Source organism: Streptomyces sp. NPDC006923 (assembly GCF_040635655.1).
In the GTDB taxonomy this organism is placed as follows: domain Bacteria; phylum Actinomycetota; class Actinomycetes; order Streptomycetales; family Streptomycetaceae; genus Streptomyces.
Map to the genome: position 1 here is coordinate 1 of NZ_JBEYIF010000001.1, position 457963 is coordinate 457963.

Here is a 457963-nt window from a genome sequence, read left to right on the forward strand (position 1 = left end):
TGACTTTTGGCACGCTGTTGAGTTCTCAAGGAACGAACGCTTCCTTCAGCCCCGTCTCCGGGCCCTCCGGGCGCTTCCCTCCGGTACTTCATTTCATTCTGTACTTCGTGTTCCCGACTCTATCAGATGCTTTCGTATCCGATTTCCCCGGCCGGCGGGGCCGCCTTCCCGGTTCCCGCTTTCGCGTTTCCCTTTCCAGCGATTCCGACTCTACCAGATTCATTCAGCTGTTCTAGCCGCTTGAATTCCGATGGCCTTTGGATTGGCCTTTGCCTTTCGGCTGTCACCACGTTAACCGATTCGTGGTGGCTCTCATAATCGAGCCGTCGAATCTGAATTCCGGCATGCCGGAAGCCATACCCGTCAGGGTCGGTCGTCAGTGATGGGTGGCCGCTCCGGGGGCTGCTGAACAGCAGGACCCGTGTCAAGCGGCTTGGGCTACGTTAGGCGGATGAACGGGACAAGTCAAGTTCGGCGGCGCCGTGGCGCATGGGCGCGGTAGGGACTTACCGAGGGATCCCCCTCGATCCAGAAGCGCCAGGGGTGAACAGCGCCGTCGCCGCCCACTCCGGTGCGAGGCCCGGCGCTGACCTGGCGGTCCTCGACGGGGGTGCCCCTCAGCACGGAGAGCGGGGCCTCGGGGCCCGCGCACACGTCCGTGCCGTTGAGGGACCGGTCGACGTCCAGAGCGGTGGCCAGCCGAGCCGGGCCTTTGGCGAGTTCTCTGTCATGACGGGCCGAGAGCCGACGCTTCCGGGTCAGTTCGGCGCCGACCAGAATCTGCCCCGCTCGCAGCAGGACTCCGCCCGCATGGCCCTCGGGTCCGCACACCAGGTTGAGGCAGAACCACATCCCGTAGGTGAAATAGACGTACGCGTGACCGGGCGGCCCGAACATCACGCCATTACGGGCCGTGGGACCGCGGAAGGCGTGCGACCCCGGGTCGATCGCGCCGGCGTACGCCTCCACCTCGCTCAGTCGGAGCTCGATGGGACCGTCGTCCGTGTTGCGTCTCAGCGTGCGGCCGAGCAGGTCGGGTGCCACCTCAAGAACCGGGCGGTCGAAGAACTCCCGGGGCAGCGGGTCACGGTCGGCGCTCTCGATCATGGCTTCTGAGGGTACCGGGGAACCGGCTACCGTCGTGGCGCGTATGTAGGGGTCAGGATCAAGAAGGAGTGAAGATGGGCTTCAAGAAGCTGCTCGCGAGTCTGGGCGCCGGTGGCGCGTCCGTCGAGACGGAGCTGACCGAGTCGAACGTCGTACCCGGTGGCGTGGTTCAGGGCGAGGTACGCCTCCAGGGCGGTTCCGTGAACCAGCAGATCCAGGGACTCTCCGTCGGCCTTCAGGCGCGGGTCGAGGTCGAAGGCGGCGACCAGGAGGTCAAGCAGGACATCGAGTTCGCCAAGGAGCGCGTCGGAGGCGCCTTCGAGGTGCAGGCCGGAGCGGTCCATGTGGTGCCGTTCGGTCTGGAGATCCCCTGGGAGACGCCGATCACGACCATCGGCGGACAGCAGCTCCGCGGGATGAACATCGGCGTGAGCACGGAGCTGGACATCGCGCGGGCGGTGGACTCCGGCGACCTGGACCCGATCAACGTCCACCCGCTGCCGGCGCAGCAGGCGATCCTGGACGGCTTCGTCCAGCTCGGCTTCCGCTTCAAGAGCGCGGACATGGAGCGCGGAGTCGTGCGCGGGACGCGCCAGCGGCTGCCGTTCTACCAGGAGATCGAATTCCTGGCGCCGCAGCAGTACCGCGGGCTGAACCAGGTCGAGCTGACCTTTGTCGCGGACGACCGCGAGATGGACGTCATCCTGGAGATGGACAAGAAGCCGGGGCTGTTCAGCGAGGGCAGCGACTCGTTCCGGGCCTTCCAGGTGGGTCTCCACGACTTCCAGAACACCGACTGGGCCGGTTATCTCAACCAGTGGCTCGCCGAGGTCGGCGGCCGCCGCAACTGGTTCTGAGCGCGCGGCTCGTCGCCGGGTGCGCCGCCGCCGCCGAGAGCCGACCGTTTGTCTTTTGTTTGCCCTGCCCTGGTCTTGGAGAGATCAGGGCAGGGCATTTTTTAATGTGTTGTCCCTCTCGGCGTGCCCGGCCAGAGTTGATCCAAGCCCGCCGGGCGGCGGGCCGGCACACGGGAGGTGGGCGGGATGCGGGACACGCTGGTACTGAATGCGAGCTTCGAGCCGCTGTCGACGGTGACTCTCAACCGTGCGGTGGTGCTGGTGCTGCAGGACAAGGCCGTTGTCGAGCAGGCCCATCCCGGTCTTCGTGTGCGTGCCGCCGCCGTGGAGCTTCCGGTGCCCCGGGTGATCCGGCTCTGCCGGTACGTCCGGGTGCCGTTCCGAAGACAAGCTCCGTGGTCGCGACGGGGTGTACTGATACGGGACCAACACCGCTGCGCCTATTGCGGCAGGCGCGCGACAACGGTGGACCATGTGGTGCCGCGGTCCCGGGGCGGCTCGGACAGCTGGCTGAATACGGTGGCGTCCTGCGCCGAGGACAACCACCGCAAGGCGGACCGTACGCCCGAGCAGGCGGGGATGCCGCTGCTGCACCACCCCTTCGTGCCGTCCCCGGCGGACGCGATGCTGCTGTCGCTGCGGGCCGGTGAGCGCTCGGAGCTGCCGAGCTGGCTGGCGGGGGTCCAGCCCGCCGCGTAGGAAGCCGAAAGACCCTACCCGCGCCCGTGGGCCCGGGACGCCTGCGAAAAGCCCGCCCGTACGCCGGGGCGGGCTTTCACGCGTGCACGGGCCGCCGCCTCAGCCGTACCGGCGGACCACCAGCTGGACGATGGCGACCACACCGACGACGACGATCAGCGCGCGCAGGGCCACTGGCGGCAGCCGCCGGCCGATCCTGGCTCCGAGCTGGCCGCCGAGGGCCGAGCCGACCGCGATGAGCACGACCGCCGTCCAGTCGAAGTCCGCCACAAAGAGGAAGAAGAGCGCGGCGACCCCGTTGACAACGGCGGCGAGGATGTTCTTGACGGCGTTCAGCCGCTGGAGGCTGTCGTCGAGCAGCATGCCCATCAGGGAGAGATAGATGATCCCCTGGGCCGCGGTGAAGTAGCCGCCGTAGACGCTGGCGAGCAGGAGCCCGCCGAACAGCAGCGGGCCGCCGGCGGGCCGCGCCCTGACGCCGGTCCGTGCCCGGCGGGCCTGGACGGCACTGGCGAGCCGGGGCTGGATGATCACCAGGACCAGAGCGAGCGTGACCAGGACGGGCACGATCGTCTCAAAAGCCGTCGAGGGCAGGACGAGCAGCAGTGTGGCGCCGCCGAGTCCCCCGAGGAGAGCGGCGGCGCTCAGGCGCAGTACGCGGCGGCGCTGGCCGGCGAGTTCGGCCCGGTAGCCGATGGCTCCACTGATCGATCCCGGTATCAGGCCTAGTGCGTTGGAGACGGTGGCCGTGACCGGCGGGAGGCCCGTCGCGAGCAGGACAGGGAAGGTGATCAGCGTGCCGGAGCCCACCATGGTGTTGATGGTTCCGGCGCTGATGCCCGCGACGAGCACGGCGAGCATCTCCCAGTTGGACACGGTCTCCCCTTCGGTGATCGATGCAAAGTGCACCGATCATGCCCGAAGCGGCCGGTTGATCATTCCACCGGGGGGTCCTGACGGCGTTCCTTACCGGTGTTGAAGCCCGGCGCGCCGGAGCCGAGGTTGCCGAAGGCCCCGCTGAGTCCCTTGAGTGCGTCACCGATCTCGCTGGGCACGATCCAGAGCTTGTTGGCGTCGCCCTCGGCGATCTTGGGCAGCATCTGGAGGTACTGGTACGAGAGAAGCTTCTGGTCCGGGTCGCCCGCGTGGATCGACTCGAAGACCGTACGGATGGCCTGGGCCTCGCCCTCGGCGCGCAGGGCCGCGGCCTTGGCCTCACCTTCGGCGCGCAGGATGGCGGACTGCTTCTCGCCCTCCGCGGTGAGGATCTGCGACTGGCGGATGCCTTCCGCGGTGAGGATCGCGGCGCGCTTGTCACGGTCGGCGCGCATCTGCTTCTCCATCGAGTCCTGGATGGAGGTCGGGGGCTCGATGGCCTTCAGCTCGACGCGGTTGACGCGGATGCCCCACTTGCCGGTGGCTTCGTCGAGGACACCGCGCAGGGCCGCGTTGATCTCCTCGCGGGAGGTGAGGGTGCGCTCCAGGTCCATGCCACCGATGATGTTCCGCAGGGTGGTGACGGTGAGCTGCTCGATCGCCTGGATGTAGCTGGCGACTTCGTAGGTCGCGGCGCGGGCGTCGGTCACCTGGTAGTAGATGACGGTGTCGATGTTGACGACCAGGTTGTCCTGGGTGATCACAGGCTGCGGCGGGAACGGGACGACCTGTTCACGGAGGTCGATCCGGTTACGGATCGAGTCGATGAACGGCACGACGATGTTCAGGCCCGCGTTGAGCGTGCGTGTGTACCGCCCGAAGCGCTCCACGATGGCGGCGCTCGCCTGCGGAATGACCTGGATCGTCTTGATCAGGGCGATGAATACAAGCACCACCAGGATGACCAGGACGATGATGATTGATGACATCGCGTTTCTCGGGCCCTTCGCCGCCGGATGTTCCGATGATCGAGTTTCTCAGACCGAGGGCCACCATGGGGACTGTTCGGCCGGGTTGACTCACATGACCACGGCTGTCGCTCCGTCGATCTCCACGACATCGACCTGTTGGCCCGGTTCGAACGCCGTATCGCTGTCGAGCGCGCGGGCCGACCAGATCTCACCGGCCAGCTTGATTCGCCCGCCGCTGCCGTCGACCCGTTCCACGACGACGGCCTGACGGCCTTTCAGCGCGTCGATTCCGGTGGCCAGTCCGGGGCGCCCTCTGCTGTTGCGCGCCGCTATGGGACGTACGACGGCGATCAGCGCGACGGACACCGCCGCGAACACCAGGACCTGCGCGACCACCCCGCCGCCCAGCGCCGCGACCACCGCGCCGGCGACCGCTCCGGCCGACAGCATGCCGAATTCGGGCATCGCCGTCAGGACGAGCGGGATCCCCAGCCCGACCGCGCCGATCAGCCACCACACCCATGCGTCGATTTCCACGCGTTCATGGTAGGTCCGGCGATCCCCGTACGGACAGGGGCGAGTTCAGGTCAGCCGAGCGGAAGGCCCTGTGCCGTCCAGCGGTCGCCGTTGCGCTCGACGACCAGCGGGAGGCCGAAGCAGAGCGAGAGGTTGCGGGAGGTCAGTTCCGTCTCCATGGGGCCGGCGGCGAGCACCTTGCCCTGCCGGATCATGAGGACATGCGTGAACCCCGGGGCGATCTCCTCGACATGGTGCGTGACCATGATCATGGAGGGCGCGTACGGGTCGCGGGCGAGCCGGCCGAGACGCCGTACCAGGTCCTCCCGGCCGCCCAGGTCCAGGCCGGCGGCGGGCTCGTCCAGGAGCAGCAGTTCGGGGTCGGTCATCATCGCGCGGGCGATCAGGGTGCGCTTGCGCTCGCCCTCGGAGAGCGTGCCGAACTTACGGTCCAGGAAGTCGGTCATGCCGAGGCGGTCGAGGAAGGCGCGGGCGCGCTGCTCGTCGACCTCGTCGTAGTTCTCGTGCCAGGTGGCCGTCATCCCGTACGCGGCCGTGAGGACGGTCTGAAGAACCGTCTGGCGCTTGGGAAGCTTTTCGGACATGGCGACGCCCGCCACGCCGATGCGCGGGCGGAGCTCGAAGACGTCGACCTTGCCCAGCCGGTCACCCAGGATCCGCACCTTTCCCGCGGTCGGGAAGAGGTAGCTGGACGCGAGGTTGAGCAGGGTGGTCTTGCCCGCGCCGTTGGGGCCGAGGATCACCCAGCGCTCCCCCTCCTTGACCGACCAGGAGACATCGTCCACCAGAGCGCGTCCGTCGCGGACCACGGATACGTCCACCAGCTCCAGTACATCGCTCATGAGCGCGTTGTCTCCCCATGCAATCGTCTTGAGGTTCCGGGTGCGCCTGTAGGCACAGCTCCCAGAGGAAAACCTACGCCACCGGTCGGGTGGTCCGGCCCTGAGGTCCGTTCCCTAGGCTGGGGCCATGCTTTCGCAACCACGCTCAGGACTGCTGGCCGCTTGGGGAAATGCCCTTTTGGCTGGATTTGTATCTCCGGATGACGCCGCACTCGCCGTGGTCGGCGATGACGCGGTGCACCGGGTGGAGGGGCTGCCCGGCGAGACAGGGCCCGTCGGGCTCACGCTGGCGCTGGGGCGGCTGCGTGCGCTCGGTGTGACGGGGTACCGGGTCGCCCTGCCCGTACCGGGGCATCCGCTGGGGCTCAGCGGGCCGCCGGAGTTCAATGGACGGGCGCTGGAGGCGGAGGAAGCGGTGATCGCCACGGGCGCTCCGTACGGGCTGGTGCCCGAGGTGACCTCGGTCGGTCCGGAGGGGGACCTGCATGTGGAGGTCCTCTGGCACTGTCTGCCGGTACGGGACGCGCCGCCGGCGGACGTGCCCTCCCTCGGGGAGGCGGAGCGCGAACTGGCCGAGGCGCTGCGGGAAGCGACGGAGGTGCTCTCGCGGCTGGATGTGGCGGCTTCGGGGCCGGTGGCAGAGGCGGCGCTGGACGCGTACCGGGCGCGCGCCGGGCGGGGCCGCGAGGTACTGGCTCCCGGTTATCCGCCGCGGGCGATGCGGGTGCTCGAACTGGCGCAGCGGATCGGGCTGCTGGTCTCCCTGGCCTACGAACACGGGCACGGCGGGGCGGTGAGCGCGTCGGAGATGGCGGCGCGGAGCGACGCGCTGCGGCCGGTGGAACGGGTGGCGCGGCGGGCGCAGGTGGCTTCGTACAACGCGTTTGTGGAGGAGCGGGAGGGCGGCAGGCCGCCTCTTCGCTGAGGGAGTCGGCGGTGCGCGCTGCTGGATCTCCGGGCCCGGCGCGGTCGGATGCCGGGGATGGCGCAAGGCCCCGGGCCCTCGCCGGGAACGGCGGGGGCCACGGGGCCTCGGGAGCACATGACGCGTGGCGTCAGCGCGTCAGCGGTTGACCGAGTGGTTGCCGAACGCCGGGTTCAGCAGGCCGATCACACTGATCGTGTTGCCGGTCACACTCACCGGGACGTGCACCGGGACCTGGATCACATTGCCGGAGACCACACCCGGGGAGAGCCTGGCCGAGCCGTGGGCGTCGGCGGCGGACGCCGCGCCGGCGGAGGCACCCGCGGCGAGACCGGCGGTGACGAGGATCAGAGCGGCCTTCTTGGCAGCCTTCATGGGATGTTCCTTAATCGAGTGCGGAACGGTTCGGTGCGATGTGCCGGGGCCGTTCCATAACGGCGGATACGAAGGGCGCGCGGAGGCGCGTCAGCGGTTGAGGCCGCCGTTGCCGAACGCCGGGTTGAGGGCGCCGATCACACTCACGGTGTTGCCGACGGCGTTCACCGGGACATGCACCGGGGCCTGAATGAGGTTGCCGGAGACAACGCCCGGGGACTTGACGGCCGCACTGTGCGCCTGCGCACCGCCATGAGCGGACGCGACACCCGCACCGGCGGCGACGATGCCACCCGCGATCATGGTGAGAGCGGCGGCCTGCTTCAGGTTCTTCACTTCTTGATCCTCCTCGCGCTGACTGCGGCGGTACACCGCAGCACGCCATGGAGAACGCCCGACCGACGATCAGGATGCGCCGTACGAGTGACATACACACGACGGTATGAATCTCCGACCGGGGGGCGACGTTCCGGATCAGCCGGTAATCCCATGTCGCACGGCCCAGAGCGCCGCCTGAGTGCGGTCAGAGAGGTCCAGCTTCATCAGGATGTTCGAGACGTGCGTCTTGACAGTCTTCTCGGAAAGCACCAGGGCCCGGGCGATCTCCCGGTTGGAGCGTCCGTCGGCGATCAGTGCGAGCACCTCTCGCTCGCGCTCGGTGAGTGACGTCCCTCTGCCCTGGCCGCCACCGGGGTCGTCCTGCGCCAGCAGCGCGCTCGCGACCTCGGACTGGAGCAGCACGTGCCCGGCGTGCACGGAGCGGATGGCACCGGCCAGCGCCTCGGGATCGACGTCCTTGTAGACATAACCGGAGGCTCCGGCGCGCAGTGCGGGAACGACGGTGCGCTGTTCCGTGAAGCTGGTGACGATCAGGACCCGGGCCGGGTTGTCGAGTTCACGGAGCTTGCGCAGCGCCTCGATGCCGTCGGTGCCGGGCATCTTGATGTCCATCAGGACGACATCGGGCAGGAGTTCCTCGGCGCGGGCGACGCCCTCGGCGCCGTCGGACGCCTCGCCGACCACCTCTATGTCGTCCTGGACCTCCAGGAACGTACGGAGTCCGCGCCGGACCACCTGGTGATCGTCCACCAGCAGCACACGAACGGTCCTGTCAGCCACCGGGCACCTCCATCTCGATCGTGGTGCCCATGCCGGGCGCCGAATCCACGGTGAGTCCGCCGCCCACACCACTGGCCCGGTCGCGCATGGAGACCAGGCCGAGATGGCGGCCCGCCCGGCGGACCGACCCCGGCTCGAAGCCCGTGCCGTTGTCGGTGACGCCGAGGACCGCGCCCTGGCCGCGACGGCCCAGAGTGACGTCGACCCGGTCGGCGCCGGAGTGGCGCAACGCGTTGTGCAGCGCCTCCTGCGCGACCCGCAGCAGCGCCTCCTCCTGGGCGGCGGGCAGGGCCCGTACGCCGTGGCAGGTGAAGGTGACCCGGGCGGAGTGGGCGCGGTCGAGCACCTGGATCTGGTTGCGGAGCGTATGGACCAGTCCGTCCTCGTCGAGGGCGGCGGGGCGCAGCTCCACGACGGCGGCGCGCAGTTCGTCGGCCGCCTCGGCGGCGAGGGAGGCGACCTGCTGGAGCTCGTCCTTGGCACGGTCCGGGTCGCGGTCCACCAGCGCGGCGGCGGCCTGGGCCGTCAGACGCAGGGAGAAGAGCTTCTGGCTGACGGCGTCATGGAGCTCGTGGGCGAGGCGCGAGCGCTCCTCGGCGATGGTGAGTTCGCGGCTGCGCTCGTACAGCCGGGCGTTGGTGAGGGCGATCGCGGCGTGCTGGGCGAGGATCGAGAGCAGTTCCTCGTCCTCCTCGGTGAATCCGCAGCCTCCGTCCGGCTTGGGACAGCGCTTGTTGGCGAGGAAGAGCGCGGCGATGGTCTCGTCGCCGTCCCTGACGGGCAGGCCCAGGAAGTCGGACATGTCCGGGTGGGCGGTGGGCCAGCCGCCGAAGCGGCTGTCCTTCCGTACATCGGCGAGGCGCTCGGCCTTCTCCTCGTGGAGCATCGCGGCGAGGATGCCGTGCTGGCGCGGCAGCGGGCCGATGGCCTTCCACTGCTCGTCGCTGACCCCGTCGACGACGAACTGGGCGAAGCCTCCGTGATCGTCCGGCACTCCGAGGGCGGCGTACTCGGCGTCGATCAGCTCGCGGGCCGAGGCGACGATCGTCTTGAGGACGTCGCGCACCTCCAGATGCCGGCTCATCGCGAGGAGCGCGGTGCTCACGGCCGCGAGGCCCGAGCTCGGTCGGTGGCTCATTGCTTCACCGTACCGGCGGGGCCCAAGGGGGCGTATCGGCCCCGGGACCGCCTCCGATCAGGACCAATGACCTAGGGCCTCTCGTCCGGATCTCGCTGGGCTCGCGTGCCCCGGCGCCGCGCCCCGCGGCGTTGTCGGCGGAGGGGGAGCCGGATCCAACCGAAAGACCCCAGGGCCCGCGCGCGGTACGAAGGCCGGTCGTACGCGGGCGCCGTACGGGATGCGCCTCTGGCAGCAGCCCGGGAACCGCCGCCTCATCCTTCCGGACGAGACCGCTCACCCTTTGCATTGCTTCAGCAACCTCCGGTGAGGTCGACCCCCCTCCCATGTGAGCCCGCGCATAGGACCTACATCACTTACGACTGTCACTAGTCGATAAAAGAGAGGGCCGTGAGCTTGCGATAAGGGGGAAATGGGATGGTTCCGCACCTCCCTGTCCCACTATGCCGGGTCGTACGTCACACCATTGCCACAAGATTTTGCTGCCGCTAAGAATTGCGTTCGTCGCCGCCGAGCAGGCTGGCCGTCCGGCCTCCGCGACTCCCGCTATTCGAAGAGGTACGTCTCTATGTTCCCGTCACGCACCCCTGACCTCAGTCGCCTGAACAAGACCCACAAGGCATCCATCGCCGGCGTCGCCGCCGCGGGTGTCGCGGCCCTCGCGTTCTCGCTGGTTCCCGGCAACGCTTCCGCCGAGCAGTCCCTCGCCACCACCCCGGTGGCATGGAGCACGACCACGGACAGCACCCAGGCCTCGGCCGTGCGGGCGAGCATCGCTCAGCAGCACGTCACCGCGGACAAGGTCGCCAAGGTCGAGACCGCGGCCAAGGTGAAGGACGCCGCGAAGGCGAACTCCGCCGCCAAGGTCGCCGCGCAGGAGGACGCCAAGGCGCAGGCCGAAGCGGCCGCCAAGGTCAAGGCCGCCACGAAGGCCAAGGCCCAGGCCGAGCTCAAGGCGAAGGCGGCTGCCAAGGCCAAGGCCGTGGCGAAGGCGAAGACCAAGGCCGCGAAGGGCCACCCCAAGGCCAAGGCCGCGGCCAAGCCGGTCTACGCGAACAACCTGGACGGCTGGATCCGCGAGTCGCTCGCCATCATGAAGGCCCACGGCATCCCCGGGTCCTACGACGGTCTGCACCGCAACATCATGCGCGAGTCGAGCGGCAACCCGAACGCGATCAACAACTGGGACATCAACGCCCAGAACGGCATCCCGTCGAAGGGTCTGCTCCAGGTCATCCCGCCGACCTTCGCGGCCTACCACGTCGCCGGCACGCCGAACAACATCTACCACCCGGTCTCGAACATCGTGGCCGCCGCCAACTACGCCGCGGACAAGTACGGCTCGATAGACAACGTCAACAGCGCCTACTGAGCCTGCCGCGTACCGGCGCGCAAACGCGCACCGACGCCGGAAAGGGCGGCACCCCGTGCGGGGTGCCGCCCTTCGTCGTGCCCGGCTCCGGAAGCCCGTCCGCGCTACTTGCGCATGACCTCCGGCTCGTGGCGGCGCAGCAGGCGCGACACCACGACACCGCAGACGACACCCATCAGCAGCAGAATGCCGATGTTGATGCCCCACTGGCTCACCGAGTGGTCCCACAGCGGGTCCAGGTCGTTGGGGTTCTGCGGGTCCCACGGCGGCATGAGGTGCGCGAGGTCCAGGGTCGTGCCCGCGCCGGCGATCGCCCAGCGGGACGGCATCAGCCAGGCGAACTGCTCCAGGCCCGGCGAGCCGTAGACCTGGAAGAGGATGCCGGTGAAGACGACCTGGATGATAGCGAACATGACCAGCAGCGGCATCGTCTTCTCGGCGGTCCTCACCAGCGACGAGATGACCAGGCCGAACATCATGGAGGTGAAGCCGAGTGCGATCACCACCAGGCAGATCTCCACGGCCGGCGGCAGGATCAGGCCCTCTTCCGGCATCTCGCGCGTGGCGAAGCCGATGGCGCAGAGGATGACACCCTGGAGTGCGGTGATCACACCGAGGGTGATGACCTTGGACATCAGATAGGCGGAGCGGGACAGGCCGGTGGCCCGTTCCCGTTCGTAGATCACGCGCTCCTTGATCAGCTCACGGACCGAGTTGGCCGCGCCCGAGAAGCACATGCCGACCGCGAGGATCAGCAGGATCGTGCCTGCCTTGCCGTTGAACTTGGCAGGCGGTGTGGGCGCCGCGAGGCCGAAGTCGGCCGGGATGACCACACTGACCACGCCGAGGACGGCCGGCAGGATCAGCATCAGAGCCATGAAGCCCTTGTCGGACGCGATCACCGAGGAGTAGCGGCGGATCAGCGTCCAGAGCTGGGAGCCCCAGCTCTGCGGCTTCGGCGGACGCATCTGCTGCGCGGGCGGCTGTACGGACTGCGCGGCGACGGCGTCGATGTCCGCCGCGTACATCTGGTAGTGCTGCGAGCCGCGCCAGCGGCCGGCCCAGTCGTAGTCGCGGTAGTTCTCGAACGCCGAGAAGATGTCCGCCCAGGTGGTGTAGCCGAAGAAGTTGAGCGCTTCCTCCGGCGGGCCGAAGTACGCGACGGCACCGCCGGGGGCCATCACCAGCAGTTTGTCGCAGCTCGCCAGCTCGGCCACGGAGTGGGTGACGACGAGGACGGTACGGCCGTCGTCGGCGAGGCCGCGCAGGAGCTGCATGACATCGCGGTCCATGCCCGGGTCGAGGCCGGAGGTCGGCTCGTCCAGGAAGATCAGCGACGGCTTGGTGAGCAGTTCCAGGGCCACGGAGACGCGCTTGCGCTGGCCACCGGAGAGGGAGGTGACCTTCTTGTCCTTGTGGATGTCCAGCTTGAGCTCGCGCAGCACCTCGTCGATCCGGGCCTCGCGCTCGGCGTCGGCCGTGTCGCCGGGGAAGCGGAGCTTGGCGGCGTACTTGAGCGCCTTCCTGACGGTCAGCTCCTTGTGCAGGATGTCGTCCTGCGGGACCAGACCGATGCGCTGGCGCAGCTCGGCGAACTGCTTGTACAGGTTCCGGTTGTCGTAGAGGACATCGCCCTGGTCGGCCGGGCGGTAGCCGGTCAGCGCCTTGAGCAGCGTGGACTTGCCGGAGCCCGAGGGGCCGATCACCGCGATCAGCGACTTCTCGGGCACACCGAAGGAGACGTCCTTGAGGATCTGCTTGCCGCCGTCGACCGTCACGGTGAGGTGGCGGGCGGAGAAGGACACCTCGCCGGTGTCGACGAACTCTTCGAGCCGGTCGCCGACCAGGCGGAAGGTCGAGTGGCCGACGCCGACGATGTCGTTGGGACCGATGAGGACGGTGCCGGACTTGGCTATCGGCTGGCCGTTGACATAGGTGCCGTTGTGGGACCCCAGGTCACGGATCTCGTTGCGGCCGTCGGGCGTCGCGGTGAATTCGGCGTGGTGGCGCGAGACCTGGAGGTCGGAGACGACCAGTTCGTTCTCCAGCGCGCGCCCGATCCGCATGACGCGGCCAAGGGAGAGCTGGTGGAACATGGTCGGGCTGCGGTCGCCGTGCGCCGGCGGGGCCCCCGCGGCGCCGCCCGGGCCCGGCGTCCCCTGCGGTCCCGGCGCCTGCTGGTGGAACGGGGCACCGGCGCCGCCCTGCCGCGGGACCTGCGGCTGCTGCCAGTCCTGCTGCCCCGCGGCGGCGCCCTGCTGGGCCGCCCAGCCCTGGCCGTCCTGCTGCCGGCCCGGCGCGTGGGCCTGCTGCGGAGCCGCGCCCTGCGGGCTGTACGCGGCGCCGGTGAGGCTCAGCCTGGGTCCGTCGGTGGCATTGCCGAGATACACGGCCGACCCGGGACCTATGTCGGTCTGCTGGACGCGCCGGCCCTGCACATACGTGCCGTTGGTGCTGCCGTGATCCTGGATCCCCCAACCACGGCTCCCCCAGCTGATGGTGGCGTGACGCCAGGAGACCCTGGCGTCCTCGATCACCAGGTCGACCTGCGGATCACGCCCGAGGGTGTACGACCGGGACGGATCGAGCGTCCAGGTTCTTCCGTTCAATTCCAGTACGAGTTCCGGCACTCCATGCCCCACTTGTTGTCCCCCGAGTTTCCCGCGTCGCAGGGAGTCTAGGGATGGCGAACATCGTGGGGAACTATTTCAGGCCCGGCCCTCCTCACGAAAACCGGGCCTCGCGAAGATCCGTCGATTCCCAGGGCGGCTTGTGCGGGAGGGCCGTTGACGAGGCCAGGACCTGGGATCGGCGGCCCCCGGGAACCGTGTCCACCCGGCCCCGGACCCGGCGTCCATGCGCCCCGACCGGGCGCGTGGGCCGGACGGGACTTTCACCCACGCCCTGGACCCGGCCCGGGCCGTCCCGCCGGCGCCACCGGCCCCGGCGTGCCCCGCGAACACACACCGGCGGGTGGCCGGGCACCCTCCGTGTCCGGTACGCGGGACGGTGAGCGGGTCCCCGGCCCCGCCGGATACGGTGGGATCACCATGAGTGCATCGCAGCCCCCTCATAGCGCCGACGTCCCCACTCTGCTCGTGAAGATCTTCGGGAAGGACCGCCCCGGGATCACAGCAGGGCTCTTCGACACCCTGGCCGCCTACTCCGTCGATGTGATCGACATCGAGCAGGTCGTCACCCGTGGCCGTATCGTCCTGTGCGCGCTGATCACCGCGCCCACCGCGGGCGGTACCAGCGAGGGTGCGCTGCGGGCGACCGTGCACAGCTGGACCGAATCACTCAAGCTCCAGGCCGAGATCATCTCCGGCACCGGCGACAACCGGCCGCGCGGCAGCGGCCGTTCCCATGTCACCGTGCTCGGCAATCCGCTGACCGCGGAGTCGACGGCTGCCATAGCGGCCAGCATCACGTCGACCGGCGGCAATATCGACCGTATCTTCCGGCTGGCGAAATACCCGGTCACGGCCGTGGAGTTCGCGGTGTCCGGGGTGGAGACCGAGCCGCTGCGCACCGCGCTGGCGACCGCCGCCGCCGGGATCGGGGTGGATGTCGCGGTCGTCTCCGCGGGGCTGCACCGCCGGGCCCAGCGGCTGGTGGTCATGGACGTGGACTCGACGCTGATCCAGGACGAGGTCATCGAACTCTTCGCCGCGCACGCCGGCTGTGAGGCGGAGGTCGCCGAGGTGACCGCGCGGGCCATGCTCGGTGAGCTGGACTTCGAGCAGTCCCTGCACGCGCGCGTGGCACTGCTGGCCGGGCTCGACGCGTCGGTGGTGGAGAAGGTACGGGCCGAGGTACGGCTCACGCCCGGCGCCCGCACCCTGATCCGTACGCTCAAGCGGCTCGGCTACCAGGTGGGAGTCGTCTCCGGCGGCTTCACCCAGGTCACCGACGCGCTCCAGGAGCAACTGGGTCTGGACTTCGCCGCCGCCAACACGCTGGAGATCGTGGACGGAAAGCTCACCGGGCGGGTGGTGGGCGAGATCGTGGACCGCGCGGGCAAGGCCCGGCTGCTGCGGCGCTTCGCCGCCGAGGCCGGAGTGCCGCTGGCGCAGACCGTCGCGATCGGCGACGGCGCCAACGATCTCGACATGCTGAACGCGGCGGGGCTCGGAGTGGCCTTCAACGCCAAGCCGGTGGTCCGCGAGGCCGCGCACACGGCGGTGAACGTACCGTTCCTCGACACCGTCCTCTATCTGCTCGGCATCACCCGCGAGGAGGTCGAGGCGGCCGACGGCGAGAACACGCAGGACGACCACGGCATCTGATCCGAGCGGCGACCGGCAGGAGACCGCCGACAGGCCCCGGCCGAGGACACGGGCCGGGGCCTGTCGGGAGGAAAGGGACCGGACGGTGCCGGATCGATCAGTCGTGCGGGGCCCAGAAGTCCACGAGCTTGCCGACGCGGTGCTCCACCGACTTCCAGGTGCCGTCGAAGGTGATGACGGCAAAAGCCGCGGTCGGAAATCCGCTCCTGGTCATCCGGCCGACGCTGTCGCCCTCCGAGTCGCCCGAGAGCGCGTCGGCGAGGGCGTGGACCGTGGGATTGTGGCCGACGAGAAGAAGATCGTTCACCTCGTCGGGGATTTCGTTCAGCAGCGCGAGAAGATCGCCGAGAGTGGCATCGTAGAGCCGCTCCTCATAGACGGTCTTGGGCCGGTGCGGCAGCTCGTGCACGACCAGCTTCCAGGTCTCACGGGTCCTGGCAGAGGTTGAGCAGAGAGCCAGGTCGAAGGCGATACCGGTCTCGGCGAGCCTCCGGCCGGCCACGGAGGCATCCATGCGGCCACGCTCAGCGAGCGGTCGCTCATGATCGGACACCTCCGGCCAGTCGGCCTTCGCGTGCCGGAGTAGGACGATCCTGCGGGGTGTATCGACGCTCATGCATCCCAGCTTCGCATGAAATGCGCCACAGGGCGCAGAGTGTTGACGGGCGGACCCAGGACGGACGACCGTACCGCGGCGGACCCAGCGGGCCCCGCCCTGGCGGGCGGACGACGCTCCTGCTCACAACACGCTCTGGCGGGAGAAAGTCAGTTGGATCTGTTCCAGAATCCGGCCGACCCCGGGATCGTCCGCCGCCGCGTGTGCCTGGCCGGGACCCGCCATCAGCAGAAGCAATGCGGCGAAGGCGACCGCGGGCAGGGCGAGGGCCCACCACGGAAGCTGGGTCTCGATCCGGTCGGAGGAGGTCTGAGGATGGGACCGCGAATGCGTACGGGCCGGCATGGCCGCCTCCGGAGGTCTGCGACAGGTCTGCGGTGCGCTGTGCCTCAAACCTACGGATCATGTGGTCCCGGTCCCATCCGGTGACCCACCTACTTGACCCTGAACCTGGCCCCCTAGGGGACGGTGGTGCTAGCCCCACCCCCTTTTTTTTGGGGGCTCGGTTCACCTCCGGGGCGCTTTCAGTCGGCGCCGACAGTCGACCGTGCTCGACCACTCGTACCTCGCGGCCTCCGCGCGCTCTCCTTTTCGGCGCCGACGCGCCCCTTCGGCTCACTCGCCACGCGGTCGGCAGCAGCAACCCCACCCGCCGGGCCGGAGCCGCAGGATCACCCGCCTCCTGTCGGCCGCCGGCGAGTGAGCCGAAGGGCGCGCCGCTGTCGAGAGGGAGAGCGCGCGGAGGTTCGTGAGGTACGAGCGAACCGAGCACGGTCGACTGTCGGCGCCGACTGAAAGCGCCCCGGAGGCGAACCGAGCCCTGAAAAAAGGGGGTACGTGAGCCGAGCCCCCAAAAAATCACGGCGAGGCGAGGGAGGCGACGATGCCGATGATCACCAGGATGCCGATGATCGTGCCGAAGATGATCAGCAGCTTCTGCTGGCCGTTCTGGGGATTCGGGTCAAGGACAGGCATACGGTCAGTCTCCCATCCGCGCTTCGTCCTCGATCGTCCGGTCCCGTCCCGCGATGACGCCCGCCGCCATCTGCGGCACGAGGAAGCCCGCCATCAGCGCGATCGGCAGTCCCCAGCCACCGGTGTGCTGGTAGAGCACGCCGACCAGCAGCGGGCCGGGGATCGAGATCAGGTAGCCGGTGCTCTGGGCGAAGGCGGAGAGCCGTACGACGCCCGCACCGGTCCTCGACCGCATGCCGATCATGGTGAGCGCGAGCGGGAAGGAGCAGTTCGAGATTCCCAGCAGCACGGCCCAGGCCCAGGCTCCTTCCGCCGGTGCGAGGTAGAGCCCGGCGAAGGCGGTGAGCCCGCACACGCCCAGGGCGAGGGCGATCGGTCCCTGGTGCTTCATCCGCGCGGCGGTCCGGGGGATCACAAAGGCCAGCGGCACCCCCATCACCATGGTCACGGCGAGCAGCAGGCCCGCTGTGCCCGCCGAGACTCCGGCGTCCCGGAAGATCTGCGGCATCCAGCTCATGGCGATGTAGGCGCCGGTGGCCTGGAGGCCGAAGAAGCAGGCGAGCGCCCAGGCGGTACGGCTGCGCCCGAGGCTGAGCCCCGGTGGCACCCGCTGCGACGCCCGGGGTGACGGCGCTGTGGTGTCGCGGTCGCGCAGAAGGCCGAGCCAGGGCAGTACGGCGAGGGCCGCGAGCAGCGCCCAGACACCGAGGCCCGTGCGCCAACTGCCGCCCAGCGCCCGCGTCATGGGGACGGTCACGGCGGCAGCGACGGCGGTGCCCGCGGCCAGGGCCATCGAGTAGAGCCCCGTCATGGTGCCGACCCGGTCCGGGAAGTACCGCTTGACGATCACGGGCATCAGCACATTGCTGACGGCGATGCCCATCAGCGCGAGGGCGCTGGCGGCGAGGAAGCCGGCCGTACCGCTCATCAGGGGCCGGACCAGAAGTCCCGCCGTGATGGCCACCATGCCGGCGAGGACGACGGCCTTGGGCCCGAAGCGACGGGCCAGTCGCGGCGCGGCGAAACCGAAGCCCGCGAAACAGAACGGCGGTACGGAGGCGAGGACCCCCGCGACGCTGCCGCTCATGTGCAGCCCGTCCCGTACCTCTTCGAGCAGCGCGCCGAGGCTGGTGATGGCCGGGCGCAGGTTGAGCGCGGCGAGCACGAGTCCGACGACAAGGAGTCTGGCGCTCCAGGCCGGGACGCGCGGCACCGGTGCATCGGCTGACGCCGGGGCGTTCGTGGACGACGATATGGGGGCACGCGCCGACGGGGACGCGGAGGCGGGGCCGGTGCCGGCTGGGCTCAGGGGCTGCGTCTGGGTCTCGTCGGACATGGCGTCATCATAGAATCATGGGATGATTGGTTGTCCAATCCCCCTTCAATCCCCCTTCGGCCTTTCCCCGGGTCGTCTCGCACCGGGGCACCCGCACAGAGACTTGGAGCACCATGGCGCTGACCTCTCCCCGGCGTTCCGCGCTCTCCGACCAGGTGATCACCGAGCTGCGGAACCAGATCACCTCGGGCGAATGGCCGGTGGGCTCACGCATTCCGACCGAACCCGAGCTGGTCGAGCAGCTCGGGGTGGCCCGTAACACCGTCCGTGAGGCCGTGCGCGCGCTCGCGCACAACGGGCTCCTGGACATCCGGCAGGGTTCCGGGACCTATGTCATCGCGACGAGCGAACTGGCCGGGGTGATGCACCGACGATTCGCCGGTGCGGATCCGCGGCACATCGCGGAGCTGCGTTCCACGCTGGAGTCCTCGGCCGCCCGGCTGGCGGCGGAGCGGCGTACGGAGCGGGATCTCCGTCACCTGGAGGCACTTCTGGCCCGGCGGGAGGATGCCTGGGCCGCGGGGGACGCGGACCGGTTCGTGGCCGCCGACACGACACTCCATCTGGCGGTCGTCTCCGCCTCCCACAACGATGTGCTGACGGCGCTCTACGCGGACCTGGGCCATCTGCTGCGGGACTGGCTCCACCAGGACGTGGGCCGGGAGCTGCGTCCGGAGGACCATATGGACCACGGCCGGCTGGTCGCGGCGATCAGGGCGGGCGACGCGCAGACGGCGGGGGCGGAGGCGGCGAGCCATGCTCTGCACTGCCTGGGCGAACGGGTCTGAGCGGCCGGGCGCCGCAGGGCCCTCAGCGTTCCACTTCGTGGCTCACCCAGACCGCCCGGATCTCCTTCCAGCAGCGGTCGGTGAGTTCGGCGTAACCGGCCGGCAGGATCTTCACGGGGGCGCTGTCGACGTCGATGTCCCACCAGCGCTGGCACTCGATGTGCAGCCGCACCCGGTCGACGTACGGGTACGGATTGTGGCAGGACGCGATGGCGCGTGAGCCCTCGGTCTTGGTGCGGCAGGTGGCGTGGAAGCGGCGGGGATCGCCTCGGTCGGCGGCCGCTCCCGGTCGTCCGGGCACGGCCGGGACGGCGACGGCGGTGGGGGCGGGCCCGGATATGCCCCGCAGTACCGGAGCGACAGCGGGTCCCGTCGTGATCAGCGCGGCTGCCATGAGCGCCGTCGCGCGACGGCCGGTCGGTCGCATGCGCACTCCTCCCCCGTAAAGGTGACCGGAATGATCCGGTCTGCCCAGTCTGCGGGGAATCGTCGCTCTTTTCGACTCGGGCGAACACGTTCCGTCAGAACGCGGAAGCCGCGCGCCGTCCCTCTGGACGGTCGCGCGGCTTCCGGAGCGGGATCAGGAAACGCCCCGGCGGGTCAGGCACCCATCATGTGGACGCCACCGTCGACATGGATGATCTCGCCGGTCGTCTTGGGGAAGAAGTCCGAGAGCAGTCCGACGACACCGCGGGCGGCCGGCTCCGGGTCGGTCAGGTCCCAGCCGATGGGCGCGCGGTGGTTCCAGACGTCGGCGAGCGACTCGAAGCCCGGGATGGACTTGGCGGCCATCGACTTGATCGGACCGGCCGAGACCAGGTTGGAGCGGACATTGCTGGCGCCGAGGTCACGGGCGAGGTAGCGGCTCGTCGACTCCAGGGCCGCCTTGGCGACACCCATCCAGTCGTACTTCGGCCACGCGACCTGCGCGTCGAAGGTGAGGCCGACGACCGAGCCGCCGCGCCCCATCAGCGGCAGGCAGGCCATCGTCAGCGACTTCAGCGAGTACGCCGAGACATGCACCGCGGTCGCGACGTCCTCCCAGCTCGCCTCCAGGAAGTTGAAGGCGCCCTGCGGGCCGAAGGCGATCGAGTGCACGATGCCGTCGAGCCCGGCGCCCTCGCCCTGCTGCTCACGGATCCGGTCGGCCAGCCCGTCCAGGTGCTCCTGGTTGGTGACGTCCAGCTCGATGACCGGGACGGGCTTGGGCAGCCGCTTGGCGATGCGCTCGACGAGGGTGAGCCGGCCGAAGCCGGTGAGGATGACCTCGGCCCCCTCCTCCTGCGCCACCTTGGCGGCGTGGAAGGCGATGGACGCCTCGGTGAGGACGCCCGTCACGAGAATGCGCTTGCCGGCGAGGATTCCACTCATGTGATCAGTGACCCATGCCCAATCCGCCGTCAACGGGAATGACGGCTCCAGTGATGTACGAGGCGTCGTCGGAAGCGAGGAACCGCACCGTGGCGGCGATCTCCTCCGGCTGCGCGTAGCGGCCGAGCGGCACCTGCGAGACGATGCCCGCGCGCTGCTCGTCCGTGAGCACCTTCGTCATGTCGGTGTCGACGAAGCCGGGCGCGACGACATTGAAGGTGATGTTCCGTGAGCCCAGTTCGCGGGCGAGGGAGCGGGCGAAGCCCACCAGACCGGCCTTGGACGCGGCGTAGTTCGCCTGGCCCGCCGAGCCGAGCAGCCCGACCACGGAGGAGATCAGGACGACGCGGCCCTTCTTGGCGCGCAGCATGGCGCGGTTGGCGCGCTTGACGACGCGGAAGGTGCCGGTGAGGTTGGTGTCGAGGACGGAGGTGAAGTCCTCCTCGGACATCCGCATCAGCAACTGGTCCTTGGTGACACCGGCGTTGGCCACCAGCACCTCGACGGGACCGTGCTTCTCCTCGATCTCCTTGTAGGCCTGCTCCACCTGCTCGGCGTCGGTGATGTCGCAGCGGACCGGCAGACAGCCCAGCCTGACGAGTTCCTCCGGCGGTTCGCCGGAGCGGTAGGTGATGGCGACCTTGTCGCCGTTGTCTGCGAAGGCGCGGGCGATGGCGAGGCCGATGCCCCGGTTTCCTCCGGTGACGAGAACCGAGCGGCTCAAAGGATCAGCCTTTCCCTAGCGGTCTGGTACCTCGAAAATCTATCGGTACCGTCCCCTCCGAGGAGAATCGGCCCCTGACAGCGCCTCGGTACGGTCCCTGTTGGATCCCTACAGAAAGCCACGCCGGAGGGCCGGTATGCGGGAGGCGCGGCCCGTCCGAGGGCTCCGGCGGCGCGGTCCGGCGCGGTGCGCCGGTATCAGAAGAGCGCGCTCTCCGCGTTCGTAGGACAAAACCGCTGGGGATCGGGGCGCCTCCGCCGCATGATTCACTGCGGACATATACCCACAGGTGTGAGAAGGGGAGGCCGACGTGCCCCATGAGGTGGATGAGTCGTTCCTGGCGCTGCCGTTGCGAGCGCTCGCCGACGCCGCGCTCGCCAGGGCGCGGGCGCTCGGGGCCGAGCATGCCGATTTCCGGTTCGAACGGGTGCGCAGCGCGGCCTGGCGGCTGCGGGACGCCAAGCCCGCCGGGTCGTCGGACACCACGGACATCGGCTATGCCGTCCGGGTGGTGCACGGCGGTGCCTGGGGTTTCGCGTCCGGCGTCGATCTGTCCATGGACGCGGCGGCGCGGGTCGCGGGACAGGCCGTGGCGATGGCGAAGCTGTCCGCGAAGGTGATCTCGGCCGCCGGTTCCGACGAGCGGGTCGAGCTGGCCGAGGAGCCGGTGCACGCCGAGAAGACCTGGGTGTCGGCGTACGAGACCGACCCGTTCTCGGTGCCCGACGAGGAGAAGACCGCGCTGCTCGCGGACTGGAGCGCGGGGCTGATGCGGGCCGACGGGGTCGCCCATGTGGACGCGTCGCTGCTCACCGTCCACGAGAACAAGTTCTACGCGGACACCGCGGGCACGGTCACCACTCAGCAGCGGGTACGGCTGCATCCCCAGTTCACCGCCGTCGCCGTCGACGGCAAGAGCGGCGAGTTCGACTCGATGCGGACGATCGCCCCGCCCGCGGGACGGGGCTGGGAGTACCTCACCGGCACCGGCTGGGACTGGGACGCGGAGCTGGAGCGGATCCCGGGGCTGCTCGCCGAGAAGATGCGCGCGCCGAGCGTCGAGGCGGGGACCTACGACCTCGTCGTCGACCCGTCCAATCTCTGGCTGACCATCCACGAGTCGATCGGCCATGCCACCGAGCTGGACCGGGCGCTGGGATACGAGGCGGCCTACGCCGGGACCTCCTTCGCCACCTTCGACCAGCTCGGGAAGCTGGCGTACGGCTCCTCGGTGATGAATGTGACCGGCGACAGGACCGCCGAGCACGGCCTCGCGACCATCGGGTACGACGACGAGGGCGTCGAGGCGCAGTCGTGGGACCTGGTCAAGGACGGCACGCTCGTCGGCTACCAGCTCGACCGCCGGATCGCGAAGCTCACCGGGCTGGGCCGCTCCAACGGCTGCGCCTACGCCGACTCGCCGGGCCATGTCCCCGTGCAGCGCATGGCGAATGTGTCGCTGCGGCCGGATCCCGGCGGGCTGAGCACGGAGGACCTGATCGGCGGGGTGGAGCGCGGGATCTATGTGGTCGGTGACCGGTCGTGGTCGATCGACATGCAGCGCTACAACTTCCAGTTCACCGGCCAGCGGTTCTTCCGCATCGAGAACGGCAGGCTGGCGGGCCAGCTCCGTGATGTCGCCTACCAGGCGACGACCACGGACTTCTGGGGCTCCATGGAGGCGGTCGGCGGACCGCAGACCTATGTCCTGGGCGGCGCCTTCAACTGTGGCAAGGCGCAGCCGGGCCAGGTCGCGGCGGTCTCCCACGGCTGCCCGTCCGCGCTGTTCCGCGGCGTCAACATCTTGAACACCACGCAGGAGGCCGGACGATGAGCTGGACCACCACCAGCGGCCGGGGGTCCGGGGGTTGTCCCCCGGAACAGCACAGCCTGAACACCACGCAGGAGGCCGGACGATGAACGCGAGCCGTATCAGCAAGCCGCACGAGATCGTCGAGCGCGCTCTCGCCCTGTCCACCGCCGACGGCTGTGTGGTCATCGCCGACGAACGGTCCTCCGCCAATCTGCGCTGGGCGGGCAACGCGCTGACCACCAACGGGGTCACCCGCGGCAGGACACTCACCGTCATCGCGACCGTCGACGGCTCGCGGGGCACCGCGTCCGGTGTGGTGTCACGCTCCGCCGTCACCGCCGACGACCTGGAGCCGCTCGTACGCGCCGCCGAGGCCGCCGCGCGCGCGGCGGGCCCCGCCGACGACGCCCAGCCGCTGGTCGGCCCGGACCAGGCCGGCCAGGCGTCCGGGGACTTCACGGACGCGCCCGCGGAGACGACCTCCGCCGTCTTCGCGGACTTCGCGCCGGCGCTCGGGGAGTCCTTCGCCCGCGCCCGCGCCGGCGGCCGTGAGCTGTACGGCTTCGCCAACCACGAGCAGACCTCGACCTACCTCGGCACGTCGACAGGCGTACGGCTGCGCCACGACCAGCCCAGCGGCACGCTGGAACTGAACGCCAAGTCGCCCGACCGGACGCGTTCGGCCTGGGCCGGCCGTGCCACACGTGACTTCAAGGACGTGGACCCGGCCGCCCTCGACGCCGAGCTGGCCCAGCGGCTGACCTGGGCAGAGCGGCGGATCGAGCTGCCCGCCGGGCGGTACGAGACGCTGCTGCCGCCGACCGCCGTCGCGGACCTGCTGATCTACCAGCTCTGGTCCTCGACCGCCCGGGACGCGGTGGAGGGCCGTACGGTCTTCTCCCGCCCCGGCGGCGGCACCCGGGTCGGCGAGACCCTCTCCCGGCTCCCGCTCACGCTGCGCAGCGACCCGAACGAGCCGGGTCTGGAGTCCGCGCCCTTTGTGATCGCGCACGCCTCCGGCGACGACGCCTCCGTATTCGACAACGGTCTGCCGCTTCCGGCGACGGACTGGGTACGGGGCGGCGAGCTGCGCCGTCTCATCACCACCCGGCACAGCGCGTCGCTGACCGGCCTTCCGGTCGCACCCGGCATCGACAACCTGATCCTGGACGGCGGCGGCGAGCGCTCGCTCGACGAGATGGTGGCGGCGACGGCCCGCGGGCTCCTGCTGACCTGCCTCTGGTACATCCGCGAGGTCGACCCGGCGACCCTGCTGCTGACGGGGCTGACCAGGGACGGCGTCTATCTCGTGGAGAACGGCGAGGTCGTGGGCGAGGTGAACAACTTCCGGTTCAACGAGTCGCCCGTCGATCTGCTGTCGCGGGCCGCCGAGGCCGGGCGCACGGAGAAGACCCTGCCGCGCGAATGGGGCGACTGGTTCACCAGGGCCGCCATGCCCGCCCTGCGTATCCCCGATTTCAATATGAGCTCGGTCAGCCAGGGAGTGTGACGCCCATAGACTGGCCGGTGGTACCCCCGTTCCCCCGCACCGTACGAGGAGAGAAACGACCGTGACGGACATCGTCGACGAGCTGAAGTGGCGTGGGCTGTTCGCCCAGTCCACTGACGAGGACGCTTTGCGCAAGGCGCTCGCGGACGGTCCCGTCACGTTCTATTGCGGCTTCGACCCCACGGCGGCCAGCCTGCACGTGGGGCACCTCGTGCAGGTGCTGACCGTACGCCGGCTCCAGCAGGCCGGGCACCGGCCGCTGGCGCTGGTGGGCGGGGCCACCGGTCAGATCGGCGATCCCCGGCCGACCGCCGAGCGGACACTGAACGATCCGGAGACGGTGGCCGGCTGGGTGCGCCGGCTGCGGTCGCAGATCGAGCCCTTCCTCTCCTTCGAGGGCCCCAACGCCGCCACCATGGTCAACAACCTGGACTGGACCGCGGGCCTGTCCGCGATCGAGTTCCTGCGGGACATCGGCAAGCACTTCCGGGTCAACAAGATGCTCACCAAGGACTCCATCGCCCGCCGGCTGGAGTCCGACGAGGGCATCAGCTACACCGAGTTCAGCTACCAGCTCCTCCAGAGCATGGACTTCCTGGAGCTGTACCGGCGGTACGGCTGCGTCCTCCAGCAGGGCGGCAGCGACCAGTGGGGCAATCTCACCGCCGGCCTGGACCTGATCCACCGGCTGGAGCCGGGCGCCGAGGTGCACGCCCTGGCGACGCCGCTGATGACCAAGGCCGACGGCACCAAGTTCGGCAAGACGGAGGGCGGCGCGGTCTGGCTCGACCCGGAGATGACCACGCCGTACGCGTTCTACCAGTTCTGGCTGAACGTGGACGACCGCGACATCTCCACGTACAGCCGCATCCTCAGCTTCAGGACCCGGCCGGAGCTGGAGGAGCTGGAGCGGAGCACGGCGGAGCGTCCGCAGGCCCGCGCGGCGCAGCGGGCGCTGGCCGAGGAGCTGACGACCCTGGTCCATGGCGCCGGGCAGTGCGCGGCCGTCGTCGCCGCTTCCCGGGCCCTGTTCGGCCAGGGTGAGCTGACGGAGCTCGACGAGGCGACGCTGAGCGCGGCGCTGTCCGAGGTGCCGCGCGCCGAGGTCGCCGAGCTGGGTCCGGTGGTGGACCTGCTCACCGAGGCCGGTCTGGCGCCGAGCAAGTCGGCCGCGCGCCGCACCGTCAAGGAGGGCGGGGCGTACGTGAACAACGTCAAGGTCACCGACGCGGACACCGTCCCGGACGGCGCGGAACTGCTGCACGGCCGCTGGCTGGTGCTGCGCCGGGGCAAGAAGAACCTGGCCGCGATCGAGGTCAAGGCCGGCTGACCCCCGGCATACGGCCCCGGCCGGCGCGCGTCCTTTTCGCGCACCCGGCCGGGGCCGTCGTCTTCGCCGCTCCCGCCGGTCAGGCCCGCTCTCTCCGGGGCCGCCGGATCGCGTGCCAGAGCCGCTCGCCCAGCAGCACCACGACAATGGCGCCGATCAGTTGGAGCACATGGCGGATCCAGTCGATGCCCCTGGTGTGGGCGACGCCGAGCCAGCCCGCGACGGCGTTGCCGAGAATGCCGCCCAGGATGCCGCACACGACCGTCAGCCACAGCGGGATCCGCTGCCGGCCCGGGATGACCGCTCTGGCGAGCACACCGAGCACCAGACCCACGATGATCGCCCACAACCAGTTCACGGTCGCCTCCTCATGCGGCACGGGGTGCCCGGGTGCGCTCAGTCTGGACTGATCAGTGGTACGGCGCACGCCGGACGGTGCCGTACGTGGTGTGCTGAGGGGGAGGGGCCCCGATGGCGGGTGACCCGCTCTCGTACGTGCCGGAGTCTCGGCGTACGGTGGTTGCGAGTCCGACACGGGGCGAGTCCGGCAGAGGAATCGGGTGGTGGATGTGGCGCCGAAGCGGAGCAGCACCGAGGTCTTCCGGATCACGGGTGCCCGGACCGGACTCGCCGAGGACGTGCGCGGCCGGCAGCGCCGCTATGTGATCTCGATGTCCGTGCGGACGCTCGCGGTGGTCCTGACGGTCATCCTGTGGAACGTGGAACGGCCGGTCGCGATTGTGACGCTGGTCCTGGGGCTGCTGCTGCCGTATGTGGCCGTGGTGGTCGCCAACGCGGGCCGGGAGAACGCTCCCGCGCTGCCCTCGACGTTTGTCGCCGCTCCGGTACGTCCCATGATCGCGCCCTCGTCGGGGCCCGTCGGAGCCGAATCCGGCGCGGAGCCGGGCGACTTCGAGCGGCCTTCACCACAGCACGAACAGACGTGACCGAGGGTGAGCGAAATCGGTCTCGGGCGGTCCGCCGAGCTCAGTAAAAGCTCAGATCAATCGTGAAGTTCCGGTGCACCGCACCCCGTCGCGCGTGACATACTTTGCAGGCGCTCCGCATCCCCCGTCGGAGCGACGGACCGACGCCGGGCAGCTCCCCCCGTGGCTGCTCGGCGTCGCCCTTTTGGCCCATCGGACCGCCGCCGCACACCGCCGGTCACGCCACCCGGACAGGGCCTAAGGTGGCCGGGTGAACTCCCCCGATTCCGCCGATACCGACGGCCCGTTCCCGGGCGGCCTCTTCTTCGCCGGCCGACCGGCCGGCGGCTCCCCGCCCGACGGCTCCGCGCCCGTCTGCTCCGCGAAGGGCTGCCGCACCGCCGCCGTTTGGGTCCTCGCCTGGAACAACCCCAAGCTGCACACGCCCGAACGCCGCAAGACCTGGCTGGCCTGCGACGAACACCGCGAGCATCTCAGCTCGTTCCTCGGTGTGCGCGGCTTTCTCAAGGACGTGGTGACGCTGGAGGAGTGGCAGCGGCACGACTCAGCCGCCGATGGCTGACATCGGCCGGTCGGGCTGGAGGAAGGCCGGGTCGTCCAGACCGGAACCGGCCTTCTTGCCCCACATCGCCAGCTTCCAGATCGTGGCGATCTCCTCGTCGGGCGCGTCGGAGCGCAGCGCGGCCCGCAGGTCCGTCTCCTCCCGCGCGAACAGACAGGTGCGCACCTGTCCGTCGGCGGTGAGCCGGGTGCGGTCGCAGGCGTGGCAGAACGGACGGGTGACGGAGGCGATCACCCCGACGCGGTGCGGACCGCCGTCCACCAGCCAGCGCTCGGCGGGCGCCGAGCCGCGGGCCGAGTCGCCCTCCGGGGTCAGCGTGAAGCGGGTACGGAGCGAGGCCAGAATCTCACCGGCTGTGATCATGCCGTCCCGCTTCCAGCCGTGCTGTGCGTCCAGCGGCATCTGCTCGATGAACCGCAGCTCATAGCCGTTTTCGACGGCCCAGGCCAGCAGGTCGGGAGCCTCGTCCCCGTTCAGGCCGGGCATCAGGACGGTGTTGACCTTGACCGGCGTCAGTCCGGCCTCGCGGGCCGCGTGCAGGCCGTCGATCACATCCGCGTGCCGGTCGCGCCGGGTGAGGGCCTTGAAGACATCGGGCCGCAGGGTGTCGAGCGAGACATTGACCCGGTCCAGGCCCGCGGCTTTCAGCGCCGCGGCCGTGCGCTTCAGTCCCAGGCCATTGGTGGTGACGGACATCCTGGGCCGGGGCCGCAGGGCCGCGCACCGCTCGACGATCCCGACGAGGCCCGGCCTGATCAGCGGTTCACCGCCGGTGAAACGGACTTCGGTGATGCCCAGGCGGGTCACGGCGATACGGACGAGGCGCACGATCTCGTCGTCGCTCAGCAGATCGGACTTGGTGAGCCATTGCAGGCCCTCCTCCGGCATGCAGTACGTGCACCGCAGGTTGCACCGGTCCGTGAGTGACACGCGCAGGTCGGTGGCCACGCGGCCATAGGTGTCGATGAGCACTGTGGGCCCCCTCCCTGTGATCGGTCACGACACTGTCGAGCCTACGTCAGACCTCCGACAACGACAGGGGCGTCCGCGGCATCGAGCGGCGCGGCCGCGTCGTAGGACTCTACGACGCGGCCGCGGAAAACGCTCTGCTGCGGAGCCGGTCAGTGTGCCCCGGTGCCGGTGAGGGACTTGACCTCCAGCTCGGCGTACTTGCCCTTGTCCGGCTCCTCCTTGGACAGCAGGGTGCCCAGCCAGCCGAGCAGGAAGCCCAGCGGGATCGAGATCAGACCCGGGTTCTCCAGCGGGAAGAAGTGGAAGTCGACGTCCGGGAACATCGAGGTGGGCTTCCCCGAGACGACCGGCGAGAAGAGCACCAGCAGCACGGACGAGGCGAGGCCGCCGTAGATCGACCACAGGGCGCCCTGGGTGGTGAACCTCTTCCAGAACAGGCTGTACAGCAGCGTCGGCAGATTGGCCGAGGCGGCGACGGCGAAGGCGAGCGCGACCAGTCCCGCCACATTCAGGTCGCGGGCGAGCGCGCCGAGCGCGATGGAGACGACGCCGATGGCGACGGTCGCCCAGCGTGCCGCGCGGACCTCCTCCTTCTCCGTGGCCTGTCCCTTGCGGATGACATTGGCGTAGATGTCGTGCGCGAACGACGAGGACGACGCCAGGGTCAGCCCCGCGACCACCGCGAGGATGGTGGCGAAGGCGACCGCGGAGATCACCGCGAGCAGGATCGCGCCTCCGGTCGAACCGGCGCCGCCGCCGATCTCCAGCGCCGCCAGTGGCGCGGCCGTGTTGCCCGCCTTGTTGGAGGCGATGATGTCGCCGGGCTTGAGCAGCGCCGCGGCGCCGAAGCCGAGCACGATGGTCATCAGGTAGAAGGCGCCGATGATGCCGATGGCCCAGATCACCGACTTGCGGGCGGCCTTGGCGGTCGGCACGGTGTAGAAGCGGATCAGGATGTGCGGCAGCCCGGCCGTACCGAGGACCAGCGCGATGCCGAGCGAGATGAAGTCCAGCTTCGAGGTCTCGGTGGCGCCGTACTTGAGGCCGGGTTCGAGGAAGGCCGCGCCCTTGCCGCTGTTGCTCGCCGCCGTGCCCAGCAGGTCGGAGAGGTTGAATTGGAACTTCAGCAGGATCAGGAAGGTGATCAGCAGCGTCCCCGCGATCAGCAGGACGGCCTTGACCATCTGGACCCAGGTGGTGCCCTTCATCCCGCCGATGGTGACGTACACGATCATCAGCAGGCCGACCAGAGCGACGATCGCGATCTTCCCGGCGTCGCTGGTGATGCCGAGCAGCAGCGACACCAGCACACCGGCTCCGGCCATCTGCGCCAGCAGATAGAAGATCGAGACGACGATGGTGGAGGCACCGGCGGCGGTACGGACCGGGCGCTGGCGCATGCGGTACGCGAGGACGTCGCCCATCGTGTACCGGCCGGAGTTGCGCAGCGGTTCGGCGACGAGCAGCAGCGCCACCAGCCAGGCCACCAGGAAGCCGATGGAGTAGAGGAAGCCGTCGTATCCGAAGAGGGCGATGGCGCCGGCGATGCCGAGGAAGGACGCGGCGGACATGTAGTCGCCGGAGACCGCGAGGCCGTTCTGGAAACCGGTGAACTGCCTGCCGCCGGCGTAGAAGTCGGACGCGTTCCTGGTCTGGCGGCCGGCCCAGACGGTGATGACCAGCGTGGCCACGACGAAGAGGGCGAAGAGCGTGATGATCAGCGGCCGGTGCTCGCTGGCGTCCGAGGCGGCGGCGAGCTGAAGCTGGACCGGGTGGCTCATGCGTCCGCCTCCATACGGGACTTGATGATGTCGGCCTTCGGGTCGAGCCTGCGGGACGCGTGCCGCGCGTAGAACCAGGCGATGAGGAAGGTGGTGAGGAACTGCGCGAGGCCCAGGACGAGGGCGACGTTGATGTTGCCGAAGAGCTTGGTGCCCATGAAGTCGCCCGCGTAGTTGGACAGCAGGACGTACAGCAGGTACCAGGCGATGAAGACGACGGTCAGCGGGAAGGCGAAGGAGCGGTACGTACGGCGCAGTTCGCCGAATTCCGTGCTCTCCTGCACCTCGACGAACTGGGCCGTCGTGGGCTGGGCGGTCGGGGCCGCCGTGTTCTGGGCGGGGCTGCTTGCCGTACCGCCCTCGGGCGGCGGTGCATCGGTAGCCACGGAATCTCCTCGTGACGCGGGTGCGATGGGGTCTGACAAGGGGGACCTCCTACCGGAGTCGGGATGATGCTCGTCCCCCTGACAACGGCACGGGAGGCACGGCGAAGCGGTTCAACATCAGCCTTTTCTTCTGGAATTGATTGATGAGTAACGACAGTCAGCGATAACTTCCCTCGTCATGTACCCGTCTGCGCGCAGCGTGCGCGGGGACGGCTCTCACGGATGATGTGGAGAACCCATGGCTCAGCTGAGATCCAGACGGCGGCGCGCACTCGCCCTGCCCGTAGGTCTGGCGCTCACCGCTTCGCTCGGCTTCCTGCCGGCGGGTACGGCTACAGCCGTCCAGGCCGACAGCGTCGCCACCACGGTCGCCACCGACGGCCCCAAGCTCTCGTACGTCGTCAACACTCATGGCGGACGCTCCACCGTCTCGTCGGTCAAGAAGGCCATCAACCGTGCCGGCGGCACGGTGGTGACCTCCTACGACCAGATAGGCGTCATCGTCGTCACCTCGCAGAACCCCGGCTTCGCCCAGAGCGTCCGCAATGTCAGGGGTGTCGACTCGGCCGGTGCGACCCGCACCGCGCCGCTGCCCGCGCAGTCCACGACGGACATCGGCGCGCCGCAGACCCTCACGGCGGAGCAGATCACCGCCGCGAAGGCGGACAGGTCCGTGGGCCAGGATCCGCTGGAGGCCCTTCAGTGGGACCTGCCCGCCATCAAGGCGGACAAGGCGCACCAGAAGACCCTCGGCAGCCGGAACGTCACGGTCGCCGTCATCGACACCGGCGTCGACGACACGCATCCGGACATCGCGCCGAACTTCGACCGCAGGGCATCGGTCAACTGCGTGGGCGGCAAGCCCGACACGACGGACGGCGCCTGGCGGCCGAGCGCCGCGGAGAGCCCGCACGGCACGCATGTCGCGGGTGAGATCGCGGCGGCGAAGAACGGCATCGGCATCACCGGTGTCGCGCCGGGCGTGAAGGTGGCCGGCATCAAGGTCTCCACGACGGCCGGCTTCTTCTACACCGAGGCCGTCGTCTGCGGCTTCGTGTGGGCCGCCGAGCACGGCGTGGATGTCACCAACAACAGCTACTACACCGACCCGTGGTACTTCAACTGCAAGAGCGACCCGGACCAGAAGGCCCTGGTCGAGGCGCTCACCCGCGCCACGCGGTACGCCGAGAGCAAGGGCACGGTCAATGTGGCCGCGGCGGGCAACGAGAACTACGACCTCGCGTCCGACTCGATCGTCGACCCGAGCAGCCCGAACGACACCACCCCGGGCGACCGTGAGATCGACCCGTCCAAGTGCCTCGACATCCCGACCCAGTTGCCGGGTGTGGTGACCGTCGCCTCCACCGGTGCCAAGGGCCTGAAGTCGTCGTTCTCCAACTACGGTCTCGGCATCATCGACATCGCCGCCCCGGGCGGCGACTCGACCGTCTACCAGACGCCGGCCCCGCCGGCGACCAGTGGCCTGATCCTGGGCCCGCTGCCGGGCGGCTCGTGGGGGTACATGGCCGGTACGTCGATGGCCTCTCCGCATGTCGCGGGTGTGGCCGCGCTGTTGAAGTCCACGCACCCGTACGCCTCGGCGGGGACCATCAAGGCGCTGCTGACGGCGCAGGCCGACGATGTCGCCTGCCCGGCGCCGTACGACATCGACGGTGACGGCGAGGTTGACGCCGTCTGTGAGGGCGGCAAGCGCCACAACGGCTTCTACGGAGCGGGTGTGGCCGACGCTCTGGACGCGGTGCGCAGGTAAGCGGTCCCGTGTGTGCGCGGGCCGTCCCCCCGGGGGCGGCCCGCGTTCGCGTGCTCCGCACGGGCCCTGACGGAGCGCCCGCTCACACGCCGCCGGTGGCGTCCCGGGGCGGGCCGGGGGACGGGGCTGTCAGTCGCGGCCCGTATTCTCTGTGACCATGCTCGACGACCAGACGACTGCGACGACATGGCCGGCCGCCTACCCCCAGGGGTACGCGGTCGTCGACGTGGAGACCACCGGGCTCGCCCGCGACGACCGGATAGTGTCCGCCGCCGTCTACCGCCTGGACGCCCGGGGCAATGTCGAGGACCACTGGTACACCCTGGTCAATCCGGAGCGCGATCCGGGTCCCGTGTGGATCCACGGGCTGACGAGCGATGTGCTGGAGAGTGCCCCGCTCTTCCCGGACGTCGCGGGAGAGCTGGCCGAGCGGCTCGACGGCCGGGTGCTCGTCGCGCACAACGCGGTCTTCGACTGGTCGATGATCGCCCGGGAGTACGCCCGCGCGGAGCGGGCGGCGCCCACCCGGCAGCGGCTGTGCACCATCGCGCTCTCCAAGGAGCTGCGGCTGCCGCTGCCCAATCACAAGCTGGAGTCGCTCGCGGCGCACTTCGGTGTCGTCCAGCAGCGCGCGCACCACGCGCTCGACGACGCGCGGGTGCTGGCGGAGGCCTTCCGCCCGAGTCTGCACGCGGCGGCCAGGGACGGCGTCCGGCTGCCGCTGCTCGAATGTCTGCCGCTCACCGAGTGGTCGGACGCCCCGGCGCGGCCCAGGGCCGGTTATCAGCCCGCCTTCCGGGGGACGAGCTGGCGGCCCTCGCGCAGGCGCCCGGCCTGCCCGTACCCGAATCCCGGCCGGTATGTGCCGGGCGGGCCGCTGGTGCAGGGCATGCGGGTGGCGTTCTCCGGCGACACCTCCGTCGACCGTGAGCTGCTGGAGGACCGGGCCGTGGAGGCCGGGCTGCATGTGGCGACGAGCCTGTCGCGGCTGACCAGTCTGCTGGTGACCAATGACCCGGACGCGGCGACGTCCAAGACGGTCAAGGCCGCGTCGTTCGGCACGCCCGTGGTCGACGAGGGCGCCTTCACCCAGCTCCTGCGGGACGTGGCACCGGCGGGCGGGTCCGCTCCGGTCCCGGCCCCCGCACCGCCGCCCGCGGAGACTCCGCTGCCGTTGCCCCTGCCCGTTCCGCTGCCGCCGGGTACCTCGCTGCCCGGCCCCCGCCCGGCAGACGAGTGATTGGCGCGCGACTCGCCAGCGGCCCCCTCGCGCACCGGCGCCCGGCGTCCCACCCTGTGGCGCATGGCACGTTGCGAGGTCTGCGGAAACGACTACGGGATGTCTTTCGAGGTGCACGCGCAGGGCGCGGTGCATGTCTTCGACTGTTTCTCCTGCGCCATCCACCGTATGGCGCCCATCTGTGAACACTGCCGGGTCCAGATCATCGGCCAGGGGGTCGAGGCCGAGAGCCACTGGTACTGCGGCGCCCACTGCGCCCGCGCCGCCGGCAGGACGGGCGTCGTCGACCGGGTCTGAGGCCGGGCGGACGGGACACCCCCGCCGTCCGCCCGGTCCCGCCGTCCGGCGGCCGGCACCGGCCGGGTACCGTCGAAGCGTGTACCGCTTCCTGTTGTCCCGGCAGTGGGTGATCCTCACCCTCCTCGCCCTCGCCCTCATCCCCGCGATGATCGAGCTGGGCTTCTGGCAGCTTCACCGGCACGAACACAAAGTCGCCCAGAACGCCCTGATCTCGGACAACCTCCGGGCCGAACCGGTCCCGGTGACGGAACTGACCTCCCCCGGGCACACCGTCCCCCGCGCCGACTACTGGCGGCGGGTCACCGCCACCGGCCGGTTCGACCCCGCGCACGAGGTCGTCGTGCGCCGCCGGACCTCCCGTGACGACCAGGTCGGCTACCACGTCCTGATCCCGCTCGTCCTGAAGGACGGCCGCGCGGTCATCGTCAACCGCGGCTGGATCCCCGCCCCGGGCGACCAGCGGGCCTTCCCCGACATCCCGCCCCCTCCCCGCGGCGAGGTCACCATCACCGGCCGGCTGAAGGCCGACGAGACCTCGGCGGCCAGCGGGATCAAGGACGTGCGGGACCTGCCGCCCCGCCAGGTCATGCTGATCAGCAGCGGGCAGCAGCACGCGTACCTGGGCCGCACCGTGCTCGGCGGCTATGTGGAGCAGACCTCGCCCGTGCCGGCCGGCGGGAGCCCGGAGCAGATCCAGGATCCCGACGACAGCTCGATCGGCCCCCATATGGCCTACGCCGTCCAGTGGTGGCTGTTCGCCGCCGGAGTGCCCGTCGGCTGGGTGATTCTCGTACGCCGTGAGAAGCGCGACCGGGAAGCGGCCGCGAGGCAGGGGATCCCCGCACCGGAATCCGAGCCCGCGAGCGCGGCCGTCTGACCACTGCTTAGCCTGCGCGCGGCGCGGGAACAGGGGTGGCGTGACCCAACGTATCGAGGACTACGCGCTCATCGGCGATCTGCAGACCGCCGCCCTGGTCGGCATGGACGGTTCGATCGACTGGCTGTGCCTGCCGCGTTTCGACTCGGCGGCCTGCTTCGCCGCGCTGCTCGGCGACGAGGACAACGGCCACTGGCGGATCGCGCCCACGGGCGCGGGCGACTGCACCCGGCGCGGCTACCTGGGTGACTCGCTGGTGCTGGAATCCGTGTGGGAGACCCCGACGGGCGTGGTGAAAGTCATCGACTTCATGCCGCAGCGCGATGTGGCGCCCGATGTGGTGCGGATCGTGGAGGGAGTCAGCGGCTCCGTCGAGATGGACTCCACCATGAAGCTGCGCTTCGACTTCGGTTCCGTGGTGCCCTGGGTGCGCCGCTCGGACGGGCACCGGGTGGCGGTGGCGGGCCCCGACTCCGTGTGGCTGCGCAGCGAACCCCCGGTCAAGACCTGGGGCCAGCGCTTCAGTACGCGTTCCTCGTTCACCGTCGGCGCGGGCGAGAAGGTGGCGTTCGTCCTCACCTGGCATCCCTCGCACGAGCCGCGTCCGGCGCTCGTGGACCCGTACGAGTCACTGGAGCACAGCCTGGAGGACTGGGAGACCTGGGCCGCGCAGTGCGGGTACGAAGGCCCGTACCGCGCCGCCGTCATGCGCTCCCTCATCACGCTCAAGGGGCTCACCTACGGGCCGACCGGCGGCATCGTGGCGGCGCCCACCACCTCCCTGCCGGAGGATCCGGGCGGCGTACGGAACTGGGACTACCGCTACTGCTGGCTCCGCGACTCGACCCTGGTGCTCGGCGCCCTGCTGTCGGTCGGCTATCTGGACGAGGCCGCGGCCTGGCGCGACTGGCTGCTGCGCGCGGTCGCCGGGGACCCGGCGGACCTGCAGATCATGTACGGGCTCGCCGGTGAGCGGCGGCTGCCGGAGAGCGAGCTGCCCTGGCTGAGCGGTTACGAGGGGTCCGCGCCCGTCCGTATCGGCAACAACGCCGTCGACCAGCTCCAGCTCGACGTCTACGGCGAGGTCATAGACTCCTTCCATGTCGCGCGGATGGCGGGGCTCTCGCCGAAGCCGCACGCCTGGAGTCTTCAGCTCGCCCTGCTGGACTTCCTGGAGTCGAAGTGGCGGGAACCGGACGAGGGCCTCTGGGAGGTCCGCGGGCCGCGCCGGCACTTCGTCCACTCCAAGGTGATGGCCTGGGTCGCCGCCGACCGGGCCGTACGCGCGCTGGAGGCCGATCACTCGCTCAGCGGCGATGTGAAGCGGTGGCGGACGATGCGCGACGAGGTGCACCGGGAGGTGTGCGAGAAGGGGTACGACCCGGAGCGGAACACCTTCACCCAGTCGTACGGCTCCACGGAACTGGACGCGGCGACGCTCCTCATCCCCCGGGTCGGCTTTCTGCCGCCGGACGATCCGCGGGTCGTCGGCACGGTCGACGCGGTGCGGGCGGAGTTGGGTCAGAGCGGCCTCGTCCGCCGCTACAGCACGACGGGTCCCGCGATCGACGGCCTGCCCGGTGACGAGGGGACGTTCCTGGTCTGCTCGTTCTGGCTGGCCGACGCCCTTCATATGACGGGGCGGACCGAGGAGGCCAGGGAGCTCTTCGAGCGGCTGCTCTCGCTGCGCAATGACGTCGGGCTGCTCTCCGAGGAGTACGACCCGGTGGCCGGACGCCAACTCGGCAACTACCCACAGGCGTTCAGCCACATCGGACTGGTGGTGACAGCCCTTACCCTGGCGGGGAGGGGCACGGCAGGATAGGTCCATGGATCTTGGACTGAGGAACCGCGTCTATGTCGTCACCGGCGCGTCGCGGGGGCTGGGCCGTGCCGCCGCGGAGGCACTCGCGGCCGAGGGCGCGAAGGTGGTCATCTCCGGACGCGACGAGCGCGGCGTCACGGAGGCGGCCGGCGCGATCGGTTCCGGCGTTCACGGGCTCGCCGCCGACAACGCCGACCCGGCCACCCCGCAGCGCCTCATCGGCGCGGCCCGAGAGCGGTTCGGCGGCTTCGACGGCATCCTGATCAGCGTCGGCGGCCCGGCACCGGGCTTCGCCGCGGACACCACGGACAAGCAGTGGCAGACGGCGTTCGAGTCCGTCTTCCTGGGAGCGCTACGGCTGGCGCGCGCGGCGGCGGAGGAGTTGGGTGAGGGCGGTGTCATCGGCTTCGTCCTCTCGGGATCGGTGCACGAACCGATCGCGGGCCTGACCATCTCCAACGGTCTGCGGCCGGGGCTGGCCGGCTTCGCGAAGTCCCTCGCGAACGAACTCGGCCCGCGCGGCATCCGGGTCGTCGGCCTCCTGCCGTCCCGGATCGACACGGACCGGGTGCGCGAACTCGACGCCCTGTCGGGCGACGCGGCGGCGGCGAAGGCGAAAAACGAGTCGCGCATACCGCTGCGCCGCTACGGCACCCCGGAGGAGTTCGGCGGCACGGCGGCGTTCCTGCTCTCCCCCGCCGCGTCCTATCTGACCGGCCTGATGCTGCCGGTGGACGGCGGCGCGCGGCACGGTTTCTAGGGCGCGGGCGTGTGGCGGCGCTGCGGGCTGCCCGTGCCCCGGCCGGGAACCGGCCGTCAGGTCACCCGCTCCGCGCGGTGCTTCGCCGCACGGAGCCGGACCTGGGCCGGCAACGCCTTCAGGTTCGCCGAGTCACGGGCATGGGTGAGCGCCTCGCGGGCGAGCCGCCTCAGCGCCTCACCGGGCGCCGCGTGAGGGTCCAGGAGCATCCGCAGGCGCACCGACGGAGCGCCTCGGCGGCCCGTCAGCCTGACCCTCGCGCGGGCCACCCCGTCCATCGACTCGGCCTCGCTCGCCAGCACGTGCTCCAGCGCGTGGCCGCGCAGCAGCGCCCCTTCGCCGTCGCCCGTGTCGACCAGGACCTCCGCCAGCCGGGACCGCCGGAACTGGGCCAGCAGCCACCACAGCGCCAGCACGACCACGACCGCCAGGGCGGCGATGACGGCGGGCCACCACCAGCCGTCCCCGCGCCACCGCAGGCGGTTCACCCGGCTCAGCAGCACATCGTGCGGTCCGCCGTACGGCCACCAGGACGGCACCGGCCATCCCACCCCCTGCGCGAGCACCAAACCGCCCGCACAGAGCAGTACCAGGCCGATCAGGGCCAGCAGTACGCGGTTGACCACCCTGATCACACCGTCACCTCTTCTTCGTGGGCCTGCGGACTCGCACCGACAGGGCGGGCGGGCTGGCGAGGCCCAGTTCCCTGATGCCGGCGCCCAGCACGTCGCGCAAGTCCGCGCGTACGTCGTCGAGTTCCCGGAAGTGGGACTGGGCACGCGCCTTCACCCGGGAGCGGCCCACCCGCACCCGAGCCGACTGCACCCCGGAGACCTCCATGGCGCGGTCGCGCAGCACCAGCGCGGCGGCGTCCCGGTCGAGTCCGGCACGGACCTCTCCGAAGTCCCGCCGCATGGGCAGCACTCCGCGCAGTCCGGGGGTGAGCGCGAGCGCGACCAGCCACACCCCGAGGGCCATCGCGACGGCCGCGGCCACCAGCACCCAGGTCTGGTCGAGCGGCTGCCGGGCCAGTTCGCCGGCGAGCTCGCGGCGCCAGGCCATGGCGGGATGGCCGGCCCGCACGGCCGCGATGTCGTACAGCAGCAGCGCGGCGGCGCCGAGAACGACCAGGGCGACCAGGGCGGCGGGGATCCGGCGGGAGGACCAGAAGCGTCCGGCCCTGCCGCCCGCGCCGTCGTCCGCCGGCGGCTCCGGCTCGTACCGGGTGGCGGAGCTCGACGGGTCCAGCTCCAGTACGCCGCCCCGCTCGTCTTCCCTCTCCTGGCCGGTGCCCCCGGCCACGGGTTCGCTCATCGGATTCTCCCCTGTGCCGCGCCGCGCGAATGGACGGAGTGCAGCTCTTCGACCCGCACTACCACTTCGGGCACCTCCATGCCCGCCAGCGCGTGTACCCGCAGGGCCACTTGGTGACGCACGGCACGGCACAGGCCGCCGATGTCGGAGGGATAGTCCAGTTCGATGCCCACCCGCACATGCGCGGTGTCACGGTGCACCGTCACGCTGGCGTGCGGCGCGGCCCCTCCCTCCGGCAGTACGCCGAGCGCTTCCCGCGCGGCCTGCGCGGCGATCTTCGCGACGACGCGGTCGGCGATGGTGGTCGCCCCGCGCTCGCCGGCCGCCATCCGGTCACCGGCCACGCGAGGTCACCGCCGCCGGTCGTCGCGTTCGCGACTGCGGAAGAAGTAGCCGGGCTCCAGATCGCCGTCCAGGAACCTCCCGGCCATGAACCCGACCGCACCCAGCGCGGCCACCAGCACAAAGGCTCCGAAGCCGCCGAAATAGCCGGCGAATCCGAGCGCCATACCGGCCAACAGGCCGACCACAGCCATGCTCATCGTGCGCTCCTCTTCCGCTCCTCCGCGTTTCCCGGACCGCTACTGGAGCCGTGTCTCCGGTCCTTCGTCATCGTCCTCGTCGGGCAGCTTCACATCGCTGACCGCGATATTGACCTCGACGACCTCAAGTCCCGTCATCCGCTCGACCGCGGAGATGACGTTCTCGCGTACGGCGACGGCGACATCGGTGATCGAGACTCCGTAGTCGACGACGATCTCCAGATCGAGCGCCGTCTGTACCTCTCCCACCTCGGCCTTCACGCCTCGGCTGACGGACGCCTTGCCGCCGCCGGGAACACGGTCACGCACGGCGCCGAACGTCCGGGACATCCCGCTTCCCATGGCGTGTACACCGAGCACGTCCCGGGCCGCGAGGCCGGCGATCTTCTCCACCACGCCGTCGGCGATGGTGGTACGGCCGCGGGATCCGGGAGGGCCACCGCCACGCCTGGTGGCGGAGGGCCTTCTCCCCTCCTCGCCCGACGGCTCCCGGCCGGAGGACGTGGCCTGGTTGCGGGGCACGCTGTCTGACATCGCCATTCATCCCTTTCCGCGCGGAGATGGGCTCTGTCGCTCACATTAAGGCCGCTCGTCCGGTCCCGCGCCGTGGATACGGCGGGCCCGCGCGACGGCCGGCCGGGGCCGCCGGTGGCCGGGACGGATCAGCGGTCGACGGCGCCCCCCGACACGCGGCGGAATCCGCGGAGCGCGCTGGACCAGTGGAGCTACCGGCGCGCCCCCGGGCGCCGGGCGGCGCGGCCGTACGGCGGGAAGCTGCGGAGGTCAGTCGGCGAGGCCGGCGAGATCGCGCAGCCGGCGGGCCTGTGCGGCGCGCTCGGCGGCGCGCTGGGCCTCGAAGGAGCGGCCGGACGCGCCCTGGAGCAGCGCCTTGGTCTCGATCACCGCGTCTCGCGGTGCGGCCAGCAGCGCGCCCGTCAAGTCCTTGACGGCGTCGTCGAGTTCGCCGGGCGCCACCACCAGGTTGGCGAGGCCGGTCCGTTCGGCCTCCTCGGCCTCGACAAAGCGGCCCGTGGCGCAGATCTCCAGCGCACGCGCGTAACCGACGAGCCCCACCAGCGGGTGGGTGCCGGTGAGGTCGGGGACCAGGCCGAGGCTGGTCTCGCGCATGGCGAACCGCACATCCGTGGCGACGATCCGGAGATCGCACGCGAGAGCGAGCTGGAAGCCGGCTCCGATCGCGTGCCCCTGAACGGCCGCGATCGATACCACGTCCGTACGCCGCAGCCAGGTGAAGCCCTCCTGGTATCCGGCGATGGCCGCGTCGAGGTCCGCGTCAGAGCCCCGCGCGAGATCCAGAAATGACGGCTCGCCGTCGAAACCCTCGGGGGTGAACGCCTGCCGGTCGAGCCCCGCGGAGAAGGACAAGCCCTCACCGCGCAGCACCACGACCCGCACACTGCCCGGCAACGCCCTTCCGGCCTCTGCCAATGCCCGCCACAGAGCGGGAGACTGGGCATTGCGTTTGGCCGGATTGGTGAGAGTCACCGTGGCGAGCGCGTCCTCGACGGTGAGCCGTACGCCGTCCTTGTCGAGTACGGATTCGAGCGAAGTCATGGGGCGCCTCCGGTTCGGGCAGTCAGGCATCGAGCCAAGTGACTGCACAGTAACCACCTGGGCGATCATGGGATCGACCGGGTGGCCACCATCCGAACCGGTGGCCGGAGGAGTCGTGCTCGGTCGTCAGGCCGAAGCGGCCTTCTTGCCTCGCGTCGCTCCGCCACGTCCCCGCAGCGTGACTCCGGACTCACTGAGCATCCGGTGAACGAATCCGTAGGAACGGCCGGTCTCTTCGGCCAGCGCCCGGATGCTCGCACCGTTGTCGTACTTCTTCTTCAGGTCTGCCGCGAGCTTGTCACGCGCGGCGCCGGTTACCCGGCTGCCCTTCTTCAGAGTCTCGGCCACCCGTGCCTCCTCATGGGAAGTGCGCTCTGGACTTCTCATGATCACCCCTCACGGGCGTCCTGGCCACCCATTCGGCAAGGTCCGTGGGAGCGGCTTTGGCCGCTTTCCGGGTCCGGATACGGGTGGAGTTACCTATTCCGGCGACACCCGCCTGAGAACGGGGACGCAGGTATGGGGGAAGTGCCAGGTCAGCGGCGTGCGGACGGGTTCGCGGGGGTCAAGGCCGGGACGGTCGGGTCCGTCGCGCGGCGCGCCGCAGTACGAGACGCACTCACACAGATGAAGGATCACTGCTGAGCCGAATGATCCATACGGAGTGGATCACGTGAGTGGATCACGTCTCTGGATCATGAGACGGCCAGGCCGGGGCGGCCCGGCTGTCAGGCGAGCGCGACCAGGTCCGCGTAGTCCGCGCCCCAGAGATCCTCGACCCCGTCGGGCAGCAGGATGATCCGCTCCGGCTCCAGCGCGTGGACGGCGCCCTCGTCGTGGGTGACCAGGATGACCGCTCCCTTGTACGTACGGAGCGCGCCGAGGATCTCCTCACGGCTGGCCGGGTCGAGGTTGTTGGTCGGCTCGTCCAGCAGCAGCACATTGGCGGAGGAGACGACCAGGGTCGCCAGCGCGAGCCGGGTCTTCTCACCGCCGGAGAGCACCCCGGCGGGCTTGTCGACGTCGTCTCCGGAGAACAGGAAGGAACCGAGCGTCTTGCGGACGTCGACGAGGTCCAGGTCCGGCGCGGAGGAGCGCATGTTCTCCAGGACGGAGCGCTCCGGGTCCAGCGTCTCGTGCTCCTGGGCGTAGTAGCCGAGCTTGAGGCCGTGGCCCGGGGTCACCTGCCCGGTGTCGGGCTTCTCGACCCCGGCCAGCAGCCGCAGCAGCGTGGTCTTGCCCGCGCCGTTGAGGCCGAGGATCACCACCCGGGAGCCCTTGTCGATGGCCAGATCGACATCGGTGAAGATCTCCAGGGAGCCGTACGACTTCGACAGGCCCTCCGCCGTCAGCGGCGTCTTGCCGCAGGGGGCGGGCTCGGGGAAGCGCAGCTTGGCGACCTTGTCGGACTGGCGCACGGCTTCGAGGCCGGACAGCAGCCGCTCGGCGCGGCGGGCCATGTTCTGCGCGGCGACGGTCTTGGTGGCCTTGGCGCGCATCTTGTCGGCCTGGGAGTTCAGGGTGGCGGCCTTCTTCTCCGCGTTGGCCCGCTCGCGCTTGCGGCGCTTCTCGTCGGCCTCGCGCTGCTGCTGGTAGAGCTTCCAGCCCATGTTGTAGACGTCGATGTGGGAGCGGTTGGCGTCCAGGTAGAAGACCTTGTTGACGACCGTCTCGACCAGGTCGACATCGTGGGAGATCACGATGAAGCCGCCGCGGTACGTCTTGAGGTAGTCGCGCAGCCAGACGATGGAGTCCGCGTCGAGGTGGTTCGTGGGCTCGTCGAGCAGCAGGGTGTCGGCGTCGGAGAAGAGGATGCGCGCCAGCTCCACCCGGCGGCGCTGGCCGCCGGAGAGCGTGTGCAGGGGCTGGCCGAGCACCCGGTCGGGCAGTCCGAGCGCGGCGGCGATGGTGGCGGCCTCGGCCTCGGCGGCGTAGCCGCCCTTGGTGAGGAACTCCGTCTCCAGCCGCTCGTACTTCTTCATCGCCTTCTCGCGGGTGGCGCCCTTGCCGTTCGCCATCCGCTCCTCGTTCTCGCGCATCTTCCGCAGCACGGAGTCGAGGTCGCGGGCGGAGAGGATGCGGTCGCGCGCGAGGACGTCGAGGTCGCCGGTGCGAGGGTCCTGCGGCAGATAGCCGACCTCGCCGGAGCGGGTGATGGTGCCGGCGGCGGGGATGCCCTCGCCCGCGAGGCACTTGGTGAGGGTGGTCTTGCCGGCTCCGTTGCGGCCGACCAGACCGATGCGGTCGCCCTTGGCGATGCGGAACGAGGCGGACTCGATGAGGACGCGGGCTCCGGCGCGCAGCTCGACGCCGGTTGCGGTGATCACGGAAAGACTCCAGGGCGGTATGGACGGCGGAAGAGGGCTGGCGGAGGAGATTCTTCGACGCCGGCTAATGCACAAGGAGAAATGCCATACGGGCCAGTCTAGCCGGGCCGCGCAACTGCTCCCCGGCCCGGTACCCGGGTCCGCGCCACCGCGGACCCGGCCGGAGAGATCATGCCCGTCCATGGGCCCGGCACCGCCGCGGCGCGGGCCCGGAGGAAGCACGGGGATTCCGGTGGCGGGTCAGGAGCCTCCGGTGTGCACCTGGAAGGCCGCCCGGCGCACGGCCTTGGCGAGGGCGGGATCCGGGTGCGCGGCGGCCAGGGCGACCAGCACCTGGACGGTGCGCGGATGGCCCACGGCTCTTATCTCGTCGAGCAGTGCGGGGACATTGCCCTGGACCGCGGAATCCAGATGACGGACCAGCAGATCGCTCTCCCCGTGGTCGGCGACGGCCGCGGCGGTGTCCACCCAGAGCCAGGTCGACTCCTCACGGGTGAGGACGTCGGCGGCGTCCTCGGGGTCGGCGCCCTCGTACTCGGCCAGCCAGAGCAGGGCGTAGGGGCGCAGCGAGCTGTCGTCCGCCGCCGACCGCACGCCGGCCTCGGCGGGCGCGCCGACGACCCGCAGCGCCTCGAAGGCGAGACCGCGCAGCAGGGCGTCCTCGCCGCGGGCGACGGCGAGCAGCTCGGTGACAGCGCTGCCGACGGTGCGGGCGGCGAGCCAGGCGCGGTATTCGGCGCGGGCGGGCCCGGGGGTGAGCCGGGCGCAGCCGCGGAGCATGTCCTGGGCGGACTGCTCGATATTGCCGGCGGGGCTCTGGGCCGCGACACAGATCTGCTCCAGCTTGACCCAGACCGCCCAGTTCCCGAGCGGGGTGAGGGTCGCCTGGCCCTCGCCGAGGGTCAGCGCGCCGACGGCGGCGAGGCCCTCCAGGGCCCACTGGAGCAGCGGAGGCAGGAGGGCGTCCGCCGGTGGCTCCTGGGCGGCGGGCTCGGCCCCCGGCGCGTACGGGACCTCGCAGCGCTCCTCGTGGAGTTCCGCGACGCGCTGCCGCAGCAGATCGAGCAGGGCCGGTACGAGCACGGGGCCGGCCGAGAGCTGGAGGAGCGAGAGCACCTGGGGGACGGCTTCGACGACTTCGGCGACCGTGGCGGGGGCGACATCGGCGGGGGCCGGGTGGACGAGCGACCAGGCGTCGAAGAGCGCGACCCAGCCGCGCTGGACGGCGCTGTCGTCGCGGTCCCATGCCTGGAGCCGCCAGCCGGGACGTACGGTGCCGCCGTGCAGCTCGACGAGGCCCGCCAGCCGGGCGCGGTCCCAGCTCGCGCGCACCTGGTCCGGTGTCAGCTCCAGTGCGGCGGCGGCCCGTTCCTGTGCGGCCTCGGTGAGTGGACCCGCGCCCGGGTCCCGGTCGACGGCCGCCCAGCGGGCGATCCGCACGGCATCGGCGAGGACCTCCCTCGCCTGGCGGGCCAGTTCCGCGGGGGGCGGAGTGCCCTCGGGCGGCCGGGGTGCCGGCCTGCCGCGTCCATCGGTCACGGCCCGACGGGCCGTGGCCAACGACCTCGGGCGGACGAGTCGGAGTCTGGAGTTGCGCGCCAATTGCTCATCAGGCTTTCGGGACGTCACGGGAGCAGTCTTCCCGGTGACCGCCCGAAAGCCCAAACGGAATCTGTTCCGTCGCTCCGGGGCGGCCGGAAGGGCTCCTCCGGCGGAGGCGGGGCGCCGGCGGAGCCGGGCGGGAAAAGTCCTGCTGGGCGGCGTGCGGACGGCTTGAGGACCGGTCGGGACGGGGCGGGCCCGGGGCCGGCGGAGGACCTGGCGGATCGCGAGGCGGAGGACGGGGTCCGGGCCGGGCGCTACAGCAGCGGGGTGAGGAAACGGCGCAGCGCCTCCTCGTATCCCGCCGGATCGGCGTTCCACATCGCGGCGTGCGGCGCGTGCGCGACGGTGTGGAGACTGATCAGGTCGGGGCGGCCGGCGGCGAGCTCGCGGGAGGCGTCCCAGGAGGCGAGGGCGTCGTCCGGGCCGTGGCAGATCAGCGTCGGAACATGCAGGGTGCGGGTGTCGGTGGCCCGACGCAGCAGGTCCCCGCGGAGCCCCGTCCTGCCCTGGGCCGCCCTGACCGCGAGCGGCAGCAGCGGTCCGGGGACGCGGCGGGCGGTGGCGAGCGCCCGCACGGTGGCCTCCCGGTCCAGCACCGGCGAGTCGAGCACCAGCCCGGAGATCCGTTCGGTGAGCGTGGAGTCGACGACGGCGTGCAGGGCCATCGTCGCGCCGATGGACCAGCCGATCAGGATCACGCGGTCGGCGCCGTAACGGACGGCGTAGCGGATCGCCGCGTCGAGGTCGCGCCACTCGGACTCGCCGAGGTGGCCGAGACCGTCGGGGGACCGGGGCGCGCCCGGGTCGCCCCGGTAGGCCAGGTCGAGCACCGGGAGTTCCAGTTCCGCCAGGAAACCCATGATGTTCAGGGGGTGCTCGCGGGTGGTGCCCAGCCCGTGGGTGGTGATCACCCAGGTCTCGCGCTGTCCCGGGACGAACCACGCGGGCAGGGCACCGAGTTCGCCGGCGACCTCCACGTCCTTGTGGTCGAGGTCGAGCGCGGTGGTCGGGTCGCCGCTGTGCGCCTGGGGGGTGAGGCGGACCCTGGTGCCCTTGGCGAGGCTGCCGCGGGTGACGCTCTCCAGCCTGCGGACGACGGTGTCGGCGGCGTGCGGCACGCCCTCCAGGACGGGCCCGACGACCGCGTGGACGCCGGCCCCCTCAAGTCCGTAGGTGCCGGGGCGCAGCGAGGCGAGGCAGCGGGTCAGGGTGACCTGTCCGGCGGCCGTGGCGTGCACGGTGAGGCGGGGGTCGCCGGGCAGGGGCCGCCCCGGCGACACCTTGAGCGCGGCGTCGCCCGCGTACCGGCCGACGGCGACCGCAGCCGCGCCGACCCCGATCAGTGTGGAGACGGCCGCTGCCGTCGCTGTAGCCGGGCGCACAGGTCCAGTGTCGTCATGCCCGCCCGCCTCGGCCAGTGGGCGTCGTCCGTCGGTGGGCGAGGCCCGGGCCCGTGGGCGCCCAGGGGCCGGCCGCGCGGGTGCTCAGCGGTTTTGGCCGTAGCCCTTGAACTTCTCCCCGGCCTCGCGTACCTGCGCCGGTGACAGCAGCGCCGGGGTGTGGCCCGGCACGGCAGCGGCGGCCAGCCAGAGTCGGGACATCCATTCCAGTTGGGCCGTGTCGTCGTACGCCTTGTCAAGAGTGTGGCCGTAGACGACGGTGCCGTGGTTCTGGAGCAGGCAGGCCGTGCGGTCGCGCAGGGCGTCCAGCATGCCGGCGGCCAGTTGGTCGGTGCCGTACAGCGCGTACGGCGCGACCCGGACGGAGCCGCCGAAGGCCGCCGCCATGTAGTGGATCGGGGGCAGTTCGGGGACGAGCGTGGAGACCGCGGTGGCGTGCACCGCGTGGGTGTGGACCACGGCGGCGGCCGGGGTGTTCCGGTAGACGGCCAGGTGCAGCGGGAGTTCGCTGGTGGGGACGAGATCGCCGAGCACCTGCCGGCCGTCGAGATCGACGGCGACGGTGTCCCCGGCCGTCAGCCGGTCGTACGGCACACCGCTCGGGGTGACCAAGATCAGTTCGCCGACCCGCGCCGACACATTGCCCGAGGTGCCGACGACGAGTCCCTCGGCCGCCGTCCTGCGGGCCGTGGCCACAAGATCCCGCCATGCGCGGGCGACGTCGTCCGGCCGCTGATCGCCCGCCGTCGCGTCCTGCCGCTGATGCCCGGTCATGCGGTGATCCTGTCAGGCGGGGCGGGTCGCCGTCACGGCCGCCGGCCCCCGGTGCATACGGAGCAACATCTCCTCACACGAGGGCACCGCGAAGCCTTATCCAGTTCACCTTCCGTTCACTCTGATTCCATAAGTTCACCGCGGCCACCGACGTCAAACGATTGCCTGGGTAAATGGAACACATCACGCTGCTGCTCGCGATCGTGATCGTGACGGCTCTCGTGTTCGATTTCACGAACGGTTTCCACGACACCGCCAACGCGATGGCGACGACCATCTCGACCGGCGCACTGAAGCCCAAGATCGCGGTGGCCATGTCCGCCGTGCTGAATCTCGTCGGCGCGTTCCTGTCCGTGGAGGTCGCCAAGACCATCTCCGGCGGGCTCATCAACGAACAGGGCATCCAGACCGAAGTGATCTTCGCGGCGCTCGTCGGCGCCATCCTCTGGAATCTCTTCACCTGGCTGCTCGGTCTGCCGTCCAGCTCCTCCCACGCGCTCTTCGGCGGCCTGATCGGCGCCACACTGATGTCGGTCGGCACTTCGGGCGTCAACGGCGGTGTGGTCATCACCAAGGTCCTGATCCCCGCGCTCGCCGCACCCGTCGTGGCCGGCCTCGCTGCCCTGCTCGCCACCCGGCTGACCTATCTGATCGGCAGCCGTACGGACGAGAAGGCCACCGCCAAGGGCTACCGCGCCGGGCAGATCGCCTCCGCGGGGCTCGTCTCCCTCGCCCATGGCACCAATGACGCGCAGAAGACCATGGGTGTGATCACGCTCGCCCTGGTCACCGGTGGCGTCCTCGCCCCCGGGGCCAATCCGCCGCTGTGGGTCATCGTCTCCGCCGGCACCGCGATCGCGCTCGGCACGTATCTCGGTGGCTGGCGCATCATCCGCACCATGGGCACCGGCCTGACCGATCTCCGGCCACAGCAGGGCTTCGCCGCCCAGACCAGTGCGGCGACCGTCATCCTGGCCTCCTCCCACCTGGGCTTCTCGCTCTCCACGACCCAGTCCTGCTCGGGCGCCGTGATGGGCGCGGGCCTCGGCCGCAGGGGCGGCGTGGTCCGCTGGTCCACCGCCACCCGGATGTTCGTCGCCTGGGGCCTGACCCTGCCGTCCGCGGGACTGGTCGCCGCCGGAGCCGAGTTCCTGACCGGGCAGGGCGCCTGGGGCGTGACGGTGGTCGCCGTGCTGCTCGTCGCGGTCTCCGGGGCGATCTGGCTCGCCTCGCGGCGGCAGCCGGTCGACCACACGAATGTCACCGCCGCCGAGCCCGCGGACATCGTCACGGCCGCCCTGGCGACCGTCCCCCCGCCGCACACGACCGGTGTCGCGCCGGGCCTCTCGACCACCATCCCGTCCCCCGCGGTCGACGCCGGCGAGCCGGCGCGGACCGCCACGGTGTAGGGGGCGCGCGAATGGGCCGGGCGGTGTCGCCTTCCTCCGGCGCCCTGCCGGGCTTCCCCTCCCGGCCTGCTCATTCCTCCCCCACCCCTTCGGGCGACCTCTAAGGACAGCAACATGTACATCGACTGGATGGCGCTCGGCTCCGTGTTCGGGGTCAGCCTCGCGGCCACGATCGGACTCGTGGGCCTGTTCACCCTCGGCGTCGTGGGGCTCGCCAAGCGCCCGCCGGCGGCCTCCGGGGGTTCCGGCGGGGCGGCGGTGGCCCGTGCGGGCGCCTATGTCTGCTTCGCGCTCTGCGGGGCGGCCGTGGCCTACGGGATCCATCTGATCGTCGTCTGAGCGGCCGGGGGCTCCACCCCCACGCCCGCCGGTCCCCGCGCCCGGGTGCGCCGGGACCGGCTCCGTCGTGTCTCGGGGCGCGGGCGCGCCATGTGGGTCTCGGCACACTGTCCCGTCGCAGGTCAGCGATGAGTTGACGGGTGTTCGGGCAGCGTGGTGGACTGCCGGGGCCATTTACGGAGGCAGAAGAGGAAGCCGGTGCGAATCCGGCGCGGTCCCGCCACTGTCACTGGGAGCCCCGTCCCCCAGGAGCCAGGAACTCTCGCCGCCGCGACACGTCGAGCCGGGGCGCGGACCCTGAGTGAGGACACTTCTTCATGCCTGGCCGCGGTGCTGCCGCCGGACGGATCTTCGCGTACGGCGCGACCGCCGGCCTCCTGGGCGACCGGCTGTTCGGCGATCCGCGCCGCGGCCACCCGGTCGCCGCGTTCGGCCGGGCCGCCTCGGCCGTCGAGCGGGTCCTGTGGCGTGACCACCGCGGCTGGGGCGCGCTGCACACCGCGGTGTGCGTCGGCGGCGCCGCCGGTGCCGCGGCGCTCGCCGCCCGGGGCGTACGGGACCACCGCGCCGCCTCCGTGGCGCTGACCGCCGCCGCCACCTGGGCCGTCGTCGGCGGCACCTCGCTGGGACGGGAGGCGCGGGCCATCGGCGACGCGCTCGCCGCCGGGGACATCGGACTGGCCCGGGAGCGGCTGCCCCGGCTGTGCGGACGCGATCCGCAGGCACTGGACGGGCAGCAGATCGCGCGGGCCGTCGTGGAGTCCGTCGCCGAGAACACCTCGGACGCCGTGGTCGGCGCGCTGGTGTGGGGAGCGGTCGCGGGCGTGCCCGGTCTGGTGGGGTTCCGGGCGGTGAACACGCTGGACGCGATGGTGGGTCACAAGTCCGCCGTCCACCGCCGCTTCGGCTGGGCCTCGGCGCGCCTCGACGATGTCGTCGGCTGGCCCGGGGCCCGGCTGACCGCCGCGCTGGCCGTGCCGGCGGGCGGCGACCCGCGCGGGGCCGTGCGCGCGGCACGGCGCGACGCGGGGCGGCATCCGAGTCCCAACGCGGGCCCGGTGGAGGCGTCGTTCGCGGGGGCGCTGGGCGTACGTCTCGGCGGGACGCTCGCGTACGGCGGCCGGATCGAGCACCGGCCGGTGCTGAACGGCGAAGGGCGGCCCGTCGAGGTCGCGGACATCGAGCGGGCGGTGCGCCTGTCGCGCCGGGTGAGCACCCTGGCGCTGGCGGCCTGTGTCGCGGGCCGCCTCGGGTACGGCGCGATACGCCGGGCCGCCGCGTCCCGCGCGGGCGCGGCGGCTGCCGGAAAGGGACACGGATGAGCCGGAACAGGCTCGGTGGCGGGCTGCTGGTGGCCGGGACCACCTCGGACGCCGGGAAGAGCGTCGTCACGGCGGGGATCTGCCGGTGGCTGGCGCGCCGGGGGGTCAGGGTCGCGCCCTTCAAGGGGCAGAACATGTCGCTGAACTCGTTCGTGACCCGCGAAGGCGCGGAGATCGGCCGGGCGCAGGCGATGCAGGCGCAGGCGGCCCGGGTGGAGCCGACCGCCCTGATGAACCCCGTACTGCTGAAACCGGGCGGTGACCGCAGCAGCCAGGTGGTGCTGATGGGGCGTCCGGTCGGCGAGATGAGCGCCCGGGGGTTCTTCGGATCCGGCGGGCCGTCCGGCTCCGCCGCGTCGTCCGCCGGGGGCGGACGGGAAGCCCTGCTGGGCACGGTCCTTGAGTGCCTGGAAGAGCTGCGGCGCACCCATGACGCCGTGATCTGCGAGGGGGCGGGCAGTCCTGCCGAGATCAATCTGCGCCGTACCGACATCGTGAACATGGGCGTGGCGCGGGCCGCGCGGCTGCCGGTGGTCGTGGTCGGGGACATCGACCGCGGCGGGGTCTTCGCCTCGTTCTTCGGGACGACCGCGCTGCTGAGTCCGGAGGACCAGGCGCTGGTCGCCGGCTATCTCGTGAACAAGTTCCGCGGTGATGTGTCCCTGCTGGAACCGGGCCTGGAGATGCTGCGCGGCCTGACCGGGCGGGCCACGCTGGGTGTGCTGCCGTACCGGCACGGCCTGGGGATCGACGAGGAGGATGGGCTCCGGGTGTCCCTGCGGGGCGGCGCCCGCGAGTCCCGGGTGTCTCCCCCGTACGGCGAGGACGTGCTGCGGGTCGCGGTGCCCGCCGTACCCCTGATGTCCAACTTCACCGATGTGGACGCGCTCGCGGCGGAGCCGGGGGTCGTGGTGCGGTTCGTGGACCGGGCCGAGGAGCTGGCCGACGCCGATCTGGTGGTCCTGCCCGGCACCCGCGGCACGGTGCGGGCCCTGGCGTGGCTGCGTGAGCGCGGGCTGGCCGACGCGATCGTCCGGCGGGCCGCCGAGGGCCGTCCCGTGCTGGGGATCTGCGGTGGCTACCAGATCCTGGGCGAGCGCATAGACGACGAGGTCGAGTCGCGGGCGGGCAGTGTCGCGGGGCTCGGCCTGCTGCCCGTGCGAATCCGCTTCGACCGGGAGAAGACCCTGGCCAGGCCGTCGGGCCGGGCACTCGGCGAGGCCGTCGAGGGGTACGAGATCCATCACGGCGTCGCGGAGGTACTCGGCGGCGAGACGTTTGTCTCGGACGCGCGGGGGCGGCCACTGGACGGCTGCCGGTCGGGGGCCGTCCAGGGCACGCACTGGCACGGGGCGCTGGAGAGCGACGCGTTCCGGCGGCGCTTCCTGACCGAGGTCGCGCGGGCGGCGGGCCGGCGGTTCGTGCCGGCGCCCGACACCCGGTTCGGCGCGCTCCGCGAGGAACAGCTCGACCTGCTCGGCGATCTCGTCGAGGAGCACGCGGACACGGACGCGCTGCTGCGGCTGATCGAGGAGGGGGCGCCTGCGGGGCTGCCCTTCGTCCCGCCGGGAGCGCCGTGATCACCCGTTTTGGCGGGGGCACCCCGGTGTGTTCCCGCCGTCGTACCCGTGCCGCCGGACGCCGTCCACTCGAAGGAGCGATCAGCATATGAGCACACCCTTTCCGTTCACCGCCGTGGTGGGGATGGACGATCTGCGGCTGGCCCTGCTGCTCAACGCGGTCAGTCCGGCGGTCGGCGGTGTCCTGGTCCGCGGGGAGAAGGGCACGGCGAAGAGCACCGCGGTGCGGGCGCTCTCGGCGCTGATGCCCGAGGTGGCGACCGTCGCGGGCTGCCGGTACAGCTGCGACCCGGCCGCGCCGGACCCGGGATGCCCGGACGGGCCGCACGGGAACGCGCCGGGGATCTCCCGGCCGGCCAGGATGGTGGAGCTGCCCGTCGGAGCGTCCGAGGACCGGCTCGTCGGCGCGCTGGACATCGAACGGGCGCTGTCGGAGGGCGTGAAGGCGTTCGAGCCGGGACTGCTCGCCGACGCGCACCGGGGCGTGCTCTATGTCGACGAGGTCAACCTCCTCCATGACCACCTGGTCGACCTGCTGCTGGACGCGGCCGCCATGGGGGCCTCGTACGTGGAGCGCGAGGGCGTCTCCGTGCGGCACGCGGCGCGCTTCCTTCTCGTCGGCACGATGAACCCCGAAGAGGGCGAGCTCCGGCCGCAGTTGCTCGACCGGTTCGGGCTCACCGTGGAGGTCGCGGCCTCGCGCGAGCCCGGACAGCGGGTGGAGGTCGTACGGCGGCGGCTCGCGTACGACGCCGACCCGGCGGCCTTCGCCGCGCGCTGGGCCGGCGAGGAGAGCGCCCTGCGGGAGCGCATCGGCACCGCGCGGGCGCTGCTGCCCGAGGTGCGGCTGGGCGACGCGGCGCTGTTGCAGATCGCCGCGACCTGCGCCGCCTTCGAGGTGGACGGGATGCGCGCGGACATCGTGATGGCCAGGACGGCCACGGCGCTGGCCGCCTGGGCCGGGCGTACCGAGGTGCTCGCGGAGGACGTACGGCAGGCCGCGCTGCTGGCGCTGCCGCACCGGCGGCGCCGTAATCCCTTCGACGCGCCGGGGCTCGACGAGGAGAAGCTGGACGACACGCTGGAGGAGTTCGGCCCCGCCGGCCCTGACGACCCCGACGACCCCGCTGGCCCTGACGGCCCCGACGACCCCGACGGCGGGCCCGGTGGCGGGCCCGGCGGTCCGGGGGGTGGCGGGCAGCCGCCGGCGTCCGGTCCCGAAGCGCAGGACACGCCCCGGGAGCCGGCGTCAGGGCAGGATGACACGCCCGCGCGGCCCGAGGCCGGGAGCGGGCCACGGGGCTCCGGGGCCGGTGAGCAGTCCGCCGTACGGGCCGCCGAGCCGTTCCGTACGAAGATGCTGAGCGTGCCGGGCCTCGGCGAGGGCGCGGCAGGACGCCGCTCGCGGGCCCGCACCGAACACGGCAGGACGACGGGCTCCCGGCGCCCCCGGGGCGCGCTGACCCGACTGCATCTCGCCGCGACCGTGCGGGCCGCGGCGCCGCACCAGCGGGCGCGCGGGCGCAGCGGCCCCGGTCTGGTGGTCCGCCGGGACGATCTGCGGCAGGCGACCCGCGAGGGGCGGGAGGGAAATCTTGTGCTGTTCGTGGTCGACGCGTCCGGGTCGATGGCGGCCAGGCAGCGGATGAGCGCGGTGAAGGGCGCGGTGCTCTCCCTGCTGCTGGACGCGTACCAGCGGCGGGACAAGGTCGGCCTGGTCACCTTCCGGGGCAGGGAGGCGGCGGTGACGCTGCCGCCGACGTCGTCGGTGGACGCCGCCGCGGCCCGGCTGGAGTCGCTGCCCACCGGTGGCCGCACCCCGCTCGCGGCCGGGCTGCTCAAGGCGCACGACGTCCTGCGGGTGGAGCGGATGCGGGACCCCGCGCGCCGTCCGCTGCTGGTGGTGGTGACGGACGGCCGGGCGACCGGCGGCCAGGATCCAGTGGCGCTCGCGTCGCGCGCCGCCCGGCTGCACGCGTCGGAAGGCACCGCCTCGGTGGTGGTGGACTGCGAGTCGGGGCCGGTACGGCTCGGTCTCGCCGGGACCCTCGCCGCCGATCTGGCGGGCACCGCCGTCACTCTGGACGAGCTGCGCGCCGACAGCATCGCCGGTCTGGTCAGGGACGTCCAGGGGACCAGGGGCGGCGGCAACGGAACCACCGGAATCAAGCACCCCAGGAGGGCCGCGTAATGCCACAGGGACAGCCGGCAGTCGTACCGGACGACGGTCTGACCACCCGTCAGCGCCGCAACCGTCCGCTGGTCCTCGTCCACACGGGCACCGGCAAGGGCAAGTCGACGGCGGCGTTCGGGCTCGCGCTGCGCGCGTGGACCCAGGGATGGCCGATCGGGGTGTTCCAGTTCGTGAAGTCCGCGAAGTGGAAGGTCGGCGAGGAGCAGGCGCTGAAGGTGCTGGGCGCGAGCGGCGAGGGCGGTTCCGTCGCCTGGCACAAGATGGGCGAGGGCTGGTCCTGGGTGCAGCGCGATTCGCAGCTCTCCAACGAGGAGGCGGCGCGCGAGGGCTGGGAGCAGGTCAAGCGTGATCTGGCGGCCGAGACGCACCGGCTCTATGTCCTGGACGAGTTCGCCTACCCGCTGCACTGGGGCTGGGTGGACACCGACGAGGTGATCGAGGTGCTGCGCGACCGGCCCGGCACCCAGCATGTGGTGATCACCGGGCGCAACGCCCCGGAGAAACTCCTGGACTTCGCGGACCTCGTCACCGAGATGACCAAGGTCAAGCACCCGATGGACGCGGGCCAGAAGGGCCAGAGGGGCATCGAGTGGTGAACGTCCCGCGCCTGGTCGTCGCCGCGCCGTCGTCCGGCAGCGGCAAGACCACGGTCGCCACGGGCCTGATGGCCGCCTTCTCGGAGCGCGGCCTCGCCGTGTCCCCGCACAAGGCCGGGCCCGACTACATCGATCCGGGATATCACGCGCTGGCGGTGTCGGCCGGGGGCCGGACACGTCCGGGCCGCAATCTGGACGCCTACCTGTGCGGCCCCGGGCTGATCGGGCCGCTCTTCGCGCACGGCGCGGCGGGCTGCGACCTCGCGATCGTCGAAGGCGTGATGGGGCTCTACGACGGCGCCTCGGGCCAGGGCGAACTGGCCTCCACCGCGCAGGTGTCGAAGCTGCTGCGGGCGCCGGTCGTGCTGGTGGTGGACGCCTCGTCGCAGTCGCGTTCGGTGGCGGCGCTGGTGCACGGCTTCGCGTCCTGGGACCCGGAGGTACGGATCGGCGGGGTGATCCTCAACAAGGTCGCCACCGACCGGCACGAGCGGCTGCTGCGCGACGCGCTGGACGAGTCGGGTGTGCCGGTGCTGGGGGTGCTGCGGCGCACCGATCTGGTCGGCACGCCGTCACGTCATCTCGGTCTGGTGCCGGTCGCGGAGCGGCACGCGGACGCGCTGGACTCGATGCGGGAGCTGGCCGCGCGGGTACGCGCCGGGTGCGATCTGGACGCGCTCCTCGCGCTGGCGCGCAGCGCGCCGCCGCTGGACGCGGCGGCCTGGGCGCCGGATCTCGAACCGGTCGTGCCGCCGGGGGGTGCCCGGCCGGTGGTGGCCGTGGCCGGCGGGTCCGCGTTCACCTTCTCGTACGCGGAACACACGGAACTGCTCACGGCGGCCGGCGCGGATGTCGTCCCGTTCGACCCGCTGCGTGACGAGCGGCTTCCGGCCGGGACCGCGGGCCTGGTGATCGGTGGCGGTTTTCCGGAGGTCTACGCGCCCGAGCTGTCGGCCAACGAGCCGCTGCGCAAAACCGTCTCGGAGCTGGCGCACTCCGGCGCACCGGTGGCCGCCGAGTGCGCCGGGCTGCTGTATCTGGCGCGCTCCCTGGACGGGAAGCCGATGTGCGGCGTGCTCGACGCCGACGCCCGGATGTCGGGGCGGCTGACGCTGGGCTACCGCGAGGCGGTGGCGGTCGGTGACAGCGCGCTGGCGGCGACCGGGACACGGGTGCGGGGGCACGAGTTCCATCGGACGGTGCTGGAGCCGGGCGCCGGGGCGGCTCCCGCGTGGGGGCTCACGCATCCGGAGCGCCGCCTGGAGGGGTTTGTCCAGCGGGGGGTGCACGCGAGCTATCTGCATACGCACTGGGCGGCGGCGCCGGAGATGGCACGGCGGTTCGTCGAGAGATGCGTCGAGGGGCGCGCGGCATGAGCCGGGCCGGGCGGTGATCGCCGCGCCCGGCGGGACGGTCCGCCACTCAGTCGGCGAAGCCCACCACCAGCCAGATGAAGCCCACTCCCAGGACCGTGCAGAGCAGGGTGGACCGCGCCGGATGCTCGTGATGGGCCTCGGGCAGGATCTCGGCGGCGGCGAGATAGAGCAGAGCGCCGCCGAAGAAGCCGAGATAGCTGCCGAGCGGTTCCTCCGGCAGGGTGAAGAAGAGGGTGGACGCGGCGCCGGCGACAGGCGCGACGGCGTCCGCGAAGAGCATGGTGAGCGCTCTGCGCCGGGCGTTCCCGTACAGGCTGGTCAGCGTGTACGTGTTAAAGCCGTCGGCGAAGTCGTGGGCGATGACGGCGAGCGCGACGGCGGTGCCCATGCCGCCGCCGACCTGGAAGGCCGCGCCGAGCGCGACACCGTCCATCAGGCTGTGGCCGACCATGGCGGCTGCCGCGGCCAGTCCCGTCCCCGGCGCCCGGCCGCCCTCCCGGGGGCCGGCGCCGTGTGCCGCCCGGCGGCCGGCGAGCAGCCGTTCCACCAGATGGGCCACGAGAAAACCGCCGACGAACAGCAGCAGCGCCTGCGGCACTCCGAACACCTTGTCGCCGGCCGCGCGCATCGCCTCCGGCAGCAGATCCAGTCCGACCACGCCGAGCATCAGACCGCCCGCCAGGCCCAGTACGAGATGGCGGCGGTCGGTGACGCGCTGCGCCGTCCAGCCGCCGAACAGCGTCATGAGGAACGCGCCGAGCGCGACGAAGACCGCCATGCGCCCCTGCATAGCCGATCGGACCCGTACTTCGCACATCCGGGACACACCGACGGACCGGAAAGGCGCGGTCCATGACCGGCGGCCCCCCGGCTCCCCCGTACGTCCTGGTGGTGGGGGTCGGCGCGCGTGGTGGCGTCCGCGCGGGCGAGGTGCTCGCGCTGATCGAGGAGACCCTGCGGGACGCGGGGCTCCCGACCCACTCCGTCGTCGAGCTGGCGACGCTCGACACCAGGGCGGGCGAGGCCGGGATCCTCGGAGCGGCGGCCCGGCTGGGGGTGCCGGTGCGGGGTCATCCGGCCGCGCTGCTGGCCGGCATCGCCGTACCGAATCCGTCCGGTGCGCCGCTGGCCGCCGTGGGGACGCCGTCCGTCGCCGAGGCCGCCGCGCTGGCCGGCGGGGGCGAACTCCTCGTACCGAAAAGGAAGTCGGGCCCGCGCGCCGGGCGCTCCGCGGTCACCTGCGCCGTGGTGCGCCGGGACCGGGCGGAGTGGAACGGATGCGTGCGGACATGATGAGGGTGTTGACGGTATACAGCAGCGGCCACGCGGAGCACCGCGGGCCGCATGGCGACGCCCCGGGGCTGCCGGTGGCATTCGGAAGGAGTCCGATGACCCGCGTGGTCCAGCCCGGGCCGTCGTTGGCGACGGCGCCGCCGCAGGTGCGCTCCCGTGCGCGAGCGAGATCCGTCATAACCGGCGTTCAGACGCGTGACTGCCATGTCTACGCGCGCTGACCACCACGATCTGCGCCATCACGGCGACGCCGAACTGCGGGACGCGGCGAGCGGGATCGTCGATCTCGCGGTCAATGTCCGTACCGGCACCCCTCCTGACTGGCTGCGCGCGCGCATCGCCGGTTCGCTGGCGGGGCTCGCCGCCTATCCGGACGGGCGGGCGGCCCGCGCGGCGGTCGCGGCGCGGCACGTGCTGCCGGTGGAACGGGTGCTGCTGACGGCGGGCGCGGCCGAGGCGTTCGTCCTGCTCGCCCGCGCGCTGCCGGTCCGCCGGCCCGTCGTCGTGCATCCGCAGTTCACCGAGCCGGAGGCGGCGCTGCGGGACGCGGGGCACGATGTGCGCCGGGTGCTGCTGCGCGCGGAGGACGGTTTCCGGCTGGATCCGGCGGCGGTCCCCGAGGACGCCGATCTGGTGGTGGTCGGGAATCCGACGAACCCGACCTCCGTGCTCCATCCGGCGGCGACGATCACCCGGCTGGCCCGTCCCGGGCGGACCCTGGTGGTGGACGAGGCGTTCATGGACGCGGTGCCCGGCGAGCCGGAGGCCCTCGCCGGGTGTACCGATGTCCCGGGACTGGTGGTGCTGCGCAGCCTCACCAAGACCTGGGGGCTCGCGGGGCTGCGGATCGGTTATGTGCTGGCGGGGCCGGACACGGTGGCCGCGCTGGAGCGCGCGCAGCCGCTCTGGCCGGTCTCGACGCCGGCGCTGGCGGCCGCGGAGGCGTGCGTCTCGCCAGCCGCGCTCAAGGAGGCCGAGGAGGCCGCCGTGCGGACGGCCGTGGAGCGGGCCCATCTGCTGGCGGGCCTGGCGGAGTTCGAGGAGGTACGGACGGTCGACACGGCGCGCGGGCCCTTCGTGCTCATACGGATGGCTCGCGCGGACGCGGTCCGGGCGCGCCTGCGCACGCTGGGCTTCGCCACGCGCCGGGGGGACACCTTTCCCGGCCTCGACGGGGAGTGGCTGCGCCTCGCGGTGCGCGACCGGGCCACCACCAACCGTTTTCTCCAGGCACTGGACCAGGCGCTGACGGCGGTGGGCGGCTGACGGCGCCCGGGAGGCCCGGTCCGCCCGCCCGCACGCGGCGGCCCGTACCGGTCGCCCCGTACCGGCGGCACGGGAGAGCGGTGCCCCCTCACCGGGACACCGCTCTCCCCCAGGGCCGGTCAGACCCTGGCCCCCCGCCGCCGGTCCGCCGGATCCTCCCGGGTCCCCTCAGACCCTCCGGCTTCCCCCGCCGGGGCGGGCCGGCGCGTCAGCGCTTCGCCCGGGCCCTCGCCATGGCGAGGGCGCCACCGCCCACCGCGAGCAGGACGGCGGCCCCGCCCACCAGATACGGAGTCGCGGAACTGCCCCCGGTCTCCGCGAGGTTCTCCTGCGCCGGCTCCTCGGCGGTCTGGGGCTCCAGGCCCTCTCCGGCCGGCGTCTCGGCCGCGGCGGGCGCCTTCGGTGACTCGCAGGTGGCCTCGGCGAGGGTGACGACCCCGTTGACCTCCGCGACGTTCAGATTCAGCGGATTCACCGCCACCTTGAGCCGCAGCGCGGTGGCCGCGGCCGTACGGGAGGTGGTGTCCTCCTTCGACAGGTCGAGCCGCACCTCACCCACGCCCGGCACCGTGACCACGGTCGGTCCCCCGGCGGAGAGCGTGACCCGCTTGCCGAGGACCGTCACCCGGCCCAGCAGGTTGGACTCGGCGACCGGCCGCTTCCCGGCCTCGCAGACGGCCTTGGACGTGACCTCCTGGATCTCGATGAGCGAGAGCAGCGGCAGCCCGGGGACATGCACCTTCGCGTGGGCGAGGTTGGTGTATCCCCGCGCCCCGCGCCTGTCGGTGGTCGCCTCGGCGGTCGCCACATCGGCGCGCAGCACGCTGACGGGCCTGCCCTGGTCGACTCCGTCCAGCCGGACGCTCAGCGCGGTCTCCTCGGCGCTCGCCGGCGCCTCCACCGCGTTGAGCGAGGCCCGGAGCGGCACCTTGACGGTCTTGTTGAGCAGGGACACATCGAGGCCGGCCCTGAGTACGACCGCACTCGCCCGCCCTTCGCCCGTGCCCTCGGTGGCCTGCGCCGGAGCGGCGAGGAGCGCGGGCCCCGCCGTCAGCGCCACGGCGGCCACAACACCGGCGCAGCGGCGTGCGGGCATGCGGAAGGTATTGCTGTTCAAGATGGTGAAACCCCCACAAGAGATCTGGTGCCGCCGCCTCCGGCATCGGGACACGAGGCGGCGGCGACTGGGACACCGGAATCTTTACGCACTGTGGGTGAACTGGCAGACACCTTCGGTGAGTTCACTCTAAAGTGGGGTTTCCGGGCCCATATTCGATTCTTGTGGCACACGCATGCTCTGGTGTCACCCGTGAGACGGGGAACCGGGCCGCGTGCCGGCCGGTCTCCGCCGGACGCGCATAAGGCCCTTCAACGACGTGCGCGGCCCTCGCGTCACGTGCCGTCAACCCGGCGCCGCTCCGGGTCAGCCGACGACATGACCGTTCAGCACGATCCGCCGGGGCGCCGCCAGCACCCGTACGTCCGCGCGCGGGTCCTCGTCGTACACCACGAGATCCGCCGGGGCGCCTTCCTCCAGCACCGGGCGGCCCAGCCAGCCGCGCGCGGCCCAGGCCGCCGCCGAGAGCGCCTCCACCGGCGGGATGCCGGCCTTGACCAGCTCCCCGACCTCGGCCGCCACCAGGCCGTGGGCCAGCGAGCCGCCGGCGTCCGTACCGACGAAGACCGGGATGCCCGCGTCGTACGCCGCGCCCACCGTGTCGTAACGGCGCTCGTGGAGCCCGTTCATCTGCGCCGCCCAGCGCGGGAACTTCTCCTGGCCGGCCGCCGCGAGCTGGGGGAACGTCGCGATATTGACCAGCGTGGGGACAATCGCGACACCACGCTCCGCGAAGAGCGGGATGGTGTCCTCGGTGAGCCCCGTCGCGTGTTCGACACAGTCGATCCCGGCCTCGACCAGATCACGCAGGGCGACCTCGGCGAAGCAGTGCGCGGTGACCCGGGCGCCGAGCCGGTGCGCCTCCGCGATGGCCGCCTCCACCTCGGCGCGCGGCCAGCTCGCGGTCAGGAAGCCCGCGTCACGGTCGATCCAGTCGCCGACGAGCTTGACCCAGCCGTCGCCGCGCCGGGCCTCCCTGCCCACGTAGGCCACCAGATCCTCCGGCTCGATCTCATGGGCGAAGCCACGGATGTAGCGGCGGGTCCTGGCGATGTGACGGCCCGCCCTGATGATCTTCGGCAGATCGTCGCGGTCGTCGATCCAGCGGGTGTCCGCGGGCGATCCGGCGTCCCGCAGCAGCAGTGTGCCGGTGTCGCGGTCGCCGAGCGCCTGCTTCTCACTGATCGCCTCGTCGACCGCGCCATGGGGGCCCAGACCGACATGGCAGTGCGCGTCGACCAGACCGGGCAGCGCCCAGCCCTCGACGGTACGGACGTCGCGGGCCCCGGCCGGGCGCTCGTAGGTGATCCTGCCGCCCACCACCCACAACTCGTCCCTGGCCTCCTCGGGCCCGACGAGCACCCGCCCCTTCACCCGCAGCACCGCCTGATCACTCATGACCAGCACTGTACGAAACCGCGGCCCCGGGCCGCCCCGCGATCCCCCACGGGACAGCCCTTACTCTCGACCGGTGGTCCGAGCCGGACCCGCACCGGCCCGGTCCCGACCCGCCGGCACCACCGAAGCGTCCCTTCCGAAGAGAGCACCGCCGTGACACACCCGCTGCTGGACCTGGCCCCGCTGACCGCCGCGCACTTCGCCGCCGTCGAACGCCGGGTCGCCTCGCTCCTGGCCACCGAGAACGATGTCGTGATCATGCAGGGCGAGGCCCTGCTGCCGCTGGAGGGCTGTGTCCGGGGCGGCGCCAGGCCCGGTTCCACCGCGCTGAACGTCGTCACGGGCCCGTACGGGCAGACCTTCGGGAACTGGCTGCGCGACTGCGGCGCCACGGTCGTCGACCTGGAGGTGCCCTTCCACACCGCCGTGACCGCGGCGCAGGTGGAGCGGGCGCTGGCCGCGCACCCCGGGATCGACTTCGTGTCCCTGGTGCACGCCGAGGCGGCGACCGGCAACACCAACCCGGTCGCCGCGATCGGTGAGGTGGTACGGGCCCACGGCGCGCTGTTCATGCTGGACGCCGTCGCCTCGGTGGCCGCCGAGCCGCTGCTGCCCGACGCCTGGGGCGTGGACCTGTGCGTGATCGGCGCGCAGAAGGCGATGGGCGGCCCCGCCGGGGTCTCGGCGGTGTCGGTCAGCGAACGGGCCTGGGAACGGCTCACCGCCAATCCGCGGGCGCCCCGCCGCTCGTATCTCTCGCTGCTCGACTGGAAGGAGCGCTGGATCGACACCGGCCGGCGGGCGCTGCCGCACGCCCCGGCCCAGTTGGAGATGCTGGCGCTGGAGGCATGCGTCGAGCGCGTCGAGGCGGAGGGCCTGGAGACGGTCATGGCCCGGCACGCCTCGGCCGCCGCCGCCACCCGGGCGGGCGCGCTGGCGCTGGGCGGCGGTCTGGCGCCGTTCGTGACCGAGGCGGCCGACGCGGCGCCCGTCGCCACGACGCTGCGCACTCCGGCCGGGGTCGACGCCGGCGAGGTGGTGGCCAGGGCGCTGGCCGCCGATCCGGCGCTGCCGCTGATCGCCGGCGGCGGCGCGCCGGCCAAGGAGATGATCCGGGTCAATCACTACGGCGCGGACGCGACGCCGGCGGCGGTGCTGTCCTCGCTCAGGGCCCTCGGCGAGGCTCTCGCCGAGAGCGGCGTCCCGGTGGATCAGGACGCTGCCGAGCGCGCGGTCCACGACGTGCGGCAGTAGCATCCGGAAATTAAATAAGCCGCCCACAACAGAATACAAAAACGGGAAGCTGCCTTATTGAGGGCAGCTTCCCGTTCGCTTCTGCCCACTGCCCGATACCCTAAACTCCATGCTTTTGTCAGCGCCGGCCGAGCGGGTCGGACTGGCCTCATGGGCGTGACAGACATGTGACCGAGTCCACAAATCCGTCCGTTTTGCCCTGCATTTTCAACCCACATCCGTCCAATTTTCCTTGGATTCAGAGGCATCAGGGCTCAGGCGATAACACAGATGAGCCTCACCGCCAACCTCTGCAGGAGATGCATGTTCGGAATTTGCTAGGTAAATTCACTCTGTATGACCGCCGCACAAGCAGACCTTGCAGGCGCCCGACCCGAATTCCCTCAGTCCTTTGCGATCGACACCCCACGAGTGGAGGACGGAGCCGCGATCTGGCGCATTGCCCGCGACTCCGAGGTCCTGGACCTCAACTCCTCGTACAGCTATCTGCTCTGGTGCCGTGACTTCGGCGCCACGTCCCTCGTCGCCCGCGACGAGGCGGGAGCACCGACCGCCTTCGTCACCGGATACATACGGCCCGAGCGACCCGAGGCGCTCGTCATCTGGCAAGTGGCCGTCGACGCCGTCCGGCGGGGACGCGGGCTCGCCGGCCTCCTGCTGGACGAGCTGACCGCCCGGGTGGCCGGGGAGCAGGGGATCACGGCGCTGGAGACGACCGTGACACCCGACAACACCGCCTCGGACCGATTGTTCACCGCGTACGCCGCCCGCCACGGCGCGAGACTTGAGCGCGAGGTCCTCTTCGACGGCGGACTCTTCCCCGAGGGGGGACACCAGCCGGAGGTGCTGTACCGGATCGGCCCGCTCTCGTTCTGAGACGCCGCCGAGCGCGCCGCTGCCTCCGCGCCGCGCGCCCACCCGGCGCGAACCGCCCGCCGAAAGCGCCGCCGCGCCCCGGGGCCCGCTCAGCGCCCGGCCCGGACGGACCCCTCCCCTTCTCACTTTCCACCGGCAGGAGATCCCCGTGACCATCACCCAGCCCGCCCTGAGCGTCTTCGAGGCCATCGAGTCCGAGGTACGCAGCTACTGCCGCGGCTGGCCCGCCGTGTTCGACCGCGCGCAGGGCAGCCGGCTCACCGACGAGGACGGTCACAGCTACCTCGACTTCTTCGCGGGCGCCGGCGCACTCAACTACGGCCACAACAACCCGGTCCTGAAACGGGCGCTGATCGACTACATCGAACGCGACGGCATCACCCACGGCCTCGACATGGCGACGACCGCGAAACGCGCCTTCCTGGAGTCCTTCCAGCATGTGGTGCTGCGGCCGCGCGACCTCCCGTACAAGGTGATGTTCCCGGGCCCCACCGGTACCAACGCGGTCGAGTCCGCCCTCAAACTCGCCCGCAAGGTGAAGGGCCGCGAGTCGATCATCTCCTTCACCAACGCCTTCCACGGCATGTCCCTGGGCTCGCTCGCGGTCACCGGAAACGCGTTCAAGCGCGCCGGCGCCGGGATACCGCTGGTCCATGGCACCCCCATGCCGTTCGACAACTATCTGGACGGCCGCACGCCGGACTTCCTCTGGTTCGAGCGGCTGCTGGAGGACCAGGGCTCCGGGCTGAACAAGCCCGCCGCCGTGATCGTCGAGACGGTCCAGGGCGAGGGCGGCATCAATGTCGCGCGGCCCGAGTGGCTGCGGGCGCTGGCCGATCTCTGCCATCGCCGCGACATGCTTCTGATCGTCGACGACATCCAGATGGGCTGTGGCCGTACCGGCGCCTTCTTCTCCTTCGAGGAGGCGGGCATCACCCCGGACATCGTCACCCTTTCGAAGTCCATCAGCGGGTACGGGCTCCCCATGTCCCTGTGCCTGTTCACCCCGGAACTGGACGTCTGGGAGCCGGGTGAGCACAACGGGACCTTCCGGGGCAACAACCCGGCCTTCGTCACCGCGACCGCCGCGCTCAACACGTACTGGGCCGACGGCCAGATGGAGAAGCAGACCATCGCCCGGGGCGAGCAGGTCGAGCAGGCGCTGCTGGCCATCTCCGCCGAGTCCGCCGGCACGGCCGCCGATTTCCGGGGCCGCGGTCTGGTCTGGGGGCTGGAGTTCGCCGACAAGGCCCGTGCCTCCGCCGTCTGCGCCCGCGCCTTCGAGCTGGGGCTGCTGCTGGAGACCTCCGGTCCGCAGAGCGAGGTGGTGAAGCTGCTGCCACCGCTCACCATCACCCCCGACGAACTGGACGAGGGCCTGCGCACCGTGGCCCGCGCGGTCCGCGAGACCGCCTGACGCCGGCTCGTACACGGGGGCGCCGTACCCGGGCCCCCGTTCAAGAGAAAGGCACCAACGCACCGTGATCGTCCGATCGTTCAAGGACATCGAGAACACCGACCGTCATGTGAAGTCGGCCTCCGGCACCTGGGAGAGCAAGCGCATCGTGCTCGCCAGGGAGAAGGTCGGCTTCTCCCTCCACGAGACCGTCCTCTACGCGGGTACGGAGACATCGATGTGGTACGCCAACCACATCGAGGCCGTGCTCTGCGTCGAGGGCGAGGCCGAACTCACCGACGACGACACCGGCGAGACCCACTGGATCTCCCCCGGCACGATGTATCTGCTGGACGGGCACGAGCACCACACGCTCCGCCCGAAAACCGACTTCCGCTGCGTCTGCGTCTTCAACCCTCCCGTGACAGGGCGGGAGGACCACGACGAGAACGGCGTCTATCCGCTGCTGACCGAGGAGGGCTGACACCATGACCACCGCCCCTGCACGCACCGACCTGTACCCGACCCGCGGCGTCGGCGAGGTGACCACCCCCCGGCAGGACCCCGTCGTCTGGTCCGCGCCCGGCGCCCCCGGCCCGATCGCCGCCGAGGAACTCACCGGCTTCGAGCGGGACGGCTTCCTCACCGTCGACCAGTTGATCGGCCCGGACGAGGTCGCCCTCTACCGCGCCGAGCTGGAACGGCTGACGACCGATCCGGCGGTACGCGCCGACGAGCGCTCGATCATCGAGCCCATGTCGCAGGACGTGCGGTCCGTCTTCGAGGTCCACCGCATCAGCGAGATCTTCGCCGGACTCGTACGGGACGAAAGGGTGGTGGGCCGCGCCCGCCAGATCCTGGGCTCGGACGTCTATGTCCACCAGTCGCGGATCAACGTCAAGCCGGGCTTCGGCGCCTCGGGCTTCTACTGGCACTCGGACTTCGAGACCTGGCACGCCGAGGACGGCCTGCCGAACATGCGGGCCGTGTCCGTCTCCATCGCGCTGACCGAGAACTTCGACACCAACGGCGGCCTGATGATCATGCCGGGGTCGCACCGGATCTTCCTGGGCTGCGCGGGCGAGACCCCGGAGGACAACTACAAGCGGTCGCTCCAGATGCAGGACGCCGGCACGCCGTCGCACGCGGCGCTGACGGAGATGGCCGACGAACACGGCATCAAGCTCTTCACGGGCGGGCCCGGTTCGGCGACCTGGTTCGACTGCAACTGCATGCACGGCTCGGGCGACAACATCACGCCGTACCCGCGCAGCAATGTCTTCATCGTGTTCAACAGCGTGGAGAACGAGGCGGTCGAGCCCTTCGCGGCGCCCGCGCCGCGGCCCGGCTTCATCGGGGCCCGGGACTTCACGCCGGTGCGGTAGGACGGCGACCGGCCTGCGGCGGGACGGACCACCACGGTCCGTCCCGCCGCCCCGCTCAGAGCGAGGCGTAGTCGGTGTAGCCCTTGTCGTCCCCGCCGAAGAAGGAGGCCGGGTCAGGGGCGTTGAACGGCCCGCCCGTCCTCAGCCGGGCCGGCAGGTCCGGGTTGGCGAGGAAGAGAGCGCCGTAGGAGATCACGTCGGCGGTGCCGTCCTCGACCAGACCCAGCGCGTCGGGGCCGGTGAAACCCTCGGTCGCGGCGTTGAGGACGAGCGTCCCCGTGAACAGTTTGCGCACCACGAGCGTGAACTCGCGCGTGTTCTCGATGAGATGCAGATAGGCGAGACCGATCGGCTCCAGTTGCTGGACCAGCGCGGTGTACGTCGGCTCGGGATCGGACTCCACGATGCCGTTGTACGGGTTTCCGGGCGAGATCCGCAGGGCGGTGCGGGCGGCCCCGATCTCCTCGGCGACGGCCCGGCTCACCTCGACCGCGAAACGGATCCGGCCCTCGACGGAGCCGCCCCACTCATCGGTGCGCAGATTGGTGTTCGGGGCCAGGAACTGGTGGATCAGATAGCCGTTCGCACCGTGCAGCTCGACGCCGTCGAAGCCGGCCTCGATGGCGTTGCGGGCCGCCGAGACGAAGTCCGCGATGGTCTCGCGCACCTCGTCGGCGGTCAGCGGGCGCGGAGCGACATAGTCCTTGGGGCCGTCGTGGAAGTACGCCTGTCCCGGCGGGGCCACATCGGAGGCGCTGACCGGGACCAGTCCGTCCGGCAGCAGATCCGGGTGGCCGATCCGGCCGGAGTGCATGAGCTGCGCGAAGATCTTTCCGCCCTTGGCGTGCACCGCGTCGGTGACCTTGCGCCAGGCCGCGATCTGCTCCTCGCTGTGCAGACCGGGGGTGTCCGGGTAACCCTGGCCGACCACCGAGGGCTGGGTGCCCTCGGTGATGATCAGGCCGGCCGAGGCCCGCTGCGCGTAGTACTCCACCGTGGAATCGGTGGGTGAGTGACCCGGGCCGTACGCGCGGCTGCGGGTCATCGGTGCCATGGCGATGCGGTTGACAAGCTGCGTACCCGAGAGGTCGATCGGATCGAACGCGGTGGTCATGAAGGCTCCCATAGCGCTGTGTGGGCCGGGGCGGACCGGCATGTCATATGCCCGCCGAACTGGTCGCCGACCTCAATACATGGTCGGCCAACTAATCAACCACAGAGCCCTCCGGCTCATTCCTTGGCCGGCCAAGATAAGCTCATTCATATGAAATCGGACGACCCCGCCTGTACCGACTGTCTGCCCGGCACCGCGCTGGGCGGACCCGTCAGCCATGCCGTGTCCCGGGTCTCCCGGCTGCACCGGGCCGCCGCCGGCAAGCTGCTGCGGCGCACCGGTCTCTATCCCGGCCAGGAGCTCCTGATGATGCGCCTGTGGGACTCGGCCGCGGTGCGCCAGTCCGAGCTGATCAGGTCGATGGCCCTCGACCCCTCGACCGTCACCAAGATGCTCCAGCGGCTGGACAGCGGCGGCCATGTGAAGCGCTCACCCGACCCGCTGGACCGGCGCGCCGTCCTGGTGGAGGCCACCCCCGAGAGCTGCGAACTCCGCTCCGGGGTGGAAGCCGCCTGGACCGAGCTGGAGGAGCGCACTCTCGCGGGGCTCGACGGCACCGAGCGCGCGGAACTGGCCCGGCTGCTGGCCAAGGTGGAGGCGAATCTCTGCGCGGAGACCGGGGACTGCCCGCCGCCCGGGGAGACGGACGGGCGGCCCTGAGGGTGGTGGTGCGGGTCTACGTCGCGGACGCGCCCTGGTCCGCGAGCACGTCCAGCGCGCGGTCGACGTCGGCGGTGGAGTTGTAGAGGTGGAAGGCGGCTCGCAGATTCCCGGCGCGCGCCGAGACGTCCACTCCCGCCCGGCGCAGATCGGGGTGCCGGTGTGCCAGCCCCGGGACGCCGACGACGGCGGAGTCACCGGGGACCGGTGCGAGACCGAGCCCGGTCAGGCCCTCCCTGAAGCGGGCCGCGAGAGCGGTGCTGTAGGCATGGATCGCCTCGACGCCGATCTCCTCCAGGAGCGCGAGGGACTGCTCCGCGCCGTGGTAGGAGAGAAAGGAGACCGGCGTGTCGAAGCGCCGCGCCGAGTGGGCCAGTTGCCCGACGGGGCCGTAGGTGCTGCCCCCGAGATCCTCGCCCGCGACCCAGCCCGCGTGCAGGGGGACCAGTGACTCCTGTGCCTCTTCCGTCACGGTGAGGAACGAGGTGCCACGCGGGCTGACCAGGAATTTGAACCCGCCGGTGACGGTGTAGTCGTACGCCCCCGCGTCGAACGGCAGCCAGCCGGCGGCCTGGCTGGCGTCCACCAGCGTACGGGCGCCGTGGGCGGCCGCCGCGGCCCGCACCGCCGCCAGGTCCGCGATCCTGCCGTCGGCTGACTGCACCGCCGAGAACGCCACCAGCGCGGTGCCGGGCCGCACCGCGTCGGCCAGGCCGTCCAGCGGCGCGTACCGCAGTTTCAGGTCTCCGCGGACGGAGAAGGGGGTGACCACCGAACTGAACTCACCCTCGGGGGCGAGGACTTCGGCGCCCGCCTCCATCGAGGCCGCGATCAGTCCGACATGGACGGAGACCGCGCTGCCCACCGCGACCCGTTCGGCCGGGACCCCGGCAAGCCGTGCGAAGGAGGCGCGAGCCGCCCCGACCGACTCAAAACTTCCCGCGCCCACTCCGCGTCGTCCGGTGGCGTTCTCCTCGGCCAGGGTCCGTACGGCCTCGACTGCCCGGAGAGGCAGCAGCCCGCAACTGGCGGTGTTGAGATAGGTCGTCTCCGGCGCGAACGCGGCGCCTCCCAGGGTGTCCATGCGCCCACCCTGGGACCCGCCCCCACCGCAGTCAATCGCGTATCGCTGACGGGCACACCCAAGCGGTGCTTATGAATGGGCCCCGGCCTGCGGAACCTCGCAGGAACCGTCCGTGTCACAAGCCGCCGCGTCCTGGCCGGACCCGCCGATCGGGGTGATCGTCCTGCCCTGCCACGCCTGCTCCAGCGCCTGCGTGAACAGCTCGGCCGGCTGCCCGCCGGAGACTCCGTAGCGCCGGTCGAGGACAAAGAACGGCACGCCGTTCGCGCCCAGTTCGGCGGCCTCGCGCTCATCCGCCCTGACCTCGTCGGCGTACGCGTCGGCGTCGGCGAGAACACCCCGGGCCTCCGCCTCGTCCAGGCCGGCCTCGACGGCGAGGTCCACCAGGGTCTCGTGGTCGTAGACGGAGCGCTCCTCGGCGAAGTTCGCCCGGTAGGCGAGGTTCAGCAGCTCGTCCTGACGGCCGCGGGCCCTGGCGAGATGGGAGAGCCGGTGGATGTCGAAGGTGTTCCCGAGATCGCGCCCCTCGGTGCGGTAACCGAGGCCCTCGGAGCGGGCGTTGGAGGCGACGTGCTCCTCCATGGCGAGGGCTTCCTCACGGGTGCGCCCGTACTTGGAGACAATCATGTCGATCACATCGCCGGTGTCCTTCCTGGCCCGCCCCGGGTCCAGCTCGAACGACCGGTGCACCACCTCGACCTCGTCCCGGTGGGCGAAGGCCGCGAGGCCCTTCTCGAAGCGGGCCTTCCCGATGTAGCACCAGGGACAGGCGATGTCGCTCCAGATCTCGACGCGCATGTGTCTGCTTCTCTCCAGGCTCGCGGGTTACGTACGGAGGCCGCCTCCGCCAGGACGGGAACACGCGGGCCGCGCCTGTCATTCCCGGAAGCCGACGCGCGCCCGGCCGGGGCGGCGGACTGGAAGGAAGAACCAAAGACGTGCCAATCGGGGGCGAGATCCAGCGGCAAGCCATCGTGGCAGGCCCTCACAGGCCGGTGAACGTGCCGGGCGTACTGGGGTCGCTCATCCCCCGCATGCTCAGCCGTTCGCCCGACGACCGGCCGACGTGCGCGGAAGTCTGCGAGAGGCTGAGCAACGCCCTGTAGCGCCCTTCTCGAAGCGGGCCTTCCCGCCGGGCCGGCCGCGGCGAATGTCGCCGCAGGACCCTCAGCCGAGTGCCCGCCGTAGCGTCGCGAGAACGTCACGATGCGGGAACGCTCGCGGAATCTCCCTGGTGGCCTGCCCGATCAATTCATCGAGAAGCATGGGCGCCGCGCCGTACAGCACCTCGCGGAGATGCGGAATCAATTCCGACTCGTCGGCGGGAAGCCGGAGCGTCACCAGGAGTGGGGCGTTCTCGCTCCTGTACCGCGCGGCCGGCAGCCCGACCTTGTCCGGGTGGACGCAGACCGGCGTTCCGTCGGCCAGATAGCGGTGTCCGTCCGCCGGATTGAACGGGCACTCCTTCGTCGGGCGTTCGACCACGTCGAATTCCCCGACAGCGAAACGCCGCGACGGACAGATACCGCAAGCGCGGTGGAGAACATCGCCGTTCACAAAAGGCCCTGCCATGGAGAAAGCCTAAGGGCTGCCCCGGCATCCGTGGTGGATCGGCGAGCGGCGTCGCCCCGTCAGGGTGAGCGACGGCCCGAGGCCCGGCTCACCCCGTCGGCGCGGGCACCGCCAGCCGCAGTACGAGGTGGGTGTCCTGGCGAGGGTCACCGGGGTCGGGACGCCAGCCGTGCCGGGTGTAGAAGTCCTGGGCCCGGATGTTGTGTTCGAAGACCAGGAGGCGGGCGGTGCGGACCCCGGTGTGCTGCCAGGCGGTGACACAGGCCGTGTGCAGGGCGGTGCCGATGCCCCGGCGCCAGTGGGCCGGGGAGACATGGAGCTGGGTGAGGGTCATGACGCCGTCGACCGGGCGGTATGCGGCGACACCCGCGATCACTCCCCGGTGATCGGCGAGGAGCACCGCCGCCTCCGGCTCTTCGCGGGCGAGCGCGGCGGACCAGGCGTCCCGGGAGCGGGCGCGCTCCGCGGGGCCGTCGTACTCGGCTTCCGGCAGATGGCCGCGGTAGTAGGTGGCGCGGGCCTCGGCGTGGAGAGCGGCGATGGCGTCGAGATCGTCCGGGGTGGCAGCTCTGATCATGGAGAGGAGGACGGGCCCGGAGGTGCCCCTGGTTCCGGCGGGCCAAGCACGCCGGAAGGACATGACGGCCGGGCCGGGCCGGACGCGGCCCCGCGCGTCCGGCTCAGCTCCCGTCCCGCGTATGTGCCGGGCCCCGGGGCCGGAAGGCGATCCGGGCGAAGGTCACCGCCTCGAAGGCGGCGGCGAAGCCGACCGCCCGGCTCACGGCGCCTGGGACACGCGCTCGCGGCTCGGCACGGGGTGGTCAGTTCTCCGGCCGGCCGTCGACATGGCGCGGCAGGTCCAGCGGGTTGTCGTCGCGCAGCTCGGGCGGGAGCAGCGGGGCCGGGGTGGACTGGTAGGAGACCGGGCGCAGCCAGCGTTCGATCGCCGTGGCCCCGACGGAGGTCGAGGTCGAGGTGGTCGCCGGATAGGGGCCGCCGTGGTGCTGGGCGGGGGCGACGGCGACACCGGTGGGCCAGCCGTTGACCAGGACGCGTCCGGCGAGCGGCGTCAGTTCCGCGAGCAGTTCGGCGGCGCCCGGCTCGGTGCCGTCGGCCTCCTCCTCGGCGAGCTGGAGGGTGGCCGTGAGGTTGCCGGGGAGCCGGGAGAGGACCGAGGTGATCTCGTCGGGGGAGGTGTAGCGCGCGACCACCGTCACCGGGCCGAAGCACTCCTCCAGCAGCAGGTCGTGCGGCCCCTCGGCCGTGAGCAGCTCCGCCGGCAGGGTCAGGAAGCCCGCGCTGACGGTGTGCTCGCCGCCGGCCCCCGGGGTGATCGGGGCCTCGACGCCGGGGAGTCCGGCCCGTTCGCGTACGCCCGCGACAAAGGCGTCCCGCATCCGGTGGTCGAGCATCACGCCGGGCTCGGTCTCACTGACGGCCGTCGTCAGCGACTTGAGCAGCCGGTCGCCGGAGGCGCCGGCCGGGGCCAGCACAAAACCGGGCTTGGTGCAGAACTGCCCCTCCCCCAGGGTCATCGAGCCGGCCAGCCCGGCGCCGATCTGCTCGGCGCGCTCGGCGGCGGCGGCCTCGGTGACCACCACGGGGTTCAGCGAACCCAGTTCGCCGTGGAAGGGGATCGGCGCGGGCCGGGCGGCCGCCGCGTCGAAGAGGGCGCGGCCGCCCCGGATCGAACCGGTGAAGCCGGCCGCGGCGACCAGGGGGTGCTTGACCAGCTCGACGCCCGCCTCGAAGCCGTGCACGAGCGTCAGTACGTTCTCGTCCAGGCCCACGCGCGCGGCGGCCCTGCGCAGCAGGGAGGCGCACAGTTCGGAGGTGGCGGGGTGGTCGGGATGCGCCTTGACGACGACGGGGCAACCCGCGGCGAGCGCGCTCGCCGTGTCACCGCCCGGCACGGAGAAGGCGAGCGGGAAGTTGCTCGCGGAGTAGACGGCGACGACACCGAGCGGCACCTTCCAGCGGCGCAGGTCGGGCCAGGGCGGGGTGCGGGTGGCGTCGGCGTGGTCGATGCGTACGTCGAGGAAGGCACCGTCGTCGACCACTTCGGCGAAGGCCCTCAACTGCGCGGTGGTGCGGGCGAGTTCGCCGGTGAGCCGGACGGGGCCGAGGGCGGTCTCGGCGTCAGCCGCCTCGATGACATGGTCACCTGCCGCGTCGAGCAGATCCGCGGCGGTACGGAGCAGGGCCGCGCGGGCGGTACGGTCGGCGAGCGCGGCCCGCGCGGTGTGCGCGCCGCGCACCACGCGGTCGATCTCCTCGGCCGTGGCCTCGTCCGCGACCTGCTCACGCGGCTTCCCCGTTCGGGGGTCGACACTCCAGACTGGTGCTGCTGTCACCGCGGCTTCCTTCCCGGCTTCCGACCTCTGCCATCCCTCAGGAGTTGTTCGGTATTCTGAACAAGATTCCTGATGGTGAATCGGTAAGGACTCTATTTCCGCGCGTTCCGCGTGGTCAAGACTGGTCGGTGAGACCGGTCGAGAAGGCAAGAAGGGCGAGGGGCGATGTCGGCTGCGGAAACCGGTGGGGCACAAGTCAAGTCCGCCGTGAGAACGGTGGAGCTGCTGGAATACTTCGCCGGACGCCCAGGAATGCACTCCCTCGCCGCGGTCCAGGAAGCGGTCGGCTATCCCAAGTCCAGCCTCTACATGCTGCTGCGCACACTGGTCGAGCTGGGCTGGGTGGAGACGGACGCGACCGGTACGCGGTACGGCATCGGCGTCCGGGCCCTGCTGGTCGGCACCTCGTACATCGACGGTGACGAGGTTGTCGCCGCCGCCCGGCCCACCCTGGACCGGCTCTCCGACGACACCTCCGAGACCATCCACCTCGCGCGTCTCGACGGCACCAATGTCGTCTATCTCGCCACCCGCCAGTCGCAGCACTATCTGCGCCCCTTCACCCGGGTCGGCCGCCGGCTGCCCGCGCACTCGACCTCGCTCGGCAAGGCGCTGCTCGCGACCCACAGCGACGAGCAGGTGCGCAAGATGCTGCCGGAGACCCTGCCCGCGCTGACCGAGCACACCATCACCGACCGCGAGAAGCTGATCGAGGAGCTGCACGCCGTCCGGGAGCAGGGCTACGCCGTGGACCGCGAGGAGAACACCCTCGGGCTGCGCTGCTTCGGCATCGCGATTCCCTACCGGACGCCGGCGCGGGACGCGATGAGCTGCTCCGTACCGGTGGCCCGGCTCACCCCCGGGCACGAGCAGATGATCAAGGACGCGCTGTTCGACGCGCGTGACCGGCTGACGCTCGCCACCCGGCGGCTCTGACGGCCGCCCCGGAGCCCCCGGCACCGGGGATGAAGAGTTTCTGAGAAGCGGGTCCGGGGGGAACACTCCCCCCGGACCCGCTCGTCCCTCATTCGGGATGAACAAGACGATCAGACACACATCGGTGGTCTGTCTGCTGATGGTCCTCGCCCTGCTGGCGCGGGCCACCTGGCTCCAGGCGTACCAGGCCCGGGCTCTCGCGGACGACCAGCACAACCGGCGGAAGATCATCGCGCAGTACGCGCAGCCGCTGGGCGACATCGTCGTGGCCGGTTCGCCGGTCACGGGCTCCAGACGGACGCGGGACGGCGATCTCGCGTACGAGCGGACCTACCGGGACGGCGCCCTCTACGCTCCCGTCACCGGTTACAGCTCGCAGGCGTACGGCTCCACACAGTTGGAGGGCATCTACGCGGATGTGCTCGACGGGACGGACAGCCGGCTGAAGAGCCCGCTCGGCGCGATCACCGGCGAGCGGGCCGCGCCGGGCGACGTGGTGACCACGATCGACCCCTCGGTGCAGCGGGCCGGCTATCGCGCGCTGGGCGGCAAGAAGGGCGCGGCCGTCGCGCTCGACCCGTCGACCGGGCGGGTCCTCGCGGTCGTCAGCACCCCCTCGTACGACCCCACGGAGATCAGCGGTACGACGGACGGGGACGCCTGGCGGAAGCTGACCGGGGACGCGGCCAGGCCGATGGTGAACCGGGCGCTGCGGCAGCCGCTGCCGCCCGGCTCGACCTTCAAGCTGGTCGTCGCGGCGGCGGCGCTGGAGGACGGTCTGTACGGCTCGGTGGACGAGCCGACCGCGAGCCCCGATCCGTACACCCTGCCCGCCACGACGACGGTCCTGCGCAACGAGAGCGCGTCCGCGCCCTGCGAGAACGCCAGTATCCGCACGGCCCTGCGGTACTCCTGCAACACCGTTTTCGCGAAGATGGCCGTGGATCTCGGCCAGAGCAAGGTCCGCGCGATGGCGGAGAAGTTCGGATTCGACGACTCCGCGCAGGACATGCCGGTGCGGGCCGCGGAGAGCGTGTATCCGTCCCGCATGGACGACGCGCAGACGGCGCTGTCGGGCATCGGCCAGTTCGATGTGACCGCGACGCCGCTCCAGATGGCCATGGTGTCGTCGGCCCTGGCCCATGACGGCGAGCTGGCGGCCCCGCACATGGTGTCCCGGGTCGTGGACGCGGCCGGCGACCCCCTGCTGTCCTGGCCGGACGGCGACTCCCGGCGCGTCGTCTCCTCCTCGACGGCCGAACAGCTACGCGACGCGATGGTGACGGTCGTCGAGGACGGTACGGGCACGAACGCGCGGATCGACGGCGCGGAGGTGGGCGGCAAGACCGGCACGGCGCAGCACGGCGTGGACAACAGCCGGACCCCGTACGCCTGGTTCACCTCGTACGCGAAGGACGCGGCCACCGGCAAGGAGGTGGCGGTCGCGGTGGTCGTGGAGGACTCCGGCGCGGCGCGCTCGGAGGTCAGCGGCAACGGTCTGGCCGCACCGGTCGCCCGGGAGATGATGACGGCGGCGCTGGACTGACGCGGGCCGTGCGGCCACTCGACGGAGCGGCCGCACGGCCGGTTCTCAGGCGCTCTGCGCGGCAGCCTCCTCCGCCGACAGCCGGGGACGGCCCGCGGCCCTGGCGGCGGCCCGGCCGGGAGCCCTGGCCGCCGGGTCCGCGGGCCGCCGGGTGTGCCAGTCGGTCACCGCCTGGTAGGCGGCGGCGACCTCCAGCAGTCTGTCCTCCTCGTACGGCTGGCCGCCGAGGATGACACCGGCCGGTATCCCCGCCGTGAAGCCCACGGGGAAGGCGATCTCCGGCAGGCCGAGGATGTCGAAGGGCACGGCACGGGTCCGGTCTGGAGCAGGACGTCACAGCGGGCCATGACCCCGTCCAGGACCTCGCGCAGCAGATGGTTCTTGGCCCGCTGCGCCGTGATCCATTCGTCGCCGGAGAGCATCAGCCCCTGCAGCCAGCTCAGCAGGGAGACCCCGAACTTGGTGGGGTCCTCGCGCAGCCAGTACCGGAATGGTTCGGTCCGCTCCGACAGCCGCGCGTCATTGAAAGTGCCGGTCAGCAGCGCCCAGTCATCCGGATAGGTGACATCGACCAGGGTCACCCCGGATATGGCGTCGAGCCGGCCGAGAAACGCCTCACGCACCTCGGTGGCGCTGCTGAGGAAATCGGCCGGCACACCGATCCTGACCGCGCGGCGCATACGGACCGTACCGCCACGGGAGACCACCGGAGTCGCGGCCCGGACAAGATCGGGCAGGCCCGGCAGACCGAGCGTGCGCGGGTCGCGCGGGTCGGGGCCCGCCATCACGGCCAGCATCAGGGCCGCGTCCATCGCGTCGCGGGCCAGCGGTCCCGGATGGTCCCGGGTGTAGGAGAGCGGGATCACACCGTGGGCGGAGATCCGGCCCATGGTGGGCTTCAGTCCGGTGAGGTTCTGCCGGTTGGCGGGCTGGACGATGGACCCGCCGGTCTGGGTGCCGATGGCGGAGGAGGCCAGCCGCCCGGCGACGGCGCAGGCGGGACCGGTGGAGGAGCCGCCGGGATCGGTGGCCGGATTGTCCGGGGTCCAGGCGTTGACGGTGGTGACGGTCCCGTTCGGAGTGGTCGCGCGGGTGGTGGCGAGCGGCCCCATCTGCCCCTTGCCGAGCACGATGCCGCCGGCCGAGGTGAGCCGGGCGACCGCGGTGGCGTCGTGGTCCGGGACGAAGTCCTGGAAGATGTACGAATTGCAGCGCGTGGGCACGCCGTCGGTGAAGTAGTTGTCCTTGACGCAGAGCGGGATGCCGCTCAGCACCCCGCGCTTGCCGCCGTTCCGGTCGGCCCCGCGCGCGGCGGCCAGCGCGGTCGCGGCCGTCACCTCGGCATACGCCTGATAGGTGGAGTCGTAGGTCTCGATCCGGTCGAGGTACGCCTCCACGAGGGTGGCGGACGTCAGCCGGTGCCGCCGCATCAGGACGGCGGCCTCGGTGAGCGTGGCCTCCGTGGGATCGCGGCGCGCCGCGTCCCGTACGTCGACCTCCGGGATGTACGGGACGTACGGCTTGGCGCCCGGTGAACTCGCGGACGTGGCGTGCGCGGACGTCGGCAGCGCCGCCCCGCCCACCACGGCGCCCGTCGCGGCGGCCGAACCGGCCAGGAAGGTGCGGCGGTTGAGCGCGCGGCTCATCGCTGGTCCGCCTTTCCGGTCCAGGCTTCGGTGATCGACGGGTAGAGCAGCGGCGGCGCGGCCTGCTGCGTGTACGCCGCGGCCGGCGCCGCGCTCACCGGCGGCGCCCAGCCGGAGATGGCGGCGGGCGTCGCCGCGACGAAGGAGCGCAGCGAACGCAGCACCTGGTCGCGGGTGGGCACACCGGTCTCGGGGTCCGGCTGCTCGGGCAGCAGGGCGAGATCGACACCGGCGAGGGCGAGTCTGGTCCGTATGTAGGCGTCGAGCTGTTCTTGCGTGGGCGGCTGAGGCTGGCTCAAGGAAACCTCCGGAATCGCCAGGCCGTGCGGGGGGTGCAGTGCGCGACTCCATCACCCGTCGATGACTGCCCCATTGAGCACTTGATTCACGGGCGTTACAGAGTGCCCACCCCGGGCGGACCCGCCGGCCGCCGTGCCGGCCGCCCACGTGCCGCCGTCAGTTGAACAACTGCTCGACCGGGTCGATGGCGAAGTAGACGACAAAAAGCGCCGCGGTGCCCCAGAGCAGCCAGTGCACCTCCCGCGCCCGGCCCAGCACGGCCTTGATCAGGACGTAGGCGATGAACCCGGCGCCGATGCCATTGGTGATGGAGTACGTGAACGGCATGACGGCGATCGTCAGAAAGGCCGGGATCGCGATCTCGTACTTCTCCCAGTCGATGTGGCGCACCTGCGACATCAGCAGGAAGCCCACCACGACCAGCGCCGGGGCCGCGGCCTGCGCCGGGACGACCAGCGCGAGCGGCGCGAGGAACAGGCAGAGCCCGAAGAGACCGCCGGTGACCAGGGACGCGAAGCCGGTACGGGCGCCCTCGCCGACACCCGCCGCGGACTCGATGTACGAGGTGTTCGAGGAGGCCGAGGCGGCGCCGCCCGCCACCGCCGCCGCCCCGTCGATCAGCAGGACCCGGCCGATGCCGGGCACCTTGCCGTGCTCGTCGAGGAGCCCGGCCTCGTTGGTGACGCCGACCACGGTCCCCATGGTGTCGAAGAAGTCGCTCAGCAGGAGCGTGAAGACCAGCAGGACCAGCGTCACCGCCCCGACCTGCTGGAAGGCGCCGAAGAGGCTGAAGGAGCCGACGAGCCCGAAGTCCGGCGCGGCGACGATGTCGTCGGGGACCGAGGGCGCGGTCAGGCCCCAGGCGGCGGGCGCGATGTCCGCGATCTCGTTGATGACGATCGCGACGGCGGTCGTCACAACGATGCCGATCAGGATGGCGCCCTTCGTCCCGCGCGCCACCAGGGCCACCATCAGCAGCACACCGAGGCAGAAGACCAGCACCGGCCAGCCGGAGAGCTGTCCGGAGGCGCCGAGCTGGACCGGTACGGAGCCGGTCTCGCCGGGGATACGGGTGGCGAAGCCCGCGTCGATGAAGCCGATGAAGGCGAGAAAGAGGCCGATGCCGACGCTGATGGCCTGCTTGAGCGGGGCCGGGATGGCATTCATGACCGCCTCGCGCAGCCCGGTGACCACCAGCGCACAGATCAGCAGGCCCTCCAGGACGATCAGGCCCATCGCGTCCGGCCAGCTCATCAGCGGTGCGAGCTGGAAGGCGACGACGGCGTTGAGCCCGAGACCGGCGGCGACGGCGAGCGGCAGATTGCCGCCCAGCCCCATGACCGCGGTCATCACGGCGGCCACCAGCGCGGTGACGGTGACCAGTTGGGGTCCGGAGAGATGCGCGCCGAACTTGTCCTCGGCGCCGCCGAGGACGATCGGGTTGAGCACCAGGATGTAGGCCATCGTGAAGAAGGTGGCGAAACCGCCGCGTATCTCGCGTCCGTATGTCGAACCACGTTCGCTGATCCTGAAGTAGCGGTCGAGCACGCCGCGTTGTGCCGGCTCGGCGGTCTCCGGCGGGGTGTCCACGGTCTGGCCTGACATGGCGCTCCTCTGTGGCTGACGGTCGCGGGGGGTAGGGGGATTGTGCCCCTGTCAGGGCCAGTTCAGGTTTTCGCCGTGTTACGCGTCCGGCGGGCCGGACCTCCGGCGCCCGCCAAGGACTCCTGACAAAAGTGGTCGGCTTGCCCCGGGTCGGAGGTCGGTGTCGTACCCGAGGCCGCCGGGTAGCGGGCCCCGGTCAGTCGCGTCGTCCCACGCGGGAAACCCGGTGCCCTCGGCGATCATCCCCGGGATACTGGGCGTCCATGGATGAGGTCGAAGTCGTCGTCGCCCATTCTGAGCGCGCGACCCTGCGCGTCGGCGACGTGTTCTTGAAAGTGGACGCCGATCAGGCGCGCCTCGACGTCGAGGTCGAGGCGATGGCCCTGGTGCCGGTCCCGACTCCGGAGGTCCTGTGGCACAAGCCGCCCGTGCTCGCGATCGCCGCCCTCCCGGGGACGGCCCTCGGCCGTCTCGGTGAGCCGTCGACCGCGTCGTCGGCGGCGTGGGCCGCGGCGGGTGCCGCCATCCGGCAGGTGCACGAGGCGCCATTGCCGCCCTGGACCGGCCGGCGCCGTCGGGGTCCCGACGAGTGGGCAGCGGAACTCGACGGCGAGTGCGAGTTGCTCGTGACGAAAGGCATCCTGCCCGCCGGCCTGGTCACCCGCAATCGCCAGGTCGCCGAGGCCGCGATCCGGCCGTGGACTCCGGTGTTCACCCACGGCGACCTGCAGATCGAGCACGTCTTTGTCGACGGCGACGAGGTCACCGGCATCATCGACTGGTCCGAGGCGGGCCGGGGTGATGCCCTGTTCGATCTCGCCACCCTGACGCTCGGACACGAGGAGCACCTCGACGACGTCATCTCCGGTTATGGCACCGACGTCGACCTCGACGTGATCCGCGCGTGGTGGTCCGTGCGAAGCCTGCTGGGGGTTCGCTGGCTGGTCGAGCACGGCTTCGACCCGTCCGCGCCGGGCTGTGAGGTCGACGTGCTGAGATCCCGGATGTGAGGCTGCGCGAGCCCGGCTGCCGCACGGGCGTTCCAACGCATCGAGCAGGCCATCGTCGCGGATCCCCCAGCGGATGCGCGGGCGGCGGGACAAGTGCAGCGGCGCGATGGCCCCTTCCACGACCCAGCGGTACCGGAGTCGTAAGGCGCTTCCGCCCCCGGAATAGGGCGATCGCCCGATGCGCCGGCCCGGTCCTCAGCCGCCACGCTGGCGGCCGTACGGGCGGCGCGCCCGGCGGGGCTGAAGGGCTGGTGGGGACATGGGCTGGAGCGGCGGCGGCGTGCTGCGGGACCGCGAGGCGGGGCTGTATCTGACCGGGGTGATCGTGTCCGGCTTCGGTACGTCGGCGCTGTGGCTGGCGTCCGGGATCTGGGTCAAGTCGCTGACCGGTTCGGACAGTCTGGCCGCGCTCACCGTCTTCGCGATGTGGGCGCCGACGGTGGCGGGGCCGCTGCTGGGCACGGTCGCCGACCGGGTGCGCCGGCGGCCCCTGCTGATCGGCTGCAATCTCGCCATGGCGGTGCTGCTGACCTCGCTGCTCGCCGTCGATTCGGCGGACCGTGTCTGGATCCTCTTCGGTGTGCTGTTCATATACGGCGTCAGCGGCGTTGTCCAGGACGCGGCGGAGACGGCCGTCGTCGCGGCCGTCGTCGACCGACGTCTGCTGGGCGACTTCAACGGGCTCAGGACAACCGCCAACGAGGGCATGAAGCTCGTCGCGCCGCTCGCGGGCGCGGGGCTGTACGCCCGGTTCGGCGGCGGGCCCGTGGCCCTCCTCGACGCGGCGACCTTCGTGCTGGCCGCCGGGTGCTTCGCGATGATGCGCGTACGGGAGGAGAAACCGGTCCCGGAGCCCTCTGGCGCACGGTGGTCCGGGCTGACCGAGGGCGCCCGGCGGCTGTGGGGCACCGGGGCCGTACGTCCACTCGTCCTCGCCGCGTCGGTGACGATGCTGCTCGCCGGGGTCAGCGGCGCGGCCGGCTTCGCGGTCGTCGACCGGGGTCTCGGCCACGCGCCCAGCTATCTGGGCCTGCTGTACGCGGTCCAGGGAGCCGGGTCCGTACTGACCGGGCTGCTGGCGGGTCCTCTGCTGCGCAGGCTGCCCGAGCGGGTGTTCGCGGCGGCGGGCATCGCGCTGTTCGCGCTCTCGGCCGGTCTGCGGGCGCTGCCGTACGACGCCGTGGTGCTGGGTGCCTCGCTGGGGATCGGAGCCGGTCTGCCGTGTGTGCTGATCGCCGCGCTGACGGCGGTGCAGCGGGACGTCCCGGACGCGGTGCTCGGCCGGACGGCCGCCACCGCCCAGACGCTGATCTTCGCGCCGAACGCGGTGGCGCTGGCGCTCGGCGCGGGCCTGATCGCGTTCGTCGACCTCACCGTGCTGCTGCCGGTGGCCGGTGTGACGGGGCTGCTGACGGCGCTCGCCCTGGCCGCCACCGGCCGGCGCCGGTCCCGGCCGGCCGCGGCAGGCCAGGACGGACCCGCCGGATCAGCCGAGGCGTGACAGACCGGCGGCGACGGCCCGCAGGTCCGCGTCCGAGGCCAGCCCCGCGTGGTAGAGCCGCAGTTCACTCGCTCCGAGCGCCGCCGCCTTCGCGGCGTCCTCGGCGAGCGTGGCCGGGCTGCCGCCCATACCGCTGACGACGGTGAAGTTGGCCGCCAGCACGGAGGATCCGGTGCGACGGGACGCGAAGGGACTCAGCATCGCCTCCGCCGCCCCGCCGGTGCAGGGCAGGACGACCCCGTCCGCGACGCCCAGGATGTGCGCCGGATCCACCCCCGCGTTGGCGCCGGTGCGGTACGGCGCGGGATCGGCGTGCAGCAGCACCTGGAAGCCGGGCCCGGCCGCCGCCCGGACCGCCGCGACCGCCGACTCCTGGAGCGCCCGGGCGGTCCTGCCGCGCCAGTCGAGCGTGAGGGCGGCGAGGCCGGCGCCGAGGAGCTTCTCGACCCCGGCCCAGCCGGTGTCGGCGGAGCCCGTGGCCCAGACGGGCTCCAGCGCGCGCCGGACCGCGTCGCCGAGTTCGTCCGGGGCCACCCCGAGCCCGGCGTATCCCTCCCGGCAGTCGGAGCAGAAGCAGAGCGACATCAGGTACTGCGCCGCGTCCCCGAGGCCGACGCCCGCGATCTTGTCGTGGGCGTGCAGATGCGCCAGTCCGTACCAGCCGCAGGATTCCAGCTCGGTGCCGCGCGCCCCGGGGCGTACGGCGGCCTCCGCCGCCAGCGCCACCAGATACGCGGCGACGGCGGGCCGCGCGATACAGGGCGCCCAGGGGTAGCGGTCGCCGTAGGCGTTGACCACGGAGGTGTCAGGACGCTCCGCGCCGAGGCGGGAGTTGTGCGCGAGGACCACCCAGGTGTGCACGTCGAGGCCGGCGCCGGCCAGCGCCGCGGCGGCCTCGCCGTAGGCGTCGCCCGGGGCCCAGGCACCGGCGGTGTACGGCCGCGGCTCGCGCCCCGCCCAGCGGGCCTCGTCCACGGGATAGAGGACGGCGGCGTGTTCGGCGGTGACGACGCGGTGGCGGGGATGACGGGGCGTCAGCGCGCGGGTGGAGTGGTACGCGGAGGCCAGGGTGACCTGCTGGACACCGAGGTCCGCGATCCTGGCGGGCGCGTCCGGGTCGCCCGTCACGTCCCAGGGATAGAGGAAGGCGGAGGTCCTCACGCGCGCTCCTCCGCGCCGTCGCCGAGCAGGGCGTGGCCCGCGGCGATGATCTCGGTGAGTTCCTTGATGTGCGCGGGCCGGGGCTCGCTGAGCGGCGGCCGCACCTCGCCGACGTCCAGTCCGCGCAGTCTGACGCCCGCCTTGACCAGCGAGACGGCGTATCCGCGGCCCTTGGCGCGCAGCTCGACCAGCGGGCGGTAGAAGCCGTCCAGAAGGCGGTTCACGGTCGTGTCGTCGTGGGTGGTCAGGGCCCGGTGGAAGGCGAGCGCGATCTCCGGGGCGAAGCAGAAGACCGCGGAGGAGTACAGGGTGATCCCGATGCCGCGGTAGGCGAGGCCGGTGAGTTCGGCGGTCGGCAGGCCGTTGAAGTAGAGGAAGTCGCGGCCGGGCTCCTCGGTGCGTACGGCGCTGAGGATCCGCTGCATCAGATCGAGGTCGCCGTAGCCGTCCTTGAGGCCGATGACACCGTCCACCCGGGCGAGGCCGGCGACGGTCTCGGGGGTGAACACGGCGTTGTCGCGCTGGTAGACGATGATCTCCAGGCCGGTGGCGCCGGCCAGCGCGGTGTAGTGACGGAGCAGCCCCTCCTGGTCGGCGACAACCAGATACGGCGGCATCGCGAGCAGTCCGTCCGCGCCGGCCTCCTCGGCGATCCTCGCGTACTGGATGGCGAGCGCCGTGCCGTAACCCGCGCCCGCGACGACGGGCACCCGGCCCCCGGTCACCTCGACGGCGGCCTCGACACAGGCGCGGAACTCCTCGGGGGTGAGCGCGTGGAACTCACCCGTGCCGCAGCAGGCGAAGACCGCCGCGGCGCCCGCGTCGACGCCTCCTGCGACATGCGCGCGGAACGCGTCGAGGTCGAGGGTGCCGTCGGGGCCGTACGCGGTGACGGGGAAGAACAGCGGCCCCTCCACTCGGGTGAGGCGGGCGGCGAGCGGGGCTGAGGTCACGGGGCGCTCCCTGGGCCGTGCGTCGAGTTCATGACTCGTGCACAATTCTGATCGACGTCCATATCTCTGAACGCTGCCACGCTAAGGCAGCCGCGCGGCGCCGGTCAAGACGGAAAACCGCAACCCAGCGGCGGATTCACCGGCTCCGCGCGCCACTTGACGCCGCCCGCGCACAGTCCCTAGCGTGTCCACGCATGTGAATTTTGTCTACGAATCTGAGAATGGGTCCCGCCGGACCTGCGACCCCGGCAACCCGGCGATCTCAGCGACCACAGCGACCACAGCGACCACAGCGATTCCAGCCGTCAGAGCCCCGAGGAGATTCCCGCCGATGCCCGCACCCCGCACCGTCCTGCTCACCGGCGCCGCAGGCGGCCTCGGCACCCTCATGCGGGGCCTGCTGCCCGCCTACGGCTACGAGTTGCGGCTCTTCGACGTCATCCCCGTCGACGGCGAGCCGGGCGCGATCACGGCCGATCTGGCGGACCGGGAGGCGCTGCGCGAAGCCGTTCGGGGCGTCGACGCGATCATCCATCTCGCGGCCATCTCGCTGGAGTCCTCCTTCGACAAGATCCTGCGGGCCAACATCGAGGGGACGTACAACCTCTACGAGGCGGCCCGCGCGGAGGGCGTCCGGCGGACGGTCTTCGCCTCCAGCAACCACGCGGTCGGCTTCACTCCCCGCCCGCGCGGCGACGACCCGCTGATCCCGATCGACACACCGCGCCGCCCCGACACGTACTACGGGCTCTCCAAGGGCTTCGGCGAGGACCTCGCCCAGCTCTACTGGGATCTGCACGGCATGGAGACCGTCTCCGTCCGCATCGGCTCCTGCTTCCTGGAACCGACCTCCGTGCGGATGCTCTCCGTCTGGATGAGCCCCGGCGACGGCGCCCGGCTCTTCCACGCCGCGCTGACCGCCCCGGACGTGGGCCACAGCGTCGTCTACGGCTCCTCGGCCAACACCCGGCTGTGGTGGGACCTGACGACCGCGCGGGCGCTGGGGTACGAGCCGCAGGACGACTCGGAGCAGTACGCCGAGAAGCTCATCGCGGAACAGGGCGAGCTCGACCCGGACAATCCGGACCACGCCCATCTGGGCGGCCACTTCACCACGCACCCGCCCCAGTGGCCGCACTGAGCGGGAACTGAGCGGGACCGAACGCACGGCCGTCCGGCGCGTACGGCGGTGGCGCACCGGGGCCGCGACCCGTCCGGCGGTAGGTAAGGGAACGGTAAAGCGGGGTCGTTCGTTACGTCTGGCATGACAGCTATGACCCCCGGCTCGAACATCCCCCTCCCCACCGCTCATGTGGCGGTGGACGTCGCCGCTCCCGTGCGGCTCGACGTATCGGGCCTGCTGCTCACCGCCGACGGCAAGGTGCGCTCAGACGACGACTTCATCTTCTACAACCAGCCGGCGGGCCCCGGCGTGACCTACCGCTCGGGCGGAGGCTCGGCGCCCGACGCGATCGTCGTCGACACCTCGGCCCTGCCGGCCGGTATCGAGAAGATCGTCGTCACGGCGAGCCCGGACGCCGCGGGGCAGAGCTTCCAGGGCATCGAGCCCACCGCCACCGTCCGCGACGCGGCCGGCGGCAGCGTGCTCGCCACCTTCACACCGCCCCGGCTGGGCACCGAGACCGCCCTGGTGATCGTGGAGATCTACCAGCGGAACGGCGCGTGGAAGGTCCGTGCGGTCGGCCAGGGATACGCCGACGGACTGGCCGGGATCGCCACCGACTTCGGTGTCTCGGTCGAGGAGCCCGCACCGGCCGCCGCCCCCGCGCCCGCTCCCGCGGTGGCCGGTCCGCGTGCCGTCGCGGCTCCGCCGGTCCCCGCTGCCCCGCCCGCACCCGGCACCGGCAAGATCAATCTGGACAAGGGCCGGGTCAGCCTCCAGAAGAATCAGACGGTATCCCTCGTCAAGGGCGGCCGCCCCCTGCTCTCCAAGGTCAAGATGGGCCTCGGCTGGGAGCCCGCGTACCGGGGCAAGGACATCGACCTGGACGCCTCCGTGATCGCCTACGGCCCGAACCGCAACCACCTGGACAGTTGCTACTTCGGCAAGCTCTCCATCCTCGGCGGAGCCGTCAAGCACTCCGGGGACAACCTCACCGGAGAGGGCGCGGGCGACGACGAGGTGATCGTGGTCGATCTCGGCCGGATGCCCGCCGAGGCGACCGGCCTGGTCTTCACGGTCAACTCCTTCTCGGGCCAGAAGTTCACCGAGGTCGCCAAGGCGTACTGCCGCCTGATCGACGCGGCCACCGACGAGGAACTGGTGCGCTTCGACCTGACCACCGCCGAGCCGCAGACCGGGGTGATGATGGCGAAACTGATCAAGCAGTTCTCCGGCGAATGGGAGATGACCGGCCTCGGGGAGTTCGTGAAGTCCCGCACCGTCCGCGGCATGGTGAAGCCCGCCGCGAAGATCCTCTGAGCGGCGCGCGGGCAGAAAAGCGGGCAAAAAAACGCCCCTGCGGGCCGCCGCGGTCTGTCAGGACCCGCGGCGGCTCGGGGGCTTGGCCTCCGGCTCCGGGCTCGGTCTCAGAGCTTTGTGAGCTTGGCGAAGGGGCTCAGGATCCTCCCCTGTCGCCCCGAGAAATCGATGAGCACGGCATGTTCGCCCTCGACTCCGATGACTCTGCCCAGCCCGAACTGGTCATGGGAGACACGGTCTCCCACATCGAACTGCTCGGGCGGTGGAGAGGCCGGGGCCTGGCGGTTGAAGGGACTGGACGGCAGGTGGCGCCGGGATCCGGCTGACTTTGTCATTACTTGGAGTATGCGCCCAATGAGCCCCGCCGCGCCATGCCCGGCGACCGACGGGCCGCCGGATCACCCCTTCCAGGGGCGGTGCCCGACCCGTCCGCCGGCCCGTGGCACACCCTCGGGAACACCCCGGGAACGCCCCGTCCACGGGCCGTACCGCCGGGTCACCGGCGGGGTCAGCGCCGGGGCGAGCGCCGCCACGGCCCGGTGACGGCCAGCATGATGCCCGGTTCCTGGATATTCGCGTACAGGGTGCGGCCGTCGGGCGAGAAGACGACACCCGTGAACTCGCTGTCGTTGAGGTCATTGCGCGCGATGGGATACGTACGGCCGCTCTCCGTCGCGCCGAAGAGGTGCTGGACGCCCTCGCCGTCCTCCGCGATGACCAGGCCGCCGTAGGGCGAGACGGTGATGTTGTCGGGGCCGTCGAAGGCACCGTCCGCGGCGGGATCGGCGTTGACGCCCAGCAGCACCTTGAGCGTCAGCGTGCGCCGCCTCGGGTTGTAGAACCACACCTGGCCGTCGTGCGGCGCCCCCGGGCTCTCGTCACGGGCGTAGGAGGAGACGATGTACGCGCCACCGTCCGCCCACCACATGCCCTCCAGTTTCCTGGCCCGGGTGATGTCCTCGCCGTCGAACTGCTCGCGTACGTCGACGGTCGTCGCGTCCCGGTCCGGTACGTCCACCCAGTCGACGCCGTAGACGACACCGATCCTGGTGGCGCGCGAGAGGTCGTCGACGAAGCGGCCGCCCGCGTCGAAGCAGCGGGGGGCCTGGAGGACACCCGCGTCGGCGGCGAGGCGGCGGAGCTGTCCCCGGCCGTGCTTGAAGCCGTGCGGCGGGATCCACCGGTAGAGGAGCCCATTGGGGCCGGAGGCGTCCTCCGTCAGATAGGCGTAGCCGGTACGGGGATCGATGACGACGGCCTCGTGGTCGAAGCGGCCGAACGCCTTGACGGGCCGGGGATCGCGGTTGGCCCGGCGGTCGTAGGGATCCACCTCGAAGACATAGCCGTGGTCCCTGGTCATACCGTTCTCGCCGGCCCGGTCCGAGTTCTCCTCGCAGGTGAGCCAGGTGCCCCAGGGAGTGCGTCCGCCCGCGCAGTTGGTGGAGGTGCCGGCGATGCCGACCCACTCGGCGGCGCGGCCGCCGGTGCGGGTCTCGACGACCGTGCAGCCGCCGGCCGCGGCGGGGTCGTAGACCAGGCCCTCGGCGAGCGGCACCGGGTACTCCCAGTCGGTCCTGGGACCCTTCAGCTCATGGTTGTTGACCAGCAGGGTGACCCCGCGCGGGCCCTCGAAGGTCGCGGTGCCGTCATGGTGGGAAGGGGTGGCTTCGCCGGACTCCAGTGTGGTGACACCACTGTGAGTGATGATCTCGTAGGTGAACCCGGCGGGCAGCGCCAGGACGCCCCGGGGGTCGGGGCGCAGCCGGCCGTAGCCCGGCTCGGGAGCGGCGCCGGTGGCGACCTCGGGAGCGTCCTCGGCCGCGAGCGCGCCGGGCGCGGTGGCGAGCGCCCCGGCGGCTCCGGTGAGCACGAATCCCGCCCCGGTGAGGGCGGATCTTCCGGTGAATTCCCTGCGGGTCAGCGACATCACGGTCTCCTGTGGGCCAAGGGGGGCACATGAGGGCGGTGCTGTGCCGGGGTACGCTCCCGACACTCCCGCCCGCGTGCGAACGCCGGTTGAACACCACCCGACATCGAGAGGCCCGCTCCCTTGAACCTGCCAGCGACCGGCCGCCGAGTCCTTGTCAGCGGCGCCTCCCGGGGCCTGGGCCGCGCCGTCGCCAGGGCCTTCGCCGCCCAGGGCGACCGGGTGGCCGTCCACTACGGCAGCCGCGAGGCCGATGCCCGGCTCACCCTGGAGTCACTGGCCGGTACGGGCCATGTGCTCGTGGGCGGCGACCTGTCGGACCCGGCCGGGGCGGCGCGGGTCGCGGACACGGCGGCCGAGGCGCTCGGCGGGATCGACGTGCTGGTCAACAACGCCGCCGTGAACGAGCGTCATCCGCTGCCCACCACGTCGTACGAGGAGTGGGCGGAGGTCTGGCAGCGGCACATGTCCGTCAATCTGCTGGCCACCGCCCTGCTCAGCCATCGTGTCGCGCGCGCCATGATCGACCGGGCCGCGGGCGGCCGGATCGTCAACATCGGCTCCCGGGGCGCCTTCCGGGGCGAACCGGACCACCCGGCCTACGGCGCCACCAAGGCGGCGGTCCATGCCCTGGGCCAGTCCCTGGCCGTCTCGCTGGCCCCGTACGGCATCGGGGTCGCGTCCGTCGCGCCGGGTTTCTTCACCACGGAACGTGTCGCGGACCGGCTGACCGGCGAGGAGGGCGAATCGATCCGCGCCCAGAGCCCGTTCGGCCGGGTGGCCTCGCCGGAGGAGATCGCGGACGCGGTCCTCTGGCTCGCGTCGCCGCGGGCCGAGTGGTCGTCGGGGGCGGTGCTGGATCTGAACGGCGCGTCGCACCTGCGCACCTGACGGCCGAGCGGGACGCGCCGCCCCGGCAGGGGGCGGCGCGTCCCGTTCCGGGTCAGCTCCTCGGGCGCGAGCGGGCCTTGAAGGCCGCCTTCCGCGCTTCCTTCGAGACGGTACGGTCCCGGTGCAGGCGGCCCATCGCCTCCAGGACGTCCGCGGTGGCCGGATGGTCGACGCGCCACGCCTCCGCGAAGAAGCCGCTGTGCTGGCCGACCAGGCCCTCGACCAGCTCCTGGAGCTCGTCCGGCTCGCCGTCGGCGTCGAGCTGGGCCGCGATCGTGTCGACCGCCAGCCAGAAGATCATGGATTCGGGCGGCGGCGGAACATCGCCGGATCCCAGCTCGGCGAGCCAGACACGCGCCAGGCCGCCCAGTTCCGTGTCGGCCAGGACCTCCCGTACCGCCGTCTCGGCCTCCGCGCCGACGAGGGAGAGCGCCTGCTGGCAGTGGAGCCGGCGCAGCGGCGCGCCGGTGTCGGTGCCCCGGGCGGCCGCGAGCAGCTCACGCGCGGCGTCGGCCGGCGCGCGGCGGTCCAGCCACTGTTCCGTCTCGGCGCGCGCCGAGAGCTCCGGGAAGTGCGCGACGCCGTCCAGCAGCGCGTGCGCGTCCTTGTCCGCGAGGTCACCGACGGCGGGCGCGTCGACGCCGGCCTCCAGCATCCGCGCCCTGATCCCGTACAGCCCCAGGGGTGTGAGCTGGACCATTCCGTAACGGGAGACGTCCTCCTCGTCGACGGGCAGGGACGGATCGGGCGGCTCCTGCGCGTCCTCCGCCATCAGCGCCTCGTCCACCGGCACATACGAGACGAGTCCGATCGGTTCCAGCAGCCGGAACTGGTCGTCCAGCCGCATCATCGCCTCGGACACCTGCTCAAGGACGTCGTCGGTGGGTTCGCCCATGTCGTCGGGGACGATCATGGAGGCGGCGAGCACGGGCAGCGGCACGGGCCCTTCCGCCACTCCCCCGTCGGCGACGGACAGCAGATAGAGATTGCCGAGGACGCCCTCCAGGAACTCCGCCTCCAGCTCCGGGTCCCAGTCCAGGGATTCGAGGTCGATCTCGCCGTCGTCTCCGATGGCCGCGGCCAGATCGTCGAGGACCGGCGCGGTCGCGTCGGCGAACACGACGTCGAGAGCGTCCAGCCAGAACGACAGGATGTCCTGGGGCGCTCCTGATGTGATCACGGCGAGCTGCTCACCCGCGGTGACGCTCACCTCGGCGTCCCGCGGGTCCGCGGCGGCGTCCCCGGTGTCCGGCTCGCCCGCCGGCCCGGCGGCGTCCATGACGGTCTCCTCGACCGCGATCAGCCCGGTGTCCACCGCGACCCGCCACGCCTCGCTTGCGTACGCCTCGCCGTCCCCCTCGGCCAGTTCGTCGTCGAGGCCGAGCAGCTCGGCCGCCGCCGGGAGCAGCTCGTCGACCAGTTCCCCTCCGGCGTCCACCCGGGTCCCCGGTCCCGCCCAGCGGGCGAGCCGGACGGCCCGGGCGAGCAGGGGGGCGGCAAGCGCGTCCCGCGCCAGCTCGGCGTCCGAGGGCAGCCGCACCGGCGGCAGGACGAGGCGGTCTCCGGGCATCTACTGGTTCTCCTTGCGGCCTACGGGGTCGGGGCGTCCCCAGCGTAGACGCTTCGGGTGGGTTTCCACTTGGTTCATGTACTCGTCACGGACCGTACGTCCGGATGCTCTTGACACGTCATATGCCGGGCCCCGCGACGGCCGTTCGGCGCGGCGGTCCGACGGCCGGCGGCACTGGCCGGTCCGCTCCCGCCGACGGCCTCACACCACGATGTCGAACCACGGCCGGCGCCTGGTGGCCCAGTGGCTCACCCAGCCGGCGAACCCCTCCTCCGCGGCGCTCCGGCCGAACGCCACACCGAACGGCGCCGCGCCCACATCGCTGATGTTCCAGATCCGGCCCCGGTCCGCACCGGTGACGACAAGATGCCAGTACATACCGCACCCGTCCGTGCCCAGCACCACGCTGCCGTGGTTGCAGACCTCGTCGATCAGCGGCTCGATCTCCTCGTACGGCCGCGGGTCGTCCTCCCACACCCATGCCTCGGTCAGCGGGAAGGGCTCCGACAGCACCCGCTGCCCCTGATCGGGCCCCCAGTCGGCGGGCAGCGCCGCCACGGGTATCAGCCCGTCGACATCGGCGGGCCCCTCGCTGCAGCCGTCGCAGATCTCGGCGACCAGGGTGCGGTACGGCTCGGGCAGGACGATCCCCTGCGCGCGCTCGAAGGCGCGCACCGCGTCCCATCCCAGCGGCGGCAGACAGCGCCCCGGCGGGAACGCCGCGCGCAGCGCGTCGAGTTCCCCCGGGTCGGCGTTCTCGGTGTCCATGATCTCCATGCCTTCCACGTCTCTCATTGGAGCAGCCCCCACTGACAGTCCGGCCACGGTTACCCCGAAGCCCCTCCGGCACGCCGTCGCCGGGGGCCGGAGCCGTCCGGTCCGGCCGGCGGAAGCACTCACGCCGGCCGCCCCGGTCCCGCACCCGGCCGGCGCGACCGTGTGGGGCGATAACCGCGGAAGCCGCGCAGAGCGGGAATTACGCGTCATGCAAGCATCCTGCCCCATCCCGAACAGACAAGCGGTCACTGTTCGACGGCGATGTGCGAACGCGGACGGGCGCCCGCCGACACCGCCGGCGCACGCCCAGGAGCCCCGAAGACAGGCGCGGCCCGCCGGCCGGGAGACGGCCGACGGGCTGCTGTGAACGTACGGAGAACTCGTGGGCGCGGTGGGTCAGTTGTGGCTGTGCAGCACGTCGTTGAGGCCGCCCCAGACCGCGTTGTTCGGGCGCGCCTCGACAGCGCCGGTGACCGAGTTACGGCGGAAGAGGATATTGCTCGCGCCGGACAGCTCACGCGCCTTGACGATCTGGCCGTCGGGCAGTGACACACGCGTACCGGCCGTGACATACAGACCGGCCTCGACGACACACTCGTCGCCGAGCGCGATGCCGACGCCCGCCTCGGCGCCGATCAGACAGCGCTCACCGATGACGATGCGCTCCGTGCCGCCGCCTGAGAGGGTGCCCATGGTGGAGGCGCCGCCACCGATGTCGGAGCCGTTGCCGATGACCACACCCGCCGAGATCCGGCCCTCCACCATCGAGGTGCCCAGGGTGCCGGCGTTGAAGTTGACGAAGCCCTCGTGCATCACGGTCGTGCCCTCGGCGAGATGCGCGCCGAGGCGTACCCGGTCGGCGTCCGCGATCCGGACGCCCTTGGGCGCGACATAGTCGGTCATCCGGGGGAACTTGTCGATCGAGGTCACCTGAAGGTGCAGGCCCTCCGCGCGCGCGTTGAGCCGCACCGTCTCCAGCCCGTCGACGGCGACGGGGCCGAGCGAGGTCCAGGCGACATTGGCGAGCAGCCCGAAGACGCCTTCGAGGCTCTGGCCGTGCGGCTTGACCAGGCGGTGGCTGAGCAGGTGCAGGCGCAGATACGCGTCGTGCGCGTCCATCGGCTTGTCGTCGAGCGAGGCGATGACCGTACGGACGGCGACGACCTCGACCCCGCGGCGGGCGTCGGGGCCGATCGCCCTGGCCGCGCCTTCCCCGAGCAGTTCCACGGCACGCTCGGCGGAGAGCCGCTCGGTGCCGGCGGGGCCGGGCTCGGCGGAGAGCTCGGGCGCCGGGAACCAGGTGTCGAGGACGGTGCCGTCCTCGGAGAAGGTGGCCAGGCCGGCGGCGACGGCGCCGGTGGTGCGGGGAGAAGTCGTGTCGGTCATGCACAGAATTTAACGGGCCGGACGCTGCTCGGGCGAACCGGTCTCAGGTGACGGGCGTACGCGTCGGCCCAGCTCAGCCCGGACGGCCGCCCGGGTCCGCTCAGGGAATCAGCCGCGCCAGCATCTCGCGCGTGTGGCCGGGATCGTACGCCGCGTCCGTGAGGAGCACCTGCAGACAGATCCCGTCCAGCAGCGCGACCAGCGCCCGCGCCGTCGCGGGGTCGGTGCGCCGGGACAGCGTCTCGGCCATCGCGGTGCACCACTCCGCGGCGACCGGGCGCAGCGCGGGCCGTCGCAGGGCCGCGAGATACAGCTCGTACTCCAGCTCGACGCCGACACGGTCCCCGGCGAGCCACTCCCCTATCAGCCTGGCCAGTTCACCGGCGACATCGCAGCGCGGGTCGGCGAGGGCGCCGCTCTCCCGTACGGCGGTCGCGAAGCCCTCGCTGGCCTGCCGGAGCGCGGCGACGAGGAGTTCGTCCAGGGAGGCGAAGTGATAGGTGGTCGAGCCGAGCGGCACATCGGCCTCGGCTGCGACGGTGCGGTGGCTCAGCCCCGCGATGCCGCCGCGTCCGACCACCCGGATCGCGGCGTCGATGATCCGCTGGCGCCGCTCGGGGTCGTAACGGCGGGTCATCAGTGGGCCCCTCCGAGATTGAGCACGATGACACCCGCGATCACCAGGAGGATGCCGGTCAGTTTGACCAGTCCGGCCGACTCGCCCATGAAGAGAATGCCGATGACGGCGATGGCCGCCGTGCCGGTGCCTGCCCAGATCGCGTAGGCGGTGCCCACGGAGAGGGTCTTCAGTGTCTGCGCGAGCAGGGTGAAGGCGAGCAGATAACCGGCGACGGTCCCCAGCGAGGGCCAGAGTCTGGTGAAGCCCTCGCTGTACTTCATGGCCGTCGTGCCGGCCACCTCCGCCGCTATCGCCGCGGCCAGCAGTCCATATCCCATGTGTACGAGTGTACGTATCGTTGCGTACGGCTGTACACACCGGCCGTGCGAAAGGGCCCCACGGCCGGGAACGGTCGTGGGGCCCCGCGCGGTGTCCGCTCAGACGTTGAAGCCCAGCGCGCGCAACTGCTCGCGGCCGTCGTCCGTGATCTTGTCAGGACCCCACGGCGGCATCCAGACCCAGTTGATCTTGAGTTCGTTGACGATGCCGTCCGTCGCCGCCTTCGCCTGGTCCTCGATCACATCGGTCAGCGGACAGGCCGCGGACGTCAGGGTCATGTCCAGGGTGGCGGTGTTCGAGTCGTCGATGTGAATGCCGTAGATCAGGCCGAGGTTGACGACATCGATGCCCAGTTCGGGGTCGACGACGTCGTACAGCGCCTCGCGGACCTCGTCCTCCGAGGCCGGCTTCATGGTCACGGTCTCGTTCTCGCTCATGCCGTCTCCTTCGTCGCGCTGTCGCCCAGGGCCTGGGCCGTCGCGTCCTTCCACGCCATCCAGCTCAGCAGGGCGCATTTCACACGCGCCGGGTACTTCGAGACGCCGGCGAACGCGACCGCGTCCTCCAGCACCTCCTCCATCGCGTCGTCCGGCTCGATCTGCCCCTTGGACTGCATCAGCTCCAGGAAGGTGCCCTGGATCTTCCGCGCCTCGGCGAGCTCCTTGCCGACCAGGAGTTCGTTCAGCACGGATGCGCTGGCCTGGCTGATCGAGCAGCCCTGGCCCTCGTACGAGACGTCCGCGATCCGGGAGCCCTCGTACCGCACCCGCAGGGTGATCTCGTCACCACAGGTCGGATTGACATGGTGCACCTCGGCGTCGCCGTCCCGGAGACCGCGCCCGTGCGGGTGCTTGTAGTGGTCCAGGATGACGTCCTGGTACATCGAATCCAGCTTCACGGGTCAGTCGTCCCTCATCCGAAGAAGTTACGGACATGCTCCAGTCCCTCGACCAGGGCGTCGACCTCGGCCGGAGTGGAGTACAGATAGAAAGACGCCCGCGTAGTCGCGGGAATTCCGTACCGGAGGCACACCGGCCGCGCGCAGTGGTGGCCGACCCGGACCGCTATGCCCTGCTCGTCCAGCACCTGCCCCACATCGTGCGGATGGATGTCGCCGAGGGTGAAGGAAATCGCGGCACCCCGGTCCTCGGCCGTCGCGGGACCGATGATGCGCAGGTCCGGGACGTCCAGCAGACGCTTCACGGCGTATTCGGTGATCGCCTGCTCGTGCGCGGCGATCCGGTCCATGCCGATCGCGCTGAGGTAGTCCACGGCCGCGCCGAGGCCGACCGCCTGGGCGATCGGCGGTGTACCGGCCTCGAACTTGTGCGGTGCCGGGGCATAGGTCGAGGAGTGCATCGACACGGTCTCGATCATCTCGCCGCCGCCGAGGAACGGAGGCAGGTCCTCCAGCAGCTCCTGACGGCCCCAGAGCACACCGATGCCGGTCGGCCCCGCCATCTTGTGGCCGGTGAAGGCCACGAAGTCGGCCTGCAGCGCCTGCACGTCGAGCGTCATGTGCGGGGCCGCCTGGGAGGCGTCGATGCAGACCAGCGCACCGACCTCCTGCGCACGGCGGATGATCGCCTCGACCGGGTTGTGCGTGCCGAGGATGTTCGAGACCAGCACAAAGGAGACGATCTTCGTCTTCTCGGTGATGATCTCGTCGATGTTGGAGAGGTCCAGCCGGCCTTCGTCGGTGATGCCGAACCACTTCAGCTTCGCGCCCGTGCGCTGCGAGAGGAGCTGCCACGGCACGATGTTGGAGTGGTGCTCCATCTCCGTGATGACGATCTCGGTCTCGTGGTCCACCCGGTAGGGCTCGTCGGCCCAGCCGAGCATGTTGGCGACGAGGTTCAGCGACTCGGAGGCGTTCTTGGTGAAGATCACCTCGTCGCGGCTCGGCGCGTTGATGAAGGCGGCGACCTTGTCACGGGCGCCCTCGTACAGCGCCGTGGCCTCCTCGGCGATGGTGTACACACCGCGATGGACATTCGCGTTGTGCTGCTCGTAGTACTCGTTCAGGACGTCGAGCACCTGGCGCGGCTTCTGCGAGGTCGCTGCGGAGTCCAGGTACACGAGCTTCTTGCCGTCATGGATGACTCGGTCGAGAATCGGGAAATCCTTGCGGATCGCCTCGTCGAGCAGTCGATCCGATGCTGTGAGAAGGCCCGGCAGCTGTGTCACGCCGTAACGCCACCCTTCGCATATGCCTCGTAGCCCTCGTTCTCCAGCTTGTCCGCCAGCTCCGCGCCGCCGGACTCGGCGATGCGGCCCTGTGCGAAGACATGGACGAAGTCGGGCTTGATGTATCGCAGAATCCGCGTGTAGTGCGTGATCAGCAGCGTGCCGACCTCGCCGGTGTCGCGGACGCGGTTGACGCCTTCGGAGACGATCCGCAGCGCGTCGACGTCAAGACCGGAGTCGGTCTCGTCGAGGATCGCGATCCTGGGCTTGAGCAGTTCGAGCTGGAGGATCTCGTGGCGCTTCTTCTCGCCGCCGGAGAAGCCCTCGTTCAGATTGCGCTCGGCGAAGGAGGCGTCCATCTGGAGACGCTCCATGGTCTCCTTGACCTCCTTCACCCAGGTACGCAGCTTCGGCGCCTCGCCGCGCACGGCGGTGGCGGAGGTGCGCAGGAAGTTGGAGACGGAGACACCGGGGACCTCGACCGGGTACTGCATCGCGAGGAACAGGCCGGCGCGGGCGCGCTCGTCGACGGTCATCGCCAGGACGTCCTCGCCGTCCAGCGTCACGGTGCCACCGGTGATCGTGTACTTGGGGTGGCCCGCGAGCGAGTACGCGAGGGTCGACTTGCCGGAGCCGTTCGGGCCCATGATGGCGTGCGTCTCGCCCTGCCTGACGGTGAGGTCGACACCCTTGAGGATCTCGCGGGGGCCGCCCTCGGCCTCGACGGAGACGTGCAGGTCGTGGATTTCAAGCGTTGCCATGGGTGACTCAGGACTCCTGGGTGACGGAGACGAGCACATCGTCCCCTTCGATCTTTACGGGGTATACGGGCACGGGGCGCGTCGCGGGAAGGCCGGACGGCTTGCCGGTACGGAGGTCGAAACTGGAACCGTGCAGCCAGCATTCGATCATGCAGTCCTCCACCTCGCCCTCCGACAGCGACACATTGGCGTGCGAGCAGATGTCATTGATCGCGAACACCTCGCCCTCGGTGCGGACGACGGAGACCGGCGTGCCGTCGAGTTCCACCCGCTTCGGGGTGCCCTCCTCCAGCTCGCCCAGCGCGCAGACACGGACGAAGTCCGCCGGGCCGCTCATGACACGGTCTCCAGCTCCGCCTCGATCTTGGCCAGCAGGCGCTCCTCAAGATCGGGCAGCCCGATCCGCTGGACCAGCTCGGCGAAGAAGCCGCGGACCACCAGCCGGCGGGCCTCGGTCTCCGGGATGCCGCGGGCCATCAGGTAGAAGAGCTGCTCGTCGTCGAACCGGCCGGTGGCCGAGGCGTGGCCGGCGCCGGCGATCTCACCGGTCTCGATCTCCAGGTTCGGCACGGAGTCGACCCGCGCGCCGTCCGTGAGGACCAGGTTGCGGTTCATCTCGTAGGTGTCGGTGCCCTCGGCGTTGACGCGGATCACCACGTCACCGATCCAGACGGCGTGCGCGTCGGTGCCCTGGAGCGCGCCCTTGTAAGCGGCGTTGGACGTGCAGTGCGGGGCGTTGTGGTCGACCAGCAGACGGTGCTCCTGGTGCTGGCCGCGGTCGGTGAAGTACAGACCGAGCAGCTCGGCGTGGCCGCCGGGGCCCGCGTACCGCACGCGCGGGTGGAGCCGTACGACATCGCCGCCGAAGGTGACGACGATCGACTTGAAGGAGGCGTCCCGGCCGACCAGCGCGTTGTGCTGGGCGACATGGACGGCCTTGTCGTCCCAGTCCTGGACGGAGACGACGGTCAGCTTGGCGCCGTCGCCGATGAGGTAGTCGACATTGCCGGCGACCACGGCGTCGCCGGTGTGGTCGATGACGACGACCGCCTCGGCGAAGGCGCCGACCTCGATGACCTGGTGGGCATAGGCGGTGCCCCCCTCCCCGTGGACCGCGATCCTGATCGGCTCGGCCAGCACGGTCTCCTTCGGCACCGAGACGACCGAGGCCTTCTCGAACGAGGAGTACGCCTGGGCGGCGATCCGGTCCACCGGTGTGCCGGCCCTGCCGATCCGCGCGTCCTCACGGCCGACGGTCTCGACGACGACGCCCTCGGGGGCGGTCACCTCGACCGTGACGCTGCCGTCCGTCGCGACGGCGGTGCCGTCGTGCAGTCCGCGCAGCCGCCCCAGCGGCGTGAACCGCCACTCCTCCTCGCGGCCGTGCGGGACCGGGAAGTCCGCGACGTCGAAGGAGGGGGGCGCGCTCATGCGCGTGGCGACGGTGGACTCGGCGGCCACCGCGATCGATCCGGCGGTCGTGGAGCCCGCCGGAATGTTCTGAGCCTCAGCCATGGCTGTCGTCGTGCTCTCTCTCTGCCTCTGCGTAAGAAATCGGTCGCTGCCGCGGGGCGGCGCGTCGGGCCCGGGATCGGTCCCCGCTAGCCGACGGAGCCTTCCATCTGCAGCTCGATCAGCCGGTTGAGCTCCAGCGCGTACTCCATGGGCAGCTCCTTGGCGATCGGCTCGACGAAGCCGCGCACGATCATCGCCATCGCCTCGAACTCGGAGAGACCGCGGCTCATCAGGTAGAAGAGCTGGTCCTCGGAGACCTTGGAAACGGTCGCCTCGTGGCCCATGGACACGTCGTCCTCGCGGACGTCCACGTACGGGTAGGTGTCGGAGCGGGAGATCGTGTCGACCAGCAGCGCGTCACAGAGCACATTGGACTTGGAGCCCTCGGCGCCCTCGCCGATCTCGATCAGACCGCGGTACGAGGTGCGGCCGCCACCGCGCGCCACCGACTTGGAGACGATGTTCGACGAGGTGTGCGGTGCCATGTGGACCATCTTGGCGCCGGCGTCCTGGTGCTGGCCCTCGCCCGCGAAGGCGATGGACAGGGTCTCGCCCCTGGCGTGCTCGCCCATCAGGTAGACGGCCGGGTACTTCATGGTGACCTTGGAGCCGATGTTGCCGTCGACCCACTCCATGGTCGCGCCCTCGTACGCCACGGCGCGCTTGGTGACCAGGTTGTAGACGTTGTTCGACCAGTTCTGGATGGTCGTGTAGCGGCAGCGCGCGCCCTTCTTGACGATGATCTCGACCACGGCGCTGTGCAGCGAGTCCGAGGAGTAGATCGGCGCGGTACAGCCTTCGACGTAGTGGACGTACGCGTCCTCGTCGACGATGATCAGCGTCCGCTCGAACTGGCCCATGTTCTCCGTGTTGATACGGAAGTAGGCCTGGAGCGGGATGTCGACGTGCACGCCCTTCGGCACGTAGATGAACGATCCGCCGGACCACACGGCCGTGTTCAGCGAGGCGAACTTGTTGTCGCCGACCGGGATGACCGTGCCGAAGTACTCCTGGAACAGCTCGGGGTGCTCCTTGAGCGCGGTGTCCGTGTCCAGGAAGATGACGCCCTGCTCCTCCAGGTCCTCACGGATCTGGTGGTAGACGACCTCGGACTCGTACTGGGCAGCGACACCCGCGACGAGGCGCTGCTTCTCCGCCTCGGGGATGCCGAGCTTGTCGTACGTGTTCTTGATGTCCTCGGGCAGCTCGTCCCAGGAAGCAGCCTGCTTCTCGGTGGAACGCACGAAGTACTTGATGTTGTCGAAGTCGATGCCCGACAGGTCGGAGCCCCAGTTGGGCATGGGCTTCTTGTCGAACAGGCGCAGGCCCTTGAGCCGCAGCTTCAGCATCCACTCCGGCTCGTTCTTCTTCTCCGAGATGTCGCGGACGACAGCCTCGGAGAGACCGCGCTTGGCCGCGGCACCGGCCGCGTCGGAGTCGGCCCAGCCGAATTCGTACGTGCCCAGACCCTCGAGCTCAGGGTGGGCAGTCTCCGTGGGGAGCGTCATGCGGGGTTCCTCCCGGCTGTGCTTTCAGATGCGTGATGGGTGGTCTGTGCGGCGCGGGGAATGAAGGTCGTGCAGACCCCGTCACCGTGAGCGATGGTGGCCAGCCGCTGCACATGGGTCCCGAGCAGTTGGGAGAAGAATTCCGTCTCCGCCTCGCAGAGCTGCGGGAACTGCCCGGCGACATGCGCGACCGGGCAGTGGTGCTGGCAGAGCTGCTCGCCCTGGCCGTTGGGCGCGCCGCGCGCAGCGGCAGCGTACCCGTCGGCGCTCAGCGCGCCGGCGAGCGCCTCGGTGCGCTTCCCGGGCTCCGCCGCCTCGACCGCCGCGCGGTAGGCCTCGGCCTGGCCGGCGATCCGGGCGCGGGCGAAGGCGGCGACGGCCGCCTCGCCACGCTCTCCGCCGCCGGCCGCGCGGGCGATCCACTGGAGGGCGTCGGCGGCCAGCTTGTCGTAGGACTGGTCGAAGGCGTCCCGGCCGCAGTCGGTCAGAGCGAACACCTTGGCGGGTCGGCCGCGCCCGCGCGAACCGTAGACTCGCTGGTCACGCGGCTCCACCACGGAGTCGGCGACGAGTGCGTCGAGATGGCGGCGGACGGCCGCCTGGGTGAGTCCGAGGCGCCCGGCCAGCTCGGAGACCGTGGACGGGCCGTGGTCCAGGATGGAGCGCGCGACCCTGTTGCGAGTGGAGTGCTCGCCGGTCGCGAGTTCCTCCTGCGGAGCCTCGCCAACGTATTTCACAACGCCATTGTTGCGTAATTCCCCCGGCCCTGACAACCGTGTGCGGGCCGGACGGCGGTGCCGTTTGTCACTAAGGGTGACCTAAGAAGAGCGCCTCCGGCCTTGGGCCGTCTACGTCGCCCCGGTGCACCCGGGGCCTCGCGAACCTGCCTAAACTTCCCCGCATGTACAGCGTCTCCACGGGTGGCTCGCTGCCCGACAGCGGCCCGGCCGCGGGCCGGACCTCCGGAGAACCGGTCGTCGAGGTCCGGGGCCTGGTCAAGCGATACGGCGCCAAGACCGCGGTGGACGGCCTCGATCTGACGGTCCGCGCCGGGACGGTCACCGCGGTGCTCGGCCCCAACGGCGCCGGCAAGACCACCACCGTCGAGACCTGCGAGGGCTACCGCAGACCCGACGCCGGCACCGTGCGTGTGCTCGGTCTCGACCCGGTCGCCGACGCGGCCAGGCTCCGCCCGCGCATCGGCGTGATGCTCCAGTCCGGGGGCGTGTACTCCGGAGCGCGCGCCGACGAGATGCTCCGCCACATGGCCCGGCTGCACGCGCGACCGCTCGATGTGGACGCCCTGATCGAACGCCTCGGCCTCGGCGGCTGCGGCCGTACCGCCTACCGGCGGCTCTCCGGCGGCCAGCAGCAGCGGCTCGCACTGGCACTCGCCGTCGTCGGCCGCCCCGAGCTGGTCTTCCTGGACGAGCCGACCGCCGGGCTCGACCCGCAGGCCCGCCGCTCCACCTGGGACCTGGTCCGGGAGCTGCGCGCCGACGGCGTCGGAGTGGTGCTGACCACACACTTCATGGACGAGGCCGAGACCCTGGCCGACGACGTCGTGATCATCGACGCGGGCCGGGTCATCGCCCAGGGCAGCCCGGAGGAACTGTGCCGCGGGGGCGCGGAGAACACCCTGCGCTTCACCGGACGGCCCGGCCTCGATCTCGCCTCGCTGCTGAAGGCACTGCCCGACGGCACCGCCGCCGCCGAGCTGACGCCCGGGTCGTACCGGATCAGCGGCGCGGTCGACCCGCAGCTCCTCGCCACGGTCGCCTCCTGGTGCGCGCAGCACGGTGTGCTGGCCGAGGGGATCTCCGTGGAGCGGCACACCCTGGAGGACGTCTTCCTGGAACTGACCGGCAAGGAGCTGCGTTCATGAGCACCGGTACCTACGCTCCGGCGCCCGGCGCGGCCCCGCTGCTCCGCATGATCGCGGCGCAGAGCGCGTTCGAGACAAAGCTGCTGCTGCGCAACGGCGAGCAGCTTCTGCTGACGGTGGTCATTCCGTCCCTGCTGCTGGTGCTGTTCTCGACCGTGGACGTCGTCGACACCGGCGCGGGCGAGGCCGTGGACTTCCTGGCGCCCGGCGTCCTCGCGCTGGCGGTGATGTCCACGGCGTTCACCGGCCAGGCCATCGCCACCGGCTTCGAGCGGCGGTACGGCGTGCTCAAGCGGCTCGCCGCCTCACCGCTGCCGCGCTGGGCCCTGATGACCGCCAAGACCCTCTCCGTGCTGGTCACCGAGGTCCTCCAGATCCTGCTGCTCACGGTGATCGCCCTGGCGCTCGGCTGGTCGCCGCGCGGGAACCCGCTCGCGGTACTGCTGCTACTCGTGCTCGGCACCGCGGCCTTCTCCGGGCTCGGGCTGCTGATGGCCGGCACCCTGCGGGCCGAGGCGACCCTGGCCGCCGCGAATCTGGTCTTCCTGCTGCTGCTGGTGGGCGGGGGTGTGATCGTGCCGCTGGAGAGGTTCCCGGACGCGGCGCGGTCGGTGCTCGGACTGCTGCCGATCTCGGCGCTCTCGGACGGGCTGCGGGACGTCCTCCAGCACGGGACCGCGATGCCCTGGGGCGACCTCGGGATCCTCGCCGTCTGGGCCGCGCTGGGCCTCGGCGCGGCGGGCGCGTTCTTCCGCTGGGAGTGACGGGAGTGCGCGGATGGGCACGGACGCGGCATACGTACCCCTCGTGAAAACCCGCACAAGCTCCCGCCTACGATGGTTGCCGTGTTGACCCCCCTCGCCCTTGTCGCCCGGCGCTGGACGCCTTCGCCCCGTACGCTCCGGCGCGCCGCGCTCGGTGCCGTCCTGATGAGCGTGGTGATCATCGTCACCGGTGGCGCGGTCCGGCTGACCGGCTCCGGTCTCGGCTGCGACACCTGGCCCAAGTGCACGGACGACAGCCTCTTCGCCACCCCGGCGCAGGGTCTGCACGGCGCCATCGAGTTCGGCAACCGGATGCTGACGTACGTCCTGTGCGCGGCGGTCGGCTGGGCGATCGTCGCCGCACGGTCCACCAAGCCCTGGCGGCGCGGGCTGACCCGGCTGGCGTGGTCGCAGTTCTGGATCGTGATGGGCAACGCGGTGCTCGGCGGGATCACGGTGTGGGCGGGGCTCAACCCGTGGACGGTGGCGGGGCACTTCCTGCTGGCCTCCACCCTGCTGACCGTCACCACCCTGACCTGGCTGCGCGCCCGTGAGGGCGACAGCGCTCCCCGCCCGCGCGTGCCGCGGCCGGTGCGCAAGCTGTCCTGGGCGCTGGTCGCCGCGTCGGCGGTGCTGATCGCCGCGGGCACCGCGGTGACGGGCTCGGGCCCGCACGCGGGCGACAGCAGCGATGTGCCCCGGATGCCGTTCGACTGGTCCACCACCGCCCATGTGCACGCGGTGTTCGCCTGGCTCGTCTGTGCCCTGGCCGTCGCGATGTGGCTGGTGCTGCGGGTGGTGGACGCCCCTGCCGACACCCGGGCGCGCGCCCGCGATCTGCTGCTGGTGCTGCTCGCCCAGGGCGGCATCGGCTATGTGCAGTTCTTCACCGGTCTGCCGGAAGTCCTGGTGGGAGCCCATATGTTCGGCTCCTGCCTGGTGTGGATCGCCGTCCTGCGGGTGGCGATGAGCCTGCGCGAGCGCCCGGTGACCACGGCGGAGATCCCCGCGCAGTCGGATCCGGCGCTCTCGGCCGTCTGACGGCCCTGGCGGCGGACGCCGCCGCCCGTCCCGGCCCGCCCGGCCGGGCGCCGGCGCGTCTCAGCCGTTGGCACGGCCGCCGACCTGGATTCCGGCCATCCGCCTCCACTCGTACGGGCCGGTGCGCACCTTGGCCGCGAACTCCCCGTCGAAGGACGCGCGCAGGGTCAGGCCCGCCTTCCGCGCGGCGCTCTTCGCGACGGTGTGCGTGGGGGCGACCAGATCGCCCCAGTCGCCGTCCTCTCCGACGAGCACGATGCGGGTGCCCGCGCGTCCGACGTACTCAAGATGTCCCTGCGCGCCGCCGTGCCGCTTGGCGAAGGCCGCGATCCGCTTGGCCAGCCGGGCGGCCGCGCGCTCGGCGCGTGCTTCCCGCCGGGCGCCGGCGGTGTCCTTCTCCTCGGCCCGGTCGGTCTCCTCGGGCCCGGCACTCCCCTCGGCCCGGGCGCTCTCGTCCGGCCGGTCGTTCTCGTCCACCTGCTGCTGCTGGATCTCTGCCATGCACTGGATGCTACCGACGGGTAGACCAACCGGCGACGGGCGGGGCGCGTGGCCTGTGCCACGCGCCCCGCCCGTCATGGGATCAAGCGGAATGAGGGAGAGAAGCCTCAGCGCAGGAAGGGATCCACCGCCACGGCCACAAAGAGCAGTGACACATAGGTGATGGACCAGTGGAACAGCCGCATCTCCTTGAGCTTGCTGCCCGCCTCGCCGGCCTTGGCCCGCGACTGGAGGCCGTGCGCCTCCCAGAGCCACCAGCCGCCGGCCACCAGCGCCACCACCGTGTAGAACCAGCCGGTGTAGCCCAGCGGTGTCAACAGCAGTGAGACAAGGACCATCACCCAGCTGTAGAGGACGATCTGGCGGGCCACCACGCGGTTGGACGCGACGACGGGCAGCATCGGAACGCCCACCAGCGCGTACTCCTCCTTCACCTTCATCGACAGCGGCCAGTAGTGCGGCGGCGTCCAGAAGAACATGACGAGGAAGAGGATGACCGGGGCCCAGGACATCGAGTTGGTGACCGCCGACCAGCCGATCAGCACCGGCATACAGCCGGCGATGCCGCCCCAGACGATGTTCTGGGAGGTACGGCGCTTGAGGATCAGCGTGTAGACGATCACATAGAAGAGGAGCGCGCCCAGCGCGAGGGCCGCGGACAGCCAGTTGACCAGCAGTCCGAACCAGAGCGTCGAGCCCACGGCCAGCGTGAGGCCGAAGACCAGCGCCTCGCGCGGCGAGACCATCCCGGTGACCAGTGGGCGCTGAGACGTACGGTCCATCAGGGCGTCGATGTCACGGTCGATGTACATGTTCAGCGCGTTCGCACCGCCGGCGGAGAGATAACCACCGACGCATGTGATGAGCACCAGCCACAGATCCGGCACGCTCCGCGCGGCCAGGAACATCACCGGGACGGTGGTGATGAGCAGCAGCTCGATGATCCGCGGCTTGGTCAGCGCCACGAATGCCTTGACGCGGGCCCCGAACGGCCGATGGCCCCCCGGGCTCGGAGTCAGGACGACCCCTGCGGGTCGGGACTCGACGACCGTCACGCACACCCCTGACAGAGAAATCCCAGCAAGCCACGGGCGTGAAACACCGGTAAGGACTTGCGCGTACCACGCCACTCTAGACGTTGCCCAGATGTCGTCCTTCGCGGGGGTGGGATCGTGTTGGGCGCCCTCCGGACACGGTCCGACGCCCCTCGGGAGGCGAAGTTCACGCCCGCGCTGCACCCTGGCAGTGCCTGGTTTATTACCGCCGGACACCCGAAAAGACGGGCGTTGCTGCGAGGGTAGGCTCGACAACGAACCGGTGCGCGCACAGTCACCGGGATTCGACATGTGGAGAGGAGCCCTGACTCAGGGTGAGCACCAAGCCGACCACCACAGACCTCGAGTGGACCGAATTGGACAGCCGTGCGGTCGACACCGCCCGCGTCCTGGCCATGGATTCCGTACAGAAGGTCGGCAACGGCCATCCGGGTACGGCCATGAGCCTGGCCCCCGCCGCCTATGTGCTGTTCCAGAAGCTCATGAGGCACGACCCCAGCGACCCCCAGTGGACCGGCCGCGACCGCTTCATTCTCTCGGCGGGCCACTCGTCCCTGACTCTCTACACCCAGCTCTACCTGGCCGGCTACGGCCTGGAGCTGTCCGATCTGGAGTCCTTCCGCACCTGGGGTTCGAAGACCCCCGGCCACCCGGAGCACGGACACACCGTCGGTGTGGAGACCACCACCGGCCCGCTGGGCCAGGGTGTCGCGAACGCCGTGGGCATGGCGATGGCGGCCCGTTACGAGCGCGGTCTGTACGACCCGGACGCGGCGCCCGGCACCTCCCCGTTCGACCACACCATCTGGGCGATCGCGGGCGACGGCTGCCTCCAGGAGGGCATCTCGGCCGAGGCGTCCTCGCTGGCCGGCCACCAGAAGCTGGGCAATCTGGTCCTGCTGTGGGACGACAACCACATCTCCATCGAGGGCGACACGGAGACCGCGGTCTCCGAGGACACCCTCAAGCGGTACGAGGCGTACGGCTGGCACGTCCAGCGCGTCGAGCAGCTTCCCAGCGGCGACCTGGACCCGGCCGGTCTGTACCGCGCGCTGAAGGCGGCGCAGGCGGAGACCGAGCGCCCCTCCTTCATCGCGGCCCGCTCGATCATCGCCTGGCCGGCCCCGCACGCCCAGAACACCGAGGCGGCGCACGGCTCGGCGCTCGGCGAGGAAGAGGTCGCCGCCACCAAGCGGGTCCTCGGCTTCGACCCGGAGAAGTCGTTCGACGTCGCCGACGAGGTCCTGGCGCACACGCGTGAGGCGCTCGACCGGGGCCGTGAGACGCGCGCCGACTGGGAGAAGACCTTCGCCGCGTGGCGTACGGCCAACCCCGAGCGCGCGGCCACGTTCGACCGGGTCAGGGCGGGCGAGCTGCCCAAGGGCTGGGAGGACAGGCTCCCGGCCTTCGAGACCGGCAAGTCCGTCGCGACCCGCGCCGCGTCCGGCAAGGTGCTCCAGGCGCTCGGCGAGGTCATCCCCGAGCTGTGGGGCGGTTCCGCCGACCTCGCGGGCTCGAACAACACCACCATCGACAAGACGTCGTCGTTCCTCCCGGTGGGCAACCCGCTGCCGGGCGCGGACCCGTACGGCCGCACGGTGCACTACGGCATCCGCGAGCACGCCATGGGTTCGACGATGAACGGCATCGCGCTGCACGGCAACACCCGTATCTACGGCGGCACTTTCCTGGTGTTCTCCGACTACATGCGTCCGGCCGTCCGGCTCGCGGCGCTGATGCAGGTGCCCGTCACCTATGTATGGACACACGACTCCATCGGTCTGGGCGAGGACGGTCCGACCCATCAGCCGGTCGAGCACCTCTCGGTGCTGCGTGCCATCCCGGGTCTGAACATCGTCCGCCCCGCCGACGCCAATGAGACGGCGATCGCCTGGCGCGAGATCCTCAAGCGGCACGCCAAGGGCGCCCCGCACGGTCTGGCCCTGACCCGTCAGGGTGTGCCGACCTACGAGGCCAACGACGATGCCGCCAGGGGCGGTTACGTGCTCTTCGAGGCCGAGGGCGGCGCTCCGCAGGTCGTGCTGATCGGCACGGGCTCCGAGGTGCAGCTCGCCGTCGAGGCGCGTGAGCAGCTCCAGGCCGCGGGGATCGCGACGCGGGTCGTCTCGATGCCGTCGGTCGAGTGGTTCGAGGAGCAGGACCAGGGGTACCGGGACTCGGTGCTGCCGCCGTCCGTGAAGGCGCGGGTGGCGGTCGAGGCCGGAATCGGGCTCACCTGGCACCGCTTCGTGGGTGAGGCCGGGCGCATCGTTTCGCTGGAGCACTTCGGCGCTTCGGCGGACGGCAAGGTCCTCTTCCGCGAGTTCGGCTTCACTGCTGACGCAGTGGCCGCCGCCGCGCGGGAATCTCTTGCGGCGTCAGCGCGCTGACGCTGTTATACGAACTGTAGGAGATGCAATCCTCATGACAGACGCACTCAGGCGCCTCTCCGACGAAGGCGTCGCGATCTGGCTCGACGACCTGTCGCGCAAGCGGATCACGTCCGGCAACCTCGCCGAACTGATCGAGCAGCAGCACGTGGTGGGCGTGACGACCAACCCGTCGATCTTCCAGAAGGCGATCTCGCAGGGCGACGGCTACGACAGCCAGCTCATCGACCTCGCCGCCCGCCGGGTCACCGTCGAAGAAGCCATCCGCATGATCACGACGGCGGACGTACGTGACGCCGCCGACATCCTGCGGCCCGTCTTCGACGCGACGCAGGGCCAGGACGGCCGGGTCTCCATCGAGGTCGACCCGCGGCTGGCGCACGACACCACGGCGACCACCGCGGAGGCCAAGCAGCTCGCCTGGCTGGTGGACCGCCCCAACACACTCATCAAGATCCCGGCGACCGAGGCGGGTCTGCCCGCGATCACCGAGACCATCGCCCGGGGCATCAGCGTCAATGTCACGCTGATCTTCTCGCTGCAGCGCTACCGCGACGTCATGGAGGCGTACATCAGCGGCCTGGAGAAGGCGAAGGCCGCGGGCCTGGACCTCTCCAAGATCCACTCGGTGGCGTCCTTCTTCGTGTCCCGCGTGGACACCGAGATCGACAAGCGGCTCGACGCGCTGGGCACGCCCGAGGCCAAGGAGGCCCGCGGCAAGGCGGCCCTGGCCAACGCGCGTCTCGCGTACGAGGCGTACGAAGAGGTCTTCTCCACGGACCGCTGGGCGGTCCTGGACCGGGCGCAGGCCAACAAGCAGCGTCCGCTGTGGGCCTCGACCGGCGTGAAGGACCCGGCGTACAAGGCCACGATGTACGTGGAGGAGCTGGTCGCCCCCAACACGGTGAACACCATGCCGGAGGCCACCCTCGACGCGACCGCGGACCAGGGGACGATCAACGGCGACACCGTGCGCGGCACCTACGACCAGGCCCGTGCCTACCTCGAAGCCGTGGAGAAGCTCGGCATCTCGTACGACGAGGTCGTCCAGCTCCTGGAGGACGAGGGCGTCGAGAAGTTCGAGGCGGCCTGGACCGATCTGCTCAAGTCGACCGAGGCGGAGCTCAAGCGCCTCGCCCCCTCGGAGGGCTGAACCCTGACCGCAACCCACGGAGCGAACCCGCTCCGTGACGCCGCGGACCGACGGCTCCCGCGTATCGCGGGGCCGTCGGGCCTGGTCATCTTTGGCGTCACGGGCGATTTGTCCCGCAAAAAGCTGATGCCTGCGATCTATGACCTGGCCAACCGCGGCCTGCTGCCGCCGGGCTTCTCGCTCGTCGGTTTCGCACGCCGCGAATGGCAGGACGAGGACTTCGCGCAGGAGGTCCACGACGCGGTCAAGGAGCACGCGCGCACGCCGTTCCGCGAGGAGGTCTGGCAGCAGCTCATCCAGGGGATGCGCTTCGTCCAGGGCGACTTCGACGACGACGCGGCGTTCGAGAACCTGAAGTCGACGATCGAGGACCTGGACAAGTCCCAGGGCACCGGTGGCAACTTCGCGTTCTATCTCTCCGTGCCGCCGAAGTTCTTCCCGCAGGTCGTGCAGCAGCTCAAGAAGCACGGGCTGGCCGACCAGCGCGAGGGGTCCTGGCGCCGGGCGGTCATCGAGAAGCCGTTCGGCCACGACCTGGCGTCGGCGCAGGACCTCAACAAGGTGGTCCACGAGGTCTTCCCGTCCAACGAGGTCTTCCGGATCGACCACTACCTGGGCAAGGAGACCGTCCAGAACATTCTGGCGCTGCGGTTCGCCAACACCCTCTTCGAACCGATCTGGAACCGGTCGTATGTCGACCACGTACAGATCACCATGGCCGAGGACATCGGCATCGGCGGCCGGGCCGGGTACTACGACGGCATCGGCGCCGCCCGTGACGTGATCCAGAACCACCTGCTCCAGTTGCTGGCGCTGACCGCCATGGAGGAGCCCGCCTCCTTCGACGCGGACGCGCTGGCCGCGGAGAAGACAAAGGTGCTGGGCGCGGTGAAGCTGCCCAGGGATCTGGCGGCCCACACGGTGCGCGCGCAGTACGCGGCGGGGTGGCAGGGCGGCGAGAAGGCCGTCGGCTATCTCCAGGAAGAGGGCATCGACCCCCGGTCGAAGACCGACACCTACGCCGCGGTGAAGCTGGAGATCGACAACCGCCGCTGGGCGGGCGTCCCGTTCTATCTCCGTACCGGCAAGCGGCTCGGCCGCCGGGTCACCGAGATCGCGGTCGTCTTCCAGCGCGCGCCGCACTCCCCCTTCGACCACACGGCCACCGAGGAGCTGGGGCAGAACGCCCTGGTCATCCGTGTCCAGCCGGACGAGGGCGTGACGATGCGCTTCGGCTCCAAGGTGCCGGGCACCTCGATGGAGGTGCGTGACGTCTCGATGGACTTCGCGTACGGCGAATCCTTCACGGAGTCCAGCCCCGAGGCGTACGAGCGGCTCATCCTCGATGTGCTGCTCGGCGACTCGAACCTCTTCCCGCGGGTGGAGGAGGTCGAGCTGTCCTGGAAGATCCTCGACCCGATCGAGGAGTTCTGGGACAAGCACGGCAAGCCCGCGCAGTACGAGTCCGGGACCTGGGGTCCGGCCGAGGCGGACGAAATGCTCGCACGAGACGGACGGAGCTGGCGCCGGCCATGAAGATCGACCTTACGGACACCACGTCCAGCAAGATCAACAAGGCGCTGGTGCAGGGACGCCGGGCGATCGGCACCCCCGCCGTCGGCATGGTCCTCACGCTGGTCCTCGTCACCGACGAGGAGAACGCGTACGACGCCCTCAAGGCCGCCAACGAGGCGTCCCGTGAGCATCCGTCGCGGAAGCTGGTCGTCGTCAAGCGGGTCTCCCGCTCGCCGCGCGACCGGGCCAAGGCCCGCCTCGACGCCGAGGTGCGGGTGGGCGTGGACGCCGGTACCGGCGAGACGATCGTCCTGCGGCTGTACGGCGAGGTCATCGACCACGCCCAGTCAGTGGTGCTGCCGCTGCTGCTGCCCGACGCCCCTGTCGTGGTGTGGTGGCCGGTCAACGCGCCGGTGGACCCCGCCAAGGACGCGCTGGGCAAGCTGGCCCAGCGACGGGTGACGGACTCCTACGCCGCCGAGCACCCCATCGAAGAACTGACGGCCCGCGCCGGTACCTATGTCCCGGGTGACACGGATCTGTCCTGGACCCGGATCACTCCGTGGCGCTCGATGGTCGCGGCCGCGCTGGACCAGGTCGCCTGCGACGTCACCTCGGTCGAGGTGGAGGGCGAGGAGGCCAATCCGAGTGTCGAGCTGCTCGCCATGTGGCTCGCGGACCGGCTGCACGTACCGGTGAAGCGCGCGGTCTCCTCGGGCCCCGGTCTCACGGCCGTACGCATGGAGACCACCTGCGGCCCGATCAGCCTGGGCCGGGCGGACGGCTCGCTGGCGACGCTCACCATCGAGGGTCAGCCGGACCGGGCGGTGGCGCTGAAGCGGCGGGACACCGCCGAGCTGATCGCGGAGGAGCTGCGCCGGCTGGACCCGGACGACATCTACGCGTCGGCGCTGCGCTTCGGTGTGCACCGGCTCGGCGACGCGTCGGAAGCGTCACCCGCCGAGGTGCCCGCGAAAGCGGCCGACGCACCGGCGGCCGCGCAGAAGAAGACGCCCGCCAAGAAGGCGGCGGCGAAGTGACCGCTCCGCAACTGGTCGTCCACCGCGACAAGGAGCTGATGGCGCTGGCCGCGGCGGCCCGGCTGATCACGAAGATCGTGGACGCCCAGGCCGCTCGCGGTTCCGCGTCGGTGGTCCTGACGGGCGGACGCAACGGCAACGGCCTGCTGGCCGCGCTGTCGTCATCGCCGGCCCGGGACGCGATCGACTGGTCGCGGCTGGACCTGTGGTGGGGCGACGAGCGCTTCCTGCCGGAGGGCGACCCGGAGCGGAACATCACCCAGGCGCGGCAGGCGCTGCTGGATTCGGTGCCGGTGGACCCGGCGCGGGTCCACGCCATGCCGGCCTCGGACGGTCCTTACGGCAATGACGTGGAGGCCGCGGCCGCCGCGTACGCCACGGAACTCGCCGCGGCGGCCCGGCCCGAGGACCACGCTCAGGTGCCGAGCTTCGACGTCCTGATGCTGGGCGTCGGCCCGGACACCCATGTCGCGTCGCTCTTCCCGGAGTATCCGGGCGTACGGGAGACCGAACGCACGGTGGTCGCCGTGCACGGCGCGCCCAAGCCTCCTCCGCTGCGTATCTCCCTCACCCTGCCCGCGATCCGCGCGGCGCACGAGGTGTGGCTGCTGGCGGCGGGCGAGGACAAGGCGAAGGCAGCGGAGATCGCGCTGTCGGGGGCGGGCGAGATCCAGGCTCCGGCGGCCGGCGCCCACGGCCGTGGCCGGACCCTGTGGCTGCTGGACGCGGCGGCGGCGTCCGCCCTGCCCCGGAGCCTCTACCCGCCGGCGTCGGCCTGACGGCGGCACACCGCGAACGCACCGCGGCCCGGCATGTCCCTCGGGATGTCCGGGCCGCGGTGCGTTCGCCGGGGGCCCGCCCCGGGCCGGTCATCGCTCCCCCGGCTCCAGGAAGGGCTTCAGCAGCCCGGGAACGGCTTCCTCCGCGAAGGCCAGGCCCTCGTCCCGCGCCGTGTCATGGACGTGGTACGCGCCCTCGCCCGCGGCCGTCGTGGCCGTCAGTGTGAGCAGGCCCGCCCGCCGCTGGAAGTACGACTGCCGGACCGTCCAGCCGATCACGCCGCCGCGCTGGAGAGCGACCGTCGTGCGCCGCAGCGATCCCGAGCGGGCCACCAGATAGCCGCCGCTGAGGCCGTGGCCCAGACTGCGGTAGGCGTCAAGGGCCAGCAGTACGGCCGCCGGCGGCAGGATCACGGCGCTCGCCGCCGCCGCGTACAGCAGGGCCCCGGCCGGCCGGCCGCCGGGCAGCAGCAGCCCGAGGGCCGAGAGGACCGCGACCGGCGTCAGCGCGACGGCCAGGGCCCGGCGCAGCCTGCGGGCACGGGCGGCGGGCGGGTGCGCGGTGAGCGGGGCCGTCCGCGTCGGGGAAGCGGATTCACGCAGCACCCGCGCGGCCACCGCGTCCACGACCGCGCGCGGCGCGGCGGGCAGCAGATTCTTGTGGTCGGCGTGCTTGTCCTCGTCGTCATGGACGAGCCCCGTCGCGATCGCGTCCAGTCGGGCCGCGCCGACCAGCCGGACGCCGAGCGGCTCGACCAGCTCCACACCCCGCAGCCGCCGCTCCTCGACGGAGACCGAGCGGGAGGTGAACAGCCCCCGGCGGACCCGCAGGGTGCCGCCCGGCTCGCGTTCCAGCCGGTAGTTCCACCACATCTCGATCCACAGGCCCAGCGCGCCGACGACACCGGCGAGCAGGGCCGCGCCCACGAGTATCGCGACCGCCCAGCCGAGCGGGATGCCGCGCAGGCGGTCACCCACCCAGTCGATCACCCGCGTCTGTACCCCGAACCACTCGCTGACCTGCAACAGGCCGCCCACCGCCGCTCCCCCGAGCAGCGGGGCGAGAAAGGATATCGGGGCGTACCGGATCCAGCCGGGGTCCAGCACCGCCAGCGTGCCCTCGTGCCGGGCTCCGGAGATGTCGTTCGTGTGGTCGAGGAGTTCCGTCCGGAGGCGTTCGCCCTCGGCCCTGGTGACCGGGTCGAGTTCCAGCGTGGACTCACCGCCGGAGTGCTCCCCGGTGCCTATGCGGACCTTCACCAGACCGAGTACGCGCAGCAGCGGGTCGGCCGTCAGATCGACGGTGCGGATCCGCTCCCGGGCCAGCGACCGGCGCTTGACCAGGAACAGGCCCGTGTGGAGTTCGGCGCGCTCGGGTCCTGTGCGATAGCGGGTGCGCCGCCACCGGACGTAGTCCCCGCCCGTGCCGCAGACGATCAGCAGCACGGCCCCGGCCAGTACCAGGGCTATCGCCCTGGGGACCGGCATGCCGCCCGCGAGGCCGATGGCGGTCGGCACACTCGCGCTCAGGGCGACGCCCGCCATGACCGCCGCGGTCACCAGGAGGGTCCGCCGGTCGAGCCGCCGCCATCCCTCGTCCGGGGGCCCCGGCGGGCTCGTCCCCTCGGTCATGTGGCATCACCGGGGGTGGCCCGGGTGATCCGTGTCAGCCGCTCGGCCAGCTCCGCGGCCAGCTCGTGGTCGAGCCCCTCGATGTGCACCGCGCCCTTGGCGGACGCGGTCGTCACCGTCACCGTGGAGAGCCTGAACAGTTGCTCCAGCGGTCCGCGTACGGTGTCCACGGTCTGGATCCGGGACATCGGCGCGATCCGCCACTCCTGGCGCAGGAGTCCGGTGCGGACATAGACCGCCTCGTCCGTCACCTCCCAGCGGTGCAGCCTGAACCACCACACGGGCACCGCCGCCGCACAGGCCAGACCGAGCACCGCGAGGGCCGCGGCGGACAGCAGGAGCCAGGGCCGCGCGGAGGCGATGAACGCCCCCAGCGCGGCCAGTGTCCCCACGGGGACGACGGTCAGCAGCAGCCACTGCGCGCGCCACCAGCCGATGGCGCGCCTGTCCAGTGTGTTGTTCGGCGGTCGCAGCCGTCGTCCCCCCTCACCCATCGGCTCAGCGACCGCGCAGCGAGCGGTAGGTGGAGACCAGCGCCGAGGTGGAGCTGTCCAGCGGCTCGTCCGGCTCGTCCCCGGTGAGCACCGGTTCGATCTTCTTGGCGAGGACCTTGCCGAGTTCGACGCCCCACTGGTCGAAGGAGTCGATGTTCCAGACGGCGCCCTGGACGAACACCTTGTGCTCGTACAGCGCGATGAGCTGGCCCAGGACGGACGGGGTGAGCTCCTCGGCGAGGATGGTGGTGGTCGGGTGGTTGCCGCGGAACGTCTTGTGCGGCACCAGGTCCGCGGGGACTCCCTCGGCCCGCACCTCCTCGGGCGTCTTGCCGAACGCGAGCGCCTGGGTCTGGGCGAAGAAGTTGGCCATGAGCAGGTCGTGCTGCGCGGCCAGACCGGGCCGCAGACCGGCGACGGGCCGGGCGAAGCCGATGAAGTCGGCCGGGATGACCTTGGTGCCCTGGTGGATCAACTGGTAGTAGGCATGCTGTCCGTTGGTGCCGGGCGTGCCCCAGACCACCGGCCCGGTCTGCCAGTCGACCGGATTGCCGTCCCGGTCCACGGACTTGCCGTTGGACTCCATGTCGAGCTGCTGGAGGTACGCCGTGAACTTCGACAGGTAGTGGCTGTACGGGAGGACGGCGTGCGTCTGGGCGTCGAAGAACGATCCGTACCAGACACCCAGCAGGCCCAGCAGCAGGGGGGCGTTGGCCTCCGGGGGCGCCGTGCGGAAGTGCTCGTCGACGAGGTGGAAGCCGTCGAGCATCTCGCGGAACCGGGCGGGGCCGATCGCGATCATCAGCGAGAGACCGATGGCCGAGTCGAACGAGTAGCGCCCGCCGACCCAGTCCCAGAACTCGAACATGTTGGCCGTGTCGATGCCGAATTCGGAGACCTTCTCGGCATTGGTGGAGAGAGCCACGAAGTGCTTGGCGACGGCCTCCTGGCCGGCCTGGAGACCGCTCAGCAGCCAGTCACGGGCGGAGGTGGCGTTGGTGATGGTCTCGATCGTGGTGAAGGTCTTCGAGGCGATGATGAACAGCGTCTCGGCCGGGTCGAGATCCCGCACGGCCTCGTGGAGGTCGGCGCCGTCGACATTCGAGACGAAACGGACCGTCAGCTCCCGCTCGGTGAAGGACCGGAGCGCTTCGTACGCCATCGCCGGTCCGAGATCGGAACCGCCGATACCGACATTGATCACGTTCTTGATCGGCCGGCCGGTGTGACCGGTCCACTCCCCGGACCTGATCCGGTCGGAGAAGGTGCTCATCCTGTCGAGCACGGCGTGCACCGCCGGCACGACGTTCTGCCCGTCCACCTCGATGACGGCGTCACGCGGGGCGCGCAGCGCGGTGTGGAGCACCGCGCGGTCCTCGGTGGTGTTGATCTTATCGCCGCGGAACATCGCGTCCCGCAGCTCCGCCACCCCGGCGGCCCCGGCCAGCTCGCGCAGCAGCGCCAGCGTCTCGTCCGTCACCAGGTGCTTGGAGTAGTCCAGGTGGAGATCGCCCACCCGGAGGGTGTAGGCGGTGCCGCGTCCGGCGTCGGCGGCGAACAGCTCCCTGAGATGTGTCGCCCCCAACTGCTCACGGTGTTTGCCCAGCGCGCTCCACTCGGGCATCCGGTTGAGCCTGGTACGGCTTCCTGCGTTCATTTCGGACATCAGCCCACTTCTTCTCGTGCCTGCGTGCATGCCCTGCTGCGTCTCCAACCTAATTGATCAGAAACGACAACGACGCGACGGCGAGCACGAACAGTCCGGCGGCCAGCAGCGCGGGTGTGTTCAGGCCCCATCCGGCGGCCGCCGCGCCGCCCAGCAGCGCGCCGAGCGGTGCCCCGCCGACCGCGAGCGTACGGAAGGCCGAGCTGATCCGGCCCAGCATCTCCGCGGGACTGCGCTCCTGCGTCAAGGTGGCCTGATTGACGTTCCACACCATGCCGAAGACACCGAAAACCCCGAGGCAGACGATCGCCGCCGCGGTCTCACGGACGGTGCCCAGCACCAGGAGACAGCCCGTCTGGACGGCTCCGGCCAGGAACATGGCGCGCACCCGGCCCGTCCACCGGGACAGCCGCTTGGCCAGCAGCCCGCCCACCACGCTGCCCACCCCGTAGGCCGCGATGGTCAGCGAGTAGCCGCTGTTTCCCGCGCCGAGCCAGCCTGTGACATGCAGCACCAAGGTCGCGATCAGCGCGCCCATCCCGATGTTGCAGAGGGTGGTCGCCGTGCACAGCCCGCGCAGCGTACGGTCCCGCCACAGGACACGCACACCGTCGGCGATCTCCCCTCTCAGCGTGGCGCCCGCCTTCCTGGGCGTCCGCGCCGGGGGCTCGGCCCGCAATGAGGCGATCAGCAGCGCCGCCAGCCCGTAGGTCAGGGCATCGGCCGCGTATGGCACCGCGGCGCCCGCCACTAGCAGCGCGGGCACCAGCGGAGCCGCCAGAAAGCCGCCGGCGATCTGCTGTCCGGTCATCAGCCGGGCGTTGGCGCTGCCCAGCGCCTCGTGCGGCACCAGGGAGGGCAGCAGGGCCGTGGCGGCGTTGTCGAACAGGGTCTGCAGCGTGGTCAGCACAAAGGCGAGCGCGAGCAGCAGCGCGATCGAGGCATGGCCAAGCCCCACGGCCGCCGCGAAGGCCGCCATCAGCGCGGCCCGCGCCAGATCGACGCCCCACATCGCCCTTCGCTGGTCGACCCGGTCGGCGACCGCCCCGCCGAGCAGCCCGAACAGCAGCCACGGCAGATAGCCGCAGGCCGTCACCGAGGCGATCAGCAGCGGGTCGTCCGTGAGCGAGGCTGCGAGCAGCGGCACGGCCGCCGTCCGCAGCGCGTCACCGAACCGCGAGACCACCGCCGCCGACCAGAGCCGGCCGAACCCTCCGCGCCAGGCCGGCGCCCCCACCGACACCGAGTCGACAGCCGTCACAACTCCCCCTTTCGGTCACTGCTCCAGGACCGTAGGGGATGCCACTGACAGTGCGGCCACGGCGGCCGATGGAGTCGGGCACCGGCGCGAGCCGCTCCGGGACCGCGCGGGAGCAAAAGCATTCCGGCCGGACACCCGTGGGTGTCCGGCCGGAGCAAAAATTACGCCGATACTGCGATGCCGATACCGCGATACGGAAGAGTACGGAGACGCGGGCCCGGCGGGACCGCCGGTACACATCCCGGGCACGGCCCGTGTGGTGTTCCGCTGTCCCGCGCACCCGCCAGGGACGACGGGGCGGCTCTTAGAGTTCGCCGCGGAGCTTGGCGAGCGCCTCGGCGAGAATCGCTTCGCCGTCGGCGTCGCTGCGCCGCTCCCGCACATAGGCGAGATGCGTCTTGTACGGCTCGGTGCGCGGCGGGTCCGGGGGATTGTCCCGGTCCTGACCGGCCGGGAATCCGCAGCGCGGGCAGTCCCACGTCTCCGGAACCTGTGCGTCACTGGCGAAGCTCGGCACCGTCTCGTGCCCGTTGGAGCACCAGAAGGAGATGCGCAGGCGGGGCGCGGACTCGCCACGCTCGGCCTCACCCATCGGCCCCGCTCCGACCCGGCTTCCCCGGATCGCGTTGCCACTTGCCACGGTCGTAACTCCCTGCGTGATGGTGCCGCAAAGCATCGATAGGCAGCTCCGCTGCCGGGCGCCCCAGTCTACGTAAGGCCCAACGCGCTTCCAGTGAAGGGAGTTACCCCCGCCGCGAAGCGCCGAACCTCATGATAGGCCGCGCCCGCGCCGCCGTACCGTACCTGAGGTCAGCTGTCCAGCTTGAGGACCAGACCAAGGACGACAATGCTCGCGAACCACAGCAGACCCACAACAACGGTGATGCGGTCGAGGTTACGCTCGGCGACAGAGGAACCACCGACGGACGACTGCATTCCGCCACCGAACATGTCGGAGAGGCCGCCGCCCTTGCCCTTGTGCATCAGCACCAGAAGCATCAGCAGCAGGCTGAAGATGATGAGGGCGATCGAGAACCCCAGAACCACGGCTGGACCAACTTCCTCGGACGGACGGGACTGACAGGACAGACAGGACTGACCGGAGTGGCAGGCCTACGGACAACGGGGGCCGGCCGACACCTGACATCATGCCGACTCGGCCCCCGCAAGGGTACGACGGATCCGTGCTACCGCATACTTACTGGTCGCGGAACCTGACGATCTTGACAAACTCCTCGGCGTCCAGCGCGGCGCCGCCCACCAGGGCACCGTCCACATCCGGCTGGGCCATGATCGCGGCGACGTTCCCGGACTTCACCGAGCCGCCGTACTGGATCCGGACCTTGTCGGCCAGCTCCTGCGAGTACAGCTCCGCCAGCCGCCCGCGGATCGCTCCGCAGACCTCCTGGGCGTCCTCCGGAGTGGCGACCTCGCCGGTGCCGATGGCCCACACCGGCTCGTAAGCGATCACAATGGACTCGGCCTGGTCGGCCGGGACGTCCTTGAGCCCGCCGTCGAGCTGGCTCAGGGTGTACGCGACCTGCTCGCCGGCCTTGCGTACGTCCAGGCCCTCGCCGACACAGAGGATCGGCGTCAGGCCGTGCCGGTACGCGGCCTTGACCTTGGCGTTGCAGACCTCGTCCGTCTCGGCGTGGTACTGGCGCCGCTCGGAGTGTCCGACGGCGACATAGGCGCACTTGAGCTTGGCCAGCATGGAGCCGGAGATCTCGCCGGTGTAGGCACCGGAATCGTGCTGCGAGACGTCCTGGGCACCGTACTTGATCTTGAGCTTGTCGCCGTCGACCAGTGTCTGCACGGACCGCAGGTCGGTGAAGGGCGGCAGGACGGCGACCTCGACGGCGTCGTAGTCCTTGTCGGCCAGCGCGAAGGCGAGCTTCTGGACGTGCGCGATGGCCTCAAGGTGGTTGAGGTTCATCTTCCAGTTGCCCGCCATCAGCGGCTTGCGTTCGGCCTTTTCGGATGAAGCAGTCATAAAAGGGTCAGTCCTCCAGTGCGGCGAGGCCGGGAAGCGTCTTGCCTTCGAGGTATTCGAGGCTCGCGCCGCCACCGGTCGAGATATGGCCGAAAGCCTTCTCGTCGAAGCCCAGGATCCGGACGGCCGCGGCGGAGTCGCCACCGCCGACGACCGAGAAGGCCGGGGAGTCGACGAGCGCCTGGGCGACGGCGCGGGTGCCCTCGGCGTAGTCGGGGTGCTCGAAGACGCCCATGGGGCCGTTCCAGAAGACGGTGCCGGCGTCGGCGAGCTTCGAGGCGTAGAGCGCGCGGGTCTCGGGACCGATGTCCAGACCCAGCTGTCCGGCCGGCATGGCGTCCGCGGCGACCGTGGTGGGGTGCGCCGGGGCCTTGGTCTTGAGGTCCGGGAACTCCGGCGCGACCAGGACGTCCACGGGGAGCACGAACTCCACACCGTGTTCCTTGGCCCGCTCCAGATACTCCTGGACGGCCGGGATCTGGTCCTCCTGGAGAAGCGAGGAGCCGACCTCGTGCCCCTGCGCCTTGAGGAAGGTGAAGAGCATGCCGCCGCCGATCAGGATGCGGTCGGCCTTGTCCAGCAGGTGGTCGATGACCCCGAGCTTGTCGGAGACCTTGGCGCCGCCGAGGACGACCGCGTACGGCCGCTTGACGTCGTCGGTGAGCTTCCTGAGGACGGCGACCTCGGTGGCGATCAGATGGCCGGCGGCGTGCGGCAGGCGGGCCGGGAGGTCGAAGACCGAGGCGTGCTTGCGGTGGACCGCGCCGAAGCCGTCGCCGACATAGAGGTCGGCCAGTCCGGCGAGCTGGTCGGCGAAGGCGCCGCGCTCAGCGTCGTCCTTCGAGGTCTCGCCGGGGTTGAAGCGGAGGTTCTCGATGACGGCGACCTGGCCGTCGGTGAGGCCCGCGACCACGGACTTGGCCGACTCGCCGACCGTGTCGGTCGCGAACGCCACGTCGGCGCCGAGGAGTTCACCGAGGCGGGCGGCGGCCGGAGCGAGCGAGAAGGCGGGGTCCGGGGCGCCCTTGGGGCGGCCCAGGTGGGATGCGACGATCACCCGCGCGCCGGCCTCGGCGAGCGTGGCGATGGTCGGCTGAACGGCGCGGATGCGGCCGTCGTCGGTGATCCTTGCGCTGCCGGTGCCCTGTTCGAGCGGCACATTGAGGTCGGCGCGGACGAATACCCGCTTTCCTGCGACCCCTTCGGCGAGAAGTTCGTCGATCGTCTTCATATCTACTGCTGGACTCCTTGGAAGGTCTGGACAGGCCGACAGGGCTCGAACGGCGCGCTGCGCGCCGACCGAGCCCTGTCACTCACATCGAGGTGCCTTACCTGCCCTGAATCAGAGCTGGCCGCCGACGAAGACGGTCAGGTCGACCAGACGGTTGGAGTAGCCCCACTCGTTGTCGTACCAGCCGATGACCTTGACGCTCTTGCCCTGGACCATGGTCAGGGAGGAGTCGAAGGTGCAGGAGGCCGGCCAGTTGACGATGTCCGAGGAGACGATCTGGTCCTCGGTGTAGTCCAGGATGCCCTTGAGCTGGCCCTCGGCCGCCTTCTGGAACGCGGCGTTGACCTCGTCCTTGGTCACCTCGCGCTCCAGCTCGACGACCAGGTCGGTGACGGAGCCCGTCGGGACCGGGACGCGCATCGCGATGCCGTCGAGCTTGCCCGCCAGCTCCGGGATCACCAGCGCGGTGGCCTTGGCGGCACCGGTGGTGGTCGGAATGATGTTCTCGGCGGCCGCACGCGCGCGGCGGAGGTCCTTGTGTGGGAAGTCAAGGATGCGCTGGTCGTTCGTGTAGGCGTGGACCGTGGTCATCATGCCCTTGACGATGCCGAAGTTCTCCAGGAGAACCTTGGCCATCGGCGCCACACAGTTGGTGGTACAGGAGGCGTTGGAGATGACGTGGTGGTTGGCCGCGTCGTACTTCTCCTGGTTGACGCCCATCACGATGGTGATGTCCTCGTCCTTGGCCGGAGCCGAGATGAGGACCTTCTTCGCGCCGCCCGCGATGTGCTTCTCGGCGTCGGCCTTCTTGGTGAAGATGCCGGTCGACTCGATGACGATGTCGACGCCCAGCTCGCCCCACGGGATGTCCGAGGGGTTGCGCTCGGAGAGCACCTTGATGGTGTGGCCGTCGACCGTGATCGTGTCGGCGGTGTGGGTCACCTCGGCCTTGAGACGGCCCAGGATGGTGTCGTACTTCAGCAAGTGAGCCGTGGTCGCAGTGTCACCCAGGTCGTTGACAGCCACGATCTCGATGTCTGCACCCTGCTCCAGCAGCGCGCGGAAGTAGTTACGACCGATGCGGCCAAAGCCGTTGATGCCTACGCGGATCGTCACGAACCGATCTCCTCGTTGGTACGCCGGGTTTCGACGCCGGCGAGCTGTATGGGATGTCCCCGACCGCTTATGACCCTACCTCTCCGCAGAGCGCGAGGTGACATCGAGCGCCCCTGCGAGCCGACAGCGGCCCGTACCCATCGGTAGGGGTACGGGCCGCCGCTACGCCGCGGTCACCGGCGTACGTACAGACATAAGGACGTGCGGATCAGTGGCGCAGCGCCCGCAGGGCCTTGCCCAGCACCGCCGCGCGGCGCTCCGCGTCCTGCACGTGCTCCAGGCCGAAGCCGAGCAGCACGGTGTCGCGCGTCGTGACCGACGCGTATGCCTTGAAGGCTTCCTGGGAGCGCGCCCAGTCACCCGCCACGGACGGGCTGCCCTCCGGTGCTCCCGGAGTGGTCCACACCCCCAGCGAGGTCTCGAAGCCCTCGGACTCCTGCTCGACGCCGCCCACGGCCAGCCGCGCGTTGTCCGCGAACACGCCACGGCCGCCACTGCCGGGGTCGGTGATGTAGCTGAGCGACAGCTCCACCTTCTTGCCGGCGTAGGCGCTGAGGTCGAAGGCGACCTGCTTCCAGCCGTTCGAGCTGCCGGTGAGGCTGTTCCAGGCACCGCTGGTGCCGGTCGCGGAGCAGGTGTCGGACCCGAGCGTCAGATAGTGGCCGAGGAACGGGTGGTCGGCCAGGAAGAATCCGGCCTCGCACTCGTCCGGTACCGCGGAGCTGCTCGCACCGCCGGCCTCGGGGAGTGTGGTCCAGTCCTCGGCGCCGGAGCTGTGGGCCTCCAGGACCGCGTGGTCGTAGCCCGGCTCGGTGTTCCAGTTGAGCGCGAAGCGGAGTTCGGGCTGCTGGGCCGCGGTGACGCCCGTGAGGTCGACGGTGCGGCTGAGGCGCCGCCAGTCGTCGTCCTGATGGGTGGCCGCGGCCATCCACTGGCCCTCGTACGGCGCGTACGGGTTGACGATCCCGGTGTACGAACCTCCCTGGGCGCTCTTGAACTGCGGATAGGTCTCGGGGTCCAGAGTGTCCGAGGTCACGGTGTAGGCGCCTGCCGCGTTCAGCGGATTGCCGGGCGCCGCGCCGAGCGGTCCGCCGGCTCCCGAGAGCGCGCCGGCGCCGGTGAATCCGGTGGCCCCGCTGGTGGACGTACGTCCGTACGCGCCGAGGTAGTACTGGCTGAAGTCATTGGTCGCGGCCCGCCCGACCTGGGCGTTGCCGCCGGCCTGCTCTCCGGCCTCGATCAGCTTGCCGCCCTCGTTGAGGAAGTCGCGCACGGCGAGCTGGGTGTCCCCGCCCGGTGCCACGGCACCGGTGTAGTGGACGGCGGTGGCGAAGTGGGAGAGGACCCCCAGCGGATGCGGCGCGCCCTGGGCGGCGACGTCCCAGACGACGGCGGTGCGGCCGTTGGCCCGCAGGGCGTCGGTGTACGCCCTGGTCTGCTGAGCGGGTGCGCCCTCCTCGGCGATCACGAGCGTGTCGGCGCGGGGGCGTTCGGCGACGGTGTAGGTGAAGTGATCACTCGCCGTGGACTTTCCGCTCCTGGTCCGTCCGGTGAACCAGACCTCGACCGTGTCGCCGGGATCCGCGTCCTCGACCTCGGCGCGGTACTCGTCGAAGTGGAGGTTGTCCTCACCGCCGTAGGTCTCGCCGCCCTTCCACGCCGTGAGGTCCTCGTCGCGGGTACGGCCGCCGTTGATCCGGTAGTTGAGCTCCTTGTCCCGGACCGACTTGCGGGCGGTGACGGCGACCTGCTGGTCGGCGCCGCGCGCGTACGAGGTGGTGAACGGGTCGAGCGTGAAGTCGGGCGCCGTCAGACCGACCGAGGAGGACGGCTGGTCGGGGTGGCCGGCGGTCTCGGCGACGGAGAGCGCGAAGGGCAGGTTCTTGGCGAACTCGTCCTGGATCAGCTTCTCGTCGTCGGGGAAGTTGAAGCCGGACTGGCAGTCGCGTGCCTCCCAGGCGTCCGCCGGATCGATGGCGGAGGCGGTCTGGCAGGTGGTCATCTCCGGGGTGAACATCATCGTGCCGTTGACGTTCGCCGCGTGGCCGTCGGCCTCACCGTTGGTGGTGTACAGCTCGGAGGAGACCTGCGGGTAGTAGCCGGGGATCGCGGAGTTCTCGGGGGTGCCGGCGAGCGCCTCGTAGAGCACGTCGTCCGGTGTCGGGGTGGCGACCTGCCAGCCCACGCCGTAGAGCAGCAGTTCGGCGGCGGAGTGGTAGTTGATGCCGTAGTCGAAGCCGATGCGCTTCTCGAAGCGGTCGATCGCCTGGGTCTCCGGCTCGGAGTTCGGGCCGGCGCCCCGGTAGGTCTCACTGGCCGACCGCGGCGACGAGCCCTCGTCGTCGTAGCCCCACTTGTAGCCGAAGTTCCGGTTGAGGTCGACACCGTCGGCCGAGGTGAGTGCCCCGTCGCCGTCGACGTCCCGGAGGTTCTTGCGCCACAGCCTGGCGCTCTCGTCGCTGTGCGTGTAGTCGTACCCGTCCGGGTTGGCGGAGAGGACGAACCACAGCTCGGTGGAGTCGACGATCTTCGTGATCCGGCGGTCCTTGCCGTAGTTGTCCACGAAGTGGTGCATCAGCCGGCGGGTCATCTCGGGAGTGATCCACTCCCGGGCGTGCTGGTTGGACATGTACAGCACGGACGGCTTGGCTCCGTCCTTGGTCGTCCGCGCGCCCTTGCTGAGCTTCAGGGCGAGTATGTCCTGGCCCTTGACGGTCTTGCCGATGGAGACCACTTTGGCGATGCGCGGGTTGGCCTGCCCGGTCCTGACGATCTCCTCCTGGAGATTGCCCCTGCCGCTGTACGGGCGGAAGACCCCGTCGCCCGCGGCCCGCTGCCGGGCCCCGGCCTTGGCCGCGACCTTCCGCTCGGTGACCTCGACACCCTGCTTCTCCAGGGCGCGCGCCTGGGCTCCGGTGAGGAACAGCTCGATGTCCGCCGTCCCCTTCTCCGGGGCCCGTTCGGCGAATTCGTGGGCGTCCTGGCCCGCCGCGAGAAGCAGGGGTATCTGCTCCTTGGTGACCTGGGCCTCGAAGACCCGCACCGCGTCCGCGGCCGGCTCGCCGCCCGTTCCCGACTGCGCCTGAGCTGTCGGCACCGCCGCCAGGCCGCCCAGCAGCAGTGTGCCCGCCGCGAGGATCGATCTCGCTCTGCGTCTCATGTGCCCCCCTTGCCGTTGTCTGCCACATCCGTGGACAGACGCCAGGCTGGCGATGCTCCATGATCATGTCAAGGGTGCGCCATGTGACGGCAAAATGCCTGCTGCCAGCACCTATTCGGCGCCGGCAGCAGGCAGTTGGGACGAAGACGGTCTCAGCCGACAAGTCCGTCGGCGAGTTCCTCGCTGAGATTGGACTCCGTGCCCGGAATCCCGAGATCCTGCGCCCGCTTGTCGGCCATGGCCAGCAGCCGGCGGATCCGGCCCGCGACCGCGTCCTTGGTGAGCGGCGGGTCGGCGAGCGCGCCCAGCTCCTCCAGGGACGCCTGCTTGTGCTCCATGCGCAGCCGGCCCGCGGCGGCGAGGTGCTCGGGCACCTCCTCGCCGAGGATCTCCAGCGCGCGCTGCACCCGGGCGCCCGCGGCGACCGCCGCGCGGGCGGAGCGGCGCAGATTCGCGTCGTCGAAGTTGGCCAGGCGGTTGGCCGTGGCCCGGACCTCGCGGCGCATCCGGCGCTCTTCCCAGGCCAGCACCGACTCGTGCGCGCCGAGCCGGGTCAGCAGCGCGCCGATCGCGTCCCCGTCCCGTACGACGACCCGGTCCACCCCGCGCACCTCGCGGGCCTTGGCGGCGATCTGCAGCCGGCGGGCCGCGCCGACCAGCGCGAGAGCGGCCTCGGGACCGGGGCAGGTCACCTCCAGCGAGGAGGACCGGCCGGGCTCGGTGAGCGAACCGTGCGCCAGGAAGGCGCCGCGCCAGGCCGCCTCGGCGTCACAGGTGGCACCGGAGACCACCTGGGGTGGCAGACCCCGGATCGGACGGCCGCGGCCGTCGACCAGTCCGGTCTGCCGGGCGAGCTGATCGCCGCCGGTAATCACCCGTACGACGTACCGGCTGCCGCGGCGCAGTCCGCCCGGAGCCATCACCACCAGCTCCGAGTTGTGCCCGAAGATCTCCAGGATGTCCTTGCGGAGCCGGCGCGCGGCGATGCTGGTGTCCAGCTCCGCCTCGATCACAATGCGGCCGCTCACCAGGTGCAGCCCGCCCGCGAACCGAAGGATCGCCGAGACCTCCGCCTTCCTGCAGCACGTCCGGGTGACGGGGAGGCGGGCGATCTCGTCTTTCACCGCTGGCGTCATCGCCATGGGCCGATCCTTCCATGCATCCGAAAAATACGGTCGTACGCGGCTGCCAGCAGCTCCGGATCGTGGACCGGGGAGCTGTCTGGCGCGGCCACCGGCGCCAGCTCGACCGCGGCGCCGAACCGTTTCGCGGCATCGGCGAGTGACTCGCAGTCGGGCACGGCGGCCTCGTCGGCCAGCACCACGTCCAGGGCGAGTTTAGGGGCGTGTCGCCCCAAAACCTCCAAATGACGCTGCGGTGAGAAGCCATCGGTTTCACCGGGTTGCGGCGCGAGGTTCAGGGAGAGAACCCGGCGGGCCTTGGTCTCGACGAGCGCGTCGAGCAGCTCGGGCACCAGCAGATGCGGGATCACCGAGGAGAACCAGGAGCCCGGGCCGAGCACCACCCAGTCGGCGTCCATCACCGCGGCGACGGCCTCGGGAACGGCCGGCGGGTCGTGCGGCACCACCTGGACGGACTGCACCTCGCCCCGGGTCAGCGCGACCGTGGCCTGGCCCCGGACGGTGTCCACCTCGTCGGGCCGCGCCGGATCGTGCCCCCGTACGAGCGCCTGCAGCTCCAGCGGCACGGCGGACATGGGCAGCACCCGGCCGTGCGCGCCGAGCAGCTTGCCGACCAGGTCCAGGGCCTGGACATGGTCGCCGAGCTGTTCCCACAGGGCGACGATCAGCAGATTGCCGACCGCGTGCTCGTGCAGGTCGCCCTGGGACTGGAAGCGGTGCTGGATCACCCGGGCCCAGGTCTGGCCCCAGTCGTCGTCGCCGCAGAGCGCGGCCAGCGCCTTGCGCAGATCGCCCGGCGGCAGGACACCCAGCTCCTCGCGGAGCCGGCCGCTGGAGCCGCCGTCGTCGGCGACGGTGACCACGGCGGTGAGATCGCCGGTGATCCTGCGGAGCGCGGCGAGGGACGCGGACAGACCCATGCCGCCGCCGAGCGCGACCACCTTGGGCTGGGCACCGCGCCCGCGCGCCGACAGCGCGGGCGCGCCCCGGCGCAGCCGACGCATACGGAAGGTGCGTCCGGTCACTCGCGCCCCATGTCCCGGTGGACGACCACGGTCTCGATGCCCTCGGAGGCGAGGCGCGCGGCGAGCTTCTCGGACATGGCGACGGAACGGTGCTTGCCACCCGTACAGCCCACCGCGACGGTCACATAGCGCTTGCCCTCGCGGCGGTATCCGGTGGCGATGAGCTGGAGCAGCTCGGTGTAGCGGTCGAGGAACTCCTTGGCGCCCGGCTGGTTGAAGACATACGCGGACACCTCCTCGTTGAGCCCGGTGAAGGGACGCAGCTCGGGCACCCAGTGCGGATTGGGCAGGAAGCGGCAGTCCACCACCAGGTCCGCGTCGACCGGCAGCCCGTACTTGTAGCCGAAGGACATGACGGTGGCCCGCAGCTCCGGCTTCTCGTCTCCGGCGAACTGGGCGTCCATCTTGGCGCGCAGCTCATGGACGTTGAGGCTGGAGGTGTCGATCACCAGATCGGCGTCGCCGCGCAGTTCGCGCAGGAGATCGCGCTCGGCCTCGATACCGTCGACGATCCGGCCGTCCCCCTGGAGCGGGTGCGGCCGGCGGACGGACTCGAAGCGGCGGACCAGCGCCTCGTCCGAGGACTCCAGGAAGACGATCCGCCGGGTCACCTGCTTGGCGTCGAGATCGGCGAGCGACTCGCGGAGGTTGTCGAAGAACCGCCGGCCCCGGACGTCGACGACCACGGCGATCCGCGCCACATTGCCCTGCGAGCGCGCGCCCAGCTCCACCATGGTGGGGATCAGCGCGGGCGGCAGATTGTCCACCACGAACCAGCCGAGGTCCTCCAGACACTTGGCCGCGGTGCTGCGCCCCGCGCCCGACATACCGGAGATGATCACCAGCTCGGGAATGGCCGCGTCGACGGCCTCACCGGCCTCCTTGGAGGTGCCCGTACTCACGTGCCCTGCTCCGTCCCGGTTGTGCTCAGTCATGCGTGCTGCCCCCGTTGTCTTCCATGATCTCTCCTGTTGCCGTGTTCACGGCGGGTGCCGCCGGGGCCGCCTCGGCCAGGGCCACGACCACGGACTCGGCCGTCTTGCGGCCCAGCCCCGGCACCTCGCAGATCTGCTCGATTGTCGCCTGCCGCAGCCGCTTCACCGAGCCGAAATGCTTGATGAGCGCCTGCTTCCGCGACTCACCGAGGCCGGGGACGTCATCGAGCGGGCTGGTCCTGATGCGTTTGGCCCGTTTGGCCCGCTGATAGGTGATGGCGAAGCGGTGCGCCTCGTCCCGTACGCGCTGCAGGAGGTACAGGCCCTCGCTGGAGCGGGGCAGTACCACCGGGTCGTCGTCCTCGGGCAGCCAGACCTCCTCCAGACGCTTGGCGAGACCGCAGACGGCGACATCGTCGATGCCCAGCGCGTCGAGGGCCCGCTTGGCGGCCGCGACCTGCGGCTGTCCGCCGTCCACGACCACGAGCTGGGGCGGGTAGGCGAAGCGCTTGGGGCCCCCGTCGTCCTCGACGGGGGTGCCCGTCCGGGCCGCCACGGCAGGCCCGGCGACCGCCGTGGCACCGGCCGCCGGCACGGTCAGAGGCCCGGCGGGAGGTATGACGAGCGGCACCGCGAGCGGACCGGCCAGGGGCAGCGACTCCTCGGGGGAGTCACCCGGAGGCCCGACGACGGTCTCCGGCTCGGGCTGCTCCGGCCACTCGCCCGTCTTCTCCTTCTCCTGGAGATAGCGCCTGAAGCGACGAGTGATCACTTCATGCATCGACCGGACATCGTCCTGACCCTCGAACCCCTTGATCTGGAAGCGGCGGTACTCACTCTTCCGGGCGAGCCCGTCCTCGAAGACCACCATGGAGGCCACGACGTCGTCGCCCTGAAGGTGCGAGATGTCGAAACACTCGATCCGCAGCGGCGCGCTGTCCAGGCCGAGGGCTTCGGTGATCTCCTCCAGCGCCCGGGAGCGGGTGGTGAGATCGCTGGCGCGCTTGGTCTTGTGCAGGACGAGGGCCTGCTGGGCGTTCCGCCCGACCGTCGCCATCAGGTCCTTCTTGTCGCCGCGCTGCGGAATCCGCAGCGACACCTGCGACCCGCGGCGCCCGCTGAGCCACTGGGCGACCGCGTCCGTGTCCTCGGGCAGGGCCGGGACAAGGACCTCCTTGGGCACGGCGTCGCCGCTCTCCTCCCCGTAGAGCTGCTGGAGCGCGTGCTCCACGAGGCCCGCCGTGTCGACCGCCTCGACCTTGTCGGTCACCCAGCCGCGCTGGCCGCGGACCCGGCCGCCGCGGACATGGAAGATCTGCACGGCGGCTTCCAGCTCGTCCTCGGCCACGGCCACGACATCCGCGTCGGTGGCGTCGGCGAGCACGACCGCGTTCTTCTCCATCGCGCGGCGCAGCGCGCCTATGTCGTCCCGCAGCCGGGCCGCCTTCTCGTACTCCATGTCCTCGGCGGCCTCGGTCATCCGCTGTTCGAGGCGGCGGATGTAGGCGCCGGTGCGTCCCGCCATGAAGTCGCAGAATTCCTCGGCCAGTTCGCGGTGCTCCTCGGCGGTGACCCGGCCGACGCAGGGCGCGGAGCACTTCCCGATATAGCCGAGCAGACACGGCCGGCCGGTCCGCGCCGCGTTCTTGAACACCCCGGCGGAGCAGGTCCGTACGGGAAAGACACGGAGCATCAGATCAACCGTCTCGCGGATGGCCCAGGCGTGTCCGTACGGTCCGAAGTACCGCACGCCCTTCTTCTTGGCGCCGCGCATGACCTGGACCCGCGGGAACTCCTCGTTCAGCGTGACCGCGAGAGAGGGATAGCTCTTGTCGTCGCGGTACTTGACGTTGAAACGGGGGTCGTACTCCTTGATCCAGGAGTATTCGAGCTGCAGTGCCTCGACCTCGGTGGAGACGACGGTCCACTCGACGGAGGCGGCGGTGGTGACCATGGAGCGGGTGCGCGGGTGCAGGCTCGTCAGGTCCTGGAAGTAGTTGGCGAGCCGCTGACGCAGGCTTTTCGCCTTCCCGACGTAGATCACCCTGCGGTGTTCGTCGCGGAATTTGTAGACCCCCGGCGAGTCGGGGATCTGTCCCGGCTTGGGGCGGTAGCTGGAGGGGTCGGCCATGCCGTCCACCCTACTTGCGGGCACCGACAGTGTGGACGCGCCGGTGATTCGTCCGGGGCTCGCACCCGCCTGCGGACCTGGGCGGACCGCCCCGTCGCGGCGGGCTCGCCGCGGCACGTCCCGTACGGGCGCGGGACCGGCTCAGGTGTTCGGACCGGCGACGAGTCTGCCACCGTCGGCCCGGACCGGGACCTCGGGCAGCGGCACGGTCGCGGGGCCCTGGACGGCCTGCCCGGTGGTGACGTCGAAGCGGCTGCCGTGACAGGGACAGTCGCCGATGGTGCCCTCCAGCTTCTCCAGGAGACAGCCCGCGTGGGTGCACTGCGCGCTGAACGCCTTGTACACGCCTTCCGCGGGGCAGCTCACGACCAGCCGCTGCTCCCGGTAGAGCTTGGCGCCGCCGACGGGGATGGCGTCCGCCGCGCCGAGTTCGACGGGGGCGGTCGGCGTGGGGTTCTGGGCGTGGCCCAGCTTCGACTCGGTGGAACACGCCGCCAGCCCCAGTCCGGCCGCGCCGGCGAGCGCGGCGCCCTTCAGCACGGTACGGCGAGGGGCGGGCTGGCCGGGCATGGTGTCTCCACTGGGCAGGGGGCGGTGTCGGTGTCGGGCGGGCCGGGGCAGGCCGTGCCGACGACATACGCGACGATACCGGGGCCGTTCCGGCGGCCGGCCGGGGGCCGTCCCCATGGCTCCGGCCGGCCGGTATGGGTTAGGTTCGGCCGGTGATCGTCGTCGCCGGAGAGTCCTTGATCGACCTGGTGCCGCAGGAGGCCGCCGGGGACCCCGGCGCCCCGTTGCCCCCACTGCTGCCACGGCTCGGCGGGGGGCCGTACAACACCGCGGTCGCCCTCGGCCGACTGGGGGCGCGGACCGGCTTCTGTTCCCGCATCTCCACCGACGGCTTCGGTGAGGCGCTGCTGCGCGGGCTGCTGGCGTCGGAGGTCGACACCTCGCTCGTGCAGCGCGGCCCCGAGCCGACCACTCTCGCGGTCGCCTCGCTCGGCGCGGACGGCTCGGCCGGCTTCGGTTTCTACGCGGAGGGCAGCGCGGACCGGCTGTTCGAGCTGCCGCCCGCGCTGCCCGCCTCCGCACGGGCACTCGCTCTGGGCACCTGCTCGCTGGTCCTGGAGCCGGGCGCGAGCGCCTACGAGGAGCTGCTGCGGCGCGAGGCCGGGCGGGGGCTGCTCACCCTTCTCGATCCGAATGTCCGCCCGGGTCTGATCCCGGACGCGGCGGCGTATCGCGCCCGGTTCGCGGGCTGGCTGCCGTACGTGTCGCTGCTGAAGCTGTCCGAGGAGGACGCGGCCTGGCTCGGCGGCTCCCCCCAGGAGTGGCGGACGCGGGGACCGGCGGCGGTGGTGCTGACCCGGGGCGCGGACGGACTGACCGTATGGACGCCCGACGGGACGGAGGTCTCCGTGCCGGCCGTCCCGGTGGACGTCGTGGACACCATTGGCGCCGGTGACACGGTGAGCGCCGCGCTGCTGTACGGCCTGGCCCTGCGGGACGTCCTCTCGGCGCGTGCGTCGGCCACGCTCGGCGCCGAGGACTGGCGCGAGGTGCTCCGTTTCGCGGCCCGGGCGGCGGCGGTCACGTGTTCCCGTACGGGGGCGGAGCCCCCGTACGGGGCGGAGCTGGCCGGGCCCGACGCGGACGCGCCGTAGGGCGTGTTTTTGCGGGGCGTTCCGACAGCGCGGCGAGGTGCCGCGCTGTCGTCGGCGGCCCGGAGCCGTGTGCCGTCGTCCGTCTCTACCGTCCGCCCCGCCGGGGGCCTCTCGTCCGTCCCGGGACTGTGCCCGGGAAGAAGCGACCGCGGCCGCCCGGCGGGAGTGACGGTCAGGCGCGTCCGGAGCCCGTCCTGGCCGCGACCGGTTTCTTGGCCGCGGTCTTCCTCGTGGTGGTCTTCCGCGTGGTGGTCTTCTTCTCGGGCGCCGCGTCGCTGATCCGCTCCGCGTCGAGAATCTCCCGCAGAAACTTCCCGGTGTGGCTGGCCGGGACCCCGGCCACCTGCTCCGGGGTGCCTTCCGCGATGACCAGACCGCCGCCGTTGCCGCCTTCGGGGCCCATGTCGATCACCCAGTCCGCCGTCTTGATGACGTCCAGGTTGTGCTCGATGACGATCACCGAGTTGCCCTTCTCGACCAGACCCGACAGCACCGTGATCAGCTTGCTGATGTCCTCGAAGTGCAGACCGGTCGTGGGCTCGTCCAGGACATAGACCGTCCGGCCCGTGGAACGCTTCTGCAGCTCGCTCGACAGCTTCACCCGCTGTGCCTCGCCGCCCGAGAGGGTCGGCGCCGACTGGCCCAGCCGGACATAGCCCAGACCCACCTCGTTGAGGGTCTTCAGATGACGCGAGATCGTCGGGACCGCCTCGAAGAAGTCCAGGGCCTCCTCGATCGGCATGTCCAGCACCTCGGCGATGGACTTGCCCTTGTAGTGGACCTCCAGCGTCTCCCGGTTGTAGCGCGCGCCGTGGCACACCTCGCACGGGACATAGACGTCCGGCAGGAAGTTCATCTCGATCTTGATGGTGCCGTCGCCCGAGCAGTTCTCGCAGCGGCCGCCCTTGACGTTGAACGAGAAGCGCCCGGGGAGGTAGCCGCGGACCTTGGCCTCCATCGTCTCCGCGAAGAGCTTGCGGACATGGTCGAAGACCCCGGTGTAGGTGGCCGGGTTGGACCGGGGCGTACGGCCGATGGGTGACTGGTCGACATGGACGACCTTGTCGACCAGGTCGTCGCCGTCCACCCGGGTGTGCCGTCCCGGCACCGACTTCGCGCCGTTCAGCTCGCGCGCCAGGTGGGTGTAGAGGATGTCGTTGACCAGCGTCGACTTACCGGAGCCCGAGACGCCCGTGACCGCCGTGAACACGCCCAGCGGGAAGGACACGTCGATGTCCCGCAGGTTGTTCTCCCGGGCGCCGTGCACGGTGAGCTGCCGTCCCGGGTCGACGGGCCTGCGGACGTCCGGGGTGGGGATGGACCTCTTGCCGGCCAGATACTGGCCGGTCAGCGATTCCTTGTTGGTCAGCAGGCCCTTCAGCGGACCGGAGTGCACGACCTTGCCGCCGTGCTCACCCGCGCCGGGGCCGATGTCCACCACCCAGTCGGCCACCTTGATGGTGTCCTCGTCGTGTTCCACGACGATCAGGGTGTTGCCCATGTCGCGGAGCCGGACCAGGGTCTCGATGAGCCGGTGGTTGTCCCGCTGGTGCAGGCCGATGGACGGCTCGTCGAGGACGTACAGCACACCGACCAGACCGGAACCGATCTGGGTGGCCAGCCGGATGCGCTGGGCCTCACCGCCGGAGAGGGTCCCCGCCGCGCGGTTCAGCGACAGATAGTCCAGGCCGACGTCGACCAGGAACCTCAGCCGTTCGTTGACCTCCTTGAGCACCCGCTCGGCGATCTTCTTGTCCCGGGCGTTCAGCGTGAGCCTGCCGAGGAACTCGGCGCAGTCGCTGATCGACAGCGCGGCGACATCGGCGATGGACTTCTCCATCACCGTGACCGCCAGGACGATCGGCTTGAGCCTGGTGCCCTCACAGGTCGGGCAGGGCACCTCGCGCATATAGCCCTCGAAGCGCTCCCTGCTGGTGTCGCTCTCGGCCTCCGAGTGACGCCGCTTGACGAAGGAGACCGCTCCTTCGAAGGCGGGGGTGGTGTAGGCGCGCTCCCGCCCGTACCTGTTGCGGTAGCGGACCTCGACCTGGGTCTTGTGGCCGTACAGCAGGGCCTTCTTGGCGCGCTGCGGCAGTCCCGCCCAGGGGATGTCCGTACGGAAGCCGAGCGCTCCGGAGAGCCCGCCGATCAGCCGGCCGAAGTACTCCCGGGTGTGGCCGTGCGACCACGGGTGGATCGCGCCCTCGTCGAGCGACTTCTCCTCGTCCGGGACGATCAGCTCCGGGTCGACCTCCATCCGCGTACCGATGCCGGTGCAGTCGGGGCAGGCGCCGAAGGGCGAGTTGAAGGAGAAGGAGCGGGGCTCCAGCTCCTCGAAGGAGAGGTCGTCGTACGGGCAGTACAGGTGCTCGGAGTACATCCGCTCGCGCTCGGGGTCGTCCTCCGGGAGGTCCACGAAGTCGAGCACGACCATGCCGCCGGAGAGGCCGAGGGCGGTCTCGACCGAGTCGGTCAGCCGGCGCTTGGCGCTGTCCTTCACCGTGAGACGGTCGACGACCACCTCGATGGTGTGCTTCTCCTGCTTCTTGAGCGTGGGCGGCTCGGTGAGCTGGATGGTCCGGCCGTCGACCCTGGCCCGGCTGTAGCCCTTGGTCTGCAGATCGGAGAAGAGGTCGACGAACTCGCCCTTGCGCTCACGCACGAGCGGCGAGAGGACCTGGAAGCGGCTGCCCTCGGGCAGCTCCAGCACCCTGTCGACGATGGCCTGCGGCGACTGCCGTGAGATCGGCCGGCCGCACTCGGGGCAGTGCGGCTTGCCGATCCGGGCGAAGAGCAGCCGGAGGTAGTCGTAGACCTCGGTGATCGTGCCGACCGTCGAGCGCGGATTGCGCGAGGTCGACTTCTGGTCGATGGAGACGGCCGGGGAGAGACCTTCGATGAAGTCGACGTCCGGCTTGTCCATCTGGCCGAGGAACTGCCGGGCGTAGGAGGAGAGCGACTCCACGTACCGGCGCTGTCCTTCGGCGAAGATCGTGTCGAACGCGAGAGAGGACTTGCCCGACCCGGAGAGCCCGGTGAAGACGATGAGGGAGTCACGGGGGAGGTCGAGCGACACGTTTTTGAGATTGTGCTCGCGCGCGCCACGGACGATAAGACGGTCGGCCACGCCGGTCCGCACCTTTCTGAAGAGAAGCAGGGGCGCAGCCCCCGTCCCAGACTAGGGGGGTCGCCACAGCGATGGTTGCCAAGCGGTATGTGCCGGCCTTCGGTCTGCCGGGCTTCGGATTGCCTACATGCCAGGATGCCTCTCCCGAGCCTATAGCACGCACATTCGATTTACGGCCGCCGCCAACCGCCTTCACCCGATCGAGTGGCGGCGCTATCGTCTGCGCATGATCGATCATGTGCGCGACCTGGCATCTGTACGTGAAGCGACCGAACGACTCCTCGGCGAAGCCGCCCTTCTGGACAACGCCGGTCTGGCCGCGCCGTCACGGCTCCCGGGCTGGAGCCGTGGTCACGTACTGGCCCATCTCGCCAGAAACGCGGACGCCCTGGTCAATGTTCTCGGCGGCCGGCCGATGTACGAGAGCGACGAGGCACGCGACGCCGACATCGAGCGGGACGCGCCCAGGTCCCTCGCGGTCCAGCTCTCCGATGTACGTAACACCGCCGACCGCTTCCAGCATTCCTCGGCCGAGCCCGCCGACTGGACCCGCGTGGTCGCGCTGCGCAACGGCGTCACGGACCTGGCCGCCCGGGTGCCCTTCCGGCGCTGGGCCGAGGTCGAGCTGCACCATGTCGATCTGGGCCTGGGCCGTGAGCTCGAAGATCTCTCCGACGAGTTCACCGACCGGGAGATCGACTTCCTCGCGGAGCGCTTCTCCGGGAACCCCGCCGTCCCGGCGCTGGCCCTGAGCGCGCCCGACGGGCGCACCTGGCGCACCGGCCGGCCGGAGGGGTCCGCGCTCTCCGTCAGCGGGCCGGCCCCCGATCTGATGGGCTGGCTCGCGGGCCGCCGCGACGGCGCCGCGTTGAAGGCCCCGGACGGCCAACTGCCCGTGCTGCCTCCGCTATAGGCTGAGCCGTATGACGTACAGCGGAGCGGTGAAGGTCGGCGGCCCGGCGGATGTGCACGAGTTGCCGGCTCTGATGATTTCCAAGGTCGCCGTGGGGCCGATGGAGAACAACGCCTATCTGCTGCGCTGCCGGACCACCGGCGAGCAGTTGCTGATCGACGCGGCCCACGACCCCGCGACGCTGCTGACCCTGATCGGTGACGACGGGATCGCGTCCGTCGTCACCACCCATCGCCACCGCGACCACTGGGGGGCTCTCGCCGAAGTCGTGGCGGCCACGGGCGCCCGTACTCTCGCGGGCCGGTACGACACCGAGGGGATCCCCGTCCCCACCGATGTCCCCGTCGAGGACGGGGACACGATCAAGGTCGGCCGGATCGAGCTCACCGCCCTGCGGCTGGTGGGCCACACTCCCGGCTCCATCGTCCTGGTCTACGACGACCCGCACGGCCACCCGCACGCCTTCACGGGTGACTGCCTCTTCCCCGGCGGCCCCGGGAAGACCGGGAACCCCACGGACTTCACCAGCCTGATGGACGGGCTCGAATCGAAGATCTTCGAGCCGCTGCCGGACGAGACCTGGATCTATCCCGGCCACGGAAACGACTCCACCCTCGGTGACGAACGCCCCCACCTGGCGGCCTGGCGCGCCCGCGGCTGGTGAGTCCGGGGGTCCGGTCCCCCGGCCGGATGCGAGTGCGGGGCGAGTGACCACGTCGTCCCTCGCCCCGCACTCGCGTGCGTGGGTCAGGCTTAGATGCTGTCGGCCTTTTCCGCCTTCTCCGCCTCGGCCGCCGCGTCGCGCTCCGCCTGCTTCCTGGAGGCGATCAGGCTGGTGATCGTGGTGACGATCAGGACGCCGCAGATGACCGCCAGCGAGACCGGGATGGAGATCACGGGGACATGGACCCCCGTCTCGTGGAGCGCGTGCAGGACCAGCTTCACTCCGATGAAGCCCAGAATGACCGACAGGCCGTAGCTGAGGTGCACCAGCCTCTTGAGCAGTCCGCCGATGAGGAAGTAGAGCTGCCGCAGCCCCATCAGGGCGAACGCGTTGGCGGTGAAGACGATGTACGGGTCCTGGGTCAGACCGAAGATGGCCGGAATCGAGTCCAGCGCGAACAGCACATCGGTGGTGCCGATGGCGAGCATGACCACCATCAGCGGGGTCAGGATCCGCTTGCCGTTGTTCCGTATGAAGAGCTTGGTGCCGTGGTACCGGTCCGCGACCCCGAAGCGCTGCTCGATGGACTTGAGGAGGCGGTTCTCCTCGAACTCCTCTTCCTCGTCGCCGGAGCGCGCCTCTTGGATGAGCTTCCAGGCGGTGTAGATCAGGAACGCGCCGAAGATGAAGAAGACCCACGAGAAGCTGGCGATGATCGCGGCGCCGGCGGCGATGAACACCGCGCGCAGGACAAGCGCTATCAGCACCCCGATGAGCAGCACCCGCTGCTGGAGATGCGACGGCACCGAGAACTTCGCCATGATCAGGACGAAGACGAAGAGGTTGTCGACACTGAGCGACTTCTCCGTGATGAAGCCCGCGAAGAACTCGCCGGAAGCCTGGCTCGTTCCGAAGACCATCAGGCCGAGCCCGAAGAGCACGGCCAGCGCGATCCAGACGCCCGTCCAGATCCCGGCTTCCTTCATCGACACGTCATGGGGCTTGCGCCCGATGAAGAAGTCGGCCGCGATCAGTGCGGACAGACCAAGAATGGTCAGCGTCCACAGGGTCAAAGAAACGTCCACGTGCGCCTCCGGCGTTGTACGGCAACTGATCAGCGTCGTCGCTGCCGGAGGTCTCCTCCACCCGGGCGGCACTGCCGCTCCCCGGGCCGACGCCCCGGAACCGATGGCGGTCCGTATTGACGGGTACGTCGCGATGTGGGAGTACTCCCCTCCGCTGCAAGAAGAGTACAGGAAAAACCAAGAGAAGGTAAAGAGTTAGGTAAAGGGATGCCAAGTGTGCAGGTCAGCGCCGTCTGGCGCGCCTGGCGGCCACCACCCGTTCCAGCGCCTGAACGAGCACCCTGCTGCCCCGGGGGACCGCGGGCGGCTCATACGTCCAGGCATGGCCGACCCAGGGGTCGGCGAGATGATCGTCCGCGAGGGGGGTGATCCGCAGCAGGGACCGCCAGAGCGGATCCAGCACCGGTCCGTACTCGCTCGTCTGCTCGCGGTCCGCGACCACCAGCAGGTGCACACCCACCGTCGGCCCCTCGTCGGCGAGATAGCGAAGCTGGGTCACCGCGCGGTCGTCGAAACCGTGCGGGAAGTCATGGACGATCAGCAGATGCTCGGCGGCGTCCAGATCCGGCGGAAGGGATCCGGCGGCGCCGCCGCGCACGGCCATCTGCAGCAGGTCCACCCGCCGGGTGAGTCTCGCGAGGACCGCCGACACCCCCGCGGCGCCGGCCGCCGGCGGCTCGGCGAGGACGCCGGTCACCGTCAGCGGAGCCAGCGAGGCGGCCGCGGAACCGGCCGGGTCGATCACATGGACCATGAACTCGCCGGGCGGGTACACGGCGAGGAGACGCCCGGCGACGGAGACCGCGGTGTCCATGGCGAGCCCCTGGAGCTGGGCCTCGTCCATCAGCAGCGCGGCCTCGGAACCGGCCCGGCCGCTGTCCACCCAGAGCCCTCGCTCCAGCGGCAGCCGTACCAGCATCGGTATCCGCAGAGCCGGGTGCTCGGGCAGATGGACATCGCCCAGGCGCAGCGCCATCGGGATCTCCGCTGGGACGCGATGGGCATGCCACACGGGGTTGTCCCAGCGGGCGTAGGCCGCCGGCAGCGCGGGCTCGACGACCTCGGACTCGGCGACGAGCTGATCGAGATCGCGGTCGAGGACCTCGCGGGCCCGGGCGGCGAGGTCGTCGTGTCTGGCGCGGGCCGCCGCACGGGCGGCGTCGGCCGCGCCGCCGACACGGTTGCGCGGGTCGGCGAGAACGCGGTCCAGTTCCTGGTCCATCCGGGACTCGGCGAAGTCCATCGCGCTGCGGTAGGCCGCCACGGAGCGGGCCAGGTCCTCGAACATGCCCCAGACCTGGTTGTAGAGCCGCTCCTCCATGGACCAGCCCGTCGCGTCGCCGGCGACCGGGCGGCGCGGCTGTCCCGGTTCTGCGGGCGGCGCCACCGGAGGCGGTGTGGGCGGGGTGGACGTGCGACGGCCGGGATGCGTGTAGTTGACCGCCCCGTCCTGCTGGGCGGCGGCCGGTTGCGGCACGGCGTCGGGCACGGCGGCCCGGGGCGCGGGGGACGCGGGCTGCTGGGCCTGCACGGACTCCCCGGGGGCCGGGGCCGCGGACGACGGCACGGCGTCGGGCCTGGACCGGGCACTGTCCGGTGCGCCGGACAGCGGCGCCTGGACCGCGCCGGCCAGATGGCGGGCGACCGTCTCCTGGATGCCCTCGGCGACGGCACGGGCCCCCGCGAGTCCCTGGTCGCTCAGCAGCTCGGCGAGCCCGCCCGCGTATCCCTGGCCGACGGCACGGACCTTCCAGGCGCCCTGGCGGCGGTACAGCTCCAGCGCGACGACGGCGGACTCGGCGGCAAGACCGGTGAGGGTGAAACTGGCGACCTCGGTGCCCTCGGGGGAGGTGACGGCGGCGAAGGGCGCGGCCGTGACCCCGAAGCGGTCCGGTCCTCCGGTGCTCTCGGGCAGGGCGAGCAGGATCCGCACCAGGCCCGCCTGCTCGGGCACGGCTCCCAGATCGACATGGAAGCGCAGGTCGGCGGCGGCCTGCCGGGACACCTCGATGCCCGGCAGCGCGGGCGCGCCGGGGTGGGCGAGCCATTCGGTACCGCGCGTGACCCCGTCTGAGTCGCCGAGCGTGGCACAGGCCAGGAGCGGTGTGCCGGCCGCCACCCGGATCTCCAGTCGAGTGTGGGGCAAGGGGTGGTTCTGCCCCCGGACCAGCTCGGCCGTCATCGCCTCTGTCCCCTCGTCAGTGCCGCGTCGTTGTTCAGGTGTCGGTGGTGCGGTTACGCCGGACGTCGTCCGCGATGCCGATGGCGGCGCGGCTCCGGAAGCCGCTCGTACGGTCCGGCCCCCGGGCCGGAGCAACGCGGGCGGCAGCTCACCGTGCTGCGGCGCCGCTCGTGCGGTCCGGCCCGCTTCCGTTCCCGCCTGCCCTTCGGCCCGCCACCGGACGGGCCGGGCCGTTGCGCCGGGACAGCACGGGCGGGGCCCGCGCGCCCGCACGGACCCGTGCGGTGGCCGCGAACCCGGATCCGGGGACCCGTCTCCACGGACCCGGTCCACGGGTCCGGTGGGGGGCGCGGTCCCCGGACGCGTTCTACAGATGCGGAAGGATCGACGGCATCAGGTCCTGGAACGTACGGCCGTTGGCCGGATTCCCGAGGGCCGTCATCTGCCAGCCCGCGCCCGCTCGGTTCACCTTCGCCATGATCTGCGCGGTGTACTGGCCGCCGCCGTCGAGCGTGTAACGGGCGAGCTCCTGGCCGTTGGTCTCGTCGACTATGCGGCAGAAGGCGTTCTGCACCTCCTGGAACGTCTGGCCGGTGAAGGAGTTCACCGTGAAGACGATCTGGTCGATATGGACCGGGACCCGCTGGAGGTCGACAAGGATCGCCTCGTCGTCGCCGCCCTGCCCCGCGCCGCCGACCAGATTGTCTCCGGTGTGCCGCACCGAGCCGTCGTCGCTGACCAGGTGGCGGAAGAAGACCACGTCGACCGGCTGCTTGTCGGCGAACAGCACCGCCGAGGCATCCAGGTCGATCTCGCGGGTGCGGGAGCCGAACAGGCCCCGGCGCGGCGCGGCCTGCCAGCCGAGCCCCATGCGCACCGCGCTCAGGCTGCCGCCGTCCTTCTTCTCCAGGCTGATGGCCTGTCCCTTGGTCAGATTGACCCCAGGGCCCCCGGGCGCACTGCCCTTGGATACGTCCACCATGCGCCGTCCCCTCTCGAATGGTTCCCCCGCTACCGTCCGTATGCGGTTGCGCAGAACCCTACGCAGCCGCCCGGACGGCGCAGGAGACATGGGCCGTTTTTGTGTCGGTCTTGCAACACACCTGGCGCCCGGGGCCGTCAGGCGAGTCCCGCCTCCCTCATTTGCCGCAACTCCTTCTTCAGTTCGCTCACTTCGTCACGCAGGCGCGCGGCCACTTCGAACTGGAGCTCGGCGGCGGCGGCCCTCATCCGGTCGGTCATCTCCTCGATGATCCCGGCCAGCTCGGCGGCGGGACGGTCGGTCAGAACCGCGCCCGAACCGGCCTTGCCCGCCTTGGACTTCGCCGCCTTGGTGGCCTTCGCGCCGAGCGAGGGCACCGGGGTCTTGCCCGGCTTGCCGTCCTTCGCCTGCCGGTATCCCGTGCCCAGCAGCGCCTCGGTGTCGACCTCCTCGCGCGCGATGGTCGCGACAATGTCGTTGATCTTCTTGCGCAGCGGCTGCGGGTCGATACCGCGCTCGGTGTTGTACGCGATCTGCTTCTCCCGGCGGCGGTTCGTCTCCTCGATGGCCTTCTCCATCGCCGGCGTGATCTTGTCCGCGTACATATGGACCTGCCCCGACACGTTTCGCGCGGCACGGCCGATCGTCTGGATCAGAGAGGTGCCGGAGCGCAGGAAGCCTTCCTTGTCGGCGTCGAGGATCGCCACCAGCGAGACCTCGGGAAGGTCGAGGCCCTCGCGCAGCAGGTTGATGCCGACGAGGACGTCGTACTCACCGGCGCGCAGCTCGCGCAGCAGCTCGACACGGCGCAGGGTGTCGACGTCGCTGTGCAGATAGCGCACCTGGATACCCAGCTCCAGGAAGTAGTCGGTGAGGTCCTCGGCCATCTTCTTGGTGAGGGTCGTCACCAGGACCCGCTCGTCCTTCGCGGTGCGCTCGCGGATCTCGTGCACCAGGTCGTCGATCTGGCCCTCCGTGGGCTTGACGACGACCTCCGGGTCGATGAGTCCCGTGGGGCGGATGATCTGCTCCACAAAGCCGTCGGACCGGGAGAGCTCGTAGTTCCCCGGGGTGGCGGAGAGATAGACGGCCTGCCCGACCCGCTGCTGGAACTCCTCCCACTTCAACGGCCGGTTGTCGAGCGCGGACGGCAGCCGGAAGCCGTGGTCGACAAGGGTCCGCTTGCGGGACGCGTCACCCTCGTACATCGCGCCGATCTGCGGCACGGTGACATGCGACTCGTCGATGACCAGCAGGAAGTCCTCGGGGAAGTAGTCGAGGAGGGTGTTGGGCGCGGTGCCGGGAGAACGGTCGTCGAAATGCATCGAGTAGTTCTCGATGCCGGAACAGGACCCGATCTGGCGCATCATCTCGATGTCGTACGTCGTGCGCATGCGCAGCCGCTGTGATTCCAGCAGCTTGCCCTGCTTGTCCAGTTCGGCGAGGCGGGATTCCAGCTCCTTTTCGATGCCGTTGACCGCCTTCTCCATGCGCTCGGGGCCCGCCACATAGTGGCTCGCCGGGAAGATGTAGAGCTCTTCGTCGTCACTGATCACCTCGCCGGTCAGCGGGTGCAGTGTGGACAGCGCCTCGATCTCGTCGCCGAACATCTCGATGCGGACGGCCAGTTCCTCGTAGACCGGGAAGATCTCGATGGTGTCGCCCCGGACACGGAAGGTGCCCCGCGCGAACGCCACGTCGTTGCGCGTGTACTGGATGTCGACGAAACGGCGGAGCAACTGGTCCCGGTCCATCTCGGCGCCCACCTTCAGCGGCACCATCCGGTCCACGTACTCCTGCGGTGTACCGAGGCCGTAGATGCAGGAGACGGAGGCGACCACGATCACGTCGCGCCGGGTGAGGAGGGAGTTGGTCGCGGAGTGGCGCAGCCGCTCGACCTCCTCATTGATGGAGGAGTCCTTCTCGATGTAGGTGTCCGACTGCGGGACGTATGCCTCGGGCTGGTAGTAGTCGTAGTACGAGACGAAGTACTCGACGGCGTTGTTGGGCAGCAGCTCGCGGAACTCGTTCGCGAGCTGGGCGGCGAGGGTCTTGTTCGGCGCCATCACCAGAGTGGGACGCTGGAGCTTCTCGATCATCCAGGCGGTGGTCGCGGACTTTCCCGTGCCGGTGGCACCGAGCAGGACGACATCCTTCTCGCCTGCGCGCACGCGTCGCTCCAGCTCGGCGATGGCCGCCGGCTGGTCACCACTGGGCTGGTAGGAGCTGACGACCTCGAAGGGCGCCACCGTACGTTCGATCTTGGAAACGGGCCGCATGGATCCACCGTACGACCCCGCACTGACAGTCGGGTCCCGAGCGGTGGCGGATCACCGGTCCCGGAGGTCCGGGGAGTCGCGCCACACGGACCGCGCGGCCGTCCGGCCTGCGGGTTCGTGCGAGGACGGCCGGGGCCGCATCCGCTGTGGAGGCACCTCTCCCCCGCACTGACCGGCCACCGCCCGCGCGGGCGGCCCGCCGTCCGGGTCACCGGTGACGATCAGCGGGTCGATCAGGACGACCGCGCCCGCCAGCACCAGGAAGACCGCCGGGCCGACGAGCATCGGAGCGAGCACTTCGACGGCCGGGACACCCTCGGAGGCACCGGGGAGGACATCAGGCCGGACATGGACCGCCGCCATGCCGGTGTAGTGCATACCGGTGGCCGCGACACCCATCATCAGACAGGCGCTCAGGCTCGCCGGAAAACCCTGGTACGAGGTGATCACCCACAGCGCGGTGATCGCCGCCGCGACGGCGATCATGACCGAGAGCGCGACGGTCACGGTGTCGTACTCGATGCGAGCGTGCAGCCGCAGCCCCTCCATGCCGAGGTAGTGCATGGTGGCGATGGAGAGACCGGTGATGGTGCCGCCCGTGACCAGTGCCATCGGGGTCGCACCGCGGTGGCCCACGATGAGGATCCCGACGCCGGTCATGACGATCACCACGGCGAGGCTGGCGAAGGTCGTCGGCCGGTCGTAGCCGACCGGTGTCCCGGAGACGGCGAAACCCATCATCGCGATGAAGTGCATGGTCCAGACGCCGGAGCCGATCGAGGCCGCGCCGAGGGCGAGCAGTCCGGCCTTCCGGGGACGCGCGGTCCGCAGGTACCGTGCCGCGCAGCGCAGACCGAGCGCACCGCCCAGGCAGGCCATGAGAAAGGCCGCCACGGGTGTGACGAGGCCGTAGCTGAATCCGTCGATTGTCCCCTGCATACCTGTATGTCCTTCCCCCCTGGTGCTCCGCGTGCGGAAGCGCCGGTCGGGCGAGGGTAGGACGGCCGGAGCGGCAGGCGAACAGCGCCCCGGGAACCGGGGACGCGGCACGGCGGCGGAGCACGGCCGTGCCGGGCAAGGACCGCGCCGCCAGGGGCGGAGGGGCGGTGCGCGACAAGCCCGGGGCCCGTTGTCAGTGGGGGATCGTACGGTGGTCCGCATGAACAGTCAGGGACAGCCGTCGGTCGAATGGGCCGTCGTCGGGAGCGACATCGGACCGCTGCTGCTGGCCGCCACCGGCCAGGGGCTGGTGAGCGTCGTCTTCCATGCGGACGGGCCGGTGCGCGAGAAGGCGCTCGGGCGGCTGCGGGACCGGCTCGGCGCCACTCCGGTCGAATCCGCGACGGGCCGGCTGGCCGAGCCGATACGCATGCTGTCCGCGTACTTCGCCGGCGGACTGCGGGAATTTCGCCTGCCGCTCGACTGGTCGCTCTCCTCGGGGTTCAACCGGCAGGTGCTGCGCGAGCTGGCGGCGGGCGTCTCGTACGGCACCGTGGTGGGGTACGGCGATCTGGCCGAAAGAGTGGGGCAGCCCCGGGCCGCCCAGGCGGTGGGTGTGGCGATGGGCTCCAATCCGCTGCCGGTGGTCGTCCCGTGCCACCGGGTGGTGGAGAGCGGCGGAGGGCTCGGCGGATTCGGTGGCGGGCTGGAGACCAAGCGCCGGCTGCTCGCCCTGGAGGGGGTTCTCCCGGAGCCGTTGTTCTGAGTGAAGCGAACCCGCGCGGTGTCGTCGCCACGGTCCCGGATCTCACCGTGGCCCCGGCCGGAGACCGGAGAACGCCGAAACACCGGAAAACGCCGGAAAACACCGGAGACACCGGAGACACCGGAGACACCGGAAAGGCTGTCGCGGTCCCGGCCAGACGCGGGCCGACCGGGAAAACGTGAAGTTATATGTCACGCATCTGCATACCTTTCGGTAATTTGCACATTTCTATAGCCACTTGTCCGTTATGCACGGCGGGCTTAAGCTGATCAACGGAGCACCACCGCGCGTACAACCCGGCGGACACCGTGCACGGACCCAGGGCGTCCGGCACCCGCTGACCGGCCGTCCCGGGTACCCGCAAGCTTCCTCGGCCGGCCCGCCCGCTCGGTAGCAGACTCCACGACGTGATCGCCTCGTCACGGGACGCCCCGATCACGCGCACAGGCCGAGTCATCCGCTGGACGTGTAGAGCCGAAGGGACGGCGAGTCAGCATGAGTGGAGGAAACAAGGCAGTCACGTACATCAAGCCGGGAGAGGTGAACGTCACCAATATCGACTTCCCGACGCTTGAACTCCGCGACGGGCCGGGCGTGGCACCCGCGAACGTCGGCCGTAAGTGCCGGCACGGGGTCATCCTCAAGGTATTGGCGAGCAACATCTGCGGCAGCGACCAGCACATGGTACGAGGCCGCACCACCGCCCCCGAGGGCCTGGTCCTCGGGCACGAGATCACCGGTGAGGTGGTCGAGCGCGGCCCCGACGTGGAGTTCATCCAGGTCGGGGACATCGTGTCGGTACCTTTCAACATTGCCTGCGGCCGCTGCCGCAACTGCAAGGAACGGCAGACGGGCATCTGTCTGAACGTCAATCCGGGACGGCCCGGCGCGGCCTACGGCTATGTCGACATGGGCGGCTGGGTCGGCGGTCAGGCGGAGTACGTCATGGCGCCGTACGCGGACTTCAATCTGCTCCGGTTCCCCGACCGGGACGCGGCGCTCGAAAAGCTCCTCGACCTGACGATGCTGTCGGACATCTTCCCGACCGGCTATCACGGGGCGGTGACCGCCGGTACGGGTGTCGGCTCCACGGTGTACGTCGCGGGCGCCGGCCCGGTCGGTCTGGCCGCGGCCTGCTCGGCGCAACTGCTCGGCGCGTCTGTCGTCATCGTCGGCGACCTCAACGCCAAACGGCTCGCCCAGGCACGCAGCTTCGGCTGTGAGACCGTCGACCTCACCAAGGGCTCGGCCGAGGAGCAGATCGACCAGATCCTGGGTGAGCCGGAGGTGGACGCGGCGGTCGACGCGGTCGGCTTCGAGGCACGCGCCGGCGGCAAGGACTCCGAGGAGGCCCCGGCGACGGTCCTCAACTCCCTGATGAGCGTCGTCAGGGCGGGCGGCGCGCTCGGTATCCCGGGGCTGTACGTCACGGACGACCCGGGCGGTGTCGACTCGGACGCGAAGACGGGGACGCTGAAGGTACGGCTGGGACTGGGCTGGGCGAAGAGCCACACGTTCAGCACGGGTCAGTGCCCGGTGATGAAGTACCACCGGGGCCTCGCGATGGCGATCCTGAAGGACCGGGTCCATATCGCGAAGGCGGTCAACGCCACGGTGATCCCCCTGGACGACGCGCCGCGCGGTTACGCGGAGTTCGACAAGGGGGCGAGCCGGAAGTACGTGCTCAATCCGCACGGCGTGCTGGACGGACTCAAGCCCGTCTGAGGCGGCCGCGACCCTCTCGGAAGCCACGTGCGTGTCCCTGCCAGGACCACTCGCGCGGACGTTTCGCCGACCGGCGCTCCCTGCTGGCCGGCGATTCCGTGCCCGGTGGCTGACCTGACGAGAGTGCCGTCCACTGCCGAACGTTTGCGCGGGCTCCGGGCGTGCCATGGATGGGGACATGCCAGACACCACAACGCATCTGTCCGCCGAGGTACGGGAGGCGCTCGCCGAACGCCGTCCCGTGGTCGCCCTGGAGTCGACGATCATCGCGCACGGGCTGCCACGCCCCCGCAATCTGGCGGTCGCGCAGGAGCTGGAGGCGCTCGTACGGTCCGGCGGAGCCGTCCCCGCCACCGTGGCCGTACTGGACGGCCGGCCCCATGCGGGCCTGGCCAGGCACCAGTTGGAGCGGATCGCCGAAGACGACTCCGTGCGGAAGCTGGGCCATCGCGATCTGGCACCGGCGCTCGCGGCGGGTGCGAGCGGCGCGACGACCGTGTCCGCCACGGCGTTCCTGGCCGCGCGCGCCGGGATCCGGGTTTTCGCGACGGGTGGCCTGGGCGGGGTGCACCGCGGCTGGACGGAGACCCAGGACGAGTCGGCCGATCTGCGGCTGCTGGCCCGGACCCGGATCACGGTCGTCTGCGCGGGCGTCAAATCGATCCTGGACGTACCCGCGACACTTCAGCGGCTGGAGACACTGGGGGTCGGTGTCCTCGGCTACGGGACGGAACGTTTCCCCGGCTTCTATCTGGCCTCCTCCGGCGAGCCGGTGGACTGGACGGTCAGCACGCCCGAGGAAGTGGCGGCGGTGATGGACGCCCAGGAGACCCTCGGCGGTGCGGAGGCGGCGCTCATCGTCGCCAACCCCGTCCCGGAGGCGGAACAGCTTGATCCGGTGCTGCACGACCAGGTGCTCGCCGAGGCGCTGGCCGCATGCGAGGCACGAGGCGTCACCGGTCAGGCCGTCACCCCGTTTCTGCTGGATCATCTGATGCGGCGGACCGGCGGCGCGTCGCTGGAGGCCAATCTCGCGGCGGTCCGCGGCAATGTCCGGCTCGCGGCTCGGATCGCGGCGGCCCTGTGACCTCCGGCGGAGCGCTTCTGGTGGTCGGGGACGTCGTCACCGACGTGGTCGCGCGCTACCGGACGCCGCTCGCGCACGGCACGGACACGGCCGCCGAGATCCGTACGCTGCCGGGCGGCGCCGGAGCCAACGCGGCCTGCTGGGCCGTCCGCACCGGCTGTCCGGACGTTCGTCTGCTGGCGCGCGTGGGAGCGGACGCGCGTGACTGGCACGAGGAACGGCTGCGGCAGGCCGGGGTACGCACGCGTCTTGTCGTCGACGACCGGGTGCCGACCGCCACGGTGATCTGTCTGGTCGACGCGTCCGCCGAGCGCACTCTCCTCACCGACAGCGGCGCGGCCCTGTGTCTCTCCCCGGCGGACTGGTCGCCGGCCCTGCTGGACGGAGTCGGCAGGCTCCATCTCTCGGGCTATCTCTTCTTCGCCGACGCGAGCCGCCGGCTGGCGGTCGCCGCCCTGGGGTCGGCGCGGGAACGCGGTGTTCCGGTGAGCGTGGACCCCGCCTCTGCGGGGTTCATCAAGGAGCTGGGTACGGAGCGGTTCCTGGCGGCGGTCGAGGACGTGGAGACGCTGCTGCCCAACGCCGACGAGGCCAGGATCCTCACCGGTCTGACGGACCCGGCGCACGCCGCCGCCGAGCTGAGCCGACGGGTGCCGGTGGTCGTGGTGACCCTGGGCGCGGAGGGCGCTCTGGTGGCGGAGGCCAGCACCGTCAGCGCGCGGGTCCCGCCCGTCCCGGCGAGGGCGGTGGACACGACGGGGGCCGGGGACGCCTTCACCGGCGCCTTTCTCGCGGCCCGGCTGGCGGGGGCGGACCCGGCGGCCGCCGCGGCGGAGGGCTGCCGGGCGGGGGCGCACGCGGTGACGGTGCCGGGCGGGCGGCCGGCACCGTAACGGGCGGGACGCGAGGGGCGACGGGAAGGAGTCCGCCCGCCGCACCGAGGCCGCGCCAACGCCTGCCTGCTCAGCGCAGGCCGCCCCAGGCGGGGTGGCGCGGATCGTCGGCGCGCACCAGCACATCGGCGGCCTCGGCCGGACCCACCTCCTCCTCGTAGCGTTCGAAGGCCGGCAGCGTCCAGCGCTCCTCCTCATCGGTACGCCGCCGGAGCGCACCCGGCGACAGCCGCAGATGCACGGTGAGGTCGAACGGAAACCACTGCCCGAGCAGCAGCGGCCCGTGCACCACCAGTACACCGCCCTGCGGCAGTTCGCTGGGCGCGCTGCGGGTCGCCCGGTCGGTGACGGGATCCCAGAGATCGGGCAGCACCCGCCCGGTGCCGCCGGGGTCCAGCGGTCCGAACACCTCCCGCCACAGCGCACCGGTGTCGAACCAGCCGCTGTAGTACGTCTCCGGGTCCTCGCGGCCGAACTCGTACCGCAGCGAGGCCGGCCGCAGAAACCCACCGGTCCCGACGACGACCACCGACCGGCCGCGCACCCGCAGGGCTTCGGCGAGCGCCTCCGCCCGCTCCCCGGGCCGGGCGGCGGGCGCTCCGTCGAAGGCGACACGCGGCCACGAGCCCCCGTCCGCCGGCTCGGTCTTCAGAACCCGCTCGGCCAGGGCCTCGGTCAGCCGCTCCCAGGTGATCGCTTCGAGTCGCACCCGTCCATCATCGTCCAGGGCCCTGCGACCGGGCACGGGCGGCCCGGCCTGGCCCGCGAGGGGCCGCGTAGGGGCCCTTCACTCGTCCCAAAGGCCGGTCATTCGCCCCGCAGGACCTTGGCCAGCGTCCCTTCGCCGGACACCTCGATGCGCCCGTCCCGTACACCGTCTCCCACCGTCAGCACGCCTTCGCTCAGCGCGCGGCAGGTGTCGGAGTCGAGCACCAGGCGGGCGTCGGCGGTGTCGGCCGGCCCGTCGCCGTACGCCGGTTCGCCCTCGCCGAGCCGTATGTGAAACGCGCCCTCGTCCAGCCGGACCTCCAGCGTCCCCTCGCCCTGAAGGCCCGACCGGCCGGCGAGTCCGTCCAGCACCGGCAGCAGCGGTATGGCGAACCAGTGCGCCCGGACGGCGTCGGTCGGACGGCGCTCCGCCAGCTCCGGCGCGCCCCACTCCGCGAGCGCCGTGAGGACCGGCAGCAACCCCCGGCCGCGCTCGGTGAGTTCGTACACATACGCGCTGGCCGGCGGGGGCAGCCTGCGCCGCGTCGCCAGTTCGTCGCGCTCCATGTCCTTGAGCCGGGACGCCAGCACATCCGTGCTGACACCGGGCAGATCGGCGTGCAGATCCGTGTAGCGGCGCGGGCCGGCGAGCAGCTCCCGCACGATCAGCAGGGTCCAGCGGTCGCCCACGGCGTCGAGGGCACGGGCGGCGGCGCAGTACTGGTCGTAGCTTCGGCGGCGTGGCATGTGACGCATTCTAGACATGTTGTTGGACTTTCCAAGCTCGTGCTTGGTAAAACCAAGTATCGCAACAAGGTCTGGGAGGCCACCTCATGGAGTTCCGGCAGTCGAGCAAGCTCAGCGAGGTCTGCTACGAGATCCGCGGCCCGGTGATCGAGCATGCCGACGCGCTGGAGGAGGCGGGCCACAGCGTCCTGCGCCTCAACACCGGCAACCCGGCGCTGTTCGGGTTCGAGGCGCCGGAGGAGATCCTGCAGGACATGATCCGGATGCTGCCGCAGGCACACGGCTACACGGACTCGCGCGGCATTCTCTCCGCGCGCCGCGCCGTCGCGCAGCGCTACCAGACCCTGGGTCTGGCCGATGTCGGCGTCGATGACGTCTTCCTCGGGAACGGCGTCTCCGAGCTGGTCTCGATGGCGGTCCAGGCCCTGCTGGAGGATGGCGACGAAGTGCTGATCCCGGCCCCGGACTTCCCCCTCTGGACCGCCGTCACCGCGCTGGCCGGCGGCCGTCCCGTGCACTATCTCTGCGACGAGTCCGCCGACTGGTACCCGGACCTCGACGACCTGGCAGCGAAGATCACCGACCGGACCAGGGCCGTCGTGATCATCAACCCCAACAACCCGACCGGCGCGGTCTATCCGCGCGAGATCGTGGAGGGCATTCTCGATCTCGCCCGCCGCCATCAGCTCATGGTGTTCGCCGACGAGATCTACGACCAGATCGTCTACGACGACGCGGTCCACCACACCGCCGCCGCGCTCGCTCCCGATCTGGTCGTCCTCACCTTCAGCGGCCTCTCGAAGACCTATCGCGTGGCCGGTTTCCGCTCCGGCTGGCTTGTCGTCACCGGACCCAAGCAGCACGCGCGCAGCTATCTCGAAGGGCTGACGATGCTCGCGTCGATGCGGCTGTGCCCCAACGCGCCCGCCCAGTACGCCATCCAGGCCGCGCTCGGCGGCCGTCAGACCATCCACGAGCTGACCGCGCCCGGTGGAAGGCTGCACGAGCAGCGCAACCGCGCCTGGGAGAAGCTCAATGAGATCCCGGGGGTCTCGTGCGTTAAGCCGAAGGGCGCCCTCTACGCCTTCCCCCGGCTGGACCCCAAGGTGCACAAGATCCATGACGACGAGCGGTTTGTGCTGGACCTGCTGCTGCGCGAGAAGATCCAGGTCGTGCAGGGCACGGGGTTCAACTGGCCGCGCCCGGACCACTTCCGGATCCTGACCCTGCCCCACGCCGACGACCTCGACGCGGCCATCAGCCGTATCGGCCGCTTCCTCAGCGGGTACCGCCAGTGACCCCGGCCGGTTGCCCCGGGGAGCGGGGCGCGGCGCCGGCGGGAAGGACCGCGTCCGTCACGGGCCCTTTCCGCGTCCGTCCCCACGGCACGGCACGCCCGCGCACGATCGGTGGGCGCCGGGCGGGCGGGCCGTCGCCCCGGCCGCCCGGCAGGCCCCGGTCGGTGCGCCCCGGCAGTCGTAACCCGCCCGTGCGGCGGGCAGTCATGGGGTATGACGGCTCGCCCGCTACTCCTCCTCGATGTGGACGGTCCCCTCAATCCGTACGCCGCCCGGTTCCCCCGCCCGCGCGGCTTCACGAGCCTGCGGCTGCACCCCTCGGCCTGGCTCGCCCGTCAGACCCCCGGCTCGCGCGGCCACCGTCGCGGCCTGCGTGTGCGGCTCAATCCGGGCCACGGCCCCCGGCTGCTGGCCCTGCCCTTCGAACTCACCTGGGCCACCACCTGGATGCACGAGGCCAACACCCTGATCTCGCCCGTCGTCGGCCTGCCCGGAGACCTCCCGGTGATCGAATGGCCTGAACTCTTCGCCAGGGATCCCGACGGGCTCTACTGGAAGACCCGCCCGTTGCTGGAGTGGGCCGCCGGCCGGCCCTTCGCCTGGGTCGACGACATGATCACGGACCTGGACACGGCGTATGTGGCCGCCCACCACGACGCTCCCGCGCTGCTGCTGCGCACCCATCCCCGGCGTGGGCTGCGGGAGGCGGACTTCACCGCACTGGTGCGCTGGGCGGAAGGAGTCACGCCGTCCGCCTCCTGACCCGCGCACCACGTGGGGCCCAATCGGCCGAACTGATACTTGGCATGGACCTGACCATGAATCCTCCATTACGCTCCGGCCAGGCACCGCCTGAGAGCGCTTTCGGGCGCCTGCTGTTCCACCCCCACGAAGCTGGAACAACAGAAGGGCCAATCCCTTGAGACGCACAGTAGTCACGCGTACCGGCCTGTCCGCCCTCCTCCTGCTCGGCACCTGGGCGGCCGTCGGGCTCGCCCCGGCCGCAGCCGCCTCCCCCACCCCGGCTCCGGCGCCGGGAGTCACCGCCGGCCTGCTCTCCGCGATGCGGGAGGACCTGGGCCTGACCGAGAGCCAGGCGAAGGCACGCCTGGCCGCGGAGAAGACAGCGACCGCCGTGGAAGGAAAGGCCCGGCGCGCCGCGGGATCCTCCTACGGCGGCTCCTGGTTCGACGCGGCCGACAACACACTGGCCGTGGCCGTCACCAACGAGGACAGGGCCGATGCCGTACGGGCGACGGGCGCGACCGTACGCGTCGTCAAGCACAGCGCGCGACAGCTCGACGCGGCCAAGTCGCGCATCGACGCGCTCGACGCTCCCGACGGCGTCAGTAGCTGGCATGTCGACCCGAAGGCCAACCGGGTCGTGGTGAACGTTGTCGCCGCGCACCAGAGCGACAACGATGTCCGCGACTTCGTCGCGCGCGCCCGGCAGGCGGGCCCCGTCACCGTCAAGGAGACCGCCGAGGCACCGCGGACCTTCGCCGCCGGGACCGTCGGCGGCGACCCCTACTACACGGGCAATGTCCGGTGCTCCATCGGCTTCTCCGTGTACGGCGGTTTTGTCACGGCAGGCCACTGCGGCCAGGCGGGCGCCTCCGTCAGCGGCTGGGACGGCTCGTACATCGGCAACTTCCAGGGGTCGTCCTTCCCGGGCGACGACTACGCGTGGGTGAATGTCGGCAGCGGCTGGTGGACCGTCCCGGTCGTCCTCGGCTGGGGCGCGGTGCCCGACCAGCTTGTCCGGGGCTCCGCCGAGGCCCCGGTCGGCGCCTCGATCTGCCGGTCCGGCTCCACCTCGCGCTGGCACTGCGGCAATGTGCTGGCGAAGAACGAGACGGTGAACTACAGCCAGGGCGCCGTCCACCAGATGACCAAGACCAGCGCCTGCGCCGAACCGGGCGACTCGGGCGGCTCGTTCCTCAGTGGTGACCAGGCGCAGGGCGTCACCTCCGGCGGCTGGGGCAACTGCGGCAGCGGTGGCGAGACCTGGCACCAGCCGATCAACGAGATTCTGGGCCGCTACGGGCTGACGCTGCACACGGCCTGACGGACCGTCCGACGGCGCCGGGGGTACGGAGCGCACCCTGCCGGGGCATCACCCGGCGGCTCCGTACCCCCGGCTCCGGTCATGGGCGCCCCGGCGTGCTGGTGAGGCGCCGTCGCGTCTGCCGTCACCGGTGCCGCCGAATCGGTTGCATCGCGCTCCCTCGGCCGGTGGCCGGTACGGCGCGGAGCGGCCGGTCACCGGCCGAGCAGGGCTGTGAGCGCGCCCACCGGATCGGTGTCCGGGGTGCCGCGCGGCCACCAGTCCTCGCGGTCGCGGTCCGATTCATAGCCGTACCAGAGACCGTCCCGGCCGAAGCGGAGTTGCAGGGAGGGCGTCGCGAGCCGGTTGCGCCAGGGGCGGAAGTGGGGGAAGTCGGCCGCGGCGAGCGCGGGCCGCGCCCGGTCGAAGGGGCCGGCCGGCGGATCCCATGCCTCTTCGAGGACGGTGAGTCCGGCGAGACCCCCCTGGCGCCAGGCGGCGACCGCGCGGGCCAGGTCGGTGGGGGTGCGGTTGAGAGCGGCGGCCAGGTCCCGGTAGAGGGCGCGGGTGGAGGCGGTCAGTCCGGAGCCGGGGTGCGCGGCGGCCAGCCGGACGGCGTCCTGCCAGGGAGTGAGGGCCGCGACGGGATCGAGGCCGGTGGTGAGGAAGGTGTACGCGCGGGCCGCCGCCTCGGTGGCGAGGAGGTCCAGCGCGAGCGGGTCGGGAGCGCCCGGATCCGCCGGATAGGCGGGCGGGCGGCCGGGCTGCGAGGGAGCGGGAAACGGAGGCGGAAGCGACGGGAGGGTGCGCGGAGCGAGTGCGACGCCGGCCTCGACCGTGGGCATGGCCGGTGCGGCCGTGGTCCGTTCGGCCGCCGAACGGGTGGCGTTGCGCCGGGTGAGATCGGCGAGCACTTCGTGTTCGCCTCGGCCGCGCATCAGGAACAGGACGAAGGGGTCCTCGTCGAGGAGCCTGGCCGTCTGATAGCAGAGGGCGGCGGCATGCTTGCAGGGGTAGCCGTCGTCCGGGCAGGAGCAGTCCGGGGTGAGGTCGCCGGCGGTGGGCAGGAGGTCGGCGGACTCGGCGAGGGCGTGCGGCATGTCCTTGTCGAGCAGGGCGGCGATGTGGTCGGGACGGTCCGCCGCGGCGTCGAGGAGCTCCTCCCACTCCGTGTCGCCGATGGTGCGAAGACGGATCTCCGTACGGTACGGGCGGGCCCTGGAGCCGTGGACATAGGCCATGACGCGTCCCGGGGTGACCGTGATGGCGTCGACATGGCCTCGGCCCGCGTAGGCACGGCCGCGCTGGAGACGGGCCGGATCGAGGGCGCTGTCCTCCATGGATTCGACCCAGGCGTTGCCCCACCAGGTGGTGGCGAAGGCGCCCTTGCCCCCGCCCGGCCGAGGCGGCAGGGCGGGGAAGGTGCGCCGGCGGTCGTCGTGTCGGGCCGCGCGTGGGGCCGTCATGACAGCCTCCGCAGGGAGACCAGATCGGCCAGCTCGCGGTCGGTCAGCTCGGTCAGGGCCGCCTCGCCCGAGCCGAGCACGGCATCGGCCAGCGCCCGCTTGGACGCGAGCATCTCGGCGATGCGGTCCTCGACCGTCCCTTCCGCGATCAGCCGGTGGACCTGCACGGGCTGGGTCTGGCCGATGCGGTAGGCCCGGTCCGTCGCCTGCTCCTCGACGGCCGGATTCCACCAGCGGTCGAAGTGCACGACATGGCCCGCCCGGGTGAGGTTGAGGCCGGTGCCGGCCGCCTTGAGGGAGAGGACGAAGACCGGCGCCTCGCCGGACTGGAAGCGGTCCACCATGCGCTCGCGCTCAGCGACCGGAGTGCCGCCATGGAGAAGCTGGGACGGGATCGCGCGGGCCGCGAGGTGCGCGGTGAGCAGCCGGGCCATCGATACGTACTGGGTGAAGATCAGGACCGAGCCGTCCTCGGTGAGGATGGTGTCGAGCAGTTCGTCCAGAAGGGCCAGCTTGCCGGAGCGGCCGGTCAGCCGGGACGCGTCCTCCTTCAGATACTGCGCCGGGTGGTTGCAGATCTGTTTGAGCGCGGTGAGCAGCTTCATCACGAGGCCGCGGCGCGCGATGCCCTCCGCGCCCTCGATGGCCGCCATCGTCTCGCGGACGACCGCCTCGTACAGCGACGCCTGTTCCCGGGTGAGCGGGACGGGATGGTCGCTCTCCGTCTTGGGCGGCAGCTCGGGCACGATGCCCGGGTCGGACTTCTTCCTGCGCAGCAGGAACGGCCGGACCAGCCGGGACAGCCGCTCCACCGCCTCCGCGTTGTCGGCGTCCCTGACGCCGGCGCTCTTCGCGTTCTCGACATTCTCCACGATCCGGGCGTGGCGGGATCTGAACGCCTTGAGCGGACCGAGCAGGCCGGGCGTGGTCCAGTCGAGCAGCGCCCACAGCTCGGAGAGGTTGTTCTCCACCGGGGTGCCCGTCAGGGCGATCCTGGCGGGCGCCGGGATGGTGCGGAGGGCCTTGGCCGTGGAGGAGAACGGATTCTTGACGTGCTGGGCCTCGTCAGCGACGACCATCCCCCAGGTGTGGGCCGCGAGGGTGTCCGCGCTGCCGCGCATGGTGCCGTAGGTGGTGAGGACGAAGCCGCCCGCCACCTCGTCCAGGGTGCGGCCGGCGCCGTGGAAGCGGTGCACGGGCACCCCGGGCGCGAAGCGGGTGATCTCCCGCTGCCAGTTGCCGAGCAGCGAGGCGGGACAGACCACAAGGGTCGGTGCCGGGCGGTCCCGGTGCAGATGGAGGGCGATGACGGTGACGGTCTTGCCGAGGCCCATGTCGTCCGCGAGGCAGCCGCCGAGTCCGAGCGAGGTCATCAGATCCAGCCAGGCGAGGCCGCGGAGCTGGTAGTCGCGCAGGGTGGCGGCCAGGGCGGCCGGCTGGGGCACCACAGCCGGGCCCGAGACAAGGCGGTCGCGCAGGGCCGCCAGGGCGCCCGTCGGGACGGCCTCGACCATCTCGCCGTCCACCTCCGCGGTGCCCGCGAGGGCGGCCGCCAGGGCGTCGACCGGTGCCAGCAGGCCGAGTTCCCGTTTGCGGGCCTTGCGTACGAGCGCGGGGTCGACCACCACCCACTGGTCCCGCAGCCGCACGATCGGGCGGTGCGACTCGGCGAGCGCGTCCATCTCCCGCTCCGTGAGGGGATCGCCGTCGAGCGCCAACTGCCAGTTGAATTTAAGCAGCTCCTCGCTGTCGAAGAACTGCGTGCCGTCCGTGGCCGAGCCCGGCGCGGGGCGGACGACCGCGCTCGCGGTGAGCGTACGGGCCAGCTCCCGGGGCCAGTGGACGGCGACACCGGCCGCGGCGAGGCGGGCCGCGCCCGGGCCGAGCAGTTCGTACAGCTCGTCCTCGGAGAGTGCCAGCGCGTCCGGGACATCACGCTCCAGCAGTCGCGCGAGCGGGGCCCAGACGCGCGCGGCGCGGCGCAGCGCGAGCATCGCGTCGATACGGGCGCGCGGACCGAAGCTCTCGTCGCCGTCGCCCGCCCAGAGCCGGGCCGCGTCGATGACCAGCGTCGGGTCGGCCAGACTGTGGATCTGTACGAGGGCGGCTCCGGCTCGTCGCGGTGCCCCGGGCTCGTCAAGACCCGCACCGGAACGGACAGCGTCGTCCGTCCTCGATTCCGGCTCCGGCTCCGGCGAGTCGAAGAGGTCGTACGCGGACAGTTCGAGGCGGAGCGAGACCCGCACGCCCGCGTCCATGCCGGCCGCCGCCTCCGCGGCCCAGGCGCGGGCTCCCGGCAGCCGCTGCGGCGCACGCGCGGCGAACGGCGCCCCCGCGGCGTAGGCGGCCGCGGGTGTGCGCGGCAGTGTGTCGGCCACGGCGTCGAGGAACGCGCGCACCAGGGCCTCGGGGTCCGGCAGCCGGAGGGGCGGCCGATCCGGGAGCGGCACGGCATACGCCTCGGTGGGCATGGCCGCGGCGATCGCCCTCAGCTGCGCGATGTCGTCGGCGTCGAGCGGCCCGGCCCGCCAGGCGTCGTGGTCGGACGCGGTGAGCCCGGGGAGCAGCCTGCCACGCGCGGCCAGTTGGAGGGCGTGCAGGGCGGCGGCGCCCCAGCAGGCGGCGGCGGGGTGCGCCGCCTTGTCGCGCCGCGCGCGGACCAGCAGCGGCACGGCCTCGGCGACGGGCAGCAGCAGCGCGGGCACGGCCCGCGTGCCGACTCCGCCGTCACCGTCGTCATCACGGACCACGACCGTCAGCTCCGCCGGGCCGGACCGGGCCGGCTCCGCCCCGCCGGGCGGGAGACCCGGCACGTCCGGCCCGGTGCGCGCGACGGCCCCGAGCTCCTCCTCCGCCCCGGTGGGCAGGCCGCCCTCCGGAGACCAGAAGGCGACCAGCCCCTCGCGCGGGAGTCCGGCGGGCAGGAACACCGCGGCGCAGCGCGCCAGTCCCACCGTCTCCGAAGCGGCCCCCGCGGGTCCCTGCCGAGGGGTACGCGCGAATTGCGTCATGGCCGCCAACTCCCTCCCCGCCACCAGGTCCGATTACCTCTGCGAGTTTAGGCGGGGGGTGTGACAGCCGGCTCCGGAGCGAGATCCCCGCAGGTCAGCGCGTCCCTTCCCAGAGGTAGCTCTCGCTCCCGGGGCGGAGATCCAGAGCGGTCTCGGAGGCAGTTCCGGCGCCGCCGAGCACCATGGCCCGCCCGCTGCTCCCTGTCGTACTCGTACAGAACAGATACGTCGTACCCGTACAGATACGAACCGGGGCACGGCCTCGGCGAGCCGGCGGCGAAGCGTCAGGCATGGGCGCCGTCGGGCGCGCCGCTGACATCCGGCCGGTCCGGCAGCCCGGTCGCACTCAGCCGGGGGCCGGTGCCCGGTTCCGGTACGGGCGCGTCCTGTCCCGTGCGCGACGCGTCCGCCGCCTGAGCCGGTGCGGCTCCCGACACGGCCCGCACGGCCTGGGCGGCTTCGCCCGGGGTGGCGCGTTCGAGGAAGCGGAGGAGTTCGACGGGGAAGGGCAGGACCAGGGTGGAGTTCTTCTCCGCCGCGACGGCCACCACCGTCTGCAACAGCCGCAGTTGAAGCGCCGCGGGCTGCCCCGACATCTCCTTGGCGGCCTCGGCCAGCTTCTTCGACGCCTGCAGCTCCGCGTCCGCGTTGATGATCCGCGCACGGCGCTCCCGGTCCGCCTCGGCCTGTCGTGCCATCGACCGCTTCATGGTCTCGGGCAGCGACACATCCTTGATCTCCACCCGGTCGATCTGCACGCCCCAGCCGATCGCGGGACTGTCGATCATGAGCTCCAGGCCCTGGTTCAGCTTCTCCCGGTTCGACAGGAGATCGTCGAGATCGCTCTTTCCGATGATCGACCGCAGCGATGTCTGGGCCATCTGCGACACCGCGAACCGGTAGTCCTCGACCCGCACCAGCGCCTCCGCCGGATCCACCACCTTGAAATAGATCACGGCGTCCACCCGGACGGTGACGTTGTCCCGGGTGATGCCGTCCTGTGCGGGCACGGGCATCGTCACGATCTGCATATTGACCTTGCGCAGCGTGTCCACGAACGGAACGATCGCCGTGAATCCGGGCCCTCTGACGCCCTCGCGCAGCCGGCCCAGGCGGAAGACCACACCCCGCTCGTACTGCTTGACGATCCGGGCCGCCGAGAGCGCGTACAGCACGCAGACGCAGCCCACCACGACGACCGCTATGACCAGTTCCTCGACCATCATGACCCCTGACGCCGGACCGAGGTGTTTATAACACGATATGCCCTATATGACCGGCCAGTCGAGGCTCGCGGACCAGGATCTACCGGCCCGTAGCCCGCCCGGCCGCGCATCTGGTGCCGCCCGGGCCCGGATCCGGCAGTGTGACCAGCACGAGCTTCCGCACCGACGAGGAGCGCCCATGTCCGTGACCGACCACAGGCGCCTCGGCATCGCCGCCGGGACGGCGTTCCTGAGCCTCGCCGTCGCCGGCTGTTCCGGACTCGGCAGGACCGCGGTGGGCACGATCGAATACCAGACGCCGCAGAGACAGCGCGTCCAGGTGTCCGACCCCCTGGTCACGGGCTGCCACCGGCTGGTGCGCGCCGGAGCGGTCGAGCTCACCAACCGCACCCTGGTCGATGTCGTGATGTACCCGACGCCCGACTGCACCGGCGGGATGACGACATACATCAGCACCACGCTGACCGACGGGATCAGGCCGGGCGTCGGGCCGTGGCGCAGTTACACCGTCGTCCACTGACCCACGACAACGAAAGCGCCGCCAGCGCCGCCAGCCACCACAGCGACAACAGCACCGCCGGCGCCACCGACTCATATTGTCCGACCGCGCACCGGGTCGGGGCCTCCCTCTGCGGGTACACAAGAGGTCAGAACCACGCAAGAGGGGCAGGAGGCGCGAAAGCCATGCGTACCGGAAGCGAACCCGTGACCGCGCGCAGTCCGCTGCGGATGCGATTCTGGCTGGGGCTGTGGGGGCTCGTCTGGACGGGCTTCGGCACCACGGCATTCGCGCTCGTCGGACGGACGGGCTGGGCGATCGCCTGCGGTGTGCTCTTCCTGATCGTCCTGGCGGACTTGCTGATGGTGCTGCGCCATATCCGTCAGGGACCGCACTACCAGCCCGGACGGGACGTCCCACCCTATGAACCCGACCGCGACGGGGCGGGCGACCCCCTCAAGGACCGGACCGGGGACCGCGGCCGGCCCTGGCTGTGGGGGCCGCACCACCGCGCCCACGGCAGGTAGCGGGAGCGCTCGCGATCACTCCTCGCCGGGGCGGCTGCCGGGGTCGAAGCGCGCGGCCTTCAGATACTCCGGCTTCGGGTCCAGCGCCGCCGCGAGGCGGAAGTGCCGCTTGGCCTGTTCGGGTCGTCCGGAGCGCTCATAGGTACGGGCGAGGGCGAAATGCGCGAAGGCGTTGTCCGGCTCACGCTCCAGCACCAGCTCGAATTCCAGCTCGGCCGGGCGTAGCTGAGCCGCCGCGAAGAACGCGCGGGCCCGCAGCAGCCGTGCGGCGGTGTTCTCCGGATGGGCCGCGATCACCGAGTCGAGGAGTTTCACCGCGCCGCGTGGGTCCCGCGCGGCCAGCAGTTGCTCGGCCGCGCGATAGTCGATGACGTGGGTCTCCGGGCTCTCGGGCACGGTCGCATCCTTCCCTCGGTGCGTGCTTTCAACGCGGGGCGCCGCGGCGCTGTTCCGCACTTCTGTCCGTGTCCCGTCACCATACGGCGGCCTTCCGGACAGCGGCCCGGTGGGAACGCAACCGCGGAATCCGGTCACAACGCGGCGGCCGCCATGACCGCGCCGACCAGGACCGCGCTCAGTCCCACCAGCACAAAGCCCAGGTCGAGACGGTTGTGCCCATGGCCGGGCAGTGCCACCTCCCGGGGATCCACGGGATCGTACGAGAGCAGGACACTCGATCCCGCCGTGAGCGTAACCGGCGAGACGACTTCGAGCAGCCGGCCGTCCGCCGTCTCGAACTGAAGCACCTGGCGTCCCGAGCCGGGCGGCCCGCGTTTGACCAGGGCCACGGCAGGCTCTCCGGCCGCCAGGATCCGGCGCGCCCGGCGGAGACTGTCGCCACCCGCGAGAAGCGCCACCAAACCGCCGAAGGCCGTGATGGCCGCGAAGACGATCTCCACTTGTCCGATGGTAACGCCCGGCCGCCACGCCGAGGCCGGAAGCATGTCCGGGTTTGGCATGATCCGGGTTTGGCATGACCTTGACCGGATTCCCCTCCCGGTCCGGCGCCCCGGAGCGGATGCCGCACTCCGGCGGTCAGCGACCCGCCGCGGCGCGCTCCGCCAGCCGCTCCCATACGGCGCGCACCTGAGGCTCCAGGTCCTCCAGTGGGCCGTCGTTGTCGATGATCACATCCGCGGCCGCGCGGCGTTCCTCGCGCGTCGCCTGCGCCGCCATCCGGTTGCGGGCCTCCGGCTCCGGCATTCCGCGCAGCCTGCTGAGCCGGTCGAGCTGGGTCTCGGGGGACGCGTCCACGACGACCACCAGGTCGTACAGACCGGTCATGCCGTTCTCGACGAGCAGCGGCACATCGTGCACCACGACCGAGTCGGGTCCGGCCGCCGCCTCCAGTTCGGCCGAACGGGCGCGCACCAGCGGGTGCACGATCGCGTTCAGCGCGCGCAGCCGCTCCGGGTCGCCGAAGACGATCGCGCCCAGCCCCGGCCGGTCCAGGCGACCGTCGGCCGTCAGCACCCCGGGACCGAACTCCGCCACCACGGCCGCGAGTCCCGGCGTACCCGGCTCGACCACCTCGCGCGCGATCCGGTCGGAGTCGATCAGAACCGCTCCATAACCGCTCAGCAGGCGGGAGACCTCGCTCTTGCCCGCGCCGATCCCGCCCGTAAGTCCCAGCTTCAGCATGCGGTCAGCCTAAGGGGTGTGTCCCGTCGTCCCCGGTGGAGCAGATCCGGTCCGCCGGTCCGGGGCGCGTACGTCCCGGCGCCCGGCACGCGCCGCCGGGACCGCCTCACGTGCCGCCCTCGCCCTCCCGCTCCGCGAGGAACCTCTCGAACTCGCGGCCGATCTCGTCGGCCGAGGGCAGCTCCGCCGGCTCGGCGACCAGATTGCCGCGGGTCTCGGCGCCCGCCACGGCGTCGTACTGGTGCTCAAGCCCCTGGACCATCGCGACGAGTTCCTCGTCGCCCTCGCCGAGCTGGCGCTCGATCTCGGTCTGGGTGCGCTGGGCCTCGGTGCGCAGTGAGTGAGCGACGCTCGGCAGCACCAGACCGGTCGCGGCCGTGATCGCCTCCAGGGCGGTCAGCGCCGCGTCGGGGTACGAGGACCGCGCGACATAGTGCGGGACATGCGCGGCGACACCGAGAACGTCATGGTCCGACTCCATCAGCCGGAACTCCAGGAGAGACTCGGCGCTGCCGGGCACCTGTGCCTCCTCGAAGGGGCTGCGGTGTCCCGGCATCAGGTCGGTGCGGTTGCCGTGCGGGGTGATGCCGACGGGACGCGTATGCGGAACGCCCATCGGGATGCCGTGGAAATTGACCGACAGACGCACACCGAGGCGGTCGACGATCTGGCGTACGGCCGCCGCGAAACGCTCCCACTCGACGTCCGGCTCGGGGCCCGAAAGCAGCAGGAACGGCGCGCCCGTGGCGTCCTGTACGAGCCGCACCTCCAGCTTCGGGACCTCGTAACCCGTGAACCGGTCACGGCGGAAGGTCAGCAGCGGGCGGCGCGCGCGGTAGTCCACCAGCCTGTCGTGGTCGAACCGCGCCACCACCTGGTGGGGCAGGGACTCCAGCAGGCTCTCGACGATCTGGTCGCCGGTCTCCCCCGCGTCGATATAGCCGTCCAAGTGATAGAGCATGACAAGGCCCGCGGACTCCTGCGCGAGCGCAACGTCCACAACGGCGAGGCCCTTGGGCTCCCATTCGTACAAACCTTGCGGATCAAGCACGATTACCGCTCCTCCTCGTGTTCGTACGGGAGAACGCCCCTCGGGGCGCGGGCATTCCCCGCCCGCGCCCCTTTGAGCAGATCCGGTGATCGGATTCGGCGCGCCGGCTTGCCGGGCGGATCCGCTCACCGGCGCGCCGGTCAGGCGAGGACGCGCTGGTCAGGCGAGGACCCGCTGGTGAAGCGTGGTCACCACCTTGCGCGCCGAGGTGAAGGCGCCGTGCTGCCAGGCGTCGGCGTAGGAGAGGTAGTCACCGGCGAAGTAGACCCGGCCCGCCGCCTGGTTGAGAGGCGCGTACGCGGGCGCGTCCGGACCGCCGGACATGCTGTGCCAGGCGCCTTCCAGATGCGGGGTCTGCCGCCAGTGATGGGAGAAGGAGGAGGCCAGTTCGGTCCGGTACCGGTCGCCGTGGATCTTCACACCCTGGGCCACGGCACGCTTCTCGCGCTCGGCGGGGCTCAGCAGCGCGTAGGAGTCGGCGTTCGTACCGGTGTTGTAGTAGCCGACGATCAGGCCGCGCCTCTCGTGGAAGCCGTACGACGGGTACCAGATGTGGCTGAGATCCATGTCGGTCTCGGTGATGCCGCCGTAGATCCGGTGGTCGGTCTCCCACCAGCGGCTGCGGTACTCCAGGCCGATCTTGCCGGCGGACGAGGGCCTGACCGCCTCCAGCGCGGTCTGTACGGCGGCGCCGAGGTTGTGCGGGATCTTCGCGAGGATGTGCGGCGGCAGGGCGGCGACGCAGTAGTCCGCGTCGATCGAGCGGGTACGGCCGTCCTGGCTGTAGGTGACGGTGACACCGCGCGCCTTGTCGGTGATCTTCTGGACGACCGCGCCGGTCCTGATCCGGTGTCCGCCGACCGCCCTGGTCAGCGCCGCGGGTATGCGGTCCATGCCGCCGACGGGCTGGAACATCAGCATGGCCTGGTCGTAGCCGAACTCGAACGAGAAGTACCGGCCGACACCACTGGCGAAGACCTCGGAGACGGTCGGGACGGAACCGAGCTCGACACCGGGGGTGCCGGCCGCGGCCGGGTCCACGGTGAAGCCCCGGTGCTCGCTCCCGGTGTAGGTGAGCTTGCTGCCGATGTCGCCGAAGCTCTTGAGGAATTCGAGGAGCCGTTCCCGGTCCTCGGCGTTGATCTCGCCGTCCAGCGCGCCCTTGCTGGTGGCCTTGGCGAGCAGCTCGGAGACATAGCCGTAGGTGTCGGCCTTGGCGGTGCGGTAGCGGACCGGGGCCGTCATGCCGGCCTTCTCGTTGTAGATGTACGCGCTGGCGTTGCTGTTGGTGAAGACCTCGATGGGGACGCCCAGTTCACGGCAGTAGTCCAGGGTGATCATCCACTGCGGGATCCGCGCGGGCCCGGCGTTCAGGTACTGGCCGTCGCTGAAGCGCGCGGTCTGGCGGTTGCCGTAGAGATCGACGGTGGAGTCACCGCCGCGGACCGTGAAGTTCCGGCCGCCGGTGCGGTCCCTGGCCTCCAGCACCGTACAGTCGTAGCCGGCTTTGCCCAGTTCGTACGCACAGGTCAGACCGGCTATCCCGGCGCCGACGACAACGACCTTGGCCGCGCCTCTGCCCCTGAGGGTGAAGTCACCCGTACGCGGGGCCCGGAACGCCGGTTCACGGCCGGCGGCCTCGGCGGTCGGTGCGAGGCCCATGGCCCCCATGGTGGCGAGCATCGCGCCCGCCCCTCCGGTGATCCCGACCTGGCGCAGAAAGCTTCGGCGACTGGTGCCCGTGGTGGTGTTCGGCGCATGGCTCATGTCCCGGTACCCCTTCCGATCTTCAGGTGTGCCGGGATCCTGACAACGGCGTGTTACGGCCCGCCGGTTATTCGTGTATCCCACACGTTGCCCTCCGCTCACCGGCTTTCCGGCGGTCTCCCCCATCCCGAATACCGGATTTTGCTTGGCTATTGGTCCAGACCTTGGCATGCTCAGGGCACCCCAGCACGCCCAGAGCACCCCGACGGGAAGGCACCCCCATGCGCACCCGAACCCTGCTCCCCGCACTGCTCGTCCCGCTTCTCGCCGCCGGCGGCCCGCTGCTGACGGCCAGTCCGGCGGGCGCCGCGACCGTCATCCAGGTGACAACCGCCGCCCAGCTCAAGACGGCCCTCACCGCCGTGCGCCCCGGCGACACGATCCGGCTCGCCGACGGCACGTACAAGGGCAACTTCAAGGCGACCACGCCCGGCACCGCCACCGCCCGGATCACCCTCACCGGCTCGTCCGCCGCGGTCCTCACCACCGGCGGCGGGGGCTACGGCCTCCACCTCAACGGAGCCGCGTACTGGACGGTCGAGGGCGTCACGGTCACCGACGCCCAGAAGGGCATCGTGGCGGACGCGGCCAACGGCGTCGTCATCGACTCCGTCACCGTGCACAACCTGGACATGGAGGGCGTGCACTTCCGGGAGTCCAGCGCCAACGGCATCCTCAGGAACTCGCGGATCTACGACACCGGCAACGACGGCCGGGGCATGGGCGAGGGCGTGTACGTCGGCAGCGCCAACACGCTCACCGACCGCAGCGACAACGCGCAGATCCTCAACAACACCATCGGCCCGGACGTCGGCGGCGAGAACGTCGACATCAAGGAAGGCACCACCGGCGCACGGATCATCGGCAACACCTTCGACGGCGACGGCCTCACGGGCGCCAACTTCGACGACTCCTGGGTCGACGTCAAGGGCAACAATGTGCTCGTCGAGGGCAACACCGGCCGGAACACCACCAACAACGGCTACGAGACGCACAGCCAGCAGAGCGGCTGGGGCTGCGGCACGGTCTTCCGCTCCAACACGTCGGACCTGAGGGGCGCGACGGGGGCCAACCAGCTCGCCGTCAATGTCACCAACAACAGCGCGAGCTGCGCCACCACGGTCTACGCCGGCAACACGGTGACCGGCGGCCGGGGCCTGACGAACATCCCCGTCACCCGCTGATCCCCCCTCGGCGCGCACGCGAGGCCCGGCGGACACGCGTAAGGCCCGCTCCCGAAAGGGAGCGGGCCTTACGTTCAGCCGTGCGACCGACTAGCTACGCGACCGGAGCGTCAGCTCTGGCCACCCGCCAGCTTCTCGCGAAGGGCGGCCAGGGCCTCGTCCGACGCCAGGGCGCCGGAGTTGTCCGCGGACTCCGAGGAGTACGAGCCACCGGAGGCGGCCGGAGCACTGCCACCACCGGCGGGCGCGGCAGCACCCTCGGCGGCAGCGGCCTCGTCGGCCTCGCGGGACTTGATGACCTGGGCCTGGTGCTGCTCGAAGCGCTGCTGCGCCTCGGCGTACTGGCCCTCCCACGCCTCGCGCTGGGTCTCGAAGCCCTCGAGCCAGTCGTTGGTCTCGGGGTCGAAGCCCTCGGGGTAGATGTAGTTGCCCTGGTCGTCGTAGGACGCGGCCATGCCGTAGAGCGTCGGGTCGAACTCGACCGAGGCCGGGTCGCTGCCGAAGGACTCGTTGGCCTGCTTCAGCGAGAGGCTGATGCGGCGGCGCTCCAGGTCGATGTCGATGACCTTGACGAAGATCTCGTCGTTGACCTGGACGACCTGCTCCGGGATCTCCACGTGGCGCTCGGCCAGCTCGGAGATGTGCACCAGACCCTCGATGCCCTCGTCGACGCGGACAAACGCACCGAACGGAACGAGCTTGGTGACCTTGCCGGGGACGACCTGACCGATCTGGTGCGTCCGGGCGAACTGCTGCCACGGGTCTTCCTGCGTCGCCTTGAGCGACAGGGAGACACGCTCGCGGTCCATGTCGACGTCGAGGACCTCGACGGTGACTTCCTGGCCGACCTCGACAACCTCGGAGGGGTGGTCGATGTGCTTCCAGGACAGCTCGGAGACGTGCACGAGACCGTCGACGCCACCGAGGTCCACGAACGCACCGAAGTTGACGATCGAGGAGACGACGCCGGAGCGGACCTGGCCCTTCTGCAGGGTCGTGAGGAAGGTCTGGCGGACCTCGCTCTGGGTCTGCTCCAGCCAGGCACGGCGGGACAGGACCACGTTGTTGCGGTTCTTGTCCAGCTCGATGATCTTGGCTTCGAGCTCCTTGCCCACGTAGGGCTGGAGGTCACGGACGCGGCGCATCTCGACGAGCGAGGCCGGCAGGAAGCCACGGAGGCCGATGTCGAGGATGAGACCACCCTTGACGACCTCGATGACGGTACCGGTGACGATGCCGTCCTCTTCCTTGATCTTCTCGATCGTGCCCCAGGCGCGCTCGTACTGCGCGCGCTTCTTGGACAGGATGAGACGGCCTTCCTTGTCCTCCTTCTGGAGAACCAGGGCCTCGATCTCATCGCCCACGGCGACGACCTCGTTGGGGTCGACGTCGTGCTTGATCGAAAGCTCGCGGGAGGGGATGACGCCTTCGGTCTTGTAACCGATGTCGAGCAGGACCTCGTCCCGGTCGACCTTCACGATGACGCCGTCGACGATGTCGCCGTCGTTGAAGTACTTGATCGTCTCGTCGATCGCGGCGAGGAAGGCTTCCTCGTTACCGATGTCGTTGACCGCAACCTGCGGGGTGGTGGCGGTGGTCTCGGTGCTGCTCGTCATGTGGGAAAGGGCTCCGGTGCGGACAGTGAGTCGTAGGTACTGCTACGCCGAGAGCCCGTATCGCCATCTGCGGAAGCCGGACAGCCAAGGAAGCGCCGGCCCCGCACCACGGGGAAAGCGCCTCGACAACCGAGGGGACCACAACAGATGCGAGCGCGGCTGCTACGTCTGAGGCGCGCAAGCCCGCAGCGCAACCTTTAGCATACGGGGGCAGCCGGGCACGGTCAATGCGCGAAGGCGCACACCCGGGGCGGAATGCCCCATACCCGGCACCATCCGCGTTTGATGAGGCCACAGGGCCCCGTCGAGGCCCCCTGGACACACCCGCGTGCGAACACGCGGCCAGGGGCCACGCGGCCCGGCCACGCGACCGCGTGGTCCCAGCACACTACGACGACGGACGAAATGATCCAAGAGTACGAACCGGAAGCGACTCGCCGGGAGACCGGTGACACGGAGAGCACCCGGGCCAACCGGGGCTGGTGGGACCGGAACGCGGACGAGTACCAGACCGAGCACGGCACCTTCCTCGGCGACGACCGATTCGTCTGGGGCCCGGAGGGGCTCGACGAGGTGGAGGCCGGTCTGCTGGGACCGCCCGAGTCCCTGCGGGACCTGGACATCCTGGAGATCGGCGCGGGCGCCGCGCAGTGCTCCCGCTGGCTGGCGGCGCAGGGCGCGCGGCCGGTGGCGCTGGACCTCTCGCACCGCCAGCTCCAGCACGCGCGGCGCATCGACGAGGAGCGCTCCCTGACGTTCCCGCTGGTGGAGGCGGACGCCGGAGTGCTGCCGTTCCGGGACGGCTCGTTCGATCTGGCGTGCTCCGCGTACGGCGCGATCCCCTTCGTCGCGGACCCGGTGAAGGTGTTCCGCGAGATACGGCGGGTGCTCCGGCCCGGCGGACGGTGGATCTTCTCCGCCACCCATCCGATCCGCTGGGCGTTCCCCGACGAACCGGGCCCCGAGGGGCTGACGGTGGCCTCCTCCTACTTCGACCGCACCCCCTATGTCGAGCAGGACGAGCAGGGCCGCGCCGTCTATGTGGAACACCACAGGACGATCGGTGACCGGGTGCGGGACGTGGTGGCGGGCGGTTTCCGGCTGGTCGACCTGGTCGAACCGGAATGGCCGGCCTGGAACACCCAGCAGTGGGGCGGCTGGTCCCCGCTGCGGGGCGCCCTGATCCCGGGCACGGCGATCTTCGTCTGCGTACGGGACTGAGACCCCGCTCGCGTACCGGAGCCGGCGCGCCGCGTACGAGACTGGGCGGGTGATCCGCGACGACATCCTCGGCAGCCTGCCCGTCCGTACCGCGCTGCCCGCGCTGGACCGTGCTCTCGACGGGCACGGCTGCGCGGTGCTCTGCGCGCCGCCGGGGACGGGCAAGACGACGCTGGTGCCGCTCGCGCTGGCCGGGCTGCTCGGCGGGGGTCCCGTACGGAGGGTGGTCGTCGCCGAGCCGCGGCGGATCGCGGCGCGCGCCGCGGCCCGCCGGATGGCGTGGCTGCTCGGCGAGCGGGTCGGCGGACGGATCGGTTTCACCGTGCGCGGGGAGCGGGCGGTGAGCCGCGAGACGGTGGTGGAGGTGGTCACCACCGGGGTGCTGCTCCAGCGGCTCCAGCGCGACCAGGAGCTGGCCGGGGTCGATGTGGTGATCCTCGACGAGTGCCACGAGCGGCATCTCGACGCGGACACGGTGGCGGCGTTCCTGCTGGACGTACGGGCTGCGCTCCGTCCCGAACTGCGGCTGGTGGCGGCGTCCGCCACGACCGACGCGGCCGGGTGGGCGCGGCTGCTCGGGGACGCGCCGGTGGTGGAGGCGCGGGGCGTCTCCCATCCGGTGGAGGTGGTCTGGGCGCCGCCCGTGAAGCCGGTCCGTCCGCCGCACGGGATGCGGGTCGACCCGGTGCTGCTGACGCATGTGGCGTCGGTGGTGCGGCGGGCGCTGGCCGAACGGGACGGCGACGTGCTGTGTTTCCTGCCCGGCGTGGGGGAGATCGCCCGGGTGGCGGGGCAGTTGGGCGACACGGGCGCCGAGGTGCTCCAGGTGCACGGGCGGGCCCCGGCCGCGGTGCAGGACGCGGTGCTGGCCGGCGCCGCGGACGGCCGCCGGGTCGTGCTCGCCACGGCGGTCGCCGAGTCGAGTCTGACGGTGCCGGGGGTACGGATCGTCGTGGACGCGGGGCTCGCGCGGGAGCCCCGTACCGATCACGCGCGGGGTCTGAGCGCGCTGACGACGGTACGGGTGTCGCAGGCGGGCGCCGCGCAGCGGGCCGGCCGGGCCGGGCGGGAGGCCCCCGGCACCGTCTACCGCTGCTGGTCCGAGGCCGAGGACACCCGGCTGGTCCGCTTCCCCTCCCCGGAGATCAAGGTCGCGGACCTGGCGGCCTTCGCGCTGCAGGCCGCGTGCTGGGGCGATCCGGACGCGAGCGGGCTGGCGCTGCTGGATCCGCCTCCGGCGGGCGCGCTGGCGGCGGCGCGCTCGGTGCTGACCGCGATCGGCGCGGTGGAGGGCGCGGCGGGAGCGGACGGCGGCGGCCGGGTGACGGAGCGCGGGGTGCGGATGGCCCGGCTCGGTCTGCATCCCCGGCTGGCGCGGGCCCTCCTCGACGGCGCCGGGCAGGTGGGGACGCGCCGCGCGGCCGAGGTGGTCGCGCTGCTGAGCGAGGAGCCGCCGAGGTCGTACGGGGACGACCTGGCCGCGGCCTGGCGTACGGTCCGCCGGGGCGGGGACGCCTACGCGGCGCGCTGGCGCCAGGAGGCCCGGCGGCTGGCCTCGGCCTCCGGCGGGGACGCGGCGGGCCGGGAGCCGGACGCGACGGACGACACGGTCGCCGGGCTCGTCACGGCGCTCGCCTTTCCGGAACGGGTGGCGCGGGCCCGCGCCGAGGGGACCTTTCTCATGGTGTCGGGCACCGGGGGCGAGCTCGCCGACGGCTCGGGGCTGCGGGGCGCGCCCTGGCTGGCGGTGGCGGTCGCGGACCGGCCGGCCACGGCCGCCGCCGCGCGGGTACGGCTCGCCGCGGTCATCGACGAGGGCACCGCACGCTCGGCGGCGGGCCATCTGCGCACGGTGGGCGAGGAGGTGCGCTGGGAGGACGGTGATGTCGTCGCCCGGGAGGCGGAGCGGCTGGGCGCGGTGGAGCTGTCCGTGCGCGCGCTGCGCTCGCCGCGCCCCGGACTGGTGCGGGCGGCGCTGCTGGAAGGACTGCGGCGGGAGGGGCTCGGGCTGCTGCGCTGGACCCGGGACACGCGGGGTCTGCGGGAGCGGCTGGGCTTTCTGCACCGGGAGTTGGGCGGGGGCTGGCCGGATGTCTCGGACGCGGCGCTGCTCGACAATGCCGACGGGTGGCTGGAGCCGGAGCTGTCCAGGGCCCGGCGCCGGTCCGATCTGGAGCGGCTCGACGCGGGCGAGGCGCTGCGGCGGCTGCTGCCCTGGGCGACCGGCGAGGCGTCGCGGCTCGACGAGCTGGCGCCGGAGCGGATCGAGGTGCCGAGCGGGTCGCGGGTACGGGTGGAGTACGGCGGGGCGCAGCCCGTACTGGCGGTGAAGCTCCAGGAGTTGTTCGGGCTGCGGGAGACCCCCCGGGTCGCGGGGGTGCCGGTGCTGGTGCACCTGCTCTCCCCGGCCGGGCGGCCCGCGGCGGTCACGGCGGATCTGGCGTCCTTCTGGCAGGACGGATACCGGGCCGTACGGGCGGAGCTGCGTGGCCGGTATCCGCGCCACCCGTGGCCCGAGGACCCGTCGACGGCGGTCGCGACCCGCCGCCTCAACACCCGGCGCTGAACGGGCCCGCACCGGCGGCTGCCGGCCGGGGCCGATCATGGCGCCGCCCTCCGTCCGGTGGACGGAGGGCGGCGTGCCGCGCGGTGCGGGGGTCAGGCGACCTTGAGTTCGATCGTCAGGGTCGCGCCGCCCGCCGCTTCGAGACGCAGCAGGAACGTGCCCGTCGTGTCGTCCGCGAAGAGCTTCGGGAGCTGGAGGATGCCGTTGGCGTCCGTCGTGAGACCCTCCAGGACCCGGAGGGGGTTGCCTGCCGCGTCCTTGAAGTAGGGCCCCTGGCCGGGCGTGGTGGGGTCGCCCTCGGAGGTGATCAGGGCGGCCGTGACCGCCACACCCGCCGCGGCGGCGCCCTTGAAGGTCGCCCTGACGCCGACCGGTTCGGCGAACTCGGCGCCGGGCGCGGCCGTCAGCTCCGTGTCGGTGGTCCTGACGAGACCGTCCGCCTGACGGGCCGTCACTGTCGCGGTGAACTCGACGCCGGCGACATCCCGGACGCTCACGGTGGCCCGTACGGTGAAGTCGCCGGTCACCTCGCCCGCCTTGACGGCCGGGGCCGAGGCCCTGCCGTCCGCGCCGGTGGTGACGGTCACCTCGGAACCGCCGCCGCCGAAGCGCGCGTCCGTGTCACCCGCGATCCGGAACAGCACGGGCACTCCGGCGACGGGCCGGCCGGCCGTGTCCACGGCGCGTACCCCGGCCCGTTCGGCGAAGACATCGCCGGCGACGGCGGTCAGCGTGCCGGTGCCCGCCTTCTCGAGCCGCTTGACGATCGGGGTGGGGGTCGGCGAGCCGGGTCCGTCGCTTTCGCCGGGGGGCGGCGAGGACGGTCCGCCCGGCGTGGACGGTCCGCCCGGCGTGGACGGGGCCGGGCTGCCGGAGCCGCCGGGCTTGGGCTCTGTGGGCTTGGGGCTGGGCGAGCCGCTCGGCTTCGACGGAGTGGTGCTGGGGCTCGGGGACGGCGTGGGGGACGAGGGGCCCGCGGGACCGTTGCCCACGGGAAGCACCCCGGTGCCGTCCGGGACCTCGTGCGTGCCCTTGCGGTAGTACTCCAGCCAGGTCAGGACCGTATTCAGGTATTCCTGCGAGTGGTTGTAGCCCAGGATCGACTTGTGGAGGTCGGCCTCGACGGAGAGATCACGGCCACCGGCGCAGAGATAGTGGCCGGCCGCGAGCGCCGCGTCGAAGATGTTGTTCGGGTCCCTGGTGCCGTCGCCGTTGGCGTCCTGGCCCCAGGTCTCCCAGGTCGCCGGGATGAACTGCATGGGGCCGACCGCGCGGTCGTGCGTCGTGTCACCGTCGTACTGGCCCTGGTCGGTGTCGGAGATATTGGCGAAACCGACGCCGTTGAGGACCGGCCCGAGGATCGGCGCGAGCGTGGTGCCCTGGGCGTCCACCCGTCCGCCGCGCGCCTGGCCCGACTCCACTTTCCCGATGGCGGCGAGCAGTTGCCACGGCAGGTTGCAGCCGGGCTTGTCCTCCGCGAGGCGCTGCTCGGCCTGCTTGTACGCCGCCAGGACCGACGCGGGTATGCCGGCCTCGGCCGGAGCCGTGTCCGGCAGATCGACCGAGGAGCCCGGCTTGTCGGGTGTGGTGAGCGGCGGAAGCTCCGTGTAGTACGGGGAGTTGCCGGTGACGGGGGTGCCGGGAGGCGGCGTCACATCGGCCGCCTGTCCGGTGCCACCGCCGGTGGAGATGGCGCCGGGCGCCTGTGAGGCGGAGAGCGCCGCGATCGCGGCCGCGGCCACCGCTGTGGTGGTCGCCCCTCTGCGCAGTCGGCGGCCGAATTGCGCTGCCATACGTCTGGTCCCTCCCCTGAACGGCTGTTCGCGCTCCCCGCGCGAGGACTCAGGCGACCCTACGTCAACTCCGGGCCCGAGCACACCGGTCGGTGACCGGTTTTCACCAGTTCGCCACCTCCGGGTCGCCCGGACGCCCCCGGGGCCGTCCTTCCACCGGCCCCCGGGCCCGGATCAGCGCGTACGGCCGCCGCGGACCGGTCCGGGTGCGAGGCCGCCGGCCCGGGCGCAGCGGGACCGGTGTGCCGCCGGTCAGTGCGCCGCCGACTCCCAGTCCGCGCCCACGCCCACCGACACGTCCAGCGGCGCACGCAGCTCGACCGCGGCGGACATCTCACGGCGCAGCAGCTCCTCCACGGCCTCGCGCTCGCCCGGGGCGATCTCCAGCACGATCTCGTCATGGACCTGGAGGAGCATCCGCGAGGTCAGACCAGCCTGGGTCAGCGCACGGTCCACATGGAGCATGGCGACCTTGACGATGTCCGCCGCCGTGCCCTGGATGGGCGCGTTGAGCGCCATCCGCTCCGCCATCTCACGCCGCTGGCGATTGTCGCTGTTGAGGTCCGGCAGATAGCGGCGGCGGCCCAGCATCGTCTCCGTGTAGCCGGTGGCCCTGGCCTCCACGACCGCACGCTGCAGATAGTCCCGCACCCCTCCGAAACGCTCGAAGAACGTCTCCATCAGCCCGCGCGCCTCGGCCGCGTCGATGTTGAGCTGCTGGGAGAGGCCGAACGCCGAGAGGCCGTAGGCCAGTCCGTACGACATCGCCTTGATCTTGCGGCGCATCTCCGGATCGACCGCGGACTTCGCCACGCCGAACACCTGCGACGCGACCGTGGTGTGCAGATCCTCGCCGGATGTGAACGCCTCGATCAGCCCCGCGTCCTCCGACAGATGAGCCATCACCCGCAGCTCGATCTGGCTGTAGTCCGCCGTCATCAGCGACTCGTAGCCCTCGCCGACCACAAAGCCCCGGCGGATCGCCCGGCCCTCGTCGGTACGCACCGGGATGTTCTGCAGATTGGGATCGGTCGACGAGAGCCGGCCGGTCGCCGCCACCGTCTGGTTGAAGGTGGTGTGGATACGGCCGTCCGCGCCGATCGTCTTGATCAGGCCCTCGACCGTCACCCGCAGCTTCGCCTGCTCCCGGTGGCGCAGCATGATGACCGGCAGCTCATGCTCGGTCTGGGCGGCGAGCCAGGCCAGCGCGTCGGCGTCCGTCGTATAACCGGTCTTCGTCTTCTTGGTCTTGGGCAGACCCAGCTCACCGAAGAGGACTTCCTGAAGCTGCTTGGGCGAGCCGAGGTTGAATTCGTGGCCGACGGCGGCGTGCGCCTCCTTCACGGCCTGCTGGACCGCGCCCGCGAACTGCTGCTCCATCGCCTCCAGATGCGACCGGTCGGCGGCGATGCCGTGCCGCTCCATCCGGGCCAGCAGCGCGGACGTCGGCAGCTCCACCCCGTGCAGCAGATCGGTGGCGCCGACCTCGCCCAGCCGCTCGGTGAACGCCTCGCCCAGGTCGAGGACGGCACGGGCCTGCGCCATCAGCGCCTCGGCCTCGGCCTGCTCGTCCGTACCGAACGCGAGCTGTCCGTCGGCGGCGGCCTCCGGCGCCAGCTCCCGGCCCAGATATTCGACGGCGAGCGCGTCCAGCGCGAAGGACCGGCGGCCCGGCTTGACCAGATAGGCCGCCAGAGCGGTGTCCATGGTGACCCCGCCGACCCGCCAGCCGTGCTCGGGCGCGACCCGCATCGCGCCCTTCGCGTTGTGCATCACCTTGGGCCGGCCCTCGTCACCGAGCCACGACACGAAGGCCCGCTCGTCGGCCTCGTCCAGCTCGGTCGTGTCGAACCAGGCCGCCGCGCCGTCCGCCGCGGCGAGCGCCACCTCGCTGACGTTCCCCGTGCCCAGCGCCCAGGTGTCGACCGTGGCCACGCCGAGCGGCTGCCCGCCGTGTTCCGCGAGCCACGGAGCCAGCTCCCCCGAACCCAGCACCGAGCCGTCCAGCTCGACACCGGCGGCCGGCGCCGGGCCCTCCTCCTCGACCGCGCCCGGATCCACCGCGAGCAGCCGCTCACGCAGGCTCGGGTTACGGATCTCCAGCACGTCCAGCACGCCCTTCACCGCCGTACGGTCGTACGGCGCGCGCGCCAGCTCCTCCGGGGTCTTCGGCAGCGACACGTCCCGGACCATCTCCGTGAGCCGGCGGTTCAGCCGGACCGACTCCAGATGATCACGGAAATTCTGTCCCGCCTTGCCCTTCACCTCGTCGGCGCGCGCCACCAACTCGTCGAACGAACCGAACTGGTTGATCCACTTCGCGGCGGTCTTCTCACCCACACCCGGGATACCGGGAAGATTGTCGGAAGGATCACCGCGCAGGGCCGCGAAATCCGGATACTGCCGAGGCGACAGCCCGTACTTCTCCAGGACCTTCTCCGGAGTGAAACGAGTCAGCTCCGAGACGCCCTTCGTCGGATACAGCACCGTCGTGTGCTCACTGACCAACTGGAACGAATCCCGGTCACCCGTGACGATCAGCACCTCGAAACCCGCGGCCTCGGCCTGCGTCGCCAGCGTCGCGATGACGTCGTCCGCCTCGAACCCCTCGATCGCGAACCGGTCCGCGCGCATCGCGTCCAGCAGCTCGCCGATCAGCTCGACCTGCCCCTTGAACTCGTCCGGCGTCTTCGAACGATTCGCCTTGTACTCGGGGAACTCCTCCGCACGCCATGTCTTTCTGGACACATCGAACGCCACGGCGAAATGCGTGGGCGACTCATCACGGAGCGTGTTCGCCAGCATCGACGCGAAGCCGTAGATGGCGTTCGTCGGCTGCCCCGTCGCCGTCGTGAAATTCTCCGCCGGCAGCGCGAAGAACGCCCGGTACGCCAAGGAGTGCCCGTCCATGAGGAGCAGGCGAGGACGGTTGTCTGCGGTCTTCTTCGATGCTGTCTCAGCCACGCCCCCGATCCTGCCACGCCCCACTGACAATCCCGACCGGTCCGACCTCCTCCACCGACCGCCGGCGGCCCGTGGCAGGATCGATGACATACACACATACCCACGGAACACAGGCCCCAGGGAGCGCGCCATGGCCAGCAAACCGCCCACAGGTGATCCGGTCCAGGACGCGCCCCAGGTCGCGGCCCCCAAGCACGCCGCCGCGGGACTCCCCGCCGTCGCGCACACGCTGCGCATCGCCCAGCAGCAGATGGGCATCAGCCGCACCGCCAGGACCCTGCTCAAGGTCAACCAGAAGGACGGCTTCGACTGCCCCGGCTGCGCCTGGCCCGAGGGCGACCACCGGCACACGGCGGAATTCTGCGAGAACGGCGCGAAGGCCGTCGCGGAAGAAGCGACGCTGCGCCGCGTCACCCCCGACTTCTTCGCCGCCCACCCCGTCTCCGACCTCGCCGGCCGCAGCGGCTACTGGCTCGGACAGCAGGGCCGGATCACCCAGCCGATGCTGCTGGACCGGAGCCCCGGAGCGCCGGCCCCGGACCACTACACGCCCGTCACCTGGGAACGGGCCTTCGCGATCATCGCGGAAGAGCTCACCGCCCTCGGCTCCCCCGACGAGGCCCTCTTCTACACCTCGGGCCGGACCAGCAACGAGGCCGCGTTCCTCCTCCAGCTCTTCGCCAGGGAATTCGGCACGAACAACCTGCCCGACTGTTCCAACATGTGCCACGAGTCGTCCGGCTCCGCCCTCATGGAGACCATCGGCATCGGCAAGGGCAGTGTCTCCCTGGAAGACCTCCACCAGGCCGACCTGATCATCGTGGCCGGCCAGAACCCGGGCACCAACCACCCGCGCATGCTCTCCGCCCTCGAAAAGGCCAAGACGGCCGGGGCGAAGATCATCTCGGTCAACCCGCTGCCCGAAGCCGGCCTCGAACGGTTCAAGAACCCCCAGACCCCGCAGGGACTGCTCAAGGGCGCCGCGCTCAACGACCTCTTCCTCCAGATCAGGATCGGCGGCGACCAGGCACTCTTCCGCCTGCTCAACAAACTGATCATCGAGACCCCCGGCGCCGTCGACGAAGACTTCGTCAACGAACACACCCACGGCTACGAGGAATTCACCGCCGCCGCACACGCCGCCGACTGGGACCTGACACTGGCCGCCACCGGCCTGGAGCGCGCCGAGATCGAACAGGCCCTCTCCATGGTCCTCGCCTCACAGCGCACCATCGTCTGCTGGGCCATGGGACTCACCCAGCACAAGCACTCCGTACCCACCATCCGCGAAGTCGTCAACTTCCTCCTGCTGCGCGGCAACATCGGCCGCCCCGGCGCGGGCGTCTGCCCCGTACGAGGCCACTCCAACGTGCAGGGCGACCGCACCATGGGCATATTCGAACGGCCCGCGCCCGCCTTCCTCGACGCCCTCGACCGCGAATTCGCCATCACCTCGCCACGCCACCACGGCTACGACGTCGTCCGCTCCATCGAGGCACTGCGCGACGGCGAAGCCAAGGTCTTCTTCGCGATGGGCGGCAACTTCGTCGCCGCCACCCCCGACACCCACGTCACCGAAGCCGCGATGAGCCGCGCCCGCCTCACCGTGCACGTCTCCACCAAACTCAACCGCTCCCACGCCGTCACCGGCACCCGCGCGCTGATCCTCCCCACTCTCGGCCGCACCGACAAGGACATCCAGGCCGGCGGCCGGCAGATCGTCAGCGTCGAGGACTCCATGGGCAAGGTGCACGCCTCCCGCGGCAACCTCCCGCCCGCGAGCCCCCACCTGCTCTCCGAACCGGCCATCGTCGCCAGAATGGCCCGCGCCGTCCTCGGCCCCGCCTCCCTCACACCCTGGGAGGACTTCGAAAAGGACTACGCCCGCATCCGCGACCGGATCGCCCGCGTCATCCCCGGCTTCGAAGACTTCAACGCACGCCTCGCCCACCCCGGCGGCTTCACCCTCCCCCACGCCCCCCGCGACGAACGCCGCTTCCCCACCGCCACCGGGAAAGCCAACTTCACCGCGGCCCCGGTGGAATTCCCCGAACTGCCGGCAGGACGCCTGCTGCTGCAGACCCTCCGCTCCCACGACCAGTACAACACCACCATCTACGGCCTCGACGACCGTTACCGCGGCATCAAGGGCGGCCGCCGCATCGTCCTCGTCAACGCCGAGGACGCCGCCGAACTCGGCCTCGCCGACGGCTCCCACACCGACCTGATCAGCGAATGGAAAGACGGCGTCGAACGCCGCGCCCCCGGCTTCCGCGTCGTCCACTACCCCACCGCCCGCGGCTGCGCCGCCGCCTACTACCCCGAGACCAACGTCCTGGTCCCCCTCGGCGCCACCGCCGACACCAGCAACACCCCCGCCAGCAAGTCCGTCGTCGTCCGCTTCGAACAAACCCGCTGACAAAAGCACGGAAGCCGCAGCCCCCGTCCGGCCGGTCCCCATGAGCCCCCGGCGACCGGCCGGACCGCGGGGCGTGCCGCACACGTCCCGTCCGGCGAAGGCCCTAAGCGTTCGCTCAGCGATCTGATAAGCAATACGGTGCACCTACCGCACCGCAGACGATCGGAGCCGGGCCCATGGGCGAGCAGAACCCCACCACGTTCCCGCAGGACATCATCGACGAATACGCCGCACTCGGCGTCGACCTGCCCGCGCTCTTCTCCGCCGGACACCTCGGCACCCGCATGGGCGTGCACATCACCGAGGCGTCCGCCGACCGCGTCACCGGCACCATGCCCGTCGAAGGCAACACCCAGCCCTACGGACTCCTGCACGGCGGAGCGTCAGCCGTCCTCGCGGAAACCCTCGGCTCCGTCGGCGCCATGCTGCACGGCGGCAGCGCCAGAATCGCCGTCGGCGTCGACCTCAACTGCACCCACCACCGCGGCGTCCGCAGCGGAATCGTCACCGGCGTCGCCACCCCCGTCCACCGCGGCCGCACCACCGCCACCTACGAGATCGTCATCACCGACGAACACGGCAAGCGAGTCTGCACCGCCCGGCTCACCTGTCTGCTGCGCGACGCCGGCCCCGAGGGCACCACCACCGCCTGAGCCACGCCACGCCGGCGGACCCCCAACAACCAAGAGCGGACGCGGAGTTGCCCCCGCCCGCACCCGCTCGGCCCCCGGCGCCGACGTCAGCGTCGGCGATGGCAGAAAGCGCCAGAAAACGGATTCGAACCACCCGGCGCCCTCACCTCACACCGGACACAACAGCGGCGCGCGCCACCGGAGACCAGCCCCGGAACACCGGCCTCCCTTTCCTCTCCGTAACACTCCGTAATACGCACGCAATACAGAAGCGGAGTCCCGCCGACCGTCCTGGCCACCCGCCATGATCCCGCCGCACCCCCCAAAGCGGCCAGGACCACGCCACACCGCCCTTCCGGCAACTCTCCTTCCGTTCCTGCTGGTTCTCACCATCTGGACACCCGAACAACCCCAAATCACCCTTTCTCTCCCATGCGCCGGAACTCCGATTCGCCTCCGTCATAACAAGAGCGTCACAGCATGGCCCGCACCTCTGCACCATCCCCACCAGCGCGCTTAGAGTCACGGCCAGTCACCGCGCCACCGGATTACCTTCAGTTCGGTTCCAGCGCTCGACCCGGCGTCCCAGCAGGAACGCCGCGCCAGGGGAAAGGACTGATCGTGCGTCACCGTTCCTTGTTCATCATCACCACCGCGGTTACCGCAGGAGCCCTCACACTGTCGGCCTGCGGCTCCCGCGACGACAACGGCGGAGGCAGCGGAGGCGGCGGCGACACGACCACCGTCGTCATCGGCCTCGACGCCCCCCTCACCGGAGACCTCTCCGCACTCGGGCAGGGCATCAAGAACTCCGCTGACCTCGCCGTCAAAACAGCCAACAAAAACCAAGAAGTCAAGGGCGTCACCTTCAAGCTGGAGCCCCTCGACGACGTCGCGCAGGCCGCCACCGGCCAGCAGAACGCCACCAAGCTCGTCGGCGACGCCGCCGTCATGGGCGTGGTCGGCCCCCTCAACTCCGACGTCGGCCAGTCCATGCAGAAGGTCTTCGCCAACGCCAACCTGGTCCAGGTCTCCCCCGCCAACACCAACCCCGAGCTCACCCAGGGCAAGGACTGGCAGACCGGCACCAAGGTCCGCGGCTTCAAGACGTACTTCCGTACCGCGACCACGGACGCCATTCAGGGCCCCTACGCCGCGCAGTACATGTACAACGAGAAGAAGCTCAAGAAGGTCTACGTCATCGACGACAAGAAGACCTACGGAGCCGGCCTCGCCGCGACCTTCGCGAACGAATTCAAGAAGCTCGGCGGCCAGGTCGTCGGCACCGACCACATCAACCCCGACGACAAGGACTTCTCCTCCGTCGCCAGCAAGGTCGCCCAGGCCAAGGCCGACTTCGTCTACTACGGCGGCGAATACCCGGCCGGCGCGCCCCTCGCCAGCCAGATCAAGAACGCCGGCGCCAAGATCCCCACCATCGGCGGTGACGCGCTCTTCAGCGCCGAATACATCAAGCTCGCCAAGAAGAACTCCGAGGGCGACCTCGCCAGCTCCGTCGGCGCGCCCCTCGAAACCCTCGACACCGCCAAGAAGTTCATCGCCGACTACGAGGCAGCCGGCTACAAGGACGCCTACGAGGCGTACGGCGGCTACTCCTACGACTCCGCCTGGGCGATCATCCAGGCGGTCAAGGCGGTCGTCGAGAAGAACGACGGCAAGCTCCCCGAGAGCGACGAAGCCCGTAAGCAGATCACCGAAGCCATGCAGAGCGTGACCTTCGACGGTGTCTCCGGCAAGGTCGGATTCGACGAATTCGGCGACACCACCAATAAGCAGCTCTCCCTCTACGAGGTCAAGGGCGGCAAGCACGTCGCGGTCCAGAGCGGCGAATTCCAAGGCTGAGCCGGGCCCACCGGCCACACCCTGAACACCACACCGCGCGGGGGCGCCACAGCGCCCCCGCGCGGCCGTATCTGACAACACATTCGGAGGCCCCGCGGTGAACGATCTGCCGCAGCAACTTGCCAACGGCCTGCTACTCGGCGCGCTGTACGGACTCATCGCAATCGGTTACACGATGGTCTATGGCATTGTCCAGCTCATCAACTTCGCCCACGGCGAGATATTCATGATCGGCGGCTTCGGCGCGCTGACCGCATATCTGTGGCTGCCGGACGGCACCAGCCTCATGCTCGCCCTGCCGCTCATGATCCTGATGGCCATGGCCTGCTCCGTACTCGTGGCCATGGGAGCCGAACGCTTCGCCTACCGGCCACTGCGCACCGCCCCCCGGCTCGCCCCGCTCATCACCGCGATCGGCCTCTCCATCGCACTCCAGCAAGCCATCTGGGCGTTCTACCCCGAGGCCACCAAATCCCGGCCCTTCCCCGAATTCGAAGGCGGCAGGCTCGACTTCGGCGCCTTCGCCATCGGCCGCGGCGACCTCTTCCTCCTCATCGCTGCCCCGCTCTGCATGATCGCCCTCGGCCTGTTCGTGTCCAAGACCCGCACCGGCCGCGCCATGCAGGCCACCTCGCAGGACCCCGACACCGCCAAGCTCATGGGCATCAACACCGACCGCATCATCGTCACCGCCTTCGCCATCGGCGCCGCCTTCGCCGCCATCGCCGCCGTCGCCCACGGCCTCAAATACGGCGAAGTCAACTTCCGCATGGGCTTCATCGCCGGACTCAAAGCCTTCACCGCCGCCGTACTCGGCGGCATCGGCAACATCTACGGCGCCATGATCGGCGGACTCGTCCTCGGCCTCGCCGAAGCCATGGCCACCGCCTACATCGAGAACATCCCCGGCATGTCCCAGCTCGGCGGCGGCGCCTGGAAAGACGTCTGGGCCTTCGTCCTTCTCATCCTCGTACTGCTGCTGCGGCCACAAGGCCTCCTCGGCGAACGCGTCGCGGACAGGGCGTGATACCCATGACCACCACACCACAGCACACCACCCCCACCACGGCCCGGCAGACCCCACCGCTCATCCCCCTGCCGGCCGCCGCCGCCCGCACCGCCACCGCCGTCGGAGCCCTCGCCACCTTCGCGAGCACCTTCCTCGCGTGGACCTGGACCTCCGAATTCCCCGGCGACCTCACCGTCACCGGCTACCCCGGCGGCCTCCAGGTGCTCACCCTCACCGGCGCACTCCTCACCCTCGTCTACGCCCTCGCCGCCCGCGGCACCCGCGGCCTGCGCTGGCTCTCCCCCGGCGGCAAGAACAGCCCCGTCCTCCTCCTGGCCCTCGGCACCTTCGCCACCACCTGGTACGCCGTCGTGGCCATCGCCGTGGAACTCGGCGGACTCGCCAACCTCGAACCGGGCGGCTACGTCGCCGCCATCACCTCCCTCATCACCCTCGTCGCCGCCCTCGGACTCCCCACCGACGTCCCCGGCAGCGACGACAACCCGCTCGTCTGGAAGCGACTCACCCAGTCCTTCAAAGCCCCCACACCCGACAAAGCCCCACCCCTGCCCTCCTGGGCCGAAATCCTCATCATCGCCGCCGCCTTCGGCCTCGGCCTCTTCGTCTTCACCTACGGCATCGACACCGAATACGCCGAACTCTTCATCGGCTTCCTCATCCTCGTCGCCTTCGGCGCCACCGCGGTCTCCCGAGCCGGCCTGAACCGCCGCCTCGCCACCCTCACCGCGAAACACAAGAACATCACCGTCACCGCGGCCTTCGTCGCCGCGTTCGCCTTCCCCTTCACCCAGAGCAACGACGCCTACGCCACCATCGGCGCGAACATCCTCATCTTCGCCACCGTCGCACTCGGCCTCAACGTCGTCGTCGGCCTCGCCGGCCTCCTCGACCTCGGATACGTCGCCTTCCTCGGCGTCGGCGCCTACACCGCCGCACTCGTCTCCGGCTCACCCAGCTCCACCATCGGCATCCAACTGCCGTTCTGGGCCGCCGTCCTCGCCGGCGCCGCCGCCTCACTGATCTTCGGCGTCGTCATCGGCGCGCCCACCCTGCGGCTGCACGGCGACTACCTCGCCATCGTCACCCTCGGCTTCGGTGAGATCTTCCGCATCGGCATGCAGAACATGGACGGCTCGTCCGGCCCCGACGTCACCAACGGGCCCAACGGCATCCCCAACATCCCCGACCTCGAACTCTTCGGCTTCAACCTCGGAGAGCCACACACCGTCCTCGGGGTCGAACTCGGCAGGTTCTCCAACTACTACCTGCTGATGCTGTTCTTCACCATCATCGTCGTCACCGTCTTCCGCCGCTCCGACCAGTCCCGCATCGGCCGCGCCTGGGTCGCCATCCGCGAGGACGAGACCGCCGCACGCGCCATGGGCATCAACGCCTTCCGGCTCAAACTGCTCGCCTTCGCCCTCGGCGCCACCCTCGCCGGAATGGCGGGCACCGTACAGGCCCACGTGACCTTCACCGTCACCCCAGCCCAGTACAAGTTCGTCGAAGCCGTGCCGCCCAACTCCGCCTTCCTCCTCGCCGCCGTCATCCTCGGCGGTATGGGCACCGTCAGCGGACCCCTCATCGGCGCCGCACTCCTCTACCTCATCCCGGCGAAACTCCAGTTCATGTCCGATTACCAGCTCCTGCTCTTCGGCATCGCCCTCGTCCTGCTCATGCGATTCCGCCCCGAGGGCCTCATCGCCGACCGCAGGAAGCAGCTCGAATTCCACGACACCGGCCAACTCGACGCCCCCAAGGGCGATATCGGCCTCAGCAAGGCGGGGGTGTGAACCACATGACCACCGACACCATCACCCCGAGCACCGCCACCCCGGTCCTCCACGCCTCCGGCGTCACCATGCGCTTCGGCGGACTCACCGCCGTACGCAACGTCGAACTCACCGTCAACAGCGGCGAAATCGTCGGACTCATCGGCCCCAACGGCGCCGGCAAAACAACCTTCTTCAACTGTCTCACCGGACTCTACGTCCCCACAGAAGGCACCGTCTCCTACAAAGGAAACGTCCTTCCCCACCAGTCCCACCTCGTCACCCAGGCCGGAATCGCCCGCACCTTCCAGAACATCCGGCTCTTCGCCAACATGACCGTCCTGGAAAACGTCCTCGTCGGCCGGCACACCCGCACAAAAGAAGGACTCTGGTCCGCACTGCTCCGCGGCCCCGGCTTCAAAAAAGCCGAACGTGAATCCGAAGAACGCGCCATGGAACTCCTCGAATTCACCGGCCTCGCCCACAAGCGCGACCACCTCGCCCGCAACCTCCCCTACGGAGAACAGCGCAAGCTCGAAATCGCGCGGGCCCTCGCCAGCGAACCGGGACTCCTCCTCCTCGACGAGCCCACCGCCGGCATGAACCCCCAGGAGACCAGGACCACCCAGGACCTCGTCTTCGCCATCCGCGACCAGGGCATCGCCGTCCTCGTCATCGAGCACGACATGCGCTTCATCTTCAACCTCTGCGACCGGGTCGCCGTCCTCGTCCAGGGCGAAAAGCTCGTCGAAGGCACAGCCGAAGTCGTCCAGGCGGACGAACGCGTCGTCGCCGCCTACCTCGGCACCCCCTACGAGGGCGCCCCGGACGACCAGGAAACCGCCACGACGGAGGCCGCCCCGACGCACAGCACCACAGGCACCGAAGGAGACAACCAGTGACCGCCCTCCTCGAGGTCGAGGACCTCAAGGTCGCCTACGGCAAAATCGAAGCCGTCAAAGGCATCTCCTTCAGTGTCGAAGCCGGCCAGATCGTCACCCTCATCGGCACCAACGGCGCCGGCAAGACCACCACCCTCCGCACCCTCTCCGGCCTGCTCAAACCAGCCGGCGGGAAAATCACCTTCGACGGCCGGCCGCTCGGCGGAGTCGGCGCCCACAAAATCGTCGCACTCGGCCTCGCGCACTCCCCGGAAGGCCGCAGGATCTTCCCGCGCCTCACCATCGCGGAAAACCTCAAACTCGGCGCCTTCCTCCGCAAGGACAACGACGGCATCGCCAAGGACATCCAGCGCGCCTACGACCTCTTCCCCATCCTCGGGGAACGCAGGAAACAAGCGGCGGGCACCCTCTCCGGCGGCGAACAGCAAATGCTCGCCATGGGCCGCGCCCTCATGTCACGACCCAAACTCCTCATGCTCGACGAACCCTCCATGGGTCTCTCGCCGATCATGATGCAGAAGATCATGGCCACCATCAGCGAGCTCAAAGAGCAAGGCACAACGATTCTGCTCGTCGAACAGAACGCCCAGGCCGCGCTCTCCCTCGCCGACCACGGCCACGTCATGGAAGTAGGAAAAATCGTCCTCTCAGGAAGCGGACAACACCTCCTCCACGACGAATCCGTACGCAAGGCATACCTCGGCGAAGACTGAGCCCCAGCCACACCAAAAGGCCCGCCCCGGCACAACCGGGGCGGGCCCACGCACATCCGCGCGACGGAGCTACTGCCCCTTCGACGCCCGCTTCTCGTCAGCGTCCTCGATCACGGCCTCAGCCACCTGCTGCATCGACAGCCGACGGTCCATCGACGTCTTCTGAATCCACCGGAACGCCGCCGGCTCCGTCAGCCCGTACTGCGTCTGCAGCACCGACTTCGCCCGGTCCACCAGCTTCCGCGTCTCCAGCCGCTGCGTGAGGTCCGCGACCTCCCGCTCCAGCGTCCGCAGCTCCGTGAACCGCGACACCGCCATCTCGATGGCCGGCACCACATCGCTCTTGCTGAACGGCTTCACCAGATACGCCATCGCCCCGGCGTCCCGCGCCCGCTCCACCAGATCACGCTGGGAGAACGCGGTCAGCATCAGCACCGGCGCGATCGACTCCTCGGCGATCCGCTCGGCGGCGGAGATGCCGTCCAGAACCGGCATTTTCACATCGAGGATCACCAGATCCGGCCGGTGCTCCCGGGCCAGCTCCACGGCGCGCTCGCCGTCGCCGGCCTCACCGACGACCGAGTAGCCCTCTTCTTCGAGCATCTCTTTGAGGTCGAGGCGGATGAGGGCCTCGTCCTCTGCGATGACGACGCGCGTCGTCAGCGGCGGGACATGCGACTTGTCGTCATCGTCGACGGGCTGGGGCGACTCGGGGGCGGTCACGGGGGCTCCTCGTTCAGACAGGATGCTGCTGCCCATGAGCCTACCTAGCTGCGGTATGGTTGGGGCACGGAGGGTCCTTGCCTTCCTTCGTTTCGAAGGAGCCCCGGTAGCCCAGCGGTAGAGGCCATGGATTCAAAACCCATACAGCGTCGGTTCGAATCCGACTCGGGGCACTCTCCCTTCGATTCCAAGGTGGATCAACGTCCAGAGGATCTTCACTCGCACTGGTGAACGCGCGCTCGAATTCGCACTTGCCCGCTGATCGCGCGCCAGGCTTGTGGCCATGTACGACCTCGATACCCGCAAGCGCGCAGTCGCCCTGGTCGCCCACGGCCGCAGCCTCAACGCGGTGAGCAAGCAGACCGGCATCTCCCGGGCCTCGATCCGCGCCTGGCTCATCCGCATCGAACCATTACCCCGCATACGCGCGCAGGCTCGCCCCTGCCCCAGGTGCCTGCCCAGACCGAGCGCGCCGGCCGACCCGGCCTCGTACGCCTACCTGCTCGGCCTCTACCTCGGTGACGGCTGCGTCAGTCCCCAGAAGCGCGGGGGCTACCAACTGCGCATCGCGTGCGCGGACGCGTGGCCCGGCCTCATCGACCAGTGCCGGGCCGCAGTCGAGGCCGTACGGCCGGAAGATCCCGTGTGGATCCTCCAGAGACAAGGATGCGTGGCGGTGACGAGTTACAGCCGGCACTGGCTGTGCATGTTCCCCCAGCACGGCGGCGGCATGAAGCACACCCGCCCCATCGTCCTCGAATCCTGGCAGCAGGACATCGTGGACGCTCATCCGTGGGAGTTTCTCCGGGGGCTGATCCACTCCGACGGCTGCCGGAACATGAACTGGACCACCCGCGTGGTGCGTGGCGAGAGGAAGCGCTACGAGTACCCGCGGTACTGGTTCACAAATGTCTCCGACGACATCCGGCGGCTCTACACGGACACCCTCGACACGGTGGGAGTCGAGTGGAGGCACTGCACCCGGGCGGGCAGGCCGTACAACATATCGGTCGCCCGGCGCGCGTCCGTCGCTCTCCTGGACGCGCACATCGGGCCGAAGTACTGACCCCGGCCCGACCACACCCCGCCGGTTACTTCGGGCTGTCGTCCTCGCCGATGTGGTGGACGCGGACCAGGTTGGTGGAGCCGGCCACTCCGGGCGGGGAGCCCGCGGTGATCACGACGATGTCGCCCGTGTCGCAGCGGCCGATCTTCAGGAGTTCCTCGTCGACCTGGGCGACCATCGCGTCCGTGGACTCCACATGGGGGCCGAGGAATGCCTCCACGCCCCAGGTGAGATTGAGCTGGGCGCGGGTGGCGGGGTCCGGAGTGAAGGCGAGCAGCGGGATCGGGGAGCGGTAGCGGGAGAGCCGCTTGACGGTGTCGCCGGACTGGGTGAAGGCGACGAGGAATTTCGCGCCGAGGAAGTCGCCCATCTCCGCGGCGGCCCGGGCGACCGCGCCGCCCTGGGTGCGGGGCTTGCCGCTCTCGTTGAGTTCGGGGAGGCCCTTGGCGAGGATGTCCTCCTCCGCCGCCTCGACAATGCGTCCCATCGTCTTGACGGTCTCGATGGGGTATTTGCCGACGCTGGTCTCGCCGGAGAGCATGACGGCGTCCGTACCGTCGATGACGGCGTTGGCGACGTCGGATGCCTCGGCCCGGGTGGGACGGGAGTTCTCGATCATCGAGTCGAGCATCTGGGTGGCGACGATGACGGGCTTCGCGTTGCGCCGGGCGAGTTCGATGGCGCGCTTCTGGACGATCGGCACCTGTTCGAGGGGCATTTCGACGCCGAGGTCGCCGCGGGCGACCATGATGCCGTCGAAGGCGGCGACGATGTCGGCGATGTTGTCGACGGCCTGGGGCTTCTCGATCTTGGCGATGACGGGGACGCGGCGGTCTTCCTCGTCCATGATCCGGTGGACGTCGTTGATGTCCGCCCCGCTGCGCACGAAGGAGAGGGCGATGACGTCGGCGCCGGTGCGCAGGGCCCAGCGGAGGTCGTCGATGTCCTTCTCGGAGAGCGCGGGGACGGAGACGGCGACGCCCGGGAGGTTGAGGCCCTTGTGGTCGGAGACCATGCCGCCCTCGATCACGAGGGTGTGGACGCGGGGGCCCTCGACTGAGGTGACTTCGAGGGTGACCTTGCCGTCGTCGACGAGGATGCGTTCGCCGGCGGTGACGTCGGCGGCGAGTCCTTCGTAGGTGGTGCCGCAGGTGTGGCGGTCGCCTTCGAGGGGTTCGACGGTGATCGTGAATTCATCACCGCGTTCAAGGAGTACGGGTCCTTCTCGGAAGCGGCCGAGGCGGATCTTCGGGCCTTGAAGGTCGGCGAGGATGCCGACGCTGCGGCCGGTTTCTTCGGCGGCTTTGCGTACGCGTTGGTAGCGCTCGTCGTGTTCGGCGTAGGTGCCGTGGCTGAGGTTGAGGCGAGCGACGTCCATTCCGGCTTCGACCAGGGCTTTGATCTGGTCGTATGAGTCGGTGGCGGGCCCCAGGGTACAGACGATCTTTGCTCGGCGCATATGTCGAGCCTAGACCTTACCGGCGGGTAGGGAATTGGCCGTGCATGACTACCCAACAACCTTTGCGTGAAGGGTTGTTGACAAACGTTGAACTGTGCGAACGGGTGCTCCGATGAGCATTTTTTCTTTTGGCGCCGGTCAGCCCCCGAGGTCCGGCGGGGTCATGGTGAAGCGTGCGTTCACGTGCGCGTAGACGGTCTGGCGCTGCGGTTCGAGATCGAGTACGGGGGCCGTCTCGGCCGTTTCCGTGTTTGCGTATGCGGCTCTGGAGCGGGGGCCGCCGGGGGCGGGGGGCGGGCCGTACCCGGTGTTCTCGGCGCCGAGGTCGGCGAGCTCGACGAGTGCGGCGAGGCGGGCGCCGAGGGCTTCGGCGTATTCGCGGGCGCGCTGGACGGCGTCGCGTACGGCTTGGCGGCGGGCTTCGCCGTGGGCCGGCGAGTCGGGTCGCAGGGCCCACCAGGGCCCGCTGACGCGGGTGAGGTCGAGGTCGGCGAGGCGGGTGGTGAGTTCACCCAGGGAGGTGAAGTCGGTGAGTTCGGCCGTGATGTGGACGCTGCCGTGGTAGGCCCGGACGCGTTCGCCGCGGCCGTGCCGGGTGAGTTCGGGGCTGATGGAGAAGGAGCCGGTTTCGAGTTTTTCGACGGCGTCGCCGTAGGACTTGATGAGGGCGAGGACGTCGGCGTTGCGCCGGGTGAGGTCGTCGAGCGCGGTGCGCCGGTCGGTGCCGCGGGCGCTGACGGCGATGCCGATTCTGGCGATCTCGGGGTCGACTTCGAGTCGGGCTTCGCCGCGGACGGCGACCCGGGGGGTTTCGGGGGTGCCGTGGGGAGGGGCAGGGGCGGATGCGTCGGCGTTCACGGGTGGGTCCCTTGTCCGGCGTTCGGTGGGTACGGACACTCTCGCATCCTGGTATGACGATCGGCAGTCACCTGATCGAAACCTTGTCGTGGTGTTGCGACGCGGCGTACTGAGCCACAATCTACGCGCGTTGTTCGTTGAGTTCACTGGGTCTGCTGGACCGGAGGAGAAGAAATGCCGCTGAACAGAAGGACGTTCCTGGGCCGCTCGGCCGCTGCTGGTGCCGGGGTGGCGCTGGTGGGCGGGGCCGCGGTGCCGGCCGGGGCGACGGGGCGTGGTCATGGGTCGGGGCATGGTCATGGCTCGGGTCACGGGCGTCCTGCGAAGCGGTACTCGTTCACCGTGATGGGGACGACGGATCTGCACGGGAACGTCTTCAACTGGGACTACTTCACGGACAAGGAGTTCGATGACGCGGCCCACAACGATGTGGGCCTGGCGAAGATCTCGACGCTGGTGGAGGGGATCCGGCGGGAGAAGGGCCGTGGCAACACCCTGTTGATCGACGCGGGTGACACGATCCAGGGCACTCAGTTGTCGTACTACTACGCCAAGATTGATCCGATCACGGCGAAGCGCGGGCCGGTGCATCCGATGGCGCAGGCGATGAACGCGATCGGTTATGACGCGGCGGCGCTCGGTAATCATGAGTTCAATTACGGTATTCCGGTGCTGCGGAAGTTCGAGGAGCAGTGTGATTTCCCGCTGCTGGGTGCGAACGCGCTGGATGCGAGGACATTGAAGCCGGCGTTCGCGCCGTATGTGATCAAGAGGTTGCGGACGCCGCACGGTCAGGATGTGCGGGTGGCGGTGCTGGGGCTGACGAATCCGGGGATCGCGGTCTGGGACAAGGCGAATGTGCAGGGGAAGATGACCTTCCCGGGCCTGGAGGAGCAGGCGGCGAAGTGGGTGCCGAAGCTGCGTTCGATGGGTGCCGATGTGGTGATCGTATCGGCGCATTCGGGGACGGACGGTTCGTCGTCGTACGGCGATCAGGTGCCGTATGTGGAGAACGCGGCGACGCTGGTGGCGGAGAATGTGCCGGGCATTGACGCGATTCTGGTGGGGCACGCGCACGCGGAGATCGCCGAGCGGCGGGTCGTGAACAAGAAGACCGGCCGGGAGGTCGTGCTGTCGGAGCCGGCGAAGTGGGGCCAGCGGCTGACCGTCTTCGATTTCGATCTGGTGTGGGAGCGGGGTGGCTGGGCGGTCGAGCGGGCCGGTTCCACGGTGCTCAACTCGAACACCTCGGTGGAGGACCGGAAGATCACGCGGCTGCTCTCCGACGAGCACGCCAAGGCGGTGGCGTACGTCAACCAGGTCATCGGTACGTCGACGGCGGCGATGTCCACGGTGGACGCGCCGTGGAAGGACGAGCCGATCATCGATCTGATCAATCATGTGCAGACGGAGACGGTGCGCGCGGCGCTGGCGGGCGGCGAGTGGGCGGCGCTGCCGGTGCTGTCGCAGGCGTCGTGTTTCTCGCGTACGGCGGCGATTCCGGCGGGTGAGGTGACCATCAAGGACGCGGCGGGGCTGTATCCGTTCGAGAACACGATGGAGGCGCGGCTGCTGACGGGGGCGCAGATCAAGGAGTATCTGGAGTTCTCGGCGCGGTATTACGTGCAGACGGCGGCGGGGGCGCCGGTGGACACGTCGAAGTTGACGAACGCGGGTAATACGCCGGACTACAACTATGACGTGGTGTCGGGTGTGACGTATGAGATCGATGTCGCGAAGCCGGCGGGGTCGCGTATCGCGGATCTGCGATTCGACGGTGCGCCGCTGGATCCGGCGGCGACGTTTGTGCTGGCGGTGAACAACTACCGGGCGAGCGGCGGCGGGAATTTTCCGCATGTCGCCGCCGCCCAGCAGGTGTGGTCGAATTCGGATGAGATCCGCAACACGATCATCAGTTGGGTGAAGGACGCGGGCACGGTGGATCCGGCGGTGTTCGCTTCGGTGGGGTGGAAGCTGACGCGGGACGGTGTGCCGGTCTTCTGATCCGGTGCCCGGGCGCGTTCAGCGCGCTTCGGTGAGTGGGACCAGGCCCCTCGGTGCGGGTACCGGGCGGGTCTGGTTCTGTGTGTGGAGTCCGAAGGTGGTGAAGGCGGTGCGGCGGGGCAGCGGGTAGGGCTCTTTGCCGGTGAGGTGGTTGAGGATGGTGGCGCTGCGCCAGGCGGCGAGTCCCAGGTCGGGGGCGCCGACGCCGTGGGTGTGGCGTTCAGCGTTCTGTACGTAGATGGAGCCGGTGACGGCGGGGTCGAGTGCGAGGCGGTAGTGCTCGTCGACACGGTGGCGTCCCGCGGTGTCCCGGTGGAGGTGGGGTTCGAGTCCGGCGAGGAGGCGGCCGAGGGGGCGTTCGCGGTAGCCGGTGGCGAGGACGACGGCGTTGGTGGTGAGGCGGCTGCGGGTGTTCTGCCGGTCGTGTTCGAGGTGGAGTTCGATTTTGGTGGTGGCGATGCGGCCGGCGGTGCGGACGGTGACGCCGGGGGTGAGGACGGTGTCGGGCCAGCCGCCGTGGAGGGTGCGGCGGTAGAGCTCGTCGTGGATGGCGGCGATGGTGTCGGCGTCGATGCCCTTGTGGAGCTGCCATTGGCGGGGGACGAGGTCGTCGCGTGCCTGTTGGGGCAGGTCGTGGAAGTAGCGGGTGTAGTCGGGGGTGAATTGTTCGAGGCCGAGCTTGGAGTACTCCATGGGTGCGAAGGCCTCGGTGCGGGCGAGCCAGTGGATTTTCTCGGCTCCGGCGGGGCGGGCGCGGAGGAGGTCGAGGTAGATCTCGGCGCCGGACTGTCCCGATCCGATGACCGTGATGTGTTCGGCGGCGAGGATCTGTTCGCGGTGGTGGAGGTAGTCGGCGGAGTGGATGACGGGGGCGGCGGGGGCTTCGACGAGTGGTTTGAGTGGTTCGGGGATGTGCGGTTCTGTGCCGATGCCGAGGGCGATGTGGCGGGTGTGGGTGCGGCCGAGGGCTTCGGCTTCGCCGTCCTGGCCGAGTTGGGTGAAGTCGATTTCGAAGAGGTGGCCTTCTGGGTTCCAGCGGACGGCGTCGATCTGGTGGCCGAAGTGGAGTCCGGGGAGTTGTTCGCTGGTCCAGCGGCAGTAGGCGTCGTATTCGGCGCGCTGGATGTGGAAGCGTTCGGCGACGTAGAAGGGGTAGAGCCGGTCGCGGGCGCGGAGGTAGTTGAGGAAGGACCAGGGGCTGGCGGGGTCGGCGAGGGTGACGAGGTCGGCGAGGAAGGGCACTTGGAGGGTGGCGCCTTCGATGAGGAGGCCGGGGTGCCAGTGGAAGGCGTGGCGTTGCTCGTAGAAGGCGGTGGAGAGGCCGCCGTGGATGCCGTCGGCGAGGGCGGCGAGGGAGAGGTTGAAGGGGCCGATGCCGATGCCCACGAGGTCGTGCGGGTGGTCGGGGTCGGTTGGCTGGGGGGTCATCGGCGGGTGCTGCCTTCCACGAGTTTGAGAAGTGTTTCGAGGTCGTCGGGGGTGGTGTGGGGGTTGAGGATGGTGGCTTTGAGCCAGAGGCGGCCGTTGGCGCGGGCCCGGCCGAGGACGGCGGTGCCCTGGGTGAGGAGGGCGCGGCGGATGTCGGCGACGGTGTGGTCGGCCGCGCCGGTGGGGCGGAACAGCACGGTGGTGAGGGTGGGCTGTTCGTGGAGTTCGAGGCCGGGGTGGTTTTCGACGAGTCCCGCGAGGTGGTGTGCGGCGGCGCAGGTGTGGTCGATGAGGGCGGCGAGCCCGGTGCGGCCGAGGGCTTTGAGGGTGACGGCGGTTTTGAGGATGTCGGGGCGGCGGGTGGTGCGCAGGGAGCGGCCGAGGAGGTCGGGGAGTCCGGCTTCGGTGTCGTCGTCGGCGTTGAGGTAGTCGGCGGTGTGGCCGAGTGGTGCGAGGTGGCTGGTGTCGGGGACGGCGAGGAGGCCGGCGGGGGCGGGTTGCCAGCCGAGTTTGTGGAGGTCGAGGGCGACGGAGTGGGCGCGGTCGAGTCCGTTGAGCGCGGCGCGGCGAGTGGGGCTGAAGAGGAGGGGGCCGCCGTAGGAGGCGTCGATGTGGAGTTCGGCGTGGTGGGTGGCGCAGAGGTCGGCGATGGCGGGGAGTGGGTCGATGCGGCCGGTGTCGGTGGTTCCGGCGGTGGCGGTGACGAGCAGCGGGGGGTGCAGGTCGGTGAGGGTCCGGTGGAGTGCGGGGAGGTCGACGGTGCCGGTGGGGGCGGGGACGGTGACGGGCCGGGGCAGGCCGAGGAGCCAGGCGGCGCGGTGGATGGAGTGGTGGGTGTTGGCGCCGCAGACGATCTGGACGCGGCCGTGCCGTTCGCGGGCGAGGAGGAGTGCGAGGAGGTTGGATTCGGTGCCGCCGGTGGTGACGAGGGCGTCGGGGCCGGTGTGGTGGGGGTAGATCTCGGCGGCGAGGGTCCGGGTGACGAGTGTTTCGAGGGTGGAGGCGGCGGGGGCCTGGTCCCAGGAGTCCATGGAGGGGTTGAGGGCGGACGCGGCGAGGTCGGCGGCGACGGCGAGCGCGAGCGGCGGGGTGTGCAGGTGGGCCGCGCAGAGGGGGTCGGCGGGGTCGGCGGCGCCTTGGGCGAGGGTGTGGACGAGGGTGCGCAGGGCGTGGTGGGCGCCGGTGCCTTCGTCGGGGAGTACGGGTTCTGCCGCTGCCCGGGTGCGCCGGTCGGTGTGGGCGGGTCCGCCCGCGGGGAGTGGCCCGTGGCGTTCCGCGGCGCCGTCGCGCAGCGCGTCGAGCACGGTGGCGAGGAGGGGCCGCAGTGTGTTCGGTCCGTGTTCGCCGCCGGCGAGGGGCGGGAGTGGGGTGGCGAGGGGCGGGAGTGGGGTGGGGGGGCGCGTGTCCGGGTGGGTGGGGGGTGGCGTGCTCATGGGGGGTCCTTCGGTTACGCGGGGGCACCAGGGTGTCCGGGTTTCGGTGGTGGTGCCCGTGGTGCACAACGATCCGAACCCGAAAGTGGTACTGCCGCGCGGTGAAGGACGGCGCAGAGCGCGTCGGCTGCTATGGCGTGGCGCCGGGCGGCCGCCCCGGGGTCCGGCGTACGGGTGCGGGTGTGTACGCGAGTTCGGAGGTCTCGGGGCGGCCGGGCCGCGGGGGTTGGCGGGTCAGGCGGTACGGATCCGCAGTGCCCGGTCCAGGTCGTCGAGCTGGTCGACGAGTTTGCGGCGCAGTGCCGGGATCATGTCGGCGTTGTCGAGGCAGTCCTGGCCGAGGCGCAGTGATGTCCGGTCCACCGCGTGGACGGGGAACGCGTACCGGCCTGCGGCGTCGGCGATGGCGGGGCCCCTGCGGTCGGCGAGGGCCACGGCTTCGGGGTAGTAGCGGGGTACGTACTCCTGTACCAGGGCCGCTTGTTCGGGCTGCCAGAAGCCCTGGGCGGTGGCGGCGAACAGGTAGTTGGAGAGGTCGTCGCCGGCGAAGAGCCGGGCCCACGCGCGGGCTTTGGCGGCGGGGTCGGGCAGGGCGGCGTGGCAGCGGGCCGCGCCTTCCTGGCCGGTGGCGCTGGGGTCCTGGTCGAGTTCGCGGTTGATCGCGGTGTGGTCGGTGGCGCCGAGGACGGCGAGCCGGGTGAGGATGCGCCAGCGGAGTTCCGGGTCGAGTTCGGGGCCGCCGGGGACGCTCCCGGAGGTGAGCCAGTCCTGGATGGTGCCGGGCTGGGTGGCGGCGTCGATGAAGTGGCGTACGGCGGTGAGCCGGAGGCCGGGGTTGCTGCCGTCCTCGGTGCGGCGGATCAGGTCGCGGCTGATCTCGGTGAGGGTGGTGAGGGCGGCGGGCCGGCCGGCGGGGCCGAGGTAGCGGTTGGTGATGTGGGTGGCGGAGAAGGTGAGGACGCCCTGGACGAGTGCGAGGTCCGTCTCGTGCGGGAGATGGGCGCGGGCGGCGTCCAGGTAGGCGGTGGGGGCGAGTTCGCCGTCGCGGACCATGTCGCGGGCGGCGTTCCAGACGACGGCGCGGGTGAGGGGTCCGGGGATGCCGGAGAGGGCGCTCAGGGCGGTGTCCCAGGAGGCGGGGTCGAGGCGGATCTTGGCGTAGGTCAGGTCGTCGTCGTTGAGGACGAGGAGGGCGGGACGGCGGCCGGGGCGGACGGTGGGGCCGCCGGTGGCGGGGAGGTCGAGTTCGACGCGTTCGCGTGCCACGAGCCGGCCGGGGTCGGCGACGTCGAGGTCGTACACGCCGGCGGTGAGGCGGTGGGGCCTGCCGCCGTTGTGGGTGACGTCCAGGGCCCATTCGGTGTCGGTGGCGGTGATCCGGGGCGTGAGGGTGTCGATGCCGGTGGTGCGGAGCCATTGGGCGGCCCAGGCGTGGACGTCACGGTCGGTGGCGTGGGCGAGGGAGTCGATGAAGTCGGCGAGGGTGGCGTTGGCGAATTTGTGCCGGGCGAAGTGGATGTTGATGCCGGCGAGGAAGTCTTTCTCGCCGAGCCAGTTGACGAGCTGGCGCAGGGCGGAGGCGCCCTTGGCGTAGGAGATGCCGTCGAAGTTGAGCAGTGCGGAGGCGGTGTCGGGGACGGCTTCCGGGTCGGGGGCGACGGGGTGGGTGGAGGGGCGCTGGTCGGCGTCGTAGCCCCAGCTCTTGCGGCCGATGCCGAAGTCGACCCAGGTGTCGGTGAATCGGGTGGCCTCGGTGAGGGTCTGGTAGCCCATGTACTCGGCGAAGGACTCGTTGAGCCAGATGTCGTCCCACCAGGTGAGGGTGACGAGGTCGCCGAACCACATGTGGGCCATCTCGTGGGCGACGACCATGGCGCGGGTCTGGCGTTCGGTGTCGGTGACGGCGGAGCGGTAGACGAATTCGTCGCGGAAGGTGACCAGGCCGGGGTTTTCCATGGCGCCGGCGTTGAATTCGGGGACGAACGCCTGGTCGTAGGAGTCGAAGGGGTAGGGCTCCTGGAATTTCTCGTGGTAGCGGTCGTAGCAGGCGCGGGTGATGTCGAGGATCTCGTCGGCGTCGGTGTCGAGGTGGGGTGCGAGGGAGCGGCGGCAGTGGATGCCGAAGGGCAGTCCGGCGTGTTCGGTGCGGACGGAGTGCCAGGGGCCGGCGGCGATCGCGACGAGGTAGGTGGAGATGAGCGGGGTGGGGGCGATGGTCCACTGGCGGGCGTCGGTCCGCCGGGCGATGCCGTTGCCGAGGACGGTCCAGTGTTCGGGCGCGGTGACGGTCAGTTCGAAGACGGATTTGAGGTCGGGCTGGTCGAAGGCGGCGAAGACGCGCTGGACGTCTTCCATGAAGAGCTGGGTGTAGACGTATGTCTCGCCGTCGGCGGGGTCGGTGAAGCGGTGCATGCCTTCGCCGGTGCGGGAGTAGCGCATGGCGGCGTCGACGCGCAGTTCGTGTGCGCCCGTGTCGAGGCCGGTGAGCCGGAGCCGGTTCCCGGTGAGTCCCGCCGGGTCGAGGGGGCGGCCGTCGAGGGTGACGGTGCGCAGCTCGGCGGGCTTGAGCTCGACGAAGGTGTCCCCGGCCGTCCGCGCGGTGAAGCGGATGACGGTGTGGGAGTCGAAGGTGTCCTCGCCGGTGGTCAGATCGAGGGCGATCGTGTATCGGTGGACGTCGAGGAACTGGGCTCGGGTCTGCGCTTCGTCGCGCGTCAGTACGGACATGGGGCCATGCTGCCCGATGGGCCGCGGGCGGCGCAGCGGGTTCACCTGTCGGCGGACGTTCCCGCTTCTTGATCTCCGCCGCTGGTCAGGGGCTTGTCCGCGAGGCGTTCATGGTGCCGGATGACCTCGGCGATGATGAAGTTGAGGAGCTTTTCGGCGAAGGCCGGGTCCAGTCTGGCGCTCTCGGCGAGCTGGCGGAGCCGGGCGATCTGACGGGCTTCGCGGGCCGGGTCGGCGGGCGGGAGCCGGTGTTCGGCTTTGAGGACGCCGACTTGCTGGGTGCATTTGAAGCGCTCGGCGAGCATATGGACGAGGGCCGCGTCGATGTTGTCGATGCTCTCGCGGAGGCGGTTCAGTTCGGCTTGTACGGAGTCGTCGATGCCGTGGGCGCTCGTGGTCATGGTCCGGAAGCTTAAGGGTTGGCCCGTATACCTGGTGGATCGGCGAGCGGCGCCGGATGCGGTGCATCGCGAGGCGGAGGGGCGGACGGGGAGGGGCGGGTACGGGGCGATGCGCCCCGTACCCGCCCCTCCCCCGGTCTGTTCCGGGTCAGAGGGTCGCCGCGGCGGAGGCGATGGCGGAGGCGAAGGTGGAGACCTCGGTGTAGACGCCGGGGTAGCCGGGCCGGGCGCAGCCGTTGCCCCAGCTCACGATGCCGACCTGGATCCAGGCGTTGGCGCTGTCACGGCGGAACATGGGGCCGCCGGAGTCACCCTGGCAGGTGTCGGTGCCGCCCTGGGCGAAGCCGGCGCAGATCTCCTCGGCGGTTATCACGTCGCCGCCGTAGGACGAGTCGCAGCTCGCGTCGGAGACGAACGGCACGGTGGCCTTGAGGAGGTAGCGCTGCTGGCCGCCGCCCTCGGTCGCGGCGCCCCAGCCGGCGACGGTGAAGGTGCCGCTGTTGTAGGCGGTGGTGGTGGCGATCTTCAGGGTGGGCTGGTTGATGGGCTGGGCGAGCTTGATGAGTGCCCAGTCCTTGCCGGCGCCGTTGTAGCCGGGCGCCTGGAGCACCTTGGTGGACTTGACCTTGACGGCGCTGGCGCTCTGGAGGTCGACGACGCCCGCGGTGGCGGTGATGCTGGTGTTGTTGCCGGATCCGTTCACACAGTGTGCGGCGGTCAGGACGATGTTGGGGGCGTACAGTGCGCCGCCACAGCCCATGGAGAGGCGGACCATGAAGGGGAATTCGCCCTGGGCCGCGCGGGTGCCGCCGACGACGGGCGGCGCGACGGGCGCGGCGGCGCGGGTCGCGGGGGCCGGGGTGGGCGCGGCGGAGGCGGAGGTGGGCTGGAGGCTGATGGCGGCGAGGACGACGACGCCGGCGGCGGCGCATCTCTTGAGGGCACCCAGGATTCTCAACGGTCTGCCTTTCGTGGGGGGCTGGAGGTGGTGTTCGGTGGCGGTGTGTGCGGGCGCTGCGTACGCGGCCGGGCCCGGTCGGCGTCTCCGTACGGACGACGTCCCTGACATGCGCCCGACAAAAAAGCGTGATCCGGATTATGCGGAGGAGGCAAGCCGCGCCACAAGATCAGGGATCCGGCCACGGCGAGGGGGCGTCCTTCGGCCGCCGTCCGGTCATCGGACGGCTCCGGGGCCCGTTCGCCGTAGAGTGGGCCCGGGCTGGACGTCCCTCAGGGGGGTACGGGCGTGACCAACGGCGGCGAGGTCGAACACGGCTATCCGCATCTCGACACCGCGCGGGCGGCGATCAACGCGCTCTACAGGCGGCTGTCGCCCGACGGTGTCCGCGCGTACGCCCTCAGCGTCGCGCCGGGCGATGTCGCCTTCTCCGACGCGGACGATCTGTATCTCGGCACCCAGCGGGTGGCGCGTGCCCTGGTCCACCAGCTCCGGCTGCCGGACGCGCGGGTGGTGGTGAGCTTCCGCGAGATGCGGCACGCGGCGAGCGTCGAGCTGACCGCGGGGCCCGAGTATTTTGTCGAGCTCAACAACCGCTTCCGCAGGCACCGCCGGGACATCGGCGCCGCACTCGCCCACGAGATCACCCATGTGCTGCTGCACCGGCTCGGGCTGAGCTTTCCCGGCACCCGCGACAACGAGATCCTCACCGACACCGCGACGACCTATCTGGGCGCGGGCTGGCTGCTGCTCGACGCGTACCGCGAGGACGCCGACTCCAGCCAGAAGCTCGGTTATCTCACGCCCGAGGAATTCGGCTATGTCCTCGCCAAGCGCGCGCTCGTCTTCGACGAGGACCCGCGGATCTGGTTCACCAGCCCGCAGGGCTACACCTCGTACACGAAGGGCAGGGCGCTGGCGCTGCGCGACGAACAGCAGCCGCCGCTGACCACCGCCGGCTGGACGGGCCGTCACCGCTACGCCAGGGACCGCCGTGCCGCGCTCGACCAGCCGGGCGGCGCACCGGATCCGGCCCCGTCCGGCGCGTTCTACGCGTTCGAGCGGCTGCCGGACGGGCCGCGGGTCTCGTTTCCCTGTCCCACCTGCCATCAGCGCATCCGGGTGCCCGTCCGGGGCCGGGTACGGGCGCGGTGCGGGCTGTGCCGGACGGTGCTGGACTGCGACACCTGACCGGAGTCGCACGTAGGGTCGATCCATGACCAGAGAGCCGACAGCGGGTGTTGAGGACCTGTTCGAGGCGGTGCACGGTGGTGCGGACGACACCGTTGTACGGCTGCTCCGGGCGGGGGTCCCCGCCGAGGCGAGCGACGAGGACGGCCAGACGGCCCTGTATCTGGCGGCGGTCAGCGACGAGGCGGGGCTGGTACGGCTGCTGCTGGCGGCGGGCGCGGACCCGGAGCGGGCCAGTGGCCGGGACGGCGGGGACCTGCCGTTGTGCGGCGCGGCGTGCGGCGGGCACACCGAGGTCGTACGGGCCCTGCTGGCGGCGGGCGCCCGGCCCGACAGCCGGGAGGAGTTCGGCTTCACCGCGGTCGCCTGGGCGGTCGTCCAGGGATTCCCCGACACGCTGGAGGCGCTGCTGGAGTACGGCGCCGACCCCGGGCTACCGGGCCCCGGCGGTGAGCCGCCGCTGCTGCTTGCCGCGCGCCGGGGCTCGACGCCGACGGTGCGGGTCCTGCTGCGCTACGGCGCCGGCGCGCCGGACGGAGCGGGCCGCGAGGCGCTCGGCGCGTCGCTCGCCGAGGCGCGGCGCTGGATGGCCCTCGACGTGGAGCGGGAGCTCCGGGACGGCCTGTGGCGCGCGTACGGGGACGGCCACGAGACGGTGGTGCGGCGGATCGAGGAGGACGGCTCGGTGACCGTCGTCGTCGAACTCCTCCGGGACGGTGAGCCGCTGGCCGGGCGGGAGCAGGGGACCGGGCACGCGGCCGTCGCGACGGTGCTGGAGGCGGAGCTGGGCATCGTGACGCCGTACGGGGAACTGGCGGCGCGGGCGCTGCGCTGCGGGGAGCCGGGCCGGGACGACTGGACCGAGTCGGTGGCCGTGCTGTGGCGGCGCGGTGACGAGGAGACGTTCCGGGCCGCGGCGGCGTGGTGCGGGAGCGAGGAGCCGCTGCGGCAGACCTTCGCCGCCGAGGTGCTGTCCCAGCTCGGCGCGGCGGACGGGGCGAGCCCGTTCACCGCCCGCGCGGTCCCGCTGCTGCGGGAGATGTCCCGGCGGGCCGTGGAGCCCGAGCTGGTCCGGGCGGTCGTGACGGGACTGGGCCTGCACGGCGATCCGGCCGCGCTGCCAGAGATCCTGCGGCACACCGGGCATCAGGACGCGGGGGTGCGGCGGCGGGTGGCGCTGGCGCTGACCGGACTCCTGCCGGGTGATCACCGGGACGGGGTGTGGGCACTGACCCTGCTGAGCAGGGACGCGGAGCCCTCGGTCAGGGACCGGGCGGTGACGGCACTGGCCGGGGTGGACGCGGACACACATCCGGTCAGGGAGGCGCTGGCGGCCCGGCTGAACGATCCCGACGCGGAGACGGCCGCCGAGGCCGCCAGGGGCCTGGCGGCGCGTCAGGACCCGCGCGCGGTCGGCGCGCTGGCCCGGATCCTCGCGGACGAGGACCCCGACGGGTACGCGTGGCGGACGGCGGCCGACGCCGTGCGTCATGTGCCGCAGGGGCCGGACCGGCGACGGCTGGAGCGGACGCTCCCGCGCCGCCGGTGACGGACCGCCGGTGACGGGCCGCCGTCCGGGGCGGGTGGTGACAGCCCCGGTGAGCGGTGGCCGGAGGCGACCCGGCCGGTTCGACCGCCGCCGCGGCCGAACCGGCCCCTGACACCTGATCAGTTCAGCCGCAGCACTCCGGGCGCTTCCTCCTCGATGAGCTCCACCAGCTCGTCGAAGACGGTGCTCCCCCGGCCCGCCCGGACGTCGTCCAGCCGGGCCTGGAGAGCGGCCCTGTTGTCGGGGTGCGCACGCTCCAGCCGCTGCTGGAGCGTGCGCGCGGTCTCCTCCTGGCCGAGCGACCTGCGGGAGAGCTCGTGCCGGCGCCACTCGATGACGAAGTCGCCGTCGTCGGGTGTTCCGTACCCTCCGTGCAGGCAGTCCGCGAGCGCGTCGAGATTCCGCCCGAAGTATCCGCCGGGCCCGTTCACGGCCGCGCCGATCACCTGCCAGAAGCGATCGAGGTCGGTGACCTCCGCCCCGTCGATCACATACGTCACCGTCATGAGGCGGAGATTACCTTCCGGTCAGCAGCCGTAGTTGACGAGGGAGAACGACGCGTAGTGGTTGGAGGTGTAGTAGTCCTCGTTGTTCTTCTTGCCCGTGATGATGCGGCGGGCGCCGCGGTCCGGGGAGCCCGGGGTCACGACGGTGTACTCGTGGTAGTAGCCGTTCGACTGGCTCGGCAGCAGGCGCTCCCGGTTCTGGAAGACGCCCCCGTCCTGCGAGTACGGGAAGGGGCCGCCGGCCTCGATGAGGTCGAGGGTGTGGTGCGCCTGGGTCGGCAGCTTGGAGTAGCAGATGCTGCCGACCGCGGACGGGGCGGCGGTAGCGGTGGCGGAGACTCCGCCGACAAGGAGCGTGGAGGCCAGGGCCGCGAGGCCGCCGAGGGCGGCGATACGTGGGGGAATTCGCATGGGCACCATGATGACGCGCGTAGACGCGTACACGTCAATGCCAACTCCGTGGAATTTCCGGGAAGTTAACCGGGCGCCGCGGGCCTTTCGCGTGCCGTACACCGGCCGGGCGGAGCCCTACCGGCCATCCGTACGTACGGCGGCGGGCGCCCGGCGGCGGCGCGTCCGCCGGTACGGACACGGCAGGGGACGCGCGAAAGCCCGGCGTCGCGCGGGGCGCGGTGCCGGGCTTTCGTGCGGGTCCGCAGGCGCGGACCGGTGTCCGTGTCGCGGGCGGTCCCGGGTCAGGCCGCGGTGCGGCGGCCGCCTTCGGCGCCCCGGCCGGGACGGCCACGGCGGCCACGGCTGCCGCGTGCCGCGCCGCCCAGCCGGGGGGCGCCGCCCCCGGCCGACGCGGCGGCGCCGGTGCCTGTGCCCTTGCGCGCCGGACGCGATGTCCTCGGCTTCTGCTTCGCCTGCACGACGGGCTGGGGCACCTCGATGGTGACCGCCACCCCGGAGGGCTCCCGCGCGCCGGTGAGCCGCGCCAGCTCCTCGTCGGTGGACTTGATCCGCGCCGATCTGGGCGCGATACCGGCGTCGGACATCAGCCGGGTCATCTCGCGCCGCTGTTCGGGCAGGACCAGGGTCACCACGCTGCCGGACTCGCCCGCACGGGCGGTGCGTCCGCCACGGTGCAGATAGTCCTTGTGGTCCACCGGCGGGTCGACGTTCACCACGAGATCGAGATCGTCGACATGGATGCCACGGGCCGCGACATTGGTCGCGACGAGCGCGGTGACCTGGCCGCTCTTGAACTGGTCGAGGGTCCGGTTGCGCTGCGGCTGGGAGCGGCCGCCGTGCAGCCCGGCGGCCCGTACACCGCTGGCCAGCAGCCGCTTCACCAGCCGGTCCACCGAACGCTTGGTGTCCAGGAAGAGCAGCACCCGGCCGTCGCGCGCCGCGATCCGCGCGGTGACGGCCTTCTTGTCGGTCTCGTCCGCCACATACAGCACATGGTGCTCCATCGTGGTGACCGCGCCCTGGGACGGGTCGACGGAGTGGACGACCGGGTCCGTCAGATACAGCCGGACGAGCCGGTCGATGTTGCGGTCCAGGGTCGCCGAGAACAGCATCCGCTGACCGTCCGGCTCGACCTGCTTGAGCAGCGCCGTGACCTGCGGCATAAAGCCCATGTCGGCCATCTGGTCGGCCTCGTCGAGCACGGTGATCGAGACCCGGTCGAGCCGGCAGTCGCCGCGCTCGATGAGGTCCTTGAGTCGTCCGGGCGTCGCGACCAGCACCTCGGCGCCGCGCCGCAGCGTGCCGGCCTGCTTGCTGATCGAGAGACCGCCGACCACCGTGGCCAGCTTCAGGTTCACCGCGGTCGCGTACGGCGTGAGCGCGTCGGTCACCTGCTGCGCCAGCTCACGCGTGGGGACGAGCACCAGCGCGAGCGGCGCGCGGGGCTCGGCGCGCCGGCCGGCGGTACGGGCGAGCAGCGCCAGACCGAAGGCGAGGGTCTTGCCGGAGCCGGTACGCCCCCGGCCGAGGATGTCCCGGCCCGCGAGGGAGTTCGGCAGGGTGGCGCCCTGGATCGGGAAAGGATCGGTCACGCCCTGGGCCGTGAGGGTCTTCAGCAGGCCGCCGGGCATGTCCAGCTCGTCGAACGCCTCGACGGCGGGCAGTGCGGGGGTAATGGTCTCCGGCAGCGTGAATTCCTGCGGGCGCACGGACGCGCGGCGGGCGGGGGTTTTCGCCGAGCCCTTCGCGGGTCCCTTGGCGCGGGAACTCACCGGGCGCTTGCCGGCGGGTCGGGCAGCACGGGCCGGGCGTTCGGATCGAGTCATACGGAAAAAGCCTTCCTGGGCCTGAGGACAGCGCGAGCCGGGGCCCGCACCTGCACGGTGCGGGCCCCGGCTGCGAGGTACACGTCCGGAAATTAGGCCGGGACGATGTTCTCCGCCTGCGGGCCCTTCTGGCCCTGCGTGACGTCGAACGAGACCTTCTGGCCCTCCTGGAGCTCGCGGAAGCCCTGGGTGGCGATGTTGGAGTAGTGGGCGAAGACGTCGGCGCCGCCGCCGTCCTGCTCAATGAAGCCGAAGCCCTTTTCCGAGTTGAACCACTTCACGGTGCCAGTAGCCATGTCATTCTCCTAAAACAGGTGCAGAGCCGGAAATCCGCACTTTACGAATTCCTCGTCGCCGCATTGAGCCCCATCCGGAGAAGCCGGCAAAAACCAATAATGCGCCTGAGGAACATTCCCGTCAGGCGCACATAAAGTTCATGGGTACCAAAACTGCAACGGAGTCAGCCTAGCACGCCCGGCGGGCCGGACGTCGAGGGGCACGGGCCGACCGGGCCGGGCAGTCGGGTGATCGCGGACACCCGCGACCGGAACGCCGGACGATCACGGGCCGCGGGCCCGGCGATCACCCGGCGGGCACGGCGCCCCGGGCCGCCGCGCCGGTGGTCAGGCGAGGCGGAGCGTGACGAGTGCGGCGCGTCCTCCGGTGCGGAGCGTCGCCGGTCCGGCGCCCGGCTCCGCCGGGGTGAGGACCGCCGCGTCGTGGCGGGCCAGGATGGAGTCCCCGAGCGCGGTCGGCCCCTCCAGGGCGACGGCCACGACGGTCGCGCCCGGCGGCACGACGAGCTGGCGGCTGCCCCGTACGATCGCGATCACCGCGGTCGTACGGCCCCTGCGGCACATGACATTGAGGTTGACCACCGGCCCCGCCCGCAGCACGCAGTCGGCGGGCTGGTCGCCGGGAAACCGCAGCGGGGCGTAGCGCTCCGCGCCGATCCGGCGTCCGCCGTCGACGGTGAGGTCCAGGCCGGCGCCCTCGACCACGGTCAGCGTCCGGTCGACACCGGGGAAGACGGAGAACGGTCCGTCGGCCACGACCTCCGCGAGACTGATCCGCCAGTCGAAGCCGTCGAAGCCGCCGGGGCCGGTGGCACTGTCGGGGCCGGTGGGGCTGTCAGGGCCGGTAGGGCTGCTGGTGGAGGCAGTGCCCGCGCTCTCGGGCCAGGAGGCGATCTCGCGGGTGACCCCGCCGCCGTTCTTCCACGGCTTCGCCGGCCGTCCTCCGGCACGCAGGACGCGTGGCGTCATGACAGGAACCCCCAACAGGCTTTCCATCCGGTGCACGCTCGGGCGTCGTTGAGGTTACGCGAGGGACGGCGCCGCGATGCCCGCCCGGACAAGGCGCCCGCTGTCTCGCGTGATCCGGACGCTGATCTCCGCCGGGTCCGCGTCCTGATCGTGCCGGTGGTGCTCAAGTCATCCGCGCCGACGGCCGGTTCGGCGCAGCCGCGGCGGGTCCTGGCCACATGCCACGGCGCCTGCCGTCGGTCCGGTCGGGGACTGGGGGCAGGCGCCGCGTCCTGCGGAGGGCCCGGGAGACGCTCCCCGGGCCGACACCGCCCGTACGCCGTTGTACGGGACGTCTCATCGGGCCGGCCGCTCGCGGGGAGCGGCCGGCGCGGGGTCAGACCGTCAGCGCGCGGTCCGTGGGACGGATCGGGGCCGGCAGATCGCTGGCGCCCGTGAGATGGCGGTCCACGCCGCGGGCGGCCGAGCGGCCCTCCGCGATGGCCCACACGATCAGGGACTGGCCGCGGCCGGCGTCACCGGCGACATACACGCCGGGCACATTGGTCGCGAAGTCCGCGTCCCGCGCGATGTTGCCGCGCTCGTCGAGCTCCAGGCCGAACTGCTCGACCAGTCCGTTCTCCTGGTCCGTACCGGTGAAGCCCATGGCGAGGGTGACGAGCTGGGCCGGGATCGAGCGTTCGGTGCCCGGCTTCTGCTCCAGCTTGCCGTTGGTGAACTCGACCTCGATGAGGTGCAGGGACTGGACGTTGCCGTCCTCGTCGCCCTCGAAGTGGGTGGTGGAGACGGAGTAGAGCCGCTCGCCGCCCTCCTCGTGCGCGGAGGTGACCTTGTAGAGCATGGGGAAGGTCGGCCACGGCTGGTGGCCGGCGCGCTCGTCACCGGGCCGCGGCATGATCTCCAACTGGGTGACGGAGGCGGCGCCCTGGCGGTGCGCCGTGCCGACGCAGTCCGCGCCGGTGTCGCCGCCGCCGATGACCACCACGTGCTTGCCCTCGGCGGTGATCGGGGAGACCGTCAGATCGCCCTCCCGCACCTTGTTGGAGAGGGGCAGGTACTCCATCGCGAAGTGGATGCCCTTCAGCTCACGGCCGGGTACGGGCAGGTCGCGCGAGACGGTCGCGCCGGCCGCGATGACGACGGCGTCGTACCGCTTGCGGAGCTTCGCCGCGTCGATGTCGCGGCCGACCTCGACCTCGGTGCGGAACTTGGTGCCTTCCGCGCGCATCTGCTCGATGCGCCGGTTGATGTGCACCTTCTCCATCTTGAACTCGGGGATGCCGTACCGCAGGAGACCGCCGATGCGGTCGGCCCGCTCGTACACCGCGACGGTGTGTCCGGCCCGGGTGAGCTGCTGGGCGGCGGCCAGGCCCGCCGGGCCCGAGCCGATGACGGCGACGGTCTTGCCGGAGAGCCGCTCGGGCGGCTGCGGGGTGACGTCGCCGCTGTCCCACGCCTTGTCGATGATGGAGACTTCGACGTTCTTGATGGTGACGGCGGGCTGGTTGATGGCGAGCACGCACGCGGACTCGCAGGGTGCGGGGCAGAGCCGTCCGGTGAACTCAGGGAAGTTGTTGGTGGCGTGCAGCCGCTCGCTCGCCGCCGTCCAGTCCTCGCGGTACGCGTAGTCGTTCCACTCGGGGATCAGATTCCCCAGCGGACAGCCGTTGTGACAGAACGGGATGCCGCAGTCCATACAGCGGCCGGCCTGCTTGCTGATGATCGGCAGCAGCGAGCCGGGAACGTAGACCTCGTTCCAGTCCTTGACGCGTTCCTCGACGGGACGGGTCCTGGCGACCTCGCGGCCGGTGGTGAGAAAGCCCTTCGGGTCAGCCATGGGTCGCCGCCTCCATCATCTTCTCGGTGGTCTCGGTCTCCGAGAGACCGGCCAGCTCGGCGGCGTCCTTGGCGGCGAGCACTGCCTTGTACGTGGTCGGAATGATCTTGCTGAAGCGGTCCACCGCGGTGTCCCACTCGGCGAGGAGCTTCCCGGCGACGGTGGAGCCCGTCTCCTCCTGATGGCGGTGCACCACGGCGTGCAGCCACTGCTTGTCGGAGTCGCCGAGCGGCTCGACGGCCGCCAGGTTCCCCGCGTTGACGTTGTCCGGGTCGAGGTCGATGACGTACGCGGTGCCGCCGGACATACCGGCGGCGAAGTTGCGTCCGGTCTCGCCGAGGACCACGGCGTGGCCGCCGGTCATGTACTCGCAGCCGTGGTCGCCCACGCCTTCCGAGACGACGGTGGCGCCGGAGTTGCGGACGCAGAAGCGCTCGCCGGTGCGGCCTCGGAGGAACAGCTCGCCGCCGGTCGCGCCGTAGGCGATGGTGTTGCCCGCGATGGTGGAGAACTCGGCGAGATGGTCGGCGCCGCGGTCGGGGCGGACGACGATCCGGCCGCCGGAGAGGCCCTTGCCGACGTAGTCGTTGGCGTCCCCCTCCAGCCGCAGTGTCACGCCGCGCGGCAGGAAGGCACCGAAGGACTGGCCGGCCGATCCGGTGAAGGTGATGTCGATGGTGTCGTCGGGCAGGCCCGCGCCGCCGAACTTCTTGGTCACCTCGTGGCCGAGCATGGTGCCCACGGTGCGGTTGATGTTGCGGATCCCGATCTGGGCACGCACCGGCTGGGCGGCCTCGGCGCTGTCGGCGCCCAGGGCGTCGGCGGCGAGCTTGATGAGCTGGTTGTCCAGGGCCTTCTCCAGGCCGTGGTCCTGGCTGATCACGCGGTGGCGTACGGCGCTGTCGGGCAGGGCGGGCACATGGAAGAGCGGCCTGAGGTCGAGGCCCTGGGCCTTCCAGTGGTTCACGGCCCGCTCGGTGTCGAGCAGTTCGGCGTGGCCGACGGCCTCTTCGAGGGTGCGGAAGCCCAGCTCGGCGAGGAGTTCGCGGACCTCCTCGGCGATGAACTCGAAGAAGTTGACGATGTACTCGGCCTTGCCGGAGAAGCGCTCGCGCAGCACCGGGTTCTGGGTGGCGATGCCGACCGGACAGGTGTCCAGGTGACAGACGCGCATCATGACGCAGCCGGAGACGACGAGCGGCGCGGTCGCGAAACCGAACTCCTCGGCGCCGAGCAGCGCGGCGACGACCACGTCGCGGCCGGTCTTGAGCTGGCCGTCGGTCTGGACGACGATGCGGTCGCGCAGGCCGTTGAGCAGCAGGGTCTGCTGGGTCTCGGCGAGGCCCAGCTCCCAGGGGCCGCCCGCGTGCTTGAGGCTGGTCAGCGGGGACGCGCCGGTGCCGCCGTCGTGCCCGGAGATCAGCACGACATCGGCGTGGGCCTTGGAGACGCCCGCGGCGACGGTGCCGACACCGACCTCGGAGACCAGCTTCACATGGATGCGGGCGCCCGGGTTGGCGTTCTTGAGGTCGTGGATGAGCTGGGCGAGGTCCTCGATGGAGTAGATGTCGTGGTGCGGCGGCGGGGAGATCAGACCGACACCGGGGGTGGAGTGCCGGGTCTTGGCGACCCACGGATAGACCTTGTGGCCGGGGAGCTGGCCGCCCTCGCCGGGCTTCGCGCCCTGCGCCATCTTGATCTGGATGTCGTCCGCGTTGACCAGGTATTCGCTGGTGACGCCGAAGCGGCCGGAGGCGACCTGCTTGATGGAGGAGCGGCGGGCCGGATCGTACAGCCGGTCCGCGTCCTCGCCGCCCTCGCCGGTGTTGGACTTGGCGCCGAGCTGGTTCATGGCGATGGCGAGGGTCTCGTGTGCCTCGCGGGAGATCGATCCGTACGACATGGCGCCGGTGGAGAAGCGCTTGACGATCTCGGAGGCCGGCTCGACCTCGTCGAGGGGGATCGGTGTCCGGCCCGAGGCGAAGGTGAACAGGCCGCGCAGTGTCATCAGCCGCTCGGACTGCTCGTTCACCCGGCCGGTGTACTTCTTGAAGATGTCGTAGCGGCGCGAGCGGGTGGCGTGCTGGAGCCGGAAGACGGTCTCCGGGTCGAAGAGGTGCGGCTCGCCCTCGCGGCGCCACTGGTACTCGCCGCCGATCTCCAGCTTGCGGTGGCTCGCGGAGATCCCGGACGCCGGGTAGCCCTTGGCGTGCCGGGCGGCGACCTCGGTGGCGACGACATCGAGACCGGCGCCGCCGATCTTGGTGGCGGTGCCGTTGAAGTACTTGTCGACGAAGGCCGCGTCCAGGCCGACGGCCTCGAAGACCTGCGCGCCCCGGTAGGAGGCGACGGTGGAGATGCCCATCTTGGACATCACCTTGAGGACGCCCTTGCCGAGCGCGTAAATCAGATTGCGGATGGCCTGCTCGGGGGCCAGGCCCTCGATGAACGTGCCGGCCCGGACGAGGTCCTCAACGGACTCCATGGCGAGGTACGGATTGACGGCGGCGGCGCCGTACCCGATGAGCAGGGCCACATGGTGCACCTCGCGGACGTCACCGGCCTCGACCAGCAGGCCCACCTGGGTGCGCTGCTTGGTGCGGATGAGGTGGTGGTGGACGGCGGCGGTGAGCAGCAGGGAGGGGATGGGCGCGTGCTCGGCGTCCGAGTGCCGGTCGGACAGGACGATGATCCGGGCGCCGCTCTCGATCGCGCCGTCGGTCTCGGCGCAGATCTCCTCGATCCGGGCGGCGAGGCCCTCGCCGCCCTCGCCCACCCGGTAGAGCCCGGAGAGCGTGGCGGCCTTCATGCCCGGCATGTCGCCGTCCGCGTTTATGTGGACGAGCTTGGCCAGCTCGTCGTTGTCGATCACCGGGAAGGGCAGGGTGACGCTGCGGCAGGACGCGGCGGTCGGCTCCAGCAGATTGCCCTGGGGGCCGAGGGAGGAGCGCAGCGAGGTGACGAGTTCCTCGCGGATGGCGTCCAGCGGCGGGTTGGTGACCTGGGCGAAGAGCTGGGTGAAGTAGTCGAAGAGCAGCCTGGGCCGCTCGGAGAGCGCGGCGATCGGCGAGTCCGTGCCCATGGAGCCGATGGGTTCGGCGCCGGTGCGGGCCATCGGGGCGAGCAGGACGCGCAGCTCTTCCTCGGTGTAGCCGAAGGTCTGCTGGCGGCGGGTGACCGAGGCGTGGGTGTGCACGATGTGCTCGCGCTCGGGGAGGTCCTCCAGCTCGATCTCGCCGGCGCCCAGCCAGTCCTGGTAGGGCTTCTCGGCGGCGAGGGACGCCTTGATCTCGTCGTCCTCGATGATGCGGTGCTCGGCGGTGTCGACGAGGAACATCCGGCCGGGCTGGAGGCGGCCCTTGCGGACGACCTTGGCCGGGTCGATGTCGAGGACGCCGACCTCGGAGGAGAGGACGACCAGTCCTTCGTCGGTCACCCAGTAGCGGCCGGGGCGCAGACCGTTGCGGTCGAGGACCGCGCCGACCTGGGTGCCGTCGGTGAAGGTGACACAGGCGGGGCCGTCCCAGGGCTCCATCATCGTGGCATGGAACTGGTAGAAGGCGCGCCGGGCCGGGTCCATGGAGTCGTGGTTCTCCCACGCCTCGGGGACCATCATCAGCACGGAGTGCGGCAGCGACCGGCCGCCGAGGTGCAGCAGTTCGAGGACCTCGTCGAAGGTGGCCGAGTCGGAGGCGTCGGGTGTGCAGATGGGGAAGATCCGCTCCAGCTTCTCGGTGCCGAAGAGGTCGGAGCCGAGCTGGGACTCGCGGGCGCGCATCCAGTTGCGGTTGCCCTTGACGGTGTTGATCTCACCGTTGTGCGCGACGAAGCGGTACGGGTGGGCGAGGGGCCAGCTCGGGAAGGTGTTCGTGGAGAAGCGCGAGTGGACCAGGGAGATGGCGGTCGCGAAGCGCCGGTCGGAGAGGTCCGGGAAGAACGGTTCGAGCTGGCCGGTGGTGAGCATGCCCTTGTAGACGATGGTGCGGGCGGAGAGCGAGGGGAAGTAGACCCCGACCTCGCGCTCGGCGCGCTTGCGCAGCAAAAACGCCTTGCGGTCCAGGACGATGCCGGTGCTGGCGCCGTCCGTGACGAAGAGCTGGCGGAAGGCCGGCATCGTCGCCCGGGCGGTGGCGCCGAGCATCTCGGGTGCGACGGGTACCTCCCGCCAGCCGAGGACGGTCAGGCCCTCTTCCGCGGCGATCGTCTCGATCCGCGACACGGCCGCCGTGGCGTCGCCCGCGGGCAGGAAGCCGGTGCCGACGGCGTAGGAACCGGCCTCGGGCAGTTCGAATCCGGCGACCTCGCGGAGGAAGGCGTCGGGGACCTGGAGGAGTATCCCGGCGCCGTCGCCGGAGTCGGGTTCGGAGCCGGTGGCGCCCCGGTGCTCAAGATTGCGCAGTACGGTCAGCGCCTGCTCCACCAGCGCGTGGCTGGGTACACCGGTGAGGGTGGCCACGAACCCGACACCACAGGCGTCGTGTTCGTTACGGGGGTCGTACATCCCCTGCGAGGCGGGGCGACCGTCCATGGGCGACCAGGCGTCGGAACGCATCGGCTCTCCCGTCGTCGTCGTGGCATATGCGGTACCGAGGGACGACGCTGGCCCTCCGAGAAATTTCGTGCAGGTTACATGATGGGCGGCTTCTCAGGAAGCGGATAGCGCATTCCAGCATGTGGACACCGCGCAAAGCGGTGGATGAGGGACGCAGACGGACAGATCGTCGTCCGATCGGCTTGGCGAAGTAGGCTTCGTTGCCCGCAGCGCCTACGGCTCATGCCCGGTGATTGCGGATTCGAAACCGCCGGGTAACGGCTACATGGGGGCGCCGGAGAATAGTGTCTCATTTGGGGGAAGCCAGCGCTTGGGGAGATATGTCACAGGCCGGGCGTTCCCTCCGGGCGGCCCCGGCCGCTGCCCCGCCGCCCGGCTTTCTCCAGACTTCTCGCAGGTCAGAGCGCTGCGCCGAAGGCCGCGCCCAGCCCGTAGGTGAGCGCCGCGGCCGTCCCGCCGAGGACGAGCTGGCGCAGCCCGCTGTACCACCAGCTCCGCGCGGTCACCCGGGCGACCAGCGCGCCGCAGGCGAACAGCCCGATCAGCGCGAGAAGCACGGCGGGCCACAGCGCGGTGGCGCCCAGCAGATACGGCAGCACCGGGAGCAGCGCGCCCAGGGCGAAGGAACCGAACGACGACACGGCGGCGACCAGCGGTGACGGCAGGTCGTCCGGGTCTATCCCGAGTTCCTCGCGGGCGTGGATCTCCAGGGCCTGCACGGGGTCCTTCGAGAGCTGCCTGGCGACCTCGCGGGCCAGCTCGGGCGCCACGCCCCGGGACTCGTAGAGCGAGGCGAGCTCTTCCATCTCGTCGGCCGGGTGGCTGCGCAGTTCCTGGCGCTCCACGTCCAGCTCCGCCTGGACCAGCTCCCGCTGCGAGGCCACCGAGGTGTACTCGCCCGCGGCCATCGAGAAGGCGCCCGCCGCGAGTCCCGCCAGCCCGGTGATCACAAGGGTGTGCTGGGAGACCGCGCCGCCCGCGACACCGGTCATCAGCGCCAGGTTGGAGACCAGTCCGTCCATCGCGCCGAACACCGCGGGGCGCAGCCAGCCACCGTTCACGTCGCGGTGCGTGTGGTTGTCGCGGTGCGCCACGTGCAGCGTCGCCTCGGTGTCGATGATGGACATGCTTCTCCTCTTTCCACCGGAGCGGATCCGAGTCCTCCACGGACCGGTCTCCACCCCTCCCGACCCTCGAAAATACGCACGGAAAAACGCCGCCGCCAGCAAGGAAGGCCGTACTTACCAGGCCCGATCCAGGAGGAATCCAGGAGAAATCCAGGAGGAAACGCCGCTGTCAGCCGGGTGACAGCGGCGTTTCCCCGACTCCTCGGGCGCCTCGCGTGGCAGAGATCCAGAGAACCCGGAGAACCCGGAGAACGGAAAGCGACCGGCGGTGACCGGGGCGGGGGCGGGACACCGACACGGCCGCCACGATCCGCCGGGATCACCGGGAAAGGCTCGGGCTCGCCGCGCGTGAAAGGGCCACACGATGGAGTCGACCGCATGCGATCCGGCCGCCCAGGAGATCGCCGCGCTCCGGGACCGGGCGCGTGGCGCGCTGCTCGGTCTGGCGGTGGGGGACGCCCTGGGCGCCCCCGCGGAGAACATGCGGCCCTCCGAGATCCGCCGCCGCTGGGGCCGGATCGAAGGCTTCGTCACCGACAATCCGGTGGGTACGGACGACACGGAGTACGCCATCTTCTCCGGGCTGCTGCTCGCCCGGCACGGCTCCGCGCTGACCGTCGCCCATGTCGAGAAGGCCTGGCACCACTGGCTGGCGGACCTCGACGAGGGCCCGTTCCGCGGTGCGGGTTTCAGCGAACGCGGCACGCTGGAGAACCTCAGACGCGGTCTCGCCGCGCCCATCACTGCCCAGCACCGCCACGCCTGGAGCGACGGCCTCGCGATGCGCGCCGCTCCCTTCGGGGTCTTCGCGGCGGGCGATCCCGGGGAGGCGGCGCGGCTGGTCGCGGTCGACGGCACGGTGAGCCATGACGGTGAGGGCATCTACGGCGGCCGGGCGGTGGCGGCCGGTGTCGCCGTCGCGATGACCGGCGCGGGCCCCGCCTCGGTGATCGCCGCGGCGCTCTCCGTCATCCCCATGGACTCCTGGACGGCCCGCTCACTGCGCCGCGCGGTCGTCGCCGCCCAGTGCGACCACCTCGACACGCTGGCCATGGAACGCGCGGTCCGTTCCGCGGTGGTCATCGGCGGCTACCCCTGGACCGATCTGGCCCCCGAGGCGGTGGGGCTGGCCTTCGGTGCCTTCTCGGCGGCCCGGGGGGACTTCCGTATGTCGGTGCTGACGGCCGTCAACATGGGCCGCGACGCGGACACCACCGCCGCGGTCGCGGGCGCCCTGGCCGGAGCCATGTCGGGGGCCGGCTCCATCCCCGCCGAATGGTCCTCCGCCATCGGCCCGGCGCGCGGGAGCTGCCTGCCCTCGATGCGCGGCTACCACGTGCTGGACATCGCGGATCTGCTCACCCCGTACGACGACGAACAGGCGGCCTCATGACTGCGGACCAGACGGAAGACCGCCCAGACCCGGCGCGCGGGGACGACCCGCGGGGCCGGGGCGCCGGGCCGGTCCGCCGTATCGAGGGGCTGCTCCTCGGGCTGGCCGCCGGGGACGCCGCAGGATGGCCCGCCGCGCGGCACCGGGCCGCCCGGATGCCCGAGTGGACCCGGCGGCTCACCCGGGAGCTGGACACCTTCGCCGAGCAGAACGCGACGACCACCCTGCCCGTGCCGATCGCGCTCAACCAGCCGCCGGAACCCCTCCGGCTGGGCCCCTCGGACGACGCCGAATGGGCCGCCTTCGCCGCCGAGACGGTGCTCACCGCCGCCGGCGGCCTCTTCCGCGGTCTCGGCGCCGAGCGCCGGATGCGGGCCGCCGTCGATCTCGCCTGGAACTCCCTGGCCGGTGAGATCGCGGCGGCCGCCGCCCGCGCGCCCGAGGTCGAGTCCGCCGTACCGCCGCTGCGGGCGCGGATCTCGGTGCGCGCCGGTCTCGGCAATCTCGCCACCGGGCTGCGCCCGCCCGCCACCGGCCACGACAATCCGCACTACTTCGACGACGCGGCGTGTGTACGGGCCGCCGTCCTCGCGGTCGTCCACCCGGGCGACCCGGCGGCGGCGGCCGAGCTCGCCGAGTTCGACGCCCGGTACACACAGGACGGCGACGGGGTGCACGGCGCCCGTGCCGTCGCCGCCGCCGTCGCCGCCGCGCTCGGCGGCGCGGACGCCGGGAGCGCGGTGGACGCGGCCCTCGCCCAGCTTCCCGAGACCACGGAGATCGGCCGCAACGCCCGGCACGCCGTCAAGCTGGCGGACGACTTCACCGAGGAGCCGGCCGGGGCCTTCGCGCTCGTCCCGCTGCTGGAGCATCAGATCGTCGACCATGTGTACAGCTACGGCATCGCCGCGGCCGAGACCGTGCCCGTCGCTCTGGCGCTGACTCTCGCGGCGCGCGGTGAGGTCGCCGGGGCGGTGCCGGCCGCCGCCTGCCTGTCCCGGGTCGCCGACTCCGCGCCCGCCCTCGCCGGCGCGCTGACCGGCGCGCTCGGCGGCGGGGACAGCGTGCCTGCCGCCTGGCGGGACGCCTGCCGCACCCTGGCGGGCTGCGCGCTGCCCCGGCTCGCCGGGACCGATCTCGTCGAACTCGCCGGGCTGCTGGCAGACACGGAACTGACCACTCCGGGGGGACAATTCCGACATGACGACGCTCAGCACTTCTCCGCACCAGGCACTCCCGACGGCCCCGGCCGCCACGGCACCCGTCCCCACGCTCGCTGACCGGATCACCGGCTGTCTGATCGGGGCGGCCGTCGGTGACGCGCTCGGCGGACCGGTCGAGGGCTACTCCCCCGACCAGATCGCCGAACGCCACGGCGGCCGGGTGTCCGGCATCGTCGGGCCGTGGCACGAGGACTGGCGCACGGCCCGCCCCCTCGCCCCGTACCACAAGGGCGACGGCCATGTCACCGACGACACCCTGATGACACACGCGCTGATCCGCGTGTACGAGGCCGTCCGCGACCATCTCGACGCCTACGCGGTGGCCGGCCATCTCGTACCGGACCTGATCTCCACGCCCCGCTGGATCCCGGAGCTGGAGGCCGAGGCGCTGCCGCTCCAGCGGATCTTCCTGGCCGAGAAGTGGCTCGTCGCCCGCCTCCACTACGGGCACGTCGACCCGCGCGAGGCGGGCACCGGGAACATCGTCAACTGCGGTGCGGCGATGTACATGGCGCCGGTGGGACTGGTCAACGCGGCGCATCCGGAGGCCGCCTACGCCGAGGCGATCGATGTGGCGGGCGCACACCAGTCCTCGTACGGGCGGGAGGCCGCCGGAGTGTTCGCCGCGGCGGTCGCGGCGGCCTGCCTGCCCGGCGCCACCCCGGCGACGGTCGTCGAGAGCTGTCTCGCCCTCGCCAAGGACGGCACGCGCGCCGCGATCGAAGCGGTGTGCGAGGAGGCGTCGCGGCACCACGACACGGAGTCCGCGCTGCGCGGGCTGCGCGACGCCGTCGCGCCCTTCGACACCGTCGGCCCGGACTACCGCGCCCCGTCCCTGGGCGCCCGCCGCCCCTCCCGGCTGCACTCCATCGAGGAACTGCCGGTGGCGCTCGGCATGCTGCTGGCCGGCGCGGGCGACTTCCGCCGTACCGTGCTGGGCTCGGTCAACTACGGACGGGACTGCGACTCCATCGCCACCATGAGCGGCGCCCTGGCCGGGGCGCTGAGCGGCGAGTCCGGCGTACCCGCGGAATGGGCCGCCCGGGTGGCCGAGGCGAGCCGTCTGGACCTGCACGCTCCGGCACGCGCCCTGACGCGCGTGGCGTCCGAGGTCTTCGCGCGGGACACGGAGCGGCGCCGCGCGCACGAGAAGGCGTTCGCCCGGCTGACGGAAGTCCGGTGAGCGGCCTGCGTCTCACCTGGGTCCAGCCCGAGGACCTGATCGGCCATGAGCTGCGCCAGGCGTCGGAGGACGGCCGCGACGCCGCCTGGATCGCGTACCGCTGGCGCTCGGCGGGCGGCCACCTGGCCCCCGAGCGCGCCGGTGTCTCCTGGGAACCGGCGTCGCCCCGGCTGCGGGCCCTGGCCGAGAGACTGCTGGACGAGCTGTCGCTGCTGCCCTCGGCGGCCGCGGAGTCGGAGCCGACGGATCTGCCGGCGATCCGGGGAGCGTGCCCGTCCTGGCCCGAAGGACCGCGGGCGTCCCGCGCCTCCCGTGACTCCCCCGCCTCCCTCGCCTCCCCCGATGGCGGCCCCGGCGGCCCGGGCCCCGGCTCTGGGGAGACCGGCTCCCGGGAGACCTCTCAGGAGGCGCTCCCCGTCCTCTCCGTCGCCCGGCTGCATGCCGCGTGGCTCGGCCGGGCCGTGGGGTGTCTGCTCGGCAAGCCGGTCGAGAAGCTGCCGCTCCAGGGCATCAGGGCCCTCGCCCGCGCCACCGGCAACTGGCCGCTGCGCACCTGGTTCACCGCCCGGGGCCTGCCGCCCGGCCTCGCCTACGCGTATCCCTGGAACCGGCGTTCCGCGCCGACCTCGCTCGCCGAGAACATCGACGGGATGCCCGAGGACGACGATCTCAACTATCCCCTCCTCAATCTGCTGGTGCTCCAGCGCCATGGCCGGGGTTTCACCACCGCGCAGGTGGCGGGGGTCTGGCTGGACGAGCTGCCGGCCGGGCGTACGTTCACGGCCGAACGGGTCGCGTACCGCAATCTGCTCTCCGGGATCGAGCCGCCGTACACCGCCCGGTACCGCAATCCGTTCCGGGAGTGGATCGGCGCGGTGATCAGGGCCGATGTGCACGGCTGGACGCATCCCGGGGACCCCGCGGCCGCCGCCGAGCAGGCGCACCGGGACGCCACGCTCACCCATACCGGCAACGGCGTGTACGGCGCGATGTTCACCGCGGCCGTGATCGCCGCGGCGGCCGGCGGCACGGAGGTGCACGGCTGCCTCCGAGCCGGGCTGTCCGTCGTACCGCCGTCTTCCCGGCTCGCCGGCGCCGTCCGGCTCGGTCTCGAATACGCCCGCGCCCACGCGGACTTCGAGACCGTCGTCGACAAGCTCCACGCCGGACTCGGCCACTACCACTGGGTCCACGCCGTCCCCAACACCGCCCTGGTCGCGGCCGCCCTGGCCCATGCCGACGGCGACTTCGGCGGGTCCATCTGCCGTGCCGTGTCCGGCGGCTGGGACACCGACTCGAACGGCGCGACGGCCGGTTCCGTCGCCGGCCTGCTGGCCGGCCGTCCGGCCGGGCTGCCCGAGCACTGGACAGCACCGCTCAAGAACCGGCTCGCCACATCCGTCGGCGGTTTCGACGGCATCGGATTTGATGTCCTCGCGGAACTGACCCGCACCGCGACCCACAGAGAGGCATTCCGGCCATGACCGCCATCGTGGTGCTCGGCAGCACCAATATGGACCTCGTCACCTATGTCGCGCGGGCCCCGAAGCTCGGCGAGACCGTCACCGGCCGGGAGTTCCGTACGATCCCCGGCGGCAAGGGCGCCAACCAGGCCGTCGCCGCCGCCCGCGCGGGCGGGGACGTGGCGATGGTCGGCGCGGTCGGCGCGGACGAGTTCGGCGAGCAGCTCCGGCACACACTCGTCTCCTCCGGTGTCGACACGGACCTCCTGCGCACCGCCGAGGGCCCCTCGGGGACCGCCCATATCGTCGTCGACGACGAGGGCGGCAACTCGATCGTCGTGATCCCTGCCGCGAACGGCACCGTCACCTGTCTCGGCCCCGGTGACGAGACCCTGATCGCCGCCGCGGACTCCCTGCTCCTCCAGCTCGAACTGCCCCTGAGCGCCGTCCTGGCCGGCGCGGAGGCCGGCCGCCGCCACGGCGTACGGACCGTCCTCACCCCCGCGCCCGCCCAGCCGCTGCCGCCCGGACTGCTCGCCGCCGTCGATCTGCTCGTTCCCAATGAGCACGAGGCGGCCATGCTCACCGGGATCGCCGACCCGCGAGCGGCGGCCGACGCCCTGCTGCGCCAGGTCCCGGAGGTGGTGATCACCCTGGGGGCGGCGGGCAGTCTGTACGCGGCCCGGGGCGCGGAGCCCCTGAACGTGCCCGCGCCGCGGGTCAGCGCCGTGGACACCACCGGCGCGGGCGACACCTTTGTCGGTGCCCTCGCCGTCGCGCTGGGCGAGGGCCGGCCGATGCCCGAGGCGATGGGCTGGGCCTCGGCGGCGGCGGCGCTCTGCGTCCAGCGCCCCGGCGCGTCCACCTCCATGCCGTACCGCACCGAGATCGAGGTCTGATGACCGCTCCCGTCGCCATCCCCACGCCCACCCCCGCCCCCACGCCCACCCCCTCCGCTCCCCCGGACGCGCCGGCCCCGCCGCCCCTCGCCGGTCTGCGCGTCCTCGACCTCGCGACGCTTTTCGCGGGTCCGCTGGCCGCCACCCTGCTCGGTGACTTCGGCGCCGACGTGATCAAGGTCGAGCACCCCACCCGGCCCGATCCGTCGCGCGGCCACGGCCCCGCCAAGGACGGCGTGGGCCTGTGGTGGAAGCTGCTCGGCCGCAACAAACGCGCCATCACCCTCGATCTCTCCACCCCCGGCGGCCGCGACGTCCTTCTCCGGCTCGCCGCCGACGCCGATGTGATCATCGAGAACTTCCGCCCCGGCACCCTGGAGAAATGGGGCCTGGGCTGGGAGACGCTTTCCACCATCAACCCCCGGACCGTCCTCGCCCGGGTCACGGGCTTCGGCCAGTTCGGCCCGTACTCGCACCGCCCGGGGTTCGGCACCCTCGCCGAGGCGATGAGCGGCTTCGCCGCCGCCACCGGGGAGCCCGGCGGACCGCCCACGCTGCCGCCGTTCGGCCTGGCCGACTCGATCGCCGCGCTGGCCACGGCGTACGCGGTGATGACCGCCCTCAACGGCCGGGCCGTGACGGGCCGGGGCCAGGTGGTGGATCTGGCGATCATCGAGCCGATCCTCACCGTCCTCGGGCCGCAGCCGCTCTGGTACGACCAGCTCGGCTATGTCCAGCCGCGTACGGGCAACCGCTCCCGCAACAACGCCCCGCGCAACACCTACCGCACCGCCGACGGCTCCTGGCTGGCCGTCTCCACCTCCGCCCAGTCCGTCGCGGAACGGGTCATGCGCCTTGTCGGCCGCCCGGAGCTGACCGAGGAACCCTGGTTCGCCACCGGCGGCGGCCGGGCCGGCCACGCGGACGTACTGGACGAGGCGGTCGGCGGCTGGATCGGCCGCCACACCCGGGAGGAGGCCATGACCGCGTTCGAGAAGGCCGAGGCGGCGATCGCGCCCGTCTACGACATCCGCGACGTACTGGAGGACCCGCAGTACCGGGCCCTGGGCACCATCGTCGAGGTCCCCGATCCCGAGCTGGGCCCGCTCAGGATGCAGAACGTCCTCTTCCGGCTCTCCGAGACCCCGGGCGCGATCCGCTGGGCGGGCCGGCCCCATGGCGCGGACACCGACGCGGTGCTGGCCGAGCTGGGGCTGACCGCGGCGGAGATCGCCGCGCTCCGTTCGGACGGGGCGCTGTGAACGTCGCTCTCACCTGGCTCTATGTCCCCGGAGACCGACCGGAGGTCATGGCCAAGGCGCTCACCTACGGCGCGGACGTCGTCATCGTGGACCTGGAGGACGCGGTGGCGCCGGACCGCAAGGAGTACGCGCGCGCCGCCACGACGGAGTTCTTGGCCGAGGCCAGGACCGTCCCGGTCCATGTCCGTATCACCGACGAACACGATGTCCCGTCGCTGGTCGGCCTCGCAGGGCTGACCGGGCTGCGCCTTCCGAAGGTCACCCACGCGTCCGATGTCCACCGCGTCGCCGCACGCGCCCCGGACACCGCGCTCTATCCGCTGCTCGAATCGGCCCTCGCCCTGGAACACGCCTACTCCATCGCCACCGCACATCCCGCCGTCCGGGGGATCGCGCTCGGTGAGGCGGATCTCCGTGCCGATCTGGGCGTACGGGACGACTCCGGCCTGGACTGGTCGCGCAGCCGGGCCGTGGTGGCGGCCCGCGCGGCGGGTCTGGCCCCGCCGGTCCAGTCGGTGTTCCCGGACATCAGGGACCTGGACGGGCTGGCGGCGTCCTGTGTCCACGGCCGGTCCCTGGGGCTGCTCGGCCGGGCCGCGATCCATCCGCGTCAGCTCCCCGTCATCGAGCGCGCGTATCTGCCCACGCCGCGGGAGATCGGGGAGGCCGAGCAGATCATCGAGGCGGCGGGCGACGGCGTGGGGGCGCTCGCGCTGGCCGACGGCCGGTTCGTGGACGCGGCGATCGTGGCGGCGGCCCGCCGCACCCTGTCCCTGGCGGCACGCCACGGCGCGTTCTGAGAACCCGGCCGGTCTCCCGGAAAAAACACCGGGGCCCGCAGAACCTCTCGGTCCTGCGGGCCCCGGTGACACGGGCGGTGCCCGTCAGCTCTTCTCGGCCGCCCCGGCGCCGGTGGAGTCGGCCACGACGGCCCCATCGGTCTTCTCAGAGGCGTCGTTCACCGTGGCGTCCTTGACGAACTTGTCGTCCTTGACGTCTTCGGCGTCCTTGGCATCGTCCGCGTCGCCGTCAGCCGCCTTGGCGTCCCCGGTGGCCGCGGCGTCGTCGGGGGCCTTGGGCGTGCCCCCGGTCTCCGGCTCCACGACCTCCTCACGACCCGGCCGGACCCGCGCCGAGATGACGAAGTAGACGACCGCCAGCACAAAGACGACCGCCGCGGTCCAGACGTTCAGCCGGACGCCCAGAATGTGGTGCGCCTCGTCCACCCGCATGTACTCGATCCAGGAGCGCCCCACGCAGTACAGCGCCACATAGAGGGCGAAGACCCGCCCGTGTCCGAGCGTGAAGCGGCGGTCGGCCCAGACGATCAGCAACGCCACACCCACGCACCAGAGCGACTCGTACAGGAACGTCGGGTGGTAGAGACCCGCTTCCCGGTTCGCGCCGGCGCTGATCTTCAGTGCCCACGGCAGGTCCGTCGCCTTGCCGTACAGCTCCTGGTTGAACCAGTTGCCCCAGCGGCCGATGGCCTGCGCGAGGACGATGCCCGGCGCGATGGCGTCCGCGTACGCCGGAAGCGGGATGCCGCGACGCCGGCAGCCGATCCAGGCACCGACCGCGCCCAGCGCGATCGCGCCCCAGATCCCGAGGCCGCCCTCCCAGATCTTGAAGGCGTCGACCCAGTCCTCACCGTCGCTGAAGTAGAGCTGGTAGTCGGTGATGACGTGGTAGAGCCGGCCGCCGACCAGGCCGAAAGGCACCGCCCAGACGGCGATGTCGGCCACGGTGCCGGGTTTGCCACCCCGGGCGACCCAGCGCTTGCCGCCGTACCAGACCGCGACGAAGACACCGATGATGATGCAGAACGCGTAGCCACGGAGCGGCAGTGGTCCGAGATGGAGCACTCCGGTCGAGGGGCTGGGAATGTAGGCAAGTTTCATGGCGGAACCGACGCTACAGTGCCGGGCGGGACGTAGGGCAACCCGCCCGGCAACTTCTGGATAACGGGCTCAGGCCGACGGAGTCGAATCGGCCGGGGCCGAGCGGGGGGCGGACGGGGAGACCGTGCCCGGCTTCTTGCCCTTGTCGGCCGCCGCGACCCATTTCTGCAGATTGGCCGGGGTGATCTCTTCGTTGCCCTTCTTCGGGAAGACCGGCTCCCCGTTGAGCAGCACGGTCGGCGTGCCGGAGAAGCGGCCCGCCCGGAACGCCGCGGCGGACTTGTTCACCCAGGCGTTGTGGAGACCGCCCTCCACACACTGGCGGAAGCCGGGCGCCCTCTCCAGGCCGTCGACCCTGCCCGCCAGATCCAGCAGACGGCTGTTCCTGGCGTAGGTGTCCTCCGTCTCCGGCGGCTGGTTCTTGAACAACACGTCGTGGTACGGCGCGAACTCACCGACGTCCTGCGCGCACGCCGCGGCGTTCGCCGCGTTCAGCGAGCCGCTGCCGCCCATGTTGTTGTCGATGAGCGTGACGAGGTGGTACTCGACCTTGAGCTTGCCCGCCTTCTCCAGCTTGTTGATCGTGCTCCGGAAGGTGTTCTCGAACTGGGCACAGGCCGGGCAGCGGAAGTCCTCCCACACCGTGAGCGTGGACGGCGCGTCCGGCGCCCCGACGGGGATCGCCAGATCGTCCTTGCCGTTGGCACCCGACGGCGCGGCGGCCGGTCGCGCCACGTCGACTTCCTCGTCCTCGCCGGCGTTCGCGGCGATCAGCCCGATCACCGCGGCCAGGCCGAGGGCTCCGACCACCGCCGCGGACACGATCAGGGTGCGCCTGCGCTTCTCGCTCACATTCTGCTCGTCACGTTCCTGCTGGAGCCGCTCTCTCGCGCTCCGGGTTTCCTCACGGTTCTTCTCGCTCACGCACACAGCAACGAGCCGGGGAGGCATCTCCGCACCTCCCCGGCCGCAAATCCACCCGTACGGGCTATGCCGGGGCTCAGCGCTTACGTACGCCCTGGGCCAGCTCGCCCGCCAGCTCGCGCACCGCCACCAGACCCGACGCCGCGTCGGGCGCGTCCAGCAGGCGCTGCACAAAGGCCGAGCCGACGATCACACCGTCGGCGAAGCCCGCGACCTCCGCCGCCTGCGCGGCATTGGACACGCCGAGGCCGACACACACCGGCAGCCCGGTAGTGGCGCGGGTGCGCCGTACCAGGTCCTGGGCCTGCACACCCACCGACGCGCGCGTACCGGTGACGCCCATCAGGGAGGCCGCGTAGACAAAGCCGGTGCCCACGGCCGTGATCTTCGCCAGCCGCTCGTCCCGGCTGCTCGGCGCCACCACGAAGACCGTGGCCAGACCGTGCTTCTCGGCGTGCTCGCGCCACAGCACGGACTCCTCGACGGGCAGGTCGGGCAGGATGCACCCGGCGCCGCCCGCCTCGGCCAGCTCGGCGGTGAACCGCTCGACGCCGTACCGGTCGACCGGATTCCAGTACGTCATCACCAGCACCGGCCTGCCGGTCGCCTCGTATGCCTCGCGGACCGTGCGCATCACGTCGGCGATCTTCACACCGCCGCGCAGCGCGATGTCGTCGGCGGTCTGGATGACCGGCCCGTCCAGCACCGGGTCGCTGTGCGGCAGGCCCACCTCCACCACGTCCGCGCCGCCCTCGAAGGCGGCCTTCACCGCGGCGATCCCGCCGTCGACGGTCGGGAAGCCGGCCGGCAGATAGGCGATCAGGGCGGCCCTGTTCTCCTCGCGGGCGTGCGCGAGCGTGTCGGCCAGTAGCTGAATGTTCCCGCTCACTTGGTGTCCTCGCCGTCGTACAGCCCGAAGTACCGGGCGGCCGTGTCCATGTCCTTGTCGCCACGTCCGGAGAGGTTGACGACGATCAGGCCGTCCTCGCCCAGCTCCTGTCCCAGCTCCAGCGCGCCGGCCAGCGCGTGCGCGCTCTCGATGGCCGGGATGATCCCCTCGGTACGGGAGAGCAGGCGCAGTGCCTCCATCGCGGCGGCGTCGGTCACCGCCCGGTACTCGCCGCGTCCGCTGTCCTTGAGATACGCGTGCTCGGGGCCGATGCCCGGATAGTCCAGTCCGGCCGAGATCGAGTACGGCTCGGTGATCTGGCCCTCCTCGTTCTGGAGGACGTACGACCGCGATCCGTGCAGGATGCCCGGCTCACCCGCGGTCAGTGTGGCGGCGTGCTCGCCGGTCTCGATCCCGTGTCCCGCGGGCTCGCAGCCCACCAGCCGCACGCTCTCGTCGGGGATGAAGGCGTGGAAGAGGCCGATCGCGTTGGACCCGCCTCCCACACACGCCACGGCCGCGTCCGGGAGCCGCCCGGCCCGCTCCAGGATCTGCCGGCGCGCCTCGACACCGATGACCCGGTGGAAGTCACGCACCATCGCGGGGAAGGGGTGCGGCCCGGCGACCGTGCCGAACAGATAGTGGGTGCGGTCCACATTGGCGACCCAGTCCCGGAACGCCTCGTTGATGGCGTCCTTCAGCGTCCGGCTGCCGGACATGACCGGCACGACATCGGCGCCGAGCATCCGCATCCTGGCCACGTTGAGCGCCTGGCGGCGGGTGTCGATCTCGCCCATGTAGATGGTGCATTCGAGCCCGAACAGGGCACAGGCCGTCGCGGTCGCGACACCGTGCTGGCCGGCGCCGGTCTCGGCGATGACCCGGGTCTTGCCCATGCGCCTGGTCAGCAGCGCCTGGCCCAGCACATTGTTGATCTTGTGTGAACCGGTGTGGTTGAGGTCCTCGCGCTTGAGGAACACCCGGGCGCCCCCGGCGTGCGCCGCGAACCGCGGGACTTCGGTGAGCGCGCTGGGCCGGCCAGTGTAGTTGACCATGAGCTCGTTCAGCTCGGCGGCGAAGGCCGGATCGGACTTGGCCTTCTCGTACTCGACGGCGACCTCGTCGACGGCGGCGACCAGCGCCTCCGGGATGAACTTGCCGCCGAAGGCACCGAAGTACCCGTCGGCGCCGGGCGTCAGGCCCTCGGGGTCGGGGACGAAAAAGCCGGACTGGTCCGGCGGCAGGGAGGACTCTGAGGTCACGGAGGACTCGGAGAACACGGAAGAAACTCCTCGGGAGGTACGGGCGGGATTCACCGTATGCGCGCTGAGGCGGCACAGCCCCGGGCCCGGCGAGGGCACGAGCCCGCGGACCGCGGCGGCCGGTGCCCGGGATGACCCGGGTACCCGGTCACCTCGATATACGCGGGTGAACGGCGGTTCGGCGTCACGACTCGCGGGACCGGTGGCAGGGGCGCCACCGGTACGCCGCGCGGGCGGACGTCGCTACTTCTCGGACACGCCCCGACCGCGCCATCGCATCCCGTTGACCTGACCGGGCTCGTCGCCGATCACATAGCGGACCCGCCGTCCGTGCACGCGCCGGGCCGGTGCCCGGCAGCCGCGCGGGCGGCAGCCGCGCGCCAGCGGCGCGTGCGGTACGCGCGCCGGGGCCCCGGCCGGGCAGGGGCCCTGCCGGGTACCGGGCGTACGGACTGCGACGGCGGCGCTCACGGTGCGGTCAGTCCCTCCCGTGCCGCAGCGCGGGGTGCGCTCCCGCGGCGACCAGATCGGCCACCGCGCCCTTCGGGTCGCGGCCGGTGACCAGCGACTCGCCGACCAGCACCGCGTCGGCCCCCGCGTTGGCATAGGCGATCAGGTCGTGCGGTCCCCGCACACCCGACTCGGCGATCTTCACGATGCCGGCCGGGATCTCGGGGGCGACCCGCTCGAACGTGCCGCGGTCGACCTTGAGCGTCCTCAGATCACGGGCGTTGACCCCGATGATCCTCGCGCCCGCGTCCACGGCCCGCTCCACCTCGTCCTCGTCGTGCACCTCGACGAGCGGGGTGAGCCCGATCGACTCGGCCCGCTCGATCAGCGAGATCAGGGCCGGCTGGTCGAGGGCCGCGACGATCAGCAGCACGAGGTCGGCGCCGTAGGCCCGCGCCTCCCAGAGCTGGTAGGAGGTGACGATGAAGTCCTTGCGCAGGACCGGGATGTCGACCTTGGCCCGTACGGCCTCCAGGTCGGCGAGCGAACCGCCGAAGCGGCGCTGCTCGGTCAGTACGGAGATGACGGCGGCGCCGCCCGCCTCGTAGTCGGCGGCGAGTCCCGCCGGGTCGGCGATCGCGGCGAGCGCGCCCTTGGACGGGCTGGACCGCTTGACCTCGCAGATCACCCGGACGCCCTCGCCGCGGAGCGCGGCGACGCCGTCCTTGGCCTGGGGCGCCTTGGCCGCGCGCTCCTTGAGCTCGTCAAGGCCGACGCGCGCCTGCCGCTCTGCGAGGTCGGCGCGGACGCCTTCGATGATCTCGTCGAGCACACTCACGCGAGCGGGCCCCCTTCCGGGACAGTGAGGGTGGTTCGGAACCGGGTCCTGCGTGGACCAGGGAACGAATCACGTACGTGTGGTGATCAAGTCGGTCATTGGATCAGGATCAGCCATATCGATGCTAGCCGGAAGAGGCCGAAGGACCCGCATCCGGTTGGCCGAGCATGCCACCACCTGGGTCTTCACGGTGCGAGCGACGAGCCGAAGGGCAGGTTTCTGACCACGCTGAAGGCAAGGAGCAGTCCGCCCAGCGTCCACCACCACACGGGCGCCAGGGAGATCCGCAGTGGGAGCTGCTTCCGGATCCGGACCACCCAGGCCACCCAGAAGACGGCGAAGACCGCGTAGCCGAGGACGGCCACCGCGTTGTCGCCCAGGGCCCCGGTCAGGTCGCCGTGCGCGACGGCATGGGCGCTGCGCAGCCCGCCGCAGCCGGGACAGTAGACGCCGGTGAGGCCGTAGAGCGGGCAGACCGGGTAGTGGCCGGCCTCATTCGGGTCGACCAGTCCGACATAGGTGAACGCGGCGCCGGCCACCGCGAGCGTGACGAGCGGCGCCAGAAGCCGGCGGACGAGCGGGGCGGGCGGCCTGGCCGGTGCGAACGGCTCCGCGGGCCAGGAGTCCGGGGCGCCCGGTGCGGGCCCGGTACCGGAGTACGGCGGGCCCGGCGCGGCCCGACCGGGACCGTCCGGCTCCGGCGCGGCGGGGATGGGCATGGGGTTCATCCGGTGATTGTCACCGCCCGTGCCGGAAGTCGCAGCCCGCTCAGGACCGCGACCCCCGAAGGCCGCCGCCGGCGGTTCCCGCCGGACCGCGCCGCGCTGTGGAGCCGCGCCGGTCAGACGGTCTGTGCCTGCGCCTGGCCCTGGCCCTGGGTCTGCGGCTCGGAACCCGCCTGGACCTGCGCGCTGGCGGCCTCGGCCCTGGCCTGCACCATCGCCGCGGACTCCTTGGGCATGCCGAGGCCTGCGGCCTTCATCGCGAGACCGACGACGCCGCCGAGCAGGACGACCCCGATGCCGGCCCAGAACCCTGCCTGGTTCGCCGCCACCATGAAGACTCCCGCGATGCAGAAGCCGAAGAAGGAGATGGTGACACCGGTCCAGGCGGCCGGGGTATGTCCGTGGCTGCTGCCCGCCATGAGTTGCTCCTCAGTTGCTGTTGCGCTATGTGAGTCGGACACTCACCCAACATTGTCCCGCATCCGCCCCCCGTACAGCGCCGGGGGTCGGCCGGAACCGCCACATGTGGCACACCCCATACGGCCCATGCCGTACGGGCGGTGCCGCGGGGCCGGTCACCCGCTCAGCTCCCGCGCGTCGGGTCCTCGCCGCGGTCCAGGGCCTTCCACAGGTCCTCGGGACGGTCGGGGTCCACGACGGGCGCCCGGCGGGCGGCGCGGGAGGGCCCGGCGGCGACGCCAGCGCCGGGCCGTTCGTAACGGCGGGACATGGCGGGCCAGCGCCGGCCGTAGCCGACGGCCAGCAGTCCGGCGGCCAGGATCAGCACACTGCCGACGGCGGTCACATAAGGCCACGCGGTGTGTGTCAGGGCCTCGACGGTGGCGGCCGCGTCGCCGGTCGTCCGCGCGGCCTTCTCGTCCAGGGCCGTGCTGTCCGACGCTCCGGTGTACGCGGCGGCTGCCGCGCCCGCGCCGCTCAGCGCGAGCAGCGCGGAGACGAGCAGCCGTCCCGCCCTGCGTACGGCGAAGACGGCGACCAGGGCCGCGAGGCCGACGACGGCGAGGGCGGCGGGGACGCCGGTGATGTCACGGCCGTTGGCGTCGAGCGGCACGGAGCCGCCTCCGACGGCAGCCGTGCCCTTGGCCCAGATCTGGCCGGAGGCGATCAGCACCACGGCTGCGCCGACGGCACCGAGGAGCAGCGCGATCGCGAGACTGCGGCGACCGCTCGCGGGGTTGTCGGCCGGGACGGCGGCGCGGGGCTGGGGTACGGGTACGGCACTCACGCCCCCCACTATCCCTTACCGGCCCGCGCCTCCCGGGGCCCGGGGTTCTTTCCCGGGCCCCGGGAGCCGGGCGGACGCCGGGTCAGACCTCGTTCAGCCGGTTCGCGGTGTGGACGGCGCGCAGCACCGCGGCTGCCTTGTTGCGGCACTCGGTGTCCTCGGAGACCGGGTCGGAGTCGGCCACGACACCCGCTCCCGCCTGCACATACGCCGTGCCGTTCCGGAGCAGGGCGGTACGGATGGCGATGGCGGTGTCGGAGTCCCCGGCGAAGTCGAGATAGCCGACGCAGCCGCCGTAGAGCCCGCGCCGGGTGGGCTCCAGTTCGTCGATGATCTGCATGGCGCGCGGTTTGGGCGCCCCGGAGAGGGTGCCCGCGGGGAAGCAGGCGGTCAGTACGTCGAAGGCGCCGCGTCCCTCGGCGACCCGTCCGGTGACGGTCGAGACGATGTGCATCACATGCGAGTAGCGCTCGACGGACATGAAGTCGACGACCTCGACGCTGCCCGGCTCGCAGACCCGGCCCAGGTCATTGCGGCCGAGGTCGACGAGCATCAGGTGTTCGGCGCGTTCCTTGGGGTCGGCGAGCAGTTCGTCGGCGAGCGCCTGGTCCTCCTGCGGGGTGGCTCCGCGCGGCCTGGTACCCGCGATCGGGTGGACCATCGCGTGCCCGTTCTCGACCTTGACCAGTGCCTCGGGGCTGGAGCCGACGACGTCGAAGGCCCCGCCGTCCTCGCTGGGGAGGCGGAACAGATACATGTACGGGCTCGGGTTGGTGGCCCGGAGCACCCGGTACACATCCAGCGCGCTCGCGGTGCACGGGGTCTCGAAGCGCTGGGAGGGCACGACCTGGAAGGCCTCGCCCGCCCGGATCCGCTCCTTGATGTCGTCGACGGCGGCCTGGTAGGCGGCGCCGCCCCAGAGCGCCGTGTACGGGGGCAGTTCTGAGGCGGGCAGCGCGGTGGGCGACGAGTGGGCGGGCTGGGCGAGGTCGGCGGCCATGGCGTCGAGGCGGGCGACGGCGTCGGCGTACGCCTCGTCCACACCGGTGTCCAGGTCGTTGTGGTTGATCGCGTTGGCGATCAGCAGGACCGTGCCGTCCCAGTGGTCGAGGACGGCCAGGTCCGAGGTGAGCAGCATGGTCAGTTCGGGGATGCGCAGGTCGTCGCGGGCGTGGTCGCCGATCTTCTCCAGGCGCCGGACGATGTCGTAGCCGAGGTAGCCGACCATGCCGCCGGTGAAGGGCGGCATTCCGGCGGAGAGGTCGCGCGGGGTGTGCAGCGTCTCCACGGTGGCGCGCAGCGCGGCGAGCGGATCGCCGTCGACGGGAACACCGACGGGCGGGGTGCCGAGCCAGTGGGTGCGGCCGTCGCGCTCGGTGAGCGTGGCGGAGGACCGCACGCCGATGAAGGAGTAGCGGGACCAGGAGCGGCCGTTCTCCGCGGACTCCAGCAGGAAGGTGCCGGGGCGCTCCGCGGCCAGCTTCCGGTACAGGCCGACCGGGGTGTCGCCGTCCGCGAGCAGCCGCCGGCTGACGGGGATGACACGGCGGTCCACCGCCAGCTTGCGGAAGGTCTCAAGATCCATGGCCGCTGACCCTACTCGTTGGGGAGTCGCTCGGAAGCCCGCGCACCCGGCGGGTCACCGGCCGAGCGGAAGGATGTCCGCCGCGAAGCAGGTACGCGCTCCGGTGTGGCAGGCCGCGCCCTCCTGGTCGACCCGGACCAGGACGGTGTCGGCGTCGCAGTCCAGGGCGACGGACTTGACGTGCTGGACATGGCCGGAGGTGTCGCCCTTGACCCAGTACTCCTGACGGCTGCGCGACCAGTAGGTGCAGCGGCCCGTGGTCAGCGTGCGGTGCAGCGCCTCGTCGTCCATCCAGCCGAGCATGAGCACCTCGCCGGTGTCGTACTGCTGTGCGATCGCCGGAATCAGTCCGTCGGCGCTGCGCTTGAGGCGATCGGCGATGGCGGGGTCGAGTCCGGCGGTCGGGCCCTGGGCCGCGGTCGTACTGGTCATACGGCCATTGTGCCGCGCCCGCTCGGGTCACCGGGCCGGACGTCCACTGGCCGGACTCGGCGCGGCCACCGTAGGGTGACGGACATGTCGACCCATGCCAAGCGTGAACGACTCCTGCTCGCCGACCTGTTGGAGGCGGCGGGCCCCGATGCCCCGACGCTGTGCGACGGCTGGCTGGCCCGGGATCTGGCGGCCCATGTGGTGGTGCGCGAGCGCCGCCCGGACGCGGCCGGCGGGACGGTGGTCCCGCTGCTCAGAAACCGGCTGGACCGGGTGCAGGGCGAGTATCTCTCGAAGCCGTACGAGGAGCTGATCCAGCTCATCCGTACCGGACCGCCCCGGATGTCCCCGTACGGCATCAAGCAGGTCGACGAGGCGGCGAACACCGTCGAGTTCTATGTCCACGCGGAGGATGTCCGGCGGGCGCAGCCCGACTGGTCGCCCCGGGAGCTGGACAGCGTGTTCGCGAACACGCTGTGGTCGCGGCTGGAGAAGACCGCCAGGCTGACGGGCCGGAAGTCGCCGGTCGGTCTGGTGCTGCGCCGCCCGGACGGCCAGACGGCCGTCGCCCATCGCGGTACCCCGGTGGTGACCGTCACCGGTGAGCCGGGTGAGCTGGTGCTCTTCGCCTTCGGCCGACAGGGCGCGGCGGATGTGCGGCTGGACGGCGACAAGGACGCGGTCGCGCGGCTTCAGGAAGCGAAGCTGGGCATCTGAGCCGCCGCGCCGGACGGCCGGCGGGGTGCGGTGCGGTACGTGGCCGTCAGCCGGGGAGCTCGGCACGGCGGACTGCCCGGAACACGAAGCCGAGCAGGCCGCCCGTGCCGCAGACGGCCGCGCTGACGACAAAAACCGGCCCGGTGCCCCACAGGCTGACCGCCGCGCCGGTGAGCGGGTAGCAGAGCGGCGCGATCCCGAGCATGAAGAGGGTCGCCACCGAGGTGACCCGTCCCAGGTAGGCGGGGTCGGAGGCGGTCTGGAGCAGGGCTCCGTTCAGCGCGCCGCTCAGGCCGGCCAGCAGTCCGATGAGGACGCCCACGGCGACGGCCGCGCCGATGGAGGGCGCGAAGGCCAGTGCGGCGACGGCGACCGATCCGGCGCTGAGCACGAGGGCCTGGACGAGTCCCGCGCGTGGCACTCGTCCCTTCACCGCCAGGGCCAGGGAGCTCGCGCCGGCGCCGGCGCCGAAGGCCGCGACGATCCAGCCCATGCCGTCGGCGCCCCAGCCGCGCTCCTGGACGAGCAGGGTGAGACCGATGTTGAGCGGGCCCAGGAAGCCCAGTTCGCCGACGGCGACGACCAGCAGCAGCGGAGCCAGCACCCGGTGGCGGCGGATGTAGCGCAGGCCGTCGACCAGTTCGCTCCAGGCGGTGCCGGCCTGACCGGCCGCCTCCCTGGCGGGCCCCGGAGCGATCCGTAGCGCGAGCAGCAGCGGGATCGACACCGCGAACAGTGCCCCGGCGACGGCGAACGCGGTCACCGAGCCGCCGAGGGCCACCGCGAGTCCGCCGAGCGGCGCCCCGGTCACATGGGCGGCGCGGGCCGCGAGTCCGCGCAGTCCCTGGACCCGTGCGAGTTGGCCGGGCGTGGTGATACGGGGCGGCAGAGCGCCGACGGCCGGCAGGAAGAGCGCGTCCACGGCGCCGAAGACCAGCGCGACGGCGGCCAGCAGCCAGAGGGTGGGCGTGGTGAACAGCAGCGCGGCGGCCATGCCCAGGATGAAGACGCAGCGCGCCGCGTCACTGCCGATGACCACCCGGCGCGGTCCGAACCGGTCGGCGAGCACTCCGCCGCCGAGCATCAGCACGGCGCGCGGTACGGCTCCGACGGCGAGCACCAGGCCCGCCTGGGCGGGACTGCCGGTGCGGGTCGCGGCCCAGGACAGCGCCAGGTAGTAGACGCTGTCACCGACCATCGAGGCGGTGTAGGCGCCGAGCCAGCGCAGGACATTGCCGTCACGGTGGGCGGGCCGCTCGGGAGCCGGTGCGACAGGTACGGACGCGAGTGCGGAGACGGGCAGGGCGGTCTCGCTCATGGGCGGGTGATCCTTCCGGGCTCGCCGGTTCAGGTGCGGAACGGGAATCCGTACAGGTGCAGCGCGACGTGCTCGCGTCCCCCGGTGTCACCGGCGTCCTCGGCGGCCCGGCCCGCGGCCTCGTACTTCTTGACGAGCTGGTGCATCTCACCGGCGAGCGCGGCGAGTTCGGCCGCTGTCAGCGGTGCCAGGTATTCGCTGCTGAAGGCGGCGCGGCGCCAGTCGGCGTCCCAGGCGCTCTGGGTGTCGAGATAGCGGCAGTAGAGATCGGAGCGCTGTTCGAAGGACATCCGGCCGACTGCGGCATGGGTGGCGGCCTTCTCGGGCGCGTCGCTGAAGTCCTCGTCATGGAAGCTCAGCCCCTGCGAGGCGAGCTGCCACCACCGCTCCCGCCCGTCCCTGCCCTGCGGCTCGGCCTGTTCGATCAGCCCGTGGTCGGCGAGTTTGCGCAGGTGGTAACTGACCAGCGACACAGCCTCGTCCACCTGGTCGGCGAGTTGCGAGGCGGTGGCCGTACGCGCGATGTACAGCGCCCGGTAGAGCTTCATGCGCAGCGGATGCCCGAACGCCTTGAGGGTGTCGAGATCGGTGATCCTGCGGGGATTGGTCTCCGGCATGTCCCGAGGCTAGACAGAAAAGAAAAGTTGCGCAATATAAATTGCGCAATAAAAGTTGCACGATCTGGGACGGGAAGCCGGAGGGGTACGCACGGAAAAAAACCGGACGCCGGAGCGGCGCCGGGCGCGGTCCTCGCGCCCGGCGACTGGGTGTCCGGGTGTCCGGGTGTCAGCGGACGGGGTGTCAGCGGACGGGTGTCAGCGGACGGGGTGCCCCGCTCCGCGCAGCGCGTCCTTGACCTGCGAGATCCGCAGATCGCCGAAGTGGAAGACGGACGCGGCCAGTACGGCGTCGGCGCCCGCGTCGATCGCCGGCGGGAAGTCCGCGAGCCGCCCCGCTCCGCCGGAGGCGATGACGGGCACGCTGACATGCTTGCGCACGGCCGCGATCATCTCGGTGTCGTAGCCGTCCTTCGTGCCGTCCGCGTCCATCGAGTTGAGCAGGATCTCTCCCGCGCCCAGCTCCGCCGCCCGGTGCGCCCACTCGACCGCGTCGATGCCGGTGCCCCGGCGCCCGCCGTGCGTCGTGACCTCGAAGGAGCCCGCCGCGGTCCTGCGCGCGTCGACCGAGAGCACCAGCACCTGGCGCCCGAACCGTTCGGCGATCTCCCGGAGCAGTTCGGGCCTGGCGATGGCCGCCGTGTTGACCCCGACCTTGTCGGCGCCCGCCCTGAGCAACTTGTCGACATCCTCGGGCGCACGGACGCCGCCGCCGACGGTGAGCGGGATGAAGACCTGTTCGGCGGTGCGGCGCACCACGTCGTACGTCGTCTCGCGGTCGCCTGACGAGGCGGTGATGTCGAGGAACGTCAACTCGTCGGCGCCCTCGGCGTCATAGAGCTTGGCCATCTCGACCGGGTCGCCCGCGTCGCGCAGATTCCGGAAGTTGACGCCCTTGACCACCCGGCCGTTGTCCACGTCCAGGCAGGGAATGACTCGGACCGCGAGCGTCATGCGGGCGCTCCCCTGAAGGCTTCGACCTCGACCTCGACGACCAGGCTCGGATCGATGAGGCCGGCGACGATGACCATCGAAGCGGCGGGCCGTACGGCGTCGAAGAGTTCCTTGTGGGCGCGGCCGATGTCGTCCGCGTCCCGGGCGTGGGTGATGTACATCCGGGTACGCACCACGTCCGCCACGCCGAGGCCCAGTTCCTCCAGCGCCTTGACGGCGACACCGAAGGCGGTCTTCGTCTGTTCGTACGGTCCGCCCTCCGCGATCCTGCCGCCGACCACCGAGGTGCAGCCGGACACCAGGACAAGGCCGTTGGGGAGTTCCACGGCCCGGGAGTAACCGAAGGTCTCCTCCCAGGGGCCGCCCGACGCGATCTTCCGCACGTCGCTCATCCGGACACCGCCGCGAGCGCCTCTTCCAGGGTGAACGCCTTGGCGTACAGCGCCTTGCCGACGATCGCGCCCTCGACCCCGGCGGGCACCAGGGTGGCGAGGGCACGCAGGTCGTCCAGCGAGGAGACCCCGCCCGAGGCGACGACCGGCTTGTCGGTCGCGGCGCAGACGCTCTTCAGCAGTTCCAGGTTGGGGCCCTGGAGGGTGCCGTCCTTGGCGATGTCGGTGACGACATAGCGCGCGCAGCCCTCGGAGTCGAGGCGGGCCAGGGTCTCGTAGAGATCGCCGCCGTCACGGGTCCAGCCACGGCCGCGCAGGGTGGTCCCGCGTACGTCGAGGCCGACCGCGATCCGGTCGCCGTGCTCGGCGATGACCTTGGCGACCCACTCCGGGGTCTCCAGCGCGGCCGTACCGAGGTTGACCCGGGTGCAGCCGGTGGCGAGGGCGGCGGCGAGCGAGGCGTCGTCACGGATGCCGCCGGACAGTTCGACCTTGAGGTCCTTGTCCGCGAAGGACGCGGTGACCTCGGCGATCAGCGCGCGGTTGTCACCGGTGCCGAAGGCCGCGTCGAGGTCGACAAGGTGCAGCCACTCGGCGCCGGCGCGCTGCCAGGCGAGGGCCGCTTCCAGCGGAGAGCCGTACGACGTCTCCGTACCGGACTCGCCGTGCACGAGCCGCACGGCCTGGCCGTCGCGGACGTCGACGGCGGGGAGGAGTTCGAGCTTCGGCACAGATGACATTCAGAGGGTTCCGATCCAGTTGGTCAGCAGCCGGGCGCCGGCGTCGCCGGACTTCTCGGGGTGGAACTGGGTGGCCCACAGCGCGCCGTTCTCCACGGCGGCCACGAACGGCTCGCCGTGCGTGGACCAGGCGACCTTGGGGCCGCGGATCCTGGGGTTGGTGACCTCCAGGCTCCAGTCGTGCGCCGCGTACGAGTGCACGAAGTAGAAGCGGGCGTCGGCGTCGAGCCCGGCGAACAACTCGCTGTCCTCCGCCGCCTCGACCGTGTTCCAGCCCATGTGCGGGACGATCGGGGCCCGGAGCGGACCGACCGTGCCGGGCCACTCGTCGAGGCCCTCGGTCTCCACACCGTGCTCGATGCCGCGCTCGAAGAGGATCTGCATCCCGACGCAGATGCCCATGACGGGACGGCCGCCGGCCAGCCTGCGGCCGACGATCCACTCGCCGCGTGCTTCCCTGAGCCCCCGCATACAGGCGGAGAAGGCGCCGACACCGGGGACGAGCAGTCCGTCGGCGTTCATGGCCCGGTCGAAGTCACGGGTGATTTCGACATCGGCCCCGGCCCGGGCCAGGGCGCGTTCCGCGGACCGGACATTGCCGAATCCGTAGTCGAACACGACCACACTGGCGCGCTTGCTCATTCCCAGATCCCTTGGATACGCAGGACTCCCGCGACCAGACAGAGCAGCGAGCAGAGGGCCAGCAGCCCGATCACGCCCTTGGGCAGCTTCTGTTTGGAGAAGGAGTAGACACCTCCGGCCAGAAAGAGTCCCACGACAATCAGAATGGTGGACAGACCGGTCACAGGGCGCCCTTGGTAGACGGAAGGATTCCCACCGCGCGCGGGTCGCGCTCGGAGGCGTACCGCAGGGCACGGGCGAGCGCCTTGAACTGGCACTCCACGATGTGGTGCGCGTTGCGGCCGTACGGCACATGGACATGCAGCGCGATCCGGGCCTGGGCCACGAAGGACTCCAGGATGTGCCGGGTCATCGTGGTGTCGTAGGCGCCGATCATCGGCGCCATGTTCTCCGGCTCGGTGTGCACCAGGTACGGGCGGCCCGACAGATCGACGGTGACCTCGGCGAGCGATTCGTCCAGCGGGACGGTGCAGTTGCCGAAGCGGTAGATACCGACCTTGTCCCCGAGGGCCTGCTTGAACGCGGCGCCGAGGGCGAGGGCCGTGTCCTCGATGGTGTGGTGCGAGTCGATGTGCAGATCGCCCTCGGTCTTCACCGTGAGGTCGAAGAGGCCGTGCCGGCCGAGCTGGTCGAGCATGTGGTCGAAGAAACCGACCCCGGTCGACACATCGACCCTGCCGCTGCCGTCGAGATCGATCTCGACGACGACGGAGGTCTCCTTGGTACTGCGCTCCACGCGGCCGATGCGGCTCATGCGCTCTGCTCCTTCGGGGGTGTGGGCGTGTCTCCCACATAACTCGGCATGTCTCGTACCGCGTCGAGGAACGCGTCGTTCTCGGCCGGGGTGCCCGCGGTGACCCGCAGCCATCCCGGTACGCCGTTGTCCCGGATCAGGACGCCTCTGTCGAGGATCCGCCGCCAGGCCGCGTGGGCGTCCTCGAAGCGGCCGAACTGCACGAAGTTCGCGTCCGACTCGGTGACCTCGAAACCGATCGCCCGCAACTCGCGCACCAGGCGGTCCCGCTCGGTCTTGAGCTGTTCGACGTATCCCAGCAGCGTATCGGTGTGCTCCAGCGCGGCCAGCGCGGTGGCCTGGGTGACGGCGGAGAGGTGGTACGGCAGGCGTACGAGCTGGACAGCGTCCACCACGGCCGGGTGCGCGGCGAGATAGCCGAGGCGCAGTCCCGCCGCGCCGAAGGCCTTGGACATCGTGCGGGAGACGACCAGCCGCGGCCTGCCCTCGATGAGCGGGAGCAGCGAGGGCCGGTGGCTGAATTCGACATATGCCTCGTCGACGACGACCAGGGATGGCCTGGCCGCCTGGGCGGCCTCGTACAGCGCGAGGACCGTCTCCGCGTCGACCGCGGTGCCCGTGGGGTTGTTGGGCGAGGTGATGAAGACGACGTCGGGGCGGTGCTCGTCGATCGCCTTGCGCGCCGCCGCCACATCGATGGTGAAGTCCTCGTGGCGCGGTCCCGAGAGCCAGCCGGTGCCGGTGCCGCGCGCGATCAGACCGTGCATCGAGTACGAGGGCTCGAAGCCGATGGCCGTGCGCCCCGGGCCGCCGAAGGTCTGGAGGAGCTGCTGGATGACCTCGTTGGAGCCGTTGGCCGCCCAGACGTTCGCGTGGGTCAGCGGGTGCTTGCCGGTGCGGGTCAGATAGCGGGCCAGCTCGGTGCGGAGCTCGACGGCGTCCCGGTCCGGATAGCGGTTGAGCCCCCGGGCCGCCTCGCGGACGCGCTCGGTGATCCGCTCGACCAGCGGCTCGGGCAGCGGGTACGGGTTCTCGTTGGTGTTGAGCTGCACGGGGACGTCGAGCTGCGGCGCGCCGTACGGGGTCTTGCCGCGCAGTTCGTCCCGTACCGGCAGGTCGTCGATGCCGAAGCTTCCGGGGTCGCTCACTTGCCGGGCACCTGCCATCCGAACCGGGCCCGGACCGCCGCGCCGTGCGCGGGCAGGTCCTCCGCCTCGGCCAGCGTCACCACATGGTGGCCGACATCGGCGAGCGCGTCCCTGCTGTAGTCCACGATGTGGATGCCACGCAGGAAGGACTGGACGGAGAGACCGGACGAGTGGCAGGCACAACCGCCGGTCGGCAGCACGTGGTTGGAGCCCGCGCAGTAGTCGCCGAGGGACACCGGGGCGTACGGGCCGACGAAGACGGCGCCCGCGTTGCGGACCCGCGCGGCGACGCCGGCCGCGTCGGCGGTCTGGACCTCCAGGTGTTCGGCTCCGTACGCGTCGACGACCCGCAGGCCGTCCTCGACGGAGTCGACCAGGACGATCGCGGACTGCCTGCCCGACAGGGCGGGCAGGATCCGTTCTTCGGCGTGCCTGGCCGCCGCGACCTGCGGCTCCAGCTCCTTCTCGACGGCGTCGGCCAGGTCGGCGGAGTCCGTGACGAGGACGGCCGCGGCGAGCGGGTCGTGCTCGGCCTGGCTGATCAGATCCGCGGCGACATGCACCGGGTCGGCGGTCGCGTCCGCGAGGACCGCGATCTCGGTCGGGCCCGCCTCGGTGTCGATGCCGATCCGGCCGGTGAAGTAGCGCTTGGCGGCGGCGACCCAGATGTTGCCGGGGCCGGTGACCATATTGGCCGGAGCGCATTCGTCCGTCCCGTACGCGAACATCGCGACGGCCTGGGCGCCGCCCGCCGCGTACACCTCGTCGATCCCCAGCAGCGCGCAGGCGGCCAGGATCGTCGGGTGCGGCAGGCCGCCGAATTCCCGCTGCGGCGGTGAGGCGAGGGCGATGGACTCGACGCCCGCCTCCTGCGCGGGAACCACATTCATGATCACGGACGACGGGTAGACGGAGAGTCCGCCCGGCGCGTAGAGGCCGACCCGCCCGACCGGCACCCATTTCTCGGTGACCGTGCCGCCGGGCACGACCCGGGTGGTGTGCGGTTCGCGCCGCTGCGCGCGGTGGACCAGCCTGGCCCGCAGGACCGACTCCTCCAGAGCGGCCCGTACGGCCGGATCGAGCCGCTCCAGCGCGTCGGTGAGGGCGGCCGCGGGCACCCGCACCCGCTCCAGCGTCACCCCGTCGAACCTCTCCGCGTACTCGATCAGCGCCGCCGTGCCCCGATGATGGACGTCCTCGCAGATCGGACGCACCTTCTCCAGTGCGGCTTCCACGTCGAACTCGGCTCGGGGCAGCAGGTCACGCAGCTTTCCGCCCTCGGGAAGGGCGTCGCCGCGCAGATCGATTCGTGAGATCACGGGGTCAATTCTCGCAGACCGGAACGGGCGGCCGGACGCGTGTATCACTGGCTGATACTCGCCGTGGACATCGCCCCTCACTCCTCGCGTTCAGCACGTCACCCAGTGGGCACAAAAGGAGTACAGACCCTTCTGTAACGATCTGTACGCAAACGGGGAAGCGGAGGGCGGCCGTGACCGAGCCGCGGAACGACGAATCTCCCGACTGGCTCAGCGCCGCCGAGCTGGGCATGTGGCACGCGTTCCGCAACGGCGGCACGTACGACCTGAGCACCTCGGACCCGGTGCTCGACGATCCCTTCTCGGCGCCCCCCTGGGGCACGGAGCGCAGTGTGCGCGCCCGGGTCATCGCCCTGCTGCTGCTCAGCGGCCCGCCGGCGCTGCCGGGCCGGGTCGCGGCGCTCAAGCTCAGCGGGGTACGGATCACCGGGACGCTCAATCTCGCGGGCGGCACGATAAACCCGTATGTCGAGCTGACCGACTGCCTCTTCGAGAACGAGGTGGTGCTGCCCGAGTCGCACTTCACCACGCTGCGCATGGTGGGCTGCGCGCTGCCCCGGCTGGAGGCCGCGCGGCTGCGCACCGAGGGCGACCTCCATCTGCCGCGCTGCCGGGTGGAGCGCGGCATCCGGCTCACCGACGCCCAGATCGGCACGGATCTGCTGATCAGCCAGATCCGGGTGCGTCCCGACCGGACGGGCCGCGCGATCGCCGCCGACGGGCTGTGTGTGGCGCAGGATCTCCAGGCCGACCGGATCGAGACCTATGGCGAGGTCAGCCTGCGCGGCGCGAAGGTCGGGGTGTCGCTGAGCCTGCGCGGCAGCAGACTGCGCGCGGCGCGCGAGCTGCGGGCGCTCAACGCGCCGCGGCTGACGGTCGAGCGGACCCTCCATATGACGGGCGCGTGGGTGACCGAGGAGAACGGCCCCGCGGGCACGACTCCGCCGCACGGCCTCACCTGTCCCGCCGCGCCGGGCGACGGCGCCCGGCTGCGGCGCTTCGAATGCCGGGGCGGGGTGCGGCTGGACGACGGCCGGTTCGGTGACGCGGTCGACATGGAACAGGCACGGTTCACCATGACGGCCACGGAGGAGCTGTCGCTGCGCAGAATCGTCACACCCGAGTTGCGGTTCACGTGCGACCACATCGAGGAGGGCCGGGTCGTGCTGAACGGCGCGAAGATCGTCACGCTGGTCGACATGTCGACGAGCTGGCCCGGCCCCGGCGGGCTCGCCATGGGCGGTCTGGTGTACGAGAACCTCGTGCCGTTCGGGCATTTCCCGCTCACCCGGCGGCTGGAGTGGCTGGCCGCGGCGACCCCCGAGTACGCGCCCGAGCCCTATGAGCGGCTGGCACAGGTGCTGCGGAACAGCGGCGAGGACGCGGACGCCCGCGAGGTGCTGCTCGCCAAGCAGCGCAGGAGGCGCGAGACAATGCCGCTGGCGCCCAAGCTCTGGGGGTACCTCCAGGACTGGACGGTCGCCTACGGCTACCGGCCCGGGCGGGCCGCGGCGTGGATGGCGGTGCTGTGGGGCGCTGGCACCGTCGCTTTCGATCTCCATCCGCCGCCGGCGCTCCACGCCGATCAGCATCCGGACTGGAATCCCGCGCTCTACGCCCTCGATCTGCTGGTGCCGGTGATCAATCTCGGCCAGGACGGCTACTGGCGGCTGGAGGGCGGCTGGCAGTGGGCGGCGGCGGCGCTGGTCCTGCTCGGCTGGGTCCTCGCCACCACGGTCGCCGCGGGCACCTCGCGGCTCCTGCGTCGCGGCTGATCCGCTTTCTTTACGGTCCCTTGACTTCGGTCAGGACAACCTTTCCGCCTGATACGAAAGCTTCACAGCCACCCCCTGGCGCGTCCGCGACCTGCGGTTTTCAATGGTCCGCACCATGTCATTGCTTCGCGCCCTGATCAGCACCGCGCGTATGGTCCGGTACACCCCGCAGCTCGCCGCCGGGCTGCCGCCGGACAACGCGGTGCTGCTCGACGCCCCCGACGGGCGGCTCGCTCCCGCACTGGTCTCGGCCGCCCTCGGCGAGTACGAGTGCGCGGCGAAGCTGCTCGCCACCACACGGGAATCGGCCGAGTGGGAGAACCGCGACCGCTATGTCACCCGGCTCGCCGCCTTCGCCCACGGCCGTGACGCCTGGCTGGGCGCGTGGCTGCGCGCCTCGCCCCGTGACCCGGACGCGCTTCTCGTCAGGGCCGAACTGGCCGTCCGCAGGGCCTGGGAGTCACCGGCGCGCGCCGAACGGCTGCGGGACACGGGCCCGCTGATCGACGCGGCGGCCGACGGCGATCCGCGCGATCCGGTGCCCTGGCGCATCGCGCTGGACCACGCGCGCGGTACGCACGCCACCCACTCCGCCTTCGAGTCGCTGTGGGCGCAGGCCGTGCGCCGCTCCTCGCACCACTACGGCTGCCATGTCGCGGCGCTGCAGTACCTGTCGGCGCAGTGGTACGGCTCGCACCGGGAGTGCTTCGACTTCGCCGAACAGGCGGCGCACGACGCCCTGCCCGGTTCCCTGGTGCGGGCGCTGCCCGTCCGGGCGGCGTTCACCCAGATACTGAACGGCGATCCCACCACGCCGGTGCAGGCGGACCGCATCGACGCGGCGGCCGATCTCGCGATCGAGGTCTCCGCCGGGTACGAGGCGGCCGACCCCTGGCCGGCCGAGGTCCGCAATCTGCTGGCGTACGTGCTGGTGGGGCGGGGACGCTGGACCGCCGCGCTGGAGCAGTTCCGGCTGATCGGGCCGTACGCGACCTCCTTTCCCTGGACCTCCGTCACCGACGATCCGCTCGGCCAGTTCCTCGAAACACGGGACGGCGTGCGGCTCCAGGTGGCCTCCGCGATGCCTTTGCGGAGCCGGGCCGACCGGAGAGGTCCCGGCGGCCATTACGCTTGACCGCTGTGACCACAGCACGCCTGCCTCTCTTCCCGCTGAACGCGGTGCTGTTCCCGGGCCTCGTCCTGCCGCTGAACGTCTTCGAGGAGCGCTATCGCGCGATGATGCGTGAGCTGCTCAAGACGGATGAGTCCGAACCGCGCCGATTCGCCGTGGTCGCCATCCGTGACGGGCACGAGGTCGCGATGACCGCCCCCGGGATGCCGGACCCGACCGCCGTGCTCCACCGAGGCCCCGCCGCCGGCTTCGGTCCCGCGCCGCTCGACTCCTTCCACCCGGTCGGCTGTGTCGCCGACGCGGCGACGATCCGCGAGCGCCCGGACGGCAGCTTCGAGGTACTGGCCACCGGCACCACCCGGGTGCGGCTGCTCTCGGTCGACGCGGGCGGCCCGTATCTGACGGCCGAGACCGAGGAGTTGCCCGAGGAGACGGGCGAGGGCGCCGGCGCGCTCGCCGAGGGCGTGATGCGGGCATTCGTCAACTACCAGAAGAGGCTGGCCGGAGCGCGCGAGCGCTCGCTCTCCACCAGCGACGAACTGCCGGACGAGCCCGCGGTCGTCTCGTATCTGGTCGCCGCCGCGGCCATGCTCGACACCGCGACGCGGCAGCGGCTGCTGGAGGCACCGGACGTCGCGGCCCGGCTGCGCGCGGAGCTGAAGCTGCTGCGGTCCGAGACCGCGGTGATCCGCCATCTCCCCTCGCTGCCCGCCGTGGATCTGACTCAGACACCGACCAGCCCCAACTGACGCAAGGGACAGGCGCGTTGGCGAAGAAGGCCAAGAAACAGCAGCAGTCCGGCGGCACTCCGGCGACGGTCGCGCTGACGGCCGCCGGCACGGCGTACACCCTGCACGCGTACGAGCACGATCCCGCGTCCGCCTCCTACGGCGAGGAGGCGGCCGAGGCGCTGGGCGTCTCACCGGACCGCGTCTTCAAGACCCTGGTCGCGGACGTCGACGGCGAGCTGACCGTGGCCGTCGTGCCGGTCGCCGGCTCACTGGACCTCAAGGCCCTCGCGGCGGCGGTCGGCGGCAAACGGGCGTCGATGGCGGACCCGGCGGCGGCCGAGCGTACGACGGGGTATGTCCGCGGCGGCATCTCCCCGCTCGGTCAGCGCAAGCGGCTGCGCACGGTCCTGGACGCCTCCGCCCGGGCCCATCCGACGATCTGTGTCTCGGCGGGCCGCCGCGGCCTGGAGGTCGAACTGTCCCCGGCGGATCTGGCGGCGCTCACGGCGGCCGTACTGGCCCCCATCGGCCGCGCCTGACCCGGCTGCTTCACCGACCCGGCTGCTTCACCGACCCGGCTACTTCTCCGGGCCGGCTACTTCTCCGGGCCGCCCCACGCCCCGCCGTGCTCCTCGCCCCGGCGGGGGGCCTGGGCCGTGCCCCAGTCCCATTCCGGCTCCGGGTCCCGCGGGCCGAACAGGGCCGTCAGCGCCAGATGGACCACCATCGCGGCCACCGGCCACGCCAGCAGCGCGCCCTTCGCGTTCAGTTCGAGCGGCGCGTCGAAGGTGACCCCCTTGCCCGCCGCCCTGGCGTGCGCCACCACGTCCGAGGTGGGGCCGAGCCACGCGCCGAGCTGCCAGGCCAGCAGCCCGCCGAGGACGCCGCCCAGCGCCAGGCCCACCACCAGGCCGACGCCGCCGCGTCTGCGGAACAGCAGGAAGGCCAGGGCGGCGCTGACCGCGCCGAAGGCGAGGGCCAGCAGCGCGAACGTACCGTCGGCGCCGATCGCCTCCTCGCCCTCCGTGTCCTTCAGGAAGACCGCCGTGTCGTCCGAGATCAACGGGATACGCGGCGCCAGCCACAGCCAGAGCAGCCCGAGCGCCACACCCGACACCGCGACCGCCACCGTCACCACGACGGCCTGCCGCACTTCGGTCTTCATGTCGGGGCCCTCCTGCGCCGCGGCGAAGGAAGCGGGGTGCGATCCCCCGTCCTCGGGCGTCTGCCAGGGGTCGTGCGGCGGCTGGTGGGGCGGCGTCAGAGGTGCGGTCACTCCGCCATCGTGCCAGGCCCGGCCAAGGGGCGCCTCACCGGACCGCTGCCCGCCGGTACGCCCAGGTCGCGACGGCCAGCGAGAAGACGCCGACGGCCGCGCAGACCGCCAGGTCGAGACCGACGGCGGCCCAGTCGGGATGCGCGTCGAACGTCCGGGCGAGGGCCTCGACGCCATAGGTGGAGGGCAGCAGATCGCGCGCGTACGCGACCGGCCCCGGCAGCCGATCCGCGGGCAGCACCCCCAGCAGCAGCGCCGCGGACATCCCGAGCTGCCCGAGCAGGGTGGCCAGCTCCTGGCGCGGCGCCAGCAGGCCCAGCGCGCCGCCCAGCCCCGCGAGGGCCGCCCCGGCCAGCGGAATGACGGCGGCCAGCACCCACAGATGGGTCAGGGGCAGATCGAAGAGCACACTTCCCGCGACGGCGGTGACGGCCGTCCCCGGCGCCGTGAAGGAGGCGTACGCGGCGGCCGTGCCGAGCACCACCGCGGCGGGCGGCACGGGCAGCGTGGCGTAGTGGTCGAGGCCGCCGCCGGCCCGTAGCTGGCCGAAGTACTGCGCGAGCAGATTGAGCGCCACGAAGGCGACAACCAGCACGCTGGACCCGGCGACGACGGCCCGTGCCTCGTCGCCCCCGTCGACGACGCCCCGCATCAGGATCATGATCCCGACGGACTGGAAGGTCGCGACGAACAGCAGCGGGATCCGGGCGACCCGGGCCCGGGAGAGCTGGGCGCGGTAGACGGCGGCGAGCGAGGGCAGCAGCCGGGCCCTGGGCGCGAGGGGCGCGGGCGCGGCGGCCGTCCCTGCGGTGCTCTCTCCTGGCGTCCGGACGCTGCCGGCCACGGCCTCCACAGGCACGATGCTCACCTGGCGCTGCTCCTCGTTCGTACGGACGGGCGGGTGGGGGCCCCGTTACGGCATGGCGGCGCGGCCGCCCGGCCCCACGGTGTCATGGAGCGGTCCGGGGCCGCCATGGCGCTCCTGGCGCCGCCCGTACCGCCGCTCATGCCTTCACCAGCCCTGACGCACGGCCGCCGAGCGCCAGATAGACGTCCTCCAGGCTGGGCGTGGCCAGCGTGAAGTCGTCCAGGGCCGCGAAGGCCGCGCCGCCGGTCACGGCGGCGACCGCCGCGCGTGCCTCGTCCGGGGCGAGCCGCAGGACCCAGCGCCGGCCCGACTCCTGGGCGGAGCCGCGCAGGGCGGCGACCTCGGGCACGTCGAGCGGCGCGCGTTCGCGCCACACCAGCTCGACCCGTACCTCGCCGGCGACCTGTTCCTTGAGCCCGGACGGGGTGTCGCAGGCGATGACCTTGCCGCGCTCCAGCACGGCGACCCGGTCGAGCACGGTCTCGGCCTCGATGACGTTGTGCGTGACGAGCAGTACGGTCGCACCGTGCTCGGCCCGCCGCCGGTCCACGGCGGCCCACACCGCGCGGCGCGCGACCGGGTCCATACCGGTGGTGGGTTCGTCGAGGACGAGCACCGGCCGCTCCCCCACCAGCGTGGCGGCGAAGCAGGCCAGCCGCCGCTGGCCGCCGGAGAGCTTCTTGAGCGGGCGCCCGGCGATCTCGGTGAGCCCCAGCTCGGCGAGGACCGCGTCCCGCTCGGCCCGCGCGGCGCGCAGCGCGAGTCCGCGCAGCCGGCCGGTGGTCTCGGCCGCGAGGGCGACGGTCAGCTCGTCGAGCGCGGTCGATTCCTGGCCGAGGTAGCCGATGAGCCGGGAGGCCCGCTCGGGATGGCGCACCAGGTCGTGGCCGAGGACCTCGACGGTGCCGGAGTCGGGCCGCATCAGGCCCGTGAGCTGGCGCACGAGCGTCGACTTGCCGGCGCCGTTGGGCCCGAGCAGGCCGAAGATCTCGCCGCGCCGCACATCGAGGGAGATCCCGTCCGTGGCGCGTACCTCCGGAGTCCCGGTGGCACCGCGTCTGCCGCGCGCGGCGGGGTACGTCTTGACCAGATCGCGCACCACGCACACCGTACTCACGAGGGACGAGCCTACGGGGTCCGGCCACCGGGGCCCATTTCGGGTCCCGCGCCCCCGGGGCGTACCGAGCCGCGAAAGTCCGGCCCGGCGGGGCCTCACTCCGCCGTGGACGCGTGGTCCGCTGCCGCCCTGACGTCGATCTCGCGCCAGAAGCCGGCCCGGATCGCATAGCGGTCGTGCTCGTCGATCTGGTCGTCCTTGTGCGCCAGCAGTCCGAAGCGCGCCGCGTAGCGCAGCAGCTCACCGTCGATACGGTGCGGGACGCGCGGATACATCACGGACAGCCGCTGGACATGGTTCGCGTCCGGCAGCCGCTCCATCCAGCGGCGGGCGAAGACCTGGCCGACCTCGAAGGGGTCGCCGCCGACGGCGGTGATGTCCTCCTCGCGGTCGGCCCAGCGCTGCTCGGCGCTGGTGAGCTGGGCGAGGGTGGGCAGTGTGGCCGTTTCTGGCGGTTCACCCCCGGCTCCGCCCGGCCGTTCGACCCAGCCCTTGTCGGAGGACCAGCGGAGCGTCGCGCCCGCCGGCTGCTGGCCGGACGGCTGGGCTCCGGGGCCGCGCAGGCTCGCGAGGTCCTTGGGGGTGGGCACGCCCTTGGTGCCGGCCGGGGCGGGGTGGGCCTCCTGGCCGTGCTGCTCCGGCGGGGCCGACGAGCCGTTGCGGGCGGCCGGTGGCTGGGCCTCCGCCGCGCGTTCCGCCGAGGCGAGCGCCGACTCGGGCAGCGGGGCGGAGAGGATCGCCGCGATCTCCGGCCGCGGGGCCGGCGCGGGCGCGCAGACGCCGGTCAGTTCCTTGGCCCGGACGGCCTTGGTGATCCAGGCCCGGTCGAGCACGCGCCGTTCGTCGGCCTCGGCGACCAGGTCCTCGGACTGGTTGTAGTCGCCGTCGGCGGCCTGGACCGCCCAGAGGTGGACGGCGACGCCATGCTCCTTGGCGGACATCAGACCGGGCAGCAGATCGCCGTCCCCGGTCACCAGCACCACATCGGAGCAGGCGCGATTTCTGGCCAATTCGGTCAGCTCCGCGTGCATGGCCGCGTCGACGCCCTTCTGCGCCCAGCGCCCGTCGCTGCGGGTGAGGGCGCCGAGCCGTACGGTGACCCGCGACATCACACGCAGCCGCCGGTGCTCGGGCTGGGGGACCCGGTCGGGGGCGCCGTCGAACCAGTAGATGCGGAGCAGCGGCTGTTCCGTATCGGCTTCCGCGCGCTCGCGCAGGCCCTGGATGAGGGCGGCGTGGTCGACGGTGATGCGGGAACGGGCCGGTTCTCCGGCGAGGAGACTCGCGGCGGCGCCCAGCAGATAGCCGGCGTCCACCAGGACGACGCAGCGGTCCACGTGTTCCACCTTCTTTCGGGAACCTCGGGATCATCGGGAGTTGCTTCGGGTTTCCTTCGAGTCTGCCCGACGGCAACAGGCTTGACGTCCGGAACTCGATCATCGGCGTGGCGTATCTCCGGACAACGCGTTGACAGGCTCCCACTACACACGGCAATGATCCAAAATGCGACAGTTCAAACCCTATGTGACTCTGAACGCGGTCCTGGCCGCCAATCCGCGCAGGAGGCACATCATGGCCAAGAACAAGAACCGAGATCGCAATAAGCAGCAGGGCCGGCCGGCCGCCCCGCGGGGCGCCGAACAGGCGAAATCCTCCATGGAGGACCAGGCTGAGCAGATGCAGTCGAGGATCGCGCCGGCGGAAGCTCCTCACAAGGGGCGGCAGAAGCGTTTCGGCCACAACTGACGCGCGGGGAAGCAGAAAAATCGCAGACATGAGGGGCACACCCGTTTTTGGGTGTGCCCCTCACATGTCCGGCCCGCTGCGGGCCGCTTTATCGGGTTGTCCATCCGCTTGCCTGTCCGGTGTGCGGGATGGATTATCCGGTATTCGGTTGTCCGGTATTCGGTTGTCCGGCTGGATTACCCGGCCAGGCAGGACGGGCCGAGCAGGACTTTCAGATCGCCGAAGAGGGCCGGGTCGGGCTGCACCCGGTGCCGGTCGAGCCGGAGCACCGTGGTCTTCTGGGCGCCCTGGAGCTTGATCCTGACCTCGGAATTGCCGCGGTGGTGGCTGAGGATCTCGCCGAGCCTGCTGACCATCGGCGGCGTCACCTTCACCGTGGGGATGGTGATGGTGACGGGCGCGTTGGTCCCGGCGGACGACAGGTCCGGGACCGCCAGCTCCATCGCGACGAGCCGCGGCACGTCCTCGCGCTTGTCGAGGCGCCCCTTGACGAAGACGACAGTGTCCTCGACGAGCTGGGTGGAGACGAGCTGGTAGGTGGCGGGGAAGAACATGCACTCGATGGAGCCGGCCAGGTCCTCGACCGTGGCGATCGCCCAGGCGTTGCCCTGCTTGGTCATCTTGCGCTGGAGGCCGGAGATGATGCCGCCGATGGTGACGACCGCGCCGTCCGCGTGCTCGCCCCCGGTGAGCTGGGAGATCGCCGCGTCGGACTTGTCGGACAGCACATGCTCGATACCGAAGAGCGGGTGGTCGGAGACATAGAGCCCGAGCATTTCGCGTTCCTGGGCGAGCAGATACGCCTTGTCCCATTCGACGTCGGAGAATTCCACGTCGAGCCCGAAGCCCGGCTCCGTGGTTTCCTCGTCACCCATGCCGCCGAAGAGGTCGAACTGTCCCTCGGCCTCCTTGCGCTTGACCTGCACCACGTTGTCGATCATCGGCTCGTGGTGGGCGACCAGGCCCTTGCGGGTGTGGCCCATCTCGTCGAAGGCACCGGCCTTGATGAGCGATTCCACGGTGCGCTTGTTGCAGACGACCGCCTCGACCTTGTCGAGGAAGTCGGGGAAGCTGGAGTATTTCCCCTTCGCCTTGCGGCAGCGGATGATCGAGTCCACCACGTTCTGTCCGACGTTCCGCACGGCCGTCAGACCGAAGAGGATCACGTCGTCGCCCTGGGCGGCGAAGTTCGCCTGGGATTCGTTCACATTGGGCGGCAGTACCTTGATGCCCATGCGGCGGCACTCGTTCAGATAGACGGCGGACTTGTCCTTGTCGTCCTTGACCGAGGTCAGCAGGGCGGCCATGTATTCGGCCGGGTAATTCGCCTTGAGATAGGCGGTCCAGTAGGTGACCAGTCCGTACGCGGACGAGTGCGCCTTGTTGAACGCGTATCCGGCGAACGGGACCAGGACGTCCCACAGGGCCTGGATCGCCTCGTCCGAGTAGCCGTTCTTCTTCGCGCCGGCCTGGAACAGGACGAAGTTCTTCGCCAGTTCGTCGGCCTTCTTCTTGCCCATGACGCGGCGGAGGATGTCGGCCTCGCCGAGGGAGTACCCGGCGATGATCTGGGCGGCCTTCTGCACCTGCTCCTGGTACACGATCAGGCCGTGGGTGAGGCCGAGGACCTCCTTGAGGGGCTCCTCCAGCTCCGGGTGGATCGGCGTGATCTCCTGCTGGCCGTTCTTGCGCAGCGCGTAGTTCGTGTGCGAGTTCATGCCCATCGGGCCCGGCCGGTACAGGGCCGAGACGGCGGAAATGTCCTCGAAGTTGTCCGGCTTCATCAGCCGCAGCAGCGAACGCATCGGCCCGCCGTCGAACTGGAAGACCCCGAGCGTGTCGCCCCGGCAGAGGAGTTCGTAGGTCTTGGGGTCGTCCAGCGGCAGCGCGAGCAGGTCGAGGGCGACGCCCTTGTTGGCCTTCACCATCTTGACGGCGTCGTCCATGATCGTGAGGTTGCGCAGCCCCAGGAAGTCCATCTTCAGCAGGCCGAGCGACTCGCAGCTCGGGTAGTCCCACTGGGTGATGGTGACGCCGTCGGTGTGCCGGACCCAGACCGGGACATGGTCGGTGATCGTCTCGCTGGACATGATCACGCCGGCGGCGTGCACACCCATCTGCCGGACCAGGCCCTCGACACCCTTGGCGGTGTCGATGACCTTCTTCACATCCGCCTCGTTCTCGTACATCCCCCGGATCTCGCCGGCCTCGCTGTAGCGCGGGTGCTTGGGGTCGGTGATGCCGTTGAGATCGATGCCCTTGCCCAGGACGTCGGCGGGCATGGCCTTGGTGAGCCGGTCGCCCATGGCGTACGGATAGCCGAGCACACGCGCGGAGTCCTTGATCGCGTTCTTGGCCTTGATCTTGCCGTAGGTGCCGATCATGGCGACCTTGTCGGCGCCGTACTTCTCCGTGACGTACCGGATGACCTCACCGCGCCGGCGCTCGTCGAAGTCGATGTCGACATCGGGCATCGAGATGCGCTCGGGGTTGAGGAAGCGTTCGAAGATCAGACCGTGCTCGATCGGGTCGAGGTCGGTGATGCCCATCGCGTACGAGACGATCGAACCGGCCGCGGAACCACGGCCGGGGCCGACCGCGATGCCGTTGTTCTTCGCCCACATGATGAAGTCGGCGACCACGAGGAAGTATCCGGGGAAGCCCATCTCGATGATGATCCCCATCTCGTACTCGACCTGCTTCTGCCGGTCCTCCGGGATGCCGTTCGGATAGCGGCGGGCCATGCCGCGCATGGTCTCTTCCCGGAACCAGGTGACCTCGGTGAAGCCCTCGGGCACCTCGAACTTGGGCATCAGGTTCCGTTCCTGGAACATGCCCTCGGTGTCGATCTGCTCGGCGACCAGCAGGGTGTTGGCGCAGCCCTCCTGCCAGGCGTCGGAGGAGTCCACCGCGTACATCTCGTCCGTGGACTTGAGGTAGTAGCCGGTGCCGTCGAAGCGGAAGCGGTCCGGGTCGGAGAGGTTCTTTCCGGTCTGGATGCACAGCAGCGCGTCGTGCGCGGTCGCCTCGTGCGCGTAGGTGTAGTGCGAGTCATTGGTGACCAGCGGCGGGATGCCGAGCTTCTTGCCGATCTCCAGCAGCCCGTCCCTGACCCGGCGCTCGATCTCGATGCCGTGGTCCATCAGCTCCAGGAAATACCGGTCCTTGCCGAAGATGTCCTGGTACTCGGAGGCGGCCTTCAGGGCCTCGTCGAACTGGCCGAGCCGCAGCCGTGTCTGCAGCTCGCCCGAGGGGCAGCCCGTCGACGCGATCAGGCCCTCGGACCACTGGGCGATGGTCTCCTTGTCCATCCGGGGCCATTTCTGCAGCCAGCCCTCCGCGTACGCGTCGGAGGACAGCCGGAACAGGTTGTGCAGCCCCGTCCTGTTCGCCGCCCAGATCGTCTTGTGGGTGTAACCACCGGAACCGGAGACGTCGTCCCGCTTCTGGTGCGGCTGGCCCCACTGGATCTTGCGTTTGTTCCGCCGGGACTCCGGCGCCACATACGCCTCGATGCCGATGATCGGCGTCACGCCCGCCTTCTTCGCCTGATGGAAGAAGTCATAGGCGCCGTGCAGATTGCCGTGGTCGGTCATGGCGATGTGCGACATGCCCATGTCCTTGCAGGCGTTGAACATGTCCCCCAGCCGCGCGGCACCGTCCAGCAGCGAGTACTGGGTGTGGACATGCAGGTGCGTGAACGGCGGCTTGGTCACGGTGGGGGCCTCCAGCGAGCGTACGGAACGGTCTTTCCCGGGGGCAACACCCCGGACCCCCGGGCCGCAGAGAGTCTGGGGGGACAGCGTGGAAGTCTACGTCTCAGGACTGACAGCCGACGGGCACTCGCGAGTAGCTTCGCGCGTTGCGAGTAGCGTCGTGCGTTGCCTCTCCGACGATGCCCCGGCGTCGTCGGAGAGGCGAGCCGGCGCACCCGACCTGTACGTCCGGCCCTGTTCCCCCGACCCGATTTGTCATGCGCCAGGAGGCACCCAGCGATGTCGGTCCCGCGACCCGTTGAAGAAGCTGACGAGCAGCGCGGCGAGGAGATCCTCGCCGTTTTCGACACCGCCTTCGGTGAGCTTCTGGGGGCCGATCCAGCGGCCTTCCGGGTGAAGTTCCGGAAGATGGCGGCCTCCGCGTTCGCCTTCTACCGGGGCACCGCACCCCTGTTCTACTCCGACCTGGAGCGGGAGCGCTCCAGCAGCGGCGCCGGCGCGTTCCTGGACGAGCGCACCAGCAGGGTGTGGATCCACGGCGATCTGCACGCGGAGAACTTCGGCACCTACATGGACGCCAACGGCCGGCTGATCTTCAACGTCAACGACTTCGACGAGGCGTACATCGGCCCCTTCACCTGGGACCTGAAGCGCCTCGCCGCGTCCCTCGCGCTGATCGGCTACACCAAGGCCCTCAGCGACGAGCAGATCACCGAGCTGGTGGAGATCTACGCGGGCGCGTACCGCGAGCGGATCCACGCGCTGGCGACCGGCGCCAAGAACGACGAGGTGCCGCCGTTCACCCTGGACACGGCGCAGGGCCCGCTGCTCAGCGTGCTCCGCTCGGCCCGCTCGCTGACCCGGTTCGGGCTGCTCGACTCGATGACCGAGATCCGTGAGTACGAGCGGCGCTTCGCTCCCGGCGGCGGCTCCATCGAGCTGGACGCGGCCACCCGGTACAAGATCCTCGCGGCCTTCGACGGCTATCTGGAGACGCTTCCCGAGTCGAGCCTGACCCGGCCCGACTCGTACCGTGTGAAGGACGTCGTCGGACGGCGGGGCGTCGGTATCGGTTCCGCGGGGCTGCCCTCCTACAACATCCTGCTGGAGGGCAACAGCGACGCCCTGGAGAACGACGTCGTGATCTATATGAAGCAGGCGCAGATCCCGGCGGTCTCCCGGCACATCACCGACAGCGCCGTCCGCGAGTACTTCCAGCACGAGGGCCACCGCACGGTGATCTCACAGCGGGCGCTCCAGGCCCACGCCGATCCGTGGCTGGGCTGGACCGAGCTGGACGGCAGCGGCCAGCTCGTGGCGGAGATCTCCCCGTACGCGGTGGACCTGGACTGGTCCGATCTCGACGATCCGGAGGAGATCGCCGCGGTCGTCGCCGACCTCGGCAGGGCCACGGCCACGATGCACGCGGCGGCGGACGACGACAGCGGCCACTCGCTGGTGCCGTTCTCCACGGAGCGGGCCATCAACGCGGCGATCGCGGCGGACGAGGACGGGTTCGCCGAGCTGCTGGTGGACTTCGCGCACTCCTACGGCGCGCGGGCCAGGGCCGACCACCAGATCTTCGTCGACCTGTTCCGCAACGGCCGCCTGGGGCAGCCGGCCGGCCTTTAGGGACCGCTTACCGGGGGTCATGGCACACTCGGCGACGATGGACATCTCGGGGACGCGGCTCAGAGCGGCGCGGGCAGCACTGTTCACGGCGGTGGTCGTGACGCTGTCCGCGGGCTCCCATGTGCTGCTGTCCCGGGCCCCGCTCCCGCTGTCCGTCGTCGCCGCGCTCAGCGCCGTGGTGTTTTTCCTCGCCTACGCGGCGGCGGGCCGGGAACGGGGCTTCTGGCGGATCGCCGCGCTGCTCGTGCCGCTCGAACTGGCCGCGGACACCGTCTTCACCAGCGGCCAGCAGGTCTGTTACGGCCCGGCCGGCGGCCCCGTCGCGGGGTCGCTGCGCTCGGTCGGCCTCGATGTCCTGTGCGGAAGCGGATTCGGGGCGCCGCTGCCCGGTGTGGTCTCCCCCGAGTCCACCGGTGCCGCTCTGCTGAACTCCACCGACCCGGCCCTCCCATGGCTGCTGCTCGCCGTCCATGTGTCGATCGGGCTGCTCGCCGCGGCCTGGCTGCGGCACGGCGAGGCCGCGCTGGCCGGTCTGGTGCGGACGGCGGCGGCCGCCGCGTTCCGGCCGCTGCTGACCGCGTTCGCCGCGGCCCGGCCGGTCCGCGCGGCCGCCCGGCCGGGCACGCCCGCCACGGGCCGTCCGCGCCCGTCCCGTACGCGTCTCCTTGTGCACTCCGTGGGACGGCGGGGACCGCCGCGTCCGGCGCTCGGCTCTGTCTGAGCCGGCGTCTCCCCGCGTACGTCCCCGATCATCAGCACCTCACACGGAGTGAACAGTCATGAGCGCACGCAACAACCAGTCCAGCAAGGCCGCCGCCCGCGAACGGCTGCGCGAGGAGCGCGAGCGGCAGGCGAGGAAGGACCGGGTCCGCCGGCAGCTCGTCGTCATCGGCTCGGCCGTCGTGGTCCTGGCGATAGCCGGCGGCGTGGGCTTCGCCGTCGTACAGAACAACAAGCCCTCGCACTGGGAGGCGATGAAGGACGAGACGAACGTCACCGCCCCGAAGAACACCGAGGGCGCGGACGGCACGACCGTCGTCATCGGCAAGGCCGACGCCAAGAAGACGCTCGAACTGTACGAGGACTCGCGCTGCCCGATATGCGCGAACTTCGAGCAGACGGTCGGCCCGACCGTCCAGAACGACATCGACGCCGGCAAGTTCAAGGTGAAGTACGTCGGAGCGACCTTCATCGACAACTCCGACAACGGCACCGGCTCGAAGAACGCCCTGTCCGCGCTGGGCGCGGCGCTCAATGTGAGCCCGGAGGCCTTCCTCCAGTACAAGACCGCGCTGTACTCGGCCAAGTACCACCCCGAGGAGAGCACGGACAAGTTCGCCGACGACAGCTACCTGATCAAGGTGGCCGACTCGGTGAACTCGCTCAAGGGCGACAAGGCGTTCCAGAAGGACGTGCGTGAGGGCACGTTCGACGCCTGGGCGATGAAGATGTCCGCCGCCTTCGACAAGAGCGGTGTGCAGGGCACTCCGACATTCAAGATGGACGGCAAGGCGCTCACCGCCGAGGGCAGCCAGAACCCGCCGATGACGGTGGACGAGTTCAACGCGGCGATCACCAAGGCCCTCGCGGCGTAGGCCGCCGGACCGGCGCGGTCAGGTCCGGCGGGCGGGCGAACCGAGGGGTTCGCCCGCCCGTCGCCGTTCGGTGCCGCGCCCCGCTCAGAGCGATGCGATGAAGGCGAGCCCGATCCGCCAGGTCTCCTCGGCGGCGGCCTCGTCGTAGTCCGGCAGCTCCGGATCGGTGTACAGGTGTCCGGCGCCCGGATAGCGGTAGATCTCCACGTCGGCGCCCACCTGCCCCATCCGGAGATACCAGGCGGTCAGCCAGTCGTGTGTCTCGAACGGGTCCGGGTCGGCCACATGCAGCTGTACGGGCAGGTCGTCGACGGACGCGTTCTCCGCGATGTCGGACGTGCCGTGCAACAGCAGCAGCCCCCGGGCCCTCTCGTCGCCCAGCGCCAGGTTCTGCGCGATGGATCCGCCCAGTGAGAGGCCCGCGTAGAGCAGACCGCGCTCGGAGTACGGCGCCGCGGCCAGGACCGCGCGCCGGAGCAGCTCGTCCTTGCCGATCTTGTCCTTCAGCGCCATGCCCTCCTCGACGGTGTCGGCGGTTTGCCCCTCGAAGAGGTCGGGCACGCGCACGTCATGCCCAGCGGCACGCAACCGGTCGGCGGCCGCGTGCACCGCTGGGCGCAGACCGTAGACCGAGTGGAAAAGCATGATGTCCATCCGGCCATCCTGCCAGCACCCACCGGAACCACCGAGGGAGCCATGGAGAACGTACTGCGCCCGCTGACCGTGCTCGGCGGCGCGGTCCTGCTCACTCTGGTGCTCGGCTGGGGGGTCGACGTACTGCTGCGCCGCGTGGACGGCCGCCACCCCGAGACCCCGCTGTGGGGGCTGCTGCGCCGCTGCCGGCTGCCGCTCCAGGTCGTCCTGCTCACCGCGCTGCTGCGCGGCACCTTCCACGAGACCCGGTGGCGGATCATCGAGGACCGCCAGGACGGGATCGGCCGGGCGCTGACGCTGGTGCTCATAGGCGCCGGCGCCTGGCTGATGGTGCGGATCGTGTCCGCCGCGGTGGAGTCGACCTACGCCCGTTACGCGACGTCGACCCGCGACCCGGCCCGGATCCGCCGGGTCCGCACCCAGGTGACGATGATCATGCGGATCGTGACGGCGGTCGTCGTGGTCGTGGCGATCGCGGCGATCCTGCTCACCTTCCCCGACATGCGCGCCGTCGGCACCTCGGTGCTCGCCTCGGCGGGCATCATCGGCGTGGTCGCCGGTGTCGCCGCCCAGCCGACGCTCGGCAATCTCTTCGCGGGCTTCCAGATCGTCTTCGGCGACATGGTGCGGATCGGCGACACGGTGGTGGTGGACGGCGAGTGGGGCGTGGTCGAGGAGATCACGCTCACCTTCCTCGCCGTGCGGACCTGGGACGAGCGGCGCATCACGATGCCGGTCTCCTACTTCACCAGCAGGCCCTTCGAGAACTGGTCGCGTGGCGGGGTGCAGATGACCGGCACGGTCTTCTTCCAGCTCGATCACTCGGCGCCGGTGCCGCTGATGCGCGAGAGGCTGCGGGAGATCCTGAAGGAGTGCGCGGCCTGGGACGGACGCGACTGGAGCCTGGCGGTCACGGACACCACACCGAGCACGATCGAGGTGCGCGCGGTGGTCACGGCCAAGGACGCGGACGACATCTGGACGGCCCGCTGCGCGGTACGCGAGCAGATGCTCGCCTGGCTCTCGGAACGCCATCCGTACGCCCTGCCGAGGATCTCCACGGCGACCGCGGCGGCCCTGCCCAGGAACGGCGCGCATCCGTCCGTCGCCGCCGAGGGCGCCGCGCCGCCGCGCACCGGCCGGGGCTGAACGCGCGGACTCAGCGCATGCTGCGCACGTCGAGATGGCGCAGCACGCGGTCCACCACCTCGGGGTCCACACCCGGTTCGTTGCGTGCCGACAGGACCTCGTGGCGGGCCGCCGACATCATGTCGCGCTGGACGCGCTGAACGGTCCTGACCCGGTCCGCCCGCTTGGCGAACCACTCGCGCCGCTCGTCGTCGACGATGTCGGGGCTGATCCGCACTCCGATGTCGAACGCGCCGCGCTGCAGCCGCTCGCTGACGTCCTCCGGCAGGTCCTCGACGTTCTCGATCTCCCGGAGCCGCCGCCTGGCCGCCCGCGCCGCGCGCACCGCGAGCGAGTGCTCCAGCTCCCGCTCGGCGCCGGTGTCCGCCCGTACCCCGAGCCGCCGTACCAGCCAGGGCAGGGTCAGCCCCTGGAAGACCAGCGTCGTCACGATGACCGCGAACGCGATGTAGATGATCTCCTCCCGGCCGGGAAACGGCTCTCCGCTGTCGGTCCTGAGCGGGATCGCCAGCGCCAGGGCGACCGAGGCCACCCCGCGCATCCCGGCCCACCACATCACCACCGTCTCGCGCCAGCCGAGCGGGATGTCCTCGTCGTAGTCGCGGAGCGTGTGCATCCGTTTGGCCAGCCAGGTGGCCGGCAGCAGATACAGCAGCCGTACGCCCACGACCACCCCGACCACCGCCGCGCCCCAGCCGAGGAGTTGGAACTCCCGGCCGGCCGCCGCGCTGACGGCGTTGTGGAGTTCGAGTCCGATCAGCCCGAAGGCGACGCCGGTGACCAGCGTGTCGACGACCTGCCAGAAGGCGTTGCCGGCCAGCCTTCCCATGACGTCGTCGGCGTCCGCGGTGTGCTCGGCGAGATAGAGCGCGGTGGTGAGTACGGCGAGCACACCCGACCCGAGCAGTTCCTCCGCCAGTACGTAACTGACGAACGGCACCAGCAGCGTCAGTCCGATCTGCAGCGTCGCGTCCCCGAGCAGCGACATCAGATGGTTGGAGAGCCACCCCAGCGCGAGGCCCACCGCCACCGCCACCACCGCGGAGAGCACGAGCGTGCCGACCGCCTTCGGCCAGGAGAACGTTCCGCTGACCGCCGCCGCGACGGCCACGTGGTAGAGCACGATCGCGGTGACGTCGTTGAAGAGCCCCTCGCCCTCCAGGATCGACACCAGCCGCCTGGGCAGCCCCAGGGAGCCGGCGACGGCGGTCGCGGCCACCGGGTCGGGCGGGGCGACAAGCGCGCCCAGCACGACCGCGGCGGCGATCGGCAGTCCCGGCACGATGGAGTTGGCCACCCAGGCCACGGCGGCCGTCGTCACGAAGACCAGGGCGACCGCGAGCAGGAAGATGGGGCGCTTGTTGGCCGCGAACTGCCGCCAGGAGGTGCGCTGCACGGCCGCGTACAGCAGCGGCGGCAGCAACAGCGGCAGGATGAAGTCCGGCGGGACCTGCACGTCCGGTACGAAGGGCAGCAGCGCGAGCGCGATGCCCACCAGGGTCATCAGCACCGGCGGCGGCAGCCGCAGACGCTCGCCGAGGGGCACCGTGACCACCGCTCCGAGCAACAGCACGAGCAGCAGCGCGAGCTGGTCCACGGACGTCCTCCGGCGGTCGACGGGCGGGCTTGGCGATCAAGGGCCCAAGCCTGCCACGCGGCTCATCCGAATCCGGCCAAGAGGTAACCCGGACTGAGCCGCCGGCACCGCTCGTACGGCGCCGGCCGCCCCCGGCGCGGCAGAACCGCTACAGCGCGCGCCGCATCGACCGGTGCGCGATGCCCGCGTCCAGGAACTCGGGTCCGTACGCCTCGTACCCCAGCCGCTCGTAAAAACCCAGCGCGTGCGACTGGGCGTGCAGATCCACCACCGCGAGACCGCGTCCGCGCGCCGCCTCCTCGATCGCCCGCACCAGCGCGGCGCCGACGCCGCGGCCCCGGGCCGCCGCCCCGACCGCCAGCCGGCCCAGGGAACCGACGGCCGGATCCCCGCCGGTCCTGTCGGCCGCGCCGGGGCCGTACAGCAACCGGCCGGTGCCCAGCGGGAGCCCGTCGTCGCGGACGGCCAGCACCTGGACGGCGTCGCCGTCCCGGCCGTCGTACTCGATGTCCTCGGGCACCCGCTGTTCGACGACGAAGACTTCCTTGCGCACGGCGAAGCACGCCTCGATGTCCGCCGGATCCACCGCGACGCGCACCGTGTACGCCAGAGGTATCGAAGCCCCCGGGGACCCGGATTCACCGTTCGTGGCCGCGCTCATACGTTGCTCTCCGCCCTGACCGTGTCCAGCGCGCCCTGGAGATCCGCCGGATAGCCGCTGGCGAACTCCACCCACCGGCCGTCCGAGGGGTGTTCGAAGCCGAGCCGCACCGCGTGCAGCCACTGCCGGGTCAGACCCAGCCGCTTCGCCAGCGTCGGATCGGCGCCGTAGGTGAGATCACCCACGCACGGGTGGCGGTGGGCCGACATGTGCACCCGGATCTGATGCGTACGGCCCGTCTCCAGCTTGATGTCCAGCAGCGAGGCCGACCGGAACGCCTCGATCAGGTCGTAGTGCGTGACCGACGGCTTGCCCTCGGCGGTGACGGCCCACTTGTAGTCGTGGTGCGGGTGGCGGCCGATCGGGGCGTCGATGGTGCCGCTCATCGGATCCGGGTGGCCCTGCACCAGCGCGTGGTAGCGCTTGTCGACGACGCGCTCCTTGAACTGCGCCTTGAGCAGGGTGTACGCCCGCTCCGACTTGGCCACGACCATCAGCCCCGAGGTGCCCACGTCCAGCCGGTGCACGATGCCCTGCCGTTCGGCCGCGCCGGAGGTCGAGATCCGGTAGCCGGCCGCGGCCAGACCGCCGATGACCGTCGTACCGGTCCAGCCGGGGCTCGGGTGCGCGGCCACTCCGACCGGCTTGGCGATCACCACGAGATCGTCGTCGTCGTGCACGATCTCCATGCCCTCGACCGGCTCGGCGACGATCCGCACGGGCGCGGCAGCCTCGGGCATCTCCACCTCGAGCCAGGCCCCGCCGTTCACCCGCTCGGACTTTCCGACGACGGCGCCGTCGACCTGGACCTTCCCGGAAGCGGCCAGATCGGCCGCCTTCGTCCGGGAGAACCCGAACATACGGGCGATGGCGGCGTCGACGCGCTCACCCTCCAGGCCGTCGGGCACGGGCAGCGTTCTGATCTCGGGAAAGCTCACCCGTCGAGTATGCCCTGTCAGTCCTTGTGGACGGTCCCGTCGGGGTCCAGCCCCCGGAACGACAGCAGCACGATCAGGACGCCGCCGCAGACGATCGCGGAGTCGGCGAGATTGAAGACCGCGAAGTGCGACGGCGCGATGAAGTCCACGACGGCGCCCCGGAACACCCCCGGCGCGCGGAAGATCCGGTCGGTGAGATTGCCGAGCGCGCCACCGAGCAGCAGACCGAGCGCGATCGCCCAGGGCAGGCTGTAGAGCTTGCGCGCGAGCCGGGCGATCACCACGATCACCGTCGCCGCGATGATCGTGAAGATCACCGTGAACGCCTCGCCGATCCCGAAGGCCGCGCCCGGGTTCCGTACCGCCTCGAACCTCAGGAGATCGCCGATGACATCGATCGGCTCATGGTGCTCCAGCCGGGCCACCACCAGCATCTTGCTGCCGAGATCCAGCAGATAGGCCACGACCGCGACGCCGAAGAGCGCCAGGATCCTGCGCCTCCCCCGGGGCCGCTCGGCGGAAGCCACAGCCTGGTCGTCAACATCCGGCGTACCGATGCCGCGCTCCGCCTCTGCCACGTGAGTCCCTCAACCTAGGTGCCTGAATGAGGACGAGGGTACGGCACACGCGTACGCGTTCAGCCACGCCGTTCCTGCTTCTGCTTGTCCTCCACACAGAGTGTGGCTCGCGGGAACGCCTGCATCCGGGCCTTTCCGATGGGATTGCCGCAGATCTCACAGAGTCCGTACGTCCCCGCGTCGAGCCGCAGCAGCGCCCGCTCGGTCTGTTCCAGCATCTCGCGGGCGTTGGCCGCCAGGGCCATCTCGTGCTCCCGCGTGATGTTCTTGGTACCGGTGTCCGCCTCATCGTCCCCGGCCCCGTCGCCGGAGTCCCGCATCAGCCCGGCCAGCGCGGTCTCCGACGAGGTGATCTCGGCGGTCAGCCGGGCGATCTCGCCTTCCAGCTCGGCCCGCGCGCCCGCGACCTCCTCCGGGGTCCACGGCTCCTCGCCGGGTCGTACCGCGAGCTCCCCCGGCGTTGTCGCGGCGGCGGCGCGTGCCGTGGGGACCGCTGTCGCGGCCGCCGCGGCGCCCTTACCGGCAGCGGTGTTCCCGCCGCCCGCACTCTTCTTCGCTGCCACCGTCCTGGCTCCCGTCTGCTTCGCGGCCTGGGCCGCCCCCTCGGCCGCGGACGCGGCCTTCTTCGCGGCTCCGCCGGCGGCCCGGTCGGGTACCGCCCGCTCGGCCGCGGACTTCTTCACCGGTGTCCTGCTCGCCGGCGACTTCTTCGCGGACTTCTGCTTCGGGGCCGTCCGGTCCGCCGCCGTCTTCTCGGCCGGTGTCTTCTTCGCCTTCTTCGCCGGCGGCGTGGTGTTCTTCGCGGTCGCCTTCTTCGCGGCGGTCTTCTTCGCCACCATGCCGCGGCCCCTTCACATAGTGTGATCTTGCGCGCGAATCGTGGTGGGACGATAAATCGACCCCGACCCCGCGACAAACGGGGCACGCCGCCGGTTCGGCCCTCCCCATGCGATGACAAGACAAGCCTGCATCCGTTGTGCCCAGCGCGCCGCCCGGTAATCCGCCTCCGGGGCGACCACCCCCCTGTGCCGGGCCCGGAGTAACCGTTCGGGTCACGCGTTCGGCCGTACGGCAGCCCCGGCAAAACCGGTCGGCCGCGCCCCGCCGGGCCCCGTACACTGGGCCGAGCGAGAGGCGTGGATGGGGACGAGTAGCGTCGTACGCGGCCATGAGCGACCCGGGGACGGTGAGAGCCCGGGGGCGAGCGCGAAGCGAAGGATCACCCCGGAGCCGCCGGAAGAAAGCCCACGGTGCGCCGGGGGCGAGTAGAACCGGCAGCGCGACCCCAATGAGGGGGCCGCGGGTGGACACACCCGGGGCCAAGGAGGGTGGTACCGCGGGAGCCCAGCTCTCGTCCCTCCGACGGAGATGCCAGAGTTCCGCCGGAGGAAGCGCCTCATGACACCAGTGAACCCGCCCCAGTACCGCCAGGTGCCCGCCCAGGTCGACCTGCCCGCGCTGGAGCACGCCGTGCTCGATTTCTGGCGCGACCACAAGGTCTTCGACAAGAGCCTCGAACAGTCCGAGGGCCGTCCCGAGTGGGTCTTCTACGAGGGCCCGCCCACCGCCAACGGGATGCCCGGCGCACACCACATCGAAGCCCGCGTGTTCAAGGACGTCTTCCCCCGCTTCCGCACCATGCGCGGCTACCACGTCGCGCGCAAGGCCGGCTGGGACTGCCACGGCCTGCCCGTGGAGCTGGCGGTGGAGAAGGAGCTGGGCTTCAACGGCAAGAAGGACATCGAGGCGTACGGCATCGCCGAGTTCAACGCCAAGTGCCGTGAGTCCGTGACCCGGCACACCGACGCCTTCGCCGAGCTGACGACCCGCATGGGGTACTGGGTCGATCTGGACGACGCCTACCGGACGATGGACCCGGAGTACGTCGAGTCCGTCTGGTGGTCGCTGAAGGAGATCTTCAACAAGGGCCTGCTGGTCCAGGACCACCGTGTGGCGCCCTGGTGCCCGCGCGACGAGACCGGCCTGTCCGACCACGAGCTGGCCCAGGGCTACGAGACGATCATCGACCCCTCGGTCTTCGTCCGCTTCCCGCTCACCTCGGGACCGCTCGCCGGCGAGGCCGCGCTCCTGGTCTGGACGACCACGCCCTGGACCCTGGTCTCCAACACCGCCGTCGCCGCGCACCCCGGCGTCACCTATGTCGTCGCGACGAACGGCGAGGAGAAGCTCGTCGTCGCCGAGCCGCTGCTGGGCAAGGCGCTGGGCGAGGGCTGGGAGACCACCGGCGAGTCCTTCTCCGGCCGCGAGATGGAGCGCTGGACCTACGACCGCCCCTTCACCTTCGTCGACTTCCCGGCCGGGACCGAGGCGCACTACGTCGTCAACGCCGAGTACGTCACGACCGAGGACGGCACGGGTCTGGTCCACCAGTCCCCGGCCTTCGGCGAGGAGGACCTCAAGGTCTGCCGCGCCTACGGACTGCCGGTGGTGAACCCGGTCCGTCCCAACGGCACCTTCGAGGAGGACGTCCCGCTGGTCGGCGGGGTGTTCTTCAAGAAGGCGGACGAGGCGCTGACCGAGGACCTGCGCGAGCGCGGGCTGCTGTTCCGGCACGTCCCGTACGAGCACAGCTATCCGCACTGCTGGCGCTGCCACACCGCGCTGCTCTACTACGCGCAGCCGTCCTGGTACATCCGTACGACGGCCGTCAAGGACCGGCTGCTGGACGAGAACGAGAAGACCAACTGGTTCCCTGACTCGGTCAAGCACGGCCGGTACGGCGACTGGCTGAACAACAACGTCGACTGGGCGCTGTCCCGCAACCGCTACTGGGGCACCCCGCTGCCCATCTGGCGCTGTGAGGACAACCACCTCACCTGTGTCGGTTCGCGTGCCGAGCTGAGCGAACTGACGGGCACGGACCAGTCCGCGCTGGACCCGCACCGCCCGTACATCGACGAGATCACCTTCGGCTGCCCGGAGTGCGGGCAGCGGGCGACGCGCGTCCCCGAGGTCATCGACGCCTGGTACGACTCGGGTTCGATGCCGTTCGCGCAGTGGGGCTACCCGTACAAGAACAAGGAGCTGTTCGAGAAGCGCTATCCGGCGCAGTTCATCTCGGAGGCGATCGACCAGACACGCGGCTGGTTCTACACACTGATGGCGGTCGGCACGCTGGTCTTCGACAAGTCGTCGTACGAGAACGTGGTCTGTCTCGGCCACATCCTCGCCGAGGACGGCCGGAAGATGTCCAAGCACCTCGGCAATATCCTCCAGCCGATCCCGCTGATGGACCAGCACGGCGCGGACGCGGTCCGCTGGTTCATGGCGGCCGGCGGCTCCCCGTGGGCGGCCCGCCGGGTCGGCCACGGCACGATCCAGGAGGTCGTCCGCAAGACGCTGCTGACGTACTGGAACACGGTCGCCTTCCAGGCCCTGTACGCCCGTACCGCGGACTGGGCGCCGAGCGGGGCCGATCCGGCGCCGGCCGACCGGCCGATCCTCGACCGATGGCTGCTGAGCGAGCTGCACGCGCTGGTCGACCAGACCACCCAGGCCATGGAGGCGTACGACACCCAGCGCACCGGCAAGCTGCTCTCGGCCTTTGTGGACGACCTGTCCAACTGGTACGTCCGCCGTTCGCGCCGACGCTTCTGGCAGGGCGACAAGGCGGCGCTGCGCACCCTGCACGACGTGGTCGAGACCGTCACGCGTCTGATGGCCCCGCTGACCCCGTTCATCACCGAGCGGGTCTGGCAGGACATGGTCGTACCGGTGACGCCGGACGCCCCGGAGTCGGTGCATCTCGCCGGCTGGCCCGAGGCCGACCTCACGGCGATCGACCCGGCGCTCTCCCAGCAGACGGCGCTGGTACGGCGGCTGGTGGAGCTGGGCCGGGCGACACGGGCGGAGTCCGGGGTGAAGACCCGTCAGCCGCTCTCCCGCGCGCTCATCGCGGCGACGGGCTTCGAGGCCCTCTCCGCCGAGCTGCGCGCCCAGATCACCGAGGAGCTGAACGTCTCGTCCCTGGCCACGCTCTCCGAGGTGGGCGGATCGCTTGTCGACACGACGGCCAAGGCGAACTTCCGCGCGCTGGGCAAGCGTTTCGGCAAGGGCGTCCAGGCCGTGGCCAAGGCGGTCGCGGAGACGGACGCGGCGGCGCTGTCCGCCGCCCTGCGCGACGGCACCGCCTCGGTGACCGTGGACGGCGAAACGGTCTCGCTCGCTCCCGACGAGGTGATCATCACCGAGACCCCGCGCGAGGGCTGGTCGGTCGCCTCCGACTCGGGTGCGACGGTCGCCCTGGATCTGGAGATCACTCCTGAGCTGCGGCTGGCGGGGCTGGCGCGGGACGCGATCCGGCTGATCCAGGAGGCCCGCAAGAACAGCGGCCTGGATGTCGCGGACCGTATCGCCGTGCGCTGGATCACCACGGCCGACGAGACGGCGCGGGCCCTGGACACCCATGCCGCGCTGGTCGCCGACGAGGTCCTGGCGCTGGACTTCGCCCCCGGCGAGGGGGACGACTCGTACGGTGAGCCCTTCACCGACGAGGGCCTGTCCCTCACCTTCCGCCTCCGCAAGGCCTGACCCGTCCCGAGGGCCCGCCTCCCGGTCAACCGGGGCGCGGGCCTTCGTGGTTCCCGCCGCGGCGCTGCCCCGGCGGGCGAGAGCGGGCACAGACAAGGGCTGGGCCCGGGGTGCTCACCCCGGGCCCAGCCCTCTCAGCCTGCCGACGGCTACGCGTGGTCCACGCGTACCCCCGTCAGTTGTCGTCCTCGTCGATGAGGAATCCGCGCATCGGCGACGGAGCCTGCTGCATCGGCTGCGGCGCCTGCGGCCGCACCGGTGCCATCGGCTGGGTCATGGCCGGCGACATCTGCTGCTGGCCGCCGTACGACGGGCCCGCGGAGGGACCGCCGTGGCCACCCATGGACGGGCCGCCTCCCATGCTGTGTCCCATCGCGCCCGCACCGGCCGGAGCCATGGACGGCGACGGCGGCAGCGAAGCGGCGGCCGGGGTCCGCGGCGGGGCCAGCGAGTCGTCGGCCTGGGTCTCCAGTTGACGGAGCTGGCTCTCCAGGTAGGACTTCAGACGCGTGCGGTACTCGCGCTCAAAGCCGCGCAGGTCCTCGACCTTGCGCTCCAGCGTCGCGCGCGCGGACTCCAGCGAGCCCATCGCCACGCGGTGCTTCTCCTGGGCGTCCCGCTCCAGCGCGTCCGCCTTGGCGCGCGCGTCGCGCTCCAAGCCCTCGGCTCGGCTGCGCGCCTCGCCAACGATCTTGTTGGCTTCGGAGCGCGCCTCGGCGATCGCCTGGTCCGCGGTCTGCTGAGCGAGGGAGAGCACCCGCGCGGCGCTGTCGCCGCCGGGGCCCTGACCGGGCTGCTGCATCTGCGGGTTGTGGCCGCCCATGGGGCCGCCCATCGGTCCACCCATGGGACCGCCCTGCATGGGACCGCCCTGGCCCATCGGACCACCCTGGCCCATGGGACCGCCCTGCATCGGGCCACCCTGCATGGGACCACCCTGGCCCATCGGACCACCCTGGCCCATGGGACCGCCCTGCATCGGGCCACCCTGCATGGGACCACCCTGGCCCATCGGACCACCCTGCATGGGGCCGGGGCCGTGCTGGCCCTGCGGGCCGTGACCCTGAGGACCGTGACCCTGGGGACCATGACCGCCGTGCGCGCTCGGTCCCGCGGGAAGCTGCGGAGCGCCACCGGGCAGTTGGGGCGGACCCATCTGCGGCGGCTGCTGCTGGACCGGCGGTCCAGATATGGCGGCGGGCACCGGAGCCCCCGGCCGGTCCTGCTGTTCGGGCGGCTTGCGCATGCCCTGCTGCTGCTGGTTCTGCGCGGCGGCACGCGTAGCGGCGGCCAGCTTCGCGCGCAGGTCCTCGTTCTCGCGAAGGAGGCGGGTCAGTTCGGCCTCGACCTCGTCGAGAAAGGCATCGACCTCGTCCTCGTCGTAGCCTTCTCGGAGGCGGACGGTCGTGAACTGCTTGTTCCGCACGTCCTCAGGGGTCAACGGCATCTCTTCTTCACCTCTACGTAGTCGTCGGCAGTCGGCAAGACCGTATCGTTCACATTCCCCTCGCAAGGCTGCTCACGAGCGAGATCAGGATGTACACGATGATCATCAGAACGAAGAAGGACAGGTCGAGTGCCACGCCCCCGAGACGCAGCGGCGGAATGAACCGCCGCAAAAGCTTGAGCGGTGGATCGGTGACAGTGTAGGTGGCCTCAAGAACGACCACCATCGCCTTGCCGGGTTGCCATGAACGGGCGAACTGGAAGACGTAGTCCATGACCAGCCGGAAAATCAGCACGATGAGGAAGCACATCAGCACGATGTAGACCACCTGTAGCGCTACGCCCATCCCGCGCTTCCCTCTCCCCTGGTTCACTCTGCTCCGGCCGTCCGGCCGGTTCTGCCCCGCCGTGCGACCGGGTCGTTCCCGGTGTTGTGTTCTCAGCTCTGGTTGAAGAATCCGCCCTCTGCGATGCGGGCCTTGTCCTCCGCCGTGACATCGACGTTAGCAGGAGACAGCAGGAACACCTTCTGCGTCACCCGTTCAATGCTGCCATGGAGACCGAAGACGAGTCCCGCCGCGAAGTCGACAAGTCGCTTCGCGTCCGTGTCGTCCATCTCCGTGAGATTCATGATCACTGGGGTGCCCTCGCGGAAGTGTTCCCCGATGGTACGGGCCTCGTTGTAGGTCCTCGGGTGCAACGTGGTGATGCGGTAGGGCTCCCGCTCGGACACAACCTTGGGCATGATCACCGGTGCGTTCTTCTCCAGACTCGGGCGTTCAGGTGTGATGGATGCCACGGGGGCGATACGTGCCGGACGTCCGCTTTCTGCCGCTAGCGGAACCGGTTCACGCTCACGTTCACGCTGCGGAGGCGGGGAAACCACCCGGACCGGTTCCTCCCGCTCCGGTGTGTGGACGGGCTGGTGACGCCGGTGCTCCCGCTCGGGTTCCGGCTCGGGTTCGAAATCGTCGTCGGGGTCGAAGCCCCGGCCGTCGTACCCATCGTCCTCCACGAGGCCGAGGTAGACCGCCATCTTGCGCATCGCGCCGGCCATGCTCTGAGTCCTCCGCTCTGTGGTGGATCGGCCTCGTCACCAAGTGCCCGCGATCCACTAGGCCTGTCCGCCTTCGGCGGAAATGACCATATTTTCTGCTGTGGTCCGACTTGCTTCGCGACGTTACCCGAGGCTGGGTCGGACTCCGAGTACCGCCGTACCGACGCGAACATGTGTCGCTCCGGCCCGCACGGCGTCCTCGAGGTCCGTACTCATCCCTGCTGACACCATGTTCGCAGCCGGATGGTCCGCGCGCAGGCGGGATGAGAATTCCAGCAGCCGCTCGAACGCCGCCTGTTGCCGGCCCGCGTACGGCCCGGCGAGCGGCGCCACGGTCATCAGACCGCCGAGCCGCAGTCCTGGTGCGCCGGCCACCGCGGCGGCCAACTCCTCGATTCCGCCGGGTGCCACGCCGCCTCTCGACCCGCGCTCCCCGGTCTCCGCGTCGAGCGCCACCTGGATCAGGCACTCCAGCTCGCGCCCCGCGCGCACCGCCGCCGCGGAGAGTGCGGAAACGAGCTTGAGCCGGTCCAGAGACTGCACGACATCGGCATAACTGGCCACAGAGCGAACCTTGTTCGTCTGCAATTGGCCCACGAAATGCCAGGTGAGCGACAAATCGGCGCAGGCGGCGGCCTTGGGCGCGGCGTCCTGATCACGGTTTTCGGCCACATGCCGCACACCGAGTTCATGGAGGAGCCGGACATCACTCGCGGGATAGGTCTTGGTGACCACGATCAGGGTCACCTCCCGCCGCTCTCGCCCGGCGGCGGCACAGGCGGAGGCGATACGTTCCTCCACCGTCGCGAGATTTTCCGCGAGTTCGGTCTTGCGGTCCTTCATGCCTTATCAGTCCAGCCAGACATAGCCGGCGAGCCTGCCGGTCGTGCGGTCGCGGCGATACGAGAAATGATCGTCCGACTCCATTGTGCAGACCACCGACCGCTGCCGGTCGCGGACCCCGAGGGCATCGAGCTGCGCGTGCACTCCGGCCGTGACATCGACGGCCGGAGTGGACCAGCTCGTCTCGGACCGGGCCTCCGGTACGACCGCGGCGACCTCGTCGCGCATCGGCGCGGGCACTTCGTAGCAGCGGCCGCAGACGGCGGGTCCGGTACGGGCGGTGATCCGGGACGGTTCCGCGCCGAGCGAGACCATGGCCTCGACCGTGGCCGGGACGATCCCCGCGACCATTCCGGGCCGGCCGGCGTGGGCGGCGGCCGCGACCCCCGCGACCGGGTCGGCCAGCAGCACCGGAACGCAGTCCGCGGTGAGTACGGCGAGGGCGAGTCCGCGGCGCCGGGTGACGATCCCGTCGACGGCCGGGATCTCCGCGTCCGCCCAGGGACCTTCGACAACGGCCACGTCGCGGCCGTGCACCTGGTTCATCCAGACCACCCGGGCCGGATCGAGGGCCAGGGACTTCGCCGCGAGTTCGCGGTTCGCGCGCACGGCGGCGGGGTCGTCGCCGACCGCGCCGCCGAGATTGAGCTGCTCGTACGGAACGGCGCTCACCCCGCCCCACCGGTCGGTGAAGGCGAAGTGCGCGCCGCTCAGTGTCTCGTGCTGCCGTATCACTTCAAGAAGTCCGGGACGTCCAGCTCCTCCGCCTGGGCGTCCTGGTAGGGACGGGCCGGGGGGACCTGCGGCGGGCTCACCTGGGAGTACGACTTCTCGCTGATCGTCGGGGCGGATTCCGCCCGCACCGGGCTGTCGTCACGCGGCGGTACGGTGCCGAGTCCGCCCGTGGGCCGGCCGCTGTCCGTGGAACGGGCCGAGGAGGGCTGCTCGTCGCGCTTGGAGGAACCGGAGCCCAGGACCGTCTCACGGCGGGTGGGCGGCTGTCCGCCGTCGAACCCGGCCGCGATCACGGTGACCCGTACCTCGTCGCCCAGGGCGTCGTCGATGACGGCGCCGAAGATGATGTTGGCTTCCGGGTGGGCCGCCTCGCTCACGAGCTGCGCGGCCTCGTTGATCTCGAAGAGACCGAGGTCGGAACCGCCGGAGATGGAGAGCAGGACACCGCGAGCGCCGTCGATGGAGGCTTCGAGCAGCGGCGAGGAGATCGCCATCTCGGCGGCGGCCACCGCGCGGTCGTCGCCGCGGGCGGAGCCGATGCCCATGAGCGCCGAGCCCGCCTCCGACATCACGGACTTGACGTCCGCGAAGTCGAGGTTGATCAGCCCGGGGGTGGTGATCAGGTCGGTGATGCCCTGGACACCCGACAGCAGCACCTGGTCCGCGGACTTGAACGCGTCGAGCACGCTGACCTGGCGGTCCGAGATGGACAGCAGCCGGTCGTTGGGGATGACGATGAGGGTGTCGACCTCTTCGCGGAGCTCGGCGATGCCGTCCTCCGCCTGATTCGCGCGGCGGCGGCCCTCGAAGGTGAACGGGCGGGTGACCACGCCGATCGTCAGGGCGCCCAGCGAGCGCGCGATATTGGCGACGACGGGCGCGCCGCCGGTGCCGGTGCCGCCGCCTTCACCCGCGGTGACGAAGACCATGTCGGCCCCCTTGAGGACCTCCTCGATCTCCTCGCGGTGGTCCTCTGCCGCCTTGCGGCCGACTGCCGGGTTGGCTCCGGCCCCGAGGCCACGGGTGAGTTCCCGGCCGACGTCGAGCTTGACGTCGGCGTCGCTCATCAACAGTGCTTGCGCGTCCGTGTTGATCGCGATGAACTCGACGCCCTTGAGGCCGACCTCGATCATCCGGTTGATGGCATTGACACCACCGCCGCCGACACCGATGACCTTGATGACTGCGAGGTAGTTCTGCGGTGCTGCCACGTCGAAGGCCTCTCGCCTCGAGTTACGTGTCGTCGCTTCGCGGTTGTGGCGCCGCGACGACTGATGCCGATGGGACGGTTCGAAACGCCGACCCAAACCCTAACGTTGAACTTTAGGGTTACCAATGTGTCCGCTTCGTGGACTTTCTTGGACTCTTCCGAACAGGACACTAAGTCGACAAGTGGCGCGCGTTCAACGAACACGCCGAACCTCCCGTTTTTCTTTTCACCCTATGTGATCACCCATAGCGCTGACCAACCAGGGTGCTGGCCAGCACATATGTCCGTCAACTCCCCGATACCGCAGGCGCGGTGGGCGCGCTGACGTCGAAGTGCGCCGCCCCCGGAGCCGCTTTCATGAGAGCGGTGAGCGCTCGCGCCTTGGCGGCGCCACCCTCGGCACTGCCCCACATCACCGTACGGCCGCCGCTCAACTCCAGTGAGATCGAGTCGTACGAACGGACCTCGATCACCCTGGTGTCCTGGGCGACTTTCCCGGGCAGCCCGCTCCGCACCCGCACCGCTTCGCGCGCCAGACGGTCCGTTCCGAAGCGCCGCAGACTGGCCGACCGGTCCGCCGACAGCCGCAGCAGCGGAACCCCCCTGGGCGCGGTGTCCACCGTGGCAAACCGCTGGCCGGCTCCGTCCATTTCGATAAACTTCGCGTCTTTTTCGATCAGCAGGACGGGGATTCGCTCGACCACTTTCAGGTCGATCCCGTGCGGCCATGAACGAACGACGTCGACCGAGTCGATGCGCGGCAGTCTCCGCAGGAGGCGGCGCTCAATCGCGTCCGTGTCGACGGAAATCAGCGGCGCCCCGACCGGTACGGCGGCGGCCGCCTCCACCTCGCCACGGGTGAGCACGGCGGTGCCCGAGGTGCTCACCCGCTCGGCCCGCAGCCAGTTCGAGCCGTACAGCACCCAGAGTCCGCCGGCGAGAACCACCACCGCGCCCACCAGTACGATCATCTGCCGCCGGCCCGGGAGCCGGAGCCGGCGGGACGGCGGCTCCTGAGAAGGGCGGCCGGACTTCAACCGCGGTCGTGCGCCGCGCTCGGCGGTCGTCGGTCCGGCCACGCTCCCCTGCCTCCCTATGCCTTACGGCGCCCGGCGATCGCCTCGTACACCATGGCGACCAGCAGCTCATCGGCGTCCCTGCGGCCGAACTCGGAGGCCGCGCGGGACATCTCGTACAGCCGGTGCGGGTCGGCGAGCACCGGAAGCACTTGGCTCTGCACCCACTGGGGGGTCAGTTCGGCGTCGTCGACCAGCAGTCCGCCACCGGCCTTCACCACCGGCTGGGCGTTGAGCCGCTGTTCGCCGTTGCCGATCGGCAACGGGACATAGGCGGCGGGAAGCCCGACGGCGGAGAGTTCGGCGACGGTCATCGCGCCGGCGCGGCAGAGCATCATGTCGGCCGCGGCGTACGCGAGGTCCATACGGTCCACGTACGGTACCGGGATATAGGGCGGCATCCCCGGCATGTTGTCGACGCGCGGCATTTCGTTCTTCGGACCGACGGCGTGCAGGATCTGGATTCCGGAGCGCTGGAGCACCGGAGCGATCTGCTGGATCACCTCGTTGAGCCGGCGCGCGCCCTGTGACCCTCCGGAGACGAGCAGCGTCGGAAGGTTGGGGTCGAGCCCGAAGGCGGCGCGTGCCTCGGGGCGGACCCGGGCCCGGTCCAGGGTGGCGATGGTACGGCGCAGCGGGATACCGATGTAGCGGGCGCCCCTGAGCTTGCTGTCCGGGGTGGAGACGGCGACGCCGGCCGCGTACCGCGAGCCGATCTTGTTGGCCAGACCGGGCCTCGCGTTGGCCTCATGGACGACGATGGGCACCCCGAGCCGCTTGGCCGCGAGGTAGCCGGGGAGCGCGACATAGCCGCCGAAGCCGACGACACAGTCCGCCTTGGTGCGTTCCAGGATCTGCTCGGCGGCCTTGATCGTGCCGCGCAGCCGCCCGGGGACGGTGATCAGCTCCGGGGTGGGTTTGCGCGGCAGCGGTACGGCGGGGATCAGTCCCAGCTCGTACCCCCGCTCCGGGACGAGCCTGGTCTCCAGGCCGCGCTCGGTACCGAGGGCCGTGATTCCCACGGTGGGGTCCTGCCTGCGCAGGGCGTCCGCGAGGGCGAGCGCGGGCTCGATGTGGCCGGCGGTCCCCCCGCCGGCGAGTACGACATGCACCGAAATTCACCGCTCTCCGGACGGACGCTTCTTGACGCGCCGTCTCATCGTCTTCCATCTCACCCCGGGCCGTCGCATGGCCAGGGCCGCCTTCGCGGCGGGATCCTCTCGCGCGAACGCGATCAGCAGCCCGATAGCGAACATGGTCGGCAGCAGGGCTGAGCCTCCGTAGGAGAACAGCGGGAGCGGGACTCCGGCGATCGGCAGCAGACCGAGCACCGCACCGATATTGACCACGGCCTGCACCGTGATCCAGGTGGTCACACCTCCCGCTGCGTACCTCACGAAGGGGTCCTCCGTGCGTCCGGCCACGCGGATACCCGCATAGCCTAGAGCCGCGAAGAGAGCGAGCACCGACAGCGTCCCCGCCAGACCCAGTTCCTCCCCGGTGATGGCGAAAATGAAGTCGGTGTGCGGTTCGGGCAGTTGGCCCCACTTTTCGACACTGGCGCCCAGTCCGGATCCGAACCATCCGCCGGAGGCGAGAGCGTAGATTCCGTGCACCGCCTGCCAGCACTGTCCCTGCGGGCCCAGGTCGATCGCGCCGACGCACGAGAAGCGGGACAGCCGGTTCTCGTTGGTCTTGATGAGCGTGAAGCCGACCAGGCCGGCCAGCAGGAGCACCCCGCCGAAGAGGCGGGTGGGTGCGCCGGCCAGCCAGAGCAGGCCGAAGAGGATGGAGGTGAGAATGATCGCGGTGCCCATGTCGCCGCCGAGCATGATCAGCCCGAGCAGCATGAAGGCGACCGGGACAAGCGGCACAAGCAGGTGTTTCCACTGGGTGAGCAGCCGTCTGTCCTGCTTGCGGGCGAGCAGATCGGCGCCCCAGAGGATCAGCGCCAGCTTGCCGAACTCACTGGGCTGGAGCTGGAACGGGCCGCCCAGATAGATCCAGTTCTGGTTGCCGTTGACGGACCGCCCTATCCCCGGGATCTGGACGAGCACCATCAGGAAGACCGTGCCGACCAGCAGCGGATAGGAGAAGGCGCGGTGGAGCTTGGCCGGCATCTTGGAGGCGAGCAGCAGCAGACCGGTGCCCAGGACCACCGCGACGAACTGCTTGCGGAAGAAGTACGTGCCGGGCAGCGAGAGCTGGAGCGCGTAGATCATCGACGCGGAGTACACCATCACGAGCCCGAGCACGGTGATCAGCAGACCGCTGCCGAGGATCACGTAGTACGCGGTGAGCGGGCGGTCCCAGGCCCGCCGTGCCCGTTCGTAGATCCCCCGCGGCCCGGCACCGCGGGGCAGCCGGGGCCGGCCGTTACCGCGCCCCGCGCCGCGAGCGCTCGTGGGGCGGCGTACGGCGGCCCGGCCGCGCAGCGCGAGCCCGCGCCGGGTCCCGCGCCCGCCGGCCGGGGCCGCCCCGGCGAATTCCCAGCGGCGTACGGCGGGATGCGGATCTCGGCCCGCGATGTCGTCGGCCGGCATCGTCGCTGCCCCCTCCAGTCGTGCCTGGCGCGGCTGCCGGCGCTCCGGGGCCCGCGGCGAAACCGCCGGTGTCGCGGCCCCGGGACAGCGCGGCACGGCACGGGGCCGGACCGGTCAGGCGTGCTCGGCGGCGAGTGCGTGTACCGCGTCCGCGAACGCCTCGCCTCGCTTGTTGTAGTTGGCGAACATGTCCATCGAGGCGCAGGCCGGGGCCATCAGGACCGTGTCCCCCGGCTGTGCGAGCCGTGCCGCTTCGCGGACCGCCGCCGACATCGCCCCACTATCGGTCCGGTCGAGGTCCACGACCGGGACTTCGGGCGCGTGTCGCGCCAGGGCTTCCCGGATCAGGGCCCGGTCGGCCCCGATCAGGACCACACCGCGCAGCCGCTTCGCCGACGACTCGACGAGTTCGTCGAAGGCCGCGCCCTTGGCGAGGCCGCCGGCGATCCAGACGATCGGTTCGTAGGCGGCCAGGGACGCCTCCGCGGCATGGGTGTTGGTGGCCTTGGAGTCGTCGACGTAGCCGACCCCGCCGATGTCCGCGACGTGTTCGATGCGGTGCGGGTCGGGACGGAAGGCGCGCAGTCCATCACGTACGGCGACGGGTTCGACACCGAAGGCGCGGGCCAGGGCCGCCGCCGCGAGGGCGTTGGCGATGTTGTGCGGGGCGGCCCCGGATGCTCCGGAGTCCGCTGCGATGTCGCTGACCAGGGCGAGCTCCTGGGCCTGCTCGCGGCGGTTGTCGACGAAGGCGCGGTCGACCAGGATGCCGTCCACCACACCCAGTTGGGACGGCCCGGGGGTGCCGAGGGTGAAGCCGATCGCCCGGCAGCCCTCCTCGACATCGGCCGCGCGCACCAGGTCCTCGGTCGCCGGGTCGGCCGCGTTGTAGACGCAGGCGACGGTGTTGCCCTCGTAGATACGGCCCTTGTCGGCGGCGTACGCCGCCATGGAACCGTGCCAGTCGAGATGGTCGGGGGCGAGGTTGAGGACCGCCGCGGAGTGGGCGCGCGGGCTCGGTGCCCAGTGCAGTTGGTAACTGGACAGTTCGACGGCGAGCACGTCGTACGTCTCGTCGCCGGTGACGGCGTCCAGCAGCGAGACACCGATGTTGCCGACGGCGGCCGTGCGGAGCCCGGCCGCCTCCAGGATGGCGGCGAGCATCCGCACGGTCGTGGTCTTGCCGTTGGTGCCGGTGACCGCGAGCCAGGGAGCCGCGCCGGTCCCGCGCAGCCGCCAGGCCAGCTCCACATCGCCCCAGATCTCCACCCCGGCCGCCGCGGCCGCGGCGAAGAGCGGCTTGTCCGGCCGCCATCCCGGCGCGGTGACGATCAGCTCGGTGGATTCGGGCAGGGTCGCCCCGTCGCCGAGCCGGACGGTGACGCCCAGCTTCTCCAGCCCGGCGGCCTGGGCGCGGGTCCGCTCGTCGTCGCCGTCGTTCACGACGGTGACCTCGGCGCCGAGTTCGCGCAGTACCCGGGCCGCCGGGATCCCGGAGATCCCGAGACCCGCGACGGTGACCCGCTTTCCCTGCCAGTTCACTTATCGGCCGCCCAGCCCGCGTAGAAGAGTCCGAGGCCCACGATCACACACATGCCCTGGATGATCCAGAACCGCACCACGACAAGGACTTCTGACCACCCCTTGAGCTCGAAGTGGTGCTGGAGCGGAGCCATCCGGAAGACGCGCTTCCCGGTCATCTTGAAGGAACCGACCTGGATGACCACGGACATGGTGATCATCACGAAGAGGCCGCCGAGGAGCGCGATCAGGAACTCCGTGCGGGAGCAGATCGCGAGACCGGCGAGGGCGCCGCCCAGCGCGAGCGAGCCCGTGTCACCCATGAAGATCTTCGCGGGTGAGGTGTTCCACCACAGGAAGCCGAAGCAGGAGCCCATCAGCGCGGAGGCGACGACCGCGAGGTCGAGTGGATCTCGTACCTCGAAACAGGCGTTGGGGTTGGTCAGGGTGACCGCGTTGGCGCAGGACTCCTGGAACTGCCACAGCCCGATGAAGGTGTAGGCGCCGAAGACCATCACCGAGGCGCCGGTGGCGAGGCCGTCCAGCCCGTCCGTGAGGTTCACGCCGTTGGACATCGCGAGGATCATGAAGAGCGCCCAGACCACGAACAGCACCGGGCCGATGGACCAGCCGAAGTCCGTGACGAACGACAGCTTGGTGGACGCCGGAGTGTTGCCTCGGCTGTCGGCGAACTGGAGCGAGAGCACCGCGAAGGCGATACCGACGATCAACTGGCCCGCCATCTTGGCCTTGGCCCGCAGGCCGAGCGACCGCTGCTTCACGATCTTGATGTAGTCGTCCAGGAACCCGACGAGACCCATGCCCGCCATCAGGAACAGGACCAGCACACCCGAGAACGTCGGGTCCTCGCCGGTGATCACCTTCGCCAGGGCGTAGGCGATCAGGGTGGCCAGGATGAAGGCGATGCCGCCCATGGTGGGCGTGCCCTTCTTGCTGCCATGGGTGCGCGGGCCGTCGTCCCGGATGAACTGCCCGTATCCCTTGCGGGCCAGGAGCTTGATCAGCAGCGGAGTGCCGATCAGGGTCAGGAAGAGCCCGATGGCTCCCGCGAAGAGGATCTGCCTCATCGGCCGGCGACCTCGCCCTCGGTGGAGCTCTCCAGCAGTGCCTGGGCGACCTGCTCAAGACCGACCGACCTCGAAGCCTTCACCAGCACGACGTCTCCCGGACGCAGTTCACTGCGCAACAGGTCGATCGCCGCCTGCGTGTCGGACACGTGCACCGACTCCTCACCCCACGAACCCTCGTTGTAAGCGCCCAATTGCAGCCAGGACGCTTCCCTGCCCCCGACTGCCACGAGCTTGCTGACGTTGAGCCGGACGGCGAGCCGTCCGACCGCGTCGTGCTCGGCGAGCGAGTCGTCACCCAGCTCGGCCATCGGGCCGAGCACCGCCCACGTACGTCCCCCCGTGGCCCGTGTGGCACCGCCCATGGCGACCAGCGCGCGGAGCGCCGCTCTCATGGATTCGGGGTTCGCGTTGTAGGCGTCGTTGACGATCGTCACGCCGTCCGAGCGCTCGGTGACCTCCATACGCCAGCGGGAGAGGGTTCCCGCCTCGGAGAGCGCCACGGCGATCTCGTCGACGGACATGCCCAACTCATGGGCGACGGCGGCCGCGGCGAGCGCGTTCGACACGTGGTGCTCACCGTACAGCCGCAGCGTCACGTCGCTGCACCCGGAGGGTGTTCGAAGCCGGAAAGCGGGCTGTCCGGTCTCCGTGAGGCGGACGTTCTCTGCCCGTACGTCTGCTTCGTCTGACTCTCCGAAGAGGACGACACGGGCCTTGGTGCGGGACGTCATGGCGCGGACAAGGGGATCGTCGGCGTTGAGCACGGCGACGCCGCCCTCGGCCGCCGACGGCAGGGACTCCACCATTTCGCCCTTGGCCAGGGCGATCTGCTCACGGCCGCCGAACTCGCCGATATGGGCCGTGCCCACATTCAGCACGAGGCCGATCCTGGGCGGCACCAGCCCGGTGAGGTACCGGATGTCTCCGATGTAGCGGGCGCCCATTTCGAGGACGAGATAGCGGGTGTCCTCGACGGCCCGCAGCGCGGTCAGCGGCAGACCGATCTCGTTGTTGAGATTCCCGGCCGGCCAGACGGTGGGACCCCTGCGCTGGAGGAGCTGGGCGATCAGATCCTTGGTGCTGGTCTTGCCTGCCGAGCCGGTGAGCGCCACGGCGGTGGCGCCGAGGCGCTCCACGACGGCACGCGCGAGGGCGCCGAGGGCCCCTACGACGTCCTCGACGACGATGGCCGGGACTCCGAGGGGCCGGGCGGCCAGCACGGCGACCGCGCCCGCCTCGACGGCACGTGGCGCGTAGTCGTGGCCGTCGACGTGCTCGCCCGCGAAGGCGGCGAAGAGGCTGCCGGTCTCCACCTTGCGGGAGTCGATGACGACGGGTCCGGTGACCCGGACGGCCGGATCCGGTATGTCGTGCGGCTGCCCGCCGACGATGGCGGCGATCTCGGCGAGGGAGAGGGCGATCACTGGGTCATCCCTGACTGTTGTTCTCGTGACGGGGCTCGTGGCGTAGCGAGCGCTCGATGGCTTCGCGCAGGACCTGGCGGTCGTCGAAGGGACGCACCACCCCGGCGATGTCCTGGCCCTGCTCATGGCCCTTGCCCGCGATCAGCACGGTGTCGGCGGGCCGGGCCCGGGAGACCACCTCGGCGATGGCGGAGGCCCGGTCGGCGTCGACCAGGACATTGCCGCGCTCGTGGATCGGCACCTCGGCGGCGCCGGCGAGCATGGCGGCGAGGATCGCGAGCGGGTCCTCGGAGCGGGGGTTGTCGGAGGTCAGTACGGCGGTGTCGGCGAGCCGGGCGGCGGCGGCGCCCATGGGTCCGCGCTTGGTCTCGTCGCGGTCGCCGCCACAGCCGAGCACCAGGTGCAGCTTGCCCTCGGTGACCTTGCGCAGGGAGCGCAGAACCGATTCGACGGCGTCGGTCTTGTGCGCGTAGTCGACGACGGCGAGATACGGCTGGCCCGCCTCGACGCGCTCCAGCCTGCCCGGCACTCCGGGCACGGCGGCGATGCCGTCGGCGGCGGTCTGCGGGTCGATCCCGGCGACGGCCAGGGTGACGACCGCGGCCAGGGTGTTGGCGACATTGAACGCGCCGGGCAGGGGCGCCTCGGCGCTGATCCGCTCGCCCTTGGGGCCGACCACGACGAAGGTGGAGCCGTGCGTGCCGATCTCGACGTGCTCGGCCCGCCAGTCGGCGTCCGGGTGGCCCTCCGCGGAGAAGGTCGTGACCGGGACGGACGCCTCGGCGACGAGCCGGCGGCCGTACTCGTCGTCGAAGTTCACCACGCCGGACCTGCTGCGCCTCGGGGTGAAGAGCTGGGCCTTCGCCTGGAAGTAGTCCTCCATCCCGGAGTGGAATTCCATGTGCTCCGGGCTGAGGTTGTTGAAGACGGCGACGTCGAACACACATCCGTCGACCCGGCCGAGCACCAGGGCGTGGCTGGAGACCTCCATCGCCACCGACTCGACGCCGCGTTCCCGCATGACCGCGAAGAGTGCCTGGAGATCGGTGGCCTCCGGGGTGGTGCGCTCCGATTTGATGCGCTCGTCCCCGATCCGCATCTCCACGGTGCCGATCAGGCCGGTGCGGTGGCCCGCGCCGCGCAGTCCGCCCTCCACGAGATAGGCGGTGGTGGTCTTGCCCGAGGTGCCGGTGATGCCGATCTGGAGCAGGTCGGCGCCGGGGCGGCCGTAGATCTCGGCCGCGAGGTCGCCCATGGCGCCTCGCGGGTCGCGGACGACCAGGACCGGCAGTCCGGTGGCCGAGGCCCGTCCTGCGCCCGCCGGGTCCGTGAGGATCGCGGCAGCGCCGAGGCCGGCCGCCTGCGCGGCGAAGTCGGCGCCGTGGAAGCGGGCACCGGGCAGCGCGGCGTACACGTCCCCGGGGCGTACCGCCCGCGAGTCATGGGTGATGCCCGTCACTTCACCGGGGGCCTTCGCCTCCCCGTGTCCCGGTGCCTCGGCGCCCAGCCGGGCGGCCAGCTCCGCGAGGGAGGTCGGTCGGACCCGGTCCGGGCGGGGCGTCCCCGGCTGGTTCACCGGGGCGTCCTCAGGGGTGGTTCTGTACTGGTCAGCGTGTGGCACGGCGGTGAGCGTACCGGGACCGGCGGGCCCCGGGCCACGTGAGACGGACCCGTGCGCGGCGGGCTCTGGGCGGTTCCCGGAATCGGGCGTGATGGTTGTCACTGGGGCTTTCCCTGGGGTCACTCGCCGGGCTTGAAGGTGACCGGCAGCGGGGCGGATGTACTGCCGGTCGGTGCGACCTGCAGGGTCTTGAGAGCGAACTCCATGACCTTCTTGTAGATGGGGCCGCAGATCTGTCCGCCGAAGTAGCTGCCCCTGGTGGGGTTCTGGATGGCGCAGTAGACGGTGATCTGCGGGTCGTCTGCGGGCGCGAAGCCCGCGAAGGAGGCGGTGTAGCCCTTGTAGCGGCCCAGGTCCGGATCGACCCGGTTGGCCGTACCGGTCTTGCCCGCGACGCGGTAGCCGGGGATACGGGCCTTGGTGCCCGTACCCTCCTCGTCGCCCACGACCGATTCCAGCATGGTGGCGACCGTCTTCGCGGTCCGCTCGCTGACCACGCGGCTCTTCTTCGGGACGGGCGCCGGGCTGAAGCGGCCGTCGGGGCCCTTGATGCCACGGATCAGGCTGGGTTCGATCCGTACGCCGCCGTTGGCGATGGTCGAGTAGACCGAGGCGGCCTGCATGGCGTTGAGGGAGAGTCCCTGGCCGAAGGGGATCGTGTACTGCTGCGAGGTGGACCAGTCCTCCGGCGCGGCGAGGATGCCCCGGGTCTCGCCCGGATAGCCGAGACCGGTCGGGCGGCCGATGCCGAATCGGGTCAGGTACGAGTAAAGGACCTTGTTGGCCTCGCGCTGGGTCCTGCCGAGCTGGCCGGTCGCCAGGATGGTGCCGATGTTGCTGGACTTGGCGAGGACGCCGTTGAGCGTCAGATACCAGGTGGGGTGGTCGATGTCGTCCTTGAAGAGCCGGTCGCCCCGGTGCAGCCGGTTCGGGACGACGACATGGGTGCCCGGGGTGGCGACCTTCTCCTCCAGCACCGCCGCCATGGACATCACCTTGGCTGTGGAGCCCGGTTCGTACACGTCCTGGAGCGCCGCGTTGCCCATGGCGGCCGCGTCGGCCTGGGAAAGATCGTTGGGGTCGAAGCCGGGGGCGTTGGCCATGGCGAGGACCTCGCCGGTCCTGGTGTTCTGGACCACCACATAGCCGCGGTCCGCCCTGGACTCCTTCACCTGGTCCGCGATGGCCTGCTGGGCGGCCCACTGGATGTCCCGGTCGATGGTCAGCTCGATGTCCGAGCCGGGCACCGCCGGTGTCTCGTGGGAACTGGCGGTGGGGACCCGGCGGCCGCCGGACTGCGCGTACGTGACCTCGCCGTCCTCGCCGGCCAGCTCCTTGTCCAGCATGGACTCCACGCCGCCGGCGCCGTGTCCCGCGGCGTTGACGTAACCCAGTATCCCGGCGGCGAGGTCGCCGTTCGGGTAGACCCGTCGGCTGCTGGGCTCCTGGAAGACTCCGGCCAGCACATTGACACCGGGGCCGCCGGCTGCCTTGTCCTTGCTCGCCTTCCGGGCGAGGACCCCCCTGAGGTCCTTGATCTGGTTCCAGACCTGGGGGCTCTGACGGCGGGCCAGCACTGTGTAACGGGATTTGGGGGTCTTGAGCTTGATCACGAGCTGGCCCGCGTCCGCGCCGAGGATCGGGGCGAGCAGCGCGGCGGCCTGTTCCGGCGCGTCCGGGGCCTTGCTGGTGCCGGGCGTGAACATCAGCGGGTCGGCGGTGATGTCGTACGCGTCGACGCTGTCGGCGAGGGCGATGCCGGAGCGGTCGGTGATCTCTCCGCGCTCCGCCGCGATCCGGTGGCTGAGATAGCGGCTCTTCTCGGCCTTGGCGGCGAACGCGCTGGCGTCCACGGCCTGCACCTGGAGCAGCCGGACGACAAACGCGAGCATCACCAGGGTCAGACCCAGACTGACCAGCCGCAGCCGGGGGCGGGGGCTGCCGAGCTGGATCCGGTTCACGGGGGCGGACCGGGTGCGCGGGCGGCGGGCGGCGGGCCGGGGACGTCCGCCGGTTCCCGGGCGCCCGGGGTGCGGCACCCGGCGGCGCTGCGGTTCCTTGGGGGGCACTGCGTCACCTGCCGGAGATCGTGGGGGCCGGCTTGCCGGATGTCTGTGCGGAGGCGGACGGGGAGACGGGCACCGCGGCGCCGGGCGGGGCGGGCAGCGGGGCCGAGGGGGCCGTCAGCGGGACCTGCCCCATGAGGGACGGCCGCGCGGAGGGCGGCGTCTCCGCCTTGCCGGGGACGCCCCGGACCGTACCGTCCGGGTTGAGGAAGGCGGGACTGCCGCCGGGCACCATGCCCAGCTCGCGGGCCCGCCGTTCGAGCGCGTGGGGCGCGGAGTACGAGTCGACGTCCCGTTGCAGCTCCTGCTGCTGGTCGGTGAGGTCGGTGGTCCGCTTCTTGAGTTCGCTCAGCCGGAACGATCCCTCGTTGAGGGCGGAGTTCAGCAGCAGCAGGGTGATCAGTCCGCCGCCGAGGAGCAGCACGACCAGCAGGACGAAGGGGGTGCGGGCCGCCGAGCTGGTCCCGGAGGGCATCAGCCGGGCGAGCCGCGCGGCGCGCCCCTTCAACTGCTTGGCCGGTCCGCTCACTGAACGTCCTCCCGGATCCGCTGCGCCCCCCGCAGCCGGGCAGGGGCCGCCCTGCGGTTCTCCGCGACCTCTTCCTCGGTGGGCAGTTCGGCGCCGCGGGTGAGCAGTTTGAGACGGGGCTGGTAGCGCTCGGGGACAACGGGCAGGCCGGGCGGCGCGGTGTTGGCGGCGCCGGCCGCGAAGACCTGCTTGACCAGCCGGTCCTCCAGCGAGTGGTACGAGAGGACGGCGATCCGGCCGCCGACGGCGAGGGTCTTCACGGCGGCCGGGATCGAGGTCTCCAGGACGGACAGTTCGCCGTTGACCTCGATGCGCAGGGCCTGGAAGGTGCGCTTGGCCGGATTGCCGCCGGTGCGCTTGGCGGCCTGCGGGAGCGCGTCGCGGATCAGCTCGACGAGCCGGGCGCTGCGGGTGAACGGTTCCTTCTCGCGTTCCCTGACGACCGCGGAGACGATCCGCTTGGCCTGCTTCTCCTCGCCGTACGCGCGCAGGATCCGGACCAGCTCGCCGGGCGGATAGGTGTTGAGGACCTCGGCGGCGCTGACCCCGGCCGTCTGGTCCATCCGCATGTCGAGCGGGGAGTCCTGGGCATAGGCGAAGCCTCGGTCCGCCTCGTCGAGCTGCATCGAGGAGACACCGAGATCGAAGAGCACACCCTGCACCCGGGGGATCCCCAGCCGGGCGAGGACCTCGGGCAGCTCGTCGTACACGGCGTGTACGAGCGTGGCCCGGTCGCCGAACGGGGCGAGCCGCTCACCGGAGAGCCGCAGCGCCTCCTTGTCGCGGTCGAGCGCGACCAGCCGGGCGGAGGGGAAGGCGGTGAGCAGCGCCTCGCTGTGTCCGCCGAGGCCGAGCGTGCAGTCGACGACCACCGCGCCGGGCCGGGAGAGCGCGGGCGCCAGCAGGTCCAGACACCGCTGGAGCATCACCGGGACATGCCGGACGTCGTTCATGCCCGCCCCTCGCGAGGACCGGCGCAGCCCTGTGTCCGCCCGGCTCCTGGGTCGAGCCGGACCCGGGAGGACGCACGGCTCTCCAAGACTCGGTCGCTGCGCTCGCTCATGCGCCCTCTCAGGTCCGACGCGGCCGTACGTACCGCCGGGTCCCCGCCCGCTCAGAAGGGGAAGTGGTCCGCCGGCGCCGGAAAGGCGTCGGCCGACCGCCGAGCGGGAGGAGGCCGAGCCGCACGTACGCCGCACACGCGGGGAAATCGGGATGTGTTCGCGATGTGTCCGTGAACTTCGCGTCACTTTAGTCCACTCGTCCTTCCGGTCAATCAACCGGTCAGCGGGGCGCACGGGTCACGCGCGAGGGGGCAACAATCGGCGTAGTTCACCCGTTCGGATCCGCGCCATCCGCCCATGTGGGTTAGCTCACAACAAGCCACGTTGACGTTCTTTGTCCTGTCCCACAGCGGGCTTCACCGCCTCATGCCCATTACCGTCATAGGCATGTCGACTTCCGCACACCTCCCCGCAGACCCCGCCGAGGCCCCCGCCGGCGCGGCCCGTACCGGCGGAACGGTCACCGACCGGCTCATCGAGGCGAACCACCACTACGCCGCCGGATTCGGCGACCCGGGGATGGACGCCCGTCCCGTCCTCCAGGTCGCCGTGGTCGCCTGCATGGACGCCCGGCTCGACCTGCACGACGCGCTGGGCCTCTCCCTGGGCGACTGCCACACCATCCGCAACGCGGGCGGCGTCGTCACCGACGACGTCATCCGCTCCCTGACCATCAGCCAGCGGGCGCTCGGCACCCGCAGCGTCGTCCTCATCCATCACACCGGCTGCGGCCTGGAGAGCCTCACCGAGGAGTTCCGGCACGAGCTGGAGATGGAGGTGGGACAGCGGCCGGCCTGGGCCGTGGAGGCGTTCCGCGACGTCGATCAGGATGTGCGGCAGTCCATGCGGCGCGTACGGACCTCACCGTTCCTGCTGCACACCGACGATGTCCGCGGGTTTGTCTTCGACGTCAAGACGGGCCTGCTGCGCGAGATCGAGGCGGCCGGCTGAGTTCCGGCTGGACGAGATAACCGGACCAGATCACTGGACCAGATAAACAGCAAAGCCGACATATCACACCGACTTATCCACAGGCGAGTGACACGAAGCGGTAACGGCAACAAGAATGCGTCTGTGACAACGTTCCGGAATCATCCGGAGGCGGTGTCCGTGTTGGGGTGGGCCGGGCCGTCTGTTGAGCGTCGGCCACCGGAAAGGGCCGAGGAGGGCCGGGTGACGACCTATGACGATCGAGCGAGCCTCACTGATCTGACCACCACAGCGGAGCGTGTGCGCGCATCGGTGGAGGGTGTGATCGAGGGCAAGCCTGAGGTCGTACGGCTTTCGCTGACCGTGCTGCTCGCCGAGGGACATCTTCTGATCGAGGATGTCCCCGGCGTGGGCAAGACCATGCTGGCCAAAGCGCTCGCGCGCTCCATCGACTGCTCGGTGCGGCGTATCCAGTTCACCCCCGACCTGCTGCCGTCGGACATCACCGGGGTGTCGATATACGACCAGCAGCGGCGGGACTTCGAGTTCAAACCGGGCGCGATCTTCGCCCAGATCGTGATCGGCGACGAGATCAACCGCGCGTCGCCCAAGACCCAGTCCGCGCTGCTGGAGTCGATGGAGGAGCGCCAGGTCACCATCGACGGGCAGACCTATGAACTGCCCAGCCCCTTCATGGTGGTGGCCACCCAGAACCCGGTGGAGATGGAGGGCACCTATCCGCTGCCGGAGGCCCAGCGCGACCGCTTCATGGCCCGGGTGTCGATCGGCTACCCGAGCGCGGAGGCCGAGTTGCGGATGCTGGACGTGCACGGCGGGATCTCCCCGCTGGACGACCTGCAGCCGGTGGCCCACGCGCACGACATCGTGAAGCTGATCGACGCGGTGCGCGTGGTCCATGTCGCCCCCTCCGTCCAGCGGTACGCCGTCGAGCTGGTCGGGGCGACCCGTACCCACCCCGATCTCAGACTCGGGGCGTCGCCGCGTGCGACGCTCCATCTGCTGCGCGCCGCGAAGGCTTCGGCCGCGCTGAGCGGCCGGGAGTACGCGCTGCCCGACGACGTACAGGCCCTGGCGCCCGCGGTGCTGTCGCACCGGCTGCTGCCCACGGCCCAGGCGCAGCTCAACCGCCGCACCGCCGAGCAGGTCGTGCTGGAGATCCTCCAGCGCGTTCCCGTGCCCACCGGTGAGGCGGGCCAGGGCGCGGGCCACCCGGCTCCCGGCGGGCGGATCTACGGCCAGCGGCCCGGCGGCCGGCGGCTGTGACGGCTCCCGGGGGGCCTGCCGCACCGGGCGGTGAGGACCGGGGCGGGCTGCGGGCCGCGCTGTCCGGACTGACCACGCGCGGCCGGTCGTTCCTCGCCGCCGGGATCGCGGCGGCGGTGTGCGCCTATGTCCTCGGCCAGTCCGATCTGCTGCATGTGGGGGTGCTGCTCGCCCTGCTGCCGCTGATCTGTGTGACGGTCCTGAGCCACACGCGCTACCGGGTCGCGGGCAGCAGGCGGCTGTCGCCCTCCCAGGTGCCGGCCGGCTCCGAGGCCCGGGTCCAGCTACGGCTGGACAATGTCACGCGGATGCCCACCGGGCTGCTGATGCTCCAGGACCATGTGCCGTACGTGCTCGGCCCGCGGCCCCGTTTCGTGCTGGACCGGGTGGAGGCGGGCGGCCGCCGCGAGGTGGCCTACCGGGTCCGCTCGGATCTGCGCGGGCGCTATCCGCTGGGCCCCCTCCAGCTACGGCTGGCCGATCCCTTCGGAATGTGCGAACTGACCCGCTCGTTCAGCGCGTACGACACCCTGACCGTCGTCCCCCGGACCGAGCCGCTGCCGCCGGTGCGGCTCGTGGGCGAGTCCTCGGGATACGGCGACGGGCGGCAGCGCTCGCTGGCACAGGCGGGTGACGACGACGTGATCCCCCGCGGCTACCGCCACGGGGACGATCTGCGCCGGGTGCACTGGCGCTCCACCGCCCGCTACGGCGAGCTGATGGTGCGCCGCGAGGAGCAGCCGCAGCGGGCCAGGTGCACGGTGCTGCTGGACACCCGGCGCATCGCCTACCAGGGCGCGGGACCCGACTCCGCCTTCGAATGGGCGGTCTCCGGCGCGGCCTCCGCTCTGGTGCACATGCTGGAACGGGGCTACGCGGTACGGCTGTTGACGGACACGGGCAGCTCGGTGCCCGGCGAGGGGGCCGACGGTTCCGCCGGGGCGACCCAGGACTCCGCCGACTCCGCCGGGCTGTTGATGGACACGCTCGCGGTCGTCGACCACTCCGACGGTGCGGGTCTGTCCCGTTCGTACGACGTCCTGCGCGGCGGCACCGAGGGGCTGCTGGTGGCCTTCCTCGGGGATCTCGACGAGGAACAGACCGCGGTGGCGGCCCGTATGCGGCAGCGCAGCGGCGCGGCCGTCGCCTTTGTGCTCGACAGCGACGGCTGGGCGGGAGGGGTCCGGCCGGGCGCCCGGGCGGAGGAACGGCTGCGGCAACTGCGGGAGGCGGGCTGGACAGCTCTCGCCGTCGGCCCGGGCGCCTCGCTGCCCGAGCTGTGGCAGCACGCCGCGCGGCAGCGCTCCGAATCGCCCGTCGCGGGCGGCACGACAGGTTTCTCCGGAGGATGGTCATGAGCGGTCGCGGAAGGGTGGCGCTGTGCGCCTTCGCCGCCACGGTGATGGCGGCGGGCGCCCTGCTGCCGCTCGTCAGCCCCGCGACCTGGCTCGTCCAGGCCGCGGTCATGGTCGCGGTCCTGAGCGGGGTGGGCGCGCTGGCCCGGCGGGTGCCGCTGGCCCGGGCGCTGACCGTGGCGCTCCAGGCCGTCGCGGCCCTGGTGATGCTCACCGTGACCTTCGGCGGGGACCGGGCGCTCTTCGGCTTCCTGCCCGCGCCCGGAGTCTTCGAGGAGTTCGGCGCGCTGCTGACGTCGGGCGGCGAAGACGTCGGACAGTACGCGATACCGGCGCCCGCGACCGACGGCATCAGGCTGATGCTGATCGGCGGCGTTCTGCTCATCGGGCTCGCGGTGGACGCCCTCGCGGTGACATTCCGCAGCGCGGCCCCCGCCGGACTGCCGCTGCTCGCGCTCTACTCGGTCGCCGCGGGGCTCTCCGGCGGCGAGCAGTCCTGGCTGTGGTTCCCGCTGGCGGGCGCCGGCTATCTGCTGCTGCTCCTGGCCGAGAGCCGGGACCGGCTCTCCCAGTGGGGCCGGGTCTTCGGCGGCGCGCCGCGTGCGCCGGGCCGGGTCTCCGCCGGTCTCGGCACGGGCGGCGGCGCCGCGATCGCCCCGGTCCGTACCGGACGCCGGATCGGTGTGCTGGCGCTCGGGATCGCCCTGGCGGTGCCGGCCGTCCTGCCGGACCTGCAGGGCGGGCTGCTGGTCGGCACGGGCGGCGGGAGCGGCCCGGGAGTGGGCCGCGGCGCCGGGATCAACGAGGTGACCCCGCTGGTCTCGCTCAAGGACGATCTGAACCAGGCCGAGGACCGCGAGGCGCTGCGCTACAGGACCAACGCGGAGGACACCAGCGGTCTGTATCTGCGGATCATGGCCCTGGACAGGTTCGACGGGACGACGTGGAGGTACACGCCACGCGGTTTTGAGGACGTCCCCGAGCGGCTGCCCGATGCCCCGGGTCTGCGGCCCGATGTGAGCACCACCGAGATATCGACCATGATCTCGGCCGCCGGGTGGTACCGGCAGACCTATCTGCCGATGCCGTATCCGGCGACCGAGGTGAAGATAGCCGGACGCTGGCGCTTCGACCCCGCCGGCCGGATGGTGGGGGGCCGGGACCGCGGGGTGTCGACCCGCGGCGCGAGCTACCAGGTCAACAGCCTGGTGGTGAATCCGACCCGGGAGCAGCTCGCCTCGGCGCCGCGGGCCCCGGCCGCGCTGCTGCGTGAGTACACGCGGGTGCCCGCCGTACTGCCGGCCGTGGTGAAGTCGACCGCGCTCAGGATCACGGCGGGCGCGGCGAACGACTACGAGAGGGCCGTCAAGCTGCAGGACTGGTTCGCGGTGGACGGCGGTTTCACCTACGACACCCAGGTGGAGTCGGGCACCGGGGTCGCGGCCATCACCCGCTTCCTGGAGGACAAGGAGGGCTTCTGCGTCCACTTCTCCTTCACGATGGCCGCGATGGCCCGCACGCTGGGGATACCGGCGCGGGTGGCCGTGGGCTTCGCGCCCGGCACCCCGCTGCCGGACGGCAGCGTGTCCGTGGGGCTGCACGACGCCCACGCCTGGCCGGAGCTGTACTTCGAGGGTGTGGGCTGGACCCGGTTCGAGCCGACCCCGAGCCGGGGCAGCGCCCCCGAGTACACGCTCCCGGAGGCCCCGGCGGGTTCGCCGAGTGATCCGCTGCAGCCCGAGGCGAGTGCCTCGGCCGCGCCCTCGGCGGCGCCCTCCGCCTCGGAGAGCTGCCCGGCGCAGGAGAGGCGGCTGGGTGCTTGCGGCGCCGCCGCGGCCGACGGGGCGGCGCCGCCCTCGGACTCGGGCTTCTCGCTGACGTCCTGGCTGCTCGGCGCCCTGATCGTCTCGGTGGTGGCGCTGCTGCTGATGGTGCCGCTGCTGCCGATGTTCCTCCGGATCAGGGCCCGCGCGCGGCGGCTGGGCTCCGGCGGCCGTACGACCGCCGACGCCGTGGCGAGGACGCTCGGAGCATGGCGGGAAATCATCGATACGGCGTGGGATCTCGGGGTCCCGCCGGACGATTCGCTGACGCCGCGGAAGGTGGCGGTCCGGATCGTGGAGCGCGGTCGGCTGGCGGGTGAGGCGGCCGAGGCGGTACACCGCGTCGCCGGCTCTGTGGAGCAGGTGCTGTACGCGTCGCGCCCTCAGCCCGGGACAGGTCTGACCGACGACATCGAGCGGGCCCGGGAGGGGCTGCGGGCCTCGGCCGGGCGCTGGACCCGGCTGCGCGCACTTCTCCTGCCGCGCTCCTCCATACGGGTGGTCTGGACCGTCTCGGAACGCTGGACGGCATATCTCTCCCGCTGGGAGGTCCAGCGGCTCCAGTTCGCCCGGCGGCTGCCCGTGCTCCGGCGGCGCCCCTCCCACGAGCAGGGCTGACGGGCGCCGAAGGGCCGGGGCAGCCCCGACCAGAACCATGCGGCACACAGCGGCTGAGGGGCGAACGCGCGATGCGTTCGCCCCTCAGCCGCTGTGCCGGAGGAGTCGCTCCCCCGGCGGTATCGCTCTGTCAGTGTTCTCAGTGTTCTCAGTGTTCTGAGAGTTCTCAGGGTGCTGAGAGTTCCGTCGAAGTGTTTCGGCGACCGGAGACCGCAGAACCTCAGAGGTTCACTGGCCCTGTTCGTCGCGGCGACGCTGCCACCGCTGCTCGATCCGGTCCATCATCGAGCGTCGCTGTCTGGGTCGTCGTCGGCCCGCCGGAACGCCGCCGGCCGCCTGTTGCTCGCCTGGTTTGGGCGCTTTGCGCCAGCCGGTGACCGCGAGGACCGCACAGCCGAGCATGACGAGGAACCCCACCACGCTGATCCAGATCTGCTGGGCGACCATTCCGGCCATGAGGAGCGCGATACCCACCAGGAAGCCTGCGACTGCCTGATAGACCCGTCGCCGGGTGTAGGTACGCAGCCCGCTTCCCTCAAGCGCTGTCGCGAACTTGGGATCTTCGGCGTACAGCGCTCGCTCCATTTGCTCGAGCATTCGCTGCTCGTGCTCCGAGAGCGGCACGGAGTCCTCCTAGTCGTCGGTCGCGGGGGGCGACCGGTACGCGGCCCCTTCAAGGATAGGCAGGGAATCGCCCCCGTGAAACCCGCCCTCAACGCCATTTCGCTGTTCCGGGCCGCCATATCGGCTCAGCCGCTGAGGCGTTGATTCCCCAACAACCGATCCGTCATGCCGGATGGCGTACCCCGATCATACGGCGCCCGGCGCGTCCCCGGGGGGCCCGAGGCCGACTCCATGTGCCGCTGCGTCGCTGATCAGCCATACGATCAGCGCTTCGGACCGCCTTCCACGGCGTCCGGTCAGCCCCGCTTCTCGCCCAGGACGTGCAACTGAGTGGCGACGGCGTGGAAAGCGGGCAGTTCGGCGGCTGCCGCCTCCAGCTTCAGCAGCGCGTCCAGCGCCCCGGGCTGGGTGTCCACCAGACCCCCGGAAACCAGGTCCGCGAAGACCCGTACACCGTGCACGGCAGCGATCCGGAGGCCGGCCGCGCCGACCAGACCGGTGAGCTGCTCGGCGGTGAAGCGCCGGGGCACCGGGTCGCCGTCGCCCCAGCGCCCGGCCGGGTCCGTGAGCGCCTGCCGGGCCTCGGTGAAGTGCCCGGCGAGCGCCCTCGCCAGCACGGCGCCGCCGAGACCCGCGGCGAGCAGGCTCAGCGCACCGTCCGGGCGGAGGGCGTCCACGGCGTTCCGTACGCCTTCGGCCGGGTCGTCCACATACTCCAGGACGCCGTGGCACAGCACCGCGTCGAAGCCGCCGCGGTCGACCACGTCGAAGAGGCCGTGGACATCACCCTGGACGCCCCGGACCCGCTCGGCCACTCCGGCCTCGGCGGCCCGGCGCTCCAGCGCGAAGAGCGCGTTGGGGCTGGGGTCGACCACGGTGACCCGATGGCCCAGACGGGCGACGGGCACCGCGAAATTGCCCGTGCCTCCCCCGGTGTCGAGCACATCCAGGGCGTCCGAGCCCGCGGCCTTGACCCGGCGGTCGAGAGCGTCCTTGAGAACCTCCCACACCACGGCGGTCCGGAGCGGGCCGCGGGGGCGCGATGGCGTCTCCCCACCGAAGGCGGGGGAAGGGTCCGACACGGCAGTTGACTCCTCGGCGCGGCGCCGCCCTGGCGGCGGGCGTGAACGGTGCGGGCTCCGCCCACCTTATTGCCTCGGCCGCGCGTCCCGGTCACCCCGCGGCGCCCTCCTGTCGCGGCTGTCCGGCCCTGGGCAGGGGCAGCACAGGATCGAGCACCAGCAGCCGCTCCACCAGCCGGAGGAACATGGCCGCGTCCCGCAGCAGATCGTCGGCGTCGCGGGTGCCGGCCGCACCCCGTATACCCGCTTCGGCCCGCGCCCTGCGCGCGGCGCCGGAGGCGAAGAGGGCGCTCCATTCGGAGAGCTCGGGCGCGATCTCGGGGAGGACCTCCCAGGCGCTTCTGATGCGACGGCGCTTCTGCGGCGTGGTCTCCGGGCGGCCGCGGGCCGCGAGAACCGCGGCGGCGGTGCGCAGGGCGGCGAGATGGGCGGTGGCATAGCGCTCGTTCGGAGCGTCCAGGGTGGCGGCCTCGTCGAGCCCGGTACGGGCCTGGGCGAGCAGATCGAGGGCGGCGGGCGGCGCGGTGGCCTTGCGCTGGACGGGGTGGACATCACTCGGCGGTCCGGTCAGTGAGGGTGCAGGGCCGCCGGTACGGCGTCGGCGCGGTGCGCCGACGTGGGAGCTGGCCATGACGAACCTCCTGTCGTCGGGTGACGGCACTGTGGCCGTATGTGTCCATCCTGGGGTGCGCCACTGACAATCCGCCCTGACCTGCTGTTTTGCTTCGCAACTCCGTTCGCAGTACATTTTTGCACTGACTGGTCAGTGCAAAGAACAGGAGCGCCCATGAAAAGCCCGGAGGACGGCAGCGAGGCCGGGGCCGCCGGTGACCGGACCGCACATGGCGCGGCCCTCACCGCGGCGGACTTCGGGCTCAGGGGCCCGCGCGGCTGGGCGTTCCGCCATGTCCGGATCGACGCCGGGCCCGGCGCGCTGATCGCGGTCGAGGGCCCCTCGGGCTCCGGCCGCACCTGTCTCCTGCTGGCGCTCACCGGCCGGATGCGCTCCACCGAGGGCCGTGCCGAGGTGGGCGGACTGCCTCTGCGGCGCGGTCGCGGACTGGCCGCCGTACGCCGTATCAGCGCTCTCGGCCCGGTCCCCGGCGTCAGCGATCTCGATCCGGCCCTGACCGTGGCCGAACATCTGCGCGAGCGCGCGTCGCTGCTGAGGCGCTTCGACGGATCGCTGCCGGCCCCGCTGCGGCCCCGCGCCGAGCGGGCCGCCCGGACACACGGCCGTATCGACACCGCGCTGGAGGCCGCCGGTCTCGACCCGTCGGCCCTGCCGAAGGGCGAGCGCACCGCGGTGCGCGACCTGGAGCGGCTGGAGGCGCTGCGCCTCTCGGTGGCCCTCGCGCTGATCGGCGGGCCCCGGTTGCTCGCGGTGGACGACCTGGACCTCAAGCTCTCCGACGCGGGCCGCGACGAGGCATGGCGGCTGCTGCGGTCCGTCGCCGCGGGAGGTGTCACCGTCCTCGCCGTGTGCGGCCAGGCCCCCGGGGACGCGGACGTCGTCGTCCGCACGCAAGACCGGCCCGAGCGGTCCGGGCCGGCCGGCACACCGGACGAGAGGAGGACGGCCGATGCGCTCGCCGGGACTGGCCGCGCTTGAGCTGAAGCGGTTCGGCAGGGGAAAGCTGCCACGCGCCGCACTGGTCGCGGTGACGCTGCTGCCGCTGCTGTACGGCGCGCTCTATCTCTGGTCCTTCTGGGATCCGTACGGACGGCTCGACCGGATACCCGTCGCGCTCGTCAACGACGACAGGGGCGCCCATGCCGGGGGCCGCGAGATCTCGGCCGGTGACGAGATCACCCGTGGACTGCGCGAGAGCGAGGTCTTCGCCTGGCACGAGGTGAGCGCGGCCGAGGCCCGCCGGGGTGTGGAGGACGGCTCCTTCTATCTCTCCCTGACCATGCCCGCCGATCTGAGCGAGCGGATCGCCTCCAGTTCGGGCGACGCACCGGAGACCGGTGCGCTCCAGGTGCGGACCAACGACGCCAACAACTACATCGTGGGCCAGCTCTCCCGCACGGTGTTCTCCGAGGTACGCACCGCCGCCTCGACAAACGCCTCCCGCTCCTTCCTCGACCGGATCTTCATCTCCTTCTCCGGTATCCATGACTCCACCGCGCGGGCGGCGAAGGGCGCCGACCGGCTCAAGAGCGGTATCAGCCGGGCGAAGAAGGGATCCGAGGATCTCGCCGAGGGACTGCGGACCGCCAAGGACGGCAGTGGCGAGCTGGCCGGCGGACTGACAAGACTCAACAAGGGCGCGGGCGACCTGGAGAGCGGTGCCCAGCAGGTCGCCGACGGGACCCAGTCGCTCGCCGACAGGGTCAACCGCCTGGCGGACGACGTCCGTCCGTATCTCCGGGACAACGGCAAGTCCATCGCCGCGTCGGCGCGGCTGGTCGCGGACTCCGCGCAGGCCGTACGGGACAACCTCGACGTCCTCGTGAAGGCCGCGCCCGCCGCCGCGACCGGCGCCCACCGGGCCTCCACCGAGCTGGACGGCGTCTACCGGACACGCTGCGAGGAACGGGCCGTCCCCGACCCGGCCGCCTGCCCGCCGCTCGACCGGGCCAGGACCGCCGCGGCCGATGTGGCCACCGTCGCCGACGACCTCAACACATTGGTGCGCGACGAGCACGGCGATCTGAAGAGCCTGGACGGCCGTCTCGCCACCCTGCGGAAGCAGGCGGAGGCACTGGCCGAACGCGCTCCCCGGCTGGACGAGGATCTGGAGAGCGCCGTCAGTAGCATCAACGCGCTCAACACCGGTGCCAGGGACGTCGCCAGGGGCGCGGACCGGCTGCACACCGGGATCACCGGCGCCGGGAAGGGCGCCTCCGCGCTCGACACCGGCGTCGGCGAGCTCACCTCCGGCGCGGACACCCTCGGCGGAGGCATCGTCGGGCTCGCCGACGGATCGGCCCAACTGGCCGACGGGCTCAACGATGGTGTCGCCAAGATCCCCGACTACGACAAGCACGACCGCGACCGGCGGACCGGTGTGATGGCCGACCCCGTCCAGCTCGCGTCGCGGTCACTGCACCCGGCGCCCAACTACGGGACCGGCTTCGCCCCGTACTTCATCCCGCTCTCCCTCTGGGTCGGCGCGATGGTGGCGTACATGCTGATCCAGCCGCTGAACCGGCGCGCCCTCGCCACCGGCGCCCCCGCCCGGCGGATCGCCCTGGCGGGCTGGCTGCCCGTCGCCGCGCTCGGCGTGCTCCAGGCCGGCGCCCTGCTCTCCGTACTGCACTGGGCGATCGGGCTCCGGATGGCGCACGCCGTCGGCACGGCCGCTTTCCTGACGCTGGTCACCTGCTGTTTCTCCGCGATCGTGCAGTGGCTCAACGCCTGTTTCGGAGCGGCGGGCCGGATTCTCGTGCTCGCGCTGCTGATGCTCCAGCTCACCTCGGCCGGCGGCACCTATCCCGTGCAGACCAGTCCGGGCTTCTTCGGCGCCATCCACCCCTTCCTGCCGATGAGTTACGTGGTCGAGGCGCTGCGCAGGCTGATCACCGGCGGCGGGCTCGGCCGGGTCTGGGGGGCCTGCGGTGTGCTCACCGCCTTCACCGCGGCCGCCCTGCTGCTGACCGCCGTGTCCGCCCGGCGCAAGCAGGTATGGACCTTCGACCGGCTCCATCCGGAGCTGAGCCTGTGACCGGACGTGAGCCGCGGACCTGTGAGAATCGTCGCCATGGACAGCAGCAGCACCCGCCGCCGGGCCACCCGCCAGAAGCTCTACGAGGCAGCCGTCACCCTCATCGCCGAACAGGGTTTCTCCGCGACGACGGTGGACGAGATCGCCGAGCGCGCCGGGGTCGCCAAGGGCACGGTCTACTACAACTTCAAGAGCAAGACCGAGCTGTTCGAGGAGCTGCTCCGGCACGGCGTCGGGCTGCTCACCTCCTCCCTGCGGACCGCCGCCGACGGGACCGCCGAGCGTGGTGGCAGCCGGGTCGAGGCGCTGGACGCCATGATCAGGGCCGGACTGGTCTTCATCGACCGCTATCCGGCCTTCACCCAGCTCTATGTCGCCGAACTCTGGCGCACCAACCGGGCCTGGCAGTCGACGCTGCTGGTGGTGCGTCAGGAAGCCGTCGCCGTTGTCGAGTCGGTCCTCAGGGGCGCTGTCGAGGGCGGTGAGCTGAGCGACGAGATCGACATCCCGCTGACGGCGGCGGCCCTGGTCGGGATGGTGCTGGTGGCGGCCCTCGACTGGCAGGCGTTCCAGCCGGAGCGGTCGCTCGACGAGGTGCACGCGGCGCTCTCGCGGCTGCTGCACGGTCGCGTCGGCGGACGCTGACAGCACCCCGCCGACGTGCGAAAAGGCCGGTCCGGTGCGGCTCGGATCTCCCGAGCCGCACCGGACCGGCGCTTCCCCCGTGGACCCCGTTTCCCCCGTGGTCCCGCGTGATCCCCCGTCCCCGTTTCCGCGTGATGCCGGAGAGCCCGCTCCCCCGTGATCCCCCGTGGTCGCTGGGCTCCCCGTCGTGCACCCCCGTTCCGTCAGGGGAGCCGCGCCGTTCCGCCGCCCCGTGTCGGCGGTACCGGCGCCGCGCCCCTTCCGTGGTCTCCACTCTTCCGCCGATACGGTCGGCGCCCCATCCGTGCCCCTACTCATCTCCGCCCCTAGGTACGGGTACTCAGACCTGGGTGCTCGCCGGGGCGGGCGGCCCGGCACACCGGCCGGTCCCGGCGTCGCGGGGGGCGTCATCCGCGCGCCGGGACGGCGGATAAGGTCACTGACATGGCACGGATTGCGGTGATCGGCGCCGGGATGGGCGCCATGGCGGCGGCCGCCCGGCTGGCGGTGGCAGGCCAACGGGTGACGGTGTACGAGCGCTCGGCGACCTACGGCGGCTCGGTGGGCCGGTTCGAGCGGGACGGCTTCGTCTTCGACACCGGGCCCGGCCTGCTGCATCTGCCCGCCGTCTACCGCGATCTGTTTGTCAAGACCGGCCGGGAGCCGCTGGAGGAGAGCGTCCGGCTCGACCAGGTCGACCCGGCGAGCCGGCATGTCTTCGCCGACGGCACCGATGTCCTGCTGCCGAACGCGTCGCGGGCCGGTGTGGTCTCCGCCCTGGACGCGGCCCTGGGCGCTGGCGCCGGCGAGCGTTGGGCCGCGTTCCTCGGCCGGGCCCGGGACGCCTGGGACCGCTCGCGCCGGCCGCTGCTCGAAGAGCCGCTGTGGGCCGACTGGCAGACGCTCGGCCGCGATCCGTATCCGGCCCCGCGGCAGCGGCGACTGCTGCGGGGCGCCCGCCGGGCGGGCACGGTCGGTGAGATCGGCGCCTGGGAGCTGGCGGACCCGCGACTCGCCGCCCTGCTCGACGGATACGCCCTGTCGTACGGACTCGATCCGCGCCATGCCCCGGCGAGCGCCGCCCTGTTGCCCTATCTGGAGCAGACCTTCGGAAGCTGGTATGTCCGGGGCGGCATGCGGGAGTTGGCGCGCGCGGTGTACGAACGGTGCCTGGCCCGCCGGGTGGAGTTCGTGTTCGGGGCCGAGGTGACCCGCGTCGCCGAGAAGGACGGCGCGGCCGTGGGGGTCGAGCTGGCGGACGGCACCGTCGCGGCGGCCGACCAGGTGGTGGCGGGGGTCTCTCCGGTACACCTCGTGGAACGGGACCTCTGGGGCGACGGCGATGTACGGCCGCGTCCCGAGGCGTCCGCTCCGGTGCCCGGGCGGTTCACGGTACTGCTGGCACTGCGCGGCGCCCGGGACGCGGACGCCGCCCACCGGACGGTGGTGCACTCCCCCGACGGCGGCGCCGAGGCCGCCGAGGTCTTCGGAGGCCGGACGGCGGAGCGGCCGACGGTCACGGTGCTGCGGCCCGACGACCCGGAGACCCGCCCCGACGCGGACCATGAGGCGGTCACGGTCACCGCGACCGTCGCCCCGCACGGACCGGTCGACTGGTCCGGCACGGCATCGCGCGAGCGGTACGCGGAGGTGCTGCTGACCGCTGCCGGGGCGGCCGTGCCGGGGCTGAGGGAGCGGTTGATCTGGTCCGAGGTACGGACGCCCGCCGACACCGCGGCGCTCACGGGGGCCGAGGGCGGCTCGGTACCGGCTCCCGCGCTGGCCGGGGCGGAGGGCCGGATGCTGTATCCGGCGAACACCGCGCGGCTGTCCGGGCTTTATCTGGCGGGAGGCTGGGCGCATCCGGGCGGCGGGCTCGCCCACGCCGGTATGTCGGGCTCGCTGGTCGCCGGGCTGATCGTCGAGGGGGCCGGCTTCCGCGGCTCACAGTGAGCCGCGGTTCGCTGACGTTGTGTCAGTAGCGGTACTGCTGGTCGTTGTAGTTAGGGTCGTAGTCGTAGCGCTGGGGCTGTTCCTGCGGTATCGGCGGGCTCTGCTCGCCCTCGCGCTGCTGCGGGACCCAGACCCCGCCGGGCGGTGTGTCGGCGCCGTACTGCTGGCCGCCGTACGGGTCGGCGTACTGCTGCCCGCCGTCGAAGCCGTCGTACGAGCCGTACTGCTGGCCGCCGTCGGCCGGGCCGGCGTACGGATCGGAGTAGGCGGCGTACTGCTGCTGGCCGTTTCCGTAGTCGTACTGGTTCGCGTAGCCGCCCTGGGCGGCGTACGCGTCCTGGCCCTGGTACGTGGGCTGACCCGGCTGATAGGGGTCCTGGCCCGGGTAGGCGTCCTGCGCCGCGTAGGCGTCCTGGCCCGCCTGCTCCTCGTAGCCGGGATAGCCGTGGTAGGCGCCGTTGCCGTAGTCGTCCCCCCGGCCCGGCTCGTGGGGCGCGTCGTTGTAGTCGTTGTACACGCCGTACTGCCCGGTGTCGTCGGGCAGCGGCTCCGGTTCGTACACCGAGGCGGCCTGTACGGCCTGTGCGGCCGGGGCCGCCTGCTCGTACTCCAGGTCCGAGACCTCAAGGGTGGGTTCGCGTTCGGCGGCCGGACCGCTTCCGGCCCTGCGGCGCCGGCTGGCCCCCGGGCTGCCGCCGATCGCCCAGCCCGTCGAGAAGCCGCGGCGGAAGGACAGCGTCACATAGGTCTGGCCGGCCGCGAACGCGAGGGCGCCCAACGCGATGACGAAGACGGACGGCATCAGGACACCGAGCACCACACACATGAACCCGGCGAAGGCGAGCAACCGCCAGCGCAGCCGCGCCTTGTACTGCAACAGCACCTCGCCGAGCAGCCACAGCGCCACAATGCCGAATGCGATGTAGAGGACCGTCCAGCCCATGCCCGCCCCTCTCCTGCGGCCACCGCCCCGGGACAGGGCGGGTACGGCCGGTCACGACTGCTCGTGCAGTCCGAGATTCTCGTAGATTTCGAGCGTCGCCGTGGAGTTGTTGAGTGTAATGAAGTGCAGCCCGGGCACACCCTCGGAGAGAAGCCCTGCGCAGAACTCCGTCGCGAACTCGATGCCAATGGAGCGTACAGCGACGGGATCCTCCTTGACGGCGAGGATCCGCTCTTTCAACTCGGCCGGAAACACCGCGGTGCTGAGCTGCGGCAGCCGCTCCAGCATCTTGACGCTGGTGACCGGCATGATCTCGGGAATGATCGGTGTCGCGCAACCGGCGGCCGAAACCCGGTCACGAAGCCGCAGATATCCCTCCGGATCGAAGAACATCTGAGTGATCGCATAGTCGGCCCCGGCATGACATTTGTCTACGAAGTGCCGGATATCGGAATCCCAGTCCGCCGAGCGCGGGTGCATCTCGGGGAACGCCGCCACACCGACGCAGAAGTCTCCCGACTCCTTGATGAGCCGGACCAGTTCGGCCGCGTAGCGCACGCCCTGCGGATGCTCGACCCACTCGCCCATCGGGTCGCCCGGCGGGTCGCCGCGGACGGCGAGGATATTGCGGATGCCGGCGTCGGCGTACTGCCCGACCATATTGCGCAGTTCGGCGACGGACTGGCCGACGGCCGTGAGATGCGCGACCGGGGTCAGCGTGGTGTCGGCGGCGATCCGCTCGGTGGCCCTGACCGTGCCCGCCCGGGTGGAGCCGCCCGCGCCGTAGGTCACGGAGACAAAGCTCGGTGCCACCGCCTCGACCCGGCGCAGCGCGTTCCAGAGGTTCCGCTCGCCCTTCTCGGTCTTGGGCGCCCAGAACTCGAACGAGAACGTTGTTTTACCGGTCGCGAGCAGATCACGCACAGTAGGCGCGTGATCCGATCTGGTCGAAGCTGTGCCAAGGGCCATATCCGAAGGCTATCGAGGGCCCGACCGTCCCCCAACCGGACCGGGGGCTTTTGCCGGGATTGCCGGTTAACTGGCCATGTCTCGGACGCCCCCGGACACCTGCCGGATCCCTCCGGGGACACCGCCTCGGGCCGCCGGACACCCGCCGTGACAGCGCGGCCCCGGCATGTCACCCGGTGCGCTCCGCCACCCGCTTGGCCAGCGCGGCCGCCGCCCCCGCCGGGTCGTCGGCCTCGGTGATCGCCCGTACCACGACAATGCGGCGGGCGCCCGCGTCCAGTACCTCGTCGAGATTGCCCGCGTCGATCCCGCCGATCGCGAACCACGGACGGTCCCCGGCCCGTGCCGCGGCGTACCGCACCAGGCCGAGACCCGGCGCGTGACGGCCCGGCTTGGTCGGTGTGGGCCAGCACGGGCCCACACAGAAGTAGTCCGCGCCGGCCTCCGCGGCCGCCGCGTCCACCTCGGCCTCCGCATGGGTGGAGCGGCCGATCAGCGGTGTCTCCCCGAGGATCGCGCGGGCCGCGGGGACGGGCAGATCGCCCTGGCCCAGATGGAGGACGTCGGCCCCGATGGCGTGCGCGACATCCGCGCGGTCGTTCACGGCGAGAAGCGCCCCGTGGCGGCGGCAGGCGTCCGCGAAGACCTGGAGGTGTTCCAGTTCCTCGGCCGCCTCCATGCCCTTGTCGCGCAACTGCACGATGTCCACGCCGGAGCCGAGCACCGCGTCGAGGAACTCCGGCAGATCCGCCTGCTTCTTGCGGGCGTCCGTGCACAGATAGATCCGGGCGGCGGAGAGCGCCGTGCGAGCCGCGGATATGGCCGTGGACATGTGTGATCCCCCGTTGGGTCGGCGGTGTGCGGCGGCGCCATGACCGCGCGCGGTCGCGGGGCGCCGCACACCGCGGGTGATGAGGTCCTCAGACGGCGAGCGCCTGGGCCCGGCGCTTCACCTCCGTGCCGCGATTCTCGCTGAGCGCCTGCGCGGGCGTGCCCGGCAGGGTCGGGTCGGGGGTGAAGAGCCATTCGAGCATCTCTTCGTCGGTGAAACTGTCGTCCCTCAGCAGCGTCAGAGTGCCGGCGAGGCCCTTGACGACCTTGCCGCCGTCAATGAAGGCGGCCGGCACCTGAAGCGTCCTGTTCTCACCGCGGCGCACGGCGATCAGCTGGCCTTCCTTGACCAACTGCCGCACACGCGTCACCTCGACATCGAGCATTTCCGCGATGTCGGGCAGGTGGAGCCAGGCGGGGACGAGAGCATCGATCTTTCCGTCAATCTCGGTCACAGGACAAGCGTGCCATCCCGGACTGACAGACGGTAGCCGAGGCACCCAGTCGTGGCCCTCCCGGCCCGGCCGCGGCAGCCGCCGGGGCCGCCGGAATCGGGGCCGTGGGCCGCCACGGGTCAGAGAACGGCCTTCCGCAACGGTACGGAGGCATCGGCGGCCCGCTCCGGATCCAGCCGCGCCCCCGCCTCGATCAGCTTGCGGCCCTGCGCCAGGTCCCGGGGTCTGCCCACGGCGAGCAGCGCGACCAGCACCCCGTCCCGCAGCCACACCACCGACCAGGCGGCCTCGGCCGGATCGCCGCGCCAGACCAGCGTGCCCGCGGTGTCCTCCCGCGCGCCGGTGTGGCCCGCGTACTGCACGAACCGGCCGAACTGCTCGGACCAGAAGTACGGCACGGGATCGTAGACCTGCTCGCTCTCGCCGACGATCTGGGCCGCGACCGTCCGGGGCCCCTGGAGCGCGTTGTCCCAGTGGTGCACGAGCAGTCGCTCGCCGTAACGGGCGGAGGGAAAGGACGCGCAGTCGCCCACGGCGTACACATCGGGCAGCGAGGCGCGCAGCCGCTCGTCGGCCGTGACCGAACCGTCCGGTCCGAGCGCGATACCGGAGCCGCTCAGCCAGCCCGTCGCGGGCCGCGCCCCGATGCCCACGACCACCGCGCCGGCGTTCAGCCGCCGGCCGTCGTCAAGGACCACCGCCCCGGGCTCGACCCGTGCCACCCGCGCGTTCGTCAGCAGCTCGGCGCCGCTCTCCGCGTACCAGCCGGCCATGGGGGCGGCGACCTCGGCCGGCAGAGCGCCCGCGAGCGGCCGGTCCCCCGCCTCGACGACCGTCACCGCGCACCCGGCCTCACGCGCCGCCGTGGCGAACTCCGCGCCGATCCACCCCGCGCCGACCACCACGATCTCGTGCTGCCGGGCCAGCACCGGACGCAGCCGCTCCGCGTCGTCCAGCGTGCGCAGCAGATGGACACCGGGCACGTCCTCGGCGCCGGGCAGCCTGATCGGCTCCGCGCCGGTGGCGACGACCAGCACGTCGTACGGGACGGGCCCGGCGGCCGTGTCGATCTCCCGCGCGGAGGCGCGCAGTCCGGTCACCTCCAGTCCGAGCCGCAGCTCGACGGAGAACGCCCCGAAGTCGATGTCGAAGGCCGAGCTGTCCGCCTTGCCCAGCAGCAGCGCCTTGGAGAGCGGCGGCCGGTCGTAGGGCGGGTGCGATTCCGCGCCGATCAGGGTGACCGGTCCGCGACAGCCCTTCTCCCGGAGCGCCACGGCGGTCTGCACCCCGGCCATGCCCGCGCCGACGACGACCACGCGCGGCTCTCCGGCCGGCCCCCGGTCCGCGTGCGTCCGCTCCCGGGCTCCCCGCTGCTGCTCACTCACCCGATCACCTTAGGCCCTGTCCGATCGCCTCGGAGGAGGTGGCGCGGTGCCGGCGCCCCGGCGGGCGGCGCCCCCGCCGCGAGCATCTCTCAAGCGGCTGACGGAGCGCCAGAGGGCCCGCCACGGTGACCGCTCCCTTACTGAGCGGGGGGACGGGGCGTTAGTCTGGATCGGACACTACCTCGCGGGAGCCCGGACGCACCGGGCTGAGAGGGAGGCTGAGACGGCCTCCGACCGTACGAACCTGATCCGGGTCATGCCGGCGAAGGGAGGGGCTGGACGCCCATGCAGTCGTCTCAGAACGAAACCGGTGCCCGCAGTACGGGGTCCGACGTCCTGGTCGTCGGAGGCGGGATCATCGGCCTGGTCACGGCCTGGCGGGCGGCGCAGCGGGGGCTGCGTACCGCCGTGGCGGATCCCGCTCCCGGCGGCGGGGCCGCGTGGGTCGCGGCGGGCATGCTCGCGGCCGTCACCGAACTCCACTACGGCGAGCAGACCTTGCTCGCCCTCAACCTCGCCTCCGCCGCGCGCTATCCGGACTTCGTCGCCGAACTGGAGGCGGAGAGCGGCCAGGACACCGGCTACCGCGCCTGCGGCGCGCTCTCCGTGGCGCTCGACGCCGACGACCGCGCCCAGCTCCGCGAGCTGCATGCCTTCCAGCAGCGCTCGGGGCTCTCGTCCGAGTGGCTCACGGGCCGCGAATGCCGGCGGCTGGAGCCGATGCTCGCGCCGGGCGTGCGCGGCGGTCTGCGGGTGGACGGCGACCACCAGATCGATCCGCGCCGGCTGGCGGCGGCCCTGATGACGGCGTGCGAACGGGCCGGAGTGGTCTTCCACCGCTCCTGGGCCGAACGGCTCCGTGTCGAGGGCGACCGCGCCACCGGCGTCGTCCTCGCCGACGGCCGCGCGCTCGGCGCGGACCGGACCGTCCTGGCGGGCGGCAGCCTCAGCGGAAAGCTCGACGGGGTGCCCGGAGACGTCCTGCCGCCGGTACGTCCGGTCAAGGGCCAGGTCCTGCGGCTGACGGTGCCCCGCGCGTACGCGCCGTTCCTGTCCCGGACGGTACGGGCCGTGGTGCGCGGCAGCCATGTCTATCTCGTCCCGCGCGAGAACGGCGACCTGGTCGTCGGCGCCACCAGCGAGGAACTGGGCTGGGACACCACCGTCACCGCGGGCGGTGTGTACGAACTGCTGCGGGACGCCCACGAACTGGTCCCCGGCATCACCGAACTGCCGCTCACCGAGACCCTCGCGGGACTGCGCCCCGGATCGCCGGACAACGCGCCGCTGCTCGGTCCCACCGCGCTGCCGGGTCTGCACCTGGCCACCGGCCACTACCGCAACGGTGTCCTGCTCACGCCGGTCACCGGCGATGTCATGGCCACCGCGCTGACCACGGGCGAACTCCCCGCGGAGGCCCGCCCCTTCACTCCCCTGCGCTTCTCCCCCGCCGCGTCCGTACGTCAGGAGCAGCCCGCATGACCCGTACGAACCCAGACATCGTCAACGTGTCCGTGAACGGCGAGCCGCGCGCGCTGGCGGCCGCCACCACACTCGACATCCTGGTGGCGGCCCTCACTCCCGCGCCCTCGGGTGTCGCCGCCGCCGTCAACGAGACGGTCGTCCCGCGCACCCGCTGGTCCGGCACCCTGCTCGGGGACGGCGACCGGGTGGAAGTGCTCACCGCCGTCCAAGGAGGCTGACCAGTCATGGCGGACGACCGCCTCATCATCGGCTCCACCACCTTCACCTCCCGGCTGATCATGGGTACGGGCGGGGCGCCCAGCCTCGACGTACTGGAACGTTCCCTGATCGCCTCCGGCACCGAACTCACCACGGTCGCGATGCGCCGCCTGGACCCCGCGGTCCAGGGCTCCGTCCTCTCCGTGCTCGGCTCCCTGGGCATCCGCGTCCTGCCCAACACCGCCGGCTGCTTCACCGCCGGCGAGGCGGTGCTCACCGCGCGCCTCGCCCGTGAGGCGCTCGGCACGGACTGGATCAAGCTGGAGGTGATCGCGGACGAGCACACCCTGCTGCCCGACCCGATCGAGCTGCTCGACGCCGCCGAGACGCTGGTCGACGACGGTTTCACCGTCCTCCCCTACACCAACGACGACCCGGTGCTCGCCCGCAAGCTGGAGGACGTGGGCTGTGCCGCGATCATGCCGCTGGGCTCGCCGATCGGCTCCGGGCTGGGCATCCGCAATCCGCACAACTTCGAGCTGATCGTGGAGCGGGCCCGGGTGCCGGTGATCCTGGACGCGGGCGCGGGCACCGCCTCGGACGCGGCGCTCGCCATGGAGCTGGGCTGCGCCGCCGTGATGCTGGCCTCGGCGGTCACCCGCGCGCAGGAGCCGGTGCTGATGGCCGAGGCGATGCGGCACGCGGTGGAGGCCGGCCGGCTCGCGTACCGCGCGGGCCGGATCCCGCGCCGGCACTTCGCGGAGGCGTCGTCCCCGGTGGAGGGACGGGCGGCCCTGGACCCGGAGCGCCCGGCGTTCCCGGCGACCGGTGCCGGGGTTCCCGGGGACGGTGTCAGGGCCGTGTGACCCGCCACTGTCACGGCTCGGCTGCGGAACAGTGTCCGGTCTGCCCCGGGGCTTCGGGAGTGTCCGCCGCGGATCGTAGACTCGCCGAGTGGACATGACCCTTCAGGACCCCATCGTCGGGCAGGTGCTCGACGGCCGCTACCGCGTCGACGCGCGCATCGCCGTCGGCGGCATGGCCACGGTCTACCGGGCCGTCGACATCCGCCTCGACCGGGTCCTGGCCCTCAAGGTCATGCATCCGGCCCTCGCCACCGACGCCGGCTTCGTGGAGCGCTTCATCCGCGAGGCCAAGTCGGTGGCCCGGCTGGCGCACCCCAATGTGGTCGCCGTCTTCGACCAGGGCGCGGAAGGGGCGTACGTCTATCTGGCGATGGAGTACGTCGCGGGCTGCACCCTCCGTGATGTCCTGCGGGAGCGCGGCGCCCTCCAGCCACGGGCGGCGCTGGACATCCTGGAGCCGGTGCTCGCCGCGCTGGGCGCCGCGCACCGCGCCGGGTTCGTGCACCGTGACATGAAGCCGGAGAACGTCCTCATAGGGGACGACGGACGGGTCAAGGTCGCGGACTTCGGCCTGGTGCGGACGGTGGGCGATGTCACCAGCAGCACCGGGTCCGTGCTCGGCACGGTGTCGTATCTCGCGCCCGAGCAGATCGAGTCCGGCACCTCGGACACCCGGGTCGACGTGTACGCCTGCGGGGTCGTCCTGTACGAAATGCTGACGGGCGCCAAGCCGCACACCGGGGACACCGCCGCCCAGGTGCTGTATCTGCATCTCAACGAGGACGTGCCCGCGCCGTCCGCCGCCGTCCCGGGTCTCGCCGTCGAGCTGGACGCGCTGGTCGCGGCGGCCACCGCCCGCCACCCCGACGCCCGTCCCTATGACGCGGTGGCGCTGCTCGCGCTGGCCCGCGAGGCCCGCACCCGGCTCACCGACGCCCAGCTCGACGCCGTACCGCCGCGGGCCAGGCCCGAGACGGGGGCCGGCGCCGGGGCCGAGGCCCGTACGTCGGTGATCCCCCGCCCCTTCGCCGGACACCCCGAGCGGACGACCTCGGAGCCGCGGCGCGCATCGCCGGTCGAGCACACGAGCGTGCTGGAAATGGCGCCGCAGGACCGCACGCCCCCGCGCTCGCGGGGCCGCCGCGGAGCGGCGCCCCGGCGGGGCATGATCGCGTCGATTGTGGCGGTGCTGCTGGTCCTCGGCGTGGGTTCCGGGGTCTGGTACATCAATTCCGGTCAGTTCACCCGCGTTCCCTCGCTGCTGGGCCAGAGCGAGCAGGAGGCCAGGAGCCGGCTCGCCGACGCGGGGCTCGACGCGAAGGTCACCAGGGACTTCAGCGACACCTTCGCGCGCGGCACGGTGCTGCGCAGCGACCCCGGAGCCCGCGGGCGCGTCCGCGGCGACGGCCCGGTGACCATCGTCGTCTCACGGGGCCCGGAGGTCGTCCGGGTCCCGGATCTCGTGGGCACCTCGCTCGACGACGCCCGGCGTACGCTGAAGGAGACCGGGCTGGCCGCCGGGGTGGTCACGCGGTCGTTCGACGACAATGTGGCGCAGGGCGCGGTGATCAGCTCCGACCCGACGCCCGGCCGCGAGGTACGGCCCGACTCGGGTGTGGCCCTGGTCGTCAGCAAGGGCGGTGCCGTCGAGGTCCAGGACGTGACCGGCGAATCCGTGGACGAGGCGACCGCCGAGCTCGAAGAGTCGGGGCTCAAAGTCAGAATCGCCTCGGACCGGGTGGACTCACCCGAGGAGGAGGGCACCGTGGCTGTGCAGTCTCCGGCCGAGGGATCCCGGCTGGCGCGGGGCGACACCGTCACGCTGACGGTGTCCGGCGGACCGCGGATGGTCTCCGTCCCCGATGTCACGGGGCTGAAGACCAAGGAGGCCAAGAGCGTGCTGGAGGGAGCGGGCTTCCAGGTCGAGGTCGACCGCAGCTTCCCCTTCCTGGACGACCGGGTGTCCGAGCAGTCCGTCGAGGGCGGCGACGAGGCACCGGAGGGCAGCACCATCACCATCAAGACCGAAGGACTCTAGAGACACCATGCGCAACCCCGTCGGCGGCCATGTCCCCGTGGCCGGCGGCCTCGCCACGACCGGCCTGGCCTACGCCCGCGAGCTGGGCGCCGAGACCGTGCAGGTCTTTGTCGCCAACCCCCGGGCCTGGGCGACGTCCGCCGGGAGTCCGGCGCAGGACGAGCTGTTCCGCGCCGAGTGCGCGGCGGCCGGCATCCCGGCCTATGTGCACGCCCCGTACCTGATCAATTTCGGGTCGCACACCGAGGCGACCGCCGAGAGGTCGGTGGAGTCCCTGCGGCACAGCCTGCGCCGGGGCCGGGAGATAGGCGCCCTGGGTGTGGTGGTGCACACCGGCTCGGCTACTGGCGGCCGCACCCGCGAGGTGGCGCTGGCCCAGGTACGGGAGCGGATGCTGCCGCTGCTGGACGAGCTGACCGACGACGACCCGTTCCTGCTGCTGGAGTCCACCGCGGGCCAGGGCTTCTCGCTCTGCTCCAGGACCTGGGACTTCGGTCCGTATTTCGAGGCGCTCGACTCCCATCCGAAGCTGGGCGTCTGCCTGGACACCTGCCATGTCTTCGCGGCCGGGCACGATCTCAGTGGCCCGCACGGCATGCGGCAGACGCTGGATCTGCTGGTGGACACGGTCGGCGAGGGCCGGCTCAAGCTGATCCACGCCAATGACTCCAAGGACGTGGCGGGCGCGCACAAGGACCGGCACGAGAACATCGGCCTGGGCCACATCGGTGAGGAGCCGTTCCGTGAGCTGTTCTCGCATCCGGCGACCGAGGGCGTTCCGCTGGTGATCGAGACACCGGGCGGCAAGGAGGGACATGTGTCGGACGTCGAGCGGCTGAAGAAGCTGCGCGACGGCTGACCGCCGCGCCCACCGGGCCGGGCGGGGCTCAGAGTTCGGGCCCGTCCCCGGGGCCCTCCTGGTAGGAGTAGCGCTGCTCCGCCCAGGGGTCACCGATGTTGTGGTAGCCGCGCTCCTCCCAGAAGCCGCGGCGGTCGGCGGTCATGTACTCGACGCCCCGGACCCATTTCGGCCCCTTCCAGGCATAGAGCTGCGGGACGACGAGACGCACCGGGAAGCCGTGCTCGGCGGTGAGGAGCTCGCCGTCCTTGTGGGTGGCGAAAATCGTACGGTCGGAGACGAAGTCGGCGAGCCGCAGATTGGAGCTGAAGCCGTACTCGGCCCAGACCATGACATGCGTGACGCTCGACGCGGGCGGTGCGAGTTCGGCCACCGTACGGGCGGGCACACCGCCCCATTCGGCCCCCACCATGCTGAATTTCGTCACGCAGTGCAGATCGGCCACCACCGTCGAGAACGCCAGCGCCGAGAATTCCTCGTGGTTCCAGCAGTGCTTGTCACCGTCGGCGGTGGCGCCGAAGACCCGGAACTCCCACCGGTCGGGCTTGAACTTGGGTACGGGCCCGTAATGGGTCACCGGCCAGCCGCGCTGCAGCCGCTGCCCCGGTGGTAGCACGGACTGTTCCGGCTCGTGATATTTCCGGCTTTCCGGCTGACCCATGCCGTCCATGGTGACAGACAGGAAGGGGTGGTCATGACCAGGCCCGATCCAATTCGGTCAATTCATATTAAGCTCGCCCTTACTGGACGGTCAGTGATCACCGTGCGACGATGCGCGCCGTCTGGCCCGTCACTCGCCTGGAAGGAGCGTCGCGATGCAGGGCGACCCCGAGGTCATCGAGTTCCTCAATGAGCAGCTGACCGCCGAGCTGACCGCGATCAATCAGTACTTCCTGCACGCGAAGCTGCAGGAGAACTTCGGCTGGACGAAACTCGCCAAGTACACCCGGGCCGAGTCCTTCGACGAGATGAGACACGCCGAGCTGCTCACCGATCGGATCATCTTCCTGGAGGCCCTGCCGAACTACCAGCGGCTCTTCCATGTACGCGTCGGCCAGACCGTCACCGAGATGTTCCAGGCCGACCGGCAGGTCGAGGTGGAGGCGATCGACCGCCTGAAGCGCGGGATCGATGTCATGCGGGGCAAGGACGACCACACGTCGAAGCGCATCTTCGAGTCGATCCTGGCGGACGAGGAACACCACATCGACTATCTCGACACCCAGCTCGAACTGGTCGAGAAGCTCGGCGAGGCGCTCTATATCGCCCAGGTCATCGAGCAGCCGGAGAGCTGACGCTAAGCGGCTTCACCCAGACCGGGTGCGGGAGCTCCCGCCACCCCGTCCACCGGCGCGCCGAAAGCGGTGCCGGCCTGACCGAGCAGCTCCCGGCGCGGGCAGCCGCCCCGGCCGAGGATCGACTGGATCCGGCGGACGCATGACCCGCAGTCGGTGCCGGCCTTGCTGGCCGAAGCGATCTCGCGCGGAGTGCGGGCACCGGCTTCCGCGTGTTCCCTGACCTGTGTCTCGGTGATGCCGAAGCATGAGCAGATGTACACGCGGTTCACCTCCCGGCAAGGTCATTGGTCGGGCCGCCCGGACTCTCCGGTGAGGCAAACCTAACCTTACCTGTGACCCGCGGTACGCAACAGCCACGGACACGGCGGTGGGGCGCGAATCACATCGATCCGCGCCCCACCGTCGTCTGGCCGCCCGCCCCGCCCCTACTGGTCGCGGTACATCTCGGCGACCAGGAACGCCAGGTCCAGCGACTGACTGCGGTTCAGACGCGGGTCGCACGCCGTCTCGTAGCGCTGGTGCAGATCGTCGACGAAGATCTCGTCGCCGCCGCCCACGCACTCGGTGACATCGTCGCCGGTCAGCTCGACATGGATACCGCCCGGGTGGGTGCCGAGGCCCTTGTGGACCTCGAAGAAGCCCTTCACCTCGTCAAGCACGTCGTCGAAGCGGCGCGTCTTGTGGCCGGACGCCGCCTCGAAGGTGTTGCCGTGCATCGGGTCCGTCACCCAGGCCACCGTGGCACCGGAGGCCGTGACCTTCTCGACCAGCTCGGGCAGCTTGTCCCTGACCTTGTCGGCGCCCATCCGGACGATGAAGGTCAGCCGGCCGGGCTCCCGGTCGGGGTCGAGCCGGTCGATGTAGGTGAGCGCCTCGTCGACGGTCGTGGTCGGGCCGAGCTTGATCCCGATCGGATTGTTGATCTTCGAGGCGAACTCGATGTGCGCGCCGTCGAGCTGGCGGGTGCGCTCACCGATCCAGACCATGTGGCCCGAGACGTCGTACAGCCGTCCCGTCCGCGAGTCGACGCGGGTCAGCGCGGACTCGTAGTCCAGCAGCAGCGCCTCGTGCGAGGAGTAGAACTCGACGGTGCGGAACTCCGCCGGGTCGGTGCCCGCGGCCTTCATGAAGTTCAGCGCGTTGTCGATCTCACGCGCGAGCTGCTCGTAGCGCTGGCCGGACGGGGACGACTTCACGAAGTCCTGATTCCAGGCGTGCACCTGGCGCAGATCGGCGTAACCGCCGGTGGTGAAGGCGCGGACCAGATTGAGCGTCGCGGCGGACGCGTTGTACATCCGCTTGAGCCGCTCCGGATCCGGGATCCGGTCCTTCTCGTTGAAGGCGAAGCCATTGACGGAGTCGCCGCGGTACGTCGGCAGCGTCACACCGCCGCGCGTCTCGGTCCCCTTGGAACGCGGCTTGGAGTACTGGCCCGCGATCCGGCCGACCTTCACCACGGGCACGGAAGCGGCGTAGGTGAGCACCGCGCCCATCTGGAGCAGCGTCTTCAGCTTGTTGCGGATCTGGTCCGCGGAGACGGCGTCGAATGCCTCGGCGCAGTCGCCGCCCTGCAACAGGAACGCCTCGCCCTTGGCGACGGCTCCCATCCGGGCGCGTAGCTGATCGCACTCGCCCGCGAACACGAGCGGCGGATACGACTTCAGCTCGGCCACGACCTCGCGCAGGGCTTCCTGGTCCGGATACTCCGGCTGCTGGGCAGCGGGAAGACCTTGCCAGGAGGGCACATGGGCGGCGGGGTTCTCAGCGTTCACTGTCACGGCTCCAGATTACGTGGTCGCGGGCTGTGTCACGGGCAGCGCTCACAGTGTGGAACATCCGGCACCCCCGGAACCCGTTAACCGCCCGCCCCGGGTCGTAACCGGGCAAGCCGGCACCGGATGCGCTAAGGTGCCTCGCATGTTCGCGCATTCGAATCAGACCTGGTGGTGGACCGCTCGTCCGGCGGCCCACTGATTCACCGCGCGCACCACGAACCGCGAAGGCCGCCCGAGGGGCGGCCTTCTGTGTTCTCCGGGCCCGGACCGGAGAGACGGGCCGTTCCTCCCATCGGAAGGAACACCTCAGATGCCCGACCTGCCGCTCGACGGACTCGTCCGCCGGCTCCTCGACGACGACTGCCCGCCCTTCGCCCTGCTGCGCAGGCGCACACCCGGCCGGGACCACAACACCGTGGAACTCCTGATCGGCTCCGTGCACGAGACCGCTCTGCTCGCCGGCCTCCCCGCCGGGGACCGGCCCTCGCTCGCCCTGGTGCCGTTCCGCCAGATCAGGGAGCGCGGCTTCGACGCGCGGGACGATGGGACGCCGCTGTCCGTACTGGTCGCGGACGAGACCTACGAACTCCCCCTCGGCGAGGTGCTCGACCGGCTGCCCGCCCATGACGTACGGGTCGAGGACGGCGCCTTCGACATCGACGACGAACGGTACGCGGAGATCGTCCGACGGGTCGTCGAGGACGAGATCGGCCGGGGCGAAGGCGCGAACTTCGTGATCCGGCGGACCTTCGAGGGCCGCATCCCCGGCTTCGGCCGCGCCGACGCCCTCGCGCTCTTCCGGCGGCTGCTCGCCGGTGAACGGGGCGCGTACTGGACCTTCGTCGTGCACACCGGCGAGCGCACCCTTGTCGGGGCCAGCCCCGAGGTCCATGTCCGGATGAGCGGCGGAACCGTCGTGATGAACCCGATCAGCGGGACCTACCGCTATCCGCCGGAAGGGCCGACCCCGGAAGGGCTGCTCGCCTTCCTCGGCGACCGCAAGGAGACCGAGGAACTCTCCATGGTGGTCGACGAAGAACTGAAGATGATGTGCACCGTCGGCGACCGCGGCGGCGTGGTGATCGGTCCCCGGCTCAAGGAGATGGCACATCTCGCCCACACCGAGTACGAACTGCGCGGCCGGTCCTCGCTCGATGTGCGCGAGGTCCTCAAGGAGACGATGTTCGCGGCGACGGTCACCGGCTCGCCCGTCCAGAACGCCTGCCGGGTCATCGAGCGCCATGAGACCGGCGGGCGCGGCTACTACGCGGGCGCGCTCGCGCTCATCGGGCGGGACGCCGGCGGCGCGGGGACCCTCGACTCCCCCATCCTGATCCGCACCGCCGACATCGACCGCGAGGGCGGGCTGCGGGTGGCGGTCGGAGCGACGCTCGTACGCCACTCGGACCCGGCGGGCGAGGTCGCCGAGACCCATGCGAAGGCGGCGGGGGTGCTGGCGGCGCTGGGGGTGCGGCCGGGACGCCCGCGCGACGAGTCCGGACGGCCGCGGCTCGCCGACGACCCACGGGTGCGGGCCGCGCTGGACGCCCGGCGGGCGGGCCTGGCGCCGTTCTGGCTGAAGATGCGCAGCGGGCCCGCGACCCTCACCGGGCACGCCCTGGTCGTCGACGGCGAGGACACCTTCACCGCGATGCTCGGTCATCTGCTGCGCTCCTGCGGCCTGGAGGTGACGGTACGGCGCTACGACGAACCGGGCCTGCGCCGGGCCGTGCTGGCGCACCCGGGCCCGGTGGTGCTCGGGCCGGGCCCCGGCGATCCGGCGGACGCCGCCGATCCCAAGATGCGGCTGCTGCGCGGGCTCGCCGCGAAGCTGATCCGGGCCCGGCGGCACGGCCTGCTCGGGGTCTGTCTCGGCCATGAGCTGATCGCTGTGGAGCTGGGCCTGGAGACCGTACGCAAACGCCTCCCGTACCAGGGCGCGCAGACCGGGATCAGTCTCTTCGGCCGGGAGGAGACGGTCGGCTTCTACAACAGCTACACCGCGCGCTGCGACGAGGCGACGGCCGCCGAACTGGCCGCGCACGGCATCGAGGTGAGCCGTGACGCGGAGAGCGGCGAGGTGCACGCGCTCCGGGGAGGAGGCTTCGCCTCGGTGCAGTTCCACCCCGAGTCCGTACTCACCCTGAACGGTCCGGCGATCGTCTCCGAGCTGCTCACCGAGGTGCTGCGCACGGGCGCGGAGGGCGCGCGCGTCGGCCAGGGCTGAGCGCGGCCGGCGGAGCCGGGGCGCCGCCGCCCCGGCTCTGCCGGAGACCCCGGTCTCGCCGGTGGCGAAGGTCTCGCTGCCCCGGCGCGAGGAGGCTCAGACGTCGTCGAGGCCGCGCTCGATGGCATAGCGCACCAGCTCGACGCGGTTGTGCAGTTGCAGCTTGCCGAGGGTGTTCTGCACGTGGTTCTGCACGGTGCGGTGCGAGATGACCAGGCGCTCGGCGATCTGCTTGTACGAGAGCCCCTTGGCGACCAGCCGCAGCACCTCCGTCTCCCGCTCGGTGAGCTCCGGCGCGCCGGGCTCGCCGGAGGCGGCCGGCGCGGGCTCCGAGGCGAGCCGGCGATACTCCCCCAGCACCAGCCCCGCGAGACCCGGGGTGAAGACGGGGTCACCGGCGGCCGTCCGGCGCACGGCGTCGATCAGCTCCTCCGTACTGGCCGACTTGAGCAGATAGCCGGTGGCGCCGGACTTCACCGCCTCCAGGACATCGGCGTGCTCCCCGCTGGCGGAGAGCACCAGGACCCGCAGTCCGGGATACGGACCGACCAGCTCCTTGCAGACCTGAACCCCGGGCATACCGGGCAGGTTGAGGTCGAGGACAAGCACCGCCGGGAGAGTGGCCTTCGCCCGGCGCACCGCCTGGTGGCCGTCTCCCGCCGTCGCCACCACCTCGAAACCGGCCGCGTCCAGATCACGGGCGACGGCGTCCCGCCACATCGGATGGTCGTCGACCACCATCACCCTGATCGGCTGCCGCGTCTCCACCGCGCCCCGCTCGCTCATCGCGCCGCCTTCCCCCGTCCCCGTGGAACCTTCAATTCGACTTCCGTACCCTGCCCCGGCACCGAGACCAGCTCCGCCGTGCCGCCCAACTCCCGCAGCCGGCCACGGATCGAGAGGGCGACGCCAAGGCGTCCCTCCCCCTCGGCTTGGGCCAGCCGCCCCTCGGGGATGCCCGGCCCGTCGTCCCGGACGGTCACGATCACTTCCTCCGGCCAGTCCTCGACCAGGATCCAGGCGCGGGCGCCGGCTCCCGCGTGTCTGCCGACATTGTCCAGGGCGGCACTGACAGCCGCCGCCAGCTCACCGGCCGCCCCGGGGTCGAGCAGCACGGGGGCGCCGGGCTCCGCGAAGGTGACCTTCGAGCCGGCGTACGGCGCGAGGAGCGAACGCAGATCGCACAACTCCGGCCGCTCCGGCGGCTTCTCGCCACCGCCGGCGGCCCCGGGCCCCCGCGCGGCGTCCTCCGACGCGCGAGTCGCGGGCACCAGCCCGCTGGAAACGAGGGTCCGCAGCGCGACCTCCTGCTCGCCCGCCATCCGCCCGAGCTCCGCGGCCTCGCCGCCCAGCGCCGTACCGCGCCGCTGCACCATCGCCAGCACCTGGAGCACGCTGTCATGGATGTCGCGGGCCAGCCGCTCGCGCTCCCGCGTCGCGGCCTCGATCTCCAGGGCGCGGGCGAGCGTGCGCTCGGAGGCGCGCGCGACCTCGACGACATAACCGATGGCGATGGAGGCGACCCAGACGAGCAGCACATTGTGGAAGGTGTCCCGGCTGGGGTGGGCGCGCTCGACGAGATTGGCCACGGCCACGAACGACGAGGCGACACAGGCCCAGCGCCAGCCGCCCTTGACGGCGAAGGCGAGGACCGAGCCCGCGGTCCATATCGACGGCAGGGTGGGTTCGTCGATCTGCTGGGCGTGGGCGTCGGCCAGCGGGGTGAGCAGAATCCCGGTGAGGGCCACGGTGAGATCGGCGACCAGGAAACGCCTGGTGCAGCTCTCGGCGTTGGCCACTCTGGGGAGCGTGGCCAGGGTCCAGACGGCCAGGACCGCCAGGAACCCGGCGGCGACCCAGGGCCGCTCGAAGCGCTGCCGCTCGTAGACGAAGAGGAGGACCGCGTACACCATCGTCAGCAGGCGGTAGGCGCTCAACGCGCGCCACAGCGGCTGCTCGACGGACATCCTCATCGGCACGCGGCCCCCCTTTTTTGTGGCTCCTACTCGCCGGCCGGCCCCGCCGCCCTGGCCGCTTCGGCCAACTGCCGCTTGGCCGCGGTCGCGTAGATGTCCACGTACTCCTGGCCCGAGAGTTTCATGATCTCGTACATGACCTCGTCGGTCACCGACCGCAGAATGAAGCGGTCGCCCTCCATGCCCTGGTAGCGGCTGAAGTCCAGCGGCTTGCCGATCCTGATCCCCGGGCGCATCAGCTTGGGCATGACCTTGCCGGGCGGCTGGATCTTCTCGGTGTCGATCATGGCGACCGGAATGACCGGTGCGCCCGAGCCGAGCGCCACACGTGCCAGGCCGCCGGGCTTGCCGCGGTAGAGACGGCCGTCGGGCGAGCGGGTGCCCTCCGGATAGATACCGAAGAGCTCACCGCTCTCCAGGACCTTTATCCCGCTGTTGATCGCCGCCTCGCCCGCGCCCCGGGCGCCGGAGCGGTCCACCGGAAGCTGCCCTACGCCCTTGAAGAAGGCCGCGGTGAGCTTGCCCTTGAGACCCGGCGAGGTGAAGTACTCGGCCTTGGCGATAAAGGTGACCTTGCGGTCGAGCACGGCCGGAAGGAAGAACGAGTCCGAGAACGACAGGTGGTTGCTCGCGAGGATCGCAGGCCCCTCGGCGGGAATGTTCTCGAGGCCCTCCACCCAGGGTCTGAAGGCAAGCTTCAAGGACCCGCCGATGGAGAACTTCATTGCGCCGTAGATCAACTCGGATGCCTCCTGTGTGCCGTCGGACAGACCTTAACGCGTGGGTGGCCTGTCCTCTCCTTCATGGGGACCGACGGACCTGGTCGGTGTCGGTCCGGTCGCGTACGGTGAAGTACACCTTCCGAGCCTCACGAACAGGAGACCCCCGGTGCCGGTCCTTCCCGGAGCCGAGCCGTACCGCCATGAGGGCGGCGAGGTCGGCGTCCTTCTCTGTCACGGATTCACCGGTTCCCCGCAGTCGCTGCGTCCATGGGCCGAATATCTGGCCGCGCGCGGACTGACCGTCTCCCTGCCCCTGCTGCCCGGTCATGGCACGCGCTGGCAGGACTTGCAGCTCACCGGCTGGCAGGACTGGTACGCGGAGGTGGACCGGGCGCTGCGGGACCTGCTGGAGCGGTGCGGCCAGGTCTTCGTCCTGGGGCTCTCGATGGGCGGGGCGCTGGCGCTGCGGCTCGCCGCGAAGCACGGCCCGGCGATCACCGGGGTCGTCGTGGTCAACCCGGCGGTCAAGGTGCACGGAGCGGTCGCCCACGCCCTTCCGGTCGTCCGCCATCTGGTACCCAGCACCAGGGGGCTGACGAACGACATCGCCAAGGAGGGCCACGCGGAGCTGGGCTACGACCGGGTGCCGCTGCACGCCGCCCACTCCCTGCGGAATTTCTTCCGGCTGGTGGACGGGGCGCTGCCTCAGGTCACCCAGCCGCTGCTGCTGTTGCGCAGCCCGCAGGACCATGTGGTGCCGCCGGCGGACTCGGCCCGGGTCCTCAGTCGTGTCTCCTCGACGGATGTCCGGGAGATCCTGCTGGAACAGAGCTACCACGTGGCGACGTTGGACCATGACGCGGAGCGGATTTTCGAGGAGAGTCACGCGTTCATGAGCCGGCTCGCTCCGAGTGTCGGGAAGAAGGGGAGCACTACCGGTGGCTGAGCATGACGCGGACCGTGAGCCGCAGCCGATCGACGAGGACGCGGCCTGGGCGGCGATCGTGGCCGGGTACGGCGAGGAGCCGGCGGATCCGCCGGGCGCCAAGCCGTTCAAGTCGGTCGAGGGTCTCGCCGTGCTGGAGAGCGAGCGGAACAGGTCCGGGCCGGACCCGGAGCCCGCGGCTCCGGAGAAGGAGCCGGAGGATCCGAAGCCCGCGCTGGGCGGCTCGGTGGTCTTCGCGCCCGGTGTCGGGGGCCCGCGCGACTATCAGGTGGCCGAGCCCCAGGAGGATGACCTCGACGACGGTGACGAGGGACATTTCGTCCCGCCGGAGCCGCCGCCGCTGCCGGAATCCGATGTGACGGCGAAGTTCGCCTGGCTCGCGGTGGTCGGCGGCCCGGTGCTGATGCTGGTCGCCGTCCTGCTCCAGTGGGACATGACCTGGTGGCTGACCACCATCTGTATCGGCGGCTTCCTGGGGGGCTTCGCCACCCTGGTGGCGCGGATGCGGCACGGCGACGAGGAGGACGACGACCCGGGCCGCGGCGCCGTCGTCTGACCCCGCGGGGTCCCTGAGCCGGTCACGGCTTCAGGACGCCGGCACCCGGAGGGCGGCCAGCACCGGAAGGTGATCGGTGGCCGCCCTCAGATCGTCCCCGGTCAGACCGGGCACGTCCCTCGGCACCCCGCAGCCGAGGACTTCGACGCCCTCGGTGGCGAAGACGGCGTCGATGCGCTGACGCGGGTCCGCGGGCGTCGAGGTGTACTCGTCGCCCCACGGCCGGACCGCCCAGCAGTCCTGGAGCTCCCCGGCCAGCAGCCGGAAACCGGGCCCGGCCGGGCCCTCGTTGATGTCACCGGCCGCGATCGCGTGGGGCACGTCCATCGCCTTGAGCCGGTCGAGCACCATCCCCGCCTGCGCGTACCGCTCGTCGCTCCGCAGGCTCAGATGGCAGCTCAGCAGCCCGAGCCGGGCCCGCCCGATCCGTACCACCGCCGTGGCGAAACCGCGCCGGTGCAGCCCCGGAGTGAGCGGCAGCAGGATGTCCTCGGTCCGCTCGACCGTGGTGCGCAACGAGCAGAGCAGCAGCGGTCCGGACGCGGTGGCACCGCCGCTGAGCACCACCAGACCGGTGTGGGCGGCCAGCCAGGCCGCGCGCTTGCGCCAGCGGAAGAAGCGGGGCGCCTCCTGGATGAAGACGAGGTCGGGTGCGCACGCCCGGATCACCCGGGCCAGCGCCTCCCGGTCGTCGCGCATCGAGCGGACGTTGTAGCTGAGGACCCGGATCACCGCCGAACCGTCCGGCTCGGTACGGGAGTCGGGCAGCGTGGGCTTCACCATTCCCCACACGATACGTGAGGGGGCGACGGCGCCACGAGCCGACACCGGGGTGCCCGGAGACGGCTGTGCCCGCCGGTCCCCGGGCGGGGCACGGCGGGCACAGTCGCGCTGGATCAGCCCTGTCTCGCCAGGTCCGCCGCGCCCACCAGCCCTGCCTCGCCGCCCAGTTGAGCGGCGAGCACCTGGGCGTGCGGGCGCCACTCGCCGCCGATCAGCCAGCGCCGGAAGGACTTGCGGATCGGGTCGAGGACCAGCTCGCCCTCGTCCGAGACGCCGCCGCCGACGATGAACGCCGACGGGTCGAAGAGCGAAGCCAGGTCCGCGAGACCGGCGCCCGCCCAACGGGCCAGCTCACGGAAGGAGTCCACGGCCACCGGGTCACCGGCGCGGGCCGCGGCGCTGACATGACGGCCCTCGATGGCTTCCGGTGTGCCGTCGCCGAGACCGAGCAGGATCTCGGCGTTCTCCGGCGTCGCGTGGGCGCGCTGCCTCGCGTACCGGACGAGGGCGCGCCCGGACGCGTACTGCTCCCAGCAGCCCTGGCTGCCGCAGCCGCACAGCAGACCGTCGGGCACGACCCGGATGTGCCCGAACTCGGCCGCCACACCGAAGCGTCCGCGCCGCAGCTTGTTGCCGATGATGATGCCGCCGCCCAGGCCCGTGCCCAGGGTGATGCAGATGACGTCGTCGTGGCCCTGCCCGGCCCCGAACTTGTACTCCCCCCACGCGGCGGCGTTGGCGTCGTTCTCCACGACGACCGGCAGGCCGACCCGCTGCTCGACCTTGTCCTTGAGCGGCTCGTGCCGCCAGTTGATGTTCGGCGCGAAGAGGACGGTGGCGCGCTTGTCGTCGACGTAGCCGGCGGCGCCGATGCCGACCGCCTCGATCTGGTGCCCCTCGCCGGCACCGGAGACAGCCGCGCAGATCGCGTCGACGATGCCTTCGGAGGTCGGCGGGGTGGGCACCTTGTGCGTCTCCAGGATGGCGCCCTCTTCGTCGACCACGCCGGCCGCGATCTTCGTGCCGCCGATGTCGACGCCGATGGTGAGTCCCATGTGTCCCTCAGTTTTCGGTCGAGCCCCGCTATGGGCAACCGTACCCGAGGGCGGGCACCCGCCTGTCAGTCCAGGTCGATGTGACCGCCCGGACCAGGTCCTTCGTCCCTGGGGTCCGTGGGGTCGTCGGACTTCTCCGTGTCGTGTGCGGCGTCCGTGGCACGGGTCGAGGGAGCCGGGCCCCGGGTCCAGCGGGTCTCCTGGCCCTCGACGGCGGAGCGGTACGCGGCGAGCAGTTCGTTCCCGGCCGCGGCGAGATGGTCGAAGACTCCGGGATTGCGCTCGATCACCGGCTCGACGGCCGCCTTGGCCTGGTTGATGAGCTGCTGTACGGCGCCCTGCGCGGCCATGCCCAGCAGCGGGTTCTGGAGCGAGGACACCTTGTCGGCGACGGCGTCGACGAGCTTGCGCAGCTCTTCGGCGGCGGAGGCGGGCGGGGGCCCGTAGGTGGCATGGCGGCGCAGCTTCTCCGCTTCGAGGTCCTCGGCGCACGCCGTGGCCCAGGCGTCCGAGTCTGCGGCGGGGCGCTCGGTGGCTTCGCTCATGGGATGCTCCTGCGCGTCAGGGACAGGTCCGTCCGCCATGGCCAGCGAAACGGTTCTTTATCTCGACGGTACCCGAACGGTGCCGCTCCGTTCAGTCCGTACGCGGCCACAGAGCGGGGTCGGGGACGAATCTCACCCGCAGCTCGCCGTCCGTGAGGGCCGCGCCCGTGACGGTGCAGCGGCGCAGCGCGGACGGCAGAGGAACGATCCGGCGGAACGGGCCGACGGTGAGCAGGAGTTCGTCGTCCCGGCGCACCAGGGACAGCTCCCCCTTGACCGCCCCGGGCAGCGGCAGGCACCAGACGAGCAGATCGTCCCCGGCGAGCCGGTCCTCGACCCGCCAGGGGTCGTCGGCCGGTCTCGAAAGGCGCTCGTCCGGTTCCACCGCGAGGCCGTCGTCCCCGCGGGGACCGCCGCCCGCGCGCGTGGCGGTGGTGGCGGCCGGTCCGCCGCCGAGCAGGGCGAGGTCGTCGAGCCCGTGCGGGTCCCGGCCGAGGTGGCGCACCGCGCGCAGGGACGCGTCGGGCGGCCACTGCTCGTACCAGCCGTCCAGGCATTTCCGCTGCTGGGCGACGAGGGTCGCCAGCCAGGGGCCGCCCCCGTCGTGGGGCAGTATCCGGTTCGCCACGAGCGCGTCGACGCGCAGTCCGTACAGGGCCACCCCCAGGCGGGCGACGCGGAGGGCCTCGGCCGCCGCGGGCCCCGGCTCCGCGACCAGCCGCAGGGTGGTCGTCCTGTCCTCGATCAGCGACTGGACGGCGGCCAGCTCGGCGTCCCGGCGCGCGGCGGTCTCGTACAGCCACTGCGACGGCATCGCCACACCGGCGAGCTGGGCCATCAGCGGACGCAGGGCGCGGGCCGCCTGCCGTTCCGGGGGCAGCAGACGGCGCAGATAGCGGCGTAGCTGCTCGGGCAGGGCCAGCAGGGCCAGGGTGTCCCGCAGCGGCGGCATGTCGACGACCAGGATGTCCCAGCCGCCGGTCTCGGCCCGGCGCAGCGCGTGCAGCAGCGCGAACTGTTCGCTGCCCGGCAGCTCGGTGAGTTCCTCGCCGGCCAGTTTCCGGGCGCCCAGCAGATCGAGTCCGGCGGCGGCCCGTTCCTGGAGGGCGAGCAGCTCCGTGCGGAAGTGCTCGCCGGAGTCGATTCGCGCCGCCCAGAGGCCGTCCGTCACCCCGGTGGGCTCCGTGGCCACCGGGGTGCCGAGCAGCTCGTCCAGCGGGTCACCGGAGAGCAGCAGGACGCGCCTGCCGCGACGGGCCGCGGCCAGCGCGGTCGCGGCGGCGATGGTGGTACGGCCCGCGCCGCCGGGGCCGGTGACGAGGACCGTACGCATCGGTCAGGCTCCGGGGACGGACTCGACGCGCTTCTTCAGGCCCGCCAGCGCGCGGTCGATGATGACCTTCTCCGCCTTGCGCTTGATCATGCCGAGCATCGGGATCTTGACGTCGACGGTCAGGCGGTAGGTGACCTCGGTACGGTCGTCGCCGACGGGCGCGAGGAAGTAGGAGCCGTCCAGGGCCCGCAGCATCTGGGACTTCACCAGCGTCCAGCTCACCTCGTCGTCCCCGGTCCAGGTGTAGGCGAGGGTGTGGTCGTCCTTGATCGCTCCGGCGTCCAGCACCAGCCTGACCTGCTCGGCGCGGCCCTTGGCGTCGGTGGCGAGCACCTCGGCCTCCTTCACCTCGCCGGTCCACTCCGGATAGCGGGCGAAGTCGGCGATCACGTCCATGACGTCGGCCGGTGCCGCCTCGATCGTGATGCTCGAACTCGTGTGTTCCGCCATCGCCGTGCTCCTCCAGATGGGGTCTCCCCAGCGAAGCGAGGGGAAGGTCGCTCAGGGGTGTGTGGTGGGTCTGTACCAGTACCGGGTACGCGGTGTGCAGGCTATCGCGAAGGGGCCGGTCACCATTCCAGGGTCCACGGCCGTCCTGTCGAGGCGAAGTGACCGACATTCACGCACTCGGTGGCGCCGACGCGCATGCGCCGCGACAGCGGCTGATGGACATGGCCGAAGAGCGCGTAGCGGGGCCTGGTGCGGCGGATGGCATCCAGCAGGGCGCGGCTGCCGCGCTCGAAGCGGCGGGCCACCGTGTCGTACGTCAGCTCGGGCACCTCGGGCGGGATGTGCGAACAGAGCACATCGACCTCGCCGAGCGCCTCGACCTTGGCGGCGTACTCCTCGTCGGAGATCTCGTACGGGGTGCGCATGGGTGTGCGCAGGCCGCCGCCGACGAAGCCGAAGACCCGGCCGCCCAGTTCGACGCGCTCACCGTCGAGGACGGTGGTGCCCGGTCCGGCGTACTCCGGCCAGAGGGCAGGGATGTCGACATTGCCGTACGTGGCGTACGTCGGGGTGGGCAGCGCCGCGAACATCTCGGCGTACTGGCGCCGCACGGCCCCCTCGATGGCTGCGGCCGGGTCGATGTCCAGCCCGTCCCACAGCTCCCGGCCGAAGTCACGGGCCTCGTCGTAGCGGCGCGCGGTGCGCAGCTCCACTATCCGGTCGGCGTTCGCGACACCGAAGAGGTCGGGGAAGATACCGCGCGAGTGATCCGCGTAGTCCAGGAAGAGGACGAGGTCACCGAGGCAGATGAGGGCGTCGGCGCCCTCACCCGCCCGCGTCAGACCGCGCGTGTTCCCGTGCACATCGCTGATCACATTGACTCGCATACCGCGCATGCCGATCACCCTAGAACGTTTGTCCCGGCCGTGGTGGACAGGGCCGGACCTGCGGTTCCTTCCGTGGTGTCAGAGGTGTGGACTACTGTGCGCGAAGTAACGAATAAACCGTGTGACGCACGGAACATCCGGCGGGGGCCCTCTATCCGTAGTCAGTACTGATGGGTAACGTCCGGGCAGTCCAGTCGTGCTCACCCCGGAGCACCTGCCCGATCTTGGACCGCGGCCGGCGCGTCACACAGAGCCGTGGCGCCGGCGCCCGATGAGGAGCAGCAGTCTTGCGCGAGTTCAGCCTTCCGGCCCTGTACGAGGTCCCCTCGGACGGCAACCTGACGGATCTCATCCGCCGCAATGCCGCGCAACATCCCGATGTGGCCGTCCTCGGCCGCAAGGTGGCCGGCGCGTGGACCGATGTCACCGCCACGCAGTTCCTCGCCGAGGTGCGGGCCGCCGCCAAGGGCCTGATCGCGGCGGGCATCCAGCCCGGCGACCGGGTCGCGCTGATGTCACGCACCCGCTTCGAATGGGTGCAGCTCGACTTCGCGATCTGGAGCGCCGGCGCGGTCACCGTCCCGGTGTACGAGAGCAGTTCGGCCGAGCAGGTGCGGTGGATCCTCGGTGACTCGGGCGCGGTCGCGGTGCTCGTGGAGACCGCCGCGCACGCGGTGACGGTCGAGTCCGTACGCCAGGGGCTGCCCGCCCTGCGGGACATCTGGCAGATCGACAAGGGCGGTGTCGACGAGCTGATCTCGGCCGGTGCGGAGATCACGGACGCGACGGTCGACGAACGCGCCGCGAGCGCCAAGGCCGACGACCCGGCGACGATCGTCTACACCTCGGGCACCACCGGCCGTCCCAAGGGCTGCGTGCTGACCCACCGCAGCTTCTTCGCGGAGTGCGGAAACGCGGTGGAACGCCTCAAACCCCTCTTCCGTACGGGCGATTGCTCCGTGCTGCTCTTCCTCCCGGCCGCGCATGTCTTCGGGCGGCTCGTCGAGGTGGCCGCCGTGATGGCACCGATCAAGCTCGGCTGTGTGCCCGACATCAAGAACCTCACCGAGGAGCTGGCCACCTTCCGGCCGACCCTGATCCTCGGCGTGCCGCGTGTCTTCGAGAAGGTCTACAACTCGGCGCGCGCCAAGGCGCAGGCGGACGGCAAGGGGCGGATCTTCGACAGGGCCGCCCACACCGCGATCGCCTACAGCCGCGCGCTGTCCACCCGGCAGGGCCCCTCCCTGGGTCTCAGGATCCGGCACAAGATCTTCGACCGGCTCGTGTACCGCAAGCTGCGCGCGGTGCTCGGCGGGCGCGGCGAGTACGCCATCTCCGGGGGCGCCCCGCTGGGCGAGCGGCTCGGCCATTTCTTCCGCGGGATCGGCTTCACCGTGCTGGAGGGGTACGGCCTGACGGAATCCTGCGCCGCCACCACCTTCAACCCGTGGGACCGGCAGAAGATCGGCACGGTCGGACAGCCGATGCCGGGCTCGGTCGTGCGGATCGCGGACGACGGCGAGGTCCTGCTGCACGGCGAGCACCTCTTCACGGGCTACTGGAACGACGAGAAGGCGACCGCGGAGGCGCTGGCCGACGGCTGGTTCCACACCGGCGACATCGGCACGCTCGACGAGGACGGCTATCTCACGATCACCGGCCGGAAGAAGGAGATCCTGGTGACCGCGGGCGGCAAGAACGTCGCCCCGGCGGTGATCGAGGACCGCATCCGGGCGCACGCGCTGATCGCGGAGTGCATGGTGGTGGGCGACGGCCGGCCGTTCGTGGGCGCGCTGATCACGCTCGACGAGGAGTTCCTGGGCCGCTGGGCGGCGGAGCACGGCAAAACGGCGGGGACACCGGAGACGCTGCGCCTGGACCCGGACCTGCTGGCGGAGATCCAGCGGGCGGTGGACGAGGGCAACGCGGTGGTGTCCAAGGCGGAGTCGGTGCGCAAGTTCCGCGTACTGTCCACGCAGTTCACGGAGGAGGCGGGACACATCACGCCGTCGCTGAAGCTGAAGCGGACGGTGGTGGCGAACGCCTTCGCCGACGACATCGAAGCGATCTACACGGCCTGAGGGAGCGACCCCGGCGGGGGCCGTTTCGGGGCAGTGTCCCGGACCGGCCACGACCTCACAGCAGCGCTGTGAGGTCGTGCGCGAGCAGGTCCCAGCGCCACTTCTCCTCGACCCACCCCCGCCCCCGCTCACCCATCCGCCGCCGCAGCTCGGGGTCCTGGAGCAGCGCGACGATCCGCTCCGCCGACTCCGCCGCGGCGGTCTCGGGAGGACCGCCGCGGACCACCCAGCCGGTCTCACCGTCGAGCACGGCGTCCGGCGCGCCCCCCGAGTCGCCGGCGACCACCGGCAGACCGGTCGCGGACGCCTCCAGATAGACGATGCCGAGGCCCTCGACGTCCAGACCGCCCCTGCGGGTACGACAGGGCATCGCGAAGACGTCGCCCGCACCGTAGTGGGCGGGCAGTTCGGCCCACGGCACGGCGCCGGTGAAGTGTACGGAGTCGGCCACCCCGGTCTGCCGCGCCAGCTTCCGCAGCTCCTGCTCATAGGGTCCGCCGCCCACGATCAGCAGCACCGCGTCCGGGACCCGGGCCAGGATCGCGGGCAGGGCGAGGATCAGTGTGTCCTGGCCCTTGCGCGGCACCAGCCGGGACACACAGACGACCACGGGCCGTCCCGTCAGGCCGAGCCGCTCCCGGACCGCGGAGCCGCCCGAGCCCGGGTGGAAGGTCTTCTCGTCGACACCGGGTGCCAGCCTCACCATACGGGCGGCGGCGGCCGGGGTGAGCGCGGCGGCGATGCGCGAGCGGGTGTACTCGCCGAGGTAGGTGATCGTGTCGGTGGACTCACCGATGCGCCGCAGCAGCCGCCGGGCGGCGGGGAGCTGCGCCCAGCCGGCCTCGTGGCCGTGGGTGGTGGCGACCAGGCGCCGTGCGCCCGCCGCGCGCAGCGCGGGGGCCATCAGGCCGAGCGGGGCCGCCGCGCCGAACCAGACCGACTCGCAGCCGTGTTCACGGAGCAGCCCGGCCGCCCGCCGGGTGACCCGGGGCGTCGGCAGCAGCATCGTCGTACGGTCGCGTACGACGGTGAAGGGCTGCTCCGCGTCGAAGGCCGCGGTCGCCTCGGCGCCTTCGCGCCCGCGCTTCCAGGTGGAGGCGTAGACGACGAGCTGTTCCGGGTCCAGACGGAGCGCCATGTTGTGCAGGAACGCCTGGATGCCGCCCGGCCTGGGCGGAAAGTCATTGGTCACGATCAATGTCTTGTGCATCGCCGCAGACAGTACCCAACGGCCCTGCCTCATCGCTCCCGCACGGGCCCGCCCGGCATCATGACGTGCGCAATCACGCAGGAACCGGACGGACGGGGTGGTCATGGCGGGCGCGTGCGGCACACGGTTCCCGGTCGCGGTGTGGCTCCTCACCAGGGCGGCGCTGCTGCTCTGTGTCTTCAAGGTGGTCACGCTGCCGGGGCCCGACGTCACCACCGATGTCTCGGTGATCTATCAGGGCTGGTACGAGGTGCTGAGAACCGGCACCTATCCGCTGTCCGACGTGACCTGGCAGTATCCGCCCGCGGCGGCGCTCGCCGTCGCCTCGCCGGCTGTCCTGCCGTTCCTCGGCTACGCCTCCGCCTTCTTCGCGCTGACGTTCCTCTGCGACGCGCTGGTCCTCGGGCTGCTGCTGCGCGCGGGCCGCGCCCGGGGCGCGTGGGTGTGGGTCGCCGGGGTGCCGCTGCTCGGTCCGACCTCGTACGCGCGCTACGACCTGATGGTGACGGCGGTCGGCGTGGCCGCGCTGCTGGCCGGGGCCCGCCGGCCCCGGCTGCTGGGCGCGCTGGCCGGCTTCGGCGCCCTGCTGAAGGTGTGGCCGCTGCTGCTGCTCGTCGGGACCCCGCCCGGCCGCGCCACCCGCCGGGCATGGGCCGCCGCGGCCGGTACCGGGGCGGTCCTGGCCGGTGCGGCCTGTGCCACGATGCCCGGCGCGCTGTCGTTTCTCACCTTCCAGCGCGACCGGGGCACCGAGATCGAGTCACTGGGCGCCCTGGTCCTGCATGTGGCGCGGCGCTTCGGCTGGGAGGGCGGGGTGATGCTGAACTACGGCTCGATGGAGTTCGTCGGCCCGTATGTCGGCGTGGTGAGCACGGCCGCGCTGGGGCTGTCCGTCCTCGCCTTCGGCTGGCTGGTCCGGTGGCGGCTCGGGGCGCGGGAGTTCACCGCGGGCACGGTGCCCGACGCGGCGTTCGCCTCGGTGCTGCTGTTCACCACCACAAGCCGGGTGATCAGCCCTCAGTACATGCTCTGGCTGGTCGGCCTGGCCGCCGTCTGCGTGCTGCCGAGAACCAGCCGTATGGGCCTGCCCGCCGTGCTGGTCCTGGCCGCGACGGGGGTCACCCTGCTCGAATTCCCGCTGTTCTTCGCGCAGGTGGTGAACGGCGATCCGCTGGGCGTGCTGCTGCTGTTCGTACGCAACGGCCTGCTGGCCGCCGCGACACTGATCGCCTGCCGCCGGCTGTGGCGCGACACGGTCTCCGGGCCCCGGCGGGAGCCTGTCCCGGGGAGCGCGGACGCCGGGGCGGCCGTCCCGCGCGTACCGGGCGGGCGCACGGGTCAGGCCAGCCGTTCTCTCAGATAGACCCGCCACCGCGCGGTGAAGTCGTCCGGGGTCGTGGACAGGACGTCGTTCATCGCCTCCTCCACCGCTCCGTCGCGCCCGCCGTGCGCGCCCACGGCCCGGTAGAAGTCGGCCAGCCGCTTCTCGCCCCAGTCCGCGGCGATCAGCTCGCACGCCAGCCAGCCGCCCTCGTACGCCCGTGCGAGCCGGCCGGCGTCGCCGCCGAAGGCGAAGTCCTCGTCGGGCGGCAGGGCGGCGGGCGGTTCGCCGCGGCGGACGGCGAGCTGGAGTTCGGGCGCGATCCGGCCGGCCGGCCGGTCCGTGCCGCGGTAGGCGACCCAGTCCGCGAACCCCTCCGACAGCCAGGTGGGTGTCGCGGCCGAGGTCGCCGCGCGGGTCGCCACATGCGTGGTCTCGTGGGTGAGGACGATCCGCCGCCCGAAGTCGCCGAGCTCGCCGTACGCGTCGGGGTTCACGATGACCCGGTCGGCGGGCGACGCGCCCGCCCCTCCGGTCTCCCCGGTGGTGACCGCGGCGATGCCCCGGTAACCGGCCGCCGACGCTCCCAGCAGCCCGCCCATGGCCTCCAGCGAGCCGGGCACGAGCACGACCACCCGCCGGGACCACGGACCCGGCCAGGCGTCGTCGACGGCGGGCACGGCGAGGTCGGCGGAGTCCGCGATGCCGCGCAGCCGCCCGTCGCTCTGCCCGACACCGAGGACAAGTCCGCGGGCGCCGCGTACGGCCCGTACCGCGCCCTGTTCCCAGAGCTGCTGGGCGGCGCCCCGGTCCGGCCGGTCCCCGGTCACGTACCAGCGGCCGGCCCGCTCGCCCAGCTCCAGCAGGCGCGGTGCCGAGACCGGCGCGCCGTCGTAGCCGTCGAGCCGGTAGCGCAGCTCCGCCCGCACGGTGGCCCGGCCGCCGGTGCGTTCGACATCGGTGATCCGGTATCCCCAGGAGCCGAGCGGCACCTCGGCGAGATTCTCGAACTCCGCGCGGGCGGTGCCGCGCAGCGCGGTGGCCGAGGGATCGACAGCGGCCAGATACGCGCGCTCGTCGCGGTCCAGGACGGCCGCCGCCCAGCGGTCCAGGGTGGCCCTGACGGCTCCGGTGGCGGCGTCCGGGGCGTGCGCCGGGGCGGAGCAGGCCGGAGCCAGCAGCAGGGCGGCGAGCCACAGCACGGCCGCCCGCCGGCGCGCGCCGCCGTGCGGTCCTCTCGCGGTACGCCCCTGACCTGCCACCCGGCCGATCGTACGGGGTGGGCTTGGCGGCCCGGTCAGACGCGGGTGACGGAGGAGACCGGCATCATGCCGACCGGGTCGTAGCGCACCGAGGCGCCGGGGTACGGCGCGTGGATCACCTGTCCGTTGCCCGCGTACATCGCGATGTGGCTGGCGTCGTCCCGGTAGGCCACGAGATCGCCGGGGCGCGCCTCGGAGAGCGGGACGCGCCGTCCGGCGTACCGCTGCGCCTGGGAGGTGCGCGGCAGCCCCACGCCGGCCTGGGCGTACGACCACTGGGTGAGCCCCGAACAGTCGAAGCCCGTGGGGCCGTTGGCGCCCCACACATAGGGCCGGCCGACGGCCTGCCGGGCCGCGAGCAGCGCCGCGGCGGCCCGTGCGGAGGAGGGCACGCCGCCGAAGAGCGGGAGCGGCGCGTCGCGGCCGGAGCGGGAAGCCCGCTCGAAGGACGCGCGGTCGGCGGCGGGCAGGGAGTTCAGCAGTTCGCGCGCCGCGGCGAGTTTGCGTTCGACGGTGCGCTTGTGGCGGGCGACGGAGGCCCGGCTGCGTTCCAGCTCGGCGAGGTCCCGGGCGGCTTCCGTACGTTCCTGTCCCAGTCTCCGCTGGGCCTGCTGGAGTTCACGCAGGACCCCGGACTGGCGTTCACCGACCCGGTCCAGGACGGATGCCTTGTCAAGATAGCTGTCGGGGTCCGAGGAGAGCAGCAGGGCGAAGGCCGGGTCGATGCCGCCGGAGCGGTACTGGGCGTCCGCGACCGAACCGAGCGCCCCTCGCATCCGGTTGACCCGCTCCTGGCCCAGGGCCGCGCGCTCCTGCGCCCGGCCGACCAGGGAGCGGAGCCGCCGTGCCCGTTCGCCCGCCCTGTTGTACAGCTCGGTGGCCTTCTCCGCCTCCTCGTAGAGCCGGTCGACCTTGGCCCGGGGCGTCTCGGGCGTCCGCTGCGGGTCGGCGCCGGCCGGGGCGGCTCCCAGAGCCGCCGCGGTCGCGGCGGCGGCGGACACGGCCACGACGGTACTGCCCCGGGCACCGAGCCCCGGACCGGACTGTGAGGAGCGGCGATGGGACACCACAGGAAGCCGCACTCCCTTTCGCTGGACACACACACGCGGCTCCTGCCGCCCGACGGGCGGACCGCTGGCCGGAGCCGCGCGGAGCAGACAGTAGCCGGACGATCACGGAGCGGCCAACGACCACCCCGCGCACACACAGTGACGCCCCGCCGTTGACCACAGGTCATCGGCGGGGCGCGGTGTCAGCGAGAGCTGCTGTAATTCGCCCGAATGGGCGGTGTCAGCGGCGTGTGATTGGTTGTGTGTCAGATACCTCGGATACCTCAGGTACCTCAGATACCTCAGGTACCTCAGATACGCACACCGAACTGGAAGGGCATGTTGCCGATCGCCTCGTAGCGCACGACGGCACCCGGCTTGGGGGCGTGCAGCACCTGGCCGTTGCCCGCGTAGAAGCCGACGTGGTGGTAGTCGCCGTAGAAGATGACCAGGTCCCCCTGCTGGAGCTGGCTCTGGGACAGGCGCGTACCGGCGTTGGCCTGGGCCTCGGAGGTACGGGGTATGGAGACCCCGGCCTGGGCGTACGCCCAGGAGGTGAGCCCGGAGCAGTCGAAGGAGCTGGGGCCGCTGGCGCCGTAGACGTACGGCGTGCCGATCTTGCTCTGGGCGGCGGCGAAGGCGGCGGAGGCACGCTGCGAGGCGGGCACGGCGTTGCCGAGGTCCGCGCGGGAAGTGGCGCGGCTGGCGCGGGACTCGTCGTCGGCGAGCGCGGCACGCTCCTGCGCGGTGAGCGTGTTGAGCAGCTTCTGCGCGGCGGCGAGCTTGGCCTTGACCTCGTCCTTCTTCTTGCCGAGTTCCTTGCGGGTGTCGGCGAGGTCCTTGACCTTCTCCTGGGCCTCCTGGCGCTCCTGCGCGAGGGACCGCTGCTTCGCCTGGATCTGCTGGAGCGTCTCGGCCTGCTTGGCGCTCACCTGGTCCAGCGTGGACGCCTTCGCCAGGTAGCTGTCCGGGTCCGAGGAGAGGAAGAGCTGGACGGCGGGGTCGATACCGCCGGTGCGGTACTGGGCGCTGGCCATCGAACCGAGGCCGTCACGCAGCTCGTTGAGCTCGTCCTGGCCACGGGCGACCTTGTCCTGGAGGGCGTCGACCTGCTTCTCCAGCTTGCCCTGCTCCTCCTTGGCACCGTTGAACTTCTCGGTGGCCTTCTCCGCGTCCTCGTAGAGCTTGTCGACCTTCTCCTTGACATCGCTCTTGCTCGGCTTCGGGTCGGCGTGAGCGGCCTGGGACGTCAGGGCGACGGCAGCGGCGGCGGTCGCGGTGAGCACGGTCACACGGGCACGGCTCGGCTGCTTGGGACGACGGTGGGACGCCACGAAGGCGAGCTCCTTCTTCCTCAGCCGCCTACCGGGCCAGTGGGGACGGAAGCCCAGGCTCCACATGTTCAGCTCCCCCGCGAACTGGGCTGAACCACGTGAAATCGGCGGTTCCTTCGCTGCCACCCCGGATGGGTGATCAACCGCGCGAAGGTTCGAGGCCTGACCTTAGTGACCTTCTTGTGATCAGTTCAAATCCTCGCGAGAAAATTCCCTGTCAGGTGACACATAATTTACGTTCGCCGCACGACCAGTGACGGACACTCGACACTGCGCTGCCCCGCGAGGCAGTCAATTCGGTCATTGCACACAAGAGTTGACTAGACGCGCGAAAGCCTCTTCAACAGCAAAGCGGACGCGACCGGGCGTGCTCCGGCTTTCGCCACTCCGTCCGCGACCTCGCGGTCGGTGGAGACCACCACCAGCGGCCGGCCCGGTGGCTCCGCCCTGACGAGCTGACGGATCAACTCGTCGGCGGTCACTCCCGCCTTGGAGAACAGCACCCGCACACCGCGCGGCGGGGCGAGCAGCACCGGCGCCGCCAGCTCCGCGCCGTCGAACACACAGGTCATCTCGGCGCCCGTCTGCGCCGCGAGCATGGCGAGCCCGCCCAGCAGCCGCAGCCGCTGCTTCTCCAGCGGCATCGTGGGATAGCCGGTCTTGGTGACGTTGTAGCCGTCCACGATCAGATGCGCCTGCGGCAGCGCGAGAAGCTGGTCGAGCAGCGCGGGATCGGTCTCCGAGAGCGCGCGGGCCGCCACGTCCTTCGGGGACATCCGGCCGGGCTCGACCGCGTCGACCGTGTCGGCGGGCCGGGCGGCGGCGGGCGGCAGGGCCAGCTCGCGCCGCAGCCCCTGGGCCGACTCAAGCACCGTGTCCAGCAGCAGCCGCAGCCGCATGTCCTCCACGGAGCGCCCCTCGCGGGCGGCCCTGCGGCTCGCCTCGACCGCCGACTCCGCCTCACCCAGCCGGGCCTTGATCCGGCGCGTCTCGCTCTCGGCGGCCGACACCTGAGCGGCGGCGTCGGCCCTGAGCGCCTCGGTCTCCGCGTTCGTACGGCGCAGGGCGGCCTCGCCCCGTTTTATGTCGCTCTGGGCGCTGCGCAGTTTGCGGTGCAGCGATTCCGTCTCCTTGCGGGCCGCCTCCAGCTCGGCGCGCAGCCGGTCGGTCTCGCTCTTCGTCTGGGCCCTGGCGGCGGCCAGCTCCTCGCGCAGCCGCTCCAGCTCACGACGGGTCTCCTCGTCGGCGCGCTCGGCGTCCGCCCGCTGGGCCTCCTCCCCCGCGGCGGCCACCAACTTCACCCATCCGGGGGGACGCAGCACATACGCGGCGGCGGCCACATCGACCGGGTCGGCCGCCGCGGGCGGCGATCCCGACTCCAGGGCGGCGGCCAGCTCGGGCTGGGACTGGCCGATCCGCTCGCCGATCCGCTGCCGGAACAGCGGATCGCTCTCCAGGGCGGCCGCCATCGCGTTGCCCGCGAACTTCGCCCGCCGGTTCGGGGCGAACCGGGCGTACTGCCGGAGCTGCACGGGGAGTTCGGTGACGGTCAGACCGCCGAAGGCGTCCGACACCAGCGCGATGACCCGGTGCCGCACCCCGTCCGGGAGCGGACGGTCGAGCGCCTCGGCGGCGCCACCGCCGACCGCGCCGGCCGGCTCAGCACCACTCGCGGGCTGCTCCACGATCCGTCACCCCACTACCCTTTCGGGCGGCTCCCTCAGGAACCGGCGCCCGGCCTGTCCACCAGTTCGATCTGGTCCACCGCATTGCACCATCGGCAGCGCACCGAGTCGATGGTCTCACTGACCACCTCGCGCTCCTCGACCTCGGGCTCCCCGGCCAGGTCCAGATGGACGTACTCGACGACCTTCGACGACCGTGTCACATCGAAGCGCGTGAGATTGCCGCACAGAGTGCAGCGCCACCGGGTGGTGGCCGTCGGCGGGGGGACCGTTGTCATCGTGCCGTCCTCTTCTCGTCGTCCCTTGTGCGGTTTCCCGCGGTGCGCCGTCGAACTGGCGGATGTACTCCCCGTAACCCTACGGCCTAGCGGGTATCCCCGGGAGCGGCGAGGCACTCTGTGCCATTCACTCCCGGTACGCCATGCTCTGTCCGTGATCAATTGGCGGACGGCGGCCGGCGGGCCGGTGGTGACCTACGGACTGATCGGCCTCTGCTGTCTGGCCTTCCTGGTCAGTCCGGTGTCCGGGTTCAACCCGGGATACGGGCGCGGCGACGCGCTGCTCGCCGCGCAGAGCGCCTATTTCGAACGGTGGGGTGTCATCCCGAGCGAGCTGATGCGGGGCTCCCCCCACCCCCTTCTCACCCCTCTGACCGCGCTGTTCGTGCATGGCAACTGGCTGCATCTGCTGGGGAACATGCTCTATCTGTTCGTGTTCGGCGCGATGGCCGAGGAACGCATGGGCCGGGTGCAGTTCACGCTCTTCTATCTCGTCGTCGGCTATCTCGCGCTCGTCGCCTACGCCGCCGTGAACGCCGCCTCCGACCACACCCTGGTGGGGGCCTCGGGAGCGATCTCGGGGGTGCTCGGCGCCTTTCTCTACCTCTTCCCCCGAGCGCGCGTCACCAGCCTCTTCCCGTTCCTGCTCTTTCTGCCGCTGCGCTTTCCCGCCTGGATCGTGCTGATCTTCTGGTTCGTGCTCCAGTGGCTGGCGGCGCGGAGCGCGGGCCCGGGCCCCGGGGTCGCCTATCTCGCGCATGTGGTGGGCTTCGGGACCGGCCTCCTCTACGCCTCGGCGCGCTACTGGCGTACCGATAGAATGAAAGGCAAAACCGCGGCCACCGAGGGAGAACGCCAACCGTGATCACCGCGATCGTGCTCATCAAGACCAGCGTGGACCGGATCCCCGAGATCGCGGAGTCGATCGCCGCCCTGGACAGCGTCAGCGAGGTCTTCTCGGTCACCGGCACCTACGACCTGATCGCGATGGTGCGGGTGTCCAGGCACGACGATCTGGCGGATGTGATCCCCGGCAGCATCAGCAAGATCGAGGGCGTCGAGGCCACCGACACCCATGTGGCGTTCCGTACGTACTCCCAGCACGACCTCGAAGCGGCCTTCGCCATCGGTCTCGACGCGTAAGGCCGCTTCTCCGGGCCTCCGGCTACGCGGCGGCGGCCACGCCGTCCCGGTCCGGGACGCAGCGGCCGTCCTCCGTGCGGTAGTTCCACCGGGCGCCCTCGCGCACCAGCTCGCCGACCGCCCGGACGAACCGCTCCACGTGCTCGTCCGGCGTCCCGGCGCCGAAGCTGACACGGATGGCGTTGAGCGAGCGCTCACCCGGCGCGGCCTCCGGGGCGCCGCACTCCCCGGGCTCCTGCGGGTCGCTGTCCAGCAGGGTCCGCACCAGCGGATGGGCGCAGAAGAGACCGTCCCGGACGCCGATGCCGTACTCCGCCGACAGTGCGGCGGCGAAATGCGAGCTGTTCCAGCCGTCGACCACGAACGACAGCACGCCGACCCGCGGAGCGTCGTCGCCGAACAGCGACAGCACCCTGACGCCGGGCACCTCGGCCAGGCCCGCCCGCACCAGCCCGACGAGCCGCTGCTCGCGCGCGGCCAGCGGGCCGAAGCCCGCCTCGGTCAGCGCCTTGCAGGCGGAGGCGATCGCGTACACCCCGATCACATTGGGCGAACCGGCCTCATGACGGGCGGCCGTGGTGTGCCAGTCGACGTCCACCCCGCCGTCCGAACGCCGGGTCACCGCGCGGCTCGCGCCACCGCCGGCCAGATACGGCTCCGCCGCCCGCAGCCAGTCGGCACGGCCCGCGAGCACCCCGGAGCCGAACGGCGCGTACAGCTTGTGCCCGGAGAAGGCCACCCAGTCGACGTCCAGCTCGGTGATGTCCACCGGGTGGTGCGGGGCGAGCTGGGCGGCGTCGAGGACGATACGGGCGCCATGGGAGTGCGCCACCGCCGCCAGCTCCCGTACCGGCCACAGCTCCCCGGTCACATTGGAGGCACCGGTGACACAGACCAGCGCCGGTCCCCCGGCGTCCCGGCCGGCCAGCGCGCCTTCCAGCGCGGCGACGGCCTCGGCGTGCGTACGGGGAGCGTTCAGATAGGTCACCCGGGCGTCGCGCCAGGGCAGCAGCGAGGCATGGTGCTCCGTCTCGAAGACGAACACCTCGCAGCCGTCGGGCACGACGGACGCCAGCAGATTCAGCGAGTCGGTGGTCGACCGGGTGAAGACGACCTGGTCGTCGGCGCGGCAGCCGAGGAACTCGGCGACCGTACGGCGGCTGTTCTCGAAGAGGTCCGTGGAGAGCTGCGACAGATAGCCGGCGCCCCGGTGCACGCTGCCGTAGTACGGGGCGTAGGCGGCGACGTCGTCCCACACCCGCTGAAGGGCCGGAGCGCTGGCGGCGTAGTCCAGCGCGGCGTACGTGACCTCCCCGCCGGTCACGAGCGGGACGGTGACGTCGCGTCCGAGCACCGGCAGCGGGGTGGCACAGGCGGGGTCGTCGGACGGGGTCGTCGTGGCGGTGGCATTCGGGTACGCGGACATGGCGATATCTCCCAGGACAAGACGGAGCGGCTTCAAGGACCCGCGCGACGGCACGACAAAACGGCCACAGACGCGGTGAATGCCTCGACACACGGAGTGACCGTGCGGAGGTGTGCTGAAGAGGGGGCCGGAAAGCCCTAGCGCATTCGCTTGCTCACGAGACTGCTCCCTTGAGGACCAGGACCCCAAAGGTGGCAGGGGTCCGCGCTTGCCGCAGACCTCGCTGCCTACGGCCTGGTCTTCACCCGGGGCACCCCGCCACGGACGGAGGGTTGCCGGACAGCGAGCCGGGGCCTAAATCGCTGTCACTCATGACCTTGGGCGAAATTATGGCACAGCGGAGGGAGCGGCCCAAGGTGGCGTCCGCGATGCGGGACGGGTCGCCGTCCGGCGGGGTGCAGGTGTGGGTTTCGGGCTTCAGACCGCGTTGCTCGCCGATACCCAGCGTTCCAGCGTTCGAGCGGCGGCGCCCGAGTCGATCGCCTCCGCCGCCCGTGCGATCCCCGCCGCGAGCTGGAGGTCCAGCGGGTCCCCCGTCTGGTCCAGGGCCACCAGCGCCGCCGCCGCGTTGAGCAGTACGGCGTCCCGTACGGGGCCGGTCTCGCCGGCCAGCAGCCGACGGGCCACCTCCGCGTTGTACGCCGGGTCTCCGCCGCGCAGCGCTTCGACCGGTACCAGTTCCAGACCCACGTCGCGCGGGTCGAACGCCCCCTCGGTCACCTTTCCGTCCCGTACCGTCCAGACCCGCGAGGGGGCGGTGGTGGTCAGCTCGTCGAGGCCGTCGTCGCCGCGGAAGACCAGCGAGGAGTTGCCCCGGTCGGCGAGCACACCCGCCACGATCGGCGCCATCCGCAGATCCGCCACGCCGACGGCCTGCGCCCGGACCCTGGCCGGGTTGGTGAGCGGGCCGAGGATGTTGAAGGTGGTCTGCGCGCCGAGTTCCCTGCGGGCCTTGGCCGCGTAGCGCAGCGCGGGATGGAACTTCACGGCGAAGCAGAAGGTGATCCCCGCCTCCTCGGCGACCTCGACGACCCGGCGCGGGGTCAGCTCCAGGTTGACGCCGAGCCGCTCCAGTACGTCCGAGGCGCCGCTCGCCGACGAGGACGCGCGGTTGCCGTGCTTGACGACCTTGGCCCCGGTGCCGGCCACGACGATCGCGGACATCGTGGAGATGTTCACGGTCTTGGCGAGATCGCCGCCGGTGCCGACGATGTCGACGGTGCGGCCCGGCACCTCGATGGTGTTGGCGTGCGTGTACATGGCGCGTACCAGCCCGGAGACCTCCTCGACGGTCTCGCCCTTCGCCCGCAGCGCGACGGCGAAGCCGGCGATCTGCACATCGGTGGCCTCGCCGCTCATGATGCTGTTCATCGCCCAGGCGGCGTCGTCCGTGGTCAGGTTCTCACCGCGCAGCAGCGGGTTCAGCAAGCCCGGCCAGGTGCGGGCCGCCACGGTGTCGCCTCCGACGGGGGTAACAGCGCTCATGCTCGCTCCTGGGTGTCTGTGGACGGTGTCCGGCCCCGCAAGGGCCTGCGCGCAAGCCTATCGGCGCGCCCGGGGCCCCGAGAGCGGGTGCCCGTACTGCGGACAGGGCCGTGTCACGCCGAGGGCCCCGGCCGGTCCCTCGCGGGAACCGGGCCGGGGCCCTCGGTGGTGGCGACCTCTGGAGGCCGGTGGGATCAGTGGTGGCCGTGGCCGCTGGTGATCTCCTTGTACTCCTCGGCGGTGGGCTTGGGAATCTGGTTTCCCTCGCCGTAGTAGTTCTTGCTCAGCTTGGCCTTGAGCTTCTCACCGGCCGTCACCTTGCGCTCGACACCGTTCTCGTCGACCGTCGGGCCGATCTCGGCCGGCTGGTACTGCTCGTGGGCGGTGAGCGTGTGCAGGGCGCTCTGGTCGAGCGGCGTGTGGACCTCGATGAACTCACCGTGCGGCAGCCGCTTGATGATGCCGGACTCGCGGCCGTGCAGCACCTTCTCCGCGTCACGCCGCTGGAGCCCCAGGCAGATCCGCTTGGTGACGACGAACGCCACGACCGGTCCGACGAAGAAGGCGATCCGGACGAACCAGGTGATCGCGTTGATCGACAGATGGAAGTGCGTCGCCCAGATGTCGTTGCCGCCGCCGACCAGCAGGACGAAGTACCAGGTCAGCCAGGCGACGCCGAAGGCGGTCCTGGTCGGCACATTGCGCGGGCGGTCCAGGATGTGGTGCTCGCGCTTGTCCCCGGTGACCCAGGACTCGATGAACGGATAGACCGCGATCGCCACCAGCACCAGCGGGAAGATGATCAGCGGGATGAAGACACCCAGGACAAGGGTGTGACCCCACGCGTTGATCTCCCAGCCGGGCATGAAGCGGATCAGGCCCTCGGAGAAGCCCATGTACCAGTCGGGCTGAGCACCGGTGGACACCTGGTCCGGGCGGTACGGGCCGATCGCCCAGATCGGGTTGATCGTGGCGATGGCCGCGACGATCGAGATGACACCGAAGACCAGGAAGAAGAAGCCGCCGGCCTTCGCCATGTAGATGGGCAGCAGCGGCATGCCCACGACGTTCTTGTTCGTGCGGCCGGGACCCGCGAACTGCGTGTGCTTGTGGTAGAAGACCAGGATCAGATGGCCCACGAGCAGGCCGAGCATGATGCCCGGCAGCAGCAGGATGTGGATCGAGTAGAACCGGGCCACGAAGTCGCCGCCGGGGAACTCCCCGCCGAACAGGAACATCGACAGGTACGTACCGACGATCGGCACGGACAGGATCGCGCCCTGCATGAAGCGGACACCGGTACCGGACAGCAGGTCGTCCGGGAGCGAGTAGCCGGTGAACCCGGTGAACATGCCCAGGACCAGAAGCCCGAAGCCGAACAGCCAGTTGATCTCGCGCGGCTTCCGGAACGCGCCCGTGAAGAACACGCGCATCATGTGCACGAGCATCGCCGCGACGAAGATCAGCGCGCCCCAGTGGTGGATCTGCCGGATCAGCAGACCACCGCGGACGTCGAAGCTGATGTCCAGTGTCGAGGAGAACGCCTCCGACATCCGCACGCCCTGGAGCGGGACGTAACCGCCGTGGTACACCACCTCGTTCATCGAGGGGTGGAAGAACAGCGTCAGATAGACACCCGTGAGGATGATGATGATGAAGCTGTAGAGCGAGATCTCACCGAGCATGAAGGACCAGTGGTCCGGAAAGATCTTCCGCATATTGGCCTTGGCCAGGCCGTAGATCCCCAGCCGGCCGTCCGCCCAGTCGGCGACCCGCTCACCGGCGGGCGCCTTGCGGTTCTTGTCGTCAGCGGTACTCATCCGCGCTCCCAGAAGGCAGGGCCGACGGGCTCGTCGAAGTCGCCGAGCGCTTCGAGGTTGCCCTCAGCGTTCACACCGATCCGAAGCTGCGGAAGAGCGTGACCGGCCGGGCCGAAGATGACTCGGGCGCCGTCGGAGAGGTCGAAGGTGGACTGGTGGCACGGGCAGAGCACGTGGTGCGTCTGCTGCTCGTACAGGCTGATCGGGCAGCCGACATGGGTGCAGATCTTCGAGTAGGCCACGATCCCCTGGTGGGACCACTCCAGCTCGCGCTTGTCCTTGATCTCGTCCGGCTGGATCCGGACGATCATCAGGGCCGCCTTGGCGATCTGCTTCTGGAAGTCCTCGCTGTCCTCGTGCAGCCCCTCGGGCATGGCGAAGGTCAGCGAGCCCACGACGACGTCCTCGGGACGCAGCGGCTCATTGGTGTTCATGTTGATGAGCTGCTTGCCCTTTTTCCACATCGTGGTGCGGAGCTTCTTCTCGGGCAGCGGGCCCAGGTCGCGCAGGAGGACCACACCGGAGAGCGGCACCAGCGCGAGCGCGCCGAACATCGTGGTGCGGAGCAGCTTGCGCCGGCCGAAGCCCGACTCCGCGGCACCGGCCGCGAAGTCCGCCAGGACCTTCGCCCTGACCTCGGGCGCCGCCTCGATCGGATGGCGGTCGTCCGCCGTCTCGACGTCCGACATCAGCGTGCGGGCCCAGTGGACCGCGCCGGCGCCGATGCAGAACAGGGCGATGCCCAGCGTCATGCCGAGCGAGAAGTGCAGGATGCTGACGTGGCCGATGGGCCAGATGTAGAGGCTCTTGTCGACCGGGAACGCCACGTACGAGGCGATGAAGGCGACAGTGGCCAGCATCGACAGCAGGAACAGGAAGGCGACCGCCCGCTCGGACCGCTTGGCCGCCCGCTCGTCGATGTCCTGGATGCGCGGCCGGTGGGCCGGCAGTCCCGGGTCGGCGAACGGGTCGTCCGCGTGGGCCACCGCGCCGTGCGCGGCTCCCTGCTCGCTCGGCAGGGTCTCTTCTGGAATCTCTTGGCTACTCATGACTTCTTGGCCTTAGCGGTGTGGGCCGCGACCCAGATGGCAACTGCGATCAAAGCACCCAGACCGAAGATCCAGGCGAACAGACCCTCGCTGACGGGACCGAGTCCGCCGAGGCTGAGACCGCCGGGGCTCTCCGTCTCGTCGCCGTTCACCGCCTTGACGTAGGCGATGATTTCCTTCTTCTGCTGCTCCGGCATGGTGGAGTCCGGGAAGGACGGCATGTTCTGCGGGCCGGTCTGCATGGCCTCGTAGATGTGCTTCGGATCCACACCCTCAAGGCTGGGCGCGTTCTTGCCGTGGGTCAGCGCACCACCCTCGCCGGTGAAGTTGTGGCACTGGGTGCAGTTAGTACGGAACAGATCGCCGCCCTTGGCGATGTCCGCACCCTCGGGGTTGTACTGCTCCTTGGTCGGCACGATCGGGCCGGCGCCGAGAGAAGCGATGTATGCGGCGAGCTGGTCGATCTCCTTCTGCGAGTAGATGACCTTCTTCTTCGGCACCTGGGCGCCGGGCTGCTGGGCGGGCATACGGCCGGTGCCGACCTGGAAGTCCACGGCGGCGGAGCCGACGCCGACCAGGCTCGGGCCGTCAGAGGAGCCCTGACCGCCGGCTCCGTGGCAGCTCGCGCAGCCGACGGAGTAGATCTTCTTGCCCTCCTCGATGGCGAGGGACTGGGCGGTCTCGTCGGCCTGCGCCTTGCCCGCGGGCGCGAACGCGGCGTACAGCCCCCCTGTGGCCGCCAGCGCGAAGAGTAGGACGACGACCGCCGCCAGCGGATGGCGTCGTCGTGCGGAGAGCTTTTTCACGGATTACCCCGGTGTCAGGATCTTCTGCGTCGGTGCTTCTGGACTGTGTGCGCGTCGGGCGCGGTGCCCGGGCTACTTGATCAAGTAGATCGTGGCGAAAAGGCCGATCCAGACGACATCGACGAAGTGCCAGTAGTAGGACACGACGATGGCGGCGGTCGCCTGCTCGTGAGTGAATCTCTTGGCCGCGTACGTCCTGCCGAGAACGAACAGGAACGCGATCAGACCCCCTGTCACGTGCAGACCGTGGAAGCCGGTGGTCAGATAGAACACGGAGCCGTACGGGTCGGAGGAGAGCGAGAGGCCGTCCTCCTTGACCAGCTCCGTGTACTCGAAGATCTGACCGCCGATGAAGATCGCACCCATCACGAACGTGACCATGAACCAGGTCCGGAGCTTCTTCACGTCACCCCGCTCGGCGGCGAAGACGCCGAGCTGGCAGGTGAGGGAGGAGAGCACCAGGATGGTGGTGTTCGTCGCCGAGAACGGGACGTTCAGGTGCGAAGCCACTTCCTTCCAGTGGGCCGCACCCATCACCGATCGCAGGGTGAAGTACATCGCGAAGAGGGCCGCGAAGAACATCAGCTCGGAACTCAGCCAAATGATCGTTCCGACGCTGGTGAGGTTCGGCCGATTGACCGACGGGTGCGCGTGCCCGGTTTCTACTGTCGTTGCTGTCGCCACGACCGACATTATGTCGGTCGCTTATCCCGCCCTCACTCCGGGGGGTGCCGTTCGGTGTGTCCATGGTGTGTGCCCTGCCCGAACGGCCCAGCGAAGGGACGTCATTACCCGTGCTGACACGCGGTCCGACGGAGTAGCATCCGCCGCATCGGTTCACGGCAATGGAGCCCTGAAGCCCTCGCAGACACTGATGTCACGGAGGAACAATGCAGCCGACCGCCACGGTGCTGGTCTACAGCGACGACGCGAACACCCGCGAGCAGGTACGGCTGGCGGCGGGACGCCGGCCGGCCGGGGACGTGCCGCCGGTCGAGTTCCTGGAGTGCGCGACCCTGCCCGCGGTGCTGAAGGCGCTGGACGCGGGGGGCGTCGACGTCTGTGTGCTGGACGGTGAGACCGTCCCTGCGGGCGGTATGGGCGTCTGCCGGCAGATCAAGGACGAGGTCTTCCACTGCCCGCCGGTGCTGCTGCTGATCGGCCGTCCGCAGGACGCCTGGCTGGCCACCTGGAGCCGGGCGGACGCCGCGGTGACGCTGCCGGTCGAGCCGGTCGGCTTCGCGGACGCCCTGGCCGCTCTGTTGCGCGGCAGGCTCGCCGTGGGCGCCTGAGAGGCGTCCGCGAAGCGGTCGGGACCGGGATCAGATCGAGGGACGCAGCCGCGCGTAGTCGGCGGGGCTGCTGCCCTCCCTGGTCCCGGCCTGGAGGACGCTGCCCTCGCGCCAGTCCTCCCAGTCCACGTTCCAGTCGCCGAAGCCGTTGCCGAAGTCCTCCATGTAGTCGCCCGCGCTGTTGATGACCTCGACGAGGTCGCCCTGGCGGAACGTCTCGAAGAACCAGGCCGCGTTGGCGGTGGACATACCGACGCAGCCGTGGCTGACGTTGGCGACACCCTGCGAGCCGACGGACCACGGCGCGGCGTGGACGTATTCACCACTCCAGGTGACGCGGGTCGCGTAGTAGACGGGCAGGTTGTAGCCCTCACTGCCGCCGATGCCGACGCTGGTGCCGCGCATCTGTACGTAGTACTCCTGGCCCAGCACGACCTTGACGCCGTTGCGGGTGGAGAAGCCGGGCTTGCCCGTGGTGATGGGGATGTTGTTGATCTCTTCCCCGTTGACGAGGACCGTCATGTAGTGCGAGCTGGCGTCGACGATGGCCTCGACCCGGTCGCCGATCTCCAGCTTGAGCGGCTTGGTGGCGGCGCCGTACAGCTTGTTGCTCACCCGCACGCCGTCGAGGTTGCTGGTCGCCGTGATGACCGAGTTGGCGGGCCAGTACTCCTTGGGGCGGTAGTGCAGCTCGGTGTCGTCCACCCAGTACCAGGCACCGCCCTCCGCCGAGGGGGTGGAGCGGACCTTGAGGGCGCGTTCGACGACGTCCCTGGCCGCCTTTGACTTGACCGGCTCGCTGAGTGTGGCGGTGATGGGCTGTCCCACGCCGTACTCGCCCGCCTCAGGGCCGAATTCGACCTCCAGCTTCTTCTTGGCGGGGCGCGTGTCGAAGGAGAGCGTCCGGACGCCGGAGGTGCCCTTCTTGCTCTCGGTGGCCACCTTGACCGTGTAGCGGGTACCGGCCGCCAGCGCCGCCGTGGAGTGCCAGCGCGTGCCGTCGGCGGCCAGCTCGCCCGCCAGGTAGTGGCCCTTCGTATCGATGGCGGTGACGTCCGTGATGCGGCCGTCACCGGTCCTGGCGGTGACCTCAAGAGGCTTGTTGGGGTCCGCCTTGGTCTTGCCTGTGGGGCCGCTGAAGACGATCTTGGCGGCGGCGGCAGCGCTACTGGATGGCTTCGCGGAGAGCGGGTGACGTTTGCTGTCACCGTCACCGCACGCAGTCGCGCCCGCCACCAGGGACATGGCCAGCAGGGCGCAACTGAGGACGGTGCGGAAGCGTGGCGTGTGGTTCATGATCACACGGTAAGAAGATTCGCCACCCGCAGCACGACGAGTGAGGCAAACGGGTGGCCCGGACCCCCCTTCGGGGTGCCCGGGCCTCTCGTTCTTGCTATGACGCTCTGTGACTACTGGTTCTGGTTCTCACCGCGGTAGAACTCGAAGACCCAGCCCCAGAGACCGACCAGGATCAGCGGCACCGAGAAGTAGAGCAGCCACCAGCCGATCGCGACACCGAGGAAGCCGAGCGCACCGCCGATGGCGAGCGAGAACGGCTGCCAGCTGTGCGGGGCGAAGAACCCGACCTCGCCGGCCTCGTCCGCGACATCGGCTTCCTTGTTGTCCTGGGCCATGGCGTCCACCCGGCGGGCGGTGAAGGCCAGATAGAAGCCGATCATGACGCTCAGCCCGAAGGCCAGGAAAAGCGCCGTCGTACCGGCCGGCTCCTTCGACCACACGCCGTAGACGGCGGCGACGATCAGGATGAAGACGCTCAGCCAGAGGAAGAGCTTGCCTTGGATACTCACTTCCCGGCCTCCTTGCCACCGACGAGGGCCTCGGAACCGGCACCGTGGCCGACGTTCTCGAGCTGGTCGAGCGCGGCGATCTCCGGGTGGTGCAGATCGAACGCCGGGGATTCCGAGCGGATGCGCGGCAGGGTGAGGAAGTTGTGCCGCGGCGGCGGGCAGGACGTCGCCCATTCCAGCGAACGGCCGTAACCCCACGGGTCGTCCACCTCGACCTTCTTGCCGTACTTGGCGGTCTTCCAGACGTTGTAGAAGAACGGCAGGATCGACAGACCGAGCAGGAAGGAACTGATCGTGGAAATGGTGTTCAGCGTGGTGAAACCGTCGGCGGCGAGATAGTCCGCGTAACGCCGCGGCATACCTTCCGCACCCAGCCAGTGCTGCACCAGGAAGGTGCCGTGGAAACCGACGAACAGCGTCCAGAAGGTAATCTTCCCGAGCCGCTCGTCCAGCATCTTGCCGGTGAACTTCGGCCACCAGAAATGGAATCCGGCGAACATCGCGAATACCACGGTGCCGAAGACGACGTAGTGGAAGTGCGCGACGACGAAGTACGAGTCGGAGACGTGGAAGTCCATCGGCGGCGACGCCAGGATGACACCCGTGAGGCCACCGAAGAGGAAGGTGACCAGGAAGCCGATCGTCCAGAGCATCGGTGTCTCGAAGGACAGCGAGCCCTTCCACATGGTGCCGACCCAGTTGAAGAACTTCACCCCGGTCGGTACCGCGATCAGGAAGGTCATGAAGGAGAAGAACGGCAGCAGCACACCGCCGGTCACATACATGTGGTGCGCCCACACCGTCACCGAGAGACCCGCGATGGAGATGGTCGCCGCGATCAGGCCGATGTAACCGAACATCGGCTTGCGGCTGAAGACCGGGATCACTTCGGAGACGATGCCGAAGAACGGCAGCGCGATGATGTACACCTCTGGATGGCCGAAGAACCAGAAGAGGTGTTGCCAGAGCAGGGACCCGCCATTGGCGGCGTCGAACACATGCGCACCGAATTTGCGGTCCGCCTCCAGGGCGAACAGCGCGGCGGCCAGCACCGGGAACGCGAGCAGGACCAGCACACCGGTCAGCAGTACGTTCCAGGTGAAGATCGGCATCCGGAACATCGTCATGCCGGGGGCGCGCATGCAGATGATCGTGGTGATGAAGTTGACGGAGCCGAGGATCGTGCCGAAGCCGGAGAAGGCCAGACCCATGATCCACATGTCGGCGCCGACACCCGGCGAGCGGACCGCGTCCGACAGCGGGGCGTAGGCGAACCAGCCGAAGTCCGCGGCGCCCTGCGGGGTGAGGAAGCCGGCCACCGCGATGAGCGAGCCGAAGAGGTAGAGCCAGTAGGCGAACATGTTCAGCCGCGGGAACGCCACATCGGGCGCGCCGATCTGGAGCGGCATGATCCAGTTCGCGAATCCGGCGAACAGCGGCGTCGCGAACATCAGCAGCATGATCGTGCCGTGCATCGTGAACGCCTGGTTGAACTGCTCGTTCGACATGATCTGCGTGCCGGGACGGGCCAGTTCGGCGCGCATGAAGAGCGCCATCAGACCGCCGATGCAGAAAAACGCGAACGACGTGATCAGGTACATCGTGCCGATCGTCTTGTGATCGGTGGTGGTCAGCCACTTCACGACGACATTGCCCGGCTGCTTGCGCCGTACCGGCAGCTCACGCTCGTACGAGCCGTTGATCGCTGCGGCGGCACCCTGGGGTTCGTTGAGGATGCTCACAGTTTGTTCGTCTCCGCATTCCTGGCCGGATCCGTCTGCGCGATGCCCGACGGGATGTAGCCGTTCTGGCCCTGCTTGGCCAGCTCTTCCAGGTGCTGCTGGTAGCGCTCCGGGGAGACCACCTTGACGTTGAAGAGCATCCGGGAGTGGTCGACGCCGCAGAGCTCGGCGCACTTGCCCAGGAAGGTGCCCTCCTGGTTCGGGGTCACTTCGAAGGAGTTGGTGTGACCCGGGATGACGTCCTGCTTCATCAGGAACGGCACCACCCAGAAGGAGTGGATGACATCACGCGACGTCAGGATGAAGCGGACCCGCTCGCCCTTGGGAAGCCAGAGCGTCGGGCCCGGGTTGCCGGTCTGCGGGTTCCGCGTGCCCGGCACGCCGGCGTCGTAGACACCGTCCGCACCTTTCGGGAAGTCCTTCTGGAACCTGTTGGGGATGGCGTCGAGCTGCGAGGGGATCTTGGTACCCGTGGCGGGGTTGCCGTCCACGTCCTCGATGTAGTTGAAGCCCCAGCTCCACTGGTAGCCGACCACGTTCACGTTGTGGACCGGCTTGTCGGAGAGGGTGAGGAGCTTCGACTCGTCACGCGCGGTGAAGTAGAAGAGCACCGAGACGATGATGAGCGGGACCACGGTGTACAGCGCCTCGATGGGCATGTTGTACCGGGTCTGCGGAGGTACCTCCACCTTGGTACGGCTGCGCCGGTGGAAGATGACGCTCCACAGGATCAGACCCCATACCAGTGCGCCCGTGACGAGCGCTGCCGCCCACGAGCCCTGCCAGAGGGAGAGGATCCGAGGGGCCTCTTCCGTTACTGGGGTGGGCATACCAAGGCGGGGGAAATCCTTGTATGTGCACCCGGTGGCGGTCGCCAGGATCAGGCCCGCAGTCAGCACCTGCGGCAGCTTCCGCCGCATCGGGCGCCGCGACGAGCGGTCGGAGCCGTTGGGACTCACGTAGCGCCTTCCCGAGAGTCTCGCCCGCGCGGCCGGCTGCGGCCGTCTCGGTCGGTCGCCGGCCCTGACGCGGGCAGGGGTTTGGATGTTTATGCGGACCAAACCCTACTGGACGCGATTTGGGGCCGCGCGGGGAGGGTGCCCAACGCGCCGCCCGGCACCCCGAAGGGGTGGAACGGCCGCTTCCGGGGGACTCCTGACGTCCGTTCCGGGCCGCCAGGACCAGGCATGACGCGCCGGAGAGGGATTAGCGTGGTGGCGTGCCCTACTTCGACGCCGCGTCCTCAGCCCCGCTGCACCCCGTCGCCCGCCAGGCCCTCCAGGCGTCGCTGGACGAGGGCTGGGCCGATCCCGCCAGGCTCTACCGGGAGGGGCGCCGGGCCGTGCTGCTGCTGGACGCGGCCCGGGAGGCCGCGGCGGAGGCGGTGGGCTGCCGGCCCGACGAGCTGGTATTCACTCCTTCGGGGACTTATGCGGTGCATTCCGGCATGTCCGGAGCGCTCGCGGGCCGCCGGCGCACCGGACGGCACGCGGTGGTGTCCGCCGTCGAGCACTCCTCGGTGCTCCACGCGGCGGCGGCCCATCAGGCCGCGACCGGAGGCGAGGTGACCGAGATCCCGGTGGACCGGTACGGAGCGGTCTCGCCGGACGGATACGCCCTGGCGCTGCGCGAGGACACCGCGCTGGCCTGTCTCCAGTCCGCCAATCACGAGGTGGGGACGGAGCAGCCGGTCGCCGCGGTGGCCGAGGCGTGCCGCGACAGGGGTGTCCCGCTGCTGGTGGACGCGGCGCAGTCGCTGGGATGGGGCCCGGTGGCGGGCGCCTGGTCGCTGCTGACGGCGAGCGCGCACAAGTGGGGCGGGCCGGCGGGGGTCGGTGTGCTCGCCGTGCGCAAGGGGGTCCGTTTCGCTCCGCAAGGCCCGGCGGACGAGCGGGAGTCGGGGCGGGTGGCGGGCTTCCAGAACATTCCGGCGATCGTTGCGGCCGTCGCCTCGCTGCGGGCGGTGCGGGCGGAGGCGGCGGACGAGGCGGTGCGGCTGCGGGCGCTGGTGGACCGGATCAGGGCGCGGGTCCCGGAGCTGGTGCCCGATGTCGAGGTGGTGGGTGACCCGGAGCGCCGGCTCCCGCACCTCGTCACCTTCTCCTGTCTCTATGTCGACGGGGAGGCGCTGCTGCACGAGCTGGACCGGGCGGACTTCTCGGTCTCCTCCGGCTCCTCGTGCACCAGCAGCACCCTGACCCCGAGCCATGTGCTGCGGGCGATGGGCGTGCTGTCGGAGGGCAATGTGCGGGTCTCGCTGCCCCTCGGTACACCGGAGGCGGCGGTGGACCGGTTCCTGGAGGTGCTGCCCGGGGCGGTGTCCGGCGTACGCGAACGGCTCGGCGCGCCGGTGTCGGCCGCCGGGTCCGCGAAGACGCCGGGGATGGTGGTGGACACGCTCGGTCTGCGCTGCCCGATCCCGGTGATCGAGCTGGCCAAGGTGTTCGGCGAGGTGCCGGTGGGCGGGACGGTGACGGTCCTCTCGGACGACGAGGCGGCGCGGCTGGACATCCCGGCGTGGTGCGGGATGCGCGGCCAGGAGTATGTGGGAGAGCGGCCGGCGGACCACGGTGTCGCCTATGTGGTCCGCCGGGTGTCCTAGCGCCTGTGCGCGGATCGACCGCCGACGGCCCGTCAGCTCAGATGCGCCTGGACCTCGGCCGCCGCGTCATGGCCGTACGCCTTGGTGAAGCGGTCCATGAAGTGGTTGCGGGCCAGCGTGTACTCCTGGGTACCCACCGTCTCGATCACCAGGGTGGCCAGCATGCAGCCGACCTGGGCCGCGCGCTCCAGGCTGACGCCCCAGGAGAGACCGGACAGGAAGCCGGCGCGGAAGGCGTCGCCGACGCCGGTCGGGTCGGCCTTGGTGTCCTCCTCCGGGCAGCCGACCTCGATCGGCTCCTGGCCGGCGCGGTCGATGCGGACGCCCCGCTTGCCGAGGGTCGTCACGCGGTGGCCGACCCTGGAGAGGATCTCCTCGTCGGTCCAGCCGGTCTTGGACTCGATGAGTCCCTTCTCGTACTCGTTCGAGAAGAGGTAGGTGGCGCCGTCCAGCAGGGTGCGGATGTCGTCACCGGTCATGCGCGCGATCTGCTGCGAGAAGTCCGCGGCGAACGGGATGGCGCGGGTGCGGCACTCCTCGGTGTGGCGGAGCATCGCCTCCGGGTCGTCCGCGCCGATCAGGACCAGGTCGAGACCGCCGACCCGGTCGCCGACCTTCTTCAGCTCGATCAGACGGGCCTCGCTCATCGCACCCGTGTAGAAGGAGCCGATCTGGTTGTGGTCGGCGTCCGTCGTGCAGACGAACCGCGCCGTGTGCAGCACCTCGGAGATCCGCACCGAGGCGGTGTCGACGCCGTGGCGGTCGAGCCAGGCACGGTACTCGTCGAAGTCCGAGCCGGCCGCGCCGACCAGGATGGGACGCGTACCGAGCTGACCCATGCCGAAGCAGATGTTCGCCCCGACACCGCCCCTGCGCACATCGAGGTTGTCGACGAGGAAGGAGAGGGAGACCGTGTGGAGCTGCTCCGCGACCAGTTGGTCGGCGAAACGGCCGGGAAAGGTCATCAGATGGTCGGTGGCGATGGAGCCGGTGACTGCGATTCGCACGGCGTAAACGCTCCTGATGCGGAAGAACGGTGGACGGTTCACGCTACCGGGTCCGGGGCGGGACCACCCAGGGCGTGTTGCGAAAGGGGCGTCGTCCGGCCGCGGCGGGGCTCACGGTGTCCGGTGCGTGCGGTCGCGCGGCGGGGTCGCCCGTGGGCGCACGGCGCAGGGCCGCACGGGTACGCGGGAACCGGGCGCTCCCCCGTTCCGTCCCATCGCTGCCCTTCCCCGGGGAAAACGGGACACAGGACACGGCAGGGACGGCACGGGACGACACGCAGTCGAAGGAGCGCAGTGGTGACCAGCACGAAGCGGCCCCAGGAGGGCACATCCGGCACCGGCCCCCGGCGGTGGCGGCGTTCCCCGCTCGCCGTCGCCGCCGTCACGGCCGCGGTACTGATCGCCGGAGGTGGTGGCGTCTACTTCGCCACGAGTGCCGCCGGTGGCGGTACGGACGGCGGCAGCGGTGCGGGCGGAGGTGACGGCGCCCCGCCACCGCTCGCGCTGGACACTCCGGCCGGCGGGTCCGGCCCTTCGGAGCCGCCCGGTATCGCGCCCGGTGAGCCCGATCCGAGCGGGGTCGTCTACCGCGCCAGGGGCGAGCTGCCGGACGGGCCCGCTTCGGCCCGGGTGCACCGCCCGGACGGCGAGATCGCCGCCGCCGAGGTGGCCCGGCTGGCCCGCGCGCTCGGCGTGGCCGGCGCGCCGAGGCTGGACGGGACGGTCTGGAAGGTCGGTACGGAGAAGGACGGTTCGGGTCCGCTGCTGCGGGTCGCGCGGCAGGCGCCGGGCGCCTGGACGTTCGCCCGCTTCCGGCCGTCGCCGGGCGGCGACAACTGCCTCCGGGGCAAGAGCTGCCCGAGCGACGGGGGCGGCGGCTTCGGGGGCGGCCCCGCTTCCGACGGCGCGGAGGGTCCCGTGAGCGAGGCGGCGGCGAAGAAGGCGGCGGCTCCCCTGCTCAAGGCGCTGGGCCAGGAGGACGCCGGGCTCGACGCCCGCCAACTGATGGGCGCGGTGCGGGTGGTGAACGCGGACCCGGTGGTCGGCGGACTGCCCACCTACGGCTGGTCGACCGGGATCCAGGTGGGTGCGGACGGCCAGGTGGCGGGCGGCAGCGGAAAGCTGACGGTGCCCGAGCCGGGGGACTCGTATCCGGTGGTCGGTGCGGACGAGGCGCTCAGCGCGCTGAACAGGGCGGCCCTCGGCAGCGGCCGGGGCGGATCCGGCGGCTGCGCGTCGGCCATGCCGCTGGACGGCGGGAAGCCGGCGGCTCCGTGCGGGCCACGCGGCGGTGCGGCACCGAAGGCGATGGAGATCGCCCGGGCGGTCTTCGGACTGGCGCCGTACTCCGTGGACGGGCGGGCCGTGCTCGTGCCGTCCTGGCTGTTCGAGGTGGCGCCCGGTGGCGGCGCCCAGCCGTACACGGTCACCCAGCCCGCGCTGGCGCCCCGGTTTCTGAAAAAGCCGGAGCCGCCGAGCTGACGTGTGTCGTGTCCGGCCAGATACGCCAAGCACGTCAGATACGCCAAGTACGTCAGATACGCCAGATACGCGGAAGGCGGCGGCCCCGGTCGGGGCCGCCGCCTTCCGCGTACACGCTCTTGGTACAGGGCCTAGCTGAAGGAGTCACCGCAGGCGCAGGAGCCCGTGGCGTTCGGGTTGTCGATCGTGAAGCCCTGCTTCTCGATCGTGTCGACGAAGTCGATGGAGGCGCCGCCCAGGTACGGAGCGCTCATCCGGTCGGTGACGACCTTGACGCCGCCGAAGTCCTTGACGACGTCACCGTCGAGCGAACGCTCGTCGAAGAACAACTGGTAGCGCAGGCCGGAGCAGCCACCGGGCTGAACGGCGACGCGCAGCGCCAGGTCGTCCCGGCCTTCCTGGTCCAGCAGGGCCTTGACCTTGCCCGCGGCGGCGTCGGACAGGAGGATGCCGTCGCTCACGGTGGTGGTCTCGTCCGATACGGACATCTGCTTCTCTCCCGGGTTGTACGGACTGCTTGCCGACAGTTCAACCGGCGCGGCCGCGGATTCATTCCGGGGCCATGGCGCTTGTCTTTCCCCTCCCTCATGCTCGCACACCGGGCCTCCGGAGGGGATGGGGCGGTCACCCGGGAATGCGTCACATCGACGCTATCGCCCGCGTCAAAGTGACGTGAAGGGGTTATGATAGATAGCGTCAATTAGACGAGAAGGCTCGTTCGCAAGAAGAAAGGGTGCGTGACGTGACCACCGCCCAGCCCCGTCAGGATCTCGACGTCCAGCCGACGCCCCTCGCCCTGCTGCTGCTCGGCCGCGAGGCCGACCCGCGGAGCGAGCGCGGCGTGGAGTGTCCCGGCGATCTGCCCTCCCCGTCCGACCCGGACCTGGTGGAACGCGCCCGCGTGGCGAAGGAGAAGCTCGGGGACCAGGTGTTCGTCCTCGGCCACCACTACCAGCGCGACGAGGTCATCCAGTTCGCGGATGTCACCGGTGACTCCTTCAAGCTGGCCAGGGACGCGGCGGCGCGGCCCGAGGCGCGGTACATCGTCTTCTGCGGCGTGCACTTCATGGCCGAGTCGGCCGACATCCTCACCTCGGACGACCAGAAGGTCGTACTGCCCGACCTCGCGGCGGGCTGCTCCATGGCCGACATGGCCACGGCCGAGCAGGTCGCGGAGTGCTGGGACGTACTGACCGAGGCCGGCATAGCCGACCGGGTCGTGCCCGTCTCGTACATGAACTCCTCCGCCGACATCAAGGCGTTCACCGGCGAGCACGGCGGCACGATCTGCACGTCCTCGAACGCCGAGCGCGCGCTGAACTGGGCCTTCGAGCAGGGCGAGAAGGTGCTCTTCCTGCCCGACCAGCACCTGGGCCGCAACACGGCGGTGCGGGACCTGGGCATGTCCCTGGAGGACTGCGTCCTCTACAACCCGCACAAGCCGAACGGCGGGCTGACGGCGCAGGAGTTGCGCGACGCGAAGATGATCCTCTGGCGCGGACACTGCTCCGTGCACGGGCGCTTCTCGCTGGACTCCGTGCGGGACGTACGGGAGCGGATCCCCGGGGTGAACGTCCTGGTGCACCCCGAGTGCAAGCACGAGGTCGTGGCGGCGGCGGATTATGTCGGCTCGACGGAGTACATCATCAAGGCGCTGGAGGCGGCGCCGGCCGGGTCCAAGTGGGCGATCGGCACGGAGCTGAACCTCGTACAGCGGCTGGCGAACCGTTTCGCCGCCGAGGACAAGGAGATCGTCTTCCTCGACAGGACCGTCTGTTTCTGCTCCACCATGAACCGGATCGACCTGCCGCATCTGGTCTGGACGCTGGAGTCGCTGGCCGAGGGCAACGAGGTCAACCGCATCCAGGTCGACAAGAAGACGGCGCACTTCGCCCAGCTCGCCCTGGAGCGGATGCTGGCGCTGCCGTAACGCGGTGACCGGTCGCGGTTGTCGGCCGGTCACGACGCTGCCCCGGCCCCCTCCGTTTCCGTGGAGGCCGGGGCAGCGTCATGAGCGGGGCCGGTCAGCGGCGCCCGCCGGTGACGGCGTCAGACGTTCGCCGGTTCCGGGTCGCGCTCGGCGGCCGGGGCCGGTCCCTGCTTCGGCTGCGACTTCGCCGCCTTCTTCTTCGCGCGGCGCTCCTTGCGCAGCTCCACCATCGCGTACAGCGTCGGCACCAGCAGCAGCGTCAGCACGGTCGAGGTGACCAGACCGCCGATCACCACGACCGCGAGCGGCTGCGCGATGAAGCCGCCCTCGCCCGTGATTCCCAGCGCCATCGGCAGCAGCGCGAAGATCGTGGCCAGCGCCGTCATCAGGATCGGACGGAGCCGGTGACGGCCGCCCTCGACGACCGCCTCGACAACGCCCAGGCCCTGCTTCCGGTACTGGTTGATCAGGTCGATCAGCACGATCGCGTTGGTGACCACGATGCCGATCAGCATCAGCATGCCGATCATCGCCGGGACACCCATCGGGGTGCCGGTCAGGATCAGCAGGCCGAGCGCGCCCGTCGCCGCGAACGGGATGGAGACCAGCAGGATCAGCGGCTGGATCAGTGACCGGAAGGTACCGACCAGCAGCATGAAGACGATCGCGATGGCCGCCAGCATGGCGAGCGCCAGATTGGCGAAGGCGTCGTCCTGGTCCTGCGAGACACCGCCGATGGACGCGGTCGCGCCGGACGGCAGGTCCAGCGCGTCGATCTTCGACTGGAGCGAGGCGCTCACGGCGCCGGTGTTGTCGCCGGTCGGCCGCGCGGTGATCGTCGCCGCGCGGGCCCCGTCGATCCGGGTCATCGAGACCGGGCCGGGGACCAGCTTCACCTCGGCGATCTGCCCGAGCTTCACCGGTCCGAGCGGCAGGTCCTTCAGCTCGGCGATCGTCGTGGCCGGCTTGGCCGAGGTGATGACGACATCGCGCTCGGTGTCGTCGAGGACCGCCTTGCCCGAGGTGGTGCCGCGCACCGCCTGGGCGACGGCCGCGCCGAGCGCGGCGTCGTTGAACCCGGCGTCCGCGGCCTTGGCGTTCGCCTTGACCGAGATGCGCGGGACGCTCTGCGACAGGTCGCTCTGCACGTCCGTGACATCGTCGAGCTTCGCGACGGCGTCCCGCACCTGGGCCGCCGCCTTGCCGAGGGTGTCCCCGTCGGACGCCTTCACCACGACGCTCAGGTCCTGGCTGCCGAAGCCGCCGCCGGAGGAGATGGTCGTCTCGCCGATGCCGTCGAGCTTGGCGAGGTCCTTCTCGATCCGGTCCTGGGTGTCCGCGTAGGTGGCGGCGTCCTTCAGGGTCACCTGGTACGACGCCTGGTTGGCGCCCGTACCGCCGCCGAAGGCCGCCAGGAAGCCGGAGGAACCGACGGTGACCTGGTAGTCCTTGATCTCGTCGATCCCGGCGAGGACCTTCTCGACCTTCTTCGCGGAGGCGTCGGCCGACTCCAGGCTGGTGCCCGGGGGCAGCTCCTGCTTGAGGGAGAGGACCTCCTGGTCGCCCTGGTCGAAGAAGTTCGTCTTGAGCAGCGGCGCCATGCCGAAGGTGGCGAGCAGGACGACCACCGCGATGCCCACGCTGGTGAGGCGGCGACGGGTCGCGAAGCGCAGCACCGGCACATAGATCCGCTGCAGCCGGCTGCCGTTCTCCTTCTCCTCCGCGAGGCGGCGTGCCTCGTCCGGGTCGATCCCGAGCGCTTCCTTCGGCGCCCGGAGGAACCAGTAGGAGAAGACCGGGACGACGGTCAGCGAGACGAGCAGGGAGGCCAGCAGGGCCGCCGTCACGGTCAGCGAGAACGAGCCGAACAGTTCGCCGACGATGCCGCCCACCAGACCGATGGGCAGGAACACCGCGACGGTGGTGAGCGTGGACGAGGTGACCGCGCCCGCGACCTCCTTGACCGCGGTGAGGATGGCGCTCTCCCGCTCCTCGCCGTAGCTGAGGTGCCGCTTGATGTTCTCCAGGACGACGATCGAGTCGTCGACGACGCGGCCGATCGCGATGGTCAGCGCGCCGAGGGTGAGGACATTGAGGGAGAGGTCACGCGTCCACAGCACGATCAGCGCGAGGACGACGGAGAGCGGGATGGAGATCGCGGTGACCAGTGTGGACCGGATCGAGGCCAGGAAGACCAGGATCACGATGACCGCGAAGACCAGGCCGAGCGCGCCCTCGGTGGTCAGGCCGGAGATCGACTTGGAGACGGCGGGGCCCTGGTCGCTGGCGACGGTCAGGGTGGCGCCGGAGCCGAGGTCCTTGCGCAGGTCGTCCAGCCGGTCCTGGACGCCGTCCGAGATGGCGACGGCGCTGCCGTCCTTGTCCATGGTGACCAGGACCGCGAGGCTCGGCTTGCCATTCGTACGGGTCAGGGAGGTCGCGGCGGCCGGCTTCTGCTCGACGGTCGCGATGTCACCGAGGCGTACCGGCCTGGCGCCCTGGCCGGACCCTCCCGCGCCACCCGCCTGGGGCGCGATCCGCAGGTCCTCGATCTGCTTCAGCGAGGTGAAGCCGCCGCCGACCTGCACGGTGCGGCTCTTGCCGTCCTCGGCGAACGAACCCGCCGGCACGGTCGCGCCCCCGGCCTTGAGGGCCTCGGAGAGCGCCATGGTGTTCAGGCCCGCCGCGGCGAGCTTCTTGTCGTCGGGAGTGACGGAGACCTGGAGGTCGCGCACCCCGTCGACGGAGACCTGGCCCACGCCGTCGATGCTCTCCAGCGACGGGACGACCGAACGGTCGAGCTGGTCGGCGAGCGCCTGCTGGTCCTTGTCGGAGGTGACGGCGAGGACGACGGTCGGGATGTCGTCCGTCGAGCCGGCCACGACCTGCGGGTCGACACCCTCGGGGAGCTGGCTCCTGACCCGGTTCACGGCCTGCTGGACATCGGCGACGAGCTGCTTGGTGCCCTCGTCCCCGAAGTCGAAGCTGGCCATGACGAGGGCGTTGCCCTCGCTCGCCGTGGAGGTGACGCCGCTGATGCCGTCGACGGACTTCAGCGAGTTCTCCAGCGGCTCGACGACCTGCTTCTCGACCACATCGGGGGAGGCGCCCTGGTAGGGGGCGAGCACCGACACCATCGGGAGTTCGATGGAAGGCAGCAACTGCTGCTTGAGCTGGGGTATCGCTATCGCTCCGAAGACGATCGCGATGATCGAGATCAGCCCGGTCAGGGCCCGTTGCGCGAGGCTGAATCTGGACAGCCAGGACATTGGGGTCTCTCTTCTGTGGTGTGCACGGCAGGTGGGCGCGGCGACCCGTCTCCGGGCGGCCCCGTTACGGCCGGTCCGGCGGCGGATGGACCGGCTCGGGTGGCTCGTCTACGGACGGGCACTGCGGCCCCTCTATACGATCAGCCATGGGGACGGGGCGTTTCGTAGGCCCCAGGTCCATTTCCTCACCAGGCGCATACCGCGCCTGGAGTACGGCGAGGTGGGCGCTCACTCCACCCTTGGACGTACCAGGCCCGATTCGTACGCGATTACCACCAATTGGGCGCGGTCTCGGGCACCGAGTTTCGCCATGGCGCGGTTCACATGGGTCTTCACGGTCAGCGGGCTGACCGCCAGCCGCTCCGCGATCTCGTCATTGGAGTGGCCGCCCGCGACCTGTACGAGGACCTCACGCTCACGGACGGTGAGCGCGTCCAGCCGCTCCGAGTAGACCGCGGAGTCCGCCGCGTCCGCCGGACCGGTCTGGGCGAGGAAGGTCGCGATGAGCCCCTTCGTCGCGGCGGGCGAGAGCAGCGCCTCACCGGCCGCCGCGATCCGGATGGCGTTGAGCAGCTCGACCGGTTCCGCGCCCTTGCCGAGGAAGCCGGAGGCACCGGCGCGCAGCGACTGGACCACGTACTCGTCGACCTCGAAGGTCGTCAGCATGACGACCCGCACCCCGGCCAGGTCCGGGTCCGCGCTGATCATGCGGGTGGCGGCGAGCCCGTCGGTGCCGGGCATCCTGATGTCCATCAGGACGACATCGGCCCTGGCGGAGCGGGCGAGGGCGACGGCCTGGGCGCCGTCCGCGGCCTCCCCGACGACCTCCATGTCCGGCTCCGAGTCCACCAGCACCCGGAACGCGCTGCGCAGCAGCGTCTGGTCGTCGGCGAGCAGCACCCTGATCGTCATGCGTTCTCCCCCGTACGGGCCGCGGCCGGCAGTATCGGCAGTATCGCCTGGACGCGGAAACCGCCGCCGTAGCGGGGTCCCGCGGTGAGGGTGCCGCCCAGCGCGGTGACGCGTTCGCGCATGCCGAGGAGGCCGTGGCCGCCTCCGTCGGCCGGCTCGCCGGTGCCCGCGCCGTTGTCCAGCACGGTGATCTCCGCGGTGGGGCCGACCCGTACGACGCTGACCTCGGCCTCGGCGCCGGGGCCGGCGTGCTTGCGCACATTGGTGAGGGCCTCCTGGACGATCCGGTACGCGGCGAGGTCGACGGCGGCCGGGAACCGGACGGCGCCCTCGGAGATCCCTTCGGCCGCGACGTACCGCACCGGCAGCCCGGCGTTGCGGAAGGTGTCCAGCAGTCCGTCGAGATGGGCGAGGCCGGGGGCCGGTTCCGTGGGTGCCTCGGGGTCGCCGGACTGGCGCAGCAGGCCGACGGTGGCGCGCAGCTCGTTGAGCGCGGAGCGGCTGGCCTCCCGCACATGGGAGAGGGCCTCCTTGGCCTGGTCGGGACGTCTGTCCATGACATGCGCGGCGACCCCGGCCTGGACGTTGACCAGGGCGATGTGATGGGCGACCACGTCGTGCAGATCCCGGGCGATCCGCAGGCGTTCCTCGGCGACCCGGCGGCGGGCCTCCTCCTCGCGGGTGCGTTCGGCGCGCTCGGCTCGTTCGCGTATGGCGTCGATAAAGGCGCGACGGCTGCGCACCGCGTCGCCGGCGGCGCTCGCCATGCCCGTCCAGGCGAAGATCGCCAAGTTGTCCTGGGCGTACCAGGGGCCCGCGCTGAACAGCATCGCGACGGCGGTGAGCACCGTCATCGTGGCGAGACCGACCCGCCAGGTGGTGGGGCGGTCGGTGTGGGCGGCGACGGTGTAGAGCGCGATGACGGCGCTGAGGACCACGGGGGCCGGCGGATGGCAGATGATCAGTTCGACGGCGGTCACCGCACCCGCGCAGACGAGCACGGCCATCGGCCTGCGGCGGCGGAAGACGAGCGCGGCGGCGCCGAGGACCATGAGCACGACGCTGACGGCCCCGGGCGTACGGGTGCCGAAGCTGGGACCGCCGGGACCGCCGTGCGGATCGGCGAACGAGCCGACCACCATGCACGCGAGGACGGCGGCGGCCAGGGCGGCGTCGGGTGCGAGCGGATGCGCGCGCGCCCAGCACCGGGTCTGGGCGAACGCGGTTCCGAAGGAGGTCACATCGAGCAACGGTACGGGTTGCGGCGACCGGGCCACCGCGAGCGGCCGCCGGGGGGCGACGGTCCGCGCGCGGGCCCGCCCGGACAGCACGGTGCCCCGGCGCCGTGGCGGGCCGGGGCAGCGTCGGAGTGGCCGGAGCGCGGGTGAGGACGCCGCCGGGGGTCAGACCGAAGGGATCAGGCCCTCGTCGTTCAGCAGCTCGCGGACCTCCTCCAGGGTCGCCCCCGGAGCGGGCAGGATGAGTTCGGACGGCTCCAGGGAGTCGTCCGGCAGTGGCTCGCCGAGTTCGCGCACCTTGTCGAGCAGGGCGTGGAAGGTGCGGCGGAAGCCGTCCCCGTCGCCGTCCCTGACCTCGGCCAGCAGCTCGTCGTCGAGCCTGTTCAGCTCGGTGAAGTGGCTGTCCGCCAGCTTCACCTGACCCTCCCCCATGATCCGTACGATCATGACGAGTCCTTACTGCTTGTCGAACTTGTGCGGGCCGGGCCGGGAGTCCTGCTGGTCGGCCGGACCGCCCTCGATCGCCTGCTGCGGGGCCGAACCTCCGGCGAGCTCCGCCTTCATGCGCTGGAGCTCCAGCTCGACATCCGAACCGCCGGAGATCCGGTCCAGCTCGGCGGCGATGTCGTCCTTCGCCATCCCGGACTGGTCGTCCAGGGCGCCGGAGGCGAGCAGCTCGTCGATCGCGCCCGCGCGGGCCTGGAGCTGCGCGGTCTTGTCCTCCGCGCGCTGGATCGCCATGCCGACGTCGCCCATCTCCTCGGAGATGCCGGAGAAGGCCTCTCCGATCCGGGTCTGCGCCTGCGCGGCGGTGTACGTGGCCTTGATGGTCTCCTTCTTCGTACGGAAGGCGTCCACCTTGGACTGGAGGCGCTGCGCCGCGAGCGTGAGCTTCTCCTCCTCGCCCTGGAGCGTCGTGTGCTGGGTCTCCAGGTCGGTGACCTGCTGCTGGAGCGCGGCGCGGCGGGACAGCGCCTCCCGGGCCAGGTCCTCCCGGCCGAGTGCCAGCGCCTTGCGGCCCTGGTCCTCCAGCTTGGTCGACTGCCCCTGGAGCTGATTGAGCTGAAGCTCCAGGCGCTTGCGCGACGTCGCCACGTCGGCCACACCGCGGCGTACCTTCTGGAGCAGTTCGAGCTGCTTCTGATACGAGTAATCCAGGGTCTCGCGCGGATCCTCGGCCCGGTCAAGGGCCTTGTTGGCCTTCGCGCGGAAGATCATCCCCATACGCTTCATCACACCGCTCATGGGCTTCGCGCGCCCCCTTCTGACGGACTCCGGCTCCAGCACTCCAACAGAACCCACAGTACGGGCCCTGCCTCTATTACCGCACTGTTCGAGTGCGGATGCGCTCATCCCCAAGGACGACTGGTCCCGGTCCGCCATGCGGCGCGAGGAGTAGATGTCCCTCAGGGAAAGCGGGGGCAAAGTCCCCTCTGTCGCAGTTAAGGACGCGGGCCGTTGCGGGATCGTTCCCCTCGGGGGTGGGGCCCAACCACGGCACCCCGTACCCTTGGGCCTTGTGTTCCGTAGCCGCGCCAAGGAAGAGAAGGCCACCGCCACGCAGGTGACGGCGGACCTCTCCACGCAGACCCGCAATCCGCAGGCCCCCAAGGGCCGCCCGACCCCCAAGCGCAGTGAGGCACAGTCGCAGCGACGCCGTGCCTCGACGACGCCGACCGACCGCAAGACGGCCATGAAGCGCCAGCGCGAGGCCCGCCGAGCGGATCTGGCCAAGCAGCGCGAGGCGCTGGCCAGCGGTGACGAGCGTTATCTGCCGGCCCGTGACAAGGGCCCGGTGCGCCGTTTCGTCCGCGACTTCGTGGACTCGCGCTTCTGCGTCGCGGAGTTCTTCCTGCCGCTGGCGGTGGTGATCCTGGTGCTGAGCATGGTCCGGGTCGGCTCGCTGCAGAACATCGCGCTGCTGCTGTGGCTCGGGGTCATCGTGCTGATCGTCGTGGACTCGATCGGTGTCGGGTTCCGGCTGAAGAAGCAGCTCGCCGAGCGCTTCCCGGACACTCCCCGGCGTGGCGCCGTGGCCTACGGCCTGATGCGTACGCTCCAGATGCGCCGGCTGCGCCTTCCCAAGCCGCAGGTCAAGCGCGGGGAGCGGCCCTGAGCACGGAGGTCTCCGGTTTCGCCGGAGCATCGGCGAACTGGCTGGCGGGGCTGGGCGGGCTGCGCAATGTTGTCCGTCAGGAACTGGTCGCCCGCCAGCTCGACGAGCAGATAGCCGGGCGTTTCCCGGTCGGCCGGCGACTGCGTGTGCTGGATGTCGGGATGGGGCAGGGCACCCAGGCCCTGCGGCTGGCGCGCGCCGGGCACACGGTGACGGGGCTGGAGTCCGACGCCGGGATGCTGGCCACGGCCCAGGAGTCGCTCGCCACCGAGCCGGCGGGCATACGGGAGCGGGTGCGTCTGGTCGAGGGCGACGGCCTGGAGACCGGGGTGCACTTCCTGCCGGGCAGCTTCGACGTGGTGCTCTGCCACGGGGTGCTGATGTATGTCCAGGAGCCTGACGCGATGCTCGCGGGCCTGGCCAGGATGCTGGCACCGGGCGGGCTGCTGTCCCTGCTCGTGCGGAACGCGGACACCCTCGCCCTGCGGCCCGGCCTCGCCGGGGACTGGGACGGCGCGCTGAGCGCCTTCGAGACGGACACGTACACCAACAGGCTGGGCGTCCAGGTGCGGGCCGACCGGCTGGACGCGCTCACCGCGACGCTGGCGGGGATCGCCGCGCCGCTGCATGTCTGGTACGGGGTAAGGGTCTTCACGGACGGCGCCGCCGACGACGCGGAGCCGCCGGCCGGGGACGAGCTGGAGCGGCTGCTGGCCGCGGAGGACAAGGCGGGCCGCACCGACCCGTACCGCCGGGTCGCGGCGCTGCTGCATCTGTGCGGCGTGCGCGGCTGAGAGCCGGCCGTGTTCCCGCCGGTCGCGCGGCGGCGGTGCCCGCCGGGCGCGTCCGCGTCCGTTCGGGGGGATGATCCCGCCCCCTGATCGGCGGCGCACCAGGGGCAGCACTAAGCATATAAAAGGGATACTCCGGTCATGGATGTCTCCCCCCGCCGCGGCCTCGCGCGCCGGCTGCTGACCCTGACCGCCGGGATCTGCGCGATCGCCCTGGTCGGCGGCTGCGCCGGCCAGGGCGGGGCGGGCTCCGGCACCGCGTCGTCCGCCGCCACGACGGAGGCCGCGGCCCCCCAGCGCTCCACCAACGAGCTCCAGACCGACTACGAGACCGTCATCAGGAATGTGCTGCCGTCGGTCGTCCAGATCGACGCCGGGAACAGCCTGGGCTCGGGCGTCGTCTACGACAACCAGGGCCATGTCGTCACCAACGCCCATGTCGTCGGCAAACAGAAGACCTTCGCGGTCACCATGGCCACCCGCGAGCAGCCGATGAAGGCCCGGCTGGTCTCCAGCTTCCCGCAGCAGGATCTCGCCGTCATCAAGCTGGAGCAGGTGCCGAAGGGCCTGAGGGCCGCGAAGTTCGGCGACACGTCGCAGGTGGCGGTCGGTCAGATCGTGCTCGCCATGGGCTCTCCGCTGGGACTGTCCGGAAGCGTCACCCAGGGCATCGTCTCGGCGGTCGGGCGGACCGTCAGCGAGAGCCCGGCGGGCGGGACGGGCGCCACCATCCCCAACATGGTGCAGACCTCGGCCGCGATCAACCCGGGCAACAGCGGTGGCGCCCTGGTCAATCTGGACAGCCAGGTGATCGGCATCCCCACCCTGGCCGCGACCGACCCGCAACTGGGCGACAGCGCCGCGCCGGGCATCGGCTTCGCGATCCCCGTGTCGATGGTGAAGACCGTCGCCGACCAGATCATCAAGAACGGGAAGGTCACCAACTCGGGCCGGGCCGCGCTCGGCATCAGCGGCCGCACCGTCCTCGGCGACAATCTCCAGCCGGCCGGGGTCGCGGTCGTCAAGACCCTGAAGGGCAGCGCCGCCGCGGCGGCCGGGATCAGGACCGGGGACATCATCGTCAAGGTCGGCAACAGCGCGGTCACCTCGATCACCTCGCTGTCCGAGGTGCTCGCGGCGGCCAAACCGGGCCAGCGGGTCAAGGTGACCTATGTCCGCGGCAGCGACACGAAGACCGCCGAGGTGAGACTCGGCGAGATGTAGGGGCTCGCGTGCCCCGGTACGGACGGGCGGGGCTCCGGGCGGCCACGCCCGCGGACCGGCCGGCCCGCGGGCGCTCCCGGCCGGTCAGCCCTCGTCCGCCCGCAGGCTCATCGGGCCGTAGATCTTGGTGGTGTCCTCGTACAGATGCACCTGCTCGGCGCCTCCCTCCAGAAGCTCCTTCCAGACCTCACCGATCCAGGACTCGGCGTCCCCCTGCGTGGTGAACTCCTCCGGCTCCACCGCCGGCGAGACCTCCGTCCCGTCGGACTTCTCGAACCGCCACGTCCACGCCATGTGCGCCTCCCGGGTCCCGCCGTACTGATCAGTTCCTGCCCGCAGCGTAGCCGGGCGCGCACCGTACGCGGTGACGCGGGAGGATCAGCTCCGTGGAACTGACTCTGCTCGGCACCGGGGCCCCCGCCGGGCTTCCCCGCCCTCACTGCCCCTGCGCCGCGTGCGCGACCGCCCGCGGCGAGCTGACCCGCGCCGCGACCGCGCTGCTGGTGGACGGCGTCCTGCTGCTGGACCTGACTCCGGGAGCCGCGCTCGCGGCGGCCCGGGCCGGCCACTCCCTCGCGGGGGTGCGGCAAGTGCTGCTGACCCACCCGCACGACGGTCCCGCGGTGGAACTGCCCGCCGGGCTGCCCACGGCGGGACGGGTGGCGGACGGGCGGGTGCTGACGCTGCTCAGCGGCCACCGGGTGCGGGCGCTGGCGATGGACGCGCCGGGCACGGGATACGAGGTGACGGCGCCCGGCGGCCAGCGGCTGCTCTACCTCCCGCCGGGCGGGGCGCCGGCCGGGACGCCCGACAGCGGCAGCCGGACGGCCCAGGCGCCGTACGACATGGTGGCCGCCGATGTCGTCGGCCGGCCCGACGCGGTGGCACGGCTGCGGGCGGCCGGAGCGATCGGCCCGCTCACCGATGTTGTCGCCGTCCATCTCGACCACGACGTGCCGCCCGGCGCCGAACTGGAGCGGCGGCTCGCGGCGGCGGGCGCGCGGGCCGTGCCGGACGGGACGACGCTGACGGTCGGCGCGTACCACCCGGCCCCTGAGGTGCCGCGGCGCACGCTGGTGACGGGCGGGGCCCGCTCCGGCAAGTCCTGGGAGGCCGAGCGGCGGCTGGCCACCTTCCCGGGGGTGCTGTACGTGGCGACCGGCGGCGGCCGCGCCGGTGACACGGAGTGGGAGGCCCGGGTCCGCGCGCACCGCGAGCGCCGGCCCGCCTCCTGGCTCACCACCGAGACCTGCGATCTCGTACCGCTGCTCGCGGCCGAGGGCCCGCCGCTGCTGATCGACTGCCTGTCGCTCTGGCTGACGGACGCGATGGACCGGGTGAACGCGTGGGACGACGCGGCCTGGGCGACGGGCGGCGAGAAGGCCCTGCGGGAGCGGACGGGAGAACTGGCCGAGGCCGTACGCGAGACCCGGCGCACGGTTGTCGCGGTGACCAACGAGGTGGGCTCGGGCGTGGTCCCGGCGACCGCCTCCGGACGGCGCTTCCGCGACGAACTGGGGCGGCTGAACGCGGCTGTGGCGGCCGAGTGCGAGCATGTGCTGCTGGTCGTGGCGGGGCAGGCGCTGCCGTTGCGGTGACGGTCGGCCGTCCGGCGGGGGCGGGTGAAGCTGTGGGTTCGGGGTGGGGTGGCGGGCGGGCGACCCGCAATCACCGCCGGAGGCGACCCGCGCCCCGGCGGAGGCTCACCGCGACGGTACTGTTCGGCGAATGAGCTCGCTGAATCTCGACGACTTCTCCGATCTGATCGAGCGCCCGGACAGCGGTACGCGCCGTGACGCCGAGGAACGACGGCAGCGGCTGTCCGTGCCGCCCGGCGCTCTCGGCCGTCTCGACGAGCTGGGCGAGTGGTTCTCCGCCGCGCAGGCGTCCGTGCCGGTCAAGGCCGTCCAGCAGCCGCGCGTCGTGCTGTTCGCCGGTGACCACGGGGTGGCCTCGCTCCAGGTCTCGGGACGCCCGGCGGGCACCGCGTACGAGCTGGTCCGTGCCGTGCTGGAGGGCGCGAGCCCCGTCGCCGTGCTCGCGCGCCAGTCGGGCGTGCCGGTACGGATCGTCGACGCCGGTCTGGACTGCGATCCGGGGCTGCTGCCCGAGGAGGTCGTACGCCACCGGGTACGCCGGGGCAGCGGGCGTATCGACATCGAGGACGCGCTGACCGCGGAGGAGGCCGAGCTGGCCGTGCGGCTCGGTATGGCGATCGCCGACGAGGAGGCGGACTCCGGCACGGATCTCGTCGTCCTCGGGGATCTGAGCGTCGGCGGGACGACGCCCGCGTCCACGCTGATCGCCGCGCTGTGCGGGACGGACGCCTCCGTGGTGACCGGACGCGGCGGCGCCGGTATCGACGATCTGGCGTGGATGCGCAAATGCGCGGCCGTCCGGGACTCGCTGCGCCGGGCGCGGCCCGTGCTGGGCGACCAGTTGGAGCTGCTGGCCGCGGTGGGCGGCGCGGATCTGGCCGCGATGACGGGCTTTCTGCTGCAGAGCGCCGTACGGCGGATGCCGGTGATCCTGGACGGTGTGGTGTCGGCGGCCTGCGCGCTGGTGGGTCAGCGGGCGGCGTTCCGGGCCCCTGACTGGTGGCTCGCGGGCCATGCGAGCGGGGAGCCGGCCCAGGCGAAGGCGCTGGACCGGATGGCGCTGGAGCCGCTGCTCGACCAGGGCGTCACGGTCGGGGAGGGCGCGGGTGCGATGCTCGCGCTGCCGCTGGTGCGGGCCGCGGCGGCGCTCGCGGCCGAGCTGCCCGAGCGGCCCAAGGAGCAGACGGACACGGAGCAGACGGACACGGAGGGCGGTACGGACTGACGCCCCGGGTCCGGGCGCTGCCACGGGCGGGCGCATCGGGCGACCATGAAACGGAATGCCCCCATATGATCACTTTTATGGGAGAAGTCCGTGTGGCCGCCGATCGATTGAGCCGGGGCACCGACCGTTCGCGGCGCAGTGCGGCATTCGCCGTCTGGTACCTGCGCGCGGTCGCGTTCATCAATCTGCTGAGCGCCGTCTGGCTCTCCCTGGGCCAGGACCTGCGGCGGCACAACACCGACAACTACTTCACCCCGTACCTGCTCACCGCGGGCTTCGCCTCCGGCGTCTTCACGCTCTTCCTGGCGATCACGATGCGCCGCCGCAAGCGCGCCGCCTGGATTCTGAATGTCTGTCTCGCCGGGCTCTTCCTGTCGCTGTTCGCGTTCATGATGGTCTTTCCGGAGATCAGGCGGTATCCGCAGAACTGGCTCTCGCTGGCGGCGACGGCGGGTTTTGTGTGCGCGCTGCTGCTGGGGCGGCGGGAGTTCTACGCCAAGGGCGACCGCTCCAACCCGAAGCTGGCCGGGGCGGTGGCGGTCAGCGGGCTGCTGGCCGCCTCGCTGCTGGCGGCGCTGCTCGTCACCGTCACCAACACCGCGCCCGGCGGCTCGTCCTTCGCTGAGCGCTGGCGCTACGGCGCGACGCGGCTGGTCTCGCTGGCCGGTGACGACGCAGGCTCCCCCGGCATCGCGGTGCCCGGCTGGGTCAATGTGGTCATCAACGTCCTCTCCACCGTGCTGCTGCTCGCGGTGCTGTACGCGGCCTTCCGTTCGCGCCGGGCCGTCGACCCGATCACCGAGGAGGACGAGGCGAGGCTCCGCGTCCTGCTCGACAGGTACGGCGAGCGTGACTCCCTCGGCTACTTCGCGCTGCGCCGCGAGAAGAGCGTCGTATGGTCCCCGACCGGGAAGGCGGCCGTCGCCTATCGCGTCGTCGACGGGGTCTCCCTGGCCTCCGGCGACCCGATCGGTGATCCGGAGGCATGGCCGGGAGCGATCGTCCCCTGGCTCGCCGAGGCCCGGGAGCACGGCTGGATCCCGGCCGTCATGGGCGCGAGCGAGGAGGCCGGCACGGTCTACGCGCGGCACGGGCTCGACGCGCTGGAACTGGGCGACGAAGCGATCGTGGAGACCGTCGAGTTCACGCTGGAGGGGCGGGCGATGCGGACCGTGCGCCAGGCGTACAACCGGGTCGCGCGGGCCGGCTACCGGGTGCGTATCCGGCGGCACGAGGACATTCCCGCCGACGAGATGGCGGAGTTGCTGCGCCGCGCCGACGACTGGCGCGACGGAGCGACGGAGCGCGGCTTCTCGATGGCCCTCGGCCGGCTGGGCGATCCCGGCGACGGGGGCTGCGTCATGCTCGAATGCCGGCACGGCGGCGGGAAGCGGACCGGAAACGCCGGAAACACCGAGAACACCGGAAACGCCGGGAACACCGAAGACGCCGGGAACGCCGGAAACGCCGGGAACGCCGAGGACGCCGGCGAACTGCGCGCCGTACTGAGCTTTGTGCCCTGGGGCCCCAAGGGGCTCTCGCTCGACCTCATGCGCCGCGACCGGGACGCCGAGAACGGTCTGATGGAGTTCATGGTCATCGAACTCCTCCGGCGCGCCGGGGAGATCGGGATCAGCCAGGTCTCGCTCAACTTCGCGATGTTCCGCTCGGTCTTCGAGCGGGGCGGAAAGCTGGGCGCCGGGCCGGTGCTCCGGCTGTGGCGGTCGCTGCTCAGCTTCTTCTCGCGCTGGTGGCAGATCGAGTCGCTCTACCGCGCCAACGCCAAGTACCGGCCGATCTGGGAACCTCGTTTCCTGCTCTTCGAGAAGAGTGCCGATCTGCTCCGCATCGGCCTCGCCGCGGGCCGCGCGGAGGGCTTCCTGGAGGCGCCGGGCCTGCCGGGCTGGCTGCACCGCAGACGGCTGGACACCCGACGCTGATCCCGGGCAGCCGGGCGGCCAACGGCCTTCGCGGTCAGGGACGTTGAGCGTCCGGCCGGTGCGGGCGCCGCCGGCCCGGTGCCCGCCGCCACGTCGGCGGTACGCCGTCCGGGCTACCCTTCGCGCGATGAACCCCACAGACAGCACGGCGGATGGCGCCGCGGACCGGGCCTCGGCGGCCGACGGCATACGTTTCGCCTTCGGCACCCTCACCGTGCTCCCGGTCCGGGCGGCCCGCTGGGACCGCGCCGCCGCGCGGGCCGGAATGCCGGCCGCGCCGCTGGCCGGAGTGGTGGTGGGCCTGTGCGCGGCGGCCACCGGTGGTCTGCTGCTGCTCGCGGGCTCCGCCCCGGCGCTCGCGGCGGTGGTCTCGGTGGCCGTGCCCGCCGTCCTCACCCGCGGGCTGCATCTCGACGGTCTCGCCGACACCGCGGACGGCCTCGGCAGCGGTAAGCCGGCCGGAGACGCGCTGCGGATCATGAAGCGGTCCGACATCGGTCCCTTCGGCGTGATCACCCTGGTGCTGATGCTGCTGGCCCAGATCGCGGCGGTCTCGGAGCTGTACGGGGCGGGCTGGGCGGACGGCGCGGCGGGGGTGGTCCTCGCCGGTGTCACGGCGCGCCTGGCGCTCACGTTCGCCTGCCGAAAGGGCGTACGCGCGGCCCGGCCCGACGGGCTGGGCGCCGCGGTCGCGGGCACCGTGCCGGTACGGGTGGCGTCGGCCCTGGCACTGCTGGTCACGGCGGCGGGCGCGGCGGCGGGCGCGCGCCACGGGATCTCCGGCGCCGTGCTGCACGCGGCGGCGGTGCTCGGTGGCCTGGGCGCGGCGGAGTTGCTGCTGCGCCACTGCGTACGCCGGTTCGGCGGGGTCACCGGCGATGTGTTCGGGGCCCTCGCGGAGACGGCGGCGACGGTGGCCCTGGTCGCGCTGACGCTGGGCTGAGGCGCGTTCAGAAGTAGCGTCGTCCGACTGCGGGGCGGCATCCGCAAAGGCGGAAAAGCCGCCCATGGATGGCCGAACCGCCGCCGCTGTGAGCGCCGCAGATTACCGAGCGTAGGCTCATTCCCGCCGCGCTTCGGGCCGAATTACGATGCGGCGGGCACGGTCGGCCCACCCCTCGACCGCCAAGAACCTCTACGGAAGCGAGATTTCACCACCGTGACTGCTCTCACTCTCAGCACTGCCGGCGCTGCGACGCTGCGCGCCGACGCGATCGTCGTCGGGGTCGCGAAGGGCGCCAGGGGACCGGTCGTCGCGCCGGGCGCCGAGGCCGTGGACAAGGCGTTCGACGGAAAGCTCGCCGCCGTCCTGGAGACCCTCGGCACCACGGGCGCCGAGGGCGAGGTGATCAAGCTGCCCGCGCCGTCCGGCCTGAAGGCGCCGGTCGTCCTCGCTGTCGGGCTCGGCCCGGTGCCGGCCAAGGGCGAGGCGTACGCCTCCGAGCCGCTGCGCCGTGCCGCGGGCACCGCCGCGCGTGCGCTGTCCGGCACCAAGAAGGCCGGCTTCGCGCTGCCCGTCGACGAGACCGGGGACATCGAGGCCGTCACCGAGGGCGCTCTCCTCGGCGCGTACGCCTTCACCGCGTACCTGGGCGGCGAGAAGAACGCGAAGAAGAAGGGCGACAACGGTCCGAAGCTGCCGCTCGCCGAGATCGCGCTGCTCGGTGCCAAGCCCCGTGACAAGGCGCACAAGGCCGCGGTCGAGCGTGCGATCGCGCTGACCGAGGAGATCAACCGCGCCCGCGATCTGATCAACACCCCGCCGAACGACCTCACGCCCGAGGCCTTCGCCGCCGTGGCCACCGCCGCCGGCAAGGAGAACGGCATCAAGGTGCAGGTCCTCGACGAGAAGGCGCTCGCCAAGGGCGGCTACGGCGGCATCCTCGGCGTCGGCCAGGGCTCGGCCACCCCGCCGCGCCTGGTCAGGCTCGCTTACACGCACCCGCAGGCGGAGAAGACCCTGGCCCTGGTCGGCAAGGGCATCACCTACGACTCGGGCGGCATCTCGCTGAAGCCGGCCGGCCACAACGAGACGATGAAGTGCGACATGAGCGGCGCCGCCGCGGTGTTCGCCGCCGTCGTCGCCGCCGCCCGTCTCGGCCTGCGCGTCAACGTCACCGGCTGGCTCGCGCTGGCCGAGAACATGCCGTCCGGCGCCGCCACCCGTCCCGGTGACGTCCTGCGCATGTACAGCGGCAAGACCGTCGAGGTGCTGAACACCGACGCCGAGGGCCGGCTCGTGCTGGCCGACGCGATCACCCGGGCCTCCGAGGAGAAGCCGGACGTGATCGTCGACGTGGCGACCCTGACCGGCGCGATGGTGCTGGCGCTGGGCAACCGCACCTTCGGCATCATGTCGAACGACGACGCGTTCCGTACGTCCGTCCACGAGATCGCCGGGGAGGTCGGAGAGGCGTCCTGGCCGATGCCGCTCCCCGCCGACCTGCGCAAGGGCATGGACTCCCCCATCGCGGACATCGCCAACATGGGCGAGCGCATGGGCGGCGGGCTGGTCGCCGGACTCTTCCTGAAGGAGTTCGTCGGCGAGGGCATCACCTGGGCCCACCTGGACATCGCGGGCCCGGCCTTCCACGAGGGCGCCCCGTACGGCTACACGCCCAAGGGCGGCACCGGCTCCGCGATCCGCACCCTGGTGAAGCTGGCCGAGCGCACGGCTGCCTCCGCCTAGCGCCGGGCCCCCAGGCCCTGCCCCCAGGACCGGGCCCGCCCGGAAGGGCCGTCCGCTCCGGGCTCCGGTCCGTCTTCGGCTCCCGCGCCGAAGACGGACCGGGCCGGGTGGCGGGACACAACAGAACACCACGGGAATGGCTCGTCGGGACCTGGTGTTTCCCGGCCCGGGACCGGCTCCCGATTGCGCCCGTGACGAAATACATAGGTCCGTACGCTGCGGTAACCCATCAGAGTGAGCCGAGCCCTGTCTCAGACCGCAGCCCCGCGTCCCGCCGCCCGCCGACAAGTGCGAAGATGGGTTCTCGGCAGGACAGGGCCCCCACCACAGGGCCGAAGAAACAGCGGCCGAACACCAGCCGCCGCCCGGTCATCGCAGACCGCGCCCGGCGCACATGCATGGAGGACGTGACGTGGCGAACGACGCCAGCACCGTTTTCGACCTAGTGATCCTCGGCGGCGGTAGCGGCGGTTACGCCGCGGCGCTGCGCGGAGCGCAGCTGGGCCTGGACGTCGCCCTGATCGAGAAGAACAAGCTGGGCGGCACCTGCCTGCACATGGGCTGCATCCCCACCAAGGCCCTGCTCCACGCCGGTGAGATCGCCGACCAGGCGCGCGAGGCCGGACAGTTCGGTGTCAAGACCACTTTCGAGGGCATCGACATCGCGGCCGTCCACAAGTACAAGGACGACGTGATCTCGGGCCTCTACAAGGGCCTCCAGGGTCTGGTCGCCTCACGCAAGGTGCACTACATCGAGGGTGAGGGCCGTCTCTCCTCGCCGACCTCCGTCGATGTGAACGGCCAGCGCATCCAGGGCCGTCATGTCCTGCTCGCGACCGGCTCCGTACCGAAGTCGCTGCCCGGCCTGGAGATCGACGGCAACCGCGTCATCTCGTCGGACCACGCGCTGAAGCTGGACCGCGTCCCGAAGTCCGCGATCATCCTCGGCGGCGGTGTCATCGGCGTCGAGTTCGCCTCGGCGTGGAAGTCCTTCGGCACCGACGTCACGATCGTCGAGGGCCTGAAGCACCTCGTCCCGGTCGAGGACGAGAACAGCTCCAAGCTCCTGGAGCGCTCCTTCCGCAAGCGCGGCATCAAGTTCAACCTCGGCACGTTCTTCGACAAGGCCGAGTACACCGAGGACGGTGTCCGCGTCACGCTGGCCGACGGCAAGACCTTCGAGGCGGAGGTGCTGCTGGTCGCGATCGGCCGCGGCCCGGTCTCGCAGGGCCTCGGCTACGAGGAGCAGGGCGTCACGCTGAACCGCGGCTATGTCCTCGTCGACGAGTACATGCGGACGAACGTGGAGACCATCTCGGCCGTCGGTGACCTCGTCCCGACCCTCCAGCTCGCCCATGTCGGCTTCGCCGAGGGCATCCTGGTCGCCGAGCGGCTGGCCGGTCTGCCCACCGTGCCGATCGACTACGACGGCGTGCCCCGGGTGACGTACTGCCACCCCGAGGTCGCCTCCGTCGGTATCACCGAGGCCAAGGCCAAGGAGATCTACGGTGCGGACAAGGTCGTCGCGCTCAAGTACAACCTCGCGGGCAACGGAAAGAGCAAGATCCTGAAGACCGCGGGCGAGATCAAGCTCGTCCAGGTCAAGGACGGTGCCGTGGTCGGCGTCCACATGGTCGGTGACCGTATGGGCGAGCAGGTCGGCGAAGCTCAGCTCATCTACAACTGGGAGGCTCTGCCGGCCGAGGTCGCGCAGCTCATCCACGCGCACCCGACCCAGAGCGAAGCGCTCGGCGAGGCCCACCTGGCCCTGGCCGGCAAGCCCCTGCACTCCCACGACTGATCCAGTCCGGGCGACGACCACTACCGCACATTCGTTAGGAGCAACTGAAACCATGGCGGTTTCCGTAACCCTGCCGGCGCTCGGCGAGAGCGTCACCGAGGGCACTGTCACTCGCTGGCTGAAGGCCGAGGGCGAGCGCGTCGAGGCCGACGAGCCGCTGCTGGAGGTCTCCACCGACAAGGTCGACACCGAGATCCCGGCTCCCGCCGCCGGTGTGCTCGCGTCCATCAAGGTCGCCGAGGACGAGACCGTGGAGGTCGGCGCCGAGCTGGCCGTCATCGACGACGGAGCGGGCGAGTCCGCCCCGGCCGCGGCCCCCGCGGCCGAGCCGGCGCCCGCTCCCGCGCAGGAGGCTCCCGCCCCGGCGCCCGAGGCCGCCCCGTCCACCGAGACCGAGGCCCCGGCTCCGGCGCCCACCGCCGAGGCGGCGTCCGGCGGCGGTTCCGCCGAGGGCACCGAAGTGGTCCTGCCGGCGCTCGGTGAGAGCGTCACCGAGGGCACCGTCACCCGCTGGCTGAAGGAGGTCGGCGAGTCGGTCGAGGCCGACGAGCCGCTGCTGGAGGTCTCCACCGACAAGGTCGACACCGAGATCCCCGCCCCGGTCTCGGGCGTGCTGCTCCAGATCGTCGTCGGCGAGGACGAGACCGCCGAGGTCGGCGCCAAGCTCGCGGTCATCGGCGCGCCGGGTGCGGCACCGGCGGCCGCTCCGGCGGCCCCCGCGCCCGCCCCCGCACCAGCGCAGGAGGCCCCGAAGGCCGAGGCACCCGCCCCGGCACCGGCACCCGCCGCCCCGGCCCCCGCCCCGGCCCCGGCGGCCCCGGCCCCGGCGGCCCCGGCCCCGGCGCCGGCCGCGCCCGCCCCCGTCCGTCCCGCCGCCCCGGCACCGGCACCCGCCGCGACCTCCGGTGACGACGGCGCGTACGTCACGCCGCTGGTCCGCAAGCTCGCCGCGGAGAACGGCGTCGAGCTGGCCTCCGTCAAGGGCACCGGCGTCGGCGGCCGTATCCGCAAGCAGGACGTCATCGCCGCCGCCGAGGCCGCCAAGGCTGCCGCCCCGGCACCGGCCGCCGCTCCCGCCGCCGCCCCCCGGGCGCCGAAGCTGGAGACGTCGCCGCTGCGCGGTCAGACCGTCAAGATGACCCGGATGCGCAAGGTCATCGGCGACAACATGATGAAGGCGCTGCACACGCAGGCCCAGCTCACCTCGGTGGTCGAGGTGGACATCACCAAGCTGATGCGTCTGCGGGCCAAGGCCAAGGACGCGTTCGCCGCCCGTGAGGGCGTCAAGCTCTCCCCGATGCCGTTCTTCGTCAAGGCGGCGGCCCAGGCGCTGAAGGCCCATCCGGTCATCAACGCCCGGATCAACGAGGGCGAGGGCACGATCACGTACTTCGACTCGGAGAACATCGGTATCGCGGTGGACTCCGAGAAGGGTCTGATGACCCCGGTCATCAAGGGCGCGGGCGATCTGAACATCGCCGGTATCTCCAAGAAGACCGCGGAGCTGGCGGCGGCGGTCCGTGCCAGCAAGATCACTCCGGACGACCTCGCCGGTGCGACCTTCACCATCAGCAACACCGGTTCGCGCGGCGCGCTGTTCGACACGATCATCGTGCCGCCGAACCAGGTCGCGATCCTCGGCATCGGTGCCACCGTCCGGCGCCCGGTCGTCGTCAACCACCCGGATCTGGGCGAGACCATCGCCATCCGTGACATGACGTATGTCGCGCTCTCCTACGACCACCGGCTGGTGGACGGCGCGGACGCCGCCCGCTATCTGACGGCCGTCAAGGCGATCCTGGAGGCCGGCGAGTTCGAGGTGGAACTCGGCCTCTGAGCCGCCTTCACCGAGCCATCCGAAGGCACTCCCCACGGCAACGGCGCCCCCGTCCGGATCTCCTCCGGGCGGGGGCGCCGCCGTATCGTCTATCCATCGCCCGCTGCCCCGGAGGAGCGCTCCATGACCACGCCCGTCGTCCACTCGCTGCGCGAACAGATCCGCGAGCACATCGTGGAGGGGATCGTCAGCGGGCGCTGGAAGCCGGGCGAGCGGATCGTCGAGCGGCGGATCGCGACCGAGCTCCAGGTCAGCCAGACCCCGGTCCGCGAGGCGCTGCGCGAGCTGGAGAGCCTGCGGCTGATCGAGTCGGCGCCGAACAAGGGCGTACGGGTGCGGAATCTGACCGCGGCCGATCTTGAGGAGAGCTATCCGGTCCGGGCCGGTCTTGAGCAGATCGCCGCCGAGCTGGCGGCCGAGCGGCTGGCCGCCGACTGTTCCGCGCTCGAAGCGCAGGTGACGGCGTTGTACGGGGCGGACAGCAGAACGGACGGGACGGCGCAGGTGCGCCACACGGTGGCCTTCCACCGGGAGCTGGTGCGGGCGGCCGGGAACGGTGTCCTGCTGCACACCTGGGAGGGGCTGGGCATCGAGGTCTTCACCGCGCTGTCGATCCGCTGGCTGGGGACGGTGCAGCAGTCGTACGCCGAGGAGCACCAGGAACTGGTCGAGGCGTTCCGGCGGCGCGATCCCCGCATCGGCGCACTGGTGAAGGACCATGTGCTCGGATGTGCGCCACGCGCCTGATTCCTTCACCTTGCACCCGAATTGCCGATCGTCACCCGGTGCCCCGTTCCACGGCACGGAATGCCAATTCCTCTGTATCGAGAAGTTTTTCCCTTCAACCCTTTGATCGATCATCGATCAGCGACTTACGATCGTTGGCGGGCTGCACCCAGCCCGTCGCCCTGTCCTGCCAGACAAGGCTCTTCTCCACCCCCCTCCTGTCCGGAAGGCGGCGACCATGACCGACCCCGTAGGCAAACTCCCGAGTGAGCTCGATCAGCTCCCGGACCGTGACACCGAGGAGACCGCCGAGTGGGCGGCCTCCCTCGACGCCGTCACCGAACACGCGGGACCGCACCGCGCCGCGTACCTGCTGCGCCGCACCCACCAGCACGCCGGCGCCGCCGGGGTCCCGGTGCCGGCGCTGCTGGAGACCGACTATGTGAACACCATCCCCACCGCCGCCGAGCCCGCCTTCGACGGCGACGAGGCGATGGAGTCCCGGATCACCGCCTGGAACCGCTGGAACGCGGCCGCGATGGTCACCCGCGGCGCCCGCTACGGCGTCGGCGGTCACATCGCCACCTTCGCCTCGGCGGCCTGGCTGTACGAGACGGGCTTCAACCACTTCTTCCACGGCAAGGAGGGGGACGGCTCCGGCGACCAGCTCTACATCCAGGGCCACGCCTCCCCCGGCATCTACGCCCGCGCCTTCCTCGACGGACGGCTGAACGAGGCGGACCTGGACAACTTCCGCCAGGAGGCCGGCGGCCAGGGACTGCCCTCGTACCCGCACCCGCGGCGGCTGCCCTGGCTGTGGGAGTTCCCGACCGTCTCCATGGGCCTCGGCCCGCTCTCCGCGATCTACCAGGCGCGCTTCAACCGCTACCTGACGAACCGCGGCATCAAGGACACCTCCGCCTCGCACGTCTGGGCGTTCCTCGGCGACGGCGAGATGGACGAGCCGGAGTCGACGGCCGCACTCGCCCTCGCGTCCCGTGAGCGGCTGGACAATCTGACCTTCGTCATCAACTGCAATCTCCAGCGTCTCGACGGTCCGGTCCGCGCCAACTTCAAGATCGTGCAGGAGCTGGAGGCCCAGTTCCGCGGCGCCGGCTGGAATGTCATCAAGTCGCTGTGGGGCTCCGCCTGGGACGAGCTGTTCGCCCTGGACACCACGGGGGCGCTGGTACGCCGGCTGCGCCAGGTGCCGGACGCGCAGTTCCAGACGTACGCGACCCGCGATGTCGCCTACATCCGGGAGCACTTCTTCGGAGCCGAGCCGGCCCTCGTCGAGCTGGCGAAGCTGCTGCCCGACACGAAGATCGCCGAGTGTTTCTTCACCTCCCGCGGCGGCCACGAGGCCCGCAAGGTGTACGCGGCCTACCGCGCGGCGCTGGCACACGAGGGCGCGCCGACCGTGATCCTCGCGCAGACCGTGAAGGGCTACACGCTCGGCGCCGGCTTCGAGTCGCGCAACGCCAACCACCAGATGAAGAAGCTCTCGGGCGAGCAGTTCCGCGCCATGCGGGACCTGCTCGAACTGCCGATCCCCGATGCGCGGCTGAACGACAGCCTGGTCCCGTACGGCCACCCCGGGGCCGACTCCCCGGAGGTGCGCTACCTCCAGGAGCGGCGCGCGGAGCTGGGCGGCCCCGCCCCGGCCCGCCGGGTGCACCCCGTCGCACTGCCCCAGCCGTCCGAGAGGGCCTTCCAGACCGTCGCCAAGGGCTCGGGCTCGCAGCCGGTGGCGACGACCATGGCGTTCGTACGCCTGATGAAGGACCTGATGCGGGACAAGGAGACCGGCAGGCGCTGGGTCCCGATCGTCCCGGACGAGGCCCGCACCTTCGGCATGGAGGCGCTCTTCCCGTCCGCCGGCATCTACTCGCCGCTCGGCCAGACCTATGACCCGGTCGACCGCGACCAGCTTCTGTACTACAAGGAAGCCAAGGACGGGCAGATCCTCAACGAGGGCATCACCGAGGCCGGTTCGATGGCCGACTTCATCGCCGCGGCGACGTCGTACGCCACCCACGGCGAACCGATGCTGCCGTTCTACATCTTCTACTCGATGTTCGGCTGGCAGCGCACCGGCGACCAGATGTGGCAGCTCGCCGACCAGCTCGGCAAGGGCTTCATCGTCGGCGCCACCGCCGGCCGTACGACCCTGACGGGCGAGGGCCTCCAGCACGCGGACGGCCACTCGCACCTGATCGCGGCCACCAACCCGGCCGCGCTCAACTACGACCCGGCCTTCGCCTACGAGATCGCCGTGATCGTCAAGGACGGACTGCGGCGGATGTACGGCCACGCCGACCCGGCCGAGAACGAGGACGTCTTCTACTACCTGACGGTCTACAACGAGCCGATGCCGCAGCCCGCGATGCCGGAAGGCGTCGAGGAGGGCATCCTCAAGGGCCTGTACCGCTTCAAGGAGGCCGCCCCGGCGGCGCCCGACGCTCCCCGCGCGCAGCTCCTCGCGTCCGGGACGGCGATCCACTGGATCCTGGAGGCACAGGAACTGCTCGCCGCCGACTGGGGAGTCAGCGCCGACGTCTGGTCCGCCACGTCCTGGGGCGAGCTGCGCCGGGACGCGCTGGCCGCCGACGAGGCACTGCTGCGCGGCGAGGAGCGCGTGCCGTATGTGACGCGCGCGCTGTCCGGCGCGCCGGGCCCGGTCCTCGCCGTGAGCGACTGGATGCGCCAGGTCCCGGACCAGATCAGCCAGTGGGTCGAGCAGGACTACACCTCGCTCGGCACGGACGGCTTCGGTCTCTCGGACACCCGGGAGGCGGCCCGCCGCCACTTCGGTGTCGACGCCCCGTCGATCGTGATCGCCGTCCTGGCGCAGCTCGCCCGGCGCGGCGAGGTCAAGCCGGAGCGGGTGGCCGAGGCCCGGGAGCGCTACGGCCGCTGAGCCGGGGCGCGTTGCGCGGGAAGCACAGCCGGAGCCCCTGTCGCCTCGCGACAGGGGCTCCCCTGCATCATGGAACGCATGCGCGCTGCCCGTCTGATCAAGATGGTTCTCCTGCTCCAGTCCAGACCGTCCATGACCGGTGCCGACCTGGCCCGGGAGCTCGAAGTCTCCGAGCGGACCATCACCCGGGACGCCCAGGCACTCTCCGAGGCCGGCGTCCCGGTCTACGCGGACCGGGGCAGGGCCGGCGGCTACCGGCTGATCGGCGGCTATCACACCCGGCTGACCGGCCTGGCCCGCGGCGAGGCCGAGGCACTCTTCCTCTCCGGTGTGCCGGGCGCGCTGCGGGAGATGGGGCTGGACGACGTCTCGTCCGTCGCCCGGCTGAAGGTGTCGGCGGCGCTGCTGCCGTCCCTGCGGGACGCGCAGGACTCGGCCGCGCAGCGCTTCCACCTCGACGCCCCTGGCTGGTACCACGAGCCGGAGACACCCGAGCTGCTGCCCGTTGTCGCCGAGGCGGTGTGGAGCGACCGGATGCTGTCCACGCGCTACCGGCGCCACGGCGCCGAGGCGGAGCGCGAGCTGGCCCCGTACGGTCTCGTGCTCAAGGCCGGTGTCTGGTATCTCTGCGCCTGCTCCCGGGAAACGTTCCGGGTCTACAGGCTCGACCGCTTTGTCTCGGCGGAGCCCTTGCAGGAACGTTTCGTACGGGACGGTTCCTTCGACCTGCCGGGCTTCTGGGAGGCGCAGGCCGCCCAGTTCGCGCGTTCGCTGCTGCGTGCGCGGATCGTAGTGCGGCTCTCCGCCGACGGCGCCCGGCTGCTGCCGGGCGCCGTGGACCGCGCCGCCGCGCGCGAGGCGATCGAGGCGGCCGGCCCGGCCGACGAGCACGGCCGGCTCACGGTGGCGCTGGCGGTGGAGTCGGAGGAGGTCGCGTTCTCCCAGCTCCTGGTGCTGGGCCCGGAGGCCGAGGTCCTCGAACCGGCCTCGCTGCGGGACCGGTTCAGGGAGGCGGCGGCCCGGATGCGCGCGCTCTACACCTGACCAGGGCCCGCCCCCGGGGATCACGGACAGCCCTTACCGGTAAGCGTCGGCGGACGCCTCCTTCCCGCCGTACACGACCTCCTCGAAATACGCCCAGGCGTCCGGGCTGCTGCCGTCCGCGTCGGTGAATCCGTACTCCTTCGCGAGCTGCCCGCTGGAGAGCGACCGGCCGTTCCAGCGCTGCTTCTCCGGGTCCGCGGCCAGGGCCGCGACGGCCTCGCCGATGAGCAGCGGTGACTCGGAGATCGCGAAGTGCGGGCTCTCGGCGATCGCGTCGCGCCAGTTCTCCTCGCGCACGCCGAAGTGGTCGAGCATCTGCTCGGAGCGGAGAAAACCCGGGGTGATCGAGACCGCCGTACCGCCCACGTCCTTGAGGTCCTCACCGAGGGTGAAGGCCATTCTGATCGGGGCGTTCTTCGTGAGGTCGTAGTAGTAGTTCTCCCGGAACGCCCTGTTCGACCTCGCCGTGCCGTCGGTGACCTCGACGACCAGTCCGCCCGGCCCCCGGACCAGCAGCGGAAGCGCGAAGCTGCTGGTGATGATGTGGGTCTTGACGCCCAGCTCCAGCATCCGCAGCCCGCGGCCGAGCTCCGTCTCCCACATCTTCTTGCCGAACTCCACCAGGTGCTCGCCGCCCCAGAGGTCATTGACCAGCACATCCAGCCGGCCATGATCCCGCTCGATACGCTCGGTCAGCGCGCGGACCCGCTCCGGTACGAGATGGTCGGTCGGTACGGCGATCCCCTCCCCGCCCGCCGCCGTGACCAGCTCCGCCGTCTCCTCGATGGTCTCCGTCGCCCGGCCGACCTCACTGGCGCTCTCCCGGGTCGTCCGCCCGGTCGCGTACACCGTCGCACCGGCCGCGCCCAGCCGCACCGCGATCGCCCGCCCCGCGCCCCTGGTCGCTCCCGCGACAAGTGCGATCTTCCCCGTCAATGGCCTGGCTGCCATCCGTCACCTCCGTCATACGTTCCTGCCGACCGGTCGACCGTCGCACGAAATGGCGACACCTCCTGTCCGGTACAAGAAACGCCCGGCGTTTCGTACGGCTCCGCGTGCGCGGCCCTCCCCCAAGCACGATGCTGGACCCGTGATGGACGAGACGGAGTTCTGGGAGATCATCGACAGCACTCGTGAGGGCGCCCAGGGCGATCCCGAGGAGCATGCCGATCTGCTGGTCGAGCGGCTGCTGCAGCTCGACCCGGACTCCGTACTGGACTTCGCGCGGCACTTCGAGTCGCGCTACAACCGGGCGTACCACTGGGATCTGTGGGGGGTGGCCGTCGTGCTGCTCCACGGAGCGAGCGACGACGCCTTCGACTTCTTCCGCTGCTGGCTCATCGGACAGGGCCGGGAGATCTTCGAGGGCACCCTGCACGATCCGGACGGCCTGGCCGAGCTGCTGGACGAGTTCGACGAGGACCTCGACGGCGACGGCGAGGAGCTGGGATACGCGGCCGACGAGGCGTACGAACAGCTCACCGGTGTGGTGGCACCCGATCTGGGCATCGCGGCCCAGCCCGCGGAACCGGAGGGAACGCCGATCGACCTGGCGGACGACACGGCGCTGGCGGAGCGGTTCCCACGGCTCTGGGAGCGCTTCGGGAAGGAGTGAGCCCCGCTCAGCCGGTCAGCGCAAGCCCCATGACCACGTCGTCGACGTACTCACCCTCCAGGCAGAACTCCCCCGGCAGGATCCCCTCGACGACAAAGCCCTCCGCCTCGTACAGCCGCCGCGCGGGGGTGTTGTGCCCCAGCACGCGCAGCGTCAGCCGCCGCGCGCCCTGGTTCCGCGCGTGCAGCGCCGCCGCGCGCAGCAGGGCGCGCGCCACCCCGCGCCCGCGCGCCCACTCATGGACCGCCAGCCCCTGTATCTGCCGTACATGCGCGTTGCTGGCGAGCGGCGTCGGCCGCCCCACCCGGACATAGCCGACGATCCGGTCGTCGGCCTCGGCGACCAGGAACTCCTCGACCCCGTGCCGGGCGTCGAAGAACGGGCCGAACGGCGGCAGCGGCCTCGGCGTCACGGCGTGCAGCGGCGACCATGTCTCCCGGTCGAGCGCCGCCAGGGCTCCGTCGTCCGAGCGGAGTGCGGGACGTATCTGCGGTTCGGACATGGCGCAACTGTGCCATGAGGGCTTACCGGGGCAGGATGGTGGCCATGAGGATCGCGGTCACCGGCTCCACCGGGCTCATTGGTTCGGCTCTTGTACGCTCCCTGCGCGCCGACGGACACAAGGTGCTGCGCCTGGTGCGCCGGACCCCGCGCACCGCAGACGAGGTCGAGTGGGATCCCGTACGGCAGTACGTCGACGCGCACGCCCTCAACGGCTGCGAGGCCGTCGTCCACCTCGCGGGCGCGGGCATCGGCGACCACCGCTGGACCGAGGCGTACAAGAAGGAGATCCGCGACAGCCGGCTCCTCGGCACGGCCGCGATCGCGGAGGCCGTCGCCTCGCTCGGCGAGCAGCCCCGGGTCTTTGTGTCCGGCTCCGCCGTCGGCTACTACGGCGACACCGGCGACCGGGCGGTGGACGAGAACGCGCCACCCGGCGACGGCTTCCTCCCGTCGGTCTGCGTCGAATGGGAGGAGGCCGCCGCGGCGGCGGAAGAGGCGGGCGTACGAACGGTGTTCGCCAGGACCGGCCTGGTGGTCTCCCGCAAGGGCGGCGCCTGGGGCCGGCTCTTCCCGATCTTCCAGGCGGGCCTGGGCGGACGGCTCGGCTCGGGCCGGCAGTACTGGAGCTTCATCGCGCTGCACGACCATGTGGCGGCGCTGCGGCACCTGATCGACACGGAGTCGCTGGAGGGCCCGGTGAACCTCACGGCGCCGGAGCCGGTCACCAACCGCGAGGCCACGGCGGCCATGGGCCGGGTCCTGCACCGCCCGACGCCCTTCCCGGTCCCGGCGACGGCCCTGCGGCTGGCCCTGGGCGACCTGGCTGAGGACGTTCTGGGCAGCCAGCGCGTGGTACCGGAGCGCCTGTTGGAGTCGGGCTTCGCATTCGCGTTCCCCACGATCGACGAATCGATCCAAGCGGCGTAGCGCCTCCGGCGCGGGTCGCCGACCGAGGAACACCACCCCTGAACGCCCCGTCACCAGTCCGCACCCACCGCGCGCCCCCGCCGGACGGCGCGCCGCGCCCCCCATGCATCGGTGCCCCCACCCACGCGCGTCCGCCCCGCCCCCCTTCCCTTTCTACTCTCGACCGGGAGCTGGTCCGGGCATCAGCTCCTCACCAGCCGCGCCGACCTCGGGGAGGGGCACGTGCTCAGCAGCGCACACCACGCGGACGTCGTCATCATCGGAGCCGGAGTCGCAGGTCTGTCGGCGGCTCACCATCTGACCAGCGCAGGCGTAACAGTCAGTGTCCTGGAGGCCGCTCCCCGCGTCGGCGGCCGTATGGCCACGGACCAGGTCGACGGCTTCCGCCTCGACCGGAACGGACAGGTGCTCAACACCTGCTATCCGGAGCTGCGCCGGACGCCGGGGATGGAGGGCGGTGTCCTCCGGATGTTCTCGCCGGGCGTGCTCGTGCACAGTGACGGCCGGAACTACCGGACCGGTGTGGTCGGTAGCGCCAGGAGCGCACTGACCGCGGCACGCGCCCTGGCGAGCGCCCCCCGTCCGGCGCTCGGCGGCGCGCTCGACCAGGCAAGAATCGGCGCGGCTCTCGGCCGCATCGCTACGACACCGATGCCGCGCCTGCTGGCCCGTCCGGAACGCACCGCGCTGGACGCGCTGTCCGCGCGCGGTCTGCCCGCCCGTACCGTCAACGGCTTTGTCCGCCCGCTGCTGTCCGCGCTGCTCCGCGACCCCGGGCTCAGCACATCGAGCCGGTACGCCGACCTCGCGCTGCGCGACTTCGCGCGCGGCCGGCTGTGTGTCACCGCCGGCGGCGCCGCCACGCTGCCGGAGCTGCTTGAACGGGCGCTGCCGCAGGGCACCGTGCGGAAGGAGGTGTGCGTCACGGACACCTCGATCACCTGCGTCACCACCAAGGAGCACGGTGAGATCGCCTGCCGCGCGCTGGTGCTGGCGACCGGCGCGCGCGCCGCGGCGGAGCTGCTGCCGGGGCTGCGGGTGCCGGACTTCCACGCCGTGACGGTTCTTCATCACACCGCGCCAACACCGCCGTTGACCGATCCGGCACTGCTGCTGGACGCGGACCGGAGCGGGCCCGTGGCGCACACCGCCGTGATGAGCGCGGTCGACGCCTCGCGCGCGCCGGACGGCCGGGTGCTGATCTCGTCGACGGTGCTCGGCACCCCTCCCCCGGCCGCCGAACTGGACCGCTCGGTCCGCGCGCATCTCGCTCGGCTGTACGGGACGCCGACCGGCGACTGGGAGCTGCTGGCCGTCCATCACGACCCGGAGGCGGTACCGGCGATGCCTCCGCCGCACGATCTGCGCCGTCCGGTCCGGCTGCTGTCCGGTCTGTATGTGTGCGGCGACCACCGGGACACGAGCACGGTCCAGGGCGCGCTGTTCTCGGGCCGGCGGGCCGCTCACGCGGTCCTCGCCGACCTGGGCGTGAAGCCCGCCGCCGGCTCGGTCCCGCTGCCGGCGGTGGCCTAGGCCGGGCCCGCCGCCCGGGCCGGCCCGCCGGATTCAGCCGAACGCGGCGGTCCTCTCGCGGTAGTTGCGTACGGCCGCGGAGTCCCGGTACGGCTCCAGCCGCCGCTCGAAGTCCCGTACGTACTCCACGGCACGCGCCGAGCGCATCTCGGTGGCCGCCTGGGCCGCCTCCGCGCCCAGCAGGCACGCCTGGTCCAGCTCGCCGAGGCCGAGGCGGCCACAGGCGAGCACAACGCGGCAGAAGAGGCGGCTGCGGGCGTACACGGGGGCGCGTAGCTGGAGCGAGCGCTCGGCGTGCTGCACGGACGCGCGGTACTGCTGGAGATCGCGGTAGCAGTGCCCGAACTCGTCGGCGAGCTGCGCCTCGTCGAAGAAGCGCGCCCAGTGCGGTACGTCGTCGCCGGGCCGCGCCGTCTCCAGGGCCCGTTCGGCCCGTACGAGCGCGGCGGTGCACGCCCGTACGTCGCCGAGGACGCCGTGCCCGCGCGCCTCGGCGGAGTGCAGCAGCGCCTGGACCACCGGCGGCGCGGACCCGCCGACGCCTTGCTGGGCGACGCGGGTGAGCTGCACCGCCTCGCGGCCGTGGCCGAGGTGGACGGCCTGGCGGCTCATGGTGGTCAGGACGTACGAGCCGTAGGCCCGGTCCCCGGCCGCCTGGGCGAGCCGCAGGGCCTGGACGAAGTAACGCTGGGCGAGGCCGTGGGCCGCGATGTCGTACGCGGTCCAGCCTGCCAGCCGGGTCAGATCGGCGGCCGCGGCGAAGAGCCGCCGGCCGACGCTCTCCCCGTACAGACCGCGGAGCATCGGTTCTGCCTCGTGTTCCAGATAGCGGACGAGGGCATGGCGGGCATGGCCGCCGCCATAGGTCTGGTCGAGGGTGCGGAAGAGGTCGCCGACCGAGCGGAGTGCGGAGATGTCGCCGGCCGTCACCTTCTGGCCGACCGCGCGTTCGGTGCGCGAGCGGGGCACGGTCGGGGGCTCGGGCCGTGACTGGGCGGGGACCCTGGCGGTGTTGTGCGCGACGAGGTCGGGGCTGCCGACCCGGTCGTCGGCGCGCCCGATCAGCCAGTCACGACTGGGGATGACCAGGCCCGCCGGGGTGAACGCGATCTTGCGCAGTTCGCTGTGGCTGCCGGAGTCCTTGCGCCACAGTCCCGCGACGATGTCGACGGCTTCCTCGGGGGTGGACGCGAATTCGAGGCCCGCGTAGACCGGGGCGCAGGCGTCCAGGCCCAGGTCCTGTGCGGAGAGCCGGCGACCGAGCCGGCGGGTGAAGACCTCGGCGATCAGCGCGGGTGTGGTGCCGCGGGGTTGCTGCCCGCGCAGCCAGCGCGTCACCGATGTCTTGTCGTACCGCAGATCGAGGCCGTGTTCGAGGCCGAGCTGATCCACCCGGCGGGCGAGACCTGCGTTGGAGAATCCGGCTTCTGCGATGAGTGCGGCGAGCTGGCGGTTGGGGATTCGCTGCGGAGGTCGTTCCGACATCAGCTGTACGGTCTCCTGCCTTCCGGGCCCGGTGAGCAGCCCTCATGGAACGGCGCGAATTTAGCGGTACAAACCGCCCGCACCATCACCTTCGTCCCACATTCATCCGATCGTGTGAGGATCGAGCCACCGCTGACGCGAGCGCGGCGGAAGGGACCGGGGAGCACCTGCCCGGCCCCTCCGCCGGGAGCCGCCGTACAGTTGCGAGAGCGCGACCCGTGCACGTTGAAGGTACTGACGGCGCACGACGAGAGGGTTCTAAGGAGGCACTGCCGTGGGTGAGCTGCGGTACGTCCATCTGGGGTTCGGCGAGGAGTCCGTCGACTACCAGGAGGCATGGCAGGAGCAGCGCCGGGTGCACGCGGCCCGCTTCGCGGAAGAGGTCCCGGACACCTGCCTGCTGCTGGAACACACGCCGGTCTACACGGCGGGCCGGCGCACGGCGGACAACGAGCGTCCGCTGGACGGCACCCCCGTCATCGATGTGGACCGCGGCGGGAAGATCACCTGGCACGGTCCCGGCCAGCTCGTCGGCTATCCGATCCTCAAGCTGCCGCGGCCCGTGGATGTCGTCGCGCACGTCCGCCGCCTGGAGGACGCCCTGATCCGTACGGCCGCCGAGTTCGGCCTGGAGACGACGCGGGTCGAGGGGCGCAGTGGCGTGTGGGTGCTCGGGGATCCGGTGGAGAGCCGTCCCGCGCCGGGCGGGCTCGCGCTGGACTTCGACCCCCGGCTCCAGGACGAGGAGTTCGATCCGCGCCTGAACGGCCCGGAGTACGCGCCGTCCAACGCCGGCCAGCGCCGGGAGGACCGCAAGCTCGCGGCGATCGGCATCCGGGTCGCCAAGGGCGTGACGATGCACGGCTTCTCGCTGAACGTGAACCCGGACAACACCTGGTTCGACCGGATCGTGCCGTGCGGGATCAGGGACGCGGGCGTGACCTCGCTCTCGTCCGAGCTGGGCCGTGAGATCACGATCACGGAGGTCCTCCCCGTGGTGGAGCGGCATCTGCGGGACGTACTGGAGCACGCGGAGCCAAAGCCGCGCGAGATCGAGCACGCGAGCGTCTGACGAACTGGGCCATCGGGGGGAATGTGCCCCGACGGCCGCCGGTTGGCCAGACGTAATGCCACGTAAATAACGGGCGTAACCTGGTATTCGCCGAAGAATCGAATGCCGCGCCAGCAGAGAGAGGTGCCGGACGTGTCCGCTGTCGCACCCGACGGACGCAAGATGCTGCGCCTGGAGGTCCGGAACAGCCAGACCCCCATCGAGCGCAAGCCCGAGTGGATCAAGACTCGGGCGAAAATGGGCCCCGAGTACAACCAGTTGCAGAAGCTCGTGAAGAGCGAGGGTCTGCACACGGTCTGCCAGGAGGCCGGCTGTCCGAACATCTTCGAATGCTGGGAGGACCGCGAGGCGACCTTCCTCATCGGTGGCGACCAGTGCACCCGGCGCTGCGACTTCTGCCAGATCGACACGGGCAAGCCGCAGGCGCTGGACCGTGACGAGCCGCGCCGGGTGGGTGAGTCCGTCGTCACGATGGACCTGAACTACGCCACGATCACCGGCGTCGCCCGCGACGACCTGGAAGACGGCGGGGCCTGGCTGTACGCGGAGACCGTCCGCCAGATCCACGCCCTGACGGCGGAGCGCGCGGCCGGCGGCACCAAGGTCGAGCTGCTCATCCCCGACTTCAACGCCGTGCCCGAGCAGCTCGCCGAGGTCTTCTCCTCCCGGCCCGAGGTGCTCGCCCACAATGTCGAGACGGTGCCGCGGATCTTCAAGCGGATCCGTCCCGGCTTCCGCTACGAGCGCTCGCTCGACGTCATCACGCGCGCCCGCGAGGCGGGGCTGGTCACCAAGTCCAACCTCATCCTGGGCATGGGTGAGGAGCGCGCCGAGGTCAGTGAGGCGCTGCGGGATCTGCACGACGCGGGCTGCGAGCTGATCACGATCACGCAGTATCTGCGCCCGTCCGTGCGGCACCACCCGGTCGAGCGCTGGGTGAAGCCGCACGAGTTCGTGGAGCTGAAGGACGAGGCCGAGGCCATCGGCTTCTCCGGGGTGATGTCGGGACCGCTGGTGCGTTCCTCGTACCGCGCGGGACGGCTGTACCAGCAGGCGGTCGAGCGGCGTGGCGCGGCGGTCGCCGGTCAGGCCGTGTGACCCGTGCCGATCCGGGCTGTGTGAATCTGAGCACAAGCGGCTACTCACCAGTAGAACGCAGGTGTGACGCGGTCCGTACCCTCCTCCCAGGTCGGGGGTGGTGTACGGGCCGCGTCAGCGTTTCGGGGGCGGCGCACCAAGGCTTCATGGCCGTTTGACCGGTCGGTCACGCCCTGGTAACACCAGTAAGTGACGCTGCTTCTACGCAGCCCGTACGCTCGCCACCACCGCTCCTGACACCACCGCTCCTGAGGGGACCGCCATCATGCAGGTCGCGTCGGCCCGACCCGTCACCGAAGCGGTGACGGCGACCACCCGCCCCACCCCTGTGCTGCCCTCCGTCTCCTCCGCGCTGCGCGCCGTGGAGTCCCTGCTCCTCGGCGGCGGCCAGCGCACGGCCCGCCGCAACGCCTGGACGGCCGTCCTGGAGGACCGCCGCCGGGCCAGGGACCGGGTCGAGGCGCAGCACGTTCTGGAGGCCGTGTCGGACCGCGCTTCCCGCGCCACGTAAACTCTGGGCATGGCGAGGAAGGAAAACGCAGACTCTGCTGCGAACCCCGGGCGACTGAAGCAGATCGCCCTTACCTACAAGATGACCCGGCAGGCCGACTCGAAGGTCGGTCTTGTCGTCGCGGGTGTGGGAATCGTCACCTTCGGTGTCTTCCTCGCGATCGGCTTCTTGATCAACCACCCGATCTATCTGGGCATCCTGGGCTTCATCCTGGCGTTCCTCGCGATGGCGATCATCTTCGGCCGCCGTGCCGAGCGTGCCGCCTTCGGGCAGATGGAGGGCCAGCCGGGCGCTGCGGCGGCCGTCCTGCAGAACGTGGGCCGTGGCTGGACCACGACTCCGGCGGTGGCGATGAACCGCAGCCAGGACGTCGTCCACCGGGCCGTCGGCAGGGCGGGCATCGTGCTCGTCGCCGAGGGCAACCCGAACCGGCTGAAGAATCTGCTGGCGGCCGAGAAGCGGAAGATGGCCCGCATCGTCGTGGATGTGCCGGTGCACGACATCATCGTCGGCGACGGCGAGGGCCAGGTGCCGCTGAAGAAGGTCCGTACCACCATGCTCAAGCTGCCTCGGGTGCTGGCGGGCCCGCAGGTGACGGCGGCCAACGACCGGCTGCGGGCCATGGGCGACCTGATGAGCAATATGCCGCTGCCGAAGGGCCCGATGCCGAAGGGCATGCGGATGCCACGCGGCGGAAAGATGCGCTGACCGCTCACACGCACAGCCGACCTCACACACAGAAGAGGGCGGTCCGGGACTCGGTTCCGGACCGCCCTCTTGATGTGTAGGGGCTGTTGCCTCGATGTGTACGGGCCGTTGCGCCGCTCAGATCCGTACCTGCACGGCGCGGGCGAGGCGGTCGTGGAGGCCCCGGCCGTCGCGGTCCCAGACAAGGGCCGGGACGGCCACGCACAGCAGCACGGTGCGGACGAGCACCCGGCCCGGGCCGAGCCGACCGCCGTCCTCGGCGACGACACGCAGGCCGAAGAGCCGCTTGCCGGGAGTGGACCCGACCGTGCCGACGGTGAGCAGGCTCAGTACGAGGAGGATGCCGAGCGCCCAGTTCCCCGACGCCTGCCAGTCACCTCCGGCCAGCAATCCGTATGCGATCAGTACGCACAGCGCCCAGTCGACCATCAGGGCACCGACGCGCCGGCCGAGCGGGGCGACGGAGCCCGGCCCCTCCTCCGGCAGACCGAGCCGCTCGCCCCGGTAGCCGAAGTCGACGCCCATGTCCTCGGCGGCCGCGCGCGGCCCGGAGAGCCACGATCCGATTGCTTGCCTGTTATCCACCCGACCACGGTACTGCGGCCGTATTCGCACCCTCGGGACGGGGGTAAGGAGGCATGTGCGGCCCGGCGTGCGCCCCGGCGCCCAGCCGGGCCGGTTAACTTCAGCGAAACAAATGAGTCATGCTTGAGAAACCCCGAAAACCTAAGTTGGGTCCCACGTGTGCCACCGCACTGGCCGCACGACCGAGCGACAACCCCCGCCCCACCCCGGGACGGGAGGAGGAGGAGCTGGATGTTCCAGAACGCCGACGAGGCCAAGAAGTTCATCGCGGACGAGGACGTCAAGTTCGTCGACGTCCGCTTCTGCGACCTGCCTGGCGTGATGCAGCACTTCACGATCCCGGCGAAGGCGTTCGACCCGGTGGAAGAGCTGGCCTTCGACGGCTCCTCCATTCGTGGCTTCCAGGCCATCCACGAGTCGGACATGGCGCTGCGCGCGGACCTGTCGACCGCCCGGGTCGACCCGTTCCGCCGTGACAAGACGCTGAACATCAACTTCTTCATCCACGACCCGATCACGGGCGAGCAGTACAGCCGCGACCCGCGGAACATCGCCAAGAAGGCCGAGGCGTACCTCGCCTCCACCGGCGTGGCGGACACCGCGTACTTCGGCCCCGAGGCCGAGTTCTACGTCTTCGACAGCGTGCGCTTCAACACCACCGCGAACGAGGGCTTCTACCACATCGACTCCGAGGCCGGCGCCTGGAACACCGGTGCGGTCGAGGACAACCGCGGTTACAAGGTCCGCTACAAGGGCGGCTACTTCCCGGCCCCGCCGGTCGACCACTTCGCCGACCTGCGCGCGGAGATCTCCCTGGAGCTGGAGGCGTCCGGCCTTCAGGTCGAGCGCCAGCACCACGAGGTCGGCACCGCCGGCCAGGCGGAGATCAACTACAAGTTCAACACGCTGCTCGCCGCGGCCGACGACCTGATGCTCTTCAAGTACATCGTGAAGAACGTCGCCTGGCGCAACGGCAAGACCGCGACCTTCATGCCGAAGCCGATCTTCGGCGACAACGGCTCGGGCATGCATGTCCACCAGTCCCTGTGGCAGGGCGGCAGCCCGCTGTTCTACGACGAGCAGGGTTACGCGGGCCTCTCGGACACCGCCCGCTACTACATCGGCGGCATCCTCAAGCACGCGCCGTCGCTGCTGGCCTTCACCAACCCGACGGTGAACTCGTACCACCGCCTGGTCCCCGGCTTCGAGGCCCCGGTCAACCTGGTCTACTCGCAGCGCAACCGCTCGGCGGCGATGCGTATCCCGATCACGGGCTCGAACCCGAAGGCCAAGCGCGTCGAGTTCCGCGCCCCGGACCCGTCCTCCAACCCGTACCTGGCCTTCTCCGCGCTGCTCCTGGCGGGCCTGGACGGCATCAAGAACAAGATCGAGCCGGCCGAGCCGATCGACAAGGACCTGTACGAGCTCGCCCCCGAGGAGCACGCGGGCGTCCCCCAGGTCCCGACCTCGCTGCCCGCGGTCCTCGAAGCGCTGGAGGCGGACAACGAGTACCTGCAGGCGGGTGGCGTCTTCACGGCCGACCTGATCGACACGTGGATCGACTACAAGCGCACCAAGGAAATCGCCCCGATCCAGCTCCGCCCGCACCCGCACGAGTTTGAGCTGTACTTCGACATCTAAACCGAAGCACCGCTGACCTGCGGCAACGCCTTCTAGGCTGCCGCCTGGGGCACAATGGGGCACTCCCCCGAGATGTCAGGCCGTCGACCGCCGCCGTCAGGGCGCGGTCGACGGCCTTCTTGGTCCGCTCCTCGCTGGCGGTCGATGGGCAGCGGAAGGCCCGTCCCGCGCGCTCACGGCGAGCGCGAGCACCCCGCGCAGACGCACGAAGCACCGCCGTACGCCTTTTCCGACCGCACCGATGTCACCCAGGGCGCCCCGACGAGATCTCTGCCATCTCGCCCGATCCGGCTTCGTTTTGCAGCGATCGCCTGTGGTCTCACGCCCGGCAAGGTGTCCACCATCATGTCCGGCAGCACGCAGGTCACCTCGTACGAGGTGCTGGCGCGCATCGCCGACGGACTGCGCGTTCCCGGCGACTTCATCGGCCTCGCCCCACGTCCATGGGAGACCGAGGCCCCGCCCCCAGCGGAGACGGCGGAGGTGCCTGTGCGTATGGACAGCCCTTGGCAGACCCACACCACGATCGAACTCGCCGACCGGCTCACCCGAGCCGATCTGACCATGGACCGGCGAGCGTTGGCCCGTGCCCTCGCAGCCACGGCCATGTCCGGCGCCCCACTCCTCAACAGCCTGGAAGGGTGGATGCTCCCAGGCGAGGAAGGCCGACGGCGCACCCGCCCAGGGCGTCTGGGCCTACGGGACGTCGAGCAGTTGGAGGAGACCGCGAAAGCGTTTCGCGCATGGGACCATCGCTACGGCGGCGGACTGCGCCGCCGAGCAGTCCTTGGTCAGCTTTCGGAAGTCGCGACCGTACTGGACGAGCACCAGGCCCCAGCGGTCGAGGTACGGCTCTACCGGGTGCTCGCGCGTCTTGCCGGGACGGCAGCCACCATGGCGTGGGACAGTGGCCTGCAACGGCGGGCCCAGGACTACTACCGGCTGTCCCTGCGGGCCGCACACGCGGGCGGCGACCGTCTGTGGGGCGCCAACGTGCTGGCGGGCATGGCCCGTCAGATGCTGTACAGCAACCGACCACAGGACGCACTCGAACTTGTTCGCCTCGCCCAGGACGGCGCCCGCGACGTGGCCGGGCCCCGGGTGCGGGCGATGCTTCGCACCCGGGAGGCATGGGCACTGGCCGCCCTCGGGCGCACCTCGGCGTTCACACGGGCGACCGAACAGGCGCGACAGGATCTGGGCGAGGCCGCTCCCGAACAGACCGAGCCACACTGGATCGCCTACTTCGACGAAGCCGAACTCGCCGGCACCACAGGCGGCCGACTGCTGGAACTCGCCCGGCAGGACCCCCGTTCACACGCCGACCGCGCGGGCGAGGAAATCCGGCAGGCCCTCGCCCGGCGCGGCCCGGAGGCGGGCCGCAGCAACGCCCTCGACCGACTCGGTCTCGCGGAGGTCTACTTCCTCGGCGGCGACCTGAGCGCCGGGTGCCAGGAGACCCACGCCGCGCTGGACGTCGCCGAACGGGTGCAGTCCGGACGTGTACGGGAGGGCATGGCGTGGCTCTACTCGTACACCGTCGGACACGGTGCTTCCCGCCCGGTCCGGGAAGCTCGGGCCAGACTCCGCGAGCAACTCGCCGACTGATGACCTCGCTGAGAAAGAAGAAGCCGCTGTGACAACTCTTGCCGTAACCGGCCACATGGACCTGACGGACGCATCGGTCTCCTTGGTCCGCGACGCACTGCGAGATCTGCTGGCCGGACACAGCGGCCCGGATCTGGTCGGGGTGTCCTGCATCGCCGCCGGATCGGACAGCCTCTTCGCCGAAGCCGTACTCGCAGCCGGCGGCCGTCTCGTAGCGGTGATCCCCTCCCAGGACTACCGCCAGACAAAGGTCAGGCCACAGCACGCTCCCCTCTTCGACAAGCTCGTTGGGGCCGCCGATGAAGTGCTGATCATGCCCTTCGAAACGGCTGGCCGAGAGGCATACGAAGCAGCAAACCGCGTACTCCTGGACCGCGTCGACCGCCTGGTCGCCGTCTGGAACGGCCAACCCCCAGGCGGCAAGGGCGGCGGCACAGCCGACGTGGTCCTCGACGCCCGAAGCGCAGGCATCCCAGTCGACGTGGTGTGGCCGGAGGGCGCCGAGCGCATCGGGCCTAGGACGCTGTTTCACGTGGAGGGCGGCTGAGTTCAGTTCGACCGTGGACTCGGACGATGGGCACCGCATCAGTCATCGCGCTCATCGCGTCCGATCAGGCGAAACGGCCGATCGGAGGGGCTGTTCCGTGCTCGCCGGGACTTCTCAGGGCCTTCGGGCCGAGACCGGTGTCAGCGGGCGGGGGAAAACAGAAGCGGCCCTCCCTCTCACGAGGAAGAGCCGCTTTCATGGAGCGCCCGGCAGGCCTTGCACCTGCATTTCCCGCCGGCTGGCGGACGTCTTTCCTTGGACCACAGACGCGTGAACTCCGCTGCGCCGCAGCGGGTTTACATCATGATCATACAGTGTCATCGGGCGCCGACGCACGCATGTCCGCCTCCTGGGATCTGCCGGGGCGGACGTCGGGCCCGTCTCGAACACACCAAGGGCGCGAGCGCGCGGACGCGGTGCCGCCATCTGCCGCTCCGCCGCTCCGCGCCTCGCGGTGTCGCCAGGGCCGCGTCCGGGGAACTCAACGCGTGGAGGTTTGCAAGGAAGTCCGCTTGAGTACCTTCGGATGCGGCTGGTAGACGCCGGGCGGGGCGAATATGCCGAGTGCCTGGTGGATTTCGGAGCAGGAGGCGTTGCGCTCGGCCCGGTTGAGAGCCAGGAGCGTGAAGGCCGCCAGCGGCGGATCGGTGGCGATCCTCTTGGTCGGAGGACTGGCGATGTCGACCTCGCCCGAGTCGCGGAAGCGACAGAAAAGGGTGACGGAGTACGGAGCCGAGCCGACCGAGACCAGCACGCGTTCCAGCTCGCGCCAGGAGAGGTCGGCGGTGTCATGACCGCGCCGGAGGGCAACTCCGTCGCGACCGACGCTCAATTCGGAGGCTTCGCGGAAGGGGCGACAGGCCGCCCAGAAGTAGATGGCGATGGGCATCGCGAAGCTGAGGTAAAGAGACAGGACAGCCACCCAGCTCGCGATCACATCTACGCCCCGGGCGACGGCTATACCCAGAGGGATCGTGCCGAGCACCGCCACCCACAGGAAGACGTCGAACAAGCGCCGCAACCGTATCCCCCGGAAGCGGTCCCCGCCGCCATCGACAAGCTCCAGCGGCGCGTCGGCGTAAGCCTCCTCGACACCCGCCCACGCGAAGCCCTCCGGTCCGGCGCCCTGGGCCGCGTCGGCACTGCGGCTGTACGCGACCGTGGGCGGCGGAACGAGAACTGGCTCGGTCAGGTGTTCACCGCCCTTGAGCAGGGCGACCAGCGCGCCTGGTGACGGCCTGCGTGCCGGATCCTTCGCGAGACACAGCGCAATGGTGTGGCGCAGTTCGTACGGAACGGCCGACAGGTCCGGCTCTTCGCTGACGACCCGGTAGAGCAGAGCGACGGGTGCACCGGCGCCGAAGGGTTCGGTGCCGGTAGCGGCGTACGCGAGGACTGCCCCGAGGGAGAAGACATCGCTGGCCGTGCCGATCTTCGCCCCGGTGGCCTGCTCGGGAGACATGAAGCCGGGGGTGCCGATGACCACGCCTGTGTGGGTAAGGGCGGTGCTTGTGCCGGAACCTTCCAGCGCCTTGGAGATGCCGAAATCGATGACGCGGGGGCCGGTGTCCGCCAGCAAGACGTTGGAGGGTTTCAGATCGCGGTGGACCAGACCCAGCGCGTGGATCGAGGCCATCGCCTCTGCCAGCCCGATGCCGAGATCACGTACCTCAGCCGCCGAGAACGGGCCGGTGTCGGTGATTCTGTGCTGTAGGGAGGGCCCGGGGATGTACTCGCTCGCGATCCACGGCTCGGGGGCCCCCGGGTCCGCGTCCACGACGGCCGCTGTCCAGAAACCTCCGACTCTCATCGCCAGCTCGACCTCCCGGCGGAAGCGCGCGCGGAATCCGGCATCGTCAGCGATCTCGTCCCTGACCACCTTGACCGCGACTCTGCGGCCCGAGGCAGACCGCCCGAGGTAGACACGGCCCATTCCACCGCTGCCAAGCCTGCTGAGGAGCCTGTATGGGCCGACGCTCCGTGGATCGCTCGGTCCTAGTTCGTCCAACGCCGCGCCCCCTCGCCCGTTGAACTCCCAGGATATGCGTACGCCTTCGGCCGGGAAAGGCCGACGTGCGACGGGGACCGCCCCTGCCGGCCGACCACTGGGCCCGGTCGTGTGAGCACCCCTCAGGATTACTCCGGGCCGCAGCCCATTGTCGCGTTGGCCTGTGGCATTCGCGGACCGGCGCCGCGCGTACGCGGCACTGCCGCACCACGAGTACGGGCCGGCAGCAGACGCCCCGTATCAAACGGCCGGATCCTTCTCGGTGCGGCCCTCCGCTTCGGGGGCCCCGGCGCGGGCGACGACGGCGGCCAGCGCGAGGCCCAGCACCGCCGGATTGACGTAGCCGGGAACGGCGCCGGTGGCGTAGCTCTTGCCGTCATTCGTCTCGCAGACGAATTGGAGCGGCAGGTAGTTCACCGTGTAGTCGGTGATCATGTCGGCCATGGTCCGCTCCTGCCAGCCGGGTGTGCGGCAGGAGCGGATCGGTGCCGAGTCGGTCCCGCCGTCCTCCGCGGAGGCGACCGCCCCGGCGACATGGAGGAGGCCCCAGGTGTAGAGGGCGATGGCGACGGCTCCCAGGACGGCGGAGAGGCTCCGGAGCCGTGTCCGGCGGTCGGCGCGCCGGAGGCCGGCGCGGCCGAGCGTGCCGAAGCCGTGGCCGGCGAAGGCGAAGGCCAGGATCAGTCCGGCCGGAATGAACAGCAGGAGCAGGAATGCCATCAGCCGAGTCCATCAGGCCAAGATCATGACGGCTGTGACGGAGCCCATAGTTCCGGCAACAGCAGTGTCACAGCTCAACACCCGTCTCTCATGGGGCCGTTGACGCCGGAGTGTGCCGATCGGGCGGGGGCACCGGTGACTGTTGCCCGCGGGGCCGCACCGCGAAGACCTCCGGGCCCGGCGCGCCGTCAGGCGAGTTCGAGGACAGGGCGGGTGCTGAACTCCTCGCACATGTCCGCACCGTCCGGGCCGGTGAGGAACTCCGCCATGGCGGGGTTGCGGTTGGCGGTGGCGAGGGGCAGCCACTGGACAAAGGCACCGTATCCACCGCACACCGCCTCTCCGCCGTCGCCGCCGTACACCGACGCCGGGTCGGAGGTCATCTCCGCCCGGTAGACGTCGTAGGCGATGTGCAGACCGAAGGCGTTGGGCTGGTGCCGAGGTCCGCTCCCGGCTCCGTACGGGGAGTTGTCGAGCGGGCAGTGGTCCCCCCAGCGGAACAGTGTCGTCGCTCCCGCGCCGCAGGCATGCTCCCACTCGTCAGGGCTGGGCAGCCGCAGACCTCGTCCGGCGAGCGCCGCCGGGACCATATCGGGCAGTTCGGTGAGTTCTTCGGGTTCGACCGCGATCAGCAGTGTGGGAACCGTGACCGTGCGCCGCGCGGTGAGGAACTGAGCGAGATGGGCGCGTGGATCGGGGTCGAAGCCGTAGCCGCCCCTCAGGCTCTCCGTCCGGTAGGAGTCGAGTTGCTCGGCCAGTGGCTGCCAGGCGTCCAGCTCGAAACCGACCGTCACCTCGCCACCGGGTATGAGGGCGAAACGCTGTCCCGCGCGTTCGATCAGCGCGCGGTGGAGTACGCCGTCCAGATGCGGGGCGCTGTCGACATGGACGAGCTGCCCGCCCACCTGGCGGGCGGCCTCCCGGGCATGGCGCGCGGCGGCCTCCTGGTCCAGAGCGCGCCAGCGTTCGAAGGTCAGGTCAGTGACGGACATGGCGCTCAGTCTGGCACCCGGCACCGACAACGTGATCTCCGGAACGTGGCTCCTCGCCGAGCGCGGCGGACCTTCGAGCGGGCCTTGACGCGGCGGCCACCGGAAGCCACACCGTCGGCGCCCTGGTGGCGGCGCGTCCGGTACCGCCTGGCGTAACAGAAACGAGCGGCGTCTATCGTGCACCGAGCCGTTACCCCACGGCCCGTCTTTCGAGGAGCGAATCACGTGAGCGCAGCACCTGTACGCTTCGGCCTGGTCGGCAGCGGCTGGCGGTCGGAGTTCTTTGTCCGTCTGGCGCGCGAGTTGCCGGACCGCTTCACGGTGACCGGTGTGGTGACCCGGTCACCGGAGCGCGGCGCCGAGGTGGAGGCGTCCTGGGGAGTGCCCGCCCACCGCACTGTCGACGCGTTGCTGGCGGGGGCCGAGCGGCCGGAGTTCGTCATCCCGTCCGTGCCGTGGTCGGTCACTCCGGAGGTGACGAAGGAACTCGTACGCCGTGAGGTGCCGGTGCTGGCGGAGACGCCTCCGGCGTCCGACCTCGAAGGGCTGCGGGACCTGTGGCGCGAGACCGGGGACAGCGGACTGGTACAGGTGGCGGAGCAGTACCCGCTGATGGCGGGGCACGCGGCCCGGCTCGCGCTGCTGCGGGAGGGCGTGATCGGGGAGGTGACGTCCGTTCAGATGTCCTCCACACACCTCTACCACGCGGTGTCCCTGATCCGGCACACCCTGGGAGTCGGCTTCGCACCCGCCACGGTGACGGCCAGGGACTTTACCGCCCCGCTCGCCGATCCGCTGTCCAGGGACGGGTGGTCCGGGGATCTGACGCCCAAGGATGCCTCGACCACCCTCGCGTTCCTGGACTTCGGCGGGCGCATGGGGCTGTACGACTTCACGGACAACCAGTGGTGGAATCCGCTGCGCGGCCGGCGCATGGTGGTGCGCGGTTCGCTGGGCGAGATCATCGACGACAGCGTGGTGCGGATGGCCGACCCGCGTACCCCGGTGGAGTCCCCGCTGGTCCGCCGCCGGACCGGGACGGACCTCAATCTGGAGGGCGTCGAGCTGCACCACATCAGCTTCGACGGACGCGTGGTGTACCGGAACGACTTCGTCGGCGCGAACCTCTCCGAGGACGATCTGGCCGTCGTCGAGCTGCTGTGGCGTACGGGCGCCTGGGTGCGCGGTGAGGGACCGCAGCCGTATCCGCTCGCCGAGGGCTGCCAGGACCATCTGATCAGCCTGGCGATCATGGAGTCGGCGCGCACCGGGGCCGCCGTGACCACGACCCGGGAGGACTGGGCGGTCTGAGCAGCGGCGGTTCGTGAGGACCGGTCCCGCCCGCCGGGAGACGCCGGTCCTCGCGCGGGCGGGCCAAGCCGCGGGGCCAAGCGGGCGGGACCGGTTCGTCAGCGGCCGACGATGTCGCGCCAGGAGTGCCGGGGCACGAAGCCCAGTGTTTCGCGGGCGCGCTCGATGCTCAGCAGGGTTTCGTGGGTGCCGATCTCGCGGGTGAGCTCCACCTCCGGGAACACCTCGGCGAGCAGGTCGGCGGAGGGCCGGTCCATGATGGTGTCCGCGGCCGCGATGACAAAGCTCTGCGCGCCGGTCACGGGCGCGGCGAGCGCGAGGCGGCAGGCTGCCGCGACGTCCCGGGCGTCGATGTAGCCCCAGAGGTTCCACTTCCGCAGCCGCGCGTCGGCCCAGTAGCCGGGCACGAGGCGGTAGTCCTCCTCGACGTGGACGTTGGACAGGCGCAGCGCGACGAAGGGGATGCCGGACCAGTCGGCGATGTGCTGGGCGGTGGTCTCGCTCGCCACCTTGGACAGCGCGTAGGTCGTGGTCGGGTACGGGTAGTGGTCCTCGTCCACCGGCGCGTAGCGGGGCGGGACGTCGAAGGGGAGGCCGAGTGTGGTCTCGCTGGACGCCCACACCACCCGGGACAGTTTGTTGTGCGCGGCGGCGAGGAAGACGTTGTTGTTCATCGCCAGGTTGGTGTTGAGGGTGTGGGCGGCGGGGAAGAGGCCGGGCGCGGGGATATTGGCGAGGTGGATCACCGTGTCGGCCTCGCTCAGCGCGTCGACCGCTTGTCCGTAGTCCGTCAGGTCCGCGCGCAGCAGTGGTGCCCCGATGGTGGCCATGGCCTCCCGGTCGCCGGGCCCGGCGACGATGTCCACGGCCAGGACGTCGAAGCCGTGTTCCAGCAGATCCGCGACGACGACACGGCCGGTCTTCCCCGTGGCACCAGTGACGGCGACTGTGGTCATGGACGCTCTCCCCATTCGACACCCTCTTGGCGACTCGACGTCACTCCCGTGACCCCGGCGCCGCTCTCGCATCTTTCTGTCCCATCCTCTCCCGCCCCGGGCCGGCGGCACCACCGGCCCGGTACTCCGCGGACGGAAGTGGTGCCTCCGGCTGTCCGGGGCGGGGCCGGTTGTCGGTGGACGCTGGCACGATGAGCCCATGAAGATCTACAACTGGCGGCCCTTCCTTGAGCGATGGAGTGAGGACTGGGCCGACTCCGCCGGCGCGCTGGGGCAGGAAGTCGCGGACGGGAGGGTCTCCGGGGAGCGATGGCTGGGGTTCGCGCCCGCCGACGAGGAACGGATCGGGGCGCTTGAGGAGCGGCTCGGCGTGTCGCTGCCGCCGACCTACCGGTCGTTTCTGGCGGCCACCGACGGCTGGCGGCCCGCCGGGACGTCCGTTCGCCTGATGGGGACGGCGGAGGGCGCGCACTGGTACGGGGACCCGGGTGGTCTTCAGGAGGTCTACGGGAGCGACCTGGGCGAGCGCCCCTCCGAGGAGGAGGTGCTGACGGCCGGCATGTGGGGCAGGGCGCTCCAGTTGTCTCTGGACTCCGACAGAACCGATGTCCTGCTCGATCCGGGCGATGTGAACGCGGACGGGGAGTGGGCGGCCTATGTCCACCGGGACGGGGCGGGTGAGCACCTGGACCGCTATGAGTCGTTCCTGGAGCTCATGCAGGCGCTGTTCAAGGGCTTCCACCGGGCGTACGGGGACCGGCCCGGGTTTGCGAACGAGACGACCCGTGAGCTTGACGCCGCCGTCGAGGGAGCGCGGGTGGCGTGTCTGGGCGGTGCCGACGCCGACGCTCAGCTCGATGTGTTCATTGAGGCCGAGGAGTCCGGCAGGGTCCGCGCCCGTGGGCTGCGCGTCCAGGTGGAGGCGATGCTGGGTGACGGCGGGGTGAGTTCCCGTGTCGCCGGAGACCTGGACGATCCGCTGTACGCGTGCGAGTTCCTGCCGCTCGCCGCCCGGGAGCATCTCCGGTCGCGCCGTGGCGAGGCGGAGTTCCTCCAGCCGTATGACGGTGCGGACCGGAAGCGGGCGCTGGCGGTGTTCCGGGAGGTCGGCGAGCGTACGTTCCGGTACGAGCCGCCCGGCCCCTTCGGAGAGGCCGTCGCCGCGGCGCGGGAGCAGGCACGGTGGGGCGACACGGACGGCGCGTGGCGCACGCTCGCGGCCGCGGTGCCCGGCTGGCAACCGTACGGCAGTGAGCAGGTGGCTCCGGTCGGGCTGCTCGCCGATCCGCTGCTCGGGCCGGTGATCACTCCGGAGCGCGGCCGGTACCTCCTGGAGACGCCGCGTGGTGAGCGGGCCGAGGAGGCGGGGGCGTGGAACGACGGCGACGACGACGCGCCGGGGCCGGACGGGTTGGCCTGGCTCGCCGATCAGGAGCCGCCGGGGTTCGCGGAGTCCTATCGCTTCGTCCTGGTACACGGTGTTTCACCCGAGGAGTTGGCCGGGCGCGTGGGCAGGGGTCCGCTGCTGGCGCCGTGCGGCGAACGGGATCTCCCGCCGCACGGGGGTGAGACGTATGCCGTGGCCCGGGTCGGATCCTGTGGCGACGGCTGGAGTTTCGCCTTCGAGAGCAGCCCCGAGGCTTTTCGGCCGGGACGGCTGAACGGTCTGGACGAGTCGGCCTCGCGCGGCGCCACATCCATCACGGTGTGGGTCGAGCGGGGCGGCCGGTCCGGATCGGCTCCCGGATCGTTCCATTTCTCCCGGGCCGAGGACGGGCGGCGGCTGTACGGCTTCACCGCGCGCGGCGGGGAGATCGAACGGTGGGGCACGCTTCCCGGGTCCCTCGTCCCGGAGGATCTCTTTCCGGCCACGGGCTCCGCCGGTCCGGCCCTGGATCCGGATGACGAGTACGAGGCGCTCAGCGCTCTCACGGAAACGTTCGGCATCTCGCTGCCGCGCTTCGCGATCGAGCACGGGCGGCTGCACGCCGTCGCGGCCCGGCCCTGGGTGGCGCCGCCCGGCCGGGAAGCGCCGCCGGCCGGCGCGATATGAGGGTGGTCGTCCATGGCGAACGGACCGGGCCGTGGTGACCTGTGCGGGGGTCCGAGCCCCGGGGCAGTGTGCCGGGTGGCCGGCCTCCGGATCCGGCCCTGAGCCCGATCCGGAGGCCGGCGTCGTCACGGCCGTGCGTCCGCCGCCCTCAGCGGATCAGGGTGCGCACCATGTGGCAGGTGGTGTCGGACGGCGGGTGGATGCCGATCCTCGCCGCCGTGCTGCGGATCCTGCGGTTGCTCGCGTTCGCCGGATGGTAGACGCCCGAGTCGAGCAGGGCGATGGCGAGGCGCATGGCCTTGAGCCGGCGGTTGTGCGTCTCGTACCACTCGCGGGGCAGGCCCGCCGGAAGTGGCTTGCGCTTGAGGGATGGCAGGGTATCGAAGGGTTGTGTCGTGATTGTGGCAACGGCCATCGGCGACCTCCCGGCACGGTGGTTGGACCCTCACGAACTACCTCTATTTTACTGCCTCACACTGACAATCGCCCCTGGCCAGACGGCATTTGAGATAGTCCGGGGTGCGGCCGGCGGACGGCCCTCAGTGCTTGTCGAGCCAGATGACGATCCCGGTCCAGTCGTTCAGCACGGCGGCGACGCCCGCCCTGATGGCGGCCGCGCAGCGCTCGGCGGTGAACGATCCGGCGTCGTACGTGGAGGACGTGCCGAGCCCTTCGCCGCGGAACGACGCCCCGGACCAGTCGACCGCCGTGACGTTGTGCGTGGGCTCGGCCAGTTCCGCGCCCACGACGAGGAAGCGTTGTGACAGGTGGTTCGGAGTGACCGTCGAGAGGGGGTCGATCAGGTCGTTGCCCGCGCTGACGATGAGGTCCGGGCTCATCTTGAGAGCGTCCACGATGCTGGGAAGGAGATCCGACGGGCCGTCGGCGGCCACCGTCCTGAGGTCGACGTGCTCGTCCTCGGCCCACTCCTTGACCGCCGTCACCAGGGCCTTGGTCGGGCGGTCGGCACCGGCGGTGAGAAGCACCACGCGGTAGCCCTTCGACGGGTGGACCCCGGTCCAGGAGCCGGGCCGCGGCGTGGCCGTCGCCTCCGGGGAGGGCGGGGAGGACGGGTCGATGAACCCGGGCCCGAGAGTACCGACGGCGGTGGGCTTGGGATGCGGCCGTGACCAGTCGTCGCCGGAGCTGCATCCGGTGACCAGCGCGGCGGCCGCGGCCAGCGTGGCAGCGGCCCGAAGCGAGGGGCGCAAGGCGATCGTCCTTCGAGTGGTGGTGGATGGTGCGCCTACATCCTCCTATCCCGGCTCCTGTCGCTTTCCTCCACGGGTGTCGTTCTCGGCTTTGTTTTTCCGTAATTCGCCGACGGGCCGGATCGTGTTCATCCGCGGCATGGAACGTGCACGGGTAACCTCAAGGAGCCCTCATGTCACAACGGGTCCGCCTCGGCATCATCGGGATCGCCGCGGCGGTAATCACTTTCCTGGGCGTCGGGCAGCCGGCGTTCGCCCACGGGTTCAGTTCGGTCGTGTACGCCCAGGTCACCACAGGTGACGAGGGCCATATACGGACAACGCTGAAGCTCGAGTACGACCTCTTCGTCGCGTCCGCCGCCGATTACGAGGACGACGATCCCCTCTTCCGGACGGGAAACGCCGCGTTCGACGCCGGTGACACCACAGGGCAGGCCGCGGCGCTCAACGCGCACGCGAAGTCGGCCGTGAAATATGTCACCGATCGCTTCTCGGTCTCCCTGGACGGCACGGCCTGCACACCGGCCAGGGCCGGCGACTTCACGATGACCCGGCAGGAGGGCGTGCCGTACGCGGAGCTGCCGCTCGACTGGAACTGTGCCGGGCGGGGCGACGACCATGTACTGCGCAGTGGGCTGTTCCCCGACTCCGAGGGCTATGTCACCGGCACCAAAACGATCGTCACCTACAAGATCGACGGCCGCTCGGGCAGCGCCGCGCTCGACGCCGCTCACCCGTCCTTCTCGCTGGGTCAGTCGTGGTACGCGCGGTTCTGGGAGTTCTTCAGCCTGGGCGCCGAGCACCTGCTGACCGGGACCGACCACATCCTGTTCCTGCTGGCGCTCATCGCCGGCTCACGGCGGCTGCGCGAGATCGTGCTGGCGGCCACGAGTTTCACCCTGGCGCACTCCGTGACGTTCATGCTCGCCGCTCTCGGCCTGGTCGACGTGCCGTCGAAGGTCGTGGAGCCCGTCATCGCGCTGTCGATCGCGGTGGTCGCCGGCTGGTACCTGTGGCGGATCTGGCGGCGCGGCGACCATGCCACCGAACTTGAGGCGGTGGACGGCAGCCACTTCAGCCTGGACCGTGCGGGCTGGACCCGCCTCGGGGTCGTGTTCTGCTTCGGCCTCGTGCACGGCCTGGGCTTCGCGGGCGCGCTGGGGATCGACCAGGCGTGGTCGTGGACCCTGCTGTGGTCCCTGCTGGTGTTCAACGTCGGCATCGAGGGCGTGCAACTGACCATCATCGCCCTGGTCTTCCCGCTGCTGATGGTGCTGCGCCACCGGGCGCCGAAGGCCGGCCTCTGGACCACCGGCGCGATCTCCGCGGGCGTGGCCGTCATGGGGCTGGTGTGGTTCATGCAACGGGTGTTCGGGTTCTGAGACCGGTTCAGATCCCGTAGAAAGTTCAACCAGTCCCAAGATCGTATTTATGGCCAGTTAACCGGGCGATGAGAGCTTAACGGTCTCCATTCATGCACCTCAGTGTGCGCAAAAGGAACGAAAAACCGATGAAATTGAGCACCCCGACGCAGGCCTCCGGGCTTGTGCGGCGCCGCGTGGCCACTGGCGCCACAGCGGCATTCCTGGGCTTGGCAGTGGCCCTCGGCAGCGGCATGGCGTCCCCCGCCGCCGCCGCCGAGCCCGCCTCGCTCACCGGCATCATCCTCGGTGTGGGCGCCAACGAGACCCAGCGCACCGTGACGTGGTACTCCTCGGCCGACACCGCGCAGAAGCTCCAGGTCGCCCCGACCGCGGAGCTCGCCAATGGCGAGTTCCCGGCCGGCGCCGCCACCTTCGACGCCATCGGCGGAGCGAACATCGCCTCCAGTGGCGGCTTCAACCGTCACGCGACGATCACGGGCCTGAAGGAAAACACGGCGTACTCCTACCGTGTCGGTACCGAGGGCAACTGGTCCACGGCGTACTCGTTCAAGACACAGGACTTCGAAGGCAACTACGACTTTCTGTTCTTCGGCGACCCGCAGATCGGTTCGTCCGGCGACCTGGCGCAGGACCAGGCCGGCTGGCAGGACACCGTGGACGTCGCTCTCGCGGCCAACCCCGACTCCGAACTCCTGGTGTCGGGCGGTGACCAGGTCGAGAGCGCCAACAACGAGTCCCAGTGGAACTCCTTCCTGGCCCCCGACAAGCTGCGTCAGTACCCGTGGGCCGCCACCATCGGCAACCACGACGTCGGCGGCAAGGCCTACGAGCAGCACTTCTCCACCCCGAACACCGACCGGTCGGCCCCCCTGTACTCCAACGGGGACCCGGCGTCCAACACGTCCGGCGGTGACTACTGGTACATCTACAAGGATGTGCTGTTCATCGACCTCAACAGCAACAGCTACGCCACCTCCCAGGGTGGCGGCGGTGACGCGGCGCACATCAAGTACGTCACGGACATCATCAACAAGCACGGCTCCGAGGCCAAGTGGAAGGTACTCACCTACCACCACTCGATCTACTCGCCCGCCTCGCACGCCAAGGACGGCGACAACAAGACGCGTCGGGTCGACTTCCCGACGACGTTCTCGAAGCTCGGCGTCGACCTGGTGCTGCAGGGCCATGACCACAGCTACTCCCGCAGCTACCTGATCAAGAACAGCGAGAAGGCGAACCCGGACGAGAAGCCCGGTGCCGCCGATGTCTACCCGGGTCCCGGTGGCGTCCTCTATGTGACGGCCAACTCCTCGTCGGGCTCGAAGTACTACGACATCACGAAGCCGGACAGCAGCGGCACGAGCGGTGCCGGCAACGGTGCCGACCCGCTGAACCCGGACAGCTACTGGTACAACTCGGTTCAGAACCAGGAGCACGTCCGCACCTACGTCAAGGTCCAGGTGCGCAACGACAAGCTCGTGGTCGAGAACGTCCGCAGCGGCACCTGTGACGCCCCGAACTCCGAGGTCTCGCAGGGTTCCTGGTGCAACAACACCACCGCCGAGCAGCCCGTCGGCTCGCTCGTCGACAAGGTCACCGTGCACCCGTACAACGGCGACAGCCAGTCCCTCCAGGTCAACGTGCCGAACGCCGCTCCGGGTGAGTTCGGCTGGACGATCGACGGCTACAACGGCCTGGTGGACCTCGGCACCGCCCAGGAGCGCAACGGCGACCACTTCGAGGCGAGTGGCAAGATCAACCCGATCCTCGTGTCCGACAGCCGCCGCTCCCTCGCTCCGTGGTCGGTCTCGGCCAATGTGAGTGACTTCAAGGACGCCGACAAGACGTTCTCCGGCTCCTACCTCGGCTGGGCGCCGCACCTGCTCGACGGTGGCGCGGGTGCCGTGGCCAGCGAGCCGGTGGCTTCCGGCTACGACGACCAGGGCAAGGGCCTGTCCATCTCGCGGGGCCTCGCCTCGGCCGAGCAGGGCCACCCCCGCGGTTCGGCCAAGCTGGGCGCCGACCTGGGTCTGAAGATCCCGGACAGCGTCCAGAAGGGTGGCTACCGCGCCACTCTGACGATCACTGCGCTGAGCAGCTGACCGGACCTGTTCCACCTGGCGGGGTGGGCACCTCCCGGTGCCTGCCCCGCCTCACCCGGCGGGGTGGGCACCTTCGGGTGTCCCGCCCCGCCTCCCGCTCCAGGAGAACTCCGATGCACGCGCCCGTCATACGCCGGACGACCTCCGTCGCCGCCCTCATTCGTACCGCCGTCCTCGTCCTGCTCACCGCCTTGACGGTGGCCGGCCTGTCCGCCGGCGCCGCCCGGGCGGAGGACGGCAACGTCACCTGGACGGTCAGGACGGCCTCGAACAGCTACGGCGCCGACCGGTCCAGCTTCAGCTACAACGTCAACCCCGGTGGACAGGTCAAGGACACCATGGCCGTGGCCAACCGCGGCAAGTCCCCGCTTGAACTCGCGGTCTACGCCGCCGACGGCTACACCACCGACACGGGCCGGCTCGACCTGCTCACCAAGGACAAGAAGTCCGTCGGGATCGGCGCCTGGGTCCACGCCGCCCGCGACAGCGTCGTGATCCAGCCGGGCAAGTCCGCCGATGTACCGTTCACGGTCACCGTCCCGGACAACGCCACCCCCGGCGACTACGTGGGCGGCGTCCTCACCTCCCTCAAGCAGTCCGACGACGCCGAGGGCATCAATGTGGACCGGCGCCTCGGCATCCGCGTCAAGCTGCGGGTCAGCGGCGAGCTCAAGCCGAAGCTCGCGATCGAGAACCTCCACGTGGACTACGACGGCTCGGTCAACCCGTTCGCCAAGGGCGACGCCACCGTCACCTACACGATCCACAACACCGGCAACGCCATGCTGTCGGCCAAGCAGGGCGTGTCGCTCTCGGGCCCGTTCGGCTGGCTGCGGACCAACTCCGGCGCCGTCGCACCGCCACCGGAGCTGCTCCCCGGTGAGAGCTGGAAGGTGAAGGTGCCCGTGCACGGCGTGGCGCCCGGAGTCAGCCTGGCCGCGACCGCGACCCTCACTCCCGTGCTGGCCGACGCGTCGGGCTCCACCACCTCGCTCAAGCCGGTCCGGGCCACGACGCACGGCTGGGCCGTTCCGTGGACGCTGTTGCTGCTGCTCGTCGTGGTGATCGCGGTCGTCGTGGGGGCGCTCGTCCTCGTGCGCCGCAACCGCGCACGGCGCGCGCTGCGCGAGGACGCCCGGGTGCGGGAAGCCGTCGAGCAGCGGCTCCGCGAGCAGAAGACACAAAATACCCAGAATCCGCAGAATCCGCAGAATCCGCAGGAGAGCTGACCGCCCGGGTGCGGGGTGCGCGCCGCCCGGCTCAGGGCGCACACCCCGCCGGGCCGGCTACTCCTTCGCCCGCGCCGCCGCGCGCTCCTCGGCCTCCGTGAGGATCTCCGTCAGCCGCAGCCCGAACCGTGCGTCGCAGCCGTGCGGCTGTCCCGTACGGACCGCCTCCAGCAGCGCGTCGATCGCGTTACGGAACGAGTCGGCCGGATCGGCGGAGCTCCCCGGCAGCGTGGCCACGCCGTGCTCGCCGCGCACCTCGATACCCGTGCCGCCGCCCTCCTTCGGCGCGCTCAGGCTCAGCGCCGCCGTACTGGCCGCGCCAGAGGTGTGCCGCAGCACCAGATGGGTGAGGTCGGGCTCGGAGCGTACGGCCGTCACCTCCACCACATCGCCGAGCAGCGGGATGAGCACGGACAGCGCGTGCGGGCCGACGTCCCACAGACCGCCCTTCTCGCGGCGCCAGGGCGATTCGGCGAAGGGGCTGTCGTCGGCGCTCGCGCCGTAGAGACTGCCGAGCCAGTACGCGTGCGCCGTGAACCAGCCGCCCTTCGCGGCCTGTTCGTCGATCCAGCCGACCGTGTCGGCCGCGAACCGCAGGGTGCAGAAGACCACCGAGGAGACGCCGGCGCTCGCCACGGCGTCCGCCACCTCGCGGGCCCCGGCCACGGTCGTCGCGACCGGCTTGTCCATGAGGAGATGGCATCCGGCGGCGGCGGCGCGGGCCGCGAGCGGCGCCTGGATGTCCGGCGGCAGGGCGAAGGCTATGGCGTCGCTCTCCGCGAACAGCGCGTCAAGTCCCGCCTCTCCCGAGTGGGCGGTGGTGCCATGGGCGGCGGCGAGGGCTGCGGCGGCCTCGGGGCGCCGCCCCCAGACGCCGCTGAATTCGATTCCGGGATGGGCGGCGAGGGCGGGGGCGTGTGCGCGCTCCGCCCAGGGGCCGGTGCCGAGGAGTCCGATGCGTGGCTTGCTCATGCCGCTCAGTGTGCCGCGTCCACGCAGTACAGAGGGGCCCGGGAGGGTAAAAACGGGACAGCGGCGCCGACCGCTGCGAGGCGGGCCCCGCGGCACTGGCGCGCGAGCCCGCCCCGGCCCCATACTCCTCCGTACGGACGCACCGGACGGACTCGTTCGAGCGATGCCGTCGCCCTCCACCGGGTCCCCCGGCCGGCCGGAGCGGCGCCCCGAAACCGCCCCCGGGCACACCGGGCCGACACCACGCCTCAGGACGCCCCGGCCTCCCGGGTCATCGGATCGGGCGGAGCCGCCCGGCGGCTCAACCGGCCCCCGGACAACGGCACTTGGTTCCCCCGGCCGGGCCACGAGTCCCCCGCCGGCGCGCATGCCCCGGGACAGCGGATCCGGGTGGCGCCGAATGACCACGGGCTGCGCCGGGCAATTGCCCGGCGCGGGAGCGCTGAAACAAAAGAAACCTGAGTAACACGCGGTTCACAGGGCGGCAACAGCCGGGACATCACATATTGCGAGGCTTCGGGGTAAAACTGCTGCACCCGCAAAGGATGAGGCCCGTGACCTTCAAGGCTGAGTACATCTGGATCGACGGCACCGAGCCGACAGCGAAGCTGCGCTCGAAGACGAAGATCCTGACGGACGGCGCCGAGCTGCCCATCTGGGGCTTCGACGGGTCCAGCACCAATCAGGCCGAGGGCCACGCCTCCGACCGGGTGCTGAAGCCGGTCTTCTCGTGCCCCGACCCGATCCGCGGCGGGGACGACGTCCTCGTCATGTGCGAGGTCCTGAACATCGACATGACTCCGCACGAGTCCAACACGCGTGCGCAGCTCACCGAGGTCGCGCAGAAGTTCGCGGGCCAGGAGCCGATCTTCGGCATCGAGCAGGAGTACACGTTCTTCAAGGGCACGCGCCCGCTGGGCTTCCCCGAGGGCGGCTTCCCGGCTGCGCAGGGCGGCTACTACTGCGGTGTCGGCTCGGACGAGATCTTCGGCCGGGAGATCGTCGAGGCGCACCTGGACAACTGCCTCAAGGCGGGCCTGGGCATCTCCGGCATCAACGCCGAGGTCATGCCGGGCCAGTGGGAGTTCCAGGTCGGCCCGCTGGCACCGCTGGAGGTCGCGGACCAGCTCTGGATCGCCCGCTGGCTGCTGTACCGCACCGCTGAGGACTTCGACGTCTCCGCGACGCTCGACCCGAAGCCGGTCAAGGGCGACTGGAACGGCGCGGGCGCGCACACCAACTTCTCGACCAGGGCGATGCGCGAGGGGTACGAGGCGATCATCACCGCGTGCGAGTCGCTGGGCGAGGGCTCCAAGCCGCTCGACCACGTCAAGAACTACGGCGCGGGCATCGACGACCGGCTGACCGGCCTGCACGAGACCGCCCCGTGGAACGAGTACAGCTACGGCGTCTCCAACCGCGGTGCCTCGGTCCGTATCCCCTGGCAGGTCGAGCAGGACGGCAAGGGCTACATCGAGGACCGCCGTCCCAACGCCAACGTCGACCCGTACGTGGTGACACGGCTCATCGTCGACACCTGCTGCACCGCACTGGAGAAGGCCGGCCAGGTCTGACCTCCGGCTCGGCGCACGCGCCGCACCAGCTCTTCTGAGGGGGTGGCCGCCCAATTGGCGGTCGCCCCCTCAGTGTGCTGCCCGTCACCCGCTCCGGAGGTCAGGAGAGCCGAAAGGTATCTGCTGCGCTCCTCCGGTATCTGCTTCAATGGGTTCATGGCCAGCTTCGAACACACCGCGACGGGTCGCACCGACCTTGAGCCGTTCTGGCCGTCCCGGCAGCATCACGACTTCGACCGGGTGTGTTGCCGCGCAAGGAACGCGTCGGCCCTCTAAAGCCTTCTTGGCCTTCGGCCGCCGCGCATGACGTACGTCCCGTCCGTCCTGTCGACTTGACGACTCCTTCGCGCGAAAGAGCTGACCCTCCATGGCGAACCCCCGTTCCTTCTCCGCGGCGAGCGCCGCCGCCCTCGGCCAGCAGCCGGCTGTGCCCGGCCGGCACCGGCTCCGGGCCGTCGACCGTGACGAGACCGTCCCGGCCGGCACGGCCACCGGCGCTCCGGCCGGATTCCCGACCGGTCAGGTCGTGGACTTTCTGCCGCCGGGCGCCACCTGGCTGCCCGCGCCCCCGCACACGCTGCCCTCGTTGCCGGGACAGCCGCCGATGATCGGCTATCTCGTACTCGTACCGGCCGATCAGCAGGCGGCGGTGCTGGCGGCCTCAGCGCCGTACGCACCCGCCGACAGCGGGCAGCGCGGCGGCCCTGTCGAGATCGACAGCGTCCAGCGGACCGCCGCCGTCGACGGGCGGCAGCTCGACCTGACATACCTCGAATTCGAACTGCTCTCCCATCTCGTGGCGCATCCGCACCGGGTGCACACCCGCGATCAACTGGTGACGACGGTCTGGGGCTACGGACATGTGGGCGACGGGCGGACGGTCGATGTCCATGTGGCGCGGCTGCGCCGCAAGCTGGGCGCCGAGCACCGCCACACCATCCAGACGGTGCGGCGGGTCGGATACAAGTACGCGCCCTGAGCAGTGCCCGGCTGTGCGGAGCACCGGCACACGGTGCTCCGCACAGCCGCGGCGCTATCCGCGGGCGGCGCGGGCGCGGGACAGCAGGCCCAGCGCCCCGTCCAGGGCGAGGAACGCGACCAGGCTGATGCCCAGCAGGGGGACGAACCAGCCGGCCAGGGCCGCGGCCACCACCACCGGCAGCAGCCGGGCCGGTGGCACCTTCCGCCAGGCACCGCGCGGTGCCGCCCGGCCCGCGCGCAGCCTCCGGCCCCTGGTGGGCCTGCGCTGCCACCACATCCGGTAGCCCCAGACAATGATCAGGATCAGGGCCAGGGCGAGCGCGGCGAGTGCGAGCTGATTGACGAGCCCCAGGAACACCCCCATATGGGCGTCTATCCCGAAGCGGGTGAGCTGGGCGAGCAGCGGATAGTCGGCGAACCGCAGTTCGTCCATGATCATGCCGTTGGCGGGATCGACGGCGACCGAGTCGAGACGGACGGGGAACTGAGTGTCCGTCTCCGCCACCACATAGCCGCTGCCCTCGGCCGGCAGGGTCACCGCGAGCGGACCGTCGAGGCCGGCCTGGCGGGCGGCGACCACGGCCAGGTCGACGCTGATCTCCTTCCCGGGCATCCCCTCCATTCCTTCCATGCCCTCCATGCCTTCCATGCCCGCGTGGGATCCGCCGCCGCTGCCGTGTCCCTCGTGGCCGTCACCGCCCGTCCCGCCGCCTTCGAGGGTGGCGCTGACCACGGGTGTGGCGCCGCCGAGCTGGTCCTGGACCGCGCCGATGTTCTCGCCCGCGAACCGCGACCAGGTCAGGCCCGTCGCGGAGAGCAGCACCAGCCCGGTGACGGCCCACAGCCCGAGCGAACCGTGCAGGGAAAGGGTCCTGCGGCGGCCGGTGGCGCCCCGCTCGGGCGTGAGCAGCGCCCGCTTCGAGGTCCGCTTCCTGCCGGTCCACAGCAGAAGCCCGCCGAGGGCCACCGCCCACAGCCAGCTCGCGGCGAGTTCGCTGTAGATGCGGCCCGGCTCGCCCAGATGGAGATGACGGTGCAGCTCGGAGAGCCAGGTGCGCAGCGGCAGGGCGCCCGAGCTGCCGTAACTGGTCAGCTCTCCCCGTATGCCCGCGGTGTACGGATCGACGAAGACGGCGAGGGACTTGCCCTCCTCCGTCGTCGGCGTGGTCATCATCACCCGGGTGGTCTCGCCGTCCTCGGACGAGGGACGCACCGAGGTGACCGTGCCGTCCGGGTGGGCCGCCCGGGCGGCGTCGAGCTGGGCGGAGAGCGGGACGGTCCGGTCGCCGGCCGGGACCCGCAGCTCATGCCGGTAGGCCACCTTCTCCGCCTGGAAGGAGAGGGCGTAGAGGAGCCCGCTGGTGGCGGCGACCAGCAGGAGGGGCGCGATCAGCAGGCCCGCGTAGAAGTGCAGGCGCAGTACGAGGGGGCGCAGGGAACTCCAGACGGACGGGGTGTCCGTCGTGGTCCCGGATACGGCGGCGGGGCGTTCGGTCTCGGTCCCCTGTACGGGGTCGTCAATGGCCATGGCTGTCCCAGGAGTCGGCATCGGCATGGGGAAATGGGCCCCGGGCCTGCCAGAGGTCAGACAGTGCGGACAATGACGGTGACGGCGGCTTCCGGGGCCGTGGCGCGAGGTGTCCGCGGCGCGGGCGGGCCGCGGCGCGACAGCGTGTGCGCGAGGACCACACCGGCGGCCCGGCGCGGGGCGGGGGAAGCCGGTCCGGTGCGTGCCGGTCCCGGCGGCGCGGGCAGCCGTACCCCGGTCAGCAGCAGCCGGAGCGGTATGAAGGCCAGGGCACCCGCGGCGCGCGCGAGGCGGAAGAGCGCGGCCTCGCCCCGGGCGAGCCAGAGCGCGCAGACGGCGGCGGCGAGCAGGTGCGCGGCGACCATGCCCACGGGTCCGTCGAGGACCGCGACCGCGGGGTCCGGTCCGGGTCCGGCGCCCATGGTCATGGCGGGGTCCATGCGCATGCCGAGAGCGCCGTCACCGTGGGGGCCGTGCCGCCGCGGGAACAGTCCGTACGGAAGCGTCCCGGCGAAGATCAGGTGCAGGGCACCCTGGACGGCGAGGAGCGCGGCTCCGATGGTGGACGCGCCGCGGCGGCGGCCACCGGCGAGCCAGGCCCCGCCTCCGGTCACCCCGAAAGCGGTCCAGAGCGCACCGAAGGGGATCTCATGCCCGGAGGTGAACGAATGCCCCACCGCCGCCAGCGTCACGCACACCGCCGCGAAGACCGCGGCCCGCAGGGCGCGCATCGGCGACCGGGCATCTGTCATGGTCCGCACATGCTGCCATCCCGGTGGGCACCTGGGGCAGATCCCAAAAGCGCACGATTCCCCTTGCGGCGGATTCGTATGGCCCCGCCGCCGCGCGGCGGGCAGAGTCATTTTCATGAGACTCCTGATTCTCGGTGGTACGGAATTCGTGGGACGGGCGGTCACGGAGGCGGCGCTCGCCCGGGGATGGCAGGTCACCGTCTTCCATCTCGGACGGCACACGGCTCCGGCCGGTGCGACCGGGCTGGTCGGCGACCGCACGGCCCCGGACGGTCTGGCGGCCCTCGCCGAGGGTGAGTGGGACGCGGTCGTCGACACCTGGTCGGCGGCTCCGTCCGCGGTGCGGGACGCGGCGCGGCTGCTGGTGGACCGCGTCGGCCGGTTCGCGTATGTCTCCAGCCGTTCGGTCTACGCGTATCCCGCGCCGGCCGGGCTCTCCGAGGACGGCCCGGTGGTGGAGGGCGCGTCCCCGGACGCCGGACAGACCCGTTATCCGCAGGACAAGCGCGGCGGCGAGCTGGCTGCCGAGGCGGTCTTCGGCGACCGGGCGCTGCTGCTGCGGCCCGGCCTGATCATCGGCCCCTGGGAGAACATCGGGCGGCTGCCGTGGTGGCTGGGGCGGATTTCCAGGGGTGGCCCCGTGCTCGCCCCCGGCCCCCGCGACAATCCGCTTCAGTACATCGACGTACGCGACTTCGCCGAGTGGACCCTGGACGCGCTTCGGCAGGGCCTGGGCGGTGCGTACAACCTGGCGAGTCCGCCCGGCCACACCACCATGGCCGAACTGCTCGACACCTGTGTGCGGGTCACCGGATCCGACGCCGAACTGCGCTGGACCGATCCGGAGGTGATCACCGCGGCGGGCATCAAGTCCTGGTCCGACCTGCCGATCTGGGTACCGCCGGGCGCTCTCCACGACACCCTGCTCGGAGGCAATGTCGCCAAGGCTCTGGCGGCCGGCCTGCGGTATCGCCCGCTGTCCGAGACGGTCTCGGACACCTGGACCTGGCTCACCTCGATCGGTGGCGAGGCACCCCAGCGGCCGGACCGCCCGCGGCTGGGCCTCGCTCCCGAGCTGGAGGCCAAGGCACTGAATCTCTGACCACGGACCGGCGGCGCCGGGGCCCGCCACCGGCCCCGGCCGCCGGGCCCCGGACGGCCGGGGCGGCGGGGTCGCGCCCGCCGGACCGGGTCAGTGCGCTTCCCGGGCCAGCTCCGTCGCTCCCGGTATCCCCGACGTCACTGCCGCCACTGCCGCCGCTGCCGTCAGGGCCGTGCGCAGCGCGACGACACCGCGCAGCCAGGGGCCGCTCACGCCCTCCGCGTCGGCCCACAGACCGCGCAGCTCGGAGCCGTCCGCGAGGACCCGGTCCAGGGCCCTGGCCGCGAGTCCGCTCAGCTCCGCAGGGAAGAGCGGCAGGGGCTCGTCGGGGCCGTAGACCGTCTCCACGGGCGGACCGCCGGGGCACTGTGCGGCGACGAGCGCCGCCGCGGCGACGGCCACCGCCCCGTCCTCGTCGTCCAGCCGGCCGGCCCCGATCGCGCGCAGCAGCGCCTCGCGCACCAGGTCCGTCCGCTCCCCGGCGGCGGATCCGTCCAGCTCCCCCGCGAAGTCCGCCGCGCTGTCGTTGTCGAAATGCCCCGTGTCCCACGTACCCATGGTCCGCCCCCTGATCGGTCTTCAACCGGACGCCCCGATCGTGCCACGAGGCACTGACAATCCGCCGCCAATCCCCCGAGTGCGACACCTCCGGTGCGGTCGGGCTCGGTACATTCGACGCGTCCCGGGGGCCGTCGCGCCGGCGCCCCCATCACGGCGCTCCTGGAGATCCCTTGCGAGTTGTGCTGGCCGAAGACCTGTTCCTGCTGCGGGACGGTCTCGTCCGGATGCTGGAGGCCTACGACTTCGAGATCCTCGCGGCGGTGGAGAGCGGGCCCGAACTGACCAGGGCCCTCGCCGAGCTGGAGCCGGACGTCGCCGTCGTCGACGTCCGGCTGCCGCCGTCGCACACGGACGAGGGCCTGCGGTGCGCCCTCGCCGCTCGCCGCGCCCGTCCCGGCTTCCCGGTGCTCGTCCTGTCCCAGCACGTCGAGCAGTTGTACGCGCGTGAGCTGCTGGCGGACGGTGCCGGCGGAATCGGCTATCTGCTCAAGGACCGGGTCTTCGACGCGGACCAGTTCGTCGACGCGATACGCAGGGTGGCGGGCGGCGGTACGGCGATGGATCCGCAGGTGATCTCGCAACTGCTCTCCCGCCGCGCGCAGGACCGGCCGATCGGGCGTCTGACCCCCCGTGAGCGCGAGGTCATGGAACTGATGGCGCTGGGCAGGTCCAACGCCGCCATCGCCGCCCAACTCGTCGTCACGGAAAGGGCGGTGGCCAAGCACACCTCGAACATCTTCGGAAAACTGGGCCTGCCGGTGTCGGACGACGACAACCGCCGGGTCCTGGCGGTCCTCGCCTATCTCGACCGCGGCCGGTGACGTCCCGCGCGGCTCGCACCGCAATGAGGCGTATCCGCCCGGTTTGCTGATGGAGATTCATATGAATTCATCGACGGGCTGAACACGCCACCATTGCCGTCCGTATGGAACGGAGCGCTTCGCTTCCCCCCTGCCAAGATTTCCCTGTAAACGGCAACGAAGCTTGAGGAGTTCCATGGGACGCACATCGAGAAAACGCTCCACCCTGGCAAAGCGGGCGATTGTCGCTTCCGCCGCCTTGCTCCTGGGCGGGGGTGGGCTGGTGGCGGTCAATGTCTACGCGTCCGCGGGTGAAGGATGGTCCGACAAGCCACCGGCGCAGCAGCAGGCCGAGAATGCCGGACAGGCGATGTCGACCATCGACTGTCCGGATGTCGCGAACGAGGTCACCGAGGTACCCGAACCGGCGCGCCCCGAGGTCGACCGGGAGCTGGCGGCGATCGACAGCCAGATCACGGAGGCCTACCGGCAGTTCGCGGACCAGAAGGCCCAGATCGAACAGGATCCCGCATTCGCGGACAATGCGATCCTGAATCCGCTGAAGGAAAAGCGGCTGGCCGGTCTGGACCGGATCGCCGTCGCGATCAGCCGGGTCGCGGAGCGCCCGCAGGGCCTGGAGGCCCTCGCGCCCTGCACCCTGCGGGCCGACGACAACGCGGGCGCACCGGCCGGCGGCGACGGGCAGGCGCCCGGCCAGGGCGGCGAACAGGAAACTCCCGGCCAGGAAGCCCCCGGCCAGCAGGCTCCCGGCGAGGACGACGGCGCACAGGCCGGCAACGGCCCGGACGCCTCCGACTTCGTCAACATCAAGTCCGTCCGGCCGAACGTCCAGGAGCCCCGGCCGCGCCGCGGAGCCTCACGGGGCGCCTTCACCACCGAATGCGGGCGGAACGAGGCCGGCAAGTTCAATTCGGACAATGTGATCGTCGCCCCAGGTGTGAGCAATGGCGCCCACCATATGCATGATTACGTCGGAAATCAGGCCAATGACGCCTTCGCGAGCGACGACGCTCTCGCGGCCGGCGAGACCACATGCCGTAATCAGGGTGACAGGTCGACCTACTACTGGCCCGTGCTCCGTCTCCAGAACGGACAGGACGAAGCCGATGTCAATGCGGACGGCGGCGGCAAGGAAGGCAATGTCGGGGAGATCCAGACTCCGGCCCAGGTGACTCTTAAATTCGTCGGCAGCCCGGTCTCCCGGGTCACCGCCATGCCGCGTTTTCTGCGGATCATCACCGGCGACGCGAAGGCGTTTGTCAACGGCGACGCCAACGCCAATGCCTCCTGGAGCTGCACCGGATTCGAGAACCGCCAGCTCAAGGACAAATACCCGATCTGCCCCAGGGGCAGCAAGGTGGTCCGTACATTCAAGTTCCAGAGCTGCTGGGACGGCCAGAACACCGACAGCGCCAACCACCGCACCCATGTGGCCTTCGCCGATCGGAACGGCCGCTGCCAGAATGGATTCCGCGCGATTCCGCAGCTCCAGCAGCGCATTGTCTACAACGTGCCGCCGGGGCCCGGCTTCGCCGTGGACTCCTTTCCCGAGCAGCTCCACAAGCCCGTCACCGACCACGGCGACTTCATCAATGTCTTCGACGAGCGCCTGATGAACAGGGTGGTGAGCTGCCTGAACAGCGGGCGCACGTGCCGCTGATCCGGGCCGGCGCGGCTCAGTTCATGTGGTGACCGGAGTGCCCCTCGTGCCCGCCACCGCCCGCCGGGCGGTGGTGGGCCGAGCCGGTCTCCACCGTCCCGCCGAGCCGGCCGCGCAGCGCCGCGACCACCTTCGCCTCCCCGACCGCCACCCATTTCCTGCCGACCAGGTAGGAACCGCCGTAGTCGTTGGCCTCGTTGAGCCACTCGCGCTGGCCCCGGTCGGTGGCGAAGGTGGCCAGCACATACTTGCCGTCACCGGTGGTGCAGTTGGCCTGGCGCAGTTCGGCCGCGTCGGTCTGAATGTCCGGCTCGCACTCCGCCTTCGAGGCGATCTGTTCGAGGCTCCCGGTTGCCGTCTTCGGCATCCTGGGGGCCTCGTCGTCGTTCGTGCCACAGCCCGCCGCCAGAACCAGGGCCAGGGCTGCCAGTATCACTCGGGGTCGCTCCGTACACATGCGCCCATCGTGCCTCTTGCGCACCATGTCGTGTGCGGAAACGTCCACACCGGAGTGACCATCGGACCATCCACTCGTTCCCTCAGCGTGCCTCCCCACGAAGCCGTCACCACTCCAGAGCCCGCCGACTCCGCAGCCCCGTACGCCACTTCCGTCGGTGTCGAACAGGCCGAGGCGGCCCTCGTCGAGCACTACACCCGTCTCGTACGGATCGCCTATCTCGTCCTGCCGCCGTCGCTGGGCCGCAACCGGCGTGTACTGACCGCGCACGCGCTGGTGCAGCGCTCCCTGCCGCGCGGCCGGGCGGCGGGCGACGGCTCCGACGTGCCGGCGCGCGAGCCGGGCTTCGCGTATGTACGCGGCCAGGTGCTGCGCCAGGCCCTGGACGCCGGGCGTCCGCTGCGCCGCGCGGCGTGGCCCCGGCGGGCCCAGCTTCCGCCGCTGCTGCCGCACGTATGGGGCCTGCGGCTGTTCCCGCGCTCCGGCGGCGCCGACGAACTCGCCCTGGACCAGCGGCTGTCCGGCCTGTCCTGCGCGGCCCGCGCGGCGTTCGTGCTGCGCGCCCTGGAGGATCTGCCGGACCCGGAGGTACGGCGGGTGCTCGCCGATGCCGGGGCCGAGGACCCGGACGCGGCGCTCGCCCGGGCGGACGGCGTCGGCGCGCCGGAGGCCGCCGCGCTGCTGCTCTCCCCCGAGTTCGACCCGTGCTCGCTCCAGGCCCGGCCCACCGATCTGCTGCGCCGCCGCCGGTACGCCAGGGCCGCGGTCGCCGCCACCGCCGCCGCGCTGCTCTGCGGAGCGCTGCTCGCGCTGCCCGGCAACGGCTGGGGCCCGGACGGCGCCGCGGCGCCTCCGTACGCCCGCAACCCCGCGGCCGAATCGGCCCTGGACCCGGCCAAGGTGCGCCGGATCGCGCCCGCCGCCTGGGAGATCTCCGCCCGTACCGACTTCTCCGTCTGGCCCACCCGCGGCCCGCTGGCCCGGGATCACGGCCTGCTGCGCCGGGCGCTGGCCGTCTGGGCGCGGCCCGCCGCCGCGGTCCAGGTGTCCGCGACCCCGGCCACTCCCTCGGGGCCCCCGATGGGCTCACCGCAGCTTCTCTACGCGGGCAGGGTGGACAGCGCGCGGGTAGTGCTCTTCCACGACGGGATGCGGGTGATCCGGTACGCGGAGTCCGCGCGCGGCGGCGAGGCCGCGGCCCTGGACTTCGCGCGGGTCGACGGCGCGGACGCCACCGTCTCCGGCGCGCTGGTCGTCGGCCGCTCGGACGGCAATGTCCGCTATCTGACGGCGCCGTGGCTGCGGCGCACCTCGGTACGGGACCTGCTCGACCCCGACGGTTCCGCGCGGCCCCTGCGGCGCGACCGGGACGGGGTGACCGATCCGCTGCCGAGCCCGGCGACGGCCCGTGACTGCCGGTCCTGGGACACGCTCGACGTACGCGACAGGAACACCGACCGGCTGCTGACCGACCTCGGCGAGCTGACCCCGGCGCGGCTGACGTCCGGGCCGCCCTCCGCTCCGAAGGACATCTCGGCCCCGGCGGACCGCGCGGCCTGGGCCCGGACGGCCTGTCTGCTGCCGGCGGTGCGCTCGCACGGCGTACGGTCGGTGAACTCCTGGCAGTACGCCCGCCAGCCGCTGCCCGAGGCCAACGGCGCGGCGGCCTGGCTGTGCACGCGCGCGGAGACCTGGCGGGGCACCGGGAGCCGGGTAATGGCGCAGTTCCAGGCGCCGTCCCGCGAGACGGCGACGCCGGGCGCGATCGCGGCGCGCGCGGAGGACTCACCGGCGTGCGGCGTCCGGGAGCCCCGGGTGCTGGCGGGCGTCCTGTGGAAGTCGCGCGGTGGCCACTGGTACGTACTGGCGGCGGGCAGCGGACAGTTCCGCTCGCTGGCCATGGAAGGCGGGGTGCGGGGCAGCGCCAAGGGCGCCCTGCTGGCGGTACGCGCGGCCCGGGGCACCGGCGCGGAGCTGTACGGCCGGGTGGCGGACGGCACCAGGGTGGAGTCGCTGCGCTGAGCGTCATCCACCGGTGCGCCCGCCACCGGCTCTCAGCTCACGGCAGCAGCAGCCAGTCCGCACCCAGCGCCGCCACCAGGCCCACGCCCAGCAGCCAGGTCGCCAGCCGCGTACGCCCGTGCCTGCTCAGCTCGATGACCACACCGCACAGGATCATCGCCAGCCCGTACACCCCGACCACCAGCACGGACGTCCGCTGTGCCAGCCGCACCGCGAGCAGCACCGCCATCGCCACCAGCAGCACCGAAGCGGCCGCGACCCGGATGGCCCGCGCCTGACGCGGGGTCAGGCCGTCTCTTTCCTGTTCCGGCTCGGGTATCGGCGTGTCCATGGCCTCGTGGTCAGATGCGCTCATGGACCCGGAGCGTAACGGACCCCCTCCGGAGGCCGCCCGTCAGGCTGTTTGTCCGCAACCCGGGCTCGGCGGACCGGACATGACGGACATGACCGCGCGGACGCGCGGCGGGACGGCCACCGGAGAGGGAACCCGCCGGTCAGGCGTAGACCACCTTCACCTGGGTGAAGCCGAGGGACCGCAGCAGGCCCTCCAGCATGCTGGTGGTGTTCTTCTCGGCGCGGGCGGTGAGTTCGCTGTCCTTCGCCGCGTCCCCGATGTGCTGGGCGGCCAGCCGGTTCACGGCGCGCTCGTCGGCCGGGTTGTCGGAGAAGAGGTCACCGAGCCGGTCGAGGAGTCCCCGCTCCTTGGAGACGGCGTACGAACGGTCCGGGTCCAGCGCGGGCTTGCCGAGCCGGGCGTGCGGCAGCCGGATCGTCGCGGCCGTACGGGCCTCGTTGACCTGGACGCTGTCCTCGCCGATCCCGCCGAAGTCGACATACGAGCCGACCGTGCCGGCCCCGACATAGAGGGTCCTGGTGCCCCGGATCGCGTCCGGCAGGTATTTGGCGTCCTTCTCCAGGTCCACGACGACCTGGAAGTTGCCCGAGGCCGCCTCGTAACGGTCCAGGTCCTGGATGGACTGCAGCAGGGTGGGCCCCGTGCGGTCCTGGGTCTCTTCGCCGAACAGGTCCCCGAAACCGGGGAGCAGATCGAGCCGGCTGCCCAGAAACAGCAGCGCGGCCACGACGACGAGTGCGAGGGGCAGTTTGGCCCACCAGGACAGCCGCGGCGCGCGCGTGCCGTTCCTGGGCTCTTCCGTTTTCACGTCGGTGGACGTCATACCTACCAGATTTCCAGCACGGGCCGGTTCACACGGAAACAGCCGGGCCCGTTCAGCTCTCCGAGGGCAGATGGCCCAGCAGCGCGCGGGCGAGTCCGCTCTCGCCGTCGTCCACCAGGCCCCGGTGGAACGCGTCCTCGTACGCGAGGTTTCCGGCCGCCTCGCGGGCCTGCCGTTCGCACTCGGCGCGTACCGGCGCCAGCTCCGGCGTGCCGCGCTGCGGATGGCCGACCATGCGCCAGTACGCCTGGCCGGTGCCGTACGCGTGCGCGGCCCGTTCGCCGTCGCCCTGCGCGGCGAACGCGGCGGCCATCAGATCGAGGCCGAGCGCGATGCCGAAGCTGTCGCCCAGCAGCCGCTTGGCGTTGACCATCGAGCGGGCGTGGGCCTCCGCCTCGTGCGGCCGGCCCTGGAGCAGGCGGACCAGCGCGAGTTGGTAGTCGGCGTAGGAGCGGGTCCAGTACTCCTCGTGCTCCAGGCACAGCCGCCGCAGGTCGGCCGCTTCCTCGCCCGCTTCGTCGAGCCGGCCCGTCGCGGTGAGCGCGAAGATCCGGATCAGCCGGCAGCGCAGCCGTGAGCGGGAGTCGAAGGGTTCGCCGGGCAGCGCGCGCAGGGCGCGGTCGGCCACGGTGTAGGCGGCCTGCGGACGGCTCATCATCATGTACGTGATGCCGAGGAGGTAGGCCGCCGAGAGCATCGACTCGGGGTCCTGGTCGCGCCACGCGGCCATGCTGCACTGCTCGCCGAGCCGGTGCGCGGTCTCGTGGTCGCCCTGGAGCACGACGGTCATGCCGAGCGCCCACAGGGCACGGGTGCGGTGCGGCCCGACGGTGTCGTCGGCGGCCAGGGCGCGTTCCAGGTAGATCCGGGCCTCGTGCAGATGGCCGCAGCAGAACCAGAAGAAGCAGACCCGTCCCGCCATGCCGACGGCCGCTTCCGGATCGACGGCGAGCAGGTGGTTGAGGGCGGCGCACAGATCGGCGTGGGTGTCGGCCATCCGCTGGTACCAGTCGACCTGTTCGGATCCGAACCAGCCGTCGTGGGCCTGCCGGGCGAGCTCGGCGAAGTGTGCGGCGTGCCGGTCCGTGATCAGCCGTTCCTCGCCGAGTTCGGCCAGCCACATGAAGCCGTACTCACGGATGGTGTCGAGCATCCGGTAGCGGGTGCCGTCCTGCCGGACGACGGATTTGGCGATCAGGCCGGTGAGGGCCGTGGTGATGGCCTCGGCGGAGAGCGGACCGCCGGCGCAGACCGCCTGCGCGTCCACCGCTTCGATGTCGCCGCGGAAGACGGAGAGCCGCGCCCAGAGCAGGCGTTCCAGCGGCGCGCACAGTTCGTGGCTCCAGCCGATGGCCGTGCGCAGGGCGCGGTGGCGCTGGGGCCACACGTTCTCGTTGGTGAGTATGTCGAGCCGGGAGGTGAGCAGGTCGGCGATCTGCTCGACGGAGTTCTCGTCGAGCCGGGCGCAGGCGAGTTCGACGGCGAGCGGGATGCCTTCGAGCCGGCGGCAGATCTGCACGGCGGCGGCGGCGGTCCCGGGATCGTCGAGGGACACCTGGGGCGCGGCCTCGGCGGCGCGGTCGCGGAAGAGCTGGAGGACCTCGTCGTCGCCCTCCAGCGGCAGCGGCGGCACTTCCAGGCAGTACTCGCCCTTGGCCCCGAGGGGCTGTCTGCTGGTGGTGAGGACGGTGAGGCCGGGCGCGGCGGTGAGCAGTTCACCGACGAGATGGGCGCAGGCGGGCACTATCCGTTCGCACGAGTCGAGGACGAGCAGGAGCCGCCGGTCCGCGAGCCATTCGCAGAGCGCCTCGATGGGCATCCGCAGGGAGTAGTCGGAGAGCCCGACGGCGTCGGAGACGGTGGCGAGCAGCAGCCGTTCGTCGTAGAGCGGGGAGAGGTCCGCCCACCACACGCCGTCGGGATGGCGGCCCCTCCCCCGCCCGGGGCCCGGTCCGTCCGGGCGGGCGGCGCGAGGTGCGTTCGTGACTCCGGCCGCGAGCTCGGCGGCGCGCAGCGCCAGCCGGCTCTTGCCCACGCCACCGCTGCCGGTCAGCGTGATCAGCCGGTGCTCTTCGAGTGCGTGCTCCAGGAGGACCAGTTCGGTCCTGCGACCTACGAAGCTGGTCGTCTCTTCGGGAAGGTTCCCCACCACGGGTACATTCTGGCCCAGTTGGGAACCGAAGCCGGTCCCCATGGCGGGAAACGCTCGGAAGCGCCCGAGGGTTCATCCTTTCCGGTCAAGATCGGCCCGTGCCGGGGTCCTCCTTGGCCCGTATGCGTTCTCAGCAGCCGCGCGCGCCGGTGTGCAGCGCGACCGCGGTGTTTGTGCCGAGTGTCGCGGTGAACTGTCCGGAGCTGTTCACGGTCAGCCTCCGGCCGCTCTGCACATCGCAGTAGTCGCCGCCGGGCAGCGAGGTCTGGAAGGTGCGGGTGAGCGGGGAGTTCTCGTGGTTGACGGCCACATAGCCCCGGTCGCCGCGTCCGAAGGCGATCTGGTCGCCGCCGTTGTCCCACCAGTTCGTCACGGCCGTGCCCCGCACGGTGTTGCGGAAGCCGACCATGGACGAGATCTCGCGCCAGGCGTGCTGGCACTTCCAGCCGTCGCGGTAGCAGGCGTTGACGGTGCCGCCGTTGGGCGGCCCCGCGTCGCGGTCGGTGAACTCGTAGCCGGAGTGCACGTCAGGCGATCCGTAGGGCCAGGCCAGCATGAAGACATTGGCGAGGGTGTAGTTCGCGCCGTCCTTGTAGCTCAGGGTGTCGCCGCCGCGCTCGGTGTCGTGATTGTCCACGAAGACGGCGGACGTGCCGCTCGCCAGAAAGCCCCAGCCCTCGCCGTAGTTCTTCAGGTGGGCGAGGTTCTCGTTGGTGAACACCTGCTTGAGGCTTCGCGCGTACCGGAACTCCTGGACGTCTCCGGTGCCGAGGTATTCGGTCGGTGACACCGCCTCGCCGGCGCCGTGGATGACTTCCTGTTTCCAGTAGGCGCCGGGATCGTTCAGCCGGCTTCTGATCGCGGCGAGGTCGGCGGCCGGCATGTGTTTGGCGGCGTCGATCCGGAAGCCGTCGACCCCGAGCGAGAGGAGGTCGTTCAGATAGGCCGCGATCCGGCCGCGTACGTAGTCCTCGCCGGTGTCCAGATCCGCGAGCCCGACCAGCTCGCAGTTCTGTACGTTCGCGCGGTCGTTGTAGTTGGTGATCTGCGCGCGGCAGTCGTCCAGGTCGGCGCCCGAGTAGATGCCCGGATAGGTGTACTTGGCGTACGGCGAGCCGCCCGTACCGGTGCCGTCACCGGCCGCCATGTGGTTGATGACGCTGTCGGCGACGACCTTGACACCCGCCGCGTGGCAGGTGTTCACCATGTCCGTGAAGGCGGCGCGGTCACCGAGCCGGCCCGCGATCCGGTAGCTGACGGGCTGGTACGAGGTCCACCACTGGCCGCCCTGGATGTGCTCCTGGGGCGGCGAGACCTGTACGTAGCCGTAACCGGCCGGGCCGAGGGTGTCTGTGCATGCCCTGGCTATGGAGTCGAATGTCCACTCGAAGAGTACGGCGGTGACGTCCTTGCCGCCGGGCGGCGCCGCCTGGGCGGTCCCGGCGGGCACCGCGAGGGCGGTGGCGCCGGCCACCAGGGCGAGCGCGGCGGCGAGGGATCTGCGGACCATGGTTCCTCCTGCACGGGGTGGGGGATGTGCGGATGACGGATGGTGCGGTCTCTCGTGGCGGCGCGCTCCGCCCTCAGGGCCGCCCGGGGGCGGCGCGGCCGGGCCGGCGGCGGGGGCCGTTCCGGCGGAGCGGGGCGGTCACACCGTCCACCACGCCGTGGTGTCCGCCGGCAGCTCGGTCTCGCCGGGGGTACCGGGACCGGCCGGCAGGGGTCCGCTCGCCAGCAGCAGGCTTCCGCGCACCGGGATCCGTACGGCCCTGTCCGTCGTGTTGACCGTGCAGACGAAGCCCGGCCGGGCGAAGACGAGCACGCCCTCGGGGGCGTCCAGCCATTCCACCGAGGAGCCGGCGCCCAGCCCCGGGTGTTCCCGGCGCACGGCCAGCGCCGACCGGTACAGCTCCAGCGTGGAGGTGGGGTCGCCGGTCTGGGCCTCGACGCTGAGCGCGGCCCAGCTCTCCGGCTGCGGCAGCCAGCTCCCTCCGGTGCCGAAACCGTACGAACTCCCCGTGCGCGTCCAGGGGATGGGGACCCGGCAGCCGTCGCGGAAGCCGTCCTGGCCGCTCGCGCGGAAGTACGAGGGGTCCTGCCTGGCCTCGTCGGGCAGATCGGTGACATCGGGCAGCCCGAGTTCCTCGCCCTGGTAGATGTACGCGGAGCCCGGCAGGGCGAGCATCAGCAGCGACGCCGCGCGGGCCCGCCGCAGTCCGAGGGTCCGGTCGCCGGGCTCGCGTGTCTGGGTGCCGCTGCCGGGCGGTCCCGCGAACCGGGTGGCGTGCCGGGTCACATCGTGGTTGGACAGCACCCAGGTGGCCGGGGCGCCGACCGGGCGCATCGCGGCGAGTGAGACATCGATGACCTCGCGCAGCGCGGGACCGACCCACGAGGTGCTCAGGTACTGGAAGTTGAACGCCTGGTGCAGCTCGTCGGGGCGCACGTAGTTCGCGGTGCGCTCGACGGTCGGTGTCCATGCCTCGGCGACGGCGATCCGGTCGCCGGGGTATTCGTCGAGGATCGTGCGCCAGCTCCGGTAGATCTCGTGCACTCCGTCCTGGTCGAAGAACGGCAGGCCGGCATCGCTGCTGCCGAGCAGCCTGAGCTGTCCGCCGCTGCCGATGTCCGGCAGTCCGGCCGCCTTGACCAGACCGTGGGCGACATCGACGCGGAAGCCGTCCACACCCATGTCCAGCCAGAAGCGCATGATCGAGCGGAACTCGTCGGCGACGGCCGGGTGGTCCCAGTTGAAGTCGGGCTGCTCGGGGGCGAAGAGATGCAGATACCACTCGCCGGGGGTGCCGTCCGGGTCGGTGGTACGGGTCCAGGCGGGGCCGCCGAAGATGGACTCCCAGTCGTTGGGCGGGAGTTCACCGGCGGCTCCCTTGCCGGGCCGGAAGTGGTAACGCTCGCGCAGGGGGGAGCCCGGCCCTTCCCGCAGCGCGCGCCTGAACCATTCGTGGTCCTCGGAGGAGTGGTTCGGTACGAGGTCGACGATGACGCGCAGGCCCAGCTCATGGGCGTCACGGATCAGCGCGTCGGCGTCCAGCAGGGTGCCGAACATCGGGTCGATGGCCCGGTAGTCGGAGACGTCGTAGCCGGCGTCGGCCTGCGGCGACGCGTAGAAGGGACTGAGCCAGACGGCGTCGACGCCGAGCTGCTTGAGATACGGGAGACGGCGGCGCGCTCCGTCGAGATCGCCCATTCCGTCGCCGTTGCCGTCGGCGAAGCTGCGTGGATAGACCTGGTAGATCACCGCGTCCCGCCACCAGCCCGAGCGGTCGCCCGGGGCGTCGTCCGACGGGCCGGTGAGAGGGGCAGCGAGGTGCTGGGTCATGTCATCCCTGGAGTGTCTGCGGTGGGGGGCGGCACCGGGACCGATGGGCCCGGTGCCGCCTTCGTACGTGCGCGGTGGTGCGGTGGGACGTCCCGGCGCGGTGGTGCGCCGGTCTGCGCCGGTCAGCCCTTGACGGCGCCGGCCGACATCCCGGTGACGAGATGGCGCTGGGCGAGGAGGAAGACGAGTGCGGCGGGGACGGCGATGAGTACGGACGCGGCGGTCATCGGGCCCCACTGGGCGCCGTACTGGTTGACGAACTTCTGGAGACCGCCGGCGAGCGTGAGGTTCTCGTCGCCGACCAGGAAGGCCGAGGCGTAGGCGACTTCGCCCCAGGCGGTGATGAAGGAGTAGAACGCGGTCACCGCGAGGCCCGGTCTGGCCAGCGGCAGGATCAGCCGGAAGAAGGTGCCGAACGGCGTCAGCCCGTCGACCTGGCCGGATTCGTCGATCTCCGCCGGGATGGTGTCGAAGAAGCCCTTCATCATCCAGGCGCAGAAGGGCACCGCGATGGTGAGGTACGTGATCACCAGACCGGCCGGATTGTTGAGCAGTCCGAGGCCCGCCATGATGTTGTAGATCGGCACGATGAGGACGGCGACCGGGAACATCTGGGTGATGAGCAGGGTCCACATCAGACCGCGTTTGCCGGGGAAGCGGAAGCGGCTGACGGCGTAGCCGGTGGTGGCCGCCACGAACACACCGAGCACGGTGGTGAGGCCCGCGATGAGCAGTGAGTTGCCGAACCAGGTGAGGAACGGTGTGTCCCGCAGCAGCCCGGTGTAGTTCTCGAACGTCGTCTCCGTGAAGAAGTCCGTGGTCGTCGCGTGGCTCGGCGGCTTGAGCGAGGTCAGGAAGACCCACAGCACCGGGAAGACGGCTGTCACGGACGCGACGACGAGGGTGGTGTGCAGCGCGGCCGAGGCCAGCGGCGAGCGCCGGCCGCGGCGCCGGGTGCGGGGCGCGGTCGGGACGGCGGGGCGGGGTGCGGCGGTGGTCACCACGTATCTCCCTGCGTGCGGAGGACTCGCCGGTAGACCGCGGCGAAGAGCATCAGGAGGACAAGGATCAGCACGCCCCAGGTGGAGGACTGAGCGAAGTCGCGCGGGCTGATCTCGAAGGAGAACTTGTATGCCTGCGTGACCAGGATCTGGGTGGCCTCGCCGGGGCCGCCGCGCGTCAGCAGGAAGATCACCGGGAACATGTTGAAGGTCCAGATGGTGGAGAGCAGGACCACCGTCGTGCTGACCGACCGCAGCCCCGGCATGGTGATGTGGCAGAACCGCTGCCAGGTGGTGGCGCCGTCCATCTCGGCGGCCTCGTACATCTCGCCGGGGATGGACTGGAGTCCGCCGAGCAGGGCGACCATCATGAACGGCACGCCGAGCCAGATGTTCACGGCGATGACGGAGAACTTGGCCCAGCCCGGGTCGTTGAGCCAGGGCACGGCGTCGATGCCGCCGCCGGCCAGCAGCTTGTTGAGAAAGCCCCGGTCCTCGTTGTAGAGGAAGCGCCAGGCGAAGACGGAGACGAAGCCCGGTACGGCCCAGGGCAGGATCAGCAGCATCCGGTAGACGGAGCGGCCGGCGATCCTGCGGTTGAGGATGTTCGCCAGGGCGAGGCCCAGCGCGAAGGTCACGCTGACGCAGGAGAACGTCCACACCAGGGTCCAGCCGAGGGTGGCGAGGAACTGCCCGCCCGTCAGCGCCTCCGTGTAGTTGCCGAGACCGATGAACTCGTAGGTGGCGGGCAGGTGGTTGACGCCGATGTGGCGCTCGACATTGCGCTCGTTGGCGTCGGTGAGCGACAGCCAGACGCCGCGGACCAGTGGATACCCGATGATCACGCCGATCACGGTCACCACCGGCGCGACCATCGTCCAGGCGTACCAGTGTGTCGAGAGCCCCCGCCGGAACCTGCCGGGTGGGTTGCCAGAGCGGGGGCCGGAGCCGCGGGCGATGTCGTCGCCCGCGGCCCGCGCCACCGACTGGCCGGTGTGGACAGCCATCAGCCGGCCCGCCTTCCTGTTACTTCCAGCCCTTGAGCAGCTTGCGGTACGCGTCGCCGGTGGCCGTGACGCCCTGCTCCGGTGTGGTCTGGCCGGTGAGGACCTTGGTGTACTCGGTCACCAGCGGCGCGAACAGGCTGCCGGTCTCGGGGATCCAGGGGCGCTCGACGGCCTTGTCGACCACGGGCTTGAAGAAGCCGACGATCTCGTTGGCGGCGACATCCGGCTGGGCGTAGACGGAGGTACGGGTCGGCAGCAGGTTCAGTTCCTCGGCGACCCTGGCCTGGCTCGCCGCCGACGTCATGTACTCGGTGAACGCGTAGGAGGCGTCAAGGTTTCCGGAGCCCGCGTAGACCGCGAGGTTGTGGCCGCCCTGCGGGGCGCCCTGCCCGGCGGAGCCGGCCGGTACGGGCGCGATGCCGAGGTTTGTCCGGTCCTTGAACTGCGGCCCGCCGTAGGTGTCGGTGATCGCCCACGGGCCGTTGATCATCATGGCGACCTCGCCCTCCTTGAAGGCCGTCTGCATGTTCTCGAAACCGTCCGTGGCGTCGGTCTTGGCGACGCCGGAGTCCACCAGGTCCTTGACGACGGTCATGGCCTTCACCCCGGCCGCGTTGTCGACGGTGACGGTCCTGCTCCCGGCGTCGACCAGATTGCCGCCCTCGCCGTACAGGAACGACAGGAACCAGTAGGCGTCGTCGCCGCGCAGATACAGGCCGGTCTTGCCGGTCCGCTCCTTGACTGTCTTCGACACGGACTTCAACTCCTCGACGGTGCCGGGCACTTCGACGCCGGCGTCCTTGAGGATCCGCTTGTTGTAGAAGATGCCCATGGAGTCGATGACCTGCGGCACGGCATAGGTCTTGCCGCCGTACCGGGTGGAGGCGGCGGCCTGGCCGAGGAAGTCCTTCTCGTCCTTGAGCGCCGGGGTGCCGTCCAGCGGCGCGAGATAGCCGAGATCGGCGAACTCGGGGGTCCAGGCGACCTCGGAGCGGATCACGTCGGGAGCGCCGGAGCCGGACTGCGCCGCGTTCTTGAACTTGTTCTGGGCGTCGCCGAAGGGCACGTTCACATACTTGACGTCGACCTTCGGGTGTTCCTTCTCGAAGTCCTCGGCGAGCTTCTTGAAGACCTTGTCCTCGCTGCCGACGGTCGAGGTGTCCCACCAGGTGACCGTTCCCGAGAGCTCGCCGCCCGAGCTCTTGGCGCCGCCTGACTTGTCGTCAGTGCCGCAGGCGGTCGCCGCGAGGACCAGGGTCGCGGCCAGGGCGGCGGCCGTTATGCCACGTCGCATCCGAACTCCTTCAACTGCCGTACCGCTCCATTGCGGCGCCGGGTCGGACGTGAAGGTAACAGCGATGAAAGAAGGCCGAAAGACCTTGCGGAATATTTCCGCAAGAGCCGCCGCTCGTTACCTGTGCGTACCCCGCCCGGGCCCGCCGGACACATGACGGGGGATCAGATCGCCTGGCAGAGACGGTTTATGCAGGCCGAGGGGGTCTCGGGACCCGGCACCGGCACCGCAGGAAGGTTTCGCAAGATCTTGCAAGGTCTTGCCGATCCGGCTGGCTTCCGCGCCCGGTGTGCAATCCGACAGACGCCCGGTACAGTCCACTCCCATGACCGCACGGCTTGCCGACATCGCAACCCAGGCGGGGGTCAGCGAAGCGACGGTCAGCCGCGTACTGAACGGCAAGCCCGGGGTTGCCGCGACCACCCGCGAATCCGTTCTCGCCGCGCTCGACGTCCTCGGCTACGAGCGTCCCGTACGGCTGCGCCGCCGCAGCGCCGGACTGGTCGGCCTGATCACGCCGGAACTGGAGAATCCGATCTTCCCGGCGCTGGCCCAGGTGATAGGCCAGGCCCTCACCCGGCAGGGCTACACCCCGGTGCTGGCGACCCAGACGCCCGGCGGGTCCACCGAGGACGAGCTGACCGAGATGCTCGTCGAGCGGGACGTCTCCGGCATCATCTTCGTCTCCGGGCTGCACGCCGACACCTCGGCGGACATGGGCCGGTACGAGAGGCTCCGCTCCCAGGGCGTGCCCTATGTCCTCGTGGACGGTTTCTCGCCGAAGGTCCAGGCCCCCTTCATTTCGCCGGACGACCGGGCGGCCGTCCGGCTCGCGGTGACCCATCTCGTCTCGCTGGGCCACCAGCGGATCGGGCTCGCCGTCGGCCCCAAGCGCTTTGTGCCGGTGCTCCGCAAGATCGAGGGCTTCCGGGCCACGGTCCAGGAGCTGCTCGGTCTCTCGCCCCGGGAGACGGACGAGCTGATCCAGCAGTCGCTGTTCACGCTGGAGGGCGGCCAGGCCGCCGCCACCGCGCTGATCGAGCGCGGCTGTACGGCCGTGGTGTGCGCGAGCGACATGATGGCGCTCGGCGCGATCAGGGCGGCCAGGCGGCTCGGTCTGGAGGTGCCCGGGGATCTGTCGGTGGTCGGCTTCGACGACTCACCGCTCATAGCGTTCACCGATCCCCCGCTGACGACGATCCGCAAGCCGGTGCCGTCGATGGGCCAGGCGGCGGTACGCACGCTGCTGGAGGAGATCGGTGGCACACCCGCCCCGCACAGCGAGTTCGTCTTCATGCCGGAGCTGGTGGTCCGTGGTTCAACGGCTTCCGCTCCGGCTCCGGGGCACCTCGGGTCGACGGGGCAGCGCGGTCGACTTTAGGGTGTACCGAATGCGGCACGAACCCGACCGGGGGATGATCGGTCGGGGGCGGGGAATCTGGCAGACTCTCTCGCTGTGACTCCTCCACCCCCTGAGTGGGGTGGCTTCTCACTTGGCTCGGCACCGGCCTCGTGCCGGCCGCGCCCTGACGCTGCCCATGGGCGGGGAGGCGGAGTACTGCACCGGGGAGAGACGGGTGAATCGACCGTGAAGACACGGGAAGGCCGGACGGCCGCCCCGTCACCCATCACCGACGAGGCGACTGACGCGCCGCGGGCCGGCGCGACCCGCGTGGTGAGCGCCGAGGACGAGAGGCGCGGCCGGGTACGGCTGTGGCGCCTCCGGTCACCTCGCCGCCCGCGGATCTGGTTCGAAATCCTGTTGATCGCGGTCAGTTACTGGACGTACTCCCTGATCCGCAACGCCGTGCCGGAGCAGCGGGTCAAGGCGCTGCGTAACGCCGAGTGGATCTGGCAGACGGAACGGGCCCTGGGGATCGCGGTCGAGCAGTCCGTCAACCACGCCGTCAATTCGGTGACGTGGCTGATCGTGGCCATGAACTACTACTACGCGACGTTGCACTTCGTCGTCACCATCTGTGTGCTGATCTGGCTCTTCCGCCGCCACCCCGGCCGCTACGCCGCCGCCCGCCTGGTGCTCTTCGCGACCACGGTCGTCGCCCTGCTCGGTTACTACCTGTATCCGCTGGCACCGCCGCGTCTGATGACCGGAGGGCACTTCGTCGACACGGTCGCGTTCCACAACACCTGGGGCTCGATGGCCTCGGGCGACCTGAAGAACATGTCGAACCAGTACGCGGCGATGCCGTCGATGCACATCGGCTGGTCCCTGTGGTGCGGTGTGACCGTCTTCGCGCTGGCCTCGGCGCCCTGGGCGAAGATACTCGGGCTGCTCTATCCGGCGGTCACCCTGCTCGTGATCGTCTCCACCGCGAACCACTTCTGGCTGGACGCCGTGGGCGGCATGGTCTGCCTCGCGTTCGGTTTCGGCATTTCGTACCTCTGGTACGGCGAGCTGCCGTACCGGCTCCCGCGCCAGGTCGGCCCCGGCCGCCGGCGAGAGCACGGACGCCGGCCCCTGACGGCCTGACGCCCCGGTCGCGCCGGGGCAGGGGGTACAGGCGCGGGGCCCCGCCCGCCGGATCACGCCGCGCAGGTCGACGAACTCACTCGACGGACTTCTCGATCGCCTCGAAAATGTCCGAGTCGGTCTCCTTCTGCCAGTCGGGGAGGTCCGGCCAGTCAGCCACGTAGCCCGGCTTGGGAGCTTCGAAGTGCTTGAACATCTGGGCGGTCCAGCACGTCGCGACGAACCGGCCCTTCTGCTCGCGTGACAGCCGCGAAGCATGCCCCTCGCTCACGAGGAGGAACTGTCGCACCTGTCCCTGGACGGCGGCTGCTGCCTGGCGTTCCCACTCCGGGGTGTCCTCCCAAGGAGTCACGTAGCCGGGCTTCGGCTCACCGGGAAAGTGTGCTCGTACGCCGGCGACCCACATCTCCCGGAACAGGCGGCCGTCCTCGGTCTGCGGCATGCTTACCCCTCTCGTCGCGTGATGCTCAGTGCGCCGATCTCGGCGTCCAGCTCAGCGACGCGGTGGTCGCGGACCAAGGGACCGAGCTCGGTTCGCAGGTTGCGGAGTCTACGGGCGACATACCCGGAGGATGTTTCCCAGGCAAGTTGCAGTGCCTCACGGCCGTAGACAAGAAGTTGATCCGGATCGCGCCGCTTGGCCCCAATCGCGGCCAGGTCCGTCAACGCGGCCCCACGGCGTCGCAACGAGGTTCCCTCCCTCGCGAGTGAGCTTTGGTCCAGCGCGCTCTTGAGTGCCCCTTCGGCCAGGTCGAGACGGCCGAGCTGTACGTATCGGGCACCCCGCTCCTCGGCCAGCCGGGAACCGTCGAAGCGCAGCCATCCCCCGTTATGACCGGGGGACGTCAGGTCCCGCACCTTCTCCGCCTCGTCCAGGGCGCGCTCACAGGCGGCCAGGTCACCCAGCCCGGCATGCGCCTCAGCCTGAACCGAGGCAACCCAATGGCGTGTGGACAGCGCGCTGTCTCCTCGACCGGCGAGCCTCTCGGCAGCCGAGAGGATGCCTGCGGCTTCCTTGTATCTGCGCTCGTACATGTCGATGTACGCGTGCCGCACCAGCGAGCAGGCCCAGAGGTCAAACGATCCCGCGTCCTTACTCGCCGCCGCGGCGAGCGTGTACGACGCTGCGGCGTCCGTGTAACGGTTGCTGTCGAAGGCCAGCTCGCCTGCGAGTTGGAAGAGGTCGCCCGCCGCGCCGCACAAAGCCTGAACTTGCGTGTCCGAGCGTTCGTCCAGCGCCTTGCTCAGGGCCGCGAGCTGCTCCCGAACGATCGGGTACACGGAGCCCTTGGAGCGGGCGAGCTGGTAGACCTGCCAGAGGTGGCTGTTCATGCGCAGAAAGTCGGCGGAGGAGCCCCGGCGTACTCCTTCGGCCGGCGCGTCGGCCTCTTCGGCGGGTAAGGAAGCAAGGGCACCGGTCACGGCGATAACACGCAGGAACTCGCGTCGGATCATGTCGTCGATGTCCCCCGTCCGGTGGTGGTCGCCTGGCGGCGGCCCGGCCGACTCCTGAGGCGAGCGCTGCGGGTGGCCCACCAGGGAGTCGAGTTCGGCAAGATCGACTTGCAGCACCTCGGCCAGCCTTGGACGCAGCAGCGGCTGAGGCACGGTCCTGCCGCTCTCCCAACGTCCAACCGTTGTACGGTCGACGCCCACGGCATGGGCAAGGCTTTCCTGACTGTAGCCGAGGACTTTTCGCCGTTCCGCAACACCCATGTCGGGGCCCCCTTCACAGCCTGAATCTGCCTCTCCGGGCGGTGCCCGCGCAGCGCACGCGTCAGCAGTGCGTCAAGACTGCCGCACGGATGCCGTGGAGCGCTTCGGCTCGAAGCGGTTCTCTGGTCGTTGTCACAAACGAGAACTGCCGGAGCCTACGAAGGATGCGGACATGACGAGACAAAAAATCGTCGGCGTCGAAAGCGATGGACTGCCTGTCGATCTTGAGACCCTCACCGACACCGTGACCACCGCACTCGCGATCACGCTCAACATGCCGGATCGTCCGCAGATCGACAAGGTGACCCGGGCCCTGATCGGACACCTGGGGCTGCTCCTCGGCGAAGACCTCGGCTTCGACGAGGACCGCACGGCCCGTGGGCTCTACCGGAGCTCTTACCAGCTATTGGAATCGAGCCGACGGCCCACCCCGGACACGCCGCACTTTGGTGCCTTCCAGTACATGAGGGATGTCGGCGTCCTCACAAAGAGGCTGGCTGCCCTGTACCGCGAGCGCCACGAGAAAGGGGGTCAAGCCGGAGGAACGGAGAGTGAGTGACGGAGTCCTGGCGCTCGCCGCCGGGGTCCGCCTCGGGCAGCACCGACCGGACAGGGGCCAACTGGTCAGGAACTCCTTCACCCGCTCGATCACTTCGCGCTGCCAGGTCTGCGACTGCGGGCGGAGGTATGCCCGCCCGCCGGATCACGCCGCCCCGTAGAACAGCTCCTCCACCACCGCGCGCGCCCTGCGCGTCGTCCGGCGGTAGTCGTCGATCATGTCGCCGATGTGGCCGGGGTCGTATCCGAGATAGCGGCCCATCGCGCCCAGCTCACGGGCGTCCGACGGGAAGGTGTCGGCCTGCCTGCCCCGGACCAGCATCACACCGTTGCGCACCCGGCTCGCGAGGACCCAGGCGTCGTCCAGGATCTGCGCGTTCTCGGCCGAGAGCAGGCCCGCCGCGTTGGCCGCCGCGAGGGCTTCGCGGGTGCTGGTGGTGCGCAGTCCCGGCTCCGCCCAGCCGTGCCGGAGCTGAAGGAGCTGTACGGTCCACTCGACGTCCGAGAGACCGCCCCGGCCCAGCTTGGTGTGGAGCGTCGGGTCGGCGCCGCGCGGCAGCCGCTCCGACTCCATCCGCGCCTTGAGGCGGCGGATCTCCCGCACCGCGTCCTCCCCCAGCCCCTCCGCCGGGTAGCGCAGCGGATCGATCAGTTCGATGAAGCGGCGGCCGAGATCCGCGTCACCCGCCATGGGCTCGGCCCGCAGCAGCGCCTGGCTCTCCCAGACCAGCGACCAGCGCCGGTAGTACGCCTCGTAGGAGGCGAGCGTACGTACCATCGGGCCGCTCTTGCCCTCCGGCCGCAGGTCCGCGTCGATCAGCAAGGGCGGCTCGGAGGAGGGCACTTGCAGCAGTCGCCGCATCTCGGCGACCACCTCGTTCGCGGCGCGCGCCGCCTCGTGTTCGTCGACGCCCTCGCGCGGCTCGTGCACGAAGAGCACATCCGCGTCGGAGCCGTAGCTCAGCTCGTGGCCGCCGAAGCGCCCCATGCCGATGACCGCGAACCGGGTCGGCAGCGTGTCGCCCCACTGCTCGCGCACGACGGCGCGGAGCGCGCCGGCCAGCGTCGCCGCGTTCAGATCGGTGACGGCGTTCCCGACCCGGTCGACCAGCGCGCCGTGGTCCTGCTCGGCCGGACTGTCCTCCGTGCCGTAGGAGCCGATGATGTCCTCGGCCGTCGTACGGAACAGCTCCCGTCTGCGCACCCCGCGCGCCGAGGCGACCGCGCCCTCCGCCGTCTCCGCGCGGCCGACCGCGGCGAGCACCTCCTGCTCCAGCGCGACCCGGCCGCGCGGTGTCAGCCCGTGCGGATCCCCCAGGATCGAGACCGCCTCGGGCGCGCGCAGCAGCAGGTCGGGCGCGAGCCGCCCGGCCGACAACACCCTCGCCAGATTCTCCGCCGCGGCCCCCTCGTCCCGCAGCAGCCGCAGATACCAGGGGGTCTTGCCGAGCGCGTCCGACACCCGGCGGAAGTTGAGCAGCCCGGCGTCCGGATCGGCCGAGTCCGCGAACCAGCCGAGCAGCACCGGCAGCAGCGTCCGCTGGATCGCCGCCTTGCGGCTCACCCCCGACGACAGCGCCTCCAGGTGCCGCAGCGCCGCCACCGGGTCGGCGTAGCCGAGCGCTTCGAGGCGCTGCCCCGCCGCCCTGGTGCTGAGCCGGATCTCGCCGGGCGCGAGCTGGGCGACGGAGTTCAGCAGCGGCCGGTAGAAGAGCTTCTCGTGCAGCCGCCGCACCACGGCGGTGTGGCGTTTCCACGCCTTGGTCAGTTCGGCCACGGGGTCGTTGCGCAGCCCGAGCGAGCGGCCGAGGCGGCGCAGATCGTCCTCGTCCTCCGGTACGAGGTGTGTGCGCCGCAGCCGGTGGAGCTGGAGACGGTGTTCCATCGCGCGCAGGAAGCGGTACGACTCGTCGAGCTGCGCCGCGTCCGCCCTTCCCACGTAGCCGCCCGCCGCCAGCGCCTCCAGCGCCACGAGTGTCGAACCGCTGTGCAGGGACGCGTCGCTGCGGCCGTGGACCAACTGGAGGAGCTGTACGGCGAACTCGACGTCCCGCAGGCCGCCGGGCCCGAGCTTCAGCTCACGCTCAACCTGTCCGGCCGGGATGTTGTCGATGACTCTGCGGCGCATCTTCTGGACGTCGGACACGAAGTGTTCGCGTTCTGCGGCCTGCCACACGAGCGGCGACACGGCGTCGATGTACTCCGCGCCGAGCGCCGGGTCACCGGCCACCACCCTGGCCTTGAGCAGCGCCTGGAACTCCCAGGTCTTGGCCCAGCGCTGGTAGTAGGCGAGATGGCTGCTCAGGGTCCGTACGAGCGGCCCGTTGCGGCCCTCGGGCCGCAGGTTGGCGTCGACGGGCCAGATGGCTCCCTCGCTGTTGGACTCGGAGCAGATCCGCATGAGATGGGAGGCGAGACGGGTCGCGGCCTGGACTGCCTTTCCCTCGTCGGCGCCCTCCTCCGCGGTCTCGGGGGTCGCGCCGACGAAGATCACGTCGACGTCCGAGACGTAGTTCAGCTCATGGCCGCCGCACTTGCCCATCGCGATGACCGCGAGCCGGCAGGCGGCGGCGTCCTCGGGCGCGGCGGCCTTGGCGATCGCCAGGGCGGCGCGCAGCGTCGCGGTCGCGAGATCGGCGAGTTCGGCGGCGGTCTCGGCGACATCGGTCGTGCCGCAGACGTCCCTGGCCGCTATGGCCAGCAGACAGCGGCGGTAGGCGATCCGCAGCGTGACGGGGTCGTTGGCCCCGGCGAGACCGCTCTCGAACTCCTCGACGCCGGGATGCAGGTCCGCCAGCTCATAGGTGACCAGCACACGCCAATCCTCGGGGTGCCTGGCGAGATGGTCGGCGAGCGCCTCGGACGCGCCGAGGACACCGAGCAGCCGGTCCCGCAGCGGCTTCGCCGTGACCAGCGTGTCCAGCAGCATCCTGCGCTCCTCGGGCGGCGCCGCCTCGGCGAGGCGGACGAGCCCGCGCAGTGCCAGATCGGGATCGGCGGTCGCACCGAGCGCGTCAAGCAGCAGCGGATCGGACCGTACGGCGCACATCTCGGGAAGGTCGAGCAGCCGCTCGGCGGCGGAGGGATCGGTGAAACCGTGCCGCAGCAGGCGGATGAACGTACTGCTCCTGCGTCCCGGCAGCGTCATGGTGCCGTCTCCTGTCCGCGTCCCCGTCCGACCAAAGCCCAGAGATCGAGCGTATCCCCAGGACGAGGCACGGGACCGGCCGCGTCCCCGCACAGATCATGGCGTCGCGCATCTTGGGGGAAGGCGGACCGGCCAGGACGTTCCGGTCCGATCAGGCTTGTCCGTGCCGCACCGATCCGGGCGGCGTCCGCATGACCCACATGTACCCGGCCAGACCGAGTGATCCGCGCACCATGGCATCGGCCCACACGGGAAAGATGCCGTCCCAGGCGTTCCGCCCCGAACTCCGGAGGAGGAGCCGGCTCAGAGCGGCTGCCACCACGACCGCGCTGCCGCTCGATCTCGCCCACAGGACCGCCGGCGACCCGGCCCTTCACGGTAGGGCCGGTCATCTGCCCGTCATCGCCGAACGGTCGGCGGTCCACACCGGCTGAGTGCTGTCCCGCCCGTTCAGCGCCGGCCGACCCAGCCGCGCTCCCGGGCCAGCAGCGCGATCTGGAAGCGGGTCCGGGCGCCCAGCGCGTCCGCCGTGCCACTGATGTGTTTCTGAATGGTCCGCCGGCTGAGCCCGAGCGCGCGGGCGATCGCGTCGTCGGTCAGGCCCGCGGCCATGAGGTCCAGGATTTCCCGCGCGCGCCCGCTCAGCTCGCCCTCCCCGCGTCCACCGTCCTGGGGCCCTTCGGCCGTGCCGGCCATGGACACCGGGGTGGCCCGTTCCCACACGCTTTCGAACAGTGCCGTCAGCGCGTCCAGCAGCGGCGAGGCGTGGACGATGACGGAGCCCGCCGCGGGGTCCGCCTTGCTCAGCGGGATCATCCCCGCGGTGTCGTCGAACACCACGAGTTTCATGGGGAGTCCGGGCAGCAGCCGGAGCAGGCCGCCCCGGGCCGTGCCCCGCAGGGCGGTCCTGAGGGACACCGCGTCCGTGAATCCGTCGCTGTCGTACACGGACCGGAGCCGTACGCCTTCCGGCGGCTGGGGATCGGGATCCGGCACCGGTCGCGGGTCCGCGCCCGGCTCCGTGCCCGCACGGACCGGCGACGGAGACCGCCGAAGATACGGGGGCTTGGCCAGATGCAGCACCTCACGCTTGCTGGAGGCCAGCAACTGCGCGTAACGCGCCGCCACTTGGTCCGGGCTCTCGACGACCTCGAACAGGTCGGAAGTGACCCGCCGGGACGGCACCGAACGGTACGCCTCCTGAAGCCGCTCCATGTACAGCTCGGTCCTGGCCAGTTCCTGCCGCCGCCGGGCCAGCAGCGCTCCGAGCGTCGAGCGCGGCGGGCCCGCGGCCCAGCGGGACGGCCGGATACCGGTCCGCACCACCAGGTGTTCGCTCTCCAGCGCGCGCAGCGCCTCGCCGATCTCCTCCGCCGGGTACTCCACGGCGGACGCTATCTCGTCCTCGGTCAGTACCGGACGGCCGATGAGATGCTCCAGGATCCGGCCGGTGAGCGGAGCCAGACCGACCGCTCCCCATGCCGCGTCGGATGACGAATCCACGACGTCTCCCCCCTGGTGAACGTGGGGCTGATGGTACGTAAACCGACAGCCGTCGACAGTGATCTCCAGCGTCGGGGAAGCGTAACCGCGGCCTGTTACAGCCGATCGACGCTGTGTCCGGGAGGCGCCCGCCCGCCCCTTCGGAGCGGCTGGTGCCGCACCGCCCGAGCGCGGCCCGCCGGGCGCTTCTCATCTGCGCAGGTGCGCGGACCCACCCTCCTCCGGGCCTTGCCCGGAGCCCCGCGCGGCGGCGAGGGTGAGCCCGAGCCGCAGCGCAATGACGCGCCACTTCCCCTGGTCAACTCACCGTGAGCCGAAGCCACTTCGGCTTGTAGGAGGCCCCTGTGCCACGACTCGACACCCGGATGTCCAGACAGAGACGCGTCTCCGTCGCGATCGCGCTCGCCGGCGCCGCCGCCATGGCCGTTCCGGCGCTGCCCGCCCAGGCGGCCGGCCCCGAACAGCCGCCCGCCATCGAGGTCGTACCGGGCACGGACACCCGGACCCCCGCGCTCGTCGAGGGGATCGCGGAGCCCGCCGAGGCGTCCGCCGACGCCGACGACGCCGCCCGTGAACATCTTGTGAACCGCCGGGACCGGTACGCCATCCCGCGCCCGGAACAGGATCTGAGCACCGCCGAGGTGGCCGAGGAGAGCGGTGGTCAGGAGACCGTCCGCTTCCAGCAGCGCCACCGCGGTGTCGAGGTCCTCGGCGGCCAGTACGTCGTCCGTATGGAGCGGAAGAACGGCAGGCGCACGGTCACCGGTACGTCCGGCAAGTACTTCACGGACCTCACGGTCGGCACGACGCCCGGCGTCTCCGCGAAGACCGCCGTCAGCCGCGCCGTCGAGGCCGTCAAGCGCGGCTCCTCGGCCACGCTGACCAAGGGCACCGCGGTCCGCAGGACCGGCGCGGCGAAGGCCGCGAGCACCCTCCAGGGCGTGGACAGGGGCCTGGTCGTCCTCGCGCGCGGCGCCGGTGTGCTCACCCGCCATGTGCGGGTCACCGGGACCAACCCGACGACCGGCGAGCCCCTGATGCAGGAGGTGTACGTCGACGCCACGTCGGGCTTCCCCGTCCTCCAGTACAGCGGCCTTCGCACCTTCGCCGCGCAGGGTGTCGTCCCGGCCGAGAAGGCCGGCCGGGCCACCAGGAGCGCGGCGGCCGGGAGCGGCGCCGCCGCGCCGGGCGATGTCACCGGCTCCGGCAGGATAGTCAACGGCCGGGAGGTGGCGCTGGGCCTGCGGCAGGACGCCTCGACCGGCCGCTATGTGATGACGGACTACAGCCGGATGAGCGCCACCTCCAAGGCGGCCATCTCGACCTGGGACGCGTCAAACGTCGATGTCACCGAGGCGTCCGGTGTCTGGCCCGAGGGCATCTCGCTCTTCTCGTCGCCCACGCCCGCCTTCGGGGCGGACGCGACGGAGGCCGGCTCGGTCGACGCGCACTGGGCCGCGGGCCAGGTGTACGACTACTACCGCCGGCAGCACGGCCGGGACAGCCTGGACGGCCGGGGCGGGCCCATCGACTCCCTGGTCGGCGTGACGGAGTACGGCAGCCCGTTCGTGAACGCCTTCTGGGACGGCCAGAAGATGGTGTACGGCAGCGGCGACGCGCAGTACCGGCCCATGGCGGCCGACACGGACGTCGTCGGTCACGAGATGACGCACGGTGTCGTCGAGAACTCCGCCGCGCTGGTCTACGCCGGCCAGTCGGGCGCGATGAACGAGGCGCTGGCCGACTACTTCGGCAACGCCATCGACGTCACCGCCTCGGGCGTGCCGATGTCGGACCCGGACGCCGGTCTGCTCGGTGAGGACCTGTGCCGTACCGCCTCGCCGCGCGACTGCGCGCTGCGCGACCTCAACGACGGCGCCACCACGTCCAAGAACTTCCTCGGTCTGTCGTTCCAGATCGACAGCGGCGCCGTGCACCTGAACTCCACCATCTTCGGCGGCGCTCTCTGGGACATCCGTGAGGACCTGGGCGGCAAGCTCGCCGACACGATCGTCTACCGTGCGCTCACCTCGTACATGACGCCGCTGGACGGCTTCACCGAGGGGCGCGCCGCCGTCATCGCGGCCGCCAAGGACCTCGACGTCAAGAGCGCGCAGCTCAAGACCGTGAAGAAGTCCTTCGACGCCCATGGCATCGTGCCGGGCTGGGAGAAGGCGCTCGGCATGGACACCGACACGCTGCTCGGCAAGCTGAACATCAGCGGCACGGGCGCCGACGCCGACGCCGGCTGGTGGACCACGTCCAAGTCGAACGACGACGGCTCCGCGCCGTACACGGTCTTCGCCGGCCGCACCGACGGCAAGGGCGCGCCCCAGCAGATCAGTGACAACAACGGGTACTACAACGTCTATCCGGTCACGGACGGCAAGCGGGTCGTCTGGGCCGCCTACGGACCGATGGGCGTCAGCATCATGTCGCGCCCGATCAGCGGTGGCGTCCCGAAGACACTCTTCACCTCCTACTACTACGACATCCAGAATCTCCGCGTCTCCGGTGACACGGTGGCGTTCGAACTGCTCGACGACTACGGCATCTGGCATGTGAACTACCTCCGGGACGGCGACAAGCTCCCGAAGGCCGTCGACGCGGACCCGGACTCCCACTGGATCACCGACTCCCGGCTGCCCACGCTCAAGAACGGCAAGCTCGCCTACGCCCGGTCCTACGCGGACGACAGCGGACGGACCACCATCGGTGTCGAGCTGCTCGATGTGAAGACCGGCAAGGTGACCCGGGTCGGCGAGGCCGGCGCCCCGTACAGCATCGGCCAGCCCGTCCTCACTCCGAAGTCCGTCTACTGGATCATTGACGAGACCGCCTACGACGACAATCACACGGCGGTCCGCAGGGCCGACCTGTTGGGCAAGAACGTCGTGGACGTCCTTCCGGAGTCCGCCGCGGACGCGGTCTGGGCGATGGACATGACCGCTTCGGACGACACCCTCACGCTCACCACCCTTCTGCCCGACACGGCTTACCGCAACGAGACCTCGCCGAAGCTCCAGCAGTACGGCCTCGACGGCGAGCCGCTGGGCCGGGTCTCCTGCAACCGCGGCCTGCAGATGTTCGCCGCCTCGGACACCGGGAGGCGGGTGGTGTGGATCGACGGCACCACCAGTGACACCGACCTGGTGACCCGCGCCCGGCCGGCCGGCCGCTGCGGCTGACACCACAGGACCGGCACACACGACCGACACCCCTGACCGAGCCGTCCTCCGCCATCTCCCCTGTGGCGGAGGGCGGCTCGCCCCGTCGCGTCTCGGCCCGCCGGGCTCGGCCCGGTGCCGGGAACGGCCGGGCTGTACGGAGTTCAGCGGCGCGGGCCCGGTCCGGGAGCCGTCCGTGCGGACAGGCTTGGCGGCGGCGTCGGGCGCGGCGCCCCGAGTAGGCTGAATCGGCGGGGGCTTCCGGCATCGACGGCCCTTCCGGAGGCGAGGTGGGGTCATTGCGGCGGGCTCTGACAGCGAAGGGTGAGGCCACCCGGGCGCGTATCGTCGCCGGCGCCGCCGAGGTGCTGCGGGAGAGAGGCGTCGCCACGGCGACGCTGGACGACATCTGCCTGCGGACCGGTACGAGCAAGGGCCAGCTCTTCCACTACTTCCCCGGCGGCAGGGAGGACCTGCTGCTCGCCGCCGCGCGGTACGAGGCGGACCGGGTGCTGGACGACCAGCAGCCGCACCTGGGGGCGCTCGACTCCTGGGACGCCTGGTACCGGTGGCGTGACGTCGTCGTCGAGAGGTACACGGCACAGGGCGAAACATGCCCGCTGGGCTCGCTCTTCTCGCACGTCGGACGCTCCACGCCCGGGGCCCGTGCGATCGTCATCCAGCTCATGCGGGAGTGGCAGGAGTATCTCGCCACCGGGATCCGGTCGTTGCGGCGCCAGGGTCATCTGCCCGCGTCGCTCGATGTCGACGAGGCCGCCGCCGCGCTGCTCGCCGGCATCCAGGGCGGGGTGTCGATCATGCTTTCCACCGGAGAGCCCACCCATCTCAAGGCCGCCCTCGACTGGGGCCTCAAGCAGCTTCGGGCGACCGGCCGGCCCCAGGCGGACTGACCGCCGCGCCGGTCGGCGGAGGGCTCACCGCGGCCCGCATAGCAGATCGCACCCAAAACACTTAAGCGGTCACTTGACTATGTGTGGTGGCGCAGCATACTTAAGTACATGCTTGACCATGAAGAGTGGCTGGATCTGGCGTTCCGAGCGCTGGGCGATCCGACCCGGCGCGCGCTGGTCGAGCGACTCGTCCGCGGGCCGGCCTCGGTGAGTGAACTGGCCGCGCCGCTGACGATGTCGCTCGCCGCCGTCGTCCAGCATCTCCAGGTGCTGGAGACCGCCGGGATCATCCGGTCGGAGAAGGTCGGCCGGGTCCGCACCTGCCGCATCGAACCCGAGGCCCTGCGGGCCGGCGAAGCCTGGCTCGGGCGACAGCGCACCACATGGGAGAGCAGGCTCGACCGGCTCGGCGACCTCCTCGCCGAGTCCGACCCGCCCGAAGGGAGCACACCATGACCGTCACACACACAACGTTCACTCTGGAACGCACCTATGCCGCGGCGCCGCCGCGCGTGTTCGCCGCCTGGTCGGATCCGGACACGAAGGGCCGCTGGTTCGCGACCGGGCACACCCACCGGCTCGATTTCCGACCCGGCGGGCAGGAGGTGACCCGCGGCCGGGCACCGGACGGCAAGGAGATGGCGTTCACCTCCGTCTACCACGACATCGTCCCGGACGAGCGGATCGTCTACTCCTCGACTCTGACCGGCGACGACGAGCTGGCCACCGTATCGACGACCACGGTCGAGTTCAGCGCCGACGGTGAGGGCACACGCCTGATCCTCACCGAACAGAGCACCTTCCTCGAAGACAGGGAGCTGCCGGACTGGCGGGAGCAGGGCACCAGCGACTGGCTGGCCAAGCTGGGCAAAGAACTGGCGTCCTGAGGCGGTCGGCCAGGAGCGACAAAGACTCGGCCGGCCGCGACAGCAGGGCCTCCCGGCGTTCGGCGAGTGAGACTCCGACACCTTCCGCATCGCCAGGAGGCCCGGCCCTCACGCTCGACGGCCGGTAATCTCGACGGCCGGCATCGGCCTGCATCGGCCGGCATCTCGACGCCCGAGCATCTCGCCGGCCGCCATGAGCACCGCTGCTCACGCCGAGCGCGGCTGGAGCAGCCCCGCGACCAGCAGCTCGACCATGCGGCGCGGGTCATAACGGGGATCGTTGTCCCCGCCGATGCAGAGGTTCCCCACGCCCCGCATGAGTTCGTAGGCGTCCGTGCCGGAGCGGATTTCACCGGCGGCGACCGCGGCATCGAGCAACTGGGCGCACACGGGCACAAGGCGGTCGAGGAAGTAGGTGTGCAGTGTGTCGAAGCCCGCGTTGTCGGACTGCATCACGGCGGCGAGTCCGTGCTTGGTGACCAGGAAATCGACGAAGAGGCTGATCCATCGCCCGAGTGCCGCGTGTGGAGTCGCGCCGGCCGCCAGCAGGTCCGGCCCGGCCTCCGCGCACGCCTCCACCTGGTGCCGGTAGACGGCGATGATGAGATCCGCCCGCGTCGGGAAGTGGCGGTAGATCGTGCCCATCCCCACGCCGGCCTTGGCCGCGATGTCGCGTACCGGCGCCTCCACGCCCGATGTGACGAAGACCGCGGCGGCCGCGTCGAGCAGCGTCTCCTTGTTGCGCCGGGCGTCCGCACGCTTGGACCGGGCCGGCTGCCCCGCGCCCTCGTCGCTGTCGTCGCTGTCGTTCATCGCGCCACTCCTTCCACTGCCGGCCTAGCCAAACGGAACAACGTTCCGTATCTTTAACGGAACAACGTTCCGTTTGCTCATGATGTCAGAGCACGGGCCCGGCAACCAAGCCTCGCACTGTCGTCACGCGACGCCACCATGCTTCATCCGCGATGGAGGAACACACTCATGCAGTACCGCACCTTGGGCCGCACCGGTGCCCAGGTCAGCTCTCTCGCGCTCGGCGCGATGAACTTCGGCAGGATCGGGCGCACCACCCAGGAAGAGGCCACCGCCATCGTCGACGCCGCTCTTGAGGGCGGGATCAATGTCATCGACACCGCCGACATGTACGGCGACGGCGAGTCGGAAGAGATGGTCGGCAAAGCCATCGCCGGCCGCCGCGACGACATTGTGCTCGCCACAAAGGCGACCATGCCGATGGGCGAGGAGCGCAACCACCGGGGCAGTTCGCGCCGCTGGCTGGTCACCGCGCTGGACAACAGCCTGCGCCGTCTCGGTGTCGACCACATCGATCTCTACCAGATCCACCGGTGGGACCCGAGCACCAGCGACGAGGAGACGCTGTCGGCGCTGACCGATCTTCAACGCGCTGGAAAAATCCGCTACTTCGGCTCCTCGACCTTCCCCGCGTACCGCCTTGTGCAGGCACAGTGGGCCGCCCGCGAACATCACCTGAGCCGTTATGTCACCGAGCAGCCCAGCTATTCGATCCTGCAGCGCGGTATCGAGACCCATGTACTGCCGGTAGCCGAGGAGTACGGGCTGGGCGTGCTGGCCTGGAGCCCGCTGGCCTCGGGCTGGCTGTCGGGCGCGATCCGCGCGGGCCGGGAGATCACCACCAGCCGTTCCACCTTTATGCCGGAGCGCTTCGACACCGCCGTCCCCGCCAACCGGGCCAGGCTCGACGCCGTCGAGCGGCTGGCCGGAGTCGCCGACGAGGCCGGCCTGACGATGATCCAGCTCGCGCTCGGATTTGTGACCGCGCATCCCGCCGTGACCGGCGCGATCATCGGGCCGCGCACGCCGGACCACCTGCGCTCGCAACTCGCCGCCGCCGACACCGTGCTGTCGGCCGATGTACTGGACGCGATCGACGCGATCGTCGCCCCCGGCACCGACCTCGCCGCACACGAGAAGCACGACACTCCGCCCGCGCTGCTGGACCCGTCACTGCGGCGCCGCTGAGCGCGTCGGCCGGCCGCCGGAACCACGGGGATGGAGCGGGGCCACACTTTCTGGACTTGCCGGTCTATTTTTTCCGGTGCACTGTGGACGCGAGGCACGGCCCCGCCGAACAGAAGGCATCCCACCTGCGGGAACCCCCTTCGGGCCCATGCCGTGGAGCACCGCGGCGCGTGGTGCCCCGAGGGAAGGAAGAAGCAGATGGATCTACAGCTCGCGGGCAAGAGGGCCCTGGTCACGGGATCGAGCAGCGGTCTCGGTGAAGAAATCGCCAGACTGCTGGCGGCCGAGGGCGCCGCCGTCGTTGTGCACGGACGAGACGAGGCGAGGACCACCGCGGTGGCCAAGTCCATCCGTGAGGCAGGCGGCGAGGCAGGCGTCGCGACCGGTGATCTCGGCACGGACGAGGGCGCCGACAAGGTCGCCGCCGAGGCGCTCGGGGCCGGTCCCCTCGACATTCTGGTGAACAACGCCGGCGTCTACCAACCCACGGCGACGTGGGACAGCACCTCGCCCGGTGAATGGGCCGACATCTACAACATCAATGTTGTCTCCAGCGTCCGGATGATTCAGCGCGTCGTCCCCGGAATGCGCGATCGGGGCTGGGGCCGGGTGATCCAGATCAGCAGCGTCACGGGCCATCTGCCGCAGCCGAGCCAGCCGCACTACGCGGCCTCCAACGCCGCCCGGAACAACCTGGCCATCTCTCTCGCGCGTGATCTGAAGCATTCCGGAGTGACATCGAACGCGGTGGCGGCGGGCGGCATTCTCGTCCCCGCGGTACGGGAGTCCCTGACGCATATGGGCAAGCAGAACGGCTGGGGCGACACCTGGGAGCAGATCGAGCCCAACCTGGTCGAAGCGCTCTCACCCAACGACGTCGGACGCATCGGCCGGCCGCGCGACTTCGCCGGCCTTGTCGCCTATCTGGCCGGCCCCAGGTCGGAATACATCACGGGTACCACTGTGCGGATCGACGGCGGTTGGTACGACGCGTGAGCCGGAGTCGGGGGTCGCGTGACTCAGGGCTCCCGTGGCCCCTTGGCCCCTTGGCCCCGTAACGGGGACGCGACGCGCTCAGAAACGAGGCTGGACATCGAGGTCGCCCAGAAGGTCACGGACGCGCCGTTGGATCTCGTCGCGGATGGGGCGTACGGCGTCGACGCCCTGGCCTGCTGGGTCATCGAGCTTCCAGTCCAGGTACATCTTCCCCGGGAAGACGGGGCAGGTGTCGCCGCAGCCCATGGTGATCACCACGTCGGACGCTCGTACCGCTTCCGCGGTCAGGACCTTCGGCGTCTCGGTGGACAGGTCGATGCCGACCTCCGCCATCGCCTCGACGGCGGCCGGGTTCACGGCGTCGGCCGGCACGGACCCGGCGGAGCGGACCTCGACCCGGCCCCCGGAGAGGTGGGTGAGGAAGGCGGCGGCCATCTGCGAGCGGCCGGCGTTGTGGACACACACGAACAGCACGGAGGGCTTGGACTCAGACACGGATGGAACCTTCCGGGGAGACGGGCGGGTCGGCCGTCGGTGCGGGCTGAGGAAAGAATCGGCGGGCGGCCAGGGCGACATGGACCAGGCCGATCAGGACCGGTACCTCGATGAGCGGGCCGACGACCCCGGCAAGGGCTTGGCCGGAGGTGGCGCCGAAGGTGGCGATGGCGACCGCGATGGCGAGTTCGAAGTTGTTGCCCGCGGCGGTGAACGCGAGCGTCGTCGTCTTCGGGTAGTCCAGTCCGACCGCACGGCCGGCGGCCATCGACCCGGCCCACATCACGGCGAAGTACACCAGCAGGGGCAGCGCGATCCGGGCGACGTCGAGGGGCTTGGAGGTGATGGCGTCGCCTTGGAGGGCGAAGAGCACGACGATGGTGAACAGCAGCCCGTACAGGGCGAACGGTCCGATGCGCGGGATCAGCTTCGTCTCGTACCAGGTGCGGCCCCGGGCCTTCTCGCCCAGGCGGCGGGTGAGGAACCCGGCCAGCAGCGGGATGCCGAGGAAGATCAGCACGGAGCGGGCGATCTCCCCCACCGAGACGTTCAGCGCGGTCTGTTCCAGACCGAGCCAGCCGGGCAGCACCGACAGGTAGAACCAGCCGAGCCCGGCGAAGGCAAGCACCTGGAAGACGGAGTTCAGGGCGACGAGGACGGCGGCGGCTTCGCGGTCGCCGCAGGCGAGGTCGTTCCAGATGATCACCATGGCGATGCAGCGGGCGAGACCGACGATGATCAGGCCGGTGCGGTACTCGGGCAGGTCCGGCAGAAAGACCCAGGCAAGGGCGAACATCAGGGCGGGTCCGACGATCCAGTTGAGGACCAGAGACGGAATCAGCAGGCCGCGGTCGCGGGTGACGGTGTCCAGACGGTCGTAGCGGACCTTGGCGAGGACCGGGTACATCATCACGAGCAGGCCGAGCGCGATCGGCAGCGAGACGCCGGTGACGGTCACCTTCGCCAGCGCGTCCCCGAGCGACGGCACGAGACGGCCCAGCCCGAGGCCGGCGGCCATCGCGATCAGAATCCACACGGCGAGGAAGCGGTCCAGGAACGACAGCCGCCCGGCAACCGGCGCCGAGGCCACCGCGGTGGCGGCTTCCGGGCTCACGAGGTGGCTCCGACAGGTGTGGTCCCGGCCAGTGGTTGTCCGGCGGGGCGGGTGAGAATGGCGGCGAGACGATCGGTCATCTGCGGAAGCAAGCGGTAGTACACCCACGTTCCGCGCCGCTCGGAGTCGATGAGTCCGGCCTGCTTCAGCAGCTTCAGGTGGTGGGAGATGGTCGGCTGCGACAGCTCGAAGGCCGGGGTGAGGTCGCAGACGCAAACCTCCCCGCCCGCCCGGGAAGCGATCATCGACAGCAGTCGCAGCCGCACCGGATCGCCCAGCGCCTTGAACACCTTCGCCAGATCGACGGCCTGGTCCTCGTCCAGTGGGGCAGTCAGCAACGTGGGACAGCACCCGCCGACACCGTCTTGGCCGAGCACCACACGCTCTTGTTTCGACATGCTTCTATGTTGACATTCTTCGATCCACGACACAAGCTTGCATCGACAGACGTCAATGCAACGTGATGGGGAGAACCGTCATGTCCCGTGTTCAGCTCGCGCTCCATGTCGCCGACCTCGAAGCCTCGGTGACCTTCTACTCCAAGCTGTTCGGCGTCGAGCCCGCCAAGCGGCGCCCCGGCTACGTCAACTTCGCGGTCACCGAGCCGCCACTCAAGCTCGTCCTCATCGAGGGCGAGCCCGGTCAGGACACCCGTCTGGACCACCTCGGCGTCGAAGTCGACTCCACAGAGACGGTCAATGCCGCCACCGACCGACTCAAGGGGGCAGGGCTCGCGACGTTCGAGGAGAACGACACCGCCTGCTGCTACGCCCTTCAGGACAAGGTGTGGGTCCACGGCCCCGGCCGCGAACCCTGGGAGGTCTACGTCGTCAAGGCCGACGCCGACCAGATGGGCAAGAGCCCCGCGCTCGACGGCGGCGACGCCTGCTCCACCAGCGCTCCGGCGGAATCGGGCGAGCCTGCGCCGGCGGCAGCAGCCTGCGGCTGCGGAAGCTGACCGGCTTCGTCCACACCCCTCACCCGCCGTTGTCTTCGGGCTCCTTCGGCCGTACTGTCCGTCCCGCAGCGGCGAGACGGTACAGGTAAGCCCGGTTCTTGCAGGCGTCCTTGCGGGCCGGCGGCCTTTGCGGCGGGCTCGGTTGCGGCGGGCTCGGTTGCCTTGGCCAGCACCAGTGGAACGGTCGCAACAACGACCAACCAGGCGGCGAACTCCAGAGTTGTTGCACAAACCCAGTGGTCCCGTAACTCAGTGGTTCCGCCGGGCACAAGGTGATTGTCTGCCCGCGTGACCACTGCGAACCGCGCGAACGACAGCGATACGAACAGCGGCGAGGGGCGCGAACTCCCCCACGACAACGCCCTGCTGGACCGCATCGACCGCTATCAGGACGCCCTCCACCGGCCGGACGCGCGGGCCGAGGACTTCGGACCGCTGACCCTCTTCGTCCGGGACGGCTCGGGCCCGCCGCTCCATGCCCGGCCGGCCCGTGGCCGTCCGGGCAGCCCGGTCACCGCCGCCGATGTCCGGCGGGTACGCGCCCGCCAGCGCGAGCTGTCCCTCCCAGAGACCTTCGAATGGGTCGCGCAGACCGCGCCCGGCCTGCGGAAGGCCGCCGAGGAGGCCGGTCTCCGGGTCGACGCGCGCCCGCTGCTGGTGCTTCCCGAGGACGCGCCGGTGCCGGTCGCGGCGGCTCGTACCGTACCGGCCGGGGTGACGGTCCGTAGGCTGACACCGGACGATCCCTGCCTCCCGAGCGCCGTCACCACCCCATGGCTGGCCTTCGCCGAACTGGGCACGCACATCGGTGAGACGGGCGCCGGTGCGCTGGCCGAGGCGATCCCCGCATACGCCGCCGAGATCACCAGGACGGCGGACCGTATCCGCGCGGGCCGGACAACGGTCGTCGCGGCGATCGAGGACGGACTCGCGCTCAGCTCGGGACTGTTCCCGAGGGCCGTCGGAGGCGTCACCGAGCTGTGCGCCATCGCCACACTCCCGGCCGCCCGGCGCCGGGGCCTGGCGCTCGCGGTCACCGCGGCCCTGGCCACCGAGGCACGCGGCCTCGGCGTGGAGACGGTGTTCCTGTGCGCGACGGACGAGACGGTGGCGCGGATCTACGCCCGGCTGGGCTTCCGCCGTACCGCCACATTCATGGAGGCGCGGCCGGAGGAGTGACCCTCGGCTTCGTGGAGCTTCTGAGGCCGGACCGGGCCGGTGCCTGGAGCGCGGGTCGCGGAAGCCTCGACCCGGTGGGTCGGGCTCAACAGCCGAGATCAATCTCGGCCCAGACCGTCTTGTTGGGCGCCGGACGGAGGGCGACTCCCCATCGATCGGCCAACGCCTCGACAAGTACCAACCCGCGTCCCGACTCGGCATCCAGACCAGCCCGCTGGTCAGTGCGCGGTGCCATATCCCCACGGGCGTCGGTTACCTCGATACGCAGGGTCTCGTTGGCCGAAAGCGCGAGTGCCAACCGGAAGTCCCTGCCCGACACACGCCCGTGCAGCACCGCGTTCGATTGCAGTACGGAATCATCCGGGCCCAAGCCATGACGCCCCAGGATTCCTTGACCTTCATCGAGAAATTGCTGGGAGAAGCATGACGATCGAGTCCGCTGCCTGGGTCCGTCCCGAGCTGGAGTGGACCAAGAGCAGCTACAGCGGCAACGAACACGGCTCCGATTGTGTCGAGATGGCCGCCACTCCCGAAGCCATCCACGTACGGGATTCAAAGAAGACAGACCTCAGTCCGCTCACCTTCCCTGCCAACGCGTGGACGCGCTTTGTCGCGTACACCACCGCTCACTGACCCGCCGGAACCACAGCACCACGCGACACCGTCCAGTGGGCCGACTCCCGACTCCCGGCCCCCGGCCGGGAGTCGGCTACCGCCCGTGTAATGACACGCGGCCACCGCGCGGTCCTGGGGCGATCCTCTCGCCTCGCCAGGACCGCACGGTGGCCGCCAATGACCGGGGATCGCGTATCAGTTGAACGCGCGCTTGTCGGCGTCCAGGCGGTGCGCGAGCCGCACGGTGATGAACTCGTTGTTGTCCGGCTTGCCCGGCGTACGGCCGTTGGAGAACGGGAAGTTGTTGTCGTTCATGACGGCCAGCGTCCGGTCGTCAAGCAGGACAACGTCCTCGATGGTGGTGAACGGGAAGCGGAAGGTCTTCCCGAAGCCGCCGAGCCCCTTCGGGTTCGCCACGTTCAGCAGATCGACCACCAGCGTCTTGTCCATGACACCGTCGTGGTCGCGGTCGCGGTTGTCGGCCAGGTAGATGCGCTTGAACGCGGCGGCATCGCCCTCACCGCCGTCACGCTCGATGATCAGGAAGCGGTGGCTGTCCACGGCGATGGCATCGCCGATGGCGTTCGAGGGCGAGTCGAGGCGGTAGACCCAGTGCTTGCCCGTGTAACGCCCCTTGCGGAGGTCGAAGTCGTTCAGGCGCAGGTCGCCGGGCTCGTCCCCGTCCACCGTGCCCTCAAGCAGCGGGTAGAGGTGACGACCGTCGACCGAGCGGGCCATGCCCTCGAAGCCCTTGCTGCTCGCCAGGTTGGGCTTGTCGCCGTTCAGATACGGATTCTCCGGCGCCCGCACGCCCTTGAGCGGGATCGGGGCCTGGAGGAGCTGTCCCTTCGACGAGAAGTGCAGCAGGAACGGGCCGAACTCCTCGCCCATCCAGTACGTGCCGTCGGAGGCCCGCACGATGGACTCGACGTCGAAGTCGGCGCCCGTCAGCACCCGGTCGGCCCGTGTGAGCGCGAACGGCACGCGGCGGTGCGGGTCGCTCAGGTTGAAACCGCCCAGCACCTTGACCTTTCCGCTCCGCGCGTCCGGCTTGATGTGGTGGACGCGGAGCAGGAAGTCGGCGCTGTTGGCCTTGTTGCCGTAGCCGTTGTCGGACAGCACGTCGAAGGTGCCGTCGTGCCTGTTGAGGATCCCGCTGAAGCCCTGCACGGGCTGACCGGCGAACGGTGCCGTGATCCCGTTGTTCGGTGCGGTTCCAAGAGCGGAACCGGACGGCGCGCTGCCGGGCACGAACGTCTCGGCCGGAAGCGACGCGAATCCGGTCAGCGTGGCCTGACCGAAGTCCGCGTGACCCCGGTCGGCCATCGCGGGAGCGGCGAGCCCAAGGGTCAGCGCGGCAGCGCTCAGCGTGATCAGAAGCTTCTTCATGCGGCGGACGGTAGAGGCGGCGCATGACGGACGTCCCAACAGGAGGCGACCCGAGTACGACCGGCGCACGGCCCCTCTCCCTCTCCCCCTCGGCCGGGCTCACGTCCGCCGGTCCGGCTGGACGCTCGGCGACGCTCCCGGTCTCCGGTGGCGCCGCAGCCTGTCGGCAGGATCGGGAGGAAGGGACAGCAGACAACTCCGGGCCGACGGTGTCCGACCGCCGGCCCGGAGCAGCACCTGAGTGCGGAAGCCGGGGCTACAGCACCGGCAGGTTCTTGCGGAGTTCGAAGGCCGTGACCTCGGAGCGGTACTCCTCCCACTCCTGCTTCTTGTTGCGCAGGAAGAAGTCGAAGACATGCTCGCCGAGCGTCTCGGCGACCAGTTCGCTCCGTTCCATCAGGGAGATCGCCTCGCCGAGGTTCTGCGGGAGGGGCTCGATGCCCATCGCGCGGCGTTCGGCGTCGGTGAGGGCCCAGACGTCGTCGTCGGCGCCCGCCGGGAGTTCGTAGCCCTCCTCGATGCCCTTGAGACCCGCGGCGAGCAGCACCGCGTACGTCAGGTAGGGGTTGGCACCGGAGTCGATGGAGCGGACCTCGACACGGGCGGAGCCGGTCTTGCCGGGCTTGTACATCGGGACGCGGATCAGCGCGGAGCGGTTGTTGTGGCCCCAGCAGATGTACGAGGGAGCCTCGCCGCCCGAGCCGGCGGTGCGGCTGGAGCCGCCCCAGATCCGCTTGTAGGAGTTGACCCACTGGTTGGTGACGGCCGAGATCTCAGCGGCGTGCTTGAGCAGACCGGCGATGAAGGAGCGGCCGACCTTGGAGAGTTGGTATTCCGCGCCCGACTCGTAGAAGGCGTTGCGGTCGCCCTCGAAGAGCGAGAGGTGGGTGTGCATGCCCGAGCCCGGGTACTCCGAGAACGGCTTGGGCATAAAGGTGGCCTGCACGCCCTGCTCCAGCGCCACCTGCTTCATGACCAGGCGGAAGGTCATGATGTTGTCCGCGGTGGAGAGCGCGTCCGCGTACCGCAGATCGATCTCCTGCTGGCCCGGCGCGCCCTCGTGGTGGCTGAACTCCACGGAGATTCCCATGGATTCCAGCATGGTGATCGCCTGGCGGCGGAAGTCCATGCCCACGTTCTGCGGCGTGTGGTCGAAGTAGCCGGAGCTGTCGGCGGGGGTGGGACGGGTGCCGTCGACCGGCTTGTCCTTCAGGAGGAAGAACTCGATCTCGGGATGGGTGTAGAAGGTGAAGCCCAGGTCCGAGGTCTTGGCGAGCATCCGCTTGAGCACATAGCGCGGGTCCGCGAAGGACGGCGAACCGTCGGGCATCAGGATGTCGCAGAACATCCGGGCCGTACCGGGAGCCTCGGCGCGCCAGGGCAGGATCTGGAAGGTACCCGGATCAGGCTTGGCGATCATGTCGGATTCGTAGACCCGCGCGAATCCCTCGATCGCGGAGCCGTCGAAGCCCATGCCCTCGTCGAAGGCCTGCTCCAGCTCGGCGGGCGCCACGGCGACCGACTTCAGGAAGCCAAGCACGTCGGTGAACCAGAGGCGCACGAAGCGGATGTCGCGCTCCTCAAGCGTACGGAGCACGAATTCCTGCTGCTTGTCCATATCTGCTGTCCTACCCATCCTTGCTGGTCAGGCCACCTGCTCCCATGCCGCGGGGCACCCTGGGCACACGAGCATCCCACCACACGATTTCCGGCGCGTTGCGAACCCTCGTCCAACGCTTCGCGTCGCGCGCGTGTACGAGTCCCTGCCCATAGTGCCTGTCCGTACGGTGCCCGTGTAACAGGTGACCGCGATCCTTGGTCCTGAGCCACGCGCGCGGAAGGCTTCCGTCCGTATATCGGCCGCTCCCGTCGGCGATCGGCCGGCGTGTCGGCCGTCCTGCCGGCCGCTCCCGGCCGGTCGTCCTCGCCGCTCGCGTCAGCCGTCGTAGCGGCGGACGTGGGTGTCCGACCAGCCCAGCGGGTACGGTTCCGCGTCGTCGTCCGGGACGGCCGGCGCGCCGCCCGCCTCGGTGAACGCGGTCAGCCCTCCGACCAGGGCCGCCCGCTGGACGGGGTCCAGCCGCTCGACGATCGCCGAGATCTCCCGGTGGCGTGCTGCCGAGACGTCCTCGACCATCCTCCGGCCGTCCGGTGTCAGTCTCAGCATCGTCTCGCGGCGGTTGTCCGGGTTGCTCTGCCGGGTCGCGAGGCCCGCGACGATCAGCCGGTCGAGCATGCGCATGGCGGTCGAGGGGTTGACGCCCAGCCGCTCGGCGACCTCCACCAGCTTGGCGTCGCCGTGGCGGGCGAGCACCGCCAGCAGCCGGAACTGCGGCAGGGTGACCCGGTCCGCCGCCGCCGCGAGCGAGCGGGCGGAGACCGTGACCAGCAGCCGGGCCGCGGTCAGCAGGGCATGGGTCACCGCGTCGACATCGTCCGTGCCGCCCTGTGCGGGCGCCGGAGCGTGGGTCGGTGGCGGGTCCGGATGATCGGCCATGCCTCTTTGTACCGTGCCGGCGACCGGTCCGTACCCCGTCCGTACCCGATGTGTGCCGGTGTGCCCGGCCGGTGCCCGGCGTATTCCCCGCCGGTGCCCGGTGTGTGCCCGGCCGGTGTTCGGTCCCGGGACGCGCGCCGACGGATCCCTACCAGGGCGGGGCCGGGACCGGCCCGCGCCGGTGTCCGGTTCGGATCGCACCAGCGCCCGGTTCGTGGCGTATTGCGGGCGGCCCGGGGGCCGGATCCGGCCGGGGAGGCGGCTCCTCCCTGCTGCCGGCGGGGGTGCGCCCACTACGATCTGCGCTCATGGGGAGACCGCGCCGCACAGGCATCATGTGTCCCATGGCACTGGTGAGTGCCGTGGCGACGCTGTTCGCCGCGCTCTTTGTCTGTCTGGGCCCCGACACCGGTACCGGAGAGGGCCACCACCAGGACGGTTCCCGCCTCGTCTCGGTCGCTCCCGCGCAGGCGGAGGCAGAGTTCAGTTGCCCGTACGACAACGGCGACTGCGGTCTCTTCCCGCATCTCGGCCCGGCCGTGCTGACCGTACCGCCGCCCGCTGCTCCGGCGGCCACCGATGTCCCGCTCCCGCACCTCGAACCGCCGTACCGCACCGGCCAGGTGCCCCGCTCCGGCGTGCTCATCCGCGCGCCGGACCTCCACGTCCTTCAAGTACTGCGGACGTAGCCGGGCCCGCACCCGCACCGGGTTCCCGAATCTCCTGTTTTCCGTGACGCGGTCATCCGCGTTCCGCAGTTATCGCAGAAGGACACACACCATGGCTTCCAAGTCCCAGTCGGCCGAGCGCAAGGCCCGAATAGAGCAGATGCGCCGCGCCGAGCAGGCCCGCGAGCGGCGCAACCGCATCATCACGATCACCATCAGCGCCGTGGTGGTCGCGGCCCTCGTCAGCTTCGGCGCCTTCGTCCTCAACAAGGAGTCCGACAAGAAGGAGCAGGAGCAGGCGGCGGCGAAGGCGCCCATAAAGGACGAGAAGTCCTGGGACGCCAAGAAGCTCAGCCGCAACCATGTCACCGAGGCGGTCAAGTACCCGATGAAGCCGCCGGTGGGCGGCGACCACAACCAGGTCTGGATGAACTGCGACGGTGACGTCTACAAGGACGCGATCCCCGAGGTGAACGCGGTTCACTCGCTGGAGCACGGCGCGGTCTGGGTCACGTACAACGACAAGGCCAGCGACGCCGATGTGAAGACCCTCGGCTCGAAGGTCGAGAAGACCCCGTATTCGCTGATGAGCCCGGTGAAGGACCAGTCCGGCGCGATCATGCTGAGCGCGTGGGGCAAGCAGGTCTCGGTGGACAGCGCCTCGGACCCGCGAGTGGACCAGTTCCTCACGAAGCACGTCCAGGGCCCCGGCACCCCTGAGCCGGGCGCGGCCTGCACGGGTGGAATGGGCGCGCAGTGACCGCCGTGACGCGTACCCAGTGGGCCGCGATCACCGCCGTCGTACTGGCGCTGCTCTTCGCCGGTACGGCGACGGTGGTGGGCGCCGGGCGTGACGACGGCCCGGCGGCGCCCCGCACCCCGGCGGCGGACTCCGTGGAGGCGGGCTTCGCCCGGGACATGGCGGTCCACCACCAGCAGGCGGTGGAGATGTCCTTCATCGTGCGGGACAGCACGGACGACGAGGATGTGCGCCGGCTGGCGTACGACATCGCCAACACGCAGGCCAATCAGCGCGGCATGCTGCTGGGCTGGCTGGACATGTGGGGGCTGCCGAAGGTCCAGGCGGACCAGGAGCCGATGGCCTGGATGCGGATGCCGATGGACATGGACATGGGGCCGGACGACGCCGGGATGGATCATGGTCAGGCCGGGCACCGGCCCCACGACGGCTCGCTGATGCCGGGCATGGCCACCAAGACGGAGCTGGAGCAGCTCCGCCGGGCCCGTGGCAAGCAGGCCGAGATCCTCTACCTCCAGTTGATGACCGACCACCACAAGGGCGGCGTCTCGATGGCGCAGGGCTGTGCCCGGATGTGCGCGGTCGGTACGGAGCGGAAGCTGGCCGAGGGCATGGTCGCGGCGCAGCAGTCGGAGCTCGGTCTGATGGCCGATCTGCTGAAGGAGCGGGGCGCGAAGCCGCGCGAGAGCTGACCGGGTGAGGCCGCCGGTTCGGGAGAACGGGCGGCCTCCACCTCGGATCGCTCACCCGTTCGGGTGTCAGGAGTCGCGTCACCCGAACGGCCCTACGATGATGGATGTGGCTCGGGGGTGACGCCACTCTGGAGGTAGGGACCCATGACCACCGCCAAAGACATGATGCATCCGGGGGCCCAGTGGATCCCCGCGCACGAGACCCTCGACCGCGCCGCTCAGCTCATGCGTGAGCTGGATGTGGGCGCGCTGCCGATAGCGGACGCGGACGAACGGCTGACCGGCATCCTCACGGACCGCGACATCGTCGTCGGCTGTGTGGCCAAGGGCCACGACCCGTCGAAGATCACCGCGGGCGAGATGGCGCAGGGCACCCCGCGCTGGATCGACTCGGACGCGGACGTGGACGAGGTCCTGATGGAGATGCAGAGCCATCAGATCCGCCGGCTGCCGGTGATCGAGGACAAGCGCCTCGTGGGGATCATCAGCGAGGCCGATCTCGCCCGCCATCTCACCGAGATCCAGATCGCCGGGTGGGCGGAACGGGTCTACTCGAACGAGGACTGACCCGCGCGTCCGCGCCGCTGTCCTCGCCGGGGACGGCCCGGGGACCGTGCCCGGCCCCCCGGCCGTTCCGTACGGCGGTGACGGCTCCTTGCCGCTCCCGCGGGCGCCGGGCAACGGCCCCTGTGGTGTACGGCGCGAGTGGGGCGGACCACATCGCGGGACCGGAAGATCGCGTCAGAGAGACGATTACACTGGGGCGCGTGCCTCAACTACGTCTCGCTCTGAATCAGATCGACTCGACCGTCGGCGATCTCGCCGCGAACGCCGAGGCGATCGTGCACTGGACCCGGCACGCCGCCGAGCAGGGGGCGCATGTCATCGCGTTCCCCGAGATGGTGCTGACCGGCTACCCCGTCGAGGACCTGGCCCTGCGGTCGTCCTTCGTCGAGGCGTCCCGGGCCGCCGTGAGCGCGCTCGCGGCGCGGCTGGACGAGGAGGGCTACGGCGAGATCCCCGTGGTCGTCGGCTACCTCGACCGCTCCGAGACGGCCCAGCCCCGGTACGGCCAGCCGGCCGGTGCCCCGCGCAACGCCGCGGCCGTGCTGCACCGCGGCGCCGTCGTGCTGAACTTCGCCAAGCACCATCTGCCCAACTACGGCGTCTTCGACGAGTTCCGGTACTTCGTGCCGGGCGACACCATGCCGGTGATCCGGGTCCATGGGGTCGACATCGCGCTCGCGATCTGTGAGGACCTGTGGCAGGACGGCGGCCGGGTGCCGGCCGCCCGCTCCGCCGGGGCCGGGCTGCTGATCTCCATCAACGCCTCGCCGTACGAGAAGGAGAAGGACGACACCCGCCTTGAGCTGGTGCGCAAGCGCGCCCAAGAGGCCGGCTGCACCACCGCGTATCTCGCGATGATCGGCGGCCAGGACGAGCTGGTCTTCGACGGTGACTCGATCGTCGTCGACAAGGACGGCGAAGTCGTCGCCCGTGCGCCGCAGTTCGCCGAGGGCTGTGTCGTCCTGGATCTCGACCTGCCGGCGGCCTCCCCCGAGCCGCCGTCCGGCGTGGTGGACGACGGGCTCCGGATCGACCGGGTCGTCCTCTCCGAGGATCCCGTCCCGGCCTACGAGCCCGAGCTGACCGGTGGCTACGCGGACCGGCTCGACGACGACGAGGAGATCTACTCCGCGCTGGTCGTGGGCCTGCGCGCGTACGCCGCGAAGAACGGCTTCCGGTCCGTCCTGATCGGGCTGTCCGGCGGTATCGACTCGGCGCTCGTCGCCGCGATCGCCTGTGACGCGCTCGGTGCGCAGAACGTGTACGGCGTGTCCATGCCGTCCAAGTACTCCTCGGACCATTCCCGGGGCGACGCCGCCGAGCTGGCCCGCCGTACCGGGCTCAACTTCCGTACGGTGCCGATCGAGCCGATGTTCGACGCGTACATGGAGTCGCTGGGGCTCACCGGGCTCGCGGAGGAGAACCTCCAGTCACGGCTGCGCGGCACGACGCTGATGGCGCTCTCCAACCAGGAGGGCCAGATCGTGCTCGCGCCGGGCAACAAGTCCGAGCTGGCGGTGGGGTATTCGACGCTGTACGGAGACTCCGTCGGCGCCTACGGCCCGATCAAGGACGTCTACAAGACGGCGGTCTTCCGGCTCGCCCGGTGGCGCAACCGCGCCGCCGAGGAGCGCGGCCAGACCCCGCCGATCCCGGAGAACTCCATCGCGAAGCCGCCGAGCGCCGAGCTGCGCCCCGGCCAGGTCGACACGGACTCGCTGCCGGACTACGACGTACTGGACCGGATCCTGGAGCTGTACGTCGACCGCGACCAGGGCAAGGACGCCATCGTCGAAGCGGGCTTCGACGACGAGTTGGTCACGAAGACACTGCGGATGGTGGACACGGCGGAGTACAAGCGGCGCCAGTACCCGCCGGGCACCAAGATCTCGGCGAAGGGCTTCGGCAAGGACCGGCGACTGCCGATCACGAACCACTGGCGGGAGTCGACAACGAGGTGAGCCCGCCGCTCTCCCGATCCGGCCGGGGGCCTTCCGCGACCACGCGGGAGGCCCCCGCCGTCGTCTCCCGCCCGTCCGCGCCGCCCCGGTCCAGCAGTCCGGCGGTCACCGCGATGGCCAGCCCGACGACCGCCAGCACCGCGCCGACCAGGGTCGGCGACATCCAGCCCCAGCCCGCCGCGATGGCCGCGCCGCCGAGCCAGGCGCCGCCCGCGTTGGCGAGGTTGAAGGCCGAGTGGTTGGAGGCGGAGGCGAGCGTCGGGGCGTCCTTGGCCTTCCGCATGACCAGCATCTGGAGCGGAGTGGTCGTCATGAAGCCGACCGCGCCGAGGACCACCACCGTCACCAGCGCCGCCCACTGGACCTGCGCGGTGAATCGGAAGGCGACCAGCACCACGGCGAGGGTGCCGAGCGAGCCGTACAGGGTGGGCCGCAACGCGCGGTCCGTGAGCGGTCCGGCCGCCAGCGCGCCCAGTGTCATACCGATGCCGAAGAGCGCGAGGACCAGCGTCACCGAGGACTCGCCGAAGCCCATGACCTCGGTGGTCATCGAGGCGAGATAGGAGTACACGGCGAAGACCCCGCCGAAGCCGAAGACCGCCGTCGCGAGGCCCAGCAGCACCTGCCGGTTGCCCAGGGCGCTCAGCTCGCGGCCCACGCTCTGGCGCGCGTCGAGGGGCATGTACGGGACGAGCCGGGCGAGCGCCAGCATCGAGACCAGACCGATGACCGTGACGACCAGGAAGGTGGCCCGCCAGCCGAGATGCTGGCCGAGCAGCGTGGCGGCCGGGACGCCGACGATGTTCGCGACGGTCAGCCCGAGGAACATGGTCGCGACGGCCCGTGCCTGCCGGCCCTCGCTCACCAGCCTGGCGGCGACGACCGCGCCCACGCCGAAGAACGCGCCGTGCGGCAGCCCGGCCAGCAGCCGGCCCGCGAGCAGCCAGCCGAAGCCGGGCGCGAGCGCGGAGGCCAGATTGCCGACGACGAAGAAACCCATCAGCAGCAGAAGCATGCGCCTGCGCGGGATGCGGGAGCCGACGGCGGTCAGCAGCGGGGCGCCGATGACGACGCCGATCGCGTAGGCCGAGACGAGATAGCCGGCCGTGGGGACGGATGTGCCCAGATCGTCGGCGACATTGGGCAGCAGGCCCATCATCACGAATTCGGTGGTCCCGATGCCAAAGGCACTCACAGCTAGGGCCAGCAGGGCCAGGGGCATGGGAACAGACCTCTCCGTAGTAAGTACACCCACGGAACAAAGTCTCTCAGGCCGTTTGTTCCGGCAGATGAACACCGGATTGCGGCGACCTTCCGGGACCCGGCGGACGCCCGGAAAACCCCGCCGCGGGACGGCCCGGCTCAGGACGGACTCAGCGCAGCTCGACCCGGGCCGCGAGCGGCAGATGGTCGCTGTGCGTCGCCGGAAGGCTCCACGAGGAGGTGGGCTCGACGCCCCGCACCATGATCTGGTCGATCCGGGCCAGCGGGAACGACGCGGGCCAGCTGAAGCCGTAGCCGTGTCCGGCCGCGCCCTGCGTCGAGCGCATCTGGGACGTGACGGCCTTGAGCGAGCGGTCGTTCATCGTGCCGTTGAGGTCACCGAGCAGGATCACCTCGTCGAGCGGTTCGTCGGCGATGGCCTCACCGAGCGCGTCCGCGCTGTCGTCACGCTGGTTGGCGGTGAATCCGGCGTGCAGTTTGACCCGTACGGACGGCAGATGCGCCACGTACACGGCGATCCGGCCGTGCGGCGTGCTCACCGTGGCGCGCATCGCGCGCACCCAGCCCAGCCGGATGTCGACGGACCGCGCGGCGGTCATCGGGTACTTGCTCCACAGGCCGACCGTGCCCTGGACGGAGTGGTACGGGTACTTCCCGGCCAGCGCCTTCTCGTACACCGGTACGGCGCTGGCCTTCAGCTCCTCCAGCGCCACGACATCCGCTCCCGAGTCCGCGATGGCGCTCGCGGTGCCCTCCGGGTCCGGGTTCTCGGCGTTGACATTGTGCGTGGCGACCATGAGATCGCCGCCGCCGCCCGACTTGTCGGTGAGCAGCCCGCCGAAGAGATTGACCCAGACCACGGCCGGCAGCAGCAGGGCGATCAGCGCGGTGGCGGAGCGCCGCACCAGCGCCAGGACCAGGAGCAGCGGGACGAACAGCCCGAGCCACGGCAGGAAGGTCTCGGTGAGGCTGCCCAGATTGCCGATCTTGTTGGGGATATGGGCGTGCAGGATCATCAGCAGCGCGACCAGCACCGCGAGGACCGCCAGGACGACACCGCGCCGCCAGATCCCCGGATCACGCCGCCAGCGGCCGAACAGGGCTCTGACGCGGGATCCGGAGCGGTTGACTTCTCCGCCGGCCGTCACCGACTGCGCCGTGTACTCCTGCGTCATCTGTTGCCCTCACTGCCTTGCCGTGCACGCCCGCCACCGACCCTAGGGGATATACGGGCGCTTCTCCGCCGTCGGGAGACGGCCGTACTGCCACAGACGAGAGCGACGGGGCCCCGGGTTCCGATCAAGGATGAACGACCGGCGGCTGTGACACAACGCGTACGCCCGTGGACGCGTCCGGTTCCGGCACGATCGGCCGCACCGGCCGGGCGTTTCGCCGCCCGCCCGGAGCCGGCTCCGGGCGTTTCGCGCCCGCGCGTGCGCC

The 457963-nt window shown here is 71.0% G+C and carries 407 protein-coding genes, 1 tRNA gene, 4 pseudogenes and 3 riboswitches; of the genes and pseudogenes, 170 read left to right on the forward strand and 242 right to left on the reverse strand.

The genetic code is table 11. From position 1 onward, the window contains the following. Positions 1-465 precede the first annotated feature (465 nt). Positions 466-1107 (reverse strand): DNA-3-methyladenine glycosylase, encoded by a 642-nt coding sequence (locus tag ABZ707_RS00005; protein WP_360165111.1) that lies wholly within the window; start codon positions 1105-1107, stop codon positions 466-468. Between the two features lie 74 nt (positions 1108-1181). Between ABZ707_RS00005 and ABZ707_RS00010 the strand changes: the two genes are divergently transcribed. Then, entirely contained in the window at positions 1182-1964 is a 783-nt protein-coding gene (locus ABZ707_RS00010; RefSeq protein ID WP_360165114.1) for a sporulation protein, read from the forward strand. Between the two features lie 186 nt (positions 1965-2150). Further along, positions 2151-2663 (forward strand): HNH endonuclease, encoded by a 513-nt coding sequence (locus tag ABZ707_RS00015; protein WP_319680233.1) that lies wholly within the window; start codon positions 2151-2153, stop codon positions 2661-2663. Between the two features lie 99 nt (positions 2664-2762). Here ABZ707_RS00015 and ABZ707_RS00020 read toward each other — a convergent pair whose 3' ends face one another. The 4 genes from ABZ707_RS00020 to ABZ707_RS00035 form a co-directional block, all read right to left on the reverse strand. Then, the gene (locus tag ABZ707_RS00020; protein WP_360165118.1) at positions 2763-3539 is read right to left on the reverse strand and encodes a sulfite exporter TauE/SafE family protein; all 777 of its coding nucleotides are present in this window, start codon (positions 3537-3539) and stop codon (positions 2763-2765) included. A gap of 59 nt (positions 3540-3598) precedes the next feature. Further along, a complete protein-coding gene (locus ABZ707_RS00025; protein ID WP_319680235.1) occupies positions 3599-4528 on the reverse strand; it encodes an SPFH domain-containing protein in 930 nt (309 codons plus the stop codon). A gap of 90 nt (positions 4529-4618) precedes the next feature. Then, positions 4619-5047, reverse strand: a complete 429-nt coding sequence (locus ABZ707_RS00030; RefSeq protein WP_360165121.1) for an NfeD family protein — start codon at positions 5045-5047, stop codon at positions 4619-4621. Positions 5048-5097: 50 nt separating this feature from the next. Next, positions 5098-5889, reverse strand: a complete 792-nt coding sequence (locus ABZ707_RS00035) for an ABC transporter ATP-binding protein (protein ID WP_360165124.1) — start codon at positions 5887-5889, stop codon at positions 5098-5100. Positions 5890-6016: 127 nt separating this feature from the next. Here ABZ707_RS00035 and ABZ707_RS00040 point away from each other — a divergent pair, with 127 nt between their 5' ends. Further along, on the forward strand, positions 6017-6814 hold the full coding sequence (locus ABZ707_RS00040; RefSeq protein ID WP_360165127.1) for a hypothetical protein: 798 nt from the start codon (positions 6017-6019) through the stop codon (positions 6812-6814). A gap of 138 nt (positions 6815-6952) precedes the next feature. On the opposite strand, the gene ABZ707_RS00045 is transcribed toward ABZ707_RS00040, so the two are convergent. The 4 genes from ABZ707_RS00045 to ABZ707_RS00060 all read right to left on the reverse strand — a co-directional run bounded on the left by ABZ707_RS00045 (position 6953) and on the right by ABZ707_RS00060 (position 9446). Next, a complete protein-coding gene (locus ABZ707_RS00045) occupies positions 6953-7189 on the reverse strand; it encodes a chaplin (protein ID WP_360165130.1) in 237 nt (78 codons plus the stop codon). Between the two features lie 90 nt (positions 7190-7279). Further along, a complete protein-coding gene (locus ABZ707_RS00050; protein WP_360165133.1) occupies positions 7280-7525 on the reverse strand; it encodes a chaplin in 246 nt (81 codons plus the stop codon). Between the two features lie 138 nt (positions 7526-7663). Beyond that, positions 7664-8308: a response regulator transcription factor gene (locus tag ABZ707_RS00055; protein ID WP_360165136.1), complete on the reverse strand. Its 645-nt coding sequence runs from the start codon at positions 8306-8308 to the stop codon at positions 7664-7666. Beyond that, positions 8301-9446 carry a GAF domain-containing sensor histidine kinase gene (locus tag ABZ707_RS00060; protein ID WP_360165139.1) on the reverse strand — a complete coding sequence of 382 codons (1146 nt, stop codon included), beginning with the start codon at positions 9444-9446 and terminating at the stop codon, positions 8301-8303. The genes ABZ707_RS00055 and ABZ707_RS00060 overlap by 8 nt, the downstream gene beginning before the upstream one ends. A 568-nt stretch (positions 9447-10014) precedes the next feature. On the opposite strand from ABZ707_RS00060, the gene ABZ707_RS00065 reads away from it, so the two are divergent. Further along, the gene (locus tag ABZ707_RS00065; RefSeq protein ID WP_360165142.1) at positions 10015-10818 is read left to right on the forward strand and encodes a transglycosylase SLT domain-containing protein; all 804 of its coding nucleotides are present in this window, start codon (positions 10015-10017) and stop codon (positions 10816-10818) included. A 104-nt stretch (positions 10819-10922) separates the two neighbouring features. Here ABZ707_RS00065 and ABZ707_RS00070 read toward each other — a convergent pair whose 3' ends face one another. Further along, a complete protein-coding gene (locus ABZ707_RS00070) occupies positions 10923-13460 on the reverse strand; it encodes an FHA domain-containing protein (RefSeq protein ID WP_360165145.1) in 2538 nt (845 codons plus the stop codon). 408 nt (positions 13461-13868) lie between these two features. On the opposite strand from ABZ707_RS00070, the gene serB reads away from it, so the two are divergent. Next, on the forward strand, positions 13869-15107 hold the full coding sequence (serB, locus tag ABZ707_RS00075; RefSeq protein ID WP_360165148.1) for a phosphoserine phosphatase SerB: 1239 nt from the start codon (positions 13869-13871) through the stop codon (positions 15105-15107). 97 nt (positions 15108-15204) lie between these two features. Here serB and ABZ707_RS00080 read toward each other — a convergent pair whose 3' ends face one another. The 4 genes from ABZ707_RS00080 to ABZ707_RS00095 all read right to left on the reverse strand — a co-directional run bounded on the left by ABZ707_RS00080 (position 15205) and on the right by ABZ707_RS00095 (position 18034). Further along, positions 15205-15723 (reverse strand): histidine phosphatase family protein, encoded by a 519-nt coding sequence (locus ABZ707_RS00080; protein ID WP_360165151.1) that lies wholly within the window; start codon positions 15721-15723, stop codon positions 15205-15207. 123 nt (positions 15724-15846) lie between these two features. Continuing rightward, entirely contained in the window at positions 15847-16068 is a 222-nt protein-coding gene (locus ABZ707_RS00085; RefSeq protein WP_360165154.1) for a hypothetical protein, read from the reverse strand. Positions 16069-16581: 513 nt separating this feature from the next. Continuing rightward, positions 16582-16698, reverse strand: coding sequence for an SGM_5486 family transporter-associated protein (locus ABZ707_RS00090; RefSeq protein WP_360165156.1), 117 nt, complete (start codon positions 16696-16698; stop codon positions 16582-16584). Positions 16699-16702: 4 nt separating this feature from the next. After that, a complete protein-coding gene (locus tag ABZ707_RS00095; RefSeq protein ID WP_360165159.1) occupies positions 16703-18034 on the reverse strand; it encodes an MFS transporter in 1332 nt (443 codons plus the stop codon). 113 nt (positions 18035-18147) lie between these two features. Here ABZ707_RS00095 and ABZ707_RS00100 point away from each other — a divergent pair, with 113 nt between their 5' ends. After that, on the forward strand, positions 18148-18822 hold the full coding sequence (locus ABZ707_RS00100; protein ID WP_360165162.1) for a FadR/GntR family transcriptional regulator: 675 nt from the start codon (positions 18148-18150) through the stop codon (positions 18820-18822). Positions 18823-18844: 22 nt separating this feature from the next. Here the strand turns inward: ABZ707_RS00100 and ABZ707_RS00105 are convergent, their stop codons facing one another. The 3 genes from ABZ707_RS00105 to fabG form a co-directional block, all read right to left on the reverse strand. Beyond that, complete coding sequence (locus ABZ707_RS00105) at positions 18845-19249, reverse strand: hypothetical protein (protein WP_360165165.1); 405 nt, start codon at positions 19247-19249, stop codon at positions 18845-18847. Positions 19250-19422: 173 nt separating this feature from the next. Further along, positions 19423-20193 (reverse strand): enoyl-ACP reductase FabI, encoded by a 771-nt coding sequence (gene fabI, locus ABZ707_RS00110; RefSeq protein WP_360165168.1) that lies wholly within the window; start codon positions 20191-20193, stop codon positions 19423-19425. A gap of 4 nt (positions 20194-20197) precedes the next feature. Next, positions 20198-20917, reverse strand: a complete 720-nt coding sequence (gene fabG, locus ABZ707_RS00115; protein ID WP_360165171.1) for a 3-oxoacyl-[acyl-carrier-protein] reductase — start codon at positions 20915-20917, stop codon at positions 20198-20200. 310 nt (positions 20918-21227) lie between these two features. Here fabG and ABZ707_RS00120 point away from each other — a divergent pair, with 310 nt between their 5' ends. The 3 genes from ABZ707_RS00120 to tyrS all read left to right on the forward strand — a co-directional run bounded on the left by ABZ707_RS00120 (position 21228) and on the right by tyrS (position 25570). Continuing rightward, entirely contained in the window at positions 21228-22751 is a 1524-nt protein-coding gene (locus ABZ707_RS00120; protein WP_360165174.1) for a TldD/PmbA family protein, read from the forward strand. Between the two features lie 82 nt (positions 22752-22833). Further along, positions 22834-24240, forward strand: a complete 1407-nt coding sequence (locus ABZ707_RS00125; protein WP_360165177.1) for a metallopeptidase TldD-related protein — start codon at positions 22834-22836, stop codon at positions 24238-24240. A 61-nt stretch (positions 24241-24301) separates the two neighbouring features. Then, complete coding sequence (tyrS, locus tag ABZ707_RS00130) at positions 24302-25570, forward strand: tyrosine--tRNA ligase (RefSeq protein ID WP_360165180.1); 1269 nt, start codon at positions 24302-24304, stop codon at positions 25568-25570. 79 nt (positions 25571-25649) lie between these two features. Here tyrS and ABZ707_RS00135 read toward each other — a convergent pair whose 3' ends face one another. Continuing rightward, on the reverse strand, positions 25650-25928 hold the full coding sequence (locus tag ABZ707_RS00135; protein WP_360165183.1) for a GlsB/YeaQ/YmgE family stress response membrane protein: 279 nt from the start codon (positions 25926-25928) through the stop codon (positions 25650-25652). Between the two features lie 202 nt (positions 25929-26130). On the opposite strand from ABZ707_RS00135, the gene ABZ707_RS00140 reads away from it, so the two are divergent. Both ABZ707_RS00140 and ABZ707_RS00145 read left to right on the forward strand, forming a co-directional pair. Beyond that, a complete protein-coding gene (locus ABZ707_RS00140) occupies positions 26131-26517 on the forward strand; it encodes a DUF3099 domain-containing protein (RefSeq protein WP_360165186.1) in 387 nt (128 codons plus the stop codon). Between the two features lie 250 nt (positions 26518-26767). Then, on the forward strand, positions 26768-27079 hold the full coding sequence (locus ABZ707_RS00145) for a hypothetical protein (protein ID WP_360165189.1): 312 nt from the start codon (positions 26768-26770) through the stop codon (positions 27077-27079). Here the strand turns inward: ABZ707_RS00145 and moaA are convergent. The 3 genes from moaA to ABZ707_RS00160 form a co-directional block, all read right to left on the reverse strand. Next, a complete protein-coding gene (moaA, locus tag ABZ707_RS00150) occupies positions 27062-28051 on the reverse strand; it encodes a GTP 3',8-cyclase MoaA (protein ID WP_360165192.1) in 990 nt (329 codons plus the stop codon). The two genes, ABZ707_RS00145 and moaA, sit on opposite strands and share 18 nt — an antisense overlap. A 149-nt stretch (positions 28052-28200) precedes the next feature. Continuing rightward, complete coding sequence (locus tag ABZ707_RS00155) at positions 28201-29832, reverse strand: cation acetate symporter (RefSeq protein WP_360165195.1); 1632 nt, start codon at positions 29830-29832, stop codon at positions 28201-28203. Then, positions 29829-30218, reverse strand: coding sequence for a DUF485 domain-containing protein (locus ABZ707_RS00160; protein WP_360165198.1), 390 nt, complete (start codon positions 30216-30218; stop codon positions 29829-29831). Before ABZ707_RS00160 ends, ABZ707_RS00155 begins: the two co-directional genes overlap by 4 nt. 238 nt (positions 30219-30456) lie before the next feature. Between ABZ707_RS00160 and ABZ707_RS00165 the strand changes: the two genes are divergently transcribed. The 6 genes and pseudogenes from ABZ707_RS00165 to ABZ707_RS00190 all read left to right on the forward strand — a co-directional run bounded on the left by ABZ707_RS00165 (position 30457) and on the right by ABZ707_RS00190 (position 36991). Beyond that, positions 30457-31989 carry a S8 family serine peptidase gene (locus tag ABZ707_RS00165; protein ID WP_360165200.1) on the forward strand — a complete coding sequence of 511 codons (1533 nt, stop codon included), beginning with the start codon at positions 30457-30459 and terminating at the stop codon, positions 31987-31989. 151 nt (positions 31990-32140) lie between these two features. Next, a pseudogene (locus tag ABZ707_RS00170) lies at positions 32141-33115 on the forward strand (DEDDh family exonuclease); the annotation flags it as partial. Positions 33116-33292: 177 nt separating this feature from the next. Beyond that, on the forward strand, positions 33293-33526 hold the full coding sequence (locus ABZ707_RS00175; RefSeq protein WP_319680265.1) for a hypothetical protein: 234 nt from the start codon (positions 33293-33295) through the stop codon (positions 33524-33526). Between the two features lie 79 nt (positions 33527-33605). Next, positions 33606-34406, forward strand: coding sequence for an SURF1 family protein (locus ABZ707_RS00180; RefSeq protein WP_360165203.1), 801 nt, complete (start codon positions 33606-33608; stop codon positions 34404-34406). 40 nt (positions 34407-34446) lie between these two features. Continuing rightward, positions 34447-36231: a glycoside hydrolase family 15 protein gene (locus ABZ707_RS00185; RefSeq protein WP_360165206.1), complete on the forward strand. Its 1785-nt coding sequence runs from the start codon at positions 34447-34449 to the stop codon at positions 36229-36231. 4 nt (positions 36232-36235) lie between these two features. Next, on the forward strand, positions 36236-36991 hold the full coding sequence (locus ABZ707_RS00190) for an SDR family oxidoreductase (protein ID WP_360165209.1): 756 nt from the start codon (positions 36236-36238) through the stop codon (positions 36989-36991). Between the two features lie 56 nt (positions 36992-37047). Here the strand turns inward: ABZ707_RS00190 and amaP are convergent, their stop codons facing one another. The 11 genes from amaP to ABZ707_RS00245 form a co-directional block, all read right to left on the reverse strand. Then, positions 37048-37626 (reverse strand): alkaline shock response membrane anchor protein AmaP, encoded by a 579-nt coding sequence (gene amaP, locus ABZ707_RS00195; RefSeq protein WP_360165212.1) that lies wholly within the window; start codon positions 37624-37626, stop codon positions 37048-37050. Positions 37627-37630: 4 nt separating this feature from the next. After that, positions 37631-38305 (reverse strand): DUF6286 domain-containing protein, encoded by a 675-nt coding sequence (locus ABZ707_RS00200; protein ID WP_360165215.1) that lies wholly within the window; start codon positions 38303-38305, stop codon positions 37631-37633. Beyond that, the gene (locus ABZ707_RS00205; protein ID WP_360166889.1) at positions 38302-38634 is read right to left on the reverse strand and encodes an Asp23/Gls24 family envelope stress response protein; all 333 of its coding nucleotides are present in this window, start codon (positions 38632-38634) and stop codon (positions 38302-38304) included. Before ABZ707_RS00205 ends, ABZ707_RS00200 begins: the two co-directional genes overlap by 4 nt. 21 nt (positions 38635-38655) lie before the next feature. Further along, positions 38656-38847 (reverse strand): hypothetical protein, encoded by a 192-nt coding sequence (locus ABZ707_RS00210; RefSeq protein ID WP_360165218.1) that lies wholly within the window; start codon positions 38845-38847, stop codon positions 38656-38658. Positions 38848-38886: 39 nt separating this feature from the next. Further along, the gene (locus ABZ707_RS00215) at positions 38887-39381 is read right to left on the reverse strand and encodes an Asp23/Gls24 family envelope stress response protein (protein WP_360165221.1); all 495 of its coding nucleotides are present in this window, start codon (positions 39379-39381) and stop codon (positions 38887-38889) included. Between the two features lie 249 nt (positions 39382-39630). Then, positions 39631-40422 carry an enoyl-CoA hydratase/isomerase family protein gene (locus ABZ707_RS00220; RefSeq protein WP_360165224.1) on the reverse strand — a complete coding sequence of 264 codons (792 nt, stop codon included), beginning with the start codon at positions 40420-40422 and terminating at the stop codon, positions 39631-39633. A 126-nt stretch (positions 40423-40548) separates the two neighbouring features. Next, a complete protein-coding gene (locus tag ABZ707_RS00225; RefSeq protein WP_030753304.1) occupies positions 40549-40770 on the reverse strand; it encodes a helix-turn-helix domain-containing protein in 222 nt (73 codons plus the stop codon). 380 nt (positions 40771-41150) lie between these two features. Further along, positions 41151-42749, reverse strand: a complete 1599-nt coding sequence (locus tag ABZ707_RS00230) for an ABC-F family ATP-binding cassette domain-containing protein (RefSeq protein WP_360165227.1) — start codon at positions 42747-42749, stop codon at positions 41151-41153. A 240-nt stretch (positions 42750-42989) separates the two neighbouring features. Continuing rightward, positions 42990-44288 (reverse strand): hypothetical protein, encoded by a 1299-nt coding sequence (locus ABZ707_RS00235; RefSeq protein ID WP_360165230.1) that lies wholly within the window; start codon positions 44286-44288, stop codon positions 42990-42992. A gap of 320 nt (positions 44289-44608) precedes the next feature. Beyond that, positions 44609-45736: a hypothetical protein gene (locus tag ABZ707_RS00240; protein WP_360165233.1), complete on the reverse strand. Its 1128-nt coding sequence runs from the start codon at positions 45734-45736 to the stop codon at positions 44609-44611. Positions 45737-45838: 102 nt separating this feature from the next. Next, positions 45839-46528, reverse strand: coding sequence for a class II aldolase/adducin family protein (locus tag ABZ707_RS00245; RefSeq protein WP_360165236.1), 690 nt, complete (start codon positions 46526-46528; stop codon positions 45839-45841). Positions 46529-46701: 173 nt separating this feature from the next. Between ABZ707_RS00245 and ABZ707_RS00250 the strand changes: the two genes are divergently transcribed. From ABZ707_RS00250 to ABZ707_RS00280, 7 genes are all read left to right on the forward strand, one after another. Beyond that, positions 46702-47937 carry an inorganic phosphate transporter gene (locus ABZ707_RS00250; protein WP_360165239.1) on the forward strand — a complete coding sequence of 412 codons (1236 nt, stop codon included), beginning with the start codon at positions 46702-46704 and terminating at the stop codon, positions 47935-47937. A 114-nt stretch (positions 47938-48051) separates the two neighbouring features. Then, positions 48052-48276, forward strand: coding sequence for a hypothetical protein (locus ABZ707_RS00255; RefSeq protein WP_360165242.1), 225 nt, complete (start codon positions 48052-48054; stop codon positions 48274-48276). Positions 48277-48424: 148 nt separating this feature from the next. After that, positions 48425-48558, forward strand: a riboswitch (cobalamin riboswitch). 35 nt (positions 48559-48593) lie between these two features. Then, positions 48594-49598: a cobalamin biosynthesis protein gene (locus tag ABZ707_RS00260; RefSeq protein ID WP_360165245.1), complete on the forward strand. Its 1005-nt coding sequence runs from the start codon at positions 48594-48596 to the stop codon at positions 49596-49598. Continuing rightward, on the forward strand, positions 49595-51178 hold the full coding sequence (locus tag ABZ707_RS00265; protein ID WP_360165248.1) for a cobyric acid synthase: 1584 nt from the start codon (positions 49595-49597) through the stop codon (positions 51176-51178). The genes ABZ707_RS00260 and ABZ707_RS00265 overlap by 4 nt, the downstream gene beginning before the upstream one ends. A gap of 88 nt (positions 51179-51266) precedes the next feature. Then, positions 51267-53369, forward strand: coding sequence for a putative cobaltochelatase (locus tag ABZ707_RS00270; protein WP_360165250.1), 2103 nt, complete (start codon positions 51267-51269; stop codon positions 53367-53369). After that, on the forward strand, positions 53369-53968 hold the full coding sequence (gene cobO, locus ABZ707_RS00275) for a cob(I)yrinic acid a,c-diamide adenosyltransferase (protein ID WP_360165253.1): 600 nt from the start codon (positions 53369-53371) through the stop codon (positions 53966-53968). The genes ABZ707_RS00270 and cobO overlap by 1 nt, the downstream gene beginning before the upstream one ends. Next, positions 53962-55344, forward strand: coding sequence for a cobyrinate a,c-diamide synthase (locus ABZ707_RS00280; protein WP_360165256.1), 1383 nt, complete (start codon positions 53962-53964; stop codon positions 55342-55344). The genes cobO and ABZ707_RS00280 overlap by 7 nt, the downstream gene beginning before the upstream one ends. Positions 55345-55390: 46 nt before the next feature. Here ABZ707_RS00280 and ABZ707_RS00285 read toward each other — a convergent pair whose 3' ends face one another. Next, entirely contained in the window at positions 55391-56122 is a 732-nt protein-coding gene (locus ABZ707_RS00285) for a ZIP family metal transporter (RefSeq protein ID WP_360165259.1), read from the reverse strand. 107 nt (positions 56123-56229) lie between these two features. Between ABZ707_RS00285 and ABZ707_RS00290 the strand changes: the two are divergent. Together ABZ707_RS00290 and cobC are read left to right on the forward strand one after the other, a co-directional pair. After that, positions 56230-56601: pseudogene (locus ABZ707_RS00290) on the forward strand (cobalamin biosynthesis protein); the annotation flags it as partial. Positions 56602-56841: 240 nt separating this feature from the next. Continuing rightward, the gene (gene cobC / locus ABZ707_RS00295; RefSeq protein WP_360165262.1) at positions 56842-57903 is read left to right on the forward strand and encodes an Rv2231c family pyridoxal phosphate-dependent protein CobC; all 1062 of its coding nucleotides are present in this window, start codon (positions 56842-56844) and stop codon (positions 57901-57903) included. A 208-nt stretch (positions 57904-58111) separates the two neighbouring features. On the opposite strand, the gene ABZ707_RS00300 is transcribed toward cobC, so the two are convergent. Continuing rightward, the gene (locus ABZ707_RS00300; protein ID WP_360165265.1) at positions 58112-59020 is read right to left on the reverse strand and encodes an SCO1860 family LAETG-anchored protein; all 909 of its coding nucleotides are present in this window, start codon (positions 59018-59020) and stop codon (positions 58112-58114) included. Positions 59021-59326: 306 nt separating this feature from the next. Further along, on the reverse strand, positions 59327-60418 hold the full coding sequence (locus tag ABZ707_RS00305; protein ID WP_360165268.1) for an amidohydrolase family protein: 1092 nt from the start codon (positions 60416-60418) through the stop codon (positions 59327-59329). 153 nt (positions 60419-60571) lie between these two features. Here ABZ707_RS00305 and ABZ707_RS00310 point away from each other — a divergent pair, with 153 nt between their 5' ends. From ABZ707_RS00310 to thpD, 5 genes are all read left to right on the forward strand, one after another. Further along, positions 60572-61672 carry an aminotransferase class V-fold PLP-dependent enzyme gene (locus ABZ707_RS00310; protein ID WP_360165271.1) on the forward strand — a complete coding sequence of 367 codons (1101 nt, stop codon included), beginning with the start codon at positions 60572-60574 and terminating at the stop codon, positions 61670-61672. Positions 61673-62008: 336 nt separating this feature from the next. Further along, on the forward strand, positions 62009-62548 hold the full coding sequence (gene ectA / locus ABZ707_RS00315; protein WP_360165274.1) for a diaminobutyrate acetyltransferase: 540 nt from the start codon (positions 62009-62011) through the stop codon (positions 62546-62548). A gap of 148 nt (positions 62549-62696) precedes the next feature. Continuing rightward, positions 62697-63965 carry a diaminobutyrate--2-oxoglutarate transaminase gene (gene ectB, locus ABZ707_RS00320; protein ID WP_360165277.1) on the forward strand — a complete coding sequence of 423 codons (1269 nt, stop codon included), beginning with the start codon at positions 62697-62699 and terminating at the stop codon, positions 63963-63965. A 64-nt stretch (positions 63966-64029) separates the two neighbouring features. Next, the gene (locus ABZ707_RS00325) at positions 64030-64428 is read left to right on the forward strand and encodes an ectoine synthase (RefSeq protein WP_360165279.1); all 399 of its coding nucleotides are present in this window, start codon (positions 64030-64032) and stop codon (positions 64426-64428) included. A 4-nt stretch (positions 64429-64432) separates the two neighbouring features. Continuing rightward, positions 64433-65329, forward strand: a complete 897-nt coding sequence (gene thpD / locus ABZ707_RS00330) for an ectoine hydroxylase (protein ID WP_360165282.1) — start codon at positions 64433-64435, stop codon at positions 65327-65329. Positions 65330-65384: 55 nt separating this feature from the next. Here the strand turns inward: thpD and ABZ707_RS00335 are convergent, their stop codons facing one another. Beyond that, positions 65385-66443 (reverse strand): alkene reductase, encoded by a 1059-nt coding sequence (locus ABZ707_RS00335; RefSeq protein WP_360165285.1) that lies wholly within the window; start codon positions 66441-66443, stop codon positions 65385-65387. Positions 66444-66593: 150 nt separating this feature from the next. On the opposite strand from ABZ707_RS00335, the gene ABZ707_RS00340 reads away from it, so the two are divergent. Next, positions 66594-67103, forward strand: coding sequence for a MarR family winged helix-turn-helix transcriptional regulator (locus ABZ707_RS00340; RefSeq protein ID WP_360165288.1), 510 nt, complete (start codon positions 66594-66596; stop codon positions 67101-67103). 16 nt (positions 67104-67119) lie between these two features. On the opposite strand, the gene ABZ707_RS00345 is transcribed toward ABZ707_RS00340, so the two are convergent. From ABZ707_RS00345 to ABZ707_RS00365, 5 genes are all read right to left on the reverse strand, one after another. Further along, entirely contained in the window at positions 67120-68187 is a 1068-nt protein-coding gene (locus ABZ707_RS00345) for an aminotransferase class V-fold PLP-dependent enzyme (RefSeq protein ID WP_360165291.1), read from the reverse strand. A 69-nt stretch (positions 68188-68256) separates the two neighbouring features. Continuing rightward, positions 68257-68985, reverse strand: coding sequence for a DsbA family oxidoreductase (locus ABZ707_RS00350; RefSeq protein WP_360165294.1), 729 nt, complete (start codon positions 68983-68985; stop codon positions 68257-68259). A 369-nt stretch (positions 68986-69354) separates the two neighbouring features. Continuing rightward, positions 69355-69759, reverse strand: coding sequence for a hypothetical protein (locus ABZ707_RS00355; protein WP_360165297.1), 405 nt, complete (start codon positions 69757-69759; stop codon positions 69355-69357). A gap of 88 nt (positions 69760-69847) precedes the next feature. After that, entirely contained in the window at positions 69848-70336 is a 489-nt protein-coding gene (locus tag ABZ707_RS00360) for a GNAT family N-acetyltransferase (RefSeq protein WP_360165300.1), read from the reverse strand. Positions 70337-70580: 244 nt separating this feature from the next. Beyond that, a complete protein-coding gene (locus ABZ707_RS00365) occupies positions 70581-72113 on the reverse strand; it encodes an aldehyde dehydrogenase (NADP(+)) (RefSeq protein WP_360165303.1) in 1533 nt (510 codons plus the stop codon). A gap of 165 nt (positions 72114-72278) precedes the next feature. Here ABZ707_RS00365 and ABZ707_RS00370 point away from each other — a divergent pair, with 165 nt between their 5' ends. After that, positions 72279-73049: an IclR family transcriptional regulator gene (locus tag ABZ707_RS00370; RefSeq protein ID WP_360165306.1), complete on the forward strand. Its 771-nt coding sequence runs from the start codon at positions 72279-72281 to the stop codon at positions 73047-73049. A 97-nt stretch (positions 73050-73146) separates the two neighbouring features. Continuing rightward, entirely contained in the window at positions 73147-74595 is a 1449-nt protein-coding gene (locus ABZ707_RS00375) for a penicillin-binding protein 2 (RefSeq protein WP_360165309.1), read from the forward strand. Positions 74596-74640: 45 nt separating this feature from the next. Here ABZ707_RS00375 and ABZ707_RS00380 read toward each other — a convergent pair whose 3' ends face one another. The 4 genes from ABZ707_RS00380 to ABZ707_RS00395 form a co-directional block, all read right to left on the reverse strand. Continuing rightward, a complete protein-coding gene (locus ABZ707_RS00380) occupies positions 74641-74763 on the reverse strand; it encodes a hypothetical protein (protein ID WP_360165312.1) in 123 nt (40 codons plus the stop codon). Next, positions 74760-76241, reverse strand: a complete 1482-nt coding sequence (locus tag ABZ707_RS00385; RefSeq protein ID WP_360165315.1) for an amidase — start codon at positions 76239-76241, stop codon at positions 74760-74762. Before ABZ707_RS00385 ends, ABZ707_RS00380 begins: the two co-directional genes overlap by 4 nt. Next, a complete protein-coding gene (locus ABZ707_RS00390) occupies positions 76238-76540 on the reverse strand; it encodes a hypothetical protein (protein WP_360165318.1) in 303 nt (100 codons plus the stop codon). Before ABZ707_RS00390 ends, ABZ707_RS00385 begins: the two co-directional genes overlap by 4 nt. 157 nt (positions 76541-76697) lie before the next feature. Next, positions 76698-78146, reverse strand: a complete 1449-nt coding sequence (locus ABZ707_RS00395) for an NCS2 family permease (protein ID WP_360165321.1) — start codon at positions 78144-78146, stop codon at positions 76698-76700. A gap of 263 nt (positions 78147-78409) precedes the next feature. Here ABZ707_RS00395 and ABZ707_RS00400 point away from each other — a divergent pair, with 263 nt between their 5' ends. Together ABZ707_RS00400 and ABZ707_RS00405 are read left to right on the forward strand one after the other, a co-directional pair. Continuing rightward, positions 78410-79156 (forward strand): phosphotransferase, encoded by a 747-nt coding sequence (locus tag ABZ707_RS00400; protein ID WP_360165324.1) that lies wholly within the window; start codon positions 78410-78412, stop codon positions 79154-79156. 259 nt (positions 79157-79415) lie between these two features. Then, positions 79416-80657 (forward strand): MFS transporter, encoded by a 1242-nt coding sequence (locus tag ABZ707_RS00405; RefSeq protein WP_360165327.1) that lies wholly within the window; start codon positions 79416-79418, stop codon positions 80655-80657. Here ABZ707_RS00405 and ABZ707_RS00410 read toward each other — a convergent pair. Further along, positions 80643-81818, reverse strand: coding sequence for a hypothetical protein (locus tag ABZ707_RS00410; RefSeq protein WP_360165330.1), 1176 nt, complete (start codon positions 81816-81818; stop codon positions 80643-80645). The two genes, ABZ707_RS00405 and ABZ707_RS00410, sit on opposite strands and share 15 nt — an antisense overlap. After that, positions 81815-82771: a 5-dehydro-4-deoxyglucarate dehydratase gene (locus ABZ707_RS00415; RefSeq protein WP_360165333.1), complete on the reverse strand. Its 957-nt coding sequence runs from the start codon at positions 82769-82771 to the stop codon at positions 81815-81817. The genes ABZ707_RS00410 and ABZ707_RS00415 overlap by 4 nt, the downstream gene beginning before the upstream one ends. 331 nt (positions 82772-83102) lie before the next feature. On the opposite strand from ABZ707_RS00415, the gene ABZ707_RS00420 reads away from it, so the two are divergent. Together ABZ707_RS00420 and ABZ707_RS00425 are read left to right on the forward strand one after the other, a co-directional pair. Further along, positions 83103-83912 carry an NAD(P)-dependent oxidoreductase gene (locus tag ABZ707_RS00420; RefSeq protein ID WP_360165336.1) on the forward strand — a complete coding sequence of 270 codons (810 nt, stop codon included), beginning with the start codon at positions 83103-83105 and terminating at the stop codon, positions 83910-83912. Positions 83913-84035: 123 nt separating this feature from the next. Next, a complete protein-coding gene (locus ABZ707_RS00425; RefSeq protein WP_360165339.1) occupies positions 84036-85214 on the forward strand; it encodes a TerD family protein in 1179 nt (392 codons plus the stop codon). Positions 85215-85321: 107 nt separating this feature from the next. On the opposite strand, the gene ABZ707_RS00430 is transcribed toward ABZ707_RS00425, so the two are convergent. Beyond that, on the reverse strand, positions 85322-85549 hold the full coding sequence (locus tag ABZ707_RS00430; protein WP_078490871.1) for a hypothetical protein: 228 nt from the start codon (positions 85547-85549) through the stop codon (positions 85322-85324). A gap of 173 nt (positions 85550-85722) precedes the next feature. After that, on the reverse strand, positions 85723-87141 hold the full coding sequence (locus tag ABZ707_RS00435; protein ID WP_360165343.1) for an alkaline phosphatase PhoX: 1419 nt from the start codon (positions 87139-87141) through the stop codon (positions 85723-85725). A 123-nt stretch (positions 87142-87264) separates the two neighbouring features. Here ABZ707_RS00435 and ABZ707_RS00440 point away from each other — a divergent pair, with 123 nt between their 5' ends. Next, positions 87265-88032: an SDR family oxidoreductase gene (locus ABZ707_RS00440; RefSeq protein WP_360165346.1), complete on the forward strand. Its 768-nt coding sequence runs from the start codon at positions 87265-87267 to the stop codon at positions 88030-88032. A 52-nt stretch (positions 88033-88084) separates the two neighbouring features. Here the strand turns inward: ABZ707_RS00440 and ABZ707_RS00445 are convergent, their stop codons facing one another. The 13 genes from ABZ707_RS00445 to ABZ707_RS00505 all read right to left on the reverse strand — a co-directional run bounded on the left by ABZ707_RS00445 (position 88085) and on the right by ABZ707_RS00505 (position 99431). Then, positions 88085-89602, reverse strand: coding sequence for a hypothetical protein (locus tag ABZ707_RS00445; protein ID WP_360165349.1), 1518 nt, complete (start codon positions 89600-89602; stop codon positions 88085-88087). 201 nt (positions 89603-89803) lie between these two features. Then, positions 89804-90379 (reverse strand): SMI1/KNR4 family protein, encoded by a 576-nt coding sequence (locus ABZ707_RS00450; protein WP_360166892.1) that lies wholly within the window; start codon positions 90377-90379, stop codon positions 89804-89806. Between the two features lie 396 nt (positions 90380-90775). Further along, positions 90776-91765 (reverse strand): 2,3,4,5-tetrahydropyridine-2,6-dicarboxylate N-succinyltransferase, encoded by a 990-nt coding sequence (gene dapD / locus ABZ707_RS00455; RefSeq protein ID WP_360165352.1) that lies wholly within the window; start codon positions 91763-91765, stop codon positions 90776-90778. Between the two features lie 100 nt (positions 91766-91865). Next, positions 91866-92402, reverse strand: a complete 537-nt coding sequence (locus ABZ707_RS00460) for a TetR family transcriptional regulator (RefSeq protein ID WP_360165355.1) — start codon at positions 92400-92402, stop codon at positions 91866-91868. Beyond that, complete coding sequence (locus tag ABZ707_RS00465) at positions 92402-92722, reverse strand: multidrug efflux SMR transporter (RefSeq protein WP_360165358.1); 321 nt, start codon at positions 92720-92722, stop codon at positions 92402-92404. Before ABZ707_RS00465 ends, ABZ707_RS00460 begins: the two co-directional genes overlap by 1 nt. Before the next feature lie 99 nt (positions 92723-92821). Continuing rightward, positions 92822-93160: a metal-sulfur cluster assembly factor gene (locus ABZ707_RS00470; RefSeq protein WP_319680322.1), complete on the reverse strand. Its 339-nt coding sequence runs from the start codon at positions 93158-93160 to the stop codon at positions 92822-92824. Then, positions 93157-93621, reverse strand: a complete 465-nt coding sequence (gene sufU / locus ABZ707_RS00475; protein WP_360165361.1) for a Fe-S cluster assembly sulfur transfer protein SufU — start codon at positions 93619-93621, stop codon at positions 93157-93159. The genes ABZ707_RS00470 and sufU overlap by 4 nt, the downstream gene beginning before the upstream one ends. 14 nt (positions 93622-93635) lie before the next feature. Next, positions 93636-94910, reverse strand: coding sequence for a cysteine desulfurase (locus ABZ707_RS00480; RefSeq protein WP_360165364.1), 1275 nt, complete (start codon positions 94908-94910; stop codon positions 93636-93638). Next, positions 94907-95671, reverse strand: coding sequence for a Fe-S cluster assembly ATPase SufC (gene sufC / locus ABZ707_RS00485; protein WP_319680325.1), 765 nt, complete (start codon positions 95669-95671; stop codon positions 94907-94909). Before sufC ends, ABZ707_RS00480 begins: the two co-directional genes overlap by 4 nt. A gap of 7 nt (positions 95672-95678) precedes the next feature. Then, a complete protein-coding gene (locus ABZ707_RS00490; RefSeq protein WP_360165367.1) occupies positions 95679-96008 on the reverse strand; it encodes a bifunctional 3-phenylpropionate/cinnamic acid dioxygenase ferredoxin subunit in 330 nt (109 codons plus the stop codon). Then, positions 96005-97186: a Fe-S cluster assembly protein SufD gene (gene sufD, locus ABZ707_RS00495; RefSeq protein WP_360165370.1), complete on the reverse strand. Its 1182-nt coding sequence runs from the start codon at positions 97184-97186 to the stop codon at positions 96005-96007. Before sufD ends, ABZ707_RS00490 begins: the two co-directional genes overlap by 4 nt. 86 nt (positions 97187-97272) lie before the next feature. Further along, positions 97273-98694 (reverse strand): Fe-S cluster assembly protein SufB, encoded by a 1422-nt coding sequence (gene sufB, locus ABZ707_RS00500; RefSeq protein WP_360165373.1) that lies wholly within the window; start codon positions 98692-98694, stop codon positions 97273-97275. After that, positions 98691-99431 (reverse strand): ArsR family transcriptional regulator, encoded by a 741-nt coding sequence (locus tag ABZ707_RS00505; RefSeq protein ID WP_360165376.1) that lies wholly within the window; start codon positions 99429-99431, stop codon positions 98691-98693. Before ABZ707_RS00505 ends, sufB begins: the two co-directional genes overlap by 4 nt. Before the next feature lie 164 nt (positions 99432-99595). On the opposite strand from ABZ707_RS00505, the gene ABZ707_RS00510 reads away from it, so the two are divergent. The 3 genes from ABZ707_RS00510 to ABZ707_RS00520 all read left to right on the forward strand — a co-directional run bounded on the left by ABZ707_RS00510 (position 99596) and on the right by ABZ707_RS00520 (position 102384). Then, positions 99596-100579, forward strand: coding sequence for an ABC transporter ATP-binding protein (locus ABZ707_RS00510; protein ID WP_360165379.1), 984 nt, complete (start codon positions 99596-99598; stop codon positions 100577-100579). Beyond that, entirely contained in the window at positions 100576-101343 is a 768-nt protein-coding gene (locus ABZ707_RS00515; protein ID WP_360165382.1) for an ABC transporter permease, read from the forward strand. Before ABZ707_RS00510 ends, ABZ707_RS00515 begins: the two co-directional genes overlap by 4 nt. Before the next feature lie 72 nt (positions 101344-101415). Continuing rightward, positions 101416-102384, forward strand: coding sequence for a COX15/CtaA family protein (locus ABZ707_RS00520; protein ID WP_360165385.1), 969 nt, complete (start codon positions 101416-101418; stop codon positions 102382-102384). A gap of 60 nt (positions 102385-102444) precedes the next feature. On the opposite strand, the gene ABZ707_RS00525 is transcribed toward ABZ707_RS00520, so the two are convergent. Next, positions 102445-102726 carry a hypothetical protein gene (locus ABZ707_RS00525; protein WP_360166895.1) on the reverse strand — a complete coding sequence of 94 codons (282 nt, stop codon included), beginning with the start codon at positions 102724-102726 and terminating at the stop codon, positions 102445-102447. A 266-nt stretch (positions 102727-102992) separates the two neighbouring features. Further along, positions 102993-103946 carry a heme o synthase gene (locus tag ABZ707_RS00530; RefSeq protein WP_360165388.1) on the reverse strand — a complete coding sequence of 318 codons (954 nt, stop codon included), beginning with the start codon at positions 103944-103946 and terminating at the stop codon, positions 102993-102995. A 308-nt stretch (positions 103947-104254) separates the two neighbouring features. Between ABZ707_RS00530 and tkt the strand changes: the two genes are divergently transcribed. The 5 genes from tkt to pgl are packed head-to-tail and all read left to right on the forward strand — an operon-like array spanning position 104255 to position 110817. After that, the gene (gene tkt, locus ABZ707_RS00535; protein ID WP_360165391.1) at positions 104255-106330 is read left to right on the forward strand and encodes a transketolase; all 2076 of its coding nucleotides are present in this window, start codon (positions 104255-104257) and stop codon (positions 106328-106330) included. Between the two features lie 34 nt (positions 106331-106364). Beyond that, positions 106365-107483: a transaldolase gene (gene tal / locus ABZ707_RS00540; RefSeq protein ID WP_360165394.1), complete on the forward strand. Its 1119-nt coding sequence runs from the start codon at positions 106365-106367 to the stop codon at positions 107481-107483. 3 nt (positions 107484-107486) lie between these two features. After that, positions 107487-109019: a glucose-6-phosphate dehydrogenase gene (zwf, locus tag ABZ707_RS00545; protein ID WP_360166898.1), complete on the forward strand. Its 1533-nt coding sequence runs from the start codon at positions 107487-107489 to the stop codon at positions 109017-109019. Further along, a complete protein-coding gene (opcA, locus tag ABZ707_RS00550; RefSeq protein ID WP_360165397.1) occupies positions 109016-110038 on the forward strand; it encodes a glucose-6-phosphate dehydrogenase assembly protein OpcA in 1023 nt (340 codons plus the stop codon). Before zwf ends, opcA begins: the two co-directional genes overlap by 4 nt. Then, entirely contained in the window at positions 110035-110817 is a 783-nt protein-coding gene (gene pgl / locus ABZ707_RS00555) for a 6-phosphogluconolactonase (protein WP_360165400.1), read from the forward strand. The genes opcA and pgl overlap by 4 nt, the downstream gene beginning before the upstream one ends. 90 nt (positions 110818-110907) lie before the next feature. Here pgl and ABZ707_RS00560 read toward each other — a convergent pair whose 3' ends face one another. The 15 genes from ABZ707_RS00560 to ABZ707_RS00630 all read right to left on the reverse strand — a co-directional run bounded on the left by ABZ707_RS00560 (position 110908) and on the right by ABZ707_RS00630 (position 129173). Continuing rightward, positions 110908-112449 (reverse strand): PH domain-containing protein, encoded by a 1542-nt coding sequence (locus ABZ707_RS00560; protein WP_360165403.1) that lies wholly within the window; start codon positions 112447-112449, stop codon positions 110908-110910. Beyond that, positions 112446-112943, reverse strand: a complete 498-nt coding sequence (locus ABZ707_RS00565; protein WP_360165406.1) for a PH domain-containing protein — start codon at positions 112941-112943, stop codon at positions 112446-112448. The genes ABZ707_RS00560 and ABZ707_RS00565 overlap by 4 nt, the downstream gene beginning before the upstream one ends. Positions 112944-112947: 4 nt before the next feature. Then, positions 112948-114600 (reverse strand): glucose-6-phosphate isomerase, encoded by a 1653-nt coding sequence (gene pgi, locus ABZ707_RS00570; protein WP_360166901.1) that lies wholly within the window; start codon positions 114598-114600, stop codon positions 112948-112950. A gap of 58 nt (positions 114601-114658) precedes the next feature. Beyond that, positions 114659-115870, reverse strand: coding sequence for an MFS transporter (locus tag ABZ707_RS00575; protein ID WP_360165409.1), 1212 nt, complete (start codon positions 115868-115870; stop codon positions 114659-114661). 304 nt (positions 115871-116174) lie between these two features. Further along, on the reverse strand, positions 116175-116510 hold the full coding sequence (locus tag ABZ707_RS00580; RefSeq protein ID WP_078854845.1) for an RNA polymerase-binding protein RbpA: 336 nt from the start codon (positions 116508-116510) through the stop codon (positions 116175-116177). A 170-nt stretch (positions 116511-116680) separates the two neighbouring features. Next, the gene (gene secG, locus ABZ707_RS00585) at positions 116681-116917 is read right to left on the reverse strand and encodes a preprotein translocase subunit SecG (RefSeq protein ID WP_319680340.1); all 237 of its coding nucleotides are present in this window, start codon (positions 116915-116917) and stop codon (positions 116681-116683) included. A gap of 151 nt (positions 116918-117068) precedes the next feature. Further along, a complete protein-coding gene (tpiA, locus tag ABZ707_RS00590) occupies positions 117069-117863 on the reverse strand; it encodes a triose-phosphate isomerase (protein ID WP_360165413.1) in 795 nt (264 codons plus the stop codon). Between the two features lie 7 nt (positions 117864-117870). Next, positions 117871-119094, reverse strand: a complete 1224-nt coding sequence (locus ABZ707_RS00595; protein WP_360165415.1) for a phosphoglycerate kinase — start codon at positions 119092-119094, stop codon at positions 117871-117873. A gap of 111 nt (positions 119095-119205) precedes the next feature. After that, entirely contained in the window at positions 119206-120210 is a 1005-nt protein-coding gene (gap, locus tag ABZ707_RS00600) for a type I glyceraldehyde-3-phosphate dehydrogenase (RefSeq protein ID WP_360165418.1), read from the reverse strand. Positions 120211-120418: 208 nt separating this feature from the next. Beyond that, on the reverse strand, positions 120419-123370 hold the full coding sequence (locus tag ABZ707_RS00605; protein ID WP_360165421.1) for a M14 family zinc carboxypeptidase: 2952 nt from the start codon (positions 123368-123370) through the stop codon (positions 120419-120421). Between the two features lie 152 nt (positions 123371-123522). After that, a complete protein-coding gene (whiA, locus tag ABZ707_RS00610; RefSeq protein ID WP_046495602.1) occupies positions 123523-124512 on the reverse strand; it encodes a DNA-binding protein WhiA in 990 nt (329 codons plus the stop codon). After that, positions 124503-125537, reverse strand: coding sequence for a uridine diphosphate-N-acetylglucosamine-binding protein YvcK (gene yvcK, locus ABZ707_RS00615; protein ID WP_360165424.1), 1035 nt, complete (start codon positions 125535-125537; stop codon positions 124503-124505). Before yvcK ends, whiA begins: the two co-directional genes overlap by 10 nt. Further along, positions 125534-126472: an RNase adapter RapZ gene (gene rapZ / locus ABZ707_RS00620; RefSeq protein WP_360165427.1), complete on the reverse strand. Its 939-nt coding sequence runs from the start codon at positions 126470-126472 to the stop codon at positions 125534-125536. Before rapZ ends, yvcK begins: the two co-directional genes overlap by 4 nt. After that, positions 126465-128603, reverse strand: coding sequence for an excinuclease ABC subunit UvrC (gene uvrC / locus ABZ707_RS00625; RefSeq protein ID WP_360165430.1), 2139 nt, complete (start codon positions 128601-128603; stop codon positions 126465-126467). Before uvrC ends, rapZ begins: the two co-directional genes overlap by 8 nt. 141 nt (positions 128604-128744) lie before the next feature. Further along, positions 128745-129173, reverse strand: coding sequence for a Rieske (2Fe-2S) protein (locus ABZ707_RS00630; RefSeq protein WP_360165433.1), 429 nt, complete (start codon positions 129171-129173; stop codon positions 128745-128747). A 152-nt stretch (positions 129174-129325) separates the two neighbouring features. Between ABZ707_RS00630 and ABZ707_RS00635 the strand changes: the two genes are divergently transcribed. Beyond that, the gene (locus ABZ707_RS00635) at positions 129326-130267 is read left to right on the forward strand and encodes a carbohydrate kinase (RefSeq protein WP_360165435.1); all 942 of its coding nucleotides are present in this window, start codon (positions 129326-129328) and stop codon (positions 130265-130267) included. A gap of 172 nt (positions 130268-130439) precedes the next feature. On the opposite strand, the gene uvrA is transcribed toward ABZ707_RS00635, so the two are convergent. Beyond that, positions 130440-133394 (reverse strand): excinuclease ABC subunit UvrA, encoded by a 2955-nt coding sequence (uvrA, locus tag ABZ707_RS00640; protein WP_360165438.1) that lies wholly within the window; start codon positions 133392-133394, stop codon positions 130440-130442. A gap of 226 nt (positions 133395-133620) precedes the next feature. On the opposite strand from uvrA, the gene ABZ707_RS00645 reads away from it, so the two are divergent. Together ABZ707_RS00645 and ABZ707_RS00650 are read left to right on the forward strand one after the other, a co-directional pair. Then, positions 133621-134307, forward strand: a complete 687-nt coding sequence (locus tag ABZ707_RS00645) for a maleylpyruvate isomerase family mycothiol-dependent enzyme (RefSeq protein WP_360165441.1) — start codon at positions 133621-133623, stop codon at positions 134305-134307. Positions 134308-134317: 10 nt separating this feature from the next. Then, positions 134318-134971, forward strand: a complete 654-nt coding sequence (locus ABZ707_RS00650; RefSeq protein ID WP_360165444.1) for an MBL fold metallo-hydrolase — start codon at positions 134318-134320, stop codon at positions 134969-134971. 89 nt (positions 134972-135060) lie between these two features. Here ABZ707_RS00650 and ABZ707_RS00655 read toward each other — a convergent pair whose 3' ends face one another. The 5 genes from ABZ707_RS00655 to ABZ707_RS00675 all read right to left on the reverse strand — a co-directional run bounded on the left by ABZ707_RS00655 (position 135061) and on the right by ABZ707_RS00675 (position 142438). After that, positions 135061-136056 carry a TerC/Alx family metal homeostasis membrane protein gene (locus ABZ707_RS00655; RefSeq protein ID WP_360165447.1) on the reverse strand — a complete coding sequence of 332 codons (996 nt, stop codon included), beginning with the start codon at positions 136054-136056 and terminating at the stop codon, positions 135061-135063. Between the two features lie 223 nt (positions 136057-136279). Next, positions 136280-138238, reverse strand: a complete 1959-nt coding sequence (locus ABZ707_RS00660; protein WP_360165450.1) for a TerD family protein — start codon at positions 138236-138238, stop codon at positions 136280-136282. Positions 138239-138605: 367 nt separating this feature from the next. After that, the gene (locus ABZ707_RS00665; protein WP_360165453.1) at positions 138606-139220 is read right to left on the reverse strand and encodes a TerD family protein; all 615 of its coding nucleotides are present in this window, start codon (positions 139218-139220) and stop codon (positions 138606-138608) included. Positions 139221-139357: 137 nt separating this feature from the next. Then, positions 139358-141499 (reverse strand): excinuclease ABC subunit UvrB, encoded by a 2142-nt coding sequence (gene uvrB, locus ABZ707_RS00670; protein ID WP_360165456.1) that lies wholly within the window; start codon positions 141497-141499, stop codon positions 139358-139360. Between the two features lie 51 nt (positions 141500-141550). Next, a complete protein-coding gene (locus ABZ707_RS00675) occupies positions 141551-142438 on the reverse strand; it encodes an MHYT domain-containing protein (protein ID WP_360165459.1) in 888 nt (295 codons plus the stop codon). A 220-nt stretch (positions 142439-142658) separates the two neighbouring features. Here ABZ707_RS00675 and ABZ707_RS00680 point away from each other — a divergent pair, with 220 nt between their 5' ends. The 4 genes from ABZ707_RS00680 (at position 142659) to ABZ707_RS00695 (ending at position 146909) form a co-directional block, all read left to right on the forward strand. Continuing rightward, complete coding sequence (locus ABZ707_RS00680) at positions 142659-143204, forward strand: methylated-DNA--[protein]-cysteine S-methyltransferase (protein ID WP_360165462.1); 546 nt, start codon at positions 142659-142661, stop codon at positions 143202-143204. A 495-nt stretch (positions 143205-143699) separates the two neighbouring features. Then, positions 143700-144929, forward strand: coding sequence for a formaldehyde dehydrogenase, glutathione-independent (gene fdhA, locus ABZ707_RS00685; RefSeq protein WP_360165465.1), 1230 nt, complete (start codon positions 143700-143702; stop codon positions 144927-144929). Between the two features lie 178 nt (positions 144930-145107). Further along, the gene (locus ABZ707_RS00690) at positions 145108-146016 is read left to right on the forward strand and encodes a pseudouridine-5'-phosphate glycosidase (RefSeq protein ID WP_360165468.1); all 909 of its coding nucleotides are present in this window, start codon (positions 145108-145110) and stop codon (positions 146014-146016) included. Then, on the forward strand, positions 146013-146909 hold the full coding sequence (locus tag ABZ707_RS00695; RefSeq protein ID WP_360165471.1) for a PfkB family carbohydrate kinase: 897 nt from the start codon (positions 146013-146015) through the stop codon (positions 146907-146909). Before ABZ707_RS00690 ends, ABZ707_RS00695 begins: the two co-directional genes overlap by 4 nt. Before the next feature lie 70 nt (positions 146910-146979). Here the strand turns inward: ABZ707_RS00695 and ABZ707_RS00700 are convergent, their stop codons facing one another. Both ABZ707_RS00700 and ABZ707_RS00705 read right to left on the reverse strand, forming a co-directional pair. Then, positions 146980-147618 (reverse strand): uridine kinase, encoded by a 639-nt coding sequence (locus ABZ707_RS00700; RefSeq protein WP_360165474.1) that lies wholly within the window; start codon positions 147616-147618, stop codon positions 146980-146982. Between the two features lie 98 nt (positions 147619-147716). After that, the gene (locus tag ABZ707_RS00705; RefSeq protein ID WP_360165477.1) at positions 147717-148364 is read right to left on the reverse strand and encodes a helix-turn-helix domain-containing protein; all 648 of its coding nucleotides are present in this window, start codon (positions 148362-148364) and stop codon (positions 147717-147719) included. 86 nt (positions 148365-148450) lie between these two features. On the opposite strand from ABZ707_RS00705, the gene ABZ707_RS00710 reads away from it, so the two are divergent. From ABZ707_RS00710 to ABZ707_RS00720, 3 genes are all read left to right on the forward strand, one after another. After that, a complete protein-coding gene (locus ABZ707_RS00710; RefSeq protein WP_360165480.1) occupies positions 148451-149662 on the forward strand; it encodes a pyridoxal phosphate-dependent aminotransferase in 1212 nt (403 codons plus the stop codon). Positions 149663-149875: 213 nt separating this feature from the next. Continuing rightward, a complete protein-coding gene (locus ABZ707_RS00715) occupies positions 149876-150424 on the forward strand; it encodes a hypothetical protein (RefSeq protein WP_360165483.1) in 549 nt (182 codons plus the stop codon). A 157-nt stretch (positions 150425-150581) separates the two neighbouring features. Continuing rightward, positions 150582-151730, forward strand: a complete 1149-nt coding sequence (locus tag ABZ707_RS00720; protein WP_360165486.1) for a S1 family peptidase — start codon at positions 150582-150584, stop codon at positions 151728-151730. A gap of 194 nt (positions 151731-151924) precedes the next feature. On the opposite strand, the gene ABZ707_RS00725 is transcribed toward ABZ707_RS00720, so the two are convergent. The 3 genes from ABZ707_RS00725 to ABZ707_RS00735 all read right to left on the reverse strand — a co-directional run bounded on the left by ABZ707_RS00725 (position 151925) and on the right by ABZ707_RS00735 (position 157409). Then, positions 151925-153175, reverse strand: coding sequence for an SWIM zinc finger family protein (locus tag ABZ707_RS00725; protein WP_360165489.1), 1251 nt, complete (start codon positions 153173-153175; stop codon positions 151925-151927). Next, a complete protein-coding gene (locus tag ABZ707_RS00730; RefSeq protein ID WP_360165492.1) occupies positions 153172-156186 on the reverse strand; it encodes a DEAD/DEAH box helicase in 3015 nt (1004 codons plus the stop codon). Before ABZ707_RS00730 ends, ABZ707_RS00725 begins: the two co-directional genes overlap by 4 nt. 284 nt (positions 156187-156470) lie before the next feature. Next, positions 156471-157409 carry a slipin family protein gene (locus tag ABZ707_RS00735; protein ID WP_360166904.1) on the reverse strand — a complete coding sequence of 313 codons (939 nt, stop codon included), beginning with the start codon at positions 157407-157409 and terminating at the stop codon, positions 156471-156473. Between the two features lie 181 nt (positions 157410-157590). Between ABZ707_RS00735 and ABZ707_RS00740 the strand changes: the two genes are divergently transcribed. Further along, positions 157591-157932, forward strand: a complete 342-nt coding sequence (locus ABZ707_RS00740; protein WP_360165495.1) for a hypothetical protein — start codon at positions 157591-157593, stop codon at positions 157930-157932. A 164-nt stretch (positions 157933-158096) separates the two neighbouring features. Next, positions 158097-158438 (forward strand): DUF6343 family protein, encoded by a 342-nt coding sequence (locus ABZ707_RS00745; protein WP_360165498.1) that lies wholly within the window; start codon positions 158097-158099, stop codon positions 158436-158438. Positions 158439-158453: 15 nt separating this feature from the next. On the opposite strand, the gene ABZ707_RS00750 is transcribed toward ABZ707_RS00745, so the two are convergent. From ABZ707_RS00750 to ABZ707_RS00770, 5 genes are all read right to left on the reverse strand, one after another. Further along, complete coding sequence (locus ABZ707_RS00750; protein ID WP_360165501.1) at positions 158454-158834, reverse strand: tetratricopeptide repeat protein; 381 nt, start codon at positions 158832-158834, stop codon at positions 158454-158456. 134 nt (positions 158835-158968) lie between these two features. After that, complete coding sequence (locus ABZ707_RS00755; protein WP_360165504.1) at positions 158969-159337, reverse strand: hypothetical protein; 369 nt, start codon at positions 159335-159337, stop codon at positions 158969-158971. Positions 159338-159473: 136 nt separating this feature from the next. Next, complete coding sequence (gene coaE / locus ABZ707_RS00760; protein ID WP_360165507.1) at positions 159474-160079, reverse strand: dephospho-CoA kinase; 606 nt, start codon at positions 160077-160079, stop codon at positions 159474-159476. Positions 160080-160185: 106 nt separating this feature from the next. After that, a complete protein-coding gene (locus ABZ707_RS00765; RefSeq protein WP_360165510.1) occupies positions 160186-161130 on the reverse strand; it encodes a PAC2 family protein in 945 nt (314 codons plus the stop codon). Between the two features lie 159 nt (positions 161131-161289). Continuing rightward, a complete protein-coding gene (locus ABZ707_RS00770) occupies positions 161290-162813 on the reverse strand; it encodes a flavin monoamine oxidase family protein (protein ID WP_360166907.1) in 1524 nt (507 codons plus the stop codon). A 305-nt stretch (positions 162814-163118) separates the two neighbouring features. On the opposite strand from ABZ707_RS00770, the gene ABZ707_RS00775 reads away from it, so the two are divergent. After that, positions 163119-164081 (forward strand): right-handed parallel beta-helix repeat-containing protein, encoded by a 963-nt coding sequence (locus tag ABZ707_RS00775; protein WP_360165513.1) that lies wholly within the window; start codon positions 163119-163121, stop codon positions 164079-164081. A gap of 110 nt (positions 164082-164191) precedes the next feature. Here ABZ707_RS00775 and rpsA read toward each other — a convergent pair whose 3' ends face one another. Continuing rightward, the gene (rpsA, locus tag ABZ707_RS00780; protein WP_093595272.1) at positions 164192-165697 is read right to left on the reverse strand and encodes a 30S ribosomal protein S1; all 1506 of its coding nucleotides are present in this window, start codon (positions 165695-165697) and stop codon (positions 164192-164194) included. A gap of 405 nt (positions 165698-166102) precedes the next feature. On the opposite strand from rpsA, the gene ABZ707_RS00785 reads away from it, so the two are divergent. Continuing rightward, positions 166103-166918: a class I SAM-dependent methyltransferase gene (locus tag ABZ707_RS00785; protein WP_360165516.1), complete on the forward strand. Its 816-nt coding sequence runs from the start codon at positions 166103-166105 to the stop codon at positions 166916-166918. A 49-nt stretch (positions 166919-166967) separates the two neighbouring features. After that, positions 166968-169484 carry an ATP-dependent helicase HrpB gene (gene hrpB, locus ABZ707_RS00790; protein ID WP_360165519.1) on the forward strand — a complete coding sequence of 839 codons (2517 nt, stop codon included), beginning with the start codon at positions 166968-166970 and terminating at the stop codon, positions 169482-169484. Positions 169485-169576: 92 nt separating this feature from the next. Here hrpB and ABZ707_RS00795 read toward each other — a convergent pair whose 3' ends face one another. Beyond that, positions 169577-171277 (reverse strand): lytic transglycosylase, encoded by a 1701-nt coding sequence (locus ABZ707_RS00795; RefSeq protein WP_360165522.1) that lies wholly within the window; start codon positions 171275-171277, stop codon positions 169577-169579. Between the two features lie 252 nt (positions 171278-171529). Continuing rightward, positions 171530-174241 (reverse strand): DNA polymerase I, encoded by a 2712-nt coding sequence (polA, locus tag ABZ707_RS00800; protein WP_360165525.1) that lies wholly within the window; start codon positions 174239-174241, stop codon positions 171530-171532. A gap of 130 nt (positions 174242-174371) precedes the next feature. On the opposite strand from polA, the gene ABZ707_RS00805 reads away from it, so the two are divergent. The 7 genes from ABZ707_RS00805 to ABZ707_RS00835 all read left to right on the forward strand — a co-directional run bounded on the left by ABZ707_RS00805 (position 174372) and on the right by ABZ707_RS00835 (position 183572). Further along, positions 174372-176660: an FdhF/YdeP family oxidoreductase gene (locus ABZ707_RS00805; protein ID WP_360165528.1), complete on the forward strand. Its 2289-nt coding sequence runs from the start codon at positions 174372-174374 to the stop codon at positions 176658-176660. 176 nt (positions 176661-176836) lie between these two features. Further along, positions 176837-177313: a hotdog fold thioesterase gene (locus ABZ707_RS00810; protein WP_360165531.1), complete on the forward strand. Its 477-nt coding sequence runs from the start codon at positions 176837-176839 to the stop codon at positions 177311-177313. Between the two features lie 600 nt (positions 177314-177913). Beyond that, positions 177914-179155 carry a branched-chain amino acid ABC transporter substrate-binding protein gene (locus tag ABZ707_RS00815; protein ID WP_360165534.1) on the forward strand — a complete coding sequence of 414 codons (1242 nt, stop codon included), beginning with the start codon at positions 177914-177916 and terminating at the stop codon, positions 179153-179155. 97 nt (positions 179156-179252) lie between these two features. Further along, a complete protein-coding gene (locus tag ABZ707_RS00820; RefSeq protein ID WP_319684796.1) occupies positions 179253-180182 on the forward strand; it encodes a branched-chain amino acid ABC transporter permease in 930 nt (309 codons plus the stop codon). A gap of 5 nt (positions 180183-180187) precedes the next feature. Next, the gene (locus ABZ707_RS00825) at positions 180188-181978 is read left to right on the forward strand and encodes a branched-chain amino acid ABC transporter permease (RefSeq protein WP_360165538.1); all 1791 of its coding nucleotides are present in this window, start codon (positions 180188-180190) and stop codon (positions 181976-181978) included. A gap of 5 nt (positions 181979-181983) precedes the next feature. Then, positions 181984-182859, forward strand: a complete 876-nt coding sequence (locus tag ABZ707_RS00830; RefSeq protein ID WP_360165541.1) for an ABC transporter ATP-binding protein — start codon at positions 181984-181986, stop codon at positions 182857-182859. Next, positions 182856-183572, forward strand: coding sequence for an ABC transporter ATP-binding protein (locus tag ABZ707_RS00835; RefSeq protein ID WP_319684802.1), 717 nt, complete (start codon positions 182856-182858; stop codon positions 183570-183572). The genes ABZ707_RS00830 and ABZ707_RS00835 overlap by 4 nt, the downstream gene beginning before the upstream one ends. A gap of 69 nt (positions 183573-183641) precedes the next feature. Here ABZ707_RS00835 and ABZ707_RS00840 read toward each other — a convergent pair whose 3' ends face one another. Further along, complete coding sequence (locus ABZ707_RS00840; protein ID WP_319684804.1) at positions 183642-184295, reverse strand: response regulator; 654 nt, start codon at positions 184293-184295, stop codon at positions 183642-183644. 100 nt (positions 184296-184395) lie between these two features. Between ABZ707_RS00840 and ABZ707_RS00845 the strand changes: the two genes are divergently transcribed. Beyond that, positions 184396-184468: transfer RNA gene (locus ABZ707_RS00845), tRNA-Leu, on the forward strand. 110 nt (positions 184469-184578) lie between these two features. Beyond that, positions 184579-185361, forward strand: a complete 783-nt coding sequence (locus ABZ707_RS00850; protein WP_360165545.1) for a transcriptional regulator — start codon at positions 184579-184581, stop codon at positions 185359-185361. A gap of 25 nt (positions 185362-185386) precedes the next feature. Here the strand turns inward: ABZ707_RS00850 and pyk are convergent, their stop codons facing one another. Both pyk and ABZ707_RS00860 read right to left on the reverse strand, forming a co-directional pair. Continuing rightward, the gene (gene pyk / locus ABZ707_RS00855) at positions 185387-186820 is read right to left on the reverse strand and encodes a pyruvate kinase (RefSeq protein ID WP_360165548.1); all 1434 of its coding nucleotides are present in this window, start codon (positions 186818-186820) and stop codon (positions 185387-185389) included. Between the two features lie 138 nt (positions 186821-186958). After that, positions 186959-187678: an SIMPL domain-containing protein gene (locus ABZ707_RS00860; RefSeq protein WP_360165551.1), complete on the reverse strand. Its 720-nt coding sequence runs from the start codon at positions 187676-187678 to the stop codon at positions 186959-186961. Between the two features lie 174 nt (positions 187679-187852). Between ABZ707_RS00860 and ABZ707_RS00865 the strand changes: the two genes are divergently transcribed. Continuing rightward, on the forward strand, positions 187853-189682 hold the full coding sequence (locus ABZ707_RS00865; protein WP_360165554.1) for a 5'-nucleotidase C-terminal domain-containing protein: 1830 nt from the start codon (positions 187853-187855) through the stop codon (positions 189680-189682). 18 nt (positions 189683-189700) lie between these two features. Here ABZ707_RS00865 and ABZ707_RS00870 read toward each other — a convergent pair whose 3' ends face one another. The 5 genes from ABZ707_RS00870 to ABZ707_RS00890 all read right to left on the reverse strand — a co-directional run bounded on the left by ABZ707_RS00870 (position 189701) and on the right by ABZ707_RS00890 (position 196629). Beyond that, positions 189701-191110: a SidA/IucD/PvdA family monooxygenase gene (locus ABZ707_RS00870; RefSeq protein WP_360165557.1), complete on the reverse strand. Its 1410-nt coding sequence runs from the start codon at positions 191108-191110 to the stop codon at positions 189701-189703. Then, positions 191107-192543, reverse strand: a complete 1437-nt coding sequence (locus ABZ707_RS00875; RefSeq protein ID WP_360165559.1) for an aminotransferase class V-fold PLP-dependent enzyme — start codon at positions 192541-192543, stop codon at positions 191107-191109. Before ABZ707_RS00875 ends, ABZ707_RS00870 begins: the two co-directional genes overlap by 4 nt. A gap of 234 nt (positions 192544-192777) precedes the next feature. Continuing rightward, a complete protein-coding gene (gene pepN / locus ABZ707_RS00880; RefSeq protein ID WP_360165562.1) occupies positions 192778-195270 on the reverse strand; it encodes an aminopeptidase N in 2493 nt (830 codons plus the stop codon). 41 nt (positions 195271-195311) lie between these two features. Then, on the reverse strand, positions 195312-195671 hold the full coding sequence (locus ABZ707_RS00885) for a chorismate mutase (RefSeq protein ID WP_360165565.1): 360 nt from the start codon (positions 195669-195671) through the stop codon (positions 195312-195314). A 148-nt stretch (positions 195672-195819) separates the two neighbouring features. After that, positions 195820-196629, reverse strand: coding sequence for a serine protease (locus tag ABZ707_RS00890; protein WP_360165568.1), 810 nt, complete (start codon positions 196627-196629; stop codon positions 195820-195822). Positions 196630-196917: 288 nt separating this feature from the next. On the opposite strand from ABZ707_RS00890, the gene ABZ707_RS00895 reads away from it, so the two are divergent. Next, entirely contained in the window at positions 196918-197820 is a 903-nt protein-coding gene (locus tag ABZ707_RS00895; RefSeq protein WP_360165571.1) for a hypothetical protein, read from the forward strand. A gap of 25 nt (positions 197821-197845) precedes the next feature. Continuing rightward, positions 197846-199369 carry an ankyrin repeat domain-containing protein gene (locus ABZ707_RS00900; RefSeq protein ID WP_360165574.1) on the forward strand — a complete coding sequence of 508 codons (1524 nt, stop codon included), beginning with the start codon at positions 197846-197848 and terminating at the stop codon, positions 199367-199369. A gap of 119 nt (positions 199370-199488) precedes the next feature. On the opposite strand, the gene ABZ707_RS00905 is transcribed toward ABZ707_RS00900, so the two are convergent. The 8 genes from ABZ707_RS00905 to ABZ707_RS00940 all read right to left on the reverse strand — a co-directional run bounded on the left by ABZ707_RS00905 (position 199489) and on the right by ABZ707_RS00940 (position 210896). Further along, entirely contained in the window at positions 199489-199875 is a 387-nt protein-coding gene (locus ABZ707_RS00905) for a barstar family protein (RefSeq protein WP_360165577.1), read from the reverse strand. Between the two features lie 21 nt (positions 199876-199896). Beyond that, positions 199897-200286, reverse strand: a complete 390-nt coding sequence (locus tag ABZ707_RS00910) for a ribonuclease domain-containing protein (RefSeq protein WP_360165580.1) — start codon at positions 200284-200286, stop codon at positions 199897-199899. A 284-nt stretch (positions 200287-200570) separates the two neighbouring features. Then, positions 200571-202115: a DEAD/DEAH box helicase gene (locus tag ABZ707_RS00915; RefSeq protein ID WP_360165583.1), complete on the reverse strand. Its 1545-nt coding sequence runs from the start codon at positions 202113-202115 to the stop codon at positions 200571-200573. A 92-nt stretch (positions 202116-202207) separates the two neighbouring features. After that, positions 202208-202411, reverse strand: coding sequence for a cold-shock protein (locus ABZ707_RS00920; protein WP_015607926.1), 204 nt, complete (start codon positions 202409-202411; stop codon positions 202208-202210). 327 nt (positions 202412-202738) lie between these two features. Beyond that, complete coding sequence (locus tag ABZ707_RS00925; protein ID WP_360165587.1) at positions 202739-203380, reverse strand: HutD family protein; 642 nt, start codon at positions 203378-203380, stop codon at positions 202739-202741. Between the two features lie 376 nt (positions 203381-203756). Beyond that, on the reverse strand, positions 203757-205217 hold the full coding sequence (locus ABZ707_RS00930; protein WP_360165590.1) for a glutamate synthase subunit beta: 1461 nt from the start codon (positions 205215-205217) through the stop codon (positions 203757-203759). Beyond that, positions 205210-209769 (reverse strand): glutamate synthase large subunit, encoded by a 4560-nt coding sequence (gltB, locus tag ABZ707_RS00935; RefSeq protein WP_360165592.1) that lies wholly within the window; start codon positions 209767-209769, stop codon positions 205210-205212. Before gltB ends, ABZ707_RS00930 begins: the two co-directional genes overlap by 8 nt. Positions 209770-210167: 398 nt before the next feature. Continuing rightward, on the reverse strand, positions 210168-210896 hold the full coding sequence (locus ABZ707_RS00940) for a VIT1/CCC1 transporter family protein (RefSeq protein ID WP_360165595.1): 729 nt from the start codon (positions 210894-210896) through the stop codon (positions 210168-210170). Positions 210897-211260: 364 nt separating this feature from the next. Here ABZ707_RS00940 and ABZ707_RS00945 point away from each other — a divergent pair, with 364 nt between their 5' ends. The 7 genes from ABZ707_RS00945 to ABZ707_RS00975 are packed head-to-tail and all read left to right on the forward strand — an operon-like array spanning position 211261 to position 219119. Continuing rightward, positions 211261-212289 carry an ADP-ribosylglycohydrolase family protein gene (locus ABZ707_RS00945; RefSeq protein WP_360165598.1) on the forward strand — a complete coding sequence of 343 codons (1029 nt, stop codon included), beginning with the start codon at positions 211261-211263 and terminating at the stop codon, positions 212287-212289. Then, on the forward strand, positions 212286-213569 hold the full coding sequence (locus tag ABZ707_RS00950; protein WP_360165601.1) for an ADP-ribosylglycohydrolase family protein: 1284 nt from the start codon (positions 212286-212288) through the stop codon (positions 213567-213569). Before ABZ707_RS00945 ends, ABZ707_RS00950 begins: the two co-directional genes overlap by 4 nt. Continuing rightward, positions 213490-214695: an ADP-ribosylglycohydrolase family protein gene (locus tag ABZ707_RS00955; protein ID WP_360165604.1), complete on the forward strand. Its 1206-nt coding sequence runs from the start codon at positions 213490-213492 to the stop codon at positions 214693-214695. The genes ABZ707_RS00950 and ABZ707_RS00955 overlap by 80 nt, the downstream gene beginning before the upstream one ends. Further along, positions 214692-216179 (forward strand): ADP-ribosylglycohydrolase family protein, encoded by a 1488-nt coding sequence (locus ABZ707_RS00960; RefSeq protein WP_360165607.1) that lies wholly within the window; start codon positions 214692-214694, stop codon positions 216177-216179. The genes ABZ707_RS00955 and ABZ707_RS00960 overlap by 4 nt, the downstream gene beginning before the upstream one ends. Beyond that, on the forward strand, positions 216176-217057 hold the full coding sequence (gene rbsK / locus ABZ707_RS00965) for a ribokinase (RefSeq protein WP_360165610.1): 882 nt from the start codon (positions 216176-216178) through the stop codon (positions 217055-217057). Before ABZ707_RS00960 ends, rbsK begins: the two co-directional genes overlap by 4 nt. Beyond that, positions 217057-218319: a CoA transferase gene (locus ABZ707_RS00970; RefSeq protein ID WP_360165612.1), complete on the forward strand. Its 1263-nt coding sequence runs from the start codon at positions 217057-217059 to the stop codon at positions 218317-218319. Before rbsK ends, ABZ707_RS00970 begins: the two co-directional genes overlap by 1 nt. Continuing rightward, complete coding sequence (locus tag ABZ707_RS00975) at positions 218316-219119, forward strand: CoA ester lyase (RefSeq protein WP_360165615.1); 804 nt, start codon at positions 218316-218318, stop codon at positions 219117-219119. The genes ABZ707_RS00970 and ABZ707_RS00975 overlap by 4 nt, the downstream gene beginning before the upstream one ends. Positions 219120-219203: 84 nt before the next feature. Here the strand turns inward: ABZ707_RS00975 and lgt are convergent, their stop codons facing one another. The 11 genes from lgt to hisI form a co-directional block, all read right to left on the reverse strand. Further along, positions 219204-220220, reverse strand: coding sequence for a prolipoprotein diacylglyceryl transferase (lgt, locus tag ABZ707_RS00980; RefSeq protein WP_360165618.1), 1017 nt, complete (start codon positions 220218-220220; stop codon positions 219204-219206). Positions 220221-220289: 69 nt separating this feature from the next. Beyond that, positions 220290-221144: a thioredoxin domain-containing protein gene (locus tag ABZ707_RS00985; protein ID WP_360165622.1), complete on the reverse strand. Its 855-nt coding sequence runs from the start codon at positions 221142-221144 to the stop codon at positions 220290-220292. A 76-nt stretch (positions 221145-221220) separates the two neighbouring features. Continuing rightward, positions 221221-222033, reverse strand: coding sequence for a tryptophan synthase subunit alpha (trpA, locus tag ABZ707_RS00990; protein ID WP_360165625.1), 813 nt, complete (start codon positions 222031-222033; stop codon positions 221221-221223). Continuing rightward, a complete protein-coding gene (gene trpB, locus ABZ707_RS00995; protein ID WP_360166910.1) occupies positions 222030-223277 on the reverse strand; it encodes a tryptophan synthase subunit beta in 1248 nt (415 codons plus the stop codon). Before trpB ends, trpA begins: the two co-directional genes overlap by 4 nt. Positions 223278-223538: 261 nt before the next feature. After that, positions 223539-223766: a tryptophan synthase subunit(beta) gene (locus ABZ707_RS01000; protein WP_360165628.1), complete on the reverse strand. Its 228-nt coding sequence runs from the start codon at positions 223764-223766 to the stop codon at positions 223539-223541. A gap of 7 nt (positions 223767-223773) precedes the next feature. Then, a complete protein-coding gene (trpC, locus tag ABZ707_RS01005; RefSeq protein ID WP_360165631.1) occupies positions 223774-224583 on the reverse strand; it encodes an indole-3-glycerol phosphate synthase TrpC in 810 nt (269 codons plus the stop codon). A 185-nt stretch (positions 224584-224768) separates the two neighbouring features. Then, positions 224769-225302: a DUF2752 domain-containing protein gene (locus tag ABZ707_RS01010; RefSeq protein WP_360166913.1), complete on the reverse strand. Its 534-nt coding sequence runs from the start codon at positions 225300-225302 to the stop codon at positions 224769-224771. A 122-nt stretch (positions 225303-225424) separates the two neighbouring features. Then, positions 225425-225727, reverse strand: coding sequence for an HGxxPAAW family protein (locus ABZ707_RS01015; protein WP_360165634.1), 303 nt, complete (start codon positions 225725-225727; stop codon positions 225425-225427). 164 nt (positions 225728-225891) lie between these two features. Then, positions 225892-226563 carry a TIGR02234 family membrane protein gene (locus ABZ707_RS01020; RefSeq protein ID WP_360165637.1) on the reverse strand — a complete coding sequence of 224 codons (672 nt, stop codon included), beginning with the start codon at positions 226561-226563 and terminating at the stop codon, positions 225892-225894. Between the two features lie 73 nt (positions 226564-226636). After that, positions 226637-228139 (reverse strand): anthranilate synthase component I, encoded by a 1503-nt coding sequence (locus ABZ707_RS01025; protein ID WP_360165640.1) that lies wholly within the window; start codon positions 228137-228139, stop codon positions 226637-226639. 54 nt (positions 228140-228193) lie between these two features. After that, positions 228194-228571 carry a phosphoribosyl-AMP cyclohydrolase gene (gene hisI / locus ABZ707_RS01030; RefSeq protein WP_360165643.1) on the reverse strand — a complete coding sequence of 126 codons (378 nt, stop codon included), beginning with the start codon at positions 228569-228571 and terminating at the stop codon, positions 228194-228196. 84 nt (positions 228572-228655) lie between these two features. Between hisI and ABZ707_RS01035 the strand changes: the two genes are divergently transcribed. Next, complete coding sequence (locus ABZ707_RS01035) at positions 228656-229288, forward strand: TIGR03085 family metal-binding protein (RefSeq protein ID WP_360165646.1); 633 nt, start codon at positions 228656-228658, stop codon at positions 229286-229288. 46 nt (positions 229289-229334) lie between these two features. On the opposite strand, the gene ABZ707_RS01040 is transcribed toward ABZ707_RS01035, so the two are convergent. The 10 genes from ABZ707_RS01040 to hisD all read right to left on the reverse strand — a co-directional run bounded on the left by ABZ707_RS01040 (position 229335) and on the right by hisD (position 237172). Continuing rightward, entirely contained in the window at positions 229335-230606 is a 1272-nt protein-coding gene (locus ABZ707_RS01040; RefSeq protein WP_360165649.1) for an MFS transporter, read from the reverse strand. A gap of 29 nt (positions 230607-230635) precedes the next feature. After that, on the reverse strand, positions 230636-231223 hold the full coding sequence (locus ABZ707_RS01045) for a helix-turn-helix domain-containing protein (protein ID WP_360165652.1): 588 nt from the start codon (positions 231221-231223) through the stop codon (positions 230636-230638). Between the two features lie 198 nt (positions 231224-231421). Further along, positions 231422-232177 (reverse strand): imidazole glycerol phosphate synthase subunit HisF, encoded by a 756-nt coding sequence (gene hisF, locus ABZ707_RS01050; RefSeq protein WP_360165654.1) that lies wholly within the window; start codon positions 232175-232177, stop codon positions 231422-231424. Next, entirely contained in the window at positions 232174-232569 is a 396-nt protein-coding gene (locus ABZ707_RS01055; protein WP_360165657.1) for a RidA family protein, read from the reverse strand. The genes hisF and ABZ707_RS01055 overlap by 4 nt, the downstream gene beginning before the upstream one ends. Further along, entirely contained in the window at positions 232566-233300 is a 735-nt protein-coding gene (gene priA, locus ABZ707_RS01060; RefSeq protein WP_360166916.1) for a bifunctional 1-(5-phosphoribosyl)-5-((5-phosphoribosylamino)methylideneamino)imidazole-4-carboxamide isomerase/phosphoribosylanthranilate isomerase PriA, read from the reverse strand. Before priA ends, ABZ707_RS01055 begins: the two co-directional genes overlap by 4 nt. 9 nt (positions 233301-233309) lie before the next feature. Beyond that, positions 233310-233951: an imidazole glycerol phosphate synthase subunit HisH gene (gene hisH, locus ABZ707_RS01065; RefSeq protein WP_360165661.1), complete on the reverse strand. Its 642-nt coding sequence runs from the start codon at positions 233949-233951 to the stop codon at positions 233310-233312. After that, positions 233948-234115, reverse strand: a complete 168-nt coding sequence (locus ABZ707_RS01070; RefSeq protein ID WP_360165664.1) for a hypothetical protein — start codon at positions 234113-234115, stop codon at positions 233948-233950. The genes hisH and ABZ707_RS01070 overlap by 4 nt, the downstream gene beginning before the upstream one ends. Next, on the reverse strand, positions 234112-234705 hold the full coding sequence (gene hisB / locus ABZ707_RS01075; RefSeq protein WP_360165667.1) for an imidazoleglycerol-phosphate dehydratase HisB: 594 nt from the start codon (positions 234703-234705) through the stop codon (positions 234112-234114). Before hisB ends, ABZ707_RS01070 begins: the two co-directional genes overlap by 4 nt. Beyond that, the gene (locus tag ABZ707_RS01080; RefSeq protein WP_360165670.1) at positions 234702-235853 is read right to left on the reverse strand and encodes a histidinol-phosphate transaminase; all 1152 of its coding nucleotides are present in this window, start codon (positions 235851-235853) and stop codon (positions 234702-234704) included. Before ABZ707_RS01080 ends, hisB begins: the two co-directional genes overlap by 4 nt. Further along, positions 235850-237172 carry a histidinol dehydrogenase gene (gene hisD, locus ABZ707_RS01085; RefSeq protein WP_360165673.1) on the reverse strand — a complete coding sequence of 441 codons (1323 nt, stop codon included), beginning with the start codon at positions 237170-237172 and terminating at the stop codon, positions 235850-235852. Before hisD ends, ABZ707_RS01080 begins: the two co-directional genes overlap by 4 nt. A 173-nt stretch (positions 237173-237345) precedes the next feature. Here hisD and ABZ707_RS01090 point away from each other — a divergent pair, with 173 nt between their 5' ends. From ABZ707_RS01090 to ybaK, 4 genes are all read left to right on the forward strand, one after another. Further along, a complete protein-coding gene (locus tag ABZ707_RS01090) occupies positions 237346-238947 on the forward strand; it encodes an oxidoreductase (RefSeq protein WP_360165676.1) in 1602 nt (533 codons plus the stop codon). A 103-nt stretch (positions 238948-239050) separates the two neighbouring features. Then, positions 239051-240082, forward strand: a complete 1032-nt coding sequence (locus tag ABZ707_RS01095; protein WP_360165679.1) for a hypothetical protein — start codon at positions 239051-239053, stop codon at positions 240080-240082. 5 nt (positions 240083-240087) lie between these two features. Next, positions 240088-240828, forward strand: coding sequence for an LON peptidase substrate-binding domain-containing protein (locus tag ABZ707_RS01100; RefSeq protein WP_360165682.1), 741 nt, complete (start codon positions 240088-240090; stop codon positions 240826-240828). A 17-nt stretch (positions 240829-240845) separates the two neighbouring features. Next, entirely contained in the window at positions 240846-241349 is a 504-nt protein-coding gene (gene ybaK, locus ABZ707_RS01105; RefSeq protein WP_360165685.1) for a Cys-tRNA(Pro) deacylase, read from the forward strand. A gap of 56 nt (positions 241350-241405) precedes the next feature. Here ybaK and ABZ707_RS01110 read toward each other — a convergent pair whose 3' ends face one another. The 4 genes from ABZ707_RS01110 to ABZ707_RS01125 form a co-directional block, all read right to left on the reverse strand. Then, positions 241406-242086 (reverse strand): hypothetical protein, encoded by a 681-nt coding sequence (locus tag ABZ707_RS01110; RefSeq protein WP_360165688.1) that lies wholly within the window; start codon positions 242084-242086, stop codon positions 241406-241408. 34 nt (positions 242087-242120) lie between these two features. Beyond that, positions 242121-242930: an ABC transporter permease gene (locus ABZ707_RS01115; protein ID WP_360166919.1), complete on the reverse strand. Its 810-nt coding sequence runs from the start codon at positions 242928-242930 to the stop codon at positions 242121-242123. Between the two features lie 160 nt (positions 242931-243090). Then, positions 243091-244062 (reverse strand): ABC transporter ATP-binding protein, encoded by a 972-nt coding sequence (locus ABZ707_RS01120; RefSeq protein ID WP_360166922.1) that lies wholly within the window; start codon positions 244060-244062, stop codon positions 243091-243093. A 104-nt stretch (positions 244063-244166) separates the two neighbouring features. Then, positions 244167-245417 (reverse strand): NYN domain-containing protein, encoded by a 1251-nt coding sequence (locus tag ABZ707_RS01125; RefSeq protein ID WP_360165691.1) that lies wholly within the window; start codon positions 245415-245417, stop codon positions 244167-244169. Positions 245418-245643: 226 nt separating this feature from the next. Between ABZ707_RS01125 and ABZ707_RS01130 the strand changes: the two genes are divergently transcribed. After that, positions 245644-245817 carry a hypothetical protein gene (locus ABZ707_RS01130; RefSeq protein ID WP_360165693.1) on the forward strand — a complete coding sequence of 58 codons (174 nt, stop codon included), beginning with the start codon at positions 245644-245646 and terminating at the stop codon, positions 245815-245817. 176 nt (positions 245818-245993) lie between these two features. On the opposite strand, the gene dnaE is transcribed toward ABZ707_RS01130, so the two are convergent. Then, positions 245994-249533 (reverse strand): DNA polymerase III subunit alpha, encoded by a 3540-nt coding sequence (gene dnaE, locus ABZ707_RS01135; RefSeq protein ID WP_360165696.1) that lies wholly within the window; start codon positions 249531-249533, stop codon positions 245994-245996. A 279-nt stretch (positions 249534-249812) separates the two neighbouring features. On the opposite strand from dnaE, the gene ABZ707_RS01140 reads away from it, so the two are divergent. The 3 genes from ABZ707_RS01140 to ABZ707_RS01150 are packed head-to-tail and all read left to right on the forward strand — an operon-like array spanning position 249813 to position 252760. Continuing rightward, positions 249813-251165 (forward strand): DUF2252 domain-containing protein, encoded by a 1353-nt coding sequence (locus ABZ707_RS01140; RefSeq protein WP_360165699.1) that lies wholly within the window; start codon positions 249813-249815, stop codon positions 251163-251165. Positions 251166-251202: 37 nt separating this feature from the next. Then, the gene (locus ABZ707_RS01145; protein WP_360165702.1) at positions 251203-251886 is read left to right on the forward strand and encodes a hypothetical protein; all 684 of its coding nucleotides are present in this window, start codon (positions 251203-251205) and stop codon (positions 251884-251886) included. A 58-nt stretch (positions 251887-251944) separates the two neighbouring features. Beyond that, on the forward strand, positions 251945-252760 hold the full coding sequence (locus tag ABZ707_RS01150; protein ID WP_360165705.1) for a DsbA family protein: 816 nt from the start codon (positions 251945-251947) through the stop codon (positions 252758-252760). Positions 252761-252844: 84 nt separating this feature from the next. Here the strand turns inward: ABZ707_RS01150 and ABZ707_RS01155 are convergent, their stop codons facing one another. Beyond that, the gene (locus ABZ707_RS01155) at positions 252845-253414 is read right to left on the reverse strand and encodes a dienelactone hydrolase family protein (protein WP_360165708.1); all 570 of its coding nucleotides are present in this window, start codon (positions 253412-253414) and stop codon (positions 252845-252847) included. Between the two features lie 42 nt (positions 253415-253456). Here ABZ707_RS01155 and ABZ707_RS01160 point away from each other — a divergent pair, with 42 nt between their 5' ends. Then, positions 253457-254563, forward strand: coding sequence for a mechanosensitive ion channel domain-containing protein (locus ABZ707_RS01160; RefSeq protein ID WP_360166925.1), 1107 nt, complete (start codon positions 253457-253459; stop codon positions 254561-254563). A 10-nt stretch (positions 254564-254573) separates the two neighbouring features. Here ABZ707_RS01160 and ABZ707_RS01165 read toward each other — a convergent pair whose 3' ends face one another. The 5 genes from ABZ707_RS01165 to ABZ707_RS01185 form a co-directional block, all read right to left on the reverse strand. Continuing rightward, positions 254574-256160, reverse strand: a complete 1587-nt coding sequence (locus ABZ707_RS01165; RefSeq protein WP_360165711.1) for a Na+/H+ antiporter — start codon at positions 256158-256160, stop codon at positions 254574-254576. Positions 256161-256308: 148 nt separating this feature from the next. Further along, positions 256309-256821: a GNAT family N-acetyltransferase gene (locus ABZ707_RS01170; protein WP_360165714.1), complete on the reverse strand. Its 513-nt coding sequence runs from the start codon at positions 256819-256821 to the stop codon at positions 256309-256311. Beyond that, positions 256818-257759, reverse strand: coding sequence for an RluA family pseudouridine synthase (locus ABZ707_RS01175; RefSeq protein WP_360165717.1), 942 nt, complete (start codon positions 257757-257759; stop codon positions 256818-256820). Before ABZ707_RS01175 ends, ABZ707_RS01170 begins: the two co-directional genes overlap by 4 nt. A gap of 17 nt (positions 257760-257776) precedes the next feature. Beyond that, entirely contained in the window at positions 257777-258337 is a 561-nt protein-coding gene (gene lspA / locus ABZ707_RS01180; RefSeq protein WP_360165720.1) for a signal peptidase II, read from the reverse strand. A gap of 59 nt (positions 258338-258396) precedes the next feature. Continuing rightward, positions 258397-259176 (reverse strand): TraR/DksA C4-type zinc finger protein, encoded by a 780-nt coding sequence (locus ABZ707_RS01185; protein ID WP_360165723.1) that lies wholly within the window; start codon positions 259174-259176, stop codon positions 258397-258399. Between the two features lie 568 nt (positions 259177-259744). Here ABZ707_RS01185 and ileS point away from each other — a divergent pair. After that, a complete protein-coding gene (gene ileS / locus ABZ707_RS01190) occupies positions 259745-262888 on the forward strand; it encodes an isoleucine--tRNA ligase (RefSeq protein WP_360166928.1) in 3144 nt (1047 codons plus the stop codon). 175 nt (positions 262889-263063) lie between these two features. On the opposite strand, the gene ABZ707_RS01195 is transcribed toward ileS, so the two are convergent. From ABZ707_RS01195 to rsmH, 16 genes are all read right to left on the reverse strand, one after another. Then, positions 263064-264335 (reverse strand): DivIVA domain-containing protein, encoded by a 1272-nt coding sequence (locus ABZ707_RS01195; protein ID WP_360165726.1) that lies wholly within the window; start codon positions 264333-264335, stop codon positions 263064-263066. A 49-nt stretch (positions 264336-264384) separates the two neighbouring features. Beyond that, complete coding sequence (locus ABZ707_RS01200; protein ID WP_319681647.1) at positions 264385-264681, reverse strand: YggT family protein; 297 nt, start codon at positions 264679-264681, stop codon at positions 264385-264387. 92 nt (positions 264682-264773) lie between these two features. After that, positions 264774-265391, reverse strand: a complete 618-nt coding sequence (sepF, locus tag ABZ707_RS01205; protein WP_360165729.1) for a cell division protein SepF — start codon at positions 265389-265391, stop codon at positions 264774-264776. Positions 265392-265514: 123 nt separating this feature from the next. Then, positions 265515-266234 carry a YggS family pyridoxal phosphate-dependent enzyme gene (locus ABZ707_RS01210; RefSeq protein ID WP_360165732.1) on the reverse strand — a complete coding sequence of 240 codons (720 nt, stop codon included), beginning with the start codon at positions 266232-266234 and terminating at the stop codon, positions 265515-265517. Positions 266235-266240: 6 nt separating this feature from the next. Next, a complete protein-coding gene (pgeF, locus tag ABZ707_RS01215; RefSeq protein ID WP_360165735.1) occupies positions 266241-266969 on the reverse strand; it encodes a peptidoglycan editing factor PgeF in 729 nt (242 codons plus the stop codon). Continuing rightward, positions 266966-268180, reverse strand: a complete 1215-nt coding sequence (gene ftsZ / locus ABZ707_RS01220; RefSeq protein WP_360165738.1) for a cell division protein FtsZ — start codon at positions 268178-268180, stop codon at positions 266966-266968. Before ftsZ ends, pgeF begins: the two co-directional genes overlap by 4 nt. A 286-nt stretch (positions 268181-268466) precedes the next feature. Beyond that, complete coding sequence (locus ABZ707_RS01225) at positions 268467-269258, reverse strand: FtsQ-type POTRA domain-containing protein (protein WP_360165741.1); 792 nt, start codon at positions 269256-269258, stop codon at positions 268467-268469. A 14-nt stretch (positions 269259-269272) separates the two neighbouring features. After that, positions 269273-270367 (reverse strand): undecaprenyldiphospho-muramoylpentapeptide beta-N-acetylglucosaminyltransferase, encoded by a 1095-nt coding sequence (gene murG / locus ABZ707_RS01230; RefSeq protein ID WP_319681653.1) that lies wholly within the window; start codon positions 270365-270367, stop codon positions 269273-269275. A 6-nt stretch (positions 270368-270373) separates the two neighbouring features. Further along, the gene (gene ftsW, locus ABZ707_RS01235) at positions 270374-271798 is read right to left on the reverse strand and encodes a putative lipid II flippase FtsW (protein ID WP_360165744.1); all 1425 of its coding nucleotides are present in this window, start codon (positions 271796-271798) and stop codon (positions 270374-270376) included. A 114-nt stretch (positions 271799-271912) separates the two neighbouring features. Then, positions 271913-273340, reverse strand: a complete 1428-nt coding sequence (gene murD / locus ABZ707_RS01240; protein ID WP_360165747.1) for a UDP-N-acetylmuramoyl-L-alanine--D-glutamate ligase — start codon at positions 273338-273340, stop codon at positions 271913-271915. Next, positions 273337-274407 carry a phospho-N-acetylmuramoyl-pentapeptide-transferase gene (gene mraY / locus ABZ707_RS01245; protein WP_319681656.1) on the reverse strand — a complete coding sequence of 357 codons (1071 nt, stop codon included), beginning with the start codon at positions 274405-274407 and terminating at the stop codon, positions 273337-273339. The genes murD and mraY overlap by 4 nt, the downstream gene beginning before the upstream one ends. Next, positions 274404-275834 (reverse strand): UDP-N-acetylmuramoyl-tripeptide--D-alanyl-D-alanine ligase, encoded by a 1431-nt coding sequence (gene murF / locus ABZ707_RS01250; protein ID WP_360165752.1) that lies wholly within the window; start codon positions 275832-275834, stop codon positions 274404-274406. Before murF ends, mraY begins: the two co-directional genes overlap by 4 nt. Before the next feature lie 4 nt (positions 275835-275838). Further along, a complete protein-coding gene (locus ABZ707_RS01255) occupies positions 275839-277557 on the reverse strand; it encodes a UDP-N-acetylmuramoyl-L-alanyl-D-glutamate--2,6-diaminopimelate ligase (RefSeq protein WP_360165755.1) in 1719 nt (572 codons plus the stop codon). A 17-nt stretch (positions 277558-277574) separates the two neighbouring features. Then, the gene (locus ABZ707_RS01260; RefSeq protein WP_360165758.1) at positions 277575-279524 is read right to left on the reverse strand and encodes a penicillin-binding protein 2; all 1950 of its coding nucleotides are present in this window, start codon (positions 279522-279524) and stop codon (positions 277575-277577) included. Positions 279525-279528: 4 nt separating this feature from the next. Beyond that, positions 279529-280050, reverse strand: a complete 522-nt coding sequence (locus ABZ707_RS01265; protein ID WP_360165761.1) for a cell division protein FtsL — start codon at positions 280048-280050, stop codon at positions 279529-279531. Continuing rightward, the gene (gene rsmH / locus ABZ707_RS01270) at positions 280047-281003 is read right to left on the reverse strand and encodes a 16S rRNA (cytosine(1402)-N(4))-methyltransferase RsmH (RefSeq protein ID WP_360165764.1); all 957 of its coding nucleotides are present in this window, start codon (positions 281001-281003) and stop codon (positions 280047-280049) included. Before rsmH ends, ABZ707_RS01265 begins: the two co-directional genes overlap by 4 nt. A gap of 477 nt (positions 281004-281480) precedes the next feature. Between rsmH and ABZ707_RS01275 the strand changes: the two genes are divergently transcribed. The 4 genes from ABZ707_RS01275 (at position 281481) to ABZ707_RS01290 (ending at position 287124) form a co-directional block, all read left to right on the forward strand. Next, complete coding sequence (locus ABZ707_RS01275) at positions 281481-282065, forward strand: carbonic anhydrase (RefSeq protein ID WP_360165767.1); 585 nt, start codon at positions 281481-281483, stop codon at positions 282063-282065. 222 nt (positions 282066-282287) lie between these two features. Further along, complete coding sequence (locus ABZ707_RS01280; RefSeq protein WP_360165770.1) at positions 282288-283328, forward strand: MoxR family ATPase; 1041 nt, start codon at positions 282288-282290, stop codon at positions 283326-283328. Next, positions 283325-284686: a DUF58 domain-containing protein gene (locus ABZ707_RS01285; protein ID WP_360165773.1), complete on the forward strand. Its 1362-nt coding sequence runs from the start codon at positions 283325-283327 to the stop codon at positions 284684-284686. The genes ABZ707_RS01280 and ABZ707_RS01285 overlap by 4 nt, the downstream gene beginning before the upstream one ends. Then, entirely contained in the window at positions 284683-287124 is a 2442-nt protein-coding gene (locus ABZ707_RS01290; RefSeq protein WP_360165776.1) for a DUF3488 and transglutaminase-like domain-containing protein, read from the forward strand. Before ABZ707_RS01285 ends, ABZ707_RS01290 begins: the two co-directional genes overlap by 4 nt. 228 nt (positions 287125-287352) lie before the next feature. Here ABZ707_RS01290 and ABZ707_RS01295 read toward each other — a convergent pair whose 3' ends face one another. The 3 genes from ABZ707_RS01295 to ABZ707_RS01305 form a co-directional block, all read right to left on the reverse strand. Further along, positions 287353-287748: a DUF3040 domain-containing protein gene (locus ABZ707_RS01295; protein WP_360165779.1), complete on the reverse strand. Its 396-nt coding sequence runs from the start codon at positions 287746-287748 to the stop codon at positions 287353-287355. 296 nt (positions 287749-288044) lie between these two features. Then, the gene (locus ABZ707_RS01300; protein ID WP_360165781.1) at positions 288045-288830 is read right to left on the reverse strand and encodes a methyltransferase; all 786 of its coding nucleotides are present in this window, start codon (positions 288828-288830) and stop codon (positions 288045-288047) included. A 91-nt stretch (positions 288831-288921) separates the two neighbouring features. Beyond that, positions 288922-289461 (reverse strand): SAV_6107 family HEPN domain-containing protein, encoded by a 540-nt coding sequence (locus tag ABZ707_RS01305; protein WP_360165784.1) that lies wholly within the window; start codon positions 289459-289461, stop codon positions 288922-288924. A gap of 156 nt (positions 289462-289617) precedes the next feature. Between ABZ707_RS01305 and ABZ707_RS01310 the strand changes: the two genes are divergently transcribed. From ABZ707_RS01310 to ABZ707_RS01325, 4 genes are all read left to right on the forward strand, one after another. Further along, entirely contained in the window at positions 289618-290442 is an 825-nt protein-coding gene (locus ABZ707_RS01310; RefSeq protein WP_360165786.1) for an ATP-binding cassette domain-containing protein, read from the forward strand. Beyond that, complete coding sequence (locus ABZ707_RS01315; RefSeq protein ID WP_360165789.1) at positions 290414-292501, forward strand: YhgE/Pip domain-containing protein; 2088 nt, start codon at positions 290414-290416, stop codon at positions 292499-292501. The genes ABZ707_RS01310 and ABZ707_RS01315 overlap by 29 nt, the downstream gene beginning before the upstream one ends. A gap of 36 nt (positions 292502-292537) precedes the next feature. After that, entirely contained in the window at positions 292538-293146 is a 609-nt protein-coding gene (locus tag ABZ707_RS01320) for a TetR/AcrR family transcriptional regulator (RefSeq protein ID WP_319681671.1), read from the forward strand. 444 nt (positions 293147-293590) lie between these two features. Beyond that, positions 293591-295099 carry an NAD(P)/FAD-dependent oxidoreductase gene (locus tag ABZ707_RS01325; protein ID WP_360165793.1) on the forward strand — a complete coding sequence of 503 codons (1509 nt, stop codon included), beginning with the start codon at positions 293591-293593 and terminating at the stop codon, positions 295097-295099. Positions 295100-295121: 22 nt separating this feature from the next. On the opposite strand, the gene ABZ707_RS01330 is transcribed toward ABZ707_RS01325, so the two are convergent. The 5 genes from ABZ707_RS01330 to ABZ707_RS01350 form a co-directional block, all read right to left on the reverse strand. After that, a complete protein-coding gene (locus ABZ707_RS01330; RefSeq protein ID WP_360165796.1) occupies positions 295122-296042 on the reverse strand; it encodes a hypothetical protein in 921 nt (306 codons plus the stop codon). Positions 296043-296093: 51 nt separating this feature from the next. Next, positions 296094-297011, reverse strand: coding sequence for a methylenetetrahydrofolate reductase [NAD(P)H] (metF, locus tag ABZ707_RS01335; protein ID WP_360165799.1), 918 nt, complete (start codon positions 297009-297011; stop codon positions 296094-296096). A gap of 169 nt (positions 297012-297180) precedes the next feature. Beyond that, positions 297181-297843 carry a thiamine phosphate synthase gene (gene thiE, locus ABZ707_RS01340; RefSeq protein WP_360165802.1) on the reverse strand — a complete coding sequence of 221 codons (663 nt, stop codon included), beginning with the start codon at positions 297841-297843 and terminating at the stop codon, positions 297181-297183. An 88-nt stretch (positions 297844-297931) separates the two neighbouring features. Further along, positions 297932-298297, reverse strand: a complete 366-nt coding sequence (locus ABZ707_RS01345) for an Rv2175c family DNA-binding protein (protein WP_360165805.1) — start codon at positions 298295-298297, stop codon at positions 297932-297934. Between the two features lie 119 nt (positions 298298-298416). After that, positions 298417-299592, reverse strand: coding sequence for an FAD-dependent oxidoreductase (locus tag ABZ707_RS01350; protein WP_360166931.1), 1176 nt, complete (start codon positions 299590-299592; stop codon positions 298417-298419). A gap of 264 nt (positions 299593-299856) precedes the next feature. Next, a riboswitch (TPP riboswitch) is annotated at positions 299857-299970 on the forward strand. Here ABZ707_RS01350 and thiO point away from each other — a divergent pair. From thiO to ABZ707_RS01375, 5 genes are all read left to right on the forward strand, one after another. Continuing rightward, the gene (gene thiO / locus ABZ707_RS01355) at positions 299968-301164 is read left to right on the forward strand and encodes a glycine oxidase ThiO (RefSeq protein WP_360165808.1); all 1197 of its coding nucleotides are present in this window, start codon (positions 299968-299970) and stop codon (positions 301162-301164) included. Its footprint overlaps the riboswitch before it by 3 nt. Next, positions 301161-301385 (forward strand): sulfur carrier protein ThiS, encoded by a 225-nt coding sequence (thiS, locus tag ABZ707_RS01360; RefSeq protein ID WP_360165811.1) that lies wholly within the window; start codon positions 301161-301163, stop codon positions 301383-301385. The genes thiO and thiS overlap by 4 nt, the downstream gene beginning before the upstream one ends. A 6-nt stretch (positions 301386-301391) precedes the next feature. Further along, positions 301392-302231 carry a thiazole synthase gene (locus ABZ707_RS01365; RefSeq protein ID WP_360165814.1) on the forward strand — a complete coding sequence of 280 codons (840 nt, stop codon included), beginning with the start codon at positions 301392-301394 and terminating at the stop codon, positions 302229-302231. Positions 302232-302319: 88 nt separating this feature from the next. Next, complete coding sequence (gene pknB / locus ABZ707_RS01370) at positions 302320-304269, forward strand: Stk1 family PASTA domain-containing Ser/Thr kinase (RefSeq protein WP_360165817.1); 1950 nt, start codon at positions 302320-302322, stop codon at positions 304267-304269. A 7-nt stretch (positions 304270-304276) separates the two neighbouring features. Next, complete coding sequence (locus ABZ707_RS01375; protein ID WP_360165820.1) at positions 304277-305128, forward strand: deoxyribonuclease IV; 852 nt, start codon at positions 304277-304279, stop codon at positions 305126-305128. A gap of 28 nt (positions 305129-305156) precedes the next feature. Here the strand turns inward: ABZ707_RS01375 and ABZ707_RS01380 are convergent, their stop codons facing one another. Continuing rightward, positions 305157-305789, reverse strand: coding sequence for a sulfite oxidase-like oxidoreductase (locus tag ABZ707_RS01380; RefSeq protein ID WP_360165823.1), 633 nt, complete (start codon positions 305787-305789; stop codon positions 305157-305159). A 154-nt stretch (positions 305790-305943) separates the two neighbouring features. Here ABZ707_RS01380 and bfr point away from each other — a divergent pair, with 154 nt between their 5' ends. Further along, positions 305944-306423 (forward strand): bacterioferritin, encoded by a 480-nt coding sequence (gene bfr / locus ABZ707_RS01385; RefSeq protein ID WP_360165826.1) that lies wholly within the window; start codon positions 305944-305946, stop codon positions 306421-306423. Positions 306424-306425: 2 nt separating this feature from the next. Here the strand turns inward: bfr and ABZ707_RS01390 are convergent, their stop codons facing one another. Both ABZ707_RS01390 and ABZ707_RS01395 read right to left on the reverse strand, forming a co-directional pair. Beyond that, positions 306426-306695: a (2Fe-2S)-binding protein gene (locus ABZ707_RS01390; RefSeq protein WP_360165829.1), complete on the reverse strand. Its 270-nt coding sequence runs from the start codon at positions 306693-306695 to the stop codon at positions 306426-306428. 156 nt (positions 306696-306851) lie between these two features. Continuing rightward, positions 306852-308204 (reverse strand): class II 3-deoxy-7-phosphoheptulonate synthase, encoded by a 1353-nt coding sequence (locus ABZ707_RS01395; protein WP_360165832.1) that lies wholly within the window; start codon positions 308202-308204, stop codon positions 306852-306854. 139 nt (positions 308205-308343) lie between these two features. Here ABZ707_RS01395 and ABZ707_RS01400 point away from each other — a divergent pair, with 139 nt between their 5' ends. After that, a complete protein-coding gene (locus ABZ707_RS01400; RefSeq protein ID WP_360166934.1) occupies positions 308344-308400 on the forward strand; it encodes a trp operon leader peptide in 57 nt (18 codons plus the stop codon). 111 nt (positions 308401-308511) lie between these two features. After that, complete coding sequence (locus ABZ707_RS01405; protein ID WP_360165835.1) at positions 308512-310428, forward strand: anthranilate synthase family protein; 1917 nt, start codon at positions 308512-308514, stop codon at positions 310426-310428. Positions 310429-310524: 96 nt separating this feature from the next. Here the strand turns inward: ABZ707_RS01405 and ABZ707_RS01410 are convergent, their stop codons facing one another. The 3 genes from ABZ707_RS01410 to ABZ707_RS01420 are packed head-to-tail and all read right to left on the reverse strand — an operon-like array spanning position 310525 to position 313144. Next, positions 310525-311214 (reverse strand): response regulator transcription factor, encoded by a 690-nt coding sequence (locus ABZ707_RS01410; RefSeq protein ID WP_360165838.1) that lies wholly within the window; start codon positions 311212-311214, stop codon positions 310525-310527. Beyond that, the gene (locus ABZ707_RS01415) at positions 311211-312401 is read right to left on the reverse strand and encodes a DUF5931 domain-containing protein (RefSeq protein WP_360166937.1); all 1191 of its coding nucleotides are present in this window, start codon (positions 312399-312401) and stop codon (positions 311211-311213) included. The genes ABZ707_RS01410 and ABZ707_RS01415 overlap by 4 nt, the downstream gene beginning before the upstream one ends. 29 nt (positions 312402-312430) lie before the next feature. Next, complete coding sequence (locus ABZ707_RS01420) at positions 312431-313144, reverse strand: lysophospholipid acyltransferase family protein (RefSeq protein ID WP_360165841.1); 714 nt, start codon at positions 313142-313144, stop codon at positions 312431-312433. 148 nt (positions 313145-313292) lie between these two features. On the opposite strand from ABZ707_RS01420, the gene ABZ707_RS01425 reads away from it, so the two are divergent. Continuing rightward, on the forward strand, positions 313293-314072 hold the full coding sequence (locus ABZ707_RS01425) for an alpha/beta fold hydrolase (RefSeq protein WP_360165844.1): 780 nt from the start codon (positions 313293-313295) through the stop codon (positions 314070-314072). Further along, positions 314065-314628 (forward strand): hypothetical protein, encoded by a 564-nt coding sequence (locus tag ABZ707_RS01430; RefSeq protein WP_360165847.1) that lies wholly within the window; start codon positions 314065-314067, stop codon positions 314626-314628. The genes ABZ707_RS01425 and ABZ707_RS01430 overlap by 8 nt, the downstream gene beginning before the upstream one ends. A 30-nt stretch (positions 314629-314658) precedes the next feature. Here ABZ707_RS01430 and ABZ707_RS01435 read toward each other — a convergent pair whose 3' ends face one another. From ABZ707_RS01435 to ABZ707_RS01460, 6 genes are all read right to left on the reverse strand, one after another. Further along, entirely contained in the window at positions 314659-315411 is a 753-nt protein-coding gene (locus ABZ707_RS01435) for an endonuclease/exonuclease/phosphatase family protein (RefSeq protein ID WP_360165850.1), read from the reverse strand. 113 nt (positions 315412-315524) lie between these two features. Further along, positions 315525-316466: an ROK family glucokinase gene (locus ABZ707_RS01440; RefSeq protein ID WP_360165853.1), complete on the reverse strand. Its 942-nt coding sequence runs from the start codon at positions 316464-316466 to the stop codon at positions 315525-315527. A gap of 65 nt (positions 316467-316531) precedes the next feature. Continuing rightward, positions 316532-317011 (reverse strand): DUF5304 domain-containing protein, encoded by a 480-nt coding sequence (locus ABZ707_RS01445; RefSeq protein ID WP_360165856.1) that lies wholly within the window; start codon positions 317009-317011, stop codon positions 316532-316534. A gap of 91 nt (positions 317012-317102) precedes the next feature. Then, complete coding sequence (locus ABZ707_RS01450) at positions 317103-318344, reverse strand: ArsA-related P-loop ATPase (protein WP_360165859.1); 1242 nt, start codon at positions 318342-318344, stop codon at positions 317103-317105. Positions 318345-318347: 3 nt separating this feature from the next. Continuing rightward, on the reverse strand, positions 318348-318794 hold the full coding sequence (locus ABZ707_RS01455) for an SRPBCC family protein (RefSeq protein WP_319681695.1): 447 nt from the start codon (positions 318792-318794) through the stop codon (positions 318348-318350). A gap of 119 nt (positions 318795-318913) precedes the next feature. Beyond that, on the reverse strand, positions 318914-319681 hold the full coding sequence (locus ABZ707_RS01460; protein WP_360166940.1) for a metallophosphoesterase: 768 nt from the start codon (positions 319679-319681) through the stop codon (positions 318914-318916). Between the two features lie 287 nt (positions 319682-319968). On the opposite strand from ABZ707_RS01460, the gene ABZ707_RS01465 reads away from it, so the two are divergent. Then, a complete protein-coding gene (locus tag ABZ707_RS01465) occupies positions 319969-321762 on the forward strand; it encodes an AMP-dependent synthetase/ligase (protein WP_360165863.1) in 1794 nt (597 codons plus the stop codon). 55 nt (positions 321763-321817) lie between these two features. Here ABZ707_RS01465 and ABZ707_RS01470 read toward each other — a convergent pair whose 3' ends face one another. Next, positions 321818-322972: a glycosyltransferase family 4 protein gene (locus tag ABZ707_RS01470; RefSeq protein WP_360165866.1), complete on the reverse strand. Its 1155-nt coding sequence runs from the start codon at positions 322970-322972 to the stop codon at positions 321818-321820. 103 nt (positions 322973-323075) lie between these two features. On the opposite strand from ABZ707_RS01470, the gene ABZ707_RS01475 reads away from it, so the two are divergent. Then, on the forward strand, positions 323076-324335 hold the full coding sequence (locus tag ABZ707_RS01475) for a glycosyltransferase 87 family protein (protein WP_360165869.1): 1260 nt from the start codon (positions 323076-323078) through the stop codon (positions 324333-324335). On the opposite strand, the gene ABZ707_RS01480 is transcribed toward ABZ707_RS01475, so the two are convergent. The 5 genes from ABZ707_RS01480 to ABZ707_RS01500 form a co-directional block, all read right to left on the reverse strand. After that, entirely contained in the window at positions 324311-325555 is a 1245-nt protein-coding gene (locus ABZ707_RS01480) for a hypothetical protein (RefSeq protein ID WP_360165872.1), read from the reverse strand. The genes ABZ707_RS01475 and ABZ707_RS01480 overlap by 25 nt on opposite strands. A gap of 35 nt (positions 325556-325590) precedes the next feature. Then, positions 325591-326625, reverse strand: coding sequence for an NlpC/P60 family protein (locus ABZ707_RS01485; protein ID WP_360165875.1), 1035 nt, complete (start codon positions 326623-326625; stop codon positions 325591-325593). A 290-nt stretch (positions 326626-326915) separates the two neighbouring features. Next, positions 326916-327938 carry an NlpC/P60 family protein gene (locus tag ABZ707_RS01490; RefSeq protein WP_360165878.1) on the reverse strand — a complete coding sequence of 341 codons (1023 nt, stop codon included), beginning with the start codon at positions 327936-327938 and terminating at the stop codon, positions 326916-326918. A 320-nt stretch (positions 327939-328258) separates the two neighbouring features. Beyond that, positions 328259-329623: an NYN domain-containing protein gene (locus ABZ707_RS01495; protein ID WP_360165881.1), complete on the reverse strand. Its 1365-nt coding sequence runs from the start codon at positions 329621-329623 to the stop codon at positions 328259-328261. 35 nt (positions 329624-329658) lie between these two features. Continuing rightward, the gene (locus ABZ707_RS01500; protein WP_360165884.1) at positions 329659-329901 is read right to left on the reverse strand and encodes a hypothetical protein; all 243 of its coding nucleotides are present in this window, start codon (positions 329899-329901) and stop codon (positions 329659-329661) included. 154 nt (positions 329902-330055) lie between these two features. On the opposite strand from ABZ707_RS01500, the gene ABZ707_RS01505 reads away from it, so the two are divergent. Both ABZ707_RS01505 and ABZ707_RS01510 read left to right on the forward strand, forming a co-directional pair. After that, the gene (locus tag ABZ707_RS01505) at positions 330056-330766 is read left to right on the forward strand and encodes a rhomboid family intramembrane serine protease (RefSeq protein WP_360165887.1); all 711 of its coding nucleotides are present in this window, start codon (positions 330056-330058) and stop codon (positions 330764-330766) included. Then, a complete protein-coding gene (locus ABZ707_RS01510) occupies positions 330763-331044 on the forward strand; it encodes an Lrp/AsnC ligand binding domain-containing protein (RefSeq protein ID WP_360165890.1) in 282 nt (93 codons plus the stop codon). The genes ABZ707_RS01505 and ABZ707_RS01510 overlap by 4 nt, the downstream gene beginning before the upstream one ends. Positions 331045-331066: 22 nt before the next feature. Here ABZ707_RS01510 and ABZ707_RS01515 read toward each other — a convergent pair whose 3' ends face one another. The 6 genes from ABZ707_RS01515 to ABZ707_RS01540 form a co-directional block, all read right to left on the reverse strand. Further along, complete coding sequence (locus ABZ707_RS01515; RefSeq protein WP_360165893.1) at positions 331067-332470, reverse strand: aminotransferase class V-fold PLP-dependent enzyme; 1404 nt, start codon at positions 332468-332470, stop codon at positions 331067-331069. A 199-nt stretch (positions 332471-332669) separates the two neighbouring features. Next, a riboswitch (SAM riboswitch) is annotated at positions 332670-332787 on the reverse strand. Between the two features lie 100 nt (positions 332788-332887). Continuing rightward, entirely contained in the window at positions 332888-333955 is a 1068-nt protein-coding gene (trpD, locus tag ABZ707_RS01520; protein ID WP_360165896.1) for an anthranilate phosphoribosyltransferase, read from the reverse strand. 194 nt (positions 333956-334149) lie between these two features. Then, positions 334150-335775: a cytochrome bc complex cytochrome b subunit gene (locus ABZ707_RS01525; RefSeq protein ID WP_360165898.1), complete on the reverse strand. Its 1626-nt coding sequence runs from the start codon at positions 335773-335775 to the stop codon at positions 334150-334152. Then, on the reverse strand, positions 335772-336824 hold the full coding sequence (locus ABZ707_RS01530; protein ID WP_360165901.1) for a Rieske 2Fe-2S domain-containing protein: 1053 nt from the start codon (positions 336822-336824) through the stop codon (positions 335772-335774). Before ABZ707_RS01530 ends, ABZ707_RS01525 begins: the two co-directional genes overlap by 4 nt. Next, positions 336821-337630, reverse strand: coding sequence for a c-type cytochrome (locus tag ABZ707_RS01535; protein ID WP_360165904.1), 810 nt, complete (start codon positions 337628-337630; stop codon positions 336821-336823). The genes ABZ707_RS01530 and ABZ707_RS01535 overlap by 4 nt, the downstream gene beginning before the upstream one ends. A 72-nt stretch (positions 337631-337702) precedes the next feature. Continuing rightward, positions 337703-338323, reverse strand: coding sequence for a heme-copper oxidase subunit III (locus tag ABZ707_RS01540; protein ID WP_360165907.1), 621 nt, complete (start codon positions 338321-338323; stop codon positions 337703-337705). 197 nt (positions 338324-338520) lie between these two features. Between ABZ707_RS01540 and ABZ707_RS01545 the strand changes: the two genes are divergently transcribed. After that, positions 338521-338922: a hypothetical protein gene (locus ABZ707_RS01545; RefSeq protein WP_360165910.1), complete on the forward strand. Its 402-nt coding sequence runs from the start codon at positions 338521-338523 to the stop codon at positions 338920-338922. A 30-nt stretch (positions 338923-338952) separates the two neighbouring features. Here the strand turns inward: ABZ707_RS01545 and ABZ707_RS01550 are convergent, their stop codons facing one another. The 4 genes from ABZ707_RS01550 to coxB form a co-directional block, all read right to left on the reverse strand. Then, a complete protein-coding gene (locus tag ABZ707_RS01550) occupies positions 338953-340218 on the reverse strand; it encodes an Ig-like domain-containing protein (protein ID WP_360165913.1) in 1266 nt (421 codons plus the stop codon). 113 nt (positions 340219-340331) lie between these two features. Beyond that, positions 340332-340730 carry a cytochrome c oxidase subunit 4 gene (locus tag ABZ707_RS01555; protein ID WP_360165916.1) on the reverse strand — a complete coding sequence of 133 codons (399 nt, stop codon included), beginning with the start codon at positions 340728-340730 and terminating at the stop codon, positions 340332-340334. After that, positions 340727-342472 carry a cytochrome c oxidase subunit I gene (gene ctaD / locus ABZ707_RS01560; RefSeq protein ID WP_360165919.1) on the reverse strand — a complete coding sequence of 582 codons (1746 nt, stop codon included), beginning with the start codon at positions 342470-342472 and terminating at the stop codon, positions 340727-340729. Before ctaD ends, ABZ707_RS01555 begins: the two co-directional genes overlap by 4 nt. Next, entirely contained in the window at positions 342469-343431 is a 963-nt protein-coding gene (gene coxB, locus ABZ707_RS01565) for a cytochrome c oxidase subunit II (protein ID WP_360165922.1), read from the reverse strand. The genes ctaD and coxB overlap by 4 nt, the downstream gene beginning before the upstream one ends. A 260-nt stretch (positions 343432-343691) precedes the next feature. Between coxB and ABZ707_RS01570 the strand changes: the two genes are divergently transcribed. Next, positions 343692-345074 carry an aminotransferase class V-fold PLP-dependent enzyme gene (locus ABZ707_RS01570; RefSeq protein ID WP_360165925.1) on the forward strand — a complete coding sequence of 461 codons (1383 nt, stop codon included), beginning with the start codon at positions 343692-343694 and terminating at the stop codon, positions 345072-345074. A gap of 32 nt (positions 345075-345106) precedes the next feature. On the opposite strand, the gene ABZ707_RS01575 is transcribed toward ABZ707_RS01570, so the two are convergent. Next, positions 345107-346081 carry a carbohydrate kinase family protein gene (locus ABZ707_RS01575; protein ID WP_360165928.1) on the reverse strand — a complete coding sequence of 325 codons (975 nt, stop codon included), beginning with the start codon at positions 346079-346081 and terminating at the stop codon, positions 345107-345109. A gap of 297 nt (positions 346082-346378) precedes the next feature. Between ABZ707_RS01575 and ABZ707_RS01580 the strand changes: the two genes are divergently transcribed. After that, a complete protein-coding gene (locus ABZ707_RS01580) occupies positions 346379-347563 on the forward strand; it encodes a hypothetical protein (protein ID WP_360165931.1) in 1185 nt (394 codons plus the stop codon). A gap of 131 nt (positions 347564-347694) precedes the next feature. On the opposite strand, the gene ABZ707_RS01585 is transcribed toward ABZ707_RS01580, so the two are convergent. Next, on the reverse strand, positions 347695-348051 hold the full coding sequence (locus ABZ707_RS01585; RefSeq protein WP_030355429.1) for an iron-sulfur cluster assembly accessory protein: 357 nt from the start codon (positions 348049-348051) through the stop codon (positions 347695-347697). A 245-nt stretch (positions 348052-348296) separates the two neighbouring features. On the opposite strand from ABZ707_RS01585, the gene nadA reads away from it, so the two are divergent. Then, a complete protein-coding gene (nadA, locus tag ABZ707_RS01590; protein ID WP_360165935.1) occupies positions 348297-349493 on the forward strand; it encodes a quinolinate synthase NadA in 1197 nt (398 codons plus the stop codon). Positions 349494-349612: 119 nt separating this feature from the next. Here nadA and ABZ707_RS01595 read toward each other — a convergent pair whose 3' ends face one another. The 5 genes from ABZ707_RS01595 to ABZ707_RS01615 form a co-directional block, all read right to left on the reverse strand. Beyond that, positions 349613-352762, reverse strand: coding sequence for an efflux RND transporter permease subunit (locus ABZ707_RS01595; protein ID WP_360165938.1), 3150 nt, complete (start codon positions 352760-352762; stop codon positions 349613-349615). Between the two features lie 228 nt (positions 352763-352990). Next, positions 352991-353674, reverse strand: coding sequence for a response regulator transcription factor (locus ABZ707_RS01600; RefSeq protein WP_360165941.1), 684 nt, complete (start codon positions 353672-353674; stop codon positions 352991-352993). Beyond that, positions 353671-354915, reverse strand: coding sequence for a sensor histidine kinase (locus ABZ707_RS01605; protein ID WP_360165944.1), 1245 nt, complete (start codon positions 354913-354915; stop codon positions 353671-353673). The genes ABZ707_RS01600 and ABZ707_RS01605 overlap by 4 nt, the downstream gene beginning before the upstream one ends. 162 nt (positions 354916-355077) lie before the next feature. Further along, positions 355078-355359 (reverse strand): hypothetical protein, encoded by a 282-nt coding sequence (locus ABZ707_RS01610; protein WP_319684755.1) that lies wholly within the window; start codon positions 355357-355359, stop codon positions 355078-355080. Positions 355360-355368: 9 nt separating this feature from the next. Beyond that, positions 355369-356157: a PspA/IM30 family protein gene (locus tag ABZ707_RS01615; RefSeq protein WP_319684753.1), complete on the reverse strand. Its 789-nt coding sequence runs from the start codon at positions 356155-356157 to the stop codon at positions 355369-355371. A gap of 274 nt (positions 356158-356431) precedes the next feature. Between ABZ707_RS01615 and ABZ707_RS01620 the strand changes: the two genes are divergently transcribed. The 3 genes from ABZ707_RS01620 (at position 356432) to ABZ707_RS01630 (ending at position 359043) form a co-directional block, all read left to right on the forward strand. Then, positions 356432-357028, forward strand: coding sequence for a DUF3043 domain-containing protein (locus ABZ707_RS01620; protein WP_360165949.1), 597 nt, complete (start codon positions 356432-356434; stop codon positions 357026-357028). Between the two features lie 41 nt (positions 357029-357069). Then, a complete protein-coding gene (locus ABZ707_RS01625) occupies positions 357070-357822 on the forward strand; it encodes a methyltransferase domain-containing protein (RefSeq protein ID WP_360166943.1) in 753 nt (250 codons plus the stop codon). 138 nt (positions 357823-357960) lie between these two features. Beyond that, a complete protein-coding gene (locus tag ABZ707_RS01630) occupies positions 357961-359043 on the forward strand; it encodes a trypsin-like peptidase domain-containing protein (RefSeq protein ID WP_360165952.1) in 1083 nt (360 codons plus the stop codon). 84 nt (positions 359044-359127) lie between these two features. Here ABZ707_RS01630 and ABZ707_RS01635 read toward each other — a convergent pair whose 3' ends face one another. Beyond that, on the reverse strand, positions 359128-359337 hold the full coding sequence (locus ABZ707_RS01635) for a hypothetical protein (protein WP_360165955.1): 210 nt from the start codon (positions 359335-359337) through the stop codon (positions 359128-359130). 92 nt (positions 359338-359429) lie between these two features. Here ABZ707_RS01635 and ABZ707_RS01640 point away from each other — a divergent pair, with 92 nt between their 5' ends. The 10 genes from ABZ707_RS01640 (at position 359430) to ABZ707_RS01685 (ending at position 374823) form a co-directional block, all read left to right on the forward strand. Further along, on the forward strand, positions 359430-360641 hold the full coding sequence (locus ABZ707_RS01640) for a bifunctional adenosylcobinamide kinase/adenosylcobinamide-phosphate guanylyltransferase (protein WP_360165958.1): 1212 nt from the start codon (positions 359430-359432) through the stop codon (positions 360639-360641). Positions 360642-360771: 130 nt separating this feature from the next. Further along, positions 360772-361866 carry a nicotinate-nucleotide--dimethylbenzimidazole phosphoribosyltransferase gene (gene cobT / locus ABZ707_RS01645; RefSeq protein WP_360165961.1) on the forward strand — a complete coding sequence of 365 codons (1095 nt, stop codon included), beginning with the start codon at positions 360772-360774 and terminating at the stop codon, positions 361864-361866. Between the two features lie 77 nt (positions 361867-361943). Then, on the forward strand, positions 361944-363806 hold the full coding sequence (locus ABZ707_RS01650) for a phosphatidylglycerol lysyltransferase domain-containing protein (RefSeq protein ID WP_360165964.1): 1863 nt from the start codon (positions 361944-361946) through the stop codon (positions 363804-363806). A gap of 127 nt (positions 363807-363933) precedes the next feature. Further along, on the forward strand, positions 363934-364749 hold the full coding sequence (locus tag ABZ707_RS01655; protein ID WP_360165967.1) for an adenosylcobinamide-GDP ribazoletransferase: 816 nt from the start codon (positions 363934-363936) through the stop codon (positions 364747-364749). 216 nt (positions 364750-364965) lie between these two features. Next, positions 364966-366495: a leucyl aminopeptidase gene (locus ABZ707_RS01660; protein WP_360165970.1), complete on the forward strand. Its 1530-nt coding sequence runs from the start codon at positions 364966-364968 to the stop codon at positions 366493-366495. Between the two features lie 412 nt (positions 366496-366907). Beyond that, entirely contained in the window at positions 366908-368296 is a 1389-nt protein-coding gene (lpdA, locus tag ABZ707_RS01665) for a dihydrolipoyl dehydrogenase (RefSeq protein WP_360165973.1), read from the forward strand. A 52-nt stretch (positions 368297-368348) separates the two neighbouring features. Next, positions 368349-370133 (forward strand): 2-oxoglutarate dehydrogenase, E2 component, dihydrolipoamide succinyltransferase, encoded by a 1785-nt coding sequence (gene sucB, locus ABZ707_RS01670; RefSeq protein ID WP_360165976.1) that lies wholly within the window; start codon positions 368349-368351, stop codon positions 370131-370133. A 123-nt stretch (positions 370134-370256) separates the two neighbouring features. Beyond that, positions 370257-370880 (forward strand): GntR family transcriptional regulator, encoded by a 624-nt coding sequence (locus ABZ707_RS01675; protein WP_360165979.1) that lies wholly within the window; start codon positions 370257-370259, stop codon positions 370878-370880. Between the two features lie 217 nt (positions 370881-371097). Next, positions 371098-373779: a pyruvate dehydrogenase (acetyl-transferring), homodimeric type gene (gene aceE, locus ABZ707_RS01680; RefSeq protein WP_360165982.1), complete on the forward strand. Its 2682-nt coding sequence runs from the start codon at positions 371098-371100 to the stop codon at positions 373777-373779. 78 nt (positions 373780-373857) lie between these two features. Beyond that, positions 373858-374823: a WYL domain-containing protein gene (locus ABZ707_RS01685; protein WP_360165984.1), complete on the forward strand. Its 966-nt coding sequence runs from the start codon at positions 373858-373860 to the stop codon at positions 374821-374823. Positions 374824-374856: 33 nt separating this feature from the next. On the opposite strand, the gene ABZ707_RS01690 is transcribed toward ABZ707_RS01685, so the two are convergent. Next, positions 374857-375774, reverse strand: a complete 918-nt coding sequence (locus ABZ707_RS01690; protein WP_360165987.1) for an SDR family oxidoreductase — start codon at positions 375772-375774, stop codon at positions 374857-374859. A gap of 142 nt (positions 375775-375916) precedes the next feature. Here ABZ707_RS01690 and ABZ707_RS01695 point away from each other — a divergent pair, with 142 nt between their 5' ends. Next, positions 375917-376438 carry a DUF4240 domain-containing protein gene (locus ABZ707_RS01695; protein WP_360166946.1) on the forward strand — a complete coding sequence of 174 codons (522 nt, stop codon included), beginning with the start codon at positions 375917-375919 and terminating at the stop codon, positions 376436-376438. Positions 376439-376445: 7 nt separating this feature from the next. Here the strand turns inward: ABZ707_RS01695 and ABZ707_RS01700 are convergent, their stop codons facing one another. Beyond that, positions 376446-376940, reverse strand: coding sequence for a GNAT family N-acetyltransferase (locus ABZ707_RS01700; RefSeq protein WP_360165990.1), 495 nt, complete (start codon positions 376938-376940; stop codon positions 376446-376448). A 35-nt stretch (positions 376941-376975) separates the two neighbouring features. On the opposite strand from ABZ707_RS01700, the gene ABZ707_RS01705 reads away from it, so the two are divergent. Further along, positions 376976-377869, forward strand: a complete 894-nt coding sequence (locus tag ABZ707_RS01705; protein ID WP_360165993.1) for a TIGR01777 family oxidoreductase — start codon at positions 376976-376978, stop codon at positions 377867-377869. Positions 377870-378091: 222 nt separating this feature from the next. Beyond that, on the forward strand, positions 378092-379402 hold the full coding sequence (locus ABZ707_RS01710) for an NAD(P)/FAD-dependent oxidoreductase (RefSeq protein ID WP_360165996.1): 1311 nt from the start codon (positions 378092-378094) through the stop codon (positions 379400-379402). 33 nt (positions 379403-379435) lie between these two features. On the opposite strand, the gene ABZ707_RS01715 is transcribed toward ABZ707_RS01710, so the two are convergent. Then, complete coding sequence (locus ABZ707_RS01715) at positions 379436-380887, reverse strand: regulator (protein ID WP_360165999.1); 1452 nt, start codon at positions 380885-380887, stop codon at positions 379436-379438. Positions 380888-381161: 274 nt separating this feature from the next. Between ABZ707_RS01715 and lipB the strand changes: the two genes are divergently transcribed. The 4 genes from lipB (at position 381162) to ABZ707_RS01735 (ending at position 384276) form a co-directional block, all read left to right on the forward strand. Further along, on the forward strand, positions 381162-381959 hold the full coding sequence (gene lipB, locus ABZ707_RS01720) for a lipoyl(octanoyl) transferase LipB (protein WP_360166002.1): 798 nt from the start codon (positions 381162-381164) through the stop codon (positions 381957-381959). A 132-nt stretch (positions 381960-382091) separates the two neighbouring features. Continuing rightward, positions 382092-383057, forward strand: coding sequence for a lipoyl synthase (gene lipA / locus ABZ707_RS01725; protein WP_360166005.1), 966 nt, complete (start codon positions 382092-382094; stop codon positions 383055-383057). A 265-nt stretch (positions 383058-383322) separates the two neighbouring features. Next, the gene (locus tag ABZ707_RS01730) at positions 383323-383568 is read left to right on the forward strand and encodes a hypothetical protein (protein WP_360166008.1); all 246 of its coding nucleotides are present in this window, start codon (positions 383323-383325) and stop codon (positions 383566-383568) included. A gap of 9 nt (positions 383569-383577) precedes the next feature. Then, positions 383578-384276, forward strand: a complete 699-nt coding sequence (locus ABZ707_RS01735) for a DUF4191 domain-containing protein (protein ID WP_360166011.1) — start codon at positions 383578-383580, stop codon at positions 384274-384276. Between the two features lie 117 nt (positions 384277-384393). Here the strand turns inward: ABZ707_RS01735 and ABZ707_RS01740 are convergent, their stop codons facing one another. Next, positions 384394-384861: an RDD family protein gene (locus ABZ707_RS01740; protein WP_360166013.1), complete on the reverse strand. Its 468-nt coding sequence runs from the start codon at positions 384859-384861 to the stop codon at positions 384394-384396. Between the two features lie 231 nt (positions 384862-385092). On the opposite strand from ABZ707_RS01740, the gene glnA reads away from it, so the two are divergent. The 3 genes from glnA to ABZ707_RS01755 all read left to right on the forward strand — a co-directional run bounded on the left by glnA (position 385093) and on the right by ABZ707_RS01755 (position 388657). After that, positions 385093-386502, forward strand: coding sequence for a type I glutamate--ammonia ligase (gene glnA, locus ABZ707_RS01745; protein WP_360166016.1), 1410 nt, complete (start codon positions 385093-385095; stop codon positions 386500-386502). 345 nt (positions 386503-386847) lie between these two features. Then, entirely contained in the window at positions 386848-388110 is a 1263-nt protein-coding gene (locus ABZ707_RS01750) for a hypothetical protein (protein ID WP_360166019.1), read from the forward strand. A gap of 28 nt (positions 388111-388138) precedes the next feature. Then, positions 388139-388657 (forward strand): hypothetical protein, encoded by a 519-nt coding sequence (locus tag ABZ707_RS01755; protein ID WP_360166022.1) that lies wholly within the window; start codon positions 388139-388141, stop codon positions 388655-388657. Positions 388658-389138: 481 nt separating this feature from the next. On the opposite strand, the gene ABZ707_RS01760 is transcribed toward ABZ707_RS01755, so the two are convergent. The 3 genes from ABZ707_RS01760 to ABZ707_RS01770 form a co-directional block, all read right to left on the reverse strand. Next, a complete protein-coding gene (locus ABZ707_RS01760) occupies positions 389139-390665 on the reverse strand; it encodes a serine/threonine-protein kinase (protein WP_360166025.1) in 1527 nt (508 codons plus the stop codon). 240 nt (positions 390666-390905) lie between these two features. Beyond that, positions 390906-391385 (reverse strand): hypothetical protein, encoded by a 480-nt coding sequence (locus ABZ707_RS01765; RefSeq protein ID WP_360166028.1) that lies wholly within the window; start codon positions 391383-391385, stop codon positions 390906-390908. A 188-nt stretch (positions 391386-391573) separates the two neighbouring features. After that, positions 391574-392377 (reverse strand): hypothetical protein, encoded by an 804-nt coding sequence (locus ABZ707_RS01770; protein ID WP_360166030.1) that lies wholly within the window; start codon positions 392375-392377, stop codon positions 391574-391576. Between the two features lie 225 nt (positions 392378-392602). Between ABZ707_RS01770 and ABZ707_RS01775 the strand changes: the two genes are divergently transcribed. Further along, positions 392603-393688 (forward strand): Gfo/Idh/MocA family oxidoreductase, encoded by a 1086-nt coding sequence (locus ABZ707_RS01775; protein ID WP_360166033.1) that lies wholly within the window; start codon positions 392603-392605, stop codon positions 393686-393688. Positions 393689-393786: 98 nt separating this feature from the next. Here the strand turns inward: ABZ707_RS01775 and ABZ707_RS01780 are convergent, their stop codons facing one another. Next, complete coding sequence (locus ABZ707_RS01780; RefSeq protein WP_360166036.1) at positions 393787-394644, reverse strand: NAD(P)-dependent oxidoreductase; 858 nt, start codon at positions 394642-394644, stop codon at positions 393787-393789. A 199-nt stretch (positions 394645-394843) separates the two neighbouring features. Here ABZ707_RS01780 and ABZ707_RS01785 point away from each other — a divergent pair, with 199 nt between their 5' ends. Beyond that, entirely contained in the window at positions 394844-396697 is a 1854-nt protein-coding gene (locus ABZ707_RS01785; protein WP_360166039.1) for an SMI1/KNR4 family protein, read from the forward strand. Between the two features lie 148 nt (positions 396698-396845). On the opposite strand, the gene ABZ707_RS01790 is transcribed toward ABZ707_RS01785, so the two are convergent. After that, positions 396846-397112: a hypothetical protein gene (locus tag ABZ707_RS01790; RefSeq protein ID WP_360166042.1), complete on the reverse strand. Its 267-nt coding sequence runs from the start codon at positions 397110-397112 to the stop codon at positions 396846-396848. Positions 397113-397236: 124 nt separating this feature from the next. Further along, entirely contained in the window at positions 397237-397908 is a 672-nt protein-coding gene (locus ABZ707_RS01795) for a hypothetical protein (protein WP_360166044.1), read from the reverse strand. A 173-nt stretch (positions 397909-398081) separates the two neighbouring features. Here ABZ707_RS01795 and ABZ707_RS01800 point away from each other — a divergent pair, with 173 nt between their 5' ends. The 3 genes from ABZ707_RS01800 (at position 398082) to ABZ707_RS01810 (ending at position 402624) form a co-directional block, all read left to right on the forward strand. After that, the gene (locus tag ABZ707_RS01800; protein ID WP_360166046.1) at positions 398082-399290 is read left to right on the forward strand and encodes a HupE/UreJ family protein; all 1209 of its coding nucleotides are present in this window, start codon (positions 398082-398084) and stop codon (positions 399288-399290) included. Between the two features lie 128 nt (positions 399291-399418). Then, positions 399419-401395, forward strand: a complete 1977-nt coding sequence (locus tag ABZ707_RS01805; RefSeq protein WP_360166048.1) for a metallophosphoesterase family protein — start codon at positions 399419-399421, stop codon at positions 401393-401395. A 113-nt stretch (positions 401396-401508) separates the two neighbouring features. After that, positions 401509-402624, forward strand: coding sequence for a DUF916 domain-containing protein (locus tag ABZ707_RS01810; protein ID WP_360166051.1), 1116 nt, complete (start codon positions 401509-401511; stop codon positions 402622-402624). Between the two features lie 57 nt (positions 402625-402681). Here ABZ707_RS01810 and ABZ707_RS01815 read toward each other — a convergent pair whose 3' ends face one another. Next, positions 402682-403596 (reverse strand): Gfo/Idh/MocA family oxidoreductase, encoded by a 915-nt coding sequence (locus ABZ707_RS01815; protein WP_360166054.1) that lies wholly within the window; start codon positions 403594-403596, stop codon positions 402682-402684. 554 nt (positions 403597-404150) lie between these two features. Here ABZ707_RS01815 and glnII point away from each other — a divergent pair. Further along, positions 404151-405170 (forward strand): glutamine synthetase, encoded by a 1020-nt coding sequence (gene glnII / locus ABZ707_RS01820; RefSeq protein ID WP_360166057.1) that lies wholly within the window; start codon positions 404151-404153, stop codon positions 405168-405170. 367 nt (positions 405171-405537) lie between these two features. Further along, on the forward strand, positions 405538-406149 hold the full coding sequence (locus ABZ707_RS01825; protein WP_360166060.1) for a winged helix-turn-helix domain-containing protein: 612 nt from the start codon (positions 405538-405540) through the stop codon (positions 406147-406149). 54 nt (positions 406150-406203) lie between these two features. On the opposite strand, the gene ABZ707_RS01830 is transcribed toward ABZ707_RS01825, so the two are convergent. After that, positions 406204-407679 carry a PepSY domain-containing protein gene (locus ABZ707_RS01830; protein ID WP_360166063.1) on the reverse strand — a complete coding sequence of 492 codons (1476 nt, stop codon included), beginning with the start codon at positions 407677-407679 and terminating at the stop codon, positions 406204-406206. A gap of 56 nt (positions 407680-407735) precedes the next feature. Beyond that, the gene (locus tag ABZ707_RS01835) at positions 407736-408431 is read right to left on the reverse strand and encodes a hypothetical protein (protein ID WP_360166066.1); all 696 of its coding nucleotides are present in this window, start codon (positions 408429-408431) and stop codon (positions 407736-407738) included. Positions 408432-408546: 115 nt separating this feature from the next. Here ABZ707_RS01835 and ABZ707_RS01840 point away from each other — a divergent pair, with 115 nt between their 5' ends. Next, positions 408547-409533, forward strand: coding sequence for an NAD-dependent epimerase/dehydratase family protein (locus ABZ707_RS01840; RefSeq protein ID WP_360166069.1), 987 nt, complete (start codon positions 408547-408549; stop codon positions 409531-409533). A gap of 90 nt (positions 409534-409623) precedes the next feature. On the opposite strand, the gene ABZ707_RS01845 is transcribed toward ABZ707_RS01840, so the two are convergent. Next, entirely contained in the window at positions 409624-410091 is a 468-nt protein-coding gene (locus ABZ707_RS01845; RefSeq protein WP_360166071.1) for a DUF4259 domain-containing protein, read from the reverse strand. 173 nt (positions 410092-410264) lie between these two features. Here ABZ707_RS01845 and ABZ707_RS01850 point away from each other — a divergent pair, with 173 nt between their 5' ends. Together ABZ707_RS01850 and ABZ707_RS01855 are read left to right on the forward strand one after the other, a co-directional pair. Continuing rightward, positions 410265-410915, forward strand: a complete 651-nt coding sequence (locus ABZ707_RS01850) for a response regulator transcription factor (protein WP_360166074.1) — start codon at positions 410265-410267, stop codon at positions 410913-410915. A gap of 175 nt (positions 410916-411090) precedes the next feature. Continuing rightward, positions 411091-412575, forward strand: coding sequence for a DUF1996 domain-containing protein (locus ABZ707_RS01855; protein WP_360166077.1), 1485 nt, complete (start codon positions 411091-411093; stop codon positions 412573-412575). Positions 412576-412591: 16 nt separating this feature from the next. On the opposite strand, the gene ABZ707_RS01860 is transcribed toward ABZ707_RS01855, so the two are convergent. Continuing rightward, complete coding sequence (locus ABZ707_RS01860) at positions 412592-413008, reverse strand: hypothetical protein (protein WP_360166949.1); 417 nt, start codon at positions 413006-413008, stop codon at positions 412592-412594. A gap of 111 nt (positions 413009-413119) precedes the next feature. Here ABZ707_RS01860 and ABZ707_RS01865 point away from each other — a divergent pair, with 111 nt between their 5' ends. Then, positions 413120-415054, forward strand: a complete 1935-nt coding sequence (locus ABZ707_RS01865) for a hypothetical protein (protein WP_360166080.1) — start codon at positions 413120-413122, stop codon at positions 415052-415054. Positions 415055-415091: 37 nt separating this feature from the next. Here the strand turns inward: ABZ707_RS01865 and ABZ707_RS01870 are convergent. The 8 genes and pseudogenes from ABZ707_RS01870 to ABZ707_RS01905 all read right to left on the reverse strand — a co-directional run. Beyond that, positions 415092-415346, reverse strand: a pseudogene (locus ABZ707_RS01870) (hypothetical protein); the annotation flags it as partial. A 202-nt stretch (positions 415347-415548) separates the two neighbouring features. After that, the gene (locus ABZ707_RS01875) at positions 415549-416232 is read right to left on the reverse strand and encodes a DUF4230 domain-containing protein (RefSeq protein WP_360166083.1); all 684 of its coding nucleotides are present in this window, start codon (positions 416230-416232) and stop codon (positions 415549-415551) included. 52 nt (positions 416233-416284) lie between these two features. Continuing rightward, entirely contained in the window at positions 416285-418381 is a 2097-nt protein-coding gene (locus ABZ707_RS01880) for a regulator (protein ID WP_360166952.1), read from the reverse strand. Between the two features lie 136 nt (positions 418382-418517). Next, positions 418518-419894, reverse strand: a pseudogene (locus ABZ707_RS01885) (alpha-amylase family protein); the annotation flags it as partial. A 138-nt stretch (positions 419895-420032) separates the two neighbouring features. After that, positions 420033-421724, reverse strand: a complete 1692-nt coding sequence (locus ABZ707_RS01890) for a glycoside hydrolase family 13 protein (protein WP_360166086.1) — start codon at positions 421722-421724, stop codon at positions 420033-420035. Between the two features lie 122 nt (positions 421725-421846). Further along, complete coding sequence (locus ABZ707_RS01895; protein WP_360166089.1) at positions 421847-422725, reverse strand: carbohydrate ABC transporter permease; 879 nt, start codon at positions 422723-422725, stop codon at positions 421847-421849. Then, positions 422722-423732, reverse strand: a complete 1011-nt coding sequence (locus tag ABZ707_RS01900) for a sugar ABC transporter permease (RefSeq protein WP_360166091.1) — start codon at positions 423730-423732, stop codon at positions 422722-422724. Before ABZ707_RS01900 ends, ABZ707_RS01895 begins: the two co-directional genes overlap by 4 nt. Positions 423733-423751: 19 nt before the next feature. Further along, positions 423752-425026, reverse strand: a complete 1275-nt coding sequence (locus ABZ707_RS01905; RefSeq protein WP_360166094.1) for an extracellular solute-binding protein — start codon at positions 425024-425026, stop codon at positions 423752-423754. 325 nt (positions 425027-425351) lie between these two features. On the opposite strand from ABZ707_RS01905, the gene ABZ707_RS01910 reads away from it, so the two are divergent. Together ABZ707_RS01910 and ABZ707_RS01915 are read left to right on the forward strand one after the other, a co-directional pair. Next, entirely contained in the window at positions 425352-426407 is a 1056-nt protein-coding gene (locus ABZ707_RS01910) for a LacI family DNA-binding transcriptional regulator (protein WP_360166097.1), read from the forward strand. Positions 426408-426614: 207 nt separating this feature from the next. Continuing rightward, positions 426615-427517 carry a phosphatase PAP2 family protein gene (locus ABZ707_RS01915; protein ID WP_360166100.1) on the forward strand — a complete coding sequence of 301 codons (903 nt, stop codon included), beginning with the start codon at positions 426615-426617 and terminating at the stop codon, positions 427515-427517. A 76-nt stretch (positions 427518-427593) separates the two neighbouring features. Here ABZ707_RS01915 and ABZ707_RS01920 read toward each other — a convergent pair whose 3' ends face one another. Both ABZ707_RS01920 and ABZ707_RS01925 read right to left on the reverse strand, forming a co-directional pair. After that, positions 427594-427959, reverse strand: coding sequence for a hypothetical protein (locus ABZ707_RS01920; RefSeq protein ID WP_360166103.1), 366 nt, complete (start codon positions 427957-427959; stop codon positions 427594-427596). A gap of 2 nt (positions 427960-427961) precedes the next feature. Further along, entirely contained in the window at positions 427962-429233 is a 1272-nt protein-coding gene (locus ABZ707_RS01925; protein WP_360166106.1) for a helix-turn-helix domain-containing protein, read from the reverse strand. A 172-nt stretch (positions 429234-429405) separates the two neighbouring features. On the opposite strand from ABZ707_RS01925, the gene ABZ707_RS01930 reads away from it, so the two are divergent. Further along, the gene (locus tag ABZ707_RS01930) at positions 429406-429792 is read left to right on the forward strand and encodes a hypothetical protein (RefSeq protein ID WP_360166109.1); all 387 of its coding nucleotides are present in this window, start codon (positions 429406-429408) and stop codon (positions 429790-429792) included. A 144-nt stretch (positions 429793-429936) separates the two neighbouring features. Here ABZ707_RS01930 and ABZ707_RS01935 read toward each other — a convergent pair whose 3' ends face one another. Beyond that, entirely contained in the window at positions 429937-432939 is a 3003-nt protein-coding gene (locus ABZ707_RS01935; RefSeq protein WP_360166112.1) for a bifunctional [glutamine synthetase] adenylyltransferase/[glutamine synthetase]-adenylyl-L-tyrosine phosphorylase, read from the reverse strand. A 233-nt stretch (positions 432940-433172) separates the two neighbouring features. Here ABZ707_RS01935 and ABZ707_RS01940 point away from each other — a divergent pair, with 233 nt between their 5' ends. Beyond that, positions 433173-433373: a hypothetical protein gene (locus tag ABZ707_RS01940; protein ID WP_360166115.1), complete on the forward strand. Its 201-nt coding sequence runs from the start codon at positions 433173-433175 to the stop codon at positions 433371-433373. Between the two features lie 16 nt (positions 433374-433389). Here ABZ707_RS01940 and ABZ707_RS01945 read toward each other — a convergent pair whose 3' ends face one another. After that, entirely contained in the window at positions 433390-434442 is a 1053-nt protein-coding gene (locus ABZ707_RS01945; protein WP_360166118.1) for a LuxR C-terminal-related transcriptional regulator, read from the reverse strand. Positions 434443-434786: 344 nt separating this feature from the next. On the opposite strand from ABZ707_RS01945, the gene ABZ707_RS01950 reads away from it, so the two are divergent. The 4 genes from ABZ707_RS01950 to ABZ707_RS01965 all read left to right on the forward strand — a co-directional run bounded on the left by ABZ707_RS01950 (position 434787) and on the right by ABZ707_RS01965 (position 439407). Continuing rightward, positions 434787-437630 carry a M4 family metallopeptidase gene (locus ABZ707_RS01950; RefSeq protein WP_360166121.1) on the forward strand — a complete coding sequence of 948 codons (2844 nt, stop codon included), beginning with the start codon at positions 434787-434789 and terminating at the stop codon, positions 437628-437630. A gap of 278 nt (positions 437631-437908) precedes the next feature. Then, the gene (locus ABZ707_RS01955) at positions 437909-438520 is read left to right on the forward strand and encodes a TetR/AcrR family transcriptional regulator (RefSeq protein ID WP_360166124.1); all 612 of its coding nucleotides are present in this window, start codon (positions 437909-437911) and stop codon (positions 438518-438520) included. Between the two features lie 108 nt (positions 438521-438628). Next, on the forward strand, positions 438629-438976 hold the full coding sequence (locus ABZ707_RS01960; RefSeq protein WP_360166127.1) for a metalloregulator ArsR/SmtB family transcription factor: 348 nt from the start codon (positions 438629-438631) through the stop codon (positions 438974-438976). Beyond that, positions 438973-439407 (forward strand): SRPBCC family protein, encoded by a 435-nt coding sequence (locus ABZ707_RS01965; protein ID WP_360166130.1) that lies wholly within the window; start codon positions 438973-438975, stop codon positions 439405-439407. The genes ABZ707_RS01960 and ABZ707_RS01965 overlap by 4 nt, the downstream gene beginning before the upstream one ends. Before the next feature lie 207 nt (positions 439408-439614). Here ABZ707_RS01965 and ABZ707_RS01970 read toward each other — a convergent pair whose 3' ends face one another. Then, complete coding sequence (locus ABZ707_RS01970; protein WP_360166133.1) at positions 439615-440220, reverse strand: TetR/AcrR family transcriptional regulator; 606 nt, start codon at positions 440218-440220, stop codon at positions 439615-439617. Between the two features lie 168 nt (positions 440221-440388). On the opposite strand from ABZ707_RS01970, the gene ABZ707_RS01975 reads away from it, so the two are divergent. After that, positions 440389-441408, forward strand: coding sequence for an aldo/keto reductase (locus ABZ707_RS01975; protein ID WP_360166136.1), 1020 nt, complete (start codon positions 440389-440391; stop codon positions 441406-441408). 198 nt (positions 441409-441606) lie between these two features. Further along, positions 441607-442404, forward strand: a complete 798-nt coding sequence (locus tag ABZ707_RS01980; RefSeq protein ID WP_360166139.1) for an SDR family oxidoreductase — start codon at positions 441607-441609, stop codon at positions 442402-442404. 78 nt (positions 442405-442482) lie between these two features. Here the strand turns inward: ABZ707_RS01980 and ABZ707_RS01985 are convergent, their stop codons facing one another. The 3 genes from ABZ707_RS01985 to ABZ707_RS01995 are packed head-to-tail and all read right to left on the reverse strand — an operon-like array spanning position 442483 to position 444411. After that, positions 442483-442899 (reverse strand): arsenate reductase ArsC, encoded by a 417-nt coding sequence (locus ABZ707_RS01985; RefSeq protein WP_360166142.1) that lies wholly within the window; start codon positions 442897-442899, stop codon positions 442483-442485. Then, complete coding sequence (gene arsB / locus ABZ707_RS01990) at positions 442892-444013, reverse strand: ACR3 family arsenite efflux transporter (RefSeq protein ID WP_360166145.1); 1122 nt, start codon at positions 444011-444013, stop codon at positions 442892-442894. The genes ABZ707_RS01985 and arsB overlap by 8 nt, the downstream gene beginning before the upstream one ends. Further along, on the reverse strand, positions 444010-444411 hold the full coding sequence (locus tag ABZ707_RS01995; RefSeq protein WP_360166148.1) for a metalloregulator ArsR/SmtB family transcription factor: 402 nt from the start codon (positions 444409-444411) through the stop codon (positions 444010-444012). Before ABZ707_RS01995 ends, arsB begins: the two co-directional genes overlap by 4 nt. An 80-nt stretch (positions 444412-444491) precedes the next feature. On the opposite strand from ABZ707_RS01995, the gene ABZ707_RS02000 reads away from it, so the two are divergent. The 3 genes from ABZ707_RS02000 (at position 444492) to ABZ707_RS02010 (ending at position 446783) form a co-directional block, all read left to right on the forward strand. Continuing rightward, a complete protein-coding gene (locus ABZ707_RS02000; protein ID WP_360166151.1) occupies positions 444492-444971 on the forward strand; it encodes an ArsI/CadI family heavy metal resistance metalloenzyme in 480 nt (159 codons plus the stop codon). A 288-nt stretch (positions 444972-445259) separates the two neighbouring features. Next, the gene (locus ABZ707_RS02005; protein ID WP_360166154.1) at positions 445260-446150 is read left to right on the forward strand and encodes a GNAT family N-acetyltransferase; all 891 of its coding nucleotides are present in this window, start codon (positions 445260-445262) and stop codon (positions 446148-446150) included. A gap of 423 nt (positions 446151-446573) precedes the next feature. Beyond that, positions 446574-446783 carry a DUF397 domain-containing protein gene (locus ABZ707_RS02010; protein ID WP_360166157.1) on the forward strand — a complete coding sequence of 70 codons (210 nt, stop codon included), beginning with the start codon at positions 446574-446576 and terminating at the stop codon, positions 446781-446783. A gap of 177 nt (positions 446784-446960) precedes the next feature. Here the strand turns inward: ABZ707_RS02010 and ABZ707_RS02015 are convergent, their stop codons facing one another. The 3 genes from ABZ707_RS02015 to ABZ707_RS02025 all read right to left on the reverse strand — a co-directional run bounded on the left by ABZ707_RS02015 (position 446961) and on the right by ABZ707_RS02025 (position 450651). Next, positions 446961-448154, reverse strand: a complete 1194-nt coding sequence (locus tag ABZ707_RS02015) for an esterase-like activity of phytase family protein (protein WP_360166160.1) — start codon at positions 448152-448154, stop codon at positions 446961-446963. 256 nt (positions 448155-448410) lie between these two features. Beyond that, positions 448411-449772, reverse strand: coding sequence for a glutamine synthetase family protein (locus ABZ707_RS02020; protein WP_319678576.1), 1362 nt, complete (start codon positions 449770-449772; stop codon positions 448411-448413). A gap of 318 nt (positions 449773-450090) precedes the next feature. Beyond that, positions 450091-450651 (reverse strand): MarR family transcriptional regulator, encoded by a 561-nt coding sequence (locus ABZ707_RS02025; protein ID WP_360166164.1) that lies wholly within the window; start codon positions 450649-450651, stop codon positions 450091-450093. Between the two features lie 344 nt (positions 450652-450995). On the opposite strand from ABZ707_RS02025, the gene ABZ707_RS02030 reads away from it, so the two are divergent. The 5 genes from ABZ707_RS02030 (at position 450996) to ABZ707_RS02050 (ending at position 455299) form a co-directional block, all read left to right on the forward strand. Beyond that, positions 450996-451340, forward strand: coding sequence for a hypothetical protein (locus tag ABZ707_RS02030; RefSeq protein ID WP_360166167.1), 345 nt, complete (start codon positions 450996-450998; stop codon positions 451338-451340). Positions 451341-451431: 91 nt separating this feature from the next. Beyond that, on the forward strand, positions 451432-452079 hold the full coding sequence (locus ABZ707_RS02035) for a DUF3105 domain-containing protein (protein WP_360166170.1): 648 nt from the start codon (positions 451432-451434) through the stop codon (positions 452077-452079). A gap of 5 nt (positions 452080-452084) precedes the next feature. Continuing rightward, positions 452085-452771, forward strand: a complete 687-nt coding sequence (locus ABZ707_RS02040; protein ID WP_360166173.1) for a DUF305 domain-containing protein — start codon at positions 452085-452087, stop codon at positions 452769-452771. 144 nt (positions 452772-452915) lie between these two features. After that, complete coding sequence (locus ABZ707_RS02045) at positions 452916-453338, forward strand: CBS domain-containing protein (protein WP_360166176.1); 423 nt, start codon at positions 452916-452918, stop codon at positions 453336-453338. A 200-nt stretch (positions 453339-453538) separates the two neighbouring features. Continuing rightward, positions 453539-455299 (forward strand): NAD+ synthase, encoded by a 1761-nt coding sequence (locus ABZ707_RS02050; protein WP_360166179.1) that lies wholly within the window; start codon positions 453539-453541, stop codon positions 455297-455299. Here ABZ707_RS02050 and ABZ707_RS02055 read toward each other — a convergent pair. Both ABZ707_RS02055 and ABZ707_RS02060 read right to left on the reverse strand, forming a co-directional pair. Beyond that, positions 455265-456521 (reverse strand): MFS transporter, encoded by a 1257-nt coding sequence (locus ABZ707_RS02055; RefSeq protein WP_360166182.1) that lies wholly within the window; start codon positions 456519-456521, stop codon positions 455265-455267. The two genes, ABZ707_RS02050 and ABZ707_RS02055, sit on opposite strands and share 35 nt — an antisense overlap. A gap of 151 nt (positions 456522-456672) precedes the next feature. Then, a complete protein-coding gene (locus ABZ707_RS02060) occupies positions 456673-457698 on the reverse strand; it encodes an endonuclease/exonuclease/phosphatase family protein (protein WP_360166185.1) in 1026 nt (341 codons plus the stop codon). Positions 457699-457963 lie beyond the last annotated feature (265 nt).

Excerpts from the sequence above, each read along its gene's own strand:
- rbsK (WP_360165610.1), top strand. The coding sequence starts at position 216,176 with ATGACCGCCATCGTGGTGCTCGGCAGCACCAATATGGACCTCGTCACC.
- ABZ707_RS00665 (WP_360165453.1), bottom strand. The coding sequence starts at position 139,220 with ATGGTGGACGTATCCAAGGGCAGTGCGCCCGGGGGCCCTGGGGTCAAT.
- ABZ707_RS01035 (WP_360165646.1), top strand. The coding sequence starts at position 228,656 with ATGTCGACCCATGCCAAGCGTGAACGACTCCTGCTCGCCGACCTGTTG.
- ABZ707_RS00215 (WP_360165221.1), bottom strand. The coding sequence starts at position 39,381 with ATGTCAGACAGCGTGCCCCGCAACCAGGCCACGTCCTCCGGCCGGGAG.
- ABZ707_RS00015 (WP_319680233.1), top strand. The coding sequence starts at position 2,151 with ATGCGGGACACGCTGGTACTGAATGCGAGCTTCGAGCCGCTGTCGACG.
- ABZ707_RS00650 (WP_360165444.1), top strand. The coding sequence starts at position 134,318 with ATGACGTACAGCGGAGCGGTGAAGGTCGGCGGCCCGGCGGATGTGCAC.
- ABZ707_RS01010 (WP_360166913.1), bottom strand. The coding sequence starts at position 225,302 with ATGCCCATCCCCGCCGCGCCGGAGCCGGACGGTCCCGGTCGGGCCGCG.
- ABZ707_RS01530 (WP_360165901.1), bottom strand. The coding sequence starts at position 336,824 with ATGAGTAGCCAAGAGATTCCAGAAGAGACCCTGCCGAGCGAGCAGGGA.
- ABZ707_RS00100 (WP_360165162.1), top strand. The coding sequence starts at position 18,148 with ATGGCGCTGACCTCTCCCCGGCGTTCCGCGCTCTCCGACCAGGTGATC.
- ABZ707_RS00435 (WP_360165343.1), bottom strand. The coding sequence starts at position 87,141 with ATGTCGCTGACCCGCAGGGAATTCACCGGAAGATCCGCCCTCACCGGG.
- ABZ707_RS02060 (WP_360166185.1), bottom strand. The coding sequence starts at position 457,698 with ATGACGCAGGAGTACACGGCGCAGTCGGTGACGGCCGGCGGAGAAGTC.
- ABZ707_RS01815 (WP_360166054.1), bottom strand. The coding sequence starts at position 403,596 with ATGAGCAAGCCACGCATCGGACTCCTCGGCACCGGCCCCTGGGCGGAG.
- ABZ707_RS00005 (WP_360165111.1), bottom strand. The coding sequence starts at position 1,107 with ATGATCGAGAGCGCCGACCGTGACCCGCTGCCCCGGGAGTTCTTCGAC.
- ABZ707_RS01730 (WP_360166008.1), top strand. The coding sequence starts at position 383,323 with ATGCAGGTCGCGTCGGCCCGACCCGTCACCGAAGCGGTGACGGCGACC.
- ABZ707_RS01920 (WP_360166103.1), bottom strand. The coding sequence starts at position 427,959 with ATGCCGCAGACCGAGGACGGCCGCCTGTTCCGGGAGATGTGGGTCGCC.
- ABZ707_RS01025 (WP_360165640.1), bottom strand. The coding sequence starts at position 228,139 with ATGGATCTTGAGACCTTCCGCAAGCTGGCGGTGGACCGCCGTGTCATC.
- ABZ707_RS00445 (WP_360165349.1), bottom strand. The coding sequence starts at position 89,602 with ATGCCCGGAGACCGCCTCGTCCTGCCGCCGGTGCGGCTGCCCTCGGAC.
- ABZ707_RS00350 (WP_360165294.1), bottom strand. The coding sequence starts at position 68,985 with ATGCGCGTCGAGATCTGGAGCGACATCGCCTGTCCCTGGTGCTACATC.
- ABZ707_RS02010 (WP_360166157.1), top strand. The coding sequence starts at position 446,574 with ATGACGATCGAGTCCGCTGCCTGGGTCCGTCCCGAGCTGGAGTGGACC.
- ABZ707_RS01445 (WP_360165856.1), bottom strand. The coding sequence starts at position 317,011 with ATGAGCGAAGCCACCGAGCGCCCCGCCGCAGACTCGGACGCCTGGGCC.
- ABZ707_RS01500 (WP_360165884.1), bottom strand. The coding sequence starts at position 329,901 with ATGACAACGGTCCCCCCGCCGACGGCCACCACCCGGTGGCGCTGCACT.
- ABZ707_RS02055 (WP_360166182.1), bottom strand. The coding sequence starts at position 456,521 with ATGCCCCTGGCCCTGCTGGCCCTAGCTGTGAGTGCCTTTGGCATCGGG.
- ABZ707_RS01450 (WP_360165859.1), bottom strand. The coding sequence starts at position 318,344 with ATGCGTACGGTCCTCGTCACCGGCCCCGGCGGCGCGGGCCGTACCACC.
- ABZ707_RS00425 (WP_360165339.1), top strand. The coding sequence starts at position 84,036 with ATGACAGCTATGACCCCCGGCTCGAACATCCCCCTCCCCACCGCTCAT.
- hisH (WP_360165661.1), bottom strand. The coding sequence starts at position 233,951 with ATGAGCAAGCGCGCCAGTGTGGTCGTGTTCGACTACGGATTCGGCAAT.
- ABZ707_RS01800 (WP_360166046.1), top strand. The coding sequence starts at position 398,082 with ATGTCACAACGGGTCCGCCTCGGCATCATCGGGATCGCCGCGGCGGTA.
- ABZ707_RS00565 (WP_360165406.1), bottom strand. The coding sequence starts at position 112,943 with ATGGGTGAGGGGGGACGACGGCTGCGACCGCCGAACAACACACTGGAC.
- ABZ707_RS01405 (WP_360165835.1), top strand. The coding sequence starts at position 308,512 with ATGCCCGACCTGCCGCTCGACGGACTCGTCCGCCGGCTCCTCGACGAC.
- ABZ707_RS00395 (WP_360165321.1), bottom strand. The coding sequence starts at position 78,146 with ATGTCAGGCCAGACCGTGGACACCCCGCCGGAGACCGCCGAGCCGGCA.
- glnA (WP_360166016.1), top strand. The coding sequence starts at position 385,093 with ATGTTCCAGAACGCCGACGAGGCCAAGAAGTTCATCGCGGACGAGGAC.
- ABZ707_RS00910 (WP_360165580.1), bottom strand. The coding sequence starts at position 200,286 with ATGCGAATTCCCCCACGTATCGCCGCCCTCGGCGGCCTCGCGGCCCTG.
- ABZ707_RS01585 (WP_030355429.1), bottom strand. The coding sequence starts at position 348,051 with ATGTCCGTATCGGACGAGACCACCACCGTGAGCGACGGCATCCTCCTG.
- fdhA (WP_360165465.1), top strand. The coding sequence starts at position 143,700 with ATGAGTGGAGGAAACAAGGCAGTCACGTACATCAAGCCGGGAGAGGTG.
- ABZ707_RS02035 (WP_360166170.1), top strand. The coding sequence starts at position 451,432 with ATGGCTTCCAAGTCCCAGTCGGCCGAGCGCAAGGCCCGAATAGAGCAG.
- tpiA (WP_360165413.1), bottom strand. The coding sequence starts at position 117,863 with ATGACTGCTTCATCCGAAAAGGCCGAACGCAAGCCGCTGATGGCGGGC.
- ABZ707_RS00510 (WP_360165379.1), top strand. The coding sequence starts at position 99,596 with ATGTACAGCGTCTCCACGGGTGGCTCGCTGCCCGACAGCGGCCCGGCC.
- ABZ707_RS01840 (WP_360166069.1), top strand. The coding sequence starts at position 408,547 with ATGAGACTCCTGATTCTCGGTGGTACGGAATTCGTGGGACGGGCGGTC.
- coaE (WP_360165507.1), bottom strand. The coding sequence starts at position 160,079 with ATGCTGAAGCTGGGACTTACGGGCGGGATCGGCGCGGGCAAGAGCGAG.
- ABZ707_RS01455 (WP_319681695.1), bottom strand. The coding sequence starts at position 318,794 with ATGGCGGAACACACGAGTTCGAGCATCACGATCGAGGCGGCACCGGCC.
- ABZ707_RS00730 (WP_360165492.1), bottom strand. The coding sequence starts at position 156,186 with ATGACGCAATTCGCGCGTACCCCTCGGCAGGGACCCGCGGGGGCCGCT.
- gltB (WP_360165592.1), bottom strand. The coding sequence starts at position 209,769 with ATGCGTTCCGACGCCTGGTCGCCCATGGACGGTCGCCCCGCCTCGCAG.
- ABZ707_RS01275 (WP_360165767.1), top strand. The coding sequence starts at position 281,481 with ATGCCCATTACCGTCATAGGCATGTCGACTTCCGCACACCTCCCCGCA.
- ABZ707_RS00405 (WP_360165327.1), top strand. The coding sequence starts at position 79,416 with ATGGGCTGGAGCGGCGGCGGCGTGCTGCGGGACCGCGAGGCGGGGCTG.
- ABZ707_RS00660 (WP_360165450.1), bottom strand. The coding sequence starts at position 138,238 with ATGACGGCCGAGCTGGTCCGGGGGCAGAACCACCCCTTGCCCCACACT.
- ABZ707_RS01615 (WP_319684753.1), bottom strand. The coding sequence starts at position 356,157 with ATGAGCGGTGTGATGAAGCGTATGGGGATGATCTTCCGCGCGAAGGCC.
- ABZ707_RS01875 (WP_360166083.1), bottom strand. The coding sequence starts at position 416,232 with ATGACGTCCACCGACGTGAAAACGGAAGAGCCCAGGAACGGCACGCGC.
- ABZ707_RS01015 (WP_360165634.1), bottom strand. The coding sequence starts at position 225,727 with ATGGCGGGCAGCAGCCACGGACATACCCCGGCCGCCTGGACCGGTGTC.
- pepN (WP_360165562.1), bottom strand. The coding sequence starts at position 195,270 with ATGTCCGTACTGACGCGCGACGAAGCGCAGACCCGAGCCCAGTTCCTC.
- ABZ707_RS00045 (WP_360165130.1), bottom strand. The coding sequence starts at position 7,189 with ATGAAGGCTGCCAAGAAGGCCGCTCTGATCCTCGTCACCGCCGGTCTC.
- ABZ707_RS01185 (WP_360165723.1), bottom strand. The coding sequence starts at position 259,176 with ATGGTGGCGAAGAAGACCGCCGCGAAGAAGGCGACCGCGAAGAACACC.
- ABZ707_RS00945 (WP_360165598.1), top strand. The coding sequence starts at position 211,261 with ATGGAGTCGACCGCATGCGATCCGGCCGCCCAGGAGATCGCCGCGCTC.
- ABZ707_RS01330 (WP_360165796.1), bottom strand. The coding sequence starts at position 296,042 with ATGGGCTGGACGGTCCTCTACATCGCATTCGGCATTGTGGCGCTGTGG.
- ABZ707_RS01995 (WP_360166148.1), bottom strand. The coding sequence starts at position 444,411 with ATGTCGAAACAAGAGCGTGTGGTGCTCGGCCAAGACGGTGTCGGCGGG.
- ABZ707_RS00105 (WP_360165165.1), bottom strand. The coding sequence starts at position 19,249 with ATGCGACCGACCGGCCGTCGCGCGACGGCGCTCATGGCAGCCGCGCTG.
- ABZ707_RS00810 (WP_360165531.1), top strand. The coding sequence starts at position 176,837 with ATGGGCGAGCAGAACCCCACCACGTTCCCGCAGGACATCATCGACGAA.
- sucB (WP_360165976.1), top strand. The coding sequence starts at position 368,349 with ATGGCGGTTTCCGTAACCCTGCCGGCGCTCGGCGAGAGCGTCACCGAG.
- ABZ707_RS01365 (WP_360165814.1), top strand. The coding sequence starts at position 301,392 with ATGGCGGACGACCGCCTCATCATCGGCTCCACCACCTTCACCTCCCGG.
- ABZ707_RS00095 (WP_360165159.1), bottom strand. The coding sequence starts at position 18,034 with ATGTCCGACGAGACCCAGACGCAGCCCCTGAGCCCAGCCGGCACCGGC.
- cobC (WP_360165262.1), top strand. The coding sequence starts at position 56,842 with ATGTCTACGCGCGCTGACCACCACGATCTGCGCCATCACGGCGACGCC.
- serB (WP_360165148.1), top strand. The coding sequence starts at position 13,869 with ATGAGTGCATCGCAGCCCCCTCATAGCGCCGACGTCCCCACTCTGCTC.
- ABZ707_RS01635 (WP_360165955.1), bottom strand. The coding sequence starts at position 359,337 with ATGGCGTGGACGTGGCGGTTCGAGAAGTCCGACGGGACGGAGGTCTCG.
- ABZ707_RS00930 (WP_360165590.1), bottom strand. The coding sequence starts at position 205,217 with ATGGCTGACCCGAAGGGCTTTCTCACCACCGGCCGCGAGGTCGCCAGG.
- ABZ707_RS00595 (WP_360165415.1), bottom strand. The coding sequence starts at position 119,094 with ATGAAGACGATCGACGAACTTCTCGCCGAAGGGGTCGCAGGAAAGCGG.
- ABZ707_RS01055 (WP_360165657.1), bottom strand. The coding sequence starts at position 232,569 with ATGAGCGACGTGCGGAAGATCGCGTCGGGCGGCCCCTGGGAGGAGACC.
- ABZ707_RS00955 (WP_360165604.1), top strand. The coding sequence starts at position 213,490 with ATGACGACGCTCAGCACTTCTCCGCACCAGGCACTCCCGACGGCCCCG.
- ABZ707_RS00340 (WP_360165288.1), top strand. The coding sequence starts at position 66,594 with ATGAAATCGGACGACCCCGCCTGTACCGACTGTCTGCCCGGCACCGCG.
- ABZ707_RS00360 (WP_360165300.1), bottom strand. The coding sequence starts at position 70,336 with ATGATCAGAGCTGCCACCCCGGACGATCTCGACGCCATCGCCGCTCTC.
- mraY (WP_319681656.1), bottom strand. The coding sequence starts at position 274,407 with ATGAGGCAGATCCTCTTCGCGGGAGCCATCGGGCTCTTCCTGACCCTG.
- ABZ707_RS00775 (WP_360165513.1), top strand. The coding sequence starts at position 163,119 with ATGCGCACCCGAACCCTGCTCCCCGCACTGCTCGTCCCGCTTCTCGCC.
- ABZ707_RS01685 (WP_360165984.1), top strand. The coding sequence starts at position 373,858 with ATGCGCGCTGCCCGTCTGATCAAGATGGTTCTCCTGCTCCAGTCCAGA.
- ABZ707_RS01650 (WP_360165964.1), top strand. The coding sequence starts at position 361,944 with ATGGGAGAAGTCCGTGTGGCCGCCGATCGATTGAGCCGGGGCACCGAC.
- ABZ707_RS00025 (WP_319680235.1), bottom strand. The coding sequence starts at position 4,528 with ATGTCATCAATCATCATCGTCCTGGTCATCCTGGTGGTGCTTGTATTC.
- ABZ707_RS01785 (WP_360166039.1), top strand. The coding sequence starts at position 394,844 with ATGAAGATCTACAACTGGCGGCCCTTCCTTGAGCGATGGAGTGAGGAC.
- ABZ707_RS01810 (WP_360166051.1), top strand. The coding sequence starts at position 401,509 with ATGCACGCGCCCGTCATACGCCGGACGACCTCCGTCGCCGCCCTCATT.
- ABZ707_RS01675 (WP_360165979.1), top strand. The coding sequence starts at position 370,257 with ATGACCACGCCCGTCGTCCACTCGCTGCGCGAACAGATCCGCGAGCAC.
- ABZ707_RS01325 (WP_360165793.1), top strand. The coding sequence starts at position 293,591 with ATGGCACGGATTGCGGTGATCGGCGCCGGGATGGGCGCCATGGCGGCG.
- ABZ707_RS00375 (WP_360165309.1), top strand. The coding sequence starts at position 73,147 with ATGAACAAGACGATCAGACACACATCGGTGGTCTGTCTGCTGATGGTC.
- ABZ707_RS01595 (WP_360165938.1), bottom strand. The coding sequence starts at position 352,762 with ATGTCCTGGCTGTCCAGATTCAGCCTCGCGCAACGGGCCCTGACCGGG.
- ABZ707_RS00850 (WP_360165545.1), top strand. The coding sequence starts at position 184,579 with ATGTACGACCTCGATACCCGCAAGCGCGCAGTCGCCCTGGTCGCCCAC.
- ABZ707_RS00680 (WP_360165462.1), top strand. The coding sequence starts at position 142,659 with ATGAACAGTCAGGGACAGCCGTCGGTCGAATGGGCCGTCGTCGGGAGC.
- ABZ707_RS00175 (WP_319680265.1), top strand. The coding sequence starts at position 33,293 with ATGGCACGTTGCGAGGTCTGCGGAAACGACTACGGGATGTCTTTCGAG.
- ABZ707_RS00420 (WP_360165336.1), top strand. The coding sequence starts at position 83,103 with ATGCCCGCACCCCGCACCGTCCTGCTCACCGGCGCCGCAGGCGGCCTC.
- whiA (WP_046495602.1), bottom strand. The coding sequence starts at position 124,512 with ATGGCGATGACGCCAGCGGTGAAAGACGAGATCGCCCGCCTCCCCGTC.
- fabI (WP_360165168.1), bottom strand. The coding sequence starts at position 20,193 with ATGAGTGGAATCCTCGCCGGCAAGCGCATTCTCGTGACGGGCGTCCTC.
- ABZ707_RS01515 (WP_360165893.1), bottom strand. The coding sequence starts at position 332,470 with ATGTCCGCGTACCCGAATGCCACCGCCACGACGACCCCGTCCGACGAC.
- ABZ707_RS00250 (WP_360165239.1), top strand. The coding sequence starts at position 46,702 with ATGGAACACATCACGCTGCTGCTCGCGATCGTGATCGTGACGGCTCTC.
- ABZ707_RS01435 (WP_360165850.1), bottom strand. The coding sequence starts at position 315,411 with ATGGTGAAGCCCACGCTGCCCGACTCCCGTACCGAGCCGGACGGTTCG.
- hisF (WP_360165654.1), bottom strand. The coding sequence starts at position 232,177 with ATGACGCTCGCGGTCCGAGTCATTCCCTGCCTGGACGTGGACAACGGC.
- ABZ707_RS00355 (WP_360165297.1), bottom strand. The coding sequence starts at position 69,759 with ATGGCAGGGCCTTTTGTGAACGGCGATGTTCTCCACCGCGCTTGCGGT.
- ABZ707_RS01975 (WP_360166136.1), top strand. The coding sequence starts at position 440,389 with ATGCAGTACCGCACCTTGGGCCGCACCGGTGCCCAGGTCAGCTCTCTC.
- ABZ707_RS01475 (WP_360165869.1), top strand. The coding sequence starts at position 323,076 with ATGGCGGGCGCGTGCGGCACACGGTTCCCGGTCGCGGTGTGGCTCCTC.
- ABZ707_RS01310 (WP_360165786.1), top strand. The coding sequence starts at position 289,618 with ATGAAAAGCCCGGAGGACGGCAGCGAGGCCGGGGCCGCCGGTGACCGG.
- ABZ707_RS01825 (WP_360166060.1), top strand. The coding sequence starts at position 405,538 with ATGGCGAACCCCCGTTCCTTCTCCGCGGCGAGCGCCGCCGCCCTCGGC.
- ABZ707_RS00370 (WP_360165306.1), top strand. The coding sequence starts at position 72,279 with ATGTCGGCTGCGGAAACCGGTGGGGCACAAGTCAAGTCCGCCGTGAGA.
- ABZ707_RS00125 (WP_360165177.1), top strand. The coding sequence starts at position 22,834 with ATGAACGCGAGCCGTATCAGCAAGCCGCACGAGATCGTCGAGCGCGCT.
- ABZ707_RS00915 (WP_360165583.1), bottom strand. The coding sequence starts at position 202,115 with ATGACTCGATCCGAACGCCCGGCCCGTGCTGCCCGACCCGCCGGCAAG.
- ABZ707_RS00825 (WP_360165538.1), top strand. The coding sequence starts at position 180,188 with ATGACCACCACACCACAGCACACCACCCCCACCACGGCCCGGCAGACC.
- hisI (WP_360165643.1), bottom strand. The coding sequence starts at position 228,571 with ATGACCAGTACGACCGCGGCCCAGGGCCCGACCGCCGGACTCGACCCC.
- ABZ707_RS02000 (WP_360166151.1), top strand. The coding sequence starts at position 444,492 with ATGTCCCGTGTTCAGCTCGCGCTCCATGTCGCCGACCTCGAAGCCTCG.
- thpD (WP_360165282.1), top strand. The coding sequence starts at position 64,433 with ATGACCACCGCCCCTGCACGCACCGACCTGTACCCGACCCGCGGCGTC.
- ABZ707_RS01320 (WP_319681671.1), top strand. The coding sequence starts at position 292,538 with ATGGACAGCAGCAGCACCCGCCGCCGGGCCACCCGCCAGAAGCTCTAC.
- ABZ707_RS00165 (WP_360165200.1), top strand. The coding sequence starts at position 30,457 with ATGGCTCAGCTGAGATCCAGACGGCGGCGCGCACTCGCCCTGCCCGTA.
- tal (WP_360165394.1), top strand. The coding sequence starts at position 106,365 with ATGACAGACGCACTCAGGCGCCTCTCCGACGAAGGCGTCGCGATCTGG.
- ABZ707_RS00875 (WP_360165559.1), bottom strand. The coding sequence starts at position 192,543 with ATGAGCACGCCACCCCCCACCCACCCGGACACGCGCCCCCCCACCCCA.
- rsmH (WP_360165764.1), bottom strand. The coding sequence starts at position 281,003 with ATGAACGACGTCCGGCATGTCCCGGTGATGCTCCAGCGGTGTCTGGAC.
- ABZ707_RS00925 (WP_360165587.1), bottom strand. The coding sequence starts at position 203,380 with ATGACGCCACGCGTCCTGCGTGCCGGAGGACGGCCGGCGAAGCCGTGG.
- ABZ707_RS00940 (WP_360165595.1), bottom strand. The coding sequence starts at position 210,896 with ATGTCCATCATCGACACCGAGGCGACGCTGCACGTGGCGCACCGCGAC.
- ABZ707_RS00770 (WP_360166907.1), bottom strand. The coding sequence starts at position 162,813 with ATGCTCGCCACCATGGGGGCCATGGGCCTCGCACCGACCGCCGAGGCC.
- ABZ707_RS01375 (WP_360165820.1), top strand. The coding sequence starts at position 304,277 with ATGCGCAACCCCGTCGGCGGCCATGTCCCCGTGGCCGGCGGCCTCGCC.
- ABZ707_RS01600 (WP_360165941.1), bottom strand. The coding sequence starts at position 353,674 with ATGACGATCAGGGTGCTGCTCGCCGACGACCAGACGCTGCTGCGCAGC.
- ABZ707_RS01550 (WP_360165913.1), bottom strand. The coding sequence starts at position 340,218 with ATGAACCACACGCCACGCTTCCGCACCGTCCTCAGTTGCGCCCTGCTG.
- ABZ707_RS01095 (WP_360165679.1), top strand. The coding sequence starts at position 239,051 with ATGGTCCGCACCATGTCATTGCTTCGCGCCCTGATCAGCACCGCGCGT.
- ABZ707_RS00035 (WP_360165124.1), bottom strand. The coding sequence starts at position 5,889 with ATGAGCGATGTACTGGAGCTGGTGGACGTATCCGTGGTCCGCGACGGA.
- ABZ707_RS00900 (WP_360165574.1), top strand. The coding sequence starts at position 197,846 with ATGACCAGAGAGCCGACAGCGGGTGTTGAGGACCTGTTCGAGGCGGTG.
- ABZ707_RS00740 (WP_360165495.1), top strand. The coding sequence starts at position 157,591 with ATGTCCGTGACCGACCACAGGCGCCTCGGCATCGCCGCCGGGACGGCG.
- rapZ (WP_360165427.1), bottom strand. The coding sequence starts at position 126,472 with ATGACTGAGCACAACCGGGACGGAGCAGGGCACGTGAGTACGGGCACC.
- ABZ707_RS01765 (WP_360166028.1), bottom strand. The coding sequence starts at position 391,385 with ATGGCATTCCTGCTCCTGCTGTTCATTCCGGCCGGACTGATCCTGGCC.
- ABZ707_RS02020 (WP_319678576.1), bottom strand. The coding sequence starts at position 449,772 with ATGGACAAGCAGCAGGAATTCGTGCTCCGTACGCTTGAGGAGCGCGAC.
- metF (WP_360165799.1), bottom strand. The coding sequence starts at position 297,011 with ATGGCCCTTGGCACAGCTTCGACCAGATCGGATCACGCGCCTACTGTG.
- ABZ707_RS00950 (WP_360165601.1), top strand. The coding sequence starts at position 212,286 with ATGACTGCGGACCAGACGGAAGACCGCCCAGACCCGGCGCGCGGGGAC.
- pyk (WP_360165548.1), bottom strand. The coding sequence starts at position 186,820 with ATGCGCCGAGCAAAGATCGTCTGTACCCTGGGGCCCGCCACCGACTCA.
- trpD (WP_360165896.1), bottom strand. The coding sequence starts at position 333,955 with ATGAGCGCTGTTACCCCCGTCGGAGGCGACACCGTGGCGGCCCGCACC.
- ABZ707_RS00285 (WP_360165259.1), bottom strand. The coding sequence starts at position 56,122 with ATGGCGGTCTTCGTCGCGCTCGGCGCGTTCCTCATGACGCTGTTCGGC.
- ABZ707_RS00865 (WP_360165554.1), top strand. The coding sequence starts at position 187,853 with ATGCCGCTGAACAGAAGGACGTTCCTGGGCCGCTCGGCCGCTGCTGGT.
- ABZ707_RS01150 (WP_360165705.1), top strand. The coding sequence starts at position 251,945 with ATGAGCGCACGCAACAACCAGTCCAGCAAGGCCGCCGCCCGCGAACGG.
- ABZ707_RS00450 (WP_360166892.1), bottom strand. The coding sequence starts at position 90,379 with ATGGAGATCATGGACACCGAGAACGCCGACCCGGGGGAACTCGACGCG.
- ABZ707_RS01770 (WP_360166030.1), bottom strand. The coding sequence starts at position 392,377 with ATGTCCGTCACTGACCTGACCTTCGAACGCTGGCGCGCTCTGGACCAG.
- ABZ707_RS00465 (WP_360165358.1), bottom strand. The coding sequence starts at position 92,722 with ATGGGATATGGACTGCTGGCCGCGGCGATAGCGGCGGAGGTGGCCGGC.
- ABZ707_RS01155 (WP_360165708.1), bottom strand. The coding sequence starts at position 253,414 with ATGGACATCATGCTTTTCCACTCGGTCTACGGTCTGCGCCCAGCGGTG.
- ABZ707_RS00080 (WP_360165151.1), bottom strand. The coding sequence starts at position 15,723 with ATGAGCGTCGATACACCCCGCAGGATCGTCCTACTCCGGCACGCGAAG.
- sufC (WP_319680325.1), bottom strand. The coding sequence starts at position 95,671 with ATGGCAACGCTTGAAATCCACGACCTGCACGTCTCCGTCGAGGCCGAG.
- ABZ707_RS01965 (WP_360166130.1), top strand. The coding sequence starts at position 438,973 with ATGACCGTCACACACACAACGTTCACTCTGGAACGCACCTATGCCGCG.
- ABZ707_RS00705 (WP_360165477.1), bottom strand. The coding sequence starts at position 148,364 with ATGCCACGCCGCCGAAGCTACGACCAGTACTGCGCCGCCGCCCGTGCC.
- ABZ707_RS01930 (WP_360166109.1), top strand. The coding sequence starts at position 429,406 with ATGACGAGACAAAAAATCGTCGGCGTCGAAAGCGATGGACTGCCTGTC.
- ABZ707_RS00690 (WP_360165468.1), top strand. The coding sequence starts at position 145,108 with ATGCCAGACACCACAACGCATCTGTCCGCCGAGGTACGGGAGGCGCTC.
- rpsA (WP_093595272.1), bottom strand. The coding sequence starts at position 165,697 with ATGACGAGCAGCACCGAGACCACCGCCACCACCCCGCAGGTTGCGGTC.
- ABZ707_RS01460 (WP_360166940.1), bottom strand. The coding sequence starts at position 319,681 with ATGCGAGTCAATGTGATCAGCGATGTGCACGGGAACACGCGCGGTCTG.
- sufD (WP_360165370.1), bottom strand. The coding sequence starts at position 97,186 with ATGGCTGAGGCTCAGAACATTCCGGCGGGCTCCACGACCGCCGGATCG.
- ABZ707_RS01960 (WP_360166127.1), top strand. The coding sequence starts at position 438,629 with ATGCTTGACCATGAAGAGTGGCTGGATCTGGCGTTCCGAGCGCTGGGC.
- ABZ707_RS00245 (WP_360165236.1), bottom strand. The coding sequence starts at position 46,528 with ATGACCGGGCATCAGCGGCAGGACGCGACGGCGGGCGATCAGCGGCCG.
- ABZ707_RS00305 (WP_360165268.1), bottom strand. The coding sequence starts at position 60,418 with ATGAGTGATCAGGCGGTGCTGCGGGTGAAGGGGCGGGTGCTCGTCGGG.
- sepF (WP_360165729.1), bottom strand. The coding sequence starts at position 265,391 with ATGGCCGGCGCGATGCGCAAGATGGCGGTCTACCTCGGCCTCGTGGAG.
- ABZ707_RS02030 (WP_360166167.1), top strand. The coding sequence starts at position 450,996 with ATGGCACTGGTGAGTGCCGTGGCGACGCTGTTCGCCGCGCTCTTTGTC.
- ABZ707_RS01040 (WP_360165649.1), bottom strand. The coding sequence starts at position 230,606 with ATGAGCGAGACCGCCCTGCCCGTCTCCGCACTCGCGTCCGTACCTGTC.
- ABZ707_RS00155 (WP_360165195.1), bottom strand. The coding sequence starts at position 29,832 with ATGAGCCACCCGGTCCAGCTTCAGCTCGCCGCCGCCTCGGACGCCAGC.
- ABZ707_RS01540 (WP_360165907.1), bottom strand. The coding sequence starts at position 338,323 with ATGTCGGTCGTGGCGACAGCAACGACAGTAGAAACCGGGCACGCGCAC.
- ABZ707_RS01415 (WP_360166937.1), bottom strand. The coding sequence starts at position 312,401 with ATGAGGATGTCCGTCGAGCAGCCGCTGTGGCGCGCGTTGAGCGCCTAC.
- ABZ707_RS01630 (WP_360165952.1), top strand. The coding sequence starts at position 357,961 with ATGGATGTCTCCCCCCGCCGCGGCCTCGCGCGCCGGCTGCTGACCCTG.
- ABZ707_RS00255 (WP_360165242.1), top strand. The coding sequence starts at position 48,052 with ATGTACATCGACTGGATGGCGCTCGGCTCCGTGTTCGGGGTCAGCCTC.
- ABZ707_RS00085 (WP_360165154.1), bottom strand. The coding sequence starts at position 16,068 with ATGCCGGCCCGTACGCATTCGCGGTCCCATCCTCAGACCTCCTCCGAC.
- ABZ707_RS01410 (WP_360165838.1), bottom strand. The coding sequence starts at position 311,214 with ATGAGCGAGCGGGGCGCGGTGGAGACGCGGCAGCCGATCAGGGTGATG.
- ectA (WP_360165274.1), top strand. The coding sequence starts at position 62,009 with ATGACCGCCGCACAAGCAGACCTTGCAGGCGCCCGACCCGAATTCCCT.
- uvrB (WP_360165456.1), bottom strand. The coding sequence starts at position 141,499 with ATGCGGCCCGTTTCCAAGATCGAACGTACGGTGGCGCCCTTCGAGGTC.
- ABZ707_RS00645 (WP_360165441.1), top strand. The coding sequence starts at position 133,621 with ATGATCGATCATGTGCGCGACCTGGCATCTGTACGTGAAGCGACCGAA.
- hisB (WP_360165667.1), bottom strand. The coding sequence starts at position 234,705 with ATGAGCCGCATCGGCCGCGTGGAGCGCAGTACCAAGGAGACCTCCGTC.
- ABZ707_RS00520 (WP_360165385.1), top strand. The coding sequence starts at position 101,416 with ATGGTTGCCGTGTTGACCCCCCTCGCCCTTGTCGCCCGGCGCTGGACG.
- ABZ707_RS00735 (WP_360166904.1), bottom strand. The coding sequence starts at position 157,409 with ATGGTCGAGGAACTGGTCATAGCGGTCGTCGTGGTGGGCTGCGTCTGC.
- ABZ707_RS01855 (WP_360166077.1), top strand. The coding sequence starts at position 411,091 with ATGGGACGCACATCGAGAAAACGCTCCACCCTGGCAAAGCGGGCGATT.
- ABZ707_RS00745 (WP_360165498.1), top strand. The coding sequence starts at position 158,097 with ATGCGTACCGGAAGCGAACCCGTGACCGCGCGCAGTCCGCTGCGGATG.
- ABZ707_RS01130 (WP_360165693.1), top strand. The coding sequence starts at position 245,644 with ATGGCCAAGAACAAGAACCGAGATCGCAATAAGCAGCAGGGCCGGCCG.
- ABZ707_RS00675 (WP_360165459.1), bottom strand. The coding sequence starts at position 142,438 with ATGCAGGGGACAATCGACGGATTCAGCTACGGCCTCGTCACACCCGTG.
- ABZ707_RS00335 (WP_360165285.1), bottom strand. The coding sequence starts at position 66,443 with ATGACCACCGCGTTCGATCCGATCGACCTCTCGGGTACGCAGCTTGTC.
- ABZ707_RS00560 (WP_360165403.1), bottom strand. The coding sequence starts at position 112,449 with ATGACCGAGGGGACGAGCCCGCCGGGGCCCCCGGACGAGGGATGGCGG.
- ABZ707_RS00630 (WP_360165433.1), bottom strand. The coding sequence starts at position 129,173 with ATGCCCGGCCAGCCCGCCCCTCGCCGTACCGTGCTGAAGGGCGCCGCG.
- uvrC (WP_360165430.1), bottom strand. The coding sequence starts at position 128,603 with ATGGCCGACCCCTCCAGCTACCGCCCCAAGCCGGGACAGATCCCCGAC.
- bfr (WP_360165826.1), top strand. The coding sequence starts at position 305,944 with ATGCAGGGCGACCCCGAGGTCATCGAGTTCCTCAATGAGCAGCTGACC.
- opcA (WP_360165397.1), top strand. The coding sequence starts at position 109,016 with ATGAAGATCGACCTTACGGACACCACGTCCAGCAAGATCAACAAGGCG.
- ABZ707_RS01045 (WP_360165652.1), bottom strand. The coding sequence starts at position 231,223 with ATGCCGGAGACCAATCCCCGCAGGATCACCGATCTCGACACCCTCAAG.
- ABZ707_RS01705 (WP_360165993.1), top strand. The coding sequence starts at position 376,976 with ATGGTGGCCATGAGGATCGCGGTCACCGGCTCCACCGGGCTCATTGGT.
- ABZ707_RS00805 (WP_360165528.1), top strand. The coding sequence starts at position 174,372 with ATGGCCAGCAAACCGCCCACAGGTGATCCGGTCCAGGACGCGCCCCAG.
- ABZ707_RS01145 (WP_360165702.1), top strand. The coding sequence starts at position 251,203 with ATGGACATCTCGGGGACGCGGCTCAGAGCGGCGCGGGCAGCACTGTTC.
- ABZ707_RS01545 (WP_360165910.1), top strand. The coding sequence starts at position 338,521 with ATGCAGCCGACCGCCACGGTGCTGGTCTACAGCGACGACGCGAACACC.
- ABZ707_RS01970 (WP_360166133.1), bottom strand. The coding sequence starts at position 440,220 with ATGAACGACAGCGACGACAGCGACGAGGGCGCGGGGCAGCCGGCCCGG.
- ABZ707_RS01210 (WP_360165732.1), bottom strand. The coding sequence starts at position 266,234 with ATGAAGGACCGCAAGACCGAACTCGCGGAAAATCTCGCGACGGTGGAG.
- ABZ707_RS00460 (WP_360165355.1), bottom strand. The coding sequence starts at position 92,402 with ATGACCCGCCGTTACGACCCCGAGCGGCGCCAGCGGATCATCGACGCC.
- ABZ707_RS01890 (WP_360166086.1), bottom strand. The coding sequence starts at position 421,724 with ATGACCCAGCACCTCGCTGCCCCTCTCACCGGCCCGTCGGACGACGCC.
- ABZ707_RS01835 (WP_360166066.1), bottom strand. The coding sequence starts at position 408,431 with ATGACAGATGCCCGGTCGCCGATGCGCGCCCTGCGGGCCGCGGTCTTC.
- cobT (WP_360165961.1), top strand. The coding sequence starts at position 360,772 with ATGAGCTCGCTGAATCTCGACGACTTCTCCGATCTGATCGAGCGCCCG.
- ABZ707_RS00205 (WP_360166889.1), bottom strand. The coding sequence starts at position 38,634 with ATGGCGGCCGGCGAGCGCGGGGCGACCACCATCGCCGACCGCGTCGTC.
- ABZ707_RS00715 (WP_360165483.1), top strand. The coding sequence starts at position 149,876 with ATGACGGCTCGCCCGCTACTCCTCCTCGATGTGGACGGTCCCCTCAAT.
- ABZ707_RS00725 (WP_360165489.1), bottom strand. The coding sequence starts at position 153,175 with ATGACGGCCCCACGCGCGGCCCGACACGACGACCGCCGGCGCACCTTC.
- ABZ707_RS00905 (WP_360165577.1), bottom strand. The coding sequence starts at position 199,875 with ATGACGGTGACGTATGTGATCGACGGGGCGGAGGTCACCGACCTCGAT.
- ABZ707_RS01290 (WP_360165776.1), top strand. The coding sequence starts at position 284,683 with ATGAGCGGTCGCGGAAGGGTGGCGCTGTGCGCCTTCGCCGCCACGGTG.
- ABZ707_RS01910 (WP_360166097.1), top strand. The coding sequence starts at position 425,352 with ATGACCGCACGGCTTGCCGACATCGCAACCCAGGCGGGGGTCAGCGAA.
- ABZ707_RS00260 (WP_360165245.1), top strand. The coding sequence starts at position 48,594 with ATGCCTGGCCGCGGTGCTGCCGCCGGACGGATCTTCGCGTACGGCGCG.
- cobO (WP_360165253.1), top strand. The coding sequence starts at position 53,369 with ATGCCACAGGGACAGCCGGCAGTCGTACCGGACGACGGTCTGACCACC.
- thiS (WP_360165811.1), top strand. The coding sequence starts at position 301,161 with ATGACCCGTACGAACCCAGACATCGTCAACGTGTCCGTGAACGGCGAG.
- ABZ707_RS00430 (WP_078490871.1), bottom strand. The coding sequence starts at position 85,549 with ATGACAAAGTCAGCCGGATCCCGGCGCCACCTGCCGTCCAGTCCCTTC.
- ABZ707_RS02025 (WP_360166164.1), bottom strand. The coding sequence starts at position 450,651 with ATGGCCGATCATCCGGACCCGCCACCGACCCACGCTCCGGCGCCCGCA.
- ABZ707_RS01170 (WP_360165714.1), bottom strand. The coding sequence starts at position 256,821 with ATGAGCGCGGCCACGAACGGTGAATCCGGGTCCCCGGGGGCTTCGATA.
- ABZ707_RS01305 (WP_360165784.1), bottom strand. The coding sequence starts at position 289,461 with ATGGCCAGCTCCCACGTCGGCGCACCGCGCCGACGCCGTACCGGCGGC.
- ABZ707_RS01900 (WP_360166091.1), bottom strand. The coding sequence starts at position 423,732 with ATGGCTGTCCACACCGGCCAGTCGGTGGCGCGGGCCGCGGGCGACGAC.
- ABZ707_RS00040 (WP_360165127.1), top strand. The coding sequence starts at position 6,017 with ATGCTTTCGCAACCACGCTCAGGACTGCTGGCCGCTTGGGGAAATGCC.
- ABZ707_RS01140 (WP_360165699.1), top strand. The coding sequence starts at position 249,813 with ATGTCGGTCCCGCGACCCGTTGAAGAAGCTGACGAGCAGCGCGGCGAG.
- ABZ707_RS00385 (WP_360165315.1), bottom strand. The coding sequence starts at position 76,241 with ATGAGCCGCGCGCTCAACCGCCGCACCTTCCTGGCCGGTTCGGCCGCC.
- ABZ707_RS00060 (WP_360165139.1), bottom strand. The coding sequence starts at position 9,446 with ATGAGCCACCGACCGAGCTCGGGCCTCGCGGCCGTGAGCACCGCGCTC.
- ABZ707_RS01935 (WP_360166112.1), bottom strand. The coding sequence starts at position 432,939 with ATGACGCTGCCGGGACGCAGGAGCAGTACGTTCATCCGCCTGCTGCGG.
- ABZ707_RS01780 (WP_360166036.1), bottom strand. The coding sequence starts at position 394,644 with ATGACCACAGTCGCCGTCACTGGTGCCACGGGGAAGACCGGCCGTGTC.
- ABZ707_RS01845 (WP_360166071.1), bottom strand. The coding sequence starts at position 410,091 with ATGGGTACGTGGGACACGGGGCATTTCGACAACGACAGCGCGGCGGAC.
- ABZ707_RS00870 (WP_360165557.1), bottom strand. The coding sequence starts at position 191,110 with ATGACCCCCCAGCCAACCGACCCCGACCACCCGCACGACCTCGTGGGC.
- ABZ707_RS01315 (WP_360165789.1), top strand. The coding sequence starts at position 290,414 with ATGCGCTCGCCGGGACTGGCCGCGCTTGAGCTGAAGCGGTTCGGCAGG.
- ABZ707_RS00785 (WP_360165516.1), top strand. The coding sequence starts at position 166,103 with ATGATCCAAGAGTACGAACCGGAAGCGACTCGCCGGGAGACCGGTGAC.
- ABZ707_RS01350 (WP_360166931.1), bottom strand. The coding sequence starts at position 299,592 with ATGGCCGGGGTGCAGACCGCCGTGGCGCTCCGGGAGAAGGGCTGTCGC.
- ftsW (WP_360165744.1), bottom strand. The coding sequence starts at position 271,798 with ATGCCGGCCGACGACATCGCGGGCCGAGATCCGCATCCCGCCGTACGC.
- ABZ707_RS00830 (WP_360165541.1), top strand. The coding sequence starts at position 181,984 with ATGACCACCGACACCATCACCCCGAGCACCGCCACCCCGGTCCTCCAC.
- ABZ707_RS00200 (WP_360165215.1), bottom strand. The coding sequence starts at position 38,305 with ATGAGCGAACCCGTGGCCGGGGGCACCGGCCAGGAGAGGGAAGACGAG.
- ABZ707_RS00270 (WP_360165250.1), top strand. The coding sequence starts at position 51,267 with ATGAGCACACCCTTTCCGTTCACCGCCGTGGTGGGGATGGACGATCTG.
- ABZ707_RS00920 (WP_015607926.1), bottom strand. The coding sequence starts at position 202,411 with ATGGCTACTGGCACCGTGAAGTGGTTCAACTCGGAAAAGGGCTTCGGC.
- ABZ707_RS01695 (WP_360166946.1), top strand. The coding sequence starts at position 375,917 with ATGGACGAGACGGAGTTCTGGGAGATCATCGACAGCACTCGTGAGGGC.
- sufB (WP_360165373.1), bottom strand. The coding sequence starts at position 98,694 with ATGACGCTCCCCACGGAGACTGCCCACCCTGAGCTCGAGGGTCTGGGC.
- thiO (WP_360165808.1), top strand. The coding sequence starts at position 299,968 with ATGCAGTCGTCTCAGAACGAAACCGGTGCCCGCAGTACGGGGTCCGAC.
- ABZ707_RS00345 (WP_360165291.1), bottom strand. The coding sequence starts at position 68,187 with ATGGACACCCTGGGAGGCGCCGCGTTCGCGCCGGAGACGACCTATCTC.
- dapD (WP_360165352.1), bottom strand. The coding sequence starts at position 91,765 with ATGACCGACACGACTTCTCCCCGCACCACCGGCGCCGTCGCCGCCGGC.
- ABZ707_RS00220 (WP_360165224.1), bottom strand. The coding sequence starts at position 40,422 with ATGACTTCGCTCGAATCCGTACTCGACAAGGACGGCGTACGGCTCACC.
- ABZ707_RS00265 (WP_360165248.1), top strand. The coding sequence starts at position 49,595 with ATGAGCCGGAACAGGCTCGGTGGCGGGCTGCTGGTGGCCGGGACCACC.
- ABZ707_RS01805 (WP_360166048.1), top strand. The coding sequence starts at position 399,419 with ATGAAATTGAGCACCCCGACGCAGGCCTCCGGGCTTGTGCGGCGCCGC.
- ABZ707_RS00710 (WP_360165480.1), top strand. The coding sequence starts at position 148,451 with ATGGAGTTCCGGCAGTCGAGCAAGCTCAGCGAGGTCTGCTACGAGATC.
- ABZ707_RS00010 (WP_360165114.1), top strand. The coding sequence starts at position 1,182 with ATGGGCTTCAAGAAGCTGCTCGCGAGTCTGGGCGCCGGTGGCGCGTCC.
- ABZ707_RS01735 (WP_360166011.1), top strand. The coding sequence starts at position 383,578 with ATGGCGAGGAAGGAAAACGCAGACTCTGCTGCGAACCCCGGGCGACTG.
- ABZ707_RS00970 (WP_360165612.1), top strand. The coding sequence starts at position 217,057 with ATGACCGCTCCCGTCGCCATCCCCACGCCCACCCCCGCCCCCACGCCC.
- ABZ707_RS01380 (WP_360165823.1), bottom strand. The coding sequence starts at position 305,789 with ATGGGTCAGCCGGAAAGCCGGAAATATCACGAGCCGGAACAGTCCGTG.
- ABZ707_RS00210 (WP_360165218.1), bottom strand. The coding sequence starts at position 38,847 with ATGAGCATGGCTGTGGTCGGCCTGTTGGCCGGTATGGCGCTCGGATTC.
- ABZ707_RS01700 (WP_360165990.1), bottom strand. The coding sequence starts at position 376,940 with ATGTCCGAACCGCAGATACGTCCCGCACTCCGCTCGGACGACGGAGCC.
- pgi (WP_360166901.1), bottom strand. The coding sequence starts at position 114,600 with ATGAACGCAGGAAGCCGTACCAGGCTCAACCGGATGCCCGAGTGGAGC.
- ABZ707_RS01925 (WP_360166106.1), bottom strand. The coding sequence starts at position 429,233 with ATGGGTGTTGCGGAACGGCGAAAAGTCCTCGGCTACAGTCAGGAAAGC.
- ABZ707_RS00795 (WP_360165522.1), bottom strand. The coding sequence starts at position 171,277 with ATGGCAGCGCAATTCGGCCGCCGACTGCGCAGAGGGGCGACCACCACA.
- ABZ707_RS00065 (WP_360165142.1), top strand. The coding sequence starts at position 10,015 with ATGTTCCCGTCACGCACCCCTGACCTCAGTCGCCTGAACAAGACCCAC.
- ABZ707_RS01830 (WP_360166063.1), bottom strand. The coding sequence starts at position 407,679 with ATGGCCATTGACGACCCCGTACAGGGGACCGAGACCGAACGCCCCGCC.
- ABZ707_RS01750 (WP_360166019.1), top strand. The coding sequence starts at position 386,848 with ATGTCCGGCAGCACGCAGGTCACCTCGTACGAGGTGCTGGCGCGCATC.
- ABZ707_RS01980 (WP_360166139.1), top strand. The coding sequence starts at position 441,607 with ATGGATCTACAGCTCGCGGGCAAGAGGGCCCTGGTCACGGGATCGAGC.
- ABZ707_RS01470 (WP_360165866.1), bottom strand. The coding sequence starts at position 322,972 with ATGCACAAGACATTGATCGTGACCAATGACTTTCCGCCCAGGCCGGGC.
- aceE (WP_360165982.1), top strand. The coding sequence starts at position 371,098 with ATGACCGACCCCGTAGGCAAACTCCCGAGTGAGCTCGATCAGCTCCCG.
- ABZ707_RS00400 (WP_360165324.1), top strand. The coding sequence starts at position 78,410 with ATGGATGAGGTCGAAGTCGTCGTCGCCCATTCTGAGCGCGCGACCCTG.
- thiE (WP_360165802.1), bottom strand. The coding sequence starts at position 297,843 with ATGTCCACGGCCATATCCGCGGCTCGCACGGCGCTCTCCGCCGCCCGG.
- ABZ707_RS00515 (WP_360165382.1), top strand. The coding sequence starts at position 100,576 with ATGAGCACCGGTACCTACGCTCCGGCGCCCGGCGCGGCCCCGCTGCTC.
- ABZ707_RS00190 (WP_360165209.1), top strand. The coding sequence starts at position 36,236 with ATGGATCTTGGACTGAGGAACCGCGTCTATGTCGTCACCGGCGCGTCG.
- ABZ707_RS01690 (WP_360165987.1), bottom strand. The coding sequence starts at position 375,774 with ATGGCAGCCAGGCCATTGACGGGGAAGATCGCACTTGTCGCGGGAGCG.
- ABZ707_RS02015 (WP_360166160.1), bottom strand. The coding sequence starts at position 448,154 with ATGAAGAAGCTTCTGATCACGCTGAGCGCTGCCGCGCTGACCCTTGGG.
- ABZ707_RS01940 (WP_360166115.1), top strand. The coding sequence starts at position 433,173 with ATGGCATCGGCCCACACGGGAAAGATGCCGTCCCAGGCGTTCCGCCCC.
- lgt (WP_360165618.1), bottom strand. The coding sequence starts at position 220,220 with ATGAAACTTGCCTACATTCCCAGCCCCTCGACCGGAGTGCTCCATCTC.
- ABZ707_RS01790 (WP_360166042.1), bottom strand. The coding sequence starts at position 397,112 with ATGGCCGTTGCCACAATCACGACACAACCCTTCGATACCCTGCCATCC.
- ABZ707_RS00470 (WP_319680322.1), bottom strand. The coding sequence starts at position 93,160 with ATGAGCGAGAACGAGACCGTGACCATGAAGCCGGCCTCGGAGGACGAG.
- ABZ707_RS01195 (WP_360165726.1), bottom strand. The coding sequence starts at position 264,335 with ATGCCGTTGACCCCTGAGGACGTGCGGAACAAGCAGTTCACGACCGTC.
- ABZ707_RS01440 (WP_360165853.1), bottom strand. The coding sequence starts at position 316,466 with ATGGGACTCACCATCGGCGTCGACATCGGCGGCACGAAGATCGCGGCC.
- ABZ707_RS01160 (WP_360166925.1), top strand. The coding sequence starts at position 253,457 with ATGGAGAACGTACTGCGCCCGCTGACCGTGCTCGGCGGCGCGGTCCTG.
- ABZ707_RS00605 (WP_360165421.1), bottom strand. The coding sequence starts at position 123,370 with ATGAGACGCAGAGCGAGATCGATCCTCGCGGCGGGCACACTGCTGCTG.
- ABZ707_RS01715 (WP_360165999.1), bottom strand. The coding sequence starts at position 380,887 with ATGTCGGAACGACCTCCGCAGCGAATCCCCAACCGCCAGCTCGCCGCA.
- ABZ707_RS01655 (WP_360165967.1), top strand. The coding sequence starts at position 363,934 with ATGAACCCCACAGACAGCACGGCGGATGGCGCCGCGGACCGGGCCTCG.
- ABZ707_RS00090 (WP_360165156.1), bottom strand. The coding sequence starts at position 16,698 with ATGCCTGTCCTTGACCCGAATCCCCAGAACGGCCAGCAGAAGCTGCTG.
- ABZ707_RS02045 (WP_360166176.1), top strand. The coding sequence starts at position 452,916 with ATGACCACCGCCAAAGACATGATGCATCCGGGGGCCCAGTGGATCCCC.
- ABZ707_RS00885 (WP_360165565.1), bottom strand. The coding sequence starts at position 195,671 with ATGACCACGAGCGCCCACGGCATCGACGACTCCGTACAAGCCGAACTG.
- ABZ707_RS01200 (WP_319681647.1), bottom strand. The coding sequence starts at position 264,681 with ATGGGCGTAGCGCTACAGGTGGTCTACATCGTGCTGATGTGCTTCCTC.
- ABZ707_RS01905 (WP_360166094.1), bottom strand. The coding sequence starts at position 425,026 with ATGCGACGTGGCATAACGGCCGCCGCCCTGGCCGCGACCCTGGTCCTC.
- ABZ707_RS01610 (WP_319684755.1), bottom strand. The coding sequence starts at position 355,359 with ATGATCGTACGGATCATGGGGGAGGGTCAGGTGAAGCTGGCGGACAGC.
- ABZ707_RS00490 (WP_360165367.1), bottom strand. The coding sequence starts at position 96,008 with ATGAGCGGCCCGGCGGACTTCGTCCGTGTCTGCGCGCTGGGCGAGCTG.
- ABZ707_RS01525 (WP_360165898.1), bottom strand. The coding sequence starts at position 335,775 with ATGAGTACCGCTGACGACAAGAACCGCAAGGCGCCCGCCGGTGAGCGG.